Consider the following 461373-nt stretch of genomic DNA (forward strand, 5'->3'; position numbering starts at 1 on the left):
CCCCTACATTATCCGTAGAATCGTTCCATGCTAGTTCTATACTATTCGCTGTTACTTTTTGTGCCTGAATTCTATTTGGAATGCTTGGAGCTTCTGTGTCTGGTTTTACGTCATTGATGAGATTAACATCAATTACATTATAGAATGCATTTGCTGTATCAGCTACATCCCATACTGCTAAAATTACATGATACCCACTTCTATCAGTAGGTACATTGATTTTGTGAGTTAAATGATTTGAGGCTGCAGAACCATCATGTTGCACAGTTCCAATTGGTTCAAAATCTGCTCTTGTGAGCGCTTTATTTGGATTCCATCCTTTTTTTGTAATATAGTAATGCCATTTGCTCGTTAAGTGAGGCGCTGTATATTTCCACGTAAATGTATTTTCCCCGCCTGTAATTGTATTTTTAAACCAACGATCGGCAGTTTGTTGATCTAAAATACCACCAAACTTACCACCTGCAGAAGCGATTTGACCATCAACTGGGCCAGTTTGCGGGAACCCTTTTGGAGCTTCCAAACTTTGTGGTTCATACATAACACTTCCGCAGTTTACATTTAGTGCACCATAAGTTGGACTACATAAAGCAGATCGGCTGCTCGGCTTTTCAACAAAACCGTGCGCGTATGCGTTTTGAGGAATAAGTGTCGTGCCAATAATTCCAGCTGTTAATGCAACAGCTCCTAGACTTTTTTTGTTCATTTTCATGTTTTGTAGTTGTTTTAAAAATTGATTCTTCATGTTCCTGTCCCCTTCTTGTTATAATTCGTAGTGTAATGTGGGCTTCGATGTAAAAGAATAACAAGAGACAATCTTGTAACGATGTATGTGTGTGTTATGCATACACCGCAGTGAAAATATATTTCATTTCTTGTGAAATATTTCACTTGATGAATATATCATGACATAGAAATCATCAAAGTATGTGCAGAAGTTGTGCAGAAATGATGAAAGCATTAGTAACACGTAAAACTATGGTCCGAATTTGCAAAACAGAATATTTAACATTTCAAAACAACGAATTCTCCGCTTCATATAAAAAAGAGTGTCTATATCATTTCATATAGACACTCTTCTCATGTATAATTTTCTATTTATTATTGACCTATAAATGTAAAAATCTCATCAGCAGCTTCCTGATAGCCACCAGATTTCAGGAAAGATTCCTTCAAATTCCATGCAACTTCTTTATATGATGGATTATTTAATACAAGTTCTACACTTTCACGTAGTTGTTCTACAGTTAATTCTTTCATAGATAACTTAATCCCAGCTCCTAGATTCTCCACTTGCTTTGCGATTACTGGCTGATCTGCACTTTGCGGAATTACAATGAGTGGAATCCCGTTATATAGCCCTTCATGTGTACTGTTCATTCCACCATGTGTAATAAACAACTTTGTATATGCAAGTAGTTTCATTTGTGGTACATAGTTTTTCACAATGAAGTTTTTAGGAATTTCACCTAAATCACTTATGTTCGTTTTATTACCAATAGACATCACAATAGTATGCTCGCTATTCTCGAACGCCTTCATACAAAGCTTATAAAAATCAAGCGCTTCATTAAAAACAGTGCCTAGCGAAATGTAAATCGGGCTTTTTACTTCAATTGAAGTAAAATCAAAGTCTTCATTTTTTACTTGTGCAGGGATGGATGGACCTACAAATTTAAATGTTTCATTAAACATATCTCCAAAAGGCTGGAACTCTTTTATTGTATATACAATAGTAAGTGACGCTGGATTACAGAAAACTTCATATGGTGAGTTTATTTCAACACTATACTTTTCCGCAACCTCCTTAGTTAATCTTTCAAAATCATTATGTATCCTCTCCTGAACTTTCACTGGGATACTTTTAGACAAGTGATCTAACATTTGTTGAAATGATTTTTCATCTTGTGCAAAAGATGTACAGGAATTTATTGCCGGAAGCTTTAAAATTTGAGCAATTATACGGCCACAGCCAAACATCGAATCATGAATCATATAATCAAAATGTTCTCCTTCAATTTGTTCAAGAACACTTGGTATAATAACATCTGCTGTATGTAGAAGGCCATTTATTCTTTCCTGCAAATAATTTCGGCCACCGGAAAGAAATGCTTTTATAAACTTTTGGTCGTCAATTGTTCTTACAATAGCCCCTGTTTTTTCAATACGTTCTCTGAAAGCTTCTATTGAAAAATAAACTACCTCTTCCCCACGCGAAACTAATTCTTCTACAACTTGCAATGTTGGATTTATATGCCCTTCTGATCCAGTATTAATGAATAAAACACGTGCCACTTAAAACACTCCTTACTTTAAATCTTATCTATATTATTTTGCTCTTATAATTTTTCTAAATGGACTTAGCGAGCCTAAATCCAAGGTCATCTATGTAAATTACAACTGGTTTGTTTTTATCTTTGGATAAATTTGATGTATGATTCGTAATCGCATCATATAATTCCATCGTTACAACATACTTTGCAAGAAGAAACGAATTAACTTGGGCTTTCCATTCTTTCTTTATTCGATCATCTCTTAATTCTACTTTTCCTGCTGGAATTTTCACCATATTAGAATCAACTAGCCTAATAAATCTATCCAATTCTATACCCCCAGGTTATTTCTTTTTATAATCTAACCATTTATAGCACTGTACTTCTCTAAAAATAGTCTTACTTCATTTGTAGATTTTAAAATAATAACATCTTTATCCTTACTCAATTGATTTAACTTCTTTAAAATTGTAGGTCGCTTCGTCTTAGGATATTCCCATATCCATTTAAAAAATTGCAAATCAAATTTTTCCTTACATCCCGCGCCCATATCCGGTCTTGTTTTATTCCGATATTGTATAACTCTTTTAAAAGCACGATAAGCACATATTGTCCTATGAATATCAAGAAAAATAATTGTATCAGCTGCGTTCATTCTTATGTCCATTGTCCCGCCATAATTCCCATCAATAATCCACTCATCTTCTTTCACTAATTCATTCTGAACCGTTCTTTGCTCCTCTTTCGGTACCCCTTCCCAATTCGGTTTCCAAAATAGTGCATCAAGATGATGTACTTTAATATTTAATTTATTGCCTAACTGCCTTGCTAGTGTAGATTTTCCTGAACCACCAGAACCTATTAATATAATTTTTTTCATTTTTGTGCGATCCTTTCTATTGACTCTTCAATAGCCTCTTTATTAGCAAAAATCCAGAAAAACATCTCTTCATTTAACTTTAATAAATCTTTTAACTGAACAAAATAAGTAATAAAGATAACTTGAATCGAAAGCATGACATACCAAATAGACTGTAGTTCTTCTTTCATTAAAATGTTTTGTTTATTATATCCTTCAAAGATTGTGCTGATAATATGTTGCCACTTCCCTCTTAATACTTCATCACTATATAACTCACTCAAAATACTCGTACAGCAATAGCATAAATCGAATACTCTTACATTACTTTCTAATAGTTCAAAATCTATAAAACCTTGAAATTCATTATCTTTAAAGATTACATTGGATAAGTGCATATCACGATGAATAATTTGCTCTCGTAATGGGTGAACTATTTCTTTGAAAGCTGTATGTATTTGATTCATTTTTCGAATTACATCCTGATGAACATACTCATTCTTTTCTAAAATAGGTAAAGCCCATCCGTATACTACTTTATACAAATCTCTTTTTACTAACTCATTATTATTCACCGAATTAAGTACTTGATGTAAATTAGCTATTTCTTCTCCAATTGTACTTCCTAGCTCCTTCAGATTTTCTGTATCTTTTATTTCAAGTCCACTTCCAGCAATATATTTGTACAAACAATAATACTTCTCTTTATAAAATACATACTTTTTACTATTACTCGTTTTCACTAATTTTTGCACTTTAACCCCTTTTTCCTCAAGCTGTTTTAATACATGTATTTCAACTAATAGTTGTTTTATCGATCCCTTTTCCTTCAAAATATAGGATTTATTATTACAATGAATCTTTGTTACGTTTGCTTTTATTTCAGTAGCTGTGACATCTTTATCTTCAAACCAAAAATTCACAATTTCTAATATATCCTCCATAATAAATACCTCCATTTAAAATCGCTTATTCGTCCTTAATATAAACTCAAAAAGAAATCCTACCCCAACACCAATTGTATAAGCAACTAAATCACTCCACAAAAATCCATAACCTAATACGAGTCCACCTAAAGTCGTTGCACGAATACTATCTATCCATTCAGCATGATACAATTGGCTCACTTCAATCCCGTAGCAAAACATTAAACTAACAAAAGCCAATTTCTTCATTTCTATTTTAGGAAATAAAAATCCAAATCCAATAAAAATCATTAACGCCCATAAAGCATCACCTAAATAATCATTTAATAGAGCCGGCAGCGCAAAAGCAAACTTTCTTGAACTAAGCCCTAAAATAATAACAAGGATTGTAAACATTGCGTATAGTAATCTATTTCGTTTCGTATTCATTTCAAAACTCCTAATTCATCATTTATAACTGCAAAATAGCTAGTAAAATATAATCATTTTACTAGCTATTTATTAACTGCTTTAACAATAAGAAAATGTGGATTTGTATTTAAATAGTAATAAGATTTTTCATTTACTTCTTTCATCTTTTCAACTGGCCTTGGTTCGACCATTTTTTCTAACATAAAATAATTTGTTGTTTCATTAATAATATCTTGAAGTGACCTTCTAAAAAATTCAACTTCAATTGTAATATTAGGTTTAATCCAAGTATCTACTAATAATTGTTTTTCAAAATAATTTTTACAAGTAAACTTTGTAAAATCCATAAAAGGATGATGAATAGAGTATATAAATTCTCCACCTGGCTTCAATACTCGACGAAATTCCTGAAATACTTGATTCCAATTTTCTAAATAATGAAGGGTTAACGAACTTACAATTACATCAAAAGTATGATCTTCAAACGGTAATACTTCTTGCAAGTCATGACAAAGAAACGTTGCTTTATCCCCCATACTATCCTTTGCAGCTTTTACCATTTCATAACTTACGTCAATTGCAGTAACATTTGCTCCTCTTTCTACAAATTGAGAAGTATACCATCCAGCTGCACATCCGGCATCTAGTATACTCTTCCCTTCTAATTTCTTTGGAACCATCTCCATCATCGCTGGTCTTTCATAATAGCTGTTATATGGATTTGCCACATCTAGATTTTCTTTATATGTACTCGCTAATTTATCATATGTATCTTTGATCGTGTCTTTCAATACATCCACCCCTTATACATATTAATCTAATAACTCTTGCTGCTTTCTCTTTGAAAATGATTGTAGAACTAAATCATACGACCAATCAATCATCTTATTAATTTGCACCTGTTCCACATCTTTATGTATATACACCGTATTCCAATGTTTTTTATTCATATGATAACCCGGAATGATTGTTTCTGGATACTCTTCTCTTAATCTTAGCGCAAGTTCTGGATCACATTTTAATGTTATTGCCGCTTTTTCGCCTTCTTCATGGTTCAATATCGCAAATATTTTATTATTAAGCCTCATACACGTTGCATTCCAACCATCTGGTGAATCTTCTGTCGCTTTTCTTTTCGATAAACAATATTCCCTTGTTGCATTCATTCTAATTCTCCCCTTATTCTTTCACTATTTGATTACGATGCATCACAATTTGTTTCGTCGCTTGAAATTGTTTTTGACCATAAAACTTTATAAGCTTCTCTCCACAAAATAAGCTCACAATATCGATATGAGATATTTCTTCAAGTAACATTGTAAGCATCTTCTCTCCAATACCTTTATTCCTTACACTCTCATGCACAACAACATCTTCTAAGTACGCTCGAAAAACACCATCTGAAACAACTCTAGCAAAACCAATTAACTCATTTTCTTTCCATACCCCAATTGCTATACTATTTTTTAACATTTTTTGAATATCGATTTCTTTTCTTTCTGGCCACCAACCGACAGAATCGTAAAGCCTCTTTAATTTTTCTGAACAGATTGGTTTCTCATCTTGTAATTTATATGTATACATTTTCTTTCTCCCATTTAACATGATATAAATTATTATAAATGATTTTATAAATTTATAATATGGATTTTACAATTGCAATATAAACAATTCTCTAATACCTTTCCTATCCCCTCTATTAAGTTAGATTATTTCAAATTAACGAATTTATGGAAATACAAAACAACTAATAAAATATTTACTTATTAAACTTTGAATTACTTGTAATAAATGGTAAAGTTAATAAGGTAAAAAATACATTAAGTGAGTCGATTTTTTGAAAAAGTTTAGTTTATTACTAACAGCATTTGTCATGATTTTAACATTGTTCATTCCAAATCTTACAAGTGCTAAAGCTTTCCCAGATGTCCAATCTAATCATTGGGCAATTAAGGAAATTAACTATTTATCGGATAAAGGTATCATTAATGGTACGCCAGAAGGAACTTTTAAACCGGGTGATGATGTAACTCGTGGACAAATGGCCTTAATGCTAGATTTATCATTAAAATTAGAAAAACCATCTAGCTATAATCATATTTTTTCCGATGTAGCCAAAGGTATCTATTACTATGATTCTGTACATAAGTTAGCACATAATAACATTGTACAACGTGAAACAAACTATTTCCCTGACCGTTCATTAACTCGTGCAGAAATGGCAGTAGTTTTAGTTAAAACTTTTAATTTGCAACCTACAGGTGCAGACGTCAATTTCCCTGATGTTCCATCTACTCATTGGGGTTACAATTTTGTCAAAATTTTAGCTCAAAATAATATTACAGCTGGGTTTCCTGATGGTACATTTGGTCCAGACATAAAAGTAACTCGTGAACAGTTCGCCGCATTTTTAGCTCGTGTATTAGAACCTAGTTTCCGTCCGGCTCTTCCTAAGCCTAAAGGAGAGTTAGAAGTTCATTATATTGATGTAGGACAAGGTGATGCTACTTTTATTAAATCTCCAAGTGGCGAAACGATCCTTATTGACGGTGGTAACAACGGAAAAGGTAAAGTAGTAGCAAATTATTTAAAAGGATTAGGATTCCAAACTATCGATTATATGATTGCTACTCATCCTGATGCCGATCATGTAGGCGGATTGGATGAAGTACTTTATGCTATGAATGTAAAAAACGTTTACGCACCTAAAGTAAGCCATACGACACAAACGTTTCAAGACTTTTTAACTGCAGTAGCTAACAAAGGGTTAACTATTAAAGAAGCGAAGTCTGGAGTAACTTTATCAATCAATGGTTTAAACTCACAATTTTTAGCTCCTGTTAAAGAATACGGTAACGATCTAAATGAGTGGAGTGCTGTATTAAAAGTAACACATGGCAGCAAATCTTTCTTATTTACTGGTGATGCTGAATCTAAAAGTGAAAAAGATATGGTTGCAACGTATGGTTCCGGCCTAAAATCCGATGTATTAAAACCTGGCCATCACGGAAGTAAGACTTCTTCTTCTCAACCATTTTTAGATGCAGTGAAACCAAGTATCGCTGTAATCAGTGCAGGTGCAGGTAACCGATATGGCCATCCCACACAGGAAACTTTAGCAAAGTTAAATGCAATGTCTGTTAAAGTATATAGAACGGATTTAAATGGAACTGTAATTATTACTAGTGATAGTTCTAACATTTCTGTAAGAACGGAGAGATAATTATGAAGAGAGGTATTATTGACCGTTTCGAAGGCGAACTAGCAGTTATTGAAGTGAATAACGTAACAATTGATGTACCTAAATCCAAACTCCCTTCCACTGCAAAAGAGGGTGATGTTCTCATAATAGAGGATGATACGTATACAATTGATAAGGATGAAACAGATAAAAGAAGACGTGAAATACAAGATTTAATGAATAAGCTATTTGAATAGTAAAAAAAGAAAATCCTTGTAATACGAATCGAACTATTTCTTCGCATAATTGCATCAGATGGATTAGTTTCTATAAACTAAAAAAAGCATCGCCTTATTGGCGATGCTTTTAAAAAACACTTTTCTCGCAAAACACGAATACTATAACCTCTTCTCTAAAAAGTGTTGATTATGCCCTTTCGGATGATCTTCAACAACACCATATTCTCGGTAGCCATGCTTTTTATAAAATTCTGGTGCTTGAAAACTAAATGAATCTAATAATATTAATCTACAACCTTTTTCCTTCGCAATATCTTCAATTTTATGTAATAGTTGACTACCATAACCATCATGACGAACTGAATCATCAACCCATAAAAAATCTATATGAAGATGATAAAAATACATCGTACCTGTTACGCCGCCAAAGATTTTCCCAGCCTCATCTTTCAGAACAAAACTTACTTGTTCCATCGGCTGTTTTGCTTCATCTGTTAAAATAGACATGTTATATTGAATGACTTTATTCTTTATATATTCTCCTTCTATGCGAGTACCATTCTCTATGCGTTTCATATATCTCTTCCTTTCAACTTAGTAAGCTATCTCTCATTTTTACTTTTTAACATACTAATAAATACGAAACCACCATAAATAACAAAGCATGAAAAGCCAATTATACCTGGTACAGAAACATAGCCTATTCTTATGTAACTTATAACTGCAAAACAAGCGATAAATAGTAAAATAGATGGCCAAAATAAAAGAGCTGTTTTTTTTCGTCTCTCTTTCTTCTCAGAAACACGTGTACCAAAAAGTAATACAATACAAATGAGGATCGCTGCAAAATAAATAGTATCTAATGACAAATTGTGATTGTATAGTGCGATACCCACTTCAAGAGCAATAATCGTTACAATTAACATAATGATTGTTGATGTCTTTAAGTTTCTTTTCAATTACTCACTCCTAGCATGCTTTCACTATATTCTTTGTATATGTACTTCAAAGCTACCGCAAAAGCTTCATCTACCTCTTTATTTTCAAGTCGATTAGGTAAATCTTTTCCCCCAATAACATAAAGAAACGGAAATTCGTTAAATATTCCTATTATACCAATATTTATTGCAGCTGAAGATAGCCCACCTGTCATATGAGCTAAGTGATATGAATGTATTCCTTCATATTCACCTTGCTGTCTTACCATGCCGCTAATAATTGGTTCCCATAATTCTGCTTCTGATTTATAACCCTGAAAAATATGTACTAAAAGTGAAAGAACTTCATTTAATTCTCCAACATTTTTCTCATCTCTAGCGTCCTCTTGTATATAAATTTTTGAAAAGTACGTTTGGGCATACATTTTTACAGCATCCCATCCACCACAGTACATTACAACTGACTGTGCAACGTAACTATCATGACATGCTATCATCACTTCTACTGCTTTACCAAGTGTTAAAGTCCTTCTTCCTTGTAAATGTGGATACAACTGCGCACTATCTTCATTTGGATTAAATTTAACATGATGAAGTATATCATGCCAATTACATTTATTTTCCTTCACCATCTGCGCTACTACAAATCCTATTGTTACTTTTGCTGCCGATGCTAACGGAATATTTAATTCACTATTATATGAAGCAACTATGCGATTATTTTTTGTAGAATAAATAGCTATTCCAACATGATCAGATTGTATCTCTTTCATTTTTTGAATGACAGTTTCCATTTCCCAGCCTCTTTTCCAAACGTTATATTATTTTTTAATAATTCAATATATAATATGAAATCCCTTTTTTAGATAAGCATTCTTATGATTACAATAAGAAAAAGGTAGCATGAATAACTCCATGCTACCTAAGATACTAATTTTCTATTCTTCTAAAGGATTTTTAGGACCATTAAGCTCCAATTGATAAAAAGCTAAATCTAGCCATTTATTAAACTTATAACCAGCCTTTTTAATCGTCCCTGCATGAACAAAGCCATAGTTTTCATGTAAGGCAATACTTTTCTCGTTTTCCGCATCAATTCCAGCAATTAAAGTCATATATTCTCTTTCTTTTGCAATTGTGATCAATGCTCTCATCAAAGAAGTTCCAATCCCACATTTTCTATATTCCTTATCAACATACACAGAATGCTCAATTGAATATTTGTAGGCAGGCCAAGCTCTAAACGGACCGAATGTCGCAAATCCTACTACTTTATTATCTAGTTCGTATACAAAAATCGGATAACCATCAGCCTTTTTTTGTTCATACCAATCTATTCTATTTTCAAGGGTTACGGGTTTATACGTATATACAGCAGTTGTATTCAGTATCGCATCATTATAAATATCTAAAATGTATATTACATCTTTTTCCGTTGCTTCCCTTATCATCGTTTTCTTCCTTTCATATACGTTCTCTTTTTAACTACCTATTTGTTACACGAACACTAGCTTTTCGAAAGCCATCATAAATGTTTAATGCAGCAGATAAAACGTAAATGAGAATACCCCCACTAATTAGCCACTTTTTAAGTTCTTCCGGAGAAATAGTGAACACATTTGCCACAAACGTAATAAATCCATCGGTAAATATGTGCGGATTTACTACAATTATAATGAATACTATCGTTCCAGCTATTTGGAGAATAGCATTCCCGATTGCCAATCTTTTTGTCCATTGTCCCTGTACTAATTTATAAAGAGATATCGCTATTTCAAAAACAATTATCATCACAACGATTGGCCAATACTGAAGTAACACATCTTGATTAAACGTTGGCGCGACAAACTTCAATCCACTTCCCGTACCACTGTATACGCCAACGAGATGATTCGCATAAAAATAAAGTGTACCCCATATTGCCGTCCACATTAACCCTCCAAAAACTTCAAACTTGGAAATTGCTTTTTTCTTCGGAATGTACGAAATGTTTTTCAAATCATCTGGCGTCCACTTTTTTAAACTTGTCGTCAACGGCTCGGTATCTTTGTTTTTATCCGTTCTTTCTAAAATAGCAAATACGAGTGTTAACCAGAAAAATACATGGAGGGCTACTTCAAAAATTTCTCCAATGCCTTTACCTATTACTTGTAAAATAACATTTAATACTGCTTGATCACCAGTATAACTTAAAAAATTTTCTGCAACCATTGCAATGAGTGCAATAACAACTGCAATTGGAATGATCATTTTTAATAATGTCGTATATACATCAAAATAACGCGGTCCAATTAAATGCATCGGTCTATCCAAATATCCATTAGCTAATGAAACCGGACTCCCCAATTTTTCAAGAACTCTTTTTTCATCGTCTTCATTATAATTATCAGGCAACATATCCTCAATTGTTGACCGTAGCTCAAGAATAATATCTTCACGATTTTTTTCAGGTAATCTCTTCGCTACTTCCTCGACATAAATATCAATCAAATTCATTCTTGTCCTCCTCCTTTAATAAGTTATAAAGTTTTTTCGAATCCTTTATCCATTCCTTTCTCAACTGCTGGAATATCTCTAATCCGTATTCAGTTAAAACATAATATTTACGAGGTCTACTCTCTGTTTTATCCCAACTACTCGTCACTAGCTCTTGCTTTTCTAACCGGCGAAGTAGTGGATATAAAGTACTTTGATCGATTACGATTCCTGATTTCTCTAATAATTGGACAAGTGAATATCCATACTGCGGCGTTCTTAATTGGCTTAAAACTGCTAATGTTAATGTACCTCTTCTTAGCTCAGTAATTAATGAATTTAATAAAGCATCCATGTATTCACCTCATTTCCATTACTATATGTCATACAGTATATGTTTTATACTATGTATCGTACAGTATTATGGTGACAAACACAATGTTTTTTACCAAAAAACGGATAATAAAAAGCACAAATTTGTAATTTGTGCTTTTCTAACTTACTTATAACACGCTTAACTTTGTAACTCTGGTAATATAAATTCCCCTTTTTCCTTAAGCAATGGAACAACATCTATAATTGCATCTATATTAATTGCTCCGTAAACATGCGGATATTCTTGGCCGTTAGAAGCAAGTTCATATTTTATTTCTGCTTTCACTAAGGATGGATCAATTGTCAGTAATAAAACATCTACTTCATGAATAAAATATTTTGCTGCAACGTTTAAAGCTTGTTCAAAAAACGAACAATGAATAAATCCCTCTTCTTTTAATGAGGCTTCATTAATTTCTCCATTTATCTTTGCGATTTCCCAATTTCTCTTTGTTATTACTTTTGTAATCATTGTTATTCTCTCCCCGTACCTTTATATGGAAAAACAAGAGGTCCTTCTTTTTGTTACTAGAAAAGCCTCTTGCGTTTCATTTTTATTTTAATCCGTTAATTAAAGGCGATGCTTCCCCACTATGGAAAATCCATAAATCATGAAGTGATCTCGTACATCCGACATATAGTAACTTCGCATCGTGTTTTGTATTTTTGTAATGTTCTTCATCAACATCAATTAGTAGCACAGCGTCAAATTCTAGCCCTTTTGCCAAGTATATAGGTACTACTGAAATACCACCTTCATATTTACTTTGATCTGCTTCAATGACGTTTACAGCTACTCCTGCCTTTGTTAATTTCTCATATATATCGCGACATTCATCGTCTGTTCTTCCTATTACCGCAATTGTTTTCACATCATCATTTTGTAAATGTTTTAACGTCTTTATAATCTCATTAAATTGATCTTCTGCTTGAATTACTTTGACCTCTTCACCACTACGAAAAACTGGTGTCGCAAGCCCTACTGGAATCTCGGCGTTTTTAATTATTTCGTTCGCAAATTCAATAATTTCTTTTGTAGAACGATAGCTCCTCGTCAGTTCATAATAGCCTGTTTCTTGGAATACTTCCTTAAAAGCACTCCAATCTTCAATCCCTTGGTAATCATAAATCGCTTGAGATAAATCACCTAATATAGTGAAAGAATTACCTAATGTAATTTCTTTTAATACATAAACTTGGAATGGTGAGAAATCTTGCGCTTCATCAATAACGACGTGATGAAATTTCTGCCCGATTTCAATACCTGTTATGCGATGATGTATATAAATTAAAGCGGGTAAATCTTCTACATACACTTCTTTTTTACGACAACTCTTCTCAGTTTCTTTCACAAGTTCCTCGGGTAATACTTCGAGTATTTCTTTGCTTTTCAATATTGAACTATATATTGAAAGCGAGCTCATTTTCGGCCAAAACTTTATATAACTGTTCAATCTCTTTGTCGCTTCTTTTTTTAATAATTTCTTCTCGTTTGTTTCGCCATACTTTTTTAGTTCAATTTCAATCCAGCGCTTCATTCGGCCAACTAAACGTTCTCTTCTTTTCTTTAATGGATAATGTTTATACTCAACTTGCATCCATTTTTTTATATCTTCCACTGGAATAACAGCTTTATCCCATGCCTCAAAATTACTTGTTGGCACTAGTTCTTTTTCAAATTGAACCATTTGCTCTTCAATAAAGGACTTAAATTCTAGCGTACCTTTCAATTTACCAAGCATAACCTTTTTTTCATCACGATTAATAGAAAATGCTTCTTTCAACTTTTCTTCTGTCTGCTTCAGTTTCACCGAATCATCTAACGTACGTAATGCCCAGTCCGGAAATGTTGTTTGACTAATATTCCCAACACCTAATTCAGGAAGTACACTCGAAATATAGTCTAAAAACAGACTATTCGGAGCGAATACAATCATTCTTTCAGCTTCTAGTTGCTCACGATATTCATAAATTAAAAAAGCAAGGCGATGTAAAGCGATCGTTGTTTTACCGCTTCCTGCAACCCCTTGAATAAGTAATGGCAAGTTTCTTTCCGCACGAATAATATCATTTTGCTCCGATTGAATCGTCGAAACAATATCCTTTAGTTTATTATCTTTATTCTCACCTAATCGATATAGAAGAAAATCATCGGCATGCGAGACATCTTCATTTCCTTTTACATATGTATCAACAACACGTTCTAATTCTCTTTTTCGAATAGAGATATTTCGCTTTAAATAAACATCACCTTCTACTAATCCATCCGGTGATTGATAAAACGCTAATTCTTCACCGCCGGTAAATGAATAAAACATACTTGCGACAGGTGCCCGCCAATCAATTACAATTGGCTTCATCGTATCTTTATCTGAAACACCAACTTTACCGATGTAAATCGGCATAACTTCTTCCTTGCCATCCTCTTGAAAATCTAATCTACCAAAGTACGGTTCTTGTACCCCAATACGTAAGTTTTGTCTATTAGACTCCCTCATACTTTCAAGAATTTGCTCTTTAAAATCATCGCCGTAATAAACTGGAATTTTTTCAAGCTGTTCTAATTGATCATCCATCGTACGTAATGTATCTTTCATTTTTTGTAACTCTTCTTCAAAAATGTTGTTCATTTGATGATTCCCTCCTGTCCGTTCTAATTTTTCAGTCGAAATATAATTGTATTAAAAATCCAATTATAAAGTCAAGGACTTAATTTGTTTTTTCTGAAAAAACTTACTTTTCACCTTTCTAATATTGAAATTCCAATGAGATTTTTACATGATAAGAATATATAACATCTAAATCATACAACTACACATATAATAAAGTGATTTATACAAAAGCCGCTATTTTCTATTGATTAAAAGGACTTTATACTATCTAACTAAGTTTCCCTTACATACTCTCCAGCTTCTTTTCTAGTTATCTATTATTTCATTGATAAAATACCCAAGGTCACAAAAGTCAAAAATAAGAGTAAAGGAGTCTATTGAAAATGACTGCTACCAAAAGAAAAACCCTTAAGTTACATTTACTTATTTTTGTGTTCATTGTATTGGCTAGTGGCTGGATTGGCGTAATTCTAGATTCTTTTCTAACAGATCAGCCTGAAGGAAACTCTTTAGGCATGGGACTGTGGCTAATATTACCTTTCCTCTCATGTATTTTCCTTAGAGTTATTAGCCGAGATTGGAATGATTTTGGTATAAAACTAAATTTGAAGGCAAACTTTAAATGGTACTTCGTTGCGATACTAATTTACCCGTTCGTTACAGTAATAACGATAAGTTTAGCACTTATTTTTGGAGTAGCAAACATAACTAGTTTTGAAATATATTCGTTATTGTCACTCATATTCATGTCTACTATTGGTAACTTTATTAAAAATATTTTTGAAGAGTTTTCATGGCGCGGTTATTTAACTCCTAAGCTCATTGAACTAAAGTTAAACGATTGGTTTATTTATATTATTTCTGGTTTAGTTTGGTCTCTTTGGCATGCCGCTTATTATTTAGTTTTTTTACCAAATGAATATTTCGAATCTATTTCAAGGTTAAATATGCTTTTATCCGGTTGCATACTTATGGTTTCTTGGTCTATTATGTATGTTGAAATATATAGACTTACAAAGTCAGTATGGCCATGCGTTATCATGCATGCAATTGAAGATGCTGTTCCTACCGTTTTAGTTACAATAACAGGGATTATTACACTTACCAAAGGCAGTGATTTTTGGTTAAACCCTATTAGCGGAGTCGTTGCTACTATTGTATTTCTTGGAATTGGGATTGTACTAAGATCTATAAGAATTAAAAAAGAACGACAATTAAATACGAAAAACAGTCAATGATTCACACTATAAAGGCACAAAAGAGTAAGGAATTAATCCCTACTCTTTTTTTATTTTTATTCGATATGATAAACATTCATTTAAAGACGCTTGCTCTTTATATTTCCTCTCTTCAAAGTCATACGCTCCTCCTGGGAAAATCCCAACTATACTGAAACCAGCCTCTGCACATAAATTACTAATCTCACCTATCGTATAGCAACGTAAAGATTGTGTCACGATATCATTTGAAGAATCCTTTTCCCACCAGTGGTCCAGCATCCTAGCATTCTCACTATCATATTCATATTTTCGCATTGCAGAATAAATCGGCATTTCTTGTCCATTTGCTTTTTCCCAATATAATGGTTGATAAATATCAATAAGTGCACACCCATCATCTTTCAACCAATTATGGATTCGTTTTAATAAAACCAATTGTTCTTCATCTGTCCCTACACCAAATCCATCTAAATAACTAACAACATCAAACTTTTCTTCAAAGTTAATTTTATAAAAATCAGCGCAATGAATCTCAATATCACTAGTAGAATGTTCTTTAGCAAACATAACTAACTCTGGTACAAGCTCAACAGTAGTCATTTTTACATCCAAATTAGACATCGCTCTTGCAAAACCACCATTTCCAGCTCCTAGTTCTAACATCGTTTGAAATGAATATCCAATTTGTTCTTGTACTTCTTTCGCAACTTCCTGCAACCAATTTTCATTTTTTATATTATAGCTTAGTAATTCAAATTGTTTTTTATAAAATTCTTTTACATTTAATTCGTTCATTATTATTCTCCTCCTGTACGTTATTTTTCTACTACAGGTGAGAAACTAAATTTCTGATACCCATGAAAAATCCTCCTTTTGATTTCCCTACATTTACATTTTATCTAAATAATAAGAATTTTTAAAGTACCAAAAATAAAAGAGCAGATAATGGAAAATTCCAATATCTGCTCTATGGCTGCTATTATTTCCCTTGTTGATACTTCAACCAATCACCAGAAATGATAACTTTCTTTAGCATATTTTTATCTTGAGCGAGATACACATATGCCTCTATTTCCCTATCACCATCAAATACTATTTGTGTGATTCGTTCATATAAATCCGTCTCTGCATTACCTGTATATTCTTCTAGTTCGTCTAACTTATGCAATATGTCATCATTTACTTCATAAACTTCTCCATACACCTTTTCTTCATTCGAATAAGTCATCGCCGGATACCCTTCGTTTGTATCAAATAATTCCCCATACGTCCATGCTTCGTCTGCAATGCATATTGCACCTTGCATATAATGAGCATTCGTTTGCTTTTTTCTTAACGTGCCATACACAAAAACGTGATGCATTAATCCCTATCCCCTTTACATGTCACTACTTTCTAATTTGTAAATAAGCACGAATCATAAAGTAACTCACTTCATTCGGAAGTTGTTCCTTAATCGATTTCAGACCACCATCAGCATTTTGCACAGCAGTTTCAATCAGTTGTTCGTATTCTGCAGGAACAAAACTGTTCCAGTCTACTTCCATTCCATCTTCAAAACAACGAATTAAATGATTTTCAATCGTTTGTCTTGATAATCCACGTTCTTTCGCAATTTCATCTAGATTAATACCTTGTTTATACATTTCATACGTTTCCAAATGAGAATTTGCTGAAGCTTTCCCTGATTTCTTCCGTTCTGTCATCACTTCTGTTTTAATAGTTTCAGCATAGTTTGGGTTTTCCTCAATAAAGTGCTGAACTGCTTGTAAGAAGTGCGAACCATACTTCACAAGTTTGTGTTCACCAATCCCTTTCACAGTTAAAAGTTCAGAATCGCTTTGCGGCATTTTTGCGCACATATCTTTCAACGTTTGGTCAGAGAAAATAACGAATGGAGGTACCCCTTCTCCTTGCGCAATTTCTTTACGTACTTCGCGAAGTACTTCAAATAAAGGATGATCTTGAACGATTTGTCTTGTCTCTACTCGTTCTTTACGTAAAACATTCTCTTTACCAAGTAACACTTCTTTCCCTTTTTCCGTTACTTTTAGTGTCGGGTAAGTACCATGTTCAACTGCAATTAGCTCGTCTGAAATTAAAAACTCAATAAATTCACTCACTTCTTTTACACTACGATTTGATAAAAGTCCGTAAGTTGGCAAAGTATGAAAATTAAATTCAATGACTTTCTTATTTTTAGATCCAGTTAGTACTTGTGCAATCATTTGTTTACCAAATCGTTGGTTCGTCCTAATCATACAAGATAAAACCATTTGCGATTCTCTCGTCACATCGATACTTTCTCGGTCGTCTGTACAATTACCGCAGCGGCCACAATCTTCTTTTGGTTCTTCTCCAAAGTATTGCAAAATAAATGATTGTAAACATTGTTCTGTATGACAGTAGTCAGTCATATTTTGCAGTTTTTCAAGTTCGTTTGAAAAACGAGACTCTCCTGTCGATTGATCAATTAAAAAGCGTTGTACTTGTACATCTTGAGAAGAATAAAGCAATATACATGCACTATCTAATCCGTCACGGCCAGCACGTCCTGCTTCTTGGTAATAACTTTCCATATTTTTTGGAAGTTGATAATGGATAACGTAACGAATATTGGATTTATCAATACCCATCCCAAACGCAGATGTGGCTACCATTACACTCACTTCATCACGTAAAAAGAGTTCTTGTTGCTCATTTCGATCGTTATCACTCATACCGGCATGATATTTTGATACAGAAACTCCCGCTTTCATTAAATCCTCATACAACTGATCAACTACTTTTCTAGTAGCTGCATATATAATCCCAGATTCCTTTTGATTTTGACGAATATAATCCGCTAAATATGCATTACGATCTTGCCCTTTAATAACAGAAAATGATAAGTTCTCGCGCTCAAACGTTGTCATAATCGTGTTTTCTTGATTAATTCCAAGCGTGTTGCAAATATCATCACGAACTTGTGGTGTTGCCGTAGCAGTTAATGCTAATACGAGCGGTTTTTCTGGAAGATAATCTAATATACGGTGTATATGTAAATAGCTCGGACGGAAATCATGTCCCCACTGCGAAATACAGTGCGCCTCATCAATGGCAATCATCGGGATTTTCATATCGATCAGTTGGTCAACAAACTCCATTGAATCAAGTCGCTCTGGCGCTACATAAAGTAACTTATAATGGCCCTGTTTCGCTAATTGAATTCGTTGATTCGCTTCTGTAATCGAAATAGAACTATTAATATATGTAGCTGAAATACCATTTTGTACTAATGTATCTACTTGGTCTTTCATAAGTGATATTAAAGGCGATATAACTAACGTTGTTCCTTCAAATACTAATGCGGGAATTTGATAACAAATTGACTTACCACCACCTGTAGGCATAATACAGACAGTATCTTTCCCATCTAATACATTTTTAATTGTTTCATCTTGTCCTCTTCGGAATGACGAATAACCGAAATAAGACGCTAAAAGTTCTTGTGCTTTTGTAAACAAAAAAGAGTCACCTGCTTTTCTTTATCTTTCATCTACTCCTATTATATCATCTCTTATGCATCATGAAAGTGATGAATACATGACTATCAGCCTGCTTTTTCATTATTTTATGCTTCTTTACGTTTTTGAGAATGATTAGCAATTATAACGAATTTCAAAATAAATACACATTTTATTAATTCTCCTTGAATACTACTAATCTTATACATATGAATTCAGGAGGTTACTATATGAAGCACCATAATATTAGTTTCATCAAACAGAAAAGCGTATCGAACCAACCCCAATTCTCAAATAATGAAGCGTGGAAATATGAATCATACTATAAGTACCAACCATTATTTTCTTATAGAAAGCTTTTTCATTTTCTTTCTCAACTTTTTAAACGTTAATACAGGTGCGAAATAGATCATTCATAATAATTTTCTCAATATAACCCTTATAGACTTACTGCAATACAGTTGGTATTATATGAAATATTCTGTTGGATAAACCCCTTAAGTTGACCTGCTTATATAAGCGGGTCTTTTTTAATTTATATATATTTCATAACACTTTTAGATGTAATTATAAATCTTATCACCATTTTATAATCTTAATCCACTCACTACAAATGGTCATAATTACAAAAGGTAAAATATAAATGCTTAACATTTAAATATCTAATTCTTTTTTCTCAATACACAAAACGAATTTCACTTGTTACTATAAAGGTACTCCAGATGAGTTTTTGCTCATCGACATTATCTAGTGAAAGGGATCTGCCGCGGGAAGCAGGTCCCTTTCACTTTATTAAAGACTCACTTTCAATTGGACACATTTACCAGGTTTTTTTAATAGAATTTTATGATAATATTACGTAGTCGAGTCCGACATCTCGGCAATACCCTTTTGAGGCTCTGCAACTTCCCTTGCAGAGCCTCTTTTACTTTATATTCAATTTATTTATATATAACGCAATAAAATTCCTCATCTTTTTCCATAGCAATTTTTGAAAATAAACGAGGACACGTAACTAAAAATAAATTTCCATCATACTTTGAGTTATACATGTTCAAAGGAGTGTTACCGTTTATGTATACTTATTGGCAATCGTATTACTCCCCCTATCATAACCCTTATGTACACTTTGATACATCTGTACGTAATTTCCGAATTAGTAAAAACGAGAACTTTCTAAAAGGTTATATGCGTTCTTTATGGGAACAACATGTCGCTTGGACGAGATTAGCTATTATAAGTATTGTTTTCAATTTACCCGACATAAACGTTACAGTTGGACGGCTTCTTCAAAATGCAACACATATGGGACTATCTCTTGAACCATTCTATGGTGAAGATGCAGTAAAAAAATATAGTGCATTAATTAAAGACCACTTAGTAATTGCAGCAGATCTTGTTAAAGCTGCAAAAGCTGGTGACCAAAACGCAGCTGTCGCTATAGAGAAAAAATGGTACGCTAACGGTGATGAAATTGTAGCGTTTCTTACTAGCATCAACCCATATATACAAAAAGAAGAATTTACACAAATGTTTTATGAACATCTAGCATTAACAAAAGCAGAAGCACTGGCATTTCTAAATAAAGATTATGAAGCAGGAGTAAAATTGTACGATAAAGTTGAAAAAGAAGCTTTAGAAATTTCCGACATGATAACAAACGCAATCGTAAAGCAATTCCCGCAAGTATTTCAATAACAATAAGCCGATTTGAAAACCAAATCGGCTTATCGAACTTTCTAGCAATGATATTTCACCTGTCCTCTTTACATTTAACGTATATCGATATATTTTATTAATATCCGTTTTTTATAGGAGGAAACAGTTTGATTAACGCCATTGGTCTCGTATTTATACTTACAAATAAACATGAGAAAAAGAAGAAAGTTTATCTAAATGAAAAATTCGCATTAATAGACATTATTGATTCTAAGGAAGTAATTGATGATGAAGGGAACTCACTAGTAGAACTAACATGTAAATACAGTATATATTTAGATGAAAAATACTACTGTAAATCTCTTGATGATTATACTGGACAAGTCTTTCCCTTTTTAAGTGCTAAAATAGGAAAAGGACTTCTCAGAAACTTAAATTATTACTTTTCTTACGTTGATGCCTATGATAAAAAACCACCCGTTAAAGAAATTAGACCACTTATGAAACAAGTAACGAACAGATAGTGAAAATACTAAAAAGAAAGCATCTCACTTCAGATGCTTTCTTTTTTATCTAGAACTCTTTAAATTCTATCCTTCTTCTAAAAATATGTATTGAGGCATACTTTAAATTAAAAACATTGGAGGATTAAAGTGAATGAAATACTCAGAAACGATAGTTAGTAAACGCCTTCGAACACTTAAAATATGTAGTATGTTTATCATGCTAGTTTTAATCGCATGGATTGGATATACAAAATTACTTTATGAAAACGGATTTCTTCAAGAAAAAAAGAATTCAATAGAAGTAATGAATACTAGCATTACAGGAGAAATAGAGCAGCTTTTTCATATAAACTTGCAAGGTTATCGAAAAACAAGCCTTGATGCTGTTATAGAAGCCAGTAAAACAGATCCAAGCGAACTATCCCTAATTGAACTAGTCAACAAATCCTGCTCGCGAGATTGCATAGGCGAACCAGTCACATATGTAAACTCAAACAATGGATATATCTTTTATAAGGAATCTAATGGAACTAATGTAGCTATAACGATTAAAAAGAAAGACACATGGTTAATTGTAAAGAAATCTGTTCAAGATGGAATATAATCACCCAAAAAAAGAGTACGTATCGTACTCCTTTTTATTATTAATACCTTTCCTCTTCATGCCTACAATGGCATTTCGCTTTTGTTTTACATAGAGTTAAAAGATTACATAAAAATAAAAAACCGTCACATGACGGCTTTTTATTTAGCAAACTACTCTTTTGTATAAAAATATTTAAGTCCTTTAGCATCTAACCACGCTGTCGCTCGATCTAATTCATTCCCTTGGCGATATGCTGTTTCAAATCTAACTAATCCTTGTTTATCTCCATATGAGATAATACGAGATTCATACCCCAGAGCATCCATCATTCCTAACATTTCTACTACTAACGCTGTACCAAATTCATACGTAACAACTTTACTAAATTTATTCACTATAATTCCAACTCCTTCTTGTTTTGTCGATTGTTCAATAGTTTGATTAGTAAACCAAACTAACGGCTTATTTCCCATTAACTTATTTAAATCACATTTTCCTATGCCAGCTACATTCCCTGTTTCTGTGTATTGCCAAATATCACATGGGTAGGCTCGTTTGTTACCACCATAACGAGGAATCCATACAAAATCACAATTGACATTTGCCATTCCAAATGGATCATACATATGATGAGCAATATATAAACCAACCTTCTTAGCTCCTAATCTGCGTAATTCATCAATAAAAGCTTGTGCACCCGCTCTCATATCGTTCATTGTTTTTACTTCTACGTCAGCTACCCAAACTGTTGCATTTTTATCACCACGGTTCCAAAAGTCTCTCGCCTCTATCCGTGCATCCTCTACTGAAACGAAACGACAGAACGCATAATTACCAAACGGAATATTTCTTGCTTTCATTGCTTGCACATAATTTTTATATAAAGGATCTACATAATTTGAACCATCTTGCACACGTGCAATTACAAAATCTAATTGTGGTGCTGCGATATCCCAGTTAATGTCGCCATTCCATTTCGAAATATCTACAATATAACCCATTATTTCACATCTCCTTTTTCATTATTATATTCAAAGCTTGTTTTTTTGCTATTATCAACTAATAAATAGTATGAAAGGTAGTGTATTATTGCGTAATACTTTAAAATTCGGCTTATGTATTGAGAAAATAAAATATTATTACAGGTTTAATAAGTAAAGACTTACAAAGCTCTAAACTATAATCAGTAGGAGGCCACAAGCAGTGCAATTCCCAGCTAATTTCTTAGCTTCATCCGAATTTTGAGGTATGAATTTTACTGCCATTAAAGCGTGATACACAAAACCACCTTTCTGACAGGTGGTTTTGTGTACTAATTTACATATACATTGTTCATATTTTTATAGTTACATAATTATTAGTTACTTAATATACTTGTTAACTAAAAATAAGACAATTTTTCGTTTTATCTCAAGTACTCATAGTACCATTTACGTGCATCTAACCAAGCTGTAAATTTATCGATATTTCCGGACGGATAGCCATTCGTTATAGCATAACCAATGCCATCTTTCTGAACGACAATTTGTCCATCAATACCCGCATCAACCATCGCCTGAGCCAAAGCTTGTAAATTGCTAAATGCTACACCACCAGTTTTTACTTTGAGCAAGTCCGTTGCACCTCCTCCAGTTTGTCCTGTAAGAGCAAATACAATAGAATTAGCGATTTTATCAACATTCCATTTTGCCATGTCGGATTCATTATCAATAAATCCTAATTCAATAAGAATAGCCGGTGCTTTCGTTCCATTTAATACCGCTAAATCTGTACGTTGTTTCGCACCTCGATCACGCCATCCAATATCTTTTGCTAGTTGAGCTGAGATTTTAGCCGCCAAATCTTTCTGATCATAATACAAAACCTCAACACCCTGTCCATTTCCATCACTTGCATTAAGATGAAAAGAAATAACTAAATCCACAGCATGGGAATTGCTATTCCGAATGATATTATTTAAATTTTGTGATTGAGTTGTCCCTACCTCGTCCGTATCGTCATAAACCGTGTGTCCTAGGGACCTTAACTTAGTCGCCACAGCATCTTTAACTTGCCTATCTAGAACATGTTCTTTCCGATTCCCGAAATTAGCACCTTGAACAATACTATTGTGTCCTCCGTGCAAACTATATCTGGCCATTATTTATCAACATCTCCTTTCTTAATATCATATTCAAAACTTGTCTTATTGCTATTCCCACTTACAATCTTAACTGTACCCATACATCCTACATTTTCTAAAAGTGAAGGCAATTCGTTTTCGTTATAAAAAGTGGTGACACGAACAAAAAGCATCACCTTTTTGGCGATGCTTAAAAACTCTATTTTACGTTTTAATTCCCTAAAAACAGTTTAAGCTCATAGTGACCGAAACTATACTTATATTTCCTCCTCTTCCTTCACTGCCTCTTTCAACCTCTGCAACATATATCCAATTCCTTTACATCCTTCTAACGGATATGTAATCATTTCTTCTGGATATAGCTTTGTTACTACTTTTTTATGCTTTTTCCCTGCAAGTAAGACGATTTCGTCAAACTGTAGTAAACTTTTATCTACCATCTGTTTTTGTAATTGCTCTATACTTATTACCTTATCGCTCTTTGAATCAAACGCAAGATCATAGTTTTCTAGTACAATATCATTTGGCCTTAAAAATCCATGCTTCGCTGATAATATAACCCAATTCTCGAAAAACATAGTTGCATACGATTGACATGCTTTTCCGAACGGGCTAATATATACATCTTTTGCCTCCATCGGTCCGTAATCAGGATACTTATCCCAAATTTTCTTCTTTCCGCATGGAATTATGCATAACCTTTTCATCGTTTTTTCTTACCTCATTTCTAACTTTTTAAATATAAAAATATAGAACCCTCTACTTCTTCATACTCAGCTTCTATATCTCCAACCCCCAATACATTCCATCCATTATTTGTTTCTTTCGGTTTTTTGTTTATTTTGATATGAACTTTTGTCATATTTTTAAAATCTTCTTCAAAAGATGCTAAAACAGGCTGATTTATCATATATGTTTTATTATGTATACCTACACTTAAAAATGTTTTATGTAATGCTTTATTTCCGTTTAACTTTACATTCATTGGATTAAACGAATTTAATTTTATATTGCCTATAATATACAAATGATACCCCTTCTCCTCATAAAAGTGGTTGAAATCCTTATCTCTTTCGTCTTGAACAAAATGAAGGATTTGCTTCGTTTCTTTACTTATTGTAATTTCATTATTTAAACTCAAATCCACCTTTATATTTTGTTTTAAAAAAGCATATAACGATTTATCACTATTAAAGAAGCTTTTTTTCCATTCAGGTAGGACTTCATCTAATAATAAACATAAAAGCATTCCTGAGCTATAGCAGCTCTTTCTAATGTTACAATTAGCTTCATATGCATCTAAAATGAGTCCGCTATATTTTCGTAATGTGTCGCTTTCATCATTTTTACATACTGCATTGTAAGCATTCATTTCAACATACCAAGCAGGCCCCTCTATACTTTCAATCATATGCTCATATGTTATAAAATCTTCTCCCATAACACTAGCTCTTTGCTCTCTTAGTTTAATAAATTGCTTAATATAATTAATTTTCTCTTCTTGAGATTTACAATGAACAGCATCATATAAACAAATTCGTTCTTTATTTCGTAATTCTGTGTTTTCTTCTATTATAGGATATTGAAATCCTATAGATTCATTTGGAAATCTACTTTCTTTATTCAAATATTGATAACAATGAAAAAGTTCATGCACCACAATCGCAAGTAAACTTGCATAATCTTTATATCTATTCATATTCACGATAGCAGTTGGATAATCTTTGAATAGAATACAAGTATCACCTTTAAATTGTTCATCCCACTTTAAAACACTATACTCATCATTATCTTTCAAAAATAGAGGATGATGAAATACATACACATGCTCATCATCGTATAGTGCAAATGCAGCCCTCTTAAAACCAGGCCATAGCGTATTCAATAATTCTATACTTACATCTTTCTTTATTCGATTTAATATATTGTTCATTATATGTAACACCCCTATATCATTCTACATACACCTATTCTATTCCACTTAAAAACAACCCTTTTATTTACATAAATATTAGAAAAACATATTTGTTATCTCAAGCTATAATGTGTTATATAAATATACATGTGGTGATTTTCTGAAAAGGAGGTGAACAAATGAAAAATATACTCCCTGCACTAGTACTCTATATTATAATTTGCATAATCGCTATGATCGCTCCATCATCCCAAGGCTATAATCATATTGGCTGGAAATTGTTTGTTGGGCAAGCGTATGCTATACCTATTTTTCTCATTACAGCTATTATTACATTTTATATAAACAAGAAAAAATCTACGAATAAACAGTTATAAGGATAGCGAATGCTATCCTTATTTTAATTCATTGATCACATCCAAAATAACACTTGCAGTACTTTCTATCCTTTCTTCCGAAAAATCAAACGTGACACCTGTTTTTTCATATATTTCTTGTATAGATAAATTCCAATCTGCACTCGCACCTTCTTTAAAGAAAGCAATCGCTTTTTCTGGGTCTTCCCAGTAAATTTGAAACAATTGCATTGCTCCTATTTGTGCAATTGCATATTCAATTTTGTAAAAAGGAAACTGAACATAGTGAAAGGACTCTATCCAACTTGCACCGATTTCATCCTCTAATCCTGCAAGGTCGACTGTTGAATATTGATATCTTTTGCATAGTTCGGCGTATTTCTTATCACGTTCTTCTGATGTATGGTTTGGATTCGCATAGATCCAGTGCTGGAATACATCTCCTGCAATTGACGACATTAATAAAGACAAAGCACGATATATTTGTACGCGTTGCACTTCTTTATATTCATCCTCTTGCTTATAAAAAACATTCAGCTTATCCATTACTAATAACTCAAGACTGAGGGAATAAAGTTCAGCCACCTCTTCGCGCAGATATCTTTCCTGCATACTACTATCGTTTTTAAATTGTTTATAAAAATGAAATGCATGCCCCACTTCATGTATAAGTGCATTAATTGCATAAAATGAAGGACTAAAATTAGAATACACAAAAACCTCTTTACTATGAGGCAAGGTAAAACAAATAGCTCCTGGTGCTTTATTTTCACGTTCTTCTACGTCAATGCATCCAGCTTTCCTTATATGAATAAATTTCTCATAAAAATATAAATCTGTCTTTCGAAATATTTCTTCCACGCCATTTAATAAATCAATCACATTTTGGAATGGGACTTTTGGTAAATTACATGGAGAAAGATCCCAAGGGCGATACGTTTTTACACCGAGATTCTTTTTAGAAATACTCCCTAATTGTTTCCAGATTGGTACAACATACTTTTCTATAGATTCATGAAGCTTATAGCAATCTTCAATATTATAATCTCTGTTTTTTTGTTTACAAGCATATTCACTATAATTATTAAACCCTGCATTTAAAGCTATCTCATTCCGCAATTGTATAAGTTCATTCATAATACGATCCACTTCTGGTTTCACTGCACTCCTTGCTTCACATAAAGCGTACCAAGCTTTTTCGCGAATAGCTCTATTTGGGTTATCTAGCTTTGCTTTAACGTGTGCATACGTCTTTTGCTCGCCTTCCCAATTAATTGTTATGTTAGACATTATTTCTCTATACTTCGTAATGCACTCTTGCTCTTTAATAGAAAGAGCAATGTTTTTTTCATTAAACATTTTACTCTTTACAAATCTTGCTTTTTTCATAAATGCATATTTTCGCTCGTCTAATAAGTTAGAAAACGGACACTCTATAAATTTTTGGTCAAACTTTGCATTGTATCTTTTTAAAAGTGGTTGAATTGTATTTTGATTATACATATGTAAATCATGCATATTTCTGTTACCTGTATCTCTATACGTGGCGATTAAACTACTTGTTATCTTCTCTTCTATTTCAGCGTTTACACGCAATTCATCGAAAAGCCAATTTTCTAATTCTAAAACAGAAGTAATATTTCGCTCTAAAAGTGACTGTAATTTACTCTCCAAATCATTAAACATACACAACTCTCCTTTTAAAAATCTAATTTTCTGTTTTTTAGAGAAAGAAAAAGACAAGTAGCCAATCTGACTACTTGTCTTTTTGTTAAATCATACTCAATAATATTACGCTTGGAATGCTTCTGTTAATACTGGTACGATTTGTTTCTTACGAGATACAACACCTTTTAATGTAGCAGTATTGTTTTCTAGAGATACGTTGTATGCTTTCTCAACAATGTTTGCTGCTTTACCGATCGCAAGACCGACAGAATCGTTAGTTAAGATATCAGTTACAACGAATAAGAATAGGTCTAAACCTTTTTCTTCTACTACTGCAGAGATAACTTTTTCAAGTTCAGCTTGGTGTACAAGAACGTCATTTGTATCAACAGCGTTTACTTGTGCAATTTCAACTTTCGCATTACCCATTTGGAATTCTTTAGCGTCAAGAGAGATTAATTGCTCCATTGTTTTTCCGCTTAAGTCAGCACCAGCTTTTAACATTTCTAAGCCGTATTTGTCAGCATCTACACCAGCGATTTCCGCTAATTCACGAGCTGCTGCTACGTCTTGCTCTGTGCAAGTTGGAGATTTGAATAGTAAAGAATCTGAAATGATTGCAGATAACATTAAACCTGCAACTTCTTTACGAATTGTAATGCCGTTTTCTTTGTACATCTTGTTTAAAATTGTAGCTGTACAACCAACTGGCTCACAACGGTAGTAAATAGGATCGCTTGTTTCAAAGTTAGCAATACGGTGATGGTCAATAACTTCTAACACACGAACTGATTCGATATCGTTAGCACTTTGTTGACGCTCGTTATGGTCAACTAAAATAACGTTGTCCACTTCGCTTGCAACTGTTTCAACAAAACGCGGTCCTTCTACTTTAAAATAGTCTAATGCAAATTGAGTTTCACCGCTGATTTCGCCTAAACGTACAGGCTCAGCATTCATTCCTAATTCTTTTTTCAATTCTGCATAAGCAATTGCAGAACAAATTGCATCTGTATCTGGGTTTTTATGCCCGAAAACTAGTACTTTTTCCATGTTTTCCACCTCTTCATGAAAAGGATATCTTAAAGAAGCAAATATGACAATATTTAAAGCATAATTTTTTATAAATAATTGCACTTTCTTCTATATTTTTCATCGTTTTTCGTAAAAAAGATCATCTAAAATGAATTAGATGATCGAAATGTATACTTTATTTAAAATAAAGTAGGAACTTGCGCTATATGATTTAGCACGTTATTTGATGCTAAACCGTTATTTACAAGGTTAACATCTATAACTTGATAAAATGCATTTCCAGTATCTGCAATTTCCCACACAGCTAAAATAAGGTGATATCCATTTCTATCAGTTGGCACATTTGCTTCATGTGTTACGGAAGTTCCAGGTCTAGCTCCTCCATCATTTTTTACATAGAAAGGCACTAAATCTAAATCAGACCTCGTTAAAGGCTTATTTGGATTCCAATCTTTCTTCGTAATATAATATTTCCACTCTTTCGTACTATGAGGAGCCGTTAGTTTCCACTTGAATGTATTCGTCCCACCGTTTAACGTAACTTTCTTCCACCTATCTACAGTCTGTACATCTAAAGCAGGGAAATGGCCAGCTCCTGCGATTTGACCATCCGAAGGTCCTAATTGCGGGAATCCACCTATTCCTTCTACACTTTGCGGCTCATATTGAATCGGACCGCAGTTTACATTTACCCCTTGCTTACATAAATAAGAACGGCTCGCTGGTGATTCTACGTATCCATGAGCTGAAGCTTTTTCTGAAAAACCGAAAGTTAACAATCCTGTAAGTAATATCCCACCACTTAATATAACTTTCTTCACCTTCTGTAAACCTTTCGTTTTCATCTCGTCATCCCCTTTCCCATAATAAAGCGAAAATAACTATAGTTGCCTAGTCATCTTCTCTACATCCATTATAAGTCGAGGAACATTATGAAAAGAACCCTCTAAAAACTTTCTCAAATTCAATTAGCACATTAATTAAATTCAAATAACACCGCTAGAGAAATATAGACGGTGTTAAAAATCAAACTTTATTATTTTAAGCATGACAGCATTTTAATCATCACTTATAAAAATTTATAATAAATAACTGTGGCATCTAAATTACCATTTGGAGAAATTGCGTATTCTGGTATTTTTCCAGCTTCTTGATAATCTAATGATTTATACAATTTATTCGAAGGATCTCCTTCTCTAGTATCTAGCACTAAAAGAGTCCTGTTTTCTTGCTTCGCTCGTTCCTCTGCTTTGCGCATAAGTGAACGTCCAATGCCATTACGTCTAAAGTTTGTATGAGTCATTAACTTACAAATTTCAGCTCTATGAATCCCATTAGGCTTTGTAACTAAATGTAATTGAATACTCCCTGCCACTTCATTATTTATTTTAGCAACATATAAGATCACTTCTGGTGCTAAAACAGTTTCCCAATATTTCGCTGATTCTTTTTGATCCAGTGGAGGTAAAAAACCAATTGACGCCCCATCATTTACAACCGTTTTCAAAAGTTCAGAAAGCTCTTCCATATCATCATTTATTTTCTTAATCTCTTCAATTACTAAATTTTGCATTACTAATCCCCCTTTTGTTTCATTGTACCAATTTTTAAAGCAGGAATAATGATATACTAAGATGAAATTCTTTAAAACATGATTTTTTAGGGAAAGGATAACGATATGAAATATATAGTAGATAGAACATATGCAAAAGAATTACTCGAATGGGCATATGAACAAAACCCCGGTCCTTGGTTTGAACATTCAATAAATGTTGCTCAGGCAACTGAAAACATAATTATAGAACTTATTAAACATGGGTATAACCTAGATGCTGATATAGCATATAATGCTGCCCTTTTGCATGATATCGGAAGATACAAAGGTTTTACCAAATCGGTCATTCATTCCTATGATGGTTATATGTATATGAATGATTTAGGGTATACAGGAAACGCTGTTATTTGTGTTACACATTCATTCCCATGCAAAAATGAACATATAGATATCGCAGCGGAGTGGAGTCTCGTTCCTGATCATATGAGAATCCAGTTAGTTGAAATATTGATTGAACATTGTAACTACGATTTATACAATAAAGTAATTACTCTTTGTGATGCTCTTGCTGACGCGGATGGTTTTACTACGCTGGAAAGAAGATTGATTTCCGTTGGTTTACGTCACGGTACAACGTCTCATACATCATTACATTGGAAAGGGTTTTATGCAATTAAGAAAGAATTAGAAGCTTTAATCGGTAAAAGCATATACACAGTTCTTCCTGATGTAGAGAATTCGATTTATGAAGATATAAAATATTAAAGTGAATACAAATGTAATTTCACATAAAAAACGTTTTAAACATAAAGTTTAAAACGTTTTTTTCTATTCAATGCTTATGATTTTTCAGTTCTGTTAAACACTCTTGCACTAAAGTTACCGCTTGACTCATTGCAGCTCCACCAGCAAATGCTGCTGATACACCACACGCTTCCAGAATTTCTTTATCTGAACACCCTTGATCAAGACACCCTTTTGTATGATAAACGGTACAATATTCATCTTGCGTTGCTAGACTAATTCCTAATGCAATAAGTTGTTTTTCTCTTTTTGTTAAAGAACCCTCTTGAAAACAAGCTTGCGTGAATGCATTAAATGTTTCAGCAATTTCAGGAATTTGGTTTGTAAAACTACCGATTCCTTCTTTATAATGATGTAGAACGTCATTTACTGAACTATGATATTGTTCGTGTTCCATCTTATTATTACCCCCATTCAAATTATCTGTACCTACTGTAGTATGTGATGAAAAGAAGGCAATATACCTCATTCAATAGAATGAATATTCAGTTTATTTAAGCTACAGTTTCAGACTATCATCCACTACCGCTTGTTCTTTAACGTTTTTTCTTTGAACCTCTTTACTTCTTTCTTCCCAAAATGTTAAACCTTCAATTCCTACATTTTTAGGATCAAATACTGGATCTTTCCCTTCTTTTTTCTGCGCTTCATAATCTTTTAACACTTTTAATGCGATTTTACTTAATAGTAGAATCGCAATTAAGTTTAACCATGCCATACTACCAATTCCTAAATCCCCAAGATTCCATAAAAGCGACGCTGATTCTATGCTACCGATGTAAACCATAATTAAAAATCCAATTTTCAAAACTGGTTTTAACCAGCTATATTTAAGCTCACGATCTAAATAAGTAAGTGTCGTTTCAGCGATATAGTAGTATGCGAGTAAAGTTGTAAATGCGAAGAAGAAGATTGCGATTGAAATGAATAATGGACCAAACCCAGTCATAACAGTTTCAACTGCTTGTTGTGTATAGATTGGACCAGCATCAACATTCCCTATATTTTTTACAATAGCGCTTTTCCCTTCCGGTATAACATTATACATACCTGTTATTAAAATCATAAGAGCTGTCGCTGTACATACGATAATTGTATCAATGTATACAGAAAAGGCTTGAACTAACCCTTGTTTTGCTGGGTGAGATACTTCAGCCGCAGCAGAGCTATACGTCGCTTCTCCAACGCCAGCTACATTTGAAAATACGGCGCGCTTTACGCCCCATGCGATTGCTGCACCAACGATTCCACCAAACATTTCATTTACACCGAAAGCACTTGAGAAAATTAAAGCGAACATACTTGGAATTTCTGTTACATTCGCAATTAATACGATACATGTAACAATTACATAACCAATTGCCATAAATGGAACGAGCATTTGAGAAACGCCTGCAATTCTCTTTACGCCACCAAAAATGATTGCTGCTAATAATATGACTAACAATATACCAGTTATATATTTGCTAATCCCATTAGAGTTTTCGAATCCAACTGCGATACTACTAGATTGAATACCTGGTAATAAAACACCATATGAAAGTGTTACAACGACTGCTACAATGATTGCAAACCATTTCATGTTTAAGCCTTTTTCAATGAAATACGGTGTACCACCGCGATATTCATTTCCAACTTTACTTTTATATACTTGAGATAATGTTGATTCAACAAATGCACTAGCTGCTCCTAATAGAGCCATTACCCACATCCAAAATACAGCTCCCGGCCCGCCAAAAGCGATAGCTGTCGCGACCCCTGCAATATTACCTATTCCAACCCTACCTGATAAAGCTAAACAAAATGCTTGAAAGGATGATATTCCCGTTTCTGAGCTCTTCCCTTCAAATAATAGTTTAATCATCTCTTTAAAATAACGAATTTGAAGAAAACGAGTTGCAATTGTAAAATACACACCTGCTCCTAACGCGAAAACAACTAAACCAATACTCCACACTTGCCCTACTAACCACTCTACTAATTGCTCCATCCAAATCCCCCTTATCATTCTTTAGAACACTATTTTATATATAAGAAAACGGACAACTATTATTAAAACTTCCAGTTGTCCGTCTATCTCATTATTTCATCTCTCTATTACTTTATATTTACCCAAACACTTTTCACTTCTGTGTAATTATCAAGCGCATATGAACCTAACTCACGGCCGATACCAGATTGTTTAAATCCACCAAATGGTGCCGCTGCATTTTCTAAGTTATAATCATTAATCCATACCGTTCCTGCCTTTAATTTATTGGCAACTTGATGTCCTGTTTTAATATTTTGTGTCCATACGCCTGCAGCGAGTCCGTAAGAAGAGCGATTTGCTCTTTCGATTACTTCTTCCGTTGAATCAAATGGAAGTACAACGACAACTGGACCGAAGATTTCTTCCTTAACTATCGTCATATCGTCAGTAACATCTATGAATACGGTTGGCTGTACAAAATAACCTTTTTCAAATGCACGTTCACCACCAGCAGCAACAGTCGCGCCTTCAGCTTTTCCTTGTTCAATGTAATGTAGTACACGCTCTTGTTGCTTTTTAGATACGAGAGGACCCATTTCCGTTTCCTTCTCCATACCTGCTCCAAGTTTCACGTTATTCGCCATTTTTACTAGTTCATTTACGACTGTTTCGTAATGTTTTCGGTGAACGAACACGCGAGATCCAGCACTACAATTTTGGCCGTGATTATACATAATACCTTGGAATGCACCGTTAATCGCTTCTTCTAAATCAGCATCTTCTAAAATGATATTTGGTGATTTACCACCAAGTTCTAACGTTACATGTTTAATTGTTTCTGCAGATTGACGCATAATATATTTTCCTGTAACTGTTGAACCTGTGAAGGCTACTTTATCAATATCATGATGGTTTACAATTGCAGCTCCCGCTTCAGGGCCGAAACCTGTCACAAAGTTTACAACACCATCTGGAAAACCTGCTTCTTTAAAAAGTTTCGCTGTATATAATAACGATAAAGGAGTTTGCTCTGCTGGTTTTAATACGATCGTACAACCTGTTGCTAGTGCAGCTCCCATTTTCCAAGAAGACATAACGAGCGGAAAATTCCAAGGAATAATTTGACCTATAACACCAACAGGTTCATGGCGTGTGTAATTTAAGTAATCTTTTGAAATCGGAATGGTTTGCCCGATAATTTTCGTAGCCCATCCCGCATAATAGCGATAATTTTCTACAGTCGCTGCAATATCATCATCCAGTGCTACTTGATATGGTTTCCCGTTATCTAAAGCTTCTAACTGCGCCAATTCTTCTCCATGCTCTTCAATTAAGTCTGCTAATTTATAAATAAGATGTGCTCTTTCAGCAGTAGTCATTTCTGCCCAAGGTCCTGATTCAAATGCAGATCTTGCCGCTTTTACTGCGACATCGATATCCTCTTCTTGTGCTTCGCATACGATAGCTAAAATATCTTCAGTTGCTGGATTGTATGTCTCAAATGTCTTTCCACTAATGGAAGGAACAAATTCACCATTAATAAACATTTTAATTTCTTCATTTAAAAACGCTTTCACTTTTGGTTTTAGTTCAATGTTTTTCGTTAACATTTATGCTCTCCTCCTTATTTAAACAGCTGCATGAGCTGCAATTTTTGAAATAATCGTTTGAAGTTTTTGATCTTCTTCTTCAGTTAATCCGAGTCTCGGATAACGTGAAGGTCCTCCAGCTTGCCCGTGTAATTCCATTGATCGTTTCACGATTTGTACATATTTTCCTGACCCTTCAAGAAACTCACAAAGAGGTAAAATAGCGTCGTTTATTTCCCAAGCTTTTTCTAATTCACCATTTTGGAAATGCTCATACATTTTTGTAACAAGTCCCGGTACGATATTACCTGCTACTGAAACCCAGCCCGTCGCACCAACTAAATAAGATTCCATAACTAAATCTTCAGATCCACAGAATACTTGAAAAACACCTTCGCCTTGTCTTACTAAATCTCTTGCTTTTCGAATATCTCCGCTAGATTCTTTAATATGTGTAACATTTTCACATTCTTTTCCAATACGTAACATGATGTCTGTACTCATATCAACACCAGATGTAAACGGGTTATTGTATAACATAATTGGTATATTTACTGCATTTGAGATTTCTTTAAAATGAAAATAGATTTCCTCTTCTTTCGGTTTACAATAATACGAATTTATAATTAATGCACAATCCGCTCCATGCGCTTCTGCATGTTTCGTATATTCAATCGTCTCTTTCGTCGTCTCCGCAGCAGTTCCAACAATAACTGGTATACGACCATCAACTTCTTTTAATACTGTTTCTACCATTTTAAATCGTTCTTCTTTTGATAAACTCACAAACTCTCCTGTGCTTCCATTAATAATAATGCCAGCCACTTTTTGCTCAATAAAGTAGTTTACGTTTTGTTTTACACCGTTCCAATTAATCTCTTGAAACTCATCCATCGGTGTGATTAATACTGGAAATGCCCCTTTAATACTTTTCATATTTATCTCTCCCTTTACTATTTTATTTTAATAAAAATCCTGTCGGAAACGGATCTGTAGGATCTAATAGAAACGTCTGCATCCCTGTAATAAATCCTCTACTTTCAAAACGGAAAATGTAACCCATTTCTTCCTTCTTCACTTTTTCAACAGTTATAAAGCTATTACATATACTTTCATTTATAAAAGGTTTATCCGCTATATAATCATTTTTAAATAATGTATGAACAAAAGACACAATAGTAGAGACAAACCCCGGCGAACGTACGATAAAGTTATCTTCATGAAATGTAATCGACTTTATATGGTTCTTTTCTTTTTGCGTGGAATCTACTAAAATAAGTCTTTTTATAAGTGACTGTTTTTGTATAGCTTGTAGTGTACTTTCTCCCCATTTTTTCAATTCTGAAATGTTTTCAATACGAATTTCTGGCGAATACGCACCTTTTTCTACAACTGCGTATACTTTATCTGCCTGTATGAGAGAGTAACTTATATTACCAACTTGTAAATTTTTCTCAATCATATAACATAGTTTACTTTCAAGCGAAACAGATACAACTTCATCATTCTCTACATACGCATGGACTAAAAATATGCCAGATAACGTTTCGATTTTGTATTGATTCGTCTCTCTCTTTTTTAAATATCCGCTTTCTAGTAACATCGTTATGACTGCGACAATACCTCCGTAATGAAGAGGTATTGACCCTTCGTGATTAAAAAATAATACAGCTGCATCGATTTCAGGATGAATAGAAGGAACGACGATACATCCATTTAAACCGATAAAACCACGCGGTTCATTTAATAAAAGCTGCATTTCTTCTGCTAATTCACTTGAAAATTGTTCGTTTAATTGCTCTAAATTGTAGTAGTACTTGCATGGTACATCTTTTATTACACGGAATGCCTCGCCATTTACGTGTACGTCTACTGCTGTATACATTTTTTGAATGTTCATTTTACATCCTCCGTTTCATGTTCCATCGGCGGAATTAGCAAAAAACCTTCTTTCAGTGGATCCTTTTCATTGTAAAAAAATCTATGCATCCCCATAAGCCAAGCTGAACCTGTAATTTTCGTTACGACCGCTTCCATATTTTCAACATTTGTCGTATTTATGACACACCCTTTAAATAAAGAACCAACGATACTCTCATGAACAAACTCTTCATCAATCTCAATTTTTTGGTTCGCATATAATACCGCTAACTTCGCTGATGTTCCTGTACCACATGGAGAACGATCAATTCCTCCTGGCGGAACGACAACTGTATTTTTCACATGTGCATTTTCATGTGTAGGATCTGTATAAAACTCCACATGGGTTAATCCTCTAATAAACGAATGCTCTGGATGAATGATTTCAAATTTCTCATTAATAATATTTCTTATATGAATTGCCTTATCTATGATTGTAGATGCGTTTTCTGGTATTAACTCTAACCCTACTGATTTCGCATCGATAATGGCATAAAAATTCCCTCCATACGCAATATCCGCCTCTACAGTTCCAATGTCTTCGACGTCTACAGTAATGTGTTTCAGTAAAAAAGCTGGTATGTTACAAAAGGAGACTTCTTTCGCTTTTCCATCTTGAACAAAGATATCCACTTCAACTAAGCCGGCTGGCGTGTCTAACTTTAACGAGGTAATCGGTTCAACTACTGGAATTAAACCTGATTCAATTAAAGCTGTACATACACCAATTGTATCGTGACCACACATCGGTAAATATCCACCTGTCTCTATGTAAATAACACCAATATCTGCTTCAGGATGACACGGATCTGTTAATAGTGCTCCTGACATTACATCATGACCACGCGGTTCATTCATTAACAATTTGCGAATCCAGTCATACTCCTTTTTCATATGTAACATCTTCTCTGCCATCGTCTCGCCTATTAACTTAGGCAGGCCGCTAATCAATGTTCTCGTTGGATTCCCACCCGTATGTGTATCAATCGTCGTAAAGACTCTTTGTGACCTCATCCGTTTAACACCCTTTCTGTAAAACGACTCAAACGAAGTGGTTCAATAGGAATGATTGTTTCTTTTTCATTTAATAACTCTTCAATCACTTTTCCTGTAACTGCGGCAAGACTAATGCCATCCCCCTCATGCCCTGCTGCTATAAAGTAATTTGGGATATGTTCCACACGTGAAATAATCGGCAAATGATCCTCTGTCCACGGGCGTAATCCAGCATAGGAACGAATCACCATCATATCCGCCATTTTCGGATAAAAACGTATTGCTCTGTTCGCAATACATTTAATAACCTCGTTATTTATCTTCGTATGAAACCCTACAAACTCTCTACTACTACCAATTAAAAAATTTTGGCTTTCTGTCGGCTCAAACACAAGAGCTACCCCATATTTTTCAGTTAAAGCATCCACTTTTCGTTGTCCGCCAAATTTAGAAATTAAATAACCAAATTCCATTACTTTACGGCAACCAACGTGTTGTTGCCTTGAAGCTACAATAATATGCCCTTTTCTCGGTTCAATTGGGATATTTACATCCAACATTTGTCCGATTTTCGGAGCCCACACACCCGCTGCGTTCACCACTTGCTTCGCAGTAAACGTCCCATTTGTCGTTTCTATAATAAAGGAACCGTCTTTATCTCTTTTCATTTCTTTTACTTCCGTATGATTAAAAGCCTTCGTACCATATTTCTTCGATTCTGCAAGAAGTGAAAAAGCAAGAAGATATGGATTTACAGTCGAATCTGTTGCGCATTCTAACCCGCCTAATAAATCATCTGCAAAAAATGGCGATTCCGCTCTTATATCTTGCCTATCAAGCATTCGAAACGGTAAACCAGCTTCTTTTTGGCGATTCACCCATTGCTGCGCTGCTTCCATCTCTTCATCCGACTCACATACGAGAATACTTCCTGGCGCCCTATATTCAAATGAGTGCTCTAACTCTTCACTTAAATCCGTTACTAATTTTTGACTTACTAACGACATTTGACTATCAAACCCGGGGTCTTTATCAATAGCCAAAATATTTCCGTCACACCGTGAAGACGTCCCGCTGACAAATTCTCCTTTTTCAATGATTGTTACGTCTCTTCCGTATTTTGAAGTGTAATAAGCGATCGAGCAGCCAATAATACCGCCGCCAATTATTAAAACGTCGCAGTGCCTCACAAAATACTCCTCCTTCCCCTAAAGCTCTCACTTTCTTTTATGCAATTGACGTGCCAACTGTACATATATACAATTTTTATAAATAATATTTTTATTTGTAAAAATATTTTAAATTTATCGCAAATAAGTGTATTATTTTTTTATCACTGTCAAAATTTTTATACATAATAGGAGGACAATATGGCATTCTCATTTCCCACAATAAAAGAATTTCTAAAAATTTTATCCATTGATCATACATACTGCTTGCAACATATTGGGCAAATTAACGGAAAGTATTATTACCGCCCTTCTACTACAGAAAAATATAACTGTGCAGTAATATATGAAGATGAATCATTCACCGCTTTAATTGACGCGTTTTCCAATGAAATAGTCGTTATCATAATGAACGAAAATAAAGAGCCTATATGCTGTATAACAGCTCAGCAAATCATCCCGTTTCTTGTTAAGTCATACAATGAACTCCATTCTTTTTATAACACCGTAATACAAACAACGGATTCTTCCGTTACAGTCATCGATGATAAAGAACGCGTTTGCACCTGGACAGATGGCGCCGAGAAGATCTTTTCAGTCAAGCATAATGAGATTATTGGGCAACCTATCACTCGTTTTTTTGACTGTAAAGATTTGGAAATTTTGCAATCATTACATGACGGAAAAAGTATAATCGCTCAGTTCCATCAACCTCGTCCAGATTTGTTCGTATTAATTAACTCAAATCCAGTTTATTGTAACGGTGAAATTATAGGAGCAGTCGTTTCAGAAACTGACGTTACAAATCAAGTCGCATTAAATGAAAAACTATTCAATATGTCACATGAAATGCACCGTTTAGAACAAGAAGTAGCAAAGTATAAAGATGAATCCGACCCTTTCCTTACGATGAATGGAAAGAGCCCCGTTATACAAAGAACGATACAATTAGCTAGAAAGGTTTGTTCGGTGAAATCAACTGTTTTAATACTCGGTGAAAGTGGTGTTGGAAAAGAAGTATTTGCGAAAGCAATTCATGATGCAAGTGAAGCAGCTAAAGCTCCATTCATTTCAATTAACTGCGGCGCAATTCCAGAAGCATTATTTGAAAGTGAATTATTCGGCTATGAGCGCGGGGCATTTTCTGGTGCAAATAGTAAAGGTAAGAAAGGTAAAATAGAGCTCGCCCAAGGTGGCACATTATTTCTTGATGAAATAGGAGAAATGCCGCTCGATATGCAAGTGAAGCTTTTGCGCGTACTACAAGAACGAAAATATTACCGAGTTGGTGGAGAAAAAGAGATTCATATTGACTTCCGTATTATCGCTGCTACCAATCGTGATTTACAAGAAGAAATGAGAAAAGGCACGTTCCGAGAAGATTTATACTATCGCCTAAATGTAGTTAGTTTGCATATTCCACCGCTGCGTGAAAGACGCGAAGATATTATTGAATTAACCTATTTTTTCCTAAACGATTTTTCAATAAACTATAACAGACCCATTCGCGACTTACCTTCAAGCATTATGCATGAACTGCTTCATTACAATTGGCCAGGTAATATTCGCGAGCTCCGTAACGTTATTGAAAGACTTGTCGTATTTGCGACTGACGGTATTATAAAGCAAGAATATTTACCATTTCATACAACCGAAACTTTAGATAATCATGCGGCTCATTCCTTATTACTCAGCAACAATAATACAATCCTCTCTTTACAAGAAGAGATGGAGGAACATGAGAAAAAGGTCATTGAGAGGGCTTTACGCATTTTGAATGGAAATAAATTAGAATGTGCGAAACAACTTGGTGTTACGAGAGCCACTTTATATAACCGTTTAAAAAAGCTGGGGTTACAATAAACCTTACCTCCTCTATATTGAAGTGAACCCTGAAAACGGGACACCAATCAAAACACCTAAACCACTTGTTCCCTAAATTCTTTAGGGGATAGGTGGTTTAATTTTTCTTGAATTCGCACACAATTGTAGTAATGAATGTATTCTAGCACAATCTTTCGCACAGTTGTGTTGGATACTTTTGTTATCTTTTGTGAATAGAAAGCTTCACTTTTCAAATGACCAAAGAAGCTTTCCATGACGGCATTATCATGGCAATTTCCTTTCCGGGACATGCTGGTGATAATGCCGTTTTCTTTGGCGTACGCTTGAAATTCTTTTGCTGTATAAATACTTCCTTGATCCGAGTGAAGAAGGACACCTTTTACTTTTCGCCCTCTCATTGCTTGTTTTAATGTCTTCATCGCCAATGTTAGTGTTTGCGACTCGCTGATGACACAACTAATAATTTCACGATTAAAGGCATCCATAATCGTTGATAAATACAAGGTACGCTCTCCAAATAATAAATAAGTTACATCCGTAAACCACTTTTCATTTGGTCTGGATGCATCGAATTGGCGCTCCAATCGATGAGGGGCTACCATTGGTTCCGCACCATTGATATATTTCTTTTTCTTTCGACGTACTTTTGAAAGAATATGATTTTGTCTCATGATTCGTAATACTTTTTTATGATTGACACACAGTCCCATTTTTCGAAGAGTAGCGGTCACTCTTCGATATCCATACCGGAATCTATGCCTAAGACAAACATCCTTTACTTTCTCTTCTATATCCTCTTTTAGATCTTCCGTTCGTTGTAACCAACGATAAAATGTGGACCGGGGTAATTCTAATACGTTACACAATTCTTTTACCGTTAGCTTTGTTTTTAAATCGTTCCATAAAGTAACTACAGTTTCTGGTTTCAGCCCCTTTCGATTTCTAGATACTTTCCCCATACAAGTAATTTTGTTTTTAGATGTTTATTTTCTAAGCGTAACTGTTCCAATTCATTTAACTCTTTTGGCCCTTTTCCATAAGAATATTGTTTTCCTACAGGTTGTTGAAAACGGTACATTTGACCGGTACGATACCATTTCATCCATGTCTTAATTTGGGGAAACATTTTTAATTCCAAGCTTCTCCATAATTGTCCGATTGGAATATCCATCCTTTTTCATTTCAATCACTTTCCACTTTATTTCTTCTGGGTAATGAACTCTTGTTTTCAAACCAAAAACACCTCCATTGAATTTGCATACTTAGTATGCGAATTCAGGAGGTGTTTTTTTCATGTGCCACTATTCGGGTTCACTTCAATATTGGCATAGTTTTTGCATTATATAATTTGTGCAAACCGAACTAGAGGAGGAATACATATGACGAATAAAGACCACTTAATTGTTTGTCGATGTGAAGAAGTTACATACGGTCAACTTCAATCGACAATTGCTGAATATAAATGCTCGGCAAGAGAATTAAAACTAAGAACACGTGCTGGCATGGGATTTTGCGGTGGCCGCACATGTAGAATGATGATAGATCGAATGATTGAACATGCAAATCCAGGCGTAACTACAAATGATATTCCATTGAAATATCAACCACCGGTACGAGCAGTTACTTTTGGATCGGTAGGTGAAAGTAAATGAGTAGAATTACACATCACCCTATTTTAGGGAGTTTACATAATAGTAATCGCATTACTTTTCAATTTAACGGTCAACAATATGAAGCATATGAACATGAAACGATTGCGGCCGCTTTACTTGCAAACGGAATAAGAACATTAAGAGTGCACGAAGATAACGGGACGCCGCGAGGTATTTACTGTAATATCGGACATTGTTCTGAATGCCGCGTCACAGTAAACAATCAAGCAAACGTACGAGCATGCTTAACTGTCGTTGAAAAAGATATGGTTGTTGCTAGTGGTAAACAGCATCCAAATATCGTTAGAGAGATGGTGAAAAAGCGATGAATGATGTCATAATTATCGGAGCTGGCCAGCGGGTTTATCAGCCTCTATCTCTTGCGCTCGATTTGGACTGAATGTACTTGTTATTGATGAATTTATGAAGCCTGGCGGAAGATTGTTAGGACAATTACATCAAGAACCTACTGGAGAATGGTGGAACGGGATAAAAGAATCAAAACGCCTTCACGAAGAAGCACAATCTCTTTCAGTTAATATTCAATGTGGCATTTCCGTCTATAATTTAGATAAAGATGAAAGTTCTTGGTTCGTCCATACGAATATCGGTACGTTAGAAGCACCTTTCGTTTTACTTGCTACTGGCGCTGCTGAGTACTCTATCCCTCTTCCTGGTTGGACACTCCCTGGGGTGATGTCAATTGGCGCTGCTCAAGTTATGACGAATGTACATCGTGTTCAAGTTGGGAAAAAAGGAATCATTATTGGTGCTAACATATTGTCATTTGCTATTTTGAATGAATTACAATTGGCAGGAATTAAAGTGGAACATATCGTCCTTCCTGAAAAAAGTGAATTAAGTCAACCGGCTGGTGAACCAGAAGAAGTTTTAAATTCTCTTTTAAATGCGGCTCATCTCGCTCCTTCTGCTTTTCTACGCATAGGTAGCCATTTTATGAAATATGACTGGATTCGAAAAGCCGGATTAACCTTCTATCCAAACAGTGGAATGAAAATAAACGGTACACCTCTTCACCTTCGAAAAGCAGCTCTTGAAATTATCGGAACAAATCAAGTTGAAGGTGTACGCATTGCTAATACTGATACGAAAGGAAATATCGTAACCGGATCGGAACAAATATATGAAGCAGACTTCGTTTGTATTGCCGGTGGCTTATATCCTCTCGCTGAACTAGCCGCTGTAGCTGGCTGTCCGTTCCGTTACATTCCGGAATTAGGTGGGCATGTTCCTCTCCATTCTGAAACAATGGAAACCCCTCTTGCTGGTTTATTTGTAGCCGGGAATATAACTGGTATTGAAAGCGGGAAAATTGCAATGGCACAAGGAACTGTTGCTGGATATTCAATTGTAAAACAAACAAATAAAAAATCTCATTCGGTTGAACAACAATTGCAACAAGCAATCCAACATGTACATGCGGTACGTCAACAAGCTGCTATACAATTTAACCCGAGCATTGATGTCGGTAGAAGAAAAATGAATGAAATTTGGCGTGATTATTCCCTTGCATATGCGCATACTAAAAAGAGCTGCTGAGATTACTCTCAACAGCTCTTTTTCCTACTCATCTGAGTTATTAAATTTCGCTAACGCGTAAATACCTTCTTCATCATCTAATTCAAGTTGTAATCTCGCCGCAAATGAATTGACATTATATTCTCTGTCAAGTAATAAGCGTAGTGCTTCGATTAAGTTCGCTTGAATTAAAATTTGCTGGCGACCATTTACCTCTACTTCAGCAGAAAAACCATAGTCATCGTCGTACATAAGTTCAACTAAAACTTCTTCTGGACCAACTTGTCTTTTTTCAGCGATATATACGCAAAGGGCATTAATCAGTTCTTGTTCAGAAATTTTTATCGTTTCCATGCTACTTCATCTTCCTTTTTCTTGCGTTGATCTTTGAAGTATTTAAATGCACGAATTGCTAACATTACGATACCAGCCATTACTAACATATTTACCATAAATGCTAATACAGAACCAAGAGCTCCCATATTTGCAAATAAGCTACCCATTAGTAAACCACCGAGACCACCTAGTAATAAACCTTTCATAAAGCTTCCTTTATTACTTTTTGGTGCTGTATTTGTTGCTTTTGTTTTTGAATCAGGAGTCGTTTTTTGAGAATTTACATTTGAGTCTTTTTTGTTTAAATCAACTTTTGACTTTTGACCTGAACTTGGTGTAAATGACTTTTTACCAGATTTGTAACTCTTCGCTGCTGCGTGATCTACAAACATGAAGCTACTAGCTCCAAAGATAACCATGAATGCTGTCATGACTGCTACAAGTTTTTTCAACATATTATATCCATTCTCCTTTTATATAGATATATGTGAAATCTACCTTTCTAATAAATTCAGAATGATAGATTTATTTTTAGAAACATTTTAAAGGTTCTTATGAACTTATTATATGAACTTTTGTCGAAATATGCAAGTGTTATTTACTTCCGACAGTTTAGTGACAAAGGAAAAATTAAGCAAAACAGAATTGACTTTAAATGAAACAAAACATATTATAGGTTCATAAGAACTTTTTATTATTTATGGAGGTGAAAAGATGGAAACATTTCATCTCACACGAAACGAAATGGCTACCCTTCTTCTATCATTAAGAGGATGGAATACGAAAAAGCCTCTCGGTATTTTACAAGAAGCTTGGGCAAAGTCACATAAAAAAGATATTGAAAGCGGACAAAGCGTAACTGCTTTTATTACTACCGCACTTTCACCTATTTTTGAAAAACTGATAAAAATTGACGATACAGACGTCGGTTTCTCTTTAAATGAAATAGTCGCGCTTGGCAATCAGATCGAAAACACAAGTTTCTCTGTAACTGCCATGCAAAACTGGGTGAAACGAGATATAAAAGAAATGATTGGCTCTCCTCAAAAAGGAAAAAAATATTCAATTGAACAAGCAGCCTTACTATTCATTGTTGAAGATTTAAAAACAGCACTTGATTTTGAATCCATTCGTAAGCTATTACGCCTTATCGTAAACGACCCAGCCGATCGAAGTGATGACTTAATCAATCCTGTTCATTTATATGGAGCATACTCTTCTCTATTTGAAGAACTCAATCAAGGGAATTGCTTACAATTAAATGCAACAGATACAATCCATACAATTGAAAACATCGTAAAAGAAAGAGCTGATAAAATTGCAAGCAAGTTCGATCAGGTTAATAACGAACAACGTGAAGCAATCCGTAACGCCATTATTATCGCCACACTTTCTGTACATACCGCTTATGTACAAATGTTAGCGAAACGTTACGTAACAGCAACTTTATTTTTACAGAACTTAGATGTGAAGCCGTAAAAAACAAGCATCCCCCTATCTTATATGTAGAACTGGGAGATGCTTGTTTTTTATATCAATATAAGATGCAAAAATCGTTTACATATAAGTTTCATTTTACAATTGCTCTTGATTATGTAATTATCATTACTAATCTATAATTCATTCAACAATTTTCATTTCGTGCTATTAAATGCCTATTAGATTTTCTCGATAAACTTAATTACATCATCGTTGTAATTGTATTTATCATTAATTTCTCGCAATAATTCAATATCGTGAGTATGATTTTTTCCAGTCTCGAGCAATTCGCGATATAAATCAATATAAGGAAGATTTTTACTAATAGCATTTTTTAATTCCTTTTCTACATCATAAGAAACTTTTTTAAATCTCACCTCCGCAATCCCTGCCTCATCAATCTCAAGAATTGCATACTGAGCACGTAAGTCAGAGTTTAGCTTATTCCACTTGTAAAAAGGTTGTCCAACTGTTCCTGGGTTAATAATTAATTGATCATTGCTACTATAGCGCAACAATTGATGGTGGGTATGAGCGTAAATCGCAATATCATATTCACGATCAAATAACCGATCAAACTGTTCCTGATTATTAGTGGGCCACAAATCTCCTCCGTAATTTTTATTTTGTAAATTATGACTAATACTGATTGATAAATCATTAACCTGTTTTATTATCTGTAATGGTAAATTTTTAATATGCTTAATATAGTTTTCATCCAAGTTTTCACATTGATACTGAACTAATCTAGAAACATAAATATCAGTTGCGTTATCAATATCAATGTTTTTATTAAGAACGTCAAGAAAGCTATCTTCCCAGTTTCCTTGTACATAAGTATCAACGTTTATACTTTCTAACATTTTAAATAAATCATTCGATCCAGAACCTGGCATAATTAAATCTCCTAAAAACCAATAATCAGTCACATCTTCTTTCATAGAATCTTCGATAACTGTTTGTAAAGCAGTTGCATTTCCATGTACATCTGCCAGTAATGCAATTTTATGTTTCATGTATTTTATTCACTCTCCCTAATTCACGCTATATTCAGAATTAAATACACGCGCTTTTTTCTTTCTATACTGTTTCCTCTTTCTTAACTCTACGCATTTCGTACACTTTCACTTCATTCTCCACATACGATTTTACTTTTTCAAATCCAGCTTTCTCATAACAACGAATCGCCCTCTTGTTATCTTCCCTAACTTGCAATAGAACTGCTTCTATATCAGGGTCTAAAAATGATTTACTAATAAAATACTTTGTAATCTCCGTTCCAAGCCCTTTTGAATATAAATTCGAAACGCCAATGAGAATAGAGTATTCCATCACATATATATCATCATATTTCGTCTTTTTTAATCCAACTCTACCTATTACTTCATCCTTCACTACTATTACATGATAACTTGCATGAGACCGCGACAATTTTTCGGTCCAGTACTGACGAAGCTCTTCGATTGTATATCGCTTAAATGGTTTTATATCCGCTATGTTATGTAATTTTTCATCGTTATACCATTCTAATATAACTGGTAAATCATCCATTTCTAAAAGGCGTTCTTTCCACTCCACATTTCCACCTCATCCATTTTATGTTTTCAAACTAATTAAATTGAATATGCATATTCTTTTTTAGGTAACCTTACTATCTCTCGAATAAAAGGGGATTTTTCTACAATATCCTCTAGCTGCCCCTCACTATAGACGTAAATACCACCTACATATGAACTGTACGCCTTTTTCTCAATTATTATTGCTAAATTATTATTCTCCCTCTTAAAATCACCCTCCAGCCCTTTTTGAAATGATAAACTTTTAGTACCTGAAAAATAAAGCTGAATTAACGCCACTAATTGTTTGTCCTCTGATTTTGCAAAGCACTGAATTTCATGTAAAATCATTTCATCTTGTAACGGAAGAAAGTCTTCTACTAGTAAATCTTCTTTATAAAAGAAATTTTGTAATTCAGGAGTATAGAACTTAAGATTTTTTTCCATTACCTTTCGAAAAATGGATTGCAACAATAAATCTTTTCCTATTACAAACGGATGACCAAAGCCATTATTATAAAGTCCTTCTTTCATTTTCATTAGTTGTTCAATCAAAGGGATTCCAGATTCTTCAATTACAAGTTTACCATTAATAAAACGCATACTAGCAATCAGTTCTTCAATTCTTAAGCCCTCTAATTCAAGATTAGAATAATATAAATCTCTATTCCAAAAATCTAATTGATCCATGCCTAATGAATTAAATAATAGTTCATCTATAATTAGAAAGACTCCATCTTCTGTTAAAGCTTTCATTACATCATCTAATAATTCAGGGGTCTGATTTAAAATCGTGCGTATTTCTTCGTCCTCTTGAATGATTCGTATAGTCCACTCACCATGATCTTCAGCTGATATTTGTTGAAAACAATGCGAATACGGGCCATGACCGACATCGTGTAGAAGTGCTACAACAGATAATAACTCCCTCTCATATTCTGATAAATGAATATCACCAATATTCGTAAGATGTTCTATCACTTTATTTACAAGTACATATACACCTATTGAATGTTCTTTCCTCGTATGTATTGCGTTTTCGTGTAAAAAGTATGTATGTCCCTGCTGTTTAATATAAGCCAACCTTTGAAATGCTTTTGTATCTATCAATTGAAGAATATATCTATCCTGAATAGATATTGGTCCATAAATCGGATCTGTAATATACATATGTTCTCCTCCTATTTTTGTAAATTAAAGACCTTCATCATTATACTTAATTTTCAGTCTATTATCATTGGAATATGAGAAATTTTTAATAATCTTTTCATTCTCTCTTCATGAAAATTGAACTTATATACTTTACTATAATCCTTATAAAGGACATAAAAGAATTGAAATAGCAATCCCCTATACAAATAATGTATAATCTACACATAGTGAATCTTTTATGTTATTAAGTATAAGGTTCACCTATTCAAAAATACATAAACTAGAAGGTGCAACAATGGTAAGTAGTTTTATTCACTCAGTATTAACATTTTTTGAAGGGCTAGGTTATTGGGGCATTATGCTTGGACTTATGATTGAAATTATCCCAAGTGAGATTGTCCTTGCTTATGCGGGATACTTAGTATTCAATGGTAGTATCTCATTTTTAGGCGCAGTTGTGTTTGGTACAATTGGTGGTGTTATTGCTCAAATCTTTATTTATTGGATTGGCCGATACGGCGGACGCCCTATATTAGAACGTTATGGAAAATATATTTTCATACATAAAAAACAAATAGATGCTGCAGAAGATTGGTTTAATCGTTACGGAACTGGCGTCATTTTTACAGCACGCTTCATTCCAGTAGTGCGTCATGCGATTTCAATTCCTGCTGGTATTACAAAAATGTCATTCCTACGTTTCACTACGTTAACAGCACTCGCAATCATCCCTTGGTCTATCATTTTCATTTACTTAGGTGAAAAACTAGGTGAAAATTGGGAGAATATTAATGATATCGCTGGACCATATGTGAAATCATTCGCAATTGGTGGCGTCATACTTATTGTTTTATACTTCGTTATAAAAAAATGGACAAAAAAACGTAAAAATCTTGCGTAAAAATATAAATAAAAACCGCTATACATTCATTACGAATGTTAGCGGTTTTTATTATAGGCTTAATTTTGTATTAGAAATTGCATTATTTCTTCTTTGTGCTTTAAGTCATGTTGAATGAGTGATGAAAAGTAATGATTTAATTTCACGTTTTTAGTGCCAAATTGGTAGACATTATAAAAATATTTGGTGGGAATTCGCTCAATTTCATCCACTAACTGTTTACGAGTAACACTAAATTGATTTAATAGTCCTTCTTTTGAAATACCAGATCTCGCATATTTAATTGCTCCCTTATTCATTTCCTCAACATCTATTGGAACATTTGGTACAGATTGTCCACTTATAAAGTATGGAATTCTATGCTTTATTAAAAACGCATCCCAAACGATAAAATGTGAAATCACATCTGCAATTGCCCATGAACCTTCTCTTAATGCCTGAAACCATATATCATCAGGTACTCGCTGTAATGTTTGACACCATTCTATTATATTTAACTTTTCTTCTAAAATATTTTCTTTCTTCATTATGCATTCCTTTCTCGCACTTGTAATTCATTCATATGAATATCTTCTAGGAATTATATAAAAAGCCTCCATAATTATGTGGATAAGCAACAATTCACTCATTCATTTCGTATATTATCTCAAAAAGGAGTGATTCCCCTATGCATTGGCAACAAAAAATACAATACTTAATCGGACGCCCTATCGGTATTTCCTTCATAAATGGGCAAGGAACCTCTGGTGTATTATGTTCAGCACATGATGGTCAATTATATGTGTATGAATACCTTTATCAAGCGCAGTTCGCAATGAAACATTATGATTTTAGACACATTCAAGATATACATGCCTTTCCGAATTGCCCACATCAAAATCCTCTATACTAAAAAAAGGAACAGCTTATAGCCGTTCCTTTTTCTCCACACTTATTTCTCAGTATAAAAGTTTTGCACTGCTTCATCAAAGTAAATCCAGCCTTTCCAACCTAAATGAATTGTATCTTTTAAGAAATACTTATCATATTCATGGCCAGAGAAATCGACTACTGGATACCCAGCTTTCTCAACTTGTTCCCGAACTTTTTTATAATACACTTCACGGCGCTCTTTAGGGAAACCAGCGTAATCATACCACGGTCCATTTACAGGTACAGAAATAAAGAGCGGCTTGACATTTTTCTCTTTAAAAATATTTAAAACAATTTGTAAGTCATCATATTCTGGTGATTCTTCATACGATTCATTTGCTCTAAAGTTTTTTAAACCTTTTAACTTTTTCTTCAAATTATGTTTATAGTAATATGGATTTTCAATTCCGAATGTGTTTGTAGTAGATTCCGCTTTCCCTTCTTCTTCCGCATGTTTACGTGCATCTACCCAAGAAATTGAACGTAGTCCCACATTTGTTTTTTCTTTCATCGGCTCAATCTTAAATATGGAGTTAAATAAATCTCTATGATCTAAAATATTTCGATGCATATAAGCAAGTGGTTTAACTAAACCCGCTTTTACGTTATGTTTCGTATCATTAAATACAATACCTTCTAAGGAATTTTTTAATATATCATCTTCTTGAACAACTTTATAATCTAAAAGTCGTTTCGCAATTTGCTTCTTCATTTCTACATTTATTTTATCATTAAAAATAAAATGATATGCTTGTTGTTTAGAGAAATTGTTCGTAAAATCCCCCTGCGATACACCAGTCTTTGTAAACCATTGTGGTGATAAAACAAAGACTACTTTTTTACCTTCTAACTCATCCATTGTAGATGTCATATTTAATATATGAGCTAAACTTTGTGTACCGCCAATCCCAATTAAATATGGCGTAAAACCAGCGGGATTTACTTTGAAATAATTAGACGGATGATATGCATCCATTCGTAAAAATTCAGATGAACCGTACATCGGTAAATACTGCGAATTCTCTAACATTTTCTGTTGCAAGAATACACTTTGTAATTTTTCTTTTTGTAAGGAAGTTGCCGCATCTGCTACCTTCTTATCACTAATCAGTGATACTAAACTTTTCGATGGGATGAGTATGATAATAAAAAAAAGCACACACGCTAAAATTATGGGACCAAAGGCATGCTTCATTTTCATTTTTTATTCCTCTTCCTATCGCAATTAAATTGTAACCCTTGTCTTTGACACGTCATCATTTCTCTCCTTTTTCTCTATACATGTTCCATTCTATTTATCTATTATATACATGTATGTATTTCTTTCCTTGTTCTATTAAGACCTATATATAGCGCAAGAAAATGTTTCCATAGAAACACGTTAATTATACAAGATTCTACATACATTTCACACTGAAATTTTAGTAATAATTTTATTTTTTAACAATGAAAAAACATATGAAATGTCTAGAATTCTTCGGATGATGTATTGAGTTCAAAATATGATAATAAGCGCCCGCTATAATCAACTTCATGAGTATATATAAACCCTAGATTTCGTAAAAGTTTTTTCGAGTTCTCATTTGCTACTTTTACTCTAGCAATTATTCTTTTTACATTCATCATCTCTTTTGCATATTGAATGGAAGCCTTTGCTGCTTCTGACGCATATCCATTTCCCCAATATTCCGGATCAAGTAAATACATAATTTCTATTTCACCTGTTTCATCTATTTTTCTTAAACCACAATGTCCTAAAAGCTCTCCTGTATTTCTATTAACTAACAACCATACCCCGAAACCATACTGTTCCCAATGTGATATTAGTTGCATAATATAGTCCTTTGCTTCTTCCTTTGACATTCCCTTTGATTTAGCAAGCCATTTGCCAACAGCCTCTTCTTTTACTATGCTATAAAATTGATCAACATCTTCTATAATGGGCTTTCTCATGAATAACCTTTTTGTATGTATTACTTTCTTTTCTTCAAACATAAAACTTCATTCCCCTCCAAAATTTTATACAGACTAGTAAATTATACCATGTACTATTTACCCGACTTTAACTAAAAAACAGACTACCACAAACGTGGAGTCTGTTTTCTCATCCTTTATTTTTGTACATCTGCCCACTTTAAACTTGTTGCTGGTCCAAATTGATGTACGTATAAATCTTTCACATACGGCTTTTGTAAGTAAGATAATCCGCGCTGGAATACTGGAGCAATAACTGCATCATCAAGTAGCATTTTTTCAGCATCTTGTAGTGCTTTCCAGCGAGCCTTTTCATCATTACCTAATTCTGTTTTAATCTTCTTAATTAACGCATCATATTCTGGATTCGCATATTCAGTATTGTTCACACTACTTCCAGAAAGGAATACTTCTAAGTATGTCATTGGATCTGGATAATCTGGTAGCCAACGTGATAATGACATTTCATATTCTTTCTTCTTCTCTAGCGCTAGCTTTTGCGTATGTGGTTGTAATTTTACATTTACCTTTAAGCCTGGTAAGTTTTTCTCTAGCTGTTCTTTAATGTATTCTCCTACTTTCTTAAAGTTTTCTAAATCATAGTTTAATAACTCAAGCGTTACTTCATTTGTACCAGTCTCTTGCTTCGCCTTTTCCCAATATTCTTTCGCCTGTTTTACATCCGTTTTATTAAACTCACCTGCTGTACTTCTAAAATCTTTTTTATCTGGACCTTTTAAAAATCCTTTTGGCACGTAATAGTTTGCAGCAACCGATCCATCATTTAAAAATGAAGTCGCAAGTCCTTTCTTATCAAACACTGTACTTAGTGCAAGACGTGCATTTTTATTTTTAAGAATCGGCACATTTTCATTAAATCGGAAGAAGTACATAACCGGATCTGTATATTGTTTAAGCTCTTTATTATTTTTATATTTATCTACGAATTCAGTTGAAATGACAGCTCGATCAACTTTATCTGTTTCATATAAATTTACCGCAGTTGAAATTTCTTTAACAATTTGATAGTTTACTTCATCTAACTTCACTGCTTTTTTATCCCAATACTTTTCGTTTTTCTTCATCGTAAAGCTCGCTTCATGCTTCCAATCAGATAGTGTAAAAGGCCCATTATATACCGCTTTATTTGCTTCTAATCCATATTTATCACCTTGTTCTTTCGCATATTTTTCGTTAATTGGATAGAACGATGGTAAAATAAGTAATTTCGTAAAATACGGTACAGGATGTTCTAACTCTACAACGAATGTTTTATCATCCGTCGCTTTTACTCCTAATTCCTCTAACCCTAGTTGTTTCTTATTTATTTTCTCCGCATTTTTCACATCGTATGCAATGTATGCATATTGAGAAGCAGTATCCGGATTGATAAGCTGTTTCCAAGCATATACGTAATCTTGCGCTGTTACTGGATCTCCGTTAGACCACTTCGCATCACGCAAGTGGAATGTATATGTTTTCCCATCTTTACTCACTTCATATTTTTGTGCTCCAGCCTCAATCACTTCATCGTTTTTCGATAAGCGGAATAATCCTTCCATGACGTTATTTAAAACGTTAAATGATACTGCATCTGTTACTTTCCCTGAATTTAATGACGGAATTTCACCCGTTTCTAGTAACTGTAATACTTTCTTCTCATCTTTCGGCTTTGTCGTTGTTTTTTCTTTTGCGCAGCCAACTAAAATTGAAGAAACGAATAAAGTACTAACTAATGAGTAACGAACAACTTTTTTCATTTGAAAACCCCCTCTATTTTTTAAGGTAAGTAACGACGGGCGCCAGCGTATTCTTCTATATATCCTGGTGTATTTAGCGGTATAATCTCTACCGATCTTTCAGCTCTCGGTGAGTGAATCATATTTCCATCACCAATGTACATCCCCACATGATGAACACTGCCTTTCCCTTGATCATGTGCAAAGAAGATTAAATCTCCTTTTTGTAAATGTTCTTTATCCACTGCAACTCCATTTCTCGATTGCGGACCAGAATCTCGTGGAATTGTAATACCGTGCGATTTATAAATCGTATGTGTAAATCCAGAGCAATCAAATCCGAAGCCACTTGTACCAGCCCAAATGTACGGTAATCCTAAAAACATTTTCCCTGTGTTTATTAAATCATCGGCCGTCGGGGTTGGAATATCATTTTGAGAACGGTAAACCGTTCCATCATGTTTTCGTAGCCAAGCTTTCTGCCCATTTGGTAGCAACACGCGGTATGAAATTGTATCTTCACTTAGGAGGGGCAGCCGCGTATTATAGCTCACTTCAAGCGATTTATGTTTTTCAGAAGGATTTATATATAAAATGGCTGTCGGTTTTGTTACTAATACGAAAGGTTCATTTGTTTTATCTGCAAATTCTTGATTATATGTTAACTGTTTTTCAGGCATCCATCCTGGGTAGCCTTCTTCATTTCGAGGTGTTGGCTGACCATGGACTAACACTTTCACCCAATCCCCTTTTTTATCTACAACTGTTACTTCTTGGCCTAATAACGCTTGCGTTTCTAATTTATTTGCACTTGTTAACCAAAGTTTCTCATCCAGCGTCATCGACTTCGTCCACTTCCACAAATCAACTGGATTTGTAGCACTTGGTGCATCAATTGGCCGTAATGAATCAGGCGTGGTCCAAAGTGTTGCGGCAGATACATCGATAAACGCCTTACTATCTTTCTTTTCTTCAGCATTTGCTGATGTAAACGATGAAAATATAAATAAAGTTGTTAAAAATGCAGTTCCTACTTTTTTCATACATATCCCCCTTAAAAGATAATTTACTAGTCTCTTCTCCTAAGATTTACTATTCACTGTCGATTGAAGGTTTACCTTTGATCCAGAATAAGTCATTCCTTCCGGTTCTTCCATTAACCAAAGTGGCGCATCAAGATCGAAGTAATGAATATTAGGATGTGCAGCAGCTAAATGTGCAACAGCGCTAACAGAAAGAGAAGATTCCATCATGCTTCCTACCATACATTTCACACCAGCTGCTTCTGCGATATCAGCAATACGCCACGCTTCACGTATGCCTCCACATTTCATTAATTTAATATTGATTAAGTCTGCATATCTTCCTTGCACAATTTTTAATGCATCACTCGCTGAAAATATGCTTTCATCTGCCATAATAGGTGTTTGTACATGATCTTTGACGTACTTTAATCCATCCCAATCTTTCGCATGAACAGGTTGTTCAATAAATTCAATATTTAAATTGCGATTTTCCATCTCTTTAATGATAGAAACTGCCTCTTTTGGATTCCACCCTTGATTTGCATCTAATCGTAACGTCGTATTTTTTGGTACGCTATTTCGAATCGCTTCAATACGTTCTAAGTCTAAGTGTGCAGATTTCCCCACTTTAATTTTTAAAGTTTGAAATCCTTTTTCTACATGTTGCTTTGCCTCTTTCGCCATAATGAACGGTTCATCTACACTTACAGTAATATCTGTGTGAATTTCTTTTTTTCCACCTAATAATGCGTAAAGTGGAATGTTATGATATTGACAATACACATCATATAATGCGATATCTACCGCGGCTTTCGCACTTGGATTTCCAATGCAACTCATTTGGATGTGCTGTAGTAACTGCTGAAATTGAATGATATCTTGACCAATTAAATTGGAACGCATCGGCCCTAAAGTTGCTTCTTCAATCCCGTTAGCGAAATCCCCCGTAATAACCGGTGTTGCAGCTGCTGCACCCTTGCCAACAATTCCTTCATCTGTATGAATATATACATCTATACTTTCTATTTCGGTTACGGTACGAAGCGCGGTTTTAAACGGTGTATGAAGATTTACACGTCTACGATTTACTTTTACATCGGTAATTTTCATTTTGTTCATCCTTTCGTTGTCTGGCAAAACGGATCCTTAATTCTCAACTTTTTTGGAGCAAAAGATCTCCGTTTTCGCTTACTTTTCATATAGAAGGTAAATGTGAAATAAAAAAATCCAGCCATAAGAAGATTCTTACGGCTGGATTTTGTCTATGAATGGGTAGACAAAGCAGCAATTTGATTATATTTTTTCTGTGCATCTTTTAATGCTACAAGTAATGCTTTTTGAGACGAACCGAAATAACGATCTTTTATTTCCATTACTAATTCTGGGTCATTAATATTTTTATGTAGAAATAAATATTTAACGAATTGAGATGTTAATGCAATTGTCGCTGAGCAATCTGCATCTACAATTTCCCCAGTCTCCTTAACAAGTACAAACGCTACAAAATAGCTTTTAAACTTTTCGGTAATGGGATTATTTTGAGGTGCTTTCGCATCCCCTACGACATAAATTGTATTTGAAGCGTACACAGCTCTCTTCCTTTCTAATACGGGATAACGGTTTTCTTAATAGTCGTATGAGTGATAAACTCAACATGGATTAAAAAATGTATCCGCTTACCTTGTATTATAATACAATTGACAGAATTTTAACAACATTTATTTTCGTATATATTCCATAAGTATAAAAACAGCTCCAGCTCTTCATTTTTATAATATGTAATTGTTTCTTGTACCATGACATTCCTACATGAAAAAACAGCTAGCTATCGCTAACTGTTCTATTACACTATTTCGGCAACACAAATATAGTTTCATTTGACTTAGAAAATTGATATTCTTTTCTCGCAAACTTCAAAATTTCTTCATCATCATCTGTTAAATTTTCTATGTTAGTCTTTAAAGAAGCCTCATCTTTCTTTAAAGAAACCAATTGTTTTTTTTGATTCGTAATTGTATCTTTTTTTTCTACAATTATTTCTTGTTGTTTCGTTAAAATAAATTGAACGTACAAAGTAGCCGCCGCAATAAATATAAACATGAATATAAATCGCCTTAGTTTTTTCTTATTAATTGCTCGATTTTCATTAGACTGTGATAGTTGTTCTTGTATATTAGGAACATTTATTCGCTTGAGTTTCCTCATTATGAAATCCCCCTAACACATATATTTTCACTACCATCGGCATGATTTCTTATTAACTTTAATTCTATTCTTATAAAATAAGCTCCTTCACAAAAATATCTCACTAATTAACCAATTAAAGATAGCATTCGACGACATTTCCATATTTACATTGCATTTTTTTATGTATGCTGGCATAAAATAGTAGTTTCTGTTATTCTTTTTCTACTATTGTAGAAGAGTTTTTTTACATACAAAGTTCTCCTTGTTTTAACATGGTTACAAGGAGAAAAGAGATGCATTTTCGTACATTCGATAAAACTAGAATGACTGTTTAAGAGCTTAAGTTTAGAGCATAGATCATACCTATATACACTCAAAATAAGAAAAAAGCCCAATTTGGGCTTTTTTAATTTTGTAAATCAATATCATATTCCATATTTTTGGCCGTTTCTTCAGCGATCTCCACACCTAGCAAATTTTTCACAATATGAAATGACATGTTAATACCAGCTGAAATACCTGCCGATGTAATAATATGTCCTTCATCTACAAATTTCACATTCTCCATTACTTCTACATTCGGAAAATCTTTTTTGAAAGTTTGAATACTAGCCCAATGTGTTGTTGCTTTTAACCCTTCCAGTAAACCAGCTTTCGCGAGTAATAACGCTCCGGTACAAACTGAAGTCATTAGCTTTACTTCTTTCATTTGCTGACGAACCCAATTTATTACAATATCATTTTTCACTTCATTTTCCCGTGCGCCTTTACCACCTGGAATGATTAATATATCAACTGGTGGTAAATCTTCAATACTATAATCAGGCTTTACCTTTAATCCGTTCCTTGCTGTAATCATTTCTCCATTTTGGCTAACTGTATAAACAGTAAATGGTTTCTCTTCATGTACTTTAGTGATAGAAAAAACTTCAAATGGCCCTGCAAAATCTAACACTTCCACCTCATTAAATAAAAATATCCCTACACTCCATTTATTCATCACACGTTCACTCCCTGTTGCAAATAATGTAAAAGGTGAGTATGACCTTTTTCTAAGGCTATATCATAGGCTGTTTTCTCATCATCACACTCTTCTATATGTTCTGTTGATTATTATAAATTCCTTTTTTAATTATAGTTTACATAATAATATTATCTATTTAACATTTATCTTTTATTTTAAATATTAAAATTTCCCGCTAAAATAATGCTAATCATGTTTAGTATGGAGGCGAAATTATGTTACACGTAATACCTTTAAATAGTGAAGACTATGATTTAATTAAAGCGGCTGAAAAAGTAATCGAAAAAAACTATAAATATGGCCGTCATCATATCGGTTCAGCAGTACGCACTAAAACAGGTAATATTTATGCAGCAGTACATGTTGAAGCGAATGTTGGAAGAATAACAGTATGTGGTGAAGCTATGGCAATTGGAAAATCTATTTCAGAAGGTGATCATGAATTTGATACCATTGTAGCAGTTGCTCACCCACACCCTCATGAAGATATAGAAAAATGTTGGGTTGTTGCTCCATGTGGTATGTGTCGAGAATTAATAAGTGATTACGGAAAAAATACGAACGTTATACTTTCTTATAATGGTGAACTTGTAAAATGTAACGTAATGGAATTATTACCTGAAAAGTATACAAGTGAAGTAGAATAATTATTCCTGTGTTCCATTCATCTTATAATATTATTCCAATAAAAAAACAATCCGTTTTAAAAACGGATTGTTTTTTTATTTCTGTTTTATGCAGTTTATTTTATTTTTCTATTTTTTAAAATAATTAAATTATCATTAACAAAAATGAAATTAAAAACATTTAAGTTTATTACATTTTTCATTTGAAAACAAAAATGCGTTTTCCCCTTACATTCGACAAATATTAATATAAAATCTCTAAAATCAGCAGTCTTATCATACCAATCTATAACAATTCTGTCTTCTTCCCTTACCTGTTTCCTTTAACACATATGATTTTAATACAAGCGACGTTAATGAATCTGTTAATGTTTTATATGATAAATTAGATAATGCCAATAGATCGTTCGTATATAACATTCTATGCTTCTCTAATAATAATAGTACTAATCGTTCAGACGGTTTTAATGCCTCATCACTTTCTAGTATAAAGTCTATATTTTTCATTTCTCTAATTATTACTCCTTATATAAAAAAATACTTACGCAACTAATTTAATATAAAAATAATACATAACAAAATTTGAAATATATTAAAATAACATTGTTTTAAAACACTATTATACTATAACATAGAAAAAGCATTTCCCGAAATAGGAAATGCTTTTTTATTGCTTATAGAATTCTTCAAACCATACATTATATTTCAAATATTGATCCGTACAATTCCCTACAAACTTCTCTGATCATTCAAAAGTATTTGTAGTACATCAAGTTCTACTAAAATGAGTTAACCATTTTCCGGCATTTTGTTCTACCTTAAATATTTCTTGCGATGTGCGGCTTACTGTAATGACTTGTTCCACCACCGCCTACTACTACTTTACCGCCTTGTTCGAAAATTAATAATTTACTTGAACCATCTGCAAGAAGTACTATTACTTCAGCATTATTACTTGTTGCTACATAAATTATATAACCACTTTTTGATATACAAGTTTCCCAATTCGCATCAAATTCTGATCTTACTACACGATTTGAATACACTTGATTTTCAATTCTATCTTGTTCTTCGTTTGCCAAATTTATCCCCTACCTCTCTAAAATATCATTTATAGAAACATTACAGTTCTATTTAAAATAGTGACTGTCTTTAATATAAATAGTATATGTAGTTAGTAGAAGGATGCTTGGACAATGAAAACGTAATAACATGTACGCAATATAATATACAATTAAAACAAGACAATCGATATTGTATCGATTGCCTTGTTTTCTTACATACTTCTTTATTTTTCTTTTCGCACAGCTTCAAAAGTAAACATTTGATTTGCATTTGACGGTTTTTTTTCAAAAACATAGTCAGCAGAGCAAGTAATATTAGAGAAACCAATACTTTCTAAAAGAAGTTTAAACTCTTCTATTCCATACCAACACACCGCAAAGCGTTGCAATTCCGTTTGTACTAACTGCCCTTTACTCCATTTTTCATATTTTAAATAGGATAGAGTAACTTGGTTCAGCCAATCTATTTCAATTGATTTATTTTCTAATGTAATTCCGTCACCATTTGGTAAAGAAAAAGTCGATGTATGAATCTCCCCCGTCTTCCAGTCATACGGAAGCATAATATCTACGATTAATCGTCCGCCTGGATTAAGGTGTTCATAAAAACATTTCAATGCATTTATAGAATCCTCTCGATTTTCAATTAAGCAAAAAGAACCAGTAGGAATAATAATTGCCTCATATTTATGCGGAAGTGAAAATTGTTGTAAGCTTCCTTCATATAAATTAGGGTGTAAGCCTCTCTCTTTGCATCTTATACGGCACGATTCTAGCATCTCAGGTGAATAGTCAATCCCATCTACTGTAAAACCAGCCTCAAGAAGCGGGATGATGACACGCCCTGATCCTACTGCTGCTTCGAGAATTCTTCCTCTACAATTTTTTAAACGTTTTTCGTAATACTCAATATCACCATTTAAAGAATAACCGACAGGCTTTGTGTAATCATAAAGTTCCGTGCAAAGTGTACTATAAAAACTAAACATTTATTTTCTCCCCCGTTTTTTACGTACGGAAGATTTAAATTCAATTAATCTCCCTGTACCTGTATTTTTAATGAAAATTCGAAAGAGCTGACTGTCATACTATATCACTCACTTTCCATAGAATATAATCATATTGTATAATATTTCCTTTGAAATACCAATGTAAATAATGAAAATTCAAACTCTTTACCAAAAGGAGGATATGATGAATTCATTCATTATATTTCTTTTACTTCTTATTGCTTTTAATGCTCTAATTTTCTTTATATCAAAGAAATATAGGGGAATATGGAAAATTACCAGTGGCATTTTCATTCTTTCTTCCCCCATCGTTTTCTTCGCCACTTTGCATGTAATTGGTGAAAAAGTAGGAGATGGATTCGCTGGAGGTTTTGCTGGGCTTACATTTAGTGGCCTATTGATCATAAATGCAATTTTTTTATTTATTGTAAGCCTTTTTGTATCTACCAATAAACATTCACATTAAACTCTCCCTTTCAAAATGTAAAGAGGTTGTCTCATAAGTCTCTTTCGAAGTAAAATCACATGAAATTGAAAAGGAAGAAACGTTATTAAATCAACGTTTCTTCCTTTCACTTTCTATTCGGTTTTGGCTAAAAAGCACCTTTTGGGACAGCCTCTTTATCCATAACTATTTATTTCACAATTGGCAATGTCACTTCACTTAATTTCACTGTAAGCTTCGTGCCCGCTTTCGGTCTAATTGTATAATCATAGTCGCTAGCAATTAAAACGACTCCTATTTGATGCCCAGCTTTAAAGACATAATCATCTGGCTGCATGTCCCATGTAAATGTATAATCTTTGCCTGGTTGAATCGCTGTTGAATTTTCTATACTTTTTACGTTTTGTGGATCCATCCAGCCTCGTGTTACGATTTCCGGCTTCGTTCCTCCGTAATCAACAAGTAATGCTGTTAAATTTGATACAGATCGATCAATATTTCCTGTAATTGAAATCTTTGGTGTACCACTTATACGCGTATCTTTTTGCAGTACAGGCATTGTATACACTAATCGATTGGCTACTTCTAATTCTGGGTTTGCTACTAATTCGTTTGATTTCATTTTTGCATCATCTACGAATGAAAACACCTTATTAACAGAACCCATACTGAATGGTAAATTAACTGCTTTGTTACTTAAATACATACGGATTTTTGACGGGACAGCTGCTGGATCCGGCCAATTTTTTATTTTATCCCAAGCTTTATTCTCACGTTGTACATCGACCATTGGTTCATTCATAATTCCATTTTCAATTCCATACAACCAATAATCGAACCATTTGTTTTGTGTTCTTTGCCAGTCATTCGTTGATGTTCCACCGTGTCCACCTTGATGTAACCACATTTTACGAGGGACATCATTCTCTCCAAGCGCTTCCCACCATTGCGCGAACTGCTTCGTCTTTACATTCCAATCATTTAAACCATGAACAACAAATACACTCGCTTTTACATTTTTAGCATCTTTTACATAATTTCGTTTATCCCAAAAATCATTATAATTACCAGTTTTCCGGTCCTGTCCGGCTGTTAGCTCTTTTATTACTTGTCCGCAAACTTCAGGGTTTTCCCTTGTTAATACTGCTTCTGCCATATTATCTGTATCTTCTCCTTGGTATCCACCTGGCGCAATCACTGCACCGTTTGCACGATAATAATCATACCAACTACTAATCGCTGCGATTGGAATAATTGTTTTCAACCCTTCAACACCAGTCGTCGCAACAGCATTTGGTAACGTACCATTATAAGAAACTCCTGTCATACCTACATTTCCCGTTGACCACTCGGCTTTAACTTCCTCACCATTTTCTGTATATGCTTTCGCACGTCCATTTACCCAATCAATAACAGATTTCGTCCCTAATATTTCTTGCTCATCCCCAGTCGTCGGACATCCATCTGATTTCCCAGTTCCAATACTTTCACCTAAAATGACTGCATAACCTCTTGGTACATAATAATTTCCATACGAACCAAGATTAACAGCTCCATACGGTTTCCCTTCATACGCATACAATTCTTCATCTACGTTATATACAGGAACATCTTTTAAACCAGCTCGATATGGACTCATTTCATATATAACAGGAACTTTCACATTTGGATCAATTTTTGGACGCATAACTTTTACTGATACTCGATCTTTTTTTCCATCTCGATCACTATCTACTTCCGTTTCTACAAATAAATTTTCAATAATTGCTTCATCAAGCGAATAAATCGGTTTTGTCATCCCATTTTCTAATTCAATTTTCGTACTTGAACGTAACGCATCTGAAACAATTCCATTTAACTTCACGTCATGCTCATTTATGTAGTTTGTTTCTTTATTGTCTGCATACGCAGTCATACTAGAAACTCCTGACGTAATTGATAAAGATAATATTGCTGATAATGTTGCTATTTTCTTTTTCCCCATATCCTTCCCTCCCCATTTATGTCTCCTTTTACTATACAATATAATTACTGAAAATTCAGTTTATTTTTTATACAGCAACTTGAGAAATTTGTAGAACACTCTTCCAACGGGCTTTCAAGGTTATATATTCTGATTTACTGCTCTCATATAATCAATAAAAAACATCACCTATTAATAGACGATGCTTCTAATTGTATTGAATTAGTCATTCTTCATAGTAATATAAAACCGTATTTCTCCCTCTTTAGTAGATACGCCATAGTCAAAACCATGCCTTTCTAAAATACTTTTCACTATCGCTAGTCCTAATCCTGTGCCTGATTTTTCTTTACTTCGTGAAGAGTCTAAGACATAAAAAGGTTCCCAAATTTTATCGACATCTTTAATTTGTTCTGCATTAATCCCATTTTTAATTTGAAAATATACACTTTTATTTCTCTCTTCTAAAGTGATTATTATGTTTTGATTTGTTGTATATTTTATTGCGTTAGAAATTAAATTTTGAAACACCATTCCCATTTTATTTAAATCCGCATAAATGACCTGATTTTTAATATTACTGTTCGTCTGCAACTGTATTTCTTTCGACTCCAGTTCAATTTTATGCTTATCTATTATACTTCGGACTAATGGTTCAATAGGGAATTCTTCTTTTTGTAAAACATCTCTTTCTAACTTCGAAAATTGTAATAGTTCTTCAATTAAGTTTGATATTTGATCTGTTTGTTTTATAATTGTATCTACGTATGTCCCATCATCTAACCCATCCTTAATTCCCATAGAATATGCTTTTACTAATGCAATTGGTGTCTTTAATTCATGCGTCACATCACCCATAAATCGTTTTAAATGTTCATTACGATCTGTTAAATCTTGATGTGCTTCATGTAGTGTATCACTCATGATATTAATACTATCGGCTAACTCCCCTATTTCATCGTTCGTTTTCACTTTTGTTCTTTTAAACTTCAAATGTGAAATGTCCTGAGCTACATCACTTAGCTCTTTTAATGGAGTCGTTATTATTTTTGAAAGTATCCACACAAGTAAAATAATAAGAAGGAGTGAGAAACAAAGAATGTATAAATAAAATGTATTTAACGTTTTTATAATTTCGTTAGAATGTGCAATAGAAGTTCCCATTAAAATTATTGTATTATCTTTTGCAATATATTTAGCGAAAAAACTTGCTTTTAACTTCTCTTGATCATATAGTTTATTCGATTGCCCTTCCACTTTCACCTTCATGACTGCGTCTTTCGTAATCCACAGTTTATTTAAAACTACTTTCTTTTTCGTAAGTTGCATGCGTAACGATTCGTTCATATCATCTTCTGACTGATTGATTGACGTATATGCAAACGTAACGTTATTTTCGCTTTCAATTGTACGAATTACATCTTCTAACTCATTTACAGATGTATTTTGTATTTGCACTGTAAATTCATTCAAGTTCTCTCTCGTTTTGTAAATATTATATTTCGGTAAAAGATAGTTAATTATTAATAAAGAGATTGTAAAAATAAGAATAACAGTTAAAGAAATGCTGAGAAATAGTTTTTTTCCAAGTTTATTCACTCTGCTCCTCCAAACTATACCCTAAACCACGATGCGTCTTTATAATATTTTCTCCTACTTTTTTACGTAACCTTCTTACATGTGTATCAACAGTTCGCTCTTCTCCAAAATAGTCAAATCCCCATACGATATCTAACAATTTTTTACGAGTCAAAATCATGCCTTTATGACTTAAAAAACACTTTATTAATTCTAGCTCTGTTTTTGTAATATCTAACTCTTTGTCATTTTTATAAACTTTATTTTTCGTAAAATCTATTTTCAAATCTTGAACTTGAATGACATCATCGTGCTGTATAAGCTTTTTCGCTCTAGTGATTAATACACCTGGATGAAATGGTTTTTTTACGTACTCATCTGCCCCGCTTTGAAGCGCTGCTAATTCATCTTCGCTTTCACTTTTCGCCGTAAGCATTAATACTTTTACGCTTGAGTTTTTCTTTATTTCCTTACAAACAGTAATACCACTATGTTTCGGCATCATCCAATCTAAAATAGCTAAATCAATTTTTTCATCATAAAATATTTGAAGTGCTTCTTCTCCATCTTTCGCTAAGAAAACTTCGAAGCCTTCTTTCTCAAAATAAGCTTTTAAAATCCTTAGCATATCTTGTTCATCATCTGCGATTAATACTTTCATACATTATCCTCCATTGCTTTTAAACAAAAATTAATTGTATCATACAACTTCTTTGTTACATGTATGTGACAGAAAAATATTTGAACTAGTTAAGGGTATAGTAAAAACGAGGTGTTGTACTATGATGAAAAAAATCGGGGTCATTACTCTTGTTTTCTTCTTATTATCAACAAATGCGTTCGCAAATACAAATCAACAAATTGAAGTATTTGATTGTCAAAAAGAAATGGTCGTTCAAAAACAATCTTTAGATCCAGCTATTCAAAAAAAAGCTGTTCAATATGCTAAATCCATTACTGGCCCCTTCAAAAACTTAAATGTCGTTCCAAAAGATGGTCACATGATAAAAATCCCTTTATCTAAACCAGTTTCTATTACAAATCAATGGCTACAAACAACAATTGATGAAGTACTTATTCTTCTCCCTCTTAATCAAAAACCTTATATTATGCTTTACGACGATGAAAATAATCCACATTTTTATTATGTAAAAGGTGATCCGAAGGGACTATTGAAAGAAATGAATGTTAAACATAATTGACTAGAAAAAAGAGACTTCATAAGCTTATTTTTCGAAGCAGAGGTCTCTTTTTTTACTAACATAATACTTTATAGTGACTAGAGCCTTTATATACCTGCCCCTTCACAAATCCATTTGCACTATAAAATGCATCACCTTGTTTTGTATCTGTATGTAAAACAACTACTTTAAAATTCTTTTCCGCATGAGATAATAGTCGCTTTAATAACAAGTTCCCTAGCCCTATACGACGATAGTCCTTTGAAATATAAAATCGCCTTAATCGGCCAATCTTATTATTTTCTGTATATGGATCCTCATTTAACCCTCCTATTCCGATTAACTTTTCCCCATGAAAAATCCCATATAAGCATTCACCAGTTTTATTAAATGTGTTTATTTTATTTTCATATTCACTTATTAATTTTATTAGGAAATAAAATCCTTCGTCTTTGCTTTCCTGAACAAGATATTCGTGTTCGTATATCATTAAATCTTCAATTTGTTGAATATGTATATCTTTCAAGTAAATCCCCCCTTAATATAGAAACACATAAAAATGCTCTAAAATCATTTATTCTGAGCATTTTTATGATTGTTATCTTATTCAATTCGTAGTATGTGTATTCTTCACTTCAGTTTTAAATCGATAATATAGTTGTTTAAGTCTTATTGAACTAAAGTAGCTGTTTGCTTAAATGAATAGATTTACATTTATAATGTCTCTCAAATATAATATCAGTTTATAAATTCATCATTCTACTCTAACATTGTTCAAGTTAAGTTATAATTTGTTAATCTATAAGCTTGTGTAACCACAGTTCAAATATCTTTAACTGTTCTTCAGTATGAAAATAATGTTCACCTGTCTCCATGACTTCTAATGCACAACGATGTTTTTTTGTAAAATCGTTAATAATTTCAAATTCACACAGTTCATCCTTAGCTCCGTACATAATATATGTATCTATATTCCATGTATTAATAGGATGTTCTTTTACATAGCATAAATAATCCCAATATAACTTTTGACCAATCGGTGTCTCTATAATCATTTCTTTTTGCAAAAGTTCTGGTGTTACATTAAACCATTTCATCATATTTTCGATAATTCGTTCCATATTAACTACTGGTGATAAAAATAATGCCTTTTCAATCACATCATTTTGATAGGCTAAAAGGCTAAAATAAGCTCCTATACTACATGCAAACACACTTACTTCTTTCCAATGCTCTTTTGCGTAATTCATAATTATAGATAATTCACTAACACAAAACTGTACTTTGCAAGGAGTATTATCATTTGTTCTTTCTCCATGCTCAGGTAAATCAAAGCTTAATACTTGATAACCTTTTTGATTAGCTTCTTCAGCTAATATTTGAATAACTGCATCTTCCTTATTTGACATATTTCCATGTACTGCAATAAAAACTTTTTCACTTTTATCTCCCCACAAAACCGTGGGAATATTATTAATGTTAAAATTATCTTTAAGCATATTTCCTCCATAGAATAAGTCATATAGTACTTGGCAAAAAACGCACACACCTTATAATCCAAATCAAACCATTACTAATCCATCACAAATGAATACCACTATCTCTACCTCTGTATAACAGAGTCTACTTTGTATTTAACATCTTTCTTTTTCCATTTCTTCAGAAGCCACAAGTACTTATTTTAATTCCCCACTAAGCAATTTACTCCGTTAATGGAAGAAAGATTTTTAAACGACTTTATTATTTTTAGAATGATTATATTGTAATTTAAACAACTTCATTATCTCTGTATAGCAGGCAATATCCCCTTCAACTCCAGTAAATCATCTATTACTATATCAGCTTGGGCAAGTTCATCTTCTTGTGCAAAATCAAAATTACATCCAATCGCAATCAAGCCATTATCTTTAGCTGCGCTTATATCAGATAAACGATCCCCGACTACAGCTGCTTCTTTTATATCATATTTGTTCAAAATACTTTTTACTAAGTCGCTTTTATTAAGTGAGTTTATTTGTTCAATACTAAACGTTTCAGTAACCCATTGGTCTAAATCATAATAAGATACAATTGCTCGTAGATATTCAGTTAAACCATTACTTGCAATATGTATTGAGCAATTATTTTCTTTTATATATGTAAAAATCTCTTTTACATTCGGATATAAAGCACCTTTTCCGCTCTTAATGTTTTCAATTAATCTTTCTAAAAAATATGCATCTGTTTGTTCTCTTATTTCAAGAGAATGATCCGGTAATAAAGCTTCCCAAACTTTCGGTAACGGCACGCCCATAATTTCACGGTACTTATCAATAGGTGTTACCGTATCCCATAATTGTAATGAACGTAAATGATTAAAAGTATCATCTAACGATAATTCTAAAATTTTATCTGTTTGAAATAACGTTCCGTCCATATCAAAAATTAATGCTTGTAACATTTCATTCTCTCCTTTTGAATTATAATACAGTTTTACTTGATATATTTTTCAGCATCTCAACGATAATTTCTGAACAATAGTTTGCGGCCGTTTTCGCGAAGTCATCATAAGAAATTTGTGCTTCATCGTCTGCACTGTCAGAAATACATCGCATTACGAGAAACGGTACTTCATTTATGTAGGCAACATGTCCAATTGCTGCACCTTCCATTTCTGTACAATGCGGTGCATATTCTTCTATTAATTTCGCTTTTAGTTTTGAATCTTCAACAAAACATTCACCGCTTACAATTCTTCCTTCATGAACCTCTATGTGTAAATTACTACTATTGCATGCAATACGCGCTAACTCTACTAATTCCTTACTTGCGATAAATTCTTCTTGAAACGGGAATAAGTTTTTCATTTGAGTCTTACTTACATCATGATGGGTAACATTCGTTGAAATAATGATATCACCAACTTTTACATCTAGGTGTAACCCACCAGCAACACCTGTATTGATGATAGCATCTACATCAAATTTATGAATTAATGTTTGCGTACATGCGGCTGCATTTACTTTCCCTACACCACATCTTGTAACAATTACTTCAGTTCCCATGAATTCTCCAACGTAAAAAGGCATTCCCGCAATTATTTGTTCTTCTTGTACAACTAATTTTTCTAAAAGTAAGTCTATTTCAATTTGCATTGCTCCGATAATTCCGATTCTGTTCATGAATGTACTCTCCTTTATTAATTACTCCCTTTAATTCTTTCAGACATAACCGACAATAAAAATTTCGGAAGTACGATTTGTCTCTTTAATCTTTTCGGCTGTGAGAGTAATCTATATAACCATTCAGTTCCTGTATCCCTCATAATTTTCGGTGCTCTTTTTACAGTACCAGATAATATATCGATCATACCTCCAATACCAATAGATAGTGGAACGTTTAATGTTTGTATGTTTTCATAGATGAATTCTTCTTGTTTCGGTGAACCTAGTCCTACTAACAGTAAGTGCGGCTTGAATTGCTTTATTTTCATTTTTACTTCTTCTATTTCTTCACCATTTACAAATCCATGCTGTCCTTTAAACTGTGCTCCTGGGAACTGCTCATTTAATTTTTCTAATGCCTTTTTATTACTTTCTGGAGCAGCTCCAAAAAGAAAGACGCGGTATCTATTATCGTTACAATATTTTATTAAATCGTGAGTGATATCTGCCCCTGTGACACGTTCTTTCAGCGTTCCTTTTAATATTTTCGAGCCAATTATGACACCAATTCCATCCGCTGTTATTAAATCCGCAGATAGTAACATCTTTTTAAACTGTTTAGATTTAGCCGTGCTTTCCTTTGCAGACATAACAATTTCAGGATTTGCAGTTACTACAAATCTTGGTTTCTCTTGTTTTTCATGTAGCCAACCTTTTAATAAACTTATAACTTGTGCATATTCTAAAGTTGAAAAAGGTATTCCCTTTATAAGTTGGTGATTCACTTTACTCTCCCCTTACATAAGTTGCAAATATTCATCAATATCTTTAGAAATTTGTTTAAAAGCTTTATCCCAAAATTCATATCTTGTTATATTTATTTCAAAATGTTTTTTCATCAGTTCTTCCACTGGAGCTTTTCCTGTTTCTCGTAAAAACTCTTTATATTTCAAGTGAAAAGTACTTTTACTTTCTTTAGCTATTTCTAATAAACTAAAACTAGCTAAATACCCAAATGTGTATGGATAATTATAAAAAGGAACATCTGCTATATAAAATTGAATATATTTCATCCACACGAACGGCTGATATTCTGATAATGAATTTCCATATGCTTTTTCTTGCGCTACTATAGATAATTTCTCGATTTGATCAGCACTTAAAGGACTTTCTTTACATTTCTCGTAAAAGTTCTTCTCAAATTCGTACGATGCTCGAATTGCCATTACATAATTAAAACAGTTTCTTATTTTCCAGCTAAGCAATGACTTTTTTATATCTATACTATCTGTTGTTTGAATTAGATAATTTATAAGCACCGTTTCAAAGAAAATAGATGCTGATTCAGCTGTACTCATTGGCAAATAATCATCTAAAAAAGAAGAGGATTGTTCAAAACTCATATTATAAAAATGCCAAGCATGTCCTAGTTCGTGGGCAAGTATTCTTACACTATCGATACTTCCGTCATAACGCATAGAGATTCGAGATTCTTTTTCACTGAAAAAAGGAGCACAAAATCCACCTGGGGGTTTATTCTCTCTCGGTTCTGCATCTACCCAACCACTTTCTATCGCATGACGTGCAAATTCTGCTAATTCTTCATCTATATTTTTAAATGCACCGTATATGTTTTGTACTGCTACTGAAAAAGGAATAATAACCTCATTATTCTCCTTTACTATCATAAGTTCATGCCATGTTATCGAAGTTTTTCCTTTTTTATACACGTTTAAAGCACTTACTAATTTATCTAGGTTTTCTTCTGTCGCATTCCATATTTGTAATAATACAGTTTCTGAAATACCATTCGCATAAAGGGACCTTGCTAAAATCTCTCTATCTTCTAATTCATTGCCCTTTGTATTACGCAATCTTCCTATTTGATTTAATACAGTAGCAAAAATTTCTTTCTCCTTATGTAAGGCACATATTAATGACTCGAATACTTCTAGTCTTTCCTTTTCATTATCACTATTCATTGCAACATGATTTGCTTGTCCAAATGATAATTGCTTATTATTGTGCTCTATTTCTATCCTATTCCTTAATTGTATGTACATATTTTCCCACGCATGTAGTTCATCTTTTATTAGCCTAGTATTATCAGTAATTTCAACTTCACTTTGCTGTATTACTTGCTGCACTTCACTTTTTAGTTCCTTTACTTTCACAGTCAATCTAGTAATGTCAGATGAAACACTTTCTTCAGCCAATCGACAGTACAAATAGTATTCTGCTTTTTCAATAGATTGTATAAGATTTGAAAGAATCCCTATATCTTTTGTTACAAAAAATTGTTCTTTTAACTCCAATATTGGAGATAGGATATCTTCATTCGAATACAATGAATCTAAATCCCACTTAGCAATTTCATGCATTTTATAGCCGCCCCCTTTTTTACAAATAGTTACAGATATTTCCCCCTACACAATTATATATGAAATAAATAAATTTAAATATCTTGAAATATTTAGATTTCTATAAATACATTTTTATTTATACTATTTGCTTTTTCTACTGAAACGCACATCACATAGACCTATGAATGCTACTGCTACTCGAATAAGTATTACTCCCCAATAAAAAGATAAAATGCTAAGATATCAATCAATAATTATAGAATAGCAATAAAAGAGGTTATCCAAAAAGTATAAAATACTCTACTCTTTTGGATAACCCTTTACAATTTATAAGAACTTTTAACTAAACTTCTTTATAAATCCATTTTATTTTCAGCTGACATTTTAAAATACTTCGCAGATAATTTATAAGAGCGATTTTCATTATAAAAGTTACCTAATTCATAGGATAATTCAGCAACTAAACGATGTTGTTTTTTTCCTACTCCCACTTCAATTGCCTTTTGCATATTTTTCTCATATTCATAATAATCCCCACGTATTTTGAATACTTTAGCTTTCAAACCATATAGTTGAACATGTGCAATTGGTACATCATAAATTGATAAAAAATGAAATGCTTCATTCATAACCTTATTAACATTTTCCCAAGCTTTAAGTTCTATGTAAACCTCCAACATGTTTCGTAACGCATATACTTTTTGATCTTTCTGTGATAAAAATTCACTTAATTCCAAAGTTTTTTCGTAGTATTTAATGGCATTCGTATAGTCTTTCAAACCTTGATAAATTTTCCCGTAATCATAAGAAATTACAGGTAAATACTTTGACTCACCATTAATAGCCAAACTATTTTCTACTTGCTGTAAAATTTCAAGTGCCTTTTCATATAACTCATCCATAATATACAATATTGTAAGCATTAAAAGTGTATTTATTACGTTTTTCTGCATACCATTTTTTCTGTATATGTTGTAAGCTTTTAAGGCATACAAACGACTAATACTTTTATCTTTATAAAGCTCCTTATATACATGACATAAATTATAGTATATATGACCATGTTGTTCAGTTTCTTCTGCACCAAGTAAACTCTCAGCCTGTACATATATATCATGAGCAGCACTGTAGTCTTGTTTATTATAAAAATATAAACCTCGAGCTTTTAAATAATAAATATAATCTTCAGGATCTTGCATTTCAACCTGACTTGGTATCATTTGCGAAGCTTGAACTATAAGCGACTTCACATATAACATATTTTTTTGCCGGGCATGATAGTATATAAGTACACCATATACCTTTAGTAATAAAGGGATTGAATCTACTTCACGAACGTATAATTCTAATAAAGATAAGTCAGCTTCTGTAATACTTTTATCTTTTTTATATTTATTACATATATTAAAAATAGTAATCTTTATTTCCTCATAATTTCCATTTACAAGATAATCGCTATCTACATCTAACTTCTTAGAAACTTTTTTTATAAAAGAAGATGACGGTTTTATTTTTCCACTTTCTATTCTACTTAAATATGTTATTGAACATATTCCTGATACGAGCTCCCCCTGTGTTAATCCTTTATGCATTCGAACATGGCGAATACGTTCCCCTATTTCCATCTTTCTACTCTCCCTGCTTAACCATTTCTTACTTTTTACCAAATCAGCTATTATGTATTGCTTAATCTTTCATATTAAGAAAATGTATAATTTCACAAATGTAAAAAAATGTCTCACGCATTTTAATTTTACATTCATACTATGATTATTTCTAGATGGCTTGTTAAATTTTATGGTTAAAATTTGGGTTTTTCGTCCATTTTTTTCATGAGATTTTACTACTTGTTATTAACAAAGACAGAGTCATATACTTGAATTACGATAAACTTAATGAAAAGGATTTAACTACATGTAAACTATTATTATTCATTTAAGATAGTTATAGTTCATTACATTTGTCTAGTAGATAGAAGATATCTATTGTAAACAAGAAAATCAAATAAATTTAATAGACGGATTATTAATATCAAATCCTAGAAATTAGTTTGTCGAATTATTTAATAAATACGAAAGGATGATACACATGTTTGTAAGACTTAAAGATGCATCTTCACGAAAAATAGTAAGATATGTTGGAGGCGCTGCTTTACTTTTAATATTCGCTTCTTTCATTTTTCAGTGGAAAAACGACTTAGTAATTGATCAAACTGAACGATTCGGCTTTGGACTAGCGATTATCACTTTCCTATCTACCTTCTTACCTTTTAAAGAGAAAGTTAATAAATAATTACATATAAAGTGAAACTTTAATCAGTGGGGGTTTTGTTCATCCCCCACCTAACTTCTTTGTTTCCGCTGAATTTTGAGGTGGGGGTCTTACTGCCCGTTAAAGCGGGATAAATTAGATTAAAAAAGGATTGATCAAATGATCAATCCTTTACTCTACTTCATTTAAGAAAAACAACGTTATAACGCCAGGTCCTGTATGTGCTCCGATTGCTGCACCAATTGTATTTACGATAAATACTTCACAGCCAAATCTTTCTGTAATTAATGCTTTTAATGCTTCAGCTGTTTCTAAATCGTCACCATGAGTTATACCGATTGTTTGACCTTTAAGTTTTTTTCCACGCTCTTCCATTATATCGACAATTCGGCCAAGTACTTTCTTTTTCCCTCTTACCTTTTCAAGTGGTACAAGTTTTCCTTCTTCCACGTTTAAGATCGGTTTAATGTTTAGTAAACCACCGATAAATCCTGCGACTTTACTTAAACGTCCACCTCTCACTAAGTACTGTAAGTCAGCTACAGTGAAGATATGTTCCATATGGTTCATTAGAAAATCAACACGTTTTAAAATATCTTCTTTTGATGCGCCGTCTTTCGCCATTTTAGCAGCTTCTAAAACAACAAGACCTTGACCAAGCGAAGCACATTTCGTATCAATAATTTCTAAATCTAAGTTAGCATATGTTTCTTTTACTTCCTCTTTAATGAGAACTGATGATTGATATGTACCAGACAGTTCAGATGAAAAAGCTAAATATATACAAGGATTACCTTCTTTTGCATAAGAAACAAATTTTTCTTGGAAAGTTTCAAGTGAAGGCAATGACGTTCTATAAACAGCGCCTTCTCTCATTTTTTGCAATAATGTAACTGACTCTAATGTTACTCCATCTAAATACTCTGTTTCTGATTCATCATAAACACGGAGTGGAATTAAATCAATATCATATGCTTGCAGCAATTCTACTGGTAAATCCGCCGCACTATCCGTAATGATTTTAACACCCATTTTTAAACCTCTATTCTGTTATAAATATAAAATAATAAAATAAAAATAGTACCTTTAAATTATATACGTAAAACTTAAATGAAGAAAGGAAAACACTTTATATTGTATGCACTATTCTTCAAAACTTGAACTGTTAATACAAATGATTCTATTTTAAACACCTTTTTCTTATTATTTTTCTAAAACACGAATAATTTTATAAGTATTTTGTATCATTATATTTTAATTCTTTATCTTAATATAATCTTTTCAAATTCATACTGTTTAAAATTTAAAAGCCAAATCCAATAAAGGAAATGGCTTTTAAATTTTCATAAAATAACCAAACTTCATTTTCCATCACATTGCTCTCATTATTATTTTAGCGATGTTAAATATTAGTCCAGTTATGATTAATATTTATAGCCTGTACTATAATTAAAACAGTAAATATTCACCTGTAAGAATCACTGGATAAAAAACAAGTTAAACATTTTATAAAATATTTAATTTAACTAGTAACGCTAATAAAATTTGGAGAAGAATTTGAACATTTACTGCTATGTCTGTATCAGTAGTCGTAACTGTAACATTTCTAGAATTTCTAATAACAGTTTCTTGTTTATTAATTTGTTTAATAGATGATTTTTGAAACAATTCTTGTGCAACACGATCAGCTTTTTCACTATCTGCTATAGAAATACTTATTATAACCACGATAGCTGCTTGTAATGCCGCTTGAATAGATAACGCAGCTTTTGTATCTGTAGTAGTAACTTCTACATCTGCTGAATCGACAATTGTAATTGATTCTTCAGAAATTTGGTAAGTTTTACTTTCTTGCGCAGCTGCTTCTGAAACACTAGCATTTTTAAAAGATGGATGAGGATTTGAGTAATCTAATGCACTCCATTTTTTATTTTCATCTGAATGACATGTTTTGTCCATACGTTCACCCCCTTTCAATCTAAATAATTATTAACTTGTGATTGTATTTCAGAAACAATACTTTTAATTTGCTGCTTTTTTTCTGGCGATAAATTTTTTAGTTTTTCTTCATTTATCCCATGCCTATTAAAAATATCTGAGAGTAAAAGGTCTATAATTATATTCTTTTGATCCTTATCAAACTTAAAGGAAGAAAATTTGTTTAAATCATCCATTTACAATATTCACTCCAATCAATTTTCTATAAAAATTTCAAATAACTAAGAGCATTATATGTAATTTAATAAAAATTGCTTGGACAAGTAACTTAATCTTCTATTTTCCACTTCTTTTTACTAATAACTTTAAAAAGCTGGCTTCTAATAAGAAGTCAGCTTTCTTTCCTTCACTTCACATAAATATAAGTTTCATTTACTGTTAAATAATGTATTTCAACTTTATTTGTAGTTTTCCATACTTGCTTTTTCATTTATCTTGAATAATAATTCAGTCATAATAAGAAGTCCAAGCTTGTACCATATGTTACAACAAAAAACGTTTACTTAGAGTGAAAACTTATAGCTAAATATCAATAGGATAGACACTTTATAAAATGTTTAGTTTAACTAATAAAGCTAATAAAATTTGAAGGAGAATTTGAATATTCACTGCAATATCTGTATCAGTCGTTGTTACGGTTACGTTTCTGGAATTTTTTATAAATGTTTTTTGTCTATTAATTTGTTTAATAGCTGATTTTTGAAATAATTCTTGTGTTATTTTATCTGCCTTTTCACTATCTGCTATAGAAATACTTACTACAACTACGATAGCTGCTTGTAATGCCGCTTGGATAGATAGCGCAGCTTTTGTATCTGTAGTAGTAACTTGTACATCTGCTGAATCAACTATTTCAATATATTCCTCAGAAATTTGATCGATTTTATCTGTTTGTATAGCTTCCTCTAAAAAATTTGTATTTTTACTAAACGAATAATAATTTAATGATTCGCAATCTTCTTTTTTTGGTTCACAATCCTCTTTTTTTGGCTCACAATCCTCTTTTTTTGGTTCACAATCCTCTTTTTTTGGCTCACAATCCTCTTTTTTTGGTTCACAATCCTCTTTTTTTGGTTCACAATCCTCTTTTTTTAGCTTAGGAGCTCGTTTTTTCGGCTCACAATCCCGATTTAATGGATCCCGATTTTTCTTTCTTCTACAAACTTCACATTCACACATAAAATCACCCCTTTTAGTCTTAAAAGTTAGCAATATTAAAATATTGACTAACTATTAGCATTTTATGTATTTTTTAAAGATTTGTTTGGACAAGTAACTTAATCTTTTATTTTACTTCTACTTCTTTTTCTAATAAAAGAAAGCTACCTTCAAATAAGAAGACAGCTTTCTTTGCGACTACTCTAGAATAGATTTCATACAATATAATTGTTCCTTTCTTATAACCTGAACTCGTCACTTTAGTTATAAAAATGTGAGTATATCCTATAACCTTTTTTAGGGATCATCCATAATTTATTTCATAAAAAGTGCTTTATTTTACTGAAAGGTGGTTGCGGAAACAACCGCCTTTTTATTCGGAACAAGATAAAACTTTTATATAAAAGGCCCATAATTAAATACACTTAACTTCATATGATATATTGCATCCTTTCTTTTTAGAATGAGTAGTCGTTACTGAAGGGCACTTTTCGAAGTGCTCTTATTTTTAAATCCCTTTTCTTTTTCAGGAGGTTTTTTTTGCTAAATCCTAATACGATTTTTATCACTCAGGCTGGGGATTATTATATTTCCTTACTAGTTCCAATAATATAGTAGCTACACCAATTAAAATAAGCCTATAAACTCTATACGCTTAAATAATAATGCGTTACCAAACACAAGAACTAGTTTTACACTAAATTCACAAGGTTCTTATCCTCTTTTAGTTGAAATTATCATTTCAATACCAGCAAATCTACAACTTCAACTAATAAATTTTGCAAATGTGCTATATTAAGGTTCTTTTGATATAGCATCTTATGTTTTATATAATAAAAATAGTGCTAGCATTCCGAAGGAGGATGTCTATGAGTATCCAAATGGCTACATCTAATGATTTAGAATGGATTAATAATCAATACGACTCAATAGGATTTGTACGAAGTGATTTAAAAAGAGATAAAGTTGCAATTATTACATACAACAATGAATATGCAGGTGTTGGACGATTAGTCCAAATAGATGAAGATACTTTAGAAATGGGTGGAATTTATATTCTTCCTCAATTTAGAGGGCTACAATTAGCTGGGGATCTTGTTTCATTTTTAGTAGAAACTGCGAAGAAATTACAAGTTCCAAATGTATATTGTCTTCCTTTTGAGGAATTAGAAAACTTTTATAAGAAATATGGCTATACTGAGGTCGATACTCCGAAAGAAGTTGTTCATCCAATTATTCTAGAAAAATATAATTGGTGTTTGGATCATTATGAAAAGCATGTTTTATTATTTAAGTTGTAAAAGTACCTAAAGTGAGTATATATAAATATTAATTATACTTTTCCGCATAGATAATAACCCTAATTTATTTGGTCAACATCAGCTTCTACAAGATATACTATTACTTCTTACGCTGTCTTTTTTCTTAACCTTACTTTTGTATAAATGATTAGTTTGTTTAAAATTACCTTAAATCGTATTCAAATAAACTAATCGAAAGGCCAATTCCTATATAATACAATTAAGTAATTAAAAGGAGCGTTATTTATGATAGATGTAATAAGACTCGTTATCTTTACTGTAGTTGCAATTGGTGCCATTATTAACATATACATAGAATTTAAAAAACCTAAAAAAAGTATATTCTCAATCGTTTTTTTATCAGTACTCTTAATTGGATCCTCAGGGTTAATTAAAAATATTTTATCTCAACTTTTATAGAAGATTGATTAAAAATCAACCTCCCGTCAATAATGTAAATAACATGATTGTATCTCTCCATTCCCCCTTTGGAGAGGAGCAGTTAGCTTTGGCTAACTGCTCTTTTATTTGAACTATTATCCACAAAATAAGTATCATACGCCTTATCAAAAACATATCCTAGTTTTTCAGCTAGTTTTGCAGATGTAGTATTCGCTGCATCCCAGTTTGGATATATCCCTTTTTCTAAACAGTCCAAGATTAGTGCTGCACTAACTATAGTCGCCAATCCTTTTCTTCTATAATTGTGATCAGTCGCAACTTCAATTTCAATGCCATTATCATAAATGCTATATGATGATGCACCGCATACAACTTCTCCTTTATACAAAATACAATACCCTATACCTCGGTTTATATAATCTTCTACTGATTGAAATTGACTTGTAAAATCTTTAGAGACTTTATGTAATGTAGGGTTATTTACGATATTTTCATCTATTCTTCTTAACTCGTATCCTTTTGGAAGCGCTGATATAAGAGATTGTAATTTTGAACGATCAAAAACTTCTGCATTACATTTAAATTTATAGCGTAAAAACTTATCTATTTTTCTTTCGTAAAATGTTTCTAAACGCTTTTTCCATTCTACACTATTTACGATGACTAACATTCTATCAGGAATGTTTCGAAGCAATTCTTCTGTTTCTTTCACCTTTGAATCCCCAGCGTAAAATGTAAAGATCCCTACCGTAATTTGCGCTACTGTCGGATTTTCAAGATCATTTACCCAAGCGGTACCCATATGTCCTTGTAAATAAGAAAGTAAAACAACGTTATTGAAATCTTCGAACATAGTAACTAATTTTTCTCTTGTATGTATATTCGCTTCATATATCATTTACATTCCTGCTTTCTTTAGAATTAATGTACTTCTACTCTTTTCTACATATAAGCAAACGTCTACTACATTCCATATAATTATAAATTATTCATAAATATAAAATTATTATAACATCTAAAAATAAGTAAATGACTGTCCTGTAAAAAGGTTTACAGATAATATACTTAATAATAATTCGCAATCTATATTATTATGTAAAACCCTTAACATTAGTTTAAGGGTTCATTTAAAAATATATGTTATAACTCCTTCTTATAAACAAATGATTCTGTTCCTCCGTTTTTATATACTTTAGTCACTTTAACAACTGATGTGTACGTATTATCGTCATTCGATATTATCTTTTTCATCTCTTCTATTTCAGCATTACCAGTTCCACTCTCTATCCTCAAACAATTCGAAATGTTGAGGTATCTACTCGATGCGAAAAGAATAATAAACGTAAGATCAGGGAAATTAATGAACAGTATTCCAAACTTTAAAGGATTCGTAGCCGTATCAGATAATACTAGTCGGAAACTTAATAATTCAGGCACTTGAACAAAATCTTTAGAAACAATTGCTTCACCTATTATAGTAATTTGTTTTACTACATTTCCCATCTCATCTATAAACCCAGTACAACTAGGCGCATCAATTGTTTTTGCTTGAAGTGATAAATTCAATTCTGAATTGTGAAAGTCAAAAAAGAGTGTGCTTCCCTCTGTTAAACATTGCGGACAAACGTTTCCAAGTAGACTGAAATCCTCTTCAATAAATTTGACTTTCGTTTTACAACTACAAACTTTTCCTATTCGAATTGCATCAATCTTAGAGCAATCTACAAAAATAACCTCATCGTCCTCTTGTACGAAGGATACGACACCATTCTTCTTATTAAATGAAAGAAAATAAGATACAACAATTTCATTTCCGGCAATTACAATACTCTCAACTTTTGTAAAAGGCTCTAGACTTCGCAAAAATTCACAAATACTATTTTGGCAACATCGATCATTTCGTTTCGGCTCACAACCCACTTACACTCCATCCCTTCTCTATATGTTTTATCTCATACACATAATATGAGGGGGATATGAGAAAAGCTTGGACAATATAACTTTAACGTAGGAATATATTTGCCTACTTATCGCATTAAAAATGAGTACTAACACTTAAATTTCCCTATAAATACATATAACAATTTCATCTTTCATGAAAAAAACGTTATAATGAAGTGTAGCCTCTACGATTACGTTATAAAGGAGATTAAAACAATGGCTAAAATTAAAGTATACCAAGCAAAAGAAGAAAATATGGAAGCAGTAAAAAACATCATTGATGTTGAAGAACAAAATCCAACTGCTGAAAACTTACAAAATCTATACGCATGTGTATTAGATACTGAAGATATGGCATTGCCTGAATCATACATTGAAGAAGATATCTTAATTGATTCTATTGAAGTTATGGTTAACGCTTCTCAAAGCAAAATAAGAGACTTAGGTGCTTACGATGTAATCGAAGTTCAAAACAAAGGTAAGAAAACACAAATTTTATTATTAGCAGACGAAGAATACGAAATCATCGAAGGCTAATCTAAATCCGTACATACGAAAAAGCTCCTTTCCAATTGGAAGGGAGCTTTTTCATTACGCTTTTGATGTTTCGCTCTTTTTATTCTTTTGTTGTTTTTTAATTACCATGCGCTCATTTCCCATAAAGAAAATAAATATGAATGCTAAACCAGCTGGTACCAATGCCCACATAAATGTTTGGACAATTGAGCTAGAAAGAGCATCAATAATTTTATCTAATATTTGCGGTGGAATTTGAGATCTTGCCGATTCTGATAAAATAGCTCTTGAATCTCCTAAAGCGTTTGTATTCATTCCCCCGTTCATACCTTTAAATGCTTCTTCTAATTGATCTTGAAAACCTGTTCTTTGGATCATTCCGAAGATTGTAATACCAAGCGTCATGCCTAATGAACGAATGAAGTTACTCGTTGAAGTCGCAGACCCTCGCTGTTCCATACCAAAGTTGTGGATAGCCGCCATACTTAGTACAGAGAATGAGAAACCAACTCCAAATCCAATAATAATCATATACACTGTTAATAATACACGACTTGTTTCTGGCGTTAATGTGCTTAATAAAAATAGTCCAATTAGCATAATAACAGCAGAAATAATCATAATGTTTCGATAGCTAAGCTTCGTCGTTAAAAACCCACCTAATTGCGCTGTTACAACTGATCCTAACATCATCGGTAATAGTAATAACCCTGAGTTTGTTGCGGTACCTCCGTATACACCTTGAATGAATAACGGAATGTATACAGTTGCTGACATAAACGCAGCACCATAACATAAAGCAATAATGGTACTCATTCCGAATAAGCGCTGCTTAAACATCTCAAATGATATGATTGGCTCTTCTACTTTTCGTTCAATAAAAATAAATGCAATAATTAAAATAGCGAATCCACCAAATAAACTTAAAATAAAGCTAGAATCCCAATCATATTTTTGTCCGCCAAGTTCAAGTGCAAACATTAAAGAAACTACTGCACCAATTAAAGTAATTGCGCCAAACCAATCAATTTTTTGTTTTCTATGAACTCGTGATTCTTTATAAAAGAATGTAATAAAAATAAGTGCTAAAATACCAAGCGGTAAGTTAATGTAAAATACCCAGTGCCAACTAATATAATCTGTAATATATGCGCCAAGTAATGGCCCGAAAATACTTGACAATCCAAATACTGCTCCGAATAAACCACCCATTTTCCCGCGCTTTTCAGGAGGGAAAATATCAAACACGATAGTAAATGCAATCGGTACTAATGCCCCGCCGCCAATACCTTGAATCGCACGATAAATGCCTAACTGTGTAATGTTTTCAGCAGTACCACAAAGTGCCGAACCAATCATAAAGACGATTAAACCAAAAATAAAGAATCTCTTTCTACCATACATATCTGATAGTTTGCCGAATATCGGCATACCTGCCATTTCTGCGACCATATAGGCAGAAACGACCCATACAAAGTTTTCAAGACCTCCTAAGTCACCAACGATCGTTCCCATCGCTGTTACGACAATGGTATTATCCATTGATGCCATTAAAATACCTAGCAATAAGCCCGCCACAATAAAGCCGAGCTTATTATTCTTCTCAACCATAACCTTGCTCTCCCTCATACTACTTATATTTGTTTATGTTCTTTTACGACTGTATTACCCTTTTGATTAAAACTAGTATGATATTCTACAACACTAATTTCACACCCAGGGCCAATTGTAACGTTGTTTCCTCTCACTATGTCAGCAATCGTATGTTCTAAATAAATATCATCTCCTTCAACAATTGAAGTTTGAAGGTTTCCAACATGACTAATAAAAGGAAGAAATCTCGCTTTTTTACGAATCGTAATTTTTTTACCACCAATTTCTCTTACCTTACTTCCTTCATAACGAAGTGAGATTTGAATATTTTCACCATTAAGTAATCCATCACTTTCAAGACCACCAGTTAATGATAAATCTTCTACTTCAATATTTCCCCTCACATTTAAAGCACCTTTTACATCGACAAAATCACCTGAAAACTTCCCAGCAATATCTATCATACCTCTAACTTTTGTTTTTTCAATATGTGCATCACCATGCATTTTTGTATTACCATATACTTTTACATATTCTGCATCTACAGTTCCTTGTACTTCACTATCTCCATACACAACATAATTTTTTACTTTCATATTCCCCCGTACATCACTCGTGCCGTACGTTTTAAATTCATTACAGCTCATATCATTAGAAATCGTTCCTTCACCGCGAATCTTCACTTTATTATAATCTCCGCCTGCTGAATTACCGGAACCATTTACTGTGAGACTATGTGGATGTTCCATATTACTTTCTCCTTCCCATTAAACCTGCTTAATTTCTTTTACATTTGCGCTTTTATCAACAGTAAGAACACCTGTATATTCAATGAGTTCAATCTCACAGTTCGGTCCTACTGTAATATTGTTTCCTCTTACCGTTCTTATGTGAGCATAATCAATATCAATATTGTCACCTTCTAATAGTTCAGCTTCTAATTGCAAGCCAAATACTGTTTTAAATAGCCTACTTAATGTACCTGATCTATGTCTTACTTTAATCGTTTGACCACCAATTTCTTTCGCGCGACATGTACCGTGAATATTAATATTTATTTCATCAGCGCTTAATAATCCGCCAATTGTAAATTGTCCTTCTGAAGAAAAAGTATCCACTTCACAATTACCGTCAATTGTTGCTTGACCATTGACTTTAAATTCTTCACCTGTGACATTTCCGCCTATCGTACCTTTTCCTGCAATTTTCAAACTGTTTGCCTTTACATTTTGCGTAATTGTAGCTTTTCCATCAATTCGCATCGTTTCAGCATGAACTGTGCCATCAACTTTACCAGATCCGCTAATTCGTGCTCTGCTACTTTTCAAGTCGCCAGTAACTGCACCGTAACCGTTACATTCAAATTGCTCACATTCAACATTTCCATTCACAGTTCCTTTTCCGTTTAATTGCACTTTATGAAACTCGCCGCCATTCGATGAACCGTAACCATTTATAATCAAATTATCTGTACGCATACTTTCTCCTCCACTACAACAATTTAGTTTTTAATGCTTCGGTATATTTCATAATCGCTTCGCGTAAAACGATTTTGGTGCCTTTTTCAAAAATTAAGTCATCCACGTTTGAAACTAAGAAACATGTAGAAATCCCTAACTTTCGGACAATGATTAAGTCACACGTTTTATGTTTCATTGCTTCATAATTTTCACTTAAAACTTGCAAGACCATTTTTCCTTCTTCTAAACTAATCTCTCCCGATTGTAGTAATTCTTCTAACATGTACACATAAAGAATATCTACAAATTGAAACTCTGCTGTTTTATTCGTTTGTTCTATGAAAAATTGTAAAACTGGTTCTGATGCAATCCCTTTACGTAAAATGTCTTCCTTCGTTAAAAGAATTTCTCTCACACTCGGTGAGAACATATTCGCTAGTTCATCAAGTGATAGATCCTCTTTCATCGTTTGGATTTTATCAATTCGCTCTAAAATCTTTTCTTTCGGAAAAAATGTCTCCTGACCCGTGAATGTAGACTTTCGTACAAACCAATCTTCCGGTATTAAATTTTTTCTTTTCCACCTATATAACTGTCCGTATGAAATACCAGTAAGTTCTAATAAATCTTTTTTTGAAATTAAATCTGTACTCAACTGTATAACACTCCTTCCTGATAACAATGTAACATAACACTGTTACGTTGTAAATGGGCTTTTATCACAAGTAGCGTAACAATGTGTAAAACAATCCTATTTTACATACAAAAAGGCTCTTATACATCTCATGAAAAATGCATAAGAACCTTTATCTATCAAGGTTTAAACCATATTCTATAAAAATCAATCCACCCTTGTGAATTAATCATTATATTTTGTACTTTTTCATGAGAAGTTACTTGTTGTTTGTTGCGATATAAAGGAATAACATGAATTTGACGTAACAATGTGTCCTCAATATCGCGTAACAGTGTAACTCTATTCTCTACTTGTTCTTGTTTGAAATAAGGAGATAACATTGCATGAAAGTCCATGCTGCTTTGCCCATGAATAAAACTATTTTTTGTAAGAAACATGTATAGTAGACTATCTTCTATTCGTTCGCTAATCGTTGCACTATCGTGCATCATATCAGCCTTTTGTATCGTATTTATTTCCAATAACTCTTCTATTTCAAGAAAATTATTTTCTACACGAATCCCGTACTTCGCACACTCTTTTTGTATCCATTGCGCATCTTCTACATGATCTTGCCCTGTAAATGTGTAAAGTTGTAACACTTCATTTTGATACATACTTTCTTTAATTAAACTTTCTATATCTTCCTCAATCTCTACTATACTGTCACTAGCTAATAATATTTCCTTTGCCACTTCTCCACGTTCTCCGCCGAGTTCTTGAACGATTGCATGGCCATGAATGATTTTATATAACGCTTTTCGGAACATATAATTTTGCATTGGTCCTTCTTTTGCAATATTGCATGTTATATATGTCACGTTCGACTCAAGTCGAGATAATTCTTTATTATATTTTTCTTTATCTTTATACTGCGCCTTTACTAAAATATCGTATGTATTTACACTTTGTTCTACATTCAATAGTTCAATTCGGTCAAGAAAAGATCTTTCACGATAATATAAATCATGTGCTTCCAATACAAATAAATGTGCATTCTTTTCGCTTAATTTAAAGGGACCTGTTCCAATGAGGTTTCCTGTTTCATCTTCCTTTACGATAGAACACTGTTCTGCACTTATCATATGTAAAAACATTCTATTTTCCGTACGTAACTGAATTTCAATAACATATTCATCTACTGCGCGGAAGCTTTCAATATGTTGTAACATCCACGTATGTGGGTTATTTTCAGCATTCATAAATCGATTCAATGAATGTATAACATCATGTGCAGTAAGTTGTTTCCTATTATGAAAGTGAACTCCTTTTCGTAAATAGAACGTCCATATCTTTTCTGCATCATTATATTCCCATTGAAAAGCTAGCCTTGGTTCTATATAGTTTGATTCCTCATTTACATATACGAGTGTATCAAAAATATGTTTAACCATATGACATTCCGATCGCATTGTAGCGTAGACCGGATCTAATGCAATATCTAAATTCATTTGAACCTGCAAACGAAGGACATCTCTTCTTCCTTCGGATGTCCTTTCTATTTGATGACCAAATATGGAATCCATCCAAGCTTCATACTCTTTCTTTACTAACGGAAATTGTAAGCTGTAGCGTTCCACAAATGAAATTCCGCTTCTTACATCCCCTTTTTTCGTTAGTTCTTTTCCTCTGTCTAAAATTAATGTCATTGGTTGCTTTTGAAATATTAATTTAGAACGATTCCCTCTCCCGCGACCTGGAAACCAAGTAATCCAATGTAACTCTTCTAATTTTTTTATAATTAATTTACTATTACGCTCTGTACAAAATAATGTTTCTGCTATCATTTGTACGGTTACTTCTAATCGTTCTCCTTCTCGTCTTCCTTTACCGTAGACACACCATAGTTCAATATATTGATCTAAAATAAACATCATACTCCCCCTAAAAGGTGAAAAATACCCCCTTTTATTTCTACCCTTTTTCTCTTTCTCCTTTCATCTTATCATTTCAATATAGAAAGGAGGAATTAATATTGACCAATCTCTTACTACGTTATAACAAACCAATTATTATAAGAATGTGCGGCGAATTATTAATCCGAACAACAGAATCCATGTTAGCCATCATTATGATTATTTACGTTGATAAAATGTTAAACGGTAATATCATAATAACTATGCTAATTTTCGGATTACAACCACTTTCAGACATTGTATTTACACTTATTGCTGGAGGAGTGACTGATAAATATGGACGAAAGAAAATTATGTTACTAGGATTGTTACTACAGGGCGTTGCAATCGGTAGTTTCATTTTCGCTCAATCCGTTTTTATCTTTGCATTATTATACGTTATAAATGGTATTGGCCGTTCCTTATATATTCCCGCTCAACGTGCACAAATTGCTGATTTAACAAAACATGGGCAGCAAGCAGAAATCTTCTCACTTCTGCAAACGATGGGAGCAATAGGTACTCTAATCGGTCCTTTAATTGGTACTATTTTTTATAAGACTCACCCTGAATATGTATTTATAGTGCAAAGCATTACACTTATAGCATATGCAGTCGTTGTTTGGACGCAGCTTCCAGAAACTGCTCCGGCAATGACAACACCAACGCAAAAGCTTAAAGTATCATCTCCAAAGCAATTTGTACACAAACATTACGCCGTATTTGGACTAATGATTACTACAATTCCTATTAGCTTTTTTTATGCACAAACTGAAACAAATTATCTTATTTTCGTGAAACATACAATTCCGGATTTCGATCGCATACTCGTTTTTATTACAACATGCAAAGCTCTTATGGAAATCACTCTACAAGTTTTCCTTGTGAAATGGTCTGAACAATTTTCTATGGCGAAAATCATACTTATTGCTTACACCTGCTTTACGATAGCTGCAATTGGCTATGGATTTTCAGCAACAATCTTGTCACTATTTTTCACATTACTCTTTTTAGTCATTGGAGAAAGTGTTGCTTTCAACCATTTGCTTCGATTCGTTTCACAAATCGCTCCTACAGATAAACGTGGATTGTATTTTTCAATTTACGGGTTACATTGGGATGTATCTCGAACGTGCGGTCCTGTTATCGGTGCGGTTTTATTAAGTAAACTAAACGGTAGTATGCTATTTTATAGTTGTGCTTGTTTCTTAATGATTGGCGGCATTATCCAAGCTCTTTTTGTTCAAAATTTAGAGCGTAAGAAAAGAAGAAAAGATATTCAAAAAGATGTTTTAGAGCATCCCCATCATATTTTATAAAAGGAAGTTTCTTATTTACACCCAAAAAAGGATGTCACATAGTCATCGATTTCGACTTTTATGACATCCTTTTTTATTATCCTACCCTGCCATTTTATTAATACTATCCTCAGGTGAAAATACCGAAATATGATTTACCTTACCAGTCGATTTTGGAATGATGAATTTTAACTCAAACTGATTGTTTACTTTATATACATATATTTTATCTTCACCATTTCCTTTAACTGAGTTTGGTTTTCCTAATGCCTTTTCAATTTCTTGTAATGTAATTGATTTTAGTTCTGCATGATAGGAGCGTACATCAAAAACTTGTGATCCTTTATTAAAACCGAAGGAAACATTTTTATTTGTAAAAGTTGCGTACATTCCGTTTCCTGCTTGTTCTGTTTTATCTGCTTTCCCCCACGCTTTTTCTATTTCTTCAATATCTCCTGTATGCGCTGCGAACGGAACATTAGGTACTTTTCCTTCTTTCGCTAGTTCAAATAATTCTTTAACGTGGTTAATTGATTTTTGATTGATTACTGTATCTTTCGTGCTTGGATCTATCTTTGGTTTTGTTGACCCTGCCTTATTTGATTTTTCATCAGGCTCTTTCTTTTCTTCAGAAGTATTATTCTGTTCATTTTTACTATTTTCCGTTGTTGGATCTGTTTCCTTTTTTTCGTCCGTTCCTTTACATGCTACTAATGCAAAAATACATGTAAAAGCGAGAAATAACATACCTATCTTTACATACACTCTCATACATTTCAGCCCCCTATCATAATCCGATTCATTTCGATAACCAATCCATTACACCTCTTTTCAAATTGTGTTTGTTCCAAAAAGTAAATACTTCACTCTCGCCCAATGCTTGTGCAACATATTCTACAAAAGCTGTTCCTAAAAAATAACCGAGTCGGTTGTATCCAAAATATTGTCCGCCAGATAACCGAAACCACTCTTTCTCTTTTTCAAACGTCCATCCTTCTATATAATCTTTCAAAAAACGTTTCTTTATTTGTTCTTCATTGTCTATATAATATTGTAACCAACGTTCACCATCATCGTCATATGAGTAATACACGGATTCATTTAAACCTTTCACAATTTGCTTTGATACGTATGTTGCAACACCTTCACGATACAAATTAACTGCCGCATCGGTCCACTCAGCTTTCTCCCAATCCATTCCATTATTTTGTAACATAACATTATGATATATATGCCCTATTTCGTGAGCGACAATAACACGAAGGTGATTTAAATTTGGAGATAATTTTTCTGCGGCAAAAAACATATCTCCAATAATCTCTCTTTCTACAAATGCATTTGATCCAAATCCTCCAACAAATAAATGAAATTTCATTTTTACATCAAAGTTAAATTTATTATGATATGCATTTGTTACCTCTTGGATAATGATTGGTAATGTTTTAGTAATGATACGAATGTCTTCTATTTTTGCGGGATATTGTTTTATGGCATTAGAAAGACGTTCATTCGTATTAGGACAATGATACTTAAAGTATTCTTCAAATATCTCTGGATGCGAAGTGAAGTATTGATTGAGGACTGCTAATTCTACGTCGGTGCTTTCCCATAATTTTAAAAAACTTGGAATTGTATTGTTTATCATTTTTCCATCTCCTTATATATCCCTTCTCGCCATTTACACTGCACTCCTTCCTTAAATAGAAAAAAGCTGCCCAAAAAGGACAGCTTTACATATGTATTTTTACACTTCGATTGACTTACCATCTTCAACAATATGGTAAAGTAAGTGAGCTAAATGATGAATTGGACCATATTCTTCCTCTTCCTCATCCGTTTCGCCTTGGAATTCAAGATCATTTAAGTATAGTGCTAAAAATTGATAGTATAATTTTAAGTCAAATCCGTAACACGCAGTTGGCTCTTCATGATCTCCTTCATATTGTAGCATTAAGTATTGATCATTTCCTTCTGCATCTTCTGCGTCAAAGAATACGAAGAATCCAACGTTTGTATCTAAATCAAATAGATGACGAGTACCTTTTTCTGTCGCTTTATTGAAGTCCTCTTCACTTAATTTATGTACTGTTGTCGCTTTAGCATTATCTTCTTGATGAAAATTTACTGTAAATGTTTTCAATGCTGACACCTCCTGATTGTATAATACTAGCATAACATATAAAAAGGACTGCTTACAAATGTAAACAGTCCTTACATTCATTTTCGCATTGCTCGCAATAAGAAACTTACGATGAAGATTAAAATAATCGCACCAATTAAAGCTGGAATAATTGCATATCCGCCGATTACTGGGCCGAAACTACCAAGTAATTTCCCACCAATCCAAGAACCAATAATACCAGCAATAATATTACCAATTACACCGCCTGGTACATCCCTACCAGTAATTAAGCTAGCAAGCCACCCTAATATACCACCAACGATTAAAGACCAAATCATATGATAACCTCCTTTATATTTCACCAATCAAAATATAATTAGAAACAATTGCTTACCATTAGTTATGTTACATTTTTCATAAGTTATTCATGGAGCATAACTGTATTTTTTTGTAAAAATAATACATGTTAATTAACTTTTTAGACTAACGATTTATGCAGCTTGAGATATTACACTTATTATGGACAATCGGGCTTCAATATTGTCCGCATAAACTCTTCTTTAAATGCAGGATAATTAAAACCAACCGCAATTCTTTGTATCGGCCGATCATCAAACCTCGTCGGCTCAGCTATTTTTCTAAAGTCAGCCACACTTTGTCCTCTTGTTACGTCATTTGTCGTACTAATCCAAACTGCAGATTTTTTATATTCAAAAATATCATCATTTATAAATGAAATGAACGGAAGCAAATCGTGAATCGGACTTCCAGCAATACCCGGGTATTCTTTTTTATAAAAGTTCTCATAATAAAAATCAATCATTGGTTTAATAAGCTTTGCCTGCCCTGTTCCTTCTTTATTAATAATATCCACCATTTCAGGCGTAATTAGGGCCTGTTGCGTTACATTTAATGGATAAATAGTCGCATTCTTTGCGTACTTCATTACAATATTTGCAGCAATTGAATCTCCATAAAAATTTGCCTCCGATACAGGAGTAACGTTACCAGGAAATAAAAACGCACCGCCCATAATATAATACGAACATATTTTATCCATTACATTTGGATATAATAAAAATAATGTTGCCAATGTTGTTAATCGTCCTGTCGCTACGATAATAATATCTTCTGGACAAGGCTCAATTAATTTAATTAATTCACAAAAATTTTCCCGTTTACAAATCCTCATTTCAGGTGGAATAATGGGACCTAAGCCGTGCTCTCCATGAATTTCAGGAAAAAACAAAGGTTCTTCAGCTGTCATCGGTCTTGCTGCACCCTCAATGATTTTTACTTCTGTAGCATAGTATCTTTCTAAAAAATACACATTTTCTGTTACGATTTCTCGCGATACATTCCCATATTCAGCAACAATACCTAAAATATCTAATTTACATGTTTTATTTGCATAAATTAACGCCACAGCATCATCAATACCAAAGTCTCCAAAAAAGATGATTTTCTTATTAACTATACTCACCCCTCTTCAGCATTATCTACTATTATTAGTATGTAAAAAAGACAAGGCTGTGAAACGGTGCAAACTAAAAAAGCCGCCTATTTATTGGCGACTTCAATCTTTTTATAAGATAAATATGCTAGCACATTTTTACTTGAATCATACTTTGGATTATTTCCTTTTCTTGGTTCTCTCGTATGTGTTTTTTCAAATCCAGGAATATCCGGCATTTTCTCCATAAATTCAAGCATTTCTTCTTCAGTTCCTTCAATACGTACGCGAATCATTATTACATTTCCTCAATTCTCATTTTCTCTGTTACTAAGTATAACGTACTTTGGAAAGACTGCAAGAAATTTATCTTTTTAATGTTAAACTTTTTTTACATACAAACAATGCCATTTCAGTATAAAACGATATAATTTTATTATTTTCATATTGAATGTTAAAGAATTCTTGCATTTCAACTGATGTTTTCATCATACATTCTGTTAACTTCACCCGCTTCTGTAAAGGTACATTCATCATATCGCACCACCAGTCAAAATCAAATTTCTTGTCAAAAGTAAGACATGACTGCATTTGCAAACCATTTTTCTCTAATAAGGTAATCCATTCTGTTTTTTTCAAAGCCCGTTCATGACTCGGATCCCGCTTTTTTTCTATAAAATTATAAAATGTATCGTATTCATTATTTTCCGGTGAAACATTATCTATTAAAATAAACAATCCATTATCTTCTAACGTACGATTTACTTCATAAATAAACTGAGCTGGATTCGTAAAGTGATGTGCTGCAATTCGGCACGTAATTGTATCAAAAGAACTATCAGAAAACGGTAAACTCTCAGCGTTTCCAGCAACAAAAGACACATTTTCATGGCCGTTACTTATAATAAATTTTTTTGCATTCTCTAACATTTTTTCTGTTAAGTCTAAAGCAACTACTTCGTTAAACAATGGCGCTAATACATTTGCAACATGTCCTCCGCCAGTAGCAATATCAAGAAGACGATTATTATGACGAGACTCAACTTGTTGAACTACATATTGTAAATCCGGTCCTTTAGCATGAATTTTACTTTTTACATACTTCTCCGCATTATTACCAAACTGTTGTTTCACAAGCTCTTCTTTACTCATTTTATCATCTTCTTTCTATTGTTATTTACATATAGAATTCATATAATAATTAAAGTTCTCTTTATGTATTTTCAAATCCTCTTTTCAGCTCACTTCTTATCATGCTGTCCTATCATCAACATAAAATCGATTTTCCGTTTACATATAAAACAAAAAAGGCTACGGGAACTTGTCCCCTAACCTGACCAAATATCAATTACATTTTTACTTTTTCATATACATCTATATAATATAAATCCTCTTTCAACTTCATAATAACGTCTACTTCGTTATAAGTAGCCTCACGAGCATGTAAACCAAATTGATCCATACCAATCCATATCCATCCAGGTGTATGATAGAGAACATCTATGTTAAAATACTCTAATTTAGTAAGCTCCGATTTAATAAATTTATCTTTATTAGCAATTTGTTTATCTATTAAACCATATTCTTTTCCATTTTCCAATAGCGATATAATTTTTCCTACAATCGGGTGTTCACGAACAATAAAGTGATATTCCTTTTCCTCCACATTCGCCACAATTAAACAAGAATCAGATAAATCAGCCTCTAAATTCGACATCTTTATTTATTCACCTCCTTTATGAGTTTCATAAACATAATAACAAATGAATATTCAAATAATATTAATATAATGTAAAAAATAAAAAAGCTGACTTCCCTTTAGAAATCAGCCTTTATAGTTTAATCATCTGTATACTTTTACAAACTATTATAATGTTTCTTTTTCCTCATCCTTTCCAGAAACTAAATTCCCAATAGCATCTGCTGTTACTTCCACCACAAATTCACAAATTCCTGCTACAACTTCTCCAATCACTTCATCCATCATGTTTACCCCCTTATTTTATGTAACTTATTTGTAGTATAGAAGAGATTGGTTATTTTTAACTATCGGAAAACGTGACAACAACATTACAATTTTGTAAGCTTTTTAATTTGTTTCGCTTCTATACTTTGAAACTTCAAGTATGATTCACAAGCATATAGGTCATCATAATATTAAGTGAATACTAATTTTGCTAGAGGAGGCGTGTAAAATTTACTACGTAAAATTAATTAAAGGTCAATCCTTCTATGCTTTTAATCATCGTTTCTTAATGTCTGAAGAAGAAGAGGTTTCCGAGAAAGTTTATAATTACTTACGTCGTAATGAATTTTTCGAAGTACGCAAAGAAGAATATTCGGCCTAAGTACAAAAGCACCAAGAAAACCATCACTGTATTGTGATATTTTCTTGATGCTTTTTTGTGAATTACTCCTTTTCAACAATTAATGTCGACTCTATTATTTGTCCAAGCTATTTCATTGCTATTTTCATATTTTAGTATAAGAGGAGGTGACGAATATGACTCATATCATTGATTACCAAGCTACTCAACCTATAAGTAAAACGGGTGAAACCACTTTTGCAATTCCAGCTTCTCCAAATAAAGCAATTCTAGCAAATTTGAAAGTAAGAATTTCAAGTAGAAATTCACGTAATAATCGTGTAGAGTTAATCGCTACAATTGGTATAGAAGGTATATCTGGGACTTCACAAGTTTTATTCCGAATTTTCCGTGATAACTTTGAAATTTTCAATGCACAAGCAGGTATTGAATCTACAGATTCTGAGCAATTCTACACTCAAACATTTCAAGCTATAGATCAAAATGTTAGCAGTGGAACACACCAATATTCATTAACTGTAGAAAACCTTACTAGTGGTGCAAGCGCAGAAGTTGTTGGTCCTCTATCTTTTAGCGCTTTAGCTATTGGACAAGAGCGTAAATGCTGCTAAGTGAATCTAATGTTTAATTTTGCAATTGAGAAAAGCGAGACATAGTTATATGTTCTTGCTTTTTTATTTTTTTAATATTTATCCCTACTATTCATTATGTTTTAATCATTTAGTATTTACATTTTGATTTGCTTATTTTATCAATTAACGAATCGATTTTTTGACAAATCAAAAAAATTGAAATCCACTCATGAAACACGTAATATAGACTCTGACTCTAAAAAAGTTCGTTAAAAATAATACATAAAATAAGGAGGTTTTATATACGAGTTTTTCATTTTAAAAGACGGAGAGGTTTTATATTATGTGGCGTAATAAAAATGTTTGGATTGTTTTAATTGGGGAGTTTATTGCTGGTTTAGGGTTATGGCTTGGAATTCTTGGCAACCTTGAATTTATGCAAAAATATGTCCCTTCTGATTTCATGAAATCAGTTATATTATTTATCGGACTATTAGCAGGTGTTCTAGTGGGACCTATGGCTGGTCGTATCATCGATCAATATGAAAAGAAAAAAGTCCTTCTTTATGCTGGTTTTGGTCGTGTTATTAGTGTTATTTTTATGTTTTTCGCTATCCAATTTGAAAGTATCGCCTTTATGATTGCATTTATGGTTGCGCTTCAAATTTCAGCAGCATTTTATTTCCCTGCATTACAATCTGTAATTCCACTCATCGTACGTGAGCATGAGTTATTACAAATGAACGGTGTACATATGAATGTAGGTACAATCGCTCGTATTGCAGGTACTTCACTAGGTGGAATTCTTTTAGTTGTAATGAGTTTACAATATATGTACGCCTTCTCAATGGCAGCATATGCTTTATTATTCCTCTCAACTTTCTTCCTACAATTCGAAGATAAGAAATCAACAACACCTAGTAAGCAAGCAGCAAAAGATAATAGCTTTATGGAAGTATTTCGTATTTTAAGAGGAATTCCGATTGCTTTTACAGCACTTATATTAAGTATTATCCCTCTATTATTTATAGCTGGATTTAATTTAATGGTAATTAATATTAGCGAAATGCAACATGATCCAACGATTAAAGGCTTTATATATACGATTGAAGGTATCGCATTTATGTTAGGTGCCTTCGTTATTAAACGTTTATCTGATCATTTCAAACCTGAAAAGTTACTATATTTCTTCGCTGTTTGTACCGCTTTTGCACATCTATCATTGTTCTTTAGCGATATAAAATGGATGTCTCTTACATCATTTGGGTTGTTTGGTTTTAGTGTTGGTTGTTTCTTCCCTATTATGTCAACAATTTTCCAAACGAAAGTGGAAAAAAGCTATCACGGCCGTCTCTTCTCATTCCGTAATATGTTTGAGAGAGTGATGTTCCAAATTGTCTTACTTGGCACAGGCTTCTTCCTAGATACGATTGGATTGCAATATATGGTTTTAATCTTCGGAGTTATTTCATTATTCATTATTTTCATATCGCTATCTAAACAGAAACAGTATGAAAAACAACCTTCGCAATCTGCGAATTTATAACATAATTAAAGAAGCATGGATTTAGTAGTATTAAACTAATCCATGCTTCTTTGTTTTATATAATCTTATTTATTACGTTTATTGAAATTATTAAAAGGAGTAAACACTCTTACCTTCGAATACATTATATAAACTATTATCTACAACAAGGCGGTGTAGGAATGTCTGATGGTATGCAATTATTTATTATCTTTATTTTTGTAATAGTTATGTTTAGCATCCTAAACTTTTTAGCCATTTCCCTTTCTCAGCATAACTTTAAAAGAAGAATTGTCGCAGGTTTTATATTTTCACTACTGACTCCCCTTGTCTTTTTGACTACCACAGCATTCGCTTCTATATTTGATAAAGCTGGATTTTGCGCAGGTACATTAGCCTTTATTGTTGTAATTGTATATATTTTAAATGGAATTGTGATCCTACTTTCCTCTCTATTCTTCCTCAAAAGAAACATCACATAAACTATTGTACTCGGCATGAATCTGACTTTACACTAGATTCATGCTTTTTCAATCCCCCCTAAATTTTTATATGAAATTAAATAATTCTTTATAAAAATTTAAACTTTATTTATTACAATGTTCGTATCGTATTCGCACGTTTATCGAAAATGAAAAGAAAGGAGTACAAAATGAAAAAGGTTCTATTACTTATTCCATTATTCATTATACTACTCAGTGGATGTAGCAATAATGACATATACGGCACTTGGGAAGTCGTTGACAATAAAAACGGTCTTTGTCCTATATCGTATAAATTTGAAACAGTTGTAAAAGAAGAAAAGAAAGAAAAAATCATTCAATATTTAGTAGAGATGCAAACAACGAAGAAAAAAGAAGATTTATACAAAGGCTCATTTGTTAAGGATTCTAATGTATATCACATTGATTATGGTAACTCATTTACATCAGATCAAACTTTAAAAGTTGTCGATGGCAAATTAAACGTATACTTTTATGCAGTGGAAAAATTATGTACATATAAAAAGAAATAATTACACTTCATATCAAACGCAGAAAATGTTTTCTGCGTTATTTTGTATTCCATCTCTTTATCCTCCCTCTAAATTTGTCAATCATTTTAATTTTCACAAAAAAGTGATAAAATGTAAGCATGTGTTTTCAGAATAATTAAAAACGCAGGAAGAAAACACTGTTTTTTAGGAGGGGTTTTGATGACTTACACGTTAGCAACTAGAATGAAAGCATTCCAATCTTCTATATTTAGTGAATTAGGGGCCTATAAAAAAGAAAAAATTGCAGCAGGTCACAAAATGATCGATTTAAGTATCGGGAATCCTGATATGCCACCTGCTGATTTCGTAAGAGAAGAAATGGTACATACAGCAAATCAAAAAGAAAGCTATGGATACACATTAAGTGGTATTCAAGAATTTCACGAAGCTGTAACTGAATATTACAACAACACTCATAATGTTATATTAAATGCCGATAAAGAAGTTTTATTATTAATGGGGTCACAGGACGGACTCGTTCATTTACCTATGGTTTATGCGAATCCGGGAGATATTATATTAGTTCCTGATCCAGGATATACAGCTTATGAAACAGGAATTCAAATGGCTGGAGCAACATCTTACTACATGCCTTTAAAAAAAGAAAATGATTTCTTACCTAACTTAGAGCTAATTCCTGAAGAAATTGCAGATAAAGCGAAGATGATGATTTTAAACTTCCCAGGGAATCCGGTTCCAGCAATGGCTCATGAAGATTTCTTTAAAGAAGTAATCGCATTTGCGAAAAAACATAACATTATTGTTGTCCATGATTTTGCTTATGCTGAATTTTATTTTGATGGTAATAAACCAATTAGCTTCCTTTCTGTGCCTGGTGCTAAAGAAGTTGGCGTAGAAATTAACTCTTTGTCAAAAAGTTATAGTTTAGCAGGTAGCCGTATTGGTTATATGATTGGTAATGAAGAAATTGTCGGGGCACTTACACAATTTAAATCTAATACAGATTACGGAGTGTTTTTACCAATTCAAAAAGCGGCATGTGTTGCACTAAGAAATGGCGCTGCTTTTTGTGAGAAAAACCGCGGTATTTATCAAGAACGTAGAGATACTTTAGTTGATGGATTCCGAACATTTGGCTGGAATGTTGATAAACCAGCTGGCAGTATGTTCGTCTGGGCCGAAATTCCGAACGGCTGGACTTCTATAGATTTCGCATATGCATTAATGGATCGTGCGAATGTCGTTGTTACGCCAGGTCATGCATTTGGACCTCACGGAGAAGGCTTTGTACGCATTGCACTCGTTCAAGATAAAGCAGTGTTACAACAAGTTGTTGAAAACATTAGAAATAGTGGCATTTTTTCTCTTGAAAAAGCAGAAGAATTAGTTAAAAATTAATGATAACTCCCCTGCTTAACTATAAGCAGGGGTATTATTCATTGGAGGTACTTAAATGCATATTAAAGACACTCTTCCTCATCGTTATCCATTTTTAATGATTGATAAAGTAACAAATGTAAAACAAGGTGAATCCGTTACAGGATATAAACTCATTACAAATAACGAATGGTTTATAAATGATAGTCAAAAACATATGCCTCATATGTTAATTGTAGAAGCACTTGCTCAGCTTAGTGCATTTGTACATACAAGTGATTCTAACGGACTAGGCTTCCTTTCCTCGTTAGATGGGGTTACATTCCATGAAAAAGCATATCCCGGTGATAAACTTAATTTGCATTATGAGTTAACTCGCAATCGCCGAGGTTTTCTACTAGGTAAAAGTACCGCCACTGTTAATAATCAACCGATTGTAACGATAGAAAAGCTATTAATATATCAAGCAGAATAAAAATCATGTAATTCAACGGGGGTGTCTATCTCCTAAAAATTCGTTTCATCAACATGAACAGAGTAAATAAATCACTTGGTTAGGAGCAGACAAATGGAAAGTACTATTGGTATCGATGCTGGAGGCACATTAACGAAAATTGCTTATTTGGATGAACAAAGGCAATTAGCTTTTGAAAAATTTTATTCAAATGAACAAGATAAAATAATAGATTGGCTTAAGAAAAACACTGTTAAAAAGCAAATATGTATTACAGGTGGTAAAGCGAAAGAATTACAGCAACTACTTTCAAACTCATATAAAATAGTAGAACTAAATGAATTTGAAGCTACTCTTATAGGTGTCCGATACATTTTAAAAGAAGAGAAGTATGATATAAACAACTTTATTTTAACAAATATCGGTACAGGTACTTCTATTCATTACGTTTATAATGACCAATATATTCGAGCTGGTGGAACCGGTGTTGGCGGTGGTACTATTATGGGACTTTCAAAATTGTTAACAAATATAGATCATTTTGAAGATGTGATTCCTTTAACAAAAGTGGGTTCTAGAAAAGATTTAGATATTACAGTTGGAGATATTTATGGTGGGATTCTCTCCCCTATTGATAATAGTTTAACTGCAAGCAATTTTGGTAAAGCCGCTACTATAGAATCAAATTATAATAACTCAGATATACTTGCTACTGTACAAGGACTTGTCGGTGAAGTCGTTACTGCATTAAGCCTTCAATTCGCCGAAACAAAAAACATTGACCATATTATTTATATTGGTTCGACTCTATGTAATAACATACATCTTCAAAATATTATTAGTAGCTACACAAAATACCAAAATAAAACACCCATCTTTTTACGAGATGGTGGTAATAGCGGTGCGATTGGTGCTTTACTTTATGCTACGAATAAAAAAAGCTGACTTTTGTCAGCTTTTTTGCAACGGTACTTCAAATTCAATAATTGATTCCCCCTTTTCTCCAATTCGCTCTACACTAATTCTATCAATTACACATTGTAACTTTTCAGGGAAACTATGAATATCCTTGGCTACTTCAGTAGCTAACTCCGCACTTTCTTTTCTCCCGACTGTTACATGCGGTATGTACGGAATATCTTCTTTCAAAAATTGTAATAAAGGTCCTGTATACAGGATATCATGTAGTTTAGTTATTTGTTCTTTCCCCCGCTCCACTTCTAAAAACAAATAGTTTCTTACATGAGTGATACAATTTGCAAATTCAATTTCAATTTTGCCTACCCCTCTTGATAAATTCAAAATATGAGATTTTAATTCATCATTTGAAATATCACTCTTAAATGGAAATACAATTGTTATATGCGGTGGAATTAATTCAAATAAAGGATCATGTTTTTGTCTAATGTTCTCTATTTTATCGATGGACATATTATTGAGAAAAGCTAAAATTGTACGCATTTTTATCCCCTCTACTTTTCCTTATTTTAATATGTATCATATTCTATAACAATCTTGCACTTCAACAAATTATTTTACTTACCTATAAAAATAAAAAACTTCTCAAATGAGAAGTTTTCATATAGTATGATTACTATTTTCCCGCCAAACTTTCCTAAACTTTATATAACAAGCAATTCTCCACGGAATGATATACGATACTGCAACTACGTAAAATAATAAACCAACCGTTTGTTGATCTAAATCTACAATAAATTGTCTTGAACCATACCTTAAAACGACAAGTGCAATAAAAGTAATTAAAAAGACAGCACTTTTTTTCGTATAAATATTCCCATCATCTCTTCGTTCATAATTTGTTAATACTATAAGCGGCATAGAGAAAAGTACCCCAATGAATACCGCTATAACTACTTGTAATATAGCTGGATGTACTGGACCAAAAAACCATACAACACCTGGTGTTAAAAATAATAACGGCCATAAAATACGTTTTCCTGATCCCTTTATTGGCTTATGCATGGAGCGATAACGACGCCAGAATATTAATAGTGCAATGCCTAAAAAGACTGTAATGAGTGAAGATGTGTCTCCCATTTGCTATCCTTCTCTCTATAGTAATCTAATAATATTTCAAATCGTTTTTTCGAATGATACTTTACGAATAAATATACTACTAGTTATGATATAAAGGACAGTTAACCCAATTGAAATAACAGTAAAATACGGTATATTTACTAAAGATCCATCACTCGTAAATAATAAATTGGTTACCCCTGCTTCTCCATAAAGTACACTATTTGTTGATAAGAAAAGGGTCCCACCAATCATAAGACCGATCCACTGAAATCGTTGTTTAAAAACTACTACCACTTGAAAGAAACATGCTGTTGTAACATAAAATAAAAATTGCAAAATAAATTGTTGCACCGATTGCTCCCCAAAACTAACATTTACTAAATTATATTTTATATCTTGTAAAAGCATTATTTGAAGAAACGAAAACATTGCGGATTGCAAGATGATATAACAAATTGCTCCGATGAAATATTGAATTCTCGTTACACCAAATGAAACAGCTAAACGAAATAGCTCATCTTGAATGATGAAAACACTCCCTACTATAAACAACATAATTGCTATTGACGGGTTATTTATAATTTCGGGTAAATAACCAATGTTCACTCCATTTAAATGCGCAGCATTTAAAGCCCCTTTTATTAATAAGGCTACAATCCAAAATATTAAAATTGCTTTATAATGAAAATTAATATGTAACTTTAACTGCTTCATTAACATCGTCATTTCACTTCACCACCAGTTATATGAATAAATAATTTTTGCAATATAATTCTATCAATTGCTAAACCTTCTTTTTCAAGAGAGTAATAATCTTCATTAGAAAGTTCTTCCCATATAACAGCAATACCCTTATTTCCATAAACTTCTCGATTTAATACTTTTTTATTGATCAAGAACTCGTTCACTTTATCCTTTTGCCCTGAAATAATCTGAACTTGTTGTAATAAATCTTCTACCAATGATTGAACAACTAATCTTCCTTCTTTTATGATTATCACATCTTCAATCACATGGGTTACTTCTTCTACTAAATGTGTTGATAATATAATTGTTCGTGGATACTCACCGTAATCTTCTAGTAGTAGACTATAAAATAATTCACGGTGTGCTGCGTCTAAACCTGTAGTTGGTTCATCAAAAATAGTAATTGGTGCTCTACTTGCTAACCCTTGAATAATGCCGACGACTGTTTGCATGCCGTGTGATAATTTATGATATTTCACTGTCATATTAAGCTGAAATTTATTAGCGAGTTCTTCAGCATACTTTCCATCCCAGTTTTTATAAAACATGCTGCACATCTTAAAAATTTCTTTTACTTTAAAACTTAACTGAGCTTCTTCTTTTACTCTAACAAAACAAATATTTTGCATCGCTTTACTATTCTCAAAAACATGTTCGCCAAATATTGATACGCTTCCACTACTTGAAGTAATTTGACCTGCAAGTAAATTTAATAGTGTCGTTTTTCCTGCTCCGTTTCTACCGAGCAAACCATATATTTTATGCTCTTCCAATGAAATCGTTACTTCATTTACTGCTACTTTCTTTTTGTATTTTTTCGTTATATCTTTCGTTTCAAGTGCAATCATCCCTCGTTCCCCCTCTTCGTAATTTTTTGAATCATATCCATCAATTCATCTTTGGATATTTCTAATACTTTCGCTTCTTCCCACACTTTAGGTAAATATTCGGTCATAAAAGTATTTTGTCTTTTTTTAAGTACAACTTCTTTCGCTCCCTTTGCAACAAACATCCCGATCCCTCTCTTTTTATATAAAATCCCTTCATCCACTAATACGTTTACCCCTTTAGCTGCAGTAGCTGGATTTATTTGTAACATCTTCGCAAATTGATTTGTTGATGGAACTTGTTCTTCTTCAAGTAATATGTCTTTTAAAATATCAGATTCAATCGTTTCTGCAATTTGCAAGTATATTAATTTATTTTGCTCCAGAGTAGGTTTCATAATTTCACCACCTTAGGTTCATAGGTTCATTACTTATGTAATTAACCATATCACATAAAAATGTATATTTCCATAAATTTCTTTTATAAAAAAAGAGAGTCATTCGTTTAAGAATGACTCTCTTTCTAAAATTTTGAAGTTTCAACTCTAAGTTTTAAATTCTTTTCATTTATACCATTTTGACAAAAATTAAATTGTTGTCCCTTTATAGACTTTGTACGATCTACAACTTGCCCTAAATGATAACTTGTGTGCTCCACTAAATGTAATAAACTATGAAGGTCAATATGTCTTTTTTCTCCACATGCTTGTATATATTCTGTTCCCCATTCATCAAATACTTCTTCAACGTACTGTAGCAAAAGTTCAGTACGTTGTCGCTTTACTGGAAAATACTCCTCAATTCCCTTTTCAAAGACTATATTTGGATTTTTATAACGACTAGTATTTCTCTGTATATGTTCACAAATATGTAGTACGATTCCACCAATTGAATTCACAGAATCCCCTTGTTTCCATAAATCTTCTTCACTAACGAAGCTAATTGCCTGTATTAACTTAGGTAAATAATGATCTTGCATTCGATGATAAGTAATTTTATATACTAACTCCACCTATTTTCCTCCCATCATTTCAACTGCTGTACTGGATACTTTACAAATAAAGCATTCCTAAACTCTTTATCATTCATAAGCATTGTAATTTCTTCGTTATTTTCGTTAAGAAACTTTACTACTTTCTTTTTATCCCATATATCATTTTCTTTTGGGAAATTATCAAACTTTTCATACAGGATTGATAGTATTTCTTCTCTTTTTATCGTGAAATTTTTATTTTCTACTTGCAACTCGTAACCTTTTGCATTTGGTACTAAAATCGCTAAATAAATAACGTTAAAGAGAAAATTCTTCTCCATCGTATCCTTACCATCAAACCAATACGTCTCAACCATGTCTTCTGTCAAAGTTCCATTTCCTTTTGTACCATAGTTCACCTTTATACTTTCATTCTCTAAACTTACACTTTGAAATGTTTCACCACCGGGTAAACGATTAACAATTGCAACCACATCTGAGTTATTCCCAACATATGTCCCAGCATATTGCTTAAAGTCACCAGGTTCAACATCAGATATTTCTTTTATTCTTTCTCCTCTAGAACAAGCAGTAATACATAAAAAAATTGTTAGCATAACAACTACATTACGATGCATATATTTCATTTAGCATCCCCCATTTTTATCGATATTTCGTTAATTACAATACACCTTCTCAAAACCCTTTAAAATATACGCATTTTAATCAAAATTAAAAAATTTCGCTTTTTATGTTTACAATTATCCATTAATTGTATATACTTACTAACGTAAGAAAAATATTCTAAAAGGAGGTCGAAGGAAATGATGAAATTACAATTACATGCTTTAACTTTAGCGTTAACTGCACCTGTGTTTTCTGGACAATTAAATATGAATTCGACCACCCTAATGGAGAATTGAAAATCGTACATTATTTCGATTAATTCATAAATTCGCCACAGGAGGTCGTATGCTTTCCTGTGGCTTTTTCACGCCCTGCCATAGGAGAACTATATCTTCCTGTGGCTTTTTTGTGCGATTTTTTAGTCTCTTACATTATTTTTTAAAGAAAGGAGCAACATTCGATGACTATTAGCGTATTGTTTTTAAGTATTACGATTCAAAGAAATAAAATTTCTAAAGATGAAATGTTTCATAATGAGCAAATTGAAAAAGCTATGAATGATGTTAAGGAGCGCCAAGCACTTTATTGTGATCACATGTAATTCCTTTTCGAAAGGAGGAATTCATTTATGACTTTTCATATTTTCTTTTTTACGACTGTACTTCAGAAAAATACTTTATCTGAAGGTGAAATCATTCGTAAACAACAAATAAAACAACTGACTGATAAAATGACTGACATTAAAAGTTCATATTATACGCATATGTATTAAAAATATATTTTAAAGGAGCAATACCTTCATGAAATTTAAAGCATTCTTTTTAACTATCACCATTCAAAAACGTAAGCTTTCTCAAAGTGAGATTTTACGTGAGCAACACATTCAAACTATTATGGACGAAGTAAAAGAGCGTCAAGCTTCTTATTACAGCCGTCTTTTCTAAATCAATTATAAAGGGGTTTTATCTAATGAAATTTAAAGTATTCTTTTTAACGATTACCATTCAAAAAACTAAGTTCTCGGACAGTGAGGTATTGCATGACCATCAAATTAATAAAGCTATGGAAGATGTAAAAGAACGTCAAAGTCACTACTGTAGCCATCTATAATTCCTTTCGAAAGGAGGAATGTATCATGAAGTTTCATCTTTTCTTCTTAACAATTACAATCCAGAAAGAAATCTTTTCTGAAGATGAATTAAAACAAGAGCAACAATACAAAAAGATTATGGACGAAATTCGAGATCGTAGAAGCAAATACTACACTCACCTATAATCCTTTAAAAATATAAAACTTGAAAGGAGTCGATTATGATGTTGATAGCACGTTGTAAGGAAATGATTTGGATAGTTCAGAGGGATTCCACATAGTTTATTGGGGGCTATATCATACAACTTTACCGTTTTATTTGATATGTAATAAATATATAATAAAATTGCATTCGTACACTTTTTAACATTGATTAATAAACAAAAGATACACCACTTAAAAAGTGGTGTATCTTTCTCAACATATACTATTTTCGATTACTTCGTTTCGTCTTAAACAGTCTCACTAAGTTCGATACAACTGTTTTCGTTACTGCGTACACTGGCACCGCCAAGATCATTCCAATAATTCCCGCAAAGTTACCTACCCCTAAAATTAAAATAATAATTGTTAACGGATGGATATTTAATTTTGAACTCATAATACGCGGTGAAATGATGTTACTTTCAAACTGTTGTACAATTGTTACGATAATAATTACGTACAACGCTTGCATCGGAGATACGAACAAACCTACAATAACAGCTGGTGCTGCACCGATAAATGGGCCTAAGTTAGGAATTATATTTGTAAATGCAGCTATAATTCCTAAAACAAAAGCGTACGGTAAATCGATAATTAAATAACCGATAAAAGTAAAAGCACCTACAAATATACAAACGAGCGCTTGCCCTTGAATATATGCAGATAATGTTTCGTTCGTTTCCTTAATGATACGAAGCCCTTCTTCACGGTATGACTCTGGTAATAAGCTTACTGCTTTTCCTGGAAACGCATGTCCATCTTTAAACATATAAAATAAAATGAACGGTACTGTAAAAATAACTAATGCGACGTTCGTTATGATACCAAATAAAGCCGTTGCACTCGACGTAATTGTGTTTGGTATATCCTTTAAGTATTCAATTGCATTTTTTTCAATTGTTTCAATGGAAACATAATTTTGTGTAGATAACCATTCAAACAATCTATGATGGGATAAATCTTGTATGTATAGTTTTCCCTCTTTTATATAGCCTGGCATATTTTTCACTAAATCCATTAGCTGTTGTGAGATCGTTGGAACAACTACCCCAACGCCAACCGCAGTTAATGTTATGATAAAAAGATATAACAGTAAAATCGCTAAATTTCTAGGTACTTTTTTCTCCTCTAAAAAGACTAACACCGGATTAAATATGAAGTATAAAAATAACGCGATTAAGATTGGGAAAAACAGCGTTGATATGAAGATACCAATCGGTTGAAATAGAAACGATATTTTTGTGCAAATAAATATGATCGCTACAACCATTAGCACTTCTAATGTCCAAAAGTGCACTTTCGATTTCAAAAAAACGTCCTCCTTTAAACTAGCACTTTTCTTCATTGTACCAAAATAAGTAACAATTTCACATAATATTTTCCTTTACAATATTCCAAAATACCAATAAATACACTACAATGAGATTACATACAAATTTGCAGGTAAAGGTGATAAAAATGACACAATGCATCATTTGCAGAAAAGATACGAAAGAACTTAGTGAACAATATGTCATCCCAGAAATATTATGTGGATATTATTTCACAAACTCAATTTGTGATACTTGTTATGAACAAATGACAACAAATATTGATCGCCCCTTAATTCGGCATAAATTAAGTCAGTTTAAGATTGAACATATGAAAAAACAGATTGACTCCCCGCTCTATACGAATGAGCATGGTGAGGAACTTGCGGCCGCTGAGACAGATGTTGTTGAAGTAAGTGACGAAATACTTTATTCCAATGCATTAATTATGAAACTATGTAAAAAGCACGATATTTCACTACATAACGAAATCTGGAAAGAAGAACGTGTAACGAAAGTAGCTAGCTCTATTCAACGGGAATTACTTTTAGATAACCGTAAGTATAAAATGAGTGTATTAAAAATGGCTTATACTTTCGCTGTACAAGCAGTCGATGGCTATTTTGAAGATCCAGATGCGATTGATATTTCTAGCATCCTATCGAATGCCGACTTCATGGAATTAAAAGAAAAGAGCATTGTTCGTGATTTAAGCAAAAGTTCTTTATGGAATACATTAAATACAAATAGTGAAAACCATTACTTTATTTTATTAAGTGATAAAGATGGCCTGTTCTGTTTCATTCGTCTATTTGATATTTTTGATGTTGTCGTTCATTTATCAGAAAAGAGATATGAACTTCCATCACCAATTGTCGGCGTAAATGATGTAAATAAGCAAAAATTTTACGTTCAAACTTTAAAACAGTATATGGACGGGCTCTTTAAAGAAAAGTCACCTTCTATTTAATTAGAAACAGAACATACGGTCTCCTTTCTTGATGAAAAGACACTGTGTTATAATAAGTATGAAAAGAACAATACAATCACATAAACCAATTATAAATTGTATATAAATAAAAAAGACTAGTGTGCGGCTACACACTAGTCCACGTAACTTAGCAGATTGGATTGTTCATTTATCCTATTTGTTTCTTACAAACAAAACAACCCACATTCTATTGGCATAGGTGGGTTGTTATTTTTTGAGCTTGTCTATTAAAACGACGACGAATGTTAACAGTGCAACGAGAAACAGTCCACCTTGCAGTAACAACGCTATTTCACTCACTTATTATCACCCCCCTCCTACTTGGAGAAGTGATAATTGAACAACCAACCGTACCTTAAGTTACTATTTAATTTTACCATATTTTCTGATAGTTTACGATGAAAACCCGCAAGTGATTTACTTGCGGGTTTTTTCTCACTATTTTTTTAATGCATATGCATCAGCTATCATTTCACCAACAATTTTATTTTCTTGTTTCTTATCTTCTTTCAATAAAGGAAATAACAGTTCTGCCACTTCATATGCCTCTTCTAAATGAGGATATCCCGATAATACAAACGTATCAATTCCTAACGCTTCATATTCTTTTATTCTATCTGCTACTGTATGCGGATCTCCAACAAGCGCAGTACCTGCACCACCTCTTACAAGCCCGATGCCAGCCCATAAATTAGGACTTATCTCTAACGACTCCCGTGTACCTTTATTTAAATGGGTCATTCGCTTTTGACCAACTGAATCATATCTTGCAAATGTCTTTTGAGCAAGTTCAATTGTCTCATTATCTACATATTGAATTAAACGTTCTGCCTCTTCCCACGCTTCTTCTTCTGTTTCTCTTACAATTACGTGTAACCTGATGCCAAATCGCACTGAACGTCCCTTCTCTTCTGCCAGTTTTCTTACTTCCTCTATTTTCTCCCTCACTTGCTCTGGTGGCTCGCCCCACGTTAAATATACATCACTATGTTCTGCTGCAACTTCCTTTCCAGCAGCGGATGATCCTCCAAAATATATAGGAGGGTATGGCGTTTGCACTGGCGGGAACACAACTTTACTTTCCGTAACTTTAATATGTTTTCCTTCTAAAGAAAATGTTTCACCTTGCAATGTCGATTTCCAAACTTTTAAAAACTCATCAGCTGCTTCATATCTTTCATCATGCTCAAGATACAATCCATCTCCTTGTAATTCAACTGGATCTCCTCCAGCGACTACATTAATAAGTAACCTCCCGTCTGAAATTCTATCAAATGTAGATGCCATCCTTGCTGCAACTGTCGGTGACATTAGTCCCGGTCTAACTGCTACTAAAAATTTTAGCTTTTCTGTCTCAGCTGCAAGTGCCGATGCTAATACCCATGGATCTTCACAACCTTGGCCAGTTGGAAGTAACACACCTGTATATCCTAAATAATCAGCTGCCTGTGCAACTTGTTTATAATAACCATACTCAGCTGCTCTTCCTCGTTTTGTCGTTCCTAAATATCGTCCATCTCCATACGCCGGAATAAACCATAATAATTCCATACCTTTACACACCCCTTATTTATTTTGAAACGTACACTAAACTACTCTATATAAATTACCCCTAATAATTTATATGTTAATTTCCTATCTCGCCTTTAAAATTATCTCGCCATCTTAAAAACTTCACTTCTAGTAAACGTACGAGTGAATCCGAAAACTTCCCAACGAATGCAAAGATAATAATACCGACAAATACAATATCTGTATTTGAAAATTGCCTTGCATCCATAATCATATAGCCAATGCCTTCTGTAGATCCCATAAGTTCTGCTACTACTAAACTCACCCATGCTACTCCTAATGATAATCTTGCCCCAAGTAATAGGTTCGGCAATGCTGCCGGTAAAATTAGTTTTGTAATTAATTTTCTTTTACTAAACTCTAACACTCTCGCAACATCAAATAACTTTGAATCTACACCTCGTATTCCTAGAAACGCGTTTACGTATAAAGGAAAAAATGCACCATCTGCAATTAATAACACTTTTGATGTTTCCCCAAAACCGAACCATAATACGAAAAGCGGTGCAACAGCTAAGTGAGGCACAGTTCTTAACATTTGTACTGACGGATCTAAATATTGCTCACTTCTCGTTGAAAATCCAACAATTGTTCCTAAAATAATTCCTAAACTCCCGCCAATAAAGAAACCAGCCGCAGCCCTGAATACACTAATACTTAAATGACCGAATAACTCTCCTGTTTTTATAAGTTCTTGAAAAGCTAAAAATATATCTAGCGGCGTTGGTAAAACTGTTTTAGAAACTAGACCGAATACGCCGGCCAATTGCCAAATTATTAATATAATAATCGGTATAGTAATTGCCCTTATCAAAAATTTGATATTCGTCTTCTGTACTTTCTTTACATTGTTTTTCTCAATCGTTATACTCGCCCTTTTAATAACCGCTTTCGTATTCTCCAATTTATACAACCTCTTTTCACTTCGCCTTTAACGCTTTTTCTACGAAAGAATTATCTACAACTTTATCTGTCTTAACTTCTTTCTTTATAGAACCAAGCTTATATTGAAAATCTGCTGTCTGTTGCTGTTCTGCAACTATTTCTTTCGTTACCGGAACTAAGATGGGTTTGTCGTGATTAAACACTTCTTTTACAATATCTGCATCTATTTTCTTTGCAGAAGTGTATATTTTTATTGCTTCATCCAAGTTTTCATCTTGCCATACACGTGCTTTTTCATATACTTTAAGGAATTTCTCCACTAATTCTGGATGCTCTTTCGCAAATTTTGTTCTCGCAATTAAAAACTCTGGAGAAGATACATTTAATTGTTCACCATCTGTAATCACCTTCGCTCCTTTATTTACCGTATGTAACGATATGAAAGGATCCCAAATTGCCCATGCATCTACTGATCCTGATTCAAATGCTGGCTGCGCTTCATCTGGTTGCAGTTGAATAACATTTACATCTTTCGCATTGATACCTTCTTTATCAAGCGCTCGATACAATAAATTAAATGCGCTACTTCCTTTTGCTACTGCGATTTTTTTACCTTTTAAATCTTTTACACTCGTAATCTTGCTATCTTTTTGTACAAGAATCCCTGTTCCTTTTCTCGCATAACTTGTATTAGCAATTTCAGTAAATTCAATACCTGCTGCTTGCGCGGAAATAACTGGAGAATTGCCAACTTCACCAAAGTCTAATCGATTTGATGCGATTGCCTCAAAATAAGGAGGTCCGCTTTGGAACTCTGTCCATTTCACCTTAACTCCTTCTTTTTTAAACTCCTCTTCAAACCATCCCTTTTTCTGCGCGAGTAATAGTGGACTTAATCCTTGCTGAATACCAATTTGTACTGTTACATCTTCCTTCTTACTACTTGCTGTACTTTTCTCACATCCGAATAAAAATAAAGAAATAGCTAATGCAAAAGAAAGAACTTTAAATTTTTTATACATAAATATTCACCCTCTCCCTATAAACTTGTTTGAATCAATCCTCCATACTCAAACTGCTGTAATACTTTCTTTCGAATTTCTTGGAATGACTCCGAAGTTTTACTACGCGGATAAGGTAAATTATTTTCAATTACTTTATGTATTTTTCCAGGCTTTGCACTCATGATGACAATTCTGTTTGAAAGATATATTGCTTCGTCTATATCATGTGTAACGAATATCATTGTCGTCTTTTTTTGTTCCCAAATGTTGAGCAGTACTTCTTGCAAATGACTTCGGGTAAATGCATCCAATGCTCCAAATGGTTCATCAAGTAATAATACATTAGGATCTCTTAGCAACGCTCTTGCAATCGCAACACGTTGTGACATCCCGCCTGATATTTCTTTCGGATATGATTTTTCAAAACCGTCTAACCGAACAATTTTAACCCATTCCTTTACCTTATCCTTCACATACTTATCTTTTAATGACAAATCAGCTGCAATGTTTTCTTCAACTGTTAACCACGGAAACAGACGATGCTCTTGAAATATAAATCCTTGCTTCTTACTCGGTTTTGTTATACGCTCCCCATCAATAATGATTTCACCTTCAAAATCGTTGTCTAAACCTGCAATAATTTTTAATAATGTACTTTTTCCACAACCACTCGGACCAATTACTGTAACAAAATCCCCTTTTTCTAATTGAAAATTAATATTCTCTAATACTTGAACAGTACCAGTTTGCTTAGAAAAATATTTTGATACCTCATTAATTGAAACAGTCACTTCTTCCCCTCCTTGAAATGATTCATCTAAATGAATAGATTCAGTATTTATGTAATAAAAAAACCAAAGGCATTTTATCAATAGATAAAATGCCTTTGGCTTCTCCAATCAGCAATACGTAATAGAATTAAGTACATATTATACAAATATTTCCGATAAGTCAACTAGGTTTTATTAAAAAATACATATGATTCGTTTAAATACCCTTATTGTTATTTATATAAAAATTATTTTTTATGTTCCTTAATCCACTGTAGCCAATAAGAAAACTCACATGCCAAATGCATTTGATGCGATTCAATAAGACTATTAGGACAAAGTGCCGGAAACTCTACAACTAAACTTACTTCTATACCAGTATCTGTATCTTTGAATTGATGTCGAACTCCACCAATAGTAGTACCGTCTTTCATACGTGCAACACCTGTTGATTGGTATTGATAAGACTTATCTCTAGGTGTCTTTAATCCTGTTTCGTCACCAAAAACAATAAAAAATTGAACTGGAAATGGAGAATTACCAGTAGTTTCGATAACCTCCAATTCATTTTCCCCAAAGGATCTTAGTACGTAGTGATCTGGACAGGCTGATAAATTCACTTGATTATTTTCATCTGATTGTTCAAGCATAAAACTATCAATTCCATTTATCGCCTCTTCTGCTGTAATCCCATCTAAATAAATATTTGTTTTTGAAAATTTTCGTCTATCACCAGATAAAGCAGTACAAATACGCATACCCATTTCACTTAATTTAAGTTTAGATTTTAACTTATCATACATTTCATTGTATGAATAATTTAATTTTAGTTCTGTTAGTTTTTTTATCATAACGTCTGTATCATTTAATTCTGGCTCTTTATGTCCTAATGTATTGAAAACTTTTTTCATACGTTCTTTTTTCCACTTTGTAAGTTGTTCATTCGAAATATTGTTTCCATCAATCATGATCTTCATATACATTCTCCTTCTCTTTGATCATATCGTAGTGTATTTAATACTAAATTAACCATTTCTCGCTTCATGTCTAGATTCAAATTCACCTCTGAATGAGCAATACTGCTAAGACCGTATAAAATAAATCCTGATGCTAATAATGAGTTATCAATATTAAAAATCCCAGTTTTCACCCCTTCTTCGATTACTTGTCGAATTAATGGCTGCATTCGCGTAAATAATTTCTGTTCCAGTTGAAAATGTTGTTCCGTCTGAAACGAACTCACATTTTTATAAGGCGCTAATTTTTCGATAAATGTCCAAAATATATTTAGAGAATCTTTCAGCTTTTGCATGACAGACCGTTCATTAGAAACAAGTATTTCTTCAATTAACTCCATATTTTTCACAATAAAATCATTTAATACTTCATCAACAAAATTCTCTTTAGACTTGAAGTAATAATAAAATAAGCCCGTTGCTACACCAGCATGATTCACAACATCTTTTATGCCAAATCCTTTCATACCATTTTTCATATATAGTTCAAAACCAATATCCATCAACTCTTGCCTTCTAACATCTGGTTCTTTCGATATTCTTTTCATATGTTATCTCCTATTATGTTTTTTCTGCGACTGAATATGATTCAATCATAAACGACTGAACTGCATTCAGTCAATATTAATTTCCACAAAAAAAGAGTAATCCCAAGAAATATACATCTAACCTTAGACTTATCAAAAAAGTTAGATTATATAACTTGAGACTACTCAATTTCATTAAACACGTATTCTATTTTCAAATCGATTACAATTTAGTTTAACCTCACTCTTTCTGTCTCTACAATCATTTGAGGAAGCGTCTTTTGAATTATTTCCTCTAATACATTAAGAGCTTCATTCACATAACCATCCTCAAACTCCTCTAAAGACTCAGGCAACTCATCCTCATCTAAAATAAAATATTCTCCACTTGGAAGTACCAAAATATCAATAATTAAGTCTTCAAATGACACTAGTTCATCTGTTATTTGCGTATTTTTTACAACATTAAAATAAGAGCCTAAATACGTTCCATTCTTATCTCTCCATATGTATAAATTGTACGGACGATCTTCCCAATAGTATGCAATGGTGTAACTTCCTTTTGGGATTGTTAAACTCGCACGATGTGCAGTCATTGTAAATGAATACTGAACCTCATGAAATAGCACGATACTTTGCAACTGCTTTTCAAGTAATAAACAAGTGTGTTCTACTGTTATCGAGTCATATCTTATTTTTCTTTCTATAATTTCACTTTTTGGTGTTAGTAATTTATTCATTCTTTGTTTCCCCTTATGCTATTTCTAGCTTTATTATATCCATTTATATAGTGATAAAGAAGTGTTTGGTCTCCAAATACACAATAAAAACTCCCTCTTATTTTAGAAGGAGTTTTTCACTGTCCATGTTTCATATTTTTTTACTTCTAATGGAAGCTCATTTGTTTTCAGCCACTCTACTGCACTACATACAAGCGGAGATGAATTGTCTTCTGTAATGCTTTCTATAGAAACCCATCTCGCTCCTAAAGAATCTTGACCTTCAAATTGTTTTGGTACTATGATTTTCCCTGCACTCTTTTCAACTTCATACAAAACTGCAATATGGTGTACATGTGTATAATCTTTAAACTTTGAAGGGTATTGAAAATCAACCGTTCCTACTTGCTTTATAACCTTTACTTCTAATCCAGTTTCTTCTTTACATTCCCTATGGAGTGCCGCTAACAGCGATTCCTCTTCATATAAGCTCCCACCAACCAGGTAGATCATATCTATTCTTATATGGACCTTTTGATTTATCGATTACTAATATATTATTATTTTCGATACAAATACCGTACACACCAAACGCACGATGAAAATTAATAGCATTACCCATGTTTTAATTTCTCGGTAACTGCATCATAAAATTTCCGTTCCTCATCAACATTTAAGTGAACACGACTTACTGTTTTAGAAAATCCATATAACAATTGTGCTTTTATTGGCTCTTTAAGTATTATTTCAAATGTTGGAGGTTCCTTTATAAATTCCATCACCGTTGCGTCAAGAAGCTCTTTCTCTTTTTTTAAAAGTTCTCCTTTATAAAACGTAATCTTATCAATTTGTGTAAACGGTATAATGATTTTCTTCCCTAATCCAATTTGAATAATTACCTGTTCTTCCGTAACAATAATTGGATTTTTACGCATTGCTTGTATTTCAGCTAAAAAATAAAACATTGCATATACGTTTAAAATAAGTAACACCCATGCTACAACTGGATTCCATTGATGAAACAAATAATGAAAACCGATACTTTCTATTAAAGTCGCATGGATGATCATAATATATACACCTATTGCACCAGTCTTTTTGTGATATGAGTATACGCATTCACCTTCTGGCACTTTTTCATGCCACGATAAAAATGCATAATAGATTAACTTACACTCTGTTACAATGATATCTACTAATTTATTTCTTTTCATAGTGGTGTCAAACGCTGCATCAATTGCATAAGAAAATGAAGAATACTCACTTTTATATTCTTTATATTTTTTTCTTATTGTAGGAAGCATTCTAACAATTTTATATAGAAGGAATAACTCAAAACATACAAAAGCAATTTCCCCTGCAACTATAATATAAGAAACGTATGAAAAAGCTTGTAAATAGTCGCTTGGAATAATAAATCTTGCAAATATATAACCAGCTATTACAACAGGAAATATATACGTTAACGAGTACCTTTTTCGAATAATAAAGAAATACGTAATGATTGGAATTACAAACATACAATCTAATATTGATCCAAGGACAACTTCTTTCGGAGCAGCTGGTACAATCGGAAGAACATATAATAAATAGTTTGATAACAAGATTAAAGATACGAGTCCAATCCATATACCTTTTCGCCTTCGCGAAAGTGTGACACTCATATGTTCACTCCTCTATTTAAAAACCTCATTTAAATGATCTTTATAAAATGAAATAGCACGTTCAAATTCTTTCACTTCTTCTAGTTTTACGACTGTTTCAAGTAATAATTTCATCGCGGATTCATGATCGTTTACGTTATATTTCGCTAATGACAAAAATACTTTCATCACATCATTATCTGGAAACTGCTGTAATCCTGTTTCTAAAACAGTAATTGCTTTGTCATACTCACCTATACAACGATATGTACTACCAAGGCCGATATAAGCTCCGCAAAGTGACTCACCTTCAAGACCGTTTGCAATTGCCTGTTCATAATACGGCATAGCTTCTGTTTCCAGCCCCATTACATCATGTATCCAAGCACATTGATAAAGTACTTCTGCATCCCTCGTAAAATTCGTTAATCCAATGAGTATCTCTTTAGACTGCGCATATTTCTTTTCTTTCCGGAGTTTAATAGCTTGCTTTAATAAATGTTCCATAGAATTCACTCCTCACCAATTATTCTATGTATCCATATTGAATGGTTAACGTTTGTATCAAAGCAAAAAGTTTCGCTTACCAATATATACTATGCGGATTCACTCTTATCCAAATACTTGAAATTATGAAGCAGTAACGCGATTACATAGTACCTCTAACCTTTTGACAATTTCTTTCGCTGTTTCATCTTTTCCATTACATAACTGCCCTTTACCGTCTTGTCCAATTACGTAGTGCATTGCTCCGCGCGAATATAAAGAATGTGGTGAATTTGCAATCATTACACTCGCCTTCGCTTCTTCCATTCTATTTTTCGCTCTTTCAAACAATTCTTCTTTATTTACGTCACTTTCAAGTTTAAAGCCAACGAGTACAGTTTCTGGATCCCACTCTTTTATTTGTTTTAATACTTTCGGTGCCTTTTGAAAATGTATAATTGGTGCTATATCACTTGAGATTTTTCCATTCATATCAAGAACATTACCCTCTTGATCACAAATCTTGTCCACAATCCAATCAGATCCAGCCGCTGCCATAATAACCGCATCGACTTTTTCATGCGTAATGATACTTTTCATTTTATCTTGTAAATCAACAATTCCTTCAAATGGATGTAATTCTAATTGATTGTTTATATCATTCGGTTTCTCCGCAAAATAACCATGTAAATATATAACATGGACCCCTTTACTTATAAGCTCTTCGGCGATTATTCTTCCAATTGTTCCTTTTGCCATATTTGTATGGCCGCGTACTTGATCCCATTTTTCTAAACAACCACCGCTTGTAATTAATACCTTTTTCCCCTTCATCGTAACCATCCCTTACTAATTTTTCTTACGAAACCATTCTGTTCCAAAGTCAACTATATCACGTTGTTTCATAAGACGGCACTTTGCGTTTCCTATTTTCCCCATTGTTACGGTTCCTTTTTGCTCAAACTCTACACCAATTTCTACAAATTTGTCAGAATCGTAATCCATATCAACAAATTCTTTCCATACTCTTTCACCATTTTCTATAATAGGTGCCCCTACTTTTATTAACTCACATGCACCAGAACGTACTTCTGATAAATGTACAGAAGTATTCGAATCATATCCAACACCAATTAATAATATGTATCCGTCTAGATCGTATATTTTTCTTAATGGAGATTCTTCTCCTAAACTCATCGATAGTGACTGATTTACTGTTATTTCTTCTGCATGTCTTCCCCATGCAGCAAAGCTTCCTAATGGATGGTTACTACGTACTACATTCGGATATGTACGAAAACATTCAACTACTTTTCCCATTGCCCTTGTTGGTGTTATATGTGGCTCAAATGCTGGAACGTTATCCCGAATAATTTGCCACCATTCTTCAGGTACAGGTGGTCTTGACCAATGTTTCGGATCAGATAAATCCGAAGACTGAGTTGGCATAATAATCGTTCCCTCTTCTGTAATAACCTCCAGTAACGCCTCTACTACTGCAACTGCTCCGCCTGATACCCAGCCAATGGAACTTAACGAAGAATGTACAATAACTGTCATTCCTTTTTCTAATCCTAATTTTCTTAAATCATTTGTAATTGTTTTGATTGTATTTGGCAATTGCGTACTTGCCACTATGTCATTCATTTTCACGATTGTTCCCCCATTTGTTTTAAACTACTACATACATATATTATCATATTTTTCTTAATTTTTAACTTAATCATTTTATCTATGCAAAAAATGAAGGCGTTACATCAAAAACATAAAAACACTATATACAAACAAAGAGCTCACCAAAAATGATAAGCTCTTTGTTTCATTTATCCTTCAATTGTAACTCCAGTAAACATCGATAAATTTCCTGTTATTTTCTCACCTACACGTAAAAATAAACCAGCAGCTCTCCCGCTAATACAGTGTGAACCAATTAATAGTTTACCAGTATACGGACCGTCCCACGTGTCAATTGTATAGTCTAGCATTTCTATGTATTGCTGATATATTTTCCGCTGTTCAAAGTAATACTCTGTTTTATCTTCAGCTAATAGTTCATTATTTTCGTATATAGATACTCCTCCGCCTTCACGGCCGTATAAAGGTTTAGAAACATAGGATTCATTTCTTTCTATAAACGGTTTATTTGTAAAATATGTTGGTAGGAAGTATTTCTGAATGATTCCTCGCTCCTCTTCCTTAAAGAAAACTTCTTCTTCGTAAAGTTGCCAAATTAATGCGAGTACACTTTTATTTTGCATAAGAAAAGCAGCTGGTGGATTAATGATTTTCACTCTGCCTTGCGCTATATGATCTAAAAACTGGAGTCCAATTCTTTTCCCGCTTTTATCAGCATCTGAAACTAAATATTCAATTGGATATAGTCTATATAAATAATGAATTCTCTCACCATTTTGCGTATATATACCATCATCTGCAACGACGATATCTTGAATACCTATATAATCCGTTGACTGATCTAAACAATAGCTTCTTAAAAATTGAACTGTTTGATGGTCTTCATCATGCCAATCATAACTCGTAAAATAAATCGTTTCTCTAGGATCTATACTATAGTCATGTTTAATTTGTTCCCACGCCTGCACAATATGCTCTTCTATATGATTTGGATGATTTACATCGTGATAACGGCATAATACTTCATTTGCGACAGATGGCTCTAAATAACCTGTTGGTGTATCACAATTTACTTCTATTAACTTTATATCTTCACCATTTACGATAAAGTCAAACCTTGTAAAATATGAAAACAAACCAGTATGTTTCATTCTCGCAATTTCCCACGTTTCGGCTGGTAATCCTAGTGTTTGAAAATATCCTGTTGTATTTACAATATATTGATATGTTCTATATAATACGTACATAATTTCTTCTGTCGCTTTTGAAATAGCAGTATAAGTTTTTACTGGCATACGATACATACCTGTTGCCATATATTGATTCCATTCATCATTCTCTAATAGGCTCGGCCATGTAAAACCATTCCGACCAGCCTCTTCTGCAAGTGAAAACCATACTTTCATATACTCTTTCTGTTCTTGTTCTGTATACATTACTCCATTATCCTTTCGTGTTATGATCCGGCTGGCGCTTTTGCGTTCCCAATTCCACTAGAACCAGAATTCACTTTCGGCGTTTGTGTCGTAGATGATTTCGGCGTATTTGTATCTGGTGTTACTTTATTTGATGGATTTGGCTGTTGTTTATTTAAATCCACTTTATTGGAAGATTTATTATTGTTACTGTTAGTTCCGCCGTAATACCCTCCACCACCGCTGCCTCCAGTTCTACTTTGGTCTTTTTCACGATATGGAATAATGTTATTTGCATACGGTTTCTTCATTATATTCGGTTTTACTGTATAATTCATATTTGAAGTTCTGCTTGCTAATAAATATCCTGCAACGAACGGCAGTATCGGTAAATGTGAATTTTCATGATAAGAAGAAAATGACGGATTATTTTCCTTACATAACTCATCTTTTTCTACATTTTCATTAGTTGGAGCTTTATCATCACAATTTAATCTTTCTTGTTCATTTCCTTGTTTTGCACCATCTGTTTTAACAGCAGTACTTTCTTGCTGGGCAGTATCTTCTTCATAATCGCCACAGCCCGTTAATAAAAAAGATGACACTCCTATTGAAGTAGCAATTTTTATAAATTTACTTTTATCCATTCTCATGTGTTATACACCTAATTTCTATTATCTATATTTTTCCAGATACCTTTATTATATAATGTAAATATCACTTTTTTCAAACTAAACATAAGATGTATATTTATATATTTTTATACTGCATTTCCAAATAACAACAAAACCTTTCAACCCCCGGATATTTTTCTCCTAAACTTTTAACCTGAAAACCAATTTTTTTATAAAATTCTACCGCTTCATCGTCTGTCTCTGCCTCTAGATACATCAATTGATGCATTCTTAATACTTCCTTTATCATTTGCCACGCAATTCCATTATGACGATATTGTGGAACGACTGCTATATGACAAATTCTCGCTTTCTTTGCTCCAATTATTTCAATACCTATGCAAGCCTTTTCTTCATATCTATGCAAAGTCGCTTTATTCCTTTCATAAAATAAAACTGCTTTCTTTAAGCTAGTTTCACTTGGTCCGACTGCATACTGTAGTACATTTAAAATGGGATCTTTCTCAATTTGTTCAACGCGTTGCAAATTCATATCATCATTCCTTTCTATGAAAAAAGATTAGCTCTTTATATAAAGAGCTAATCTCATTACGCCGTTATTTTTTCTTCTTTCTTCACAACGACCGCTACATAACTATGTAGTATCATTCCAATAATAACGAGACTCATACCAATCCAAGATAAAGATGACGGAATTGGTGCAGATAACAAGATAAGTTCTCCTACTAGCGCAAATAAAACCTCACCGGACTGAGTTGCTTCCACTGTTGCTAGTTTTTGCGGATCATCTTTTACAAGATCTGTCGCAAAGAAGAATAATACCGTTGCGATTAAGCCAGAACTAACTGCTACAATAAAACATTGGAAAACTTGGCTACTTGACGGTAGACCACTTGTTGATACTTCATAACCAGATAGTAAAAACCAAAATGGTAAGCTTGCTAATGTCATACCGAGAACTCGCTGAAATACATCTAATTCCCCTTTACAAACTTGCATCATTTTTCGATTTCCAAGAGGGTACGCAAACGCTGCAATAAGTACAGGAACGACACATAAAACAGTTTCACGAATTCCTAATGAAGAAGCATGTTCTACTTGCATAAGTACAACACCGCATAAAATAATACCCGACATAACTAACTCCTTCATTGGGAGTTTTTTATGTAACGGATCTACCGCAAAAAATGGTGTTAATAAAATCCCTGCGACGATTGTAATTTGCCATGTTGATGCAACGAGCCAACCAGGTCCAAAAGCTCCAGCAAAACTAAGTGGTGCATAGAAGAGACCAAATCCAACGATACTCCAAACTAACCATTCTTTCGGATTGTTTTTCATATATTGAAAGAGTTGCTTTAAATTCCCTCTATACATGACAATAAGTAAAAGCATTGGAACCATAAAGTAGTACCGTAATGATGCACTCCAAATCCAGCTTCCACCTTCTAGGTCCATTGCCCGATTTAAAACGAAGGTAAAGGCAAAGAAAAATGATGCCAATATCCCTACTGCAATAGCTTTCATTATAAAACCCCTTGTTTAGTTTCTTCTTATACTATACAACAAATTAAATATAATTAAAATTCGAAATCTTTATCTCGTATGCATTCTAGCTCTATATAGTTTTCTTAACTGACTAATATGAGCTTGATGGTACCGATTATGATCAGCTATATGCCATATTCCCCACCTTATAGTCACATTTTCTCCCTTTTCATAAAGTGAAACTTTAATCAGTGGGGGTTTTGTTCATCCCCCACTGATTATTAGTTGAACCAATCGGACTTTTATGGGCAGTTGATCCCCCACCTAACTTCTTTGCTTTCGCTGCATTTTGAGGTGGGGGTCTTACTGCCCATTAAAGTCGGATAAAAAACCTCTCGTGTTAAATCATTTTCTGTTAGTTTCAAACATTCCTCATAAAACATATGTTGCACTGCTTCATAATCTTGCATTAATTGTTGCAATGTATGTTTTCTTAAACTGGGCAGCTCTCCTGCTTCATTTAACATAGGTCCATATATATTATCAAGTGCCAGTGGAACGGGTTCTCCTTTTAAGCGGTATACCCAATGCAAATCGACAACTGCTAAATGTTGAAGTAGTTGTCCAATACTATTTTCATTATTTTTTAACCCTTTAAAAGACAGTTCTTTCTCATCGGTACCCTCTACTAACTTTTGCAACCGTTTAAATGTATCGGCAACTGTCGCATATAGAATTGCTACTTGCGGGTTCATATTTTTTTCTAAATAGAGATCTTTCATAGTAAACTCCCTCTTTTAAAGGAACAAAACCATATGTTCATCATCACTATACACACCATTCATCTTTATAGCTCTCTTTTCAATCCCATACGTTTTAAAGCCTATTGATTCATACAACCTTTTTGCTGGCACGTTTGTGGATACAACACCTAATGTCAATTGTTCCAAGTTCATTTCTCTTGCTTTTTCGATTGCTTTACGTATTAACTCACGTGCAAGGCCACTTCTTCGATTGCTTGCATCTACATACATCGCAACGATATGGCCTTTATGTTTATACGCCTCTTTCTCTTCTGTTAGTAAAGTAACAACTCCAACTAATTGATGATCTTCATTAAAAGCACCAAATGTACAACTAGTAGCAGCTGTTAAATTACTTTCCACTCGCTTAATCGGATTTTCTTGGTGAATCGCCTCTTCATAAGTTGTTACAAATGCCTCTGGATTTACTTGTAATGCTTGTAAACGTAAGTCCCAATATTTTTTTGCATCTTCTTTCGTAAGTAATCGAATCATATTTCTCTATCCCCTTTTAGTTAACATAACATTTTTATAAACTACTAATTAAAGATTGATATTCTTCTCTTAACATACTATAACGATAGCGATGAATGAACTGACCTCTACGTAATCGATCATTTCTCATTAACCCTTCGCATACAAAACCAGCCTTTTCATAGCTCTTTCTAGCTTGAAAATTATCTTCATCTACACGTAGCCATACTTTTTCTAATTCAAATTCAAAGAATGCTACATGTAACATACTATATAGGGCAGCTATTCCATACCCTTTACCCCAGTATTCTTTATTACCAATCGCGATTCCCAATTCTGCATTTTTATTTGTTTTATCAAAGTTTTTAAGATCTACCCATCCAATATGTAGGCCGTTCTCTGCCGTGATAGCTCTTTGTTCGTAACCATTTTTTCGATTTATACATGCTTCAATCCATTTTTTCGTATCTTCACGAGTGAACGGTGGATATTGATCTGGTACAACTAAATGTTTTGTTACTTTTGTATCTAATGACCATTGATATCGGTCTTCTACATCATCTAGTGTCAGTTCTCTTAATTGAACGAATGGTATATTCATTGTATTATCCCCTTTTTACTTTCCTATACAAAACCCTTCGAACATTCTTCCTCCATACTGTTCTAGCGTTTTTTCTACAAAAGTAATTAATTTTATTTTCTCTCCCGTTGTATAAAAATGATCGAACGCCACTACAAATTGATCTGCGTATTGTTCATCATATTTTCTAAGTACCCTTATAAACCATTTTGAACTTCCAAGCCATTTCCCATTTACTCTTAATACATATTCATGTAATAAATCAGCTAATAAATTCGCGATAAACAACTCTTCTTCTCTTTTTGATGCACCAATAAAATCATCCAAAGTATCTGTAATAAAATAACGCTTCTGCTTCATCATTTCTTCAGTCCATTTAGCTGGTCCTTTATTTAGTAACTCATTCGCTTCGCTTTTTAATTTCTCAACAATTTCATCTTCCCCTTTTAATACAACACCTTCTGCAACTAACTGTGGTAACGAAGGTCTTCCGCGATCACAATCCATTTTAAAAAAGGTTTTTAACGTTTCAAAATTATGTACAAATACCTCAACTGGCCATCCATTACTATAGAAAGATTCTCTATAACAAGATGACAAACTAGGATCTATTATTACAATGTCCAGATCAGATGTTTTTGTCGCTTCCCCTCTTGCAACGCTTCCTCCAAGTAAGGCTACATCACAATCCGGAAAGTGTGATGTAATGATGCTTTTTGCCGCTTCCATTGCTTTCATAACCGTTCCCCTTTTCTTATTTCACTTTCTTTTTTGCAGCTCTTTCTCTCGCTTTTTTTATATACGACTCTGCGTCTGGTGTTTTGCATGACGTTGCTCCGTGATCAACGTGTACTTTTCCAATTTCACGTGCAATTTCAATCGCTTTTCGCTCTAAGTCTTCATTACGAATTCCTATCGCAATTAAAGCACTATTCATTGCTTCTTTTTTTCTATTTTTTTCATTATGTATATTTACTTTAATTTCTTCTAGATAAGGAGAGAAGAAATCATCTTGTAACGTTTTATTTTTAATCGCTATATTTGCTAATAAAGACCAGCCTGCTCTTCCAATCCATTCATCATCAGACTTTGTCCAGTCTTCCATTCTTTCTATCGCGATTGGCGACGTACAAATAGCCGTCATTAAAACGTCCATTAAACAATAATAATCAACTTCCTGTACCCATTTATTTAGTAGTTCTGTCGTAACTTTTTTTGGATCTAATATCATTGTTGCTAATGTCATTGCATCCATATTTTTTGTTTCCCATAATGAAATTGCTAAATCATGATCTTTTTTTATCTTCTTTTTTAACAATTTTAAATTAGCAAAACTAACTCCGAATAGTGGCTCTTTCGCTCCGTGGTTTTTATACGTTTTACGATTTTGTTCTGTTCCATATTCCTCTAGTTGCTGCATTACTTCTTCAAGTAACATATGCCCACCTCTTTATCTTTTCTATTGACTTCATATATGTATGTACGATATATTCTACATTACTTTTTGGTTTTCCTATATTTATTTTTTAAATACGGTATGTGAAATTTTTTAGTTGCTACAAACATCTAAAACCACTACGAAAAACCTGTACATTTTACATATACAGGTTTTCGTTTCATCGATTTCCTATAGTGTAAGAAATAGAATATGAAAGAACTTTTAATGGTTTGATTCTCTCCTTATTTTTGGTAAACTCTTTACATCTGACCACTCTTCTATGGACCCTGCGTCTGGAAAAACTGTAACTACATTAAAATCCGAACCTTTTTCTCTCCCAATTTGTTTAGCGGCTAATAAATTCGCTGCCGCAGACGTTCCTATTTTCATACTAGTTTCATTATAAAAACGCGCCATTTCATACAAGGTCTCTTCATATGAATAAGTCCATTGTTTTTCTATCAAATTGTCTTCCTGTTTCCTTCCTAAGCCGAACCCACCTGATCCAGCATATTTCTTTAAATCATTTGGTGGTTGTTCAGAACCATAAGGCAATTCAGCAGGCATTACTAAATGTAGCTCAATTTTTTTGTATAATTCTTTACTGCTTTATACCCCCCCATTAGAGTTCCACCAATACCAGCAGATGCTACCCATGCATGAATTGGTTTCCCATTCATTTGTACAATAATTTCTTGGCCTGTACCTTCTATATGACTTAATACTCTATACTTTTTAATAACTCCCTTAACTAAATCTTCTTATATAAAAATCCCTACAAATGCTGTAGGGATTTATGACTCAATCATTTTGTTACACTTCATTACATACGAAAAGAGCTTCTTTATTCAAATGCGTTCATTAGCACAATTCTCCAACCATCTGGATCCTCTATTGTGATTCCTTTCTCTATCCAATACGGATTTTCTGGTTCCACCTCATGATAGCCCATATTGCTTAATCGATTCACTATTTTTTCAATTTCATCTTTATTAGGCATATAAAAAACTAGTAAATTATCTTTTGTCGGTGCCGGACAGGGACTTCCATTAACATGCGTTGTAAACTCCAAATGATACTCGGCATCCGGTAATCCAAACATAACTCCATCATATCCTTCATGATTGTGAAATTCTCCTATACGCTTTAATCCTAACCCCGTCTCATAAAAACATATAACTTCTTCAAATTTATCTGTTGGTCTTGCGATTCTAAATTGAACCCAATTCTTCATGCAAATCTCCTCCTTTTCGTTTTCCAAATATTTACAGTCATTATTATAGGTAACATATATTTCCTTTAACATCCCTCATTAGTGTGAGAACTACTTAAGTTGAAAGGCCTATTAGTTTATAAATAGTAGGCCTTTAGTATTAAATTCATATAAAATTAATTATATGGATATCAAGATAAAATAAACATTTCTTCCTTTTTGTATAAATTGCTATTTTGCATAGTTTCTAATGTTGTCCATGACTGTCCAATTGGATTCACATATTGTCTTTCTTCATTACAAATGTTCCAACGAGAAGGTGCTTCTTCATTTTAGGAATACTGTACTCCACATGTATTGCAAATATAATTAGCCATATTCCCCCTCCCTTTTCATTTCATTGTTTCTTTACCAATATCTTAATAAAAAACAAAAATATTCGAATCAATAATTGGAACGAAAATGAAGTGATACGAAAGTATGAAATCTTGCATACTTTTGGACAAACTTTTTTGCACTTGTAAAAAAGTTTTTTTGCAATTACCTCCCTATAATTGCTAATATAGTAGAGTAGAACTTTTATAGAGAGAAGGAAAATTATGCACAATGGAATTCGAATGACAACTTTAGTGAAAAGGGCTATTTTGATTTGCGCGGGGGTATTATTTACATACGAAGCGGCTTTAGGATCAACACATACTGCTCTAGCAAGTACAGAGGATGAAGCAAAATCTGTTCAACTTGTAAGTGAAATTCAATCGTCTCTTGCACCGAAAGAAGCTCCAAAACAATACAATGGGCAAGTTAGAAAAGTAGCTTATTTAACATTTGATGATGGTCCTGGAAAATACACAGCTGAGCTTTTAGATATGTTAAAGAAAGAAAATGCAAAAGCAACATTCTTCCTTATTGGTTCAAATGTAAAAGCTTTTCCTGATCTTGTAAAGCGTGAAGATGCTGAAGGCCACTACGTTGGGATGCACAGTATGACTCATAACTACAAGAAACTTTACACAGAAGGTCATTACGTAGATGAGATGAAAGAAGATCAAGGATTAATCGCTGGCGTTCTAGGTAAATCACCAGTATTAACTCGTCCTTCTTACGGCTCAATGCCAGGATTAAACGAAGCGCTTCGCAACAAAGTTGTTGAGAATGGGCTAAAAGTTTGGGATTGGACAATTGATTCATTAGACTGGAGATATAACAAAATGCCGGTTGACGCTGCATCAGCTAAAATTGTAGAAAACGTTATTAATGGTGCAAACAAGCCAACAGAAGTTATCCTTATGCACGACATTCATCCACAGTCCGTAAAAGCAGTACCTGGTATTATTAAAGGGCTGAAAGAAAAAGGATATGAATTAGAAGCCTATAGTGAGAACGAACACTTCCCATTAAACTTCTGGCACGATAATCGTATGTAATAAAAAGACTTGATTTCCTTTAACTAGGAATCAAGTCTTTTTATCGTTTTTGGAATTACTCCTCGTATATTCGACTCAATTCCCCCTCTCTCCTTCGTAAAAAAATACGACGTTTTCGTGCTAAGGAAGATAGATCTATTCATGAAATCAGAAGTAAAAACTTGGATAGTAGAAGAAAAAACCGTATTAAAAAGATGAATCGAAAAGCAAAAGAGATTGTAAAGGCGATTGATACGAAATTAAAACAGATTTATCAAAATACAGTAAGAAATTATGGATTGAATATACAAAGTCAATCCTATTTTTTATATTATCAACACTTTAGCACATATTACTCTTAAGGAGTGATATGTATATGGATTTCCTTTCAGCTGAATATTTGTCAGCCTTACTTGCCATTATTGTAATTGATTTAGTGTTAGCAGGTGATAATGCCATTGTAATTGGGTTAGCAGCAAGACGATTACCGAAAGATCAACAAAAGAAAGTTATTATATGGGGAACTATCGGGGCAATCGCGATTAGAGCCCTCGCTACTTTAGTTGTCGTTTGGTTGTTAAAAATACCAGGGCTACTTCTAATTGGTGGTGTACTCCTTATATGGATCGCTTACAAATTAATTGCTGAAGGCAAAGATCACGATATTAAGGCGGAAGAAGGTTTCTGGTCTGCTATTAAAACCATTATCATTGCTGATGCATTGATGGGAATTGATAACGTTCTCGCTGTTGCTGGAGCTGCGCATGGCAATTTTTCTTTAGTAATCATCGGGCTATTAGTTTCAATTCCAGTAGTAGTTTGGGGCAGTACATTAATTTTAAAATGGGTTGACCGTTATCCTATCATCATTACGATTGGAGCAGCTGTTTTAGCTTATACCGCTGCGAAAATGATTGTAGACGAGAAATGGTTCGCTGCATTTTTCGAAAGTAACCCTTTCATGAAATGGGCATTCATCATTATCATTATTGCCGGTGTAGTTTTCTTCGGAAAGGCAAAACAGAAAGCAACAGATGGTTCTATCTCATGATGATGTTTTATTTACAAACAAAAGGCACTATTCATAGGAATAGTGCCTTTTGTTATTTATTTAGCTTCCCCTTCCGGAGTCGTTTTTACTTTCGTTTTGTTTTTATCACGATTGTTATAGTTATACTTCGAACGATCTATCGGTGTAAATCCTTCCGGTGTGTAGAATCGTAATAAGTCACCATTTACGACTTGGTCAGAGTATTTTAACGAGTTTTGAACCATTTGTTCATTTTGTTTTATTTCATCTGTAAATTCTACTGGTTTTCCAGTCGTTGTATCATAGTATTTGCCGTTTAATGCAGTAACTGTTGGGCTTACGAAGTTGCCGTTACGGAACGCAACAACTTGTTTATGATCTGGTGATAATAAATCTGAACCAAATTGAACATAATTTTTTGTATCTGTTCCTAGTAAGTGTAAAAGAGTTGGAAGAACATCAATTTCACCACCATATTGATGTTGTACGCCACCTTTCACACCTGGTACACGAACGATAAATGGTACACGTTGTAACTGTGCATTTTCAAATGAGTTAATTTCTTTACCCATTACTTTTGACATTGCTGCATTATGATTATCTGAAATACCGTAATGGTCTCCGTACATAACGATAATAGAATTATCGTATAAACCAGATTGTTTCAAGTAATCGATGAAACCTTTTACAGATTCGTCTAAATAACGTGCTGTTTGGAAATACGTATCTACAGACGAGTCACCTGTGTTTGCTGGTTCAATTGTCGCTTCCTCTTTATCAATCGGATACGGGAAGTGATTCGATAACGTAATAAACTTCGTATAGAACGGTTGTTTCAATGTTTCTAATAACGGAATGGATTCATTAAAGAATGGTTTATCTTTTAATCCATAGTTTACTACATCTTTTTCGTTCATATCATAGTATGAAGCATCAAAGAATTTATTAAAACCAAATGATTTATAAATATCGTCACGGTTCCAAAATGTTTTATAGTTACCATGGAATACAGCTGATGTGTATCCTTGTTGTCCTAAAATTGCTGGTGCTGATTGATACGTATTATGAGATTTCGTTGTAAATACAGACCCTTGTGGTAAACCAAACATAGAATTCTCTAACATAAACTCCGCATCAGACGTTTTCCCTTGTCCTGTTTGATGGAAGAAGTTATCAAAATAAAGCGTATTCGCATCTTTTGTAAATGAGTTTAAGAACGGCGTAACTTCTTGACCGTTTAATTTATAATCAATTAAGAAGTTTTGGAATGACTCTAAATGAATATAAATTACGTTCATTCCCTTACCTTTACCGAAATACTCAGGATTCGGACTAGCATAAGTTGATGTTAAATAATTTCTTACTTCTGTCATATTATCTCCATCAGCTAACGCTCTTTCCGTTGATGCTTTCGCACTTTGAATTCCATCATAAATTGTGTAGTTATACGCCCCTAAATATTTCACAATATAATTTCGGTCAAACGTTCTTGTTAATAATTCAGGACGGTCAGATTCTGCAAGTCCTAAGTTAACACTGAATAATAAAATACCTGCTACAAATACTAGTGATACTTTATGCTTCGCAACACGAATTGGTTTTGGATTTGCAAATTTCGTTGCAACTAACACAATTAAAATAATTGTATCTAAGAAGTATAGCGGATCATAAAGATGTAGCAACGCAACAATACTACCACCTAAATCTCCAAAGTTATTCGTTTGTGTCAACGTCGGGAACGTAATAAAGTCACTGAAAAAGCGATAGTATACGACGTTTGCATATAAAAGAATCGACAATAACAAGTTGATAACAATTAACCAAATATAAGATCGTTTCCCTTTTGCAAATAATGCAAGTCCTAAAAATAGAACTGCTGAACTAAGCGGGTTGAAAAACAGCAAGAATTTTTGGATTGTATTTGAAATACCTAAATTAAATTCTGTTACATAAGCCGCATATGTTTTGAGCCAAAATAAAATAACGGCAAACAGAAAGAATCCAAAATGATTGCTTAGCACGCTTTTGCTCTTTAATAAGAATTGTTTCATTTCTCCACCTCTTTTGATCATCCAAGGCTTATTTTTTTATAAGTCTGTCTCTCTATTCAATTTTTTATCTTCAAATAGATTCTATTTATTTAACTATATGAAGAATACTAGTAATTATAATTTGAAGCTAGTATTTATTCAACTATTTCTTTCTATACATTTTGACCTTGGTTTCTATTTAACAAAATAAATTTGTAACATTTTCTGTTTTCTCCCAAGATTCATCCACTAATTATGACATCACATACTATATACCTTTATTCCCTACTTCGCAAATAAATATGTCTCCAGTTCTGGAACATTAATGTAATATAATTAAATTCACAATAGATAACATTTATTTTTTAATGTATATTATATTTCGTCAGTTATTTATGCTTCAGCCATTCTTCTATGTACAACATTCAAATCTCTTTCCTTCAATAAAATTATTTTTGAATAATTATTCACAATCCATAAAATACAATTTATAAAAAAACCCTCGCTCTCAAAACGAGAGCGAGGGTTTTCATCATTTATTATTGACCTTTGTACATTGCATCTACTTGTTTTTGAAGTTCTTCATTTTCTAAGAACTCATCGTAAGTAGCCTCTTTATCGATTACACCGTTTGGCGTTACTTCGATAATGCGGTTTGCAATTGTTTGTACGAACTGATGGTCATGTGATGTGAATAAAATTGTACCTTTAAATGCAATTAAACCATTGTTTAATGCAGTGATAGACTCAAGGTCTAAGTGGTTCGTTGGGTCGTCAAGTGTAATAACGTTTGCACCACTTAACATCATTTTAGATAACATACAACGAACTTTTTCGCCTCCAGATAGTACTGAAACGTTCTTCTTAACTTCTTCGCCTGAGAATAACATACGGCCTAAGAAACCACGTAAGAAGCTTTCTGACTCATCTTGTGGAGAGAATTGACGTAACCATTCAACTAAGTTGTAGTCACTGTTCTCAAAGTATTTAGAGTTATCTCTTGGGAAGTACGATTGAGATGTTGTAACGCCCCATTTAAATGAACCACTATCTGGCTCCATTTCACCCATAAGGATTTTAAATAATGTCGTCATCGCAATATCGTTACGACCGATAAATGCAACTTTATCACCTTTATTTAAAGTGAAGTACACATTATCTAACACTTTTTCACCATCAATTGTTTTAGAAAGACCTTCAACAGTTAATAAGTCATTTCCTACTTCACGTTCTGGTGTGAAGCCAACGAATGGGTAACGACGAGATGATGGCTTAATATCATCTAATGTAATTTTATCTAATAATTTTTTACGAGAAGTTGCTTGTTTCGCTTTAGATGCGTTTGAGCTAAAGCGCGCAATGAAGTTCTGTAACTCTTTTACTTTCTCTTCTTTTTTCTTATTAGCATCTTGTGTTAATTTTAAAGCTAATTGGCTTGACTCATACCAGAAGTCATAGTTACCAACATAAAGTTGAATTTTACCGAAATCAAGATCAGCCATGTGCGTACATACTTTATTTAAGAAGTGACGGTCATGGGATACAACGATAACTGTATTTTCAAAGTTCATTAAGAAGTTTTCTAACCATTGAATCGCTTTTAAGTCCAAGTGGTTGGTAGGCTCATCTAGTAATAGAATATCAGGTTGACCGAATAAAGCTTGAGCAAGTAATACTTTTACTTTCTCTGCCCCAGTTAATTCTGACATTTTCTTATCATGAAGGTCTTCACCAATACCTAAACCTTTAAGAAGAATTGCAGCTTCTGACTCAGCTTCCCAACCGTTCAGCTCAGCAAACTCACCTTCAAGTTCAGCAGCACGCATACCATCTTCATCACTAAAATCTTCTTTCATATAAATGGCATTTTTCTCTTGCATTACTTTGTAAAGACGAGTATGACCCATAATTACAGTTTCTAATACTGGGAACTCTTCGTATTCGAAGTGGTTCTGTTTTAATACTGCAAGACGCTCACCTGGCGTAATATGTATGTCACCTGTTGATGGTTCGATTTCTCCAGATAAAATCTTTAGAAATGTTGATTTACCAGCACCGTTTGCTCCGATTAAACCGTAGCAGTTACCTGGCGTGAATTTTATGTTAACATCTTCAAACAATTTGCGATCCGCGAAACGCAAACTAACGTTACTTACTGTAATCATTTGTGTCCTCCTACTAATACCGCTTATTTCAGCGTTTTCTCACCGATTGTCTTAAAAAATCGCATATTACGACTCAATTATTGTAGACTATAGTTATTATATAGTAGAAGCTGGATGAATAGCAACGGTTGATTGCTATTCCTTTCTTTCCAAACTTGAATAAAACCTTTGTTTTTAATTATATTAAAGTTACATACACGTTTTAAAGAGGATTCATTTTGAAAAAACATTTATAATTGGAGTATTATGTTTATCAATTGAAATAACACAATAATTTGTATGCATTTCGCATTATAAATAGCAAACTAAAGCACCAGGTAGTGTAAAAAGCTATTTCACCATTTGTATTATTAACTTATCTTTTAACATTGACCTATACGAGTCAATTTCATATTTTGTATTATTGATTTTTTCTTTGTTCATTTTTAACATATCAAATATTTCTAACTCTAAATTCCTTCTAGCTTCAAGAACTTTTATCGTTCCTTCTACACCTGAATGGTTATGTTCTTTCCCATAGCCTTGGTTCGTGTAATAGTCGACAAATCCTGTAGACCATTCTGGAGTTCTTTCTTTTAATGCCTTCCTAAATGAAAGTTCAAGATTATCTTGTTCTACATAGAATAACATTGGATTTAGATTCTCTATGATTTTTGCAACTTTCATTACATAATTTATTATTTTTTCTTTTTGTTCACCGTATTTAATCATCCCAATCGTTAATGGATTTTGTATGAAACAACATTCAAAAATATAAACCTTATCATCTTCTAGAGCAATTTCAGCAAAGTCATTCCATTTGTCAGCAATTAATTCAACATTTTTATCGAATGGTAATTCATATATATCGTTTCTTGAAATATCGTTACATAATTCGTCCGAAAACTGGTCACCAAACTCATTTTTTATCTTTCTGTATGGTAATAAATAATTGCTTCCTTTTTTTAAAACTCTTTTAAGAAGCACTTCTTTAAAATCTCCACTGTTAGATACTAATCTATCGAATTCAAATTTATTAAAACAAGATACACCATCATAGTCGGCGGGGTGGTTCAAATTCCCCTCTAAAAATAGTTCAACTTCAATTTTATTTTGGCTTAGAATTTCATTTATTAGCTTTGCAGTGGTCGATTTTCCGAATCCAGGTAAACCTTCTACTATTATTAGTTTTGCATTCATATTTATAAATCCCTTCCTTCAAAGTATTTAACCAAGATTTAAAAAATTAATTACTCCACTGCAATCACTCCTTCAAAATATGATATTCACCATTTCCTTTGAAAAATCCTTCTTAAAGTATCCTGACCGTTAGTTTAAGAACATTTTTTCACAATCTCTACCATTATTTTAACATAAATTTTCCATTTATCTTTCAAACCAAATACTTTGTCAGTAATCCCCAATCGTTGCGCTGCTGTTTTTACTGTTTTCTTTTTCTCTTCCTTTGCAATTTTACTATATAAAAGTACTTAAACAATGTAATACCAATTAAAAAAGGGATGCTAAATCATATGTGATTTACATCCCTAATTTGTGTGTTATTTTATATGTTCTCTCCCATAACTGAAACAGTTACTTTTAAAAGGCGATTCTTTTATTTCCTTTCACTTAATTTCTTTGCATAATTCTTCATTTTACTCGTTAAGCCTATTAAAGCAGGTAGCAATATCGGCATCACAATAATAGCTAATAGTAACAATGCAACACCAACAACGGATGCTACTTGTATAAGCGTTAATACACCTGAAGGGATTAATGCAGCAAATGTACCACCTAAAATAAGTGCCGCTGATAATACGACTCCTCCGATATGACGAGAAGCAGTTACAATTTTCGTCGCTGGGTCCTCTTCTAACTCATTGTATCTCATCATTACAAAAATACTATAATCCACTCCTAAAGCGACAATCATTATGAAACTAAAGAATGGAACATTCCAGCTTAGTGAATCTACGTTTAGTAAGTGTGTACTAATTTGTTCACTTATACCAAGTGATGCAAAATAAGCTAATATTAAAGATCCAATAATAAAGATTGTGTTTAATAATGAACGTGTAATCACGATTAATACGATTGCAATTCCAATTAACATAATTGTAGCTGTACGTAAGAAGTCTTGCCCTGTTACTTCTTTTAAATCAACGTTTCTAGCTGTTGTTCCTCCAATTGCTGTTTTCGCATGATTTAATTCCGTCCCCTTCAAAGTACCATCTATCGGTTTATTGATTTCTTGAATAATTGGCATGGCTTCTTTTGAATACGGATTTACGTCTAAAATGATTGTCATTTTAGCAGTCTTTCTATCATGTGACATGTACGTATTCAAAGCTTTTTGGAAATCTTCTCCCTCCAAAACTTCTTTTGGAATATAAAATTTCTCAGAGCTTTTTGATTCATTTAGTTCTCCTAAATATTTCTGAGCATCCCCTAGGCCGTTACTTACCTTTTCAAGGCCTTCTGTACTTTTAGATAGTCCTGATTGTAATTGTCCCATCTGTTCTTGCAAGTCTTTCAGTCCGGTTAATAGCTGACCTTGCCCATCGTTTATTTTCGTTAATCCGGTTTGTAACTCAGATGACTTGTTTGCAATTTGTTTTGAACCTGTTGCTCCTTCATTTAATCCATTTTTAAGATCAGCTGCTCCTTTTTGTAACTTAGTAACTCCATTGCTCATTTCTTTTAAGCCGTTATCCACTTTCAATAACGATTGATTCGCTTCTTTAAATGATCCCATCGCCGCATTGTGCTGCGCTGCTAATTGATTTAATTCATTTGACAGCCCACCTAATTGCTTTTGAGCCTCTTTAGCAATTCCTATCGTCTGCAGAATGTTAGGATCATTTGCTAATTCTGGTTTCGTTTGAATGAAATTGGTCATTAACATTTCAATTTGTTCATAACCTTTCTTCGCACCGTCAATCGCTTGAGAAATACTTCCGAAGTATTGATCGTAAGAACTTAAACCTTTTTCTAACTGCGTATAGCCAGCATGAAGTTGTGAAGTTGCATGAGATAATACACTTATATTTTCATTTACTGAAGTTAACCCACTCTCAATTTGCTGCGCACCTTTTGCTCCGTCATTTATGCCATTTGATAGTTGATTTAAAGCTGTTCCTAATGCCGATACACCATTTTTCGCTTCATTTGTTCCATCAATTAACTTTTGAACGTTTGCAAGACTATTTGAATCCTTACTACCCATTTTATCTTTCGCAGTAGTTAATCCATCATTAATTTCCTTTATACCACCATTGGCATCTCCTAAACCTGTATTTAGTTCACCCGCTTGTTTATTTATATATAGTTCTTTAATTCTTTCACCAGTTGGACGTGTCGGTGCATATACTTCTGAAACACCTTTCACTTTCAAAATCTTTTCAGTTAGTTCATCTAAAGTTTGAAGCGAACTCGCCTCATCTAACTTATTATTCGATTGAATGACTAACGTACTTGGTGAAGAAAAACCAGGTGGAAAATGTTCTTCTATTACGTTAATCCCCATTTTCGACTCATATTTATTGTCTACTTCAAATAAATCGTTGTAATTAAGTGTATTAGAATACTTTAATACGAAAGGAATCGATATCACGAATACAATAATTAAAGCGACAAACGGTCTTGCAACTGAATTTTTCGCAAAGAATCCCCATAGACGACTATCTTCATGGCCTTTAAATGTTTTAACTGGATAAAACATCCCTTTTCCTAGAAGCACCATGAAAAATGGATTTAACGTAGTTAATACGAGTAATAATACTGCAACACCAATTGCTACCGCTGAAGTAGATTGATATAATTTAAAGCTCGCTAAAGCAAGAGATGCAAAACCAATTAGTACTGCTATCCCGCTATATAAAACGGTTTTCCCTGCCGATTTAAATGTTTCTTTCGTAGCCAAAAATGAGTTTTCTTGTTTACTTAATTCTTCTTTAAATCTCGTAAATAATAAAATGTTATAGTCTGTTCCAACCCCAAACAGGACAACAACTACAAAGACTTGCGTAAAGTTTGAAAACGGGAAATTAAATTGATCTACAAGATGGGCAATAACCCCCATTGAAACTAAGTACGATACACCAACTGTAAGAAGTGAAATAATCGGAACAACAGGTGAACGGAATACAATGATTAATACTACAAGAATGAAAATGATAGAAATAACTTCAGTCTTTTTCACTCCCTCTTGAGAAGATGTAAGAAAATCACCTGCTACTAAGTCACTTCCTGTTAAGTACGTTTTTACCCCTTTCGTTTTCACTTTATTATGAAGATTATTTGAAACTTTCGATATTTCACCATGTTTTTTATCTATCGATATTTGCGTTAAAATAGTCGTATTATCTTTAGAAACGAATTGTTTCTCTAATTCTTTATTATCTAAATGTGAAACAATTTCTTTAATTCCTAATTGTTCTTTTTCATTTTGCAAAGCATTGATTGTTTTTGTTATTTCCTCTTTTTGTTCAGTCGTTAAAGCTGTTTTACTACCACTATTAAAAACTGCTATAATCTCATACTTTTCTGTCCCGTCTTTATTCATTTCTTTTATCATTTTGTCAGCAATACTACTTTGTTCTGTATTAGGAATCGTAATGTGCCCTTTTTCTTTCACTAATTTATCCATATTAGGCATCGTAACGATCATTGTAATGGTAATAACTATCCACAATAGAAAAGATAAACTTCTCCAATTTCTCAGCTTGCTCATTTGCATCATCTCCCGCGATTAAAATTTCATGTTAGTTACGGAATGAATATTCATTCCTATTATTTTGAAAACACCCTTTCGGAATGAACGTTCATTCCTCTCGTTCTATTAATTTACTTTTTAGCTCTATTAAACTATGGATTTCGGAATGAATGTTCATTCCTATCCTTATAACGCTATAGAATCAAATGATTCTAATAGCATTCCAACAGCTTTCTTCCAGTTCTTTTACCAATTCTTCTGTATATTCTAATTGGCCTGTTTCTATTACTTTAATTAATTTTTCAATCGGTTGATATACAATGATAATTAACGCAATTGGTGGTAATGGACGGAGAAAACCTTTTTCGATTCCATCCTCAATCAAGTCCATAAAGAAACCCATAAAATCCTCGAATATTTCATTACTATGTTCATCGAGAAAATAACTATCACAGTGAGAATTCGTAAAAAGAAAAGCATCTGCATTTTGTCTTGCAAATTCAAATAAACGGTTGTATGTATGGCTAAACTGTTCACGAATATTTGCATTGACTGGAAAGTCGGTTTTTATTAACTCTGATAGCTGTAAAACACTTTTCGTAAATAAAGAATTAACAAGTGCTTCTTTATTTTCAAAATAACGATAAATGGTACCAGCACCTACTTTTGCTTTTTCAGCAATCATCGGAATTGTTGTACCATCATAACCTCGTTCTGCAAAAAGTTGTATTGCCGCATCAAAAATGTCTTCTTGTTTATTTTTAGCCATTTTTTCACCTCAATTTCAGGAATGAAAATTCATTCCGTTTTTAATTATAAATTACATCGGATAAAAGTCAAGTGTATGACAAGTATCATTGCGTTTTTAATCCCTTGTTTTGTGAAAAAATTTATATCAGCGATTATTAAAATATATCAGCGATTTTCAGGATATATCGGCGCATCTCTAATTATATCAGCGATCTTCAAAATATATCGACTTACCGACAAAAACTGACAACATTTGAAGAAGCTATTCCAAATGAAATTTTAGAATAGCCCGATTTCAAATATGCAGATTAAAAGAAATCATAAATAAACGGCTTGTGCACTGGTACTACATTCTCAAATGCCCGTATTTCCTCTTCGCTTCCGCTAATTAATTCTAATTCATTTAGTTCTAATGGGCGTTTGTATCCAAGCAATATTGTAGATAGTGCATTTATATCTAGCTTGATCCCTTTATCCATCGTTTCTTCTATAATTGTTATTTCATAATTTGCAAGTCTCACTGATACATTATTCCACGGTGCAAATGAATCTGTAATGTGTAGAATGACTTCTTGTTGTACATTGTTCCAGTTTAACTCATACTGTTTTAAGAAATGCTCTACATCTACAATTCTTCCCATAAAATATGGTTTTATTTCTGTTTTCACACGTGGTTCTTGCAATGTATATAACAACTGTTCGTTTTCACTTACTGTCATTTCAAGCTCTTTAATCATAGAATCATGCTGGCAAATAAAATTCCATAGACCATTTCGTGCTTCATTATGCAGTGGAACAAATTCATCTACTGTCATTTTATAGTTTTCTATTTTATATAACATATAGCCGGCTGCAGTTTTATTTTCATCGTAATAAATTGCTAATGTTAAATCCTCATAAACAGCTTGTAACCACCATTTTTCATTGCGAACAAGCATACCAGAAAAACGTTCTGCAAATGTTTCATAAAGCTTCTCGACTTCTTCTGGGTGATTTTCTTTATTGAAACGTTTCACAGTACCATTCACTTGTTTTTTCATAACTAAATCACTCTTTGTCAAATGACATACGAGAAGATTCGCACAAAGTTCCCAGCCGTATTTACGGTAAAATGTAACAGCAAATGGATGTAACATTGATACTGTATATCCGTCTTTTTTCATCGTTTGAAGAGAATGTTGAAGCAATTCTTTCACATATCCGCTTCTTCTGTATTCTGGATACGTCGCTACCCCTGCAACGCCACCCATTTTAAATTTTTCTTTTCCTATGTATATATGAAACGGAATAAGGTGTAGTTTTGCAGCTAAGTCATTACCTTCCATAATACCGTATACTTCATGACTTTCCTTCATTCTTGTAAGTTGCTGCTGCATTCGTTCTTCTTCAACTTTATATTGAAAAGCGTATTCTGATAAGCGTAATGCTTCTCTAAATTTATCTTCTTTTAATCGTATAACGTTCATAAATTTTCCCCCTTCTTTATTTGAATTGTACCATAATTTAAAATATTACAGTGCGGTGAATGAAATTATATAGACTTAACGACACAAATTCAATATAAAAAAGCAGATACATCCTGTATCTGCTTCTCATCCATTTATTTAGTTAACCTTTGAAGTTCTTCGAAGAATGTAGGGTATGATACGCCTACTGCTTCTGCGTCTTCAATTGTTGTTTTTCCTTCTGCTAGACAGCCGGCAATCGCAAGCATCATTCCGATGCGGTGATCACCATAACTATTAACTGTATTTCCTTTTAAAACTGATTTCCCGTAAATAATCATCCCGTCTTCAGTTGCTTCTATGCGAGCACCTAGTTTCGTTAATTCCGCTACGACTGTATCAATACGGTTTGTTTCTTTTACTTTTAATTCGTGTGCATCTTTAATTACTGTAATTCCTTCTGCTTGCGTTGCCGCTAATGCGATTACAGGAATTTCATCAATTAATCTAGGGATAATATCTCCGCCGATTTCGATTCCTTTTAATGAAGATGTTTCAATTGTAATGTTTGCAGCTGGTTCTGATGCTCCTTCGTTAATTGGCTCTACAGTGAACGTAGCACCCATTTTCTCTAAAACATCAATAATACCTGTACGTGTTGGATTCATACCTACATTTTGTAATACTAGTTTACTATTTGGAATAATTGCACCTGCTACTAAGAAAAAGGCAGCTGATGATACGTCACCTGGTACTTGAACATCCGTCGCTGTTAACTTTTGTCCACCTGCTAGTTTCACTGTCTTTCCTTCGCGAGTTACTTTGACGCCAAATGCTTCAAGCATTCTTTCCGTATGATCGCGAGAAATATGTGGTTCTGTAACAGCTGTTACACCTTCTGCACGAAGTCCTGCAAGTAAAATAGCTGATTTCACTTGTGCGCTTGCTACCGGGGAAGTGTATTCAATTGCTTTTAAATCCCCACCACGTATTGTTAGCGGTGTAAACGTTCCTTCTTCGCGGCCATCAATGTTTGCACCCATTTGTTTTAATGGATTTGTTACACGTTTCATCGGTCTTTTTGCAATAGACGCATCACCTTGTACGCAAGAGAAAAATGGTGTATTTGCCAAAATTCCTGACATTAAACGTATAGTTGTACCAGAATTACCAACATCTAATACAGCTTTCGGTTCTTGTAAACCTTCTAATCCTTTACCAACTACAGTGACTTCATCACCGTTTTGTACGATGTCTACTCCCATTTCTTTAAAACAAGAAATCGTACTTAAACAGTCTGCACCAGGCAAGAAACCTTTAATTGTTGTTTTTCCTTCTGCAATCGCACCGAACATGACAGCGCGGTGAGAAATCGATTTATCTCCTGGAATTGTAATATTGCCATTTAATCCGTTATTAACAGGTTGTATTGTTCTTTCCTTCACGTTTTCACCTTCTCATTTAAATTGTTTCATACGTTTGGTATTTTTCTTCTCCAAGCGCTAGCTTTGCTTTCATACGATCTTCTTCTCGTTGGAAGCTAATACGTAATACCCCAAGCAATCCTTCACGTGCTTCTAATATTTGCAAGTTCGTAATACTAATTTCTTCGCGCGCTAAAATACTCGTAATGTGAGCCAATGCCCCTACTTTATCTAAAACATCGACGTATAAGTCGTGATAGGCAGGAATCGCCCCTCTCTTTCTTACCGGTAAAGAGTCACGGTATTCTTTCGCATCCGCAAAATAGTTTTGAATCTCGCCTGCATCTCCGCTAGAAACTGTATCATATAAATCTTCCATTTCAGAGATCCACTCTTTTAATAATACCATTAAATGCTCTCGATTTTGCTTAACAATATCACTCCACATTTTCGGACTACTAGATGCGATACGTGTAATGTCTTTGAAACCTCCAGCAGCTAGCTGATGGATAAGTGGATTATCTCCTGCATGTTTCTCCACTTGCTTTACTAATCCAGCGGCAATAAGATGCGGGAAATGACTAACGATCCCTGTTACATAATCATGTTCTTCTGTATTTAAAACAAGGAAATGTGACCCTGTTCCTTTTAACCAATCTTTTAACTCTTCCACAGGTTCATTTGGCATATGATTCATTGGCGTTAAAATATAAAATGCATTTTCAAATAAATGCGCTTTTGCACTTTCAACTCCCGTTTTATGAGAACCTGCCATCGGATGTCCACCAATGAAAGAAATTTCCTTTGAAAATAAAGCTTCCGCTTCATTCATAATTGTTCCTTTTGTGCTACCAACATCGGTTACAATAACATCTTTTCGTAAACGAAATGACGCTAATTTGTGTAATAACTTCTTCGTTTCTTCAACTGGTGAAGCAAAAACAATTAAATGTGCCTCTTCACATGCATGTTGTAAATTTACTGCTATTTCATCTACTACGTGTAATTCTTTTGCACGCTCTACTTGTTCTTGAAATATATCATAACCTGTTATCGTTACATCGTGCTCTTTCTTAATTGCTAATGCGAGAGAGCCTCCGATTAAACCAGTTCCAATTAATACTACCTTCTTATGCATTTGCCTCATCTCGAGACTTTCTTTTTTTATTTTCAAAGTGTTGTTGTAACACTGAAATCACTCCTTCATTTTGCTCCCTTGTTCCGACTGTAATACGGACGCCATTTGGGAACGGACGAATAATAAATCCTGCGTGTGCACAAGCTTCATAAATCTCTCCAGCATTCTCAACTGGCAAAAAGATGAAATTTGTTTGCGATGGATAAAATGGAATATCATGTTCCTTACAAAAGCTCTCGTATTGTTGTAATCCCTCTGTATTTACACGAACTATTTCCTCAATAAACTCCTCATCACCAAAAGCAATCGTCGCTGCTTTTTGTGCTAATGAAGATACGTTAAATGGCAAACGTACGACATTTAATTTTTTGATTAACTCTTCATGTCCAACCGCATATCCAACGCGGAAAGAAGCTAATCCGTACGCTTTAGAAAACGTTCTAAGTACAAGAATATTTTTATGTTTTTCTAAAAGCGGTAATGTCTCTGGAAAATCTTTTGCTGTTACGTATTCATAGTACGCTTCATCAATGACAATTAACGTATTTTCACTAATGCCTTCAATAAATTGAGTCAATTTTCGGTCATTCACATATGTGCCTGTCGGGTTATTTGGATTACAAATCCATACGATTTTTGTATTGTTATCTACTACTGAAGAAATTTCGTCTAAGTCGTATACACCGTTATTTAACGCAACTTCCTTCACTTCGCAACCTTCTATAATTGCATGATGACGGTACTGCGGGAATGTTGCTCCAGCCGTTACGATGTTATCACCTACTTTTAGTACTGCACGGCTTATTATTTGAATGACTTCATCTAAACCACTACCGCAAAGTACTTGTTCCATTTGCACATGTAACTTATTTGCAATTGTTTGACGGAGCGTTGTAGCACCTCCGTCAGGATATAAAGCATGATCCAACCACGATTTTTGCAACTCATCTAAAACTCGTGGTGAACAGCCGAATGGATTTTCATTCGATGCTAATTTAACAAACGAATGATCTCCGTACACTTCTTTCATTTGTTCAGGTGATTTACCTGGTTTATATGGTTGTAATGATGATAGTTGCTCTTTTACTTGCATGTTAAAACCACCTTTTTATTAAAATTCTTTTGCGTATTTATTATGTTGCGTAATGTTTTGTTGAATTAATTCCATACGATCTTTTCCGAATTGTTCGACTAGTGCATGTGCAAGTTCCCATGCTACAACAGATTCAGCTACTACACCTGCTGCTGGTACTGCACAGCTATCAGATCTTTCAATACTCGCTTGGAATGCTTCTTTCGTATCAATGTCAACGCTTGCTAACGGTTTGTATAATGTAGGTATTGGTTTCATTACACCTCTTACGACAATTGGCATTCCCGTTGTCATACCGCCTTCTAAACCGCCGGCATTATTCGTTTTTCTCGTGTATCCTTGTTCTTCATCCCATAAAATTTCATCATGCACTTTACTTCCTGGCTGTCTTGCCGCTTCAAAACCAACGCCAATTTCAGCACCTTTAAATGCATTAATACTCATAATCGCACCGGCAAGTTTTGCATCTAATTTACGATCGTAATGAACGTAACTACCGACGCCAATTGGCATACCTTCTGCAATAACTTCAACTATACCACCGATTGAATCTCCGCTACTTTTTGCGTTATCAATCGCATCCATCATCTCTTGTTCTACTGTTTTATCTAAACATCGAACTGGTGAATTTTCAGTAATTGTTTGAATTTCTTCAATTGACAAGTTTGAAATATGTTTTGCTTTTACTCCACCAATTTCAAGTACATGCCCTGCTATTTCTACGCCTAATTCTTTTAAAATTTGTTTCGCAACTGCACCAGCAGCTACACGAACTGTCGTTTCTCTTGCAGATGAGCGCTCTAGTACGTTTCTTATATCACGGTGACCGTATTTAATTGCCCCGTTTAAATCCGCATGTCCTGGACGTGGTTTCGTAATTGTACGTTTCATTTCTTTACTTTCTTTTTCCGAAATTGGATCTGCACCCATTACTTTCGTCCAATGTTTGAAATCATCATTTTTTACGATTAACGTAATTGGTGAGCCAAGTGTCATCCCATGACGAACACCACTTACAATTTCAACTGTATCTGTTTCAATTTGCATACGTCTTCCGCGTCCGTGCCCTTTTTGTCTTCTTAATAATTCTTTATTAATATGTTCCGCCGCCAGCGTTAAACCTGCTGGTACACCTTCTAAAATAACTGTTAACTGCGGTCCATGTGATTCTCCAGCTGTAATGTATCTCATTTCTCTTGCCCCTTTACTATTTTTTTGTACAAAAAAGTCCCTACTGAGCGCTCAGTAGGGACGATGTTCATCGCGGTACCACCCTAGTTGTAGACTTCTTTCGTCTACCTCTCTTCTTCTTTAACGATCATTAGACCGTCTTTCCCATCAAAACTTGACGAAAAAGATGCTCCAAGGCTGTAATTCATGCTTACCTTTGTACTGATTCACACCGACCATCAGCTCTCTTTAACAGTGAGATAACCACTACTGTTTCCTCTTCAGCGCATATATGATATGAAATTAAGATAATTTATTTTTGAATCCTTTTAACTCTTCCATGAATTTATGGAATTCTGGAATATCCATTTGTTGTGCAGAATCTGATAATGCAACTGCTGGATCTGGATGTACTTCAGCCATTACTGCATCTGCGCCAATTGCAAGAGCCGCTTTCGCTGTTGGTAATAATAAATCTCTACGTCCAGTTGAATGCGTTACGTCAACAACAACTGGTAAATGTGTTTCTTTCTTTAAAATCGGTACTGCTGAAATGTCTAATGTGTTACGTGTTGCTCTTTCGTATGTGCGGATACCACGCTCACATAGAATAATTTGGTCGTTACCTTGTGCAATGATGTATTCTGCTGCATTAATGAACTCATCAATTGTTGCTGCTAATCCACGTTTTAATAATACTGGCTTGTTAACTTTACCTACAGCTCGTAGTAAATCGAAGTTTTGCATGTTACGTGCACCAACTTGAATTACATCAACGTAGTCTAATGCCATTTCAACATCATTTGGATTTAAAATTTCACTAATGATTGCTAAGTCGAATTCATCTGCTACTTGGCGTAAAATTTGTAATCCTTCTACTCCTAAACCTTGGAAATCGTATGGCGATGTTCTCGGTTTGAAAGCACCACCGCGCATTAATTTTAAGCCTTGGTCTTTCATCGCTTGCCCTACTTGGCGAACTTGTTCTAAGCTCTCTACCGCACAAGGTCCCATGATGAACGTTTGTGTGCCGTTACCAATCAATTCACCTTTTACATCAACGATTGTGTTTTCTTGTTTCTTTTTACGTGATACTAGTAATGCTTTACGGTTATCATCTTCTTGTAATTCTAAGCTAGCTTTGAAGATTGTTTTGAAAATATGTTGAACCGTTGACGTTTCGAATGGTCCTTCGTTATTCTCAGCGATCATATCAAGTACTTCACGCTCACGTACTGGATCAAAACGTTTCGTACCTTGTACTTGCTTTTGCTCCCCAATTTTTTGAACGATTTCACCACGTTTGTTTAAAAGGTGTAATAGTTGTAAGTTAATTTCATCTACCTGTTTACGTAATTGATCTAATTCATGATTTGCCATTTGGAAATCCTCCTCTAATGTTTTAAAAGTATAGTAAGAGAATGAAAAATTCTCTATTTTCTGAACTGGTCAATTATACAAATTTAAAGTGGAATCGATACCTCTTCTTATTTTAAACTAATCATTCGTACAAAGACACTCTCTACTAGTTAAAAACCCACTTTTTTTGTACAAAAAATCCCTACTGATGCAATCAGTAGGGACGATATTTATCGCGGTACCACCCTAGTTGTAGACTTCTTTCGTCTACCTCTCTTCATTGTTAACGATCATCTGACCGTCTTTCCCTTCATAAAGATATATACTATCTTTACTACGAAAAAGATGCTCTAGGACTGTAATTCGCTCTTGTTTTTGTACTGGTTCACACCGACCACCAGCTCTCTGTTACAGGGAAACAACAACTACTGCTTTTCCTTTCAACGCATACATATTTGATTTTCAAGTTGGGCCACTAAAATACAAAAAGTCCCTACTGAATAAATCAGTAGGGACGATATTTATCGCGGTACCACCCTAGTTGTAGACTAACTTTCCGTCTACCTCTCTTCACTGTTAACGATCAATTGACCGCTTTTTCTTCATAAAGACAATACTATCTTTACTACGAAAAAGATGCTCCAAGACTGTAATTCATGATTATCTCTGTACTGGTTCACACCAACCACCAGCTCTCTGTTACAGTAAGACTAACCACTACTGTGATCTCTTCATTGCACTTTGTTTATTCAAATGTTTTTTGAAATTGAATAAGTATGATTCGTATTATAGAACGCTTTTCAAAACACTGTCAACAACTTTTTATATATTTTTTTAAATTACATTTTTGCCCTACATTTCTTCTTGTAAATTCTCCAGAACAATTCCGATGCGAATTATCTCATTATCTATTGCATTTATTACACATTTTTCTACTCTATATCCAATTAATAATTCTTTTATTTGAATGATTTCCGTTTCAAGTAAATTAGCTTCCTGAAGCGTTTGCAGTAAAGTGAAAAATACGTTTGCATACAACTCTTTATACATTTTTATACTCTCTGTCTTCTCAAGTATTTCATGAAATAACTGTTTTAACTCCGTTTGATTCCCTTTTCCACCCACGTCCAAAAATGTTTTACAAATGATAGATAATCCTCTTTCTACTATTTCATCCATAAATAAAATAATACGTAAAAGCATTACATATTCTCTAGCTGTGATTCCCCCCATTTTCGGTCGCTCTCGCAAAAATATACTGAGCCAAGCTGCCCAAAATTTTTGTTGTTCTTTTGCACTTAACGTTTTGACATAATAGCATAAGAACTGCATAAATTTAATTTTATTTTCTTCATTTTCTCGTATAAGTAAAGGGTATAACCAGTCTGTTTTTTGTTCCCAATACAGTACACATTTAATAAATACAAAACTGAGCCATTTTAAGAAAGCTTCCCTCGTATGCGGATGTAATACTTTCAAATGTTCTACCGCATACTTAATAAATCGCTTCATTTCTGTAAATAAAGGTAAATTAATTTGTGTGTAACATAGGCCAGCCCATGCATATTTCGTAATCTCATTTTCCTTCTTTAACTCTAAGTACGGTAACAAATATTTTCGGCACCATTGCTTCTCAATATGATAAAGAAATGTAATATCTGCTACTAAACGAGCTATCATAAAATTTGTTCGTTCTGTACTAATTCTTACTTGTTCTTCAAACAAAAATAAATATTCATACACATTACGATCGTATAAATGATCATATGATAACAGTTTTAATAATACTGCTGTCATTTTCCCAACAGGATGCTGAATCGATTCATTGTAAAAATCTTGTTTTGCCAGCTTAAAATCCGTGTCACTTTTCATGACTTGAGGGAATACCGAAAAAGCAAACCGCTTTACATTGCGTATACTATTTTCCTCTAACTCTTCTAATCGATTACTAATTTCATATAGAAAGCTACTAATTAACCAATGAAAAGCTGTATTTCTAACGAATTTCTGTAATAGAGGAATAACTTTTTGTATTTGTTCATTTGTCAGTCCTCGGTTATTTCGCCACTCCCTAATACAAACAAACCATACTTCATTACTTATTTCGTGCATTCCAACTAATTGATATGCAAATGAAATACTCCATTCTGTATTCAATTTACATGCTTTCGATAACATCTCTAAAAAATGACGTTGTTCAAAAACACCATCTTGAGAAAATTGCTGAACTTGCTTCATAATTTCATCGTCTTTTAGTTCCAATAATCCATCAGCTGTCACATTACAAGTAATACTTTGTTCTGCCGCCTCTTTCTTTTGTACACTGTATCGCTCAGAATGAAAATGAGGATGTTTTTGCTTCATTAACTCGTAACCTTTTGCCGTAGATGGACTATTCGAATCACAAGTGAATAATAAATCCAACACGAAACAAACATCAAATGCTCTTTCCTCCGCAAGGTCCTTTAATACAATTTGAATGACTTCTTCCTTTGTTTTTTCTAAAGAGAGTGCGTAATGATTTTTTATAAGTTGAAAAACTTCGTGTTTATACGTGACGTCTAAAAGAATTCCTTCCTGTAACAACCATTTCATTTTCTCATCGGCGCTAACAAATACATTTTTATTCATCGCATCAATTGCAATTCGATTTTGAAGTACGCTGTTTGCTTCTATCATTTCTGTAATATAATAATTTGCTTTTTTCTCATCGTTTTCACATAGATAGGTTAAACATTCTTTTACAATTTGAATTAAAAACGCTAGATCATTTTGCTGAAACTCTTTTTCCACATTTTCCTTATCCCTTTTTTTCAGTGCCGCTTGCCTTAGTGATAACATCCGCATCTTCTCTATTCCCATCATCATAATTGGAACGGCATAATAGGAAATATGCGGTTTCATCTTTTTATTCCAAATTTGCTCCACAAAAGAAAATGTAGACACGGGTAAACGACTCGATTCCTCAAGTTCTATTGATTCCCCGGTATCATTTCCCCACTTTCTTTCACGCTTCAACTTAAGTTTGCCGTCCAAAATAAACGTTAGTAACAATAAAGCGATTTCTTTATGCTCAGGAAAAGAACATTTTTGCAGTAAGTAAGAAATTGTTTCGATCGATTTACTATCTTTTTCAGCTGTTTCTAATAAAAGCAGTGTCCACCTTGCAAACAACAACGGGTCCATTTTCATTTTCGTTTCGTTTAAGTAGCTACAAATTGTTCTCCATAATAACGGAGATAGTTTAGAATGATTTTTAAAAATTAATTGAAATAATTCTTTTTGATGACTAAAAAGAAATTGTTCCACTAACCATTTTGCAAGTAATTCATCTACCTCATTATAGTTTGATGTAATTAAAAATAAATTTTGTAATTTCCCTTCCGCTTCAAGCCATTCCACCCATTCATAATCGTGAGCAAATTCAACGAAGTAGCGGACTGTTTCAATTTTTTTTATAGATTGTTTTATGTATGATAATTGTTCCTGCTCTACTGACGGCGGTACTGTTACTATGTCACGAATTCGCATTCGTTTTGTAATATAATTATCCCCCATTAACTCCGCCCATCGTTTTACTGCTTTAACGAGAGATTGATGATTATTACCTTTATTCGGATATACAATCGGCCGTATTCCTAAATGCTCCCAGTGGTACGTATTTTCCCCTTGTGCGACAAATGCATAACGTCTTGTACTTGGTGGTAAACCAGTTGCTAAATATTTCATTACTGGGTCATTATGGCTATATCCAACGAATAAAACGGTATAATTCGAGAATAAATCAACTAAAAACCTTCTTGCCCATCCTTCTGTCAAGTAAGCCCTTCCAAAATCACCATCTGTTAAAATTAACGCTTCTTTTTCTTGTTCTATATTGCCATGTATGTAAGCAAGTCCTTTAAACGCTCTACCTGTAGGTAACGCAGGTGCGTAATATACGTTTAATTCTCTATTCATTTCTTTTATCGCAGTTGTAAAATGTCGATCAAAATTTGTTGTTACAATGCGGACTTCTGTATCTAAAGGAAACAACCTCGGAATCGCATAATGAAGCGGATTCGGCTTTGACTTTTCAATATGAACTAAATCTCTTGCAACTTGGTGTACATCTTTTGTTTTCGCAATTTTACCAAGATAATAATCATGCGGTTCTGTAATTTCACGTTTTTCGACATATAACGTTTTTGCAATTTCATCAACTAAATCATCAAAATTTGGTAAGTTTGATTTCCCTTTCATAGAAACTCCCGCTCCAACAAATAGCACTAACTTTCCTTTTTCAAGATGATCAATTAACTCGTCTGGAATTTCTACTTCTGAAGTAATCCACACCGAGGATTCCCCCTTACCTAAAAATGTCATATACTCTCATTTTACTATAACATTTTCCTTTTGTTTTTTTAATATTTAGACAAATAATTGACATGAAAAAGTTTTATGTAAATATATTCGTTACAATGTATGAACTCCTATATTTATTGCAAAACTATGGATAAAACGGAGGTGTAAATTTTGAATGATTTCACAGTAGTGCTTATCAAGTTTATATCGTGCATTATCGCATTTAGTATCGGACTCGCTTTATTTTTCCCAGCAACGTTCGTCCAAATTATTTCGTTCAGTCTCTTTGTTACAATCGTATCTTATATGTTCGTTGATAAAATCATATTAAATCGAATCGGTAATACCGGTGCCATTATGTCGGATTTCTTACTAACGTATTTAAGCGTATGGATTTTCGGTAATATTTTATTAGACAACTATATGCAAATTGCATGGGGAAGCATCCTTTCCGCAATTGTCTTCACATTATCAGAAGTAATCGTTCATCGCTTCTCTAACTCTCACACAAAGCACCACAACGATAATATTCGTATTAATCGTCGCTTCGCATATGGTACGGAGTTTGCGGAAGAACAGAATATATTGGATAAAGATAAGAAGAAGTAATATTTTGATACAGGAGCGCCCTTTTTAATTATGTGGTGCTCTTTTTTGTGTTTTTATTATGGTACGTGAAATTATATGAACGATTTTTCAAATATATCAACGATTATTGCAATATATCGACGTTTCAACAAAGGATATCGACTTACCGACATTATTTGACACGATTTCCTCTAATAAAAAACTGCCTCTTATTTAGAGACAGTTTCTTTCAAATCTTTTAACGTAACAACATTAGCAAACGCTCCAAACACTACGTTATGATGCTTCACAATGTCTTCAGCACGTAACACCTCTGTATCAAACGTACTATGTGCATCGCTCACTAACGTTACTTTATACCCTTCACTAAACGCTCTGCACGTTGTCGTATCCACACAGTACTCCGTTTGCATTCCTGAAATGATAACATGATCGATTCCCTTGTCTTGCAATACTTCTTTTAGGTTCGTCTTGTGGAATGAATCTGGGGTCGTTTTTTCAACGATACTGTCCCCTTCTTGTGGTGCAATTTCCACATGGATCTTCCAGCCATCTGTACCTTTTTCTAACGGATGATCTTTTGGTCCGTTATGTTGTACATAAATAACCGGTATATCATTTAAACGGCATTCCCCAATAAGCTCTTGTAATGTCTCTAAAAACTTTTCCCCATTATGTACTGGCATTCCTGCTGTATACATACCTGCTTGTACATCAATTACTAATAATGCTTTTTTCATATCGCGCCGCTCCCTTTTATTTATATTCCATCATCCAACAATCTTCTAATACCCCTTCATGTAGTTCATGTTCCTTTAAAATCTTCACCTTTTTAAATCCACATTTTTCATAACACTTTATTGCACGTTCATTATTTACTTTCGGGTCCATTGCGATTGCTTCTGCTCCTATTTCGCTCAAAATGTATGTAATTGCGGCCTTAACAAATTTTGTTCCAATTCCTTTTCCCCAATAAGTTGGTTCTCCAATAAATTGATCCATCCCCCATACATTTTGTGATGCTTCATAGCCATATAAAGTTTTCCACTCCGAATCAACTGGATACATTTGAATATAACCGATCGGCACACCATCAAACTCTATTAAGCATCTTTTTTCATGACTATTTGGATTATGTATAAAATGATCCAGTACCATTTCTACTAATTGCGGGTTATCTCGTCCTTCGTAATATTGAAGTACTTCTTGGTCTGTTAACCATTTTGAAATGATTGGTGCATCCTCTTCTACTACGTACCTAACCGATACATTATCTTTTTGAAATAGCATATAGTACCTCTTTTTAATTCTTTATATTTTTCTTGTAGTGAAATCTTTCATTGCACCTATTAGTGCGTATGGTAACAATGTAATCGCAAAAAAAGCTGTAAACATATTAAAATGAGGGATTTTATATGGCGTGAACCATTCTGTGAAAAATTGAGAATTTAATACTCTATTAAAGAATTCTCCGCCAGGTCTAAAGTTTGGTGCCCATGCAGTTACTTCACAAATAATAAACAACAATTGTAAAATTATAAATACCCCAAGATAGCGAAACCATGTTCGTTTCCAAATTGGTTGCGCCTTATTTAAATTCGCTTCCATTTCGCCCCCACCTTTTTTATTTACATCATATTAATTATACACTTTCTACGTTTAATTTGTTAAAATTTTCTATATAATCATTCACGTTGGGGGAATACATTATGTCTAATCCTATAAAATCAACATTAATCATCGTTAGAGGAAACTCCGCAAGTGGTAAAACAACAATCGCAAAGCAACTACAAGAACATTTCGGACAAGGCACACTTTTAGTATCACAGGATGTTGTACGTAGAGATATGCTTAGAGTACACGACACGATCGGTAATTTATCACACGATTTACTATTTGAAATTACAAAGTACGGAAAAGGGAAATGTGAGTTTGTTATTTTAGAAGGTATTTTAAACAGTCGTAGATACGGTGATATGCTGAAAGAATTAATACATTTTTTTGAAGGAAACGCGTATACATATTACTTTGATTTATCGTTAAAAGAAACGATTCGACGACATAACACAAGGGAAAAGCGGCATGAATTTGGTGAGGATTCCCTACAAAAATGGTATAATCCGCACGATACAATTGAAGTTACTAGAGAAACTATTTTTACAGATAACTTCACACAAAAAGATATATTTGATGCAATTCTTAATGATGTGATGGTACGAAAATAAGACCGACAGAATATGTCAGTCTTATTTTCATTATGTTATATTCTAGATTTATTATAAAATCTTCACTTTAACTGTTTGTCTTCCCCAATTCATCGCTTTACTTTTTGAACCCATTAATACATCAATGCGATTACCTTTAATTGCACTTCCGGTATCTCCAGCGATTGCTTCTCCATAACCTTCTACCCATACTTTAGATCCTAATGGAATTACTTTCGGATCTACTGCGATAATTCTCATATTTGGATTAGCCGTTAAATCATGTCCCATCGCAGTTAAAACGCGTCCACCATATGTACCATTCTCACTCGGATCAGCAGTATATGCTGTCGCCACCACCGTTAATTCACGTTTAGCAGACTGCGCGTTATTTTTAGACTCTTCTTTTGCCTTTAGTGCTTCTCGTGCTTTTGCCTCTTCCTTGGCTTTGGCTATTTCTCGTGCTTTCGCCTCTTCCTTAGCCTTTGCTATTTCTTGCGCTTTTGCTTCTTCTTTAGCTTTGGCTATTTCTCGTGCTTTTGCTTCTTCTTTAACCTTTGCTATTTCTCGTGCTTTTGCTTCTTCTTTAACCTTTGCTATTTCTCGTGCTTTCGCCTCTTCCTTAGCTTTGGCTATCTCTTGTGCTTTTGCTTCTTCTTTAGCTTTGGCTATCTCTTGCGCTTTCGCTTCTTCCTTAGCTTTGGCTATCTCTTGTGCTTTTGCTTCTTCTTTAGCTTTGGCTATCTCTTGCGCTTTCGCTTCTTCCTTAGCCTTTGCTATTTCCTGTACTTTCGCTTCTTCCTTAGCTTTTGCTACTTCTTGCACTTTCACTTCTTCCTTAGGTTTCGCTACTTCTTGCACTTTCACTTCTTCCTTAGGTTTCGCTACTTCTTGCACTTTCACTTCTTCCTTAGGTTTCGCTACTTCTTGCACTTTCACTTCTTCCTTAGGTTTCGCTACTTCTTGCACTTTCACTTCTTCCTTAGGTTTCGCTACTTCTTGCACTTTCACTTCTTCCTTAGCCTTTGCTACTTCTTGCACTTTCACTTCTTCCTTAGGTTTTATTGTTTCTTTTGCCTTTGTTATCTTCTGTGTTTTAGCTTCTTCCTTAGCTTTCACCGATTTTTGTACTTTCGCTACTTGCTTCGTTTTCTCGTCAGCCTTTTTTTCAATTGGTGCTTTATTTGATAAGAAAGAAACATTTACATAAGCTGTTTTTCCCTTATACTCAAATTGTAGCCATCCGTCTTTTACTTGCTTCGTTGATTCAATTACATCATCTTTTTTCAGTCTGCCAAGAATTTTTGATTCTGTGTTTGATTCAGAACGTACATTTAACAAATCTGCTGTTACATGGTAAATATCTTTCGTAAACTCCGAGCTTACAAATACTTCTTTACCATTTAACTCAATTTTTGACCAGCCATCTTCGGTATTGATGACTTTTAACTCTTCCCCGTTTTTTACTTTTTCAACCACTTTTGATTCTGTAGTCGGTTTTTCACGTACGTTGAGTACATCTGCTGTTACGATCGTTTCTGCAGTAGCAGTTGTAGTAAATGCTCCCAGTCCGAAAACAGTTGCTGTTGCTGCGCCAATTACTTTTTTCATATTAGCCTCCATTATTTTTTTTTGAATTCTATCAAATACTTCCATAAATTTACGGAAGCATTTGCAGCAGTATATTAGTACCACTTAATATACTGCTATTAAAACTCCTTACTCTAATACTATCAAATTCTTATTTCTAATTCTATATATTATAAGTTTCCTTATTTTCTATAAACGTTTTATACCATTCTTCACACTATATAGTTGTCGCAATTCCCGCCAAAAACAAACTGACGATTGCTAAAAATTGAGTAGCGACTATAGCCCCCTCATGATCTTTCACACTACATTCGCTCGTTTTTTGCAAAAAGTTCATTTTACATAAAAATTTATTTATTACAATAAGAATATAAGATATATTTTTTTAAAAGGAGGATTTCAAGAATGAATAAAGAGGATAAAATTCACGCTGAGAAAGTGTTGAAAAATCTATTCATCGGATCACAAGTTGATGGATTACAATTTGGTATTTCTCCAGGCGCTATAAAGATTCATTTCACAAACTTTCACGACTCCGTTGATTATGACGGACAATTATATATCAATATCGAATCAAAATGGTGTTTATTTAATAAACCTCCAAAAAGATATCCATTACATGAAGATGAATTTGAAGATTATTCTGAGGAAGAAGAATATGGGAGAATATTTGAGATAAGAAGACAAAAAGTTACCGATATACAACTCGGCTTAGAAAGCCCTTATTTAATTGTTACATTAGAGAGTGGACAAATTATTTTTGTAAATGGTTTTCATGATTATTATGAATGTTGGCAAGCTGGTGTCCAATATGAGCAATGGCTTGTAGTTGCTGCACCTGGGAATGAAATCGCCACTTGGACTTCCGATGAGTTTATCGATAAATAAACTGTCTTCCCGAAGGAGAACCGACGATATTTTATGAACTACATAACTATTTCTATTACACTTAAACGAATGACCATTTTACTTTAATAGAAATCATTTTATTAAATTTGAAAGGACGATAATGATGGCATGTGTCCATGATTTTGGAATAATTGAAGAATTTGATTCTCAAAAAAGTTACAACGATTATACACCAGAGAAATATGATTGTGTTTCTGTTGATGATAATATTATCAGTAATTTAAGTCAAAATTTATCAATTATGAAAACCTACTTTCATACAGTAAAAAGTCAGGAATATGGTTTAGCTTATTGGGGTATTACAATTATCCCTCCTGAATCATTAGCAATTTTCTATGAAACAGTTACATCTTCAAAGTTCTTCAAAAAATCTGATGAGCTGAATGAATTAGCTTCAAAAATTGTACAAGCTGTAGCAGAAAACAAGTACATGATTCATTATGGAATTTGAATGTAATTCAAAAAATGCTTAGGATTTCTCCGAAGCATTTTTTGTATGGTACTAATAAATTTATTCCCTAGTCATTTAGTCAATACTTGAACCTATTTCCTCGTCTTTTAAATGTAGAGTGCCCCTATTAATCTAAATAAGCGTCTCATTTCCAATCTTCCAGCTAAACCATCTCCCATGCCCTTCCGTTTCTCCAACCGTTTCACGATATTCGTTTCCGTTAATATAATAATCAATATGAAGGTCCCGGTCCCACATGTTGTTATAAAGATGGAATACATCACGCTTTGCACCGATTTCTTGGATTTGTTTTTCCAGCTTACGTTTTACTTGTTCTGGTATTTGATTGGCGACGTGTGTATGGAAAATGCAGATAACAGCATCTTCACTTATTTGTTCAATAATAGATGGTAATAACTCTACACCGTCTCCTTCTATTAATTGAACAGATTTATTTTTTACTAAAGATGCAGCTTTGTCAAACAGTTCAAGCCTTTCTTTATGTTCTGGCCAAATGAGTGCACGTAGCCATAAATAATCTTCATCACTATGTAAATCGTTTACATGTAAATCTAGTCCAATTCTTTCTACGACAGGTGGACTTTCTTTTAATAAATGAGGCACATTCTCCCCTCTTATTTCAGAAGTTACATGTACATTCGAGTTTATATTTCCGTATGTTTCATCTGTACCGTACGAATAGCTATATTGGTCCCAAAATAATTGTAATCCAGAACTTGTCCCAATTTCTATTAACGCTAACGGTTTATTCACTTTGTTAAATATGTAACTGAAACTTGGATATAAGTACGCACATCGTCTTACTTCATTCGTTTGAACGAGTTTCGTTTGTAATAAATTAATCATTTCTTCTCTGTACATTTTACAGAAATCTTTAAAATGATTAAAAGCTTGATCTAAATCCGTATTAGCATGTTCAACTAAGCTACTATAATACGTTTTTACATGATGTTCTTTCCCTGCTAACAATAAATAATGTACTGCACCTAATAATAAGTTTGGGACTGGTTGACCTACCTGAGCATAGGACGATAGTGTAAGTACTTCCTCATCTTCAGCAATTTTCATTGATAAATATTCATATAAGTCACTTGACCCTTTACATTCCTTTATTGAAAAATTTCGAAATAAGTTTGCGATTTGTTCTTGTGTACGCATGTGTATCCCTCCTTTTAACTTTCAGAATAATCATACAATAAGTTTTGAAAAAAGTCCCATAAAAAGGTATCCTTTCTACCGACTTTTGGATACGTAAGCTTTTTCGAGATAATTTCAAACTGTAATTTTTTTCTATTCATTAACTGAAAAGTGCTTGTTAAATAAGAATTTTGGCAAATAAAGCGTTAAATATTTTAAAATTATCAGATAACACTAGATATTTTAGTCTATTAATTATTATAATAGAGTATGAGATGGTTATACAATTGAGACAAAAAAGGTAAATACCTAGGTGGGGCCTAGGCGGTGTTTTCTTTTTACGGCTTAGACACAGTAAACACCTACTCTTTTTTGCCAATATAGGGGATGGAGAGATTATCATGAGCAACATGCAGCAAAAAACAGACGTTATCTTAATTGGTGCAGGAATTATGAGTGCAACGTTAGGCTCATTACTAAAAGAATTAGCACCTGAATGGGAAATTAAAGTTTTTGAAAAACTCGCAAGTGCCGGGGAAGAAAGCTCTAATGAATGGAATAATGCAGGTACAGGGCATTCTGCGCTATGCGAACTGAACTATACTTCCGAAAAATCTGACGGATCTATAGATATTAGTAAGGCTGTAAAAGTGAATGAGCAATTCCAGCTTTCAAGACAATTTTGGGCATATCTTGTAAAAAGCAAATTAATTCGTAATCCACAAGATTTTATTATGCCTCTACCTCATATGAGTTTAGTACAAGGTGAAAAAAATGTGCAGTTTCTAAAAAACCGTTTTGAAGCGCTTTCAAAAAATCCACTGTTTCAAGGAATGGAGTTTTCCGATTCTCCTGAAACATTAAAAAAATGGCTTCCACTCATTATGGAAGGTCGTACATCTAATGAGCCTATGGCGGCAACGAAAATTGACTCTGGAACAGATGTTAACTTTGGTGCATTAACACGAATGTTGTTTGATTACTTAAAAACGAAAAATGTCGAGCTAAACTACAAACATAGTGTCGAAAACATTAAACGCACGAAAAATGGTTTGTGGGAAGTGAAAGTACACGATATGAATAGTGGTAAAATTGAGCATCACACTGCTAAATTCGTCTTTATCGGCGGCGGTGGCGGTAGCCTACCCCTACTTCAAAAGACTGGTATCCCTGAATCAAAACATATTGGTGGATTCCCGGTAAGTGGACTATTTATGGTATGTAAAAACCAAAAAGTTGTAGAGCAACATCATGCGAAAGTATACGGTAAAGCTAAAGTTGGCGCTCCGCCAATGTCTGTACCTCATCTAGATACGAGATATATAGACAACAAAAAAGCTTTACTGTTCGGACCATTCGCAGGGTTCTCTCCTAAGTTCTTAAAAACTGGTTCAAACCTTGACTTAATTGGTTCTGTAAAACCAAATAACGTCTTAACGATGTTAGCTGCTGGTGTAAAAGAAATGGGACTAACAAAATACTTAATTCAGCAAGTTATGTTATCACACGAAAAACGTATGGAAGAATTACGCGAATTCATTCCGAACGCGAAAAGTGAAGATTGGGATATTGTAGTTGCTGGTCAGCGTGTACAAGTAATTAAAGATACTGATGCTGGCGGTAAAGGAACACTTCAATTCGGTACAGAAGTTGTTAGTGCGGCTGATGGATCAATCGCAGCATTACTAGGTGCTTCACCGGGTGCTTCTACTGCCGTTCATGTTATGCTTGAAGTATTAGAAAAATGTTTCCCAAGTCGAATGGTAGAATGGGAAGGAAAAATAAAAGAAATGATTCCTTCTTACGGCATTTCATTAACAGAAAATCCAAGATTATTCCAAGACCTTCACACTTCTACAGGTCGTACCCTTGGATTAAATGAAAAAGAAACAGTTCATAATTAATGAAGAAATAAAAACGTCCGATACATTCGGACGTTTTTTCGTTACTAGAAATTATATTTTTCAATATTATCCTTTGTAAATACAACTCGCTCTGGCAATACGATAATTCCGTTTCCTTCTGCCTCATAATCATATCCTTGAATGGAGTTTGGCTCTACTTTCACTTTTCCAATTCCTTTTACTTCGAAGCTATCCCCTACTTTTAACTTCTTCCCTTTTACAACAATTTCATTTGCTACATACGTTGCGAGTGCACCTTGTTGTTTTACGTCCCATAATCCGAATTGTTGTACAGTTCCTCGTTTTACGTAATCACGCATAACGTTTGGTGTAGAGAAGCCAGTTACGACAACCTTTTTATCCATTTTTAAATTTTCAGCTGCTTGTGCCATTGCCGGAAGTGCCGTTGCATCTGGACAAATGACCGCATTAATATCAGGGTACGTTTTTAAAATATTCTCCCCTACTGACAGAGACTTTTGCGCATTATTTTCACCGTACTGCGTCGTTACAATTTCCCAGTTCGGATATTTCTCTTTAATAATTTCTTTCGCTTTCGTTACCCATTGGTTTTGATCTGTTACTGTTGGGCTAGAATAAAAAAATGCTACTTTCCCTTTATCTCCAATTTGCTTGGAAGTCATTTCTATTAATAAATTAGCAAGTTGGTCTGGTGTTCCTTGGCTTATATAAAAGGAACGATCTTTCGGATTCACATCGGAATCCCATGTTAACACCGTCATCCCTTTTTTCTTAGCACGTTGCAGTGATTGCGATAAACCATCAACTGACGTTGAAGAAACCATAAGTGCATCATAGTTTTGGTTAATGAAATTGTTTATATATTTTACTTGCCCAGATACACTTGCTTCAGACGGTCCATCATATTTCACTTGTACGCCTAGTTTATCTCCCATCTCTTTTGCTCCTTCACCACCTGATGTAAAGAATCCAACTCCTGTTAATTTCGGGATAAATGCAAATTTCACATCATCCGCTTTTTTCTTATCTGCGGTTTGACTAGAACAGGCGATTAAACCGATTAAACACATACATACAATGAATACAATCCCTAGTTTTCTCTTCATGACATTTCCTCCTTATGCAAATTCTTTCTTTTCCCCAGTGTGAATTGATGTAATTTGAAATGTCTCATAATAACTGAAAGAATAAGGATAATACCAATTACTACGTTGGATTGTTCATTTGTTAAACCCGTCATTTGCAAGCCATACTGCATGAGTCCAATGAAAATACTCGCCAGTACAGTACCGATAATGCTTCCTTTTCCCCCTGTAATAAGTGTCCCGCCTAATACGACTGCCGTAATGATTGGTAAAATTGTTTCACTTCCCATATCAGCACGTGCAGAACCGAAATAGGCAGTTAAGAAAGTCCCCCCTAATCCACCTCCTAACCCGGAAAGTATGTAAGCGATTATGACTACTTTTTTCGTTTTAATCCCGGTGTATTTTGCTGTATTTTCGTTCGCACCTGTTAATTTTACATGGCGCCCGTATATAGTTCGGTGAAATAATACAGTACATAAAACTGTTAATACGATCAGTAGCCATAATAAATTCGGTATTCCTATAAAACTACCGTTTGCCAGTTGTACAAATGTGTCAGGTAAACCGCTTATTCCTTCGTACCCAGAAGCACCTGCTCCTCCTGAAATGACGAGTGCAATTCCTCCGTATAAAAACATCGTGCCGAGTGTAACGACGAGTGGTTCTACATCTGTCATTTTTATAATAAGTCCGTTTAAAGCGCCTGCTAAACAACTAATTATTAGAGATATTATGACAGCAAACAAAATAGATATTCCGTTCATCCAAAGTACACCGATCAAGATCGAAGTGAGACCCATTATTGAGCCGACCGATACATCAATTCCTCCTGTTACAATAACAAAAGTCATTGGTATCGCCGCAATTGCGATAAATAGGAAATCATTTGTACTAAAAAGGAGATTACTAATATTTAAGAAATCACTATTGATTAAACTAAAGAGAATGAATTCTATAAGAAGCAATACAATTAGAACACCTTCCCATCTGTATACATACTTCATAGATTCATCCTCCTTTCTGCCTTCCACTTTTTCATAACACTATCCAGTATGATGATAAGTAATAATAAAAAACCTGAAATAGCATTATTCCAAAATGCTGGTATTTTTAGAAAGACGAGTGAACTGCTTATTGTTTCTAAAAAGAATGCTCCTAATGCAGCTCCAACTATAGAACCTGTTCCTCCTTTTAAATGAACTCCCCCTAGTACAGCAGCTGCGATAACCTGTAGTTCTATCCCAGTTCCTGTTTGATTAGGAACGAATCCGATATTCATAACAAATATGCAACCAGCGAGCGCAGCACTTATGCCTGAAATCATAAACGCACATATTTTCACTTTATTAACAGGTATACCAATAAGTCTCGCGCCATCTTCATTATCACCTACCGCATAAAAGTATCTTCCAAATGGCACTTTCCTTAAAAAGAAGTATAGTAGTAGTAAAATAATAAGAACGAACCATACAGTTATAGGTAAACCAAAAATGACGATAGATGACAGCTGCTTAAAATCGTTTGGAATATCTTCAATCCACTTCCCGCCTGTAAAAATTAACATGGCACCCCTAATAATTCCTAACATGCCTAATGTCATAATAATGGCCGGTACCCGAAACTTTGCAACACCAATTCCATTTATAAAACCGAGAATAGCGCCAAGTATAATAGCAGCAAGTATGGACAGAGATGCATGATATCCATCAGTTAACAACATTCCGCAAACTACTGCACTTAGCCCCATGCTTGAACCAACTGATACATCTATATTTTTCGTAAATAAGACGAACGACTGGCCAATTGCTAACACGACTAAAATAACGCTTGATTTCACCATTAAAGATAACGAGTTAAATTGGATAAAACTAGGATTTATCATTCCTACAATAGCTATATAAATTAGTAGTAACGTTATGATAGACGTTTCGTGCATTTTTAGCATGCGTTTCATTCCGCTACACCTCCGTATGCAAGGCGTGTAACTTCATTCACACTCAGTTGTTCTTTTTCCATATGAGAAACAAATCGTCCATTTCTCATTACATATACACGGTTTACTAATTGAACAATTTCTTCAACATCTGAAGAGATTAATAAAATTGCGAGTCCTTCCCTTTTCATTTTTTCGATCGTCTCATACACTTCAAGCCTTGCTTTCGCATCAATTCCACGAGTCGGCTCATCAAGAATAATAACTTTAGGATTACATGCGAGATACTTTGCAAGCACGACCTTCTGCTGATTACCTCCTGATAAAGATGCCATTTCTTCATTCATATCCTGTACAACAATTCGGAACTGTTCTATAAACGAATTAACTAAAACGCTTTCTTTTTCTTGATTTATAAAAAAACGATTATTTTGCTGTAAACTTGCTGCTGCAATATTTTCTTTAACAGAAGCAATTGAGAAAATGCCATTCCTCGCCCTATCCTCTGGCACATAAACTAGTCCTTCGTCTAGCCTTTTATGCAAAGAACATGTATCAATTGATTTCCCATCTAATAAAATAGACCCTGTTTTTACAGTTTTCAATCCAAATATCGCTTCTGCTAATTCCGTTCTGCCCGATCCAACAATGCCAGCAATACCTACAATCTCACCAGCATGTACAGTGAATGAAATATTTTCGAATGCGTGACCATTTATATCAATCACTTCTAATATTTTTTTCATCCTTGTGGTCTCTTGAACTACTTCTATTTTCTCTTTCTGTTTATACCCTTTTGGCAATAGCCCCTCCATCAGCATGTCATATGTATAGTCACATACATCTCCTTGACTTACAATCATTCCATCTCGTAATATTGCTACTTTGTTGGCAATTTCAAAGATTTCTGGAAAACGATGCGTAATATAAATCATCCCTATTCCTTTTTCTTGTAAACTTTTCATCAACACAAAAAGACTCTTAATTTCGTGAGTTGTTAATGTCGATGTTGGCTCATCTAGAATAAGAATCTCGGCTTCTCGTATTAATCCTCTCACAATTTCTACTAACTGTTGTTGCGCAATCGATAATGATCCTCCTAGTTCATTAAGGTCAATATCCCACCCTAGACTGTTAATCAATTGCTCAATCTGTACTCTTAGTTTCTTTTTCTTTTCTTTTAACCCGATACATATATTTTCTTCAATAGTCATATGCGGAAAAATGAGCGGTTCTTGCGGTATTAAATACATACCTTTTCGGTGTGCTTCTGACGGATTTGAAAACTGTTGCTTCGTTCCTTTTACATATATTTCTCCATCATCATACGAATATAACCCCGTTAATATTTTCATTAATGTTGATTTCCAGCACCATTCCCTCCAACTAATGCGTATATATCTCCGCGCTCTACTTGAATGTTCACTTCTTTTAATACAAGTTGATTTAAAAACGCCTTACTCATTTTTTTTACTTGTAATAAAGGTGCGTTCTCCACATGATGTCACCTGCCTTTATACAGAACATTTTTTGAGAAAATGATTATTTGTTCTACTTGTTTTGTAGCATTGTATATTCCTTTTTTTATATCTAGAACACTTTTTTCTACGTACTATTAATCGCTTCAACTGGAATAAACAAAATATATGGTACATATGTTTAAGCTGTGGTCAATTGTTGAAAGGGATGAAGAGTATGACTCAGCTGAACTTTGAAGAGAATTTATTAACGAAAGTAGCTTGGTACTATTATAAGGACCAATTAACACAACAGGAAATCGCTTCACTTCTTCATATTTCAAGAAATAAAGTCGTCCGGTTATTAGATAAGGCGCGGAGTGAAGGTATCGTTACATTTCACGTAAAAGGGACTGGTTTGCACTGTTTAAGTATTGAGCGTGACTTAATGAAAAAGTTCTACTTAAAAGATGCTTTTATTATCCCGACCCCAGTAAACAATTATCACGATTCTCTCGGAAAAGCTGCTGCACAATATTTAGAAACTCAGCTCCAGCAAGGAGATTTACTCGGTATTGGCTGGGGAGAAACAATTAGCAAAATGCTAGAAAACATTCATTTCGAAAGTTCTATTAATCTCTCAATCGTAACGTTAACAGGCGGAGTAAATCACTATCTCCCGAGAAAACAAAACTATTTACATTACATGCAAGGTGATCTTCACATTATCCCTACGCCGTTTCTAGCGTCTACAACCGAAATGGCACAAAGTATTCTATCAGAACCGAGTGTAAAAGATATGCTTCATGTCGCTTCACTTGCTCATACGGCTGTTGTCGGTATTGGAGGACTATCTCAAGACGCTACGATTGTAAAAAAAGAAAAATTAACATTACGTGAGATGACATATATTCGTAGTCAAAACGGTGCTGGCGATATTTTAGGACAGTTTTATGATACAAATGGCAATTTATTAGAGCTCTCGCATCACAATCGTCTAATTGGCACGCCTCTCTCTATTTTGCGCAATATGAATCATGTCGTCGGTGTTGCTGGAGGTATAGAAAAGATAGATGCAATTTATGGTGCCTTAAAAGGAAAGTTTATTCATACATTAATTACCGATGAGGAAACTGCCCTCTCCTTATTACGAAAGGATGGTGATTGTTAATGTCCAATTTATTAGCTTTCGATGCTGGTACAGGAAGCATACGAGCAGTTCTTTTTGATTTACAGGGTAATCAAATTGCAGTAAGTCAAAAAGAATGGATTCATAAATCTGACCCACGTTACCCTGGTTCTATGAACTTTGATGTAATAGAAAATTGGAAGCTGGTACAAGAATGCACGAAAGAGGTTCTTCAAAAAAGCAATACTCTTGCCTCTTCTATTCTTGCTATTAGCGCTACAAGTATGCGGGAAGGATTTGTTTTATATAATCAAGATGGGCAAGAAATATGGGCGTGCGCAAATGTTGATGGGCGTGCATCCGCGGAGGTTAGTGAACTAAAAGAAATTCGGTCACATCTTGAAAAAGATTTATATACAAAGTCTGGTCAAACTTTTTCATTAGGTGCTTTACCTCGCCTACTTTGGATAAAAAAACATGAACCCGACGTCTATAATTCTATTCACTCTTTTACAATGTTAAACGATTGGATTTTATATAAACTAAGCGGCGTGCTGCAAATTGATCCTTCAAACGGTTGTACGTCTGGAATCTTTGATTTACAAAATAGAAATTGGGATAACGATGTAGCTAAAGAGTGTGGTATAACTTTACCATTTTCACCAAAAGTAAATGAAGCTGGCACTGTGATTGGTAATGTTACAAAAGAATGTGCAGCATTAACTGGATTACGTGAAGGAATTCCTGTTGTAGCCGGGGGCGGAGATGCTCAAATGGCATCACTCGGAACTGGAGTCGTGAAACCACATCAAACATTAATATGCGGAGGTAGTTTTTGGCAACAAGAAGTGAATGTTACTGAGCCAATACCAGATCCGCATGCTGCGATTCGTATAAATTGTCACGTCGTACGTAACCTATGGCAATATGAAACGATTGCCTTTTTCCCAGGCCTCGTTATGCGCTGGTTTCGAGACGCTTTTTGCCAAGAGGAAAAGAAACTTGCTGACAAACTCGGTGTAGATGCTTATGAATTATTAGAAGAACAAGCAAAAGACGTACCTGTCGGCTCACATGGCATTATCCCTACTTTTTCAAACGTTATGAACTACATTTCTTGGCGTCATGCCGCACCATCTTTTTTAAATTTAAGTTTAGACGCTGACAAATGTGGAAAAAAAGAACTGTTCCGTGCTATTGAAGAAAATGCCGCCTTCGTTACACTTGGAAACTTAAAATTAATAGAAAATCTCACAGGGACATTCCCTTCTGAAGTCGTTTTTGCTGGTGGTGCCGCTAAAGGAAAACTATGGCCACAAATTCTATCAGACGTCCTTGGTATTCCTGTAAAAGTACCTGTTGTGAAAGAAGCAGCTGCTTTAGGAACTGCAATTGCTGCAGGAGTTGGTGCTGGCATATATGCATCTATGGAAGAGACTGCCGAAGAGTTTGTACAGTGGGAGCAAACATTCGAACCAGTAACTGAAAATCACGAACTATATAAAGAGTTCTATGAAACATGGAAAACTGTATATGACAGTCAGCTCGCTTTAGCTGATAAAGGACTCACTTCACATATGTGGATTGCGCCTGGTGCACTGTAACACATTACATAAAGGAGTGGAATGTATGTTAAAAGCGAATGAAAATGACTTCTCCTATCGCTTCGGTGATAACGGGCCGAAATATTTAATACAAGGTCCGAATATTGATCTTGGCCTTGTTGTCATTCAGCCTGGGCAGGAGTTTCAAAACCATTATCATACGACGTGCGAAGAGGTCTTTTATGCATTAGAAGGTGAAATAGATTTCTATGTAAATAACGAAAGAGTTCCAATGAAACAAGGTGACGTCCTGCAAGTTCGTCCTCATGAATCTCACTATCTTATTAACCATTCTGACAAACCTTTTAAAGCGGTTTTTATAAAGTCACCACATTTACCAAATAAAGATACTGTTCAAACGGAAAATCCAACATTAACGAAGGAGTGATTTTGAATGACTTGGGGATTTAAAAATCGATTAAATACAATTTTACCTGATGGTAGAGCGGTTATGTTAGCGATAGATCACGGCTACTTTTTAGGACCAATTCACGGGCTTGAACAACCACTTGAAACAGTTAAAAACTTGCTTCCTTACACAGATTCCCTCTTTTTAACGCGAGGTGTACTTAACTCCTGCATTCCTGAAAATTGCAGTACACCGATGGTTATGCGCGTATCAGGCGGAGCTACTGTCGTCGGTAAAGACTTAGCGAATGAAACAATTGTTACCCCTGTAAAAGAAGCAGTAAAACAAAATGCAATTGGCGTCGGCGTATCTGTTTTCGTCGGATCAGACTATGAAACACAAACAGTTACAAATCTCGCAAATGTAGTTTCAGAAGCTCACGATTATGGTCTTCCAGTACTTGGCATTACCGCAGTTGCAAAAGAACTGCAAAAACGTGAAGCTCGCTTTTTAGCACTTGCTTCCCGTGTATGCGTTGAAATGGGTGCTGACATTATTAAAACGTATTACTGCGAAGGATTCGAAAAAATCACAAGCACTTGCCCTGCCCCAGTCGTTATCGCGGGCGGCCCAAAACTAGATTCAATTGAAGACGCATTAAACATTACGTATAACGCACTGCAAGAAGGTGCAATCGGCGTAGATATGGGCCGCAACATATGGCAATCCGAACATCCAGCTGCGATGATTCAAGCGATACATGGGATTGTGAAAAATGGGTTGAATGTGAAAGAGGCACTCCAATTATATGAGGATGTAAAAAATTAAAACAAACTATTGCATTTAAAGGAAAAGCCCATATGCTAGATTACTGAGTAATCTAACATATGGGCTTTCTTTTACGTTTTTCATTGTTTTGAATTTAATCTATAGATCGCGCACATTCCAAACAATCTCACCGCGTTCGCCAAACGTACTATGATGTCGCGTAAATCCTAACTTCTCTAACACTCGAAAAGACGCAGTATTCCAAGCGCCTACAGTAGACCATAGTCTTTTGCGCCCCGTAGCAATCGCAGCCTCCAATACCGCTGATGCTGCCTCTGTCGCATAACCCATGCGATGAGCACTACGGAACAACTCGTATGCAATCTCCGGCTCTTCAAGCGTGGAACGACCGATAATTAAGCCACAGTAACCGATGAAATCGCCTTCGTCTCGTCTACGAATCGTGAGAAGAGAAATACCATTTTCAGCTGCTATCTTGCGCTTCTCAATAAGATCGTTACGAACAGATTCAACGGTTGGCATTTCCACTCCACGTTCACCAACTAGTTCTCTAAGCCAGACTGCATCGGATTCCTCCCACATATTCAGGTCGAGTCGTTCCGTTTTCAGCTGGAACGCCATATCTTTAAATACAGATGTCATAGCGGTAACCTCCTATTTATATCACTGTACTACTTATAATCGTTTCGTACTGTACCATATGGGAAACCTGCTAGATTCTCTAGTTTTTTTGCATTAAGATACATTATTGTTATTTTATGCATAAGCAATTCCTTTGCAAAATAGACCTTGTTATGAAACTTCATTTTAAAAATTTAACTAGATTACACTCTTTTAGTTGCTACTTATACAGTATATGAAATTTATATCAACGATTTTCTCGATATATCGACGATTCAACACAACATATCGATTTACCAACAATATTATTTATGAAGCACCCACTCAATTAACTCAATTGCTGCTTTAATACGGTCCTTCGTATCATCTAAAAATAGTTTATTAAGTAACGCATCTAAATGAATTGGCTTATTCGGTAACGTTTGAATATACTTCAACACAGATCCCGCTGGCGGTACTGGCTTATTATTAATAGCCCATATTCCTTCTAACAATGTCCAAGTTGAAGTTTGAACTATGTATGAAGCCTTTAACTCATCATTTGCTTTCAAAGCAGATTGAATTTTAATTAACGAACTCTGTAACCAATGAGAAATGCCTTTCACTTTGTCGCTAGAAACACGATAGTTTTCAAATTCAGATATAGCTATTTCTTTTAGTTTTTTTAAGTCACCACTTTTATCAAATAAACATTTATCACATCCATATTTTACTATAAATCAAAAAAAGAGGATATTTGTTTATTAATAAACAAATATCCTCTACCTTTACATATATATTACGACTGTTGATAAGCCGCTTTCGATGATTTTACATAATAAACTGCATGATCTACATTAATAATATGATCTGGTTTTGGTTTACCACGGCTCGCTCTATGACCTGCTAAATGCTCTTCACTTGTTTCCCAGTTTTTCCATGCTTCTTCAGATTCCCAGCGAATCATAACGACTACTTCTTCGTCGCCGCGTCTTACTTTTTTCACAAGAACACTTAAATCAATAAAACCTTCAAACTTTTCAATAATACCTTCTCCAGTAAAACGTTCTACAACTATATTTGATGTACCTTCTTTTACTGTAAATGTTTTCGTTTCGATAAACATATATCCCACTCCTTCATTCTAATACGAATACTACTATACTTCTATTATAGTTGATTATGATAATTATTTTCAATTATAAAGTTTAGATTTTTCGAATTATGCTGTTTTCTCTTCTATCGCCTCATCTAAAAACTTGAAATACGGAAGTAACATTCCTATTAAAGAGGTGACACATATAATTGCACCGATGATTAAATATAGCGCTCTTACTCCCCACATTTCACTCAATATTCCCCCTACTAACACACCTAACGGCATAGCGGATCGTATGAAAAATAATCGCACTGAAAATACTTGTCCTATCATATTGTTCGGAACTGACTGTTGGCATATCGTTGTGTTATGAACATTGAAAAATGCAATACAAATCCCTGCTATTACTTCAACTATTATTGCAATGATAATACTATGATTGAACCCTAGCGAAATGTATGTGAGCCCCCCTATAAACAATCCTCCAAGCATAAGTATACGCCGGCTTTTATATGTTACTTTTCCGACTAGTATAGATCCAACTACATAGCCAAGTGGGAATCCGGCCATAAAATAACCAAATTCCGCATATCCCGCTGATAGCTCATCTTTTATATAAGGAAGGTTTGTGACCATTGTTACTCCTACTCCAAATTGAACAAAAGTTAGAAATATACCGAGCCAAACGATGATTGGTTTTGTGAAAAAATATGTAAAACCGTGAAGAAACTGTTCTAGCCACGTTTTCCGAATAGGTTGCGACGTTCTATTTTCTTTTATATAAAGTAAGAAAGTGCCACTAACAAATAAACAAATGCATACGAAAGATAACGCAAGTTCTGTGCCAATCAAATGAATGACTACTCCACCTAATACTGGCGCAAGAAACATCATAAGACGAGTCATTCCATCAATGTACGCATTTGCATCTTGAAGTTGTTCTTTCCCTACAATGCTCGGTGTAATTGCTTGACTTGCAGGTGTATAAAGTGGTGTAATAAGTCCCACTACAATTTGAACAACATAAATGTGCCAAACTTCTAAACTACCGGAAACTAACATTATCAAAGGTAATAAGAATACGGACGCTCGTATCCATTGTGAAAAAATCATAATCCACTTCCGACTCCATTTATCAATAAATGGGCCACTGATTAATTGCAGTATGAGTGATGGGATGAAATATAATAGCCACATACTACTTAAAGCCATTTCCGATCCTGTTAACTCATATACTAGAATTGAATTACATAACGTTCCGAACCCCCCTCCTAATTCTGAGATTGCACTACCAATCCACATAAAAAAGAACGAACGATTTTTCAATACATTTTTCAATTTCACACACCAACTTTTCTTTTATATTCCTCCCTTTATGTACATTCTTGTTGTATATTATCTATTTAAAAACGCATCTAATTCTTTCGCTAACGATTGTACTGCTTTCTTTCTTAATACATATTTCCCATCATGTATATCCACTAACTTCGCTGCACGTAACAATTTCAAATGGTGGTGTACAGTCGATTTACTAAGTTGCAATCTTTCTGTAATTTCCTGCAATGTTCGTTCTTTTTCGAACAACATTTTTACAATGCGTAACCTCGCTTCATCTCCAAGAGCTTTATGTTTTTGAACTAAAAAATAGTTCGGTTCATATGGATCTTCAGGATGGATACTTTCGTTTGCAACTGGATAATGAAATACTTTCGTATCTTCAACATCCGCCTCAATATTCCACGGTCTGTACGTTATTTGCGGGATAAGAAGCACGTGATGAACACTTGGTTCTGGCATATAATGAACGCCACCTGTAGCCCACTCGACAAACTCTTCTGGTTTCATCTTTTTATTCATTTCACTCTTTGCTTCATAATCTCGTTTTAATATAGAAAGTATTTCTTCTTCCTCTTTCTGAATAACGCTCTCATACCATCCTGTCATAACAGCAATTAAATGGGATTTTAGCACTTGTACATCAACATCGCATATAAAACGAATATAAGTAGAGAAAAACTGATGTTCTTGTGTCAGTTCCATTAGTTCATGTATTGCAGTTACGTTTCCACTTGCCGCTAAAATTCTCTTTTCTTGGTACTTCTCTCCTAAAAACGGTAAACATATATACTTCAAATCTTCTTCTGAAAGTGAATCAATTTTAGCGTGAAACTGCGATACATCGTGAAAATCTTCTTCATACAACAACTGAAGCAATGCTTTCCACGTATTATTTTCTTTGACAAATTGTAAATGCTCTCTCATTTCTTCTGTTAATGATTTCTTAATTTCTTCCCATTCATTTTGACTCTTTTCAAGTGTATCAATTAACCTCTTATGAGTAATTGCTGCAATTCCAAGAGCACATTCGAAAAGTATCGAATATTTCACTTGAACGTTATAAGTTTCCCTCTTTCTACTCGTTATGTGATAGACCTCCATTTTTATCCCTCCTTGTTTGCTATATATTAAATTCTATTTTTATCGAATTTTACCTTCTATATTTTTAGAATCAACAAAATTTTAGTTGAAATACATTCATTCTAAATTAAGGAGAATAGGAGCTTTTTTATATACAAATAATAAGCCTCAAGGAGTTGTTGACATGTATTTCATATTGAATATGTTAGGGATTTTCGTTGTCATATTAATTGTTTACTTATGTTCGCCTAATAAAAAACATATAAAATGGAGACCAATTGTAATTCTCATCATATTGGAGCTTTTTATTACGTGGTTTATGTTAGGCACAAAGCTAGGCAGTATTATCATTAATAAAATTGCTTCATTTTTCAGTTGGCTACTGGCATGTGCGAATGAAGGAATTCGATTTGCATTTCCTTCTGCTATGGAAAATCAAACAATTGATTTCTTCTTTAGCGCATTACTTCCTATCATTTTTGTTATCACGTTCTTTGATATTCTGTCTTACTTTGGAATCTTAACTTGGATTATTGATAAAGTAGGTGCAATTATTTCAAAGATTTCTCGTTTACCAAAGTTAGAAAGCTTCTTTTCGATTCAAATGATGTTTTTAGGGAACACCGAAGCGCTTGCGGTTGTTCGGGATCAATTATCTGTTTTAAAAGAAAATCGTCTGCTGACTTTTGGAATTATGAGTATGAGTAGCGTCAGCGGATCCATTCTTGGTGCTTATTTATCAATGGTTCCAGCAACATATATTTTCAGCGCAATCCCATTAAACTGTATTAACGCATTAATTTTAGCCAATGTATTAAATCCTGTGGAAGTTTCGAAAGAAGAAGATGTTGTTTATTCACCTTCCAAACATGAAAAAAAGGATTTCTTTTCTACTATTTCCAACAGTATGTTAGTCGGGATGAATATGGTTATCGTTATTTTAGCTATGGTAATTGGATATGTAGCTTTAACAGCATGTTTAAATGGGATTTTAGGATTTTTTGTAACGGGTTTAACAATTCAAAAAATCTTCTCTATTATCTTTAGTCCTTTCGCTTTTTTACTCGGTTTATCGGGCAGTGATGCTATGTATGTAGCTGAACTAATGGGGATCAAAATAACGACGAATGAATTTGTTGCAATGATGGATTTAAAATCAAACTTAAAGTCTTTACAACCGCATACGGTTGCGGTTGCCACAACATTTCTAGCTTCTTTTGCTAACTTTAGTACAGTAGGTATGATTTATGGAACTTACAATTCATTATTTGGCGGCGAAAAATCATCAGTCATCGGGAAAAATGTTTGGAAGCTTCTTGTGAGCGGAATGGCTGTTTCCTTATTAAGCGCTATGCTTGTTGGGCTTTTTGTATGGTAAATAATTTTTAAAATAAAAGACACCCAAACGAATTGAGTGTCTTTTATTTTTATTTTCGAATTTGTCCATTTCCACGAATGACGTATTTTGTAGAAGTTAATGCAGGAAGCCCCATTGGTCCCCTTACGTGTAGCTTTTGTGTACTGATGCCAATCTCAGCTCCGAATCCGAATTCAGATCCATCAGTAAAACGAGTTGATGCATTGTGATACAGCGCAGCAGCATCAACAGATACGAAAAATTTGCTGACGTTTTCCTCGTTTTCTGAAATAATCGCTTCAGAATGCATAGATCCATACGTATTTATGTGGTGAATCGCTTCTTCTATAGAAGAAACTAATTTAACTGCTAGCGTGAGAGATAAAAATTCTGTCCCCCAGTCTTCTTCTGAAGCAAGTACAATTGATGAATCAATTGCCAATGCTTTTTGATCACCACGTAGCTCCACGCCTCTTGCCTTCAAAGAAGAAAACAACTCGCTACCATATTGCTCTGCCCACTTCTCATGAAGTACAATCGTTTCAATCGCATTACATACAGATGGACGCTGCGTTTTTGCATTTATAATAATATCAAATGCCATTTGTTTACCCGCTGTTTCATCAATGAAAATATGACAATTCCCCGCACCTGTTTCAAGTACTGGAACAGACGCTTCCCTCACAACAGTATCGATTAATTGTTTGCCACCTCTTGGAATAAGAACGTCTAAATAATCATTCATTGTAAATAACTGCTTCGCGCTATCTCGCGTTGTATCTTCTATAAGCTGTACACTTTCTTCTGGTAAGCTTGTTTGTTTGAGCGCTCTGTGAATAACGGCAACAATGGCTTTATTAGAATGAATAGCAGAAGAACTACCACGTAATATGACTGCGTTTCCTGTCTTCAAACAAATAGTAGCAGCATCCACTGTTACATTCGGTCTTGCCTCGTAAATCATCCCAACAACACCAAGTGGTACACGCATTTCCTGAATAGATAGTCCATTTGGCCTTTCCCATGCACTTACACATTCTCCTACAGGATCACGTAATTCAATTAGCTGCTTAATCCCCTCTGTCATATCAATAATACGATTTTCAGTTAGCATAAGACGATCAAGGAGTGAATCCGAAAATCCTTTTGCCTTACCTTCTTCTATATCGCGTTTGTTTTCCTCTAAAATATAAGCTGTTTCACTTATTAATTGATTTGCAATTGCAGCAAGTGCTTCGTTTTTTTGATCCGTATTTTTAAGCACAAGTTCTCCAGCGATTTCTTTCGCTTTTTTTCCCTTTACTAACACTTCATTCATTTTTATTTCCTCCTTTTTGATCCCTCTTCTTAAAGTGAAACCCAATGATCTCTATGGATGACTTCATAACTATGCCTTTCGCCTCTTGCTTGAATATGTTGGCTTTGCATACCTTTTATCTCTCTTAATTCCTCTGCGCTATATGTGCATTGTCCTTTTCCAATTACGCGCCCTTGTTGCGTCATGACTTCTACAACATCGCCAACTTTGAAAAATCCTGACACATTTGTAACACCCGCAGGAAGAAGACTCTTGCCATGCTGAATGATAGCTGTAGTTGCTCCGGCGTCTATTTCAATTTGACCGCTAACAACCGAATGCAAGGCAATCCATTGCTTGTTCATCTTCATTTCTTTTTGAGGGGCATTTCCGACATACGTCCCGTCACCTTTCCCCTTTAAAACATCAACAAATTTCTCTTGTCCACGTCCTGTACCGATAAATACACTTACCCCAAGAGATAGCGCCGTCTTTGCAGCATCAATTTTTGATTTCATACCGCCAGTCCCAAGTTTTGAGCCAGCATCTCCAGCAAGAGAAGCAATTTCTTCTGTAACTTCAGGAAGGAAATAATATTTTTTCGCATCCTCATTTTTTTGAGGATTTTTATCATATAAACCGTTCACATCTGTAAAAATCATAAGCATATCTGCCGAAACAAGTCCGCTTACTAAAGCTGACAGCATATCATTATCACCGAACGTTAACTCCTCTAAAGAGATGGAATCATTTTCATTAATAATTGGAAGAGCAGAACGGTTTAATAACTCTCCTAACGTAGCGTAAGCGTTACTATATTGTTCTTTTCTAGAAAAATCACTTCTCGTCAGCAATAGTTGTGCAGTAACGATACCGTATTTACGGAATTCCTCCGTGTATGCCTGCATTAACAAACTTTGTCCGACAGCCGCAGCAGCCTGTTTCCCTTTAATTGTTACAGGTCTGCTAGGGTATCCTAGAGCAGAAAAACCTGCAGCAACGGCCCCAGATGTAATTAACAACACTTCATGCCCTTCCTCTTTCAATCGAGCTAATGCGGCAACATGATCTGAAAGTTGTTCTTTAGAAATGCCTCCATGACTATCCGCCAAAGAACTGCTCCCAATCTTTACAACTATTCGCTGTTTCTTCACTTTTTTATCCCCCAAGTCTAAAATCAAAGTTTTTTATACATTACATTTCTATTCATACAGCTTGCAGCGATTTCTATTCTTATGAGTGCTGCACGTAGCCTATTTAAGAGCAAAATAAAAATGACCGCTTCGCCCTTCATAAAATAAAAAGGACGAAACGGTCATTGTTCCGCGGTACCACCTTAATTGATATACATAGATATCCACTTGGTGCCTATAACGCAGGCGAACGCCTAAACTTTCATTTAAGACTCAGGGATAGGTTCGATATATTCTATACGAGGAATCTTTCAGCCGGTGAATTCCACTCTCTTTCGCAAGAAGACATATGTACTATTTCCCTTCAACGATTTTCGGTTTAATTTTTTTATATTATGCGATATAGTTCGATTTGGTGTCAAGAGGTATTTTTAAAAATAAATAGAGGAGCAAGTTACTTGCATGAAAAGATTGCTCTACTGAATGAAAATACAAATTGATATAACTACAACTCATATTCATAAACATAATACCTTACATTATAGTGTATATATTTACAGAATGTCGAATATAATTGATTTTTTATCTTTTGGTGTTGCAAAAAGGAAAATATTCTCTTAGAATGTTTCTTTATATTGCATGGAGATGTTATTGTTATTTTAAGATAACAATTTCAAAATGATATAATTTATTAAAAAAGGAGCAAGATTGAGTTATTATGGATAAACAAATTGGATTCATCGGATGCGGAAATATGGGGATGGCTATAATTGGCGGGATGCTAAATAAAAAGATAGTGTCTTCAAATAAAATCATGTGTTCAGATTTAAACACGACGAATTTAGAAAATGCTAGTGAAAAGTACGGAATATCTATAACTACTGACAACAATGAAGTCGCTAAAAATGCTGATATTTTAATTTTATCAATTAAACCAGACTTATACCCATTAGTAATTAACGAAATTAAAGAAGTGATAAAAAACGATACTATCATCGTTACGATCGCTGCTGGCAAAAGTATTGAAAGTACTGAAAATGCCTTTAATCAAAAATTAAAAGTTGTAAGAGTAATGCCTAATACTCCTGCTCTTGTTGGAGAAGGAATGTCTGCATTATGCCCGAATGAAATGGTGACAGAAAAAGATTTAGAAGAAGTGCTAAACATTTTCAATAGTTTTGGTCAATCAGAGATTGTAAGTGAAAAGTTAATGGATGTTGTAACATCTGTAAGTGGTTCTTCACCAGCATACGTATATATGATTATAGAAGCGATGGCAGATGCTGCTGTACTAGATGGTATGCCAAGAAATCAAGCATATAAATTCGCTGCTCAAGCAGTATTAGGCTCTGCAAAAATGGTACTAGAAACAGGAATACATCCAGGTGAATTGAAAGATATGGTTTGTTCTCCTGGCGGAACAACGATAGAAGCTGTAGCAACTTTAGAGGAAAAAGGCTTACGAACAGCTATCATTTCAGCTATGCAACGTTGTACACAAAAGTCTGTCGAACTATCTGGTCAAACGAAAAAGTAAAACTATAAATTCACATGAATGTAATTAGAAATGCACTACATGATAAACGGCCAAACTCGAATTTACTTGAGTTTGGCCGTTTTAGTTGTTAATTATATTAAAATAATTTCATTTTCCCCTTCCCTACTACGCTTGTGTAATTTTATTAGAAACAAGTAATTTTTCAATGCAAATCGGTAACATATCTAATAGCGTTTCAAATGCGTAATTTACATCTAGACGTTCTGTCCATTGATGTGCATCTTTCCCTACCGGTCCCATATTTAAAACTGGAACGTCAAATTCTTCTAGTTCCTGAAGTGGAATTGAGTAACCTTTATCCCATAATGGCATATTATCTACAAGTGAACTCATTGAATGTAATGGATTTTGTAAGCCCACATAGCTTAAATCTGAAATTCCTCCAAAATAGTTTTGGTTTTCAAATGTAATATTATGATTGAAGTGTGCATACCTTTCCATTTCTCCGACTACTTCTTTAATTAACTGGTTGTTGCGTGAACTTACAGCTGGATAATATGGCGGAGCGAAGAAAAGTACAATCATCGGCGCCTTTTCTTTACATAAAATAGCTAGTTTATCTACTAAATCAATCGTTACCGCACGATCATCTTTATCTTCTCTATTTTTAATAATGCTAGATTGAATATCATCTATTTTCTCTTGCCCGTGTTGTTCAATTGCATAAGCGATAAGCTCTTCATATGTTAATACATTTACTTTGAGGTTAGGTGGTATAAATGGATTATATTTAGAAAAACGATAAGCTTGCTTCTCATATGATTCTTCTATTTTTTCTGCTACTTTCGTTACTTTTTGACGCAGCAATGAAACGACATCTGTCATTGATTTTTCTAGTAAAAACAAATTAAATAATGTGACTGCGCGATGCGGAATTTGTACAGAATACTCCTCCTTTAAGTCCCTTTGAAGTAAGTTAGTTGGCGGAGGACTCGCTTCCCCTTCTACAATATCACAAAGGTCTGTATTCAACTCTAATTCTGCTGTTATTAATGAAGCCATATAACTCCCATTTAAACCTGCAAAAGGTTCACCTACATGTGTCTCTTTTCCGTAGCAAAGAAAACCAGGTAACACTTTACCAATAGAACCAGTGTAAATATATTTCTTTTGGTCACCAGGATGCCTTGAAAACATAGGCTCTGAATTTAGTACTGTTTTATAATCTAAATCATGTTCTCTTGCTAAATCTAATAATCTTGGGACAGCAGCTCTCATCCCTACAGAGTTTACTTCTTCATCTGGTACAGCCAATAAAAGAACATTCCCATCAAACCTTCCTTCGCAAGCTTGCTCAACCATTGCCATTTGTAACGTGAGGCCGCATTTCATATCCATTGTTCCTCTACCAAACAGCCAATCTCCATGTTCTATATCTTCACGTACATGGTCTGGTAATTCATCTTTATGAGAATAAAACATAGACGTTAACTTTTTAGGATTGAATGCATCTTCTTTCCACACTCCATAATCTTGTACATCTACAACATCAAAATGACTTACTAAAATTACGGTATTTTTTGTACGATCGCTTTTCTTTACTAGTGCTGTAACAAAATATCTTCCGTCCCCTGTCGGATTTTTTTGCAAATGGTGCGGATTTTCTTTGAAGTACTGTAAATCAGATAATTGTTCCACAACGAAGTCTGGCAATATCACTTCAGCTTCTGTACCTGTAATACTAGGAATTTCAACAAGACCGCTTAATAATTGAATCAATTGTTCTTTTGATTGCCACTTTGACATATAAATCCCCCTATTTTTCCGCATTATGAAAATGAATTCCAGTATATGAATAAAAAATGACGACAGTTATCAAAATTATAGTTCTGATGTACTGCCGATTTTTATTGATATTTCATGTGCTGCTTGTTTTACCTTACTAATAAGAAAAGATAGTCGATCATCATTAATGCGATGACTAATTAACCCAACACTTAATGCTCCTACTACTTTATGATTAAATCCGATAATAGGTGCAGCTACTGAAGCTGTCCCTTCTGTTTTTTCTCCATAACTGACAGCATATCCTTCGTTTCTTATTTGCTTTATTTGATCAAGAAGAATTTGCTTTTGTTCTGGTAAAGCAGAAAGTAGTTGCTCAACAATATATTCCATTTCATTCTGTTTCATATTGGCAAGCATCGTTTTATTTGCAGCACCAATTGAAAGAGGAATCTGTTCCCCTAAGTTATCAATAACTCGAATTTTTAAAGGGCTATCCATTCTTTCAATAATAATAGAATGTGTTCCATTTGGAATGTTCAAATAAACACTTTCTTCCACTTCATAGGCCAATCGTTTCATTACTTCTCTTGCGACTGATCTGTAGTCTACCTTCTCCAATTGTCGTAATCCTATTTCCATCCACATTGGTCCAATTTTGTACTGTTTCGTCTCTGAAATTTGTGTAACTAGCCCATGCTCGATTAGAGAGTTAAGTAATCTATGTACTGTACTAACTGGGAGATGTGTTCTGTCCGCTATATCAGAAATGGCCCAATACTCTTTTTCATTAGTAGAATTTAATAACTTTATAATACTTATCGCTCGATCAATGGACTGTACCATAACTCACCTCTACTTCACTTGTAATATGTTAGCACGCTCAATTACCTATCAATTTAACAAACATTCGAAATGAAATCAATCTATTTATTCAATTTTCTAAAAATAAAAATATGTTGCGAACAATAATTTGAAAGCGCAAACAAAAAAATATTGACTTTTCTTTTTAATTATCTGAAAATTATAACAAGATTTCACATCACGGAATATATTCCACAATACGGAAAAACATCAAAATTTATGCTATCAACTACGAAAGTGAGGAAAACAATGGCGCAAGTAAATAATACAAACAATGAATTAAAACGTACGATGAAAAGTAGACACTTATTCATGATTGCACTCGGTGGCGTGATTGGAACGGGATTATTTAACGGATCTGGTTTTATTATAAGTCAGGCTGGACCTGGTGGATCCGTACTTGCCTTTATGGCCGGTGGATTATTAATGTATTTCGTTATGCTATGTCTTGGTGAACTCGCTGTAGCCATGCCTGTTTCGGGGTCTTTCCAGGAATATGCCACTAAGTTTATCAATCCTGCAACTGGCTTTACAATCGGATGGTTGTATTGGTTAAGCTGGGCGAATACGACCGGCCTTGAATTTACAACTGCTGGCATTACAATGCAGCGCTGGTTTCCTGATATTCCTGTTTGGGTTTGGTGTTTAATATTTGGAGTTACAATCTTCACGATTAACGCACTATCTGCTCGTAGTTATGCAGAAACAGAATTTTGGTTTTCAAGTATAAAAGTATCTGCCATTATCGCTTTTATTATTCTTGGTGGCGCCGCTATGTTCGGTTTTATTGATTTAAAAGGCGACGAACCAGCTCCGCTATTATCAAATTTCGTGAATCATGGTGGTTTATTTCCAAATGGACTTGCAGCTATTCTATTAACAATGGTTACAGTCAATTATTCCTTCCAAGGTACAGAACTTGTTGGAATCGCTGCAGGTGAAAGTGAAGATCCAGCAAAAACTTTACCTCGTTCTATTAGAAATATTATATGGCGTACGATGTTTTTCTTCGTCTTAGCAATCTTTGTTCTTGTTGCTTTAATTCCTTGGGAAGAAGCAGGATTAACAAAAAGCCCGTTCGTTGCCGTTTTTGATAATATCGGTATTCCCTATGCGGCTGATATTATGAACTTTGTTATTCTTACTGCTGTTCTTTCTGTCGCAAACTCAGGACTATACGCGGCAACTCGTATGCTTTGGTCATTATCCAAAAATGAAATGGCTCCAGCCTTTTTAAAGAAATTATCATCACGAGGAATACCTTTAAACGCTTTAATTATGACAATTGCTATTTCTGCTTTTTCTCTTTTAACAAGCGTTGTAGCTGCTGAAACGGTTTACTTATGGCTCATTTCCATTTCTGGAGTTATAACAATCATTGTTTGGATGTCAATTTGTGTCTCTCAATTCTTTTTCCGTAAACATTATGTAGCAGACGGCGGAAAATTAGAAGACTTAAAGTTCAAAACGCCACTTTATCCACTTGTACCAATACTTGGTTTTGGATTGTATGGCATTATATTAATCAGTCTAATCTTTATCCCAGAACAACGTCTAGGAATCTATTGCACTGTACCATTTATCATCTTTTGCTACACGTACTATCACTTTAAAGTTAAGAAAAGACTTGCTACTAACACTCGTAGTGAAAGTAAAATTAGCGAGACTATGTAATACTATACTTATATATAAAAGACCGCACATAGCTTTTACCTTATGTGCGGTCTTTTATCATTCTAATTCGCTTTAAAATTATATAACGGCTTAATAATATGCTTTATATCTATTGTCTCTTTCGTATTTTCGATAATTTCATTCATTGGCTTGTATACCATTGGTGCCTCATCAATTGTGCTCTCTGCTACCGATGTAGTCCAAACTTCTGTCATCGTATTTTGGAAGTCCTCTAGACTCAATAATTCTTTAGCCTTCTTACGACTCATGATACGTCCTGCCCCATGCGGACCAGAAAAATTCCAGTCTGGATTACCTTTACCAAATGCAATAATTGAACCATCTCTCATGTTAATTGGAATAATGACTCGTTCATCTTTCTGAGCTGAAATAGCACCTTTTCGTAGAATCATATTTTCTATGTCTATATAGTTATGTATTGTAGTAAATTGATCGGTTACTTTCCAGTCCATTTTCGTAACAATTTCATCAATCATTGCTTTACGATTTAACTCAGCATACTTTTGAGCAATATTCATGTCATTCATATAATCTTTGAATCCCTGTCCTTCTAAATAAGCTAATTCTTTTCGAATATTAGGCTTCTTTATTCCACGTAAAGTTTCTTGTATTTCTTTTTCTCTCCCCTCTTTCATTAATCTCTTAATAATCTCATCTTTCATTGATGTAACATCAATGAGTTGTTCATATGCGAAGTTTTGGTAATACTCTGCTATTTGTTTACCTAAATTACGAGAACCACTATGAATGACAATATATACATTCCCTTTATCGTCCTCATTCAATTCGACAAAATGATTTCCTCCCCCAAGTGTACCAATACTTTTTTGAGCGCGTTGTAATGTAAATGGAGCTCTCACACCATCAAAATCAATCATTTTTGAGAATCGATGTTCTTTATCTCGGATACGAAAACCACTTGGAACGAATTTACGAATTGTTTCATCTAAACAATCGAAATTAATTTCTTCTTTTTTCTTATCAATTACAACAACTTCCATACCACAACCAATGTCTACCCCTACAAGATTAGGAACAATTTTATCTTGTATTGTCATTGTTGTCCCAATCGTACACCCTGCTCCCGCATGTGTATCTGGCATAATACGAATTTGACTATCCTTTACAAATTCTTGGTTACAAAGATCAATAATCTGCCCTGTCGCAGTCTCATCAACGTTATTCGTAAATACTTTCGCTTCATTGTATTTTCCTTGTAATTTCAACATCTTTCATTTCCCCTTCCTTTTGAAAGAATTATTTTATTACGTTGTTTCTATTCTCATCATTACTCTCATCCACCTTCTGCTTTCCATTATATATGTATGATATCCTTCACAATAATAAAAAAAATGATGTTTTATCTTGTTTACATAATATTATTATCATATCCTTGAATTTATACCTACATATGAGTATTCCACGTCCTCAATATCCGTTATATATAACAAAAACTCCCCTTAAATCGAAAATGATTAAGGGGAGTTTTATAGCCGATGAAATTATAATTCCGATTTCACCCGGACAGAAACATTATTTTTAATTATATTTTTGACTTCTTTAAAGCTAACAAAATTGTTACTTTTCTCATCCCAAAGACGGAAACGTAGTGATTGTAAGCTTGTAGCAAGTGTAATTGTTGGTACATTTTTTAACAGAAGCGTATTATTGTGTGCCTCTTCTAGCTTATAATTAGGTACTCTTGGACTTAAATGGTGAACATGATGAAATCCAATATTACCAGTTAAGAATTGCAAGATTTTTGGAAGTTTATAAAATGAACTTCCTTCTACTGCCGCTTTTACATATTCCCAATCTTTATCCTCTTCAAAATAAGAATCCTCAAAAGTGTGCTGTACGTAAAACAGCCAAATCCCTACTGAACCTGCAATTAAGAATATCGTACCATGTACTAATAGAAACGATTGCCATCCTATTGCCCAGCAAAGTATAGCTACTACAGCAACGATAATAATATTCGTCAAATACGTATTCATACGTTCTTTCTGTCTTGCACCTTTTCGGTTAAATCTATTTTTAAGCAAGAAAACATAAATCGGACCTAATCCAAACATAACGAATGGATTGCGATATAAACGATATGCTAAACGAAGTCTAAATGGTGCAGCTACATATTCATCGACTGTAAGCGTCCAAATATCTCCTGTACCTCGCTTATCTAAATTACCACTTGTAGCGTGATGAATCGCATGCTCATGCCCCCATTGATCAAATGGGAATAACGTTAACACACCCATACATGTACCTACTATTCTATTTGCACGTCGACTTTTAAAGAATGAATAATGGGTACAATCATGAAAAATTATGAAAATTCGCGTCATAAAACCAGCAGCTAACAAAGATGGAACTAATGCTAACAGATAAGAAACAGACAAACTTTTATAAGCGAGATACCATAAAACAACAAATGGCACGACTGTGTTAATAAGTTGCCACACACTTTTTTTAATTGTTGATTTTTCATATGGAGCAACTTGTTTTTTTAAATTTTTAGTATTTTCTAATGTCATTTTACTAATTCCTTTCCTTTTTGTTGCTAATTCATATTATAGCATACTATTAGTATCAGGTGTTAAAAGTAGATGTAATAAATATTATTATATACTATAAAATTCTCTTTTTCTTACTCAATACTTACAAATTACTTACGCTCAAAATAGCGCTATAATTGAACAGATTGAGCATTTTATTTATCAAATACATTTCCAATCTTTACAATTAAAACCGAGAACTTTTTACAAGCAGAAAAGAGCTGCCATAAGTCAGTTTCACCGGCTTATGGCAGCTCCTCTTCATTTCATTTCATTTTATTTTATCGATGGATCCAAACTGCACCTGCAGACTTGTCTTCAGCTTGACCTACTACTTCAAACTTCAATCCTAGTTTAGGTAACTTACGTCCCGCATCTGGAATAACGCTGTTGATGTATTGCTTAGAATCATCAAATTTTGCAACTCCTGGTAATCCTTTATAGTCAAAGATACCGCGAGTTGGTGAATTTACTTTCCATGCTGGCGTTTGATCAAATGAGAATGCCGCATCGGCAATTTGATAACGTGTACTGCTCTTCACAGTAGGTTGTCCGTTTAATATTCCTACGATTGCCTCTGGATGAGAATCTACTACTCCAAGGAACCCTTCACCTGGATGAACGCCTACCCAGTTATCTGTAAAGCTTTGATCCGCATACCATACAACCATTCCTGTATTAAATACTGGACCACGTGCATATTGTAATGCAGTATCAGACCCAGCGTAATTACGCCACTCGATATAGTAGTTATGTTTCTTCTGTTCAAATCCGTTAGACACAGTAAATCCTTTTAATGTCATTGCTGGCTGGCCTTCTGCGTCATCAGAGAAAACAACTTTTCCATCTACAGTTAATGCTGCATTGTCTAACGCAAATCCTTTATATGCTACTGCAATATCTGTTACATACTCAAATTGCAGTTTTACTTTCTTTCCTTTGAATTGATTTAAATCATATGATTTATCAATCCACTTACCATCCGTTGTATCTATACCGCCTTTTACATCTTTTTCGCCCATTCGATCAATGCGTGTCTTCGTTCCATCTTCTGCAATCGCATATACGTCAAGGAAATCATACTTCGCTTCCAGTTCGTAAAATGCCTTATAATCGAACTTGGCATCCGTTGCAGTCGTTAAGTCAAATACTGGTGTCTCAAGTGTTGTATGAATGTCATTTCCTTTCGTACTGTAATAAAACTTCTTACCAAATGCTGACTCAATATTTTTTATATCTTTGTCTGGCAAGTTAACACGAATGATTCCTGGTCGTTTTGATTTTGTCACACTTTGATCTAAATACGTTGCAGTACCGATTCCCGTGCGAAGTTTATCATAATCTACCTCAACAATATTCGCCCAGTTCCCCTTCATATTTTTTTGGAAAAACTCTTTATTTTGCGGTGAGAAACTTGTTGGCTCTGTACCTGCAATTTTTCCAGCCCAGCTACCGCCGCTCATTAGGGACCATGATTCAACTGGTTCACCTTGTCCTGAATACTTTGTATCATATTCATCTGGCAACCCTAAATCATGACCATACTCATGTGCAAACACACCAACCGCTCCGTCTTCAGGCTCGATTGTATAATCGTATGCTGCCATCTTTCCGCCCCAGTTCGAAACAGAAGATTTTGTCCCATCAATCGCATATGGCTTCGATCCTAGTTTTGAACGATGAGACCAAATCGCATCATCTTTCAATTTACCACCGCCAGCTTCTTGACCCACGCCTGCATGTACTACCATTAAATGATCAATGATTCCATCTGGCTCATTTTTATTTCCATCACCATCTTGATCGTATTGATCAAATTGATCATAATCAGCTAAATTAATGCCTTTTGCTACTGCTGCTTTCAATGCTTCTTTCACAAAATCTTTTGGGCCTAAAGGACCTTTGTTGTCATGACCAGTTCCCGCATCAGCACCATAATCTGACGCTTTTCCTGGAACAGTAAGCCATTCTGTTACAGTTCCATCAACTGTGTAGCTTCCGCCAGATTGTTCTTCATAATATTGTTTAAATGTATTAATCTTCGATCCATCAAATAACGTAAATGGCTCATCACCAAATAACATTTTTTGATAATGTTCACGATTAAAGTCCTTAGAATACATATACCCCGGTTCTTGATCGATATTATTATGCTTAAAATCGCTAAATTCTACGAGTAATACAAGTACTTTATCTTTTCGAACAGCCCCATTGTACTCAGCTTGCTTCGCTGGTGTAGTCGGTACTTTTCCATTTAATTTTCCTGGGTTCAATCCTGGACCTTGCCCAGCTACTGATCCTACTTCGGGCTGCTGCGCTTGTTCATTTTCCTTCATTTTTGCATCTTTTACTTTTTTCATAAAATCTGAAGCTTCTTGCGTAAGATTATCTCCTGTCAAGATTTCTTTTCCAGGGTTTTCCCCTTTCTTTTTCTCAACATATTTTTCGACAGCCTTTGATGTCTCAGCTTGTGATGCAGATTGATCGATTACTCCCCGTTGCTTCAGCGCTTCTGCCAAGCGTTCCTCTGGTATTAAATGCTCATCAATTGGTAGAGATGGTGGCGTATCAGCATACGCTGCATGAATTCCAAAAGTAAACGTACTACTTAGCACTGCTGCTGTTGTTAATACCGCTAAAGGTTTTAATTTCTTTTTCTTTTTCAATGTATTTCCTCCCCAGTGTCTGCAAATTATCGATTTTTGCCGATAGCAATATAATATTCGTTATAATACGAATATTCAATCTTTTTAAAGTGCTAAAATGTTGAGAAATATTTTTTCTAGGATGAAAAACATAAAATAGGTAAATTTACAGGAAGTTCACTCTAGAATTTGTGGTTCTCTTTCCTCTTTTTTTCGAGTGAAATCTCATCTACACAAAAATGCCAATTCCTAAGTAGTAGCTAAGGAATTGGCATTTTTTTAACGAGAATGCTTTATGAATAAACGAATTGCTTCTTCTGGTACATAGAACTTACCATTGCTTTCTACAACAACACTTCCTAGTTCATAATCTTTATTCTTAATACGAATTATATTTTTGTTAACAAATAATTGAGCTGTTACATTATTATGTTTTACTATGAGTACAGGATTCGCTACATCAGTTTTATCTATTGTTACAGTTGCACCATTCTGCTTAAAGGCTAATTCACTCTCTACAAATAATTTGTTTGTTACTTCTTCTAAATTAAAGCCCATCGCTTTCGCTATTGTCTTTGCAACGTCCGTGTTTTGAATCAAACCAACTGGCTTTTGAGGGCCGTATGAATATAAAAATACATCCTCACCAGTATGACCTCCTGTTGTAAAGCCTATGTTCGCACGGTTAGCCAATAATGTAGTGAAAATTGGACCTACGTCTATTTTCTTTTTAACCACTTTTAACCTTTCTTTTTCATCATAAGTTAAATTGTCCAACCCGTATAATTTAGCTACCTCTTCTACATTGGATAGATCAGATTTCAAATTATTGATAGTCCCTTCAAGTGTCATTTTCGCTTTTTTCAATGGATCAATATATGCAGAGACCGGCGTAGTATTATAACCTTTTGTCGTATTCATATTGCCAATAGAAATACCGCTATTACCATGGTCCGCTACGGCGATTAGCATCGTATTACCATCTTTTTTTGCAAATCTTAATGCTTCTGCAACTGCATGATCAAATGCTAACACATCACTAATCATCCCAATTGGATCATTCACATGTGCTGCCCAGTCTGGCTTACTTCCTTCCACAAATAAAAAGAACCCATCTTTATCTTTTGATAACGTTTGAATGGCTTTTTCCGTCATTTGCGAAAGTGTTGGTTGCTCCGGATTTATTGCTTCACGATCCATATCAAATGCTAAGGCAATATGTGAGAATGAGCCCCAAATTTTATTAGATTTAGATTTCAATAATGCCTCTTTCGTTTCAATAAAGTCGTAGCCTTTATTTTGAATCACTTTTACTAAATCTTCACCATCTTTTCGAATCCCACTATCTGTCTCAGGTAGAAGTGCTGCTTTTCCCCCGCCTAATACGACATCTATATTTTGATATACTTGTTGCTCCGCGAGCACTTCAAAATTGTTACGATTCACATGATGAGCGGAGAATCCAGCAGGAGTAGCATGCTGAATTTCAGCTGTGGCAACAATTCCAGTTGCGCGACCAGTACGTTTCGCACCTTCTAAAACATTGGCAACTGGACGTAATTTGTCCTCTTCTTTTATTGGTTTTAAGCCAGGTGAACTCACAATAGTAGGTAATACCCCTACATATCCTGAATTCGATTTATTCCCCGTCGCTAATGCTGTAGCTGCTGGAGCTGAGTCTGTTATAGCTGATTCCGCCGAATATGTACGAACTCCTCCTGTTACAATTTCATCTAATGCAAGTGGTTTCCCTTTATACAAGCGAGCTAATGTGGTTGCTGAAGAACTTGTTCCGTCCATAACCATTATGATTACATTTTTCGGTTGGCGTTCTACTTTTTTCACTTTCGCTTCCACCGTATGATCATCCATCATACTTTCAGTACATAACATACTTAGTGTTATCGTTCCTACTAACAGTAACTTCTTCATCTTTAAACCCAATACAAACATGATTGCGCCTCCATTAGTTTCACATTCATTTACATACAAAATTCTGACTGCCTACATATGTTTTATTAGTTCCCAATTTTTCTAAAGCTAACAATAGTAACTTTCTCATTCATTACATGTCGGTATAGTTCATCTATCTTATAAAAAAGATTTCCCATCATTAACTTGTTTAACAACAAATCCCCAATTAAAATAAATAAAAATTTATTGTTAAACAATAAATTTCATGGTAAATTAATAAGATATTAAATAAATGAGGTGCTTTTTATGAAACAAGGATCAACACTTTTCTTAAAGACAGCTGTGATTCTAATGGGTATCCCTGTTCTTGCTATGTGCATTTTTTTAGTCCCTAAAATAGGGAATTTCGCTGCTGAATTATATCCCGAAATGGCATATATTAAATATCTTGTATTTATCAATTTATACGCGACAGCAATACCTTATTACTTCGCACTGTACCAAACATTTAAGCTTTTAAACTATATTGATAAAAACAACGCATTCTCAGAGTTGTCTGTTAAAGCTTTAAAAAATATTAAGTACAGCGCACTAGCCATTAGTGTATTATATGTATTAGGTATGCCACTTTTCTATCTTGTGGCAGAGAGAGATGACGCCCCTGGTATTATTATTATTGGAATGATTATAATTTTTGCTTCAATGGTAATCGCGGTCTTTGCTGCCGTACTCCAAAGACTATTAAAAGATGCGATAGATATAAAATCAGAAAATGATTTAACGGTCTGAGGTGAATAATATGGCAATTATTATTAATATTGATGTAATGTTAGCGAAAAGAAAAATGAGTGTAACAGAGCTTTCGGAGAAGGTTGGAATTACAATGGCTAACCTTTCGATCTTGAAAAATGGAAAAGCAAAAGCAGTCCGTTTTTCAACTTTAGAAGCAATATGTAAAGCATTAGAATGCCAACCAGGAGATATTTTAGAATATCGCCCTGAAGATACCGAATAAAAAGAGTCCTTCATACGAGAAGGACTCTTTTTATTGTACATTACGGCGCAAAGCTAATTTGACCAGTAAACAATAAGATAATTGCGATAATCCAAAATATAAAAAATGATGAGGACAGTATGAATGAAAGAATCGCAATCCCCTTCTTCTCTGTTTTTTTCGTCATTGTAATGATAGAAAATATGATACCTACAACTGTTAGGGCAACTGTAACATAATCTCCCACTATATTACCTGCATTCGCTATCCTTGTCGGTGTAATAAAAACGAACAGAAAACATAAAATGCCGATGAGTAAAGATATGTAGCTTATTATACTGTACTTCTTTTTAGGAACTATTTCAGTTTTCATACTAATCCCCCCTTCTATATAGCTATAAGTTCATATTAGCACAAATAACCATAATTTAGTTAAAACAAAAAAGAGATACAGCGGAAACTTCCACTGTATCTCTTTTTTATTTAATAACTAAACCCGCTATTTCTTCTTTATCATTATAAGTTATAATGAATGTCCGTTGTTCTTTACTATATTTTGCTACAAGAATAACAGTATATAAGCCATCTTTTTCTTCAATCGATTGTTTTTCAATTTTTTCAAATGTACCAGCTTTCTCTATTATAGGTGTAAGATCTTTCATCTTTTCTTCTGACAATGCAGCTTTCATTTTACTATCAAATTTTTCACGCACGTCTTTATACTTTGCCTCATTTAATAATGATACAATTTCTTCCGCCTTTGGAATAAACTTTTTTGACGTACTTTCATCTACTTTATTACCGGTACATGCTGCGAGCGCGAACGCCGCGATAGCACTTATAATAATAAGTAACATTCTTCTCATTTTAATACACCCTTTCTTTTTAAAATGAAACTATAACTAAAAGTGAGTAACGCAAAAATTGCTATTGAAACTTCTGACATAATAATCCCGCTTTTCCCTGGCACATATAGCGATATAATGCCAGCTAATGCATTTACAGTCCCATGGATGAGAATTGCATATACAACATAACGAAATTTCTTTTGGACAACAGCTTGCAATACAATGAAAGAAAGCCCAACATGCAATACCATCGCAAAGATGCGTTCAATACCACCGAGATAATAACTGTCACCATTTTGAATGACTGTTTGTGATAATAATAGGGATATTACTGGGATACCGACTATCAACACCGCCTCAATACCACCATGCCCTGCTCCAAATAAAAAACCAGACTGCCAATCTCGTTGCTTCATAAAATAACGCATTGCGATAAAACGAGCTATCTCTTCAAAAATTCCAGCTGATATACTAAGCAAAACTGCAAATAGTATAGGCTGCATAACAGAAAACATTTGAAAATCTGTGCTAGTTCCATTTAAATAATTTAGCATTGGTATGCGAATCAATATTTGTGATACAACAAAAGCCAATATACCTAACATATATGGAATATAGCGTTTCTTCCAAAAAGCATATAAAAGTGCTATAAGCGGTAAACCAAAGCTAATCATTGTTGTAAAAATAAGACCATTCATCTCGCTTCACCTCTTACTTGAAGTGTATAAAATTGAGTGAAGAAAGTATGTAGTTATTTCTTATTCGGTTTCCTTTTCATCATAGATGGTCATTTCATCTCATTTAATATAAATGTTTGTGTGAAATAAGGACTTACATAAGTTGTTTCTAACGTCGCATTATTTGTTTTATTTATGATTCGTTTTAACGAAAATAGCCCGTACCCTCTAGCACCTTCTTTACTTGAATGGTTTTTCTCATAAATTTTTTGTAAATCAATCGCTTCCCCCTTTGAACTATTACGCACGATAAAATATTGTCGTGAATCCATTTCAAAGAATGCGATTTGTAATATCTTTTCCTCACTACATACTGCTTCCTCAATTGCATTATCTACTAAAACTGAAATGATACGAATAAATGAAATAATCGTCATCGAAACACTTTCAATGTTCTCTGGTATATCAAGCATTACTTTTATTTGTTGCTGCTGAGCAGTGCTAACTTTTGCTCTTAATACGCTTCTTACTTCAGGAATTTGTATGCGAGATAATTTTGCGATATCAAGTTCATGATCATTTATTGTTTTTAATGTGGGAGCAATAACATCGTAGTACACTTGCTCAATTTCTTTCACATTTTTTGTACGTATTCCTTCTTCTAACGATAGTAATACATTCATATAATCATGACGAAAACTAGCAAGCTCATCATGCATATCCTCTAATTTTTCCACATAATCTAATAACTCTTTATCTAAACGTTTTTCATGCTCTTCTCGTAACTTTTCTTTCGATAAATGTGAGCTTATTAGTACGATGATTAGTAATAATAAAAAAATAATAATCGCTGAATTATAACTTACTTCACTGTATTGTTGATTTATTTTTGCTAAAAACTCAGTTGACGGCTGAGTTAAAATTAGTTCAATAATAAACCCGATCATTAATAATATATAAGTTACATAGTATAACGGACTACTTACTATATATTGAGCGATTTTTTGAATTCTTTTACGCGCTACTAAAATACCGATAAAAGTAAGGATTGATACGATAAGATGAATAATACTACCTGTCCATAAATATAAATTGAATGGCGTTAACATAAAGATTTTCATCCCTAAATCTAATAGCAACATTTTCACTAACGTTATAATCACCATACTCACCAGTGCAAAATATACATTATGCTTAAATTTCAATTCATTTTGCATTAATCCTAAACTTATTAAAAATAACACAATCGTACTATTCAATTCTGGATATCTCGTTACTGTTACAACAATAGCAAGTAAAATAATGAATACCGTACTTAAAGCTATTAACATTCTAACTGACAATCTGTTGTATCGGATTAATTGTATATATAAAAACGTATGACACATACTAGTAAGCAGTATTGCAAATAAATCATAAATATACATTACATCTCACCCTTTAACATGTTACGTACTTTACTCACTAAACGCCGTGACACTGGAATGCGTTTCCCGCTTTTTAAAACTATCATTTTTTGTTTCGCATCGTAAGAAGACATTTGCTTCGTATTCACGATATATGACTGATGGCAACGAAATAAACGTTCATCTATTATTTCTATCTCCTTTAATGCTCCATAAAAATAAACGATTCGATCTAACGTCACTAATGCTAACCGGTGCGGTTCATCAGTCATAACATATTCAACTTCATGAAAAGGAACCCGCACAGTGGCATTACTATTTTCAACGATAAAGTCATCGGACGGAATAATATGCTTATTTCTTGCTTCATATTGAAGTAAACATTGTTCAAAAACTTTATATCTCTCCTCGTATGGCAACCCTTTATCAATAAAAGTTAAAGCTGATACCATGTATTGATATGAAATAGGTGCAAATTCAGAATGCGTCGTTACAAACACAATAATTCCTTGCGTATCATACTTTCGTATCTCTTGTGCTACTTGTAACCCTTTACGCTCTTCCCTTTTAATCTCTATATCTAAAAAATAGATTGGAACATACTTCGCCTTCGGAATATTAGTAATAATATTTTCACTTTTACTAGTCACCTCAATAAAATCAAAAGGCAACATATATTTCTCACAAATCTCTTCAACTAACCGCTTCATTTGCTGTGCTTGTATAACATCGTCTTCTAAAATGAAAATACTCATGTAATCACTCGCTTTATTGGAATCTATTATTAGAATAACATGACTACTTACAAATACTGAATAATATTCCCTATATTTTCATATCCAATGATAATTAATATCGCTTTTTCTATATATTAAAAAGGCATTTAAAGTACTAGTATAGAATATAGATTAGAGGTGATTTTTAATGAATAGTATACAAATCGAAATAAATATACTAAATAAATGGATTAAACAATTTCTACCTGAATATGATTTATTCTTTTTCCCTAAAAAGTATGGAGCAGTAGTAAAACATTTCACTTCTAATACTTTACTAATGCCTAAAGAGGAATTTTCTAACCATACCATTTTTAACAATATTAATAGCAGAAATAGTTATCAAGTATGGAATATTCATAAGGACATTCAATTTGTTTGTGTAGCAAACCCTAGTTTGATTATGCAATGGGACAAAGAAACACGCGAAAGTATTTTCCGAATTCAATTTGAAGTTAATAGAGGCTCTATTTATGAATGGGATATGATTGAATGTGTACTAGAGGATATACCATCTCCTTCAAGTAAAACGGCCATATTACAACATGTATCTCCTTATTCATTTACATATGATTCGAAGCGTTATATAAGTATGCAAAAATCACTATGGGATAACTTACATAAAGAGTTTCAATATAAATTTTTACTTTTATTAACAAAACAATTTGTTTATCAAACTTCATTAAGTAAAGAGCAAATCAAAAAATTCGAAAATAGTTTCCCCCATATCGCTCCCTATTTTAATAGTTTTTCAAGTGTAAACGGAGCAAATTGTCTTGCAGCTACTTTAGCGAGTATTTGTAGTGAAAAATCTGAGGCAAAATGGATTATTACGAAATGGGTACATGATAATAGCTTTCTAAAAGGTTTACAAATAAAACAGTATCGATTAAAATCAGCTTCTATCGATTCTTTACAACCTAGCGATATCCTTGTTTGGAAAAATGAAAAGAACAAAGTACTACATGCCTCTTTTCATCTAGGCGGCGGCTATTTCTTTAATAAAAATGGACAATCATTTTTTAATCCATGGCAATTGGTACATATAGAAAGCTTGTTGAATACATGGGAGAACGAACGTATTGAAGTGTATAGAAAATAAAGATGCAATACTCTAAAAAATTAAGACTGTATCTTCAAATGGAAAGATACAGTCTTTAATAATCACTTATTTTTAAAAAAAACTCTCTATCAATCACTACCTGAAAAAATTCCGAGTAATGCGATAAAGAATAATCTGCTACATCACAACTCCCTTGAAACACACATGTTGAAATACCTAACTCTTTTGCAGGTATTAAATCTAACTCCCTGTCTCCAGTAGCTAAATCAATATTATGCTTTTTATGCAGATGATCATAAGCTAACGAATTCGGTTTTCGGGGGAATCCATCGTCAATTGTAACCATGTCGACGAAGTATTTGTCCCAGCCGTAATATTCTAAAATTTCCATAACCCCCGCCCTATGTTTATGAGTCATAATCACATTTTTATCCGCATATTTCAAAATCTCTTCAACACCTCCAAAAGGTTTCATATCTTTTGGAGTGATTTTCCCCTTCAAAATTTTAATCTGTTCTTCCTGTTCGCATGAAATATTATAATACTGAATTGCATGAGAATAGGATGTTTTTAAGTTTTTGTATATTTCTTGTTTATCTACTGTATCACCTAATATTTCAGAAAGAAGTTTTGTATAAACTGGATACGTATCAAATAACGTACCATCAAAATCCCATAAAATATTCATTATGCCCACCTTCTATTTTCAAATCATTTGATGATTAAATCCGCCCAATCCTTCGGCAATTCCGTTTCTAAGTAATAATCCTCTGCTTTCCAATACCTATTCTCAAACTTTGAAAGGTTTTTCTGTGTTTTCTTACTCTCGCGTAGAAATCTTGTCTCTCTTGGACAATCCAAGTACACCATATAATGAAAGAAATCTCTCCATTCTTTTCGCTGTAGAAAAACACCTTCAATTACAATTACGCCTACTATGGGAATCTGTACTTTCTTCATTTCACATGAGTCTACCTCATCATTATAGAACGGTAATTTCAGTCTCGTTTCATTTTGTAACTTTTGAAAAAACTTTTGCCGAAGCCACTCAATATCCCATTGCAAATAATAATACTCATACCATTCTTCAAATCCGGTATCATAGCGTTTATTACGCTCCACTATATGATCATCAATATGAAAAATATGAAACGGAATGCTTTCCTGTTTCATATTTTCCTTTAAATTTGCAACAAATGTTGTTTTTCCTGAACGACTTAAACCATCTATACCTAAAATGAACCTATTTTCTTTATGCTTCTTCATAACATTTATCAATTCACTCGTACTCATTATTTCTTCCACTCTTCTTTTAATAAAGAATATAAAATCGTATCATGCGCAACTCCATTTTGAATCATATGTTTTCGAAGTAATCCTTCTTCTTGAAATCCTGCTTTACTTAATAATTTTTGAGAAGCTTTATTCTCTACATATACAACAGCAGCAATTCTTATAAGTTGCAACGTTTCAAACCCGTAAGCTAAAATCGCCTGTAACGCTTCCGAGGCGTATCCTTGTCCCCAATATGTATCGTCTAATTCATAACCAATTTCAGCTCGCTTATGATGATGGTTAATTAAATGAAAACCGCACGTTCCGATTAATTGGCCCGTCCCCTTTTTCTCTATTCCCCAGCGAAATACACTTCCCTCTTCATAACGATTTTTAAACGTTTGAATCGTTGTTTTCGCTTGCTCAATATTTTCGAAAGAATCCATTCCGAAATAACGTATTACAGATTCTTTTGAAAAATAATGGAACATCGTTTCTGCATCTAACAGTGTTAGTTCTCTTAATTGTAAACGTTCTGTTTCTAGTTTCGGAAATCCCATCTCTTTTTCTCCTTCTATTCTAATGAACTGCAAATTTCAATATAATTTCCATCTGGATCAGCAATATATGCAATGGTTTGCCCCCACGGCTTTACAATTGGTTCAACTAAAACCTTAATACCTTGTTCTCTAAGTTGCTCAATCGTTTCTTGTACATTTTTGACAACGAATCCTAATTCAAAATGAGAAGATTGTAACTCGCCTTCTGTAAGTGGTAATCCTGTTAATTCTTTCACATCTTGCCGCGTATTCATTGCTAATATTGTAGATCCCGTATTAAATTCAATATATGTACCGTGCTCTGCTTTTATCGGTAACTGTAATACATCTTTATAGAACCTTAAACATTCCTCAAACTTTTCTACATATAAAATGATGTACTTCATTTTTAAATTCATTTTACATCCCCCTTTATATCCATCCCTAAAATTTCGACAAAAGTCTCATAAAAACCTTGTTTCCTATAGTAGCGAGCACAAAAAAATGAGGCCGATTTCTCGGCCTCCCAGCTTATTGGCATAAAACAGGAGATTTGGTTTGGACATAACCAGTTCGTACTCTTATTATATTTTATTTTTTCTGAATTTTAAATACATTAAACACCTATTTATATTGAGAAAGTTTTTTCGCTTGCATAAAATTAATGAGTTTAAGAAATGCTACAAATGGAGGTGTATACATATGGAACCAATGCTATGTCCAAGTTGTAAAACGAACCGCACTCGCTTTAATATTCTTGAGCAACAAGTAAAACCAGTCAAATTAAATCCACAAACTGGTCAAGTAGAAGAAGAATATACAAATGAAACGATGAATGCTTTTCATATGGCCTATCAAGGACCTACTTACAGAGTCCAATGCGCTGTATGTGGGCTTGTTGAAAATCCTGAACAATTTATTAAACCTGCTCAAAATCAGTCTTTCTAATAAAAACATGATTATCCCTTGTAGAAATAGATTTTTCTATAAGGGATTTTTTCGTTTTATACTTTAATAAAAAACGTGTTTCTTCCTTATTATAAGTTACACCCCACATCTTTTTAGTCATCTTTTATTTTTTGATCCTCAATATGAATCTTTTTTCTTCATTTATTATTTTCAGGGTAAATTATTGCGGCTTTGATATTGTTAATTTTATGCCTTCATATAGATTTTTATTATATAAAAAAGAGTGAGCAAAAATACGATTATATAGAAACAAAAGAAGTTGATTCCCATATTAATTACCTCTTTACAAAATCAACTTCTTTTAAACTCCACTTTTTATTATAATATTTCACTTTTTAATTTCTTGATTTTCCAAGAAAGTCTTATAAAGAAGTACATCCACATACCACCTGTAAGACCGGTCATAACTTTCGCCCACATTGGCACTCTTGATTCCATCGGGCTTAAAAACAGATTATACATTGATGGTAATAAACTTGCTGATATAATAACAAGGAATAACAATAATTCATTTAGTTTTTGTATCCTCGTCTCCTTTTCTGAGTAAATATCAGGCAATTCATTTACTTCTTCTACTTCTTTACAAAAATAATTCCATCTTGTGAAACTTGTTACGCGTTTCCAACCTGACATTTCGTATATTTCGAAATATTCTTGTTGTTGTTCTTTCGAATCTCTATAAACCAATCTAAAATCAGCTTTGTACATTACATCTTTTGGCTCCGTTTTCTGAAACGTATACATTAAATTATATTTTTGTAATGCCCAACCTTGCTGATGCATCTTTCGTAAAAAAGCTTCTTCTTTTTCTAAATTCCATGCCATAAAAAATTTGAATACCCTTTTTGTCTCCATCTTCCATTCACTCCCCTAATATACTATTCCCATTCCTTACAGATCGTTGCAACCTGTTATACTCTAGCTCTAACACTTCTTTACCAAGTGGCGTTAACTCATAGCACTTCTTTCTATCTGTTGAGGCAACTTCAACAATTAATTTCTCTTTTAATAACTTCGTCGTATTCCCGTATAAAGTTCCAGGACCGAGCTTTACTTCTCCATTTGTCATCTCTTCTACCATTTGCATAATTCCATAACCGTGCATTGGTTTCACTAGTGATAACAGTATGTAATATGTCGCCTCAGTTAACGGAATATATTTTCTCGCTTTCGTATTCATTATAACCACCTCCGATACATCGCCTCATGATATATCGACTCGCGATACATCGTATACCGATATTATATATTCACACTCCAAAATATGCAAGAGTATAATTTAATAATTGAATATTTATTTCTTTGAATTGAAAAATCATATAAATTTTCTGAATAATTTGTTAAAATATAGAAATATCCGTTTATATTTTGAAAGGAATGATACATATGATAAATAAATTGAAGGAAAATATAGGATCAGTTTTTGTAGGTAAAGAAAATGTTATAGATCTATTAATTGTTTCCTTGCTTGCTGACGGTCATGTACTTCTTGAGGATGTACCTGGTACTGGGAAAACGTTACTTGCGAAAACACTTTCAAAAAGTATTGGTGGTAATTTTTCTCGCGTTCAATTTACACCGGATGTACTTCCGAGTGATGTGACAGGTATTGAATATTTCAATCCGAAAACGAGCGAATTCGAGTTAAGACTCGGACCAGTCGTGGCAAACATTCTACTCGCAGATGAAATTAACCGTGCAATGCCGAGAACACAGTCTAGTTTATTAGAAGCGATGGAAGAACGACAAGTGACGCTTGAAAAGCAGTCAACTCCTCTTCCAAAACCGTTCTTTGTTATTGCGACGCAAAATCCAATTGAATCACAAGGAACGTTCCCTCTTCCAGATGCACAGCTTGATCGCTTTTTAATGACAATTTCTATAGGTTATCCGAATTCTGAAGATGAACTACAAATGATGCGACGTTTTCGTAACGATGCACCACTAGAAAGTGTCACATCTGTTATTACTTTAGATGATATTTTAGAGGCACAGAAACGAGTAAAAGAGATTTTCGTATCAGAACCGTTAGAACATTACATTATTAAACTTGCTCATGCTACAAGAAATCATGATTATATCGCTAACGGTGTAAGTCCGCGTGCCACACTTGCTTTAGTACGTGCAGTTCAAGCGCTAGCCTTTTTACGCGGGAGAGAATATTGCACACCAGAAGATTTACAATTGTTAGTTCCTTCTGTTTGGAATCACCGTATCATCTTATCAATGGAAGGCGCATTACGTACGACAAAAAATGAAATGATGCAAAAGATTTTAAAAGAGGTTGACGTACCAGTGGAGATTGAGCAAACATGAATGGACAGCGCGTTGTAACTGTACCTTTATTTTTTCAACTTCATATTATTCAACTATCTGTTCCAGGCGCGATACTATTTACATTTTTTATGCCGCAACGAATCATTATGTTTTTCTTTTTCTTCTACTATTTATTTGCGATTTTCATTTATAAATATGTCGCATATATAGAGAAACAGTTTCAAGTGCTAAACGAGAAACAAACAACTCGTTTATTTCCTAATGAATCTGGACAGTTTTTTATTCATTTAAAAAATGGAGCAAACATACCACTCGTTAACGGTGTTTGTTATTTTCATTTAGACCCGTCCCTACTACCGAATAAAGATCAAGGAATTGAACAAATATCAAAAACACTATTCTCTTTCCCATTTTCACAACCTGCTCATTCAGCGCAAAAATGGGATTTATCATTAACTGCAACGAAGCGTGGCGTGTTTCAAATTGAACAGTTCGAATGTGTTTTGAAAGATCCTTTTCATTTATTATCTGTACATTTACCTGTATTTGATAAATTAAGAACTGAAATTATTGTGTACCCTTCTCCTAAAGAAGTAGCAGGTTTGCAAGAACTTCAGCAACTTTTAAATGGATCTTATCGAACGAATTTTTCTTTTTACAATGATGAAACATCTATTATTGGTGTGAAACGATATGAACGTGAGTCTTTCCGTTCTATTCATTGGAAAGCATCTGCTAAAATGCAGGAATTACAGGCGAAGCAATATGAACCTGTAAAAAATTATAGTTGGACAATCTGTCTTTCTTTAGCTGCTGATCGCGGGTTTGGTTGGAAAGATAATATAGAAGATCTTATTTCATTTGCAACATACATTTGTCAATATGCTACGAAGCATCAAATACCGTTTGAATTATTTATTAGTATATTAGCTGAAGGTGGTCCTCTGCACTTACCATTAAATGAAGGGCAAACACATTACGCAAAAGCTTTAGAGGAATTGGCACGTATTTCAGACGATAGCACATTAATTCCGAAACAAGGATTTCTCCATTATACAAATAGAAAAGGAGAACGATCGTCTACGATGATTTACATTGGCTTGCAGAAGAATGACCTCTCTCTTCTATCGCAACCTACGTTTCTCATAAATAACGAAGGGATGGTGGAAAAGCTTGAAAATTTGGCTCTATCACGTTAATGACTTTATTCTGCTGCTCCTCCTTTCGTTATTAACAGAAAGGGACGAACTTGTTGCTATTGCTATATTTTTAGCACTAAGCTATATTGGTGTATTTCTAATCCATACATTCACGAAGAAAAAAACAACAGGATTTGTCATACTGTTAATGACTCAAATAATCGGTTGTTCTATCTTTCTCCCGTTCTCTCTATTTGGCACAATTATGTTACCGCTTTTCTTCTTTATCGTACATGTAGTTGGACCAGGATACCCAGTTCAAAAATCGTTAGGTAGTATTGTTTGGTTTGGTGTTTCAGCTATATTTTATGCGCCTTTTCCACCACTCGGGAAACTATTACTATTAGTTATACACATTATGATTACATTTTGGTTAACTGGAGCAAATCGTAATCAACAGTTATTACGTTTCGCTTCTATTATTACGATTGGTGTAATGAGTATAGTACTTATTCAAGTGTTTCCTTTCATTCGGCTTGTTTTTTCATTTATCATAGAAGCAGTTGCATTAGGGTTCGGATACGCTATCAATCCATTATTTTCAGCAGCCGTGTTAAAAGAAACAGATGATTTTTGGTCGAATAAAGGAAATCTAAAAGACCCTACAATTAAGGATGATTTGGAGCCACGTTCTTTTGATCCAACTCTTATAAATAGCATTACCATATTAGTTTGTACACTCATTGCTATTTATGTCGTTTGGAAAATAATAAAAAAACGAAAACAATTCAGTTTACCAAATATACCTGTCTTTGAATCTACTATCATCACTGATAAAGAAGGAATGAGCCAAAAACGTTTGAAACGAAACAAACCGCCACATAACGAAATTCGAAAAGAGATTTTTAAGCTTGAAAGTAAGTTAACTCCCCCTTTAAATAGAAATCGAGGAGAAACTATTGAGGCATGGTTAGATAGAATAAATAGTGAAGAAGATGTAAATATTCAGAGTCATATTATTATTAATGCTTATAATACAGTGCGTTATTCAAATGAGGAAAACATCGTACTTTTGCAGGAATTTAAGGATGAAATTCATAAGCTTTACATGTATCAGAAGGATTTAAAGAAAAGGAAAAAATAATACAACAAAAAGACTCCTATTTTCATAGGAGTCTTTTTGTACTTCTACGTTACTTTTTAAATTGAGGCGTTTTTCCCTGCTTCAATCTCTAATGACTCTTCATGCCACCAAAGTGTTTCTTCAGGATCTTCTTTAGCAATTTGGTGTGCTTCTTTTTTCGATTCTACTGTAGGATATGAACCTTTTAGCGCACGTCCTGATGTTGTAACGAATAGTACACTAAATACAACTAATCCAATAATACTTACACCTGTTAAATAAAATGCCGGTGCAAGCGGGTTACCAGTTGCATGAACTAAGTATGAACATACAAGTGGTGTTGTACCACCAAATATCGATACAGAAATATTAAATGAGATTGAAAGTGCTCGGTAACGTACATCAGTGAAAAAGAGTGATGGTAATAATGAAGGTAATGTTCCTTCATATACACTTAGGAAGAAACCTAATACGAAAATACCTGCAAATATAGCTGCAATATGCCCGTTACCTATTAGTAAAAATGCTGGAATTGCAAATACAGTTAAACCAAGTAAACCAATTTGCACGACGCGTTTATTACCAATTTTATCACTTAATTTACCGAAATATAGTGCTAGTGGAATCATAAGTGCCATCGTAATAGAAATAATTAGTAAGCCTGTTGTTTCTTCGACTTTAAGTACTTGAGTTAGATAAGAAGGAATATACGAAAGAATCATATAATTTGTAATATTAAAGAAGGCGACAATTACTGTGCTTAATAAGAAGTCTTTTTTGTGATATTTCATAATATCCATAAATGAAAATTGTTCATTGTCTTCAGATTCCTCTTGTGCTTTTTCCATCTCTTCAAAGATGGGAGATTCATCTAAATGACGGCGTAAGTATAAACCGACCAAACCAATTGGTGCAGCTATTAAGAAAGGAATACGCCAGCCCCAGCTGAGCATTTGTTCATCTGTTAACAATAACGTCAAAATGGTAACAATTACCGATGCAGCAATGTAACCTGAGAGTGTTCCAATTTCAAGACCACTACCGAGTATACCACGCTTTTTATCTGGAGAAGATTCTGCGATATAAACCATTGCTCCTGAATATTCGCCGCCTGTAGAGAAGCCTTGAATCATTCGGGCAACTAAAAGTAGTATTGGTGCCCATACACCAATTTGTTCATAGGTTGGTAGTAATGCGATGAATAATGTAGAAAGTGCCATTAAAATAATAGTAGTACTTAACACGATTTTTCGGCCGTACTTATCTCCTATTCTACCAAAGAATACACCTCCGATTGGTCGAACGAGGAAGGCCGCTGCAAATGTACCGAATGTAAGTACAAGTTGCAATCCACTATTATCAACACCTGAGAAGAATAATTGACTTAAAATTACCGCTAAATACGCGTATAATCCGAAGTCAAACCACTCCATTGCGTTCCCTATACCAGTAGCAACTACTGCTTTCCTGGCTTGTTTAGGATTAACAATATTAACGTCTTGAGGTTCAAAATTTAAATCATTATTTTGTTGCATATAATAAAACAGCTCCTTATTTAATTTAACTTCTTTAAGCACACCTTCTCTTATTGAATAAAATTAATTCGAAGCACTTAAGGAAAATTAACGTCTCCTTATCTGTTATTATTGTTTCACATAATTAATTATTTGTCCAATGAGATGCTCTCTAGGTTAAGTAATTTACTATTTTAAAAAGCTGAAGAAGCCGCTAAAATAGCGACTTCTTCAGCTTTTTATATTTTTTTATATTTTTTTAAATACTTGCTGTAGCAGCTATGTTATGAATACAGGAAATAAACTCATAAATGAATGCGTCAATTTCCTCTTTCGTAATAATATACGGCGGAAGTAATCGAATAATATTCCCTTGTGTTACATCGACCAACATTCCTTTACTCATTAACTCAATCTGTAATTTCTTCACATTTTCATTCGTGTCATTCACACTTATCCCAAACATCATCCCCGCATGACGCACTTCCTGAATATAATAAGAATTTTCTTTCTGAATGTCTTGCAGTTTGTCATTCAAATATAGTGACGTTTCATATGCTTCTTGCATTAAACCATCGTCAAGTAATGTATTTAATACAGTTAAACCTAAAGCCGTTCCCATTGATGAATGAGCAAATGTGGTGCCGTGATCTCCTGGTGCAAATACATCACATAACTTTTCACCTACAATAATTCCGCCAAGTGGTATCCCGCCTCCTGCTCCTTTACCAATTTGAATAATATGTGGTGTAATATTGAAATTTTGATAAGCAAATAGTTTTCCTGTTCTCCCCATACCACTTTGAACTTCATCAACGATAAGTAATACATTATATTTCTCACATAAATTTTGAACACCATGTAAATATTCACCCGATAATGGATAAATTCCCCCGCTTCCTAATACAGGTTCTAACATAATTGCAATTGGATTTTCATGAATTATTGTCTCTTCTAATTGCCCTATATTCTCGCGCTCAACTTCATATACTGGGATCGATGTTTTCGGGAAATTTTGATATACACTTTCTTGTCTCGTAAAATGAAGTGCCCCCAACGTACGCCCGTGGAAACTATTCTTCAACACTACAATTCCTTCACGTTCTTCATGCATAATAGCTCTATATTTATCAATTAATTTCAACGTCGTTTCTGTCGCTTCCGTACCAGAGTTTGTAAAAAAGACCTTTCCGTTTTTTAAAGAGCAATCAACTAATTTCTTTGCATATTCAATCGCAACTGGATTTAAAAAGTGAAACGGTAGATGCAACGACTTCGTAACTTGATCCATTGTTGTTTGTACGATTTTCGGGTGATTGTATCCTAATACATTTACTCCGACACCAGAAAATAAATCTATATACTCTTTACCATCCACATCATACAGCTTACACCCTTCTCCTCTTTCTATCGTAAGCTTTGTACGACAATACGTTGACATCATATACTCTTTATCTAATTGAAACCAATCCGACATGTTACATTCCTCCTAGTTATTTTCCCTGTTTTATTTATGTTCATTTTCTATAAAGTCATGTATAAATTCATTTTTAAGATTGAAATTTTAACAGTAATGTTCTTCCCGATATTCATTTTCCCATAATTTCTTCTATTTCAACAGGTCCACTACATACGCGTTTTTTTCATCTAGCGGTCTGTTACTATTTTGAGCTTTGCGTGTTATACATAATCAAGGCAATAAAATCATATTTAGTAACAATGGACGAAAAAGATTTGGAGGCTATATTGATGAATGAACACTATGATAAACAGAGGCAATCTTTACTAGGGAAAGACTTTAATGAAAATGGAGAACGTAATGAACAAGCAATCCTTCACTCTCAAACAGTTGGTTCAAGTGGACCTGTTCTAGAGCAAGATAGTGTGCTTCACGAGGCGTTACAACAATTTATTCACGAAAAAATTTTAGAAAGACCTGTTCATGTAAAAGGATTTGGTGCGTTCGGTTATTTTCAAACAATCTATCCAATGCCCGAACATACTAAACTAAATTTCCTACAAAATGCTAATGAGAAAGTTCCCGTTATGGTGCGATTTTCATTAGCTGTTAGCACGAAAGGAACACCTGATACTTCTAGAAATGTACGCGGTTTTTCTACAAAATTTTATACAAAAGAAGGTATTTTCGATCTATTATGTAATCACATTCCTGTCTTTTCTGTCCGCGATCCGATGCGTTTCCCTGAAACCATTCAAGCGTTGTCACCTTCACCTAAAAATAACTTATTAGACCCTAATAGATTTTGGAGCTTTGTCGCTAGAGCACCTGAATCCATACATTTCGTTGTCCGTTTGTACTCTGATAATGGTACGGCCAAAAGCCTTCGCCACATCCCAGGACATAGTGTAAATACATATGTTTGGAGAAATGCAGAAGGCAATCGAAAGTATGTAAAGTATCATTGGTACCCATTTGAAGGTGTACAATTCATTACTAGCGAGGAAGCAAATAAACTGGCTGCTGAAAACCCAGATTATAGCGGGAAAGATTTATATGATGCAATTGCAAACGGTAAACCAGTGGAATATGGTTTATATGTCCAGCTCATGGACCCGAAAGATGAAGCGCATCTTTCTTACGATCCTTTAGATGATACAAAGATATGGGATGAAAAAGCGTATCCTCTTATACCAGTCGGCAAAATGGTATTAAATAAAAACCCTGAAAATTATATGGAACAAGTAGAAAAAGTCGCTTTCTCCCCTTCTAATTTACTTGACGGTGCTGAATTATCAGATGATAAAATGTTGCAAGGGCGAGCTAACATTTATAGTGATTCTCAAAGAAGAAGAATTGGTCCCGAATTTCGGAAATTAACGATTAACCAACAGCAAAATTGGACACCTGCTAATCAAATAACGAGCGGTGACGGAAGATACGTTGAAGGTAAAATTGAAAGAACTTCAATAACGAAACAAGATGACTTTACGCAGGCTAGTGAATTTTATACGAAGTTAAAACCGATAGAAAAAGAACATCTTGCAGAAAACTTAGCTGGTGATTTGAAAGTTATATCTGATGATATTAGAAAGATAGTGTTAGAGTATTTTCATAACGTGTCAGCTGATTTGGTGAAGAGGATTGAAACCAAGATAGAAAAATAATAAGAAGTAAGAACGCATCGACTTTTTTCATAAAAAAGAGCCATTTATCTAACCTTTTTTAGTCAGCTAAATGGCTCTTTTTTATTTTTTCACCACATTATATCTTTTCAGAACTACACTTCCGAATTTATTAAATATCCGATCCATCAAGAAGCCCATCAATCCAAGAATAACAAGACCGACAAAAATCCAATCTGTTTTGAAATATAACCTTGCATTCCAAATCATATAACCAATTCCTTCATTAGCTGCAACCATTTCAGCTCCAACAATAGCCATAAATGAGGATCCCATTGCAAGCTTTGCCCCCGTATAAATATAAGGAAGTGCTGCTGGTATGATGACATGGAACATAATTTGCCATTCTGATGCTCCCATACTTCTCGCTGAGCGAATTTTATCTTCTTCAACAGCTTGCACACCGGTAATTGTGTTAATCGTCACAATAAAGAAAGTTGCATACATAATGAGAAAAATTTTAGATTGCTCTCCAATACCAAACCAAAGCATAAATAATGTTATAAAGGCAAGAGGTGGAATAAAGCGAATAAAATTGATAACTGGATCAAATAGCGCTCTTAACCATGGGATTCGGCCAATTAATAATCCTACCGGAATGGCTACAAGATTCCCTAAAATCCATCCAGCTATTACTCTTAAAAAACTAACTCCTATATATATAAATAAGGAACCATTTTGACTCAGTTCAATTGCTCCATACAAAACTGCTATCGGACTTGGCAAAAATTGCGGATCAGAAAATTTCGCTACAACACTCCATATCGTAAGGATAAGTATCCAAGCGATAATTCCACTTTGTAATAGCTTCTTTTGTAAACCAATCTTGAAATTATTTGTTTCATAAATAGTCTCTTTTCTTGCAATCTCATCTTTCAACACGCTCATATTTGGACCTCCTTTCAATCAAAGTGTGATTGAATCATTTGATAATAGTAATTAAATTCTTTATCTGTAAATGTTCTCGGATACGGTAGTGGAATATCGTAAATCTTTTCAATTTTTGAAGAAGGTCCTTTAGACATTACCCCTATTCTTTGCCCAAGTAATAGAGCTTCTTGAATATCATGAGTGACAAAAATAATCGTTTTGTTTGTTTCTTTCCAAATTCGAATTAACTCTATTTGCATTGTTCTTCTAGTCATTGCATCGAGTGCTCCAAATGGTTCATCCATTAATAAAAATTGCGAGTCATTGGCTAACACACGTGCTAATTGAACTCTTTGTTTCATTCCTCCAGAAAGTTCTCTTGGATATTTTCCTTCATGCCCATCTAGTCCAACAAGTTTTATATAGTGAGAGGATATATCATTTCGGGTCTGCTTTATCATTTTTTTCATTTTTAAACCAAATTCAATATTTTCTTTAATTGTTAGCCACGGAAAAAGCGCTGCGTCTGCTTGTTGAAATACGACGCCACGATTTCTATCAGGCTTAATTACCTCTTCATTATTGACTATTAGTTTCCCTGATGTCTTTTCAACAAATCCAGCAACCATACTTAATAACGTAGATTTTCCACATCCGCTTGGGCCAAGTAATATAAAAAATTCACCATTCCCAATTGTTAAATTTACATCTTCTAAAACAAATTGTTCGTTATTAAATGATTTAGATAACCCAGAAATAGAAATGGCCACAGGAGATTTCAATACTTCTTTTTCACTTACTGTACTCACCATACTTCACTCCTATTCTATTTATAAGTAACAGATTCAGGGAAAGCTTTTTTAAGTGCTTCAAGATTAATTTTATCTTTCAATTCATATTTATCTTTCAGTTTCCCTTTCTCTTCTAACCATACTTTCATATCTTCTAAATGTTTTGCGTCCTCCTCTGTAAATCCAAGAACATAGTTTTGTCTTTCAATATCTTTTAACGCATCTTTCTCTGGTAGTTTCAATTGCTCAAAAGCAAGCTTAGCGGTTTCTTTTTTATTGTTATCTACATATTTAATACCTTCAGATAAAGCCTTAAGTGTGTTTTCAACAGCTTTTGGATTCTTCTCGACGAATGATCTTTTTGCTAGTAAATAGCTGTCAATTGTAACGCCTGCACTTTCTAAATCACCTAATTTTGTTACACCTTTTATATTTTTAAATTTATCCTTTAATGCACCAGAACTCCAAACAGCATCTATATCACCATTTTTTATTCCTACAATAGCTTCGTCTGGTGTACTATATGGAACGAAGGTAATATCCTTTTCATTAATATGTTTCGCTGCCAAATATTTCGCCCAAACATACTCCGTTACAGTCCCTTTAGGTACGCCTAACTTTTTACCTTTTAAATCATTTTCTGTTTTAATCCCCTCTCTAACTAGAAGCTCATTGTCTTTTGATGATTTTTCATTTCCTCGCGTAAGTGTTGAAATTACGACCATATCTCCTTTTCCTAACGAATTTAAAAGCGCATAATCAGCAGCAAGACCTGTATCAGCTTGTTCCGTTAATACCGCATTAACTGTATCAATTCCATAAGCAAAATTCGATAGTTGAGCTTTAATACTATTTTTCTCAAAATAGCCTTGTTTCTCGGCAGCTCTAAACTGAAAAGATCCGCCAGCAGCTGTATCTATAGCCATTTTCACCGCGGCCGTTTCTTTCCCATTACTTTTTGTCGTTCCCGCACTTTCTTTTGAAAAGTTTGAGCATCCTGCTACAGCTAAACTAGTAACCATTGATAAACTTAAAAATAAAGGCTTTAGTTTCACCATTTATCATTCCTCCATAACAATTTGTTCAAGCTTGAAGTAAGATTTGTTTAACCGAAATATTACGTTAAATTATTACAAATAAAGAAATGGAAACGTTTTGTCATATAACAAACCTATCAAGTTCATTTTAATAAGTGGGGGAAATGACTCTCCCCACACTTTAAATTACTAACGTTAATCTCGTATTTTATTTATTTCTTCCAATGTCGCTACACAGAAATCTCCGGTGCCGTAAGATATTGTTCCTTCGACTGTCACAACAGATTCCGTACCAGCTTCTGCAGCATTCGGGACTCTAAATGCTGCTATATCAAGAGGAGTAATTTCTTTCTCCTCTGGTTTTTCTAGTTGAGGTACCCACTCATACGGTACACGATACGCACGGTAAACCATATTGGAGTTTCTGTTATTTTTATAAGGTGAAATATATTCCCATACAAGCTCATGCTCACGAGTAACTTCAAAAATCCGACCATCTGCTCCTTCTGTAATCAATGTATTTCCGTTTGGTAGCCTTTGGGCAGAACTAATATATGGACTGTAAAATCGATACGAATCTAAAGGAGCTTGATATCCAGCTTCAGTTGGCGTATATTGCCACTCAATTTCTAAAGTTACTGGATTAATTTCTAGAATCCTCGAGTGATCACGAACAGCATTTTTGGAACCGTATGGAGATGCAGGGTTTGGAAGACCGTATCCTGCCCAACCACCATTATCAAATACAAGTAAATTCCCTTCTCCAGGCAATCCTTTCGGAATGATATGTGCATGATGTTGTCCAATGATCCATCCTAAATGCTTAACATCTGGACTAGAATAATCAGGACCGAGTTTCCAAACTATATTTCCTGTCTTCTTGTCAATAATGGCAATTATATTTGACTCCCTAGCATCCCAAATAATATTTTCAGGATGAAAACGTTCATCTCCTTGGTCATAAAACTTATTCGGACCAATTGTAGACATAGAATTTATATGCATCCAATCTCCATCCGAATTACCACCAAAGGATCTAATATTAGGATTACGGAATAGTACATTTTTAGCACTTTCATCAAATCCAAGTTCTTCAAAATGATCACTGACAGCCCACTCCCATATAATATTCCCTTCCCAATCTACCTCAATAATGACATCATCTAATAACGGCTTATCGGATATATTCGGATTATGTACATTTTTGTGTGCTAAAATTAACGTATTTCCACCATCTGTTTTCGGTTCTAATTCTGGTGCATAGTAACCCACGGGATTTCCCTCACGCTGATAATCATGATGAGCTCTAGCCATCCACTGCGGATCATGGCCTGGGTCTTCAATGTGTTCCAGACGGTTAAATCTCCAGACTATGTTTCCTTCCCAATCTACTTGAACTAAATCTACTTCATCTTGAAAACCGTACTCAGGATCTCTTTGTGCTGTATGACCAAAAACATATCCGCCTGGTAATAACTTATTTGGAAATCCACGCAGTCCTTTCCATAAGTGTACTTCCTTTCCATTCATATCAATTAATAACGCACCATGATCTGCAGCTTGATAAATTGTATAACCACTCCAAGCTTTCCCGGGATTATATACTGTTGCCCCTGTTGGATAAATTGTTGGATGTCCCATTCTTTCCACTCCTATTCATATTATTAATAAGTCACCTTTTAACAGTTTGAATTTTCAGACCTAAATAACTAGAGTAATAGTATTCTTTGTTATTCCTCTGTATTCTCATTGCTTAGTTTCATAATTGTATCCGAAAGGTGTTCTAAATTATGGGCTAAGCGTTTAAAAACTTCGGTCTGCACTTGTAATTCTTCTGTTGAAAATCCATCGAATAAAACAGACATAAAACTTGTTCTTATTTTATTATTTCGCTTTATAAATTTCAGGCCATCTTCAGTAATATCAAGTAAAGTGATTCGTCTATCTTCCTGATGACGTTTCCGAATAGCCAAGCCTCTTTCTTCTAACTTATCGCATAATGCCGTAATCGCTCCTGATGTAAAATCCAGTTCTTCTGCTAAATCAGTTAGACGCTGCTCACCATCTCGAATAATTTTGTTTAATATTAAGATGCCCGGCAACATAATACCTTCAATCTTAATTTTGTCACGTTCCTTTACAAACTTACGGACCATTTTACGAAACAACCAATCTGTTTCTTCGATTAATGTTGGCATCGTTTTATTCATATCTCCTCCGCTCCTTGCTCTATGAATAATACAAAAAGGCACGAACACATTTCAAAATTATGAAATGTATACGTGCCTTTGGTTATCCAATCAGCTATTCAATTTGTTTTAGCATTAAAATAATGAGTGGTAAAATAAGTAATATCCACATATTAATCCATTAATTCCTATGAGTCAAGTGTGTTTTAAAAATATATTTTCCTAATTTATCTATTTGTTCTCGTTTAAGGTTATTTTTGAGATTATTTATATGTAACCCTATTTATAACAATACATCTAAAATCTAAAACTCCCCCACTTTACATAACTACTGTAGCGGAGGAGTTCTTTCTAATATTACTTTATCAAATTCACCGGCGAAGCAACTACCTTTCCACTTTTCACATCATATAGCCCTATAGGCGTTACCCGTATAAAAGGCAAGTGCGTCGCAGAAAAGAATAAAATTGTAAATGCTGGATCATCATACGCGTAGCCACGCTCTTGTAGTAATTTCACCATCTGTTTCTCTTCCTGTATTAATTCACTCATTTTTAAATTAGACATAATTCCGAGCAATGGTAATGCGATTTCATGTAATACTTCATTCTTCTCAGCTATTACCATTCCCCCGCCAAGCTCTTTTACTCTATGAAAAGCTATAAGCATATCTTCTTTTCTTTTTCCGATAAGAATGATGTCACCTGTACCAGAATAAGAGCTAGCAAGCCCACCTAGTTCTTTCGCAAAACCTTTCACAACTGTATTCACTCGCCAACTGCCATCACGAGCAATCATCATAAGGAAACATTCATCATGATCTGTGGACAATTCATTACATTCTATGTTGATTTTACTAGTATATGGTTTTGTAATAACGTTATTTAATAAGTGTATACCCGTTTTATTAGAGAAAATCATATCCTCTTTTTCTATGGACCAATCTAATGATAATGGAGTTACTTTACATTTACCCCAGTCTATATGTAATGCTTCATGCGTATTTACACCGTCACGCTTCACCCATTTCCCCTTTGCAATAACGCTCGCTGGTACTGGGTTTTCTTTACTTTCTAAAATATTGATATTTGCAATTCTCCCTGTCCCAATCGAACCATGTATATGCTCCATATTATAATAACGAGCAATATTATAACTTGCCATATGATATGCATCTATTACTGGAACACCTTGCTTTATAGCAGTAGTAATCATTACATTCGTCATTCCGTTTTCATAAAAGGACGGATGAGAACCATCTGTTGTGAAAAAGAATCTATCAAATTGCTTCACACCTAATTCCAGTAGTTCTTTTAATAAAACTTCTAAATCTGGTCGGATGGAAGAGTTTCGAAGAGAAACAGTGTAACCTTGCATAAGACGAGTTAACACTTCTTGCCCCGTCATTGCTTCATGATCACAGTCTGTACCTAACAGTTTTAATTTTACTAACGTTGCTTCAGATGCTCCTGGGAAATGTCCTTCTACTTTTTTCTGTAATCGCTTTGTTTCCTGCACCCAAGTTAGCATTTCATCATCGCCATGTAATAATTTTGGCCATGCTGTTAGCTCTCCTCCTTGAAGAACTGCTTCATGCTGTAGCCATTCTATTATTTCTTCACTATTAAATAAAGATTGCCCATTTTGCAATTCAGTTTGTCCATCAAAACGGCACCACCAATACATACTAGCTGAAAGCTTTTTAAATTTATCTAATAAATGAAATGATTCCTCACGCTTTAATGTGAAAAATAGAGTTAAATTATCATTAATAAAAGTTGTTGTCCCAAATTGCATCGCATAATTCGCTAACGTCTCTGGATTATATAATTGATATGGATGTGCATGCGGTTCTATGTAACTAGGAACGACATACTTTCCATCACAATCAATAACTTCACATTCATGTAGTTGCTCTGGTAGTTTTTCTCCTACATATATAATTCTGTCATCATAGATCCAAATATTTGCTTCCATCCATTCACGTATATAGGAATTTAAGTATGTTGCGTTCTTTAATAATTTATGAGGACTTCTTGTACCGTCTATTATTTCAACATGTTCTCGTAATTGCTCGTTACTCCATCTGAACTGATTTTGTCCCAATGTATTTCACTCCAATGCCATATTAGTTAAGACGAAAAATAATTAATTAACTAAACTATTTTCTATTTAAGTCCACTCAATATATATCACTATTATATTTAACAATCATAAAAATTACAATTTTCGGAATATAAATCGTTTTATTGTTCACTTCTTCCTCATTTGAACATGAACATTTCTGTGAAGTTGTTTTACTGGAACCTTTGAAAGAATAATGAATATTTTGTAAGGGCAAAAACGTATTTTTTAACAATGGATGTTCTTTTCAAGATAGAGATGGGATTCAAATAGGAGACAATTGTATAATCGGTATGAATGCTACAATTGCCACACTTAATCACGGGCTAACTTTAGAAACAAGAAACACGACATACGCCTCCCCTGTTACAATTGGTGAAAATGTATGGATCGGGTCTAGTGCAACCATACTTCCTGGTGTGACACTTGGAAACAATTCAGTTATTGCTGCAGGTACAGTTGTTACAAAAGATGCACTTGCAAACATTGTCGTTGCAGGAGTGCCCACAAAAGTTGTGAAAGTAATTCATAGCAATTAAAAACATTCTAGATTTTTCAAATGCAAACAAGCTACTTTTATTGAAATTTGCTTTACTGCTTATATATTTATTTTATCGTTCTTGTTAAGAATTTTATTTCTCTTTGTGAGAAGAAAATGTACCTATATATTTTTCTATAACGCAATAAAAAGACTTATAGAATGATTCTATAAGTCTTTTACTATAAGCAATTAACCTATACTCATCAATTAACAAATTCAAAAACCAAAAGGTTCGCTATGAATAAAGTTCTAAAAAATAACTACCCACTCTAATTATCAATCATTTCATAATAGTCTATTAATCCCTTTTACTGCCTCATAGCCAAAATATATTCCAAACATAATTAAAACAATTCCTGCTACTATAGAAATCCATTTCATTACTGTATGATTAATAAATCTTCTACCAAAATGAATAGATGTAGCCATAAATATATCCCAAAGCATAATCCCAGCAAAAATGGCTGCACTATACCATAAAGCTTGTTCTTTTCCAATAGTATTCATAGCACTAGTTAGAACTGATCCATATATCCCTATCCAAAAAATAATATTTAATGGATTAGAAATTGCGATAGCAAACCCCGATAGAAAAGATTTTAAAGGATGTTCTTTTTCACCTGATGAAATATATTGAACTTGTTTAGTAGCTTCTTTCATGCTTTCATAGCCTAAATAAATCATCGTTACAAAACCAAAAATCCAAATGCAGAGCTGGGCAACTGGAGTTGTTAAATAAGTCGAAATACCAAAGTAAATTAAAAACATCATTACAACATCTGCTGACATTGCTCCAACTCCTACTAACCATGCACTCAAAAAACCATTTTTTATTCCTTTATTTATTTGAGCAACATTAATCGGACCGACTGGTGCAGACAATGAAATCCCTAATAATATATAACTGAATATCATGCTAATCATTTTTCTTCAACTCCGTAATAGGACATTTAAACCTTTCTCTAATTTTTCTATCTGTTTCATAATCTAATATTGGCTCATATGTATATTATTTATACGATATAGCCGCTTCTTCTAACAGTTCTACTACTTGTTTATACTTGTTTATACATATTTATCCTCCCTTTGATTTCATTACAAAATTTGAAAAGATAGCCTTTTCTATTGCTGTTCCCGCTCCCCATTCTTTTTCACAATATATTCAATTATAGTTTAAGACACAATTTAAACTTGAAATAAAATACATATTTGTAATGCAAATGGAACCAAAATATAAAACCTATATTAATCACTAATTTCATAATAGTCAATCATTTGGGCACAAATCATAATTATCTATTTTTGTATACTTAATTCTATTTGTTATTAATTCATACGATAAAAGTACCTTATTATGTAAATTACGGAAATACATTTAAATATTTTTCAACAAAAAACAGAATTTACTTATTATTAACTCCGAAATCTAGAACTACTTACCTTTGTATGTTGCAATATTTTAAAAATGTAAAAGTCACTATAAATAAGAAATATCAAATAAATATAATAGATTTATAGTAAAATGAAAAAATTTAAATACATCATTACTTTTCTTGTAACAGCACATAAAAACCCCGAATCATGGGAAGTAAATTGCTCATGATTCGGGATTTTTTAAGACTATATTTTAATAACGATTAAATCACATACAAGTCCTTATATACCTCTATAGTAGAACTCTTTTTATCTGTTATTTATTAAATTCAATTTGCATCATTTTATTAAACTGCGAAACAATATCGACCTCATCTAAAGAGTTAATACTGACAGCCAATGTATGTTTACCACCAATTACTCCACCAGCAAAAGTCATAAACCCAGGAATTGATCCTCCGTGCCCCCATACTGAGACACCATTTGGAAGTTTAGTCTCATAGATTCCAAGACCATATCCATCACCAATCCCTTTTCCTTCTATAGGAACTGTAGTAAGCATTTCTTTTAGCTCGCGTTCCTTCAGTAACTTACCACCGAGTAAAGATGAAAAGAACTTGTTTAAATCATCCGCATTAGAAATCATGTCTCCAGCTGCATTAGCTAAACTCGGATTATAATACGTAATGTCTTTCAACTCGCCTGTTTCTTCCATTTTCACATATCCACGAGCATGATTCTTTCCTGGGATGACAGGTGAATTACCTGGTAAAAACGTATTTGGCAAGTCCAAAGGTTCAATAATTCGCTTTTCGATTTCTTCCGCATAACTATTACCAGTTATTTTTTCAATAAGCATTCCTAGTATTACGTATCCTGTGTTTGAATACGACCAGCCTTTACCTGGCGAAAAATCCGAAGGCAGCGCAAGTCCTATTTTCACTATTTCTTCTGCTGTATACGTTTTTTTCGAATTCATTATGTCAGCATCTTTTGACTTTAAGTATTCAGCGATACCACTCGTATGATTCAAAAGTTGACGTATCGTAATTTGATTACCATCATACCCATTTCCTTGAATGAGACCCGGTAGCCACTTTTCAATTGAATCGTCCAGTTGTACGCGATTTTCTCCTACTAATTGAAGAACAGTCGTGGCGGTAAAAGTTTTCGTCACACTACCAATCCGAAAGCGATAATCCGATTTCACCGGTTTCTTTGTACTTAAATCTGCTACGCCAGCAGTATAACTACTAATTTTTCCTTTATTAGATGTCTTAGCTAATACCCCTGGTGCTCCAATTTTGATTGTTTCCTGCATTACTTGTTTCCATCCATTCCGATTCTTTTGATCATGTACTTTTGACGAATTCGAAATACTTTGAGTAGACTCTGCTTTCACAGTGAAGCCAGGTGTAAATAGAGTAGTACCCGCTAATAAAACTGTCAAACTCGCTAACTTCATTGAATTACGTTTTTTCATAAGGATTTCTCTCCCCTATTCATATCGTATTGATTCAAGCTATACTTTCATCCTATATGATAAAACTGTCTTTTTTCTTATCCATTCCTTACGAAATACTTACGTTTAAATTTAAATAAAGTAAACTGGGGAAGAGTTATGCATGCAAATAAAAAGAGAACATGTTTTCATTTTTTATGTAAACATGTTCTCATAAACATTTAAAATTCTATATCAACTTTTCATCCTATTCTTTACACAACTAATCTAAATTCATTTTTACCAGCCTGCACTAGCATTCATTCCATTTCCAATAATAGAAAGTAATAGTGGCCATAATACTGGTCCTAACGTAAGCAGTACATTTAGAAGTATAAGTATTCTATATCCACCGGTGAAATTATGATTTTTACGATTCACAAATACGAGACTGACTAATGAGATTATGGTCGTTAAAAATAACACTAACATTACCAGCCAATACCACACCATTAAACTGAGACTCCATGGTGTTAATAGCTCGTGTATGATGCAAAATGAGATTCCTAATACCGCAAAACTAAAGCTAGTCACCGCTGTTTTTATAAGCCATTTACTTATTTTTTTATCGTATGTATTTTTACAATATAAATCTATTAAAGTATACAAAGATAAATATGCCATGAATACGCCTACCCAAGACAATAACCAGTCTCCGTCCCCTTTGAATAATAAGAACAGCAACCAACACATACTTACTGCAGAAAAAACAAAGGAAATAAGTATGCTTTTTAATACCGATTTCATTACATTTTCACACCCTTAAAAAACTTAAAAATTAATTATAATTTATAAAAATTAAGTATAGGTTAACATGTAATGAAGTATAAGTAAATAAAGTTAATTTACAGTTAATTTCGTTTTCTTAGTTGAAGGCTGTTATATATATGAAAATGATTCATGATAATCAAACTTCTCTACAAAAAAGTAAAGGTGAATATTTACGTATCCACCTTCCCATCTCCCTCTACCCACTTCATTATTTTTTCCACATCTAACTCCGTATACGTCTTTTCACCATAACGAACAGACTCATATAACGAAGTAATATTTCTCGTTCTACTAATTCTTTTTAACCACTGTTGCATCGTTTCATAGGATCTTCTCTGTTCATGAAATGGTAATGTTCTTTCCCATTCAACTAACGTTTTTCTTATCGTATCTTTAGGTAATGGCTGTTCAAACTGATGCATCACTTTCTTGTTCTTTTCGGTTCTATCCGTATTTTCTTTTGTTATCGATTGTTTATCCTGTTCTATTTCTGATTTCGTTACCTTTTTCCTCATTAATTTATAAACAGCATATAAAATGACCACTGCAATAATTACATAAAAAATGACACTAATCCATGAATTTGAAAGAACAGAAAACACATCAGTCCATGAATTTTTTCGTACAAAAAGTGGAATTTCCCTATCTATTTTCGTTCTTGTATCTACAACTCCTGTTTCTTCATCTATAATTCTTTCAGATTCATCAAACTGTGCGTCTACACTAGTAAAATCATAATTTCTTTCTGATATTATCTCCGTCTTACTAGAAAAAAGCCCTTTTACTATGTCTTGTACATACACAACACCTTGTGATAACGTTATCGCACTAATCGCAAAGAAAAGTATGATTAAAGTTCTTACACCCCATAACTTCACTTTCATATGTCGCTTTTTATTCGCCATGACATAAGCCCCTTCTTATTCTTTCATTACAATCCATTTATTCGTTCTACTGTATTTCTTTGGTGAAGTACCAATAATTAAAGGAACCGCATCCAGTTCCTTTCGACGAAAGCCTGCTGTATAAAAATAAGAAGAAGATACAGGCGTATCTTGGTCTGATATCGAGGCAAGTACCCTTAATACATTTTGCAAGTGTTTCCGATTATCCCCATTTTTTATATGTAGCAAACCGTTATCTTTTACACTATTGATCCATACTTCAAATGAACAGTTTTGCATGAGCAATTGTTTACATATACCCGCCGTTAATTCGATTAGTTTCTCTGTATCATTTCGCAAAGAAACACCACTTTTATTTTGCAAGTTGAGATAAATCGCGTATTTATCTGATTGCGTTCGCTCATACTTTTTCGCAGTTATCGTCCCCGTTTTCGCCGTTGCACTCCAGTGGATGGAACGAAAATCTTCATTTTCATAAGACTTTACTCCCATTACTTTCGTTTCATCATATAAGGGTGAAGACATCGCTTTTCGAAATCCTCGTGACCATTCTTGTAATTCCGGAACTTGTATTTTCGGAACAGCTGGTAAGACTAAATAAGAGGGCGTATCAACTTGTTTATATGTGATATGGTTCGTTATAAATCCAAAGAGCTCGGTAATCACAATTTCAACTTCTTCCCATTTCGCGATGCCTCTTTTTAACGCTACAACTTGCAAATCAAATGAAACTGACTCCCTTCCTTTTAAATTAAAATTCATATAATAATTTGAACCTGTACTATGATTTTTGTTTATTTCATCATGATTCCAAGTTAGCTTATTTTCACATTTAAATCGAAATACAACATTAAAAATAGGAAAAATTGATTTGTTTGAAATTTTTATTTTGCATCTGTTCGTTTCACCTATAAAAACATTCGAATTTCCTTGACTGTATTCCCATTCAACACGAGATACTTTACGTATATAAACATGCATAGCACCTATTAAAATTACATATAAAAATACGAGAGATAATATGAGTAAATTACTTGAAAATACACTTAAAATAACGGCTACAACTGACATAACTCCTATTACGAAAGGCTCCGCTAAAGGTGTATACACAAGTTGTTGATTCATCGTACATTCTCCACTGGCACATTAATCGTATGAAGAATTTCTTTCATAATTTGTTCTTTCGTCGTTTTCATCTCTCCCTCAATCGTTAACGTTAAACGATGAGCACATATGGAAGCAGCAAGTTGTTTTATATCATCTGGCGTACAGTAATCTCTTTCATTTAATATTGCCCGTGCTTGAATCGCTCTCATAAATGCCAACGTTCCCCGCGGGCTTACACCAATTTCAATTAGCTCATGCGTGCGTGTTGCTTCAATAATTTCAAGAAGATAATCTTGCACATCATTCCCTACTAAAACTTCTCTTGCACGCTTTTGCATCGTAATAATTTCTTCACTTGAAATAATAGAATGTAACGTTTCTAACGGATTATTCATTTGAAACCGATTCATCATTTCCTTTTCAGCTTCTCTCGTAGGATAACCTTGGCGTATTGTGAGTAAAAACCGGTCTAACTGAGCATCAGGTAAAGGAAATGTACCGGCCGATTCAAGAGGATTTTGCGTTGCAATTACTAAAAAAGGTTCTGGTAATAAATGTGTCTGTTTCGCAATTGTAACAGTACGTTCTTCCATCACTTCTAATAACGAAGATTGTGTTCTCGGTACAGCCCGATTAATTTCATCCACTAATACTATATTTGCAAAAATAGGACCTAACCTCGTTTTAAAATCCGATTCCTTCACATTAAAATATTCAAGACCAATAACATCTCCGGGCAAAGTATCCGCTGTAAATTGTATTCTTTGAAATTTTGCGTCCACGCTTTTAGCCAAACTTTTCGCTAGTGTTGTTTTTCCTGTCCCCGGTACATCTTCTAATAAAATATGTCCTTTTGCTATTAGAGCAATGGCTGCTAGTTCTATCGATTCGTCTTTTCCTATAATAACCTTCGAAATATTATCATTAATTTTCTTTAATGTACTCATATAGTAATCTACCACCTTTTAATTATCTAAAAATTAAGAATATAATTTTCCCAAATTATAACATGTAATTCGAAGATGAAATAGAGTGAAAATAAATCTTTTATTTTTTCTTCATTGCACGCAAAAAAGCACCTATTGTCGTATATTGACAATGAGGTGCTTAACTCAATCCAACAGCCTTCTTTCCCTCTAATTTTTAGTAACAATACATCCTTTTTTCTGCCACGCATGCATTGTTTTGAATTAACTAGTAAAATGCATTCTAATATTACATATAATAAAAATCATTTCGATTTGTTCGTTATAGAACTTCCTCTACATCGACACTCTCTATCTTCACTTCATACATATTTGGGATGTTTGCTTCTTTTGGTACCCATGCATAATAATTTTGATCATTCTCTAACATAAATTGAACTAACTTTGTTTCTGAAACATTCCAGAAATTTTTTAGATTATCAATGTAGTCTTCTAAATCTTCTTTATAGTCCAATTGTAATATATACTCTCTTACCGTCAGGGCAAACACAATTAAACTTCCTAATAGATTTTTTTGCTCATTTTCTTCTTCATACTCTTGTGGTAAGAACCACACTTGACCTATTTCTATCGTTTTTTTGTATTTTTCATAAAAACTACTATCATCCATATTCTCATAGTCATGAATCAATTCATTGACCAATGAATGCCATTTTGGCGGAATCATGTTTTCCAGTGCAGGATTATTTTCAATTCCTTCTACTATATCCTCTATTTCTTCTGTCTCATCTTCATAGTGATATTCACTTAGGTCTATATGCTTGAATTTCATTTCATTTTTATAATGTGCCAAATCATATGGATAATGATTATTATCTTTTAAACTTGTATCATCAAGTCCGAGTATCTTTACTATTGCAGCTGTCTCAAAGCTCCAATACCCCACATATCCAGGTTCTTTATGCGCATTTTTCCATTCATAATCATAATGGCCTTTAAACCATTCTTTCTCCATGTACGTTTGTAATCTTTTAGATGCTTCTTTTTTATCTGTTTGTGCAAGTTCTATAATCTCTCTCGTTTTTGCATATGGATTTTCTTTAAAATAAACATTCGTCATTTTTGTGTATCCGATATCACTAGCGCATAAGAGGAAATCAATTACTGCATCATTCACATTTTTTTTATCAACTATCTTTTTTAATCTTTCTATATTCTTTTTATCCGTTTCTAACAAAATTCCTAAAGAAATTATCCAAAGCATATATATATAACCCACTTTGCTAGCTCCTGTATGCTCTAAATCATCTATCGCATTATAAAAATATACTTCCATTTTACTAATGTCTTCTCCTAAAGAATACATTGCCCTAATGTCGTTCATCTCATGTATAAAATTCGACAAATAATTTTCTAATATAATACTTTTGTTATCATTAGGATATCTTTGAATACCATTTTTTTCATCTTCTTCTAAACTTTTAATCTCTTCTCTATTTTCTTCGATAAACTCTTTATGATATTCTATTCCCCTTTTACATTTTTCTTCTATACATAAATGATCTCTCATTCTTTTTAATTCCTCCTCGCTTCTAGATTATGGCCACTCTCCAACGATGTTACCCTTTGCATCTATCTTAAATGTTTTAACCTTTCCACTACTATCAACTTTTGATAATACTCTTTCAACTTTACCTCTTTTCAAGGCTTTCGTAATCTGTTCAGCTAATACTTCATCTCCCTCAACAGCTTTTAATATTCTACTTTTTCCAGTTTCAGAACCTTTCAACCAATCATTTGACATTTGTCGTCCATCTTTAGTTTTTCCTAATTGTGAACTACCAAATTTAGCTTCATCTATAACGTATTTGATCTTTGACTCTGCATTTGTATTTTCGTATAATCCATCAATTCCTTTTACTATTTTATCATTTATGCCTGATGGTGCACTTTTTCCGACTGGCTTTAAATCAAATCCAGCTTCTTTTAAACTTTGATTATTCAATAAATTGTCACTAGATTTTATTTCACCATAATTACCTTTTTGCTTATTTGTAGCTGTTTTTGCATCAAATTTATCTACAGTTGTGTTTTTTACTGCTAGATTTACCGTTAGCCGCACCCTAAATATCATCCTTAGCCCCTTTAACTCAACCAATTTCTTCCTAAAGCTTTGAAATCTTACTTTGAGTATAGGCTTTCGTCTCTTTATGACTTAAGGTGATTGCCTCTTCAAATATTAACTACTATAATTACAAGTAAATTAAAACAAACTTAAAAAGAATGAATTCTTTACTATACAGAATTCATTCCTCACTAGTTGCTTAAAATATTTATCTAACTCTTTAGGTTTAATTCACATTCAATCTCCCCTAAACATACATTAAATCTCCCTCCATATTTTTAAATTCCTAAGAATGATGGAAAGCTAGCATCCCCTGTAAGCTTATGCTGAATACCACTCTTCCGTAGAAAAATTATCAGCATTTGAATTTCCTTCTAACTCCCATTCACTAATAAAATTAATTATTTCTCCTAAAATTAGATTTATATCATGATTTTTTATAATCAAACCTCTATGATTATTCCAAGTAAAATCAATTTCGATATTTATATTCAACCCATCCTCACATTTACTTAAAAAGTCATTCATTACTAAGGTAAAACGTAAATTCACAAAATTATCAGAAACCCAAATTACGGATGAATCATCATTAACCTTCTCTATTCTAAATCTTAAATTATTGTATGTAATCCACTTTATATTACCTTGTATTTTTTCTTCTTTCATAATTATTTTCCTCCCATACTATAACATCCATTGCTGGATTTGTTTTTAAACTGCCATATATCACATTTTCCCATGAACCATACTTTTTATAAAGTTGTTCAGGTGTAGGTCCTTCTGCCTTGCCATATTCAAGAATATTTCTTTCATTGCATTCAATCCATGTTTTTTCACAAAAACGGCATTGAGATTTCTTATTAGATATCCTAAGTACACTCATACTCTCATCCGTCTCTTTTTCTTGTAACCAATTTCGTACCACTGATGAACACCCTTTACAGGTGTAAAAACATAGAAAAAAACCTTGATTGGTATATATGCCAATCAAGGTCTCATTTTAAATACCACCTATTATTTACATATTTCTCTTTCCCATACTCTTTTTCCGTCAGTTAAAAATACTGCACTTGGTGGATCATCATAGAGAGAAATTTCAACCAATGAACTTTTTTCTTGTTTTAACCAATTATATACAGTACCTTCGTTTGTATTAGGTCGAGATAAAATATTATTTACTCTAAATACAGCTGCATCATATTCTGTATAATTTATATCATCCTCATCTAGTCCATTGTCTGTTTCAAAAACTGTATCTAGTTCTCCAATAATCCTCAATCCACTTTTCCATTCTAGTATCATGTCACTATGTTCATAATTTATTAATGTTCCAATTAAAGAATCGTACCCCATTTGCATCCTCTTTTCTTATGATTTTTATGGTCTTGATGGTACTATATGAGCGCCATCTTTTCCATAATGGATCAACCCTTTAGTAGTCTCATGGTATTCACCAGTATTGCGGTCATAATATTTTCCTATTGGCTCACCAAAGTCTACTCTTTCTCTACCGTTTTTTAATAGTTCACCTTTCCCGGCGAACTTATCAAGCAATTCTTGCACTATTTTATTATCACCATAGAAAATACTCTTATTTTTTCCATTTGCTAATTCTTGTTTATAGTTCGGTGTATCAGGAATATGCTTTTCTTGAGCTCCTGCTTTCACTTTTATTGGATAACCATTTACTTCACGGTATGGACCTTTAGGTACAGAATCTTTTCCATAAGAAGGTATTCGATTACTCGCACCCTTACCTCCACCAGAAGACTGGATTTTTTGAATAGTATCCTTAGTATTTTGAATCGATTTATTCCAAACAAATCCACCATGTGCAAAAAGACTAGCCCCAGCAGCTGTTGCTGCTATATCTAATGGAATAACAATTGGTGATGCTAACCCACCAGTTCCTACTTCTGCGACGATAGTTAAGAAATTAGATCCGCCTATGAGCGAAATACCTTCAAATATTTCTACAATGGACCCGGCTATTGATATAACATTTCCAGCCAACCTTCCAGCTTGGTAAGTTGTCTTACTTTCTAATTTATCATTCTCATGCGGTTGTAGTCCAACAAAGTTTTCTAGGGCTGCATCACCAGCACCTTGAAAAAATTCGATAACTCCATGCAAAAATGTTTGCGCATAAATGGCTGTTTTTTCATGCCATGATCTATTGTCTTCCTACTCTTGCAAGTTAAATTGTTGTTTTTGCAAAGTAATTTGTTTCATCTCGGTTTGACGAGCTTGTTCTTCTATAATCCCCTAAGTTCTTCTCATTGTTTTTTCACAAAATCCGCATTGAGATTTCTTATTAGATATCCTAAGTACACTCATACTCTCATCCGTCTCTTTTTCTTATAGCCAATTTTATACCATCGATGAACACCCTTTACAGGTGTAAAAACATAGAAAAAACCTTGATTGGCATATATGCCAATCAAGGTAACATTTTAAATACCACCTATTATTTACACATTTCTCTTTCCCATACTCTTTTTCCGTCAGTTAAAAACACTGCACTTGGTGGATCATCATAGAGAGAAATTTCAACCAATGAACTTTTTTCTTGTTTCAACCAATTATATACAATACCTTCGTTAGTAGAAGGTTGAGATAAAATATGATTTACTTGAAATGCTGTTGCATAATATTCTGCGTATGCGGGGTCATCATCATCTAATCCATTGTCTGTCTCATAAAATGTGTCTGTTTTGCCTATAATTCTCAACCCACTGTTCCACTCTAATATGATTTCTACACCTTCATGCTCTGTTAATGTTTTAAATAAAGAATCTGCTTCCATAGACATCCTCTTTCTTAATTTTATTCTGATGGTTTTGCTGGTACTATATGGGCACCATCTTTTCCATAATGTATCATTCCTCTATTAGTCTCTATATATTGTCCGGTCACAGTGTCATAGTATTTACCTATTGGTTTACCAAAGTCCACTCTTTCTTTATTTTTGGTAACAGTGGTTCCTTTTCCGGCAAACTTATCAAGCAATTCTTGCGCTATTTTATTATCGCCATAGAAAATGCTCTTATTTTTTCCATTTGCTAATTCTTGTTTATAGTTCGGTGTATCAGGAATATGCTTTTCTTGAGCTCCTGCTTTCACTTTTATTGGATAACCATTTACTTCACGGTATGGACCTTTAGGTACAGAATCTTTTCCATAAGAAGGTATTCGATTACTCGCACCCTTACCTCCACCAGAAGACTGGATTTTTTGAATAGTATCCTTAGTATTTTGAATCGATTTATTCCAAACAAATCCACCATGTGCAAAAAGACTAGCCCCAGCAGCTGTTGCTGCTATATCTAATGGAATAACAATTGGTGATGCTAACCCACCAGTTCCTACTTCTGCGACGATAGTTAAGAAATTAGATCCGCCTATGAGCGAAATACCTTCAAATATTTCTACAATGGACCCGGCTATTGATATAACATTTCCAGCCAACCTTCCAGCTTGGTAAGTTGTCTTACTTTCTAATTTATCATTCTCATGCGGTTGTAGTCCAACAAAGTTTTCTAGGGCTGCATCACCAGCACCTTGAAAAAATTCGATAACTCCATGCAAAAATGTTTGCGCATAAATGGCTGTTTTTTCATGCCATGATCTATTATCTTCCTGCTCTTGTAAGTTCATTTCTTGTTTTTGCAAAGTAATTTCTTTCATCTCGTTTTTTCGAGCTGTTTCTTCTATAATCCCCTGAATCGAACTCACCCAATCCATATTCAACCGTTGTGTACTAAACGTACCACTCACAGGACTAAATCCTTTCCCGCTTTGCACTTCAGCGAGTCCGGCTGTGATGCTAGCTGCTAATTGGAGGGCGGTGCTGTAGTTGTTGCTGGATGAATGATTGAATTCATATAGACGCTCTAGTTTTTCTTCTAGTTTTTTTCTCATTGCAATTAAGACTGCAATAATTGCGTCTACTCCAGGCATTGGTGTAAGTACTTCGATTGCTTCTATACTTGCAATGGATTGATTGATTTCTTGTATTTGTTGTCTTATTTCATGTTCGATAACATCTGTTGAAGCAACTTTTGCTTGGAAATCGTTTGGGAATGCTTCGTTTTGGCGAATTAATTCTTCACATAAGCATATAATCCCTTGCGCTAATGGCCGAAATGTTTGGACAAGGTAGGCTTTTGCACTACTGTATGTTTGTCCTTGTAATACTGTATCTATCGCAAAGGCATCAATAGATTGAATGGCTTGTTCCATACTTTGAATCGTAGCATTACATATAGCGTTCATACTTTGAGTTTGACTTTGTACTTCTCCCAAATACATGTTTAAACTCATGTATTGACCTCCCTTTGTAGTTGCTGCTGTTCATAGGAAAGGTCGTTTTCTTTCTCACTGAGATGCCGTTTTTCTTTAAGCAACGTCTCTTTTTCGTTTTCTAATTCGAATGTAAGTTTTCTTTCATACTGTCCGATCTCTTGCCGCATATTCGTAAAAAGGTGAAATGCATCTTTGTCACCATACCAAGTTTCTAGTATTCGGTTAAATAAACGATTATTTCTATTTTTCCATTCATGAAAACTAACCTCAGCTCGTTCTTGATTTTGCAGCGCGATTCGGTTTTCATTTTGTTCTTCAAATATAATTCGTAATTTTTGATTACATTGACTGATTCTCGTTTCAATTTCTTGACTCATCTTTTCTCCCTACCTTTTCCCCTTTACGTAGGTTGTTACATTATTGAAAAGTCTTTTGAAGTCCTGTATCCATTTCCTCAAATTCATTTGCTACGGAATGGATATTATCAATTGTTTGTTGAAAAGCAACGCAAAATTGTTTCGTGATCTGTAAATTTTGTTGATTTGCTTCTTGTGCTTTGAAGTTCACAGATAGTGTCGTACGCGTTGCCTTATTTATAGAGCGACTAGTAGCACTTTGCATTCTATCTGAAGCATTTCTCATTTTCGTTGCAAGTTGCGTTGCTCTATGCAAATTACTTTGAAATTCTCCCATCACTTACTCCCCTCTACCTTATATTTTCAAGAAAATTATACCATGGAAAAATATTCTAATAAACCGAATGTTCGAATTTAATAAACAATTAACCGCTGTTCCTGAGGATACGAGCAACACTTACCTATCAATATAACTGGATCCAAAGTGGATTCTACTTATACAAAAAAAAGATGACCTCAGCCATTCGCTAAAGTCATCTTTTTCTACCTTATTATTTCACTAACTCTCCATTATAAGCTTTTATATCAAGAGGAGCAGTTAAATACTGTTTTGCTTTGCTAACGAAAGATGTGAAGTGTTCACTCGTATTATGACTCGCAACCGCTACTTCATCTTTCCATACTTCTACCATCGTATACACATTTTCTTTTTCTGTATCTTTATATAAATCATAAGACACATTTCCACTTTCTTCTCTTGAACTATGAATTAGCGGATGAATTTCTTCTAAAAATGATTGTTGTTTCGCTGGATCTACTTGAAATATTGCGTGAATAATAATCATGGTGTTTCCCCTCTCATATTTCACTTATTTCTTTAAAATTACTTCCACTCTGCAACTTTTTCAATTGGAAGACGTACTGATTGGTAACCACTGTCAGCCGCTTTTCCGACTGAAATTAACATAACTGGTACGTAACGTTCTTTATCTAATCCGAACGCTTCAGCGATTTGGTCTTTTTCAAAACCACCAATTGGACAAGTATCATAACCGTGAGCACGAGCTGCTAGCATAAATTGCATTGCTACAAGACCACCATCAATAAGTACAGTATCTTTCATTACTTCTGGTGTAACCATTGAGAAGTAAGCTGAAAGTTTTTTCATCTGGTCTTCTTTTACTTCTGCTGGCATGAAACCGCGCTCTACTGCTGTACCGTAAATTTCTTCTGCGTTATCAAAGTTGTTTAAATCACCAAATAAAGCGATCATTGCTGAAGATGTTTCTACTTGAGATTGATTGAATTTCGCAAGTGGCGCAAGTGTTGCTTTCGCTTCGTCACTTTCAATCACTACGAATCTCCATGGTTGCATATTTACTGAAGATGGTGCAAGTGTTGCTTCTGTAAGAATTTCTGTCATTTCTTCTTTGCTAATTTTCACTGAAGGGTCGTACTTACGAATTGAACGACGTCCTGTTAAAATTTCGTTAAAATCATTTGTTTTTACTGAGTTAGTCATAGCTGTATTCTCCCTTTTTTAAAGTTCTTTTATATTTTCTTGAATGTGAATTAACATATTTAAAAGATTATCGCGTTCTTCCTCACTTAATCCTTTAAATGCAGATGCTGCAAAACGTTCTTTTTCCTCTTGAAACGCCTGAATTTTATTTCGTCCCTCTTCAGTAAGAGAAACTAACGTAATTCTGTTATCGTCTGGATTTTTACGTCTTACAATCATTCCGTTTGCTTCTAGTTGTTTTAAATGCCTCGTTATCGCAGCATTATCAATGTTCACTTCTTGCTGAAGTGCTTTTTGACTAATTTCACCTACTTCAAATAACTGAAGTATAAGCTCTAATCGAGACTGGCTCATACCCGTACACCCTTCAAATTTCGAACTTACTTCTTTATTTAGAAAGTGTAATTTATATAAAATAATCGCTTCTTTTGAGCATGAACTTGTCACATTACCCCTCCTTTACAATCAAAATAAAAACATTTGATGTATCAATAGTTGATATGTCAATTAATATAATCTATATCGATTTAGAATGCAAGCATTTTGTTTTTATTTTATTTTTTCCAAATTAAGGCGCTTTATCGCGTTACAAATAATGTTAATTGCACTATAATAGTAATAATTTAATTGACTGGAGAGTGAGTGTAATGCGGCAATACACAAATGGAAATGAGGATATGAAAATGGAAAATGAAATGAGGATATTGATATATGACAACAATAAATATAGGGATTGTCGCGCACGTAGACGCTGGCAAGACGAGTTTGACTGAGCGTATTCTTTATGAAACGAATGTGATTAAAGAAATTGGCCGAGTTGATGGCGGAAGTACGCAAACAGACTCAATGGAATTAGAAAGGCAGCGCGGAATTACGATTAAAGCATCCGTCGTTTCTTTCCTTATTGATGACTTAAAAGTAAATGTCATCGATACACCGGGACACGCTGATTTTATCGCTGAAGTGGAGCGATCATTCCGCGTTTTAGACGGTGCGATTTTAGTTATTTCTGCCGTTGAAGGTGTGCAAGCACAAACGAAGATTTTAATGCGAACGTTACAGAAACTAAACATACCGACTATTTTATTTGTAAATAAAATTGATCGTCGTGGTGCAAATAGTGAAAAAGTTGTAAAGCAAATAAAAACGATTCTTTCAAATGAAGCATTCCCCTTTTACTCTGTCCTAAACGAAGGAACAAAGGAAGCTCGTATTATTGAATATAAATCATATGATGATTGTATAGAACGATTAGCACCATATAATGAATCGTTACTTGAGTCATATGTAAATAACGAAATCGTAACGGACACAATGTTAAGAGAAGAACTCATTGAACAAATAGCACAAGCAAATGTGTATCCGATTTTCTTCGGTTCCGCAATGACGGGTATAGGAGTATCTGAACTACTTGAAAATATTCCATCCTTACTTCCAGCTAATAATCCGTCTCAAGATGAAGAATTGTCCGGTATTGTTTTTAAAATTGAACGTGAATCTTCTGGAGAAAAAATTGCTTATATAAGAGTTTTTTCTGGTAGCTTACACGTTAGAAAATATGTGGATATACAGCGTGGTGAGTCCCTACCTCATAAGGAAAAGATAAAAAAAATGTGCATGTTTCATAACGGAAATGCCGTTCAAACATCTACCGTTCCTAGCGGTGAATTTTGTAAAATATGGGGACTGAGTGATATTAAAATTGGTGATATTATCGGTGAACGAACGGATTATATAAAAGATATTCACTTTGCCGAACCACAAATGGAAGCTGCTATTGAAGTATTACCAAAAGAACGAATTCATGATCTATACGCTGCACTTATGGAACTATGTGAAGAAGATCCGCTCATTAAAGTGTGGAAAGATAATATTCATCATGAACTATATATTCGCCTCTTCGGTGAGGTCCAAAAAGAAGTAATTGAAACAACACTTTATGAGAAATATAATTTGCGGGTGACTTTCTCAAATACGCGAGTTGTCTGTATTGAGAAGCCAATAGGTGTAGGGAATAGCGTTGAAGTAATGGGCGAAAAAGCGAATCCATTTTACGCAACAATTGGCTTTAAAATCGAACGTGGTGAACTTAATTCTGGCATAACATATAAGTTAGGCGTTGAACTTGGATCACTTCCATTAGCATTTCATAAAGCGATTGAAGATACTGTATTTCAAACGTTAAAACAAGGTTTGTACGGATGGGACGTTACGGACATTTCTGTCACGTTAACACATACTGGTTATGCAAGCCCTGTTACAACAGCGAGTGATTTTAGAAACTTAACACCACTCGTACTAATGGATGCTTTAAAGAAAGCTGAAACATATGTATATGAACCAGTTAATGCGTTTGAATTAACTGTACCGGAGCAGGCAATTAGTACCGCAATGTATAAGCTCGCTGCTATTCCAGCAACTTTTAGCGAGCCGATATTCAATAATGACTCATACCATTTAACAGGATCGTTACCTGTTGCGAAAACAGAGAATTTTCAGCGAATGCTTCATTCATTCACTGAAGGAGAAGGCATATTTACAACGAAGCCAGCTTGGTTTCACAAAACTGAAACCTCCCTTCCCTACTCGAAAACGTGTTGATTATAATCCGCTGAACCGGAAAGATTATTTGCTTCATGTGTTGAAGGCTTATTAAAATAAAAGAGGTGCAATTCGCACCTCTTTTTGCATGTATTGATAAGTTAGTTTTCCCTAACAATTTCTTTAAGCTTTTCTATTATTTTCGCTATCGCTTCAATTGAATTCTCTGTTTCAAATTCCCCAACATTTACAGAATGATTTGCATTTTTGATAACATCAATCGTTAAATTCGTTTTATATAACTGCTTAACTTGATCTGCATTATATTGATGATCTTTATCCCCAATAACTAAAAGCCCTTCGTGACTACTATGTAAAATAGAATCAAAAATAGATTCAAAAGTTAGTAAAGGTGTAAGCACTATCATTTTTGACTGCGTGAATTCTTCTCTCTTCATTAAATCATTCGCAATCGGAATTGTTCCGAGTGACTTCCCTAAAAACATCGATTTGCTGTATTGTTCATTTTTCAACACTTCATTTATTACGGGATTAATATCATCCATCATTACTTTCGTTAGTTCTTCTATTGGTTTATTCATTACCTGTTCATCGTAAGAGTAATGAATATGTACAACATCAATTTTATGTTCAAGCATAAGCATCGTCGCGTAATAAAATAACGGCTTATCGTAATTATATCCTGAACCTGAGAACATAAAGCAAACCTTACTAGAACCTTTTTCGATATGTGTGTAACGAATTACTTTGTCATTTATATGTACCTCTTTTTTAGTCCCCTTCATCGTTTCTCCCTCCGAATACATTTACTTTTGTAGTACGATATGTTCTGTGTGAACTGATACATCCTTTACTTTCTCTTTTATAAATGCAGGCTGTAAGTTATATGTATGTAGTTCTTCTACTGGCACCCATCTAAACAAATACGTTCTACCCTCTTCTTCCAAAATATATTGATCCGCTCCATTTGCAGGTAATTCATGTAGCTCTACTTCATAATAAAAACTAATCTCATGAAACTTTCGCTCAGAAAGTGTAAAGAAATTTTCTACTGACCATATTAATCTTTTCCTTTTAATAGGAACACCTATCTCTTCCGCAAGCTCTCGTTTTAATGCATCTTCTCTATTTTCTAGCATTTTCACTCTACCGCCTGGTACGTACCAAAAATCTTCACTGTCACCTTGCAGAATAAGTATTTTATTATCATGTTTACAAATTGCTCCGCCGCGGTAGTTAAAACATGTTTTCTCAACTTTGAACGTAAGATCCACAACGATTGTCCCCTATACTTCATTTAAAAATCGCTATAAAACTATTATGTATGTATCGTACAAATAAGATTACTAAATTTTTCTAGTTCGTTCAATAATTTTCGAACTTTCCAAAAATTATACACATCATTTGTCATCACAAGTATAAATACATATGTCACAATTACTGCGCACACTTTGGAAGCAGTATGGGGGGACGAATGCATCTATCTCTATCAATATACAAAATTGAAGAATCAAATAATTTTCAAGAAATCATTGTAAAAGATAAAGTGAAACATCAATAAGTGGAGTTTTTATCTTTTTCCTGTTGTTTTTAAATATAGTTAAGACATTATTAAAAAGACGCAAGGTCAACTTATGTGCTAATTAATTCTTTTTCTAGAAAAAGCGTCTTTTATTGCACTTGTTACTACATTTAGGAATAATAAAATAGCCATAACTGCCGTTAGTACATTAAATTGCTTTGTTTTATAAGGAGCGAACCATTCCGTAAAGAACTCTGAATTAACGAGACGATCCCCAACTCCTCCTTCCTTGAAGTTCGGTATCCACGAATTCATGTCAAGGATGATAAAAATTAGTTGCATAACGAAAAATGCTCCAATAGTTTTCAGCCAATTTCGTATTCGACTAGGACGCTCTTTTTTTAATTTCATTTAAACCATCCTCCTTTTAGAACTTGCTATTAAAGAGCCTTGTTCTGATAGATACGAATAGATAATATCCATGAAACCCCATAGCACCCCACTGCTATGACAGCAAATAAAAGAAATAATTTCAAATCTGAAATCTCTTTTAAAAAGGTCAGTACGCCATTAGCATATTTATTTAATAAATATGGAGTATTTTTCATTAAATATATAACTCCAATAGATAAAAATATAAAAACTGGTACAAGTGTTTTCACTTTAAATGCAACAAAAAATGGGATGTAAAATGCTGTTATCAGCATGACTGCCAAGAAGCCTAGTATGTAACTTTCTATGGAAAGTTGAAATTCCATGCTGTCTAAAATGAAACATTTTCCAACTAAACAAAATGGGATGATTACTATTGTAAAAAGTAAAGTTCCAACGTATTTTGAACTTATAATTTCCTTCCTAGTATACGGTAATGAGTTTACTAAAATATTAGCATTATCTTTATCATCAGATTGATATGTGTTAATTACAAAAACGGCACTACAAATGATTATGACATATGCTACATCCATGCCGGCCCACAAATAGGTAACTAGAAATAAGAGATAAGCAGGCAAGAAAGTTTTTTGTAAAATCAAATCCTTTTTAATTAAATTAAGCATCTTGAATCCCCCTTTTTCATGAAATACATAATATCCTCTAAACTCGGTTTTTCAATCACCACATCCTTATCAAATAAATTTTCGATAGAATGTGCATTTTCAATCAATCCCTCGAAACCTGTATTTGCCTTACGTACAGAAATAAATTCACGCTCAGTATCAAACTTTAACAAATCTAGTGGTCCTTTGACTAAAACATAATCCTCTGCAATGGCATAAATATCTTTTGTGAAAATATGCTTCCCATTTTGAATAAATGTAATATAATCGGCAATGCGGTCTAAATCCGTTGTAATATGTGATGAGAAAAAGATAGTTTTCTCTCCATCCTGCATAATATTTTGTAGAACATCCAATAATTCTCTTCTGAATACAGGATCAAGTCCAGATGTAGGTTCATCCATAATAATTAGTTCAGCATGATGTGAAAGGGCAATTGCGAGAGAGGCTTTCATTTTCATTCCTTTGGAGAATGTTTTCATTTTTTTGTTTAATGGTAATTCGAACAGCTCTTTATAATATGTAAATTGGTTAAAATCCCATTTTTTATAAGCAGGTGCAATAATTTTAGTAATTTCCTTTAATGTGAGTTCATCATAAAACACATTATCGTCATAAACGAAGCCAATTCTTTCTTTAATTCGTTTCGCATCAGTCGAATAGTTCATGCCAAATAAGGAGACGTTTCCACTATCCGGGTTTATTAGATTCATAATCATTTTAATTGTTGTAGATTTACCTGATCCATTTCCTCCAATAAAACCCGTAACAAATCCTTTTTTTACTTCCATCGAAAAATTGTTTATTTGAAACCCTTTAAAAGATTTACTGACATTTTGAAGTTCTATTACGTTTTCCAAGAGTTTTCCTCCTCGTATAAAATTGTAAGCATTTCTTTTAGCTCATTTAAAGAAACATCCATTTGCTTAGCATTTTGAATCGCTTCACATAACTTTTCTTCAACTGTTTTTAATTTTTCTTCTTTCATAGTTTCAATGTTTTGTTCTGCTACAAAGGACCCTCTTCCGACAATTGAATTAATAAAACCGTCTTTTTCCAGTTCTTCATATGCTCTTTTCGTTGTAATAATACTTACTCGTAAATCTTTTGCTAACTGACGCATTGAAGGAAGAGCATCTCCTTGTTTTAAATCACCTAGTAAAATAAGCTTTTTTATTTGGGCACTAATTTGTTCATAAATAGGTTCCTTTGAAGTGTTCGTAATAGTGATTTGCATGCAAATACCTCTTTTTAAAAATATTGTATATATACTTTATATACAATATGTACTATCGTACATTGTAAATCAACAGAAAATTTCCAAAATATAGTCGCAAACACAATCTAATAATAAATGTAATTCATACAACTTATTTTTACGGGTCTTCCTCGTATTTGCTCGATTTTGAGGTGGATGTCTTACTGCTATCTAATGCGGTATAAAGACTACGTTGTGTTTTACGGAGAAATTGGCACAGTTGGTATTGTGAAAGCAAAAGAGTTTGAAACAGAAGAACATTCTGAGGAAGTTGATATCAAGTTAGACTGGTATGAAGATGACGAGGAAGGATTGAAAAAGATGTTTCCTATGCTATGGGAAATGTATGGAGAAAAACCGATTGAGTGGTAGATTTATATACGAAAAACGCCTTGTTTCTTTATTAACAAGGCGTTTTTTCTTGATACTATGTTTAAATTGTTATCTTTCCACTCTCCCACCACACCATAAAAATCTTTAAAGAAGGCGCAACCCACGTTCTGCTATCATTTTCATGATTCCATACATATATATCATCTCTTTGCACGATTCCGTTCAAAATAGAATAACCAAACAAATCACCATTTCCGCCATCAGCAAAAAATAATAAACAGTCAAAAGGCATATATAAATCCTTGAAATCAACTATATTTCTCATATTTATATTTTCAGTTTTAATTTTTGAAGCAGACCATATAAAGTCCCCGTATTCACCTTCTACACCGTTTGTTTCCTGTAATAATTGATGTAAATCATTCGGCAACTCCACATGTAAACAGTTTTGTATATCAGTTAGTTCATCCGTCATAGCTGGTTGTTTCAAACTTAAGTTTGGTGAGATACTGTGAATGGTGTTTTTCCACATCACCTTTTCTCCTCCTTATGTGCAATCAAGTATATTCAAAGAGCTCATCTAAATTTATTGATACCACTTTTCTAACAACTCTTTCTCCCTCTCGCCTGAAATACCTGCTTTTAATTCCCATTCGTCCACACTCTTCATCCACTCATACACGTCTGTAACTGTATGTTCTAACCTTTTAAAAGTAAGCCCTTCTTTCACAGCACTATCTATACTAATAGAAAAACCACCTTTCCACGGCTTCGTTTCACCTTCTAATGAAAAAGTTTCTGGAATCCATAAAGGCATCTCTGTCCAAGGCTGCACATTATGTTCACTCATAAACGATTCGTCTACCCAAACGAATTCAGCATCACTATACGTAATCTTTTTACACGTATTTAATAGTTCTTCCATCGTCAAATCATAATTTGGACCTGTTACATTGAATATACCTGCATTTTTGTTTTCTGCCATGTTTAGTCCCCAATTTGCGACGTCTTTTATATCAACTATCTGCACTGGACGGTCTTTTCTTCCTGGAACTAACACCTTATCTCCTTTTGCTACACGCTCAATCCAATATGGAAGCCGATCTGTATAATCAAACATTCCTGAAAGAAGTCCTGCTCTTACGTGTAAAACACGCCGAGGCCAATACTTCTCTGCTTCTTTTTCACATAATACTTTCAGCGCACCGTAATACTCATAAGGAGATATTTCACCATTTTCTACAGCCTTTATTTGCTCACCCGTCGGTTCAGGTTGTAATATATAGTCTTCTTTTATATGATGCGGAATCCAATCTTTATATACGGAAAGGCTTGAGATGAATATATAGTGTTCAATATTATCTTTAAGTACTTCTCCAACATTTCTTATGTGATGTGGAGAAAATCCACATGTATCTATGACAACGTCCCATTTACGATTTTCTAAACTTGATACATCACCATTTCTGTCACCGATAAGCTGCTCCACTTCAGGAAAAATTTCTTTGTTTGTTCCGCGGTTAAATGATGTAACTTCATGCCCTCTCTGTAAAGCCTCTTCTACAAAAGCTCTCCCTAAAAAACGTGTACCACCTAGTATTAAAATTTTCATGGTTCTCCCCCATTCATCATTGAAAAATCCTTTCTTTTGTTAAACGAATTTCAGTCGTAAAAAGTTACGGTGGATTTGTTATTTAACTTTAATTCTAGAAACAAAAATAGAATCCATTTTGAAAAATCAATCAACATGGATTCTTAAATAAAAAGCAATTTTTTTGATGTATCTTAGTTTAATTGTTAACTCTGCACAATTTCCCCATCAACTAACTCAATAATTCTATTACACTTATTCGCTACTTCCATATCATGCGTTACAATAATAATTGTTCGTCCTTCTTCATTCAATTGTAATAGCAAATTCATAATTTCTTCTCCTGTTTTTCTATCTAAATTTCCGGTCGGTTCATCTGCCAATATTAATTCTGGTTCACCTACTAACGCTCTTGCAATTGCGACGCGCTGCTGTTGTCCACCTGATAGCTCGTCGGGTGTTTTATACATATGTTCTTTTAAACCTACTTTTTCTAAATAGAACTTCGCCTTATTTTCTCTTTCTCGTTGCTTTAGCTTTCTATATGTGAGTGGTAGCACTACATTATCCAGTACAGTATGTTCTTTTAACAATGCAAAATATTGAAAAATAAATCCGATCATTTCATTTCTTGTTTTATGAACTTTATTTGCTCTAATTTCAGTTAATGATTTTCCATTTAACGTATATTCACCCTCATTTGGCATATCAATTAACCCGATAACATTTAGTAATGTACTCTTCCCTGAGCCTGATCGCCCCATTACCGCTATAATTTCGCCCTTATATATCGTTAAATTTATACCGTTTAACGCGAACGTATTGTGATTCTTATTACTATACACCTTCTTAATATCTTTTAGTTCAATTAACCCCATTATTCCATCCCACCTATTAATGTTTTCGGTTCAAGCTTTCTAATAAACAAGAAGACAGTTACATTCGAGACAATGATAATCAATAATAAGAAAAGAAATACTAAAAACAATATAGGCATATCCAATTTAAAGTCTAATACCGTTGCTTCCTTTAAATCCTTCGACATTTGTAATAGAACCCCATACCTCCATGAAAAGTAAGCTATTGACATTCCTAAGCCAGTTATTGCTACAATAATGTTCTCTAAAACAATTTGAATAAACATACCAAATTTACTTTCGCCAAAAGCTATTTTTATACCAAATTCCCGCTTTCTCATCAAGATAGAAACAATGGTCGTTACTACAATTCCGACAATCGAGAATACAATGAATAAGATTCCTACTATAAGTTGAGGTATTTCAGAATAGCCGTTAAGAGTAACATCTTCATTTATTTCATCACCTAAACTTTTCAAATGAAACGTACCGCCGTTTCCTTTAAGTTGAATTGATTCTTCTAGTTTCTTTACATCTGCACCTTTTTGTAAATATAAAACTGTACTTTGATGCAGTCTTAAAAACATTGCTTCATATTTTTCAAATCTATCAAATGACATAGGCATTATCATTGCGTAATCCAACTTCAAATATGTGTTCGTCGTATTATTATTTACGATAAATTTATTTTCTGGCAAAAACCCTGTAATTGTATATTGATTATTAATTGTATCCCCAACTTGAAAATATTTCTTAAAGTAAGAACCCATTAAAACTTTTGTTTTTTCTTCACTATTTTTTTGAAAGTCATCATAGGAGAAACCTTCTTCAGGTTTTAAAGGTAAATGTAACATTTTATAGTAATTTTCATCTACAAAAATTGTTTTAATAGTAGGTCTTTCGTCGTGAAACGTTTTATGTTTCAAATCCGTAATCATACTGTTTTGAAATGGTCTATTACTTGACTCTATTTCAATAACTCGCTCCTCGTATGTACCATACGAAATCACATCTTTATTTTGATGAATTGTATTATAAACCGCTTGAATTTTCTCTTTATTAAATTGATTGCTTTGTAATCTATCTGTCGTCATTTCAAAAGTAACTAAATATGTTTTATCCCCATTTAATACCGAGCTGGATTTATCGTTTAGGTAGTTTAAATTATAAAACACATTAATTGAACTCGTTATAGTTGCTAATCCAAATGTAATCTGTATTAGAAGAAGTACGGAAAATAGAAACCTCTTTTTTAATGCTATGAACGCACTTTTTATTCTCATCGTTTTTACTCCTTTAATGCTTTAGCAGGTTCACTTTTAAGCACATATACAAATGGTATTACAGAGAGAATGAAAGCTATAGTAAGTGAAAGAAATACACACATTACAATATGAGTAGACTGTAAACTAATATTATAGCTTGTAAACTCTATAATATTTTCACTCAAAATGCTAAAAATCCATTGTATGCATATTGCACAGGCTGATGCAGTGATTGCACATAAAAATAATTGACTAAATATAAAAATAAAAAGATTTACATTACTTGCTCCCAAAGCTTTCCTTAACGACAAACTTTTTTTCTTCGTATAAATCCAATAATAACTTACTATGATACTAGTAATGAAAGCTATACATAAAAGCCTATATGGAAAACTGAGTAACTCTTCTACGGCTTCACTTGAGTTTTTTTCCTTCTCATAGTTCTCTTTTTCACTAATCACTTTAGCATTTATATCTTTATTGTTCTGTTTCATATGCTGTATGAAAGTTTCTATTTCCTTGATAGGTTTTTCGTTAGAACGAACAATCATTTGGAATGTATTATCTTTTTGTATCATCTGTTTCACTTCATCTGGCATGTCATTTAGAGAGACGTAAATTTTAATATTATACTCATATCCAGTATTTTCTCCAGCTACGCCTTTAACTGTATATTCCTTATTAAATAATTTTATTGTTTCCATATCCTTATAAATTTTCTTCCCCACTATTACACTATTTTTTTCATCTTGTCCTATCTGAGAACCTTTTAGCAAAGGTGGAGACCAATTTTTATTAAGGAGACCATTCATTATTACGTGGCCGATATCCGGAATAGTAATACGAATATCATTTGTAATCACACTAGCGTTTTTAAAATCAGATTCTACTAACGTCTGAAATTGTTCGAAATTAATTTCCCCCATATTAGTAAGTTGAACAGAATAGTAATAATTAAAATAACCATTTTTGCTATCATAAAATTTCTCATCATAATAATCTCGCGTCGACATTGCGATCAGGATTGGCCATATTGTCAATACAAATCCAATAAATAACATAATGAATATTGTTTTATTCACCACTATTTCTTTTAATACTAGATTCATATATCCTCCTCATTTTAAAAACCGTGAAAAAGGTATTTATCCTTTTTCACGGTTTTTGTTGATTTTCATTTAATTACCATTTCCTTAGAAGTGTACGCACTATCCCCTACCATTATCCATTCATGACCCGAATAACCTCTGGTCACCGGTCCTTTGGATGCAACGCTAACATTTATACGATCTGACGTTTTAGCATCATACAATGCTAACTCTTTAGAAGTCCCATCATCAAAGCTAGCTCTTACAGTCATCTTGTAAAAATGAGGTTCGTTCTTTTTCGCAGTATAGGCAGTTGCCTTAGCTTTTGCTCCGCTTCCTGTCCACGTTGCATTATTATCCCAACTAATCGAAGCAAATGAAACGGAAGAAACCATACCTAATAAAGAAGCAGTTAATCCTATAACAGCTAAAGTTTTTTGAAGTAGGCTTTTCATATATTCTTAATCTCCCTTTTTAAAATATTCACTTAAATATTTAAGTATTTTTAGGCCTTGTCCTCATTATACATAAAAAAAATAACCATATATCGATAAAGTATAATATTTACATTTATTCACGCAATTCTTACATTCCCCTGAACTTTCCGTCATAAAACAAAAAGATGGTATGAAGCTCCAATTCACACCATCTTTTTACTAAAATTATTTATTTAACCGTATACAAGGAAGAATATATTTCACAATCAATTCCCATCTATCCCGTGCATTCGGCATAGCTTCAGAAGCAATTACTACAACCAATTCCTTCTCTGGAATACAACAAATCATATTCCCACCATCACCCATTGCACAGTATGAAAAGATTCCATCCTCTTCTCGTAACCACCATAAGTAACCATATTGATTTTGGTTCATTGTTGTCGATTCTTTTATCCATGATTTTGATAGAATTTGTTTTCCATTATGAATACCTTCATTCAAATACATCTGTCCAAACTTAGCCATATCTTTAACTGTTAACGTTAGTCCCCAGCCGCCTGTCGAAATACCATTTGGATCATGAACCCATCCTTTTACATCTTTTCCGAATAAGTCATCAAATCCAAACGCTTTCATATTGTAGTTTGGAATTTCTCTCATACCGAGTGGCTGAAATAGCTGTTCATTCGCGAATTCACGCGCACTTTTTCCTGTTACGCTCGTAATAATTGCTGATAGTACATGCGCTCCTGCAGATGAATATTTAAAAGCCCCAATGTTTCCGCCTTTTCCTATCCTATCTAACGTATACTGTATCCAATCTTGTTGCGTACATAATTCTTCTAACGGTTCCTGCCAGTCTACGAAAGGATATGGAGCTGTCATAGTAAGGAGATGCCGCACTGTTATTTCAGATGAATTACAATTATATTCTGGGAAAAATTCTATTACTCTTTGATCAACGCTTTTTATATAGCCTTTATCTATACATATCCCAATTAGCGCAGAGATTATCGTTTTTGTAACTGACGCTACATGAAATGTATCATTTGGTCCGTAATCGTTATAATATTTTTCAAAAATAATATTACCTTTCTGCACTACTAACATACCATTCATATTTTTATATTCTTCTTTTATAATCTGATCTAACTTTTCAGCAGTTTTCATTATTCCTTCCCCTTTAACCTATAATTAAAAAGGTTCGATAGGTACATATATATCAACTATATGTTTATGCTTTGGATGCTGCTTTGGATCATTTCTATATACTTCAAAAGGATATGAGTCTCTCGGTTTATATCCGCTATTTGGCAGCCACTCACCATATATAAAGTCCCATGCTCTTTTATATTCATCTTGGAATATTTCAAAATGTCCTACTGCATACTTGCCTGAAGGTATTACCATTATTCCAATGTCGTTCGTTTCTATTGCAGATTCACCTGGAATTGTTATACATAAACTTGTTCTTAAATGATTGTCCTCCGTAAATTCATGATGATCGTGGTAAATGGTTAATACTTTCGTATCCTCAAATACATGATAGTTTTGCTTGGTTGCGTATTGAAATAGTTTCTCTATCATTTTCGGAAAAGCTATAGTTAACTCGTCATATGTACCGATATGCCTTATGTATGCGACGTTTATATTGTCTACTGTTACAATTTCAACATTCCCTCGAACCTTCTTACATTCATTGTATTGAGAAATTCTTCTTACGTCTTTGCAATTCTTGCTATTGTCGTTTCGATATTGAGACGGACTTACTCCATAATAATTTTTAAATGTACGGGAGAAAACTGCTGAATCTGTGAAACCAAAATGGTAAGCGATATCAGTAATCGTCATATCCGAACGGTATGTAAGAAGGTTTGTTGCCCTTTCCAGTTTCAATCGGTTTACATACCGAGATAATGGTTCATCTACTATCCCTTTAAAAATTCTATGAAAATGATACTTTGAAAATCCTGCTATATCCGCTAACTCTTCAATTGAAAGTGAATCATTTATGTGTAATTCTATATAATTTTGTACTTTGTATATGCACTGTAAATACTCATTTCTACTTTGTTTACTCTCCATACTTCTAGCTCCTCACAACAAAAAGGCTAACTTTTCGCTAGCCTACTTTTACACATGTTTCAAAAATAAAACTCTACTCCCGCCGTTCCCATCATAATTTGTATGTACCGATACACCCTCTACCTCATCATCCCCATCCTCAATTCGAAAACCGATTTCTTGATGAAACTGTATCGATTTTTTATTAACTGGTGACGTAATTGCTTTTACAACTTTACGATTATTTGCACGTGCGACATCAAAGAAATACGAATACAATGTCGATGCAATTCCTCTTCTTCTATACTTCGGATTTACCCCGATAAAATGAACGTACGCTTCCTCTTTATGCGTTTGCGAAAAGAATCCGCATAAGAAACCTAACGTTTCGCCATCTTCTTCAATGATAAAACTCGTTTCTTGAAAGTGAACGAAAAACAATTTTGGCAACATAGCAGCCATGTCTCTCCCGCCCCACCAATCATTTAAAACAGAATGAATCTTTACATAATCTTCCCCTTGGATGTTTCTTACTCGCATACGTTTCTCCCTCTCACTCACTTCATTTTTTCATAAATTTTAATGACTGTTTCTACTAAAAGGATAAATACCCATATCCCGCAAAATACAAGAACTGACTGAAATATAGAACCTAACATAACAATACTTATTAAACCTAATTCCGATCCCGAAATAGATATTTCATCAAACCCAAGATTATGTATAAATGGACCAGTTGAAAAAGCCATAAAAATAGATCCTATTAAATAAATCACACTCATTATTTTTAATATTTTTATAGAAAGATATGAAGTTTGTTTTTCTTCCACTTGTGATAATTCGATTTCCCCACTCGCAATTCCTTTTTGCAAACAGTCTTCACATAAAAATTCTTCCTTAATTTTTTTACCACCGTGCAATGTACCTGTTATTTCTTTACAGCGCGAACACTTTCGATTTATCATTTTGTTATCACTCCAATCTATTAAGATTGTACTTATATAATTCTAACCTTACCTTATTATTCCTTTTATGTATTTTATAGAGAGGTGACGTGTTTTATGATATCTAAACTTACTTTTGATTATAAAAAGCCTACTGAGCAATATGTATTACGCCCTAGTTGTTATGCAATTATTTTTAACTCAACTTCTTCAAACATTGCTATTATCCAAAAAGGAGACCGTTATTTTTTACCTGGTGGCGGTATGGAAGGTACCGAAACAAAAGATGAATGCTTACATCGTGAACTACTAGAGGAATTAGGATGGGCAATTGAAATTAATCAATATATCGGTAATGCAATGCGATATTTTTATGCGGAAAAAGAAGATACTTATTATTTAAACGATGGGTTCTTTTATATTGCGAACATGGTGCAGAAACGAACTGGAAACTGTGAGGAGGATCATGTTTTAAGGTGGATGTCTCCATTACATGCTATAGAATATTTACTTCATGATCATCAAAAATGGGCTGTTGAACAAGCGCTTTTATTACGAAACAAAAAAGGATCTCCTTCTATATGAAAGAGATCCTTTTTACTGTTAGCTTACCTTTTTCAAATTGAGAGCTGGCTTTTTGATTCCACCTTTTTTTACAACATATAGACCCACAAAGATAATAAGTCCGCCAACCAGTTGCATCATATTGATTTGCTCTCCTATTGTTACTGCCGCAAAAATAACTGCGAACAACGGTACAAGATACATATAAACCATTACTTTCGTTGAGCCTATTTGACTAATACCGACATACCACATTGCAAGTCCGAAGATGGTCGCAAAGACAATTGAATATGCTAGTGATCCCCAGCTTGGCGTATCTACTGGCCACGTTAATGTATTTACGTTGAATAAACAATATATAACGAGAGGTACAATTCCAATTAAAGTAGACCAAGATGTGACTCTCATTGCGGAGTATTTTGTAATAAGAGGTTGTGCTAATATTGGATACCATCCCCAAGCAATTGCTGCGACTAATCCAATTACATTTCCAAGCCACGCATACTCGTAAGTAGCTCCTCCTGTATGTCCTGTTAATAAAACGAATGCTGCACCAATAAACGCTACTATTGAACCAATTTGTACTTTCATCGAAAAACGTTCTTGTTTGTGTAATACTGCTAATATCCCTGTAAATATAGGTGACATCGCAATTAATAATGAGGCGTTCGTTGCTGAAGTATATTTCACAGATAGCATAAACATCGTTTGATACATTGTCGTTCCAACGATGCCGACTGCTACTAATCGTAGCCAATCTTTTCTTTCAATACGTAATGAGCGTTCCATCATAAAAGTAATAAGTAATAATACCGGTGATGCTACTAAAAATCGTAAACTATTAAATTGAATGGATGACATAAATGCCACACCATACTTTCCTATTGTATAATTTGCTCCCCATACTAATGCAACTGATACTAGGAGCCATTCCATTTGCCATCGTTTCATCCGAATCTCCCCTTCCCTATTTAGCATAGTAAAATTGGCTGGATAAAACACCGTCCAATTGGCTGTTTTTTTACCCAGCCAATTTGCTATACTGGATGTATATAAGAGATACGGAGGCGTTTTTTATGGAATGGAAGCTAGATAGTGACAGTAAAATCCCTATTTATCAGCAAGTTGTTGACTTTATTGAAAAACGTATTACATACGGAGAACTTCCTCCAGGTAGCTTCCTACCTTCCGAACGGAAATTAGCTACGCAGTTAAATGTAAACCGAAGTACAGTAACGACTGCTTATAATGAACTACGTGCTATGGGAATTGTAGAAAGTACGACTGGTAAAGGAACACGTGTGAGTACACATATGTGGGGCGTTTCTCCAACATTAACGCCGAACTGGAGAAATTTCGTAGAAGGCGGTACGTTCTTACCAAACTTGCCGTTACTTCGCCATATTCGGGCAGAAGTACAACAAAATGAAAACATTATTGATTTTGCAAACGGAGAACTCGGTTGTAATCTCTATCCTCACGATCAACTACAAACGATTTTACGGGAACAACCGTTAACACATTCATTAAGTTACGATCATCCGCAAGGCTATCTCCCGCTTAGACAAGCGGTAGTAAAATATATGAAAGAACATTTAAAAGTTGAAGCGACTGAGCAATCCATAATGATTACATCTGGTGCACAGCAAGCACTTCACCTTATCGTACAATGTTTATTAAACCCAGGTGATGCTGTCGCTTTCGAAAGTCCATCACACTGTTATTCCTTACCGTTATTCCAATCAGCAGGTATTCGTATTTTCCCATTACCTGTCGATGAACACGGTATTAATCCGGATGATGTGCAAGAGCTATATAGAAAGCATCGTATTAAAATGATCTTTTTAAATCCAAATTTCCAAAATCCTACGGGCACAATGCTGCATCCAAACCGTAGAAAAAAACTATTATCGCTTTGTGCAGACTTACGAATTGCGATTGTTGAAGATGATCCGTCTAGTTTACTTACGTTAGAAAAGAAACAACCTTGCCCTACTTTGAAATCGATTGATGAAAATGGAACTGTCATTTACGTGCATTCTTTATCAAAAATGATTGCACCAGGATTACGAGTTGGTTGGCTTGTCGCTCCGCAGTCTGTAGTAGAAAGGTTATCCGATGCAAGACACCAAATGGAATTAGGGATGAGCATTTTCCCGCAGTGGCTTATGCAGCAGTTTTTTGAAACCGTACCATTTCAGTCTCATATCGTACCGTTACGAAAACAACTAGCAGAAAAAAGAGACGTTATCGTCCGCGCTCTAAACGAGCAACTTCACGATAAAATCTCTTTTTCAAATCCGACCGGTGGTATATACATATGGGGGAAATTAAAAGAACCGATCAACGAAAAACAACTCATTATGCAAAGCTTAAAACAAGAAATTGCTTTTATGCCTGGTAGTATTTTCGGCGCGAAAGATGGTTATATACGTTTATCTTATGGAAAAGTGGATATTGATCAAATTGAGGAAGGTATTTCTCGCTTGCGTGAGGCTATTTTGGTTTGTGAAAAGTAACTTTAGATACAAACCCTCGTTTGACAAAACCTAAATCTACCATTATCATCAACACGAACCTAGTTATAGGAGTGATACCAATGAAAATCTATGTTGATGCAGATGCTTGCCCTGTAAAAGATGTAATTATTTTTGAAGCTACGAAGGCAGAAATTCCTGTTACCCTCGTTACAAGCTTTTCTCATTATTCTAATGCAGAGCAACCAAAAGGCGTGGAAACAATTTATGTTGATTCTGGAGCAGATGCTGCGGATTACCGAATTATGCAGTTAGCCCAAAAAGAAGATTTAATCATAACACAAGATTACGGTCTTGCTTCGCTTGCTTTAGCAAAAGGTTGTATCGTACTACACCATAAAGGCTATAAGTATACGAATGATAACATTGAACAATTGTTACAAACACGATATTTAAGTGCAATGGTTCGAAAAAGTGGTAAACGTACAAAGGGACCGAAACCATTTACAGCAGAAGATAAAGAAAAATTTAGAGCACTCTTTAAAAGTTTTATCGCACGTTAAAAATGAACCGTCTATTTGCAAGAAAAACTTCGTAAAATAAAGAAGAGAATATCCAAATGAACATTCTCTTCTTGGGGTTTACCCGTTTAAAATGAAGGTAAATTATCTAAGTTATTTTCTTTTATTCCATCAGGTTCGCTACGTATAATATCTCTGCCATACTTATGAAATACGTCCACATGAGCTAACTTCCCTGATTTTGCTTCACTAAGAGCAGTCATATAATCTAACTCTCTCCCGCTACTTGTTTTAAAAGCAATTAAATCCCCATCATCATTTTTACGAACTGCAACTATTTGTTCTGCTCCTGTATTAACTTCATGGTCTACTTCGAATTGAGCTTGTTCTTCTCCTTGATATAAATAATCATTATACACTTTTTCAAAATCTTTTTTGTCCATTAAACTCACCTCCAACACATTTTATTAGTATGGTTGGGAGGTGCTGGTTTTATATAATTTCCTTTTAGCAAAATGGATTTTTAATACCTACGCAAATCCTTCAAAGTTTCCAAAATATCATCTGTAAAGGCTGTACTACCCTCTGTCTCTAAAACTCTAAAATATAAACTTCTTAAGAAAGCTCTAATATTTTGTACTAAAATATCATACTGAGGATGCGGGATGTCTTCAACAATTGCTATACTATGTAACCAGTTGCTCCACTCTTCTTCTGTTAAAAGATTTTGATTACGTAACGACATAATTGGCGTTACTAATCTCTCATCCTCAAAGTGTATGTAAACATAGTCATTTAGGCGAACTTTCTGACGAACAGCTGCAAGAATCGCATATGAAAACTCACGATTTTGTATTGTACGTGCTAACGCATCGAGCGCATCCGCTGCATGTGCAGTAGAGTGTGCCCATCCTTTTCCTTCTACATAACCTCTTACATCTTCTTCTAAATATACATATTCCAGCACTTGTTCTGCTACGCTGTATAGTTGTTCTTCTGATAACAACGGTTCTCTTTCATGAACAGATAAAATAAGTGGTGGAATTAATACAGAGAATGCACGTTTAAAAACAGAGTCTGTTCCCTTTTCACCAATTTTATAAAATAAATAATCAGGACTAATTGCTTGTAGCATTAATCCCCGTAATTCTTTTTGTCTAAATACATCATTTGTAATCCATGTGTGAAGCGTACTATAAATTAAATCATCACGTAATTCAGCATCAGGTGATCCGATGTAATCTAGCATCCACTGCGCATATGGATATGCATCTACGTCTTCTGGTACAGCATAATTATTATTTTTAATTTGTAGTAGTTCTTCTTTTAATTCTAGTACTTCATTCATTCTATTTTTCTCCCCTTTTTGCGTTTCTTATTGCCTTATCCCCCGTTTTTCACTTTCTAAAGCTAATATAATTATACGAGAATTATAACTATTAATAAAAGGCTATACATATACTTTTGATTGTGTATTACATTCGCTCTTGAAATATAAGTTCTGGATTTGCTAAATCACTATTCCGAAATACAACATCCGCACACTCTTTCGGATTATGCTCATCCATATACATCTTACAGGCCGCATGATACCTGCTCAAAAACATCTTCTCTGCTTCTTCATAACTTCCAAAAGCTTCAGTTTCCCGCTTAGCACCACGTTTTCTCGCAATCTCAAAATCTGTATCTACAAAAATTTTGTAATCAAATAAATGCTCAACGTCTTTTTTTAATAGAAATGTTCCATCTACTATGAGTACCATATTGGTTTGAGCCATTAACGGCTCATTATGTACAGGAATATCCGTTTTTAAATTATGAGAGATCGTTTCATACTGTAAATTCCCATTAGGTCCTAAAGGTTTTAATAGTCTTTCTTTGAAAGCTGTATAATCGTGTGCGTCTTCATAATACCCTCTTGCAGATTCTTTACCTTGTGTATAACGAATCACTTTTGGGTTATGAAAATCGTCAATGCTAGCGCGCGTTACTGGTAACCCTCGTTTTTTTATTTCTTCCGCTACTTCGTTTGCAAATGTTGTTTTTCCTGATGCTGTAATACCGCTTACTCCAACTCTTGTTGGATGCGTTACATTTAACGTTAAAATATGATTAGCAATTTCTTTTATACTTTGTTTTCGGTTCATGATATTTCTCCCTTCATTTAGTTTACATAATAAAATTATAATTAACTTTTATGTCACTATTTGTCGGTAAGTCGATATCCTTTGTCGAATCGTTGATATATTATGATTGACTTACTTTCCCTTAAACCCTCGATATAAAGCAGTCCGTAATTCTTGTTTGTATTCTTCAATTTCTGGCATATCGAGCTCTTCTGCCAGCCTTATAGCTAATTCAATATCGTACGGTACACGTACAAGCTGGATGGAAAAACTTGCTGCTTCTTTTTTATTGTAAGTTCCTTCGAATATTAAATAGGAAGCTTGTGTAATTTCAAGCGGATTTCCTACGCTACCAGCGTTACATAACGTTTTCCCTCTGAAATTTTGAACGAACGCTTGGTGAACATCACCGTAGCAAACGACATCTGGTTTTCTTTCTCCTTCTATATTCTCTGTGAGCTCACTGTTTTCGAACATACTAATACGCTCTTCTCTTGAAGCGTGTGGTTGAATTCTTTCATATAAACTTCTTGGTGAGGCGTGGAACATTCGAATGAGTTTTCCACTCATATAAAACTCGATTGAAAATGGCAAGCTTCTTAAATAGTCATTTTGTTCTTCCGATAGTTGTTTTTGATGCCATTTTAATGCTTCAAATTCAGTCGGCTTTGTAATAAAATCATCCCAGTTTCCCATTACGACTACTTCACATTCTTTACGAATGATTTCAATTACTTCGCTAGAATGAGGACCTTTTCCTACTAAATCTCCAAGACAAATAATGCGTTCAATTCCTCTCAATTTAATATCTTGTAGTACAGATTCTAAAGCTGGAATATTACCATGTATATCTGAAATTACTGCTATTTTTTCCATATAAATTCCTCCTTTATTTATTAAACTCACTTGATTGATACCATTTTGGAATATAGGATGAAAATTGATTATGATCTTCTAAAATTTGGTTCAATCTTTCCTTCATATTATCTACTAAATGCGGCGTGCTTCGGTTTGTCCATACGATATCAGCTGGGAATGTCATTGCTGCATATAAGGAGTACAGTTTCCAAAAATGAAGTGATGGTTCCCCTCCGCAATAACTATGGACTTGTCCAACCGCAAATGGTTTGCTTATTCTCGTAGTAAAAATCGCTACGTTATAAAAATCGTGAATTGGATCACCAAAATCATATCCACCAAAATCGATAACGATAAATTCTTTATTATGAATCATACTATTTGCTGGATGGAAGTCATCGTGTAAAAATGTGATTGGACGATTTTTTAATAAGTCTCTATGATTTTCTACAAAGGTTAATACTGGCTTCAAATCTATAAAATTCACTTCGTAATCTGCTAATGCCTCTATGTATTTTTCGTATTTATTCCATCTAAATGTTTCCCATTTATCACTTGCACTTTCTCTTTCAATTGAGTGAATTCGCTTTAATACTTCTCCAGCTTTTCTTCCTGCATGATACTGTTCTTCCGCCGATAGCTTACTTAAGCCCTCTTCACCATTTACACCTTGGGCCCATTCAAATACTTGAACACATTTATTTAATTCCTCAAGTTTTATGAAATGAATTAACTTCGGCGTTGGAATATGTAATAACTCTAATTGTTTCATATACGTATATTCTTCTTGTTTACGTTCAAAATAAACAGCATCACATACTTTTACAAAATATGTTACTCTATTTTCTAATTTTATTTTATATTTCTCTTCATGTGAAAAACCTTTTGAAATAGCTGTACACTTTACAATACAAGGCAATTCTAGTTTTCTCTCTATCTCTCTAAGTATTTCTTCCAAAGCGTTCACCTCTATCAATATATGTACAAACTACCTAACACTTCATACTCTCGTTTATTTTCCCCTTTAAATTCTACTGCAAATGGATTTTCGCCATGATTCTTCAAATATTCTAGTACTAGCCCTTTCCCAATTGGTTCACAAAACTGTACTTGAATGTCACCAAACGATACACTTTGACACTCCGCATTCCATTCTTCATTTTTCATGACTGGAGTTGCAGTTAGCTCCATGACTGCTTTCCATTTCCGTACTGTTTCTCGAACATTTTTTACTGCGTAATGGATTGTTTCAATTTGTTGTACTTTGTTTTTATGTTCCGTGATTGTTCCAATGTTACGTAAATCTTTTCTTCTTTCTTCATCTGTTTCATTCCACTGTATAAAGAAAGGTAATTTCGGCCCGTTCTCTTCTTGCTTTACAAATAACATTTTCCATTCTAAAAGGCGGCCATCTTTTCTCATACGTTTCCCTTCAAATGGTCCTATTGTTTGTAAACCGTATTTACTAAACTTATCTGCTAATTCTTCAATGGTATCTGTTCGAATTGCGATTTGCAGCATCCCATCGCCATCTTGTAATTTCACTACCGTTTCTTGTACTAACGGATTTTCTGCTTCTTTCGCTTTTTCTTCATGTTGAACTGCTAAAAATTCTATGTATGATAAATCAAAATAACTTAAACTATTCCAAGTACCCCAAGTAGTATGCTCTCCGCCTAGTACAGTATGAAATCCAAGTGCCTGCATTTGTTTTACCGCTTCCTCCGGTGTGCCATGAACTGCGTGAACGAGATGATCAAATCGTAACATGTCTTTCTCCCCTTTCTCTCCATCCTTTTATTGTATATTTTATTTTTCTTTCATTCAATTCAAAAAACTTTAAAACCCAGTTGATTTATACGATTAATATGTATTATAATGAAACAAATTTCAATATTGCTGATTGGAAAAACCAAAGGCACTTTTCTCACACGGGAAAAGTGCCTTTTTCATTTACTATTACAGGGGGATTTTTTATGCAGAAATTAATTGTCTTTGCTATTATTGGATTTTTCGCTCAATTGATCGATGGAGCACTTGGAATGGCGTACGGGGTAACGTCTACCTCACTTTTACTAATGTTTGGTATCGCACCGGCTGTAGCTTCCGCATCTGTTCATTTAGCTGAAGTTGTTACAACCGCCGCTTCTGGTGCATCTCACCTCAAATTTGGGAACGTTGATAAATACACCGTTTCCAGGCTTACATTACCAGGAGCAATTGGCGCATTTGTTGGAGCATGTTTTTTAAGCAATTTACCTGGGGATGTAATTAAACCGTACATTTCTGTATTTTTATTTACTTTAGGGGTTTATATTTTATTACGATTCATTATTCAAAAACAGATTGTTACTTCAAATAAACGTATGTCGGCTAAACAACTTGTTCCGCTTGGCTTATTCGCTGGATTCGTTGATTCAACTGGTGGTGGGGGCTGGGGTCCGATTACGACACCTGTACTTCTAGCAAGAGGAAATGAAGCTAGAAAAGTTATCGGATCTGTAGATACGAGTGAGTTTCCTGTTTCACTTGCTGCAACAATTGGTTTCTTCATCTCACTCGGCTGGGAACAAGTAAGTTGGGTTTGGGTATTTTCGTTAATGCTTGGCGGTATTGTCGCAGCTCCAATCGCTGCATGGTTAGTGCGCATCGTTCCTTCTCATTTACTTGGCGTATTAGTTGGTGGCCTTATTATCTTTACAAACATTCGTACACTACTTACTACATTTAAAGTGGATCCAACTATTATTTCACTTTCTTACGTGGCAATTGGTCTTGTCGTTATTATTTCTATTTTCATTGCTGTTCGCAATCATTCCAATCGTTCTAACGCATCAACAGCCCAATATCCGAATGATCAAAAACAGATGCTACCTTAATTACTAAAAACCGCTCAACTTACTTCGAGCGGTTTTTTTCTATTTTCCAATTCATCATTGTTTCTGTCGAATCTACCCTTTTCATATGTAACTTCTCTAACACACGAATCGAACCATAGTTATCAAGGAGCGTCTCTGCAATAATCGTTTCTACCTCTCCTGTCTGAAAAGCCCAATCTATTAGTTCTTGTACAGCTTCTGTCGCATACCCTTTATTCCAGTATTTCTCAATAAATCCGTAACCAACTTCTACTGTATGTTCCTCATTTGGTTTCCCTTTAAAACCTATATCACCTAGAACGATGTCATCTTCTTTTCGAATGACATACCACGCGCCCCAAGGTAATACCTCCTTATTTTGTTTTACATTTTCTACATGCCCTACAATATGTGGGCCACTATTATATCCTTGCTCGTTAGCAACGTGAATACTCTCTTCTGTACACGGCACTATATAGAGCCTTTCTGTTTCTAATTTCATTTTGATTTCCCCTTTTTTGCTTACACGTTACTCTAATTATATCAAAAAATATGACCTGATTATGAATGTCGAATTATATTTTCTGAATTTTCTTTTAATTTTTGAAGGGTTTTTCAATATTTTTTGCGAAACATTTGTATAACAATTTTTTCTTTGCTTATTGTTACATAATAGTAGGTTCGGGTGGAGTTTTGCAAGCGTTTCCTATACAATAACCGATATTTTTTGATTTTTTCCTACAAAATATCTTGCAATATATTCAGAAACTCATTACAATTGCCATATATTAAAAATCTTAGCAATATATCAAATCCTCATCAATCCGATGAGGTAGAGGTTGCGACTTTTAAGAGTAAAACGGACGAGACACAGAGAAAGTCACCGACTCCGTTTGAAAGGAAAAGTTGCCGAAGTTTATATTTCTTCTCTGGAAATATGAGCTGGGGCTGTCTCCGAAAGGAACAGAACTGTCACGTTTACAAAATTACCGTGTAAACGTGGGGTGCTATCTTAACGGAAGGGTATGATGGGGTGGTTATTTGTGAAACGTTCCGCCAAATTCCTTTGGCGGTTTTTTGTATTTTTCTCCCCCGCTCCTTCCTATCTTACAAGAAAAGGAGTGTTGAACATGAATAGCGCAACGAATCAAGCTACCTCTAAAACAGAAGCTACAAAAGGAAAAGGTGAATTAAGACGCGGTCTAAAATCAAGGCACCTTACGATGATTTCTCTCGGCGGTACAATTGGTACCGGACTATTTCTTGCCAGCGGTGGTGTCATCCATTCAGCTGGACCTGGCGGTGCATTAATTGCATACGCCGCAATTGGAATTATGGTTTACTTTTTAATGACAAGCTTAGCTGAACTCGCAGCTTACATGCCTGTTACTGGATCTTTTAGCACGTACGCAACAAAATTTGTTGATCCATCACTTGGCTTTGCACTTGGATGGAACTATTGGTATAACTGGGCCATTACGATTGCTGCTGAACTAGCTGCAGTAACATTAATTATGAAATTTTGGTTTCCTGATACTCCTTCCCTCATTTGGAGCGGATTATGTTTAGCTATTATTTTCCTTTTAAACTACTTATCTGTTAAAGGATTTGGTGAATCTGAATATTGGTTTGCACTTATTAAAGTAGCTACAATTATTATCTTTTTAATTGTAGGGTTTATGATGATTTTCGGAATTATGGGCGGCGAAACGGTTGGATTTAAAAACTTCACTGTTGCAGATGCACCATTTAATGGCGGCATCATGGCAATTATCGGTGTATTTATGGCAGCTGGTTTCTCATTCCAAGGTACTGAATTATTAGGTGTAGCTGCTGGTGAAACATCTGATCCAGAGCGTAATATTCCGAAAGCAATTCGCTCGATCTTTTGGCGTATCCTTTTATTCTATATCCTTGCCATTCTCGTTATCGGTTTATTAATTCCTTATACAACTGAAAGTCTTGCCGCAAGTGATGTAACAGTAAGTCCATTTACACTTATTTTTGAAAAAGCGGGCGTTGCCTTCGCTGCTTCTGTTATGAACGCTGTTATTTTAACGGCAGTACTATCTGCTGGTAACTCTGGTATGTATGCATCAACTCGTATGCTTTGGGATTTAGCTCGCCAAGGGAAAGCACCGAAGTTTCTTGGTAAATTAGATAGCCGCGGCGTACCTGTTAACGCATTAATCGTAACATCGATTGTCGGTAGTATCGCTTTCATTGCTTCTTTATTCGGTGACGGTGTTGTATACATTTGGTTATTAAATGCATCAGGAATGTCTGGCTTTATCGCATGGGTTGGAATCGCAATTAGTCATTACCGTTTCCGTAAAGCATATATCGCACAAGGAAAAGATTTAAATGACTTACCTTATAGAGCAAAATGGTTCCCATTCGGACCAATCTTCGCATTTGCACTTTGCGTCATCGTAATTTTAGGTCAAAACTACGGCGCATTTATGGGTGAATCAATCGATTGGAACGGCGTACTCGTTTCTTACATCGGTTTACCACTCTTCTTAGTACTTTGGTTAGGATACAAATTTACGAAAAAAACAAAAGTCATTCCACTTGATAAATGTGAACTGAAATAAAGGGAGACGAGCAAACAAATTTGTTTGCTCGTTTTTTATTACAAACCTCTTTACTTCCCTATTTCTTCTGTTTTTGCAATAATAAAGGAAATATAAATAAAGGTTGGGATACAATGAACATTCGCATTACTGATGAAGCAATAGCAGCTATACATAGATTAGAACGTGAAGATAAAAAAATCATTCGCATTAGAGGGACAATGACAAACTCTTGTAGTATTTTCGTTGATGTCGATTTAATTTGGGATACATATGTTGCAGATGATGTTGTATATGAAGATGCAGACCTTATCTTGCAGATGGATTCATTTACGAAAGACTACACTGGTGATACAGTGAAGCTTGATTATAAGACGACAGGTTTTAGTATTACGACTCCGAGTGAGACTTTAGTTTATGGATTGTCGATTAAAAAATAAAACTTGTTTTCAACTGACCACTGAGGTGAAAAAATGGGTAAATATGTTCCGCTAAAATTTTTATTTAACGAAGAATTAGCAGAAAAAATGGCTGATTCTATTTGTAAACACGATCCTACTTTCTCTAAAAGAAACTTTGTGTCTTCCGTAACATGTAAAGTTGAAAATTTAGAGTTAAAGCAGCGTATTGAAGTAATGGCAGATGAATTACACAATGCTTTACAAAAAGATTTTAATGAAGCAATACATATATTACTGAAAACATTAGGACCAGAAAATACAACAGAAGTAGGTACATTTACAAACGGATATATGTACATGCCTATTGCAAAATACGTTGAAAAATATGGGCTTAACGATTTTGAAACCTCATTCAACGCCATGTATGAAATAACGAAAAGGAATACTGCTGAATATGCCATTCGGCCTTTTCTTCAAACATACCATGAAGACACACTAAACATATTACAAAAGTGGATTCATGATGAAAACAGTCACATTAGAAGATTAGTTTCTGAAGGTACGAGACCTAGACTTCCTTGGGCTAAAAAAATAGGAGCTCTGAAAGGTGACTTTCAGTACAATTTACAGCTTCTTGAGCCTTTAATGAATGACCCTTCTAAATATGTTCAAAAATCTGTAGCCAATCATATTAACGATATTACGAAAGAAGATAAAGAACTCGTTTTTCAATGGTTGCAGCAATTACGTGATAAACAGCATCCAGTTAATCCTTGGATTATAAAACATGGGTTACGAACGGTGATTAAAAATGGTACTTTACCAAAAGATTTTTGTTTTTGAGTATTTTAAACAAAAACGCGTATGCTTCAAAAATAAAGCATACGCATTTCTTTCTTTTAAATACAGCAATAACAAACGTATTTTTCCAACATTCCACTTCTTCAATGAAAGGTCTATAGCATTATTTCGATAAAGCTAAACCACCTACCATTGCTCATAAAATCTATCCCTATTCCATTTCTACTTGCTTCATATAATATTCCATCGCTTCATTAAGCCATTTTTGTTCATCTTCTGCGAAAGGCGAAGGTATCATATTTTCAAGTTCTTGCATATCCAGTTCTTCCACACTAGTATTAGCTAACTTTTGTATCAGATCCTCATTAAGAAATGAAAAAGACTCTTCAATATATTCCTTAATCATCTCTTGTACTTTCGAATCCTCGACTGGTTTACCATATAATTGCTTAACCTTTTTAGACAAGTGAATAAACGTTTTATCCAAAGCAATTTTATCTTCTTCTGATTTCTTTGATATTTCTTCCACGATATCCGTTAACTTATGGCGTTCCGTCCATTCTTTGTGTGTATGTTCAGTATTCATACCGTAAATAAGACTAAATAATACAGTACTATCTTCCTCTTCTTCCTCTTCGACTAACTTCATTACTCTTTTAATTACTTGCATTGATTGCTCAATTTGTTCTTTTTCTCTTTCTAACACTTGCAAATGGAGAGACAAACTTTCATTCAAATCAACACCAAAACTTGATTCGTGTAACAAATTAGCGACTTTATCTAGACTATAGCCTAGAAATTTTAAACTTAGAATTTTTTGTAAGGTTATAATATCTTGATACTTGTAAATGCGATGCCCTGAGGAAGGATTCTTTTCAGGTTGTAATAACCCGATTTCATCATAATAGTGCAAAGTAGGAATTGGTATTCCCGTTTTTTTCGAGAATTCTCCAATAGAAAACTTTTTATTCGTATTCATGTAAATCCCCCTATTAAAAGTATAAACCCATTTTAAAACCTAAAGTAACTAGAGGTTCAAGAGGTAATTTAAGAAAATTCAAAATGTAGAAAATGCATATAATCAATATGTATTGCGCTATCCCATTTTATGGCCCGATTATTGACCAGCAAAACTTTCCCTCACAAATTCAAAGGACTTTCACTTACTTATCCCGAATATACAAATAACCATTCTCACAAGGAGCGAATCTATATGAATCTATTCGAACACGAAACGTAAAACTGCTTCTCTTTCATAAGAGGTCCTCCCTTTTTCTTTTCTCATCATATCATTCATTTACGAAATAGGAGGACATAATTATGAAACGTGATCCATTATTTTCAACTTTATTAGAAAGTGCCAATACAAATTTTAGTGGCTGGGATTTTTCTTTCATTTCAGAAACGGGCCGAATGAAGAGCGAGCCCTTATCGTGGTCATACGGCAGCACTGCTTTCCAGCTTATGCAGCATGCAGAATCAATGCTCGATATGGGGACTGGCGGCGGAGAGTTTTTATCTATGTTACAACCTTTCCCGTCAACTATTTATGCGACTGAAGGTTATGCTCCAAATGTGCCAATTGCTCGGAAGAAATTAGAGCCTTTAGGAGTTACAGTCGTCGAAGTGATTAATGATACTGTATTACCATTTCAAGATGGGCAGTTTGATTTCATTATAAATCAACATGAATCCTATGCTGCCTCTGAGGTAAAACGAATTCTTTCTCCAAATGGAGTTTTTCTTACACAGCAAGTTGGTGGTCTTGATTGCGCGGTACTGAATGAGCAGTTCGGCTCACCACTAAATAGCGAATTTGCAAGTTGGTCGCTTGAAGCGGCATGTAGTGAGTTAGAGGAAAATGAATTTACTATCTTAGATGCAAAAGAAGAATTCCCTTTCCAACGCTTTTATGATATTGGCGCTATTGTCTATTATTTAAAAGCGATTCCGTGGCAAATTCCTGATTTTACTGTCGAAAGGTATTATGAGGAACTATATCGTATACATGAAATCATCTTGCAAAAAGGATATTTTGATGTGAAGCAACATCGATTTATCATTAAGGCGATTCACAGCTAACAAAAAGGAGGTGGCAAAGCCCCTCCTTTTTGCTCCGTTTACGTATGTTCTCTACTCTTTCATAATAAGAAAAGTTATATCATCCCACTTCTTATCTAATTGTAAAGTAGTCTTTTCAATACTAGCCCCTGTTAACAAATCATATCCTTCAATCTCAGCTACCAATTGTTTCTTTTTACTCTTTGGATTCATATCTTTGTATAAGATGTATAACTTATTACCATGTACTTGTATATCAGAAATCCCTTTGTCCTCTCTAGTGATTTTTGTATTTTTGTCACTTTGTAATGAATATGTACGTATGATGTTCAAGTTCTCATCTAGCTCTTTCACTTTTTCATCATTATTTAAAATATACACCTTATCTTCAATCACCTGCACTAGAACAGGTATGAATTGCTTTTCGTCTAATATTGTTTCTTTTTCTACTACTCTAGTCTTTGTATTTACCATAATTAATTTAGGTGGTAACTTTTGATTTACATTATCACTTAGTACGAACAATAATTTATCTTTATACTTTTGAAAAATTACTTTTTGAGGAGTTGTTGCAAAATATACATTTTCATTAGGAATTTCAAATTCGTTTGTTTTTTTATTTGTGACCAAATCTATTTCTGAAATATATACTTTGTCTAGCGTTTGTGAAAATGCGTATATATGATTCTCAATAATATGCGCACCTTGAATCGTTCCCTTTAGTTCTACACTTTCTTGCCTTTTATCATTCTCTTTCCAATATACGAGTTCACTTGTATATCCTTTCTTTTCGTCTACCAGCCCAATGTTCACATCATAAAATTTATAACCTTGCTCTGCATGTATAAAATATGCCCCTGCGTTTACATCTTGTAATTGTTTCGGTCTACTGATTTCTTGCATCTTACCAGTCTTATCAATTGCATAATGATTGTTATTTCTATTTGATGAGAAGTAGTATCCCTTTTCATCTTTTGCATTGCTTATCATACTTTGACCATCTACTTCCATTTTACTAATCGTATTTCCTTTCTTATCATATGCATATATGTAACTACCGGCTTTCATGGCATTTGAATAGGATACGAGGTAATCTGCTTTTTGAATGTCTTTAAGTTCTGTATCACTTTTAGAACAGGCTACAAAAAGGAACATCGTACATATGACGATTATGGTCAATGAATTGCATTTCTGGAACATATCATCACCTCACATATATAATGAGAGCAATCAACATAAAAATGCTGATTGCTCTATTAAAATATTATCTACTAGATTATAAGAGTGATTGTTGTCATATTTTTTCTATTGAGAAACGAGTTGTTTTTCATACCGTTTGTTCGCATCATCTTCTGTCAAAAATGAAGTTGTGTAAGTAATAATATTCCGGTTATCATATGTGAATATATGCTCTAACTTATTTTCTTCTGTTAATACTATTGGTAAGTATTTTGGTAAATTGCTCACTACACCTCTATTATCCTTATTTAATATCCAATCAATTTCTTTCCATTCTAATAATCCTTCCGCCGTACTTACTGGCGTGTCCATATGTACCCCATCTGGCAGATCAGCAAGGAATACATACATTCCTTCACGCCCCTGAGACTCGTCCTTACTTTTAAAAACGACATTCCCTTTATACGTTACACTTGGAAGATCTATGCCTGTTTCTTCAAGCGTTTCTCTAATTATTCCTTCATATGGCGTTTCATTATCTTCAATTTTTCCACCAACACCATTCCACATTCCCATATTTGGCTTTTTATTTCTATTCAATAAGAGTATTTTATTTCCTTTTCTAATGAAACAAATTGTGTACTTATACATACGTTTCTTTCCTTTCTTTTTCCCCTCATCTAAAAATTTAAACAGCATTTTGATTAGACTTGCTGCATAAAAAAATTCTTATTATACAAACAACTGGTTTTTTAATGAGGTATTTTGCTCATTTTTATTCAAAAACATTCTCCTTACAATCATATCTCACATAATATATTGTACAACTTTCGTTTCCAGAAAGGAGTGTTCAAAATCGATAACATAAGCAGCGAATTTTTAAAACAATTTTACGATAGTCGCGTCTGGTTATATGATACACATTGGCTTGGAGTCCCCATTCTCAAACTTCCTTCTGATCTTTTTTTGTATCAAGAAATGATTTACGAATTAAAACCCGATTTAATTATTGAATGTGGCACTTGTTATGGTGGTAGCGCACTGTATTTAGCTTCCATTTTAGATTTAATTGGAAAAGGTCATGTTCTTACTATTGATATATTTCCACAACCAAATCGTCCATCCCATGATCGTATTACGTATTTAACAGCTTCTTCTGTTTCAGTAACCGCTGTGCAAACAATATTAAGTATGCGCAAACCTGATGATGTGATTTTAGTTATTTTAGATTCTGATCATAGTAAAGAGCATGTAGCAAAAGAATTGTTGCTTTATAAATCTATCGTTACTAAAGGCAGTTATATTATAGTAGAAGATACATCTATTAATGGAAATCCTGTTTCTCCTGATTGGGGACCTGGCCCAATGGAAGCTGTTGAAGAGTTTTTAGCTACAAACAACAATTTCATAATCGATGAATCTAAGCATAAGTTTTTCATATCGTTTAACCCAAAAGGTTTTTTAAAGAAGATAAAGTGAAACGTTAATAAGTGGGGATAGAGAAACCCCCACTTATTCTATGATCTTCATTTTTGAAAAAGGATAATATACAAATTCCACTTTGCCTATTATATTATCTTCTTCAATATATCCTAAACCGTTTCGACTATCTCTACTAAGTTCACGATTATCTCCCATTACAAATAATTTATTTGGTGGGATTTTTGTCTTTTGAAAGTTATAAAACACTTGCGTATTATTGAATAAATCTTTATTTGTATACGGTTCTTCTTGTTTTTTATCATTCACATATACAGATCCATTCGTTATGTTAATTACGTCACCAGGAAGCCCTATTACTCGTTTTACATAATATTTTGACTCATCCTCTTCCTTTATAATGACAATTTCTCCATGCTCTAAATCAGAAAAGTGTACGGCTGCTTTATTTACAAATACGTAGTCTTCTTCATATAAAGTCGGTTGCATTGATTTCCCTTCCACTTTACATAAAGTAAAAGAATGATAGGCTATTACCAAAACAAACACGAAGAGTATGTATTTCCCCCAACCTCTTTTAATCTCCTGTTTCATATCCATTCCCACCTTATTCAAACGCTTTTTAAATCAAAAAATATATCACTGCACCATATGTCTCCATGCAGTGATATTATTTTTACTGGGCCTTGTTCGGCTGCTCTACTGGGACTGGATTTCCACCTGCTCTTTTCGCTTTCAATTCAAAATACGCATCCAAAATCTCTTTACCAATTGCGGAATTAATTCCTGATTTGTCATCATTTACCCATGGTACAACAACTGAAAAAGCTACTTCCGGATCAGCATCATACGGCGCATAACCGGCAAGAGTTAAATTATAACATTTTTTTCGATTATTGTTTTCATCTCTTCCAATTTCACTTTCTCCACCATACACAGTTTCAGCTGTCCCTGTTTTTCCAGCTGGTTTATACGGTAATCCTTTAAACGTTGCAGTACCTGTTCCGTCATTCTCTTGAAAAACCCTTCTAAATCCTTCTTTTACATGATTAATGTATGAAGTGTTCATATCCACTCGATTTAAAATAACTGGTTCAATAGATCGAATAACTTTTCCAACATCCTCTGGTCTATGTGGTTGTTCTCTCACTTCTTGCACAATTTGCGGTTTCATTCTGTAACCACCGTTTGCAATGGTTGAAATATATTGAGCAAGTTGAAGCGGCGTATATGTATCGTACTGTCCAATCGCATAATCAAGTAAAAAACCAGGTACGTTATCCGTTCTACCCATTTGACCAATCGATTCATTCGGCAAATCAATACCAGTCGGTACACCTAAACCAAATTGTCTAAAATAGTAGCGCATTTTATTAAATGTCTCTTGTTTAATGTCTAATGGATTGTTTGGCACATAATTTACACCTGCCATCTTTAATGCTGTATTAAACATATATACGTTTGATGAAACTTGTAAAGCTCTTAAATCATCAATATCACCAAAGTCTTTCCACGATTTCTTCGGCTTAGAGCTTCCTTTAAAATACATAGGTGCATCAAAGAAATGTGTATACGGCTTAATTGTGTCAGTTTGATAGCCGGCTAATAATGTAGCCCCTTTCACAGTTGACCCTAACTCATAAGAACTTGTCATCGTCCCTAAAGCATAGTCCTCTATTTGCATCCCGCCATCTTTATTTACAATTTTCTTTCCTGCCATCGATAAAATTTGACCGTTTTTCGGATTCATCATTACAACGAATGCACGATCCATCATCGGCTCTGCAGAATGAAATGCTCGTAAATTCTTTTCAAGACTTTCCTCTACTTTTTTCTGTAACTCCATATCTACTGTTAACATTAAATTATTTCCACTTTTTCCTTCGGTCACTTTTTCTGTCCGGATTATATTTCCTGCTTTATCTGTAATGCTTCTAGATTGCTCTTTCGTTCCATGTAATGCGTCTTCATATTGCTTTTCGATGTAACTCTTACCAATGCGGTCATTTCGGTTATAATCACGCACTAAATAATAATCTAATTGTTCCCTTGGCAATCCTTCATTTTCAGTAGAAACGCTACCAAGAATAGAACGAAGTATTTTATCATTTGGGTATTCACGTTCCCAGTCTACTGTCGTATCTACTCCGGGCAAGCTTGCCAATCTTTCACTTACGACTGCATATTCATTTTGACTTACATCTTTTTTAACGATTTGCGGCGTCATTTTATATCCCGCATTCATTTTGCTTTTAATAGCTAGTACTTCTAGGTCTTCTTTTGAAAGTTCGCTTAATTCTTCTTGTGTAATTCTTTCCCTACGTAACTCTTCCACTTTTTTATCTAATTCTTTTCCTTCTATCTCCTGCTTCCTAAATTTACTCTCATCTTCTTTCGTTACTTTTTCTGCTGCCCGCTTTTCATTTAACTGCATCCAAAAATCCTTTTTATCTGTTTCTGTTAACTTGTCTATATCCTCTGGCGACATTTCAATTAACTGGGCTAACTGTCTTGCTACTTGTAAAACTTCTTTCGAATCTACTCCTTTCATTTTCGTATATGTAACGGTTCGTAGTGGTTTGTTATTTACAATCACCTGACCTTGTCGATCAAACATTTTCCCTCTAGGAACAGGTGTACTTACCGTTACATCTTCCTTTTTGTTCACTTCATTTCTATACGTTTCTCCATCAATGATTTGTACTTTACCTAATTGAATTATAATAGCTGAAAATAAAAGAAAGACGATAAAAAATAGTACATTTAACCGAAAAGGAATATGAGTCTTTTTCTTTTTCGATTGTTTCTTCTGCTCCTTTTTCTGTCTCATTTCGCTCCCTCGCTTCATTCTATTAACATTTCTACATGGAACCATTATGTATCAAATTTATTTATATGATATATATAGAATTTTATATTAATTATAAAAGAAATAAAAGATTTAATTTTCAGTTTTTTGATTTTATATCCTATTTATTACCATTCCCTTAATGCACAATAACATGAATATTATTCTAAAAGAAAAATGGTACAAATTTATTTTTATACCATTAGTTTACATTTATTTGTATACTAAAGAAATAAATTCATAAAAGACATTACTTAAGGAGAGAACGAAAATGACAGATTCATTTACAATACATACTAATGCGCCCCATTGTTTAAACTTTATGATTTATATTCAAAATATTTATCTCAACCAAAAAGAGAAAAAGGAAAATTTAAAATTTCCTTACATAGCAAGACAATTCAATTTTTCTACTAACTTTGAAGCAAATTCCAAAGAATTATGGCATTCACTTCGCAAACAAATGGCTAATGACAAGTATGATTCGCAAATTTTTTATGATGAAAACCATATCTTTTATGAGAATCTTTTTGATAATCATTTATGTAATAAAGAATTATTCAAAGAATTAATATGTAGTTTTAAAGTATGGTGGACTAGCATAGCAGGTCAGCTTTCATTAGAATGGTCTGTAAGTGATTTTAGTAGACAACTTTACGAAGACTTAGTTTTATATATAAAACAACACCAAATAAAACCTTTACAACAGCTACATATTAGCTTACTTTATGACGATTGTGTATTCGTTAAAAATAATACTACTTCTTACTCTGCTATTTTACCTACGAAACACTTTTTTATTAATTATAGAGATGTTGTTACTACATTATCGACATGTTTTCACGCTGCTTAGTATAACGATTACTCAAATAAAAAACTGAGGCGGATACCTCAGTTTTTTCGATAACTTATTTCCTTGAAGACAATCCGTCAACAAATTCACCAATCTTATTTTGAAAAACATAATCAAAGTTATATTCCTGTCCTGTTAACTCTTCATTTACTAAAATCGTTGTTGCTCCTACTTCCCTCTTTGCAATTTGCGGGAATGAAGCGACAGGCTGTACTTTGAGTGACGTCCCCATTACGAGAAGTACATCTGTTTCATATAAACGTTTTATCGCGTTTTGATATTGTGGCAATGTATCTCCGTATAACACAACGTCTGGATTTAAAATGAAATTACACTTCTGACAGCGCGGCACCTCATGATCAATCATATACTGCAAATCATATCCCGTTTTACACTTCGGACAATGTGCTGTTTGCAGTGTGCCGTGTAAATCAATAACATGTTTACTACCACCTAATTGATGTAAACCATCAATATTTTGCGTTAAAATCGTAATATCTTTCCCTTGTTCTTCTAGTTCTGCTAAAAAGCGATGTCCACGATTTGGCTTATATTGATGAAACGTATTGATTTGAAATATTTCTTTATAATGCTTCCAAAATTCTTTCGGACTTCGGTTATAGTACCCTCTTGATAAGTACATTTCCACATTCGCATCAGCATACAATCCATTTGCTGAACGAAAATCTGGGATACCACTTTCCGTACTTGCTCCTGCACCTGTTAATACTGTCATTTTCTTCGCTTTTTCTAAAATTGAACGTACTTCTTCAAATTGTTGCACAACAATCACCTCTATGTATTTTCCTATACTATATTATACCAGTTGTTTACAGGAGGTGTCGTACAATTCATTCTACTTAATGCGTCGTGCCACCAACCTCTACAATATCCACCTCAACGGTCGTCGTTACTTCAACTGCCAACTCTATCCCTTTACGAATAGTAGAAAGTGACATACTCGGTTGCCCTGGATAATTACTCGCTTGCTCTGGTAAAAATGGAATATGAACAAATCCACCTTTTACTTTCTGATTCTGTTTCTCTAGTTCATGCATGAGACCATAGAATAAGTGATTACAAACGAATGTACCTGCTGTTTGTGAAACGGAAGCCGGTATGCCCTCTGCCTTTAGTCTTTTTACAATTGCTTTCATCGGAAGTGTAGACCAATAAGCAGCTGGTCCTTCTTCTACGACTGGTACATCTACCGGCTGGTTTCCTTCATTGTCAGCAATTCTTGCATCATCAATATTAATTGCGACACGCTCTATCGTAATATCTGGTCTACCTCCAGCTTGTCCAATGCATATAATGAATTCCGGTGCTAGTTCTTCTATATACTCTTTTAATACACTGATTGATTTATGAAATACAGTGGGTACTTGTTTACTAATAATCTTGTATTCTCCGATTGTTTTTTCATGCAAACTTTTTGCGACTTCCCAAGCTGGATTGATACTTTCTCCACCGAACGGATCAAATCCTGTTAATAATACTGTTTTCATAGTTTTCTCCTCCTAATTAGAAACGATATACTAGGCCGTACATGATAAACATATTTATGATGAAGATTGAAAGAGCAATTGGTACTTGCGCTTTAATAACTGCATTTTTATCTTTCAGTTCTAAAAGCATTGCCGGAACGATATTAAAGTTTGCTGCCATTGGCGTAAGCAGCGTTCCGCAATATCCAGCAAACATACCAAGAGCGGCCATAATTGCTGGATTCCCGCCGTGCATTTGTACAATTAAAGGTAAACCAATTCCGCCAGTAATAACAGCAAACGCTGCGAAAGCATTTCCCATTACAACTGTGAAAAGCATCATTCCTAAACAGTACGCCATAACAGCAACGAACGGATACTCTGTCGGTAACACTTGTCCGACTAAATCAGAAACGACTTGTCCAACGCCAGATTTCGCGAAAATACCACCAAGTGCCGCTAACATTTGTGGTAAAATAACAGCCCAGCCGACAGCTTGTAATAGTCTGCTTCCTTCTTGTACAGGCGTTGTTATTTTCGATTTTGTAATACGCATCGCCGCAACGAATGCAAGTAATGCTCCTAATGCTAATGCTACTAGCGTTACTTTATCCGGATCAACAAGAGAAACATTTCCCCATTTGATTTTTCCTAACGTTAACGTACCGATAATTGTAAAAATAGGAATTAATAGTGCAGGCATAAAGATTTTATTTTTTAATTTCTCCGCATGTTTTACACGTTCTTGTACTGGAACTTCTTTCTCCTCTGATTTTGTTACTTTATTTAGTGAAGCTAACACAACCATAGCGAGTACAATACAGCCAACGTAAAACGAAGGGATTACATTTCCAAATAAAAATGTAACTGCAAACAACGCCCAAAATAAACTAGAACCAAATCGGTTTGGATGTTCACGATCGAATGCGATACGAACGGCGATAAAGGCAACGATTATACCTAATACATAGTAGATTGTATCCATTGTAATGATGTTCATTTTATATCGCCTCCTTCTCTTCTTTTTCTTTTGATGTCATCGTTTTTGCTATATATTTATCAAACCTTCTAAATCTGATCCAGCTTACGATAAGTGCAGATATTGCAGTTGGAATACCCCAAAGCGCCATATCCCATACTCCGACATGCATACCTACTGAATCAAAGAATCCTTTCATTAATAAAATCGCACCAGTTGCGATAAAAATATCTTCTCCGAAAAACCAAGCTGTATTTTCCGCAGCCGCTGCATTTGCTTTAATCTTTTCTCTTAATTTTTCAGGGAGCTTACCGTATTTACCTTGCGCAGCCCCTTCTGCCATCGGTGCAACGAGTGGTCTTACTGTTTGTGCATGACCACCAATATTAAGCCCTAGTGCTGCTGATGATTCTCTTATCGTAAAATATGACATTAATACTCTTCCAGTTGTTGCACCTTTTGATTTCGTTATAAGTGCTTCTGCTCTTTCTTTCAAACCGTAACGCTCCAAAATTCCGATTACCGGTAAAGTTAGTATGATAGGCATAGACATATATCTATTTTCTATGAAAAATTTACCGAACATGCTAATGACATCATAAAAGCTTAATCCTGAAACCATACCAGTAACAATACCTGCAACCATAACGACTAATAGTGTATTTAATCTAAATAAAAAGCCCACTGCAACAAGTAATATCCCGATTAATTTCACCAATTCCAACACTTCCCCTCATTATTTTATTTCGGTGTGCATATAGAAATCTCATTATTTTCGAATGTTCTGTATATTATTCTCGCAAATTGTACAGCTTTCTCTCCATCACCGTGTAAACAAATCGTCTGCGCTTGAACGGCTACTTTCTGGCCGTTCACCGAATTTACATAGCCTTCTTTCACCATTTGAAGCACTTGCTTTATCGCTTCTTCTTCATTTTTTATAAGCGCATTTTCTTCCGTACGACTCGTTAATGTTCCATCTTGCTTATACGTACGATCTGCGAAAGCTTCTTGTACGAGAGTTATATTGTATTTTTCCGCAACCTGTATAAACGCCTCGCTATTTGCTAATCCGTAAAGTAATAGACTTGGATTTATATGATATATTGCCTTTGCAATTGCATCTGCAATTTCCGGATTAGTTGCCGCCATATTATATAGAGCACCGTGTGGTTTCACATGATGCATCTTCCCGCCAGCTGCTTTTACAAAACCGTCTAATGCACCAATTTGATATAGAACATAATCGTATACTTCACTTGCTGGAACGTTCATGTTCCTTCTACCAAATCCAATTAAATCTGGAAATCCGGGATGTGCCCCTATCGCAACGTTATGTTGCATTGCCTTTTCAACTGTTTGTCGCATAACGGACGGATCACCCGCATGAAAACCACATGCAACGTTTATAGAGGAAACGAACGGAAGAATTTCATCATCATTTCCCATTTTATAAGCGCCAAAACTTTCTCCTAAATCACAATTCAAATCAATTGTAGTCATGATATTTCCCTCCTGCACTCAGCTTCGTAAAGCGATGAACTTTTTTAATAGATTCATATTTACTTCTTTTTCTATGTACAATTGTTCCGCTTCTTCAAGCGTAATATTCTCAAACGATACATAGTCCCCTGGTTTTAACTGGGCAAGAAGAGGTAAATCTACTGAAATGATATTTCCCATTCTCGGATAGCCACCTGTCGTTTGCCTATCTGCCATTAATATAATCGGCTGTCCACCATTTGGAATTTGAATGGTCCCATATGTAACAGAACTCGATAAAATCTCTTTTTCAACGGCTCTATTTAAAATTTCTCCTTCAACCCTATAACCCATACGGTCAGCGTAATTAGATACTTTATACTCTTTCGTAAAAAATGCCTTTTTGCTTTCTTCTGTAAATTGATTATATTCAAAGTCAGCTATGACACGAAGCTTAGGATGTTTCTTATACTTTGGTAGTATGCTGTTGCTAATTGCCCATTTTGTTTTTATTCTCTCATCTTTTTGTAAGTCTTGAACGAAACGATTCGCCATTTCTGGTTGTACACCAATTTGGAAGTAGTCACCCTTTTTCAACATTCTTCCTTCTATACCTCCAATCGCAGCACGTATGTAAGTACTTTTGCTTCCCATCGTACGATCAATATGGATACCACCTGCAAAAGTCACATACGTTCTGCAACCACTTTTCACTTTTCCAAAGCAAAGCATACTACCTTCTTCCGCTAAAATGGGACGCCATAATGGTATACGCTCCCCATTTAGTAACGGTTCCATATCCGCACCGCCAATCGCAAGTAACGTCGTTTTCTTTATTAACAATTTCGGTCCCATAATCGTCATTTCAAGTGCCGCTTCATTCTCTTCATTACCAACTAACATATTGATCATCCGAAGTGCACTTTGATCCATCGCCCCGCCAACTGGCACACCGTATTGTTGATAATGAGATCGTCCTAAATCTTGGACTGTTGTAAACATCCCTGCATGCAAAACCTCTACATCCATTCTTTAGCCCCCTCAAGTGATACGTACTCTTCCTTCGTTATTGGGATAAATCGTAAATACATGCCGCTTTGAATAAAGGTTGGTGTTTCTTCTTCCGGATTAAATAAGGAGATTGGTGTTCGGCCAATAATATTCCATCCACCCGGTGTTTCAAGCGGATAAATACCTGTTTGATTTCCGCCGATTCCTACCGAACCAGGAGAGATTTGTAACCGCGGTATTTCTTTTCTAGGTGTTTCTAGTTCTTTTGATAGTCCTCCTAAATATGGGAACCCTGGTGTAAAGCCTAACATATATACAAAATACGTTGTTTCACTATGTATGCGAATGACATCTTCTACTTGTAAACCGTGATAATATGCCACCTCTTCTAAATCAGGTCCATATTCTCCCCCGTAACAAACAGGTATAGAAATATGTTTCACATCTCGTTTCAGCTCTTCCTTATACGTATCTAACATTCCAGTTATATATTGGCATACGTAATCATATGGTCTTATCTTTCTATCATTTCCCTTCCATACTTCATACAAATTATAATAAACGGCCAATGAAGTAAACGACGGAACACATTCAACCATCCCTACAAACGGATGTTGCTGCAACGCTTGAAATAGTCGTTGTACTTTTTCGTATACATCCATCCCGATTTCTTCACCAAATGTAACAATAATTGCTTGATCCCCTAACGCAGAAAATTTCATCCTACTCCCTCTTTCTATGCCAAAAAGCCAAGTTCTTTCGAAATGCGATTCGCTGTCTCTTTCACCTTCGCGATAAAATATGAAATGTTACTTTCGCTGTACTCAATTGCTAATCCTGAAATGCTAATGCCTGCTACAACCGTTCCATCATTTGTGAAAATGGGCGCTGCTATAGCCGCTGTATGATTTTCTAACTCAGAATAGCTAATCGTGTGTCCTTCCTTTTTCGCCATTTGTAACACTTCTAGCAACTGTTTCTTATCTACGATTGTTCCATCTGCAAACTGTTTTAAATTCGTTTCCTCTATGTATTTCCGTTTCTTTTCCTCAGAAAAATACGATAGTAAAATTCTCGGACATGCACCAGCATAAAGTGGCGCTCTTCTTCCAACCGCCGTATACACACGTACAGGCTGAACGCCTTCCATCTTTTCCACATAAATCGCGTCGTTACCATCTTGAATAATTAAATTAACTGCCTGCCCTAAACTATCTCTAAGCTCTTTCATATATGGAATCGCAATATTTCTTACGGATAGTCTTTGTGAAACAAGTTGACCGAACCGTAAAAACACAACTCCTAAACGATATTTCCCCTTTTCGTTTTTTTGTAAAAACTCCATTTCTTCTAACGAGCCAATTAAACGATAAACAGATGTTTTCGGCATACTTGTAAGCTGAACCATCTCTGTTAAACTTAGCTCTTCATGCTCATAAAACAACTGTAAAATATCCATTGTCTTAACTGCCGTTTTATTTATACTCATTCTATCTCCTTCTTGTTCCGAATTACGGAACTTAAATTCCATTTTCCGAAACAAACATATAATTTAAAATTATAAAATATTCTATCAATTCTATCAATATATTTTTCAGCTACTTAACCTTTATGTAAAGTGAATACAAAATAAATTCTAGAAATAATGATGGTTCTCTTTCAAAAGCTCAAGTTATAGCAAAACCAAACGTTTAAATAAATGGGCATAAAAAAAGTATGGAAGAATATTTCTCCCATACTTCTTTCTTTATAGCGCTCTTACTTGTTTCAACGGCCAGAAAACAGCTTGTCCTTTTCCGACAATTTCATCTTCTGAAATAAATCCAAACATACGACCGTCTTTAGAAACTTCACGATTATCACCTAATACAAACACTTGGCCTTCTGGCACTTTCGTTTTTCCTGTAATTTGTTCTAACGTAAAGTCTGGAGTTAATACACGACCTGCTGCTTTTTCTTTAAACTCTTTTAAATATGGTTCTTCCATCGCTTTGCCGTTTACATATAAAACATCATTTTTATACTCAACTGTATCGCCTGGTAAACCAATTACTCGTTTTACTAAATCGTATCCTTCTTTTCCGTGGAAGACGATAATATCAAAGCGTTCTAATCCACTTATACTGTAACCAATCTTGTTCACGAGAACTCGTTCGTTATTTTCTAAAGTGGGCATCATCGATTCACCTTGTACTAATGAAGGTGTAAATAAAACACCGCGAATAATTGCGATTAATACAAGAGTAAATCCTATCGTTTTAGCCCATGAGAATAATTCTTTCTTCGTATTTTCCTTCATCGTTTCTCCTCTTTCTTAATTGTTTATTGTATGATTTGAACTAATTCTTGTACGAAATTAGGATCAATTTCAGCAAAACATGATTTCCCTTCTCTTACAGCTGTACCGACATGAGCTTGCGAAATTCCAGTTTCATCTAGCAATCGTTTTATATTTTCTTTCGTCACACCAGCTCCAGCTACAAGCTGAATTTGACCATCGCTTACCTTTTGCATATCTGTAAGCACCGGAATATTATCAACTATATTCCCTTGTCCACCTGAAGTTAAGACGTGAGTCACTTTATGAAACTTCTTTAACGTTCTCATTGCTTCTACTGGATTTTCCGTGTCGTCTATTGCACGATGATATGTGACATTTATCCCATCTACCACAGATAATAAATCCGCTAGTTTCTCTTCATCCACTTCATTCTTTTCATTTAATACACCTAATACAACACCAGCTACTCCTAATTTCTGAGCAACTACAATATCTTCTTTCATCATTTCAATTTCTTCTTCCGTATATGTAAAAGACTTCGCATGCGGACGAATCATAACGTGAATTGGTATATGTACTGCTTCTACTGCTTTTTTTATAAAAGCATAACTCGGCGTTAAACCGCCTTCTGTATAAGATGAAATTAATTCAATTCGCTTCCCGCCAGCTCGTTCAATTCGTTTCACATCTTCTAAACATGTTGCAATAACCTCTAGCATAAGATAACCTCTTTTCGTGCTTTTTTCTTATTATACAGTAGGTGAAATAAGAAGCATAGCATTCTCCTATAAAACGATAAAAAGAAGAATGAAAAGAAAGATTTTTTCAATTGATAACGTGTATTGGTAATCTTATATTTTTCATATTCTACAAAAAAGGAGTAACCCCCTATAACGCCTAACTAGGTGTCACTCCTTTTCATTTTACAAAAACACTAAATTTCTCCGCTATATTTAGTTATTTTTCTTTGTTACTTCATTATAATAATGGCTAAATGCTTCTACTAATGCGTCTACGGAAGCATACAGTTCTTCTGGAGTATTATCTACCCCTCCCATTTCAATAAGTAATGCATTTGGAGAAAGGTCTTGATTATATACTCCATTCCCGCTTTTACGATCTTTAATAAAAATGCCTCGGCTTAAACCGTAATACTTCTCGTCTAAATATGAATTGATTGCTGTTACTATTTTTTTATTTTTTTCATAGTTAGGATTTTCTCGACCTAAAATAAAATAGAGTCGTGCATAATCCTTTCCATTAATCGTTTTCTTCGTAATATTTTTTCGTGCATCGTCCCTATGAAGATCAATGGGAAACATAATATTTTTATCTTGTGCTAATTTATCTTGTAATATTTGACGGGACCCTTTGTAAGATTGGGCCCAGTTTAAATTTTTATTTCGTAGAAAGTCCCTCATATTTGTCGTATCATGTGAAACACCTATTCCTTTTTCTTCTAACTTTTGTTTTAAATAATTTCCAACAAACGTAATATTCACTTCATTATTTGTACTAGAGGCATCATCAGGTTTAGTAGCACCTGGAATGAGAGGAATAAACGACTCCCAACTATGTGTATGATAAATAAAAACTTTATTTTCACCGTTATTTTGTGTATTTGAATTGTTTTCTTTCTCACTCTTTGGGTGTTTAACAGCAGTACCTTTATCTTGAATATTCTCTAAAGGAATGCTGGATTCTTCAGGAATGTTCGTATAATCTGTTCCTTCCCCGGCAATTAATATTTCTGAATAAAATTGATTCATATTTGGAAGTTCTCGAGTTAATAAGCTCCGGAGGTCATTTACATTAATATTTGTAGAAAGTGAAAGTAAAAAAGATTCCAAAGACGCTCGTCCTTTTTCTTTATGAAATTCTTCGGCAAAATAACGATTTTCACTGCCTATCATATACATAAGGCCTTTCGTAGAATTCGTTCCTAATAATTGATTAATATAATAAGATTTAAATACGTTCGAATTACTAGAAATGAAGAATGAAGTGAGAATACATATAATTGTGAATAAAAGACATATCATTACATACTTTATATTAAATACTTTCAGTTTCACTTTATTCATTTTATATCTCCCTTCATTTACTATATTCTTACGCATAATTTTCAATGAATATGATTACTAATTTAATAGAATCGTCTCAACTACTATTTTTTCAGCTAATCTCTTTCCGTAAAGCAAGTGAGGTTAATTTGTCGTGCGCAAATATCACTAAAGATTTTTAAAAGAAATGAAATAACCTGAGTCTACATTTGTATAGACTCAGGTTATTTCATCTCTTTATTGTCCATGTCAATGCCTAATTCGTCTTTCAAGAACTTCATACCTTTTCTTGTAAGATGGACAGCCCGATTCTTATCCGTTTTTGTAATCCATTCCTGTTCAAAAAATAGTTTTGCTATTGCAGATCCTAACCAACCAGAAATATGGTAGCGTCGTTCACTCCAATCAAGACAAGGTTTTGCAAATATTCTTCTCTTTATATTTGCCGTTTCAATATTTATTCCAAAATTCAGAAACCACCGCTTACCTTGTTCCGTTACAATGTATTCTCCTTTCTCTAAAATGATAAATTCCTTATCTAATAATTTTTCGGTTATCTCTACACCGAGTCTACCTGCAAGATGATCGTAACAAGTTCGAGCATAACGAATTTGTTTTAGTTGATCTGATTGTTTTAAAGACCGAACTTGAACTGTTGGTGCGATTGTTCCTAACTTTTCAAGAACCTCTGCTACCTCTTGATTAGCAAGTCGATAGTAACGATGTCTACCATGTTGTTCAACTGTCAGTAGATTCCCCTCTACTAATTTAGAAAGATGAGAACTAATTGTTGGATGTGACACCTTTGCCATATAAGCTAATTCGCTAGCAGGTAGTGCTTGATTATTCATTAAACAATCTAAGATGATTGCTCTTGTAGGTTCAGCAATAAGTTTAGCTATATATGAGATATTCGGATATACATTCATATTTCGATGATACCCTAACTATTAAATTGATACAATTATTTTAAATTTAACAGTAAAGGAGAATGTATTATGAATGCAATTGATCTTAGTATATTAAATTTAAAAGAAACGAGAAGGCGCTCAGAAAAATTATGGAATTCTCTTCCCGATAATTTTCTTAATTGGAAGCCTGATCACGAGGCTATGTCCTTTGGTGAAATGATTCGTCACGTATGGACCTCAACTTTTTACTATCATATGATTTTAAAAAACAACGGCTCAATAAACGACATACATATCCCGTATGATGATGAGCCAATTACTTGTGTTAAAAAAGAAATTGAATTAGCACAATCATGTTTTGCCGATTTCATAGAATATGTTCAATCAATAAGCATAGCAGAGCTAGATTCAAGACTTATTGATCGAAGCGATGTTGGCTATCAACGATATTTAGGCGATATGCTATTACGAATTGCCTATCATGATGCGGTCCATGCAGGTCAATTTTTACAATATTTACGAATGGTAAATTTAGAAAGACCATTGATTTGGGATTAAATTTAGTAATTATTTACAAATTTTCCAAACTGGCATTTCGATAAGAATCTTTCAACAAGAAACAATCACAAAACCATGATAACCATTTATATTAAAAACCTACATCTCCACCTGGTAAGTTCCCACACATAAAAAGCACGTGTTCGATTACTAATCAAACACGTGCTTTCAAAACAACTATATTGTACATAAACAATAAAATTCAAGTTAAAAAACCTACAATCGAAACGCCGCATCCGCAAGCATAGACAGTGTTGCATCGTCCATCGGCGGATTGTGTAATCCTGCTCTTACGTTTAAATAGTAACGATGAAGCGGATTTTTTTCTGATAAACTTTTTGCTCCTACGATGCGCATTGATTTATCCACTATCGATATCGCCGCATTTGTTACGGCGTATTTCACTGCCGCTAATTCTGCTTGCAGTGACAGTTTATCTTCTGCCTCATCGTATTTTTTCGCAATTTGATATAAAAAGACGCGAGCTTGCATAAGCTCGAGTTCTAATTCTCCAACTAATCTTCTAACATTCGGTAATAAACTAATAGAATGGTTTAAACTATTTGGTTTGTATGATCCCGCAAACTGAACTGCATAATTTCTTGCTGATTGTGCAATTCCTAAATAACATGCTGGTATATGTAGCAACCAGCCAATACCCTTTTGTTTCACTTTCCCGCCTTTTACATCCGTAAAAAAGCGGTTGTCTATCTCTACATTTTGTAAGACAAGGTCGTGGCTAGCAGTCCCTCGCATTGCAACGCTATCCCACGTTTCTTCAATGGATACACCGAGTGTATTTCTTGGAATGACAAACTCACCAACTTCTTCTTGGCCTTCCATACTTGCTGAAATAATAAAATAATCAAGTACTGGCGCCATCGTTGTAAAAGTTTTCCTTCCATTTATAACCCACTTCTCGCCTTGTTGAACCGCTATTGTTTCTGGTTTACCGCCACGCGTCGGGCTCCCTGTTTTCGGTTCTGTTGCTGCCCTGTTAAAGAGCGCTCCATTACGAACTTCTTCGCAAAACCATTTGAACATCTCATCATTCCAAGAACGATTTTCCGCCAGCTCTTTCACAATACCAAGATGCCAACCAATCGATAATGCAGTAGCTCCACAGCCTTCCGCAATTTTCTCTTGAAATAAAACGAAGTCATATAAAGAAATCGCACTACCACCAAATTCCTTCGGTAACGTTAATTTCGTATATCCGATATGTTTCAAATCATTTATATTTTCATACGGAAATGATCCTAATTCACTTAGTTGATGCTCCCTTTCCATGAACTTCGGAATCAATTTATTTATTTGTTCAATAATGAAAGATTGTTTTTCTGTTTCAACAAATGAGAGTGCCATACTATAATCTCCTTTATGTTCGATTCATAAACCGTTCATTTTGTCATTATGATTATATGAAGCTACCTCTCTATTGTTTCACTATTCCGATAAAAATACAATGTTTTTGACTAATAAGAAAAGTTCCTATTTAAAGATAGGTTCTTTTCTTATTAGTCTCCCTTCAATGCCTTTAATGGCAACGAGGTTACATATCCAATATACGAGAATAATTCTTTAAAGAAGAATGGTATTTCTGTATCTAACGTTTTATATGCTGATGTCGGCGTTGGTGAAGCATACGCTTCAATATTAATATGTTTTGCGATTCTCATTGCGCGTTTCATATGAAGTGGATCACTTACAATCGTGTATGTGCGTATTCCGTTCTCTATTCCAACTTCCTTCGCATTCTTTAAATTTTCTTCAGTGAAAAGGGATTTTGTTTCAATTAAAATATCTTCGTCTTTTACACCTTGTTTCATTGCATATACTCTTGCAGTACGCGCTTCCTCAAGCTCTGCCTCGAACTTTGTACCACCTGTAAAAATAATCTTTTTAATATTTCCGTTCTTATATAAAGAAATCGCATGATTAATTCTTTCTTTAAATACAGGAGATGGTTTTCCGTTCCAAGAAGCTGCTCCTAGTACGATACCAGCATCCGTTTTCACGCTATCATCTGTTTTAAAACGATAACTCCAAATATCGTAAGCTGCATAACTTACATATAAAATAGCAGAACAAATCATTAGTAAAAATACTTGAAAGATTCGTCTTTTCTTACTCTTCTTATTTTCTTTCATTTGTAATTGCCTCCGTACATCATCCATACTTCTATAAAAAAACATTTATATCAAATCGTTTTGTTTGAGTTTATTTAAAAGAAGGAACTTTACTTGTTATTTATGTATAAAAGGGTTTTCATTTAAAATTGAGGATTATCAATTCATTTTCATTTGCGGTTTTCATTACATGTTTTAAATTCATAAGTTTATTACCATACAACTACATTGTAACGAATTTTTTCTCAGAAGGGAACGATGAAACAAAAGGAATTAAAATAAAGTAGCATTTTGTAAGAAAAAAGGTATATTTTTCATGCCTTACGAACAATATACCTTTCAAAACACGAATTATAGCTTTTCTTTATACAACTCTAATTTTTCTAACAATTGTTCTTTCACGTCTGGCCATTCACTTGAGATAATACTGTACACAACTGCATCTCTCACATAACCATTCGGTAATTTTCTTTCATTTCTAAGCACACCCTCTTTTACTGCGCCTAACCTTTCAATTGCTCGTTGTGCTTTTTCATTTCTTGCATCCGTCTTAATTTGTACCCTGAGCATATGGAGTTTTTCAAAAGCATACTGGAGAAGCATATACTTACACTCTGTATTTATACTCGTACGCTGGACACTTGGATGATACCACGTTTGTCCTAACTCGACTGTTTTATCTTCTACCGAAATATTATATAGACGTGTACTTCCTACAATCTTATTCGTCTGTTGATCCACTACAACGAAAGGTATTTGCGTACCTTTTCCATAACCTTGTATCGCTTTTTGAACATATTGCTGCATATCTTGCACACTATCCATTTTAGAGATTAAATACGCCCAAATTTCCCGATTTCCTTCTACAATCGAAAACAAAGTTTCGACATCATTACCATCCATTAACCGTAGCTTTGCTCTTTCGTGAATGATTTCCATTTGTAAGCCCCCTTTTTCTTACTATATCACAGAAATAAACATTTAATTATATAGATATTAAAACATTAACACTAACTTTTAAATGCACTTAAAATTCAAGTTTTAATACCTTCTTACATAATAATCCGTAAAAGCCTGTAACAAATACCGTGTCCATCCCATTATATCAAGCTACATTTATATTGGTTTCATTTCATGTAAGGTTTTTCTTTTTCTAAAGGTCTAGTGTGCATTATTGAAAGATTTGCACACCAAAAACGCTATTATTTCTACAAAAAGATTATTTTTTCAATTTGGTAGTATGGATAATTTTGGATTACAACCGAAAAATACTATATAATAATAAAGTGAAAGTTTTACAGTTAATTCATATGGGGTAAATGGGAGGATATAAAAATGCTAGATCAAATTACTTGGGGAACACCAGGCAGCTTATTATGCTTAGGATTCTTTTTTGCAGGATTAGGAATTTTCTTAAGAAGTATTACGTCATATTCGAAAAACAAATAAAACATCAAAACAGTGTACATTTTAAAGTATTTACTTGATAAAAACACTAAACAAAAGAATCCTTCCTTTTATAGAAGGATTCTTTTTTATACTTTTCCCCTTTTTAAAGTAACAAATAAGCAATCGGCGTAATGATAAGCAATGTTAATATCGTTCTTTGTACGTACAGAATAATAAGTTCTGATACTTTTAACGGAATATCTGTCGATAAAATACATGGGATGGATGCTGAGAAAAACAATATAGATGATACCGAAACAACCGCAATGACAAACTTTGTCACAAGTGGTGCACTAACTACTAATAATGATGGTAAAAACATTTCCGCAATACCGACGGATGCCGCTTTAGCAGCTAAGTCTGCTTCTGGCAGTTGTAAAGCCCATGTAAAAGGATAAAAAATATAGCTGACCCAATCAAATATTGGTGTGAACTTCGCTAAGACAATACCAATTAACCCTACAGACATAATAGATGGTAAAATTCCCATCGTCATAATAAAACCATCTTTTAAGTTCACTGCAATATTTTTTATAATACTCGGTGCAGATTTCGATACTTCTAACGCGTCTTCCCAAGCGCGTTCTAACATTTTCTCCTTATAAACAGGCTCTGGGAACCCTTCTTCCGTTACATATGTATCTGGTTTTCTACTAAGGGGTGGAAGTCTTACGGTGATAGCAGTTACGATGAATGTTACAACGAGAGTCGTCCAAAAATAAACATTCCATAAATGCATAATATCTAATGTTTTTGCGATGATGATCATAAATGTTGCGGATACTGTAGAAAATCCTGTAGCGATAATGGCCGCTTCTTTTGTCGTATATTTTCCTTCTTTATATACGCGATTCGTAATTAATAAAGCCAGTGAATAACTTCCCACAAAGGACGCAACCGCATCAATTGCTGATCGTCCAGGTGTTTTCCATAACGGCCTCATAATCGGACGGCAAAACGTACCGATAAATTCAAGTAATCCATACCCGACTAATAATGCTAAAAAAGCCGAACCAATCGGAACGAGTAAACTTACCGATATTACTAGTTTCTCATACAAAAACGGCCCAACATCTGGCGCAAAGAACCAAGCTGGCCCTACTTTCAAACAATATAATACACCGAAAACGACGCCAACCACTTTTAAAATCGAAAAGCAAATATCTACGATAGATGTATTCCATTTTTTCGTATAAAACGGATAAATTGCACCCATTACCATAACGAGTAGTGCGTAATAAGGTACGGCGCTCGGGACCGAAGCTCTAATCCACGACACGATATGATCAATCATTATGGAAGAAGCACCGTTTATCGTAACCGGTACGAAAAACATAAACACCCCAACGAGACTAGCAAGTATAAACCGAAGAATGATGCTCTTCTCACTCCCTGTCTTAATTACATTCCTTTTTACTTCAATTTCACTCAAAATTCGACACCTCCTATTTATCTAAATATTCTGTATAATTATATTGAATTCCTTCTTTCATATTCAAATATGTAAACAGATTTTAGACACAGATTGTTTTATCTGAATAAATCAATTAAAATAACCATAATAAGGCTATTTCAAAGGGGCATATAAACTATGAAAAAAATAAATATTAATCATGAAAAAACATTGCTCAAAAAGAAAATTGTAAAAAAAACTCAACTGCAAGCTGCTAGAGGTCTTGGATATCTAGCTGCCCAAGTAGTTAACTTAAAAATAAATCAAGTTTTAAAAGACAGTGAGAAGAAATAAGAAAAAGCGTAGAAATCCCTACGCTTTTTCTTATTTCTTTTCAACTATATTATGCTCTTCTGAAACATACTATGTCCATGCGGACTACCGACATATTCAAAACCACATCGCTTATAGAAATCATTCAACGTAACATTATGCCCTACACAATCTAGTTTTAAAAACTCTTTGTCATGTTGTACATTCTCTTCTATCCACCGTAACATCCATTCTCCGATTCCGTTCCCCTTATACTTCCGATTCACCGCAAATCTATGAATATATAATGAATTAGAAACTTCCTCTTTACCAAAAATATATTCATCCCATTCATTTTGTTTAGGAGATACTGTGACTGTACCGATAATTTCATCTTCTTTCGTAACCACATATGTATATTTCTCTCTTATACCTTCTAATATTTCAGCCGTAGCTTCTCCTCCTAAAAGGTACTGCCACTGGTCCACTTCTTTATGTTGTAGCCATTGTGCTACTTCTTTTAATAGAGTAATAATGTTATCGCTTTCCTCTTCAGTAGCGGTTCGAATTGTATATTCTTTACTTATAGTTCTCTCCATATTGCGTTTCCCCTTTCAAATTCCTACTATACTGACAAACGTGTTCTACCGTCATTTTCGTCTGTAACATATTCTACATAAAACCCCTGATTTCGTGCGTTTTCATACATCAGTTCAATCGCTTTTTGGTCTTTCGCATAAATTTGTATGTATTGACCGTCCGCCACTAATACGACTATCTCACACTTACTTTCCATAAACTCTTCATATGTTTCAATATCTAGTACTATTTCTCCTTTGGGATATGCTTTTAAATCTGCAAAAATAAGATAATATATGTTATCTTTAACTAACCTTTTTAACTCTAATCCTTCCACTACACTTGGTTCCTCTGGAAATAATGCCTCATCCAATCCACCACGCGCTATTAAGTAGGACTCCTCATTCCCCACTCGCCAATTAAATGAAGCAATATTGATTGGCTTTAACACTTTCCAAAGTAGATTGTCATTTACATGTCCATCTAGAATATCTACCGTAATTCCTCTTTTCATTTATTTTCTCCTTTCCTCTATATTTTCGTTTTTGTGTTATACATTCATTATATAACACCATTAATTCCTACTTTTAAATATCTCTTCTATGCTACTTAGCTTACATCTAAACAAAAAAACGCTTCACTCATAGTGAAACGTTTTTATCTTTTATACCTGTAATTCCGTTTTATGTCCCTTTACTGCACTACGTTTTAAAGCAGTCGCTAAAATAATAACGATACTTACCGCACCAAGCCAATATTTAGCTTCTTATATGGCATCTGCTCATATTGGTGTCATTCAGCAATGGTTAAATAGTGGCCAAAAAGAAACACCAGAGGAAATTGCTCGTATTTTATCAACAATCGCAGTTCATGGACCTTTTTATGCAGCTGGCTTAAAGAAGTGAGTTATTGCAAAATAAAAAGATCATCCACTATTTATAGCGGATGATCTTTTACTTCATTACAACACTTCAATATACCCTTCTGTTCCATGTACTCGTATTCGTTGCCCATCTTTTATTAATTTCGTAGCGTTCTCTACTCCAACGACTGCCGGTAATCCATATTCCCGTGCAATAACCGCCCCGTGAGTCATAAGTCCGCCGACTTCAGTGACTAGTCCTTTTATAGATACAAATAATGGCGTCCAGCCAGGGTCAGTAAAAGCTGTAACTAATATATCTCCCTCTTCTAAATTCGCTTCTTCCATGTTTAAAATAACGCGAGCTCTCCCCTCAACTACTCCAGAAGAAACAGGCAGACCTGCAATCGCGTCAGCTGGGAGGTTTTCTCGTTTATATTTACCTGTAATGATTTCTCCATCAGACGTCATTATACGAGGAGGTGTTAATTTTTTATATAATTTATAATCATTTTTTTGTTTTTGGATAAGCTTGTAATCTAGTTTATTCGTGCGAACAACTTCGTGAAGTTCTTCAAAAGTTAAATAGTATATATCATCGACCTCACGAATGACACCGCTCTGCACAAGTTGCTCAGCTTCTTTTAGTAACGCCTGCTTATATATGAAATAACGATTAATCATACCGTATTTCGGATATTCACGATAGCCGATAAAATTACGGATATTGCGAATCATTCGCTTCGTTTCTTCTACTTTTTGTTTTCCATCCGGCAATTGCTGCAATCGATCTACTAACTCTTCTTCTTTTTTCAAAGCCTCTTGCAGTCCTTCTTCAAATTTCCGTTTACTTGCACCATATTCAAAATCTCTTATATTATTTAAAATCATCGGGATAATGGTTGTTGGCTTCTCACTCCAGCGCGTTTTCGTAATGTCGATTTCTCCGCTACATCTCATTCCGTATTTATTTAGAAAAGCATCTATTGCCTCTCGAGCTTTTTCTCCGCCTTTAAACTGAACGAGTTCATCTAAAAAGCTATCATTTTCTACATGTTGTAAATACGTAATAACTTCTTCGTACGGCCGAATCACATCAGCAACTTCCATTAATGCTAAACCCATTTCCGACGTAATATTATTTTGCACCGATTGAGAAAGAGTGTCCGCTGCATTCTTTTCACCCAGCCATTGCTCCATTTTTTCATTGATCCATGTTGAAGCATTCATACCTGCCATAATAACTGCTATACTTTGCGGATTAAACAATACTTTCTTTAATTGCTGAATATCTTCCAAAATAAAATCAAGTACGTCCACTCCTGATTTCAGTTGCATAGTTTCTTTTAACTCTTCAAGTGATGCTTCACTATTCTTTATTAATTCCGTAACGATTGCTGGATCATTTTCGATTTCTGGTCGCGAACTTACTGGTGGCTTACTTTTACTAGCACTCTTTTCCGTTTCTTCATCCGGTAACAATGTAATAAAATTATCTCGCTCGACTACAGTCGTTAATGCATCTCTTATGAGCGGATCTGATTTTCCTAACGTATTTATTAAGTAATCTCTGCTAGCAGGTGAAGCTAATTGTTGCGTAGCATCAACAAACAGCCGTCCTCCCGCTTTGCGCATTGGGGCACTTGTCGTTAACAGGAAAAAAGATAACCCTAATGGTTTCATCGCATCGGTCATCATTTGTTGGTGACCAACTGATATATATACATGATTTCCCCCATCATTTTCTTCCGGAATTGGATATAAAGTCGTTATCGGCCTGCTTTGAACAATATAAAATGTATTACGGGCTAAACACCATTCAATATCTTGCGGACAGCCAAAATAAGCTTCTATCTGTCTTCCGATCTGTTCTAGTTGTAATATTTGTCGTTCAGACAATGTTTGAATCTTTTGCTGAGCTGAATCAATTTGTTTCGTCTCTGTTCCGCCCTCTTTTACAGCATAAATAGCTAATTTTTTAGTCGCTATCATCGTTTCAGTAATTTTACCTTCTTTTACTTTATAATTATCGGCAGAGACCAGTCCTGATACTAACGCCTCACCAAGTCCAAAACTGGCATCAATTGATAGCACCTTTCGGTTAGAAGTAACCGGATCAGCCGTAAATAAAATTCCCGAAGCCTGCGGGAAAACCATTTTTTGAACGACAACACATATAGAAACTTGATTATGTTCAAAACCATTTTGCATACGGTACATGACTGCTCGCTCTGTAAATAAAGAAGCCCAGCACTTTCTTACATGCTGTAAAATCGCTTCTTTTCCGATAATATTTAAATACGTATCTTGTTGACCTGCAAACGAGGCATACGGTAAATCTTCAGCCGTAGCACTAGAACGCACGGCATACGCGTGTTCATTTCCAAAACGTGAGAGATACTGAGTTACTGCTTCCACTACATCAGTAGGGATTTGTACTGCCATAATGACTTCTCTAATTTCCTTACTCATTTCACCAATTTGAGCTCGGTCTTCAAGTTTCAACTTGGTCAGCTGCTGCAACAAAGTTTGAAGCTCTTCATTTTGCTCGATGGCCTTTTCATATGCTACCGTTGTCACACAAAATCCTTCTGGCACCTGTATACCTTGAATGTTAGATAACTCCCCTAAATTCAACCCTTTTCCGCCGACGAGTGAAAGCTGCCCCTTTTCTATTTCCTGAAAATCGAGAACGAAAGAACTCATATAACATCTCTCCTTACTATGCATGTGTTCTTGATTGTAGCAGGAGTAAATGAGAAGAAACAGTCTATTTCGAATTTGATTTACATGATATAATTAAGTTAGGAAGAGATTAAATAATGCCCTAGTTGCATAATGAAGCAACTAGGGCTTCTTATTTCCTCTCAATTTTAAATTACAATTTGTTCACAACTAACTTCAATGTATTTCTGTTTTCCCCCTTTATTATAGGAACGCCATGAATTATCACTCACAATTCTTACCTCAACAAATGGTACATAACTCGAAATACGCCTTAGTTTAACCTCCTGTGAGCCTTTTCACAGGAGGTTTTATACATACATATATTATTTATAATTAACCCGTTCTCCTATTTTTCAAAAGCATATTTTGTGTCATAATAACGCTTTTTAGAATTTATATATACCTTCTAATTTTTCTAAAAAAGGATGATTGTATTGGAAATGAAAAAGCTTCAAGGAATGTATGATGATGTTATTAGTTTAGGGGAAAATTGTTATACTGCTATTCATCTAAAAAAATATAAGCTGCGGAAATATTCAGGTCCTCTAGATTGGTTTGTATCACCGAATCTTTCTTCTATCAACACATTATTGAAAAATAATTTCGTAGACTTTATGGATTTAAAAAACATGCAAGCAATGCCGGAGCAAAATATTGTGTTTAATGATGGCGTGATACAACCTGTTTTTTCTCATATTATAAAAGATACAAAATATAACGTAACATCTTATCATGATTTCCCTGTTATTCCGAATGAAGATTGGTTCATCACATACCATGATTTTAAACAAAAATTAGATCAAAGAATTGATAACCTTTACGAAAGAATGCATAATTCACAATCCATTTTATTTGTTAGATGGGGCGGAAGCTTGACTGAAGCGCTTGAATTACAAACCGTTTTATCAAATATTGTTAAAAATAATTTTAAGATCCTTTTACTCTATCCAACAGGACTTGAAAATGAAATAAACAAATTAGAATGGGCGCTTGATCATGTTTTTCCCGTTCAAGTTTCAAGTAATTATCAAAACAAAAGAACTTGGTATGTCCTCTTAAAAGATATACACTTAAACTCAAAAAAATAATATAAACTACGACTTTAAAATCAATATTCTTTGTTTACATTTTATATAAATTGACATATCTCTCCCTTAATTCTAAGACTAAGTTATTGTTTTTTGTAATCCCCCACTCATTCTTTTCTCAAATGCTCCAAAATGGATTTTCAAAATTAGGGAACTATAATGTCATATTGGAATAAATTAAGGGGGAGAAAAATTGGACAATGAAATGAATTATGGAAGTGATTACAAGTTTATTCCGGCAACTTCAATTGAAAGTGGTCATGGCCTCGAAGTATTGCCTGATTTATTTTGTTACACGATTCAAATCGTCAACATTTGTTTTGTTGGACATCCGCATACCAATGATTTTATTTTAGTTGATGCTGGAATGCCTAAATGTGCAAATGAAATTATCTCTGTCACTGAGAAGCGATTTGGTACAAATAGTCGCCCAAAAGCAATTATTTTAACTCATGGGCATTTTGATCATGTTGGGGGAATAATTGAACTTATCAAGTATTGGGATGTTCCAGTCTATGCCCATCAATTGGAAATACCTTTCCTGACTGGACTACAAAGCTATCCTGAACCAGATCCAACAGTTGAAGGTGGTATGGTAGCGAAAATGTCACCTCTGTTCCCTAATGAACCGATTGATTTAGGAAATAACGTAAAAGTACTACCTGCAGATGAAACTGTTCCTCATATGCCAGAGTTTAGATGGGTGCATACACCAGGACACACTCCAGGTCATATTTCATTATTCCGAGAAAAAGACCGAACATTAATTGCAGGGGACGCTTTTGTTACAGTGAAACAGGAATATCTATATAAGGTAATTACTCAAGAACAGGAAATAAGCGGTCCGCCTCGTTATTTAACAACAGACTGGAACGCTGCTAAAGAATCCGTTATTAAATTAGAAAAATTAAAGCCTCTAGTCACTGTTACTGGACACGGAATACCAATGTCAGGTGAATTGCTATCAACAAGCCTTAAAACACTCGTTCAAGAATTTGATAAAATTGCTGTACCTGATTACGGAAAATATGTAGATAAAAAGATACATTAAGCACAAACACTTTGGTTTTTATATTAAAGAATTAACATATGATACAAAATTAACACGTCAAAAAATATTACGTTTAATATGAAAATACACTGTACTTAATTAACATCTCTATCCTAAGAATAGAACTACCCTTTTGGAATAAAAATCGATCTTTCACACACACTATTTATAATAAAGTCTGCTTCTTACCCAGGCTTTATTTCTTACCATTAAAGAGCAGTCATAATAAATAACTGCTCTTTTTAATTTCATAGTATAAGCTTACATTTTTTGTTCATACTATATTTAACCATGATATAGTTATACTCCTTAAATTCATGGATGTAATTTTCTCGCTGCAGTTAGCTTTTGCTAGCTGCTTTTTATTTATAAATTTTAAAAATGAAAATAAAATACTGATTTTTATCAAAGTTTCTTTTAAGTACAGTATGACCAAATTGCATTTCAAAGTTTTTAATTTCAAAAAATCTAATAATTACCATGAACTTAATACATTATTACCTTTTGTTCTCGATCTGCTGCCCCTAGACCATTGCAAACAAAGTATAAAAATAAGAACAATATCAACGCAATCCCCACCATAATACATCAGCACGCCCCCGATTTCAGCTTGTTCAGTGACTACACCAGCAGGCGGATGAGCATATATGTATTTTGATAATATCCCATGACCAGCTGATGCAACTATTAAAATAATTGATCGGTATTTATAACTATATCTATGGGATATTGGATCAATATAAATCATTGATGTGGTAAACAGATATCCTGCAATAAAAACGTGGAAATGTATGAACAAATGAAGAAGTATACTTTTGTGCATCATCGAGTATAAATTAGTAGTATAGAGAATCCATAGCCCTCCTAGATTAAGCAAGGTTGTGATAATGGGATGAGTAAGGATTTGTAGCGGCTTACTCTTTAATACACTTGAAAGACGTCGCGCTGCTTTCACATTGAGCGTTCGTAAAAAAAGAGTCATCGGAGCTGCTAATGCTATAAAAATTGGAGCAAGCATCCCAAGGAGTAAATGCACAAGCATATGTATTGTGAAGTCATTATGAGCACGATAAGCTAATGGCCCAACAACTGCTATTGCCGCACAAATAAGCCCTAAAACCCAGAAGACAATTCGATATAACGGCCATCGTTTGTAATGGCGATTTGATAAAATCGTGGCTACTATATAAATGATTAACATAATTAAAATGAATACGAATAGTAAAATATCCAGTGCATTCCATATTTCATGATGAAGATGGTTATTGTTCATTTAAGCTTTTACCTCTCAATAATCTTTCATCAGTTCTTGTCTGAAAAACTAGCAGAATGCCAAATAAGAGCATTACAGTCGCAATTATATTCCATATTACATCGTAGATAAGAACATTCTCTACATATCGAATCTGGTGTATTTTCATTAGTTTATGTTGAATTATACCGTCATATAATTGAAACCCACCACTACCAAGCATTAATCCGCTCCACCACCTTTTCAACCAAAATGCATCTCTACGACGAAGATCAGCAACTATGAACAAGGAACCAATCGTTGCAAACCAACTAAAAGCATGAAAAAGACCATCTGAAATGAGTCCAATATCTGTTGTAGATTTATCATAGAAATGGTGCCAATGCAGCAGTTGATGAAAAATAGTTTCATCTATAAAAGCTACTAATCCTAGTCCAAACAAGATACCTGACCATAGATTACGGGTCAAATAAACAGAAGAGGTTAAATAGCTTGTATTTTCAGTTTTGTTTACCATTAAACCCCATCCTTTCCACTAATGTATATTATTATTTTCCCCAAAAGAAAAAAGTGCTAAACATACTTAGCGCCAAAGGAAACTAATGTTCAGTTAGAAATATTATATAGATACTTATTCTCTAAGCATATTTAATATTTGATGACAACTCACTAAAATAACTTTAAGGGGTTCACAGATTCTAAAGTAGCGTTAGTATAATTTCTTTAATATTTTCGAATCAATCTATATTTTTAGCTTTTAATCAATTTATTAACAATGGAAATTACCATTTAGTCTTAACTATTAAAGATAATTTCCATATCTTCATTTTAATATTGCATTTGTATTGCCTTTTGCACATTTTGAATATCATTTTTTAATAGTTGTTTTAAATCGTAAGCTGGATAGTAACCACGTTCGTACATAAAGTTAAAAACCTGCGCATGTAATTGTATAGCACCATTTATTTGACGAGTTAAAACTTCTCTCAGTCGGGGTGTTGCAGTTTCGGTAATCGCGATTGCATAATTTCGAACAGATGTCTTTGCTAATCCAAGTAAATCTCCAGCGTAAAATCCAGTGTCATCACGATGCTGCTGCGATTGAAATCCAGGAGCATACGGATAAAACTGTACTAACTCTTGCAGATTGTTTTGGATGACATTTATAGCTTTAATATATAACGATTGAAGTGCTTGATCAGGTACATTTCTAACTGACTTTTTTAATTTGATTAAGCCGTTCGCTTGGAATGCTACTAATTCATGTAAATCCAATGTTTCATGCCAAGCTAACTGATTAGGATAAGACATGTATGTTCCCCCTTAATATTCACTCATGCTACATTATGCAAAAAAATTCAAAAAGGGCCTATACTACATGAATTCATTTCAATCTAATTCATGATTACTTTGCATCCTTCTATGTTAATCACAATAAAGTATCCTTAATTCCTCTTCCCTAATTTTTTATATCCTTAATTTTGATTTTCAAAATGACTTCCTCGCCTTTACAATCTATAAATTTAATTTTTTCTTCCTTAAAAATCTCCATCATAATACATCCCTTCTTGTTTCGTTATAAACCATATTAGTTAGAAAATATAAATGTGAACATTGTACCTACATATTCCTTATATATTTTTCAAATTTTATAGCTACTTAAAATTTATACGTTATTAAAGATCAACTATTAAAGTAACTACATTGAAGGGGATTCTTCATTAAATCATTTTATTTTTATAGATTAAAAAATAATTATTCTATCCGTGTTAGTCACCTATTCTTAAATAATTAATAGGTTATATATTATGACCTAGGAGGGATAAAAAGATGACTATACTTTATGATAAAGACTCTTTACAAAAACATATTATTAACCTTCCACATTGGCAACAAGAAGCTTTCTGTTCTTTTAAATTAAAAATGACAGATAAAAATAAACCTTTTCCTTGTATCCCGGCTCAACACGGCTTTACAGCGAATCACCTCCGGTACGGATTCATTGGTGATCCTAGAGATACGAATACTAGCGAGGACTTTGCTACATTACTTAAAGAATATACTGAATGTTCTAGAGATACAGGTCAATATGCCTCACTTATTGTTTTTATTCATACACCAATAGATTTAATGAGAGAAACTACAGTTAAAGATTTTGAACATATGTATTGGTCTCTACTTAATACAACTAGTCGTTTGGACGAGATGGAATGGCCTACGCATATCCCCAATGACCCTATGGAAAATACTTGGGAATTTTGCTTTCATAATGAATCATATTTCGTCTACTGTGCTACACCTGCCCATGTCAATAGACAAAGTAGACATTTTTCATGTATGATGCTTGCTTTAACTCCTAGGTGGGTTTTACAGGGAATTATGAATTCTGAGAAACGCAGTAGAAAACTAAAAAACTTAATACGTCAACGTCTAGCCGCTTATGACAAAGCCCCTATTCACCCTTCTCTTAAAGATTATGGTGAAAAAGATAATTATGAATGGCAACAATATTTTTTACGTGATGATGAAACAATTCCATCTAAGTGTCCGTTTTCTCGAATCATAAAATACTTGCATAAAAATAAGTAATCCACTCTACTTTTTATTATTTAGTTGTACAAACTTTAACCACTGAATAGATTTAATATAAATTAAATTTAGTGGGAGGAGCATATCATACGTGGGCATATTTTTAAGCTATGTTTTTTTAGGTTTATCATTATCTGCTCCAATGGGACCTATAAATGCTGCGCAGCTAGAAAAAGGTATTAGGAGTGGGTTTTTTCATGCTTGGATCCTTGGTATAGGAGCCTTACTTGCAGATGTTATCTACATGGCACTTATTTATTTAGGTGTCATTCATTTCCTCGAAAAAGATATTATCAAACTTTTCTTATGGTCTTTCGGCGCTTTTGTTTTAATCTATACAGGCATTGAAAGTGTAAAAAATGCGAATCAAATTAGCATTAGTAATACTAGAAATGACGATTCAATTATTAAAAGCTTTTTTTCTGGTTTTTTTATGTCTTTATCGAATCCATTAACAATTCTATTTTGGCTTGGCATTTTCGGCTCTATATTAGCAAAAGCCGCTTCTTCCTATAATAAAGAGCAGCTTTTGTTATATAGCTTTGGTACTATTTTAGGTATTTTTATTTGGGATATTACGATGGCAAGTACTTCTAGTATATTTCGTAAAATTTTAAATACGCGTATATTATCTCTTATAACAGTAATATCTGGAATATCACTTATTATTTATGGATTATATTTTGGTTTTCAAACTTACCAAATCATTTTTCAATAGCTTCTATTATTTAGTTGTTACATACTACTCATATTGTGTAAAAATAGATTCTTCATATAGCTGTATTCCTTTTCCTTGAGACAAAATGAACAATTATAGTAACAATAATAACTATTCCTAAAAACAACAAGCTCACAAGGAAACCAAAACGCGTTGTTTTTTGCAATAGTGTTCCACTAACAGCTAGTGCAATCATAATAAGACCAATAATACTTTTTATCTGCATCCAACCTTTTGGATTCATTAATCTCCAAAATGAAAGAAGAATGAGACTCCATGTATATAACAACATTAATCCAGCTGCAGTTGTTACATATTCATATATATTTTTTGGTAGTAATAAAGCACTAAGGATAGAAGCACCAAGTCCAATTATAATAAGAATTAGGGCTGGAAAAGAGATATTTTTCTTATTTTTTTTCGCAAACATTGCAGGTGCATCACCTTCTTCAGCTAAGTTCATTAGTACACTTGTCACTGCAAATAATGAACCAACTAATGTTGAAAAACCCGCTAAAATTAACACTACATTTAAAATAAATGGCACATACGGCAAATTATAGTCTTGTAATGCTATTACAAAAGGGCTTTCTTTCGTATTAAACTGGTTTAATGGAACCATCATAATTGCCAACCCTAAAGAGACTACGTAAATAATCGTTAAAATCATTAACATTACTCTTCCTGATTTTTGTGCATCTTTAGGGTCTTTCAGTCTTATTGTCATTAACCCCATAATTTCGATTCCTCCAAATGCATAAAATGCATAAATTAGAGAGGACCAAGTGCCTTTTAATCCATTTGGGAACCAGTCTTTAAAATTACGCGGGATTTGCGCTTTATATAAACCACCCTTTATAAATCCTAAAATAACTAAAATAGCAATTACGATGAATCCTATAATAGCCGCAATTTTTATAATAGCCATCCATTTTTCTAGGCGTTCAAATATCTTTACCCCTATAAAAATAATTAATATAGCTGCTACTCCGTATATAGCAGCAAATATCCATAATGGTATTTTAGGAAACCAGTAGCGTGAAAAGATTCCTAACGCACTTAACTGGCTGCCCATAATAAGCAGTTCAGAACACCAGTATGTCCATCCATGACTAAAACCTGCCCAATTTCCAAAAGCTTTTTTTGAGTATATGCGAAAAGATCCTTTTTGTGGATCTTCTACAGCCATTTTTGCCAATGCTTCAAATACAATATAAGTAGTAAATCCAGTTAAAATAAGAATAAGAATAATTGACGAACCACCTATTTTAATTCCTATACTGGATCCTAAAAAGAAGCCGGTTCCTATCGTACAACCAATCCCAATAAGTGAGAGCTGCCACCATTTTAAATCTTTTTTTTCTTTCGTTTCATTATTAACATCATGACAGGTCATATTACTATTCTCCTTTATTCATTTCGAGAATGTCCCTCATGATCACTTAAATACTTCTCGGCAAGCTTTTCAATAACATCAGTGACATTATGAGCCTTTATTTTATGGTTTGCTACTAGTTCACTTCCTACAGAAATCTCAACTGTAAATAACGCTTCATATTTCATTTTCTCTGCCCCTTTCGCATCAAATATAATCTCTTATCTTTTATCCTTTATTTCACAAAAATTCATTATGTATGTAAAACCTCGAGAGTCTAAAAGTTAAACAAATAAAGTCGAAACGATTGTAACGCTACTAAGCTTATTTATAAAAAAAATGTATGAGAAAGGAGAGACGGCATGCCTCTCCTCTATATCCATTTCATATATAAAATTAACGAGTAACGCCACCGCCAAGTTGTTGCTCAGCTAATGATACAAGACGTTTCGTAATTTCACCACCAACAGATCCGTTTGCACGAGCTGTTGCATCTGCACCAAGTTGTACGCCAAATTCTTGAGCAATTTCATATTTCATTTGATCAAGAGCTTGTTCAGCGCCACGTACTAATAATTGATTGCTGCTTCCACTGTTATTGTTTGACATGTTCATTCACCTCCTTCTTTCTTTAATATGTTAAATTACATGCTAAAATATATAGCTAATTAATTGGTAATTACGACCGTAAATTCAAAGGTATAGTTAATCTTCTTTAAACTAAAAATAATCATGTATAGGAGAACGAAATACATCTTACGTGCCATGGGATATCATAAATAGACCTCCATTACAACATAAAACGGGTTAAGCTATTTAACAGCATAACCCGTTTTTAATGAAATATTTTATTCCATATACGTTTAGACAATGGAGGAAAATAATGAAACATATTGTTGCTTTATTAATTAAATACACAGCGATAACTGCAGTATTACTTATCGTACTTGGTATCTTTCAAGGTATTTCCATTCCTAGAGTATTGCTTATTTCTCTCTTCCTAACAGGAGTTGCCTATTTAATTGGCGATCTTTTCATTTTACCTAAATACGGAAATATGATTGCTACAATGGCAGATTTTGGCTTAACCTTCTTCGGAATTTGGCTTTTAACATCTTTATTTACTAATTTAGATGCTACTCGTAATATTGGATTTTCTTCATTTATAGCCACATTAATTATTGGCGGAATAGAGATTTTCTTCCACATTTATATGAAGAGGTTAGTACTGCGTAACAACGATGAATTAAGAAATCACAATCATATTCACCATGATAAATACGCTATGGAAATGTCAGATGAATATATGGATTCTTCCACAATAAATAAATCCAAGCTTGAGGATACATCTAAAAAATAAAAAAGTGGCCAACGCCACTTTTTTATTTTTGTTTATTAAGCTTGATCTGAATTTCTTACATGTAACGGAGGTGGAACTACCCACCCTTTTTTCTTACTTAAACGTAGCAACGTTACACCTGCCTGCGCTTTTTTCATATGAAATTGTCCAAATAACATACCTACATCTTCTCGAAGGCATTTTCCCATTACTTGACTACATGTGACAAGTCCAGCTGCTAATCCTGTTGAAACAGCAGCAGCAATTTCTGCATCATTAATACGTGCTCCAGGAGGAATGTCTTCGATAGATGCAACTGGTCGTTCTGGAGGAGCAGGCGGTAAAGCTACACCATTAACCTTTAAAAGAGTTTTTAACTCTTCTATTTCCGAATTCATATCATTTTCAATTAAGCTTTCTAAAAACTTCTTCAAGTCTTCATCACCTGTATGATTCATAAATACTTGATGACTTGCAATCGCACCCTGTGCAGCAAGAAGATAACTCCAAATATCAAATACTTCTCCGTAATGTAACGGTTCATTTTGAGGATTTCCACTTAATATACCCATTTTTAAATTCCTCCCTTTCGAAAAGATAATAATAAATATTGATTTCAATATTAAAATCAAATTTTTAAGTATGCTTTTTCCTGCAAAAGCTTTTCTACTATGCATGGAAAACACCTTTCCAACACTGCGTGTTTATTGTTTAGGAAAGTAGTTTACAAATAAAATACCCAAAGATTATGAAAGAAGATTATCAATAATCTTTGAGTGAGAATTCATTTACTATAAGGGTTTGTTTTTTATACATATACAAAAGAAATTGATTTACATATCTACTATATTTTATGTCAATTCACTTAACGGTTAGTTCTACCACCAAGTTGTTGTTCAGCCATTGCTACTAAACGTTTTGTAATTTCACCACCAACAGATCCGTTTGAACGAGCTGTTGTATCCGCACCAAGTTGTACACCAAACTCTTGTGCAATTTCATATTTCATTTGATCAAGAGCTTGTTCAGCACCTCGAACTAACAATTCATTACGACTTCCACTATTATTGTTTGCCATATTATTTCACCTCCGATGTTTTTAATATGCTTCAAGTTATGAAATAATAATTATCCTTTTTATGGGAATTAGATCGTGAATAAATATTGAGTTTCTTCTTAAAATAGGGCAGAAGACATAAGAAAGAAGAGTTACTATAACATACTGTCATAACAACACTATGTATAGATTCCTCTTTACTAAAGATTTCTGTGTTGCCAAGAGGATACATATAAATTATGAAAAATGATTCCTAAGGAGATATGAGATGAAAGCTGTAACCTATCAAGGACCAAACAAAGTACAAGTTAAACAAGTGGATGATGCAAAGTTAGAGAAAAAAGATGATATTATTGTAAAAATTACTTCAACCGCTATTTGCGGTTCTGATTTACATTTATATCAAGGCAACATGCCTTTACCTCCAGGGTACATTATTGGTCATGAACCAATGGGAATTGTTGAAGAAGTTGGTCCAGATGTTACTAAAGTAAAAAAAGGAGACCGTGTTGTGGTCCCCTTTAACATTGCTTGTGGACATTGTTTCTATTGCCAACATGAAATGGAGAGTCAATGTGACAACTCCAACCCTCATTATGATTCTGGCGGGTACTTTGGTTATACAGAGAAATTTGGTAATCATCCGGGCGGACAAGCTGAATATTTAAAAGTTCCTTTCGGAAATTTCACTCCATTTGTTATACCAGAATCATGCGAACTTGAAGATGAATCCCTACTCTTTTTATCTGATGTTTTGCCAACAGCCTATTGGAGTGTAATAAATGCAGGTGTTAAACGAGGTGATACTGTTATTGTCCTTGGTTGTGGACCTGTTGGATTAATGACACAAAAATTTGCTTGGATGCAAGGTGCTAAACGAGTAATCGCAGTCGATTACTTAGATTATCGAATACATTATGCAAAAAAGATTAACAATGTTGAGGTATTTGAGTTTACAAAATTTCCTGATATGGGAGAACATTTAAAGGAAATTACGCATGGCGGTGCGGATGTAGTTATTGATTGCGTGGGCATGGATGGGAAAAAATCACCACTAGAATTTCTGGAACAAAAATTAAAATTACAAGGCGGTACCCTCGGTCCTATTCAAATCGCTACGAAAGCCGTAAGAAAATATGGAACAGTTCAAATGACCGGTGTTTATGGTGGTAATTATAATGCCTTTCCACTCGGGGCATTTTGGGTTAGAAATATTAATCTAAAAATGGGACAAGCACCTGTCATTCATTTTATGCCGGAGTTATTTAAGAAAATAACAAACAAAGAATTTGATCCAAAAGAGATTATTACACACAAAATCCCCCTTGAAGAAGCAAGCTACGGTTATCAAATTTTTAATAATCGTGAAGATGATTGTATAAAAGTCATTTTAAAGCCTTGAAAATATAATTCATTATTCTTAATGAAAAGATAAGATTACATTTCGTAATCTTATCTTTTTTATTAAAACACTAAGTATTTCCCCCATTTTCATCTCACATCGAAAATAGTTATTTCAAAAAGACTTTGCATTTTAAGGTAAAAGTTTTTGGTAAAAAAATGAATTCCAGTATTAAGTAACCAATTACCGGACACGATAACAATGTTAACTAACTTAAAAGAGGTGTACTTCATGTTTTATTATAAAGAGGAAATAATTAATATGATTAAGCCGGACAAACCAGATCCTGCTGCTGCAAAAGTTTTACAAGAAATATTAGGTGGGCATTATGGTGAAATGCGTACAATGATGCAATACTTCTTCCAAAGTTCAAATTTTAGAGGTAAAGAGAAGCAATATCGTGATTTACTTCGAGGTGTTTTTTTAGAGGAAATAAGTCACGTAGAACTTGTACAACATACAATTAATCAACTATTAACTGGATCTGGTGAACCTACGCCTGGAAATGCTGGTATTGACACAGCACCACTTGACGAAGCGGTTAAACATGCAAATCCTCATCACTTTATTGTAGGGGCTCAAAGTTCATTACCTGTTGATGCAGCTGGCAACCCATGGAATGGATCTTGGGTATATAGTCATGGAAACTTAATTAGCGATTTACTAGATAATGTCGTACTTGAATCTACAGGTGTACTTCAAAAAACTAGAATTTATGAAATGAGTTCTAATCAAACCTTTAGAGAAACTCTTGCATTTTTAATTGTACGTGATAATGCACATCAAAATGCTTTTGCAAAAGCTTTAGAGACACTTGGGGTTGAATGGGGCAAACTCTTCCCTGTGCCGAACTATGATATTAATAAATACCCAGAGTGCAGAAAGTATGTAGATATGGGATTCCATAACGCACAATTTAATTTCAGCTTAGATCCAACAAGAATGGGAGAAATATTCCAAGGTGAATCACCAAGTAGAAACAAAGGAACATTAACAGTAACGGAACCGCCAAAAGGTTTTCCTGTACCAGAACTTCCTGAAATGCCAAATGAGCATAGTCCCGGATTAAAAGATATGGATCTTTAAGATTATTATGGCCAACTATTTATTCATGGTTGGCCATCAACCTTTATATGGATTCCAGCCATACTGAATCCAATCCTTAATCCTTTAGTCTTATTTAATGGCTTTATTTCAGCTACTGTTATGTAATTTTTATATAAACAGAATCAATAAATAAATCACCACTAAAAAATCCTAATTTTTGTTAACATCTTTTAGAACATCATCTCTTCAAGTACATTTACACTAACACTCCTGATAAATTTGTCTATATTTCTTGGTCAACTAATAAAATTAAACAAAATTCTTATTTAAGAATTAAAGAGCGCTTTTAAAAGCGCTCTTTAATATAGACGATATTGAAACAAAATATTCATTAGTATATGTAATCTTTTTTATTGTGTTGCATAATCAAAAGTTTTTCCATTTGTTTTTAGAGGATATTACATTCTGCTCTATTTTTCCGTACAGATTAAACAATTGTTTAATAAGTGTAATTTTGTATGTTACCCAATACGAAAATAGTGCTGAAAAAATCCCTATTAGAACTCCTGTTACGCCATCGAAAGGATAATGAACTCCTACTCAGATACGAGAAATAGCTACACAGAATGTAAATATAGTCCATACGCATCCAGTCTTTTTCCGAACAAACAAAATGAAAAACAAATCCCAAAAATAGAATTGTATATTCGTGAGGAAACGAGTTATCTACTGCATAATTCCTATCAAAAAATTAGACTTATCTTCCCGGTCTATTCAAGACTATTGGCTGAGTACGCTGCATTTCCTGCTTTTCCATATAATTGCGCATCTTTTTCATATATCTAGATGCATCCATTGGATCTTTTACAATCATTTCAATAATACAAAGTTTTTCAGTACTTTCTATTTCAGCTTGTTTTATTGCCTGATCAAGCTCTCCGTAGGTACGGACTGTAGCTGTAAGCGCATCGCCTCCAAAAACTTCCGCTAGCTTAGTATAAGACCATTGAGGAATTTTGTTGTACTTTTGATTTTTTGTTTTTACATTCAAATATTTTTCAATCGTATAACCATCATTGTTTAAGACAAAAATTATAGGCTTGCATCCATAATAAAGCATGGTGCTGATTTCTTGAGCTGTCAGTTGTAAGGCTCCATCCCCTGTAAACAGAAACACTCGGCGTTCAGGCACAGCCATAATAGCACCGAACGCCGAGGGGGTTGCGTAACCGATGGACTGCCAACCACCTTGCCCAATATATACTACATCGCTCGGTAGTCTCACCTCTGCCATTCCGTAATAGAATGTACCGGTCTCGACAACTACAATGTCTTCCTCTTTCAGCATCTGCTGAAAACGTGGATAATAGTTCGCTGCTATTAGAAGGGCATCGGTGTTAGTATTTAATTGGTCGTAAGGGAATGACATTTTTTCTACCAAACCTTGTCCCTTATAACCCACATTCTGTAGTGCGAGTAACATGTCAGTTGCAAAAACATTCGGATACTCTGCCTCAGCAATTTTAACCATATCCGGTTGAATATTGACGGTTATCAGCTGGTTTAGTTTTGCAGTAAAACTTGCAGTATTAGTATCCGCTAATACCATACCAATTGCGATGATACAATCTGCATTTTCCACCTTACTTTGAACTTCAGAATCTCCAAAAGATCCCAAGTACATTCCCACATAATTTGGATGGTTTTCGTCGAATCCTCCCTTTCCGTACATCATCGTTGCAACAGGAACATTCATGGTGTCTGCCAGTTGTTGAACAGCCGCTTGAAGACCGAAACGCATGGTTTTTACATCCACCAGTATAACTGGTCGATGCGCACGATCTAGTAGCTTATGGACATGATTGACCGCAGCATGAAGGGTTTTTAAATTAGATGTTGAGCGCTCTTCTGTTGGCTCTACACGATTTTTAATCGGCTTGGTCACTAAATCATCGGCCACAACAAGATATACAGGCTTTTTCTTTTCTTTAGCAATTTGAATTGCGGCTGGAATTTCAATTTTAGCGTTTTCAGGCGTAAGCACCGCGCTGTATGCAGTAATTTGCTCATACATGTTGCGAAAAACATCAAAATTCCCATCCATTAAAGTGTGATGCATCAGCTTATGCTCTTTTTGATCATTTTCGGGAGGCGCACCCACTATATGAATGATTGGTACATGCTCACTATTAGCCCCAGCTATAGCATTACAAGCGCTGAGTTCTCCAACTCCAAAAGTTGTAATAAGTGCGGACATCCCTTTAATTCTTGCATAGCCATCTGCAGAATAGCCCGCGTTTAGTTCGTTCCGCCCTTCTATAAAGCGGATACCTTTATAACACTCTAAAGTATCAAGAAGTGTAAAATTATAGTCCCCTGCAATACCAAAAATCTCGGTAATTCCCTCCAATTTTAAACAATCGAATAAATATTGACCAACCGTTTTTTGAGAAGGTTGCCTTTGTAAACCAGAGTTATCCTCATTTATCATGTTTTCCACCACTTGTTCACCCCTTATCTATTTCTGAAATTGTTTTGTTTTATAGTATTCTTTTTGATAATACCCTTTAATTGAATCCATTATCCGTTGCACTGAGCCAAAGCAGTATATCAAACGCAATTAACTAATATAAAAACATGTTGCTATTAAAGATACATTTTTCATAATCCAAAACAATTTTAAGCTTGAGATAAGGTTTAAAAGTTAAAAAGAGCACTTTTTTGAAGAAACCTTAATCATTTTAAATGTGTCAAATATTGCTATATTAACAGTTATTTAGAATTATGATTGTACCTTATCTCCCCTTTTTGATGATATAAAGGGCATATTTATAATGAAAAAAACATCTTCTGATAGTGAAAGAGCAATTAAGGAACCGTTAAATGACAATAAACTATTCCGTTAAAGAGCCATTTAATGGAATAACCGTTACTAAGTTAACAGTGAAATTGGATATGGATAATAAGGTCTTCAAAAAAATATAGAGGAAAGAATATAATTATATTGAGTATAGTGTTTTTAACTATACCTTTAAGGAGGCGTTGTCGATGAGAAATTATTTCTATTTGGTTGGGCGAAAAAATAAGGGGATAACGTTCCAATAGCACATAAACTACATGGTTCCCCTTTAATATTAGAAGGAGAGTATCAGATTGAAAAAAATTTATTTAAAGCCAATTGACAAAAATAATTGGGAAGAAGCAATTAGATTATCTGTTAAAAAAGAACAACAAACATTGATTGCATCCAACCTTTATTCTATCGCAGAAGTTCAATTTCTGGATGATTTCTATGCAAAAGGTATTTATCTTGATGAAACAATGATAGGATTTACTATGTTTGGGATAGATTCTGATGATAATAATTATTGGATTTATAGACTTATGATTGATAAAAAATTTCAAGGGAAAGGTATAGGTAAGCAAGCTATACATCTAGTTATTGATGAGATAAGAAGAAATAATAACGCAAACATTTCTATAATAATGATTGGATATGCTCCTGAAAACTTTACAGCTAAATTTTTATATAAAAAAGTAGGATTTATTGAAACTGAATTATCATCTTGGGGTGAACAGTTAGCTAAGTATTCTTTATGAGCATTTGAATTCTCCACATTAACTTTTAAACTTATTAAAGAAAAGAATCTAATAGTGTAGTCATGCAGATAGGAAATGATCAAACTTTTTTATAAAAGAATAAAACAACTGAAAGTATTAAGAGCGTGTTTTGATTTACCTTTTTCAAAACACACTCTTTTCTATGATTGTTTATCAAGGTTATGTAGTATTAATTTGATTAAACTTTATTTAAGGGCAACACAATGTCTAGAATAGAGAAGAAATACCCTCCGAGTTATAAAGCAAACACAAGAAGTATCTTGTTTCACCATGTAGATCTTCTACTTTTTATCCTTCTGAACATGATAATTAATTAAAGATATTTGCTATAGACAAATTACTTTTATTCACACAAAATTACATCTAAATTGAACATGCCATCCAACCACAATTTGCTGTTTTCTAAACTCAAAGTTTACCTCTCTAATAAATGGAAATAATAGATCTATAAACCATTAGATGGAGGATTTATAGTGACAAATAACAATAATTACGATGGAATATTACCCCATAATGTCGAATCTTATTGGACGAGCAGTATCGATTTGCCAAAATACCCTTCCTTAGAAAATGACATGCAGGTCGATGTTATTATTGTAGGAGGAGGAATTACTGGCATTACTTCTGCCTATCTTTTAGTAAATGAAGGTCTAAAAGTCGCTGTTATAGAGGCAGACAAATTATTAAATGGAACGACTGGACATACGACAGCTAAAATTACTGCTCAACATGATATGATTTATGAAGAGCTTATCAGATATACCGGAAGAACTACCGCAAGATTGTATTACGAAGCAAACATCGATGCTTTAAAATTCATTCAAACTACAATTAATAAACATCAAATCGATTGCGATTTCACTCAACAAGATGCTTATCTGTATGCCACAACAGAAGAATATGCATATAAGTTAGAAAAAGAAGCAGAAGCTTATAAAGAGCTTCATATTGAAGGCGAGCTTGTAAACAAACTTCCTATTGATTTAAAAATACATAATGCACTTGTTATGAGAAATCAGGCACAATTCCATCCACTTAAATATTTAGCCCATCTTTCAAATATAATTACAGAAAAAGGTGGATACATCTTTGAAAATACCACAGCAGTAAATATAAAAACAGGCGAGCAACCTGTGGTTCTTACCCGTGGAGGAGCTCAAATTACAGGGAAGTATATTCTCTCTTGTTCCCATTTCCCTTTTTATGAAGGTGCAGGACTTTACTCTACAAGAATGCATGCAGACCGATCTTATATAATTGCTGCTAAGACAAGAACAAATTATCCAGGTGGTATGTATATTAGTGTAGATGAACCGACACGTTCTCTCCGTTCCACAACAATTAATGGAGAAGAATTCATTCTTATCTCTGGAGAAAGTCATAAAACGGGACAAGGCGGCGAAACATTAAAACATTATGAAGCACTAGAAATATTCGGACAACAAGTTTTCGGCCTTGAAAATATCCCATATCGTTGGTCAGCACAAGATTTAATTACACTAGACAAAATTCCTTATATCGGTGAAATCACATCTGATCAAAAAAACATATTAATTGCCACTGGATACAGAAAATGGGGTATGACTAATGGAACTGCAGCTGCTCTTTTATTCCGAGATATCATATTAAAAGAAAAGAACAAATTTCGGGAATTATATACTCCCTCCCGTTTCCATATGAATCCAAGTTTAAAGAACTTCTTAGTCGAAAATGCCAATGTTGTTGGTCACTTAATTAAAGGAAAGTTAGAGATTCCACAAAAATGTATTCGTGATTTATCTAACGATGAAGGGGCTGTCGTTGATATTGATGGACATAGAAAAGGAGCTTATAAAGATGCAGAAGGTAAGCTTCATATTGTAGATACAACTTGTACCCATATTGGATGTGAAGTTGAATGGAACAATGGAGAACGTTCTTGGGATTGTCCGTGCCATGGTTCGCGATTCTCATATACAGGAGAAGTACTTGAAGGGCCTGCTGAGAAACCATTACAAAAATACGATTATAAAATGATAGATAACCTTACTTCAGAAGACTCTGGTTACTAATTAAATTTATGTAAGCCAAAACAGCTACATAGCATGTAGCTGTTTTGACTTTTTTAACTCCTTATTGTCCGTAATCTCAAATCGAAATATAATCTGTCCTATTCCTATTAATTCAAGAAATATATTCTTCCCCAACATGAAAAATTGAGTTGAACTTCTAAAGATAACTATGAAAGGATGAAATTGAATTTACAATTACAACCAACATACTCCCGTTTGAGGGTAACTCGGTTTTATTCGTTTGATGCTGTTATAGTCATACTCCTAAAACTGACAACTTATAAGAGAATATCATTTTTCACCTTCCATTCTAACTAACAAGTCTTGAAATTCGTTTCTTCTTCCATGAAAGTTTATAATATCCATATTGCAAAAGTAAACTTGCAATAAATGCTGCTGGATATCCAATCCATATTCCTTTTATACCAAGATTTGTATGATAAGAAAGATAATAAGCAACAGGGACTTCTACAAGCCATATTGATACGACACCGATAATAGTGGGCCATAATACAGTTCCACTTGCTCGCATTGTCGCACCAATAATTTGAGCATGACCGAAAATTAAGTAACTCCAAAGTGTAATCATCACCAAACTATGCGCAATTTCAACTGTATTCGTGTTCGTTAAGAATAATGATAAGATTTCTCTTGAAAACAAGTAAATAAAAGCAATTAATATACCACCAATTATATAATTCATAATAATTCCAGCACGAATAACTTCCTCTAATCGGTTAAATTGTTTCCCACCAATAGATTGCGCAGCAAAAATAGATACCGTAATTCCAAGACTAACCGCAGGCATCTGAACATAACTTGCAACCTGGTTTACAACCCCATATGCAGCAGTCGCATCAGAACCGAAACGATTCACAAATGCGATTACCGCAATCTCAGATAACGAAACGAGAATCATATTAATACTCGCTGGAATTCCAAGGCGTAATAATAGTTTTAATAAATCCCAATCCATACGAAGATATTTCCGTACAGTCTCATCTAATTGCAGTGGATGATTCTTCTTCTTCAAATACATAAGCATAACAATAAATGTTACAACGGTCGAGATAACAGAAGCATAGGCAGCTCCGTACACACCAAGTTTGGGTATTCCTAGCCAACCAAAAATTAGAATAGGTAATAGAATTATATTTAAGACTGTACTAACAATTAAGAAATAAAACGGTGTCTTAGAATCTCCTGTACCTCGTATAAACGTTGTATAGGAGAAATATAGAAATAAAACTGGCATAGAAATAAATAAAATACGCGCATAATGCACACTCATATCAATTATATTCTCTGGCGTACCCATAAAACGCATAATGTTCAGAGCAAATACATTTCCCGCTATTGCCAAAATAACGCCTATTATAAAGGTAAATGTTAACGTCGTACCAACAATGGCTTTTAAACGATCTTCATTACGGGCTCCAAATGCCTGACCAATTAAAATCGAACTACCCGATCCAATCCCAATTACAAACGAAACAAGTAAAAAGAATAATGGAAAAAATGCTGAAATGGCAGCTAATTCATTCACACCAAGCCATCGTCCAACTACCACCATACCAAATAATTGTCCAACTGATTGTAATATGTTACTTAAAAGCAAGGGAACTAGAAACATAGACATTGATTTCCATGTTGCTCTCTCTCCCTTTTCTTGATTTTTTAATTTTTTACTTTTTTGAATACTATCTATCGATGATTTCACATTTGATTTCTCCTTTTATTTGGAGGAATTATGTTATTCCGAGAATAATACGTTAAAAATAAAAAAAGAAATTTTTAAATTAACGTTATTATCTTATCCATAGATTTCCCCCTACGTAATAATGATTTTTGAGAATTTGTTTATCTATTCATTCTTTCTACCATTTATCTCTTTCCCCCCAAAATTTTGATATAAACGAAATGAAGCTTTTCCCTTATAAAAACCTATTCTGATATTTCTTCTAAGCAATAGTAAACAGCTTCCCTACCCCTTCAAGTTAACTCTTCAACATCTACGGCAGTTAAATTAATTTGCGTTGCATCATTTATTTTAATAAAATTATTTATATTATTAAATGTAATAAACAATTAGGAAGCGAAATTGGTATAAAACATGTCTTTTGTTATGTTTTTAACATCGTGAATACTTAATAATTAATATTAGACCCTTTTTGCTTTATTTGTTAGAGCAATTAACATAGATTACTGTTTTCACTTATGTTGTATATTTTTTTAAAGATGTGTCCAAAATATAACTAACCTGTTTTAGAACAAATTGGTTACCGAGTAGTTAGCTTTTGCTAACTACTTTTTATTATTAAATATGTTCTTATCAAAATAATGAATTTCTAACTATAAGCTCAGTTCTTCCTATCCAGAAGAGTAGTTTGTACTTTTACTTAAAATTTCTTGAAAACCATTTGAGCATAGATTTTTCCCAATAAAAAAGGAGAGATTATAATCCCTCCTTCTAATCCATACACTATATAATTAGCGAGTGAATCGACCATCAAGTTATATATTGAAGTTTTGTGCGATTTTATATTTCATTTGATCGATTGCACTTTCAGCATCACGAACTAATAATTCGTTACGGCTTCCACTATTATTGTTTGCTATTATTACGTATACTCATTAAATTCCATGTCCATACTATTTAGCAACGGTAGTCCATGCCATTCGGATTGACCTCCAGCACATGATAAATTTATAACCGTTCCTATAATTAGGAACGGTTATATTTCATTTAACTGTCCTTTTTAGTTAAATGAACTGTTTTTGTATAAGTATTACACTATATAGTGTCTTCTGTTCAAGATATATTTTCATTTAATTTACCTTCACTATTTAATACATACTTTTCACGTAATAGTTTTTGGTATACATTCATACCATTAACCCATAATTTTTATTTCAAATTCCGTTAAAGTACTTGAAGCGCTAATAAAGTGAAACTTTAATCAGTGGGGATTTTCTTCATCCCCCACTGATTATTAGTTGAACCAATCGGACTTTAATGGGCAGCCCAATCCCCACCTAAATTCTTTGCTTTCGCTGCATTTTCAGGTGGGGGTTTTACTGTCCATTAAAGCGGGATAAACGTTTGTTCAGAAAGTTGTCTAGATTTTTTGGGATTCATTCACTCTTTCTTCCAACAGAGCTACATCGCTCATCCCATGTAATATAGAATTTCATGCATTTTCTCTATAAATAAAACGCAACATTCTGTTAGTAATGCAAATACAGTTTTTGTTTTCCCTTCTTACTCAAAGGCTTAGCAATTAACTTTTATTAGCTACTCTTTTATGTTTCATACAAATACGACCCACGTTTTCTCGATACTATATAAGACTTTTAAAAGTCAGCTTTGAATATTTTCCCAACTCTAGCTCCCTTGGTCGAGAGTTGAGCAGTTAGCCTTTGCTAGCTGCTCCTGTTACTTAAAGAAATCATTTAACTATACTTTCTAAATAAATACAAATTCTTTATTCCTCAAATAAATCATTTTTTCTAATTTATGTATATTATTCAACTAATTCTACCATTAATCTTCTGTGCTACCTGTAGATCTTTTGTTTTAAATCCACTATTTATAGCCCATCTATAAAATAGAAATGAAACAATTGAAATAAGTACCATATCCCATCCATAAGTTATAATATTTAACCCACCAAATTTTTCACTTCCAATGTACGATATACAAATCATAAATAATAAATACCCTACAATCCATAATCCAGCTAAAAAATTCTTCTTAAATCCAACCCATTTTGTTTTTAATTGATAATAAAAATATATAGGTAAGCCCATAAGTATAATAAACATTACTTCTCCTGTTAACGGCCACCTTGCCCAATATAATGTTAATGATGCAAAAATGAACCCTAAAGGTGCGATAATGTTTAATCCTTTTATATAGAAAAGACGATGAAAATTAGGTGCAGTTTTTCTCAGGGTCATTACTGTTATTGGTCCAGTAACATATGAAATTAATGTAGCCACTGAAATCACTTCAGCTAAAACACCCCATCCTTTAAATAAAAATAAAAAAACAAAACAAATCATTAAATTAAACATCATGGCAAATCTAGGCACACCATATATAGGATGTAATTTCCCAAAAACTTTAGGGAAATATCCATTCTTCTCCATTCCGTACAGCATGCGTGATGTGGTTGCCATATAAGTAGTACCTGTACCCGAAGGAGATACAAAAGCATCTAAATATAATACAATAACTAACCAATTAATATTTAGTGCTATCGCTAAATCAGCAAATGGTGAATTGAAATTTAAATTTAACCATCCGTTAATTATCATATTAGGATTTACAGCGCCGATAAACGCAATTTGTAATAATACATATATTATAGTTGAAATTAAAATAGATCCTACAACTGCCCGAGGAATGGATTTCCCTGGGTTCTTTGCTTCACCAGCCATATTAATTGGACTCTGAAAACCATTGAATGCAAAAATAACACCGGATGTTGCCATAGCAGTTAATACATTTGACCAATTAGATACATGAAAGTCCTGATGACTAGTAAAGTTTTCTCCATGAAATCCAACGAATAGCAATGCACCAATTGTAAGACCAGGAATTACGATTTTAAATATAGTAATTAGAGAATTTACTTTTGCAAATAGACTAACAGTCCAATAGTTTAAAAAGAAATATATAATAATAAGTAAAGAAGCAGCTGCAAGACCTTTTGAAGTCAACATCCCATTGTCTACTAAATCCTTGGCCCAACTTGCCCACTCCCAAGGCCATGAACTCATATATTGTATTGAGGCTATAGCCTCAACTGGAATAACTGAGACGATGGCTATCCAATTCGCCCATGCAGCAATAAATCCTACGAAATCTCCATGTGAGTATTGGGTATATTTTACCATTCCGCCAGCCTCCGGAATCATAGCTCCTAACTCGCTATATGGTAAGGCAATAAATAATATTACAATCATTCCTAAGAGCCAAGAAAAGATAGCGGCCCCTCCTGATATTTTAGCAGCCTTCCATGCACCAAATAACCAGCCAGACCCTAAAATCGAGCCAATCCCAGTCATTGTGAGTGCAAAGGTTCCTAGCTTGCGTTTCATATTTTTCATTTTCCACACGCCCCTCGTTTACAAAATAAATAGGATTTTTTTATTTATTAACCATTTATTCATGTATACTAACCCCCTTTTTATTTAAAGTAAGAATACAAATTTTATAGACTCATTCACCATAAAATTTGCTGTAATTTGAAACCATAAAATTCATCTCCAATCAACTCTTTATATTGTATGTATACCCTTTATAATTCTCTCTAAACCTGAAATTTTTAACTATATTTGTTACGGAAAAACATCATAATCTAGTATGCCTCTATATTAAGAATATTTCAGTTCTAATAGACGAAAGTTCATCTTGTCTATGGTCTTAATTTGATAGGCGATACTACTCCCAGATGCACTCAAGCTAGATAAGAAACTGAAGGAAACTATTATAGAAATTTCTACATTTCGTTCGAAACATATGGCTCCCTTCTTACCAAAAACTCAACTCTAATTTAGTGAATTGATTAAGTGTATTGGGAGACTTTTATTGAGATAAATCTTCGGCAAATAATGACACCCCTTGTTTTTTATGCATATTCCTAAAAAGTATGTCACTCTTTCCCATTAATTAAGAAAATGCTAACGTGCTTTTAATCTCTAGAATAGTCCCAACTCTTAAGTTGATGGATGTGTGGCCGTACTCCATTGCTATCAAACAAAACAATGATAGTTACGGATGAATTAGCAATTATACGAATTTCATTTTTTTCGGCATTCTGCATCTAGACGGTATACCTATTAGCCACGGTAAAACTCTATTTCAAATCAAAAAAATAGATTACCTGCACACGAAAAAGTATAGTGCATAGGTAATCTATTTTTTGAGATTAATAAAAACCTAATTTATTTTTTGAATTCTTCCATCAATAATAGACTGAATTGGTTCTTTTGATTTTTTTATGTAATCTACTAATGCTTCAAAATCAGTTGGTCCTGTTTCAGCATCTTTACCGTTTTTAAAGGATACAAATCCATCTCCACCTGAAGCTAGAAATGCGTTTGCAACGACGCTGTAAGTTTTAGAAGGAATCATTTCTTCTCCATTTGTTAGGCGAATACTTGTTACTTTTTCTCCATTAGGTTTGTTTGCATCCCAAGTGTATTGGATCCCTGAAATTTGAAGCATTCTTGTTATATCTTTTTGCCATTGTTGATTTAAAATATCACGAATATCTTGACCCGTTAAATTTACTTTTATTAATTGATTTCCGAATGGTTGAATACCATATATCTCTCCCCATGTAATATCACCAGCATCTAAGTCATTACGAATACCACCAGGATTCATAAGTGCAATTTGAGATTGCATTGTTGCACGCTGGGCATCAGCAACTAAATTTCCAAGAGTAGACTCACCAGCTGTATTTAGTTTGCGATCTAGTGGAGCAATAGACTTACCTACAACTTCATTAACAAGAGGTGCGATTTTTGCTTGATATTTCTCCATCTTCTTCTTTATTTTTTTATCAGGCTCCATGCCTTCATGGTAAGTTGTAACAATTTCTGCTTTTTTCTCAACAATATCTTGTGTTTTACGATCAATCTTTACATCAACATCAGCAAAAGCCATACCGTAAGAATTTGCTTGTACGACAAGTTTATTATTAACAGTTCCATTTACATAAGTGTGGCTATGCCCACCAAAAATAACATCGACTTCTGGATCAGTCTCATTTGCTAATCGGACGATATCACCATTTGTTACGCCGTTCCCATCTGTTGTCCCCCCGTTATGTGCAAGAACAACGATAGATTTAACACCTAGTTTTTTTAATTGCTTTACGGATTTGTTAATAGCTTCAACTTCATCTGTAATTTCTACATTTTTTAGCATAGTAGGCATAACAAGATTAGGCACATCCGTTGTTACGACTCCGATAAATCCAACAGGAACTCCTTGTACCTTTTTTATAGTGAATGGTGGTAAAAATAAACGACCGGTGGATTTATTATAGAAATTTGCGGCAACATATGGGAATTTTGCTCCTTTAAATTTCCCTGTTTTCTCATGGTATCCACCATAAATAAGGCGGTTCATTTCTTCAACACCTTCATCAAATTCATGATTTCCTATCGTTCCAACATCGAATTTTAAATCATTTAGAAATTCAATGGTAGGTTCGTCTTGTAATAATGCTGAAACAGGAGTACTTGCTCCAACAACATCGCCAGCATGTACTTTTAATGTATTCGGATTTTGTTTTTCACGATCGCGTAAATAAGCCCCTAAGTACTCGATTCCCCCTGCATCTTTATTGTTAATTTTTTTTACTGTGTCTAGTTGCCCATGAAAATCGTTAATCCCGAGCATTTGCACATCTATGTAGCGGTTTGATTCTGTACTTGCTTGGGCTGAAGGCACAGCGAATACACTAGTAAAAGTAACTGTACTTAATGCTAAAGCAACTGGAATGATTTTTTTCAACATAAAATTTCTCTCCCCTAATAATTAAAATCTTACATAATACGATGTTATTTTAATATATTAAGAGGATTATTTCTATAAAAATTCTACTAATTATAAAAATTAATAAGATTTTATCGTTTTCTGACAAAAACATTTCTTTATTTTGAGGATTATTCAAAATATTATCTTGATAGTAATATAGCAATCCACCTAAGAGACAAAAAAACTCTAATCCATAAATTTTAGCCGTTAAGAAAAATATTCAACTCGAAACTAATAGAGATTTATCAACCTAACATTTCAATATCAACATTTAAAAATGAGCAAAAATTTCGTTATAGAAGATTTCGATTCTTTAAATTGGTTACAGTGGTGCACTACGCCGCATTCAAAAAGATGCTCCTGGATTTATCCAAGAGCATCTTTTTGAAACTTTATTTTTTATTTGTTTATGAACTATCTTATGATATTTAGTACTTCTCATATAAAAAAACATTTTAACAATCATATGGAAGGCTACCTAACTATTTTCACGGAATCTCTAGGTATTCTACTGTGCTCACTTCAATTAATAAGCATCTGATTCATGGCTTTTCTTTACTGCATCTTTTGTTGCTTCGTTTGCAGCTAATGACCCTTGACCATATTTTGATTTACTTACTTCGCGGCCTGGAAGTTTGTTTTCCGTTTTAGCTTCTTTCATTTTCTTTTCAATACCTTCTTTAACACGACGGCCATAATCTTCATCAGCTTGTGTGAAGTGTTCAATCATCGCATTCTGAATTCTTTTGTCACATACTACAAGTGCTTCAGATAGATTTTTAACCAACTCATTTCGTTCCCACTCCTCAAAACTACGATACGTGTGACCTGCTTGACCATAATTATTAGGACGATCGATTGGTGCACTCATAGCAGCCGCATTGTAAGTTGGTTGGTGTGGATGGTGCTTTTCTTGTTTTGCATCTTTATAACCACCCAGCATAGATGGCTCATAGTTAATATGCGGATTTTCTCCAGACTCTTTCGGATTACGCATATCCATTTGACCACGATGTTGATTTGTACGAACAGGTGCTTTAGGTGCATTAACAGGTAATTGTAGATAGTTTGCACCAACGCGATAACGTTGCGTATCTGAATAAGAGAAAGTACGACCTTGTAGCATTTTATCGTCTGAGAAGTCCATGCCATCAACAAGTACTCCTGTACCAAAAGCAGCTTGTTCAATGTCTGAATGGTAATCAACTGGATTACGATCAAGAACCATACGTCCTACTGGTAACCAGGGGAACTGCTCCTCTGGCCAAAGCTTCGTATCATCAAGAGGATCAAAATCGAGTTCTGGATGATAATCATCCTCCATAATTTGTACAAATAGCTCCCACTCTGGATAATCTTTGCGCTCAATTGCTTCATATAAATCTTGTGTTGCATGACTAACATTCATTGCTTGAATACTGTTTGCATCTTCTTGTGTTAAATTTCGAATTCCCTGCTTCGGCTCCCAGTGATATTTCACCAATACCGCTTCGCCTTTTTCATTTACCCATTTATAAGTGTTCACACCAGATCCCTGCATATGGCGATATGTTGCTGGAATACCCCATGGAGAAAATAAAAATGTAATCATATGCGTTGCCTCCGGGGTACGAGAAACAAAATCAAACATTCTCTGAGGATTCGCCACATTCGAAACCGGATCAACCTTAAACGCATGAATCATATCTGGGAACTTCATCGCATCACGAATAAAGAAAATCTTCAAATTATTCCCTACTAAATCCCAGTTACCATCTTCCGTATACATTTTCACTGCAAAACCTCGTGGATCCCTTGCTGTTTCTGGTGAGTCCTTAGCTCCAGCTACTGTAGAAAAACGAACCATTAACGGTGTTTTTTTGCCAGCCCCCGAAAACACTTTCGCACGAGTATATTTTTCTACCGGCTCATCTCCAACTTTTCCATACGTTTCAAAATACCCAAATGCTCCAGCTCCTCGCGCATGTACTACACGTTCTGGAACCTCTTCTCGATCAAAATGAGAAATTTTTTCGATGAAGTGATAATTTTCAAGTGTTGCTGGACCACGATTCCCAATTGTTCGGATATTTTGATTATCCTTCACAGGGTGCCCCTGTCGTGTTGTCAATGTCTCACGTTTCACGTCTTGTTCCTCTAGAGAATTCATGTCCTGGTTTTCTTCCATAATTGAAAACCTCCTCAAAATTATTCACCTTTAGGTATTTCCATTTATTAGAAAAAATATGATAGAATTGCAAATTATTTATCATGTATCAATTAACAATGATATAGTTGTAATCAGTCCTTTAAGAATAATAGGAGTGCTTCATGTGTTAATTTCCCACTATATTCAAATGGTACAGTTGCATCTGAATCACCATGAATAACAAGGGTAGGTATATTAATCTTGGCTAAATCGCCTCTGAAGTCTGTTTTGCTGAAAGCAGCGATATCCCTATTGTAAAGTCGAAATGATACTACCCCAATTAATAAATATTACTAACCGTATATCTATCATATATTTTATAAACAAGATTAATTAGATTTAAAAAAGGATTTCTTTTTCTTTACTCGTAATAAGTCACCTGTCCATCCTTTCACTCTCATATACAAATACATACCTCCTGTTGTGAAAATAATAAATAAGAGAGCAATTAAATAGCTATATTTCCATTCTAGTTCAGGCATATATTTAAAATTCATCCCCCACAATGCTCCTAAGGCCGTCAAAGGCGTACTTACAGCAGTTAATACAGTAAGAGCTTTCATAATCTCATTCCCACGATGTGAAGAAACAACTTCTTGTAAATGAATCATCGTGTCCAATTCTTCTTGGTACTCTTTAACAAGTTGTAATCCACGCTCTAATTTTACGTTTGTTTGTTTATAACAAAGAGTGTTTGTTAAGTTTTCTAACCAAGCTTCTTTCAGGCCTTGTAACACTTCTTGTATTAAGCGAAACACATGTGTGTTCATAAATAGTTCATGACGAATATGATAAATTCTTTCTAAAACTGCTATGTTATTATGATGATAAAAATCCCATAATACATTCCTAAAATTGTTTTCGAAATAGTCAACCTTTCGCAAGTAGTGAGATATAAAGATTGATAAGATAGCACATAATCCTTCAGCGGAACTATTACAATTTTTCACACTAAAAGAGGAATTATGTATTAATTTTTGGAAATCCTCTTCCTCTTTTTCCTGGACCGTTATGAGTATTCCATGAGCTACGAAATAATGAAGAAATTTTTGAATTTTGGCGTCCTTTTTATCTTGATCAAATAAAAACGAACCATATACACAAGTTTGACTTGATGATAACGTATAAACATATAATCCATTTTCACAAGGAGAACTTATTTTCTTTATAAATTGAGAGAAATAAGATGTTACATCACGAGGAATTATAGAAGAAAGTTTTTCAAGCTCACTAGTTTTCACATGATACCAACTCCATTTCGGCATTTTTATGCATTCCATATTATTCTTCCTTTCTAAATAGTTTTATGTTTGATCGAATCATATCCGTAATATGAAATTTGTATGTAGGTATTCATGTCTTGGAGGAAAAGTTTTTAGATCAACTAAATTACAAAACAAATGGCATAGGAGGTCTTATTCTATTAAAAGGAAGACCCCCTATATATTAGCTATTTTTATTCTCAAATTTAAACATTTCCTCTATACAAGCACTTTTTATCTTTTCTTATAAAGCATTTTTTATATATGGAAAAGAAGCTACATAATTTGGCACGTCTATTCAACGAACTCCATTTCGGTCGTTATTATAATTTAGATTCATATACAGATTGATTGGTGATGTCGTCAAATACTTGACTTCCAATCATGTAGTATCCATGAAGTGCAGCCTCTTTCGAAGCGTCTACCATACGGAAAGAAGAAATTTCACCTTGTATTTTTTCAATTCGTTTTTTGTGGAGATCTACTATTCCTCCTGTCCAAATAATAGTGTCATACTGGTCTAACTTAAATTGTTCTTGTAATACACGCATAACGTCTTGGAAGTGTGCATCCAACTCTTTTTGAATCAAAGTATGAACCTGACTTGTCTGAGGATCTTCTTCTCGACCTCCATATCCTTTTTCTAATATGTTTGGCATATCGTTAATATGCAATTGATTACTTTCACCCGCATGATTCTGCACGATATTCTTAATATTTTTCAAAGGCTTGCTACATCCTAGTTCCGTCTCATAATGATTTAAAATGACATTCTGTTTCATATCTGTCATTTCTAATGTACGAAATCCACCATCAATAATTAAGATACGATCTTGTTCCTGAATGATTCCCTCTTTTAAGAAATAGGCATGTAAAGCGACCGGTTGCTGAAGAATTAAAGCATTTTCCACCGTAATAGTAATAAATTTCCCATCAATTTGCACAGAAGTTTCTTTTTTTAGTGCACGTTGTAATTGCTCATGCTGACTACCAAAATAAGTGACAGGAAGCCCGGTAACAACTAAAGGTAACACGACATTTTCTTTATAATCCTTTGCAATGCAACCAAATATTTGTTGTTTAAACCGTTCGCTTTCATAATAATTTTCTATTTCTTCGTCAAATGGAGGAAGCAATGAAGCGTCAGATTGATGCGCTTCATTTCCCATGTAGTATGCAAAGTCTAAATCTATAAAACTTACCTTTGTTAAATCTTCACTTTCATCATGATTAGGTACAGGGGCTAGTGTGGAAGCTTCACTCTTAATCGTCACCTCAGAATCTACATCCTGTCGATATGCCCGCTTAGTAAAACCAATTCCTACATCAATTGCATACAGAGATTTCATACTTTCTTCCTCACTTTCTCTTTTTAGAATTAAATTTAAGCACTCTCTTCTTTCATATATTTCTTTTCATTTTTCGTTTTTTCTCCGTCTATGTCCTTACTGTTTTGATTTATTTCGTTATCCTTTTCATCTGTTTTCTTTTTGTTCGTTTCGTTTTCTGTTAAGTCTTTAATGGTAGAAATGACAACTGGTGTGGCTGTAAGCAGTTGTGGTAATGTTTGTTTTGCAACATTAGCTGCAGTTACAGAGAATTGTTTACTTGTTTCGGTTACCTTCTCCAATGTTTCCTTTATGTTTCCTTCTTGCAATTTTTCTTTTACGCTTTTTCCTTTTGTTTGTATCGCTTTCCGATTTTCCTTTTTTAATAAGGAGACTATAACTCCAGTCGTAATCCCAATCATAGCGTATTTAAATATTGTATGTTTCATTTTTTCTCACCCTTCTCCACTTTTATTTTCTTCCATGCTACAAGCTAAAATAATTACCTTACCTATTGCAGTCTATTAGAGAGAATAATAGTTTTGCGGTTGCCTATCACTCGCCGTTGGTGTTTCAGCTGTTACTAGGAGTAAGATTCTCCCTTGATCTAGTTTTTCTTCATATAAGTTAGCTTCCTCCTTCGACAACCCCATTTCCTCCATTTGATTTCGGAGTTCGTCCCCTTTTTTGGAGAAAAAGTTGATAATACTTGTGCCCAATCCTTGTTCTTTTACTCCAATCGTATTTATATTTGTATCATCCGCAATCTTTTTTGTTAGATGTTTTTCATGTGTTAAGACGTAAATGTCATCTTGGTGAATCCCTTGTAATTCTAGCTCTTTTACTTTCATAACTACTTCATGTTCATTATCATATTCATGAACCACCGGTTTTCTTTCATTCTTATGCATTGTATTTTTCCTCCTTTAGATTTTTTATTTTCTTATTTAGTTGTTATGTAATATGTAATACACCTATTTTAAAGATGTTAAACCTAAATTTTCAAAAAACTTCACACAATAAGTTATTAATGTTTTTCAATATTAACGAGATGTCACGAGCACTTTCCTTTGATAGCAGTGTTACAAATAACGATTTGTTTGGAAGGCAAGCCCTTTATTTTATAGAAAATTTCTATTTGGAAAAATAAAAAAACACTCCTTTTCAAAGAGTGTTTTAAAAAAATATATAACCTAATAGTAATGTTTCTATTTTAATCGCAGAAAGAAAGTCTTTATTAAAACATATGGTTGCTAATTTAATTGCAGTCTTCCTTGCACCCAAGCAGTAATATCATTTATAACATACTCAGGGATATTAGCAGAATTATAATATTCATCCGTTTTACTTATTTCTTCATAACCTTCTGTAAATAAGGGATTTAACTTTGGATATAGTCGATAATCAACGTTACCTCGTTCTTTTAGTTGTTCTTTCCAAAGAGGGATTTCGATTTTCGATTGAACTTGATAGTCTCGTTCTCCTTGAATAATAAAAAGCGGTGTCTTTTGTTCTTTTGACATTTCCACTGCTTTCATTTTACGGATAGAATCCTTACTTCACAGAATTTTTTTGCTGTTTTCATTATATCCTTACTATACAAATGAAAATATACAAACTTTGCATAAAAAAATGATTTTATAGTACCTTTTTAATATCCATGTCCACCTTGCCAGCCACCATGTCCGCCTTGCCAACCACCGTGTCCGCCCGGCCAACCACCATGTCCACCTTGCCAGCCACCATGTCCACCTTGCCAACCACCATGTCCGCCCGGCCAACCACCGTGTCCACCTTGCCAACCACCGTGTCCACCTTGCCAACCACCGTGTCCGCCTTGCCAACCACCGTGTCCGCCTTGCCAACCACCGTGTCCACCTTGCCAACCGCCGTGTCCACCCGGCCAACCACCGTGTCCACCTTGCCAACCGCCGTGTCCACCTTGCCAACCGCCGTGTCCACCCGGCCAACCACCGTGTCCGCCTTGCCACCAGCCTGCATAGCCTTGTCTCTGTGAGTTCATTCCTTCGCATCCCTTCTTATTAAAAGTTCAAATACTGTAACTGGGTATTCTCTAAATATAATTATGTATCCCAAAAATAAATGTATCCGCAAACATCCCGATTCTTGGTAAAGTAATTATCTAATGAAAAAACATTTATTATTGCAAATCTAAGCTCTATAGTTGGGCTTTAGTTATACAAAGAAAAACGATACTTCACTATTGAAGTATCGCAAAAAAACTATTTACTTACATTATTATGATTATAACCCATCGCCATCAAGCTAAAATTTTATAGTACCCACCAGAATGAAAATTTGTGCTAACTTGTAACAAAAAGCTCATTTTTTCGTTTTGGGGTAATTCTGGATTCTTAGGTTGATGGGTATGTGGAGCTACCCCTATATGGCCTGAAAATCATTGACTGTTGATTTTGTTTTGATTGCCGATATATTCAATCACCATCTAACCATTTTTGAGTATATTCGATAAACCGTTTTGTTGCTGGTAATGCGTGTTTAATTGAAGTAAGTGACAGCCCAAGTGATCGTACAGGTTTATCTTCCAACTCCACAATCGTAACATTTTCGCTTTGTCCTTGTAATGCGAGTTCAGACATGACACTGATTCCCAGCCCGTTCTCCACCATCGCGACAATCACATGATCATCACCGGTTTCGAATTGGATATCGAGCTGAACCCTAGCCGCTTCTAATACTTTCCTAACATCGTAACCGCATGAAGAAGCAGGCATAATAAAAGGCTCTTTCTCGAGCTGATCATACTGAATTATGGATTGTTTACTTAATGAGTGATTTTTAGGAAGGATGCATAACATTCGATCTTTTCTTAGTGGAATAGATTCTAGATGGCCCGATGATGGTAGTGACATAAAACCTAAGTCAATCACCCCTTGTTGAATCCACGTTTCAATCATTCCATAATCACCTTCCATTAATTTGATTTCAATTCGAGGATGCTCCAAGCGAAAGCGATGGATGATTGTAGGCAGCCAGTGGATAGACACGCTTGTAAAGGTACCAATGCGCAAAGTTCCTGCCACTATGCCATTAATATCTGCAACAGTTTGCTTTAATCGCTCATTATGATTTACTACTTCACGAACATGCGTTAAAACACGCTCACCATTTTCCGTTAATCGAACACCTGTTTTATTCCGGAGTAACAATTGAAAACCATACTCCAATTCAAGACTTCTAATCGCATGGCTGACACCTGACTGAGTCAAATTCAGTGCTTCGGCCGCTCTTGATAAGTTCCCCATTTCAACCGTCTTCAGAAAGATTTCTAACTTAGTCAGACTCATCGATTCTCCTACTTTCTCATGTATGAATTTTATTCAAGTATATCATTACATATATTCGTTTTACTAATACTTGAATCACAATTAAACTAAGTACATAAAAATTTTAAAGGAGAACTAAAAATGAAACCAATAAAGGCTAATCTTATGATCTTACTTGTTACAATGACCTGGGGTACTTCCTATCTTTTTATGAAAATCGGATTGGAAACTGTCCCTTCATTTTCTCTTGTTGCATTGCGCTTTGGTATTGCTTTTTTGGTTTGTGCTGCTGTTTTTTTTAAACAAATTCGTTCAATTCATTTTGTCACTCTAAAATACGGCTTTATTCTAGGATTTTTACTTTTCGTTGTATCTGCTTCAGTCATCTTAGGTTTAAAAACGACATCAGCTTCAAATGCTGGTTTTCTAGCCAGTTTGACCGTAATCTTTATCCCTTTATTATCTATCGTTCTGTTCAAGGATCGACTGAGTTACAGACTGATCATTAGTTCCCTTGTTGCAATGACTGGAATTGGTTTACTGACTTTGAATAATCAATTAACACTCAATTCTGGAGATTTACTTTGTATACTAGCTGCTCTCTTTTATGCTTTTCATATTATTGTCACCGGAAGAGCGGCTAAAGTTGCCAATACATTGCAGCTTGGGATTCTTCAGTTGGGATTTGCAGGAGGGTTTGGCGTACTCTCTGCCCTGATTTTCGAAGAGCCGCAACTTCCATCCACTAAAGAGAGTTGGATCGCTGTACTGGTGTTAAGTATTTTCTGCAGTGCTTTTGCCTACATCATTCAGGCGATGGTACAGAAATACACAACACCGACACATACAGGACTCATTTTTTCATTAGAACCTGTATTTTCTGCACTGTTTGCATACCTGTTCATGAACGAATTATTGTCAATCCAAGGGTATATCGGAGCATTACTTATTCTAAGCGGTGTTATACTTGCTGAGATAAAGGTAAAACGAAAATCTACATTTAAAGCAAAAAAGAGAGAGATGGAATGCACAGAGTAGTACTATAAATCCTAATTTATATATAGTTTTCCTAATTACAATAAAATTCTAATACAATTAAGTAAACTTTTTTAATTGATATTTTCAGGATACGCCTTTTTTATTAGCCAACTGCCATCCTCAAGTGGTAAAAGCACTTAAATATCAAACCATTCTTCTGCCAAATGGCGAGCTTCATCTTGGAAACGTAGGAGAACTTCTGGTACATTGGATGGCTTAGATTTACTCTCGCTTTTGATATGCTCCTGAATAGTAGCATCCCGACGAATGAAGATTCTTTCACGATTTATCACAACCTCTTTCATTCTTTTTAGTTTAAAAAGACGGATCGTTTCTTTCTCTAGGCAATAAATTTGTTAATACTTATTCTCTTCCTTTGAGAATGAGCATATGTAGCTCTACTATTCGCTTGTAAACTTCACCTTTTGCATCTGAATAGGTGAAGTTTACTAATACATAGCCATCTAACGCTTCGTCTAATACTTTTAGTTTCGGTCGAAAATACCCAATACCATCCCAAGAAGAATAATTGATTAGTACGCGGTTTGTTTTATTTTGAAATTCTTCTTCATATGATGGCTATATAATAACTATGTATTTTTTCTACTAGACGTCGGTATTGCTCTCTACCATATGAAGTGGAGATACTACGGAGAGCGGTAACGATAGCAGCAAGCTCATCATTTATTAGAACATTTCGATCCAGACGATAACCTTCTGGCAAACCAACGCCACTATTTATTCCTTGATAGATGACAATTGGAATGCCAGCTGCATTGATTGCATCAATATGATACCTCAAAACGTTCCACTTTAATAAACTTTTGTATTATCATCTATATTTTCAATCTTAATAAATTCAAACTCTGCTTCATACCCATCTCCTTGTGGACTGCAAGCATAAATGCCAACTTTCATGCAATCTTTTTCTTCAAAAAGGTGAACCATTCTTATTTGTTTCCATAAATCCCCGTCTAATGAATAATCAACGTAGTAATTATTTCCCCTTCTTGTTATGCGATAATAAAGAGAATTTAAATCTCCAAAAAACTCCTGACTAGACCAATCAGAATATCCATTCTTTGTTACAACAACACCTAATTTACTATTGTCATCAGGTATATACTCAACCGATGTCTTTAACCAAGTATCTTTTGAAAATCGAACCATTAAACCTGCTTGATCATATCTATTCGCTGGTTTAGATTTTACTTTCGTGATCAATCTAAAGTCTCCATTTAGTTCATAGTATAAAAAATGTCCATTATCAACTTGAAATTCATAATGTGTTTTTTGCCAGAAATCTGTCTCTTTATCCGGTTTGACTATTAACTTCGATTTATTGCTATTAACCTCCCAATCTTTAGGGGGAGAAAACCACTTTAAACTTTTATCAAATTCCGCATTATTAAATTCTTCTATTAATTTATATTGATTATTCATGAACAATATCCCCTTAATCTTTTATATTTATTAATGAAGGAACTAACCTTTTTCAAATTTGCATTTTAACTAGATAAAATACAAAAAACTCCCGTTCCTATAAAAGGGACGAAAGCTAATCCGCGTTGCCACTCTAGTTAAAAACGTAAAAATATACGCCCTCCACTTAAATTATTAACTGCTTGTAGGTGGAAACGATTACGCACTTCACATTGAATTGTTCCTCATTTCCCTCAAGGACGGATTCACAAGTTCCTTCTATCAGTTTACACCACCCACCGGCTCTCCAAAAAAACTACTTGTACTATTTCCCTTTATCGCTTTCAAACAATATATATTTTAATTATCATCACTTTACAATAATTCTGTGTATTTATCAAGGGATGTTTTTCAAAATAAAATATATTCATAATTAATTCACGAAATTACATTTCCTAATATATAAGGAGTTTATATTTTATCTAGAAATATTGTATTTTGCATAAAAGCCACGAAGATATAAATAAAAAATAATACGATTTGTACGAAAGAATAACCATACAATGGCTCCTTAAAACATCTATTTAAGAAAAACTTAAGAAATTCACTTCTAAATTCATAAGAATTTTTTCCTATACTTAAAAATAAGTAATTTAACAAGAGGAGAAACGATCATGAAAAAATTTGTAATTTGCATAATAGGAATAGGTCTTCCTATATACTTACTACCTTTCATATTACGCGGGGATTTAGACAGATTTAATCCGATTGCTGAAGAAAAAAATGTATATGCGGTTGCGCAAGGTTATGGCGTTCCAGATTATCATTATAAAGGCCGGGCTATTTACTCACTAAAAAGTTTTGATGAATTAAGCAATGAGAAAGAATATAAAGTGGGAACGAACACGCCTAATGATTTTATAAGAAAAACTTACTTAAAAATTCATGTGAAAGGAAAGTATGTGTATTCTTACGACATTATCACTGAAAAGGATATTCCGAAGAAAATAAGAAGGAAATTGGAAATAGAAGTTAAATAAAAGAGCCCACTCGTATGAGTTGGCTCTCCGGTCTATCATTGTTTCAATAGCCATTCTTCCATTACTTTCACTGTTTCATCTCGTTGTGCTTTTGGCGTAATTAAACTCGCATTATCACCTTTTTGCTCGCCATACATGCCAAAATGAGCATGATTGCCCCCTTTTATCATGTGCATAGTTGTATTTTTTGACATGAACTTTTTATTGTTCTCTATTTTTTCTACAGTTGCTAAAGCATCTACTTCCCCGTAAATTGATAACATTGGAATCGACTTAGTAGAGAAGTCATCTGCAGGATACGAACCTAAGAAAATAATCCCGTCTACCTTTTCTTCATGTTGAAAGGCATACTTAGAAATCATAGCTCCGCCCATTGAATGCCCCGCAACATACCATTTTTGAACTTCCGGATACTTTTCAATTACACTATCTACCTCATTGATTCCAAGTATCGCTAAGTTTAATGGTAATTTAGGCATTACTACAAAATGTCCATCTTTTGCAAGTGCTTCCCCTAAGTAACTATAAGCCTCCGCTTCTACTTTCGCTCCTTGATAAAAAATAACCCCTATTTTAGCATCTTTCTCTCCAAAAGCTATATAATCTTCATCTTTTTTATCATCCACTAACGACAAAGCCTCTTTCGTCGGTTTGTAACTAAACTGAGACCAAACAAAAAAACTAATACTTCCTATAAGTAAAATACCTAGTAAAGAGTACAGCATAATTTTTATCCATTTCTTCACAAAGATGACCTCCCTAAGATGTATATATTCTATATTTTAGATTACCATTCATACACATAAAAACTCGAGCATTTTTATTATGCTCAAGTTTTTATTTACGTTTTTAATTTATGCATTCAGCTACTTTATTAGCTGAAACTTTAACAACTGTTTCTTTTCCACCTGTTTTATCAATCATGAAGCCATGAACTTTAACATTAGAAGGCACTAACGGATGATGACGAATCATATCTATACTCTTCTCAATATTTTCACTAATATTTCCTTTTCCACTTAGCCATTCCTCAAGGCTACCACTTGAAAATTCAGGCATACAATTTTCAAAGAGATAGTCTAGTTCCTTGTTATTTTTTATAGAATCACGTTGAATTTGCAGATTAAATACATTAGTTTCTTTATCCTCTATTCCGACAACAAAAATTTCTTCCACATTTTCTTCATAAATAGCAATAATAATAGACCTCATTATATCTCCAAAAGGATGTACAATTACAGAATCACAGCTGTGTATAGTCAACATATTTTCTCGTTGAATGTTAGTTACTTGTTGGATAATAGGCTCTATTCCTTGTTCCATCTCTGTTAACAATAAAACCTTTTTATGCTTTGCATTCATATATAGCACTCCTTCTTCATGATTGTATTTATGAAACTTTTAAGCTAGTAACAATGATTCATTACATGATTTTTACCAGTTTTTCCAGCGTCCCTCTGGATCAATACTTGCAAGTCTGACCCATCCATTTTGAACTTTTTCTCGAAATGTGAAATCCTTATTTAGCAAACGTTCTATATATTTAGTAGGCGCTTGAATTACAATGAGTAAACGAAGTGGTGAGTGATACGTTTCACTATCTGACTGCATAACGGATTGCCAAGGTAAGCCTGATAACAAATCACTTGCATTTCCTTGCATAACACCGAGACCTGCCGTAACGGTTTGTGTTGTTTTGTTTCCACTACCATAATAATGAGGAGCTACAGTTGAAGCGTAATATTGTAGATTGATCCACTGCGCTACTGTTCCTGGTCCCGCTATAATGCTAGCTAAGATATCGCCATTTTCATCCTGTTTCCAATCATAATTATGAAGGAAAGCCCTACCTTCTAAGTCACAATCCTGAGTCAATTCACGCTGCCCGATAATAAAAGATGCATTACGAGCTAATCCCCATTCCGGACGTATTTCACTCCAATCTTCTGCAAATCGGTGCGCCTCTTTACTCGGATTTTTTATTTTCGTTTTAAAATGAGGTAATTGCATTAAACGCTCTCTATTTGCATGTTGGCTTACATTCGGCATAATCGACTCAATACTATCAAATGCTTCTTGCGCAGTTTCCGAAAGTTCTGGGACGTAAATCCATTCCAATTCATCCACTGTTGTTTTATGTTCAGCTGCTGCAAAAACGGTGTCCTCAGGAATTTTAATGCCTTCAGCAGACAACGCCTCTCTTACTTCTGGAAGATTACATAAAGTAGCGAAAACTTTTGCATTGAACCCTCCTGCTGCTCCGCCACAAGCACCACACTCAAGCGCTGCAGCATAAGGGTTGTTCGTGCTTTGACTACTGTGTCCGCACATTACAACTAAAGGCGCGAATTTTTCTGTCAGTCCCACCATTTTTAAAGCTTGACGCACATAGTTCACTTTTTCTTCTTTCGTAAAGCCGATAGGTATCTCACATTTTGTATCATGGACATGATTAAGTGAGAATGTTGTATTAGGTTTTTGTAACATATTTTTACGAAGGTTACGAATGAAGCCACCTACTCTTCTTGGCACAAAACTCCTTGTTATCATTTGTAAACCAAGTAAAGGGCCACTTACCTCAGGTAATAGCATACTTGTCAGTACATTTTTTTTCATCGTCTTAAACGTATAACTTACTGAGCTGTCTATCTTTTTACGCTGCTCATAAGATTTATATTCATTTTCATCCGCGAGTTCTTTTATTTGATGTTTCGGTTTTAATATAACTGGCAAAGAAGGATGGCTGTTATTACTGCCTAGTTCAGTAGTCGCAATTGGTAACCCAAAGAAACCAGCTATTCCAAACGTTTCAAACGGACCTAATTTTTCAAGGTGGCGACGAAACGGTTCTGAACGTACATCAATACAAAATGCTAATTGAGCTACTACATGCTTTTTATCATTCGTTGCACGTTGTTTAGAAGCGATCTTCTCCCTTAATTGCTCTGCATGCGTCTGTTCCCAAGCTTCTAGCCAAAGTTTCTTGCGAGTATTTTCATCAAAGCGATAAGCGAATGCTAATAATTCACTTTGTTCAGTTGCAGACATTTGTAACCATTTCTCTACTGAAATATCCCCCCAATAGATCCAAGAAGCTATAAGTGGGACGATCGAAACTTTTTTCTCAACCTTTTGATTTTTCAAAGGTAAATACGGTTTTACAATGGCTAGCTCCATAGAAATTCGAACTGCTAAATATTGTATGAGAAGTTCCTGTTCCTCAATTGATTGTTGCGAGCGCCATCGTATCATTCCTGCCCATCCAGGCAAAGAAAGTAAGTGCCCTTCAAGGTAAGCTTGCCTGTTAGATTCAGAAATTCCTAGTTCAGATAATGCTTTTGTTAAAGCTATAAGGGCATCTTCTGGCCAATCTTTTAAAACTTTACGTTCAGTTTTACTGAGCGCTGGATCAAATGTAATAAGGTGGTGCCACGCACGATACAAACCTTTCTCTCGGTTTGGCATCGTCCAACTTGATCCGGAGTCATCAAGATATAATTTACACCATTTAATAATATGGTAATTAAGAACATCTGATAGGTTGTCACCCTTTTGATTCTCTATAAGTGAACTGATTGGTTGCATAGAAGAGTCTTCCATACTTCCTGTATTTATATAACTTATTTCTTCTGCTAATTTATTTAATTCTGGCGATGATAATAAACTAGAAGGTAATCTCTCTAACTTTAAAGCTGCTTGGCAAAAACGCTCTGCTCTCTCTCGAGGAATATGAAAAGATTGTGAATCAAGCCAACGAGACAAGCCTATTTGTAAAAATGATTCCTCAATCTCCCCTTTCATCTTTGCCGAATGAATCATGGAGGCACTAGGATATATATCTACATTACGAGCTTCTTTTAACCAATCTGCAACTTGTTCAAATGATTGTTTTTCAAGTCCCATCCAAGGGTGATGAGCTGCAAAGGTTGAGATAGGCCAAAGTGGTGCAATCACTCGGCTAGCAGATTCAACTAAATCATTCATATTCTTTTCTTGTATTTCAATGTTTGTATCTTTCTTTTTTAAAGTTTCTTTCGTTACGATTGACTGTATGCTCATCACTGATTACCTCCCTTTGATACATCATGTTTCAGATAGCTTGGATGACTTTCTACTGACTTTTGTCTCGCTTCACCTACTCGAACGAACCAAAGATACATTACAGCAAATATTGTAGAAGATTGATTACGAGTAACGAGAGTACTAATAACACTACCAAATAATAAGAGACTTATAACAAAAATAACGGCTGGAGCTGAAGGTTGAACATTTTGATACATGTCAGTATGCAACCATTTATAAAGAGAGTTATGAACGGTAAAGTAAATGAGAGAAAATCCACTCAAAACAATTAAGCCAGCAATTCTTCCCATTCTTCCCTCTCCAAAAACAACAAGCTGTTTCCATGAAACGTATAATGACCAACCTAAGATGAACGCACTAACGAATTGATACCCCTCTCCAGAAGTCATAAACCAGAAAGCAATTGCTATAAATAATCCGAAAACACGTCCGACTATCATCCATAAATTGGACATCTTTTCATTAGATTGCTTCACTCCCTCAAAACGTTGTACGGAAGAACCAGCTTGTAAAAACAGTGTGGCTTTAAATAAACCATGTAACATTAAATGTATAACAGCTGCTAAATACGCTCCTAATGCGCATTGAATCAGCATAAACCCCATTTGTGCAATAGTGGATCCTACTAGCTGACGTTTATAATCAACTTGGACTAAACTAATTCCTGTTCCTATTAAGACAGAAATACTAGAGAAAATGAGTAAAATGATTTGTGCAATATCATCATGAAAAAGAGGTGAAAATCTAGTTAACATGATACCACCAGCATTTACTAAACCCGCATGCATAATAGCCGAAACAGGCGTCGGAGCAACAGCTGATTCAATTAACCATCTTTGGAAAGGCCATTGTGCTGCTGGAATCATCACAGCTACTATAATCAATAAGTTAATTCCTGTTTTCTCCAATGTTCCAAATTGAGCTACATTTTCATTCGTTACAACTGATGTTAACTGCCACTGTCCAGTTATTTGAAACAGCCAAATGATAGCTGATAGCAAGGCAATCCAACTTATTGTAAATAAATAGCCTGAGATTTTTGTTGCTTCACTAACTACCTTCCACCCTTTATTTAGCCCGATGAGTAGAACCAATCCTATAAGAGTTGCTCCCCAACACATAATCATGAAGCGAAGATCATCACTTAACCATGCGACCGAAGATACACCTGTAGTAAATGTAAAAAGTGCAAAGTATTTTCGATATGAGCGATCTCCCATTAAGTAACGTACAGAGAAACGCTGAATGATTAAACCAATTGTAAGAACGAAGAAAGCCATGAACCAAGCTAAAGTATCTAGATGCCAAGGCCCCACAACTCTATCTCCATTGTGATTAACAAGTGCAAGTAAAGAAACCAATGAAGGCAAAGCAGCGATACCAATATGGATATGAACAAAACGTAAAGGCATCCTTGCATGTAAAAACAATAATCCACTTAGCCAAGAAGCACTAAGCGCGATAAAAAATAATGTTAACAGTGTTGATGAACTTAGCGAAATTAACATGTAAAATACTCCCTTCCAAACGAAAATAACCTATAAAAATTCCTTTTCATTACGATAGTTTTTTTAATTTCAATTTTTATTCACTCTTTTTCGTACATCGTTTTTTCCATAAAAAAAACCGACAACTTCCATAATTCAATGATTTTATATCATCATTGAATTATGGAGATTGTCGGTTTCACTTCAACTAACTTCAATAAAGTTTTTTGAAGAGCTCCCATTTTATAGAGGATAGTAATATATGTATTACTCCTATGAAAAATAACAGTATATCTCTGATCTCCTAGATTATGCAATCAATATATCAATTTATGTTATGCGCTATCTTTTAATTAAGAAACTTTTTCATTTAGTCAATATTACATATTAAAAAAATGCTAAAGCCTTAATTATAGCAAACAGTTAAAATAAGCATCTATTAATTTTTAAAACAATTATAAGATAAACCATATTAAGCAGTTTGTCAATTTATTTATCCATTTTTTCAAGCATTATTTCAATCAAAATTCATTATACGTAAATAATTTCAAGTTTTTAATTATTATCATGTTAATAATTATAAATAAAGTGCAAAACTTTTAGGTTTCTTAATTATCTCCCACTAACACTACGGTGATTTTAATTTTTAAAATTTCTCCTCAAGATTATGGAACAATTTAAAAATCATTACTCGTTCACCAGTACGAGAACTTATATCCGTATGAAAACTTTTTACTTCTTCTCCAGTTAATTCTAGTATAATCTCTTTCAAATCGTCAATTCCAGATTCAACTAGCTCCGAACGATTTTTCTTTATCGTTAGCATACCGTCTTTCGTTTCGCAAACAGTGTACTCAGCCGGTGTTAAAATACCTTGTAAATTTACGATAATCATATCTCGTAATATATCTGTCTTAACGGATATAGACCCGCGTCCTAGGTAGTCCTTCTCCCAGTGCGTAATTGCTTTACTTATCTCTGATTCAATAGAACCTTTTGAGTTTTTCATTTATGTATCCTCCTTCAATAAAATAAATTTACAATAACAATATAATAATCTGGATTGATTTTATTTTCAATTATTGAGAACAATTTATAGGAATCGTTGTAGGGTATCCTTTAGGATTAAACTAAGTTTTTATATTGCAATATACGTTTTTTTGATTATCCCAAATAAGCTACTCTTACTATAAGGACTCTGTTGCATACATTTCTAAAAAGGACATTCCGGAGAAAATAAGATATCTCTTATAACGTAATATACAAATAAAAAAGCCTACGCTGGTGAGTAGGCTCGTTCTCTTTTTATTTTAGTCAAAAAGCTATACATACCTTCATTCGAACACATTACCAGATTAGGTTTATGCATATTTCCTTCGAATTTTCCCAACCACCAATAACAGAAAGGGAATTCCAAACATGTAAACCGGAAATGCAACTGGAATCACAAAAAATAGGTAGTAATAATGAGTAAATGTTTGGATATTTTTAACTGATACAGCTATGATGAACGAAATAGGAGCAAGAACCAAAGCTACTTTTCGCCAATCCTTTAAATGAAATATTTGTGCTGTTCCATAACAAGCGATAAACATGTATAACGCCAGTTTAACAAAAATACTAAAAAACCAAATAATCACTATCAAAATATCTACATTTTGAATGAACTCCATGACGGATATGTACCGGCTCAAATCGTAAACCGGATACAAAAAACTTGAAGATAGATTCGGACCGAATGTTAAAATGACCGCTAATGTTCCGATCGTTACCATGAAAACGGCCAGTCCTACTCCCCACATTGCCCGCGATGACGCTTGTTCTGGTTTGTCCATAAAGAAAACGAACATCATCATCATGACAGCCTCCCCGAAAAATGCAGCTACAGGAGTATAGGAGCCTTTAAGTATGGGAAGCCATCCAGAATCATGATAAATAGGCCGCATATAATCCCAATTCATATTGCCAATATTCAAAATGATTACAAACGTTATCATTAAAAGTACAATTGGCCCTATAATTTCACTTAAACGTCCAATCCCCTCCACCCCGCCTTGGTAAATAATAAAAATGAGCAATAACATCGCAGTCAAGACAATAACCCACAAAGGTGTATTATGAAACAAAGCGATAATAATGAACTCACCAAATTCACGGACGGTTATCCAAATTATCATGTACCATCCAAAGAAGTAAGGAATCAGCAGCAGCTTTCCTAGCCATTTACCAAGAATGGTTTGACTAAATTCAATTAGCGTTTGTTTCGGATAGAGCGAACCAAGTGTAGTTGCCAAAAAAGTAAGAACAACCCCTATCCCCCCTGCAATCAAGATCGAAATCCACGCATCTTGTTTGGCAGTGCGAATCGTCGCTGGAATAACTAGAAGGAGTGATTGTCCCACTTCAAATGTGAACATCATCCAAAAGATTTGCCTGCCAGAGATTTTCATTGAATTTCTCACACTCTATATTCCTCCTTATTTTTTCATTTCATTTTTCTTTAACTGCAACGGTGGTCCAGTCAGTCCTACTCGCCGAATAGTAAGCTTTGTATGAACAGAAACTTGCACTTTTCGAAATTGTTTACTCCAATTCTTTTTTAGCCCTTTCCATTCGGATGGATATTTTCGATGAATGGCTTCCCCAAATCCAAAGATATCGGTTCCGTATTGTTTTTGAACCTTTTTAATAGTTTGGAGAGCTTGCTTTTCAGATTGTTTTTCCAATACATGTTCTAAAAGAGTGATATTTTTTGGCTGCGTAAGATCTAAATTCGTATTATTTTCCTGAATTGTTCCTTCACCAGAAAAAACAATATCACACTTAATTGTGTTCCCTTGTATAGTAGGTATAATTTTTCTATTGATTTTTGTCATATATAAACTTGCACCACCATTTCCTTTAGAGGCGCTTGCTGTAACCGTCTGTTTACTTAAACGATTCACTATCCAAAGAGTAGTTAACCATTCCTGCATGTTTAAATACCCTACCAATTTGAAATCGTTGTTAAATATAGCACCGCCTACAATTTGAAACCCTTTGACCTCAGTTTTTCCTTTTTTATGAGACACATTTAGTTTAATAACGGGTAAAATCGGAGTGATTCCATCACTCGTACTAGCAATAAGAAAATGTAATAAAGACATATCTCCTAACGCCTCTATTTGCATATGCTCTTTCAGTGCCCCAAGTGCCGGGATAGATTCTAAGGGGATGGATGCTTTCAAAAACTCTTTTGCAGTATGCCCCTTTATTACAAACGCATCTGCTCGTAATCGAATATCAGGATCGCGGCTATATGCATCTAAAACTGAAGCGAGGCCATTTTTAGCCATTTTTTCTCCAATCAATATTACACGCTGGTGCCCTCGAAAGATTTCTCTCGACATTTTTGTTTGCATCATTTGTACAGCTTCATGTGTATCCTTTCCAATTCCTGATTCTATAAAAACCGATTTTCCTGTATTACTTCTTCCGCTCTGTCCCATTCCCATTTTTGATGGGATAATAAACTGCGCACTAATTTCAACCTTATTATTCTTCGCTTGATCAAGTCCCCACCCTAATTCAATTGCCAGATCATTTAGCTCCGTACGATCCCAACATCCCGTCAAGAAGCATAATGAAACGACCAGTATCATAGAGAGCGCCTTGTGCAGACTCATTCTGTTTCCCCTCCCCGTTTCTCATCTGGCTTTTGTCCATCTGGAAAACGAACTTTCTCTTCACCAGATACCATTATTGGGCGGTGTGTCATATTCCAACGAGGCGTTCGGAGAAAAACATCCTTTAAATCACGCGGAGTCTGAGGCGCAACTGGACTTAAATACGGAATACCAAAAGAACGAATATTAGTTAAATGAATCAAAATCGCAAGGGTACTTATTGCTATACCGTATAGCCCAAGCATTCCTGCCAATAACAGCATAGGAAAGCGTAACATCCGGTAAGCTGTTCCTAAGTTGTAGCGCGGGAACGCAAATGACGCAATACCGGTTGTCGCCACAACAATAACTAAAGGTGCGGAAATAATACCTGCTTGCACAGCAGCTTGCCCGATAACAAGTGCCCCCACAATACTAACTGCTGATCCAACGGGTTTTGGTAACCGAACGCCCGCTTCCCTCAAACCTTCAAATAAAAATTCCATCATTAGTGCTTCTATAACAGCAGGAAAAGGAATACCTTCTCGCGCAGCTGCAATACTAATAAGCAAATTTGTCGGAATTAATTTCGGATGAAAAGTTGTAATAGCAACATAGAGAGACGGAAGAAATAATGAAATATTAATTAATATTAAACGTATCCATCGAACAAAAGTCGTATAGATGGAGCGCTCATAATAATCCTCCGCTGCTTGCAAACCCGTCCAAAATGTCATAGGAACGATTAAAACGAAAGGTGTATTATCGACTAAAATGGCGACTTTCCCTTCTAATAAACTTGCACAAACCGCGTCTGGTCGCTCGGTATTTTGAATTTGCGGAAAGGGAGAAAAGGGTTGATCCTCGATAAACTCTTCAATAAAAGCTGACTCCAACACCCCATCAATTTGAATTCGCTTTACCCTTTGGCGAACTTCATCCAAAACCGAATCGGGTGCAATGCCCTCAATATAGGCCATTACCACATCTGTCTGTGATAATTCCCCAATCGAATAAGGTTCCATTTTTAGTCTTTGACTCCGAATCCTTCGGCGAATTAGGCTCGTATTCACCCTTAACGTTTCGGTAAATCCGTCCCGAGGGCCACGAACAGAAATCTCGGCAGCCGGTTCTTCAATACCTCGTTTTTCAAACCCTTTTAAATCAGCGACTAGAGCTTGACTCTCTCCTTCTGTTAAAATGACGATATTCGCTTTCAATATCGCTTCTATAACCTCATGAACTTTTGAAATCGTCTTTACTTGAGAAACCGCAATAAGCTGTTTTTGTATAATTTCTCCTACCGAATCCTCACTCTTTACTCCACTAGGCAAACCTTCAAACATCATTGGTTTGAAAACAACTTGTTCCACAATCTTAGTGTCAACTAATCCATCTATATAAATAAAAAGAATTTCAGTTTGACTATTTATGAGAAGTGGACGAAATACAATATCGGAACAATTCTCAAAAACTTGTCTCAAAACTTCTTCATTCGCACATACACTCTGCTTGAGTTCACACTCTTGATCATGTTGGATCTGCATACTTGCACTCTCAAGTTCCTGAATATCTTTTCTCAAACGATTTCTACTAAGTTTTTTCATCATACTACCCCATTTATCGAATGGTTTATGTTTTTATACTTGAACTTTAGTGTTAGTGATTTCTTGACAGAAAAGCTTTAGAAACCTTTCCACCACATGGTTTTTGGGTCAGTAATCATTTGGCTAGAAAACAACAGGAAAATATCCCCTCTATATCCTTCTTAAAATCTCCTTACACATGAAAATTATTCAATTTTTTCTATAAGTTAGTTATTCTAAAATGTGGTATCCAAAAAGTAACTTGTAACTGATGAGTTGTTAAATTGGTACTAATACACTTATGGAAACGAGCCCAAAAAGCATGCTCTGAAGAAAGATAAATCAGAACATGCTCTGAATTGATTTAATGGAATCACTCTTTTAGAAAAAACTAGGATCATTTCTTTAATCCTTCTTTCACTAAAATACTCTTTAATGAAATCATCTCATTTTTTAGTAACCTGTTGATACTATAGACGTTGATTTTTCTGGAAGTTTAATTGAAAATAATCCGCTTCATTTCAAACAATATTTTCATACTAGCATGCTAGTATAAAGATAAAATACAGAGATAGCCTTACCATTGAAATTCTATTATAATTTTGTAATCGCAATTCATTTGAATCAAATAAAAAATCAGAAGAAATAATATTATTGGGAGGTACTCCGATGAACCTTTTAATTAGAAAGTTAGAAAAAAATGATGTAGGCAATTTCCCGGAGATTGATGATAGTTTTATAGTGAATGCTCGGTTAATTCTTTCTCTTTCCAAAGTAAATAGACGCATAGAATATACAGTAGAAGACGTTCCAAGTTATGAAAAAAGTTATTTACAAAATCAATGTGATAATGAAGAACTGGCGTACAATGAGTATATAAATAAACCGAATCAAGTAATTTACATAGCACTGTTACATAACCAAATCATCGGATTCATAGTATTGAAAAAGAATTGGAATCACTATGCTTACATAGAAGATATAACAGTGGATAAAAAATATCGTACACTCGGAGTTGGTAAAAGATTAGTTGATCAAGCAAAGCAGTGGGCAAAAGAAGGCAATATGCCAGGTATTATGCTTGAAACGCAAAATAATAATGTCGCAGCATGTAAATTTTATGAAAAATGTGGATTTGTAATTGGTGGATTTGATTTTCTTATTTATAAAGGTTTGGATATGACAAATGATGAAGTTGCAATGTATTGGTATTTTCATTTCAAATGAAACTGTTTTTAACATGAAGCAAAGTCAAAATAACCCCCCCAATCTCTCTAAATTAAAATTGAGAAACTGGGGGTTTTTATTTAAAACAAGTAACTTATTAGTAATCCTGCTGATAATAAGAAGCCGAAAATCGTATTTGTCATCGCTGTTGATTTCATTGCGATGCGCATATATCCGGGATCCTTTGCTCCTTTTTGGAAACTTTGAATGGCAGAGATTGGTTTTCTTAAACCTAGGAACATCACTAATGCCCAAGGGCTTATATAACCCATTAATACAATTACCGCAATCCATAAATAAGCAATGAAAAAGGCTACAGCTAGTGTTACTATTGCTTTTTCTCTCCCAAGGAGGATTACTAATGTCTTTCTTCCACCTTTAATATCTTCTTCAATATCTCGGATGTTATTTGACATGTTGATTGCACCGACTAAAATTCCAATTGGAATTGAAATTAATACACTTTCAGTCGTTATCGTATTCGTTTGAATAAAGAAAGCAATAAGTACAAAGCATGTCCCCATTAACAAGCCAGAAACTAATTCTCCAAACGGAGTGTACGCAATTGGTAATGGACCACCTGTATATAAATAGCCAACCGCCATTCCGATTAAACCGATAACGACTAACCACCAGCTACTATTCATACAAATATAAACTCCAATAATTGCTGCTACTACATACAATAAAAGTGCGACTGTTAACACATTTTTTGGTTTCAATCCATGACGGACAATTCCGCCACCAATTCCAACAGAATCAGCTGTATCTAATCCACGTTTGAAATCATAGTACTCATTAAATAAGTTCGTCGCTATTTGCAATGCTAAACATGCAGCCATCATCGCAATAAATAAAAGCCAATCAATTTTGGCAACATAAAGTGATGCCACTGTTCCTAAAATTACAGGAGAAAATGTCGCCGTTAACGTATGCGGGCGCGTCATCTTCCATATTAATTTAGCGGAACTAATTTCTTTTTCTGTCCCCATAACTCTGTTCAATCTCCCAACATTTAAGTATAAATTCCTAGCAGTATCTTTCTATCTGTTTTCTGCCACGCATCTATTATACCAAAAAATGAATTGGTGATAGAACTGTAATGCTCTTGCTTATCTCTCTTAGATTCAGTTTTTCAAAAGAAAATCCGTTGCTCAAATGCGAACAACGGACCTTTTTATATGAACCAATTTAAAACGTCCTCAGCAATCTCTTCTGGTCTATCCCAGTGCATTAAATGCTTATCTTCAAGTATAATCGATGCTATTTCATGTAAGTTAATGACTAGATTACACCTTCACGCCCCTCAAATTAATATAGTTTAATAATTGTATGATTCGTTTATCATATGTGTGATGTTTCAAAGTTCTATCCAGTCCATTTTTTGCTATACGTTTTCTTTCTTGTACATGTTCCAAATAATACTCTGCTTTTTGTATAAACTCCGATGCACTATTAAAAGTTTCTATTTCAACACCTGGTATGTAATGTTTTGCTACATCTGGACGTATATCAGTTAATTGAAAAGAACCTACAGCATTAATTTCAAACGTCCTATTATTTACTGAGTATGCTTGGATATTTGCAGCATTACAATTCAATTCCTGATCACTTAGTGAGCGATGTAAATTTATATTGATTTTAGTCGATACGTAAAATTGCAATGCATCCTCATACTTCGCAAGTGGCAATAGTTGTATTTTATCCTTTAGCCTTTCATAATTCTTTAAATTCTCCCAACCAAATCCTACAATTTTTATGTTTTTTTCTGCTAAATACTCTGAAATAGAATCAACAAAGGTAAGTCTATTTTCAAATGCTGTACCTATAAAACTAAGATCATACTTATATGTATCTTCTTTCTGAGAAGGTTTAAACACATCTTGATTTGCTGCTAACGGAAGATGAAACACATTGTTACATCCTAACCCTCTATAAAATTTGATACAATTTAAATCTTGCGTAAATATGTAATCATAATACGGCACAAGATGTTGTGTTACATCCGTATAATAAGGATCATCTGTCAGCCAAAGTCCAGTAGTAAACCCTGCCTTTTTTAAGAATGGCATAATATGATTAAATTCTTCACTTAAACCGCTTAATACCAAAATAAAATCTGGTTTCACTTTCAATGCGGTTTTTATAGCTTTTTCTGGACTCACCATACTTGTATCGCTGTTTATCTTTTGTAAACTATTCAAAATTGCTGCTTCGATCATTGGATAATAAAAAGGAATTCCTGATTGAATAAATAAAATTTTCTTAGGAGTATTGTCTTTCATGTCACTTCCTCCTATACATATTTTCTCATCCTCAAAAAAGCACTTTATATTCTGGGTTTAGCTAAGGCCCTTTTTATGTAGGCTCTGCAATCTTTATTCATTTTCATAACATACTACTTTATATTTATAAGCATCGTTTATGTCCATTATGTGGAACTTTCCTTATTTTATAGGCTGATGGGATTTGGGGAGGTGTCACAAAGGGAATAAAGTTAGGTTATATTCAGCCAAATTATTAAACATAGAAAATGAACATATCTGGACGATTATCCATTCGTAAAAATTCATGTGATTGAACCGTAACCCCAAACGAAGTAGTAACTTCTTGTTTTGGTTCACTTGAAACGAATTCAACTGTAAACGGAGCCCCTTCTTCTATCGCTCTTTTCAGTACCTCAAAAGGTGCAAAGGAGACAAGTTCTCCAAAACCGTCAAACAATACAATTTGTATTTTCATTTTTAGAACACCTCCTATGGTTTCTTATTTGAATCCCAAATTAGGAGAATACATGTTATGTACAAATTAATAATGAAGATAGTCTTTCTCCCCTCACTCTATAAACTTCCAAATGTTCTTCTAATTTCCTCTTATCACTTATTACACTTAGTGTTTTCTTCACAAAATTCCAATTTAAACTACCGGATAACCATAGTAACGAAGAAAGTCTTTTGTAATCATTTGATGTTACAATCTTATGAGCCTTATACCCTTCTAAAAATGCACTAGCAACACTTGAACATACTTCATGCGAATGTATTCCTTCTGTTCGAGAATACCACTTTAGTAAAAAGGCTAGTCCTTCAATACGATCAACATATCCAATCGATTCGACATCTACAATTCCTTTTACCTGCTCACTTGAGTCCCATAAAACATTCAAAGGATTTAAATCTGTCTGTACGATAAACTTTAATTCACTCGTATATGCACACTCTATATGATATGTAGCTAGATTTATATACTCCCGTAATTCTTTGCATGCGCTTGCCTTACTTTCTAACATATGAATAAACTGGGCATACCCATCCAAATGTGATTTCTTTTGAAAAATCAAACTTTGAAATGCGCAAGATATGTCATGAATCTTTCTTGCTTCCTTTCCAAAGGCTTTTGCGATAGCTTCTGTACAATGTGTAATATGTTCTCCCTCAATCCAATTAGACAAGACAAATCGGTATTGTTTCTCATTCCAAGCGACAAGTGTAAATGGCTCTCCTGCCCTATTCTTGTTTATCTGCATAAAAGGAATTCCATGTTCGCGTACATAATACGTAAACCGTACTTGCTCTTTCAGGTGTTCGTTTGATAACGTTCCAAAAGCTGGATTGATTGTTCGCTTGCTATTTATAAATCTTGCAGAATATCGCTTTCCATTTACGATGATTTTATAGTGTAAATCTGTATGCCAACTGTTCTTATGTAATTCTTCTTCCACTGCTAATGTATGAATTTCTTTAAAATAATTCATTACTACATTTCTTATTATGTGTTTCACCACGTTCTCTCCTTCCATACAAAAAATTAGGGTACATGTAATTCATTGCGCTTCCCATAACAAAATGTATTTCACTTCATTAAGCATAGCTAGGATATTTCAAATAGGAAATAGAATTATAGAAAATAGTAGATGGGAGGCCTATTATTGAAGAGATTAACATTTGGTATAATTGGAGCATTAAGTATCACTTTATTAATTGGATGTACAAGTAATTCAAATGAGACGAAAGCTTCCAATAAAGAAGCACCCACAGCAGTGAAAGAAAAAGAATTTGCATATGAAAACGTTATGTTTGAACAAAAAGAAGTGAGAAAACTTGAGATTAGTCCTGTAAATTCAAAAAGTAGTAATCAAGTAGTAAATAAAGAAAATATGAAAACAATTTTCACAAGTATGGAAAGCGCAGAGAAAAAAACACTCCTTCTAGATCAAGAGGCCAAAAACTATATACATTCAAAAATGAAGGTTACTTATCAAGATAATTCTATACAAGAATTCTTTGTTTGGATAGAGTCTGATGGTGACATCGTAATAGCAAAAACGAGCGATGAAACACACGGTGAAGGTTATGATTTAAGTGAAGATAATTCTAAAAAAATCATTCAGTTTTTCGAAAAAGAATTCTAAAACGAATTACGCCACAAATAAAAAAGCCGCATTTGCGGCTCGTAAACTTATAGAACTAACTCATGTCTATCGTTTCATCGCATCAACAAATTATTCATCAAATAGAAAATAATATCCTACATAGTTACATACATTTATAAATCCTACATTTTCCACAACTGCGACAGAAGACTTGTTCAATTCCATACAGTCCCAATATGGAGTAATGTCATTCTCCAAACAATCTTTCACAAAACTATGAGCTATCGTTTGAGCTAATTTTCTCCCCTGGTGCTCTTCTATTGTTTCAATATCTATACAGTGTATATTTTCAAATACAAATCCTGAAAAACAAACACTCACAATTAGATCACCATAAACAATGCAATAACCGATTCCTTCATTGAAAAAACAATCTGGTGAAGACCAAAACTCTAAAATTTTTGATTGTAAAAAATCAATGTTCTTAAATGTGTTATTATTATTTTCATAGAGAGCTTTACTCATTTTTAGCACAGTATATCCCTGTTCAAATTTAGGCTCATGATGATTTTCATAATCCTCTTTTCTTAGCATATACACTCTTTGATTCCAACTCTTTAAGTTACGGTGCTGAAATATTCTTTCAATTGTTTTGTTCCACTTTGAATGATTACCGATTCCTTCAAAACAATTTAGTCCAACCTTTTTCGCCTCAGGTTTTATTACATTATTAATAAGATGATTCATTTCTTTATTAAACTCTTCATTTTCAGCATTTCCAATAAAAAAGAAGCCATCATTATTGCCTAACCAAATAAGCCCCGAATTAGGGGAAGATATGTTATCTACAAATATACGACCAGGATTCACCCCTGCAATTACAGCTTTGACTTCTAATTGACCTCGTTCATTTATTAAACTACTACATTTATAAAAATCATTCTTGCTTAATTCAGAAATCATAAGTTAAACCACCTTCTTGAAATCGCTTTATTATAACTTTAACACCATGACAGAATATTCTCTATTCTTTTTAATAGTTGTTTTAAATCAATGAAATATATAATAAAAAAGAGCCAATCTCCAACACAATAGAAGATTGACTCTTTCCTTTATTTATTCCCCTGTTTCAGAAAATCGTTTTATACGTTCACCAATTTCATCACGAACACGTTGAAATTTAGACCATTCTTTTCCTGCTGGATCATCAAATCCCCAGTGAACACGATTCACATGTGGCGGAGTAGATGGACAAACCGAATCCGCATGACTACAAAGCGTAACGACTAAATCAGCACGATTTAAAATGTTTGCATCAATTATATCTGATGTTTGATTTGTTATGTCGATATTTACTTCGTTCATTGCTTTAATAGCATTTGGATTTACTCCATGTGCTTCGATTCCTGCAGAATATACATTCCACTTATCTCCTAAATATTGTTTGCCCCATGCTTCTGCCATTTGGCTTCGGCATGAATTTCCTGTACATAAAAAGTAGATTGTCTTTTTGTTCTCCATGTTGTTTTCCACCTTTATTTTTAAATTTAGACTGATTGATCATTAAAATATTTACGTTTAAACCAAAAAGCAACGTTTACAAGTGCAATCATGACAGGTACTTCAACTAAAGGACCGATAACAGCTGCAAATGCTGCGCCTGAATGAATACCAAACACACCAACTGCTACAGCAATCGCTAACTCGAAATTATTGCTACCTGCTGTAAATGCTAATGTTGTAGTCACCGGATAGTTTGCACCAATCTTTCTTCCCATAAAGAAAGAAACAAAAAACATTACAATAAAATAAATGAGTAATGGAATTGCTATTCTTACTACATCTAGTGGTACGCTAACAATCATCTCTCCTTTTAAAGAAAACATAATAATGATCGTAAATAGCAATGCAATCAATGTAAGTGGACTAATCTTAGGTATAAACACCTTTTCATACCACTGTCTTCCTTTTAACTTAACTAGTACAAAGCGCGTCAACATACCTGCTATAAAAGGAATTCCCAAATAGATAAACACTGATTTTGCTACTTCTATCATTGTAATATCGACAATAGCACCTTCAATTCCTAACCATTCTGGAATTACGGTTACAAACACGTATGCATAAACCGAGAAGAATAACATTTGGAATACCGAATTAAAAGCAACTAAACCTGCCGCATATTCTTTATCACCATCAGCTAGATCATTCCAAACAATTACCATTGCAATGCAACGTGCTAACCCAATCATAATGAGACCAACCATGTATTCTGGTTTATCAGGAAGAAAAATAATTGCTAACACAAACATAAGTACCGGACCAATAATCCAGTTTTGTACTAATGATAAAACTAACACTTTTACATCTTTAAATACTCGGCCCATTTCTTCATAGCGAACTTTCGCTAATGGTGGATACATCATTACAATTAAACCAACAGCAAGCGGAATAGACGTCGTGCCAACTTGTAATGTATTCAGTCCGTCTACTACACTAGGGAACACAAACCCTAAACCAATCCCAACCGCCATCGCTAGAAAAATCCATAGTGTTAAATAGCGGTCTAGAAAAGATAAACGTTTCATTTTATTTTCCATCTCCTATTAACAACAAGAATTTTTAGCTACCTCATTTGAAGTCGTGCAACAAGATGACTCTTCAATTTTGTGAACATCACTATGTGCTTTCGTATAAAAGAATTCCCACTCATTCCCATCAGGATCTGTTACCCAAAACTTATCTTGTACTGCATAGCAACAAGTCGTATCCATCTCATCACGCGCGAAGAAACCTTCTTTTTCTAATCTTTCTTTATGTAATGTAATTTCTTCAGCTGTATCCACTTGGAAACCGAAATGATTTACCTGATTTCCCTTCACTTCATCTCGTACGTTCAGCGTAAAATTAAGTCCTGGCGTCTCTAATAAAAATTTTGCATAATCCGTTTTCACTTTAACTGGTGATACACCAAATACTTTTTCATAAAATTCAATAGACTTCTCTAAATTCGTAACGTTTATACCGACGTGAACATATCTCATACCTTATTCCTCCTCTTTACATATCATTAATCAATTTTTTTTGATTAATAACTCAAAATTTTAACAGCAGCTACCTTTGCCTGTTTTTCTAAAGATACAGCACAATTCTTCTGATAATAAATTATTTACTTCCGTATCATTTAAATCATAATAACTCCACGTACCTTTTGTTTCTTTTACAATTAAACCTGCGTCTAATAAAATCTTTAAATGATAGGACAACTTAGATTGTGTCATTTCAAAAATCTCTGTTAAATCACATACACACGTCTGGCCTCGCTGACAAAGTTCATACATGATTTCTAGACGTTTCTGATCCGCCAACGCTTTAAACTTTTTCTCATAGAGCTGAAAATCTTGTACCACTGTAGTTCACTTCCCTTCATCAACTTTTTTTGATGTTTATAGTATATATGTAGATGAGTTCTATATGCAACTAGTTAATCAAGTTTTTTTGATTTATCAAAAAAACTTCCTCGCATCATCACTTTGCTACAACTAAAAAAGACCATAGCCTTTTCAAAAATGAAAAACTATGGTTCTTTTTACAACTTAATAGTTACAAAATTTCCGAGAAATGGAGTCTCTATAACTATTTTTAATTTTAATTTGATCATTATAGAGTAGTGCCCCGTCACCCTCAATCTAAGAAAAACAAATACCCCCAAATGAGAAAAATCGATATAACTCTTGTTTTTGGTGCATATTCATAAAAAGCACGTTACCCTTTCTCATTAACATAAGAGAATAGTAAGGTGCTTTTTATTTCAAAAATAGTCTAAATCCTTAAGTTGATGGTTGTGGGGCGGGACCCTAATAAGAACGGTATCTAAGGTTGTATGAGTGGTGTTCGTTCCATTCCAAAGGCCTCTGCCGACGATTAACTCAAGTACCGGTTTCGGATAACCCCCATGTGATGAAGCTCGTGTCCTGCAATGCTGTACGCGAGGGCGCGCGCCGTAATGCTTAGGTTGTTGGCTGTGCCCTTGCGGATCCACGCCTCCGCTGGTAGCCCGCGCAGTAATGTAATCGTTGATTGCCGTACGGCCCGGTAGTCTTCGGCCAATTGCGCGGTTGTCCAGCTTCCGAAAGGAGGTATGAATAATTCCTGATCGAAACCGGTCAAAGGCGTCTGGTCCCCTCTTGCGAACCGGAGCAGGCGGTAGGTCATGACGCGTTCCGCGTCTGTAATGTGGCCCACAACTTCTTTCAGTGTCCATTTTCCTTCCGCATACCGATATGCGGCCTGGCTTTCGGTCAACGATGCCAGGAGCTCGGTCATTTGCTTTTCCTGGGCGAGCAAAATGTCGATGATGTTACCGTCTGGCACCAAACGGATATATTCGCCGGAGCTCCCAGCGTATTCTTCTTCTGACGGTCTTTGATTCATGCGTAGTCACCTCTTTATGTATATATAGAAAATTATAGCACTCGTCTATGTCTAATCAATTCGCGAAATAATAAAACTTCCCTTCTAATAATTGAGGATAAGCAACTATTTAGTCGGTCGCCACACTATCCTGATTCGTTAGCACAATAAGCAATGCTAATCAATAATGCATAAAAATTAGAAGTTATACAATATTTCAAAGTTATGAATATATATTAGTTTATTCCAAAACATACATAAATACATTTTGTCGAAACTATTAAAAAGGTAAATTTTCTCTAGCTGGAGAATTAATAATTGTTTTACCAATATGTAAACATCTCAATTTAAAACTAAAGGAGAACAAAATGGGAAAAATAATTGTATCGATGTACCTCTCACTAGATGGTGTCATGGAGGAACCAGCTTGGACTGCTCCATACTTCAATGAAGAAGTAGCAAAGTTTCAATCCAATTTACTGTTTGAAAGTGAAGCTCTTCTACTAGGGCGAGTAACCTATCAAGGTTTTGCAGCTGCCTGGCCTTCTATGACTGATGAAGAAGGTTTTGCTGATAAGATGAACAGCATTCCTAAATTTGTTGCTTCAACAACTTTAGAAAAAACCGAATGGAATGCAAATCTTATCAAGGATAATGTTATAGAAGAAATATCGAAACTGAAGGAACAGCCCGGTCAGAACCTTTTAATCTATGGCAGTGGTGATCTTACACAAACATTAATGCAACATGACCTCATTGATGAATATCACTTTATAGTCAATCCCGTTATCGTAGGAAGCGGAAAGCGTCTCTTTAAAGACCAGAGCAATACAAAAGCATTAAAACTTATAGAAACAAGAACGACCAGTTCAGGTGTCGTTATTCTTTCCTATCAGCCGGAGAAAAAAGAATAATTATTGATAAATTATATAAACAAAAAACTCATCAGAATAAATCCTGCTGAGTTTTTTTATAAGATAATACATATATTAATTTATAAAAATCATACGGGTTAGTACTTTATCAGTCATACCTACATAGGCATCGGATATTCCATATGTTTGTCCTGTTTGGAGAGAGCTCATTAATACCTCCATATCTAGCTGTATATACTCTGTAGCTTTCTTTATTCTTTCATCCTGAAAATAATCAGGTTTGCAATTTTTACAGCCCATACAAAGACAAGGATCCAGAGAGTAATGATAATAATGCCTGTTATCCAATTCTTTGGTTTGCTTGTTATCTGTCTTTCCTCTACCTTTCTTTTACAATCCTCCAACACTTCTTTAGGAATCAGTTTTAATGCCAAGTATACACCTAATGGTACAAGAATCAAATCATCAAGATACCCCAAGATTGGAATGAAGTCTGGGATTAAATCTATAGGACTAAAAGCATACGCAACAACAAGCATTGTAAATAATTTAGCATACCAAGGGACTCTTTCATCTCGATATGCCAAATAAAGTACAAGAAGTTGTTTTTTTTTAGTTTCTAGCCCATTTTTTCATTTTTTGTATGATAGATATTTTTTCTTCTGTTTCTATCGGTTTATTTTGATTCAAATTATTCCTCTCCCATTTTATTACTACGTACATCTTCTCAGAATTGTTCTTATTAACTGTATAATAATTACATAGCTACTATTGAGTCTAATACTTTATTTTAATAAAAACTATTTATAATATAAAACCTAATGATCAGTCTACATTTTATTAATCAATAAATTAGAAAGATAAGAGATAAGAAACACGTTTAAATCAACTAGGTTTAATCTAATCCAGTTTTTAAATGGGAACAAGCATGTGAGGGAGGGATCTCCAGATTTTCGTTCTGGGGTATTCTTTAATTTTAACCTGATAAACATAGGATATGTGTTGTTTTAAAGAAAATAGAAAAAGCGTATTTTGACTAGATAATCAAAATACACTTTTTTCTTTCTTTATTTATTTTGTAAAAGGTGTATAGGTTTAGCCGATAATGATTGTTTTGCTGCTATCCATACAACAATTATTGTTGTTATAACAGATAAAAGTATACCTAAAATGGACCAAGTCATATCTATTTTCATCGGCATTTGGAATAAGAAGCGTAAAGTGATGCCTGAAAAGGCTAGGGCAATTCCAGCGCCAACTAATCCAGCCGATAGGGAGATAATCGTGTTTTCTAATAAGATAGACTTCATCAAATTACTAGAAGACATACCAACTGTTTTCATAATAGCAACATCTCGTGTCTGTTGCATTAAGCGAATGACAACTTGATTTCCAATTGTAAGAACAGCTGTTAAAAATGCGAACAACGCTACAATTGAGAAGAAAGCACTTTGCATTTGAATAATATACTGAAGACTATCGATTGCTGTAGCAGCAATTGAATATGCCATTGCTGAACCAGGAAGTTTTTCATTTAATTCTGTTAATATAGTATTTATCTTTTTAGGATCACTATCTAAGGAATAAGTAATTCGGCTTGGTTTCCCATATGTAGCTAATGTTTCAGTTGGAATACGGATGCCAACGGTTTTAACTACACCAGATTTAAAGAAACCTATAATTTCGCAGTTTACTAATTCATTTCCAATTTGAATGTCAACTGTATCACCGACTTTTACACCTAATTTCTTATAGCTGTCCAAAAGAATTGCTTTTTTCCCCTTTGCATCCGATAGAGCTAAATCACGCCCTTCAGATATCATATAGGATCTAGAGTTAAGAGAGGTATCTACCCCTTCTATTGAAATTTTAGTTGAGCTAAAAAATTTATCATCTTTTATATTTTTCATGAATATAGATGCTGCGTCCACTCCGTTAATATTTTGGAGTCTTCCATCTAATTGATAACCTTTTTTCGATCCTTTTATGTCCTTAATAGATTGTAGCTGCTTTTCAACGTTCCCTTCGTCATGAATGGAACTTGTAATAAGGATATTTCCCATTGCCTCTCTTTCCAATTGACCTTGAACTGACTCAATTAAATTGTCTGCAAATACATGACTAGAGACAACAGAAACAACACCAATAGTTAAGGTAACTGCCAATAAACCATTTCGTTTACTTGTAGTAGCCATGTTGTGTAAAGCAAGAAAGAGGCTTTGTGGCATTATGCTTTTCATGGCGCCAATTAATCTGAATAATAAAGAATATATAAACCCTATAAATCGGACAAAAGTAAAAATAAATAACAGAACTGCAGTTGTAAGTAAAAGAGCAAGAAACCACTTAAAGACTGCGTTGCCATTTGTATTTGTTGTGAAAGCTATATTGTAAACATAAATAGAAAGAATGCCACAAGTAAATATAAAAAGTTGAAATTTCTTTTTAAATGGTAAAGCATAATTCACACTTGTGTTCTCAGTATCACGTAACATTTGAAGTGGTGATACACACATTCCACTTTTTACTGGTATCCAAGAAGCTAAGAAGGTTACAATTAATCCCACAATAATTGTTGTAAAAATTACGGACCATGAAATTCCCCAATGTAGCGGTAGTGAAAGCACGTCTGCTAGATAGGACGTCAGCCAAACACTAGCTAATAAGCCGAGTACAATCCCACCAACTGTTCCGAGAATCGCTAGCCATAATGCTTCTAATAGAAAATATCGAATAATATATTTAGTTTTCATTCCTACGGACTTCATAACAGCGATATCATGCGTACGTGAAGCAATAATGACTTTCATTGTATTAGAAGTAGTAATAGCGGCAATTCCAAGAGCTAATATACTGAAAAGCTGAAGAAATGGTAACAACATCCGTAAATCTTTCTGTTTCTCTAGCTCCTTATCCTGAACATCTATTACACTACTTTGTGGTAATTGTTTTTGAATATTCTTTTTAAAAGAAGAGATATTAACATTTTCATTTAATAAGATTAATGCTTCATTAATTGTGCCTGCAGGTACATTTAAAAGCTGCTGTGCTTGATCTAAATGTAAATAGGCAGTTCCAAAAATTGAAGCATCGCCATAGGATTCTTGGACACCTTCTACTAAACCACTAATTTTATAAGAGGTCATTGCCCCAGTAGAACGGTTAGGAATCTCAACTCTATCTCCTACTTTGACTTGCAAACGGTCAGCTGTATTTTTGGAAAGTAGTAGTTCATCTTTATGTAAAGTACGAATATTAGGAAACAGATTATCACCAAAGAAAGGATAGTGGTTCGTTTCAATTCCCTTTACAATTAAACTTGTTGTTTTCCGATCAGATTTGACCATACTTTGACCTAATAAAGAAGTTGTGAGCGCTTTCTGTTCTTCTTTAGGAATGGAAGAAATAAGAGTTTCGCGATCCATCGGTTTTAAATAGGATTGAACTGACACATCCCCTCCTAAAAGAATTTTAGAGGATTCGTGAATAGATCGCGGAACCAGCTCTACCAACATAGACATAGAAAAGAAACTAGCTACTCCTATTAAAATACTGAACACAGTAAAAAAAGTTCTTAAACGATTACGTGCTAAACTACGTAGTGCAGATTTTAGTAGCATGGTGTTATGCCACCTTCTTGCTCACTAGATTTTGTATGGTCGTTAAAGGTTTCTTGAACGAGGAGGCCATCTTCCATTTTTAAAACACGATCTGAAAGTTTTGCCACATGCGTATCATGTGTAGCAATAATAAACGTCATCTGGAGTTGGTCACGTAGTTGAAAAATTAAGTCCAAAATATTTTTTCCTGTTTTGGAATCTAAGTTCCCAGTTGGTTCATCAGCAATAACAATGGCTGGATTATTTACTAATGCACGAGCAATTGCTACACGCTGTTGTTGACCTCCAGATAGCTGGCTTGGTAAATGATGATATCGTTCTTTCATCCCAACAAGGTCCAACATTTCCCTAGACTTTGTTATCATTTCTTTTTGGCTTCTTACTCCAGCGCACATAAGTGCCATCATAACATTTTCTTGAGCGGTCATTGTTGTGATTAAATTATACGATTGAAAAACAAAACCAATCTTTTTTGCACGGAAATCAGCTAGCTTTTCTTCTGACATGGAGGTAATATCTTGTTGTTCAATAATAATACGTCCTTCGGTAGGGGTATCCAATGATCCCAGTATTCCAAGTAGTGTGGATTTTCCGCTTCCACTAGGACCAATAATACTAACAATCTCTCCAGAATAAAATTTAGTGCTAAGCCCTTTTAAAATTTGAATTGTTCCTGCTTCGGTTTCATAAGCTTTCTTGATTTTTTCTACTTGAAGGATGGTTTGTTTGTTTATCATCCTTTTCCCTCCCGGCCCTTTTAAATTTTAATGTAAAGACAACTATTGTTCTAATTAAAACTATAATTATTACAATAATGGCACCTTTTGCATTTCCCCATGTGAACGAATCTAGCGATGTGAATAAATAGATGGTATATCGAAGAATGAACCAGATAGCAGTGATAACTGAACAAAAATATATACTAGCATATGTAAGAAATGCTATTTTATAGTGCCTGTTCATCCTCTTAATTGTATCATTAAATTGCTTTCGATAATCAGGCTTGAAAAAAAAGTATCCCAGGAGACCACTTTTCACCAATTGGAAGGTTCTAGTATGCAAGTTTGCAATTCCTAGAATGTCAGTAAGAACCCAAAAACCGTCATATTGTAAAAATGGATATAAGTTATATAGAACTGTAATGAGTATGAATTGATTTGCTACAAAAAATTCCTGGAATCCTGAAATAAAATAACACAACTCAAATAATATAAATATCCATAATTCAAAGTAAATTCCGCCCAGGTCAATAACTACTCTTTGTCGTCTAGGCAATCGCCAGGTATCACTTAAATCAACAAATAAAACAGGCCGCATCATATAAAGACCCATTCCGACGTCTTTAGGTTGTATTTTATATCGATAAGCAGCAACTATATGACCAAGTTCATGGATAATAATAGAAAATAATAGCAGCAAAATTGCAATAGTAAATTTATAAACGGATCCAAATGTGTTTGATATATTTTCAGTATTAGCCTGAAAAAAATAATGTATTAGACTTATACTGAAGAAAATACTAAATAAAACAAATACGCCCCGAAAGAATAAGAATTCGAAATATTTGGATGCCTTTTTTAAGTAAGAAGCGTGGAATATTGCTATTCTAAATGTAATTGCAGAGTGATGAGATGCTTTTTTTTCAGAACCAACTAAAACCCCTTTTGGTAATAGATGTTCATTTATCAGTTCTGTTAACTCATTTATAGTAATATTGCCATCGTGATTCGTTTGTACCATTGTACATATATCTCCTATGGATGTGGTTCCATCCATATAATTGAATAAATTTCTCAGTGATTCAGTGACTTTTAATTGTAATCCGTTATCAAATTTTATTAAATAACGAGGCCCCTCCTCCCAAACATCCATATTATAAACTTCGTATGGAATTAACTTTGGAAAGATATTTTGCGATGCTGTCAAATTGATCACATCCTTTAAGAGAAAGTAACCCCACAATGGTGAAGGTATTTGTGGAGTTATATCTTTTTATTTAATTAGTTCTAAAAAGGCAGTTTCATTTTTCTTAATATAAGTCGAAATGGTTTGATGTGAATCATTACAGTAAGGTTTATTAATGGCACCATTTCGCATTAAATTAGCATAAGCACATCCTCCACCACAAAATAGTGAGATACTACAACTACTACACTGTTCGGAGTCAGTAATATCTTGATCCCAAATAGCATGCTTATCAGCATCTAAATTGTATTCAGGAAAAAAGGAACCCACTGCAGTTTCTGGCTTACCTACGGCCTCAGGACAAGCGTATATTAAACCTTCTGCACCAAATGCATAGAAACGCTGTTCTCTCGCACTACATTCTTTAAAATAAGGTAAACTATGCATGACAGAAGAGCAGGAATCAAGTTCACTTACCTTCTCCCAGTCAAAAGTTCGTATGGCTTGACGGATTCTAGAAGTACGAATGTTAAGGTCTGTACCCAGTTTTGCGTTAAATTTATCCATAAATTCTTCTAAATCTCCGAAAATATTATAAATTTCGGCGAGTAATTCATGCTCTGGAAGGTGATTTGGTAGATTATCTCCGTAATGATCAGTAACAGGAGATACCTGCCAACCAAAATTAGGATAAGTATTCCAATGTTGATCTTCGATAAAGGTTGCTAATTCTTTTACATATGCAAGATTATCTTTATTCACATTAGTACGTAAGCCTACTGCGAAACCACGCTCTAATGCCAGTGAAATATTAGCAGCAATTCGATCGAATGTTCCTGTGCCACCAGCTGTAATACGTCGTTGATCATGAATATGTTTCGGTCCATCAATAGAGATTTGAAAATAATCCCAGTTCTCTTTGTAAGGCTCTAGAAAATCTAAGAATTCATGCAAGAATGTACCATTTGTAATGGCGTACATACGAAAACCGTATTCTTCTATTCCACGTTTAACAACTTGTTCAACTGTCTTTCGAGTTGTTGGAAGCAATGGTTCACCACCATATAACATCATGCGGTGGGTTGCATTCTCAAATCGACCACGTTCATTCTCCATAGACAAAATGTTATCAACTGCTTGGAACATTTTGTCTACTTCAGCAGGGGTTAAAGCATGTGAAATTTTATGTATTTCATGACCTTGGTAACAATAAGGACATCTAAGGTTACACATATATGTTGTGCATACGTTGAATGTAACTCCGGAATTACTATTTGCTAAAGATTCAGTCATCCGATCACGAATAATAGTAAGTTTATTTAATTCTTCATCACGGTCATTAAAAAGATAGCCACGTTTTGTTAAAAATGAGAGAAGTTCTTCTAATTCAGGATAAAGAGTTAATTTTTTATTACGCTTAATATCATCTAATACTTTTTTTATGTCTGTATTAATTACATCGAGTGCGCCACTTAGTGAATTGATTAGAACGTAATTTCCATCAGATAATTTATATGTTGAATTATAGGTACTTGCTATCATAGCTTAGTTCCTCTCCTTATATTGAAATCTCTTCTTTAATAGTTTTTAAATATTCGAAAACCTTTTTATCTGTTTGTGGACAGTTTGGTTGATTCAAGTTCCCATGAACTATAAGAGCTTCAGCAGCACACCCTCCTCCACATATAGGTGATGAGGCACAAGATTTACATTGTGGAATGGTAAAGGAATTGAATTGTTTCCACTTTTCCCACTTCCAATCTTGGCGAGAGAATTTAGGGAAATAATCGCCGATTTTGAACTCTGATCTTCCAACTAAATCAGGACAAGCATATATATGGTTATCAGGTCCAAATACAACTCGTTTCCCTTCAGCAGATTCACAATAGACTATATTGGGAACAACCATTTCAATTTTATTTTTTAATTCTGAATCTAACTGCATAATTGGTTTAAAGAAACGGTACATATCAGCTCCGAAGTTAAGAGATTTTTGTTTTTCTAATTTTTCAAAATCAGGAATATTTCTTTGTAATTTTTTTACAATTTCATAACCCTTCATTAAATCTTCTCCTAAGCCTTTACATGTATGATCTGTGACAGGCGAAAAAGAAATTGAGAAATTTTCATTTTCAAATAACTTGTTTTTTTTGTAATAGTCTACAAGAAGTGAAACATAATCAATATTTGTTTGGTCTATATTGACTCTTACAATGGTACGAATGCCATGATTAAGTGAATCACAAATACCTTTTTGAATTTGATCAAATGTACCTTGACCTCCCGTCATAATACGTCGTTGATCATGAATATTCTTCGGTCCATCAACTGTAACCATAATACTCAGTCGATCACGGTAGTTTTGGAAAATCTCTACAAAAGAAGAAAGGTGATAGCCATTGGTATTGCAACCAATTTTGAAGTTACGCTTAACAGCTTCTTCACAGATTTGTTTGACTATTTTTTTAGTAAAAGGAAGGAGTGGTTCGCCTCCAAAAAGGTTAATCATACCGATTTTATAACCACTTTCTTTATGAAAGATGTCTATGGCTTGCATAACTGCTTGGAGTTGTTCTTCGGTTAAAGCTGTTATTTTCTCATGAAGGCTATGGCTTTCAAAACAATATGGGCAACGAAAGTTACATGTATATGTAGGGCAAATAACATACTGCATTTCATTTCCAGCGTCTACAATATTTTTAGCCTGCCATAGTCTATGGTCCCGATCCTCTGTGTTCTTAAATACGTAACCTCTATCAATTAAAATTTTAGTAGCATTTTTCTCTTCGTTAGTTAAATTTTTATAATCTCTATATGACAATGTATCGATAAAATTAATTAAGTCATGAGAAAAAAAATCTACAGCACCAGTTAAGGTATTAATCATTAGAACTTCCTCGTTTAAAGGATATCGTAAATGATACTTGTTAATAATCATCAAATCACCCTTGTATAATTATTTTCTGTTCTTGCTAGGCAAGAACAGAAAATAATGAATTTAGTAACTAAGTTTATTAAAAGGTATAAGTATTTCGAGTGTTTATTTACTGTAAGTATAAATTAGATTTGGAAGCAACAATTAAAGCAGCAATTATCACAACAAATTGAGCAGTTGAAGCATTTCATTTCATCCCTGTTTTCAAGTGTTTCCATTTGATCAGCTAACTTTGTCCAAAGCTGTTCATTGTCATTAACTGAACGGATTTTAAAAGATTTTTTTTCCATTTTTAAATCCCCCTCTATTATAGTTGCTTTGTTTTCATATAAAATAAAATGAAAGTGGATTCTGATATAAAATAGCTTTATGAAAATAAGTTGATAAACATTGAAAATTACTTTGCTATACCAGAAAGCTTCCATTATTTGGAGCCGGCTCAATAATTATAATAAATGGAATCATATGTAATTAGCAACTTCAAAATTCGGAATATTTCGTGACAGATTTTTCAGATATTAAAGTATAGAAATGGTGTTATAAAGCTCACAAACATTCAAAAATACATACATAAAGAAATTCGTTCTCCTGAAAGAATAAGAGTAACCTGAACTATCTACAGAAGGGACGGATTGTATGATAACCTTTTTTTCATGAGTTTTGTGGTTTATCATTTGTGCCTCATATTTCTACTTTTTCACGTGTAGGTGCTTGGTTTCGAGAAGAAGGCATTCCTCTGCTTCACGAACAGGTACTAAAAGAAATGCATCGTGATTGATTCCTTGTGCTTTAATTAAAAGTACCGCCACTGTACCTACAAAACAACAATTGTGTGATAATTATCCATCATTATATTGTTATCCCCATAGCAAAGTATCATTTCATTCTACTATGAAGCATTCCTCCTCTTTTTTAGATAGAAAAAGAGAGTCCCTTTATAGGCACTCTCTTTTATGTATATCCTCTATGTTTAATCGATTACGATTTCATGCATATTTAGCATGTTTAACTTTTCTTTATAAAAACTCAGTACTTTTTGAGCATGTTGTATAGTCATTAATCTATCTTAAACAGTAAGTGATTCAAAATACGGATAAACGAATATCTGTAGCATAACCATTTAGCTGCACGCACTGTTCTAAAATCAATGAGGATTCCTCATCTAATTTCCGACACGATTTGTGCAGCATTAAAAGGTTATGAGTTTTTGGGACTGTTCTACCATTTAGTGCAATCTTATGTTCCATAGTTACGGTACGACTAGCACGTTCTAGAAACTCTTCTGGCCCATACACTAAAAAATCAACTGGTGTTTCCATAACATCGTAAATACCCCAATTGATACGATTAATGACTCCCCTTTTTCTTGCTCCTACACCTTCTACAACAATACAGAGATCAAATTCACTGTCTTCATTTGGTGTGCCATATGCATGAGAGCCAAAAAGGATGATTTTTTGGACAGAAGACACAGTTTCACGAATCTTTTGAGCCAATAGGTCCAATTCCCTTTGTACTTCTTCGTTAATCCGAATCACTCCTCGGATAAAGTAATTATATTGACGTTTAAGTATATTATACATGCGTTGCTCTTCTCCTTGCTATTACATATTTATTTTTATATTGTTCTCTTGTTTCCCAACGTTCTGCAATGCTTGATAACATTCGTATACCTGCTTAAAATCCTGTAAGAATCCATCATCAGAGATACTATGAAATCCTTTGAAGTTCTTTCTACACCAATATAAGAGATCAAATTCATCCTTAGCTAAAAAAGAATCTGGATTGAAATGAATAAATGCCTCTGCTATACAAGCCAGAAGCAATGGTATCATTTCAGCATCCTCTTTTGATAAATCCAGTACAGATACAACGGGGTATACTGCTTATATTGATAGTATTGTGGCGGTACCCCACATCCATCAACTTGAAGGCTTTATAATGCCCCTAAAACAAAAAAATTACGCATTTTCACCTGGAGATGCCCATTTTCTCGTTTTGGGGTATTTGCTTTTCTTAGCTTGATTGGCATGGGGCGGGACCCCAAAACAGTACGATTTTATTTCAAAGACACAACGATCTTACTACACACTTTTTATTTATCCCACACTCTCATCTGCTAGTATTACTATTTTTTATTACTAATGTTGCCGTTTCACTCGGATGGCTAAGAGGAAAATGATGGCCATATGGAACAAAATCAACCTTACCAAGATGCGATGGAGCAGCATAAGCTCTGTCATAATCCCCCCAAATAATGTGAAGATTATACTTTGTTACTTCATTGAAATCACCTTGATCGTTTTTCAGTAATAAACTGTTAAGCTGAACCGTAGTATTTAAAATTCTAGGAGAAGTAAAACTTTTACTTATCTTTTCAATATAATGTTCAGGGATGCTCTCCATACTTTCAAACAAACCATTACTTAATAAATAACGCCCTATCAAATTAGTAGTTGCCAGTTTTAATGTCCATTTGTTCATAAATTGAGGAACATTTAGGGATTTAGCATTTTTTTTAACAACAGGTGGCTGAAGTAAAGTGATTGCATACTTCTTATCTATGTACTCTTGTACCAATGCTTCCAGAAGAATAAACGCACCGAATGAATGTCCAATTAGATGTGCACCATTCGTAGCTTTCTCCAATAACTTTTTCACTACATTCAAATAGATATCTAGAAGATTTTTCTCTCGTTTAAAAGGAGAACGTCCCAAACCTGGAAGATCCAAAATCCATACAGGTTGACCAGTTTTTTCATGAAGCTCTTGTGCTAAAGGAAATAAATCCTCTCCATCACTCAATAAACCATGTAATAATATAAACGGTTGACCCTCTCCTTGTAATTGGTAAAGGGTATTGTTATCGCATAATGTTCGTTTAAATACATGATTATGCTGGCCATTTTGATACATCATTCGATAATCCAGATCAGCTACTACGGCAGGGAGAAATTTCATTACACTCGTCTTCTTAAACCAATCTCCTCCCATAATTTTTTTCGCTGAAACATTTGAAAATTTTTGTTTTGTAATAAAATTCAGTCCATCAGAAGGAATTTTTGTTATTTTACTTACTCCACTATTCATAATTGCTTTCATAAATGGCATTGGAACAGAGATTTTTGGTGCCCTCATATTCATACTTTCCGACATAATACTTAATAATTCAGCAATGTTTTGATCGTGCTGTTTGTCTTCAACAAGTGTATATGTTTGAATAGTCGGTTGCTCCAATCTGAAAACCTGCACAATAAACTTCGCAAGTTCATCGTTTGAAATAAGTGGTAACCTATATCCCTTACCTCCAGGAATCACTGGCATGAGCCCTCTTCGCATACTCATCACAAGCAAACCTAATCCTGCTATCTGCTCTGTACTTCCTGTTTTACTACTACCAACTACAGTTGGCGGATTAATTACAGAAAGCGGGTAACCTACTGCTGATGCCTGCTGACGGATATAAAGATCTGCTAAAAATTTTGTTCTCTCATATGGATTTTTTATTTTCAAATAATTGTTTCCTTCTTTAAACACATCAATTGCAATCTTGCTATTTTTATCATCAAAGGGACTCATATAACCTACAACATGAATAAATTGTTGCAAACCCTTCAATTGATGAATACTTTTAGCTAATTCACTAATATGTTTGGCGCCATTTAAAAATACGGAAGCTGCCTCTTTACTTGTCGCTTGAATATCCATGGGGCCTCCTGCGTGAATAATCACATCCGTTTTCAATACCCTCTCCTTATCTTCACCACTTAGACCTAAATCTATTTTCGTCAAATCACCTTCAATAAAGTGCATAACATCCTTTTTTAAGATGCCTCTTTCTTGAAAAATGCTTGTTGCTTTACTTTTCGACCTCACTAAAAGAAGAATTTTAACATCCTCTTTGGCTAATTCTTTCACTAATTGCTTTCCAATAAAGCCTGTTCCACCAGTTAAAAATACTGTTCTCATATAAGATCCCCTTTTTAGTACTACTTAGTACTAATTTGATGTAAAAAAAATGCTTCTTTTATCGAAGCAATTTTAAAAAATGATCTGCTGTTTTCGTGATTACAGTTGCATCCTTCAATGTTTCTGAAATAAATAACGCCCCTTCAAGATTTGTAATAAAAAGGGATGCAACCTCATCAATATGAATCGTATTTCTGAATTCTCCATTCTCTATCCCTTGTTTAAGTAATAGAGAAACTTTCTTTTGTAATCCTGTAAAAAAAAGACCTATTTTTTCTTTTATTTGCGTGGCCTGTGTAGGACTTTGAATATAAAGAGTAATAAATGGACAGCTTCCCTTATACTCTCTCGATTGAACTCCTTGTGATAATTGCTTTAAAAACAGTTGGATACGATCTTCAACTAAAAATTGGTTCTGAGAAATTACGTCATCAATTGCAGATTGATACATTTCAATCCAATAATCAACGACCGCTTCTAATAATACTTCCTTATTAGAAAAGTGATAATACACATTAGACTTTGAAACTTTGCTTACACGTACTAATTCATCCATACTTGTATAAGCAAACCCTTTTTCTAAAAATAATGTTGCAGCTACTTCAATCACATGTTTTTGATTCATTAATTTTATCTTTGTCATAACTAGAACTATATAGTACTAATTTAAACATTGCAAGTATTTATGTTAATTTTCAAAAAAAAATTTAATTAAAAAAGTTCCACTAACATTGATTTTACTGTAAAAAATCTTATTTTGAATAAAGTTGAACTGAGCCCCGAAATTGTTCATTCACTATCGTCTAATAGGGGTCACCATACATGCCCGTCAACTTAAGAAAAAGAAATGCCCCAAAACGAAAAAATGAGCGGCTTCTTAGAATAACTATCTGTAGAGAAAGAAAATTTTAATTTAGGAGTATATGAAAATATTAGCTTGATGGTGATGTGGTGCTCTCCCAATATGTAAATAAAAAGTAGGAGGAGCCTATATTAACAGACTCCTCTTTAAAATAGCCATTCTATACATGTTAGAAATAAATTCATTTTATTAATAATGAATATTCACCGTTTTTATCATCGAATTTATATACATTTAAATAATATTTACCTGGTTTCGCTGCGAATTTCCCCTTTATAACATTTCCTTCATCTTCACCACAAGCTACATAATTTTGCATGTCTGATTCATGATAAAGCACCCATGTCATCCCAATATTTTGTTCATTTACCACAGAAATATCTACTTCTTTTGGATTTGTAACATTAAACGTATAAACATCTGTTTGATCAGGAGTAATCAGATTTCCTTTTACAAGCGTATTAAACGGGAGTACCTTCTCCTCTTCATAAGATTCACCTGTTTGCGGATCTTGTTTTATAGTAACTTTTGTTTGTTCTTTACTTTCTTTTCCTCTACTATCTTTTACCGTTAGTTCCACAGTGTATGTTCCTTTTTCTCCATATACATGGGTAGGATTTGCTTCTGTACTTGTAGTACCATCTCCAAAGTTCCATAGATAAGAAATGACTTTTCCATGTTCACTTTTTGTACCATCGCTATGAAATTGAATCTCTTCATTTACTATCCCGCTGTATGGTCCATTCATATTTACTATAGTAGTTGTTTTTTCCTTTTCCTCTGTTGCAACACCATGAAAAACAATATCATATTCAAACTGGTTAGCTGCATTCACACGATAGTTTACGAAATAGGCTGTAACTGTTTTATAACCACTCCAACCTTTTTGGGATAACTGCTCTAAAGTTTGGTTTACTTGTTTACTCATCGCTTTCCAATCTTCAGACTCACCTTTTGATGTACCACCTGTGTACTTGCCTTCCACGGTAAATGTATTAAAGAATTGCGACTCATATTTTGTAATTTTGGCATCTTTTATATTTGCTACATCCACAATTTCGTTTTTCACTTCAGCTAGCGGCTTTGGTGCGTGTTGAATTAAATAATCATTTGTTACTTGCGGTACATTATATTTTTCTTGATTATCAATCAACTGCTGCATATACGCTTGATATTCTGCATTCAATTGTGTATTGTTGCTCAATGATTCACGATATGAGTCATAATTTTTCACATCGTTTGCACGGATTAAATCTTGAAGCTTATCAAATGTTTCAAATTGATGATTATACAAATATGACTGTAGTGCAAAGGAATACTTATAAAAGTCCCATGATCCATATTTTGAGAACAAAGTTTGCTTTGCTGTATAACGGCTTGCTGGATTAGATGATAAGCCACTTATCATACTTTTACGCGGAACAACATTATTTGTACGTGTAGATCCTGCAAAAAATTCTGCATTTCCTTCTTGGAACCAAGTTAATCGTTCATTTTGATACATTTCTCCGCTTCCAAATAAACCAGGAACCTCATACCTTCCTTGTAAATAATGAGTGAATTCATGACGGAATAACTCTTCTAAACTATAAATACTCTGCTTTGGCGTACGCTCATATGTAAAGAAGGTCCCCTTCTCTTCAATATAAATTCCACCGTTGTTTGTTTCATATCCATATAATTGTCTATTTAATTGATATTCATCTGGATTATTATAAATTACTATTGTTAGTACATCATCAGCGTTACCTGGTTCTAGCGCTTTATCATTACCAATTACACGATGATATTGTGCTTTTACTTCTTTGGCTGCCCAATATAATTTCTTAATTTTTTCTTCTGTTACTTTATCTCCCGTCTTGAAGACAATTGATCCGTCATCAAATGTATATGTTTTAGGTAAGTATTGTCGTTTCCCTTCTTCACGTATTTTCTGTAGATCTACTGCATTTCCACTATAATCTTTTCCACCATAGTTTGTTTTCATTTGTTCTACTGCTACAAAATAAGGTCCACTTAGACGAGGATACAAGCTCATCGCTTGTGTAATAACTTCCAATCCTTTGTATGGATTACTATGAAATTTCCCTAAACGACCTGCATAATAAATGCCATTATTAATTAGCCAACTATTTTCATTTGTTATATTCCCCACGAGAGCAATTCTATTAACCTCATTTATAAAGTTATCAATCTTTCCATACCACATTGTTTCATTAGGTTGCTTATTCGTATCCTGCAAATAAGACTGTATATCATAATCAATTCCTTTTACAATTTCATATACGGCTTGTCCTTTCGCATAATCGCTTTCATACGTAGAAAGATTATCATTATATTGTTTTAAAATATTTACCGCATACTGTACTGTTTCAGTATCACTAGAGGCATTACCAATTAATTTTCCATACGCAGTTACGACTCTATCTTGCTCAGCTGTACCTAATGTGAAGTTTCGATTTTTCGCGATCGCTTTCAATGCTGGTAAACACTTGTCATGGAAGCTTCTCTCTTTTAAGTAACTTAATTCATTATTATAATATCCCACATAAAAAGCAGAACGTAATACTTCAACAAATGTTTCAATGCCCTTTGAATTTTCTTTCGTAAACGTCCTTCCTCGTTGTCCTAATTCATTAATGATAACGTTCATGCGTTCTTTATTCTGATAAAATGCTTTTGTATCTTGATTGAATTGAAATAAATCCTTAATTTGATTCCAAGAAATTTTTGATAATGTATCAATGAGTTCGCTATTAGGCATTTTATTCAGTTCTGCCAAAGTATAGCTTTGCTTTAATTGAATTTCATCACGTTTCATAACCAGAGTAGGACGTTGTGAAAAATCTCCTATTTTTAAACGCTCTTCAAAATTCAAAGTTTCATCCGCTTTTGTAGCATGTACAATTTCATCTTTTGAAGTTTCTGTCCCCATCGGTTTCATCTGTAAGATATTATAGGGTGCTGTTTCTTCCGCTGATACCTGTGTTTGAATACTTCCAAATGATAATGCCATTGTACTAATCCCAATCATCATTTGGGTGAATTTTAAATTCTTGTTCATTACATTTCCTCCATTTATATATTCCATCCAAAAATATAACATTTTATCTTAATAAATCATTATAATATGTATTATTTCATATTTAATTACATGAATTTCTCTATAAACTGATATTAAATAAAACATTATAGAATTTTTTTCTTTTTTCATTCTTACTCATGAATTGGGTATATCTTTTGTTTGAAATTTACGGGTTCATCGCAAGAAACCAAACTCTCTGGCAAGATTTCGTAAGATATTTAGCGATAAAAATCTTTGAATTTCTTAAGTAAATAGTTGTAATTCATCGGATACAGAAATAGACATACAAAAACGTCATCCTTTCTTATTAATTTTACAAAAAGAATAACGTATTTTTTCATAAAAAATACTCGTCAAAGTGTAAAACAAAAAGGCTATCTCAGCCCTTTTTGTTTTATAAATCCTCTATATTATATTCGGTATATCCCTCATGATAGTAAATAATATTAATACTTTTCATGAATATTTCATGACTATTTATTTCGTCTACTAATGCATTTTGGAGTAAATGCTTAATTTCAATATCTTTAATTGGGCTGCGTTCCATTGCAGTAAATAATCTTCTTTATCAATTTTATTGCAGTCGACCACCTGATGAAGTTCATTTTTAAAGATTAAATCTAGCCATATTCTATTCTCTCTACCGTTTCCTTCTCTAAAGTGGTGGCTATATATATATTCATTTCAACTTAAAGAGAGTCTGTGTTTTGACACAAGCTCTTTTTTATTTCATTTCAAATATATTCAACAAGGTGAGTCTTTTTCAATTACAGCAATATAGAAAAAAGTCTGGTTCTGATGTAAAAACTTCAAAATAACCGCAATTAATCTATAAAACTCGGACATACCAATGAAGAAGCATTCAAACGAATCCAGGCTGTTTAAATTTGATTATAAAACTATTTTTCTCTAGCAAAATAAAGCAAGGCTATGGTCGGAAAAGCGATTCCTATCCATAATGTTAGATTCCATCCTCCTAAGGCATATGCCCATCCTCCAATAAAGGATCCAACAGCACCTCCTAAAAAGAAAATAGCCATAAATAGCCCGTTTAATCGACTACGAATTTCTGGACTCAACGAGAAAATTAAACGTTGGCTAAGCACAAGGTTTGCAGATACTCCCATGTCTAACAGAATTGCAGCAATTACTAAAACAGCTATTCCAAAGGGCGAGCTACTTTGAATAAAAAGTGGAAGTAATAAAGAAATAATAACAATAGTGAGAGCTATCCCAGTGGCGGGTCGTGTCCAGCCAAGATCAGCTAGACGACCACCTATTGGAGCAGCTATTGCACCTGTAATTCCGACAAGTGCATATAATGCTATGGCAGTCTGAGAAAAATGAAAAGCAGGGCTAGATAATAATAATGGAACAGTGGTCCAGAATAAGCTGAAAGCCCCAAATACACAAGCATGATAAATGGCACGACGGCGTAAAATTGGAGTAGTTCGTAGCAGTTGCCACATTGAATTAAGTAAGGCTATATAATTTGTTTTTGCCGTTGGTTTCCTAGTAGGGAGTACTTTCGATAATACAAACGCTAAAACAATAATTACAGTAGCAGATAAAGCAAATATTGCATTCCATCCCCACATATCGGCTACTAGACTAGATATCGGTCGCGCAAGCATAATACCTAATAACAGACCACTCATGACATTGCCAACTACGCGACCGCGTGCATTCTCCGATGAAAGATATGATACAAGAGGTACGAGTACTTGCGCTGCGACCGAACCCAGTCCGATAAAGAATGAAGCAATTAACAACAAGGTTGCGCTTTTTACAAAAACCATAGAAATGAGTGCAAATGCACTTAAAAATAACAATATAAGTATCAATTTTTTATTCTCAACAATATCCCCCAAAGGCACAAGAAATAATAAGCCAACAACATATCCAATTTGAGTTAGCGTTACAATTAATCCAGCGCTACTATTAGAAAGCCCAATTTCATTACTAATTAGCCCAATTAAAGGCTGTGCATAATAAAGATTAGCCACAATAATACCACATGCAGTTGCTAAAAGAATGATTAAACCTGATGAAATGTCCTTATCAATTGCTTTATTTTTAAAATTAGACATAAGTATTTCCTCCCATACTTTTATTTCAAAATTACTAAATCACTTTGGCAAGTACTACTGCGATGCCATTTTTTATTGTAATAAATTAAGTCTGAGCTAATTTCCATTCTGCTTTTAAAAGGTCCAATTTCCTCTCTTTCCCCCCCTTTTCTAAATGTTTTTTAGCAATGTAATTTGTGATTTTTGGAACCTAAATATATCCATACCATTACAAGATGTTAGTTAATTAATAAACTGAACGTACAGTTCATTAATTAACTAAAATATATACTAAACGTTCAGTTTTGTAAATAGGCTATTTCGTTTTTTGTTCGTATTAAGTATACTAAACGTATAGTTTATGTTTTGAAAGGAATGATTAATGTGCAAAGTAAAAGAGGTCGACCACGTAATATTGAAACCCAAAAGGCCATCCTTTCTGCGTCCTATGAGTTATTATTGGAAAGTGGCTTTAAAGCAGTCACAGTCGATAAAATTGCAGAACGTGCTAAAGTCAGCAAAGCTACGATTTATAAATGGTGGCCAAATAAGGCTGCTGTGATAATGGACGGTTTTCTTTCTGCTGCTGCTGCCAGATTGCCTGTACCTGACACAGGTTCAGCGTTGAATGATATTTTAATTCACGCCACAAGTTTAGCCAATTTTTTAATCAGTCGAGAAGGAACCATTATCAATGAGTTAGTTGGCGAAGGACAATTTGATTCGAAACTAGCAGAGGAATATCGTGTTCGATACTTCCAACCACGTCGACTGCAAGCAAAGCAACTTCTGGAGAAGGGAATTAAAAGAGGAGAATTAAAAGAAAACCTCGATATTGAATTAAGCATCGATCTCATTTACGGACCAATTTTTTATCGTTTGCTAGTAACTGGTGAAAAGTTGGATGATTCCTATGTACATGATTTGGTTATAAACGCCTTCGAAGGGATACGTTTGAGGTAATTAACATATAAACAAAGATTTAGATTTCCACTGTTTCCTATACTGATGTAACTAGTATTAACTTGGTAAATAAAGTATCTAATGTTTTAAAGCTGTTGTATATGGGGTTTTCCCCCATATGCATCAGTTTTAAAAAAGGCTTAATCTACAAGCTATTTTGATAACGTAGTATTAACACATCCAAGCTTTATTTAATACCGTTTTTATCATTAGCAAAAAACCCTGATTTTTGCTAACACAATTAAGTCTTATTGCCGTTCTTGTTCCATTACTACAAAGACCCAAGTTCCGCTATGATATATTGGAATGAAGTGAAAGATAACATGTTTGTAATAAAATTGTGTACAATGCTAGGATTACCAAAATTGACATTCTATCTTTTGAAAACACAGCGTAAGGATCTACAACAAAATAATGAATCTTGCAATAAAGATGTATCTTATTATGCGATATTACGATTTATTATCGTGAATACATCATAAAACCTAACAGATGTAGAACAGTTCATGAAAAATCAAACTACATACACTTTAAAGCTCTCTCAAGTCTTGTTACTCTTTCTCTGGTTTCCCGCATATTATCGCCCTTAACTTTTCAAGTAATTGTAATAATTTCTCTTTCTCTTGAAATTCTAAAAGGGATAAGTATTTAGCAATATGCTCATTACGAGCGATAATAGTTTCTTCAACTACAGATTCTCCTTTTTTTGTTAGTTCAATGATAACGGCGCGGCGATCTTCTCTATCGTGATAACGATTGACTAATCCTTGTTCAATTAATCGATTAATTGTAACTGTAATTGTACTTGGCTTTACATTCATTTCTCTCGCCAGCTCACTTGCTCTTAATGCACCGTAATAGTTTATAATTTTTAAAATATAAAACTGTGATGTTGTAAGTTTTGGTACTGGTATTTGCTCAAATAACTCTATTTGCATTTTCTTTCCAATGGAAATTACCATTGCTTGAATTTTATCAAGATTATTCATTTTATTACCTCTTTATTTTAATCAGTCAATTTTTAATAAAGTTAAATATTTAACACGCGTAATTTCTTACCTATAAAAAAATCGTCAATCCTTACGTAAAAAGGCTTGCTGATGCTCATACTTTTGAAGTAGTAATAAATTAGAATATTTTCCTTCTCCATAACGCCAGCGCTATCCATATAATAAAAATTATTGATAAAACAATTGTTTCCCCCCATGAAGTTTGAGGTATAGAGACATTCATTCCAAAAAAACTAAATACAAGTGTTGGAACAGTTAAAAAAACGGTGAATAAAGTGAGAGTTTTCATGATATTATTCATCTCATTTGAGATTACCGATGAATATGAATCAGTTATACTGTCCAAGAGAGTCAGGTCGGAGAAAAGTTTATATGATAACTGCGGAAGGAAGTGCCATTTTGAAAATGGAGCAAAATAGGCTATTACATATTTTATCCCTGTACGAAGGAAGTGAATCGAATGAAGAAAGCTAAGATATTTTTTGATATAGAAAAAGAGGAGCAATGGCTGAATGAGCAATTACAAAAAGGCTATCGTTGTACAAATATTAGTGGATTAGGAATATACACTTTCGAAAAAACCGGCAAGAGATATGTGATGCGACTGGATTATCAAGATTGCAAGTTCTTCTAAAAATACAGGTGTAATATATCGTTGTAATTCTTCCGCAAATGGTTGTAGTTCTTCTTGAAGCGAGAGATTCATAAGAAAATGTCATCCTTTCTAGTCTAGCTTTTTTAGAAAGAATAACGTTTTTTTACACTTAAGGGTAGTGAAAATTCTTAAGTTGATGGGTATAGGGTATCGCCAGTATTTTTGAAAAAACCACGCTAAGCAAAATATTAGTAACATTAAGTTATGACACCGTTTGTTATAAAAAAATCCCCAAAAGCCGATTTCTAAATTAGGAAACCGACTTTAAGACATCTTATTCAATATTTAATAATCGTTTATATCTTTCTATTCTTTCCTTTGCTACCCTTAATCTTTCGTTTTTTAATAAACTCTCATGCCTCTGTTGTGATGAAAAACCAGTCACTTCGAGAATATTTATTTCAACATTAAAATTCCAATCATTTATTTTATAATCAATGGGATACTCAATTTGACCAATATCCTGTTCAGCGTCTACTGCTATATATTTACCATCTTTTAAAAAGAACTTATAGCTTAACCCAATTGTATATATCCCTAACAATTCTCCTAATTCAGAATGCGTTATCTTTAATACCTCTCCACGCACTTCAATGTCCTCATTGTTAATTAAATTATTTGCAAATGATTTTTTATCTTTAACAAGATAAAAATAATCAGTGTTACCTACAACTATAGTTTGATCTAATTCATACCAACTTGGTTTCCAGTTAAAAATCATAATACAACACCTCTAAAAAGTGATTATTCAACTACTTAGGGGACTGGTGGCAAAACGCGGATTTTATACGCTAAGATAGTTACTAAAAGTAAAATGTAATATTTACTACTGTAAAAAATAAATAGTCCCACGCAAAAGATGTTAATTGACGTAAAATTCGTTATAGGAAACTAATTTTTAATATTAAAGCAAACTCTTCCCCGAACAGAGAGGAGTTTGCTTTTTTCAACACTATAAAAACAATTAAATTGCTTGTTTCTTATACTCATTAATGTATCTGAACAATAAGGTTGTACCCGCTATATTAGATACAATGCTCACTCCTAACATTACAGCCCATGTAACATTCTGAATGTTCATTGTCAAAGTTAACATGAAAAAGCACATACCAACCGCAACAAACAAGAAACCTAAAAGCTTATTCATTATTTTACACCTTCTCTTTCATTTTAACATTATAATCAAACGATATCTCGCGTGATTTTGAGTGTATATGGTATTCATGTTAAGTCAAACATAATGTCTCATTATTGTTAGCAAGGAAAAATGAGGAACCCTACTCTAACAAGGGAAGCTCCTTTTGTGTTCTATCTACCTATATAATTTTTATACATCCCTATTATAGTGCAGTTTTAGGTTCCTTGTTTGTTACTGAATCAGTCAAAAAACTGTATAAAATCATTCATAATCTTAACGTGGAGGTTTTTCAAAATACTGGAGGTATTCTTTTGATTATAAAACAAAAGTATCAATTGAATAGGCTTCTTTAGCATCCCTACCTTTCTATACATTACCAGATATGAAACGAGGGGCGTCTCATATCTAGTAATTTACTTGGTTAGCTTAATAGGTATGGAGTAGTGCCCCTACAAACAAAACCCACCAGAAACATCTATAATCTGCCCCGTTACCCAGCGGCTATCAGAAGAAGCAAGGAATGCTACTGCATCTGCAATATCTTCCACTTGCCCTATTCGTCCGAACACAGATGAATTCGCAGCAAAATTTCGTATTTCTGGATTATCTAGCAATTTCGCATTGATATCTGTCTTCGTATATCCAGGCATAATTGTATTCACAGTTATACCTCTTTCTCCAAGATGTTTAGCTAGAGGCAGTGTCATCGTATTTAATGCACCTTTACTTAAGCCGTATGCAATGGACCCTGTAAAACCAAGTCTTACTTCAGCTGATGAAATGTTAATAATGCGCCCTTCTGCTCGTAGTAACGGTAATGTTTGCTGAATTAAAAAGAATGGTGCTTTCATATTTACGGCCATAATTTCATCAAAAACTTCTTCTGTTGTATTTTCAATCGTCCCTTGTGTACCTATCCCTGCATTGTTTACTAAAATATCAACCTCTGATGTACCAACTCTTATTTGTAATTCATTCTTTAATTGTTCTACTAGCTTTTTGACACCATCAATTGATTTGAGATCTGCTTCAATTAAGAACGCCTTTCCTCCATTAGATTCAATCTCACAAATTGTTTCATCTGCAGCTGACTTATTTCGGCCGTAGTGAATCGCAACTAATGCACCGTCGTTTGCCAATCTCATCGCAATCGCGCGACCAATTCCTCGACTCGCCCCTGTTACTAACGCTACTTTCCCATCAAGATTCTTCATTTTTTCCATCCTTCCTAAATTTACGTTTGATAAAAACCTATACTTATATTTTTATGTAAAAACCAATTATTTTAAATATAGATTTATAGGTAATTTAGTTCGTTCACTTATGATATTATAGTTATAGTTTGTGATTCACTTTAAAAAATAAAATAAGGAGGCTACACAATGCAAAATGCAGTAAAACTAGATGAAATCGACCATAAAATAATGAACTTGTTGTATGAAAATGCAAGAATTTCCGTTTCAGAAATAGGACGGATCATATCCATGACACAACCTGCTGTAAAGGAGCGTATGAATAAACTTGAAGATCAAGGCGTTATAGCGGCTTACCGAACGAAATTTGAGCCTTCTAAAATTAATAAAAACATTCAAGCATTCATCATGTTTAAAACGAGCCAATGCTCTGATTTTATCCAATATTGTAATGCCGCTCCTGAAGTAACTGATTTATATCGAATTAGCGGGGAATTTAATTATATGATGAAGGTCATGAGCGATTCGATGGATTCTCTCGCTGCATTTTTAGACTCTTTAATGCAATTCGGCTTATCGTCTCCTTTAATTGTTTTAAAGAGTGAGTTTGAGGAGAAATTGTCGTTCTAATAAAGTGATAGGCACCAGCTTTCCAAAAAGAAAAAGGAGTGGATCATCCACTCCTTTCAATCACCTATCCCTGATTTCTCTGCGCCCCTCTAAACTCCTCCTTCACCTTCTCTAACAACCCTTCTTCCGTAATTAATCGATACGCCGTATTTGCTAATGCTTTTGCGGATGTAATTAATGCTTTATCCCCTAATTCTGAACGTGCCGCTTCTCTAAATTCATTCGTATGTGCAATTAAATCATCCGGACCAATTTTAATGTACGGGTGGATTGTCGGTACGACTTGGCTAACGTTTCCTGCATCGGTTGAACCAATACCAAATCTTTCTTTACGATTTACGTCTTCCCCGAGTAATTCTAGTTCTTCCGCTACGACGTCGTTATATGTTTTTGTTACGAGTAGTTCATCGATTTCATTTTGGAATTGATGGATTTTTACTTTTGTGCCTGTTGCTAGTGCTGCCCCTTGTGCGATATTTTTTACTTTTTCTGTTACTTCCGCACATCTTTTTCTCGTTGCAGCACGGATGAAGAATCTTGCTGCGGCGTAGTCAGGAATAATGTTAGGTGCTTTTCCGCCTTCTGTAATAACGCCATGAATTTTCACGTCTGACGGAAGTTGTTGGCGAAGTGCGTTAATACTGTTGTACAGCTGAATCACCGCATCTAATGCGTTAATTCCTTCTTCAGGTGAAGCTGCAGCATGAGCTGTTTTTCCGTAAAAATGAAAATCAAGTGGATCGACTGCTAGTGAAGGGCTCGTTGTCGCTGTCTTTCCGCTCGGATGAATCATAAGCGCTGCATCAATATTTTTAAATAAGCCTGCCTTTACATAACTCGATTTTGCGCTACCGTTCGGTCCTCCTTCTTCAGCTGGTGTTCCGAAAACGACAATTTCCCCGCCAATTTCTTCAAGCGTTTCTGATAACGCGATTGCTGCTGCAACACTAATTGTGCCAATTAAATTGTGACCACACGCATGGCCAAGTCCTGGTAAAGCGTCATACTCAGCTAAAAATGCGATTGCTGGTCCTTGTTTTCCAGAGCTTTTTCGCGCGATAAATCCCGTTTCATGTCCAGCTATATTGTGCTGTAACTGAAATCCTGCACTACCTAGCAATAAACTTAACGTTCTAGATGCATAAAACTCTTGGTTACCAATCTCCGGATTCGCATGAATATCATGACTTGTTTCTATGTACTTTTCCTTATTTCTTTCGATACTCTCTTCAATTGTTTTTCTTTGTGACGCTACTCCTGTCGCTCCCATTTTTCTTCCTCCTTTTATTTTCACGTAAAAAAGCCTCTTTCTAAAAGATAGAAAGAGGCTTCTGTATATACAGTCAAAATGAGCTTCTTTCTTATCTTTCAAGTTACCTTGCTGGAATTGGCACAGTATTCATAACGAATCCGCTGCCGAGGTATCATAGGGCCAGTCCCTCCACCTCTCGTGATAAGAATTTTCATAAAATTATATTAAATTACATTCATTCTAAGTTCATTTCAAATAAAAGTCAAGGAATTCCTATCCGAATTTACCGAATATCTAAAAATCCTTTTAATACACCAATTGTCTCAGGTGCTTGCAGTCTTGCACATACGTACGGAAATTCCGTACTCCCCTCAAATATCATTTGAGATGTGAGCGGTGCGCCTGCCCAGAAGATTTCATCATCAATTACGATAAACGGGAAAGCTTTATTTTGTCTTTGTAACTTTACATTTTTCAGTGGAACTGGTCCATCACTATACACCGTTATTTGCGCATTTGTACGCATTAACGCTTGCCATACTCGCTTATCCACTTGTTTTGTACTTGGAAGCGAAATAATAATTTTTCGTTTTGCTGCTAAAATATCTTTTAATAGCCCTTTCGTTTCCTCAAGATTCATTTCCATAAACCAGCGTAATCGTTTCGATATTTTTCGTTCCCACAATTGTCTTGATGTCGTGCGATCATACACATCTCCGTGACGTTCTATATGAGCTGTTAATTGTGACAACGCTTGTTTTCTCGATAAATTTTTGCGCATATAGTGGCAATCTGATAATTGAATGAACTTCCGATACGATAAACTTAACTAAATCTATACAATTCAATCAAATTTACACGAGTTAGTGCTTCATCGTGTTCTCGCAACCCCAAAGGGACGAGGGGTATAACACTCCACACGAGGCAGTATCGTTACCTCCTAGTATCAAGCATTTAATTTTACCCATCTTGATAAATTTATCGCAGCATTTACATCCCTATCGTGATGGCTATTGCATGAAGCACAACACCACTCACGTATTTTTAAACTCCACTGTCCTTCTGGTTGAACCGAATGGTCGTATTTTACGCCGCAACATGAGCAAATCTTGCTTGAAGCGAACCATTTATCAGCTTTTACATACGCAATGCCATATTTCTCGCACTTGTATGATAAACATTGAAAGAAGAAGTATAATTTTTGAAAGGAAAATGCTTTCGATAGTTTTTTGTTTTTTAACAGGTTTGAGATAGATAAGTCTTCCACAACAATCCTCATTGGTTTGGTTTTCACCAATTTAGCTGTTGCTTGATGGATATGGTTATTTCGGATATTCGTAATTTTCCTAGATAACCGCAGGTGCTCAGCTTTCGCTTTTTCATATCCGGCAGATTGAATTTTTACACCTTTTTTAAATCTCCTAGACATATCTCTTTGTGCTGACTTTTTCCTTTTCAAAAGTTTTTTAACCTTGGCATCTTTGTTTATATTTCGTTCTTTCATACCATTAGAAGCTACAAACAGCTCTTTTAACCCAACATCCACACCAATCGACTCGTTCGTTAGTTCTTGGAATTCAAAATCTTCTTGGAACCCCACACTAATCCACCAGTGACGACCGTCAAATGTAACTCTTGGATTGGATGGTTTTTTGTTTCTTGGTAGTTGTTGGCTTGTTTTCACTTCTCCAATAGACTGAATATGAACGACTTTCTTTCCTATAACTAGTCTTTCATAATTGGCATAAAATCCTTGGATTACATCTTTTTTTGATTTATAAGAAGTGTGAGAACCATTTTTGTACTTTTTGAACGAATGCTTTCTTGCCATATCAAAATCTTTTGAAGCCTGTTTTGGCACTTGTGCATTAATGCCTTTTAACCACTCATATCTCTTTCGCTTCTTGATCTTTGTAAATCGTTTCTGTAAAGCTAACTGTGAAACAGATTTTCCAAATAGCTTATAGTATCTATCACTCATTCTTTTACAATAGTTATAAGCGAATCTTGCAGCATCAGCATGGTTTTTAAGCACTTGTTCTTGTTCAGGCGTTGGAATCAGTCTAACTTTCTTCGCCAATATCATCAGAATGTAACTCCTTTAATGAAAGATTTGTTCTTCTGAATCGTAGCGTGTTCCACTAGTATTCTTCTAAGACTACTGGGATACAAACCTGTTAATTCCGATACTTGACTAACTCGTGAAAATTTCATTATTATTCTCACCTCATTGAACCTATCGTAGCACGTACGTTCGATGAATTCAATGAAGTTTGATAGATTCAATAAAATTTATCTTGTTCAACTAGGGCCGCAATTCCTTAGCCAGTTCTCTTATGAACTTCTCATGTTTTCACATAAGCGCAGACTATATGTTTATCTACTTAGAGATAGAGGATTTTTCCACCACCATAGGCTTGTGGTGTACTCTCGTCAGTTATACGAGATAGTCGTTGAACGTTCATCTTATCCATTTTGACTTAGATGATTCGAGGCGGAAGACCCATTGTTCTAGTGTTTAGGATTTAACCTTGCACGATCTGATTGATTTTTTCTGCTTTCGCAACATTCACGCTCGCCATTTCTAGCCACGTTGTAGTTCAATCAGCTTTAGGGATTGCCCGCAGTTAACCCTCACTACTAGCCAATCACTTGACTAGCAGGGCTTACTGATATATTTAATTAACTTTCGTTATAATTGGTTAAATAAATCGTAACAGTTAGTTACCCTCTCGCTCTCGTCACTGCAACGTTGACGAGGCGATGGTTTTTATGGTCAAAGAATAATACGCCAGGTCGTTCTTGCGGATAACTATCTACTGTATCAAAAATCATCATATCTCTTTCAGATCCTTGGAACTTATGAACTGTCGCTGCTAAAACAGGTATGTTTTGGTATTTCGTTCTCTGTAACATTTCTCTAATACACGTTGATAAAAAGCGAGACTGCGCTCTGTAAGGCGTCACAACACCAATGGATTGCACACCGTCTAACAGTCCGATTAACATCATTTGCATTGCTACTAAACCAGACATAATGTTAAAACGAGATCCTGAAGCAGCGTCTTTTAACGAAAAAGCTCCCATTTGGCTCGTATCAAATAAAACACTTGCTTCATTTGCGAACGGCTGCAATTGCGCAAGTTCTTTACGTTCTGAAACAGACGGATGGTCGTATACTCTATTTTTATAAATAAATGAATTTGTAAACTTAGATATATCCGCATGCATACGTCTTTGTTCCTGCAACATAAACAGGTTCGGATGTGCTTCTGATTTATTAACAGACTCCACAATCCCGGCATGGTAAAACATATCTTCGCCAAGCCATTTGCGAACGAGTTCATGGTTTGCCATCGCAATTGGAGGTAACTGTAAAAAGTCACCACAAACGACGATACGTTTTCCAAGTGAAGCAGCTAATGCAATTTGCGGAACAAACGCCATACTCACTTCATCTACGACAACTAAATCAAATGTACGCTCATAAATAAGTGAATCAATAGCACATTTCGATAAAGTCGCACCAATCACTTTCGCATTTTCAATATATTCTTTTTCTACTTCTTTAATTTTCGCTTTTTGCTTTCGAAGATCACTTTCTATCTCTTGTATACGCTTCTTATCAGCAGATGTTGCTTTATACGATAAAATCTTTTCACGAAGCTCTTGTCGTGTCTCTTCTAAATAGAGTCTCTCCTCACCCCAAGACCCGTTCGTCGTTTCAACTAACTTCGACGCAAGTAACGTTTCATGATTTCGTATATGTTCGTGTTGACTATAACCGTAACGAACAATTTCACCAGGCGTCCATTTCTTTTTCTTTTCAATTTGCTTTGTTACTTCACTCATTAATACGTCCACTGCTGCATTACTATGAGCTAACACAAGTACCGACTTTCCTTTTTGATAATGAGCCGAAATAATACGTGATAAATTGTAAGACTTCCCTGTTCCAGGTGGTCCCCATACGTACGTTGTCGGATTATAAAACGAGCGATACGCCAATTCATTTTTCGGATTTTTCATCTTCTCCATATGTTTCGGACTACTCGTCCCATCAACAAGACGCTTTATACGATTACGTTTCAGCTTATCTTTACGCGCTTCCTTCAACCTCTCTTGCAGTTGCTCTAACAATTGCCACGGTTCACTATATAAAACAGCTTCTCGTATTTCACCCTGTATATAATCATTTAATTTCAGTTCTATTTCTAATCCATGTACAGATAATACTTCTCCTGTCGCTTCCTCGCCATCGAACTCAATTCGAATTGGTGAACCTTCAGGTAAGCTTACTTCCGAAATAAGCTGAAATACGTATACTGTGCTTTCATAATCTGTATATAAAAAACGACCGTTCATGATAGAAATTTTACTACCACCTATCGTTTTCCAATGTTTAATTTCATACGCTAATGCATAATGCCACTCTTTCATCGTTTCCGATAATGAAGGAGTTTGAGTAGGTGTATTCATCGTATAATCTCCTTCCTTCTCCCCAAACATACTTTCTCACTATACCATATAACACGCTAAAATTTGTAAGGTTTTTATCTTGCTTATTTTCTCAATTTTCAATAATATATTGTATATAATTTTCAGAAAGAAGGAATCTACATGCCAGTTAGAAGAATTGAACACGTTGGACTTATGGTTGCAAACTTAGAAACATCTATTTCCTTTTATGAAAAAGTAGTCGGCTTACAGCTCATTAAGCGAATGGGGCACCCGAATCCAGACTTAAAACTCGCTTTTTTAGGTGTGGAAGAATCAAAAGAGACGATACTCGAATTAATTGAAGGCTACAACTCTTCCCTTCCGGCAGAAGGAAAAGTACATCACATTTGCTTTAAAGTGGATTCATTAGAGGATGAAATTGAAAGACTAAAGAAACATGCAGTAACCTTCTTACTAGGAGAAGAAATCGAAACATTACCAGATGGAACACGTTACATATTCTTCGCGGGTCCTGATGGGGAATGGATTGAGTTTTTTGAGACGGAGAGATAAAACGAAGCTTTAGTCAGCCCACAATTAACGGGATTATAACTTTATGATCCACATAAGGAGTAGAAACTGATGAATACAGTTTTTATTATCGTTTTTTGGGTACTTATACTATTTCCACTTCTTTATATAATACTGATAAAGAAGTGGAATATAAAAGTAGCTGCTTTATTTGTTGGAAGGATTCTATTAAGCATTGTCTATTTCATAAATGGAATGATGTTAGGACTGCAACGAAATTGGGTAGAACCTCCCTATGAAACAGAATGGGATTTCTTTGTAAAGTCTTTACTAAACGGAAAAACTGATGCACTTATGCACTTGTTACTTCTCATTATTATCATTACCTTGGACTTGATCATTACGTTTTATTATATTAATAAAAAGAAATAGGATATCCACTCCTATTTCTTTTTTAATGGGTAGCGCCACATTGCTATCAAGCTAAGAGTTTAAATGTAATATCATTTAAGGGAATACTTAAGATACAAATAAAATATCTTTTCCAAGTAATACTGTTTTATTAAAGTCTATCCCGAGTTGTAACTAGTTCAATGCGACTGTAAATTCTGAGTTCGGTGCGCCAGCAAATACAACGGTTCCGTTCTCTGGTAGTTTTACTTTGTTATTGTCACTAACAACATTAAAATTGACGCATACTCCATTCTCATCATACACCGCGAATGAACTTCCTGATGGCAACTCCACAGTCATCGTTTTCCCTGCTGCCTCTTGCGGAATCGTAAACCATTTCGCATGCCCATTTTTTTGCAGCGTAACTTTCGATAATTGACCTGTATCAAGGGATTTTACGTTAGATTCACTGACGTATAAAAAGCTGGCCATCTCCATATATTCAGTACCATCCTCTGTATAGAAATGAGCTTCCTTTGTATCCCGCCCATTCATCACAGGAATTTGAATTTGATGTGTCGCCGTATTCGGACCTGTAATTTTTTTGCCGTCCCAATACCCATCCTTAATCGTAATTTTTGTGTTAAGAGGCATTAGTTGTCCTAGATAGTTCATAGAATTAAATTTTTCGTTAACGAGGTAGAACTTGCCACCCTCACGCTTCGCCCATGTAGCAGCTGTTTTCTTCGGTAACACATTGTTTTCTAATTTCTGGGCTAAATAGTGAGTCAGCACACTTTGCCCCAATCCCGGTGATAATTCATATGTGCTCTCTCTCAAATAAACTTTTCCATTCTTCTCAGTGACAAAGTTAAGCTTGGAAGTACCCTTCTCATTTATAAAGCTTCCATCCGCCGTATATACATATTTTTCTTCCGGTTTAGTTGGTAAAAACAGTTCTCCCTTCTTCGTAATTTCTATTTTGAAATTGCTGTAGCTATTTCCATAAAATCCTGCTTTTTTTACCACGTCTTGGGGCACTTTAGCCTTGACTGGCTTGCCAAAGGATTTGTCTGGTTTTATATCCTTAATTGTCCCTTTCTCTTTAAGCCTAGCTAGCAGTAATTTGTTTGCCAACAGTTGATTTGTCATGCTGCTGCCGCCGGAGGACAATACAGCTGCTGCCATCTTTTGTTCTGGAAGCACGACCAATGTAGCATGTTGCAGTATCGTATCCCCACCCTTAGTCAACGCTTTTATCCCATATTCACTAAATGGGTATAGTTTCACACTATCCCAGCCAAGACCATAGTTGACCACATTTTCGCTATCTCCCGGCCACATTCCTTTTTTCTACTCTTCTTGTTCCATCGCCTTGACTGCTTTATTAGAGAGAATTTCTTTTCCCTGTCCCATAAATATTTGTGAGAATCGCACCACATCTTCTGCAGTAGAAGAGATTCCTCCCGTACCAATCACATTTACCATTTCACTAGGAAGCTGTCCCTGGTATTTCGGAGAATACAGTCCAGCCCGCTTTTCGTCTTCCCATTTGTCTTGCGATGTTATCGTATGATTCAGTTTTAATGGCTCTGTAAACTTTTGATGTAGAAATTCAGTAAAATTCATACCGCTGATTCTTTCTACCAAGATCTCAGCCAGCGTAAAACCGTCATTACAATACACTGAGAACGCGCCAGGATCTGCCTTCAAGTTTTGGTTGGACAATTGTTGCAACAAGATATCATGGGCATAAGTATCATTATCTTTAAATAAAAATGAATTATTGAACGTCGAACCTTGCAAACCCGAGGAGTGATTCAACAGCATACGCGGTGTAATATGCTTATATCGTTTATCTTTCATTTTGAAATCAGGAATATAGCGGGCAACAGGAGCATCCAAATCAACTTTTCCTTCGTCTACTAGTTTCATAACAGCCGCAGCCGTATATACCTTACTGGTTGAACCAATTCCGTATAGAGTATCTTTAGTTAGTGGTTCTTTCCCTTCTATGTCGTTCTTACCTGTCTGCCCCGACAAAATAAGTTTACCATTATCAATCAGCGCATACTGTACGCTAGTCGTCTCATAGGACTTCGTGAGCAGTGCAGCATTCTCTGCAGCAATCTTCTCCAAATCTTTGCTAGCAACTTCTTGGCTAGATACAACCGAAGTCTTACTGCTAGAAGACGCTATTGCTCCTGTTGGTAAGCTCATCGTTAGAGCCAAAGTAGCGGCTAACACCCCAGATAATTTATTTTCCATAAAAAAATGCCCCCTTAGATAAATGATCAATTTTATCTTTTATTTGTTCAATTACAAACATCACATAAACTACTATTCTGGTTTTATCCATACTGTCGTAACAAACGGTAAAACCTCTCTTTTTCACATGTACGTTAGTACCATAAATGATTTTTTATTTAGAATGCGCTTATTACTAGTTTGGTTTTCGTATAAATAAATCCTATTTATCCTCCCTCTTTTGTGCTTCCCTATATTTGTATCCTACACAATAAAAATTTCTTTTTTCTTATGCATTTCTTACAATTTCCTTACGTTCAAATCACTTCTATAATTAGATAGGTTTTATTTTAAAATCTTCAGGATAATAAATGCTTATATAATCGCACGTTATGCATCATTGATTACTGATAATGCTGCTTTATGTAAATCATACAGACAGATGGAAGTATATAGCTCTTCTTTTATGGTACACTTCAATAAAAGGGGGACAAATTTTGAAAAAGTGGATTAAAATCACATCAAGCTTAGTTATTGCTATAGCAGTTGGTATTTTTACCGGTTACAAAGTCGGTACATATGCAGGTTCAGACGTTAAGGAAAAGCAGACTGAAAGAATTAAAGGGGAAGATGTAATACTTGACCTCAATTCTGATCGTCATATAATCAATGCAATGCACAAAATGACTCATCAAAAAGTCTTATCTCACGAAAAACAAGGATTTATTAAAATGACTCCAGAAAACATCGAAACAGTACGTCGAGTAATTGATGAAAGTAATAGTGGAACCTTACAACATAAAGAACAGTACCTCAAGATTTTGGTTCGTTGGTATGAAGGCGATTTCTCTCAATCGGTTGAGGAGCATAATTTATTATGGGAATGGGACAATAACAGCACTGGTAAAGCATACGAATTAGCGACACCGGAACAAGAAGAAGCATACATTCTAGAACAAGCGAAGTCTGAAAAACAATAACAAAAACGGACCTGTTATCAGGTCTTTTCTCACATTTTCTCTGTTATAACCCTTTAAAAACAGCTTAATTCATCCAATCTTCGTTATCTTTAGTTACTAATCAACAGATATGTTCACATTTTTGTAACATGTATAGACAAGCGTACGTGTTATAATCAACTTAGCAAATTACAAATAAATTTGCATTTCCTGTGACCCTTACCTCCCAGTAAGGGTCTTACTCTTTTATAAATAATTATTTCAGTCCAATTTTCACAACGACACTTTCACAAATGTAAGAATTCTCATATATTAGACTTCATACAACCTTTTCCAAGGAACAATATACCGATACACAAATCCCTATTTATATAGGGATTTTTTTGTACGAGTTCCTCACCATCAATGTAAGAATAAAAAAAAGAAGGGGATTATCCCCCTCCTTTTACGCTTACTCCGACTTTCAAAATTATTTCGTATACCCACGATTCAGTTCCGTTAACTTTTCATTGATGTTAAAAATTCTTACTCTAATATCTTTTACACCAGCTGCTTCAAGTCTGTTCTTATGCATTTCCGCGTATTTTTCAGCATCTTGTTTTTCTTCAAATACATAGATGCCTCCAGCTTCTTTTGTTTCTTGATTCTCTGTCCATATTTTCCAGTGGAATCCTTCTTCTTCGTTAATACTTTTTGCTAAATCCCAAAATCCTTTTTCCATTTCTTCACCAAAAGGACCTTCAAACGGAAAATCAACTTGTAATAAATATGCCATCTTTGCTCACTCCTATTTTTAATATAAAATTCTTACCATTTCTTTTACTAATTATAATTTTTTTGATTCTAACGATGATACTGTTTACATTCGTATTGCTATTATTCCACCACTAATTTGAAAATCATACTATTTATAAAATACCCACAAAACGGTAGCAATTTGAACGCAAACAGTTTTAAGTTATGTTTAAAAAATATGATACAAACTTATCCCTAAACTAAGAACAAACAAAACAAGCGCAGGTATTGCTTTCTTAAAGGGATCTCTCGCTAGTACAATTAGAGTTAATGCAGCTGCAAGCATCGTACCGCCTAACAACAATCCTGCTAATAAAGCTACTGTTGGAATCCAAATTCCTATTAACATTCCAATCGCTCCTACGATCTCAAAAGCTCCAGTTAAGAAATTAAAAAACGAAGGTAAACCAAATCGCTTAAACTCATCTGCCATTTTCCCAGATATAATTTTCGTACCTGTCATTAAAAAGAAAACAAACAACACTACTTTTACAATATTGATGAAAATTAAAATAGTAATCACACCTTTCTTATTATTTGATAAAAACTCAGTATTGTTCAGGTAGTAATCACTACCTTTACCCTTTTTCCTGAGATTGACCATAGGGAAATTGCTTCAATTTTAAAGGGATAAAAATTATATGCTATAGCATATATAATGCAAAAATTTGACTGGTACTAGGTAAAAAAGTGATCCTGAATCAGATATCATACAAAATAAAGCTATCTTCTCATTCCTCTAAACAAAACTATATGCTATAGCATACATAAAACAAAGTTTGTTCCTTATAAATAGCATAGCATCAATAAGGAACAAGTATTAATAGCGTGTATCATACAATTTGTTTAATAATGATTGTAATACTTTAATTTCTTCCTCGCTCAAATTACTCGTAACGAAATGGTGAGCGTCTGTCACTACAGGCAAAATTGTTTTCTTTAACTCGTCGCCTTTTTCAGTTAAAAACAGGTTGTGTGAACGCCGATCTTGCTCATTCAAATCCTTCTTTACAATCCCTTTTCTCTCCATTGACTGTATCATTCTTACGACAGTAGTTTGATCTTTATCAATCGCTTCTGCTAACTCTTTTTGAGTAGTGGCTCTTTGGCTACAAAGAACACTAATAATCCCCCACTGCTCTGGCGTAACTCCAAAAGGCTTTAATTTCTTCGTAAAATAATTCGTCATTTTCACATCAGTACGATGAACAAGATAGCCTATTAAATCATGTAAGTTCATATATCACCTCTATAAATTAATATATAAAAGAGTATAGCATACCAGTCAATTATTCACAGTGAATGTATTCATTTTATTAATTATATGCTATGGCATATATATTATAGTAGGTCATTTTAATTGTCAAATGAATTACCTATTATTTTTTTATGTCAAAACCACCTCTATACATTATAGAAGAAATGAATAATTTGATATATTCCTCTGACGATTTCTCACTTGTCGTTTTGTAATACTCTAATAACATTTGATAAAATATGAAACTTACAGACAACCCAAACACCTCTAAGGATATCTCACCCAGTTCTTATTGCCACAAGATAAGAAACATATAATTAATTAATCACCTACATTAGCAACTAAAACATCAAGAAAAGACATTCCAAATATGGAACGCCTTCTTTTTTATAAAATCATTCACTTAAATCTATTTTCAAAATATACTATTCAACACGCTTAAATCTTCTATTTAACATAATCACTCATTTATCTAAAGAATTTGATTACGTGCATAACGCCCTTCTAACGTTTCCTGCAAAAATTAGTGAATCATCAATGTCTTTGATATTAACGTAAATTAAATTCAAATCATCACATAACCACTCATGGTGTATAGACGAAACAATTATTCCTTGTTTAAGAATTGTAGCAATAAATCCGTTGACTTTTTTTGTAAGAGCGCTACCCGTCCTAGACATAATGCCCTTCCAGTGTTATTATCTCTTGATTTAAATGAGGAGGAATTTGTTATTCTAAAACGTTTTCCTAAGATAGTTGCCTTTATTTTATGCTGATTTATTGTTGCCACGCATTTTCCACCAACGAATCCTTCTTGGCCACTGATAATTCTGGCAAGCTGTTGAGAAATTGGTTCCTCATTAAACACCATACCTTCAATCATCCCCCTTTTACTGTAAGGTTATGAATGAATACATACATTTGAAACAGCAATAAATCTTTTCAGTTACAAGAAGAAAATAACAATCTAATGAAACCTGTTAACTCAATTATATTAATGGAGTTTAATGGTGGTTTGTCTTTTAGCGAACTAGAATCATAATTTGATTTGGTCCTGTGCGCTTCATAACACGATATCCTTTAGTTGATGTTGTAGCAATTCCCTCATCATTGGACTTACAATAACCATCTACTTGACAGGTACCATCATCTCGAACCAGAAGTTTACCAACAAGACCAACTGGAACCCATTCAGGTCTTTGTAGACGTGGGATATACTCTTGTGAAGAGTCCCACTCAGGATTTAATATAGGTTCACTTTTTGTAAAGGAAGGGTGAATCACTCTTCCTTTGTCATCTTTTATTTCTGGCACAACAACTTCATGATATTGAGTTCTTCCCCATTCGTCTGTTACGAAAAGATTATGCCAACGTAAATCACTTGCATCTGCAATCATTGCTGGATTCGCACTTACTACTCCTAGGATATAATTATCATTTGCGTTTGCTTTTCGTATTTTGTCCCCGTCTAAAGTTACAAAGTATCCGACATCGATTGGATTTTTATCAACCGTCTCAAACATTTCTGCATAATCCGCAGCAGCAGAAAAGAATACAGTACCGTCGAGATAAAGATTTCCTGTTAGCCCTTCAATTACAGCGGAATTTAAGGATGGTCCAACAGCAAGACCATTTGCTAAATGCCAAGAAAATGGGAATCTGGTGACTCCATTTTGCCCCATAATATGAGAACCTGTATGAATTGAATTTACTACGGTATTTAGCCCTTCTGCATGGGAGTAATTTGCATTTGCTATTGTGTTTGCTCCCTCTGCATGGGAAGCAAATCCAAGCGCTGTTGTGTCTGCTCCCTCTGCATGGGAAGCAATTCCAAGTGCTGTTGTAAGGGATCCCTCTGCATGGGAGGCAGTTCCAACTGCTGTTGTGACTGAACCTTCAGCGTGGGAGGCAATCCCATTTGCTTTGGTATTTTCTCCTTCCGCATGAGAGTAATCCGCATCCGCTATTGAGGACACTCCTTCTGCATGGGAAGCGGTCCCATTTGCACTTGTGTTTTCTCCTTCCGCATGAGAGGCATTCCCACTTGCTGTTGTGAGAGTCCCTTCCGCATGAGAGGCATCCCCACTTGCTGTTGTGAGAGTCCCTTCCGCATGAGAGGCATCCCCACTTGCTACTACATCTGTCCCTTCCGCATGAGAGCTTCTTCCACTTGCTCTTGTGTTTTCTCCTTCCGCATGAGAGGCAATTCCACCTGCTATTGAGGATACTCCCTCCGCATGAGAGGCAAATTCAAATGCTATTGTGAAGTTTCCTTCCGCATGAGAGTCATCTCCACTTGCTACTGTGTTCTCCCCTTCCGCATGAGAGGCAAATCCCTCTGCTAATGTGGCTATCCCTTCTGCTACAGAACATCCGTTATTCGGATCAGTTCTAATACAGATTGTTGCGGTTGGTCCGGTGTTTCCCGTTGGGCCGGTGCTTCCTGTTGGCCCAGTGCTTCCTGTTGGCCCAGTGCTTCCTGTTGGGCCGCTGTCTCCCGTGGATCCGGTGTTTCCTGTTGGGCCAGTGTTTCCTGTTGAGCCGGTGCTTCCTGTTGGCCCAGTGTTTCCTGTTGGCCCAGTACTTCCTGTCGGTCCAGTGTTTCCTGTTGGCCCAGTGTTTCCTGTTGGCCCAGTACTTCCTGTTGGCCCAGTACTTCCTGTCGGTCCAGTGTTTCCTGTTGGGCCAGTGCTTCCTGTTGAGCCGGTGCTTCCTGTTGGCCCAGTGTTTCCTGTTGGCCCAGTACTTCCTGTTGGCCCAGTGTTTCCTGTTGGCCCAGTACTTCCTGTTGGCCCAGTGTTTCCTGTTGAGCCGGTGCTTCCTGTTGGCCCAGTGGTTCCCGTTGGAAATGTTATAGAAGGGATAGGTGGTAATGTAGGACCAATCAAATTTGGATCTAATGCAGCTGCACTCAAAAAATCATCTGATATAAGACCTTCCCATTTTTTCTTATTTAACATGATTCACCTCCAAAAAAACTTTTATCATAACTAATAGATGCACCGAATCAACAAAATAAAATCAATAAAAAAACATTCCATCATTTTTATAAAAAATAAGATATTTAAATACTTAAATATTATATTCATATAAGATTAATGTAATATTTCATTATCAGTAGCTAGGAAAAAGGAGGAACGATACTTTCACAAGGGAACCTCCTTTTTTATTCTATGAATCTATTCATTTTTTATACATTCCTAATCTAACGTAGTTTTATGATTCTCGTTTGTAACTGGATTATCCGAAAAACTGTATAAAATCTTGCATGTTCCTAGCATATATTTTTTCGGAATGCTGACGGTATTCCATGCCCATTAACTTAAGAAAAGTACACACCCCAAAAATAAAAAATGAGCTCATTTCTCAAAATAACTAACTATAGAGAAATAAAATTTCCATTTAGGAAGTACTGTAAAACCTTAACTTGATAGCAATGTGGCGATACCCCTATATACTAAAAGGGGCAGTAGAATCAAAATACACGTTAAGATAAGCGGGTGATTCAGTGACGTCCACCGTGATTCAAATCTGACTCTGAGTTCATCTCATACGTTATAGAAAGTATACCTAATTTAATAAATTCCCCAGCGATTTAACAATGTGCTAAAAACTGTTCAACCAGTGCGCAAAGGTTTATATTTTAAATGACGTGTTTAACACCGTACTCATCAAACTAAGATTATATAGCTTTAGTTTCATATGAGATTTTTTCTTTTCCTACAGTATCCGTCCAGCTTATTAAAAATAATAAAATCCCGTATTGAATAAAAACACGGGATTGTTATAAATGAGTTATTCACTTATTCGAAAGAAGTTCATTCGTTACATATTACTTATTTAATTAAGAAACATTCATATACCAGCCCAAACATCTTTTCCATATCGCCCTTCATCTTGCACACGATCCAACCAATTCCTTGCTTCTTGTTCACTAACTTCATGAATTTCTTGATAGGCTTGACAAAGGGTATCTTCTACGTCTGGAGCCATTTTACTTCCATCACCACATATATAAAGATGAGCTCCATTATCTAATAGCGAAATTAAATGGATTCTATCTTCTTTTATTATATGCTGTACATATGTTTTAGGATGTCCTTCTAAGCGAGAGAAAGCTGTGTGTAAAGAGATTAATCCATCTCTTTCATCATTTTCTAGTTCTGTACGATAGAGATAATCCTTTTCAGGATGACGACAACCAAAGTATAGATGTGCTTCTCCTACCTTCATACCTTTTTGCTTTTGAACACGACGCGCTTGTAAGAATCCACGGAATGGTGCAATTCCAGTACCTGGTCCAACCATGATAATTGGTGTTTCTGGATTTTCAGGTAATTGAAAGTTTGATTGTGGCGTTCGAATGAAACAGATAATCTCATCTTTATTATGACGCTGAGCTAAATAATTAGAAGCGACTCCTTCATATGTCCCTTCCCCGCTCCATGCAGGCGCATTTACAACACCGACCGTAATGCTCAGACGATCCTGTGCAACGAGTGGAGAGCTTGAAATTGAATAGTAACGCGGTTTGAGCGCCGGAAGAAGTTCTAAAAAGCGTTCAAATCGGATTTCACAAGCCTCATACTTTTCAAGAAGATCTAACATTGAAATACGTTTCTTTAATATTTGTTCTTGATAAACTCCCTCTTCCAATAATGATTCCAATTCCTTTTTATGAGGAGGGCATACTGTGAATGTCACCATTTCTCGTATTTGTGCTCGAGTGGCTGCTTCTTGCACTTCGACACTATAACTAAGAAGGTCATATAAACGAACAGGACTGTCTAAAGGTATGTGATTTACACTGCGCCCACTTGCGCTTAATATGACTTGATCCTTCCCGTTTAATCCAAAGCGTTTTAAAATTCGGTTGACATTTTTCTCACTATTAATTGGTAGTACCCCAAGGTGGTCTCCTTCTTTATATGTAGCCCCTTCTGGCAAGGATATTTCAATATGTCGCGTGCTTCTTTCACTGCTAGATGATTGAAGTTCACGATTTTCTAATATAGATGCATAAACTGCTTCATATGTTCGCGCAAGAGGAGATCCTCCAAGACGGCTGACAAATTGTAGGCTCAAAGTACTGCGTTCTTTCTCCATGTTTTTGTTAAGTTCCAATCCAAATGCCTTCATCGCATCAGACCACATACTTTGTTTCCATTGCTCGAGCTGTTCCTCGAAATCACCACTTGCATCTGCTTCTCCGCGTTTAGAAAATCTTTTTGCTCCTTTTTGAGCCATTTGCTCATCAATGTATCTTGGAATTCGCTGATAAGTACTAGCCCAATTATGATCTCCACAACCAAAAACTGCGTATTGAACACCTTTTAGCTCATCTGGTTTTAATTCCTCCAACCATTGCACAAACTGTCCTGCATTACTTGGCGGTTTTCCATTATAAGAAGAAGTTACAATAAGAACCGCTCCTTCTTTCGGCAAACTTCCAATTCGATCGTTAAGAGCTGCCACTTCCGTTTGAACACCTTCTAAACTAGCTGTATCCGCTAGTTCTCTTGCAATGCCCTCTGCTACCCCTGTATCCGAGCCATACAGAACAAGAAGTGAAAGATTATCGGCTCCAATAATGGAAGGAGTCTTCTGAACTTGCTGCTTGGTTTCATGGTTTTTCAGTTTCTCCTCTGTAGGCGCAAGAACAGTAGTATGGCTAATAGTTTCATTTCGAGGTACAATCCTAATCTTAAAATCACCAGGCTTTAGCGTTAATATTTGTTTTACGTCCAGCTTATAGTCTTCATAATCGATGAATTCAAAATGTTGAAGAAGCATTCCCATTACGAGTGTCGCTTCATGAAGTGCAAACTGCATACCGATACATGCTCTCTGGCCATTTCCAAATGGTTTATAAGCATGATGAGGAACCTTATCCAGCTCTTCAAATCGTTCAGGTTGGAATTCTTCCACATTGTCTCCCCACGCATCTTTATCCCTATGTAGCTGTGGAATAAGAACAGAGATACGATCTTCGCCTTTCTTAATTGGGTATTTTCCACCAATCACTGTATCTTCTTTTGCATAGAGACTGAATGCTGGAGCAGTCGGCCATAGACGTAGTGATTCATTTAAAATCATCCGTATATACTTAAGCTTCATAACTTGTTGGTATGTTGGAGTGGGATCTGTCAAAACACGGTCTACTTCTTCATAAGCTTTTTTCAATTTATCCGGATTCTTTAATAAAAAATAGATTGCAAAAGATAACAATCCACTTGTTGTTTCATGCCCAGCTATTAAAAAAGTGATAATTTGAAAACGAATATTTTCATCATCTAATTTTTCACCCGTTTCCGGATCCTTCACATTTAACATACGGGAAAGTAAATCATTTTCTTCCTGATTCCCACTACTTTTACGTTCAGCAATAATATTATCTACTAAAGAAAACATAGATTGAATATCATGCTGAAATTGACGTTTCGTTCTCCACATGAGTTTGTCTTCTATATCCAGTCTCTGCAATTGGTGCATCGCCTCATCTAGAGCACGGGTCATGCTAGTGATAAAAGGGTGAGAGGTCTCACGATAAAAGCTATTGAATCGGTAATTAAAACCACATAGACCAATTGTATCTAATGTAAGGCGAGTCATATCCCCTGGGACATCTACATTTTCATTCGGATTCAGTCTTGCCCATTTTTGAACGAGTTGCACGGCAATATCGACCATCATAGCATGATAATCTTTCATTGCCCGTTGACTGAATGTAGGCATCAAAATATTATGAGCTTTTTTCCAGTTAGGCTCGTCAGTCTCGCTTGTAAATAGTCCGTCTCCAGCAAAGGCACGAACCTTTGCTAAAGCACCCTCTATACTTTTATCAAATCTTGTTTCATCACAAACTTCCGCTACCAGTTCATGTCCAGAAACGACAATGATCGTATCACTTAAAGTTTGAATTTGAAAAATAGGACCATACTCTTCTGCCAGCTTAATAAACGATAGAGTCGGTTTATCTTTATCGATTAATGGGAGATTCCCCAGCGGTCCATATGTTTTCGGCTGAGGAATGGCAGATACTTTTTTATCCATTACAAACACCCTTTCAAAAAGCATGAAATAAAGTGAAACTTTAATCAGCCCTCACCAATCGGGCGAGCAGTTGCTCCCCCCACCTAACTTCTTTGCTTCCGCTGAATTTTGAGATGGGGGTCTTACTGCCCGGCAAATAGCGAGATAAAATATCCCAGTCAATAAAAAGAACATAGTAATGAATCGCCTGGAATAAAGTTATGTAATTGATTACCTTATTTTATCTTTTCCCTAACTATTCACGATTATGATATTACTTATAAGGTTGTTAATCTAAACCGTCTATTAACATTAGATTTATACCTTGCAGAAAAAATAATATATTACAATGAGGCATATTATTATAATGTTTATTAGAAATTGAGAGCTAAAGGTTGTAGTATTAGGAAAACCAGTAGTTTCTCATGTCAATTCAAACAAATACGATAAGCAAGTATACTCTGTTGCTAATGAAAAAGGATTTGATATTCATATCAAATCCTTTTTCATTCTGTGTAATTATTTCACTTTTTCTTTCATCTCTTTTCCCCTTTTAGTAGAAATCATCATCTCGATTTTTATTTTGCTCTATCGATTTAACCTCTCGACAGCTTCCGCGCTTGTATCTACACGTTTAACGAAAAAAACTAATAGTAGCGCAACAACATTCATGCCCAGCGCTACATAGAATGAATGCTGAATTCCGGATAACAAAGCCTTCTGCGTTACCATTGCCTTCGTAGCTTCTGTGAAGGTTGTTGGATCTACATGAGCCATTAAACTTTCAGCTTTTGTTTTTGTTACAGAATTCATAATCGTAACAAGAATAGCAGTACCAATCGAACCGGACACTTGTTGAGCTGTATTATTAACAGCTGTACCGTGCGGATTTAAGCGAGTTGGCAATTGATTAAGGCCATTTGTCATAAGTGGCATCATCACCATCGCCATCCCAAACATCCGCAATGTGTAAATAAGGATAATATGTGTGTGACTAGAATCGATTTGCAGATTTGCCAACATATAAGTTGAAACAGCTGTAATGGAAAGTCCTACTATACCAAGAAGCCGAGGGCCATACTTATCAAATAGTTTACCTGTAATGGGTGACATAACTCCCATTATTACCGCACCTGGAAGCATCATCAGCCCAGAGCTCAGCGGCGAAATACCACGGACATTTTGTACATAAGCTGGTGTTAAAATCATCCCCGAAAACATAGCCACCGCATTAACAATTGCAATTACAGACGCAAGTGCAAACATTGGGTACTTGTAAACACGTAAATCCAACAACGGTTCATTCATTTTTAATTGACGGATAATGAAAGCAATTAGGGCAATAGCGCCTATGATTAAGGTTGTTAAGACAACTTTATTCGTCCACCCATCTGAGCTTGCAGAACTAAACCCATATAACAGACCGCCAAAGCCGACAGAAGATAATAGTAATGAGAGATAATCAAGTTTTGCATTTTTGTTTTGTCTCATGACATTTTCCGATTTCCAAATCCCTAACAGTAAGCTAATGATTGCTAGCGGTAAAATCATTTCAAAAAGCAAACGCCAGTCATAATACTCTACAATATAACCTGATAGTGTCGGTCCAATTGCTGGAGCTGTAATCATAACTAACCCAAAAATCCCCATTGCTGTTCCCCTTTTTTCTCTCGGAAAGCTTACTAGCATAATATTCATTAACAAAGGTCCCATCACTGAAGAACCTGCTGCTTGAACCATCCGACCAGTAAGTAATAAACCGAAGTTCGGTGCTACAGCCGCTAAAGCCGTACCAAGGATAAAAATCAACATGGATGTAATAAATAAACTCCTATTGGAGAAGCGGGTTATTAAAAATGCTGATGCCGGAATTAATATACCACTTACAAGCATATATCCTGTAGAAAGCCACTGGATCGTTGAATAATCTTGAATTTCTAAATCCTTCATTATTGATGGCAAGGCCACATTTAAAAGCGAGTTATTTAGAAATGAAACAAATGCCCCAATAAAAAGGATTACAAGCATTACATATGGTGGTTTTCTTTTATGTAACGTTTCACTCATAGATTGATTTACCCCTTCATTATCAATTCCATTGATTAATTTAACTCGTTTGCATATTTGCACGAGAATTTATTACCCTTGCAGTATTTTGCCAAACTCTTCGAATGGATATTCTCTTTTTAGCAATTCTACTTACCCAGCTTAAAATTTTGAATGAATATGTAAACACGTTTGTTAACCGAAATTACATTAGGCTAAAATAAACAAAAAGAGCTAATGAAAATACCCTTCTAAAATAAAGCGAAACTTTAATCCATGTTTTTTTACTGACAGCCCACACACCCATTCCTTTAAATACAGGCTTGGAAATCTAGTTATGTAACCATCCATAAAAAGAAATATTACATAGGCTAAGTCTAACATTACATTTTTAAAGTAAGGGGAATAAGCTTATGCACCAATATTGGTATGTGAATTCAAAGGAAAACGAGGAACAATATAATAACCAAAATTCAATGTCATCATTATATTCACAGCCCCAAATAAATAAAGCTGACGAAATGAGTGGTTTGAAGATTTGTGAGGATTGGAGTTGTCGCTTCTATCCAATTGGTTCGGATTCACCAGCCAATTATATGACTTTCACTCCCGATCCTCCTCCCTTCTCTTTTGGTCAGCCAATCCATTATGCAGGGATGATGCCACAAGGACATCCTGCTAATTGGACCCCATTACCAAGCCATGCAGGTTTTAATTATCAAAAACCTCCCATCCCCTGGGCTCAACCATTCAACCATACAGGGATGTTCGCACAAGGTCATCTTGCCGCCTTACTCTCACCGCCAGCTAAAGCTTTTAAATTCAGTAACAATAACGGGGGTATTTTCGGAAACTCTCCAGGATGGGGCGGACAGATAGGTCCCATGGGATGGGGGAATAACGGAGGTTACGGTCAGCCAGGAATGCTTGGAAACTTACTTACAGTAGGAAAAGGCACTATGAATGGAATTGGAATGCTTAGTAGTCTAATGGGTATGGGGAAGTTCTTTTTTAGTGGATTAGAACGAGAGGATAGGTCCATAGCCCAGACTTAAAAACCAGTTCCTTTTCTCCATTGATTTCATCTTCTTAAACATGCTTCTAATACTCCCTCCAAGTTCGTTTCCTCGTCTTTCAAATTATAAAAACATCTATTTTGTATCTGATAAATCAATAGAGGTGTAGTAGCACCAACAAAATGCAAAACCCGGTTCCTTTACGAAAGAACCGGGTTTTTTAATTTTAATTTATTTGAAAAGTAGTCAAATCTTTTTTTCATTATTTAACACTTTGAACACGGCCAATTTGTCCATCTTGTAAGCGAACTTTAATGCCGTACGTGTGTGTTTCACTATGTGTTAAAATGTCTTTCACAACGCCACTTACAGTTTTACTATAGTCATTATCCAATTGAATAACTACATGTGAACCAACTGAAATTTGTGATCTTGTTGGTTTCCCACCTGTTGCTTGTGTCGGTTTTTCTTGTTTTTGTGTTCTCTCCTGTTGTGTAGATTGCTGTTGCTGAGCTTTCTTCTCTTCTTGCTTGCGTTTTTCTTCAGCTACTCTTTGTTGCTCTTCTTGCTTACGTTTTTCTTCTTCTACTCTTTGCTGCTCTTCTTGTTTACGTTTTTCTTCTTCTGCTTTTTGTTGCTCTTCTTGTTTACGTTTTTCTTCTTCTACTTTTTGTTGCTCTTCTTGTTTACGTTTTTCTTCTTCTACTTTTTTGTCTTCATCCACTTTTTGCTCATTTGGCGCGCCCTTTAACTTTTCTTCATTACCTTTACAAGCACTTAAAGCAATTACACATAAACTCATAAGTGCAAATAATAACAATTTCTTTGACATTTAAAAATCCTCCTATATACACATTACAAATCAATAACTTTCATAGCATAACAAAAATACAATCCTTTCTTTATCAAAATTTGTCGTATATATTTATTTTCTACTAAATACTGATACTACAATAAAAATGGAGATTATTATGTTGATTCTTGCAAAAAATACGTTCGTCTGCTAGTCAAGTAAACCTAATTCATAAAAATCTTCATCTTATGTATGAAAGAACTTGAAGCAAAAAATGGAAAGAGGCTGTCTCAAGTATTTAGTGAAACCATTGAAAAAGCATTAATAATCCGAGATATTTTAATTAGCATAATCTATTACTTACGAATAATAGGAAAGGATCTTCCATCGAAAGATCCTTTCCTATTGCTCATCTAACTTAATAAATAAGTTAATTGCATAACGCTCTTCTAACTTTCCTTGCGAAGCTTAGTGGATCATCAACGTCTTCAATATTAACGTAAATCAACATACCTTCGCCGTGGATTAATTATTAACCCATAAGCTTGCCATAAATGCTGTTGGTTTGTAATAAAGTTTGATCAAAAGCATGCTACAAAAATTGATTTTTCAATATAAAAAAAAACCAAATATTTCGAAAGAAAACTCGATCAAAATGCTTGTTTTTTTTGTTGCTAGTGAATCATTTTTCATAAAAAAGTTTAATCATTTTTCTACCTGTGTTTGCTCAACAATCGCGCCCAATTGCATATTATTAAATTGCTACCCTTTTTTCCTTTTCGGCCAAATAAAATTGCTTATGGCAATCAAAAGATCGATACCCAACACAAGTGTCCATACTTTTAGAAAGCCAGCCAACACTTCTGTTCGCGAAGAATCGTTAATTAAATAGATTAAGACAAATAAAATTCCGACACCTATTAGAAAAGCAAGCACATGTTGTCCCCAGCTTTTAAAGTAGTGTTTTGCATAATCCATGCCAAATCTTTTAACTGGTTTCGCTCCTTGTTTCATCACATAATATTGAAAGCGTATATCAGCCCACTCAATCATACTCCTACCGAATGCGATTGAGATTCCAATATAAACAGCAGCTATTGCATGCACTTGGGTAGCGGTCGCACCACGATACAAGTCCACACCCGTAACAACTAATAAAATTAAATCAATAACAGGTGTTAAAGCTAGGAAAAACAATCCTAATTTATTTTTCTTAAGGATATATCGTGTGAGCAGACCTAAAGTTATAACAACCCAAAACCCTATTTCACAAGCAACGATCAACCACGCAATTACATTCACCCCAACACCCCCCTTGTACAACGCAATTACTCGCTTTTCCTTAACAGTACCACAATATGGTCCTTTAATGGAGTAACTTTATTGCATAGGATGGTTAATTATTTTGCATAGTTTTAGTACTTTCAGGGAATTCATAAGATGTAGAGATTGAGCCACTTAAATGAATGGCAGAAAGATAATTTTATTATTTATATTACAATACCTTAAGAGCTATGGAACAAATTCTTCAACTAAGCAGCTAATAGAAGCCTGGAGATTTTCCACAATCAGTAGCTCGTCGCTATCAAACTAAAATTTCATTTTAGGGAAGAATGTATTTCTTTACATGATAGCAATGGGATTTCTCCAGTATTTCGAACAAAAACCACACTAAGCACATTTTCATACAAAAAAGCCAATTTTTGTCCTACTAAGGATAAACCGGCTCATTGTAATTGATCTTGAAGGACTCGTTATATAAACTCGTCATTTTCATCAAAAAACATGGCTCTAGCTAATACATTTTTATTCGATTTTTGGTTAATAGAGACATGTGATTTAAATTATCCTTTGTTATATAGACCAGTCATTTGCCACATTTCTTTTTACATATATTTTTTTAAAAGAAGGTTTCCATTCTGAGAAATCCTCATAAACAAACGTTATGTTGTTACATATTTCCTCTGCAACTTCATACATATGTTTTATATCATTAGCCGTAAATAATATAGCCCCTTTGCGTTGCGTGCTATCTATAATAGTTGGTATGGTATCGCCCTCTTTTACTACTAGATCAATTAATACGACTTCGGATATGTTAGTTAGCCCTTTATACTTGATTTCTTTTAAGCAACCTGGTTTTGGAATCAAGCTTAAAGACATAGCATGACATTTTGAAGGTACACATCTAAATTCATCTATAGTCTCAGTATTTAGCGCATCATAATAGTATCCAAATTGAGATATGCCAGTTGTTAGTTCCACCATCTTCCAGATGTTGCCCCCACCTATTCTAACTTGAGACTCTATAATTATTGGCTTATTTTGTTTGTCTAACTTTATTTCTGTATGAGTAATGCCATTTTCCATTTGCATGTCGTTCAAAAACATCATTACTTTCTCCATAATTAATTGTTTTTGAGATTCATCTATAGGTGCCGGCATAATCGTATAGTTTATTAGAAATGTATCTTCTTTACATACTTCAGCTGATATAGCAAGTATAGAATGTTTTTTGTTATAAGAAACGGTTTCAACCGTATAAACTATATCACCTGCAATATACTCTTCCACTAAAACAGGTAGTTGAATACCATTTTCTTCAATAAATACCCCTACGTCATCTCCCGAGTCTAGCTTACATACTCCTTTACCCCCTGCCCCAATCGGCGGCTTTATTATAACACTATCTTTTTTATTCAAAAATTCATTAATGTCTTCAGTATTATTACAAACTGTCGAATCTATCGAAAAGTCTTTACCTGCTAGAATTTCACGCATCATGTCTTTATTACGAGTTATCATATTAGCATTGTAAGAAGGTCCTTTAACATTAAAAATCTTTGCAATTATACAAGCCGTATCTAATGCTGTTTCGTTGAAAGATACAACCACATCAAAAGGTTTCTCTTTAAATAATTCTTCAGCATAGTATATAGATAAGGGTATGTTTGTTGTATCTATTTCTTTTTTATAGAAACATTTTTCTAAGATAAATCCATCAAAATATATGTGTCTAGCGTAAGATCCTATATAGGAAACAGTGTACCCACTGTCTAATGCATCTTGTATAGGCTTTGTCCATCCCCCTATAAATAAAATATGTGGTTTATTTTCTATGTCAGTTCCTTTTAATACCTTATGCATCAATATCAGCTCCCCTAAAATGAACTCGTATATTCAATGTCAGTTCCTTTTAATATGCCTCGTCTTAACAACGCCACTAAACACAATGTTGTTCCAAATCCCCCTATAAATAATGTAATTTGAAGCCCGAATATAGAAATTAAAAGTGCACTAGCAAAACTTCCCAATGCCCAAGCTCCCCAATTAAGCGTGCGCTGTACAGCATTTACTCGGCCCAGCATGTGATTTGGTGAGGCAAGTTGTCGTATAGTTGCGGCGTAAGGGCCAAATACACCTTCTCCCATACCATGTATAATACTTGCGGCTACTATACCGTAAATTGTTCCCATATATCCCATTATCGGTATAAAAGCCAAACCGGTAACTGATACAGTAGCGCTATAAATAAGCATTTTTGTATTATTAATTTGTTGACTTTTTTTCATGAGAACCGTATTACCTATTAAAAATCCGACCGCTGCTGAACCTACAACAAACCCTATTTCAATTTCAGATAGACCCATTACCTTATAAAGGAATATTACTAAAATACTATTTAGTATGTATTTAAAAAAACCGTAAACAGCACCACATGTCACAATTGGCTCTAATACAGGGTGTTTTTTGAAATATATCAGACCTTCATATATGTTTTGGTATATGGATTTTATATTTACGTCTTTTAAAGAACCCTCTGTATGCGGTTTAAACTTTGAAATAAATAATACAAACATAAAACAAACAAAATACGTTACTGCGTCAACAGTGAATGAACCTGTTAATCCAACTAGAGTAATGACGATTCCAGCTAGCATAGGACCAATTACTATAGAAAGAGACTCTGAAAGTGCTAGTTGAGCATTTCCTTTTTTTAAGTTGTCTTTATCTGTTACTATTTCCGGTAAGAAAGAAGGAATAGCGATGTTGTAAAATGTGGTGAATATTCCATTTAAAAACATGACAACTACCAATAAGGGGAACGTTATAATATTTGTTACAGTCAGTATGAATACTGATAAAAACAATACTCCTTGACATATACTACAAATTAGCAAAATATTTTTCCTATGAAAAATGTCTATTAAAGCACCGGCTACTAACCCAAAAATTAGATAAGGGACGAATATAACCCCACGAAGTATAGCAGCATTTGCTTCACTTGTTTGTAACACCTCTAATGCAAAAAGCGGCAAAGCTACTATTGTAAACTGAGTACCTAATAAACTTATAGACTGTCCTAACCAAAGCTTGTGAAAATTAAAATGATTGCTACCTTTCATAATATCCCCCCATCAAATCCAGCTTTATAAATTATCAAGTTTGCGATATAAGTCAAAGCAGGCGAAACCTACCTTTCAACTAATGTCTGTACCACATAAAAATTCGAAACCTAATATAAAAACGATTTTAGTTTCAAATGATGACTAGATGTTTAAAAATCTTCTAGCTAATGAAAAGCTCATCTTCCGAAAGATACTTCCACATTCGTTTATAAACCAAATGGTATACTGATGGAATTCACTTGTAAGAATCTGATTGTGAATTAGTTTGTTTCGAATTCATTTTCCAATCGTATGTCACTTTGAATCACCTCCAGCATCAGTATAACCTTGAAGGCACGCTATTGTACGCATTTTGGAATGTAATAGCAAGATAACGAAGCTACGATGACGAAATGAATGGATTTAACCTTGTCATTGGAGGACATATTCACATGACAATTGATTAAAATAGATCATTCACTATAAAATAAATTTTTAGATAAACCAAAATAACATGCAAAAAACCCCTTCAAATTTGAAGAGGTTTTTAATATATAGAAATTAGCTTAAAGCAAAGATAACAACTCTTGAAGGGGGCATTTTTTTCTTATTCATGTTTATTGAGGAGCCTTTGTTTGAAGCAACTTTAACCCCATCCCAATAAAAATCAGTCCTGTTACTTTATTTAGAATCATTCCTACCTTTTGATTTCCTCTTAATTTTTTGGTGACATAGGAAGAGAAATAAGCAACAAATAAACACCACAATAGTCCAGTTACTGTAAAAGTAATTCCTAAAATGATAAAAGGTATAGGACCTGAAGCCTTTGTATCTATAAACTGCGGCAGAAACGCAATAAAGAATAAAGAGACTTTTGGATTCGTAAGACTTGTTAAGAGTCCTTGTAAATATATCTTTCTTTTGATTTACAACCGATAAAACTGATGGGGTGTACCATTCGTATCACGGAGCCAAAACTCACTATTGAATAAATAAAACCCCAGAAATCCAAAGGTCTCTGGGGCTTCCTTATATATTTAGCTCTTTTTGCTTTTTGTTTTGTTTATGTCTATACAGTAATTTTCGACTTATGAGAGAAATCAGTAATAAAATCAATATTAGTACGAAAAGTTGCATAAATGACAAATCAAAATATTTAGCACCTGTAACGATTAAAAGTGTAGAAATTGTGCCTTTTACAACGAAAAAAATAATAACCCATAATCCGCCTTTTTTCCAGTTCATTTTATATTACCCTTTCCTACATTTAAATTATTAAAAAAATTAGTGATAGTTTTTGAATGTGATACCTTAATAGAAATCTATTATATGAATATAAGAAATAGACTTTTTCATAAAATTCATGTCCAATTACATACGACGATTCCATCATAAATGAAAATGATATTCAGTGTCAATTTTATTGACTATTTGAAAACCTGTTTCTTCATCTTAATCTCTCTCCACTTTACTTCTTATAAGCAATAAACTCTTGTATTCAAACAAAAACACCTCCATTGCATTTGCACACTTTGTATGCGAATGCAAGAGGTGTTTTTTCATGTACCATCAGGTGCTTTATTTATTCGTTTAAGTTCTTAATACGTAGCTATTTTCTAGTACACGATAACTGGATCATACGTATTCAAACTATCATACACAGTTTTTGCAACGTTAGGAAGAAGGTTTACACAACCGCCTGATCCTCCTGTTAAATAAGCATTACTTCCCCAGTCTTTTCGCCAGCCGGCATCGTGGAATCCTTGACCGCTATTTGTGAATGGAACCCAGTAATCTACTTTCACTGCATAATCAGCTTTCCCTACTGCGCTACCTCTTAGCGTATATGGTGTTCGTTTGTATAGAACGTACCACACACCTGGTGATGTATCTTCACCTGTGCTATGTTTACCCGTTACTACATTTGTTGTGAGGACTAATTTCCCATCTTTGTAAATCCAAATTTGTTGATCTGCAATTGAAACTTCTGCATATGTGTCTCCGATACCATTATTCGATGTTGTTTTATAACCGATCCCTTCCTTCTCCCAACCATTTCCGTGAATATTAGAAGCAGAAAGTGATTTTTCACCTTTCTCAAAAGCTTGCCCAACTTGTTTTGTCTCTTTTTCCACATCTAGTGCCCAGCCGTATCCTTGTCCTTTTACTGATATGACCGAACCAGAATGTGTTTTAAAAGCGAAGTCTTTATGTAATGTAGATTTAGCCTTATTAATTTCAGCAACCTTATTCTTAATATCGCTCGCATCGATTGTCACTTTCATATCCTTTGACATAGAGGCATTTTGAATTAAATCTTTTGCTTTTAATGAATACACTTCATTTTGCACTTTATAATCAACAGACTGCGTAAGAAGATTTTGTAATGCTTTCTCTTCTTTTTTAATAATCGGATCGTTTTCTTTAATAGGCTGTATGTATGCAGACTTTAAATGAATTTCGCTTTTATGCTTCTGCTTATCGTAATCTTTTAGTAAACTCGTAACGTCGTACTGTTTTCCATCAACGCTCTTCGAAATAACAATTTTTCCTTGTTCAAGCTTCGCCATAGCATCTTGAGGTGCCTTTAATTTTTCATTCATAGACACGAGCTTTTCTTCTACAAGTTTTTTCATCGTTTCACTACGATACTGCTCTGCCTTTTTTGGTAGCAATGAATAATCTTTTTCCTTTGAAGAAGGGAAAAATGTCCACTGGCTTTTTAATAGTTTCTTAACTTGCGGCAAATCTTTTTCCGTCAGTTCCGTTTTTGTCTCTTTTTCATTTAAAATTTGTTGTTGATCAATATAAACTTTGTTTGCTAGTCCAGATGTTTTTAATTTCTGTATTGCCTCATCAGCGCTCATACCACCGACTTTTGTATCATTAATCGTAACATTTGAATTGAAGTGAGTTGCCTGATAATAACTCATTCCCCCAAGGAGAAGTGCAAGTACACCGCCACCTGCTGCGATAAGCTTCCAATTTGTAAAACGTTTTTTGGATCTTACCCGTTTTTTCTCAACTTCTTCAACAGATTCATTTACTGTATTGTTGTTCATCAATCTTTCCCCCGTATACATTAACGTCAATTGATTTTAAACCAAAACCATTGAATAGTGTACCTTATTTTCCCTGAAATTTCATTGTTTTTAACTAGGTTTTATCTCATTTAATCTATTAAAGTTAGATTTTTTAATAGAAAGATATATAAAGATAGTAAATAACGCGAAAAAGGGCCACATCAATCGAGTTATTATGGGACCCATCGCATTTTGAAGGATGATACTCTATAAACATTTTAACCTAGTAAAGTAATTTTTAGAAGGTCCAAGTTAGAGACAGGCAGCATAGAATATCTCTTATTTATGAAAAATATCCACAAAAAATGACCTACATGTAGACTCTTTTTTGTGAATATTTTAATGCCGCATATTTTATTAATTTAAATGCGAACCATGCTTCCTGATTGTCACCAGGTTTCACAACCTCTAATCTGCCTAACTAATTTCACCTTATGATATCTTTATCATCAACAATTTCAAGTTTCTTGAAAACTATTATATATGTTTATACCACGCTTTATTGATACGTTTAATCTTTACAGGTGTTGAATTTTTAGACTCATCCTTTGTTGTAACCCTATTATTAGAACATCCTGCAATAGTGAGACAGCATGTAGCCAATAAAACTAATACTATTAATTTCTTCAAATAGCCACTCCTATATAAGGGAAATATTATATTAAGAAAACTAAACATAACATCGAATCTTTATAAAAACAATATATTTCCTAGTTTTATTATCCGTTGGCAGATTAAAGCACACCTTAAGGAGCATGAATCCAATGTCTAATTTCCATTTTATACGATTCTCAATGTTTATTCCAACATAAAAAGATAGCTATTATTGTTGAAAACTAATTATCTCTCAAAATGAAAAATATGAACTGAATCCCTATAATCCAATATAGTTTACTCAGCTAACTTTTCCCCTGTAACAATCCGAAACAAAATAGCTGCATTTTTTTCTTCTAATTGAGCGTACCGATTACCACCCGAGATGATTTCCACTGTATCCTTATTAGGGCTTATCCAAATTTGATACAACACAGCTTTCGCCTCTATTTTCGGATTTTTAAATTGAAAAATAAAATGATAATCAGCTGGACGAGACATTTCCACTTTTTTATTTTCAAAAGTAGTATCCTTTAATATTTTCTTTACTTGCATCACTTCATTATTATCTGTCACTACCTTAAAATCTTCATATTCATTATCACCAATATCTTTTTGCACTTCAATTCTTTGCTCTTCATTTCCTAGTATATTTGAACAGCCGGTTATTATGAATATACAGATACTAATCATAACTAGAGGCCAATTTCTAACTTTCATATTAATACCCTCTTTTCAATACAAAATATTTTATTTTGTAAAATAAAGGTAATTAATTTAGACTTAAAAATATAAATAATAAAGAGAAAGGAGTATCGTTCCATGCAGTTAAAAACATACACTTGGAAAAGCTATACGTTTCTCATTGTAAGTATATTCGTTACGATTAATCTCTTTCTTTTCACACCTATTTTAGACAGGGTTGGAGTAGAATATGTTGTGCCTTTCGCTTACTTCATATTAGCTTCCGCTGTTATAGCAATCCTATTAGCGGTAATATCTTTTTGTAGTCGAAATGAAAGGAAAATTTTAGCGATTATCGGTTTATGTTTTACTCTATTTAATACAGCAATTATTTTATTCTTCCTTTGGTTCGGTTACCATTTCACTTAAGTGAAATATAAATAAACTCCATAAGCTACAAATAAAATTAATAAAATAAAAAATACCGAGTATCGTGTATATCATCCATTTTAAGTTTGAACTTATATACTCCCCCTTCTGGCCTCCTAATAATTCCAGTATATAACAAAAAGCATTGGATACCCAATGCTTTTTCATACTTACGCGAATAAAGATGTATTCGCATATAAAGCTGGTGAACCACCTGAATGTACGAATAAAATATTGTCCTCTTTATTAAATGTACCTTTTCTAATTAAGTCGATTAATCCCGCTACTGCTTTACCTGTGTATACTGGATCAAGTAAAATACCTTCAGTTTTTGCTAACAGCTGCACTGCTTCCACCATTTCTGGCGTTGGTAACGCGTAACCTGGCCCTACATATTCATCAAAGCATGTAACAGCTTCGCGCGGGATAAAGTTTGGAATACCAACGTGAGCTGAAGTTTCATCTACAAGTTTTGCTACTTTCTCTTCTTGCTCTGCTTTTCCTCTACTTACGTTAATTCCGATTACTGGGATGTTACTTTGTGTTCCAGCAAAACCTGTAATTAAACCAGCGTGCATGCCGCCGCTACCGCTTACGCAAATGACTGAACTGAAATCAATTCCTTGATCAAATGATTGCGCCATAATTTCTTGCGCACAAGCAACGTATCCCATTGCGCCAGTAGGATTTGATCCACCAACTGGAATGACATATGGTGTATTCCCTTTTTCACTTACTTCTTTCGCAACCTTATGCATCTCTTCCATAAGATCTGCTCCGTTTCGTACAACAATGACATTTTCAGCACCTAGTAAATGATATAAGAAATAGTTTCCATTAAAGTCTGGCTTCTCTTCTGGCTCAAGCCCTTCTTCTAATACAAGAATACATTTCATTTTCTCTTTCACCGCAGCTGCCAGTGTTAGGCGGCAATGATTGGACTGAATACCACCAGCTGTAATTAACGTATCTGCACCCTTCGCCTGTGCATCCGCAACTAAAAACTCTAACTTTCTCGTCTTATTACCACCAGCTGTTAAACCAAGTAAATCATCTCGTTTAAAATAAATAGTCGGCCCACCAAATGCTTCTGAAAAATTGTTTAATTTTTCAATCGGTGTATATGACTCTGTATATTTTTTTCTCGGGAATTTAGCTAAATTCATGAATAACGCTCCTTTGTACTTCTTTCACAATGTATGTAACGTTACTATTATTGCATGTAAAAATGATGAAGTCATCTTTCTGGGGGAAAAATGTGTTGGAATTCGGCTTTGGCGAATGGAATTGTATTAAAGGTTTTATCTTCAATACGGTACATGAAATTATAATAATGATTTTAACCATATTACGGTACATGAAATTTATATCGACGATTTTTAAAATATATCGTTCATAACTTGAAATATATCAACGATTTTTTCAATATATCGACGATTCGACATGAGATATCGACTTACCGACAAAAATCGACAATACAAAAAGGCCCACTCTTTAAAAAGCAGGCCCTCTTCCAATCACTTATTTGCCGAAAAACGGAGTAACTGTGTTAATCCTGGTTCTAAATTCATTTCGCCTTTATGGCGTACGTATACGATTTTGTCCCCGTCAAATTTGGGCAGGTTTCCTGGATTATACGTCAGCCACTCGTTCGTTCCTTCTACATTATACTCCATATACTCCGTTGCACCGACAACTACGTTTTTACTATCATCAGCGGTTACATTGGGTGCCATTTGTGCAATTTTCGAATCACTAATTAATAATTTCTTTATTTCCTTATCACGTTTGTAATCATAAGCTGTCACCATTACATCGCTACCATATGCTTTCACTTGCAACCCTTGTTTAAATGAATAACCATCAGGAGCAGTCTTCTCTCCTCCATTTGGTCCAGCCGACATCCAGCCCGTTTCAATCCCGCCCGTATTTACAACAGTAAATCCTTTTTTATCTCCGCCTGCAATTTTCTTTTTACCAGCCCAGTCCGGTAAGTTTAAATCCCAGTGCGTGTGACTCGTAAAGAAAACAACTTGTGGATAGTCTTTTAATATATCATACAACTTATCGACATTTAAATAATCTTGTAAGTACGGTGATTGTCTTGATCCAGACACCGTATCGGGTAAAACGTGATGAGAAAAAATGAAAATCGGCTTGTTTTTATCTTTTTGGCTGTACTCTTCTAAATTTTGTTTTAACCAACCTAATTGTTCATCACTCATATATACTTCATCCCACATTTTTGAATCGTGGTATTTCATATATTTTTCAGTTCCTAAAAATAGAAGCGGATAACCGTCTAATTCTTTTTTATGATATACCTTTTCTTGTCCGCTAAATTTCAGATAGCGGTTAAATAAAGTTTCCTCAGTTACACCATTTGGCCATGTACTTTGAGATAACTTCCCATCAGCTGTCCATTTACCAGCATAAAACTCATGATTCCCAACAGTTGACCATACATTCTCGGGATGCTTATTTTTGTTTAATACACGCTTCACATCATCATATTGTGACTGTTGTCCAGTTGGCGTTATATCCCCATTCATAATAAGCGCTCTAGAAAGTGGCGTCACTTTGTTCATATCTTTTAACACGTGATCAAAGTCTCCTAAATCCCCTTGAATATCACTAATAACATTAAAAGTTGTAGCTGATTTTCGAACTTGCTCTTTCCCTTCCGCATGTGCTGAAAATGTCGGTAATAATGCCGTCATAACCACTAACGAAGCAACTGTCTTTTTCATACAAATTCTCCCCCTAATAATAGAATGTACAAACTGACATGTTCTGCCTTCTCTTAGGTGCTTGTCCAATTCACATTATAAGGAGGGATTGTAAAGATAGATGGAGTAAAAAGTTAAGTGTTTTTTAAGAGATTTTGTCGTTTTTTGCACTCCACAATTAGCGATTCACGCCAATCTAGCTTTCTAGCCTTTAACATTACATACATGTAAATTTTGATGTTAAATCTTTTCGTTTCATACGTTGTTTTTATTACTTTTAATTTTCGGGAAAAATCCACTAATTAATAGCGTTATAATCCATACCATTATTAGAATAAAATTTATTGTATTACCGGAATTCAAGCTGAAAACTCTCCACAAATCGGCAGCACAAAAAACGAGAACAGCAGTAATAATAAGTAAAAATGTCCTAACTACTAATTCGATGTAAGATTTCTTCTCTTGCTTAAAAATGAACGTTCTTCTACCTTTGTACAATCTAATCACAAACAGTAGCAAGTACATACCAAGTGCGGCTCCAATAACAATTGATGTAATGGAGTTATTTTTTCTCTGCTCAGCTAGAGCGAAGTAACTTTCAGGTAATTTTCCCGTTTCATATTCAATCCATGCGTGGTAAATATCCTGACGTAAGTCTATACCACCTTCACTATTTGTAAGGATTACCAATCCATCCTTTGTATTAGGAATGAAACCATAAAAAGAATGCCAGCCTCGATTGTCACCAGAATGATAAAGTAATTTCCATTGATTAGATAGTTTTTTTTCAAATATACCTAAACCATTCTCCCCTAATACTGGCTTTTGCATTTCCTCAACACGTTCACTTTTGATGACACCATTCCCTTTATTATTTGCATCCATGCTTGCAAGTATCAATGTCATCATATCCGTAACATTTGTCTTGAGACCTGCAGCAGCCTGTTCGGTAAATTGGTAACTAGGGACCTCCTCTCCAAAATATCCATAGACTTTCGAAAGATTAAGATTTTCAGGACGTTGTAAGAATGAGCTAGATTTCATTCCTAAAGGTTTCATAATTTGTTCTTCCATATAGCGATTAAATGGTATTCCGGTAACCTCTTCAATTACAAGTTGTAAAATTGTATATCCGCCACCAGAGTAAATTGTTTCTGAACCTGGTTTATTGGTAACCTCCACTGGTTCATTAAGCCATCCTTTTCCAGACAGAGACTCCTGGATAGAATCAAGATGTTTCCCTGGTGCAACCCCAAGGTATCCTTTATGTGCAGACAGCCCTGCTGTATGACTTAATAATCTTCTGATCTTGACTTCATTATTATTAAACTCTGAATTAGGTAATTTCCATTTGGTCAGATATTTTCCAACGGGATCATCTAGTGATAAACGACCTTCATCTACAAGATGCAAGATTCCCCACGCTGTAAGACTTTTAGATATGGAACCAGCCTGAAACAAAGTATCATCACTCACCGCTTTTTTTGTCTTTTTATCTACATAACCATAGTTAAGTGTATAAGCAATACGCCCCTCATGTACAATTCCTATTGCAACCCCTGATACATTATAATTCCCCTGCCATTTTGGTACCTGTTCATCTAGCTTTTTTTTGAAATCCTCTATACTCCTATCAGTCAACGTACCCGATTCTGCCCTCACCACATTTGTAAACCATGCTTCATTCGTAATCAATATACAAATGATTAAACATAAAATGCTTTTGCATATTATCGATGCTTTTTGTCTATTCTTCATTTGTTCTACCCCTTTTTTCAGAATATTCTACCCGTTAATCAGAGTATCCCATTCCAATATCCCGTTCTATCGATTTTCATTACTTTACCTTACAAAATTGTAATAAAAACCAAAGTAATACATACTTAAAGGGTTTACTGATTTTTTATCCGAGGACAATGAAATTCATCAACAAGATAGACATGAAGTTATATTTATGATTTCAGTTAATCCCCCTAAAATACTAGTTCGGTTAATCAATTGGATATATTCCACACGACAAATATTCATTTTATAAAAAGAAGAACCCACACATTTTGATTAAAATGTGTGGGTTCTTTTGGCTTCCTTAAATTTTCATGAAGAAGATTGATTATTTTTTGTAGCTTACTAAAAAAAATTTTGTTCAATTAACTAACAGAACAAGATTAAACACTTAACTCGTATTAGTAATTTTTACTGTTTCTGTTGATAAATATAAAAATACTGCCTAACACACTTAATGAAAGTGCAAAATATAACAACAAATCAGGTAGAAATTTCAAAGGAATAATATCAATTAATTGTAAAACAATAATGGCAAGGATACCTAAATATAGAATATTGTACAAAGCATTATTTGTTTTATATAGAATTGCTCTTCCTCTTTCGTCATTTGCTTCATCACTTGATTGAAATTTTATTACATACATCTTACTTATCACTATTAAACCAAATAACAAAATTTTTAACAACAACATATGTATCACTCCTCTAGATAATCAAATACGTCGGTTAACGACTTTTCAAATACATTTGCGATTTTAAAGGCAAGAATTAGAGAAGGGTTATATTTATTCTTTTCAAGAGTAGCGATAGTTTGACGACTAACTCCCACTCTTGTTGCCAGTTCTTCTTGGGTCCAACCTTTTTCTGCTCGACAAACTACAATTTTATTATGCAACAATAGCAACACCTCTTTAGATAATTGTAAATTATTTTTTACAAATTGTAAATTATTTCTTACAATATATTTTTAAAATTAAAAATCCTCATAAAAAAAGACATAAAGATTTCTCCCCATGCCTACTAATCTTCTACTTCTTTACTGTATGTACATAATGCGCTGTTTCAAAAACTTAATAAAGTGAGACTTTAATCAGTGGGGGTTTTCTTCATCCCCCACTGATTATCAGCCCTCACCAATCGGACTTTTATGGGCAGCCCGCCCCCACCTAACTTCTTTGCTTTCGCTGAATTTTGAGGTGGGGGTCTTACTGCCCATTAAAGCGGGATAAAAAAGAGAACTACTCTTCAAGCACTTCTCTCTTTCATCCAAACGATACATATAAAATAAATTATTAAAAATATACTATATAAACTCCATTTTACTATTCTATCGAGATTGAAATATGATACATCCAACTGAGGTAGTAAATTCAAATAAAAAAAACTACTACTTTTGCAGAAGAAATCTTCATTAAATTCAGATGTAATCATATTTGAATAGTAAAAAAACACTATTTTTTACTAAGAATCGCGTTTTTTTACGCTCGATTGTAATTAATATTTTTCAGTTAATAGATGTGTAGCGATATACCTATCAGTAATCTTTGTATTAACAGTTATGCGTAACTTCTAGCTCATTATTAGCATAAATTGTTCCGTAAGTAGCACAAAGTAACATTCCACCACAAACCTCACTACTCACTTGAAAGTTTATGTTATCTTCAAATGTATCTATACTATTAGGTCTAATTGTATCTACAAATTTTTTGAAATCAAGAACCGGTAAATATTTCGTTATGATTTCATAGCTTAATAAATTATCTTCATTATTAAATGCATTATATTTCTGAATTTCTCTATAAATCGGACTTGGACTATACGGATCATGTTGCAATTGTCCATTTTCATCTTCGAATTTTTTTATTTCTTCTTTTACTATATAATCTGGATAACCTTCACTACTTTCTTCTTCATCACCAAATTCCCAAAATGGATATTCTATATCACATAAATGCGTTATAATCCACATTAGAAATTGCTCATTTATAAATCCAACATTTGTTTCTAACTCTTTGAATCTATTACCATAATATTTTGTAGCTTTTTCTACCCTTTCTTCTTGAGTCATATTATCCGTCGCCCCTGTTATATCGCATCCATCTAAATCTATAAAAATGCTATTGAATTTACCTAAAATGCCTAAATCAACAGTTTTACTCCAGTATCCTTCACCATCATTATCGATTAGTATCATAGTATCCTCCATTCTGCTTTGTTCGTTGCATAAGAAAAAGTGACTCTTTCTTAATAAGAATCACTTCCATTATTATACAACTTGTCTCTCATTAATCCTCAATTTCAATTCCAGCTTGTTTAAATGGTTCTAATACTTTTGGGTAACACATTGAAATATATTCCACTGTTTTTAGATTTTTTAAATTTTGAAATCCTTCAACAGATATTACATCAAATAAACCGTCTTCACCATCCCAATCTGGCTTTAAAATATGATAAATTTCATTTCCTCCATCAAAGCAAAGGGATTCAATCTTTTCCAAATCACTTGTTTCCAAAATTAACTCTTCTAAAAAAGCTCTAATTTCAACAATCGGGCCAGCTCCTGCATACCATTCAAAATGATTCGTATACTTATCTATTAAGTCTTTTAATTCTTTTAAAAATAGTGGCTCTTTATCTAATAAAGCTTCAATTACTACTAATTTAAAATTAAAATCTTGAAACATTTCACTCTTTCCCATTTTAAATTCCTCCAATGTTATAACATCCTTATCCAAATTATTATAAGTAAAACATATCCAATTGCAGCTTCTTTATTTCTTTCAATATCACATTAAAAAGGGATATGCTTAATTGCATGTCCAAAATTGAGAAAAGATACATTATACATATTTTCTTACTACTTATATTCTTTATATACTTACCTTCGCTTCTCTAGCATCCTGTTTCTTAATTAAGTCTAAGTAAAAATGCGAGACAGTTGTGTTGTAATAAGGGGAAATGAATATGAATGATAGATTAAATGTAAACATGCCTATAAATACAGTTAATAAAAACCAACCAATAAAAGATAACCAAAGAACAAATAACTTGAACTTATGCCCTTTCATTATTCTTTTACTCTCCCTTAATGCTTCACTTGCTGTATAATCCGGATTCTCTATTAAAATGTAATATGCCATTGAATAAGAAAAATATTTAATAATACCTGGAACAATTAATAACAGACTCCATAAAAATAGAAAAATGGCCTGCAATACTCCTAATTTCATTGATCTAAACAAATTGTTCTTCCTAAACCCTACAAATACATCGTCCACCTTAGCATCTTCATTTTTACCTAAGCGTAAGGTGAAAACAGAATACCCATAATTAAAGATACCTTGTATGACACTGTAAATAAAAAAACAAATCAGTCCTATAAAAAAATAACTTAGAATAAGTAAAACTATTGCTGTTGGATCTACTTGCGGCTGCCCACCAATTGAATAAATAAAGAAAACATCCAAACCAATTACCCCAATAAACAGGCCAAGTATTAAATATATAAAACTAGCGATTGCTGATGCACTTAAAGTTGGTACAAAATAGTATAACGCCGATCCCCCTATACTTACTCCCCATTTCCCATCTAACGAATTAAGTGCTGCTTTCTTTAAATTTCTTATCAAACTTACATCCTCCCTTTTTCCATATTTTATCCAATAGAAATTTTACAAATAAAAGAACTTGTAGCAAGCCCCACTACAAGTTCTTTTAGCTAAACATTTTAGCTTATCCAAACAAAATATAATTTCTACACAATCGGGGTTAATTTCTAAAATATGGTTTATTAAAATCATTATATAACATAATTGTTGTTTTTTGTTGAATATTCTGTTTATTTATACAAAGACACCCCTCATTCTTCCTGATATTCATTTAGATGTAGTAACTCATATAGCAATATACCTATCATTATCTTTTTCAATAAATCCCATCCTCTTGTTTTCCACAAAAAAAGACACAGAGATTCCTCTCCATGCCTACTAATTCCTACTTCTTCACCGCATGCACATAATGCACCGTCTCAAAAGCTTCTAAATAATCATTTCGTCCTTCAAAATATAATGTATTTATGTCCTCTGGTGATAAGTGCTCATAAATGAGTAAGCCCGCCTTCTCTAATAGTGCTTCCATTTCGGTATAAGAAAAACATGATTTCATCGGTTCTCCGCCTATTGTAGCCATTTTCACCATATTTTCCACTCGATTGGACAGTCCCTTTTCTGTAAATAAGTTTTCATCTGGATAATCGAAAACGATAGAGCTCCCTTCTGGAACCATCGCAAATAGACATTCTATTAAACTAGAAAGTTCCTCTTTCGTTAAATAGTACGTTACACCTAATAGACTAAAGAACGTCTTTTTATTTTCAAATCCTTCATTCCGTAACTGTTCATAGGAAAATCCTTTCGTGAAATCCATCGAAATAAAATGAAGATTATTTGGAACTTCAAGTTCTGCTTCTTTTATTCTCTCCTTCTTAAACCCTTGTGTAGAAGGATGATCCACTTCAAATATTTCTATATTACTCTCTAATTCTCGGTGTCTAAAACTAAATGTATCTAATCCCGCACCGAGTATAACGTATTGTTTCGTTCCCAGCGTAATCTCGTGTAGTAATACTCTTTCACAATATGCCGCACGCGCTAAAGGTGTTGGTGATAATTGCACTTGTGTAATCCATTTTAATATTTCTTGTGGATTATCTTGAAACTGCTGTGCAATGTCTGTATTGAAAAAATGTATTCCTTGAACCATATTCATTTCAATGTCGTTACGTTCTTTTTGAGAAATGAACTCTTTAGCTACATAATCATCAAAGATTTTCGGATTATCAAATTCACTATGATATGCCCTTCCGAAAGCTGATACTAACGACGTTATACTTGCTTCACCTTTTTTCACGCACATACACTCCTTCATTTTCACAACAAAAATAGGGTTCCCCTGGCCAGGAGAACCCTATTATACACTTTATTTTTATATTGGTAAATTATAGCATAAATAAGTTTTTTTGTCAAGTTTTTAGCCTACTATCACTCCGACACTTTGTATATTCTCTAGCAGGAAAATTGTCGATTCACACAGAATATTCCAGACTATAACAATACACATGGAGGCCAATATGAAACGATTCGTCATTATTACAGTAGGAAAAACACACAGCGGAAAAACTACATTTGCAAGAGAATTAGAAAAAGAGTTCCCTCACTCTTTCGTTATGGATCAAGATAACCAAGCAGAATTTATTAACGCGCATTATGAAAAATTACAACCACCTGAAGGCGCTAATACATTTAAGCACGGCCTTTCAAAATTCATTGTTGATTATGCGAAAGAACATACGAGTTTACACCTTATTATTTGTAATTCCAATCGCAGTAAAAACGGACGACTATATTTACTAAATGAATTATTTCCGCCAAATGAATATGTACGCATACTCGTTCATTTTGACATTCCAGATGATGTACTTTACGAAAGAGTGGCTCGAAGCACGCGAAGTACGAATATTTTTAGAGGTAGCTACTCTAGTTTCAAAGAAGTACTCGATCGGCAACAAGCTGAATCATTTCACGAGGATGTCGTGGATCCTGTAGAAAACGAAGCTGATTATTTGTTTGTAATTCGTAATAGCAAAGATGTAAACTCTACTATAGAAGAAATTGTTCATCTAGCTAAAGTATTCTCCCCTACCCCAAAATAAAAGAATTTAAAAATTACATAATGATAGATTATTATGCAAATACTTCCTCTGGGCGCCGCACATGGTATATAATAATAAAATAATCTACTTATATATGCTCAATTTTACACAAAACAGTTCATGCATATGAAAGAAAAGAGGTACAAAAATATGAAAACAAAACAAACAATCGCTGCGTCTACACTAGCTTTAGCGATGATGGCTGGCGCAAACTCTGCTCATGCGGAAGTAACTGATGCTACTCCTCAGCAAAGTACGGGAGATCGATTAGCTGAAATTAAACAACATAAACAAGAGTTAGATGCGAAATTGCAGCAACACAAAGAAAACGTGGATCAAACATTGAATGAACTTAACAAAGTTAAGGAAAATGTTGATACGAAGGTGAATGAACTACACGAGCGTAAACAAGTTGCCGATGAAAAAATTAACGAAATTAAGCAACGTAAAGAAGAGTTCGATGCAAAACTTCAGCAAGACAAACAAATCGCCGAAGATAAAATCGCTGAAATAAAAGAGCATAAAAAACAAGTAGAAGATAAAGTTGCTGAAGTGAAAGAACATAAGCAAAATATCGATAATAAGGTTAATGAGATTAAAGAACATAAACAAACTGTCGATGAAAAAGTGAATGAAATTAAGCAGCATAAAGAGAACATCGATCAAAAGGTTAATGAACTTAAGGAAGTTAAAAAACAAGTCGATGAAAAGTTAGCTGAGTTAAAGAAAGCGAAACAAACGGCTGAGGACAAACTTGCTGAACTAAAAGAAAACAAACCGAATATTGGTAACACGTTAGAAGAACTTAAGAAAATTAAAAGCAATTTAGATAGTCTTTCTGCTAACTTAGAACTAGCTAAGCAGGATGTGAAAAACAAACTTGCTGCTTTACAAGAAGCTAGACAAGATTTAATCAATAAAATTAACGAAATTAAGCAATCGAAACAAACTGTTTCAGACGATTTATCAAAGAAAAAACAAGACTTAGATATTAAAATCAACGACTTTAAACATACTGAGAAAAAAATTGATGACAAATTAGCTGAGTTACACACAACGAAGCAAAATGTAGATAACAAGATCAACGAAGTATCTCAATCGAAACAAACAGAAACAAAGACTGGTACTACAAATGCAAACAATAATGCTAGAGAACTTCCTAATGCTGGTAGTGAGCAATCAAATAATATGGCTTTAGGTATGTTATCTGTATTAGGCGGCGTTTTATTAATTGCGCGCAATAAAATTAAAACGTTATTCTCAAAATAAAGCCATTATACTTATTAGAAATAATTATACAAAGGCCAACCGCATGTACGGTTGGCCCTTTTTCTTTATATTAATTGTCCATCTCTTAGCGTCAATATACGATCACATACATCAAGCATTCTTTCATCATGTGTAATCATAATTGCTGCTTTTTGGCTCTCCTTCACTTCACGTTTCATCATTTCCACAACTTCACGTGCGCGTTTTGAGTCTAAGCTTGCCGTTGGCTCATCCGCTAATATTAAATCTGGGTTATTCATGAACGCACGAGCAATTGCTACCCTTTGTTTTTCCCCACCAGATAGTTGATTTGGATAATGATTTTTTCTTTCTCCTAATCCAAATGCCGCTAATAAATGATCTGCACGCTTTTCTGATTCTTGTTTACTTTCTTTTTTCAGCTTAGCAATGTAAAGTAACTGTTCCTTCACATTTAAATATGGAACAAGGTTTGCAAACTGGAAAATGAAGCCGATTTTTTTCAAACGAATGTCTGTCATTTCCTTTTCTGATAACTTCGTAATATTTTGCTCACGAATGTAAATATCCCCTTTTGACGGTGATAATAGTGCACCCGCGATTGATAATAACGTACTTTTCCCTGATCCAGAAGGACCGACGATTCCGATAAATTCTCCAGCTTTTACATCAAGCGATATCGGATGAAGGGCTGTTACTTCCGTATTCCCTTCTCCGTACACTTTACTTACTTTGTCTAATTTCAATAATGAAGTCATTACATCCCGCCTCCAATTGCTTCTAGTGCATCAACTTTTAATACTTGATATAACGAAATAAGTGTTCCTAAAATACTAATGACGATAAAGATTGCTGCATATTGTGCAATCATCGGTGTTGTTAATAAGAACGGCATACCTGTTGGTAAAATTTGTTCTAATCCTTGTACAAGAACGATGCTAATTATCATCGCAACGACTGATAAGAATAACGCCTGCACGACTAAGCTATTTGCTAAATACGAGTTCTTTGTACCAATCGCTTTTAATACGCCTAATTGCTGTGTTTTTTGCAGCGTAATGACATAGAAGAATACACCGATTAATAGCGCAGCGATAACAAGTAAGAACGCAATGATCATCGTTAATGTTCCTTGCTCTTCTTTAAATCCTGGAATACTTTGCAGTACTTCTTTTTTGTCGATAACATGTGCATTTTTAATTTCTTTATCTGTATTCAGTGCAATTGCACTATAATCTTTTTGATTTGGTTGTGAAATAGCACCCCATACGTCTTCATTTACATATACAACTGGTGTATGGCTAAACATTTGATCTTTCGTAAATCCAACGATTGTAAATTCTTTCTTTGAAACAGGATCAATAATTGTATCCCCAATATCAATTCCTTTTTCTTTAATTGATTCATCAGCAACCATTTCATTGTTTGCTGTACCTAATTTCTCACCTTTTACAATGTTCGGTTCCAAAAATGTATCGCGTTCACTTGAGAAAATAGCGATATCAACCTTTTTTGAACTATCTTTCTTTTCATATGTTGAAACTTTCACGCGAAACGGAACGGCCTCTTTCTCGCCTACTTGACTTACTACGTTATCTACATCGTCTTTCTTAATTTGTGAACGAAGTAATTTATTTTCCGCATCATCCGCTAAAACGAACTTATTTGCCTCCATATTTTGAATCGATGAAGCATTATCATATGATAATCCATTTGCTAATCCTGAAATCACAAGGACTAAAAATGATAATAAAACCATGATAAGTCCGATTAATCCATATCTTAATTTTGATTGTTTCAATTCACGCAGAGCTAAAAACATTTCGCTCGCTCCTTCCTCTTTCTTTCTATGCACTTATCATAAAAAAGAAATATGAACGGAATATGAACAGAAGATTACAGAGGAAAGATTAAATTTTCAGAAAGTATTGAAAATAAATAGAATCCTTGATACAATTCAGTCAAATAATATTGACCGAGTAATTTAATTCAAGGAGTTGATCATATTGAAGCCCGTATTAACACTCACTACTTATAGCCAATTAAAAGCATTAAGCGATCCACTACGTGCCGAAATGATGATACGTCTATGCGAACGTCCTTATACTGGACAATTACTATCTGAGAAATTCGGCATTTCAAGGGCGAAAATTCATTATCATTTAAAAGAATTAGAAAAGAATAGTCTTATAGAGATTGTTTATACAGAAGAAAAGAATGGCATCATTCAAAAGTTTTATCAATCTGTCGCTAAAGGCTTCACCCCTGCCACAGATCTATTACCTCATTTAGAAATAGTAAGCGAATCAGGTCGCCAAATCTTTTTACAAATGATAGAAAGAACGAAAAGCCAAATTCTCGCTGCACCAGAGGAAGCTTTTACATTACGAAATGCAAGTGAAGACCCAGCTAAGTGGAATTACGTTTCATCTTGCTGGGAGTTTGATGCTACGCCAGAACAATTTCAAGTGTGGGTAAAAAAGTTTTATGAATTAATGTCTGAATTAAACGAAATCACAAAAGGTGCAGATAAAGATCCGAATAGTAAACCTTATTATATTTCTACTACTGCACTTCAAATCGCAGAGAGAACAATGCAGCAATTTATTAAAGAAGAAAAATCGTAATACGATTTTTTTTACATAAAGTGAAACTTTAATCAGTGGGGTTTTGTTCATCCCCCACTGATTATTAGTTGAACCAATCGGGCTTTTACGGGCAGTTGATCCCCCACCTAATTTCTTTGCTTTCGCTGAATTTTGAGATGGAGGTCTTACTGCCCGTTAATGCGGGATAAACGGTCAAATTTATTTTACCGAATAAATTTATTATAAAGGAGTAGATAAAGTGGACATATTAAAAAACCGGAATTTCCTCTTATTATTTTTAGGGAGAATTTTCACCAACATAGGAGATAGCTTATATTACGTAGCAGCAATGTGGCTCGTATATAAGCTAAGTGGTAATCCTTTTTATTCTGGATTGGCTGGTTTCCTTACGTTACTACCTTCTGCATTACAATTTCTTACCGGCCCATTCGTTGATAGATGGCCAATTAAAAACACCCTCGTCATCACACAAGTTTTGCAATGCATTCTTATATTAATCATTCCTATTACACACTACTTCGACCTATTAACAGTCCAACTACTACTCATCATCATGCCCATCGTAGCCTTTATCGAACAATTCGCCTATCCTGCACAGTCAAAAGCTTTACCACTTCTACTGCATAAAACACAATTATTAAAAGGAAACTCACTCTTCTCATTTGCGTATCAAGGCATCGATTTAATTTGTACGACTCTTTCTGGAATATTAGTAGCACTACTTGGCGCAATCTCTTTATATGTAATTGACTCTTTCACATTCGCGATTACTGCCCTTTTGTTCTTTTCATTGAAAATGCCACAGCAAACTGCAGCAAACACATCACTTTCAACTAAACAATATTTCTCTGATTTAAAAGAAGGTTTTTCAATCGTCTTTCGTTCCTTAATGAGCGTATTCTTAATCGGTTCAGTTGTTGCCAATTTTTCTATCGGTATGACGATGGCCATACTCCCTTCTTTCGCTGATTCTTTAGGAGGCGTGAAATCATATGGCTTCTTCTTAGCTGCTATATCAGCAGGTAGTCTGATTGGTGCTTTATTCAGTTCATGGGTTGGCAAACGTAACGTTGGCCGCGCATCTATTATTAGCTTTGCGACTGGTGCTATCTTTTGGTTTCTCTCTACAGTTGTACCGTTTCAATGGTTATCTATTTTCTTATTCGGCCTAGCTTGGATACCGATTGGTGCAACCAACATATTATTTGCGACAATTAGTCAAATTTTAATTCCAAATCAATATATTGGCCGCATCAACTCAGTTATGCGAAGTATGGGCACAATTGCTATGCCGTTCGGTTCTTTAATTGGCGGATATGCTGCAAATGTATTTAGTAGCCAACTCATTTTCGCACTCGCTAGCATCGGGATTTTATTTATTTCTCTCGTATGGCTACTCCATCCGAAATTACGAGCATTGCCAAAAGCTGATGAAATTACAGCGGATACTTTTGGGGTTCGGTTTAAGGAAGAGCGCGGGAAAGGTGCGGCTTTATAGCAGGAATGATAGTACGTGAAATTTATATCGGCGATTTTTCAAATATATCAGCGCAACTCGAATTATATCGGCGATTTTCACAATATATCGGCGCAACTCAAATTATATCAGCGATTTTTCGATTATATCGACTTAACGACAAAAAGAAGAGGCCGTTCCCAAACAGCCTCTTCCCTCTATTTTGGAAGCTCCACCCGAACAGTCGTCCCTTCCCCTTTCGTGCTATAAACTGAAACAGTTCCGTTATGCAGTTCAACAATCTTCTGCACAATCGATAATCCTAAACCGCTACCTTCTACATTTCTTGCTCTTGCTGTATCCACCTTATAAAAACGATCAAAAATACGATCCATTTCTTCTTTTTCCATGCCGATTCCGTTATCGGATATCGAGATTATAACGCTAGACTCTAACTCTTCGACAAAAAACTCAATGGTCCCACCGTCGTTTGAAAACTTAATGCTATTCGTAAAAATGTTACTCCATACTTGATGAAGTAAGTTTTCATCACCTTTTATAGTGATATCTGGCACATCAAATTCAACGGCGATATCTTTCTCACGCCATTTCCACTCGAGCATAAAAATGGCGTCTTTAATTTGCTTCTGCAAATTGAATTCTTTTATTTGTAAAACTTTCTCTTCTTTATCTAATGACGCTAGCGTAAGTAACTGTTTACATAAACTAGACATTCGCTTACTTTCGCCCTCAATAATTTGTAAGTAATGGTTTCTTTCTTCCACGCTCATCTTTTCTGTTTGTAATGTCTTCGAAAATCCTTGTATGGAAGAAAGCGGTGACTGGAATTCATGTGAAACGTTCGAAACGAATTCTTGTCTCATTTCATCGAGTTCTTTAATACTTTTCGTCATCTTTTGGAAGCTTGTAGATAACGTTCCTATTTCATCTTTTCGTTTTACATCTAATTCAATTTCATATTCCCCACTCGCAATTTTTTGCGTAGCATTCGTAAATTTACGAATGGGACGAACGATGTAACCTGCTGCAATCGCTATAAAGATAATACTTAATAGTACGATAAACCCAAGTAATACCGCTAAGAAAATTCGCATCTCGCCAAATTGGTTTTGAATGTCAGGACGAATAAATAATGCGTACTGTTTATCACCGTGCTTTACCGGTACACCGACACTATTTATTAATTCATTATCGAAAAAACCAGTAATAAATAGACGAGTCGGATATGTAGAAACACCATTAAACGTTTCCCCTTGCAATACTTTATGAACGGTATCATCACTAATAGACGTCTTACGAAACGCATTGCCGATACGCTTTCCATTCTTTTGATCATCGACAATATAAATTTCATACCCTAGCTTCGCAATAGATTGTAAGTACGCCTCTTGATTTTCTTCGCTTTGCTTTTCATATAACGATTTAACTTCTTCCGCATACTTTAAAATCTTTTCACTATTATACGGTTTTAACTTCACTTGATAATATACGTTCGTTAATAAAAAGCCGATAATACTACTGAGTAGCATAATACCGACCGTCATAAAAACAAATCTAGAGTATAATGATTTCATTTTATTTCAGCTCCAACTTATACCCGAGTCCGCGTACTGTCGTAATTTGAAAATCATCCGTTCGTTTTGAGAAACGATCTCGGAGCCTTTTCACATGAACATCAACTGTTCGTTCATCCCCTTCAAAATCCATTCCCCATACTAGCTCAATTAATTCTTCTCTTGAAAATGTTCTCCCAGGATAACTAGCTAATTGTGATAATAATTCAAATTCCTTTAATGGAAGCAAAATCGTCTGCCCGTTACACTTTACTTCAACACCTTTACGATCAATTGTCGTCCCGTGAAGTGTAATTATGTCCGCACTTAGCATTTGATAACGGCGTAATAAAGCTTTCATACGGAAAATGACTTCAGCTGGTTCAAATGGTTTTACGATATAATCGTCTGTACCAGAAATAAATCCTTTTTCTTTATCGACTAACTGATCCTTTGCTGTTAATAAAATAACAGGAATATCATGATACTTCCGAATTTCTTCACATAACGTATAGCCATCAACGAACGGCATCATAATGTCTACGATCGCAAGATGAATATTTTCCTTCTCTAATACTTCTTGCGCTACCTTTCCATCTTCTGCTTCAAAAACTGTAAACCCCTCTTTTTGTAAATGATAATGTAACAACTCTCTAATATGCTTATCATCATCAGCTAATAAAATATGTATCATCTTCATTAAACCCTCTCTTATTCATCCTTCTACATCAATACATTAAGAAACAATTGGATTTTTTGCAAGAAAAAGAAAAGGATTCCTTAGAAGATACTCTTGTTATCATTGTGGTCAGCTGCTTTATTACTCTTATAACTTGGTGATGTACTCTGGTGTACGAATAAGTGATCTAATACTTTTTTAGTAAGTGGCATAAAGAAATTCAGTAATAGCCCACCTAAACAAACGGTTAATATAGTTCCAATTCCAATTGGTCCATGTAAAATCGTTGCCATTATTAAGAATATAAGGTAAATACATGTTCGCGATATAAAGATATTCGTTCTCGTTAATTCTTGTATGATTAAAGTTAATCGGTCAATTGGAATGGGAGCAAAATTTGTTTGTAAATATATCGCAGTTCCTAATCCTGTAATAACTAAGCCAATTCCAAAATAAATCATTTTACTGTACCATATTTCTGGTGTAATTAAATTGCGTAATAAAAATAGCCACACATCAATACCAATACCCGTGATGAATGCTGTTAACAACCCTATTATCTCTGGTCTATGTCTTTTTAAAATTGAGTTACAACATATTAATAATAAAGCTATTATTATTTCCCAGCTTCCCACAGTAAGTCCCACATTTAAAGAAAGTCCTACTAAAAGTGCATCAAAAGGTGACGTTCCAAGATCTGATTGTATTGTAAAAGAAATACCAAGGGTTAATATTAAAATTCCTAATACATAAAAAATATACTTCATTTTAATCAACCTCTTCATCGTTATTTTTGTTGCATTTACAATAAAAATATTTTATATTAAATGTAACTTCGAATTGTTGCATTTGCAACAAAAATAAAAGATAAGGAGTTCATTATGAAAGAAATTCTTCGTGAAATTGGCATGATTGCAAGGGCGTTAGATTCTATCAGTAATATAGAATTTAAAGAATATGAGCTTACAAAAGGTCAGTATTTGTATCTTGTGCGAATATGTGAAAACCCAGGAATCATTCAAGAAAAGCTATCTGAGATGATAAAAGTAGATCGTACAACTGCAGCCCGGGCTATCAAAAAGCTTGAAATCAATGGATTTATCGAAAAGAAAGAAGATGAATCTAACAAAAAAATTAAAAAACTTTTCCCGACAGAAAAAGGAAAAAATGTTTATCCTTTCATTAAGAGAGAAAATGATTATTCCAATACTGTTGCATTAGAGGGATTTTCGGAAACAGAAGCGGAAACTATTTCTAACCTTCTTCAAAGAGTAAGAAAAAATATAGAAAAAGATTGGGAATTTGTAAAAAAGGGAAATAAGAGAGATTATTGATTATATAAAGGAGCGAACTATTAATATGACTACACATATAGAAAAGTGCACCCTTAAAGATATACACAAACTTCAAGAAATTAGTTATGAAACATTTAATGAAACTTTTAAACATCAAAATTCACCCGAAAATATGCATCATTATTTGGAAAAGGCATTTAACTTAAAGCAATTAGAAAAAGAATTATCCAATAACTCTTCTCAATTCTTTTTTGTCTACTTCAACGATAAAATTGCTGGGTATCTGAAGATCAATACTGATGATGCTCAGTCTGAAGAAATGGGCGATGAATCACTTGAAGTCGAGAGAATTTATATAAAGAGCTCCTTTCAAAAACATGGTCTTGGCAAATATCTACTAAATAACGCTATCGAAATTGCAATAGCAAATAATAAAAAGAATATTTGGCTAGGCGTATGGGAGAAAAATGAAAATGCTATTGCTTTTTATAAAAAATTAGGGTTTGTACAAGCTGGCTCTCACTCCTTTTATATGGGAGATGATGAACAAGTTGACCTTATCATGATTAAAACACTCATATAAATTTTTTGAGAGGTGGGCTATTATGTATATTCCAAAGTATTTTAAAGTCACAAATGTTGATGAAATTTGGGATTTTGTTCAAAAAAACTCTTTTGGAACAATCGTCACAACAAAAAAAGAGAAACCAATCGCAACTCATTTGCCCTTTGGATTAACTAAAAAAGGTGATGACTATTTTATTACCGGACATATGGCTTATGGGAACCCCCAGTGGAGAACATTTGAAACCTGTGAGAATGTTCTTGTAATGTTTCAGGGACCGCACTCTTATATCTCTTCTTCTTGGTATGAAAATGAAGAAGTTCCAACATGGAATTATCAAGCCGTCCATATATATGGTAAAGCAAGTATTTTACATAAAGAGGAATTAATAGATGAATTAATAGATGAATTAACCACAATGCTGAAAAAATATGAAGAGCATCGTGAAAATCCAGTATTATGGGATAAACTTTCCCCCACTCTCTTAGAAAATGAACTGAAGGGCATAGTTGGGTTTAAAATTAAAGTAGGAGACATTCAGGCTGCATATAAATTAAGTCAAAATCGAAATGAGACGGATTATATTAATATTATTGAAAAATTGTACGATGAAGAAAATCCAGATGCAAAACAAATGGCGGAACTCATGGGGAGTAGATTAAACAATCACATATAATCCATTGTAATTCAACTCTCACATTTCAAAATTAAAAAACAGACTGGAGCGCTTTATCGGCTGTTTCCATTAGAACGCAAAAGGTTGAACTAAAAGTGAATGGCGTTTAATTAAAAAAGAATCTATTTTGAAAAAAGATTATTCAAAATAGATTCTCACGTTTTAGTATTAAGATTATTTTAAGCAAAAATAATTTCTAAGCTTTCGAAATATCAACAAATCCTTCTCCGAATACGTCACGAACATCATGTATAGCAATGAACGCAGCTGGATCTGTAGTTTGAACAATCCTCTTTAGCTTCACTACTTCTTGCTTATTAATAACAACGTAAAGAATGTCCTTCGGCGTTTTCGTGTAATAGCCATGACCTGAATACACGGTAACTCCTCTGCCCATTAAGGTTGTTACCTTCCCTGCAATTTCATCTGGTTTATCCGAAATAATCGTAATGGCCTTTTTCGGATTTAAACCTTCAATTACAAATTCCATTACTTTCGTTCCTACATATAACATAATAATTGTCAGCATCAGTTTTTCTGCACCAATGATGAAATAAGATGAAAACGCAACGATTAAATCGAAGAACAGTAGACCATAGCTAATGCTCCATCCTAAATATTTATGCGTCATCCGTGCTAAGATGGTAGTACCTGCTGTCGTTCCACCAACGCGAATGATGAGACCAATCCCGCACCCGATAAATATTCCACCGAAAATGGCATTTACGAGCATTTCATCCGAAGCAATCGTCCATCCTTCTGTTAAATGAAGAAATAGCGAGTTCGTAACTACAGCGATAATCGTATAAATCGTTGTGATTTTATTCAAAAATTTATAGCCGACTATTAATAAGATCGCATTTAAAATTAAGTTGACTAAACCTGGTGACCACTCAAATAAGTAGTACGTAATAATCGTAATACCTGTTACCCCGCCCTCACCAAACTCGTTCGGGATAACAAACAAATTGACACCTAACGCAAAAAGAAATGCACCGATAATAATAAAAATAATGTCTGTCGTTCTTTTTTTCATACAGTACCTCACTTCTTATGTAAATATTTATTCTGTCATAAACTCTCACCATTATATCGTGGAATATTCAAATCGAACAGTGGTTTATTTTTATTTTCATATAGGATGATAAATCAACTTTATTCTATATCCACATGTAATTTTAAAAGGGGTAACAACTGTATTTATTATGTACTACAAGTAAAGTTTTGATTTCACATGTTATTCATGCTAAAAACCGAATAGGAACACGTACTCGCATGAACTTCGAGTACAAAACAAATAGGCGAAGCTATAGAATAGGCTTCGCATTAAGCGTTTGATTGTAGAGATTTATATTCATACATTCCAAAATAAATTTACTTATCTTTCTCCATATATTCTTTAATCTTTCGTTCTTCCCACTCTTTTCCGAATATCCCGAATGGAAAAGTTGTCAAACCATGTATAACGATACCAATCCCCCAGCCTGCAAGTGGATATAAAAACCATAATTTACTTGAATCAGAGCTTATATTTATAAAAAAAAGCATTAAGTTAACTAGTATATATAATGCTAAATGAATATAAAACGCTTTTAAATTCTCCACTCTTTTTTTAGCTCGTAAATAATTCTCATCTCGCTCCATATATAAACACCTCTTTCATTATTGTATTTTTAAAATTTACTCCGATTTAAACATCATATTCTAGTCAGGAATACCTTATTCTCAAAAAATACAAAACAAAAAAGTACCTAGCAAATGGTCATGTGTATGACCATTTGCTAGGTACTGAATAATCCATTTATTATTTACAGAAATCTAATTAAGACCAAATCCAAACATCGTCATTATTTTCAACGTTGTTTTTTACTTCATGCACTTTTTCGATATGATCAACTGTGTTCCAATTAATAGAACTTCCACCCCAGCCCACATAATTCATATCAATTTTCACTTTCTCACCCACATGAAATACTTGTCCCTTTGTTAAGAAAACATCAATAATATCTTTCTTCCCGTTTAACGATGGATACCCCACTACGACATATTTAGTAGCACCGTCTGTTCCTACTTTTGATACTTCACCAATTACATAATCAGGTGAGCCATCTTCTTTCATGTGCATGCCTAACTTGTTTGTTGTATTTTCAATTGCAGTTGCAACCATATATTCTGTAAAATTACGCATCATAGATCCAGTAGCTTTAACCTCATCTCCTACTTTCACATTTGAGAAAGTATCCATGTATACACTAACAGGTTCTTCGTATTGCTTAGATTTTACGACAATTACACCGTTATCTACTTCTACTACTCGTCCTTCTAACGTCGAGAAATTCGATTCAATAGAAGCTGCACTCGCTGTTGTTACTTCTAGTCCTGGTAAATTTGTTCCTGATAATGCTGCGATTCCTAAAGCACCTGCTAAAATTAATTTTTTCATACCCATTATGAAACATCTCCATTCATGATGATTTTATATTTGATTGGATACGACCAACCTGTAACTATTATAGTTACAGGTTATAGAAAATAGCAACCCTCTTTCTTATGCAATGTTGCATACTGTGATTTTTAAATATACAGTAAGAGGGCTTTAATTTAATTCAAAGCTAAAATAATCTTATGACCACGGTATAAAGAAATTAAGAACTACTTTCAGTCCTAAGGTTAGCGAATACCTTTATAAAAACTCAATCAAAATTTATTCAACTAGTTGAATAATTAACCATGTCGAATTTTATTTTCACAAAATTCAAATTCCAAGGAGGTTTTACAAAATATTACACAGAATTATTCGTATATCGTAATATATTTGGAATTTTTTACGATTCGTTTCATTTTATCTACCACGTTTAGACAAAATGAAATAAAACAATAAAAAGGAGAGAGATAGATTGAAAAGAAAAATTAGTACAGCTGTTGTAGGGTTATCAGTGTTTAGCTTTGGTCTTTTTGGTGTAAATATTGGGGATGGCGGCGTTGTAAAAGCTGAGCACGGTGAAACTTTTGCTCCGAAATTAGAAAATCATGGTGACTACGGTGGCGCTCCTGCTTTCAATGTTGGGGATACTCCTGCTCCGAAATCAGTAAGCATTGGAGATGGCGGTGGCGCTCCTGCTTATGATCATGGCAGACCTCCTATTTCATCATACAATATAGGAGATACTTGGGCTCCTTCTTATACAAATACTCATGGAGAAGGAATGGCTCCTAAACAAGAGAGTCACGCTGACTTCTTTGCTCCTACGTTAGAAGCGCATGGTAATACTGGCGCTCCTGCTTTAAATGTTGGTGATACGCCGACTCCGAAGCTTGAGGGGCACGAACATTTCCCTGCTCCTAAACAAGAGACACATGCTGATTTAAGCTCAAAATTAGATTCACATGCGGATACTTGGGCTCCTGCATTAAACATTGGTGACACTGGTGGGGCTCCTAAACAAGAAGGACATACACATTTCCCTGCTCCAAAATTTGAAGCTCATGGCAATACTGGCGGTGCTCCTGCTAATTCTGAACATGGTACAGGTTGGTAAGTTAACAAAATTAAAAACAATCTATACTACTGTTCCTATATGTTTACAAGAAAACCATTCGATGTTATGTGGTTTTCAATTCTAAAAAATACACCTATTAACTAGGTGTATTTTATTTTATCTCTCTATCTAATAATTAAAGAATACTCCCCTAAAAACCCCAACAAAAAAAACGAAGAAACTCCCTATACTTCAGACACTTAAAGTACCACGAACGTTACGATTTTTAGTGACACTCCGGATCCAATCCCACTTTCATCTCAAGTGCCTAAAGACGATAGCTTTCTTGTTCAGGAAAAGCTGTAACCTCTCCATTCATGATAATTTTATTTTTCGGATTGAATACGGCCAACTTATAATCATTACAGTTACAGATTGTAGAAAATATCAACCATCTTTCTTATACAATGATGCATACTGTACTTTTTAAATATAGATCGATTATTCCTATATTCAGCACTACTGCTAAATTCTTGCATCACAGCAGGTAAACAGATTGATGATGAAGAAACTAATGTCATGCATCATATTTTTCAATGTTACGTATAATCGTAGTCTATTACATTATGTAGGAGCGGAGTTAACATGTTAATAAAACCAAACAGATTACAGCCAGGTGATATCGTGGCAACAGTAAGCCCTTCATGGGGAGGCGCAGGTGATCCTGAAATAAGATGGCGATATGAGCAAGGGGTAAAGAGGTTAGAAGAAGTTTTCGGTCTTACGGTTGTTCCCATGCCAAATAGTTTAAAAGGTAGCGAATTCATTTATAACAACCCACAAGCTCGTGCGGAAGATTTAATGACAGCATTTAAAGATACGCGCGTGAAAGCAATTATTGCGAATATTGGCGGTCAAGATAGCATTCGCCTACTTCCCTATATAGATTTTAATGTAATACGTGAAAACCCGAAAATTTTTATGGGATACTCTGACGTTACTATTTCACATTTATTTTGTCATAAAGCAGGTCTTTCCTCTTTATACGGTCCGGCAATTTTGACCGACTTTGCTGAAAATGTAGAGATGGATCCATATACGGTTGAAATGGTAAATCGAACTCTCTTTTCCAATGAAGTGATTGGCGAAATTCAACCAGCTCCTGAATGGACGAGTGAGCGTTTAGAATGGATCGAAATAAATAAGGATACAAGACGGACGATGCAGCAAAACAACGGGTATGAGTTACTTCAAGGCTCTACTACTGTACAAGGGCGTTTAATTGGTGGTTGCATTGAAGTACTAGAATTTGCAAAAGGAACGGAACTTTGGCCTGAGAAAAAACATTGGGAGGATAGTATTCTCTTCTTTGAAACTTCTGAAGATCATCCAGAACCAAGTTATATAAAGTATTGGTTACGAAATTATGCAGCGCAAGGCATTCTGCAAAAAGCAAAAGGTATCATTTTCGGTAAACCGAAAGATGAACAATACTATGAAGAATATAAAGATGAAATACTGAAAGTTATGAGAGAATATAACTTAGAAGATTTGCAGATTCTTTATAATTTAAATTTTGGCCATACTGAACCGAAGTTTATTTTACCATACGGCGCAATGGCAGAAATTGATTGTGGAAATGGATCGTTCTCTATTTTAGAAAGTGGCGTGGAATGAATAAAATCACTCCTATGAGATATGAATGTGAACGGATACTTTTTAAAAGTATATAATTGGAGGGAGATTACGTGTATGGAAGTAACATTTACAGTAAGTAAATGGGATGAAAAACCAATTGATGATACAAAAAAAGATTTCCCTATTAATATTGCCCATGTTGAATATGATATTGATGGGGAATTAAAAGGAAAAGCTTTTGTTGAATACTTATTATATTATTTAGACTCAAATATAAATGATGGTCACTTGGCTACTGCTAAAATTTCTGGTTTTTTACACTTTGAAGGAATTTATAAAGGGCAACAAGGAACATTTACAGCTATAGAGCAAGGAATATTTGATAAAGGAAATTTAGATTCTCCAGGAACAATTATTAAAGCTACCGGTAACTTAGAAAACCTGAGAGGATCCTATCATTATCAGTTTGCAGGTCAAACTAGTAAACTAATTTTAGAGTTTGAATTTCAGCAAAACATCCTATAAATTAGTGGAAAGGACATTTCTTGTAATACTAGGAATGTCCTTAACTCTTTTAAAATAAGAAAAACCGAAACTAAAATCATTTCGGTTTTTCAAACTAATGAAGTCTATCATTATTTTAAAGAATGTACAAATAACCCACTACGCAGTTTCGGTTCAAACCACGTTGATTTTGGCGGCATAACTTCTCCAGCGTCTGCGATTGCTAATAAAGATTCCATTGATGTCGGATATAGTGAGAACGCCGCTTTATACTCGCCGCTATTTACAAGGCGTTCTAGTTCTTCTAATCCGCGGATTCCTCCGACAAAGTCGATACGTGAATCAGATCGCGGATCATGTATTTCAAGTACTTGGCTTAATAAGTGATCTTGCAAAATAGATACATCTAAACCTTTCACAAGATCATTCGCATCAAACGTTTCCTCTTTCACTGTGAGCTTATACCACTTCTCATTCACATACATGCCAAATGTTTTTGGTTCATTTGGTTTATACGGAGAAACAGATGCTTCTTCTACATAAAAGTACTGCGTAATTTGATTTAAAAACTGCTCCTCTGACAAGCCATTTAAATCTTTCACAACTCGGTTATAGTCCCAAATTGATAATTCATCATGAGGGAATAAAACTGATAGGAAGAAATTAAACTCTTCTTCTCCTGTGTAATTCGGATATTGTTCTCTTCGCATAAGCCCTACTTTTGCAGCTGATGCGGAGCGGTGATGTCCATCTGCAATGTAAAGATTAGGAATGTCTTCAAATACGTTCACTAGGCCTGCAATTACTTCTTCATCTGTTATTTTCCAAGCAACATGCCTAACGCCGTCTTCTGCTGTAAATGTATAGATTGGCGCATGTTCTTCTTTCCAGCTTGCGATGAAACGTTTCACTTCTTCTTTTGTACGATACGTTAAAAAGATAGGACCTGTATTTGCGTCACATACATCTACGTGACGAATACGATCTAGTTCTTTTTCATGACGCGTTCTTTCATGTTTTTTAATTGTATCGTCTTCATACTCATCAATAGACGTACAAACGACAAGACCGGACTGCTTTCTACCTTGCATCGTCAGTTCATAAATATATAGTGCTGGCTCTTCGTCTTGAATGAACACTTCTTCTCGTATCAATCGATTTAAATTTTCACCCGCTTTTTCATATACGCGATCATCGTACGGTGAAAGCGCTGGGTCTAAATCAATTTCTGCTTTATCAACGTGTAAGAAAGAATACGGATTCCCTTTTACAACCTCTCTTGCCTCTTCACTATTTAAAACGTCATACGGTAAAGCTGCCACTTCCGCTGCTTTTTCTTCTACTGGACGAATGGCCCGAAACGGTCGGATTTTTGCCAAGTTCCTCTCTCCTTTACACAATCATTCGAACGGCTACAACACCTGTAATTTTGCTTATATTTTCCACAATGTTCTCTTTTATTATATCATCAATTCCGTTATCAATATCAATCATCGTGTACGCCCAAGAATGTTTACTACGATTAATCATATCCGCAATATTTATATGATGTTCTGCTAAACATCCTGTAATTTGTCCTACCATGTTCGGAACGTTTTGATGCATGATTGTAATACGTTTCTTTCCGATATACGGCAATTCTACGTTTGGATAGTTGACTGAGTTACGAATATTTCCTGTCTCTAAATATTCACGTAATTGACGCGCTGCCATGACTGCACAATTTTCTTCTGATTCAGACGTAGATGCACCAAGGTGAGGCGTCGCAGTTACATTTTTCATCTTTATCACATTTTCATTTGGGAAGTCCGTTACGTAATGTGCAATAACATCTTCTTCTAACGCTTTTTGAAGAACCTTTTCATCTACAAGTTCACCTCTAGAAAAATTGAATAGACGCATCCCTTTTTTCATCTTCTCTACAGCGTGTTCACCAATAATCCCCTTCGTTTGATTCGTAAGAGGAATATGCAGTGTAATATAATCACACGTTGCAAAAATTTCATCTAAACTAAATGCTCTTTGCACATGTGTAGAAAGGCGCCAAGCTGTTTCAACTGAAATGTAAGGGTCATATCCGACAACGTCCATCCCTAAAGCTAACGCATCGTTCGCAACTAAAGCACCTATTGCACCAAGCCCGATAACTCCTAGACGTTTTCCCGCAATTTCAGATCCAACAAATTGTTTTTTTCCTGATTCAACAAGCTGCGGTACTTCTTCACCTTCTAAATTTTTCGTCCAGCTTACTCCGTTAATAATGTTGCGTGAAGACATAATAAGACTGGCGATAATGAGTTCCTTTACTGCATTAGCATTTGCCCCTGGCGTATTAAAGACTACAATCCCTTTTTCTGTACATCGCTCGACAGGAATATTATTTACACCAGCACCAGCTCTGGCAATCGCCTTTAAATCTTTTGAAAACTCTTCTTGATGTAAAGAATAGCTGCGAAGTAAAATACCGTCTGGGTGGTCCATTCTCTCCCCTACTTCATAGCGCTCTCCGCTAAGCACTTGCAAACCTTTTTCTGCAATTTGATTTAACGTTTGAACACGAAACATATCCCCATCTCCCTATCTATTCTCAAGCTCAAATTCCTTCATATAATTTACTAATTGCTGTACGCCGTGTGCTGGCATCGCATTGTAAATACTTGCGCGCATACCACCGACTGAACGATGTCCTTTTAGTGTAACAAGTCCTCGTTCTTTCGCTTTTTGTAAAAACTCACTGTTCAGCTCTTCTGACGGTGTTGTAAACGGAATGTTCATAAGTGATCGATACGTAGGATCAACTGGTGAAGTAAACAATTTTGATTCATCTAAGAAATTGTAAAGAAGTGAAGATTTTATTTTATTTTGTTCTTCAATCGCAGATACTCCACCTTGCTCTTTCAGCCACTCTAGTACAAGTTTCGTTACGTAAATACTAAAGGACGGCGGTGTATTATATAAGGAGTTATTTTTACTGTAAGTTTCATAGTTTAACATCGTAGGACAAGAGCGATCTGCTCCCCCAATTAAATCTCTTTTTATAATTGCAATCGTTAAGCCTGCTGGCCCTAAATTCTTTTGCGCTCCCGCATATATAAGACCAAACTTCGAAACATCATATCGTTCTGATAAAATATTTGAGGACATATCCGCAACGAGCGGTACTTTATCTACATGTGGAATGTCCACATACTTCGTTCCCTCAATTGTATTGTTCGTTGTAATATGTACATAATCTAGTTTTTCATCGCCTAGTAAACCATCCAGTTTAGGAATTGTAGTAAACTTCTCATTTTCAGAAGAAGCAATCACTTGCACTTCTCCTACTTTTTCAGCTTCTTGCATCGCCTTTTTAGACCATGAGCCAGTCAATATATATCCTGCTTTTTTATACGTATTCATTACATTCAGCGGTATCATAGAAAATTGTAATGACGCACCGCCTTGTAAAAACAATACTTCATACTCATCAGGAATGTTCATTAATTCACGAAGTAAGCTACTCGCTTCCTCTATAATACTTTGAAAATAAGAAGATCGATGACTCATTTCCATAATAGACATGCCTGTCCCGTTATAATTTACTAGCTCCTTTTGCACTTTCTCTAAAACTGGCAAAGGGAGTATTGATGGTCCTGCTGAAAAATTATACACTCTTTCCATCACCCGGATGACCTCCCTATTTCTCATTTTGGTATTTTTTAAACTTTCTGAATTATAACCCACAATACAAGACACGGTCAATTTGTTTTCTATTATTACGGCGTAAGACGCAATGGAATCGCTTGCAAGTGCCAATGTTTTTATAAACACATAAAAAAGTGTTAAGTACATAATCGTACTTAACACTCTAGTAATAAAGTATAATTGCTAATTGTCCGTAAAGAACCGATCAAAAATTTGATAAATTGCAGAAAGACCAATGAGCCAATAAATAGTGTCCACAAGCGCCGGCATAGAACCAAACCATTTCTCAACTACATTGTAATCTAACGCTACAAATAACCAATTCAAACCGCCAAGAATCACCAAAATTACTGTAAGGTAAGACAAAAATTTCATTATGATTGCCCCCTAGGTGATAAGATGGTGAAAGGCCTTTCACTAGAAATATATGTGCCAAACTTTAAAACTTACCTATTTTATAAAAATTATTTTCGGTACCAGCCGTTAATAACTGCCGCCGTTTCTTGACTATGTATTTGATACGCATGCGTACTATCATTAGAACCAATAAACCAAATTGAAAAACCTTTAAAATATGGCTTTGGTTCTAATACGTCACGGTAAGCGCGCCATCCGTTTAATTGTACGTCTTTTGAAAACACATTAGAAACATCTGGATTCCACGGATTTTGCAAGCCTAGTTCACGCGCTGGAACGTTAAATCCGCCAAAATAAACCGGTTTTCCTGTTGCTTTATGTAATTGTTCTAGTTGTTGAACAACATTTTGTCCACGGTTATACACTGTCGTCGCAAATAAACTTTGCTTCACTTCTTCGTATGATGGATTTCTTTTTTCCGAAACTTCAAACCAACTATCGATACTAACAATGTCTACCTTCTTTAAATACGGACGATTTATTTTCTCAACAAACTTCGCTTCATATGAAGGATCCCAGCTTGCTGTTAACCACCAATTCATTTGATACAAAACATTTCCTTTATACTGCTGGCGAACAAAATCAATCGTATCGCTCCAATATCCTTCTGCATATTCCATATTCACGAAATTAGAAGCAATCTTGAGCCCGTACACATTGTATTTACTTGTAATCGAGTTAAAGATGTCTTGCAAAATAACCGTTTTCCAATTCCAGAAGAAATCATTAATATTAATTGGATTCCATTCCGTTTCTCCAACATTTCCTTGCTGAATATATGGGAACGGTTCTACTATAACTTGAATATTACGCTTTAATAATTCTTGAATTAAAATAATAGCCTGTTGCTTTTGCGCTTGATTAATTACCATGTTCGTAGAAGTCACATTCGGAATATCTACCTGAATTGGTACATTTACTGTATTTAAATTTAAGCGCTCTACATCAGCTAACACTTTCGCTACATTTCCAACTTCCCATACCGTTACATTTCCTGATTTAATTTTTCCAGATTGAACAGTATTTACATCTGCCTGTACATTTCCTTGAAAACAAAAAGAAAACAGCATAATAAACACTCCTAAAAAACTTATTAAACTCTTATTTTTCTTCACAACTTTCCCCCTGTAATTTTTGGCTTTCTTGATTATTTTATACAACGTTTCATATATATTCCACAAAAAAACCAATAAATTTTTATTGATAAAAATGCTATTCATCCCTTATTCACATTTTATTCACATTAAGTTTCCAAAAATAGTAAGATAAATAAAAAAGGAACGGATTTCCGCTCCTTTTTTATCTTTTTACGCTTATCAATCCATTTCCCTTTTAGGCTCTACCAACATAATGTGGGATTCCTTTTCAGTGAACGGTTTATGCTCAACGCCCCTCGGGACAATAAACATCTCTCCTTTAGAAATTTTCACCTGTCCATCACGAAAATCGATGAACATCTCCCCTTCAAGCACAATAAATAGCTTATCTGTATTAGGATGCTCATGCCATATAAAATCTCCATTAGCTTTAAAAAGCTGAATTTGATCGTCATTCATTTCACTAATCACTTGTGGATACCAATAATCGTTAATTTTAGATAACTCGTCATTTAGTTTAATAGGTTGGTAATGGATAATGATCCCTCCTCATTTTCAACTTCCACTATATTACAGTAATCTAAGTAAAAAAGTCGTTATTACGCTTAAAAAGAAAATGCTCAGGCCAGAACTTTTCATTCAGATAGTACAAAGGAGTGATTTCAATGAAAGTACTTTCAATCTAATGTTTCCTTTAACTCTCCATAAGTATAGAACAATGATTTTCAAATAAGAATGGACCTCTGTTGACATTAGTATGGATTATTGATGAACTTCTCGCGATATTTAGTAGGCGAAATGCCAACTCGCTTCTTGAAAACTCTACTAAAATAAAAAGGGTCTGCGATTCCAACAGCCTGCGCAATTTGTTGTACAGGCACACCACTTGTACATAACATTTTTTGAGCCATCTTTATACGATAGTTCAATAAATATTCTGCTGGCCCCATACCTGCATGCTTTCTAAACACGTAAGAAAGACGATTTCGATTAACATTATTTTGTTCTGTAAGCGTATTTATTGTAATATCTTTATAATAGTATTTATGGACATAACTAGATATTCGTTCGAATAAAGTATGCGATTCATAGTTGTTTTCTCTATTGACAACACTTAATAAAGCTTCATTCAACGCTTCGCGAAACAGCATTTCAGTCTGAAACATCGAAATGCCTCCTCGCTGATTATACACATCCCAAAGACGCATAAGTAATTCGACAAGACGAGGAGATTGTCCTGTTAACAATTCAAAATGCTGATGAGTAAAGCCAGAGTCTTCTCGTTCTGAATTGCTTATCCGATATAAAACAAGAATATATTCCCAGTTTATTTCACCAAGCATTTTATGGGCTAATGTCATTTTTGCACCCCCATGTATAACTTTTCCTGGGGAAAGGATATACGGCGTACCATTAAATTGAAATTGCGTCTTCCCTGTAAGTGGAAATACAAATCCTGGGAAAGAATCTGTAGACTCAGCACAAGGCACACCTGGATTTTTAGCATAACGATATACTCCTTCTACTCGGAAAGGAGTATTGGCAAGATACTCTGCTAACTCATTCACGTCCAACTTCACAATGCAAGCCTCATTTCAATTATAGTTTTCTTGTAATTCGTGAGATTAATTGGTGTACATTCTGGGCAACGCTAAACTAAAAATAGTACATACGACTTAACAACATCTAGTTATTAACCTATAAATATATTGTTTTTCATTTATTGACAAAAATATCCTCCCTATATTATTGATAATGATTTTCATTGTAGTTTGATAAAAAAACATTTGTCAAGTTGAATGGCCTAGAAAAATGATGAAACAAGGGGTACAGAGGAACAGTTCTGTTGCAAATAATATCTGGTCTTTGTTAACTAATTTCCCTTAAAACTGGAATGATCATGTTAATAGTTGTAATGGCTTTATTAGTTACAGTACTTGCAGCATGTAGAAATAATCGTAATCCTAAAGAGGTTGCTACAGCGTATTTCGAAGATGGAAACAGCCTACTATCCAATTAAATGATAGTAGGCTGGCTGTTAAAATGATTTAAGAACTGGGTTATGTTCTAAATGATAAGATTTCATTATCAAAAAGATTATTACTAGTCCTCTCCACAAACAAAAACACTCTATCACTTCGGCTCCAAATTTAACACCTTCCCTTCTATCCCCTCCGTATTCAATGTGGTCGTATGATACGTGCCATTTACCCAATCATCTATTTGATCATGATACCAATCACTTCTAAAATGTCCTGATTGTCCTGGTCCTACAATATGATAACCGTTTGACATATCTTTCGTATCAATAACGAATCGCCAAGAAGCTCCGTGATTGACAATACCGTTATCTCCGTAACTCGCCGCTTGAACGGTAACTTGACTTCCGCCAATTGGAACTGGTTTCTCACGATTAAATGCTAGTAACGCTAACATACTAGATGATTTTGAGATTGGATGTGTAAAAGCAAGTTGATGGTAATCGCCCCACTTCCACTCTGTAACATCGGGTCCATATTCCTTCTGTAATTTCTTCATTACATTCTCGTACGATGTATGCACAACTTTTGTGAAGCCCCCGTATTTCTTAAACCAAGCGCTATTTTCTCCTGCTACTTCTTTTCGAATCAATTCATCCACAACTTGTGACTTCCCTTCAAATAACTCCATCACATCTTTCGGTATTTCTTTTGAAAATAACGTATTTGAAATCTCTTTCATTAACAAATGGAATAGTAACGGTGCCGCTTCATCTTTACTATCGTAAAAATTCCACTTCGTTAATTGTTTTACGCCCTCTTTCTCTACTTCATTTAAAGATGCTTTATTTAACTCTTTTAAAAATATAGGAGCAAACTCTTTCCCGTATAAATTTTTTTGATCCATCTGTAATTTTTCTAAATCTTTCACTGTATATTTTTCCTTCTCTTGTAAAAACTCTTGAATACGCATTTGCCTATATGGCTGCGCCCACGTATTACTAATATGATACGGATAATTATCATCTACAATTTTATTATTCGCAGTTGAAATAAACCCTTGTTTTGGATTGATTACTTTTGGAAGCTGATCATACGGAATATACCCTTCCCATTCATATTCATCTGTCCATCCTGGAACAGGTAAACTACCATCACCTTTTTTACGCACTGGTATATTTCCATTTGCTTTATAAGCAATTGTGCCGTCGTTTGATGCAAATACAAAGTTTTGAGTTGGGGTATGGAAATCTTGAAGAGCCGTTTCAAACTCATTCCAGTCTTTCGCCTTATTCATATTTAATACAGCCTTTAATTCAGCGGAAGGCTCCAAAGCAGTCCATTTCAAAGCGAATACGGTTTTCGTTTTCTTCTTCCCCTTATCCGCAAACTCTGAAATGACTGGACCATGCCTCGTAACGGTAACGTTATACGGTATTGTCTTTCCGCCTTTTACTTTAATAGATTCATCCACAACGGTAGCTTTTTCCCACTTATCGTTATACAGAAATTCATTTTCATTATTAGGATTTCTCTTCTCAATATATAAATCTTGCACATCAGGACCTGTATTCGTAACGCCCCATGCTATTTTGTCATTGTGTCCTAATATAACCCCGGGTACGCCAGCGAAAATAACGCCACTCACATGTAAATCTTTCATCTCAAGTTTCGATTGATACCAAATAGAAGGTGTCGCAAGTGATAAATGAGGATCATCCGCTAAAATTGGCTTACCAGACGCACTCTTCTCACCGCTTATAACCCAGTTATTACTACCATTAAACTCTGGTGGAATGATTGCTTTTGCAAAACTTTGTGCAACATTCACATTTGTATTCTCGAGTTCAGCTAGCAATCTAGGCGCATCTTTCGGATATGTAGGAAATAACTCATTTGCTTGCTCTTTCGGCAAATTTTTCAGCGCCCAATATCGAAATGCCTGTCCATGCCAATGTCCACCTAAATCAAACGCCATATACTTTCCAATTGTTAACGTATCAACAATAGACCATTCAGCAGGTTCATAGCCTAATATAGTAAACTCGACCGGCAATTTCTTTTCCTCTTTTGCCTCGCGTATAAAAGCGTTCACCCCATCAGCAAATGACTGCAGAGCATCTTTCGCCTCCCCATCATATTGACTAACAGACGCTTCGGCTGCTCGCCGTAAACCGAGCGTTCGAAACAACTTATCTCGATCAACAGCTGCTTCCCCCACAACTTCACTTAACATCCCAGAAGCCTGCCTTCTACTTAAATCCATTTGAAATAATCGATCTTGCGCTTGTACATACCCTTGCGAAAAATATAAATCATGTGCATTTTCCGCTTTAATATGTGGTACTCCTTTACTATCTCGCTTTACCGTAACAGCACGTTGTAAATCCTCTAGTTTTATCGTTCCATCTATCTTTGGCACAGATTTCAGCGTATATATGTTTAAAAAAATCGCTGTACAAATAACTAATAAAAGAACGGTACTACTAGACCAAATGAAAATTTTCTTACCCCTAGTTCGTTTCTTCTTTATAACAACTTCCATATAACCCCTCCTTTCTCAAACTATTCGCTTCTATTTTGAAAGAACCTTTTTGAAAAGGAAAAATCCTTCTTTTCCCATGTTATGGATCATGTAAACAAACTTCTCCTTCCTTTCCTTCAATTAAATTCCCCTGTCCTTTCTTACACCAATTCCTCAAAATCCCCTTCACATAAGCAAACGTTCGCTTATTCTGTTCAAACGCAATTTTAAGTGCCTCTAGTACGGTATTTCCTGAAACTTTTCGTATCCACCCCTTCAATTCCTTCACAATATATGGAGATAGACTACTTATATTTTGTTCGTAAAATTTGTAAACTTCACTATGTTGAGTATCCTCTTCCACTTCCATATCTTCTATTTTTTCAACAACTTCTTGTAAACTACTAGTATCCTCTTCCTCTGGCATACTAAAATGTTGCAACAACAATGGAATCTTCCATTCTTCTTCCAGACATTTACGTAAAAACATATGTATGAATTCTTTATTTTTTACAGTCTTTAACTCACGTAACACACATTTTTCTACATTCGTATTTAAAATAGGGTTATAGTGTAACCAATTTAGTATGTATAACTCTTTCGTTTCCGCATCGTATAAAATTTTCCCATATGCAACAAACCTATTTAACAGCTTCTCAACAGTCTCCATACTGTAGCCTGTTTCCAGTTCTGCTAAACGTTTCGGTAATACGTAAATTCCACATTGCTTCGTTTTCGTACCAGTTAACAAATATATGTAAAAATAACGCTCCTCTGGCGTTAAATCTAATATGAATTCATCTTGCCAAAAGTTCACTTGCACATTACGGTACACCGCCATATGTTTACCTCCCCCTCGCACTTATAAAAAGGCAGATTTCAATCCTTCAATATACATATAGGAGTGAGGGATTGGTTTTTGCAGTTGAATTCCAAACTTTTTTAACTACTACAACGACGGTTTTATTTTTTCGCGCTTTTTTGTTTTTGTAGTTGTTTTTGTTTTGTTTTTTCTTAGTGATTTATTACTTGGTAGGTGCTTATAAGGGGCTTGCAAGGGGCTTAATAAGGGCTTATATAAAAAGGAGCTGTTCCAAATTCTCATTTTGGATAGCTCCTTTATCATTCTTTCTATTTTTGACTTGCATCTAACATCTTCACTAAAAAGGCAGCTGCTTCACCACGAGTTGCTGTCCCTTTAGGATTAAACTCATTATTTCCAACACCAGTAACTACCTTTAAACTGTATAATCGTTGAACATGTTGTTTGTATGTGATTAGATGTTGATCTGTAAATGGTAATGCAACTAATTCACCTGTAACACCGTTATACTGTAATGCGTTGTCAATCATGATCGATGCTTCTTCACGTGTAATAGATGCATTAGGATCAAAAATCCCGCCGCCACGACCGTTAATAATTCCCGCACTTGCACTACGTTTAATACCGCTATGAAGTGATGGATGCGCTTTGTTAATATCTACAAATGACTTATTTCCTTCCGGTAGCTTGAGAGCATTTGAGATTAATGTTGCAAACTCAGCTCTCGTAACATTACGATAAGGCGCAAATACACCATTTCCTTCACCGTTCATAATTCCTAGGCTGTTCAGCTTACGAATGTTCCCTTCAAACCATCCACCTGTAATATCATCTTTTGGTTTTTGTACTTCTTTATGTGGCACATTATAGTTTATCTTAATCCAACTTGGGTTATAGAAAATCCACTCATCGTTACCTACTTTATACCAACCATTTTTAACTGCTAACACTTTGTAACGATCTCCGTTTGAAGCTTTACGAACGATATGATGTTCAAGTCCCGAACCACTACGTACGTTTATACCATCACCATTCACTACAAGCTCCATATTAGGTTCAGCTGGATTATATTCATTGGAATCAAATAGCTCATTTCTTTCTTGTAAAGGCGAATCAATTTGTGCGTTAACATTTGCATACCATTGAATACCTTGTACGAAGCCAGTCCAATTCCCACGAGAAATTAAAATATCAGGACAGTTTTTCCCGCTCCATTGTTGATGCCTATAAATGTGGTCCGCACTAATACCTTCTTTGTTCATTAAATAACCTGCAAGTCTCTTTGCATTCTCTAGCGCTTTATTGTAATCTCCATCTTGGTTAACCGCAATCTCGATACCGATTGATTCTCTATTTCCGGAACCATCGCCATCTCCTGCATGCCAACCGTTTTCATTTGTTGGTAAGTGCTGATAAATTTGTTTATCGTCTACAGTAAAATGCCATGAAGCTGTTCGGAACGTACCTTCCGTTGCTTGTTTATATAAATACTTCGCATGGTTTTCAGCATTTGCACCGCGGGCAGTGTTTGCAGTTTCGTGAATTGTAATATAACGTGCTTTCATCGGATTAGCGGGGCGAATATCAGGGTTTCCTGCTGGAACAATCCACTCTACAAATGGAGTACCTGCAAGCGTTCCATATTTCTTCGTAGTCATCGATGCGCTATACTGAATAGCTCTCCGTTTTTCAACCGGCTTCATTTCGCGAGTAGAACCATCATTTCGTCCGTCTACATGTTCAAATGCCTTTTCAATGTTTGAAATAGCTTCATCTTCTGCTACTTGACCTTTTTTCGCTTCTTTCATTTTATGTAACTCTTCTGTTTCATCATGTTTATGTTTATATTCTTCTAGAAGAATTTCCTCATTCTCTGATACTTCTGCTTCATTAATTTGCATGTGATCTGGAGTTTCTAGATTGAAATTAGAATAACGTAATACGTTCGTTCTACGCTCCCCTTGTGCAATACTAAGCTGGTCAGTATGAGATTTATTTATCTCTTCTGCTGATATTGATAAAGGTGCACTCCCTAAAATTACTAGACTTGTTGATAGTGCGATTACTCGTTTTCTCATATTCATTGCTGTAATCGATACCTACACTATCCGTGTAAATATCTCAACCTCCCTTTATTTTCTCATTCGTGAAAGACTATGAATCTACTATGTATGAAAATATGTTTATTCCACCTTTTCATTTTATCCCCAGAAGGCGAATTATATTTTCTAGAAAATCCCTTAACAGACATTATTTTATAACCAATTGCTATTGCCGTCAAAAGCACTTATCTCCTTATAACCTACTACTTTTCAAAAAATAGATTAGGATACCTTTTACTCATTTTCTTCAATAGAACAACATGTACTTTTTAAAATGAATCAACGGCATTTTCATATAAAAAATGCCGTTGATCATAATTTCATGATAAGAAATCCTATACTAGCGGAATACATCTATTGCAAATTTCCTTTAACATTTTCGACAATCTCGTTTATCGTATTTCGATCAAACTTATCACTAATTTCGTATGGCTCACGATCTCCTACTAATTGTACGCCTACAATATCATTGCGGTCCTTACCATATTGCACTTCAATAATCGATCCACGCTCTATTTGCTTCCAAACAAGACCTGCTTCATCTTTATTATCTAACACTATACAGTCCTCAATATTTTCGTCAATCCCAATTAACTTGTTATCATCCATATATCCAACCTCGTATTGTTGACGTTCTTTCGCTTTGCCGCTTACTACTATACCTTTACTTCCATATGAGTAATCCGTATAGTCCTTTTTCTCCGCCGTTTTCGGTTCTTCTGCTTTAGTTTTTTCAACGTTCCCACAACCCATGATAAGACCAATTGGCATCACCGTAGTTAGTACTACTCTAGTAAATTTCTTTATCATTTATAAACAACTCCTCATACTTACCTTTAAATTCCGTTTGTAAATTTATTAAAAAATAACATGCATACTAAAAATTCATTGAAAAAACTATACAAATGTATTTTTTATTCTACTGCAATTTTCTTGTATCTATAGATAACTTGTAGCAGTTACAAAATTAAAACCTTCACAATTACTTACTGAATTGTCATATTGAAAATTATAAATTAAAACGATAGCATTATAGGATTTATTTAATTTAACTACTTCCTTAATTCGAGAAAGTATTTTATCATCATATGAACATCCCGTTAATAACATAGAAATGTCATCACTCGCTTCTTCTAACACTTCCTTTTCAATAAAATCTTCATCTACATAAATCATATCAATATTAAAATCAACAAAAAATCTTGCTGGTATAGCGTCTCCTTCTTCATCATACGTAACATCTATATATGTATCCAACTGATCTTGCGTTTGCATATTACCGAACCATATTGAAACCATTCCGTGTACTTCCATTGTAGTTCTCCTTTATTCTTTATCTTGCAGAACCAATTTTATAACTTACTGACTACTTTAAAAGTCGAGATTTTTATAAAAACTATTTCTTCTTTCCTTTCAGTCAAATAGGATTATTCGGAAATTCATTTTCATACTTATGAATTAGCTCTTTATCATTTTCATCAATTGGTACTTCACCTAAGTATTTATGTTTCCAAATAATCATCTGATCACTAAAACTATATTCTGTATCGAACCAATTTGTATAATCGAAATGCATGTTAAATTCCCCACTATGTTCCAGAGACATTGTAAAAGAGTACCAAAGCTCTTGCTGATTATCTTTGAAAACATTTCTTAATTCATCACTCAATTCAAATAACTTTCTTTTATTCCTTCTAAATTCTATTTTATCAACAGCAAAGTAAAACGGGATTTTCACACTATAATTAAAATCTTCTCTATCTTCAAGTGTATTATAGTAAAAGTAAGTTCCCCCTCCATCTTCTGATATTTGAGCGTAAAAATAAAATTTCTCCCATTCTTCTGGAATCATGGCATGAACCGTTTCCGCTATCTCTCTATATAATCGATTCAATTTTATTTCCAATTAAATTCCCCCTATTTAATTTTCATCACTTACTTTTTCTATATTATACCATTCTTTTAATTAGCTCTTTATTTACACTAAAGTGTAATGTAGTTCATCTAAAAATCAAACCAAGTTTCGATGCCTTTAGAAAGTAGACATACCTCTTAAATACAATTAGTATTAAAATAAGAAATATGAAAGACTTAAAAAGGCTCTTACATGAAGGAAGGAAGTGCACAACTTTGGATTTTAAAACAGTTATGCAAGAACTTGAGGCTCTAGGTAAGGAACGAACGAAAAAAATATACATATCTAACGGCGCCCACGAGCCAGTTTTTGGCGTAGCTACGGGCGCTATGAAACCAATCGCTAAAAAAATAAAAGTAAACCAAGAGTTAGCTGAAGAACTGTATGCCACAGGCAACTACGATGCTATGTATTTTGCAGGGATTATTGCGGATCCAAAAGCTATGAGTGAGTCTGATTTTGATCGCTGGATAGACGGGGCATATTTTTATATGCTATCTGATTATGTAGTGGCAGTAACTTTATCGGAGTCAAATATTGCGCAAGACGTTGCTGATAAATGGATCGCAAGTGGGGACGAGCTTAAAATGTCTGCCGGCTGGAGTTGCTACTGTTGGCTATTAGGAAATCGCAAAGACAATGAATTTTCCGAAAGTAAAATTTCCGATATGCTTGAAATGGTGAAAGATACAATTCATCATTCTCCAGAACGAACAAAATCCGCTATGAATAATTTCCTAAACACCGTGGCAATTTCATATGTACCACTACACGAAAAAGCAGTCGAGACTGCAAAAGAAGTTGGTATAGTTGAAATCAAACGTGATAAGAAAAAAAGCAGTTTGTTAAATGCTACAGAGAGTATTCAGAAAGAACTTGATAGAGGAAGACTTGGTTTCAAACGTAAGTATGTAAGATGTTAAACAGATTCGTATCTGGGTGTCAATTTGATAAAGATTGACACCTTTTTCATTCAGGTTATATATCCCCTCATTTACTTTTAACTTATATTAAAAAATAATATCCTGATAACCTACTTCCATTACCTTTTCATTTAATAAACGAACTCCTACACCATTTTCTATATCCCACGTACAATTAAATGTAATTCCAACCTCTCGTCCTTCCGTAATATGTGCATACGGAACAACAATACCATCTAAACTGACCATCTCTAGCATTTGATCAGTTGTTTCAACTAATGGATAACTTTCTCGCACTCCAATATCATATCCTAATTCACATCGCCTTTGTCTATAATAGTCTAATATAGACTGTAGTAAACTTATTTGTACCTCTTCCCAATTTTTTATTAATGATTGATACGCTACATACTGCCCTTCATCAAACACTCCATCTTCTTCACCATCTATCATCAAATCAATCTCAGTTACATTGCCTATAAAAGTTATAGGCATACACTTAGCCCAAGCATAATTATATTCAATCTCTCCAAAAACTGAATTGTTAACTTCCATCAACACTTAACACTTGAAATACTCTTTCAAAAACATATAAAACGTTGGCCAACTCTCCTTTAATTCTCCATTTAAAAGTAATTCATCTCCACCTTCAAAATTTACTGAGTAAACTTTATCGGTTACACTATGAAGGACCAATGCAGCATTTGCTGTCATTTCCGTTAATACTAAATACTTATTAGGAAATCCATGTTCCTTTCGAGCAATAATTGTGTAATATTCTATATTATTCTCTTCATCTATAATGTCAAGTAATTCATAAGGAACATGCTCTTCCCAAAATGGTCCTGCAAATCGATAATAAAACTCTCTAAATGTATTAGACACTTCTACACCTAACCTATTTATTACTTCATTCACCTGACCTTTATCTTCCCGTTTATATATATCTTCTTCCAAGATTTCTTCTAAACGATTTGGCAAAGCATGCATTTGTATCCCTCCTTTACAAGGTTTATCCATGTGTTTATGAAATGAATTTGCAGCTCCCTGCAAACTACCTGTACGGCATAGAACCAATAAATGTAACCTCTAAACCATCAAACATATCCTCTCTTTTCACTTCATTATATTTAAAATCATAAAGAACAATAGCAAAGTTAATATCGTTCGCTAAACTATCTCCATTTACTAGCTTTTTTATTTTAGGAATAATTCGTTCACTATACGAAAAATCACTTAAAATATGTTCAACGTCCCTTTTATTATTCTCATAAAAACAAATTTCAATATTATCTTCATCATAATAACCGAATTCAAAGCTTGTTCCAAACTTTGAATGAACTGAATCACCATTTGTCGTGTAATCTATTTCGACATACCCCTCAAGATTTTGGAGTGATTTAGAAATTCCAAACCAAACTGAAGCCATTCCACTATATTCCACTTTTCCACGCCCCTCTAGCCGGTCTATAATTCATATAAACATTCTTCACTTTACTATTTTTGTAATCTCAAACTAGAAATCAACTCATTTAAACTGTTCGAAATCTCTATAAACAACCACGTTCGAAATCCTCGAATTCGTTCTTTCCACTTACATTATTTAAAACAAATAGTGAACCATTTCTTTCTACCACTATAGGAACCTTATCTTGTCCCTTAATAACTCGTGATTAAGTCTTCACCCTCATATCTAGGGTCTTTCTCCATTTTACCATCTTTTGTTTTGATGACTTTTAGTCTACCTAACCACTCTGCTCCGTTATATGTCTCTTCACTTACCCATACATTATGCTTTTTACCGTCTACCTCAACTACTAATGTTGGGTGTGTAAATATGAATTCCTTCTCTACATGCCTACCTACAATTTCTGCATGTAATGATGTACCTTCTTCAACTAGTTTACTATTCTGATACCCTTCGATAATAGATAATCCAATAAATACAAAGAATATCAGTCCAAATACGGTCACTTTCTTCTTTGTACTCCATTTATTCTTTTCTTTCACTTCTAATTATTCATATAAGCTCTCAATTTCCATACACCAAAAAGAACCCTTTTCCATACACTTATCATCAATTTTTTTCACTTCTTCCTTCAACCAACTTATTGTACAATCTGGTATATTATTATCGATAAAGGCATCCTCACCATTTATCTCTACTGCCTTATCAATCATTTTTGAATATACTAATAAACATGCTGCAAATTGTTGTATAGAAGAATTCATAAACACTTCTTTATACGCATCACTATTATTTAGAAATACTATTTTTTCTTGTTTTTCAATTATACAAATTGGATCTCCAGAACTTGTTGTTCCTAAATACCAATATTTTCGAAACTCTTCTGGCATATGAAATACATTTATAATAGACCTTACGAAAGACTGAGATGAAGTAAATTCTAAATATGGTGGCGGTGTTTCTGGCAAGCCTCCTATAGACAAAAATCGTTTCACTTCAGCTGAAAAGTTTTTGTTTATTAATTCTTTTTCAGGAAATGTAATGAGTGGGCCATCTTTATTAACATCCCATTTCTCCCGAAAATCCTCTGGTAATATCATTTTTTCACCTTCTTGATGTGTTTATGTCTTTTAAGATTTAATTGGGCTACTAGATGTATTTTTATTTTTCCCACACTAAAAATACCATCTAGTATTATCTACACTTATTCACTAAAACTCCCTAGTTCCTCTGTCCAAAAACATCCTTCTGTTAAAGCAGCTGCATCAATTTTTCGAAGTGCACTAGAAATCCACTCCACCAAACCTTTAGGTATATTTTTTTCAATATAAGCCTTTCTTCCATTGGCAGCCTTTACTTCTTTTATAAATTCCACATAGACAAGTAAAGATTCTGCAAACTTCTCTATCGTACTATTTATAAGAACGACTTTATTTTCATTGTCATAATCTATATATACGAGTTGTGATTTAGATTCATCAATACAGATTGGATTTCCACTACCAGTAAATCCAAAGTATATAAACTTATCATACATCGTACCTAATTCATTTTGTATCTCGCTCAACCTTATCCCGCCACCGTTATCCGCAGGTTCAAATGTAAGAAATGGAGGAGCAGACTCGGGAAAACCTGCTTTAATTAAGAAGTCTTTCGTTTCTTTCGAGAAGGAAAACGAGTGAATGATTTTTTCATTATAATGAATTAAACCGTATATTTCTTCATTCCAATTCACTAAAAAATCTTGTGGTGAGATCATTTTATCCTCCTGTATATCATACACTCTGTATTCGATTTTACTCGTATATTGCTTTCTTATACGACTACATGTCCATAAAAATACTTTTTACCAATCTTCCATTCTTTCTTTGTTAAAACATCGATATATGACATCAACTCTCTATGTTTTTCATTTTTTATTATCGTATCGTATTGAATAGGACATTTGATTCCACTCCAAATTGATGAAACGGAAGGTATAGTAACAACATTATAAGTAGTTCTATCTCTTAAAGAACTCATAACTTCCGAAACTAACTCCTTTGCCAAATCTCCAGGAAAAGATAGTCTATTACGATAATAGTATTCTTGCGTATCGTTATTTTCGATAAATTTAGAATAAGCTTCATTAAATTCTTCTAACGATACTTCATAATACTCGTCCTCAATTCCAAGCATCCATGAAAGTTCATTTCTTATAGCTTTTTCAACAAAGGTATCTTCCCACTCTTCTAGTAATGCTAAAAGATATGGTACTACATGATATGAAAGAGTTTCACCAGCACTTACTACAAAATTATGAACTCCATCCTCTGAAGCACTTGAAAGGAATTTCAAATTATTCGTTTCTAATAAATCATCGTGAGTAGCTGCTGAACAAAATAGTCTAGTGCATAAATTCAAAATAAGCTCATCTCGAGTACTATTCATAAGTTCGATTAGTAACCTCTTTACAGAGAAATCACCAAGCTTTAACAATTCATTAATTAAAATAAAGGATTCTTTCTCTGTTGCACTATCCCTTAAGTTAGACTTAAGAGTTTCAATTGTATGATTAGAAACTTCTCCATACCAAATATCTTTTTTTAAATGCTCTAAGTCCATCATTCTCTCTCCTTTTATTGCTGCTTACATTTATACGAACCATTTCATATGAATAATATTATTAATCATGTAACTTATTTAAAAACTCCGTAAAATCATTAGCCACAAAAAATACATTTTCCCTCGCTACTTCCTCTGCCTCCTCAGCCGTAATCCCTTCACTTTCCATCAATGTTTCCTTTTCCCATGCCCCCTCATGTTCCCAAAAGACGACAATTGGATCTTCTTTATGATTTTTATAATCAAAGCAAATTAAATTTCCTGCTGGATCAAATGCGAATGGTACCAATTCATTTGGCAGAGTAGAAATATACTGGTTATATACTTTAACGATATATTCACTACTATCTACATCATAAGAAAGTAAAGTTCCAAATACCTTTGTTATCGTATCTATTTCAAATTTATAAGGTAATATAGCTGAACCATTATTATTTGTAGCACATTCTACATAGTCACTTGGAAATATACACCCTATCTCTTTTCCCACAATGTTTATATATTCTGCTGAAACTGGCTCATCCGGTACTGGCCATGTTAAGTCATTTCTCATTCAACTTCACCTCCTAACAAATCACATCACGTTTATCCGAAATAACTAATTGCATCATCTAAGCTTTTATGTAAATTCCAGTCTAATTACGACCTCGTTTCTTTTAATTTTTTAGATAATCCTTCCCAGAAACATTTGGAGAAAAGGATACACCTCTCCGATCCTCCTCAAAACTTGGTATAGCCATTGCTTGTGCTGATTCTAAATATTTCATTGTAGATAGCCAACTATCAAATAACGTATCCATATCAGATACTAAGGGATTATTTAAAACATCTATGCAAGTTCCATCGTATATGTAAACCTTAAATTTCATTAATTATTAAAGAGGTTTGGAGTTCTCACTTAATAAGAGAAGAGATAGACGAGAAGAAAACGCCTAATAATCAAAAACTATAACAATTTATCGCGCTACTTTTGGGCAGTAAGTGCCTGAGTGGTTTAAATAATCCATCAGTAAGGATGAAGAAAAATCCTCACTGATGGAAGTTTCACTTTATCCTGCAATCTCAGCCGAAGAGAGCCCCTCATGAATATTTCCGCTTACAATGATAGAATGTCCCCAAAATATATCTCCATCCGAAAAGAATATTTCAAAATCACCTTCTGAATAAACGCTTAAGCTGCTTAATGTGATGGAATTAATGAACATTTCTTTTGTAATTTCGTCGATTTCTGCTTCATCATCATCTTGTAGCCATTCATTTGCTAACTCTACCAGTTCTTTTGCAGCGTACATTTTCATTTTCATTTTCCATTCATCTTGCTCTTTGAAAAGTGCATGTGCTGTTTCCAGTGCAGACTTCATCATATGTTTGTCTTCACTCCAATCAAAATATAAATGACATTCTTCACCAGCCCAAGATATTCTCTTTTCAAAAGTTTTCACTCTTTTATCGAGTTCGAACACACCCAACATCTCATCATGATAAAAAAGCGGTTTCATTGCATCTTGTAAGATGATTTCCAACTCATCATCTTTATATGGTGTTTCCAAAACCTTAACAAGCATCAATGAATTTTCTGACTTGCGCACCTGTAATGCTACAACTGTATTTGCTGTCAAAATGCCTTTTGATTTTCTCCATTCTGCATCATCAACCAACCATGCCAGTCGTATGTCTTCTTTTCTAATCGTTTCATTGTTATGTAAGTCTTTCCACGCAATCAAATCAATTGACGCAGTCCACAAAATGTTGTCACCGCCTTTTGATGCACCGATTCCTAATGCCCCTGTGACAGCTGCTATTTCAATCACATTTTCTGAGAATCTATTTTCAAATCTACTTATTTCACTTGATTTACTCAATTTCGAATACATTCCTTTCATAGCCCACAGGCATAAGTACTTTGTGAGTTTTCCTGTTTTATTATAATTGGTCATGGTAACGCCTATATAGAATTATAGCTATAATTCTATATAGGCTTTTTTTCACCTGGAATTTTAAATTTATTTACATCATATTCTTTAATTATATATACTTTTATAGCTTCAAAATCTTTACCAAAAGCAAGAAATGGATTTTTTAAGAAATATATTATTTCTTCGTCGTCATAAATTCGGGCTTTAATTATTTCTTTGTCCGAGTGAAACGATAAATTGACTCCTTTGTAAAAATATTCGTAGTATCCTTCTTCATCCTGCTCACTCTTATCTTCAAAAGGAACAGATTCAATATAATATATATTCCCATTTACATTTATTGATTTCATACAGCATGACTTCCTTTTCAAGAATATTCATAAGAAATTAAATAGTCTCTGTCAATCATACCAAAAATAAGGGATTTACTTTTAGAATTTATAAAAAATATATAGGATTAAATTTAAATCTTTATATTTTTTTCATATTACTTCATTATCTCTGTACAATTGTGTAATGTGTCACAGAAGTAGACATATTGCAATGAGTCGCAGTGAAGTGGGATATCCCTTGAGAATATAAAATAAGAAGATTAATCTAGAAAGACTATCTAGTTCGATCTTCTTTTATTGAATTTTTAATTAATGCATTTTTACCCTTAAAATAATATAATCAACGGGTGGATTATTATTTACATCCTCAAAACTGGTTCTAATTTTAAAGTCAAATTCATTTGTTATATTTTTCAATGAATAAATGTTTGTTCCATCTACACTTGTACGGGGCAATATATCCGAAAACGTAAAACGCATGAAGAATATGTTGCGGAACTATTAGAAAAACGCGGGTACGATATGCCGCAGAGTTTTTAGAAGTTCATGGCGATAATATCGAAGTTATAGAAACATACAAAGGCGCTAGAAATACCACAGAACACAAATGTAACTCATATAAAAATATATGGGAGGCAGCACCAACAAATATTTTAAAAGGAAAGGGAGAGAAACATTATGTCAAAGTTATTACGTGAATTATCTAAACCGGATAGTGAGGCTCTGCGTTCCGAAGCACTAGAACAGTTGAAAGTTACTTCAGGTAAAATTGTCGCTTGTGATCCTCTTATTTTTAATGAAAATCACTTCGAACAAACAATTCAGCCAGGTACATATCCAATTGTTGCTTGGTGGCATAAGGAAGATGGAGTCATTGCTGGTGCTGAATTGAAATTGTCGGAGTCAAAAGCGGTAGGATGGAAGATGGCAACAAAACCAGGACAAAATGTAAGTGAACTGGAAGACGGTTATATTTTTGGTTACCCAGTTGATACAAGCTTAGGGTGCTTTGCAGATGTTGAAGCAATTAGTAAGTTAGAAGAAATAGAAGACAGGTTACAACAAGAACTAGGAGAAGAATTTACTAGTTTGTATGATGATCTTATAGATGACATACTAACAGAACATGATGAAGATTGGGGAAATTGCGTGGTTTGTGAGGAAACAGGAAGTAATATCATTATATTCCGTTCAGGTTATGGAGATGGATTTTATCCTTCCTATTGGGGAATCGATGAAGCAGGAAAAATCGTTTCACTTGTTACTGATTTTCAAGTGCTACATGAGGAAAATTGAGGACAACATCAATAATGATATAAGAGTCAATATTTTTTCTTTTACAGCGTCAAATATCCCCCGTCTAATATTTGCAAATAACCCGTGGGATAATCTCCTTATATACTACTGGTTCTAATAAATAGGGTTATATTCTTAAGTGAATATAACCCGTCATTTTATCATGATAGAGTTGAACTTCAGACACTCTACGCTCCGAAATTACTTTTTCTATGATTTCCTGGCGATTATATTCTACCTGCACCGTTTCACAGTTTCCCCAATGAGTAGGAGCGGATTTTTCGTTTGACTCAAATACATCTAGAAGACGATTCAATATCTCTTCCTCGTTAAATGCTACAGTCGGATACATTGCGATTGTAAAATAATTCGGTTTCATTTTAATCCCCCCTTTTTATTAGAAACGAGGTTATGTAACTAATTTCATTTATCACTGCCAGATAAGTTTGAACCCTTTCCACTATTAATCATGTAACTTATTTAAAAACTCCGTAAAATTATTAGCAATATAGCTTTCATACATCCTCCCTCAAAAAAAATCCCCACGCTTATGTGAAAATAATCTTTCAACACAAATATGAGGACTTCCTTATTTCATTACTATACTTTACACATTTTATTCGTTAGAATCTTCTTCATTCAATTTATATACTCTATCTCTTTTCTCATCACTTTTGACAAAAATAAGCTTTCCTTCTTTAACAAAACCTTCTAATAGTAAGCATACTTGCCCATATGCTTTAGGCTTATTCGTTGTGAATCTCTCATCTGATATTTTACCAGCTCGTATTAATTGTTCGCATAACTCAAGTGCACTTATTTCTTCAGAATTAATTAACTCTAAAATATCCTTTTGTAAGGGCGATAAAGGCACGGGGGGCTCAGCTACCTCCACCTTTTCTCGTTTGTTTTCTTCTTCAAATAAATCTTCGAATGAAATTTGATTCATACTTCTTTTCCTTTCTAACGATTGATTTGTATAACATGAACTGAATCCTATAGCGTATGTATTATTATGTTACCTTTTTTCATAAATCCCAAACTCATGTACATCGTTTCATATAGTATATTCCGATTATACCAAATATACGTTCTGTTTTCTATTGTAGAATTCGTTATAATAGGAATGAAAGTAATAATGAACATTTTCTCGTTGTTAATTGTATACTCTCTGTAAAAAAATACAATTAAAATTTATAAATTTGTATAATAAAATAGTACGAGTGAAATTTTATTATAGAAAGGTTCTGGTAATATGTTAGGTATTCATGTTGAAAAAACAAAAGATGAACTAATTATTTCATGGCAATTCTCTAAAATTCATATTCCATTATGTGAAATCACTGAGGTAACGGAAGATAATACATATGCTGGTGTTGAAGAAAAAAGCGTAATCCGAATTGGAACAGCATATGGTACAACTGATCGTATTTTAATTAAGACAGTAAAACAAAATTATTTATTATTCACTACTAATAGAGTATCCATTTTAAATAAAATAAAAGCTTAATTGTTTTTCTTCCTATATTTAAACGTTAAACACTTTCATTCTATTATAGGAAACGCTACAAAAGGTTCGTTGATTACTCCTGCTCCTAATTCGGAAGCATATGGTGAAACTATATAACACAAACACCCTAGCTCTTCGCTAGGGTATTCTTAGTTTTATCTATAATACAGTAGTTCTACAATTCTTATTTACTCCTTGTAATTGACTAAGAACCTCATTGGCAGTCCTCTCAAATCTTTTAGGGTTATCAGCAATAATTTCATTAAGTAAATTAATTATCATTAGTTGTATATCATGATTCATTCCTACAAGTACTTTAGCATACTCACTTCTATATAAATCATTATTTAAAATTCTTACGTTTAGTAGCATTGCCCACTCTTTTGCACTCTCAAACATTACAAGAATTATATTTTGCTTTTTATAAAACTTCTCCCTTATTTTATCACGTCTTGTTTTTCCTCTATCACTATCTGTTAGTTAATTCTTTGGCGATTGTTTCATCTTTATATAATTCTTGTAATAATGTATGTGGATAATCATTGTGACTGTCCATATATGCACGTACGCCACCCACAATGGTTATTCCCTTAGTATCCTCGTTATTCTCTAATATTTCTAACGCTTTCTTATATCTTTTATATATTAATTGTAAAATACCACTATTAATATCTTTCGCATAGTCTTTCTCCAACTTATGTATCACGACTTTTACTTGTTGAATTAACTGCCTTTTCTTGTTCACTATGTCCTCCTATTTAATTATCATAAATTTTATTTCTATTTTTCACCACTCCAACAATGGCCTTTCCTCAACTAACTTAGTATTTTCACCATACTTCATCCCTGTAGCCACCTTCCGCGTCCATCGTCCTTCGTTCCCATTCTCCATACTGTATTCACTTATGGATATTCTTTTGAATTTCATTGATTTTTTGTAAGTATCTTTACTCATGCAGAGCTACCTCGAAACCCCATTGCCCTCGCTTCGAAATAAATTCTAATCAAAAACAACTCTCAATCCTAAGTTTTACGATAAATAAAAAACATCCATCTTGAAAAAAGATTGATCAAAATGGATTCTTCTTCAGCAGATTTTTGTTTGGACTTTATAAAAAATCCAAGCATTTTCTGCCTGTATCGCTCTATCATCGTTCCTGATTGTTCTCGCTAAAGTAAAGAGGCATTATTAAACTTTCTTAATATACTCATACACTTCTTTAGGTTTTATATTAAGCATGTGGGCAATTTCCGTTATTTTCTTTCCTTCTTCCTTCATCTTTTTTACTTTTCTCTCCATTGTTTGCTCATATTTTTCTGCAATATCAAATAATGGACTTAATAAAGAGTGCCATATTTCAAAATCAGTAAATTTATTTCTTTTCAAAAACTCATTTAGCAATATTTCCAATTCTTTAGTTTGTATCATTCTTTTACCTTCTAACACTTGTTTCTCAGTAAGAAAATCACCTATATCTTTCATAAAATTAATAAATGATTCCATGGAATCTGCAAGAAAATCGCCACCACTCCAACTATCCATTCCGTGCATGAGGGAAGATATAGGGTATCCTTCTTCACTTAAGTCAATAATAATTGGATCTCCACACATAGTTTCATATGCAATAACAATCCAATTTGCATCCCAAGTATCTTCCTCATCGGTTACAAGGGAGTTTCCATCGGTGTCAATGCTGTATCCTACTTGAAATTCATCTAATTGCTCAAAAGAACATACATCAAAATTTACATACTCTCTAATTTTTTTATGTTCTAAGTTCATAAGTTCTAAATTTCTCTTTATCTCTACTTTTTGATGATAAGAATTAAATTGTATCATTGTCATTTTTACTACATCCCTATTCATACTTTATATGTATTCTTTTGTATCTGGTTGTTTACTAACAAACTAAGCCAAGAATATTAATAATAGATATTGTTATTTTTTCTTTGCTGTATTCCCTATAGTTATTAGAAAACAAATTACAATGAAACTATAACACCAAATTCTCTACATGTTCTCAAATGTCTAATAAGATATTCACACCTACATTATTTACTAATAACTCGGTTAAAGATGGTGCAATTTTAACTGCATCCTCCATGTCTAAATTTCCAAAACTGTTATAGTATATACCAAAACCATCTTTACCTTGTAGATAAATTAATGCACCCCCACCTTCATCATCACCAATTGCGAGTGAATAAAGAAGGTAATTCTGCACTTTATAAGCTTCATTCATTTCTATGCAATCCGAAGCTCCCCATATCCTAATATACATTTGGTCATTAACATTAATTTCAACATTTGAAGCTAGCTGAATCATTTCTATATATTCTGTAGGTACATCTATTACTGAGAAATGCTGAAGCGCTTTAATTTCTTTTTCTTTCGAAGGAGGTTCTTTTGTATCAACAGTATACATAGCACTGATATTATGTATTATGTTCATTTTAATTTTAACTTTCTATTTTTGTTGAGAAAACAGTGATGAAAAAGACGAGCTTTTTTATTTAAACTGATTGATTCGAGTGTATGTTGGAAGTGGTAATGAATGCTTCAGAGCATTTACAGAACTTCTTTACAAGCAACGAATCGAACGAGACATGAGAAAAGCTATCCTTGAAGTTCGTAAAAACAAAGAAACCATTAACTTAAACAAAGATGATAAATAACTCTTGTCATGAAATGACACTTAAAAAAGTCAACAGCTACGTTCTCCTAACGTAGCTGTTGACTTTTCTTATTGGAAATGTATTTTTGGCAGTGCCCAAAGAACTCACAAAATAGCATCAATTTCCTTTTACAATTTGACCAATATCTTTCTCATCTTCACTTATCAAATCATAAAATCCTACATGAACACCTTCTTTATACAACCAACATAGGTCTGTTCCATAGGGAGCATCAAAAATTTCTAACATAACTGGTGCTATTTCTAATACAGAGTTTGCTCCTAAAACTTGAAAGTTACTAGAATCATTTACATATTCATCATTATCTTCTGAAGAGTAAATAGTCCACCCATTTAATTGAGGAACTTCTGATTTTTCTCTAAATGTATAACGTATTGGTTTTCCTGCTACAACATTCTTAGAAACAATAAAACCTCCATAGTCAGAATTATTAACTTTCATATTCATACTCCTCAATAAGATTTAATAAATCATTTCTCAAAGAATACTCTTTGGTATAATCCACACATGATCTTTCAAATGATACTTTGAACCACTACTAATCCACACCTTTTGCTCTTCTAATTTCAATTATACAATATTAACAATCTATTTTCTTTTATTAATATATACCGCGCATTATTCATTAAGTTTACATACATCTATGAAAAAAGCACTTGTTGTCCAAAATAACAATCAAGTGCTTTAAGTTCATATGTTTTTAAGTAGCATAAATTTGTAAGTTTTGTAGTAACAGTATGACACCTTTTGTATATCATGACAACTACTACATTAAAACTTACGAGTTTGTACGAGTTCGTTAGTTTTATGTCCATTCCATGTGTTTATATTTATCGCCATGTAAAATGTCATCTCGCCTAAGCTCGTACTTCGTTTTCTATTCTACCATTGCACATAATACTCTATGATGGTACAACCATCATGGAGTATGCACTTTTAAACAACCTATTCTTTTTCTTTCCACTACAATAATAAGTTCTTTTGTTGTTGACTTGCCTTATGTGCTTTTATATCTTTTCAACTTTAAACATTAGATGCTCTTAATTACCTCATTAACAGATTCACTAAACATATCAGGGTCTTCATTTTTTATATCAATCAATAATTCTTTAATACTAATCGTAATTGATGGATCAAATCCCGAAAGTACTTTTCCATATGCTAATCTTACTTGAGGGTGATTAAGAATTCTATAATGTAAAATTTCTACCCATTCTTTTGCTGAGTTAATCATCTTCGGAACAGCTTTAGCAATACATACAAGTCCTTCTTCTATATTATTTTTATATAAGCTCTCTATTCCATGAATCAAACCAAACATAACCTCAAATTGCTCAGTCTCATCATCCAAAACTAAACATAAATCTGTAATAACAGAGACGTCGTTGTACTCTATTACTTCCATTAATGACTCATTAAAATCTCGTATCTCATTTTCATTTTCTAATAAACGATTATCGTATAGTCTTTTTAGATGACTCTTAATATCCAAAGGTAATCATCCTTTCCATGTTTTATTTATCAAATAAATGCGGATACAGCTCTTTGTTTCTTTTAATAACTTCTCTTAAACCTTCTCTTATCTCAGCAGTATATAAACCATCTTTTATATAAATTCTTCGAGCATCCAAAATATCATGAGCTAAGGCATCACGAAAGCTAAGGTTTAAATACGCCTTCGATTTTTCTCCTGATAGACCATATGTATATGTTTCACGATGTCTCCCACCGGTTCCAGGATGAGGTTGTTCCATATTCATACTCACACCATCATTCCTTTTTATACCAGCTTGTTTCATTTTCTCTGCAGAAGGCATATGATGTGGAGTAATATTATCAAAAGCAGTTCCTTGTTTCACAAGTTGTTTATAGGTTCCAACTTTTCCTTCATTAGTCAATAGAGCTTTACCCGTACCCTTAACCCCACCACTCTCCAAATTCGAGATCCTACTCTGAATACTCGCCTTAGAGGCATCATGGGCTTCTTGGAACTTCCCGCTATAGTTCGTTCCAGATCTAGCGACACTTCCATCTGGCAGTATTTCTACACCTTTAACGAATGGGGTTACGGAGTCCACACCTTTTGCTAATGTATTTTCAATTATATAATATTCCCAACTTAATCTATCTAACAATCCTTAAAAATAATCTATATTGATTTTCACTTATTTATCAATCTCTAATATCTCTAAGAAAAAAGCACTCGCTACCAATCATAGGTTTTCGAGTGCTCAAATGTATATAATCCCCATCATATTTAAATCATTTTTAAGATTTGTTCCTTCACATTTTCGTCAAATTTGGCTCCTTCTACCTTTGCTCCTGTCCAAACTACATTGTCAAGTTTAGCACCGGTAAAATTCGCGTCAGTAAAATCACCATTTAAAAGGGTCGCTCCCGTTAAATCTGCGTCAGTAAAATCTGCGTTTCTAGCGTTTACTTCTGATAAATTAGCATCTTCTAAATATGCTTTTTCAAAGTTACCTTCTGTAAGATTCGCGTTGCTGAAATTTGTTCCCGTACAGTCGGCCTGTTTTGCATCTATTTTATATAAATTTGCTCGTCGAAAAGTAGCATGATTTAATATCGTTCCAACTAATTCTCCATATGAAAAATCAACTTCATCAAAACATGTTTCAAAACAACTACTTATATTTACCTTTGCATATTTCATATTGGCTTTAAAGAAATTAGCTTCACCAAATCTACAATCTGCAATATGTATTTCCTCTAAATTACAGCTCCTGAAATCAGCAAACTCAAAATCACAATCAAAAAAAGATGCTCTCATTAGTGAAGAAGCTCTTAAATGGACTTGTTTTGCCATGATCCCCTCTGCCATCACCTCTGACAAATCAGAAAAAGTAAGGTCTAAATTGCTCATATCTAGCCCATCTATAATTTCATCATTGTATTGAGATTGATTTAATATTTCCATGACTCTTATTCTATCATTCTCATTCATTATTACGAGCTCCTTTCATTTAGCTTTTCAGATAGTCCTTCCAACCAATATTTGGAGAATAAGTTACACCCATTTGATCTTCATCAAAACTTGGTATAGCCATTACTTGTGCTGGTTCCAAATACTTCATTACTTGTAGCCAATTATCAAGTAATGTATCACTATCACTCTCTAATGGATTATTTAAAATATCAATACAAAGGCCACCCCAATCTAGCTCAGATACCACAACTGGACTATTTTGTAATAATTCCTTATCAAACATTTCTAAAATATGACCGCTAAAGTATGTTCTAGCCCCTACCCCTAAGGGACCGTTAGGAAGAAACCTAACTGGTATTGGTTGGGAAGATATTTCCATCCACATTTGTAATCGTTCACGTTCGGTATTCCACGGATATGATAAAGGCCAAAAAATTTGAGTTACTCCATAACTTGGTTTCGCAATTTCTGCAATTTGGTCAGATAACTCAAAAAAAGCAGGCCATAATTTTTTAGGTATCGATTTATGAAACTCAAACTTCAAAAATGAGCGATGACTCCAGTTAACTTCAAAACTCCCACTATAGTTCACCGATTTATCACGATAAAGGTAAACTTCTGATACTTTATGCTCTGAAACTACTTTTTCCAGGATTTCCTGACGATTATATTCTACCCGTACGGTTTCACTGTTACCCCAATGAGTAGGAGCAAATTTTTCATTTGACTCAAACACATCCAAAAGACGACCTAATACTTCTTCTTCGTTAAAAGATACTGTAGGATACATTGTAATTGAGAAAAAATCAGGTTTCATGTATATCCTCCTTAATACTAAAAAATATAGTCACATAATAATTTTTATTCATAGTTTTTTCCACCTACCTCCACCAGGTAAACGTGTATTGTTCTCCCATTTATGAGTCACTTTACCGCTATTTGGATCAGTGTAGTAAATCTCACTCTTTTCTCCTAAAGGCCTACTTGGTCTTGGATGAGGAGGAATCCCATTCAAATCGGGTTTATCACTTGATATTGTCACAATATGACTTCCATTTTTATCTTCGAGCATTTCCCTTTCAGCTCGCATTTGACTGTCATTATGAATAACGTGTTCTTTGTCACTTATTTTGTGTTTGTGATCATGAACTAAATCGATTTCATCCTTAGCATTACGACCTATAGCGTAAGATGCCCTTCACTGGATGTATACGTAACAACCTTACCAAGGTTATTGTTCTCTAGCTTACGGTCAAGATGTTCTCCTAAAGCTTTTCTTCCTTTTATTTCTTCTTCCCTACCACACTCTGTGATTTTTTTTAGATTCTCATTCCTAACATCCCATTTTTCACGATCTAAAGGTGGGATCGTTTCTTTACAATGACGTTCATATCTAATATCATTTGCTACTTTATACTCTCCCTGAGCCTCAGCTTCATCTATTTTCTTTCGATAGTATTTTTCTCGTTCTGGAGTTAGTTTAACTTTTTTGGGTTTTGCATTACTACCTTTACCCGTACCCTTAACCCCACCACTCTCCAAATTCGAGATCCTACTCTGAATACTCGCCTTTGAGGCATCATGGGCTTCTTTTACGCTTTCACTGAATTTCATTCCACCGTATCTACGTACGCTTCCATCAAGTAATACTTCTTCACCTCTAATGAAGGCGGTTGTTTCGTCCACACCTTTTACTAATGTATTTTCAATTATATAATACTAGTAATTTGTGTTAGCCCTAATTTATAGCATGCTTACCTATTAAAAAAGCACTTGTTGCCCTTCGTAGACAATCAAGTGCTTTAATTTCATATGTTTTATAAGTAACATTAATCCGTCACTATTCTTTTTTCAATAGTCCAATCTTTATCACCAAGATCTTTGTCGTTATCGTGGACAAATACTATGATAAAAACACCTTTACCTAGTTACGCTTCAAAGCCAATTACAATCCACTCATCTACATAACTCCAAAAACTGATTTTATATTTGGGCTTTAATTTTGCAGACCAAAAGGTAGCAGTGTTATCAATACAATTATTGTAATCTATAGCTACGTAACTCCCCATACCATTAGTGAAAAAGCCAAACGATGAATCTAGGTTGATTTTTATAGGCTCTTCTAAATCATCAATAATACTCCATTCAATACCCTCGTCCCCAAGATATGTTACTGATTCAAGTGGAACTAAGCCCATTGATTCACTCGCATAGTAATAAAATCCATCATGAACATTTTTATAAAAACTTCGAATTGAAGCAGGTATTTTATCCCATGCATCCTCTAATTCTATATTTTTTTGTCCCTTTTGAGGATTACACCCTTCGTAATATAATATGTCTCCTTTGGAATTTCTTATTGTGTATAAAATCGAATAAGCCCCTTCTACATCCATAATTTCAACATTTGTTAGATGTTTATTTAGATAAGAGATCGTATTCCGTAATTCAGTCCCTACATTTCTCCCCCATATGTTCAGAAGTAAATCAATTCGCCCTTTAATATCGTCATTATAAAACAGTTCTCTCCATTCAATTGGTATCTCATTATCACCCAGTCTACTAATTTCATCGATTGTTAATATTCGAACATTTTTATTGTACCTTTTTAAATAAGTAAGTTTTTGACCCATCTACTATCCATCTCCCATTTTTCATTGTTTATTAAAGTCGTTAATCTGTTTTTGTATCTTTCTTTCAAGTTCTTTTTCTTTAACTAGCATTTATTTGAGCTAACCGATCCTGCTTTATTTAGATTTTTATACGTTCCTATGTCACCTTCTCTTGGTAACAGTTTTTTGAAGCTACTTCTTTTACAATATTACCTGTTCCCTTAACAACACACCTTTCCAAGTTCGAGGTTCTACTCTGCATACTGAATACCCTCCTTACAGGCCACAAGAACTTCTTTTTACACTTTCATTAATTCATACTTCTACCCCTTTAATGAAGAGTTATTATCACAATATTTCGCTAGTTTATTTTTAATTATATAATACTACCAATATATGTTAGACTTAATTCATAAAAATAATTAAATTTATAACATGCCTATGTATAAAAAAGCACTTGTTGCCTTTCGTAGACAATCAAGTGCTTTAATTTCATATGTTTTTTTAATAGCTTAAATTTTGTAGGTCTTAGCTTGATCTTAATCACATCTTTCTATAAAATACTGCAGTCCAATTGTAGCTAACACTCGGTCTACACTTCATATCAAACCTTTTTTCATATAAATGTTCTTAGTATATTATTTTTGTAACTTTAAATTAGAAATTAACTCATCTAGACTATCCGAAAGCGCTTCAAACGAACCTCGTTCAAAATCCTCCAATTCAACCTTACCACTTACATTATCTAACACAACTATCAAACCGTTCCCTTCTACACCTATTGGAGTCTTATCAACCTTATTATGATTGTTTTTATACCCTTCTAAATTACTTTCGAAGGAATCCAATTCAATATTTGGTAATACAGGTTCTAACCTAATATAATGATTTTCAACAAATCCATCTAAATCAGCAAACCAATAAGAATTAAAATAATCATCAATTGAAGTGTGCAATTTAATTTCAAATTTTTCCTCAATCGTCGTTAAATCATTCTTATTATTTTTTTCAATAGGTTTCCATGAAATTTCTTCTTCATCATCCATTTCACCTATATATATAAATGAACCCACTTCTTCGTTATATGGCGTTTTAAATAAAAAATCTAACCCTTTATCAAAATATTCTTTTCTTAAATTAAAATATTTGCTCATACCATCCTTCATTCCCAAAATAATCACCCTTACTTTTCTAATAGTTCAGCATATTTTGGTTATTCCCCCAAATTCCTGCGCTTTTTTCAGCATTATGAATCCCTCCTAAACCTGGATGTAGCTTTGAGGGTACATCAACAGTTTGACCTCCACCACCAATGTGATGATGTAATAAAGTGTCATTATATAATTCTTTTAAATCATATTGGTGGAAATGTTTTCTAAACCTAAAAATCTCTTTAAGTTTATAGACTTTGTATCAAAATTTTAAGACCCTTTTATTCAAAACCGATAACAATCCATTCATCTACAAAATTCCAAAAGTCAACATTATATTTAGGTTGGCTCTTAGCTGACCAAAAAGTAGCATTGTTATTCTTACAATTTTCATAATCTATAGCTATGTAGCTCCCCATGCCATTACTAAAGAATCCAAAAGATGTTTTTAAATTAATCCTTATAGGTTCTTCCAATTCATCTATAATCCCCCACTCTAAGTCATCATCCCCAAAGTAAGTTATAGTTTCTAATGGCATCAATCCCATTGATTCACTTGTGTAATCATAAAATCCATTATGAACATTTTCGTAAAAGTCCCTAATAGATTCAGGAATTTCTCTCCATGAAGATTCTAATTCCTCATTATTAAAACTATCTTTAGGATTTCTTCCTTCATAATATAAATCTTCTCCACCTTGATTTTTTATTGTATACAAGATTGAATAGGTGTCCTCACTTACCATCAGTTCAATATCCTCAAGGTATTCTGATAAGTAAGCAATAGTATTAGATAAATTATTATCTACATATTTTTTCCATCTACTCAAAATTTTCTTGATTCTCTTTTCTCTATCCTGTTCACTAAATACTTCCACCCATAAATCAGGAATTAAAGGTGAATTTATATTCTTAAATTCATTTGCATTAATCAATTGAATATCTTCATTATACTCTCTTAATATATCTAACTTAGAACTCATTTTTTCCCATCCTTTTTAATATTATTTTATATTATTCTTTGTTA

General features: G+C 34.1%; 448 protein-coding genes, 41 pseudogenes, 2 riboswitches and 4 other annotated features (1 of these 495 cut by a window edge). Of the genes and pseudogenes, 113 read left to right on the forward strand and 376 right to left on the reverse strand.

Annotated elements, in window-relative coordinates; genetic code table 11:
- The 9 genes and pseudogenes from ACTT1L_RS00340 to ACTT1L_RS00380 all read right to left on the reverse strand — a co-directional run.
- Window positions 1-745 carry the 5' portion of a lytic polysaccharide monooxygenase gene (locus ACTT1L_RS00340; RefSeq protein ID WP_061130471.1) on the reverse strand. The gene continues 623 nt to the left of window position 1, outside the view, so only the first 745 of its 1368 coding nucleotides appear in the window; it begins with the start codon at window positions 743-745; the stop codon falls past the left edge of the window.
- A gap of 356 nt (window positions 746-1101) precedes the next feature.
- Entirely contained in the window at window positions 1102-2295 is a 1194-nt protein-coding gene (locus ACTT1L_RS00345; protein ID WP_071741994.1) for a macrolide family glycosyltransferase, read from the reverse strand.
- A gap of 100 nt (window positions 2296-2395) precedes the next feature.
- Window positions 2396-2602: pseudogene (locus tag ACTT1L_RS00350) on the reverse strand (hypothetical protein); the annotation flags it as partial.
- Window positions 2603-2634: 32 nt separating this feature from the next.
- Window positions 2635-3153, reverse strand: coding sequence for a DNA topology modulation protein (locus tag ACTT1L_RS00355; RefSeq protein ID WP_061130469.1), 519 nt, complete (start codon window positions 3151-3153; stop codon window positions 2635-2637).
- The gene (locus tag ACTT1L_RS00360) at window positions 3150-4076 is read right to left on the reverse strand and encodes a phosphotransferase enzyme family protein (RefSeq protein ID WP_071741992.1); all 927 of its coding nucleotides are present in this window, start codon (window positions 4074-4076) and stop codon (window positions 3150-3152) included. Before ACTT1L_RS00360 ends, ACTT1L_RS00355 begins: the two co-directional genes overlap by 4 nt.
- 15 nt (window positions 4077-4091) lie before the next feature.
- Entirely contained in the window at window positions 4092-4487 is a 396-nt protein-coding gene (locus ACTT1L_RS00365; RefSeq protein WP_001093430.1) for a ribosomal maturation YjgA family protein, read from the reverse strand.
- A 65-nt stretch (window positions 4488-4552) separates the two neighbouring features.
- On the reverse strand, window positions 4553-5260 hold the full coding sequence (locus ACTT1L_RS00370) for a class I SAM-dependent methyltransferase (RefSeq protein ID WP_071741991.1): 708 nt from the start codon (window positions 5258-5260) through the stop codon (window positions 4553-4555).
- A 21-nt stretch (window positions 5261-5281) separates the two neighbouring features.
- On the reverse strand, window positions 5282-5635 hold the full coding sequence (locus ACTT1L_RS00375; protein ID WP_000994635.1) for an MmcQ/YjbR family DNA-binding protein: 354 nt from the start codon (window positions 5633-5635) through the stop codon (window positions 5282-5284).
- A 13-nt stretch (window positions 5636-5648) separates the two neighbouring features.
- Window positions 5649-6053: a GNAT family N-acetyltransferase gene (locus ACTT1L_RS00380; RefSeq protein WP_000288941.1), complete on the reverse strand. Its 405-nt coding sequence runs from the start codon at window positions 6051-6053 to the stop codon at window positions 5649-5651.
- Window positions 6054-6306: 253 nt separating this feature from the next.
- On the opposite strand from ACTT1L_RS00380, the gene ACTT1L_RS00385 reads away from it, so the two are divergent.
- Complete coding sequence (locus ACTT1L_RS00385; protein WP_061130465.1) at window positions 6307-7692, forward strand: S-layer homology domain-containing protein; 1386 nt, start codon at window positions 6307-6309, stop codon at window positions 7690-7692.
- Between the two features lie 2 nt (window positions 7693-7694).
- Window positions 7695-7907 (forward strand): DUF3006 domain-containing protein, encoded by a 213-nt coding sequence (locus tag ACTT1L_RS00390; protein ID WP_000820164.1) that lies wholly within the window; start codon window positions 7695-7697, stop codon window positions 7905-7907.
- 141 nt (window positions 7908-8048) lie between these two features.
- Here the strand turns inward: ACTT1L_RS00390 and ACTT1L_RS00395 are convergent, their stop codons facing one another.
- The 8 genes from ACTT1L_RS00395 to ACTT1L_RS00430 all read right to left on the reverse strand — a co-directional run bounded on the left by ACTT1L_RS00395 (window position 8049) and on the right by ACTT1L_RS00430 (window position 14307).
- Window positions 8049-8465, reverse strand: a complete 417-nt coding sequence (locus ACTT1L_RS00395) for a GNAT family N-acetyltransferase (protein WP_071741990.1) — start codon at window positions 8463-8465, stop codon at window positions 8049-8051.
- 26 nt (window positions 8466-8491) lie between these two features.
- A complete protein-coding gene (locus ACTT1L_RS00400) occupies window positions 8492-8848 on the reverse strand; it encodes a hypothetical protein (protein ID WP_442821709.1) in 357 nt (118 codons plus the stop codon).
- Window positions 8845-9621, reverse strand: a complete 777-nt coding sequence (locus ACTT1L_RS00405) for a serine hydrolase (RefSeq protein ID WP_000450764.1) — start codon at window positions 9619-9621, stop codon at window positions 8845-8847. Before ACTT1L_RS00405 ends, ACTT1L_RS00400 begins: the two co-directional genes overlap by 4 nt.
- A 144-nt stretch (window positions 9622-9765) precedes the next feature.
- On the reverse strand, window positions 9766-10278 hold the full coding sequence (locus tag ACTT1L_RS00410) for a GNAT family N-acetyltransferase (RefSeq protein WP_000617502.1): 513 nt from the start codon (window positions 10276-10278) through the stop codon (window positions 9766-9768).
- 34 nt (window positions 10279-10312) lie between these two features.
- Window positions 10313-11323, reverse strand: coding sequence for an HAAS signaling domain-containing protein (locus ACTT1L_RS00415; protein ID WP_071741988.1), 1011 nt, complete (start codon window positions 11321-11323; stop codon window positions 10313-10315).
- Window positions 11310-11657 carry a PadR family transcriptional regulator gene (locus ACTT1L_RS00420; protein WP_000339350.1) on the reverse strand — a complete coding sequence of 116 codons (348 nt, stop codon included), beginning with the start codon at window positions 11655-11657 and terminating at the stop codon, window positions 11310-11312. Before ACTT1L_RS00420 ends, ACTT1L_RS00415 begins: the two co-directional genes overlap by 14 nt.
- A gap of 159 nt (window positions 11658-11816) precedes the next feature.
- Window positions 11817-12149, reverse strand: coding sequence for a DUF952 domain-containing protein (locus ACTT1L_RS00425; protein WP_061130462.1), 333 nt, complete (start codon window positions 12147-12149; stop codon window positions 11817-11819).
- 82 nt (window positions 12150-12231) lie between these two features.
- A complete protein-coding gene (locus tag ACTT1L_RS00430) occupies window positions 12232-14307 on the reverse strand; it encodes a HelD family protein (RefSeq protein ID WP_071741987.1) in 2076 nt (691 codons plus the stop codon).
- 365 nt (window positions 14308-14672) lie between these two features.
- Here ACTT1L_RS00430 and ACTT1L_RS00435 point away from each other — a divergent pair, with 365 nt between their 5' ends.
- A complete protein-coding gene (locus ACTT1L_RS00435) occupies window positions 14673-15527 on the forward strand; it encodes a CPBP family glutamic-type intramembrane protease (RefSeq protein WP_000127497.1) in 855 nt (284 codons plus the stop codon).
- 39 nt (window positions 15528-15566) lie between these two features.
- On the opposite strand, the gene ACTT1L_RS00440 is transcribed toward ACTT1L_RS00435, so the two are convergent.
- From ACTT1L_RS00440 to recQ, 3 genes are all read right to left on the reverse strand, one after another.
- Entirely contained in the window at window positions 15567-16304 is a 738-nt protein-coding gene (locus tag ACTT1L_RS00440; RefSeq protein WP_061536709.1) for an SAM-dependent methyltransferase, read from the reverse strand.
- Window positions 16305-16488: 184 nt separating this feature from the next.
- Window positions 16489-16872: a gamma-glutamylcyclotransferase family protein gene (locus ACTT1L_RS00445; RefSeq protein ID WP_000546576.1), complete on the reverse strand. Its 384-nt coding sequence runs from the start codon at window positions 16870-16872 to the stop codon at window positions 16489-16491.
- Between the two features lie 25 nt (window positions 16873-16897).
- Window positions 16898-19015 carry a DNA helicase RecQ gene (gene recQ, locus ACTT1L_RS00450; RefSeq protein ID WP_071741986.1) on the reverse strand — a complete coding sequence of 706 codons (2118 nt, stop codon included), beginning with the start codon at window positions 19013-19015 and terminating at the stop codon, window positions 16898-16900.
- 1074 nt (window positions 19016-20089) lie between these two features.
- Between recQ and ACTT1L_RS00455 the strand changes: the two genes are divergently transcribed.
- The 3 genes from ACTT1L_RS00455 to ACTT1L_RS00465 all read left to right on the forward strand — a co-directional run bounded on the left by ACTT1L_RS00455 (window position 20090) and on the right by ACTT1L_RS00465 (window position 21784).
- Entirely contained in the window at window positions 20090-20713 is a 624-nt protein-coding gene (locus ACTT1L_RS00455) for an acetylglutamate kinase (RefSeq protein ID WP_139303527.1), read from the forward strand.
- Between the two features lie 128 nt (window positions 20714-20841).
- On the forward strand, window positions 20842-21198 hold the full coding sequence (locus ACTT1L_RS00460) for a hypothetical protein (RefSeq protein ID WP_000606238.1): 357 nt from the start codon (window positions 20842-20844) through the stop codon (window positions 21196-21198).
- A 133-nt stretch (window positions 21199-21331) separates the two neighbouring features.
- Entirely contained in the window at window positions 21332-21784 is a 453-nt protein-coding gene (locus ACTT1L_RS00465) for a hypothetical protein (protein ID WP_000877581.1), read from the forward strand.
- 152 nt (window positions 21785-21936) lie between these two features.
- Here the strand turns inward: ACTT1L_RS00465 and ACTT1L_RS00470 are convergent, their stop codons facing one another.
- The 4 genes from ACTT1L_RS00470 to ACTT1L_RS00485 all read right to left on the reverse strand — a co-directional run bounded on the left by ACTT1L_RS00470 (window position 21937) and on the right by ACTT1L_RS00485 (window position 25821).
- Entirely contained in the window at window positions 21937-22767 is an 831-nt protein-coding gene (locus ACTT1L_RS00470; RefSeq protein ID WP_442821710.1) for a GH25 family lysozyme, read from the reverse strand.
- Between the two features lie 404 nt (window positions 22768-23171).
- Window positions 23172-23906: an N-acetylmuramoyl-L-alanine amidase gene (locus tag ACTT1L_RS00475; RefSeq protein ID WP_000135295.1), complete on the reverse strand. Its 735-nt coding sequence runs from the start codon at window positions 23904-23906 to the stop codon at window positions 23172-23174.
- A gap of 239 nt (window positions 23907-24145) precedes the next feature.
- Window positions 24146-24595, reverse strand: a complete 450-nt coding sequence (locus tag ACTT1L_RS00480; protein ID WP_071741985.1) for a DUF6884 domain-containing protein — start codon at window positions 24593-24595, stop codon at window positions 24146-24148.
- A gap of 20 nt (window positions 24596-24615) precedes the next feature.
- A complete protein-coding gene (locus ACTT1L_RS00485) occupies window positions 24616-25821 on the reverse strand; it encodes a peptide ABC transporter permease (RefSeq protein ID WP_071741984.1) in 1206 nt (401 codons plus the stop codon).
- A 161-nt stretch (window positions 25822-25982) separates the two neighbouring features.
- Here ACTT1L_RS00485 and ACTT1L_RS00490 point away from each other — a divergent pair, with 161 nt between their 5' ends.
- Complete coding sequence (locus ACTT1L_RS00490) at window positions 25983-26180, forward strand: DUF4017 family protein (RefSeq protein ID WP_071741983.1); 198 nt, start codon at window positions 25983-25985, stop codon at window positions 26178-26180.
- An 18-nt stretch (window positions 26181-26198) separates the two neighbouring features.
- Here the strand turns inward: ACTT1L_RS00490 and ACTT1L_RS00495 are convergent, their stop codons facing one another.
- The 4 genes from ACTT1L_RS00495 to ACTT1L_RS00510 all read right to left on the reverse strand — a co-directional run bounded on the left by ACTT1L_RS00495 (window position 26199) and on the right by ACTT1L_RS00510 (window position 30435).
- The gene (locus tag ACTT1L_RS00495; RefSeq protein ID WP_071741982.1) at window positions 26199-27845 is read right to left on the reverse strand and encodes a M3 family oligoendopeptidase; all 1647 of its coding nucleotides are present in this window, start codon (window positions 27843-27845) and stop codon (window positions 26199-26201) included.
- Between the two features lie 105 nt (window positions 27846-27950).
- A complete protein-coding gene (ppaC, locus tag ACTT1L_RS00500; RefSeq protein WP_001992310.1) occupies window positions 27951-28880 on the reverse strand; it encodes a manganese-dependent inorganic pyrophosphatase in 930 nt (309 codons plus the stop codon).
- Window positions 28881-29041: 161 nt separating this feature from the next.
- Window positions 29042-29707, reverse strand: a complete 666-nt coding sequence (locus ACTT1L_RS00505; RefSeq protein WP_318581718.1) for a lytic polysaccharide monooxygenase — start codon at window positions 29705-29707, stop codon at window positions 29042-29044.
- Window positions 29708-29931: 224 nt separating this feature from the next.
- Window positions 29932-30435, reverse strand: coding sequence for a GNAT family N-acetyltransferase (locus ACTT1L_RS00510; protein WP_318581719.1), 504 nt, complete (start codon window positions 30433-30435; stop codon window positions 29932-29934).
- A 105-nt stretch (window positions 30436-30540) separates the two neighbouring features.
- Here ACTT1L_RS00510 and ACTT1L_RS00515 point away from each other — a divergent pair, with 105 nt between their 5' ends.
- Window positions 30541-31182 carry an HD domain-containing protein gene (locus ACTT1L_RS00515; protein WP_442821711.1) on the forward strand — a complete coding sequence of 214 codons (642 nt, stop codon included), beginning with the start codon at window positions 30541-30543 and terminating at the stop codon, window positions 31180-31182.
- Between the two features lie 67 nt (window positions 31183-31249).
- On the opposite strand, the gene ACTT1L_RS00520 is transcribed toward ACTT1L_RS00515, so the two are convergent.
- From ACTT1L_RS00520 to ACTT1L_RS00550, 7 genes are all read right to left on the reverse strand, one after another.
- A complete protein-coding gene (locus tag ACTT1L_RS00520) occupies window positions 31250-31690 on the reverse strand; it encodes a carboxymuconolactone decarboxylase family protein (protein WP_442821712.1) in 441 nt (146 codons plus the stop codon).
- Between the two features lie 30 nt (window positions 31691-31720).
- Entirely contained in the window at window positions 31721-33211 is a 1491-nt protein-coding gene (locus ACTT1L_RS00525) for an alanine/glycine:cation symporter family protein (protein WP_434606124.1), read from the reverse strand.
- A gap of 107 nt (window positions 33212-33318) precedes the next feature.
- A complete protein-coding gene (locus tag ACTT1L_RS00530; protein ID WP_318581722.1) occupies window positions 33319-34803 on the reverse strand; it encodes an aldehyde dehydrogenase family protein in 1485 nt (494 codons plus the stop codon).
- Between the two features lie 18 nt (window positions 34804-34821).
- Window positions 34822-35718 (reverse strand): 4-hydroxy-tetrahydrodipicolinate synthase, encoded by an 897-nt coding sequence (gene dapA / locus ACTT1L_RS00535; protein ID WP_434606129.1) that lies wholly within the window; start codon window positions 35716-35718, stop codon window positions 34822-34824.
- Window positions 35719-35740: 22 nt separating this feature from the next.
- The gene (locus ACTT1L_RS00540; RefSeq protein WP_318581724.1) at window positions 35741-36682 is read right to left on the reverse strand and encodes a proline racemase family protein; all 942 of its coding nucleotides are present in this window, start codon (window positions 36680-36682) and stop codon (window positions 35741-35743) included.
- Window positions 36679-37716 carry a proline racemase family protein gene (locus tag ACTT1L_RS00545; protein WP_434606132.1) on the reverse strand — a complete coding sequence of 346 codons (1038 nt, stop codon included), beginning with the start codon at window positions 37714-37716 and terminating at the stop codon, window positions 36679-36681. The genes ACTT1L_RS00540 and ACTT1L_RS00545 overlap by 4 nt, the downstream gene beginning before the upstream one ends.
- Window positions 37713-38888 carry an NAD(P)/FAD-dependent oxidoreductase gene (locus ACTT1L_RS00550; RefSeq protein ID WP_074541673.1) on the reverse strand — a complete coding sequence of 392 codons (1176 nt, stop codon included), beginning with the start codon at window positions 38886-38888 and terminating at the stop codon, window positions 37713-37715. The genes ACTT1L_RS00545 and ACTT1L_RS00550 overlap by 4 nt, the downstream gene beginning before the upstream one ends.
- Window positions 38889-39068: 180 nt before the next feature.
- On the opposite strand from ACTT1L_RS00550, the gene ACTT1L_RS00555 reads away from it, so the two are divergent.
- Entirely contained in the window at window positions 39069-40730 is a 1662-nt protein-coding gene (locus tag ACTT1L_RS00555) for a sigma-54 interaction domain-containing protein (protein WP_442821713.1), read from the forward strand.
- 56 nt (window positions 40731-40786) lie between these two features.
- On the opposite strand, the pseudogene ACTT1L_RS00560 reads toward ACTT1L_RS00555, so the two are convergent.
- Window positions 40787-41944, reverse strand: a pseudogene (locus ACTT1L_RS00560) (IS3 family transposase).
- Window positions 41945-42091: 147 nt separating this feature from the next.
- Between ACTT1L_RS00560 and ACTT1L_RS00565 the strand changes: the two are divergent.
- The 3 genes and pseudogenes from ACTT1L_RS00565 (at window position 42092) to ACTT1L_RS00575 (ending at window position 43924) form a co-directional block, all read left to right on the forward strand.
- A complete protein-coding gene (locus ACTT1L_RS00565; RefSeq protein ID WP_000182238.1) occupies window positions 42092-42364 on the forward strand; it encodes a (2Fe-2S)-binding protein in 273 nt (90 codons plus the stop codon).
- The gene (locus ACTT1L_RS00570) at window positions 42361-42693 is read left to right on the forward strand and encodes a (2Fe-2S)-binding protein (RefSeq protein ID WP_000087049.1); all 333 of its coding nucleotides are present in this window, start codon (window positions 42361-42363) and stop codon (window positions 42691-42693) included. The genes ACTT1L_RS00565 and ACTT1L_RS00570 overlap by 4 nt, the downstream gene beginning before the upstream one ends.
- Window positions 42690-43924: pseudogene (locus tag ACTT1L_RS00575) on the forward strand (NAD(P)/FAD-dependent oxidoreductase). The gene ACTT1L_RS00570 and the pseudogene ACTT1L_RS00575 overlap by 4 nt, the downstream one beginning before the upstream one ends.
- 24 nt (window positions 43925-43948) lie before the next feature.
- Here the strand turns inward: ACTT1L_RS00575 and ACTT1L_RS00580 are convergent.
- Together ACTT1L_RS00580 and ACTT1L_RS00585 are read right to left on the reverse strand one after the other, a co-directional pair.
- Window positions 43949-44257: a YxcD family protein gene (locus tag ACTT1L_RS00580; protein ID WP_000447759.1), complete on the reverse strand. Its 309-nt coding sequence runs from the start codon at window positions 44255-44257 to the stop codon at window positions 43949-43951.
- Window positions 44245-44694 carry a hypothetical protein gene (locus ACTT1L_RS00585; protein ID WP_000914477.1) on the reverse strand — a complete coding sequence of 150 codons (450 nt, stop codon included), beginning with the start codon at window positions 44692-44694 and terminating at the stop codon, window positions 44245-44247. The genes ACTT1L_RS00580 and ACTT1L_RS00585 overlap by 13 nt, the downstream gene beginning before the upstream one ends.
- 259 nt (window positions 44695-44953) lie before the next feature.
- Here ACTT1L_RS00585 and ACTT1L_RS00590 point away from each other — a divergent pair, with 259 nt between their 5' ends.
- The gene (locus tag ACTT1L_RS00590; protein WP_000447224.1) at window positions 44954-45718 is read left to right on the forward strand and encodes a DUF1836 domain-containing protein; all 765 of its coding nucleotides are present in this window, start codon (window positions 44954-44956) and stop codon (window positions 45716-45718) included.
- A gap of 179 nt (window positions 45719-45897) precedes the next feature.
- Here ACTT1L_RS00590 and ACTT1L_RS00595 read toward each other — a convergent pair whose 3' ends face one another.
- From ACTT1L_RS00595 to ACTT1L_RS00605, 3 genes are all read right to left on the reverse strand, one after another.
- A complete protein-coding gene (locus tag ACTT1L_RS00595; protein WP_442821714.1) occupies window positions 45898-46734 on the reverse strand; it encodes a metallophosphoesterase family protein in 837 nt (278 codons plus the stop codon).
- Between the two features lie 64 nt (window positions 46735-46798).
- Complete coding sequence (locus ACTT1L_RS00600) at window positions 46799-47296, reverse strand: GNAT family N-acetyltransferase (RefSeq protein ID WP_000454877.1); 498 nt, start codon at window positions 47294-47296, stop codon at window positions 46799-46801.
- A gap of 35 nt (window positions 47297-47331) precedes the next feature.
- Window positions 47332-48444, reverse strand: coding sequence for an HD domain-containing protein (locus tag ACTT1L_RS00605; protein ID WP_061130582.1), 1113 nt, complete (start codon window positions 48442-48444; stop codon window positions 47332-47334).
- Window positions 48445-48721: 277 nt separating this feature from the next.
- Between ACTT1L_RS00605 and ACTT1L_RS00610 the strand changes: the two genes are divergently transcribed.
- Window positions 48722-49327, forward strand: coding sequence for a DedA family protein (locus tag ACTT1L_RS00610; protein ID WP_000254816.1), 606 nt, complete (start codon window positions 48722-48724; stop codon window positions 49325-49327).
- A gap of 59 nt (window positions 49328-49386) precedes the next feature.
- Here the strand turns inward: ACTT1L_RS00610 and ACTT1L_RS00615 are convergent, their stop codons facing one another.
- Window positions 49387-49854, reverse strand: coding sequence for a hypothetical protein (locus ACTT1L_RS00615; protein ID WP_061130581.1), 468 nt, complete (start codon window positions 49852-49854; stop codon window positions 49387-49389).
- Window positions 49855-49994: 140 nt separating this feature from the next.
- Between ACTT1L_RS00615 and ACTT1L_RS00620 the strand changes: the two genes are divergently transcribed.
- A complete protein-coding gene (locus tag ACTT1L_RS00620) occupies window positions 49995-50219 on the forward strand; it encodes a hypothetical protein (protein WP_000558700.1) in 225 nt (74 codons plus the stop codon).
- 39 nt (window positions 50220-50258) lie between these two features.
- On the opposite strand, the gene dltD is transcribed toward ACTT1L_RS00620, so the two are convergent.
- The 9 genes and pseudogenes from dltD to ACTT1L_RS00665 form a co-directional block, all read right to left on the reverse strand.
- Entirely contained in the window at window positions 50259-51440 is a 1182-nt protein-coding gene (gene dltD, locus ACTT1L_RS00625) for a D-alanyl-lipoteichoic acid biosynthesis protein DltD (protein WP_071741975.1), read from the reverse strand.
- 266 nt (window positions 51441-51706) lie between these two features.
- Window positions 51707-52234, reverse strand: coding sequence for a GNAT family N-acetyltransferase (locus tag ACTT1L_RS00630; protein ID WP_000461339.1), 528 nt, complete (start codon window positions 52232-52234; stop codon window positions 51707-51709).
- Between the two features lie 116 nt (window positions 52235-52350).
- Window positions 52351-53973 carry a peptide ABC transporter substrate-binding protein gene (locus ACTT1L_RS00635; protein WP_071741974.1) on the reverse strand — a complete coding sequence of 541 codons (1623 nt, stop codon included), beginning with the start codon at window positions 53971-53973 and terminating at the stop codon, window positions 52351-52353.
- A 20-nt stretch (window positions 53974-53993) separates the two neighbouring features.
- Window positions 53994-54995, reverse strand: a complete 1002-nt coding sequence (locus tag ACTT1L_RS00640) for a C40 family peptidase (RefSeq protein WP_000755445.1) — start codon at window positions 54993-54995, stop codon at window positions 53994-53996.
- Between the two features lie 39 nt (window positions 54996-55034).
- A complete protein-coding gene (locus ACTT1L_RS00645; RefSeq protein WP_140394928.1) occupies window positions 55035-56096 on the reverse strand; it encodes a dipeptide epimerase in 1062 nt (353 codons plus the stop codon).
- 143 nt (window positions 56097-56239) lie between these two features.
- Window positions 56240-56566: a DUF3870 domain-containing protein gene (locus tag ACTT1L_RS00650; protein WP_000271328.1), complete on the reverse strand. Its 327-nt coding sequence runs from the start codon at window positions 56564-56566 to the stop codon at window positions 56240-56242.
- Window positions 56567-56825: 259 nt separating this feature from the next.
- A complete protein-coding gene (locus ACTT1L_RS00655) occupies window positions 56826-57182 on the reverse strand; it encodes an FtsB family cell division protein (RefSeq protein WP_001228720.1) in 357 nt (118 codons plus the stop codon).
- Between the two features lie 388 nt (window positions 57183-57570).
- Window positions 57571-58167 carry a DJ-1/PfpI family protein gene (locus tag ACTT1L_RS00660; protein WP_000981417.1) on the reverse strand — a complete coding sequence of 199 codons (597 nt, stop codon included), beginning with the start codon at window positions 58165-58167 and terminating at the stop codon, window positions 57571-57573.
- Window positions 58164-58250: pseudogene (locus ACTT1L_RS00665) on the reverse strand (ankyrin repeat domain-containing protein); the annotation flags it as partial. The pseudogene ACTT1L_RS00665 and the gene ACTT1L_RS00660, both read right to left, overlap by 4 nt.
- 153 nt (window positions 58251-58403) lie before the next feature.
- Here ACTT1L_RS00665 and ACTT1L_RS00670 point away from each other — a divergent pair.
- Window positions 58404-58835 (forward strand): cytidine deaminase, encoded by a 432-nt coding sequence (locus tag ACTT1L_RS00670; RefSeq protein WP_000903440.1) that lies wholly within the window; start codon window positions 58404-58406, stop codon window positions 58833-58835.
- Between the two features lie 255 nt (window positions 58836-59090).
- Here ACTT1L_RS00670 and ACTT1L_RS00675 read toward each other — a convergent pair whose 3' ends face one another.
- The 3 genes from ACTT1L_RS00675 to ACTT1L_RS00685 form a co-directional block, all read right to left on the reverse strand.
- Window positions 59091-59321 (reverse strand): hypothetical protein, encoded by a 231-nt coding sequence (locus tag ACTT1L_RS00675; protein ID WP_000789033.1) that lies wholly within the window; start codon window positions 59319-59321, stop codon window positions 59091-59093.
- 311 nt (window positions 59322-59632) lie between these two features.
- Window positions 59633-59896, reverse strand: coding sequence for a hypothetical protein (locus ACTT1L_RS00680; RefSeq protein WP_001262613.1), 264 nt, complete (start codon window positions 59894-59896; stop codon window positions 59633-59635).
- 206 nt (window positions 59897-60102) lie between these two features.
- Complete coding sequence (locus ACTT1L_RS00685; protein ID WP_000490900.1) at window positions 60103-60867, reverse strand: class I SAM-dependent methyltransferase; 765 nt, start codon at window positions 60865-60867, stop codon at window positions 60103-60105.
- 205 nt (window positions 60868-61072) lie between these two features.
- Here ACTT1L_RS00685 and ACTT1L_RS00690 point away from each other — a divergent pair, with 205 nt between their 5' ends.
- A complete protein-coding gene (locus tag ACTT1L_RS00690) occupies window positions 61073-61354 on the forward strand; it encodes a hypothetical protein (RefSeq protein ID WP_442821715.1) in 282 nt (93 codons plus the stop codon).
- 169 nt (window positions 61355-61523) lie between these two features.
- Here the strand turns inward: ACTT1L_RS00690 and ACTT1L_RS00695 are convergent, their stop codons facing one another.
- The 3 genes from ACTT1L_RS00695 to ACTT1L_RS00705 all read right to left on the reverse strand — a co-directional run bounded on the left by ACTT1L_RS00695 (window position 61524) and on the right by ACTT1L_RS00705 (window position 65535).
- Window positions 61524-63317 (reverse strand): Xaa-Pro dipeptidyl-peptidase, encoded by a 1794-nt coding sequence (locus ACTT1L_RS00695; RefSeq protein WP_442821716.1) that lies wholly within the window; start codon window positions 63315-63317, stop codon window positions 61524-61526.
- Between the two features lie 201 nt (window positions 63318-63518).
- On the reverse strand, window positions 63519-64895 hold the full coding sequence (locus ACTT1L_RS00700) for a sensor histidine kinase (protein ID WP_076874359.1): 1377 nt from the start codon (window positions 64893-64895) through the stop codon (window positions 63519-63521).
- On the reverse strand, window positions 64888-65535 hold the full coding sequence (locus ACTT1L_RS00705) for a response regulator transcription factor (RefSeq protein ID WP_000865966.1): 648 nt from the start codon (window positions 65533-65535) through the stop codon (window positions 64888-64890). The genes ACTT1L_RS00700 and ACTT1L_RS00705 overlap by 8 nt, the downstream gene beginning before the upstream one ends.
- A 121-nt stretch (window positions 65536-65656) precedes the next feature.
- Between ACTT1L_RS00705 and ACTT1L_RS00710 the strand changes: the two genes are divergently transcribed.
- Entirely contained in the window at window positions 65657-66076 is a 420-nt protein-coding gene (locus ACTT1L_RS00710) for a hypothetical protein (RefSeq protein WP_442821717.1), read from the forward strand.
- A gap of 55 nt (window positions 66077-66131) precedes the next feature.
- Here the strand turns inward: ACTT1L_RS00710 and ACTT1L_RS00715 are convergent, their stop codons facing one another.
- The 6 genes and pseudogenes from ACTT1L_RS00715 to ACTT1L_RS00740 form a co-directional block, all read right to left on the reverse strand.
- Window positions 66132-66581, reverse strand: coding sequence for a GNAT family N-acetyltransferase (locus ACTT1L_RS00715; protein ID WP_442821718.1), 450 nt, complete (start codon window positions 66579-66581; stop codon window positions 66132-66134).
- Window positions 66582-66849: 268 nt separating this feature from the next.
- Complete coding sequence (locus tag ACTT1L_RS00720) at window positions 66850-67554, reverse strand: alpha/beta hydrolase (protein ID WP_000910323.1); 705 nt, start codon at window positions 67552-67554, stop codon at window positions 66850-66852.
- Window positions 67555-67835: 281 nt separating this feature from the next.
- Window positions 67836-69216, reverse strand: a pseudogene (locus ACTT1L_RS00725) (5'-methylthioadenosine/adenosylhomocysteine nucleosidase).
- Between the two features lie 17 nt (window positions 69217-69233).
- The gene (locus tag ACTT1L_RS00730) at window positions 69234-69983 is read right to left on the reverse strand and encodes a WecB/TagA/CpsF family glycosyltransferase (RefSeq protein ID WP_001016403.1); all 750 of its coding nucleotides are present in this window, start codon (window positions 69981-69983) and stop codon (window positions 69234-69236) included.
- Window positions 69984-69995: 12 nt separating this feature from the next.
- A complete protein-coding gene (locus ACTT1L_RS00735; RefSeq protein WP_442821719.1) occupies window positions 69996-71579 on the reverse strand; it encodes a M3 family metallopeptidase in 1584 nt (527 codons plus the stop codon).
- Between the two features lie 335 nt (window positions 71580-71914).
- Window positions 71915-73186, reverse strand: a complete 1272-nt coding sequence (locus ACTT1L_RS00740) for a helix-turn-helix domain-containing protein (RefSeq protein ID WP_074543322.1) — start codon at window positions 73184-73186, stop codon at window positions 71915-71917.
- Between the two features lie 463 nt (window positions 73187-73649).
- Here ACTT1L_RS00740 and ACTT1L_RS00745 point away from each other — a divergent pair, with 463 nt between their 5' ends.
- Window positions 73650-73853: a hypothetical protein gene (locus ACTT1L_RS00745; RefSeq protein ID WP_000498065.1), complete on the forward strand. Its 204-nt coding sequence runs from the start codon at window positions 73650-73652 to the stop codon at window positions 73851-73853.
- A gap of 150 nt (window positions 73854-74003) precedes the next feature.
- On the opposite strand, the gene ACTT1L_RS00750 is transcribed toward ACTT1L_RS00745, so the two are convergent.
- From ACTT1L_RS00750 to ACTT1L_RS00765, 4 genes are all read right to left on the reverse strand, one after another.
- Complete coding sequence (locus ACTT1L_RS00750) at window positions 74004-74864, reverse strand: DegV family protein (protein ID WP_000538296.1); 861 nt, start codon at window positions 74862-74864, stop codon at window positions 74004-74006.
- 474 nt (window positions 74865-75338) lie between these two features.
- Window positions 75339-75791: a spore coat protein gene (locus ACTT1L_RS00755; protein WP_000361679.1), complete on the reverse strand. Its 453-nt coding sequence runs from the start codon at window positions 75789-75791 to the stop codon at window positions 75339-75341.
- 14 nt (window positions 75792-75805) lie between these two features.
- Complete coding sequence (locus tag ACTT1L_RS00760; RefSeq protein WP_000342253.1) at window positions 75806-76006, reverse strand: spore coat protein W; 201 nt, start codon at window positions 76004-76006, stop codon at window positions 75806-75808.
- A 370-nt stretch (window positions 76007-76376) separates the two neighbouring features.
- A complete protein-coding gene (locus ACTT1L_RS00765; protein ID WP_076874362.1) occupies window positions 76377-77009 on the reverse strand; it encodes a spore coat protein in 633 nt (210 codons plus the stop codon).
- 848 nt (window positions 77010-77857) lie between these two features.
- Between ACTT1L_RS00765 and ACTT1L_RS00770 the strand changes: the two genes are divergently transcribed.
- Window positions 77858-78289, forward strand: a complete 432-nt coding sequence (locus ACTT1L_RS00770) for a GNAT family N-acetyltransferase (protein ID WP_442821720.1) — start codon at window positions 77858-77860, stop codon at window positions 78287-78289.
- Window positions 78290-78791: 502 nt separating this feature from the next.
- Here the strand turns inward: ACTT1L_RS00770 and ACTT1L_RS00775 are convergent.
- Window positions 78792-79589: a GNAT family N-acetyltransferase gene (locus tag ACTT1L_RS00775; RefSeq protein ID WP_000638718.1), complete on the reverse strand. Its 798-nt coding sequence runs from the start codon at window positions 79587-79589 to the stop codon at window positions 78792-78794.
- Window positions 79590-79831: 242 nt separating this feature from the next.
- The gene (locus tag ACTT1L_RS00780) at window positions 79832-80611 is read right to left on the reverse strand and encodes a BC_2878 family exosporium-associated protein (protein WP_442821721.1); all 780 of its coding nucleotides are present in this window, start codon (window positions 80609-80611) and stop codon (window positions 79832-79834) included.
- 237 nt (window positions 80612-80848) lie between these two features.
- Here ACTT1L_RS00780 and ACTT1L_RS00785 point away from each other — a divergent pair, with 237 nt between their 5' ends.
- Entirely contained in the window at window positions 80849-81169 is a 321-nt protein-coding gene (locus ACTT1L_RS00785) for a hypothetical protein (protein ID WP_001062732.1), read from the forward strand.
- Window positions 81170-81223: 54 nt separating this feature from the next.
- Here ACTT1L_RS00785 and ACTT1L_RS00790 read toward each other — a convergent pair whose 3' ends face one another.
- From ACTT1L_RS00790 to ACTT1L_RS00810, 5 genes are all read right to left on the reverse strand, one after another.
- Entirely contained in the window at window positions 81224-82759 is a 1536-nt protein-coding gene (locus ACTT1L_RS00790; RefSeq protein ID WP_442821722.1) for an MDR family MFS transporter, read from the reverse strand.
- 23 nt (window positions 82760-82782) lie between these two features.
- On the reverse strand, window positions 82783-83490 hold the full coding sequence (locus tag ACTT1L_RS00795; RefSeq protein WP_000400898.1) for a hypothetical protein: 708 nt from the start codon (window positions 83488-83490) through the stop codon (window positions 82783-82785).
- Between the two features lie 18 nt (window positions 83491-83508).
- Entirely contained in the window at window positions 83509-84219 is a 711-nt protein-coding gene (locus tag ACTT1L_RS00800) for a bactofilin family protein (RefSeq protein WP_001258379.1), read from the reverse strand.
- 13 nt (window positions 84220-84232) lie between these two features.
- Entirely contained in the window at window positions 84233-84856 is a 624-nt protein-coding gene (locus ACTT1L_RS00805) for a YhbD family protein (protein ID WP_000102250.1), read from the reverse strand.
- A 158-nt stretch (window positions 84857-85014) separates the two neighbouring features.
- On the reverse strand, window positions 85015-86751 hold the full coding sequence (locus ACTT1L_RS00810) for an ABC transporter substrate-binding protein (RefSeq protein ID WP_442821723.1): 1737 nt from the start codon (window positions 86749-86751) through the stop codon (window positions 85015-85017).
- Window positions 86752-86852: 101 nt separating this feature from the next.
- Here ACTT1L_RS00810 and ACTT1L_RS00815 point away from each other — a divergent pair, with 101 nt between their 5' ends.
- A complete protein-coding gene (locus ACTT1L_RS00815) occupies window positions 86853-88091 on the forward strand; it encodes an MDR family MFS transporter (protein WP_434606217.1) in 1239 nt (412 codons plus the stop codon).
- Window positions 88092-88172: 81 nt separating this feature from the next.
- Here the strand turns inward: ACTT1L_RS00815 and ACTT1L_RS00820 are convergent, their stop codons facing one another.
- The 8 genes from ACTT1L_RS00820 to ACTT1L_RS00855 all read right to left on the reverse strand — a co-directional run bounded on the left by ACTT1L_RS00820 (window position 88173) and on the right by ACTT1L_RS00855 (window position 93362).
- Window positions 88173-88841: a YjgB family protein gene (locus ACTT1L_RS00820; protein WP_001267132.1), complete on the reverse strand. Its 669-nt coding sequence runs from the start codon at window positions 88839-88841 to the stop codon at window positions 88173-88175.
- A gap of 28 nt (window positions 88842-88869) precedes the next feature.
- On the reverse strand, window positions 88870-89715 hold the full coding sequence (locus ACTT1L_RS00825) for an aminopeptidase (protein ID WP_048557953.1): 846 nt from the start codon (window positions 89713-89715) through the stop codon (window positions 88870-88872).
- Window positions 89716-89814: 99 nt separating this feature from the next.
- A complete protein-coding gene (locus ACTT1L_RS00830) occupies window positions 89815-90210 on the reverse strand; it encodes a hypothetical protein (RefSeq protein ID WP_000847587.1) in 396 nt (131 codons plus the stop codon).
- Between the two features lie 77 nt (window positions 90211-90287).
- The gene (locus ACTT1L_RS00835) at window positions 90288-90530 is read right to left on the reverse strand and encodes a GlsB/YeaQ/YmgE family stress response membrane protein (RefSeq protein ID WP_000638307.1); all 243 of its coding nucleotides are present in this window, start codon (window positions 90528-90530) and stop codon (window positions 90288-90290) included.
- Between the two features lie 179 nt (window positions 90531-90709).
- Window positions 90710-91675 (reverse strand): nucleoside hydrolase, encoded by a 966-nt coding sequence (locus ACTT1L_RS00840; protein ID WP_242301639.1) that lies wholly within the window; start codon window positions 91673-91675, stop codon window positions 90710-90712.
- A gap of 77 nt (window positions 91676-91752) precedes the next feature.
- Window positions 91753-91941: a YvzF family protein gene (locus tag ACTT1L_RS00845; protein WP_000621882.1), complete on the reverse strand. Its 189-nt coding sequence runs from the start codon at window positions 91939-91941 to the stop codon at window positions 91753-91755.
- Between the two features lie 70 nt (window positions 91942-92011).
- Entirely contained in the window at window positions 92012-92797 is a 786-nt protein-coding gene (locus ACTT1L_RS00850; RefSeq protein ID WP_242301641.1) for a class I SAM-dependent methyltransferase, read from the reverse strand.
- 196 nt (window positions 92798-92993) lie between these two features.
- Window positions 92994-93362, reverse strand: a complete 369-nt coding sequence (locus ACTT1L_RS00855) for a hypothetical protein (RefSeq protein ID WP_046199222.1) — start codon at window positions 93360-93362, stop codon at window positions 92994-92996.
- A gap of 478 nt (window positions 93363-93840) precedes the next feature.
- Between ACTT1L_RS00855 and ACTT1L_RS00860 the strand changes: the two genes are divergently transcribed.
- The 8 genes from ACTT1L_RS00860 to coaW all read left to right on the forward strand — a co-directional run bounded on the left by ACTT1L_RS00860 (window position 93841) and on the right by coaW (window position 99842).
- Window positions 93841-93993: a YqbF domain-containing protein gene (locus tag ACTT1L_RS00860; protein WP_073541767.1), complete on the forward strand. Its 153-nt coding sequence runs from the start codon at window positions 93841-93843 to the stop codon at window positions 93991-93993.
- Window positions 93994-94148: 155 nt separating this feature from the next.
- Window positions 94149-94583, forward strand: a complete 435-nt coding sequence (gene exsC, locus ACTT1L_RS00865; protein ID WP_000148803.1) for an exosporium protein ExsC — start codon at window positions 94149-94151, stop codon at window positions 94581-94583.
- A gap of 304 nt (window positions 94584-94887) precedes the next feature.
- Window positions 94888-96090 (forward strand): MFS transporter, encoded by a 1203-nt coding sequence (locus ACTT1L_RS00870; protein ID WP_000269250.1) that lies wholly within the window; start codon window positions 94888-94890, stop codon window positions 96088-96090.
- 161 nt (window positions 96091-96251) lie between these two features.
- On the forward strand, window positions 96252-96551 hold the full coding sequence (locus tag ACTT1L_RS00875) for a hypothetical protein (protein WP_242301645.1): 300 nt from the start codon (window positions 96252-96254) through the stop codon (window positions 96549-96551).
- 170 nt (window positions 96552-96721) lie between these two features.
- Window positions 96722-97084 carry a hypothetical protein gene (locus tag ACTT1L_RS00880; protein WP_000756889.1) on the forward strand — a complete coding sequence of 121 codons (363 nt, stop codon included), beginning with the start codon at window positions 96722-96724 and terminating at the stop codon, window positions 97082-97084.
- Between the two features lie 180 nt (window positions 97085-97264).
- Window positions 97265-98464 carry an LL-diaminopimelate aminotransferase gene (locus ACTT1L_RS00885; RefSeq protein WP_000222674.1) on the forward strand — a complete coding sequence of 400 codons (1200 nt, stop codon included), beginning with the start codon at window positions 97265-97267 and terminating at the stop codon, window positions 98462-98464.
- 55 nt (window positions 98465-98519) lie between these two features.
- Entirely contained in the window at window positions 98520-98918 is a 399-nt protein-coding gene (locus ACTT1L_RS00890; RefSeq protein ID WP_048557957.1) for a 3-hydroxyacyl-ACP dehydratase FabZ family protein, read from the forward strand.
- Between the two features lie 93 nt (window positions 98919-99011).
- A complete protein-coding gene (gene coaW, locus ACTT1L_RS00895; RefSeq protein WP_242301649.1) occupies window positions 99012-99842 on the forward strand; it encodes a type II pantothenate kinase in 831 nt (276 codons plus the stop codon).
- A gap of 6 nt (window positions 99843-99848) precedes the next feature.
- Here the strand turns inward: coaW and ACTT1L_RS00900 are convergent, their stop codons facing one another.
- The 7 genes from ACTT1L_RS00900 to ACTT1L_RS00930 all read right to left on the reverse strand — a co-directional run bounded on the left by ACTT1L_RS00900 (window position 99849) and on the right by ACTT1L_RS00930 (window position 104131).
- A complete protein-coding gene (locus tag ACTT1L_RS00900; protein WP_442821724.1) occupies window positions 99849-100358 on the reverse strand; it encodes a 2'-5' RNA ligase family protein in 510 nt (169 codons plus the stop codon).
- A gap of 117 nt (window positions 100359-100475) precedes the next feature.
- Window positions 100476-100955, reverse strand: coding sequence for a CcdC family protein (locus tag ACTT1L_RS00905; protein ID WP_000502986.1), 480 nt, complete (start codon window positions 100953-100955; stop codon window positions 100476-100478).
- A 36-nt stretch (window positions 100956-100991) separates the two neighbouring features.
- Window positions 100992-101663 (reverse strand): DUF4052 family protein, encoded by a 672-nt coding sequence (locus tag ACTT1L_RS00910; protein ID WP_000178193.1) that lies wholly within the window; start codon window positions 101661-101663, stop codon window positions 100992-100994.
- Window positions 101660-102532, reverse strand: a complete 873-nt coding sequence (locus ACTT1L_RS00915; RefSeq protein ID WP_442821725.1) for an ABC transporter ATP-binding protein — start codon at window positions 102530-102532, stop codon at window positions 101660-101662. Before ACTT1L_RS00915 ends, ACTT1L_RS00910 begins: the two co-directional genes overlap by 4 nt.
- Complete coding sequence (locus tag ACTT1L_RS00920; RefSeq protein WP_086708178.1) at window positions 102529-102909, reverse strand: GntR family transcriptional regulator; 381 nt, start codon at window positions 102907-102909, stop codon at window positions 102529-102531. The genes ACTT1L_RS00915 and ACTT1L_RS00920 overlap by 4 nt, the downstream gene beginning before the upstream one ends.
- Before the next feature lie 125 nt (window positions 102910-103034).
- Window positions 103035-103523, reverse strand: coding sequence for a DinB family protein (locus tag ACTT1L_RS00925; RefSeq protein WP_061130994.1), 489 nt, complete (start codon window positions 103521-103523; stop codon window positions 103035-103037).
- A 14-nt stretch (window positions 103524-103537) separates the two neighbouring features.
- Window positions 103538-104131 (reverse strand): DUF4825 domain-containing protein, encoded by a 594-nt coding sequence (locus ACTT1L_RS00930; RefSeq protein ID WP_000876554.1) that lies wholly within the window; start codon window positions 104129-104131, stop codon window positions 103538-103540.
- 440 nt (window positions 104132-104571) lie between these two features.
- Between ACTT1L_RS00930 and ACTT1L_RS00935 the strand changes: the two genes are divergently transcribed.
- The 5 genes from ACTT1L_RS00935 to ACTT1L_RS00955 are packed head-to-tail and all read left to right on the forward strand — an operon-like array spanning window position 104572 to window position 105387.
- Window positions 104572-104712, forward strand: a complete 141-nt coding sequence (locus ACTT1L_RS00935) for a YrzI family small protein (RefSeq protein WP_000156179.1) — start codon at window positions 104572-104574, stop codon at window positions 104710-104712.
- 27 nt (window positions 104713-104739) lie between these two features.
- Entirely contained in the window at window positions 104740-104883 is a 144-nt protein-coding gene (locus tag ACTT1L_RS00940; protein ID WP_000142725.1) for a YrzI family small protein, read from the forward strand.
- A 28-nt stretch (window positions 104884-104911) separates the two neighbouring features.
- Entirely contained in the window at window positions 104912-105055 is a 144-nt protein-coding gene (locus tag ACTT1L_RS00945; RefSeq protein WP_000668983.1) for a YrzI family small protein, read from the forward strand.
- A 25-nt stretch (window positions 105056-105080) separates the two neighbouring features.
- Entirely contained in the window at window positions 105081-105221 is a 141-nt protein-coding gene (locus ACTT1L_RS00950) for a YrzI family small protein (RefSeq protein ID WP_000669815.1), read from the forward strand.
- Between the two features lie 25 nt (window positions 105222-105246).
- Window positions 105247-105387, forward strand: a complete 141-nt coding sequence (locus ACTT1L_RS00955; RefSeq protein ID WP_000668488.1) for a YrzI family small protein — start codon at window positions 105247-105249, stop codon at window positions 105385-105387.
- 241 nt (window positions 105388-105628) lie between these two features.
- Here ACTT1L_RS00955 and ACTT1L_RS00960 read toward each other — a convergent pair whose 3' ends face one another.
- Window positions 105629-106714, reverse strand: coding sequence for an AI-2E family transporter (locus ACTT1L_RS00960; protein ID WP_000837888.1), 1086 nt, complete (start codon window positions 106712-106714; stop codon window positions 105629-105631).
- A gap of 149 nt (window positions 106715-106863) precedes the next feature.
- On the opposite strand from ACTT1L_RS00960, the gene ACTT1L_RS00965 reads away from it, so the two are divergent.
- Window positions 106864-107685: an HNH endonuclease gene (locus tag ACTT1L_RS00965; RefSeq protein ID WP_000189721.1), complete on the forward strand. Its 822-nt coding sequence runs from the start codon at window positions 106864-106866 to the stop codon at window positions 107683-107685.
- Between the two features lie 228 nt (window positions 107686-107913).
- Here the strand turns inward: ACTT1L_RS00965 and ACTT1L_RS00970 are convergent, their stop codons facing one another.
- From ACTT1L_RS00970 to ACTT1L_RS01090, 25 genes and pseudogenes are all read right to left on the reverse strand, one after another.
- Window positions 107914-108006: a putative holin-like toxin gene (locus ACTT1L_RS00970; RefSeq protein WP_001289320.1), complete on the reverse strand. Its 93-nt coding sequence runs from the start codon at window positions 108004-108006 to the stop codon at window positions 107914-107916.
- A 138-nt stretch (window positions 108007-108144) separates the two neighbouring features.
- Window positions 108145-109257, reverse strand: a complete 1113-nt coding sequence (ssuD, locus tag ACTT1L_RS00975; RefSeq protein ID WP_000422273.1) for an FMNH2-dependent alkanesulfonate monooxygenase — start codon at window positions 109255-109257, stop codon at window positions 108145-108147.
- Between the two features lie 76 nt (window positions 109258-109333).
- Entirely contained in the window at window positions 109334-110182 is an 849-nt protein-coding gene (locus tag ACTT1L_RS00980; RefSeq protein WP_000432111.1) for an ABC transporter permease, read from the reverse strand.
- Window positions 110183-110198: 16 nt separating this feature from the next.
- Window positions 110199-111185 (reverse strand): aliphatic sulfonate ABC transporter substrate-binding protein, encoded by a 987-nt coding sequence (locus ACTT1L_RS00985; protein WP_442821726.1) that lies wholly within the window; start codon window positions 111183-111185, stop codon window positions 110199-110201.
- 17 nt (window positions 111186-111202) lie between these two features.
- Entirely contained in the window at window positions 111203-111958 is a 756-nt protein-coding gene (locus ACTT1L_RS00990; protein ID WP_000218625.1) for an ABC transporter ATP-binding protein, read from the reverse strand.
- A 227-nt stretch (window positions 111959-112185) separates the two neighbouring features.
- Window positions 112186-112914, reverse strand: a complete 729-nt coding sequence (locus ACTT1L_RS00995; protein WP_086708176.1) for a hypothetical protein — start codon at window positions 112912-112914, stop codon at window positions 112186-112188.
- Window positions 112911-113501 carry a TetR/AcrR family transcriptional regulator gene (locus tag ACTT1L_RS01000; protein ID WP_000822635.1) on the reverse strand — a complete coding sequence of 197 codons (591 nt, stop codon included), beginning with the start codon at window positions 113499-113501 and terminating at the stop codon, window positions 112911-112913. The genes ACTT1L_RS00995 and ACTT1L_RS01000 overlap by 4 nt, the downstream gene beginning before the upstream one ends.
- A 209-nt stretch (window positions 113502-113710) precedes the next feature.
- Window positions 113711-114220 (reverse strand): DUF402 domain-containing protein, encoded by a 510-nt coding sequence (locus ACTT1L_RS01005; protein ID WP_086708174.1) that lies wholly within the window; start codon window positions 114218-114220, stop codon window positions 113711-113713.
- A 102-nt stretch (window positions 114221-114322) separates the two neighbouring features.
- A pseudogene (locus ACTT1L_RS01010) lies at window positions 114323-114821 on the reverse strand (NUDIX hydrolase).
- Window positions 114814-115863 (reverse strand): hypothetical protein, encoded by a 1050-nt coding sequence (locus ACTT1L_RS01015; RefSeq protein ID WP_086708172.1) that lies wholly within the window; start codon window positions 115861-115863, stop codon window positions 114814-114816. Before ACTT1L_RS01015 ends, ACTT1L_RS01010 begins: the two are co-directional and overlap by 8 nt.
- A 12-nt stretch (window positions 115864-115875) precedes the next feature.
- The gene (locus ACTT1L_RS01020) at window positions 115876-116349 is read right to left on the reverse strand and encodes a tetratricopeptide repeat protein (RefSeq protein WP_140394924.1); all 474 of its coding nucleotides are present in this window, start codon (window positions 116347-116349) and stop codon (window positions 115876-115878) included.
- Between the two features lie 123 nt (window positions 116350-116472).
- On the reverse strand, window positions 116473-117162 hold the full coding sequence (locus tag ACTT1L_RS01025; RefSeq protein WP_071741965.1) for a phosphopantothenoylcysteine decarboxylase domain-containing protein: 690 nt from the start codon (window positions 117160-117162) through the stop codon (window positions 116473-116475).
- A 15-nt stretch (window positions 117163-117177) separates the two neighbouring features.
- Entirely contained in the window at window positions 117178-117975 is a 798-nt protein-coding gene (gene aacC / locus ACTT1L_RS01030) for a BA2930 family N-acetyltransferase (RefSeq protein ID WP_442821957.1), read from the reverse strand.
- 176 nt (window positions 117976-118151) lie between these two features.
- A complete protein-coding gene (locus ACTT1L_RS01035; protein ID WP_442821727.1) occupies window positions 118152-119399 on the reverse strand; it encodes a glutathionylspermidine synthase family protein in 1248 nt (415 codons plus the stop codon).
- 20 nt (window positions 119400-119419) lie between these two features.
- On the reverse strand, window positions 119420-120031 hold the full coding sequence (locus tag ACTT1L_RS01040; protein ID WP_001242156.1) for a hypothetical protein: 612 nt from the start codon (window positions 120029-120031) through the stop codon (window positions 119420-119422).
- A gap of 97 nt (window positions 120032-120128) precedes the next feature.
- Window positions 120129-120545 (reverse strand): GNAT family N-acetyltransferase, encoded by a 417-nt coding sequence (locus ACTT1L_RS01045; RefSeq protein WP_074543310.1) that lies wholly within the window; start codon window positions 120543-120545, stop codon window positions 120129-120131.
- Window positions 120546-120601: 56 nt separating this feature from the next.
- Window positions 120602-121540 carry a DMT family transporter gene (locus ACTT1L_RS01050; protein WP_071741963.1) on the reverse strand — a complete coding sequence of 313 codons (939 nt, stop codon included), beginning with the start codon at window positions 121538-121540 and terminating at the stop codon, window positions 120602-120604.
- Window positions 121541-121609: 69 nt separating this feature from the next.
- Window positions 121610-122283: pseudogene (locus ACTT1L_RS01055) on the reverse strand (DinB family protein).
- Window positions 122284-122298: 15 nt separating this feature from the next.
- Window positions 122299-122799, reverse strand: a complete 501-nt coding sequence (locus ACTT1L_RS01060) for a GNAT family N-acetyltransferase (protein WP_071741962.1) — start codon at window positions 122797-122799, stop codon at window positions 122299-122301.
- Between the two features lie 34 nt (window positions 122800-122833).
- Window positions 122834-123379, reverse strand: a complete 546-nt coding sequence (locus tag ACTT1L_RS01065) for a GNAT family N-acetyltransferase (RefSeq protein WP_076867672.1) — start codon at window positions 123377-123379, stop codon at window positions 122834-122836.
- A 15-nt stretch (window positions 123380-123394) separates the two neighbouring features.
- Window positions 123395-124096: a nucleotidyltransferase domain-containing protein gene (locus ACTT1L_RS01070; protein ID WP_000646299.1), complete on the reverse strand. Its 702-nt coding sequence runs from the start codon at window positions 124094-124096 to the stop codon at window positions 123395-123397.
- Window positions 124097-124112: 16 nt separating this feature from the next.
- Window positions 124113-124796 carry a DNA alkylation repair protein gene (locus ACTT1L_RS01075; protein ID WP_000923436.1) on the reverse strand — a complete coding sequence of 228 codons (684 nt, stop codon included), beginning with the start codon at window positions 124794-124796 and terminating at the stop codon, window positions 124113-124115.
- A gap of 222 nt (window positions 124797-125018) precedes the next feature.
- Window positions 125019-125521 (reverse strand): annotated as a pseudogene (locus ACTT1L_RS01080) (pyridoxal-phosphate dependent enzyme); the annotation flags it as partial.
- Window positions 125522-125640: 119 nt separating this feature from the next.
- Window positions 125641-126030: a VOC family protein gene (locus ACTT1L_RS01085; RefSeq protein WP_071741960.1), complete on the reverse strand. Its 390-nt coding sequence runs from the start codon at window positions 126028-126030 to the stop codon at window positions 125641-125643.
- A gap of 191 nt (window positions 126031-126221) precedes the next feature.
- Window positions 126222-126386 (reverse strand): annotated as a pseudogene (locus tag ACTT1L_RS01090) (hydrolase); the annotation flags it as partial.
- A 222-nt stretch (window positions 126387-126608) separates the two neighbouring features.
- On the opposite strand from ACTT1L_RS01090, the gene ACTT1L_RS01095 reads away from it, so the two are divergent.
- From ACTT1L_RS01095 to ACTT1L_RS01105, 3 genes are all read left to right on the forward strand, one after another.
- Complete coding sequence (locus tag ACTT1L_RS01095; protein ID WP_000551424.1) at window positions 126609-127436, forward strand: peptidoglycan-N-acetylglucosamine deacetylase; 828 nt, start codon at window positions 126609-126611, stop codon at window positions 127434-127436.
- Window positions 127437-127597: 161 nt separating this feature from the next.
- Window positions 127598-127777 (forward strand): hypothetical protein, encoded by a 180-nt coding sequence (locus ACTT1L_RS01100; RefSeq protein ID WP_076867669.1) that lies wholly within the window; start codon window positions 127598-127600, stop codon window positions 127775-127777.
- Between the two features lie 14 nt (window positions 127778-127791).
- Window positions 127792-128466 carry a TerC family protein gene (locus ACTT1L_RS01105; RefSeq protein WP_076867668.1) on the forward strand — a complete coding sequence of 225 codons (675 nt, stop codon included), beginning with the start codon at window positions 127792-127794 and terminating at the stop codon, window positions 128464-128466.
- 56 nt (window positions 128467-128522) lie between these two features.
- Here the strand turns inward: ACTT1L_RS01105 and ACTT1L_RS01110 are convergent, their stop codons facing one another.
- From ACTT1L_RS01110 to ACTT1L_RS01165, 12 genes are all read right to left on the reverse strand, one after another.
- Window positions 128523-130496 carry an LTA synthase family protein gene (locus tag ACTT1L_RS01110; protein WP_000808752.1) on the reverse strand — a complete coding sequence of 658 codons (1974 nt, stop codon included), beginning with the start codon at window positions 130494-130496 and terminating at the stop codon, window positions 128523-128525.
- Window positions 130497-131014: 518 nt separating this feature from the next.
- Entirely contained in the window at window positions 131015-132640 is a 1626-nt protein-coding gene (locus tag ACTT1L_RS01115; protein WP_000633868.1) for an ABC-F family ATP-binding cassette domain-containing protein, read from the reverse strand.
- Window positions 132641-132970: 330 nt separating this feature from the next.
- Complete coding sequence (locus ACTT1L_RS01120; protein ID WP_000992226.1) at window positions 132971-133819, reverse strand: hypothetical protein; 849 nt, start codon at window positions 133817-133819, stop codon at window positions 132971-132973.
- Window positions 133820-134234: 415 nt separating this feature from the next.
- The gene (locus ACTT1L_RS01125) at window positions 134235-137351 is read right to left on the reverse strand and encodes an MMPL family transporter (protein WP_442821728.1); all 3117 of its coding nucleotides are present in this window, start codon (window positions 137349-137351) and stop codon (window positions 134235-134237) included.
- A 184-nt stretch (window positions 137352-137535) separates the two neighbouring features.
- A complete protein-coding gene (locus tag ACTT1L_RS01130) occupies window positions 137536-138102 on the reverse strand; it encodes a TetR family transcriptional regulator (protein WP_442821729.1) in 567 nt (188 codons plus the stop codon).
- A gap of 289 nt (window positions 138103-138391) precedes the next feature.
- Entirely contained in the window at window positions 138392-139549 is a 1158-nt protein-coding gene (locus ACTT1L_RS01135; protein WP_442821730.1) for a GNAT family N-acetyltransferase, read from the reverse strand.
- A 134-nt stretch (window positions 139550-139683) separates the two neighbouring features.
- Window positions 139684-140973: a 3-phosphoshikimate 1-carboxyvinyltransferase gene (gene aroA / locus ACTT1L_RS01140; protein ID WP_000664611.1), complete on the reverse strand. Its 1290-nt coding sequence runs from the start codon at window positions 140971-140973 to the stop codon at window positions 139684-139686.
- 16 nt (window positions 140974-140989) lie between these two features.
- On the reverse strand, window positions 140990-142090 hold the full coding sequence (gene tyrA / locus ACTT1L_RS01145) for a prephenate dehydrogenase (RefSeq protein ID WP_061130977.1): 1101 nt from the start codon (window positions 142088-142090) through the stop codon (window positions 140990-140992).
- Entirely contained in the window at window positions 142083-143183 is a 1101-nt protein-coding gene (gene hisC / locus ACTT1L_RS01150) for a histidinol-phosphate transaminase (RefSeq protein ID WP_061130976.1), read from the reverse strand. The genes tyrA and hisC overlap by 8 nt, the downstream gene beginning before the upstream one ends.
- A gap of 18 nt (window positions 143184-143201) precedes the next feature.
- A complete protein-coding gene (gene aroC / locus ACTT1L_RS01155; protein WP_001269400.1) occupies window positions 143202-144374 on the reverse strand; it encodes a chorismate synthase in 1173 nt (390 codons plus the stop codon).
- Window positions 144375-144427: 53 nt separating this feature from the next.
- Window positions 144428-144647 (reverse strand) — a binding site (T-box leader).
- A 9-nt stretch (window positions 144648-144656) separates the two neighbouring features.
- Window positions 144657-145733 (reverse strand): bifunctional 3-deoxy-7-phosphoheptulonate synthase/chorismate mutase, encoded by a 1077-nt coding sequence (locus ACTT1L_RS01160; protein ID WP_001273581.1) that lies wholly within the window; start codon window positions 145731-145733, stop codon window positions 144657-144659.
- A 195-nt stretch (window positions 145734-145928) separates the two neighbouring features.
- Window positions 145929-146165: a binding site (T-box leader), on the reverse strand.
- A gap of 54 nt (window positions 146166-146219) precedes the next feature.
- Window positions 146220-146456, reverse strand: a binding site (T-box leader).
- Between the two features lie 108 nt (window positions 146457-146564).
- The gene (locus ACTT1L_RS01165) at window positions 146565-150077 is read right to left on the reverse strand and encodes a DUF4020 domain-containing protein (RefSeq protein WP_076872089.1); all 3513 of its coding nucleotides are present in this window, start codon (window positions 150075-150077) and stop codon (window positions 146565-146567) included.
- Window positions 150078-150227: 150 nt separating this feature from the next.
- On the opposite strand from ACTT1L_RS01165, the gene ACTT1L_RS01170 reads away from it, so the two are divergent.
- Window positions 150228-150665 (forward strand): YndM family protein, encoded by a 438-nt coding sequence (locus ACTT1L_RS01170; protein ID WP_000997701.1) that lies wholly within the window; start codon window positions 150228-150230, stop codon window positions 150663-150665.
- Between the two features lie 188 nt (window positions 150666-150853).
- Here ACTT1L_RS01170 and ACTT1L_RS01175 read toward each other — a convergent pair whose 3' ends face one another.
- The 3 genes from ACTT1L_RS01175 to ACTT1L_RS01185 are packed head-to-tail and all read right to left on the reverse strand — an operon-like array spanning window position 150854 to window position 152252.
- Window positions 150854-151384 carry a cysteine hydrolase family protein gene (locus ACTT1L_RS01175; protein WP_442821731.1) on the reverse strand — a complete coding sequence of 177 codons (531 nt, stop codon included), beginning with the start codon at window positions 151382-151384 and terminating at the stop codon, window positions 150854-150856.
- 16 nt (window positions 151385-151400) lie between these two features.
- Complete coding sequence (locus ACTT1L_RS01180; RefSeq protein ID WP_442821732.1) at window positions 151401-151934, reverse strand: GNAT family N-acetyltransferase; 534 nt, start codon at window positions 151932-151934, stop codon at window positions 151401-151403.
- 21 nt (window positions 151935-151955) lie between these two features.
- Window positions 151956-152252, reverse strand: coding sequence for a YfzA family protein (locus ACTT1L_RS01185; RefSeq protein WP_434606312.1), 297 nt, complete (start codon window positions 152250-152252; stop codon window positions 151956-151958).
- Window positions 152253-152353: 101 nt separating this feature from the next.
- On the opposite strand from ACTT1L_RS01185, the gene ACTT1L_RS01190 reads away from it, so the two are divergent.
- Window positions 152354-152869: a kinase gene (locus ACTT1L_RS01190; RefSeq protein ID WP_076874384.1), complete on the forward strand. Its 516-nt coding sequence runs from the start codon at window positions 152354-152356 to the stop codon at window positions 152867-152869.
- 51 nt (window positions 152870-152920) lie between these two features.
- Here ACTT1L_RS01190 and entB read toward each other — a convergent pair whose 3' ends face one another.
- Both entB and ACTT1L_RS01200 read right to left on the reverse strand, forming a co-directional pair.
- Window positions 152921-154459: a cell wall-binding protein EntB gene (gene entB, locus ACTT1L_RS01195; protein ID WP_442821733.1), complete on the reverse strand. Its 1539-nt coding sequence runs from the start codon at window positions 154457-154459 to the stop codon at window positions 152921-152923.
- A 196-nt stretch (window positions 154460-154655) separates the two neighbouring features.
- Window positions 154656-154727 (reverse strand): annotated as a pseudogene (locus tag ACTT1L_RS01200) (nitroreductase); the annotation flags it as partial.
- Between the two features lie 116 nt (window positions 154728-154843).
- Between ACTT1L_RS01200 and ACTT1L_RS01205 the strand changes: the two are divergent.
- A complete protein-coding gene (locus ACTT1L_RS01205) occupies window positions 154844-155326 on the forward strand; it encodes a hypothetical protein (RefSeq protein ID WP_061130969.1) in 483 nt (160 codons plus the stop codon).
- 124 nt (window positions 155327-155450) lie between these two features.
- On the forward strand, window positions 155451-155798 hold the full coding sequence (locus tag ACTT1L_RS01210) for a short-chain dehydrogenase (protein ID WP_086708139.1): 348 nt from the start codon (window positions 155451-155453) through the stop codon (window positions 155796-155798).
- A 132-nt stretch (window positions 155799-155930) separates the two neighbouring features.
- On the opposite strand, the gene ACTT1L_RS01215 is transcribed toward ACTT1L_RS01210, so the two are convergent.
- The gene (locus tag ACTT1L_RS01215; RefSeq protein ID WP_074543297.1) at window positions 155931-156977 is read right to left on the reverse strand and encodes a DUF2332 domain-containing protein; all 1047 of its coding nucleotides are present in this window, start codon (window positions 156975-156977) and stop codon (window positions 155931-155933) included.
- Between the two features lie 380 nt (window positions 156978-157357).
- Between ACTT1L_RS01215 and ACTT1L_RS01220 the strand changes: the two genes are divergently transcribed.
- Entirely contained in the window at window positions 157358-158860 is a 1503-nt protein-coding gene (locus ACTT1L_RS01220) for a malate:quinone oxidoreductase (protein ID WP_000069168.1), read from the forward strand.
- A 44-nt stretch (window positions 158861-158904) separates the two neighbouring features.
- On the opposite strand, the gene lsrB is transcribed toward ACTT1L_RS01220, so the two are convergent.
- The 4 genes and pseudogenes from lsrB to ACTT1L_RS01240 all read right to left on the reverse strand — a co-directional run bounded on the left by lsrB (window position 158905) and on the right by ACTT1L_RS01240 (window position 163361).
- Window positions 158905-159948 (reverse strand): autoinducer 2 ABC transporter substrate-binding protein LsrB, encoded by a 1044-nt coding sequence (lsrB, locus tag ACTT1L_RS01225; RefSeq protein ID WP_000823641.1) that lies wholly within the window; start codon window positions 159946-159948, stop codon window positions 158905-158907.
- Window positions 159945-160934: an ABC transporter permease gene (locus ACTT1L_RS01230; RefSeq protein ID WP_140158752.1), complete on the reverse strand. Its 990-nt coding sequence runs from the start codon at window positions 160932-160934 to the stop codon at window positions 159945-159947. Before ACTT1L_RS01230 ends, lsrB begins: the two co-directional genes overlap by 4 nt.
- On the reverse strand, window positions 160931-161884 hold the full coding sequence (locus ACTT1L_RS01235) for an ABC transporter permease subunit (RefSeq protein WP_442821734.1): 954 nt from the start codon (window positions 161882-161884) through the stop codon (window positions 160931-160933). Before ACTT1L_RS01235 ends, ACTT1L_RS01230 begins: the two co-directional genes overlap by 4 nt.
- Window positions 161881-163361, reverse strand: a pseudogene (locus ACTT1L_RS01240) (sugar ABC transporter ATP-binding protein). The gene ACTT1L_RS01235 and the pseudogene ACTT1L_RS01240 overlap by 4 nt, the downstream one beginning before the upstream one ends.
- 197 nt (window positions 163362-163558) lie before the next feature.
- Between ACTT1L_RS01240 and ACTT1L_RS01245 the strand changes: the two are divergent.
- From ACTT1L_RS01245 to lsrF, 4 genes are read left to right on the forward strand one after another with little or no spacing between them, the layout of a single operon-like run.
- Complete coding sequence (locus tag ACTT1L_RS01245) at window positions 163559-164491, forward strand: sugar-binding transcriptional regulator (protein WP_000192720.1); 933 nt, start codon at window positions 163559-163561, stop codon at window positions 164489-164491.
- Window positions 164491-166053, forward strand: coding sequence for an autoinducer-2 kinase (gene lsrK / locus ACTT1L_RS01250; protein ID WP_000067324.1), 1563 nt, complete (start codon window positions 164491-164493; stop codon window positions 166051-166053). The genes ACTT1L_RS01245 and lsrK overlap by 1 nt, the downstream gene beginning before the upstream one ends.
- Window positions 166054-166078: 25 nt before the next feature.
- Window positions 166079-166441 carry a cupin domain-containing protein gene (locus ACTT1L_RS01255; RefSeq protein WP_000909989.1) on the forward strand — a complete coding sequence of 121 codons (363 nt, stop codon included), beginning with the start codon at window positions 166079-166081 and terminating at the stop codon, window positions 166439-166441.
- Window positions 166442-166447: 6 nt separating this feature from the next.
- On the forward strand, window positions 166448-167230 hold the full coding sequence (gene lsrF, locus ACTT1L_RS01260) for a 3-hydroxy-5-phosphonooxypentane-2,4-dione thiolase (RefSeq protein WP_000219760.1): 783 nt from the start codon (window positions 166448-166450) through the stop codon (window positions 167228-167230).
- 99 nt (window positions 167231-167329) lie between these two features.
- Here the strand turns inward: lsrF and ACTT1L_RS01265 are convergent, their stop codons facing one another.
- From ACTT1L_RS01265 to ACTT1L_RS01285, 5 genes and pseudogenes are all read right to left on the reverse strand, one after another.
- Window positions 167330-167833, reverse strand: a complete 504-nt coding sequence (locus ACTT1L_RS01265) for a GNAT family N-acetyltransferase (RefSeq protein ID WP_000204931.1) — start codon at window positions 167831-167833, stop codon at window positions 167330-167332.
- 284 nt (window positions 167834-168117) lie between these two features.
- Window positions 168118-168501 (reverse strand): annotated as a pseudogene (locus ACTT1L_RS01270) (DNA polymerase subunit beta); the annotation flags it as partial.
- An 89-nt stretch (window positions 168502-168590) separates the two neighbouring features.
- The gene (hmoA, locus tag ACTT1L_RS01275) at window positions 168591-168917 is read right to left on the reverse strand and encodes a heme-degrading monooxygenase HmoA (protein WP_000469503.1); all 327 of its coding nucleotides are present in this window, start codon (window positions 168915-168917) and stop codon (window positions 168591-168593) included.
- Window positions 168918-169013: 96 nt separating this feature from the next.
- Window positions 169014-170234 (reverse strand): MFS transporter, encoded by a 1221-nt coding sequence (locus ACTT1L_RS01280; RefSeq protein ID WP_025991647.1) that lies wholly within the window; start codon window positions 170232-170234, stop codon window positions 169014-169016.
- A gap of 51 nt (window positions 170235-170285) precedes the next feature.
- Complete coding sequence (locus tag ACTT1L_RS01285) at window positions 170286-171329, reverse strand: ArsR/SmtB family transcription factor (RefSeq protein WP_061130961.1); 1044 nt, start codon at window positions 171327-171329, stop codon at window positions 170286-170288.
- A gap of 163 nt (window positions 171330-171492) precedes the next feature.
- Between ACTT1L_RS01285 and ACTT1L_RS01290 the strand changes: the two genes are divergently transcribed.
- A complete protein-coding gene (locus ACTT1L_RS01290; RefSeq protein ID WP_000273608.1) occupies window positions 171493-172686 on the forward strand; it encodes a NupC/NupG family nucleoside CNT transporter in 1194 nt (397 codons plus the stop codon).
- A 49-nt stretch (window positions 172687-172735) separates the two neighbouring features.
- On the opposite strand, the gene proA is transcribed toward ACTT1L_RS01290, so the two are convergent.
- Together proA and proB are read right to left on the reverse strand one after the other, a co-directional pair.
- A complete protein-coding gene (gene proA / locus ACTT1L_RS01295; RefSeq protein WP_001006729.1) occupies window positions 172736-173983 on the reverse strand; it encodes a gamma-glutamyl phosphate reductase in 1248 nt (415 codons plus the stop codon).
- Window positions 173984-174012: 29 nt separating this feature from the next.
- Complete coding sequence (proB, locus tag ACTT1L_RS01300; RefSeq protein ID WP_000744725.1) at window positions 174013-175116, reverse strand: glutamate 5-kinase; 1104 nt, start codon at window positions 175114-175116, stop codon at window positions 174013-174015.
- 145 nt (window positions 175117-175261) lie between these two features.
- Window positions 175262-175472, reverse strand: a binding site (T-box leader).
- Between the two features lie 341 nt (window positions 175473-175813).
- Here proB and proC point away from each other — a divergent pair.
- Window positions 175814-176632, forward strand: a complete 819-nt coding sequence (gene proC, locus ACTT1L_RS01305) for a pyrroline-5-carboxylate reductase (RefSeq protein ID WP_000360706.1) — start codon at window positions 175814-175816, stop codon at window positions 176630-176632.
- Window positions 176633-176758: 126 nt separating this feature from the next.
- Here the strand turns inward: proC and ACTT1L_RS01310 are convergent, their stop codons facing one another.
- Window positions 176759-178399: a M20/M25/M40 family metallo-hydrolase gene (locus ACTT1L_RS01310; RefSeq protein ID WP_250669883.1), complete on the reverse strand. Its 1641-nt coding sequence runs from the start codon at window positions 178397-178399 to the stop codon at window positions 176759-176761.
- Between the two features lie 75 nt (window positions 178400-178474).
- On the reverse strand, window positions 178475-179224 hold the full coding sequence (locus ACTT1L_RS01315; protein ID WP_000250772.1) for an IclR family transcriptional regulator: 750 nt from the start codon (window positions 179222-179224) through the stop codon (window positions 178475-178477).
- A 267-nt stretch (window positions 179225-179491) separates the two neighbouring features.
- Between ACTT1L_RS01315 and ACTT1L_RS01320 the strand changes: the two genes are divergently transcribed.
- On the forward strand, window positions 179492-180916 hold the full coding sequence (locus ACTT1L_RS01320) for an amino acid permease (protein WP_000079973.1): 1425 nt from the start codon (window positions 179492-179494) through the stop codon (window positions 180914-180916).
- Window positions 180917-180978: 62 nt separating this feature from the next.
- On the opposite strand, the gene ACTT1L_RS01325 is transcribed toward ACTT1L_RS01320, so the two are convergent.
- The 4 genes from ACTT1L_RS01325 to ACTT1L_RS01340 form a co-directional block, all read right to left on the reverse strand.
- The gene (locus ACTT1L_RS01325) at window positions 180979-182166 is read right to left on the reverse strand and encodes an RtcB family protein (protein ID WP_061130957.1); all 1188 of its coding nucleotides are present in this window, start codon (window positions 182164-182166) and stop codon (window positions 180979-180981) included.
- A 273-nt stretch (window positions 182167-182439) separates the two neighbouring features.
- Window positions 182440-183471 carry a fatty acid desaturase gene (locus ACTT1L_RS01330; RefSeq protein ID WP_061130956.1) on the reverse strand — a complete coding sequence of 344 codons (1032 nt, stop codon included), beginning with the start codon at window positions 183469-183471 and terminating at the stop codon, window positions 182440-182442.
- Between the two features lie 302 nt (window positions 183472-183773).
- A complete protein-coding gene (locus ACTT1L_RS01335; RefSeq protein WP_270734031.1) occupies window positions 183774-186158 on the reverse strand; it encodes an immune inhibitor A domain-containing protein in 2385 nt (794 codons plus the stop codon).
- Between the two features lie 258 nt (window positions 186159-186416).
- Window positions 186417-188090, reverse strand: coding sequence for an alkaline phosphatase (locus ACTT1L_RS01340; RefSeq protein ID WP_000497797.1), 1674 nt, complete (start codon window positions 188088-188090; stop codon window positions 186417-186419).
- A gap of 267 nt (window positions 188091-188357) precedes the next feature.
- Between ACTT1L_RS01340 and ACTT1L_RS01345 the strand changes: the two genes are divergently transcribed.
- Window positions 188358-188840, forward strand: a complete 483-nt coding sequence (locus ACTT1L_RS01345) for a DUF2975 domain-containing protein (protein ID WP_000809102.1) — start codon at window positions 188358-188360, stop codon at window positions 188838-188840.
- A 10-nt stretch (window positions 188841-188850) separates the two neighbouring features.
- Window positions 188851-189066 carry a helix-turn-helix domain-containing protein gene (locus ACTT1L_RS01350; RefSeq protein ID WP_000974625.1) on the forward strand — a complete coding sequence of 72 codons (216 nt, stop codon included), beginning with the start codon at window positions 188851-188853 and terminating at the stop codon, window positions 189064-189066.
- 40 nt (window positions 189067-189106) lie between these two features.
- Here ACTT1L_RS01350 and ACTT1L_RS01355 read toward each other — a convergent pair whose 3' ends face one another.
- The 5 genes from ACTT1L_RS01355 to ACTT1L_RS01375 form a co-directional block, all read right to left on the reverse strand.
- Window positions 189107-189418, reverse strand: coding sequence for a hypothetical protein (locus ACTT1L_RS01355; protein ID WP_000845552.1), 312 nt, complete (start codon window positions 189416-189418; stop codon window positions 189107-189109).
- A 106-nt stretch (window positions 189419-189524) separates the two neighbouring features.
- Window positions 189525-189911, reverse strand: a complete 387-nt coding sequence (locus tag ACTT1L_RS01360) for a DUF3887 domain-containing protein (RefSeq protein WP_001253792.1) — start codon at window positions 189909-189911, stop codon at window positions 189525-189527.
- Window positions 189908-190591, reverse strand: a complete 684-nt coding sequence (locus ACTT1L_RS01365; protein ID WP_001013700.1) for a YhfC family intramembrane metalloprotease — start codon at window positions 190589-190591, stop codon at window positions 189908-189910. Before ACTT1L_RS01365 ends, ACTT1L_RS01360 begins: the two co-directional genes overlap by 4 nt.
- Window positions 190592-190680: 89 nt before the next feature.
- Window positions 190681-191997, reverse strand: coding sequence for a GHKL domain-containing protein (locus tag ACTT1L_RS01370; RefSeq protein WP_061130954.1), 1317 nt, complete (start codon window positions 191995-191997; stop codon window positions 190681-190683).
- Entirely contained in the window at window positions 191997-192731 is a 735-nt protein-coding gene (locus tag ACTT1L_RS01375) for a LytR/AlgR family response regulator transcription factor (RefSeq protein ID WP_000021631.1), read from the reverse strand. The genes ACTT1L_RS01370 and ACTT1L_RS01375 overlap by 1 nt, the downstream gene beginning before the upstream one ends.
- A gap of 169 nt (window positions 192732-192900) precedes the next feature.
- On the opposite strand from ACTT1L_RS01375, the gene ACTT1L_RS01380 reads away from it, so the two are divergent.
- Window positions 192901-193854 carry a hypothetical protein gene (locus ACTT1L_RS01380; RefSeq protein ID WP_001084811.1) on the forward strand — a complete coding sequence of 318 codons (954 nt, stop codon included), beginning with the start codon at window positions 192901-192903 and terminating at the stop codon, window positions 193852-193854.
- A gap of 55 nt (window positions 193855-193909) precedes the next feature.
- Here the strand turns inward: ACTT1L_RS01380 and ACTT1L_RS01385 are convergent, their stop codons facing one another.
- The 4 genes from ACTT1L_RS01385 to ACTT1L_RS01400 are packed head-to-tail and all read right to left on the reverse strand — an operon-like array spanning window position 193910 to window position 196048.
- Window positions 193910-194503 (reverse strand): HAD-IA family hydrolase, encoded by a 594-nt coding sequence (locus ACTT1L_RS01385; RefSeq protein ID WP_048557992.1) that lies wholly within the window; start codon window positions 194501-194503, stop codon window positions 193910-193912.
- Window positions 194504-194526: 23 nt separating this feature from the next.
- Window positions 194527-195108 carry a kinase gene (locus tag ACTT1L_RS01390; protein WP_000107741.1) on the reverse strand — a complete coding sequence of 194 codons (582 nt, stop codon included), beginning with the start codon at window positions 195106-195108 and terminating at the stop codon, window positions 194527-194529.
- Entirely contained in the window at window positions 195108-195650 is a 543-nt protein-coding gene (locus ACTT1L_RS01395) for a GNAT family N-acetyltransferase (RefSeq protein ID WP_000506659.1), read from the reverse strand. The genes ACTT1L_RS01390 and ACTT1L_RS01395 overlap by 1 nt, the downstream gene beginning before the upstream one ends.
- Before the next feature lie 14 nt (window positions 195651-195664).
- The gene (locus tag ACTT1L_RS01400; protein WP_001049864.1) at window positions 195665-196048 is read right to left on the reverse strand and encodes a VOC family protein; all 384 of its coding nucleotides are present in this window, start codon (window positions 196046-196048) and stop codon (window positions 195665-195667) included.
- A 283-nt stretch (window positions 196049-196331) separates the two neighbouring features.
- Here ACTT1L_RS01400 and ACTT1L_RS01405 point away from each other — a divergent pair, with 283 nt between their 5' ends.
- Window positions 196332-196577 (forward strand): hypothetical protein, encoded by a 246-nt coding sequence (locus ACTT1L_RS01405; RefSeq protein ID WP_000433609.1) that lies wholly within the window; start codon window positions 196332-196334, stop codon window positions 196575-196577.
- A 339-nt stretch (window positions 196578-196916) separates the two neighbouring features.
- Here the strand turns inward: ACTT1L_RS01405 and ACTT1L_RS01410 are convergent, their stop codons facing one another.
- Together ACTT1L_RS01410 and ACTT1L_RS01415 are read right to left on the reverse strand one after the other, a co-directional pair.
- Window positions 196917-197453, reverse strand: coding sequence for a DUF2812 domain-containing protein (locus ACTT1L_RS01410; RefSeq protein WP_000448674.1), 537 nt, complete (start codon window positions 197451-197453; stop codon window positions 196917-196919).
- A gap of 7 nt (window positions 197454-197460) precedes the next feature.
- A complete protein-coding gene (locus ACTT1L_RS01415) occupies window positions 197461-197778 on the reverse strand; it encodes a PadR family transcriptional regulator (protein WP_001092642.1) in 318 nt (105 codons plus the stop codon).
- Window positions 197779-197984: 206 nt separating this feature from the next.
- Between ACTT1L_RS01415 and ACTT1L_RS01420 the strand changes: the two genes are divergently transcribed.
- Genes ACTT1L_RS01420 through ACTT1L_RS01430 form a run of 3 tightly spaced genes read left to right on the forward strand, consistent with a single transcriptional unit; the run spans window position 197985 to window position 201158 of the window.
- Window positions 197985-198914: an AAA family ATPase gene (locus ACTT1L_RS01420; protein ID WP_071741943.1), complete on the forward strand. Its 930-nt coding sequence runs from the start codon at window positions 197985-197987 to the stop codon at window positions 198912-198914.
- Window positions 198911-200074, forward strand: a complete 1164-nt coding sequence (locus ACTT1L_RS01425) for a DUF58 domain-containing protein (protein WP_001014372.1) — start codon at window positions 198911-198913, stop codon at window positions 200072-200074. The genes ACTT1L_RS01420 and ACTT1L_RS01425 overlap by 4 nt, the downstream gene beginning before the upstream one ends.
- Complete coding sequence (locus ACTT1L_RS01430) at window positions 200049-201158, forward strand: DUF4018 domain-containing protein (RefSeq protein WP_442821735.1); 1110 nt, start codon at window positions 200049-200051, stop codon at window positions 201156-201158. Before ACTT1L_RS01425 ends, ACTT1L_RS01430 begins: the two co-directional genes overlap by 26 nt.
- Window positions 201159-201214: 56 nt before the next feature.
- Here the strand turns inward: ACTT1L_RS01430 and ACTT1L_RS01435 are convergent, their stop codons facing one another.
- Both ACTT1L_RS01435 and ACTT1L_RS01440 read right to left on the reverse strand, forming a co-directional pair.
- Complete coding sequence (locus tag ACTT1L_RS01435) at window positions 201215-202672, reverse strand: MFS transporter (protein ID WP_001186942.1); 1458 nt, start codon at window positions 202670-202672, stop codon at window positions 201215-201217.
- A 238-nt stretch (window positions 202673-202910) separates the two neighbouring features.
- The gene (locus ACTT1L_RS01440; protein WP_442821736.1) at window positions 202911-204128 is read right to left on the reverse strand and encodes an aspartate aminotransferase family protein; all 1218 of its coding nucleotides are present in this window, start codon (window positions 204126-204128) and stop codon (window positions 202911-202913) included.
- A 272-nt stretch (window positions 204129-204400) separates the two neighbouring features.
- Between ACTT1L_RS01440 and ACTT1L_RS01445 the strand changes: the two genes are divergently transcribed.
- Window positions 204401-205777 (forward strand): catalase, encoded by a 1377-nt coding sequence (locus tag ACTT1L_RS01445; RefSeq protein WP_442821737.1) that lies wholly within the window; start codon window positions 204401-204403, stop codon window positions 205775-205777.
- An 81-nt stretch (window positions 205778-205858) separates the two neighbouring features.
- Here the strand turns inward: ACTT1L_RS01445 and ACTT1L_RS01450 are convergent, their stop codons facing one another.
- The 6 genes from ACTT1L_RS01450 to ACTT1L_RS01475 form a co-directional block, all read right to left on the reverse strand.
- Window positions 205859-206683, reverse strand: a complete 825-nt coding sequence (locus ACTT1L_RS01450) for an ABC transporter permease (protein WP_000114663.1) — start codon at window positions 206681-206683, stop codon at window positions 205859-205861.
- A 14-nt stretch (window positions 206684-206697) separates the two neighbouring features.
- Window positions 206698-207477 carry an ABC transporter ATP-binding protein gene (locus ACTT1L_RS01455; RefSeq protein ID WP_000255350.1) on the reverse strand — a complete coding sequence of 260 codons (780 nt, stop codon included), beginning with the start codon at window positions 207475-207477 and terminating at the stop codon, window positions 206698-206700.
- Window positions 207478-207491: 14 nt separating this feature from the next.
- A complete protein-coding gene (locus tag ACTT1L_RS01460) occupies window positions 207492-208514 on the reverse strand; it encodes an ABC transporter substrate-binding protein (RefSeq protein WP_080501312.1) in 1023 nt (340 codons plus the stop codon).
- Between the two features lie 174 nt (window positions 208515-208688).
- Window positions 208689-210134, reverse strand: a complete 1446-nt coding sequence (locus ACTT1L_RS01465; RefSeq protein WP_000509954.1) for an aryl-sulfate sulfotransferase — start codon at window positions 210132-210134, stop codon at window positions 208689-208691.
- A gap of 89 nt (window positions 210135-210223) precedes the next feature.
- Complete coding sequence (locus ACTT1L_RS01470; RefSeq protein ID WP_001044428.1) at window positions 210224-210703, reverse strand: MarR family winged helix-turn-helix transcriptional regulator; 480 nt, start codon at window positions 210701-210703, stop codon at window positions 210224-210226.
- A 336-nt stretch (window positions 210704-211039) separates the two neighbouring features.
- Window positions 211040-212788 carry an adenine deaminase C-terminal domain-containing protein gene (locus ACTT1L_RS01475; protein ID WP_442821738.1) on the reverse strand — a complete coding sequence of 583 codons (1749 nt, stop codon included), beginning with the start codon at window positions 212786-212788 and terminating at the stop codon, window positions 211040-211042.
- A 218-nt stretch (window positions 212789-213006) separates the two neighbouring features.
- On the opposite strand from ACTT1L_RS01475, the gene ACTT1L_RS01480 reads away from it, so the two are divergent.
- Window positions 213007-213345 (forward strand): DapH/DapD/GlmU-related protein, encoded by a 339-nt coding sequence (locus tag ACTT1L_RS01480; RefSeq protein WP_116777232.1) that lies wholly within the window; start codon window positions 213007-213009, stop codon window positions 213343-213345.
- A gap of 287 nt (window positions 213346-213632) precedes the next feature.
- On the opposite strand, the gene ACTT1L_RS01485 is transcribed toward ACTT1L_RS01480, so the two are convergent.
- From ACTT1L_RS01485 to ACTT1L_RS01575, 19 genes and pseudogenes are all read right to left on the reverse strand, one after another.
- Window positions 213633-214271, reverse strand: coding sequence for a LysE family translocator (locus tag ACTT1L_RS01485; RefSeq protein WP_000624902.1), 639 nt, complete (start codon window positions 214269-214271; stop codon window positions 213633-213635).
- A gap of 766 nt (window positions 214272-215037) precedes the next feature.
- On the reverse strand, window positions 215038-216204 hold the full coding sequence (locus ACTT1L_RS01490) for a serine hydrolase domain-containing protein (protein WP_319608796.1): 1167 nt from the start codon (window positions 216202-216204) through the stop codon (window positions 215038-215040).
- A 258-nt stretch (window positions 216205-216462) separates the two neighbouring features.
- Window positions 216463-216969 carry a DUF3902 family protein gene (locus tag ACTT1L_RS01495; RefSeq protein ID WP_000843849.1) on the reverse strand — a complete coding sequence of 169 codons (507 nt, stop codon included), beginning with the start codon at window positions 216967-216969 and terminating at the stop codon, window positions 216463-216465.
- Between the two features lie 194 nt (window positions 216970-217163).
- The gene (locus ACTT1L_RS01500; protein WP_442821739.1) at window positions 217164-217898 is read right to left on the reverse strand and encodes a signal peptidase II; all 735 of its coding nucleotides are present in this window, start codon (window positions 217896-217898) and stop codon (window positions 217164-217166) included.
- Window positions 217899-217913: 15 nt separating this feature from the next.
- Window positions 217914-219023, reverse strand: a complete 1110-nt coding sequence (locus ACTT1L_RS01505; RefSeq protein WP_061184567.1) for a DUF58 domain-containing protein — start codon at window positions 219021-219023, stop codon at window positions 217914-217916.
- Entirely contained in the window at window positions 219020-219952 is a 933-nt protein-coding gene (locus ACTT1L_RS01510) for an AAA family ATPase (RefSeq protein ID WP_442821740.1), read from the reverse strand. Before ACTT1L_RS01510 ends, ACTT1L_RS01505 begins: the two co-directional genes overlap by 4 nt.
- A 301-nt stretch (window positions 219953-220253) precedes the next feature.
- The gene (locus ACTT1L_RS01515; RefSeq protein ID WP_442821741.1) at window positions 220254-221501 is read right to left on the reverse strand and encodes a PoNi-like cognate immunity protein; all 1248 of its coding nucleotides are present in this window, start codon (window positions 221499-221501) and stop codon (window positions 220254-220256) included.
- Window positions 221502-221528: 27 nt separating this feature from the next.
- Window positions 221529-222045: pseudogene (locus ACTT1L_RS01520) on the reverse strand (hypothetical protein); the annotation flags it as partial.
- A gap of 332 nt (window positions 222046-222377) precedes the next feature.
- On the reverse strand, window positions 222378-222722 hold the full coding sequence (locus tag ACTT1L_RS01525; RefSeq protein ID WP_073531279.1) for a hypothetical protein: 345 nt from the start codon (window positions 222720-222722) through the stop codon (window positions 222378-222380).
- On the reverse strand, window positions 222697-222981 hold the full coding sequence (locus ACTT1L_RS01530; protein ID WP_002025991.1) for a hypothetical protein: 285 nt from the start codon (window positions 222979-222981) through the stop codon (window positions 222697-222699). Before ACTT1L_RS01530 ends, ACTT1L_RS01525 begins: the two co-directional genes overlap by 26 nt.
- An 89-nt stretch (window positions 222982-223070) precedes the next feature.
- Window positions 223071-223409, reverse strand: coding sequence for a hypothetical protein (locus tag ACTT1L_RS01535; protein ID WP_061130397.1), 339 nt, complete (start codon window positions 223407-223409; stop codon window positions 223071-223073).
- Window positions 223410-223433: 24 nt separating this feature from the next.
- Window positions 223434-224321, reverse strand: a pseudogene (locus ACTT1L_RS01540) (polymorphic toxin type 50 domain-containing protein); the annotation flags it as partial.
- 202 nt (window positions 224322-224523) lie between these two features.
- Window positions 224524-224862: a hypothetical protein gene (locus ACTT1L_RS01545; RefSeq protein WP_071742912.1), complete on the reverse strand. Its 339-nt coding sequence runs from the start codon at window positions 224860-224862 to the stop codon at window positions 224524-224526.
- Between the two features lie 20 nt (window positions 224863-224882).
- The gene (locus ACTT1L_RS01550) at window positions 224883-226379 is read right to left on the reverse strand and encodes a polymorphic toxin type 50 domain-containing protein (RefSeq protein WP_442821742.1); all 1497 of its coding nucleotides are present in this window, start codon (window positions 226377-226379) and stop codon (window positions 224883-224885) included.
- Window positions 226376-226738, reverse strand: coding sequence for a DUF3958 family protein (locus tag ACTT1L_RS01555; RefSeq protein WP_061130393.1), 363 nt, complete (start codon window positions 226736-226738; stop codon window positions 226376-226378). The genes ACTT1L_RS01550 and ACTT1L_RS01555 overlap by 4 nt, the downstream gene beginning before the upstream one ends.
- Before the next feature lie 40 nt (window positions 226739-226778).
- Window positions 226779-227054, reverse strand: a complete 276-nt coding sequence (locus tag ACTT1L_RS01560) for a TIGR04197 family type VII secretion effector (RefSeq protein WP_442821743.1) — start codon at window positions 227052-227054, stop codon at window positions 226779-226781.
- 214 nt (window positions 227055-227268) lie between these two features.
- A complete protein-coding gene (locus tag ACTT1L_RS01565) occupies window positions 227269-227562 on the reverse strand; it encodes a putative quinol monooxygenase (protein ID WP_000583810.1) in 294 nt (97 codons plus the stop codon).
- Between the two features lie 38 nt (window positions 227563-227600).
- Window positions 227601-228239, reverse strand: a complete 639-nt coding sequence (locus ACTT1L_RS01570; RefSeq protein WP_000185385.1) for a nitroreductase family protein — start codon at window positions 228237-228239, stop codon at window positions 227601-227603.
- Window positions 228240-228257: 18 nt separating this feature from the next.
- A complete protein-coding gene (locus ACTT1L_RS01575; RefSeq protein WP_000204165.1) occupies window positions 228258-228686 on the reverse strand; it encodes a MarR family winged helix-turn-helix transcriptional regulator in 429 nt (142 codons plus the stop codon).
- Window positions 228687-228950: 264 nt separating this feature from the next.
- Between ACTT1L_RS01575 and ACTT1L_RS01580 the strand changes: the two are divergent.
- Window positions 228951-230895: pseudogene (locus tag ACTT1L_RS01580) on the forward strand (GTP-binding protein).
- Window positions 230896-230941: 46 nt separating this feature from the next.
- On the opposite strand, the gene ACTT1L_RS01585 reads toward ACTT1L_RS01580, so the two are convergent.
- The 6 genes from ACTT1L_RS01585 to ACTT1L_RS01610 form a co-directional block, all read right to left on the reverse strand.
- Entirely contained in the window at window positions 230942-231586 is a 645-nt protein-coding gene (locus ACTT1L_RS01585) for an alpha/beta family hydrolase (RefSeq protein ID WP_000679148.1), read from the reverse strand.
- A gap of 21 nt (window positions 231587-231607) precedes the next feature.
- Window positions 231608-232075 carry an NUDIX hydrolase gene (locus tag ACTT1L_RS01590; protein WP_000366261.1) on the reverse strand — a complete coding sequence of 156 codons (468 nt, stop codon included), beginning with the start codon at window positions 232073-232075 and terminating at the stop codon, window positions 231608-231610.
- 365 nt (window positions 232076-232440) lie between these two features.
- Window positions 232441-232734 carry a YfzA family protein gene (locus ACTT1L_RS01595; RefSeq protein WP_000768433.1) on the reverse strand — a complete coding sequence of 98 codons (294 nt, stop codon included), beginning with the start codon at window positions 232732-232734 and terminating at the stop codon, window positions 232441-232443.
- Between the two features lie 29 nt (window positions 232735-232763).
- Window positions 232764-233381, reverse strand: a complete 618-nt coding sequence (locus tag ACTT1L_RS01600) for an ABC-2 transporter permease (RefSeq protein ID WP_442821744.1) — start codon at window positions 233379-233381, stop codon at window positions 232764-232766.
- Entirely contained in the window at window positions 233369-234241 is an 873-nt protein-coding gene (locus ACTT1L_RS01605; RefSeq protein ID WP_000432461.1) for an ABC transporter ATP-binding protein, read from the reverse strand. Before ACTT1L_RS01605 ends, ACTT1L_RS01600 begins: the two co-directional genes overlap by 13 nt.
- On the reverse strand, window positions 234229-234618 hold the full coding sequence (locus tag ACTT1L_RS01610; protein WP_001167463.1) for a GntR family transcriptional regulator: 390 nt from the start codon (window positions 234616-234618) through the stop codon (window positions 234229-234231). Before ACTT1L_RS01610 ends, ACTT1L_RS01605 begins: the two co-directional genes overlap by 13 nt.
- A 195-nt stretch (window positions 234619-234813) precedes the next feature.
- On the opposite strand from ACTT1L_RS01610, the gene ACTT1L_RS01615 reads away from it, so the two are divergent.
- Entirely contained in the window at window positions 234814-235011 is a 198-nt protein-coding gene (locus ACTT1L_RS01615; protein ID WP_061130390.1) for a hypothetical protein, read from the forward strand.
- A 61-nt stretch (window positions 235012-235072) separates the two neighbouring features.
- Here ACTT1L_RS01615 and ACTT1L_RS01620 read toward each other — a convergent pair whose 3' ends face one another.
- The 10 genes from ACTT1L_RS01620 to ACTT1L_RS01665 all read right to left on the reverse strand — a co-directional run bounded on the left by ACTT1L_RS01620 (window position 235073) and on the right by ACTT1L_RS01665 (window position 243242).
- Window positions 235073-235504, reverse strand: a complete 432-nt coding sequence (locus tag ACTT1L_RS01620) for an SMI1/KNR4 family protein (protein ID WP_000265813.1) — start codon at window positions 235502-235504, stop codon at window positions 235073-235075.
- A gap of 54 nt (window positions 235505-235558) precedes the next feature.
- A complete protein-coding gene (locus ACTT1L_RS01625) occupies window positions 235559-236584 on the reverse strand; it encodes an SDR family oxidoreductase (RefSeq protein WP_442821745.1) in 1026 nt (341 codons plus the stop codon).
- 185 nt (window positions 236585-236769) lie between these two features.
- Window positions 236770-237441 carry an ABC transporter ATP-binding protein gene (locus ACTT1L_RS01630; protein ID WP_000522868.1) on the reverse strand — a complete coding sequence of 224 codons (672 nt, stop codon included), beginning with the start codon at window positions 237439-237441 and terminating at the stop codon, window positions 236770-236772.
- Window positions 237441-238703, reverse strand: a complete 1263-nt coding sequence (locus ACTT1L_RS01635) for an ABC transporter permease (protein ID WP_071743076.1) — start codon at window positions 238701-238703, stop codon at window positions 237441-237443. The genes ACTT1L_RS01630 and ACTT1L_RS01635 overlap by 1 nt, the downstream gene beginning before the upstream one ends.
- Before the next feature lie 5 nt (window positions 238704-238708).
- Entirely contained in the window at window positions 238709-239794 is a 1086-nt protein-coding gene (locus tag ACTT1L_RS01640) for an FtsX-like permease family protein (protein WP_075395775.1), read from the reverse strand.
- 65 nt (window positions 239795-239859) lie between these two features.
- A complete protein-coding gene (locus ACTT1L_RS01645) occupies window positions 239860-240228 on the reverse strand; it encodes a hypothetical protein (protein ID WP_000838688.1) in 369 nt (122 codons plus the stop codon).
- Window positions 240229-240435: 207 nt separating this feature from the next.
- Window positions 240436-241383 carry a serine hydrolase domain-containing protein gene (locus tag ACTT1L_RS01650; RefSeq protein ID WP_000844667.1) on the reverse strand — a complete coding sequence of 316 codons (948 nt, stop codon included), beginning with the start codon at window positions 241381-241383 and terminating at the stop codon, window positions 240436-240438.
- Window positions 241384-241407: 24 nt separating this feature from the next.
- Window positions 241408-242298, reverse strand: coding sequence for an AraC family transcriptional regulator (locus ACTT1L_RS01655; RefSeq protein WP_062921114.1), 891 nt, complete (start codon window positions 242296-242298; stop codon window positions 241408-241410).
- A 48-nt stretch (window positions 242299-242346) separates the two neighbouring features.
- Window positions 242347-242817: a GNAT family N-acetyltransferase gene (locus ACTT1L_RS01660; RefSeq protein WP_074543700.1), complete on the reverse strand. Its 471-nt coding sequence runs from the start codon at window positions 242815-242817 to the stop codon at window positions 242347-242349.
- Between the two features lie 17 nt (window positions 242818-242834).
- A complete protein-coding gene (locus ACTT1L_RS01665) occupies window positions 242835-243242 on the reverse strand; it encodes a DUF3980 domain-containing protein (protein ID WP_074543699.1) in 408 nt (135 codons plus the stop codon).
- Window positions 243243-243338: 96 nt separating this feature from the next.
- Between ACTT1L_RS01665 and ACTT1L_RS01670 the strand changes: the two genes are divergently transcribed.
- Complete coding sequence (locus ACTT1L_RS01670) at window positions 243339-243806, forward strand: NUDIX hydrolase (RefSeq protein ID WP_442821746.1); 468 nt, start codon at window positions 243339-243341, stop codon at window positions 243804-243806.
- A gap of 18 nt (window positions 243807-243824) precedes the next feature.
- On the opposite strand, the gene ACTT1L_RS01675 is transcribed toward ACTT1L_RS01670, so the two are convergent.
- Window positions 243825-244736: a DMT family transporter gene (locus tag ACTT1L_RS01675; protein WP_061130680.1), complete on the reverse strand. Its 912-nt coding sequence runs from the start codon at window positions 244734-244736 to the stop codon at window positions 243825-243827.
- Window positions 244737-244861: 125 nt separating this feature from the next.
- On the opposite strand from ACTT1L_RS01675, the gene pdxR reads away from it, so the two are divergent.
- Both pdxR and ACTT1L_RS01685 read left to right on the forward strand, forming a co-directional pair.
- On the forward strand, window positions 244862-246304 hold the full coding sequence (gene pdxR / locus ACTT1L_RS01680) for a MocR-like pyridoxine biosynthesis transcription factor PdxR (RefSeq protein WP_061130679.1): 1443 nt from the start codon (window positions 244862-244864) through the stop codon (window positions 246302-246304).
- 80 nt (window positions 246305-246384) lie between these two features.
- Complete coding sequence (locus tag ACTT1L_RS01685) at window positions 246385-246825, forward strand: YaiI/YqxD family protein (protein ID WP_000708750.1); 441 nt, start codon at window positions 246385-246387, stop codon at window positions 246823-246825.
- Window positions 246826-246911: 86 nt separating this feature from the next.
- Here ACTT1L_RS01685 and ACTT1L_RS01690 read toward each other — a convergent pair whose 3' ends face one another.
- The 6 genes from ACTT1L_RS01690 to ACTT1L_RS01715 all read right to left on the reverse strand — a co-directional run bounded on the left by ACTT1L_RS01690 (window position 246912) and on the right by ACTT1L_RS01715 (window position 251537).
- A complete protein-coding gene (locus ACTT1L_RS01690; RefSeq protein ID WP_000358184.1) occupies window positions 246912-247226 on the reverse strand; it encodes a DUF3892 domain-containing protein in 315 nt (104 codons plus the stop codon).
- Window positions 247227-247306: 80 nt separating this feature from the next.
- A complete protein-coding gene (locus ACTT1L_RS01695; RefSeq protein WP_001006678.1) occupies window positions 247307-248131 on the reverse strand; it encodes a DUF2785 domain-containing protein in 825 nt (274 codons plus the stop codon).
- Between the two features lie 127 nt (window positions 248132-248258).
- Complete coding sequence (locus tag ACTT1L_RS01700; RefSeq protein ID WP_061130677.1) at window positions 248259-248930, reverse strand: uridine kinase; 672 nt, start codon at window positions 248928-248930, stop codon at window positions 248259-248261.
- Window positions 248931-249041: 111 nt separating this feature from the next.
- The gene (locus ACTT1L_RS01705; RefSeq protein ID WP_000410977.1) at window positions 249042-249785 is read right to left on the reverse strand and encodes a metallophosphoesterase family protein; all 744 of its coding nucleotides are present in this window, start codon (window positions 249783-249785) and stop codon (window positions 249042-249044) included.
- Between the two features lie 13 nt (window positions 249786-249798).
- Window positions 249799-250725 (reverse strand): aminoglycoside phosphotransferase family protein, encoded by a 927-nt coding sequence (locus tag ACTT1L_RS01710; protein WP_000391246.1) that lies wholly within the window; start codon window positions 250723-250725, stop codon window positions 249799-249801.
- A gap of 14 nt (window positions 250726-250739) precedes the next feature.
- Window positions 250740-251537: a VOC family protein gene (locus ACTT1L_RS01715; RefSeq protein ID WP_442821747.1), complete on the reverse strand. Its 798-nt coding sequence runs from the start codon at window positions 251535-251537 to the stop codon at window positions 250740-250742.
- 98 nt (window positions 251538-251635) lie between these two features.
- Between ACTT1L_RS01715 and ACTT1L_RS01720 the strand changes: the two genes are divergently transcribed.
- A complete protein-coding gene (locus tag ACTT1L_RS01720) occupies window positions 251636-252646 on the forward strand; it encodes a sulfite exporter TauE/SafE family protein (protein ID WP_140394921.1) in 1011 nt (336 codons plus the stop codon).
- A 19-nt stretch (window positions 252647-252665) separates the two neighbouring features.
- On the opposite strand, the gene ACTT1L_RS01725 is transcribed toward ACTT1L_RS01720, so the two are convergent.
- Window positions 252666-253127 (reverse strand): GNAT family N-acetyltransferase, encoded by a 462-nt coding sequence (locus tag ACTT1L_RS01725; protein WP_074543693.1) that lies wholly within the window; start codon window positions 253125-253127, stop codon window positions 252666-252668.
- A gap of 323 nt (window positions 253128-253450) precedes the next feature.
- Window positions 253451-253643: riboswitch (Lysine riboswitch) on the forward strand.
- Between the two features lie 112 nt (window positions 253644-253755).
- Here ACTT1L_RS01725 and ACTT1L_RS01730 point away from each other — a divergent pair.
- The 3 genes from ACTT1L_RS01730 to ACTT1L_RS01740 all read left to right on the forward strand — a co-directional run bounded on the left by ACTT1L_RS01730 (window position 253756) and on the right by ACTT1L_RS01740 (window position 256445).
- Window positions 253756-255222: an amino acid permease gene (locus ACTT1L_RS01730; protein ID WP_001083374.1), complete on the forward strand. Its 1467-nt coding sequence runs from the start codon at window positions 253756-253758 to the stop codon at window positions 255220-255222.
- A gap of 113 nt (window positions 255223-255335) precedes the next feature.
- The gene (locus ACTT1L_RS01735) at window positions 255336-255641 is read left to right on the forward strand and encodes an iron-sulfur cluster biosynthesis family protein (protein WP_001026158.1); all 306 of its coding nucleotides are present in this window, start codon (window positions 255336-255338) and stop codon (window positions 255639-255641) included.
- Window positions 255642-255674: 33 nt separating this feature from the next.
- On the forward strand, window positions 255675-256445 hold the full coding sequence (locus ACTT1L_RS01740) for a DNA alkylation repair protein (RefSeq protein WP_000521717.1): 771 nt from the start codon (window positions 255675-255677) through the stop codon (window positions 256443-256445).
- Window positions 256446-256614: 169 nt separating this feature from the next.
- Here ACTT1L_RS01740 and ACTT1L_RS01745 read toward each other — a convergent pair whose 3' ends face one another.
- A complete protein-coding gene (locus tag ACTT1L_RS01745) occupies window positions 256615-257382 on the reverse strand; it encodes a MerR family transcriptional regulator (protein ID WP_442821748.1) in 768 nt (255 codons plus the stop codon).
- 341 nt (window positions 257383-257723) lie between these two features.
- On the opposite strand from ACTT1L_RS01745, the gene ACTT1L_RS01750 reads away from it, so the two are divergent.
- Window positions 257724-258485, forward strand: coding sequence for a class I SAM-dependent methyltransferase (locus ACTT1L_RS01750; RefSeq protein WP_071743102.1), 762 nt, complete (start codon window positions 257724-257726; stop codon window positions 258483-258485).
- A gap of 51 nt (window positions 258486-258536) precedes the next feature.
- On the opposite strand, the gene ACTT1L_RS01755 is transcribed toward ACTT1L_RS01750, so the two are convergent.
- Both ACTT1L_RS01755 and ACTT1L_RS01760 read right to left on the reverse strand, forming a co-directional pair.
- On the reverse strand, window positions 258537-259664 hold the full coding sequence (locus tag ACTT1L_RS01755) for a hypothetical protein (RefSeq protein WP_262718079.1): 1128 nt from the start codon (window positions 259662-259664) through the stop codon (window positions 258537-258539).
- A gap of 105 nt (window positions 259665-259769) precedes the next feature.
- A complete protein-coding gene (locus ACTT1L_RS01760) occupies window positions 259770-260294 on the reverse strand; it encodes an NUDIX hydrolase (RefSeq protein WP_442821749.1) in 525 nt (174 codons plus the stop codon).
- A gap of 195 nt (window positions 260295-260489) precedes the next feature.
- Between ACTT1L_RS01760 and ACTT1L_RS01765 the strand changes: the two genes are divergently transcribed.
- A complete protein-coding gene (locus tag ACTT1L_RS01765) occupies window positions 260490-261122 on the forward strand; it encodes a cephalosporin hydroxylase family protein (protein WP_003161750.1) in 633 nt (210 codons plus the stop codon).
- A 33-nt stretch (window positions 261123-261155) separates the two neighbouring features.
- Here the strand turns inward: ACTT1L_RS01765 and lepB (ACTT1L_RS01770) are convergent, their stop codons facing one another.
- Together lepB (ACTT1L_RS01770) and ACTT1L_RS01775 are read right to left on the reverse strand one after the other, a co-directional pair.
- On the reverse strand, window positions 261156-261677 hold the full coding sequence (lepB, locus tag ACTT1L_RS01770; RefSeq protein WP_000806877.1) for a signal peptidase I: 522 nt from the start codon (window positions 261675-261677) through the stop codon (window positions 261156-261158).
- An 82-nt stretch (window positions 261678-261759) separates the two neighbouring features.
- Window positions 261760-263913, reverse strand: a complete 2154-nt coding sequence (locus tag ACTT1L_RS01775) for a penicillin-binding transpeptidase domain-containing protein (RefSeq protein ID WP_442821750.1) — start codon at window positions 263911-263913, stop codon at window positions 261760-261762.
- A gap of 289 nt (window positions 263914-264202) precedes the next feature.
- Here ACTT1L_RS01775 and ACTT1L_RS01780 point away from each other — a divergent pair, with 289 nt between their 5' ends.
- Window positions 264203-264784: a hypothetical protein gene (locus ACTT1L_RS01780; protein WP_086708105.1), complete on the forward strand. Its 582-nt coding sequence runs from the start codon at window positions 264203-264205 to the stop codon at window positions 264782-264784.
- Window positions 264785-264839: 55 nt separating this feature from the next.
- On the opposite strand, the gene ACTT1L_RS01785 is transcribed toward ACTT1L_RS01780, so the two are convergent.
- The 12 genes from ACTT1L_RS01785 to ACTT1L_RS01840 all read right to left on the reverse strand — a co-directional run bounded on the left by ACTT1L_RS01785 (window position 264840) and on the right by ACTT1L_RS01840 (window position 275016).
- Entirely contained in the window at window positions 264840-265568 is a 729-nt protein-coding gene (locus ACTT1L_RS01785; RefSeq protein WP_001183815.1) for an NAD-dependent protein deacylase, read from the reverse strand.
- 76 nt (window positions 265569-265644) lie between these two features.
- Complete coding sequence (gene pcp / locus ACTT1L_RS01790; RefSeq protein WP_242270274.1) at window positions 265645-266292, reverse strand: pyroglutamyl-peptidase I; 648 nt, start codon at window positions 266290-266292, stop codon at window positions 265645-265647.
- Between the two features lie 16 nt (window positions 266293-266308).
- The gene (locus tag ACTT1L_RS01795; protein WP_001021658.1) at window positions 266309-267271 is read right to left on the reverse strand and encodes a DUF979 domain-containing protein; all 963 of its coding nucleotides are present in this window, start codon (window positions 267269-267271) and stop codon (window positions 266309-266311) included.
- A gap of 1 nt (window position 267272) precedes the next feature.
- Entirely contained in the window at window positions 267273-267968 is a 696-nt protein-coding gene (locus ACTT1L_RS01800) for a DUF969 domain-containing protein (protein WP_000239804.1), read from the reverse strand.
- Window positions 267969-267991: 23 nt separating this feature from the next.
- Complete coding sequence (pxpA, locus tag ACTT1L_RS01805) at window positions 267992-268753, reverse strand: 5-oxoprolinase subunit PxpA (RefSeq protein WP_442821751.1); 762 nt, start codon at window positions 268751-268753, stop codon at window positions 267992-267994.
- Window positions 268754-268771: 18 nt separating this feature from the next.
- Window positions 268772-269761 (reverse strand): biotin-dependent carboxyltransferase family protein, encoded by a 990-nt coding sequence (locus tag ACTT1L_RS01810; RefSeq protein WP_442821752.1) that lies wholly within the window; start codon window positions 269759-269761, stop codon window positions 268772-268774.
- Complete coding sequence (gene pxpB / locus ACTT1L_RS01815) at window positions 269752-270465, reverse strand: 5-oxoprolinase subunit PxpB (RefSeq protein ID WP_442821753.1); 714 nt, start codon at window positions 270463-270465, stop codon at window positions 269752-269754. The genes ACTT1L_RS01810 and pxpB overlap by 10 nt, the downstream gene beginning before the upstream one ends.
- A 14-nt stretch (window positions 270466-270479) precedes the next feature.
- Entirely contained in the window at window positions 270480-271232 is a 753-nt protein-coding gene (locus ACTT1L_RS01820; protein WP_442821754.1) for an IclR family transcriptional regulator, read from the reverse strand.
- Between the two features lie 258 nt (window positions 271233-271490).
- Window positions 271491-272042 carry a signal peptidase I gene (lepB, locus tag ACTT1L_RS01825; protein WP_000662493.1) on the reverse strand — a complete coding sequence of 184 codons (552 nt, stop codon included), beginning with the start codon at window positions 272040-272042 and terminating at the stop codon, window positions 271491-271493.
- Between the two features lie 23 nt (window positions 272043-272065).
- Complete coding sequence (locus ACTT1L_RS01830) at window positions 272066-272743, reverse strand: copper homeostasis protein CutC (RefSeq protein ID WP_429671358.1); 678 nt, start codon at window positions 272741-272743, stop codon at window positions 272066-272068.
- 234 nt (window positions 272744-272977) lie between these two features.
- Window positions 272978-274108, reverse strand: a complete 1131-nt coding sequence (spoIIP, locus tag ACTT1L_RS01835) for a stage II sporulation protein P (RefSeq protein ID WP_001045276.1) — start codon at window positions 274106-274108, stop codon at window positions 272978-272980.
- 203 nt (window positions 274109-274311) lie between these two features.
- Window positions 274312-275016: an ArsR/SmtB family transcription factor gene (locus tag ACTT1L_RS01840; RefSeq protein ID WP_071743112.1), complete on the reverse strand. Its 705-nt coding sequence runs from the start codon at window positions 275014-275016 to the stop codon at window positions 274312-274314.
- A gap of 69 nt (window positions 275017-275085) precedes the next feature.
- Between ACTT1L_RS01840 and ACTT1L_RS01845 the strand changes: the two genes are divergently transcribed.
- Window positions 275086-275556: a DinB family protein gene (locus ACTT1L_RS01845; protein ID WP_076875069.1), complete on the forward strand. Its 471-nt coding sequence runs from the start codon at window positions 275086-275088 to the stop codon at window positions 275554-275556.
- 216 nt (window positions 275557-275772) lie between these two features.
- On the opposite strand, the gene ACTT1L_RS01850 is transcribed toward ACTT1L_RS01845, so the two are convergent.
- The 4 genes from ACTT1L_RS01850 to ACTT1L_RS01865 form a co-directional block, all read right to left on the reverse strand.
- Window positions 275773-276921 (reverse strand): acyl-CoA dehydrogenase family protein, encoded by a 1149-nt coding sequence (locus ACTT1L_RS01850; protein WP_442821755.1) that lies wholly within the window; start codon window positions 276919-276921, stop codon window positions 275773-275775.
- A gap of 152 nt (window positions 276922-277073) precedes the next feature.
- Window positions 277074-277706 (reverse strand): YdcF family protein, encoded by a 633-nt coding sequence (locus tag ACTT1L_RS01855; RefSeq protein WP_016717896.1) that lies wholly within the window; start codon window positions 277704-277706, stop codon window positions 277074-277076.
- Window positions 277707-278036: 330 nt separating this feature from the next.
- Window positions 278037-278624, reverse strand: coding sequence for a GNAT family N-acetyltransferase (locus ACTT1L_RS01860; RefSeq protein WP_000402574.1), 588 nt, complete (start codon window positions 278622-278624; stop codon window positions 278037-278039).
- Between the two features lie 613 nt (window positions 278625-279237).
- The gene (locus ACTT1L_RS01865; protein ID WP_061130660.1) at window positions 279238-280566 is read right to left on the reverse strand and encodes a YjiH family protein; all 1329 of its coding nucleotides are present in this window, start codon (window positions 280564-280566) and stop codon (window positions 279238-279240) included.
- Window positions 280567-280725: 159 nt separating this feature from the next.
- Between ACTT1L_RS01865 and ACTT1L_RS01870 the strand changes: the two genes are divergently transcribed.
- On the forward strand, window positions 280726-280881 hold the full coding sequence (locus tag ACTT1L_RS01870; protein WP_002170213.1) for a hypothetical protein: 156 nt from the start codon (window positions 280726-280728) through the stop codon (window positions 280879-280881).
- Between the two features lie 44 nt (window positions 280882-280925).
- On the opposite strand, the gene ACTT1L_RS01875 is transcribed toward ACTT1L_RS01870, so the two are convergent.
- Window positions 280926-281438, reverse strand: coding sequence for a GNAT family N-acetyltransferase (locus ACTT1L_RS01875; protein WP_442821756.1), 513 nt, complete (start codon window positions 281436-281438; stop codon window positions 280926-280928).
- Window positions 281439-281464: 26 nt separating this feature from the next.
- Entirely contained in the window at window positions 281465-281932 is a 468-nt protein-coding gene (locus tag ACTT1L_RS01880; protein ID WP_071743117.1) for a DUF2691 family protein, read from the reverse strand.
- Window positions 281933-282155: 223 nt separating this feature from the next.
- Here ACTT1L_RS01880 and ACTT1L_RS01885 point away from each other — a divergent pair.
- A pseudogene (locus tag ACTT1L_RS01885) lies at window positions 282156-282323 on the forward strand (TetR-like C-terminal domain-containing protein); the annotation flags it as partial.
- A 56-nt stretch (window positions 282324-282379) separates the two neighbouring features.
- Here the strand turns inward: ACTT1L_RS01885 and ppsA are convergent.
- Window positions 282380-284986 (reverse strand): phosphoenolpyruvate synthase, encoded by a 2607-nt coding sequence (gene ppsA / locus ACTT1L_RS01890; protein WP_442821757.1) that lies wholly within the window; start codon window positions 284984-284986, stop codon window positions 282380-282382.
- Window positions 284987-285432: 446 nt separating this feature from the next.
- Here ppsA and ACTT1L_RS01895 point away from each other — a divergent pair, with 446 nt between their 5' ends.
- Window positions 285433-286095, forward strand: coding sequence for a DUF1796 family putative cysteine peptidase (locus ACTT1L_RS01895; RefSeq protein WP_041184117.1), 663 nt, complete (start codon window positions 285433-285435; stop codon window positions 286093-286095).
- 193 nt (window positions 286096-286288) lie between these two features.
- Window positions 286289-287146 carry an MBL fold metallo-hydrolase gene (locus ACTT1L_RS01900; RefSeq protein ID WP_442821758.1) on the forward strand — a complete coding sequence of 286 codons (858 nt, stop codon included), beginning with the start codon at window positions 286289-286291 and terminating at the stop codon, window positions 287144-287146.
- A gap of 475 nt (window positions 287147-287621) precedes the next feature.
- Here the strand turns inward: ACTT1L_RS01900 and ACTT1L_RS01905 are convergent, their stop codons facing one another.
- The 3 genes from ACTT1L_RS01905 to cotF all read right to left on the reverse strand — a co-directional run bounded on the left by ACTT1L_RS01905 (window position 287622) and on the right by cotF (window position 289709).
- Complete coding sequence (locus ACTT1L_RS01905) at window positions 287622-288419, reverse strand: cytochrome c oxidase assembly protein (protein ID WP_442821759.1); 798 nt, start codon at window positions 288417-288419, stop codon at window positions 287622-287624.
- Window positions 288409-288915, reverse strand: a complete 507-nt coding sequence (locus tag ACTT1L_RS01910; protein ID WP_000247605.1) for a DUF2243 domain-containing protein — start codon at window positions 288913-288915, stop codon at window positions 288409-288411. The genes ACTT1L_RS01905 and ACTT1L_RS01910 overlap by 11 nt, the downstream gene beginning before the upstream one ends.
- Before the next feature lie 311 nt (window positions 288916-289226).
- Window positions 289227-289709, reverse strand: a complete 483-nt coding sequence (cotF, locus tag ACTT1L_RS01915; protein WP_000121380.1) for a spore coat protein CotF — start codon at window positions 289707-289709, stop codon at window positions 289227-289229.
- 519 nt (window positions 289710-290228) lie between these two features.
- On the opposite strand from cotF, the gene ACTT1L_RS01920 reads away from it, so the two are divergent.
- A complete protein-coding gene (locus ACTT1L_RS01920; protein WP_071743128.1) occupies window positions 290229-290987 on the forward strand; it encodes a YqcI/YcgG family protein in 759 nt (252 codons plus the stop codon).
- 91 nt (window positions 290988-291078) lie between these two features.
- A complete protein-coding gene (locus ACTT1L_RS01925; protein ID WP_000510853.1) occupies window positions 291079-291705 on the forward strand; it encodes a LysE family transporter in 627 nt (208 codons plus the stop codon).
- A 52-nt stretch (window positions 291706-291757) separates the two neighbouring features.
- Here the strand turns inward: ACTT1L_RS01925 and ACTT1L_RS01930 are convergent, their stop codons facing one another.
- The 3 genes from ACTT1L_RS01930 to ACTT1L_RS01940 form a co-directional block, all read right to left on the reverse strand.
- On the reverse strand, window positions 291758-293101 hold the full coding sequence (locus ACTT1L_RS01930; protein ID WP_071743129.1) for an amino acid permease: 1344 nt from the start codon (window positions 293099-293101) through the stop codon (window positions 291758-291760).
- Window positions 293102-293115: 14 nt separating this feature from the next.
- Window positions 293116-293268, reverse strand: coding sequence for a hypothetical protein (locus ACTT1L_RS01935; RefSeq protein WP_071743131.1), 153 nt, complete (start codon window positions 293266-293268; stop codon window positions 293116-293118).
- Window positions 293269-293476: 208 nt separating this feature from the next.
- Window positions 293477-293689 (reverse strand): alpha/beta-type small acid-soluble spore protein, encoded by a 213-nt coding sequence (locus tag ACTT1L_RS01940; protein WP_000069660.1) that lies wholly within the window; start codon window positions 293687-293689, stop codon window positions 293477-293479.
- A gap of 274 nt (window positions 293690-293963) precedes the next feature.
- On the opposite strand from ACTT1L_RS01940, the gene ACTT1L_RS01945 reads away from it, so the two are divergent.
- On the forward strand, window positions 293964-294440 hold the full coding sequence (locus ACTT1L_RS01945) for a YndM family protein (protein WP_442821760.1): 477 nt from the start codon (window positions 293964-293966) through the stop codon (window positions 294438-294440).
- A gap of 35 nt (window positions 294441-294475) precedes the next feature.
- Here ACTT1L_RS01945 and ACTT1L_RS01950 read toward each other — a convergent pair whose 3' ends face one another.
- A complete protein-coding gene (locus ACTT1L_RS01950; protein ID WP_000512133.1) occupies window positions 294476-294991 on the reverse strand; it encodes a DUF3231 family protein in 516 nt (171 codons plus the stop codon).
- 293 nt (window positions 294992-295284) lie between these two features.
- Window positions 295285-295497 (reverse strand): small acid-soluble spore protein, SasP family, encoded by a 213-nt coding sequence (gene sasP, locus ACTT1L_RS01955; protein ID WP_000002842.1) that lies wholly within the window; start codon window positions 295495-295497, stop codon window positions 295285-295287.
- A 247-nt stretch (window positions 295498-295744) separates the two neighbouring features.
- On the opposite strand from sasP, the gene ACTT1L_RS01960 reads away from it, so the two are divergent.
- Together ACTT1L_RS01960 and ACTT1L_RS01965 are read left to right on the forward strand one after the other, a co-directional pair.
- On the forward strand, window positions 295745-296878 hold the full coding sequence (locus ACTT1L_RS01960) for a zinc-dependent alcohol dehydrogenase (protein ID WP_074541019.1): 1134 nt from the start codon (window positions 295745-295747) through the stop codon (window positions 296876-296878).
- A 231-nt stretch (window positions 296879-297109) separates the two neighbouring features.
- Window positions 297110-297964 (forward strand): manganese catalase family protein, encoded by an 855-nt coding sequence (locus ACTT1L_RS01965; RefSeq protein ID WP_000500345.1) that lies wholly within the window; start codon window positions 297110-297112, stop codon window positions 297962-297964.
- Window positions 297965-298682: 718 nt separating this feature from the next.
- Here the strand turns inward: ACTT1L_RS01965 and ACTT1L_RS01970 are convergent.
- A complete protein-coding gene (locus ACTT1L_RS01970) occupies window positions 298683-300425 on the reverse strand; it encodes an alpha-keto acid decarboxylase family protein (RefSeq protein ID WP_086708296.1) in 1743 nt (580 codons plus the stop codon).
- Between the two features lie 653 nt (window positions 300426-301078).
- Here ACTT1L_RS01970 and ACTT1L_RS01975 point away from each other — a divergent pair.
- Complete coding sequence (locus tag ACTT1L_RS01975) at window positions 301079-301525, forward strand: GNAT family N-acetyltransferase (RefSeq protein ID WP_000725628.1); 447 nt, start codon at window positions 301079-301081, stop codon at window positions 301523-301525.
- A 494-nt stretch (window positions 301526-302019) separates the two neighbouring features.
- A complete protein-coding gene (locus tag ACTT1L_RS01980; protein ID WP_048557738.1) occupies window positions 302020-303597 on the forward strand; it encodes an FAD-dependent oxidoreductase in 1578 nt (525 codons plus the stop codon).
- Window positions 303598-303907: 310 nt separating this feature from the next.
- Here the strand turns inward: ACTT1L_RS01980 and ACTT1L_RS01985 are convergent, their stop codons facing one another.
- The 10 genes and pseudogenes from ACTT1L_RS01985 to ACTT1L_RS02030 all read right to left on the reverse strand — a co-directional run bounded on the left by ACTT1L_RS01985 (window position 303908) and on the right by ACTT1L_RS02030 (window position 316844).
- Window positions 303908-305236 (reverse strand): MATE family efflux transporter, encoded by a 1329-nt coding sequence (locus ACTT1L_RS01985; protein ID WP_218952603.1) that lies wholly within the window; start codon window positions 305234-305236, stop codon window positions 303908-303910.
- Window positions 305237-306114: 878 nt separating this feature from the next.
- Window positions 306115-306216, reverse strand: a pseudogene (locus ACTT1L_RS01990) (small, acid-soluble spore protein, alpha/beta type); the annotation flags it as partial.
- 909 nt (window positions 306217-307125) lie between these two features.
- Window positions 307126-308712: an APC family permease gene (locus tag ACTT1L_RS01995; protein ID WP_442821761.1), complete on the reverse strand. Its 1587-nt coding sequence runs from the start codon at window positions 308710-308712 to the stop codon at window positions 307126-307128.
- Window positions 308713-309544: 832 nt separating this feature from the next.
- Window positions 309545-311134 (reverse strand): bifunctional metallophosphatase/5'-nucleotidase, encoded by a 1590-nt coding sequence (locus ACTT1L_RS02000; protein WP_285000838.1) that lies wholly within the window; start codon window positions 311132-311134, stop codon window positions 309545-309547.
- A gap of 547 nt (window positions 311135-311681) precedes the next feature.
- Entirely contained in the window at window positions 311682-313322 is a 1641-nt protein-coding gene (locus tag ACTT1L_RS02005) for a catalase (protein ID WP_442821762.1), read from the reverse strand.
- A 113-nt stretch (window positions 313323-313435) separates the two neighbouring features.
- Window positions 313436-313609 (reverse strand): annotated as a pseudogene (locus ACTT1L_RS02010) (alpha/beta fold hydrolase); the annotation flags it as partial.
- A 63-nt stretch (window positions 313610-313672) separates the two neighbouring features.
- Window positions 313673-314623 (reverse strand): magnesium transporter CorA family protein, encoded by a 951-nt coding sequence (locus ACTT1L_RS02015; protein ID WP_000388894.1) that lies wholly within the window; start codon window positions 314621-314623, stop codon window positions 313673-313675.
- A 305-nt stretch (window positions 314624-314928) separates the two neighbouring features.
- A complete protein-coding gene (locus ACTT1L_RS02020; RefSeq protein ID WP_000839467.1) occupies window positions 314929-315954 on the reverse strand; it encodes a ParM/StbA family protein in 1026 nt (341 codons plus the stop codon).
- A 35-nt stretch (window positions 315955-315989) separates the two neighbouring features.
- Window positions 315990-316382 (reverse strand): hypothetical protein, encoded by a 393-nt coding sequence (locus ACTT1L_RS02025; protein ID WP_000683204.1) that lies wholly within the window; start codon window positions 316380-316382, stop codon window positions 315990-315992.
- 75 nt (window positions 316383-316457) lie between these two features.
- Window positions 316458-316844, reverse strand: coding sequence for a general stress protein (locus ACTT1L_RS02030; protein WP_000549420.1), 387 nt, complete (start codon window positions 316842-316844; stop codon window positions 316458-316460).
- A gap of 119 nt (window positions 316845-316963) precedes the next feature.
- Between ACTT1L_RS02030 and ACTT1L_RS02035 the strand changes: the two genes are divergently transcribed.
- A complete protein-coding gene (locus ACTT1L_RS02035; RefSeq protein WP_074541039.1) occupies window positions 316964-317083 on the forward strand; it encodes an acyl dehydratase in 120 nt (39 codons plus the stop codon).
- A 103-nt stretch (window positions 317084-317186) separates the two neighbouring features.
- Here the strand turns inward: ACTT1L_RS02035 and ACTT1L_RS02040 are convergent.
- The 3 genes and pseudogenes from ACTT1L_RS02040 to ACTT1L_RS02050 form a co-directional block, all read right to left on the reverse strand.
- Window positions 317187-317486: pseudogene (locus tag ACTT1L_RS02040) on the reverse strand (alpha/beta hydrolase); the annotation flags it as partial.
- Window positions 317487-317584: 98 nt separating this feature from the next.
- The gene (locus ACTT1L_RS02045) at window positions 317585-317956 is read right to left on the reverse strand and encodes a hypothetical protein (RefSeq protein WP_442821763.1); all 372 of its coding nucleotides are present in this window, start codon (window positions 317954-317956) and stop codon (window positions 317585-317587) included.
- A 433-nt stretch (window positions 317957-318389) separates the two neighbouring features.
- Window positions 318390-319262: a LysR family transcriptional regulator gene (locus tag ACTT1L_RS02050; protein WP_048556953.1), complete on the reverse strand. Its 873-nt coding sequence runs from the start codon at window positions 319260-319262 to the stop codon at window positions 318390-318392.
- Between the two features lie 120 nt (window positions 319263-319382).
- On the opposite strand from ACTT1L_RS02050, the gene ACTT1L_RS02055 reads away from it, so the two are divergent.
- Window positions 319383-320279, forward strand: coding sequence for a DMT family transporter (locus ACTT1L_RS02055; RefSeq protein WP_442821764.1), 897 nt, complete (start codon window positions 319383-319385; stop codon window positions 320277-320279).
- A gap of 568 nt (window positions 320280-320847) precedes the next feature.
- Here the strand turns inward: ACTT1L_RS02055 and ACTT1L_RS02060 are convergent.
- Window positions 320848-321081 (reverse strand): transcriptional regulator, encoded by a 234-nt coding sequence (locus tag ACTT1L_RS02060; protein WP_011181751.1) that lies wholly within the window; start codon window positions 321079-321081, stop codon window positions 320848-320850.
- An 11-nt stretch (window positions 321082-321092) separates the two neighbouring features.
- A complete protein-coding gene (locus ACTT1L_RS02065) occupies window positions 321093-321722 on the reverse strand; it encodes a DUF1349 domain-containing protein (RefSeq protein WP_001992595.1) in 630 nt (209 codons plus the stop codon).
- A 653-nt stretch (window positions 321723-322375) separates the two neighbouring features.
- On the opposite strand from ACTT1L_RS02065, the gene ACTT1L_RS02070 reads away from it, so the two are divergent.
- A complete protein-coding gene (locus tag ACTT1L_RS02070; RefSeq protein WP_442821765.1) occupies window positions 322376-322741 on the forward strand; it encodes a YxeA family protein in 366 nt (121 codons plus the stop codon).
- 35 nt (window positions 322742-322776) lie between these two features.
- Here the strand turns inward: ACTT1L_RS02070 and ACTT1L_RS02075 are convergent, their stop codons facing one another.
- The 8 genes from ACTT1L_RS02075 to ACTT1L_RS02110 form a co-directional block, all read right to left on the reverse strand.
- A complete protein-coding gene (locus tag ACTT1L_RS02075) occupies window positions 322777-323487 on the reverse strand; it encodes an alpha/beta hydrolase (RefSeq protein ID WP_208755470.1) in 711 nt (236 codons plus the stop codon).
- A 103-nt stretch (window positions 323488-323590) separates the two neighbouring features.
- The gene (locus ACTT1L_RS02080; RefSeq protein WP_098671989.1) at window positions 323591-324103 is read right to left on the reverse strand and encodes a carbonic anhydrase; all 513 of its coding nucleotides are present in this window, start codon (window positions 324101-324103) and stop codon (window positions 323591-323593) included.
- Window positions 324104-324175: 72 nt separating this feature from the next.
- Window positions 324176-326800 (reverse strand): DUF2309 domain-containing protein, encoded by a 2625-nt coding sequence (locus tag ACTT1L_RS02085; protein WP_442821766.1) that lies wholly within the window; start codon window positions 326798-326800, stop codon window positions 324176-324178.
- Entirely contained in the window at window positions 326800-328332 is a 1533-nt protein-coding gene (locus tag ACTT1L_RS02090) for an NADH dehydrogenase subunit 5 (RefSeq protein ID WP_048556950.1), read from the reverse strand. Before ACTT1L_RS02090 ends, ACTT1L_RS02085 begins: the two co-directional genes overlap by 1 nt.
- Before the next feature lie 625 nt (window positions 328333-328957).
- Complete coding sequence (locus tag ACTT1L_RS02095; RefSeq protein ID WP_000798157.1) at window positions 328958-329320, reverse strand: DUF2294 domain-containing protein; 363 nt, start codon at window positions 329318-329320, stop codon at window positions 328958-328960.
- 352 nt (window positions 329321-329672) lie between these two features.
- Window positions 329673-330761: a GerAB/ArcD/ProY family transporter gene (locus tag ACTT1L_RS02100; RefSeq protein ID WP_001997784.1), complete on the reverse strand. Its 1089-nt coding sequence runs from the start codon at window positions 330759-330761 to the stop codon at window positions 329673-329675.
- A 27-nt stretch (window positions 330762-330788) separates the two neighbouring features.
- Complete coding sequence (locus ACTT1L_RS02105) at window positions 330789-331976, reverse strand: Ger(x)C family spore germination protein (RefSeq protein WP_442821767.1); 1188 nt, start codon at window positions 331974-331976, stop codon at window positions 330789-330791.
- Complete coding sequence (locus ACTT1L_RS02110) at window positions 331973-333565, reverse strand: spore germination protein (RefSeq protein WP_001997781.1); 1593 nt, start codon at window positions 333563-333565, stop codon at window positions 331973-331975. The genes ACTT1L_RS02105 and ACTT1L_RS02110 overlap by 4 nt, the downstream gene beginning before the upstream one ends.
- 645 nt (window positions 333566-334210) lie before the next feature.
- Between ACTT1L_RS02110 and satA the strand changes: the two genes are divergently transcribed.
- Window positions 334211-334768 carry a streptothricin N-acetyltransferase SatA gene (satA, locus tag ACTT1L_RS02115; RefSeq protein WP_001050473.1) on the forward strand — a complete coding sequence of 186 codons (558 nt, stop codon included), beginning with the start codon at window positions 334211-334213 and terminating at the stop codon, window positions 334766-334768.
- Between the two features lie 80 nt (window positions 334769-334848).
- On the opposite strand, the gene menA is transcribed toward satA, so the two are convergent.
- The 4 genes and pseudogenes from menA to ACTT1L_RS02135 form a co-directional block, all read right to left on the reverse strand.
- Window positions 334849-335760: a 1,4-dihydroxy-2-naphthoate polyprenyltransferase gene (menA, locus tag ACTT1L_RS02120; RefSeq protein WP_270722208.1), complete on the reverse strand. Its 912-nt coding sequence runs from the start codon at window positions 335758-335760 to the stop codon at window positions 334849-334851.
- A gap of 297 nt (window positions 335761-336057) precedes the next feature.
- Window positions 336058-337053 (reverse strand): CgeB family protein, encoded by a 996-nt coding sequence (locus tag ACTT1L_RS02125; RefSeq protein ID WP_270722207.1) that lies wholly within the window; start codon window positions 337051-337053, stop codon window positions 336058-336060.
- Window positions 337054-337300: 247 nt separating this feature from the next.
- Window positions 337301-337510: pseudogene (locus tag ACTT1L_RS02130) on the reverse strand (DJ-1/PfpI family protein); the annotation flags it as partial.
- A 55-nt stretch (window positions 337511-337565) separates the two neighbouring features.
- Window positions 337566-338549 (reverse strand): phosphotransferase, encoded by a 984-nt coding sequence (locus tag ACTT1L_RS02135; protein ID WP_270722206.1) that lies wholly within the window; start codon window positions 338547-338549, stop codon window positions 337566-337568.
- Between the two features lie 147 nt (window positions 338550-338696).
- Between ACTT1L_RS02135 and ACTT1L_RS02140 the strand changes: the two genes are divergently transcribed.
- Complete coding sequence (locus tag ACTT1L_RS02140) at window positions 338697-339179, forward strand: hypothetical protein (protein WP_139339178.1); 483 nt, start codon at window positions 338697-338699, stop codon at window positions 339177-339179.
- A gap of 90 nt (window positions 339180-339269) precedes the next feature.
- Here ACTT1L_RS02140 and ACTT1L_RS02145 read toward each other — a convergent pair whose 3' ends face one another.
- From ACTT1L_RS02145 to ACTT1L_RS02170, 6 genes are all read right to left on the reverse strand, one after another.
- Window positions 339270-340103, reverse strand: a complete 834-nt coding sequence (locus ACTT1L_RS02145; protein WP_076867894.1) for a GNAT family N-acetyltransferase — start codon at window positions 340101-340103, stop codon at window positions 339270-339272.
- 153 nt (window positions 340104-340256) lie between these two features.
- Window positions 340257-340661, reverse strand: coding sequence for an arsenate reductase (thioredoxin) (arsC, locus tag ACTT1L_RS02150; protein ID WP_076873604.1), 405 nt, complete (start codon window positions 340659-340661; stop codon window positions 340257-340259).
- Window positions 340662-340687: 26 nt separating this feature from the next.
- The gene (gene arsB, locus ACTT1L_RS02155) at window positions 340688-341728 is read right to left on the reverse strand and encodes an ACR3 family arsenite efflux transporter (RefSeq protein ID WP_000826567.1); all 1041 of its coding nucleotides are present in this window, start codon (window positions 341726-341728) and stop codon (window positions 340688-340690) included.
- A gap of 18 nt (window positions 341729-341746) precedes the next feature.
- Complete coding sequence (locus ACTT1L_RS02160; protein ID WP_001271015.1) at window positions 341747-342184, reverse strand: ArsI/CadI family heavy metal resistance metalloenzyme; 438 nt, start codon at window positions 342182-342184, stop codon at window positions 341747-341749.
- A gap of 60 nt (window positions 342185-342244) precedes the next feature.
- On the reverse strand, window positions 342245-342550 hold the full coding sequence (gene arsR / locus ACTT1L_RS02165) for an arsenical resistance operon transcriptional regulator ArsR (RefSeq protein WP_001982246.1): 306 nt from the start codon (window positions 342548-342550) through the stop codon (window positions 342245-342247).
- Between the two features lie 514 nt (window positions 342551-343064).
- Entirely contained in the window at window positions 343065-343574 is a 510-nt protein-coding gene (locus ACTT1L_RS02170; RefSeq protein ID WP_001076313.1) for a DinB family protein, read from the reverse strand.
- Window positions 343575-343921: 347 nt separating this feature from the next.
- Here ACTT1L_RS02170 and ACTT1L_RS02175 point away from each other — a divergent pair, with 347 nt between their 5' ends.
- On the forward strand, window positions 343922-344467 hold the full coding sequence (locus ACTT1L_RS02175) for a dihydrofolate reductase family protein (RefSeq protein ID WP_046199563.1): 546 nt from the start codon (window positions 343922-343924) through the stop codon (window positions 344465-344467).
- Window positions 344468-344554: 87 nt separating this feature from the next.
- Here ACTT1L_RS02175 and ACTT1L_RS02180 read toward each other — a convergent pair.
- The 7 genes and pseudogenes from ACTT1L_RS02180 to ACTT1L_RS02210 all read right to left on the reverse strand — a co-directional run.
- Window positions 344555-344719 (reverse strand): annotated as a pseudogene (locus ACTT1L_RS02180) (IS4 family transposase); the annotation flags it as partial.
- Window positions 344680-345118 (reverse strand): annotated as a pseudogene (locus ACTT1L_RS02185) (YkvA family protein). The pseudogenes ACTT1L_RS02185 and ACTT1L_RS02180, both read right to left, overlap by 40 nt.
- 377 nt (window positions 345119-345495) lie before the next feature.
- Window positions 345496-348048 (reverse strand): ABC transporter permease, encoded by a 2553-nt coding sequence (locus tag ACTT1L_RS02190; RefSeq protein ID WP_061130814.1) that lies wholly within the window; start codon window positions 348046-348048, stop codon window positions 345496-345498.
- Entirely contained in the window at window positions 348039-348785 is a 747-nt protein-coding gene (locus ACTT1L_RS02195; RefSeq protein WP_000608860.1) for an ABC transporter ATP-binding protein, read from the reverse strand. Before ACTT1L_RS02195 ends, ACTT1L_RS02190 begins: the two co-directional genes overlap by 10 nt.
- Window positions 348733-349974, reverse strand: a complete 1242-nt coding sequence (locus ACTT1L_RS02200; RefSeq protein ID WP_000127304.1) for a hypothetical protein — start codon at window positions 349972-349974, stop codon at window positions 348733-348735. The genes ACTT1L_RS02195 and ACTT1L_RS02200 overlap by 53 nt, the downstream gene beginning before the upstream one ends.
- Window positions 349975-350040: 66 nt before the next feature.
- Window positions 350041-351495, reverse strand: a complete 1455-nt coding sequence (locus tag ACTT1L_RS02205) for a radical SAM/SPASM domain-containing protein (protein WP_048555288.1) — start codon at window positions 351493-351495, stop codon at window positions 350041-350043.
- 16 nt (window positions 351496-351511) lie between these two features.
- Complete coding sequence (locus ACTT1L_RS02210; protein ID WP_258109257.1) at window positions 351512-352840, reverse strand: radical SAM/SPASM domain-containing protein; 1329 nt, start codon at window positions 352838-352840, stop codon at window positions 351512-351514.
- 691 nt (window positions 352841-353531) lie between these two features.
- On the opposite strand from ACTT1L_RS02210, the pseudogene ACTT1L_RS02215 reads away from it, so the two are divergent.
- Window positions 353532-353695 (forward strand): annotated as a pseudogene (locus ACTT1L_RS02215) (ISNCY family transposase); the annotation flags it as partial.
- Window positions 353696-353858: 163 nt separating this feature from the next.
- Here the strand turns inward: ACTT1L_RS02215 and ACTT1L_RS02220 are convergent.
- The 8 genes and pseudogenes from ACTT1L_RS02220 to ACTT1L_RS02255 all read right to left on the reverse strand — a co-directional run.
- Window positions 353859-354123 (reverse strand): annotated as a pseudogene (locus ACTT1L_RS02220) (HEPN domain-containing protein); the annotation flags it as partial.
- Window positions 354100-354471, reverse strand: a pseudogene (locus ACTT1L_RS02225) (nucleotidyltransferase domain-containing protein); the annotation flags it as partial. The pseudogenes ACTT1L_RS02220 and ACTT1L_RS02225, both read right to left, overlap by 24 nt.
- Before the next feature lie 21 nt (window positions 354472-354492).
- Window positions 354493-354806 (reverse strand): annotated as a pseudogene (locus ACTT1L_RS02230) (hypothetical protein); the annotation flags it as partial.
- A gap of 194 nt (window positions 354807-355000) precedes the next feature.
- Entirely contained in the window at window positions 355001-356857 is a 1857-nt protein-coding gene (locus tag ACTT1L_RS02235) for an alpha/beta fold hydrolase (protein WP_071743173.1), read from the reverse strand.
- Between the two features lie 58 nt (window positions 356858-356915).
- Window positions 356916-357482 carry a TetR/AcrR family transcriptional regulator gene (locus tag ACTT1L_RS02240; protein ID WP_001072132.1) on the reverse strand — a complete coding sequence of 189 codons (567 nt, stop codon included), beginning with the start codon at window positions 357480-357482 and terminating at the stop codon, window positions 356916-356918.
- Between the two features lie 418 nt (window positions 357483-357900).
- A complete protein-coding gene (gene colA, locus ACTT1L_RS02245; RefSeq protein ID WP_061130812.1) occupies window positions 357901-360783 on the reverse strand; it encodes a collagenase ColA in 2883 nt (960 codons plus the stop codon).
- A gap of 415 nt (window positions 360784-361198) precedes the next feature.
- Window positions 361199-361473 (reverse strand): annotated as a pseudogene (locus tag ACTT1L_RS02250) (protein adenylyltransferase Fic); the annotation flags it as partial.
- Between the two features lie 230 nt (window positions 361474-361703).
- On the reverse strand, window positions 361704-362894 hold the full coding sequence (locus ACTT1L_RS02255; RefSeq protein WP_061130811.1) for an MFS transporter: 1191 nt from the start codon (window positions 362892-362894) through the stop codon (window positions 361704-361706).
- Between the two features lie 363 nt (window positions 362895-363257).
- Here ACTT1L_RS02255 and ACTT1L_RS02260 point away from each other — a divergent pair, with 363 nt between their 5' ends.
- Complete coding sequence (locus tag ACTT1L_RS02260; protein WP_442821768.1) at window positions 363258-363836, forward strand: TetR/AcrR family transcriptional regulator; 579 nt, start codon at window positions 363258-363260, stop codon at window positions 363834-363836.
- A 551-nt stretch (window positions 363837-364387) separates the two neighbouring features.
- On the opposite strand, the gene ACTT1L_RS02265 is transcribed toward ACTT1L_RS02260, so the two are convergent.
- Together ACTT1L_RS02265 and ACTT1L_RS02270 are read right to left on the reverse strand one after the other, a co-directional pair.
- The gene (locus tag ACTT1L_RS02265; RefSeq protein ID WP_061130810.1) at window positions 364388-364825 is read right to left on the reverse strand and encodes a MarR family winged helix-turn-helix transcriptional regulator; all 438 of its coding nucleotides are present in this window, start codon (window positions 364823-364825) and stop codon (window positions 364388-364390) included.
- Window positions 364826-364964: 139 nt separating this feature from the next.
- A pseudogene (locus ACTT1L_RS02270) lies at window positions 364965-365195 on the reverse strand (CorA family divalent cation transporter); the annotation flags it as partial.
- Between ACTT1L_RS02270 and ACTT1L_RS02275 the strand changes: the two are divergent.
- Together ACTT1L_RS02275 and ACTT1L_RS02280 are read left to right on the forward strand one after the other, a co-directional pair.
- Window positions 365195-365320 (forward strand): annotated as a pseudogene (locus tag ACTT1L_RS02275) (PadR family transcriptional regulator); the annotation flags it as partial. The pseudogenes ACTT1L_RS02270 and ACTT1L_RS02275 overlap by 1 nt on opposite strands.
- Window positions 365307-365465, forward strand: a pseudogene (locus tag ACTT1L_RS02280) (DUF2812 domain-containing protein); the annotation flags it as partial. The pseudogenes ACTT1L_RS02275 and ACTT1L_RS02280, both read left to right, overlap by 14 nt.
- Here ACTT1L_RS02280 and ACTT1L_RS02285 read toward each other — a convergent pair.
- The 3 genes from ACTT1L_RS02285 to ACTT1L_RS02295 all read right to left on the reverse strand — a co-directional run bounded on the left by ACTT1L_RS02285 (window position 365403) and on the right by ACTT1L_RS02295 (window position 367853).
- Window positions 365403-365552: a hypothetical protein gene (locus ACTT1L_RS02285; RefSeq protein ID WP_002163596.1), complete on the reverse strand. Its 150-nt coding sequence runs from the start codon at window positions 365550-365552 to the stop codon at window positions 365403-365405. The pseudogene ACTT1L_RS02280 and the gene ACTT1L_RS02285 sit on opposite strands and share 63 nt — an antisense overlap.
- Before the next feature lie 223 nt (window positions 365553-365775).
- Entirely contained in the window at window positions 365776-366222 is a 447-nt protein-coding gene (locus ACTT1L_RS02290) for a hypothetical protein (protein ID WP_000577089.1), read from the reverse strand.
- Window positions 366223-367088: 866 nt separating this feature from the next.
- Window positions 367089-367853: an SDR family oxidoreductase gene (locus tag ACTT1L_RS02295; RefSeq protein ID WP_220779970.1), complete on the reverse strand. Its 765-nt coding sequence runs from the start codon at window positions 367851-367853 to the stop codon at window positions 367089-367091.
- 168 nt (window positions 367854-368021) lie between these two features.
- Here ACTT1L_RS02295 and ACTT1L_RS02300 point away from each other — a divergent pair, with 168 nt between their 5' ends.
- Window positions 368022-368462, forward strand: coding sequence for an Lrp/AsnC family transcriptional regulator (locus ACTT1L_RS02300; RefSeq protein ID WP_001178573.1), 441 nt, complete (start codon window positions 368022-368024; stop codon window positions 368460-368462).
- A gap of 64 nt (window positions 368463-368526) precedes the next feature.
- Here ACTT1L_RS02300 and ACTT1L_RS02305 read toward each other — a convergent pair whose 3' ends face one another.
- From ACTT1L_RS02305 to ACTT1L_RS02320, 4 genes and pseudogenes are all read right to left on the reverse strand, one after another.
- Window positions 368527-369732 (reverse strand): M20 family metallopeptidase, encoded by a 1206-nt coding sequence (locus ACTT1L_RS02305; protein WP_220779972.1) that lies wholly within the window; start codon window positions 369730-369732, stop codon window positions 368527-368529.
- Between the two features lie 88 nt (window positions 369733-369820).
- Window positions 369821-369922: riboswitch (SAM riboswitch) on the reverse strand.
- 75 nt (window positions 369923-369997) lie between these two features.
- A pseudogene (locus ACTT1L_RS02310) lies at window positions 369998-370525 on the reverse strand (AAA domain-containing protein); the annotation flags it as partial.
- Window positions 370526-370660: 135 nt separating this feature from the next.
- Window positions 370661-371800: an RNA-guided endonuclease InsQ/TnpB family protein gene (locus ACTT1L_RS02315; protein ID WP_095842799.1), complete on the reverse strand. Its 1140-nt coding sequence runs from the start codon at window positions 371798-371800 to the stop codon at window positions 370661-370663.
- A gap of 641 nt (window positions 371801-372441) precedes the next feature.
- Window positions 372442-374223 (reverse strand): annotated as a pseudogene (locus tag ACTT1L_RS02320) (DEAD/DEAH box helicase); the annotation flags it as partial.
- A 111-nt stretch (window positions 374224-374334) separates the two neighbouring features.
- On the opposite strand from ACTT1L_RS02320, the gene ACTT1L_RS02325 reads away from it, so the two are divergent.
- A complete protein-coding gene (locus tag ACTT1L_RS02325; protein WP_071726108.1) occupies window positions 374335-374727 on the forward strand; it encodes a VOC family protein in 393 nt (130 codons plus the stop codon).
- A 69-nt stretch (window positions 374728-374796) separates the two neighbouring features.
- Entirely contained in the window at window positions 374797-375117 is a 321-nt protein-coding gene (locus tag ACTT1L_RS02330) for a hypothetical protein (RefSeq protein WP_130776786.1), read from the forward strand.
- Between the two features lie 153 nt (window positions 375118-375270).
- Here the strand turns inward: ACTT1L_RS02330 and ACTT1L_RS02335 are convergent.
- Window positions 375271-377346, reverse strand: a pseudogene (locus ACTT1L_RS02335) (serine hydrolase domain-containing protein).
- A 476-nt stretch (window positions 377347-377822) separates the two neighbouring features.
- On the opposite strand from ACTT1L_RS02335, the gene ACTT1L_RS02340 reads away from it, so the two are divergent.
- A complete protein-coding gene (locus ACTT1L_RS02340) occupies window positions 377823-378305 on the forward strand; it encodes a PRK06770 family protein (RefSeq protein ID WP_000758844.1) in 483 nt (160 codons plus the stop codon).
- A 448-nt stretch (window positions 378306-378753) separates the two neighbouring features.
- Here the strand turns inward: ACTT1L_RS02340 and ACTT1L_RS02345 are convergent, their stop codons facing one another.
- The 7 genes and pseudogenes from ACTT1L_RS02345 to ACTT1L_RS02375 form a co-directional block, all read right to left on the reverse strand.
- On the reverse strand, window positions 378754-379059 hold the full coding sequence (locus tag ACTT1L_RS02345) for a monooxygenase (RefSeq protein ID WP_000323761.1): 306 nt from the start codon (window positions 379057-379059) through the stop codon (window positions 378754-378756).
- A 189-nt stretch (window positions 379060-379248) separates the two neighbouring features.
- Entirely contained in the window at window positions 379249-379599 is a 351-nt protein-coding gene (locus tag ACTT1L_RS02350; RefSeq protein WP_033674172.1) for a DoxX family protein, read from the reverse strand.
- A 300-nt stretch (window positions 379600-379899) separates the two neighbouring features.
- The gene (locus tag ACTT1L_RS02355; protein WP_001048555.1) at window positions 379900-380319 is read right to left on the reverse strand and encodes a MarR family winged helix-turn-helix transcriptional regulator; all 420 of its coding nucleotides are present in this window, start codon (window positions 380317-380319) and stop codon (window positions 379900-379902) included.
- A 503-nt stretch (window positions 380320-380822) separates the two neighbouring features.
- Window positions 380823-381208, reverse strand: a pseudogene (locus ACTT1L_RS02360) (DUF1259 domain-containing protein).
- Between the two features lie 151 nt (window positions 381209-381359).
- Window positions 381360-383297 (reverse strand): peptidase G2 autoproteolytic cleavage domain-containing protein, encoded by a 1938-nt coding sequence (locus ACTT1L_RS02365; RefSeq protein ID WP_220779978.1) that lies wholly within the window; start codon window positions 383295-383297, stop codon window positions 381360-381362.
- An 895-nt stretch (window positions 383298-384192) separates the two neighbouring features.
- Window positions 384193-387390 carry a bifunctional P-450/NADPH--P450 reductase gene (gene cypD, locus ACTT1L_RS02370; protein WP_442821769.1) on the reverse strand — a complete coding sequence of 1066 codons (3198 nt, stop codon included), beginning with the start codon at window positions 387388-387390 and terminating at the stop codon, window positions 384193-384195.
- A 567-nt stretch (window positions 387391-387957) separates the two neighbouring features.
- A complete protein-coding gene (locus ACTT1L_RS02375) occupies window positions 387958-389436 on the reverse strand; it encodes a DHA2 family efflux MFS transporter permease subunit (RefSeq protein WP_061130623.1) in 1479 nt (492 codons plus the stop codon).
- Window positions 389437-389828: 392 nt separating this feature from the next.
- Here ACTT1L_RS02375 and ACTT1L_RS02380 point away from each other — a divergent pair, with 392 nt between their 5' ends.
- Window positions 389829-390470, forward strand: coding sequence for a hypothetical protein (locus tag ACTT1L_RS02380; protein WP_442821770.1), 642 nt, complete (start codon window positions 389829-389831; stop codon window positions 390468-390470).
- Between the two features lie 223 nt (window positions 390471-390693).
- On the opposite strand, the gene ACTT1L_RS02385 is transcribed toward ACTT1L_RS02380, so the two are convergent.
- From ACTT1L_RS02385 to ACTT1L_RS02425, 9 genes and pseudogenes are all read right to left on the reverse strand, one after another.
- On the reverse strand, window positions 390694-391263 hold the full coding sequence (locus ACTT1L_RS02385) for a YwbE family protein (RefSeq protein WP_442821771.1): 570 nt from the start codon (window positions 391261-391263) through the stop codon (window positions 390694-390696).
- Between the two features lie 391 nt (window positions 391264-391654).
- A pseudogene (locus ACTT1L_RS02390) lies at window positions 391655-391732 on the reverse strand (DUF1259 domain-containing protein); the annotation flags it as partial.
- 254 nt (window positions 391733-391986) lie between these two features.
- A complete protein-coding gene (locus ACTT1L_RS02395; protein WP_071743188.1) occupies window positions 391987-392526 on the reverse strand; it encodes a hypothetical protein in 540 nt (179 codons plus the stop codon).
- A 552-nt stretch (window positions 392527-393078) separates the two neighbouring features.
- A complete protein-coding gene (locus ACTT1L_RS02400; protein ID WP_000549727.1) occupies window positions 393079-394371 on the reverse strand; it encodes an ATP-grasp domain-containing protein in 1293 nt (430 codons plus the stop codon).
- Between the two features lie 14 nt (window positions 394372-394385).
- Window positions 394386-395630 carry an MFS transporter gene (locus ACTT1L_RS02405; protein ID WP_000678801.1) on the reverse strand — a complete coding sequence of 415 codons (1245 nt, stop codon included), beginning with the start codon at window positions 395628-395630 and terminating at the stop codon, window positions 394386-394388.
- Window positions 395631-396229: 599 nt separating this feature from the next.
- Window positions 396230-396532: pseudogene (locus tag ACTT1L_RS02410) on the reverse strand (LysE family translocator); the annotation flags it as partial.
- A 109-nt stretch (window positions 396533-396641) separates the two neighbouring features.
- Window positions 396642-396857, reverse strand: coding sequence for a hypothetical protein (locus ACTT1L_RS02415; protein ID WP_001104100.1), 216 nt, complete (start codon window positions 396855-396857; stop codon window positions 396642-396644).
- Window positions 396858-397228: 371 nt separating this feature from the next.
- Window positions 397229-398674, reverse strand: a complete 1446-nt coding sequence (locus tag ACTT1L_RS02420) for a L,D-transpeptidase family protein (protein WP_442821772.1) — start codon at window positions 398672-398674, stop codon at window positions 397229-397231.
- 912 nt (window positions 398675-399586) lie between these two features.
- Window positions 399587-400009 (reverse strand): hypothetical protein, encoded by a 423-nt coding sequence (locus tag ACTT1L_RS02425; protein WP_076867744.1) that lies wholly within the window; start codon window positions 400007-400009, stop codon window positions 399587-399589.
- Between the two features lie 102 nt (window positions 400010-400111).
- Here ACTT1L_RS02425 and ACTT1L_RS02430 point away from each other — a divergent pair, with 102 nt between their 5' ends.
- A complete protein-coding gene (locus tag ACTT1L_RS02430; RefSeq protein ID WP_071743192.1) occupies window positions 400112-400402 on the forward strand; it encodes a hypothetical protein in 291 nt (96 codons plus the stop codon).
- A 170-nt stretch (window positions 400403-400572) separates the two neighbouring features.
- Here the strand turns inward: ACTT1L_RS02430 and ACTT1L_RS02435 are convergent, their stop codons facing one another.
- From ACTT1L_RS02435 to ACTT1L_RS02475, 9 genes and pseudogenes are all read right to left on the reverse strand, one after another.
- Entirely contained in the window at window positions 400573-401568 is a 996-nt protein-coding gene (locus ACTT1L_RS02435; RefSeq protein ID WP_240814069.1) for a D-cysteine desulfhydrase, read from the reverse strand.
- A gap of 351 nt (window positions 401569-401919) precedes the next feature.
- Complete coding sequence (locus ACTT1L_RS02440) at window positions 401920-403152, reverse strand: DUF4073 domain-containing protein (RefSeq protein WP_071743196.1); 1233 nt, start codon at window positions 403150-403152, stop codon at window positions 401920-401922.
- Between the two features lie 196 nt (window positions 403153-403348).
- Window positions 403349-404889 (reverse strand): annotated as a pseudogene (locus tag ACTT1L_RS02445) (serine hydrolase domain-containing protein).
- 425 nt (window positions 404890-405314) lie between these two features.
- The gene (locus ACTT1L_RS02450) at window positions 405315-405608 is read right to left on the reverse strand and encodes a hypothetical protein (protein ID WP_000925446.1); all 294 of its coding nucleotides are present in this window, start codon (window positions 405606-405608) and stop codon (window positions 405315-405317) included.
- A gap of 5 nt (window positions 405609-405613) precedes the next feature.
- Window positions 405614-405814 carry a helix-turn-helix transcriptional regulator gene (locus ACTT1L_RS02455; RefSeq protein ID WP_000903050.1) on the reverse strand — a complete coding sequence of 67 codons (201 nt, stop codon included), beginning with the start codon at window positions 405812-405814 and terminating at the stop codon, window positions 405614-405616.
- Window positions 405815-406465: 651 nt separating this feature from the next.
- The gene (locus ACTT1L_RS02460) at window positions 406466-407110 is read right to left on the reverse strand and encodes a hypothetical protein (protein ID WP_000600668.1); all 645 of its coding nucleotides are present in this window, start codon (window positions 407108-407110) and stop codon (window positions 406466-406468) included.
- Between the two features lie 91 nt (window positions 407111-407201).
- Window positions 407202-407615, reverse strand: a complete 414-nt coding sequence (locus ACTT1L_RS02465) for a DUF6892 domain-containing protein (RefSeq protein ID WP_061130617.1) — start codon at window positions 407613-407615, stop codon at window positions 407202-407204.
- A 171-nt stretch (window positions 407616-407786) separates the two neighbouring features.
- Window positions 407787-408545, reverse strand: coding sequence for a DUF975 family protein (locus ACTT1L_RS02470; protein WP_442821773.1), 759 nt, complete (start codon window positions 408543-408545; stop codon window positions 407787-407789).
- Window positions 408546-408909: 364 nt separating this feature from the next.
- Window positions 408910-409830: a class I SAM-dependent methyltransferase gene (locus ACTT1L_RS02475; protein ID WP_163072564.1), complete on the reverse strand. Its 921-nt coding sequence runs from the start codon at window positions 409828-409830 to the stop codon at window positions 408910-408912.
- 214 nt (window positions 409831-410044) lie between these two features.
- On the opposite strand from ACTT1L_RS02475, the gene ACTT1L_RS02480 reads away from it, so the two are divergent.
- Together ACTT1L_RS02480 and ACTT1L_RS02485 are read left to right on the forward strand one after the other, a co-directional pair.
- Entirely contained in the window at window positions 410045-410626 is a 582-nt protein-coding gene (locus ACTT1L_RS02480; RefSeq protein ID WP_442821774.1) for an AAA family ATPase, read from the forward strand.
- 150 nt (window positions 410627-410776) lie between these two features.
- Window positions 410777-411895, forward strand: coding sequence for an LPXTG cell wall anchor domain-containing protein (locus ACTT1L_RS02485; protein WP_319608979.1), 1119 nt, complete (start codon window positions 410777-410779; stop codon window positions 411893-411895).
- A 65-nt stretch (window positions 411896-411960) separates the two neighbouring features.
- On the opposite strand, the gene ACTT1L_RS02490 is transcribed toward ACTT1L_RS02485, so the two are convergent.
- Both ACTT1L_RS02490 and ACTT1L_RS02495 read right to left on the reverse strand, forming a co-directional pair.
- Window positions 411961-412632 (reverse strand): ABC transporter ATP-binding protein, encoded by a 672-nt coding sequence (locus tag ACTT1L_RS02490; protein ID WP_000202587.1) that lies wholly within the window; start codon window positions 412630-412632, stop codon window positions 411961-411963.
- Window positions 412632-413696, reverse strand: a complete 1065-nt coding sequence (locus tag ACTT1L_RS02495; RefSeq protein ID WP_000477777.1) for an ABC transporter permease — start codon at window positions 413694-413696, stop codon at window positions 412632-412634. Before ACTT1L_RS02495 ends, ACTT1L_RS02490 begins: the two co-directional genes overlap by 1 nt.
- A 184-nt stretch (window positions 413697-413880) precedes the next feature.
- Here ACTT1L_RS02495 and ACTT1L_RS02500 point away from each other — a divergent pair, with 184 nt between their 5' ends.
- Window positions 413881-414501 (forward strand): ArsR/SmtB family transcription factor, encoded by a 621-nt coding sequence (locus ACTT1L_RS02500; RefSeq protein ID WP_061130610.1) that lies wholly within the window; start codon window positions 413881-413883, stop codon window positions 414499-414501.
- Window positions 414502-414721: 220 nt separating this feature from the next.
- Entirely contained in the window at window positions 414722-415981 is a 1260-nt protein-coding gene (locus tag ACTT1L_RS02505) for an MFS transporter (protein ID WP_442821775.1), read from the forward strand.
- A gap of 176 nt (window positions 415982-416157) precedes the next feature.
- Here ACTT1L_RS02505 and ACTT1L_RS02510 read toward each other — a convergent pair whose 3' ends face one another.
- The 3 genes from ACTT1L_RS02510 to ACTT1L_RS02520 all read right to left on the reverse strand — a co-directional run bounded on the left by ACTT1L_RS02510 (window position 416158) and on the right by ACTT1L_RS02520 (window position 418959).
- Window positions 416158-417534: a sensor histidine kinase gene (locus ACTT1L_RS02510; protein WP_076873583.1), complete on the reverse strand. Its 1377-nt coding sequence runs from the start codon at window positions 417532-417534 to the stop codon at window positions 416158-416160.
- 1 nt (window position 417535) lies between these two features.
- A complete protein-coding gene (locus ACTT1L_RS02515; RefSeq protein WP_000781974.1) occupies window positions 417536-418213 on the reverse strand; it encodes a response regulator transcription factor in 678 nt (225 codons plus the stop codon).
- An 80-nt stretch (window positions 418214-418293) separates the two neighbouring features.
- On the reverse strand, window positions 418294-418959 hold the full coding sequence (locus ACTT1L_RS02520) for a YczE/YyaS/YitT family protein (RefSeq protein ID WP_000873870.1): 666 nt from the start codon (window positions 418957-418959) through the stop codon (window positions 418294-418296).
- 114 nt (window positions 418960-419073) lie between these two features.
- On the opposite strand from ACTT1L_RS02520, the gene ACTT1L_RS02525 reads away from it, so the two are divergent.
- Genes ACTT1L_RS02525 through paiB form a run of 3 tightly spaced genes read left to right on the forward strand, consistent with a single transcriptional unit; the run spans window position 419074 to window position 420728 of the window.
- The gene (locus ACTT1L_RS02525; RefSeq protein WP_000658984.1) at window positions 419074-419526 is read left to right on the forward strand and encodes a MarR family winged helix-turn-helix transcriptional regulator; all 453 of its coding nucleotides are present in this window, start codon (window positions 419074-419076) and stop codon (window positions 419524-419526) included.
- Window positions 419527-419551: 25 nt separating this feature from the next.
- Entirely contained in the window at window positions 419552-420070 is a 519-nt protein-coding gene (locus tag ACTT1L_RS02530) for a GNAT family N-acetyltransferase (RefSeq protein WP_000207065.1), read from the forward strand.
- Between the two features lie 22 nt (window positions 420071-420092).
- Window positions 420093-420728: a protease synthase/sporulation negative transcriptional regulator PaiB gene (gene paiB / locus ACTT1L_RS02535; RefSeq protein ID WP_442821776.1), complete on the forward strand. Its 636-nt coding sequence runs from the start codon at window positions 420093-420095 to the stop codon at window positions 420726-420728.
- 196 nt (window positions 420729-420924) lie between these two features.
- Here the strand turns inward: paiB and ACTT1L_RS02540 are convergent, their stop codons facing one another.
- The 3 genes from ACTT1L_RS02540 to ACTT1L_RS02550 form a co-directional block, all read right to left on the reverse strand.
- Window positions 420925-421764 carry a YitT family protein gene (locus ACTT1L_RS02540; protein WP_000747496.1) on the reverse strand — a complete coding sequence of 280 codons (840 nt, stop codon included), beginning with the start codon at window positions 421762-421764 and terminating at the stop codon, window positions 420925-420927.
- 338 nt (window positions 421765-422102) lie between these two features.
- Window positions 422103-422372 carry a 2TM domain-containing protein gene (locus ACTT1L_RS02545; protein WP_000438991.1) on the reverse strand — a complete coding sequence of 90 codons (270 nt, stop codon included), beginning with the start codon at window positions 422370-422372 and terminating at the stop codon, window positions 422103-422105.
- Between the two features lie 178 nt (window positions 422373-422550).
- On the reverse strand, window positions 422551-423177 hold the full coding sequence (locus ACTT1L_RS02550) for a F0F1 ATP synthase subunit alpha (RefSeq protein ID WP_000525529.1): 627 nt from the start codon (window positions 423175-423177) through the stop codon (window positions 422551-422553).
- Window positions 423178-423625: 448 nt separating this feature from the next.
- On the opposite strand from ACTT1L_RS02550, the gene ACTT1L_RS02555 reads away from it, so the two are divergent.
- From ACTT1L_RS02555 to ACTT1L_RS02565, 3 genes are all read left to right on the forward strand, one after another.
- Window positions 423626-424267: a hypothetical protein gene (locus ACTT1L_RS02555; protein ID WP_000823366.1), complete on the forward strand. Its 642-nt coding sequence runs from the start codon at window positions 423626-423628 to the stop codon at window positions 424265-424267.
- Between the two features lie 585 nt (window positions 424268-424852).
- Entirely contained in the window at window positions 424853-425884 is a 1032-nt protein-coding gene (locus ACTT1L_RS02560) for a S66 family peptidase (RefSeq protein WP_442821777.1), read from the forward strand.
- Between the two features lie 75 nt (window positions 425885-425959).
- Complete coding sequence (locus tag ACTT1L_RS02565; protein WP_000454098.1) at window positions 425960-426370, forward strand: DUF3224 domain-containing protein; 411 nt, start codon at window positions 425960-425962, stop codon at window positions 426368-426370.
- Window positions 426371-426480: 110 nt separating this feature from the next.
- Here the strand turns inward: ACTT1L_RS02565 and ACTT1L_RS02570 are convergent, their stop codons facing one another.
- The 13 genes from ACTT1L_RS02570 to ACTT1L_RS02630 all read right to left on the reverse strand — a co-directional run bounded on the left by ACTT1L_RS02570 (window position 426481) and on the right by ACTT1L_RS02630 (window position 440881).
- The gene (locus ACTT1L_RS02570; RefSeq protein WP_061130606.1) at window positions 426481-427728 is read right to left on the reverse strand and encodes a DUF1015 domain-containing protein; all 1248 of its coding nucleotides are present in this window, start codon (window positions 427726-427728) and stop codon (window positions 426481-426483) included.
- A gap of 13 nt (window positions 427729-427741) precedes the next feature.
- Window positions 427742-428914, reverse strand: coding sequence for a 3-phosphoglycerate dehydrogenase family protein (locus tag ACTT1L_RS02575; RefSeq protein ID WP_000490260.1), 1173 nt, complete (start codon window positions 428912-428914; stop codon window positions 427742-427744).
- A 12-nt stretch (window positions 428915-428926) separates the two neighbouring features.
- Window positions 428927-430009 carry a 3-phosphoserine/phosphohydroxythreonine transaminase gene (gene serC, locus ACTT1L_RS02580; RefSeq protein ID WP_061130605.1) on the reverse strand — a complete coding sequence of 361 codons (1083 nt, stop codon included), beginning with the start codon at window positions 430007-430009 and terminating at the stop codon, window positions 428927-428929.
- A gap of 207 nt (window positions 430010-430216) precedes the next feature.
- Window positions 430217-430408, reverse strand: a complete 192-nt coding sequence (locus ACTT1L_RS02585) for a DUF378 domain-containing protein (RefSeq protein ID WP_000670803.1) — start codon at window positions 430406-430408, stop codon at window positions 430217-430219.
- Window positions 430409-430497: 89 nt separating this feature from the next.
- On the reverse strand, window positions 430498-431565 hold the full coding sequence (locus ACTT1L_RS02590) for a glycoside hydrolase family 113 (protein WP_140394940.1): 1068 nt from the start codon (window positions 431563-431565) through the stop codon (window positions 430498-430500).
- A 201-nt stretch (window positions 431566-431766) separates the two neighbouring features.
- Complete coding sequence (locus ACTT1L_RS02595) at window positions 431767-432006, reverse strand: cupin domain-containing protein (protein WP_000997182.1); 240 nt, start codon at window positions 432004-432006, stop codon at window positions 431767-431769.
- A 293-nt stretch (window positions 432007-432299) separates the two neighbouring features.
- Window positions 432300-433127: a helix-turn-helix transcriptional regulator gene (locus ACTT1L_RS02600; RefSeq protein WP_000762809.1), complete on the reverse strand. Its 828-nt coding sequence runs from the start codon at window positions 433125-433127 to the stop codon at window positions 432300-432302.
- A gap of 553 nt (window positions 433128-433680) precedes the next feature.
- Window positions 433681-436071, reverse strand: a complete 2391-nt coding sequence (locus ACTT1L_RS02605) for a penicillin acylase family protein (protein WP_076867733.1) — start codon at window positions 436069-436071, stop codon at window positions 433681-433683.
- A gap of 79 nt (window positions 436072-436150) precedes the next feature.
- Window positions 436151-436891, reverse strand: coding sequence for a DnaD domain-containing protein (locus tag ACTT1L_RS02610; RefSeq protein WP_061130601.1), 741 nt, complete (start codon window positions 436889-436891; stop codon window positions 436151-436153).
- 290 nt (window positions 436892-437181) lie between these two features.
- Window positions 437182-438957, reverse strand: coding sequence for an S-layer homology domain-containing protein (locus ACTT1L_RS02615; protein WP_061130600.1), 1776 nt, complete (start codon window positions 438955-438957; stop codon window positions 437182-437184).
- Window positions 438958-439329: 372 nt separating this feature from the next.
- Window positions 439330-439785, reverse strand: coding sequence for a hypothetical protein (locus tag ACTT1L_RS02620; RefSeq protein ID WP_000591651.1), 456 nt, complete (start codon window positions 439783-439785; stop codon window positions 439330-439332).
- 129 nt (window positions 439786-439914) lie between these two features.
- Window positions 439915-440289, reverse strand: a complete 375-nt coding sequence (locus ACTT1L_RS02625) for an immunity 22 family protein (RefSeq protein WP_442821778.1) — start codon at window positions 440287-440289, stop codon at window positions 439915-439917.
- 103 nt (window positions 440290-440392) lie between these two features.
- Window positions 440393-440881, reverse strand: a complete 489-nt coding sequence (locus ACTT1L_RS02630) for an antitoxin YezG family protein (RefSeq protein ID WP_076873571.1) — start codon at window positions 440879-440881, stop codon at window positions 440393-440395.
- Between the two features lie 224 nt (window positions 440882-441105).
- Here ACTT1L_RS02630 and ACTT1L_RS02635 point away from each other — a divergent pair, with 224 nt between their 5' ends.
- On the forward strand, window positions 441106-441813 hold the full coding sequence (locus ACTT1L_RS02635; protein ID WP_000346328.1) for a DNA alkylation repair protein: 708 nt from the start codon (window positions 441106-441108) through the stop codon (window positions 441811-441813).
- Window positions 441814-441900: 87 nt separating this feature from the next.
- On the opposite strand, the gene ACTT1L_RS02640 is transcribed toward ACTT1L_RS02635, so the two are convergent.
- The 11 genes and pseudogenes from ACTT1L_RS02640 to ACTT1L_RS02690 all read right to left on the reverse strand — a co-directional run bounded on the left by ACTT1L_RS02640 (window position 441901) and on the right by ACTT1L_RS02690 (window position 448151).
- Window positions 441901-442368, reverse strand: coding sequence for a DUF6985 domain-containing protein (locus ACTT1L_RS02640; protein ID WP_076875119.1), 468 nt, complete (start codon window positions 442366-442368; stop codon window positions 441901-441903).
- Between the two features lie 6 nt (window positions 442369-442374).
- Complete coding sequence (locus ACTT1L_RS02645) at window positions 442375-442803, reverse strand: SMI1/KNR4 family protein (protein ID WP_442821779.1); 429 nt, start codon at window positions 442801-442803, stop codon at window positions 442375-442377.
- 64 nt (window positions 442804-442867) lie between these two features.
- Window positions 442868-443257 carry an immunity 22 family protein gene (locus ACTT1L_RS02650; protein WP_239534369.1) on the reverse strand — a complete coding sequence of 130 codons (390 nt, stop codon included), beginning with the start codon at window positions 443255-443257 and terminating at the stop codon, window positions 442868-442870.
- Window positions 443258-443310: 53 nt separating this feature from the next.
- Window positions 443311-443465 (reverse strand): annotated as a pseudogene (locus ACTT1L_RS02655) (SecY-interacting protein Syd); the annotation flags it as partial.
- Window positions 443466-443472: 7 nt separating this feature from the next.
- Window positions 443473-443826, reverse strand: a pseudogene (locus ACTT1L_RS02660) (hypothetical protein); the annotation flags it as partial.
- 3 nt (window positions 443827-443829) lie between these two features.
- Window positions 443830-444381 (reverse strand): SUKH-4 family immunity protein, encoded by a 552-nt coding sequence (locus ACTT1L_RS02665; protein ID WP_078384800.1) that lies wholly within the window; start codon window positions 444379-444381, stop codon window positions 443830-443832.
- 104 nt (window positions 444382-444485) lie between these two features.
- Window positions 444486-445040, reverse strand: a complete 555-nt coding sequence (locus ACTT1L_RS02670; protein WP_001989090.1) for an SUKH-4 family immunity protein — start codon at window positions 445038-445040, stop codon at window positions 444486-444488.
- A 56-nt stretch (window positions 445041-445096) separates the two neighbouring features.
- Entirely contained in the window at window positions 445097-445885 is a 789-nt protein-coding gene (gene imm47 / locus ACTT1L_RS02675; protein ID WP_442821780.1) for an Imm47 family immunity protein, read from the reverse strand.
- Window positions 445886-445946: 61 nt separating this feature from the next.
- Window positions 445947-446438 carry an SMI1/KNR4 family protein gene (locus ACTT1L_RS02680; protein WP_071743229.1) on the reverse strand — a complete coding sequence of 164 codons (492 nt, stop codon included), beginning with the start codon at window positions 446436-446438 and terminating at the stop codon, window positions 445947-445949.
- Between the two features lie 496 nt (window positions 446439-446934).
- Window positions 446935-447768, reverse strand: coding sequence for a DUF2262 domain-containing protein (locus tag ACTT1L_RS02685; protein WP_061130594.1), 834 nt, complete (start codon window positions 447766-447768; stop codon window positions 446935-446937).
- Between the two features lie 86 nt (window positions 447769-447854).
- On the reverse strand, window positions 447855-448151 hold the full coding sequence (locus ACTT1L_RS02690; protein WP_002024464.1) for a hypothetical protein: 297 nt from the start codon (window positions 448149-448151) through the stop codon (window positions 447855-447857).
- A 660-nt stretch (window positions 448152-448811) separates the two neighbouring features.
- On the opposite strand from ACTT1L_RS02690, the gene ACTT1L_RS02695 reads away from it, so the two are divergent.
- Entirely contained in the window at window positions 448812-449429 is a 618-nt protein-coding gene (locus ACTT1L_RS02695; RefSeq protein WP_071743231.1) for a DUF4241 domain-containing protein, read from the forward strand.
- 127 nt (window positions 449430-449556) lie between these two features.
- Here the strand turns inward: ACTT1L_RS02695 and ACTT1L_RS02700 are convergent, their stop codons facing one another.
- Window positions 449557-449808 carry a hypothetical protein gene (locus ACTT1L_RS02700; RefSeq protein ID WP_000804106.1) on the reverse strand — a complete coding sequence of 84 codons (252 nt, stop codon included), beginning with the start codon at window positions 449806-449808 and terminating at the stop codon, window positions 449557-449559.
- A 237-nt stretch (window positions 449809-450045) separates the two neighbouring features.
- Window positions 450046-450378 (reverse strand): DUF3895 domain-containing protein, encoded by a 333-nt coding sequence (locus ACTT1L_RS02705; protein WP_063245632.1) that lies wholly within the window; start codon window positions 450376-450378, stop codon window positions 450046-450048.
- A 306-nt stretch (window positions 450379-450684) separates the two neighbouring features.
- Here ACTT1L_RS02705 and ACTT1L_RS02710 point away from each other — a divergent pair, with 306 nt between their 5' ends.
- Entirely contained in the window at window positions 450685-450939 is a 255-nt protein-coding gene (locus ACTT1L_RS02710; RefSeq protein ID WP_000900622.1) for a SunI/YnzG family protein, read from the forward strand.
- Between the two features lie 159 nt (window positions 450940-451098).
- On the opposite strand, the pseudogene ACTT1L_RS02715 reads toward ACTT1L_RS02710, so the two are convergent.
- The 14 genes and pseudogenes from ACTT1L_RS02715 to ACTT1L_RS02780 form a co-directional block, all read right to left on the reverse strand.
- A pseudogene (locus tag ACTT1L_RS02715) lies at window positions 451099-451338 on the reverse strand (Imm30 family immunity protein); the annotation flags it as partial.
- 70 nt (window positions 451339-451408) lie between these two features.
- Window positions 451409-451684: a hypothetical protein gene (locus ACTT1L_RS02720; protein ID WP_442821781.1), complete on the reverse strand. Its 276-nt coding sequence runs from the start codon at window positions 451682-451684 to the stop codon at window positions 451409-451411.
- A 444-nt stretch (window positions 451685-452128) separates the two neighbouring features.
- A complete protein-coding gene (locus ACTT1L_RS02725; protein ID WP_061130547.1) occupies window positions 452129-452785 on the reverse strand; it encodes an SMI1/KNR4 family protein in 657 nt (218 codons plus the stop codon).
- Between the two features lie 175 nt (window positions 452786-452960).
- The gene (locus tag ACTT1L_RS02730) at window positions 452961-453392 is read right to left on the reverse strand and encodes an SMI1/KNR4 family protein (protein ID WP_061130546.1); all 432 of its coding nucleotides are present in this window, start codon (window positions 453390-453392) and stop codon (window positions 452961-452963) included.
- 340 nt (window positions 453393-453732) lie between these two features.
- Window positions 453733-454077 (reverse strand): DUF2185 domain-containing protein, encoded by a 345-nt coding sequence (locus ACTT1L_RS02735; RefSeq protein WP_061130545.1) that lies wholly within the window; start codon window positions 454075-454077, stop codon window positions 453733-453735.
- 589 nt (window positions 454078-454666) lie between these two features.
- A complete protein-coding gene (locus ACTT1L_RS02740; RefSeq protein ID WP_061130544.1) occupies window positions 454667-455128 on the reverse strand; it encodes an Imm30 family immunity protein in 462 nt (153 codons plus the stop codon).
- Between the two features lie 22 nt (window positions 455129-455150).
- Window positions 455151-455714, reverse strand: a complete 564-nt coding sequence (locus ACTT1L_RS02745; RefSeq protein WP_442821782.1) for a hypothetical protein — start codon at window positions 455712-455714, stop codon at window positions 455151-455153.
- A 179-nt stretch (window positions 455715-455893) separates the two neighbouring features.
- Complete coding sequence (locus ACTT1L_RS02750) at window positions 455894-456601, reverse strand: pentapeptide repeat-containing protein (protein WP_016718037.1); 708 nt, start codon at window positions 456599-456601, stop codon at window positions 455894-455896.
- Between the two features lie 19 nt (window positions 456602-456620).
- On the reverse strand, window positions 456621-457400 hold the full coding sequence (locus ACTT1L_RS02755; RefSeq protein WP_073530243.1) for a hypothetical protein: 780 nt from the start codon (window positions 457398-457400) through the stop codon (window positions 456621-456623).
- Window positions 457401-457448: 48 nt separating this feature from the next.
- Window positions 457449-458269: pseudogene (locus ACTT1L_RS02760) on the reverse strand (ADP-ribosyltransferase).
- 242 nt (window positions 458270-458511) lie between these two features.
- Entirely contained in the window at window positions 458512-459216 is a 705-nt protein-coding gene (locus ACTT1L_RS02765) for a hypothetical protein (RefSeq protein ID WP_061182336.1), read from the reverse strand.
- Between the two features lie 617 nt (window positions 459217-459833).
- Window positions 459834-460349 (reverse strand): SecY-interacting protein Syd, encoded by a 516-nt coding sequence (locus ACTT1L_RS02770; RefSeq protein WP_174888012.1) that lies wholly within the window; start codon window positions 460347-460349, stop codon window positions 459834-459836.
- Between the two features lie 37 nt (window positions 460350-460386).
- Complete coding sequence (locus ACTT1L_RS02775) at window positions 460387-460584, reverse strand: hypothetical protein (RefSeq protein ID WP_161939536.1); 198 nt, start codon at window positions 460582-460584, stop codon at window positions 460387-460389.
- A gap of 43 nt (window positions 460585-460627) precedes the next feature.
- A complete protein-coding gene (locus ACTT1L_RS02780; protein ID WP_061182614.1) occupies window positions 460628-461329 on the reverse strand; it encodes a hypothetical protein in 702 nt (233 codons plus the stop codon).
- Window positions 461330-461373: the final 44 nt, after the last annotated feature.

The organism is Bacillus sp. FH, assembly GCF_052216825.1.
Lineage (GTDB): Bacteria > Bacillota > Bacilli > Bacillales > Bacillaceae_G > Bacillus_A > Bacillus_A paranthracis.

Bases quoted from the DNA above. Each gene is read 5' to 3' on its own strand.
- ACTT1L_RS00355 (WP_061130469.1), bottom strand. From the start codon at position 3,153: ATGAAAAAAATTATATTAATAGGTTCTGGTGGTTCAGGAAAATCTACA.
- ACTT1L_RS00360 (WP_071741992.1), bottom strand. From the start codon at position 4,076: ATGGAGGATATATTAGAAATTGTGAATTTTTGGTTTGAAGATAAAGAT.
- ACTT1L_RS00365 (WP_001093430.1), bottom strand. From the start codon at position 4,487: ATGAATACGAAACGAAATAGATTACTATACGCAATGTTTACAATCCTT.
- ACTT1L_RS00375 (WP_000994635.1), bottom strand. From the start codon at position 5,635: ATGAATGCAACAAGGGAATATTGTTTATCGAAAAGAAAAGCGACAGAA.
- ACTT1L_RS00380 (WP_000288941.1), bottom strand. From the start codon at position 6,053: ATGTATACATATAAATTACAAGATGAGAAACCAATCTGTTCAGAAAAA.
- ACTT1L_RS00390 (WP_000820164.1), top strand. From the start codon at position 7,695: ATGAAGAGAGGTATTATTGACCGTTTCGAAGGCGAACTAGCAGTTATT.
- ACTT1L_RS00395 (WP_071741990.1), bottom strand. From the start codon at position 8,465: ATGAAACGCATAGAGAATGGTACTCGCATAGAAGGAGAATATATAAAG.
- ACTT1L_RS00405 (WP_000450764.1), bottom strand. From the start codon at position 9,621: ATGGAAACTGTCATTCAAAAAATGAAAGAGATACAATCTGATCATGTT.
- ACTT1L_RS00410 (WP_000617502.1), bottom strand. From the start codon at position 10,278: ATGATAAGGGAAGCAACGGAAAAAGATGTAATATACATTTTAGATATT.
- ACTT1L_RS00415 (WP_071741988.1), bottom strand. From the start codon at position 11,323: ATGAATTTGATTGATATTTATGTCGAGGAAGTAGCGAAGAGATTACCT.
- ACTT1L_RS00420 (WP_000339350.1), bottom strand. From the start codon at position 11,657: ATGGATGCTTTATTAAATTCATTAATTACTGAGCTAAGAAGAGGTACA.
- ACTT1L_RS00425 (WP_061130462.1), bottom strand. From the start codon at position 12,149: ATGATTACAAAAGTAATAACAAAGAGAAATTGGGAAATCGCAAAGATA.
- ACTT1L_RS00430 (WP_071741987.1), bottom strand. From the start codon at position 14,307: ATGAACAACATTTTTGAAGAAGAGTTACAAAAAATGAAAGATACATTA.
- ACTT1L_RS00435 (WP_000127497.1), top strand. From the start codon at position 14,673: ATGACTGCTACCAAAAGAAAAACCCTTAAGTTACATTTACTTATTTTT.
- ACTT1L_RS00440 (WP_061536709.1), bottom strand. From the start codon at position 16,304: ATGAACGAATTAAATGTAAAAGAATTTTATAAAAAACAATTTGAATTA.
- ACTT1L_RS00445 (WP_000546576.1), bottom strand. From the start codon at position 16,872: ATGCATCACGTTTTTGTGTATGGCACGTTAAGAAAAAAGCAAACGAAT.
- ACTT1L_RS00455 (WP_139303527.1), top strand. From the start codon at position 20,090: ATGTATACTTATTGGCAATCGTATTACTCCCCCTATCATAACCCTTAT.
- ACTT1L_RS00465 (WP_000877581.1), top strand. From the start codon at position 21,332: ATGAAATACTCAGAAACGATAGTTAGTAAACGCCTTCGAACACTTAAA.
- ACTT1L_RS00470 (WP_442821710.1), bottom strand. From the start codon at position 22,767: ATGGGTTATATTGTAGATATTTCGAAATGGAATGGCGACATTAACTGG.
- ACTT1L_RS00475 (WP_000135295.1), bottom strand. From the start codon at position 23,906: ATGGCCAGATATAGTTTGCACGGAGGACACAATAGTATTGTTCAAGGT.
- ACTT1L_RS00480 (WP_071741985.1), bottom strand. From the start codon at position 24,595: ATGAAAAGGTTATGCATAATTCCATGCGGAAAGAAGAAAATTTGGGAT.
- ACTT1L_RS00485 (WP_071741984.1), bottom strand. From the start codon at position 25,821: ATGAACAATATATTAAATCGAATAAAGAAAGATGTAAGTATAGAATTA.
- ACTT1L_RS00490 (WP_071741983.1), top strand. From the start codon at position 25,983: ATGAAAAATATACTCCCTGCACTAGTACTCTATATTATAATTTGCATA.
- ACTT1L_RS00495 (WP_071741982.1), bottom strand. From the start codon at position 27,845: ATGTTTAATGATTTGGAGAGTAAATTACAGTCACTTTTAGAGCGAAAT.
- ppaC (WP_001992310.1), bottom strand. From the start codon at position 28,880: ATGGAAAAAGTACTAGTTTTCGGGCATAAAAACCCAGATACAGATGCA.
- ACTT1L_RS00505 (WP_318581718.1), bottom strand. From the start codon at position 29,707: ATGAAAACGAAAGGTTTACAGAAGGTGAAGAAAGTTATATTAAGTGGT.
- ACTT1L_RS00510 (WP_318581719.1), bottom strand. From the start codon at position 30,435: ATGCAAAATTTAGTAATTGAAGAGATTAAGAAAATAAATGATGATATG.
- ACTT1L_RS00515 (WP_442821711.1), top strand. From the start codon at position 30,541: ATGAAATATATAGTAGATAGAACATATGCAAAAGAATTACTCGAATGG.
- ACTT1L_RS00520 (WP_442821712.1), bottom strand. From the start codon at position 31,690: ATGAGGTATATTGCCTTCTTTTCATCACATACTACAGTAGGTACAGAT.
- ACTT1L_RS00525 (WP_434606124.1), bottom strand. From the start codon at position 33,211: ATGGAGCAATTAGTAGAGTGGTTAGTAGGGCAAGTGTGGAGTATTGGT.
- ACTT1L_RS00530 (WP_318581722.1), bottom strand. From the start codon at position 34,803: ATGTTAACGAAAAACATTGAACTAAAACCAAAAGTGAAAGCGTTTTTA.
- dapA (WP_434606129.1), bottom strand. From the start codon at position 35,718: ATGAAAAGTATTAAAGGGGCATTTCCAGTATTAATCACACCGATGGAT.
- ACTT1L_RS00540 (WP_318581724.1), bottom strand. From the start codon at position 36,682: ATGAACATTCAAAAAATGTATACAGCAGTAGACGTACACGTAAATGGC.
- ACTT1L_RS00545 (WP_434606132.1), bottom strand. From the start codon at position 37,716: ATGAGGTCACAAAGAGTCTTTACGACGATTGATACACATACGGGTGGG.
- ACTT1L_RS00555 (WP_442821713.1), top strand. From the start codon at position 39,069: ATGGCATTCTCATTTCCCACAATAAAAGAATTTCTAAAAATTTTATCC.
- ACTT1L_RS00565 (WP_000182238.1), top strand. From the start codon at position 42,092: ATGACGAATAAAGACCACTTAATTGTTTGTCGATGTGAAGAAGTTACA.
- ACTT1L_RS00570 (WP_000087049.1), top strand. From the start codon at position 42,361: ATGAGTAGAATTACACATCACCCTATTTTAGGGAGTTTACATAATAGT.
- ACTT1L_RS00580 (WP_000447759.1), bottom strand. From the start codon at position 44,257: ATGGAAACGATAAAAATTTCTGAACAAGAACTGATTAATGCCCTTTGC.
- ACTT1L_RS00585 (WP_000914477.1), bottom strand. From the start codon at position 44,694: ATGTTGAAAAAACTTGTAGCAGTCATGACAGCATTCATGGTTATCTTT.
- ACTT1L_RS00590 (WP_000447224.1), top strand. From the start codon at position 44,954: ATGGAAACATTTCATCTCACACGAAACGAAATGGCTACCCTTCTTCTA.
- ACTT1L_RS00595 (WP_442821714.1), bottom strand. From the start codon at position 46,734: ATGAAACATAAAATTGCATTACTGGCAGATGTACATGGAAATGCAACT.
- ACTT1L_RS00605 (WP_061130582.1), bottom strand. From the start codon at position 48,444: ATGTATATTACAGATCCGATTTATGGACCAATATCTATTCAGGATAGA.
- ACTT1L_RS00610 (WP_000254816.1), top strand. From the start codon at position 48,722: ATGGTAAGTAGTTTTATTCACTCAGTATTAACATTTTTTGAAGGGCTA.
- ACTT1L_RS00615 (WP_061130581.1), bottom strand. From the start codon at position 49,854: ATGAAGAAAGAAAATATTTTAGAAGAAAAGTTAAATATAATAGAATGG.
- ACTT1L_RS00620 (WP_000558700.1), top strand. From the start codon at position 49,995: ATGCATTGGCAACAAAAAATACAATACTTAATCGGACGCCCTATCGGT.
- dltD (WP_071741975.1), bottom strand. From the start codon at position 51,440: ATGAAAATGAAGCATGCCTTTGGTCCCATAATTTTAGCGTGTGTGCTT.
- ACTT1L_RS00630 (WP_000461339.1), bottom strand. From the start codon at position 52,234: ATGTTTGAAGAAAAGAAAGTAATACATACAAAAAGGTTATTCATGAGA.
- ACTT1L_RS00635 (WP_071741974.1), bottom strand. From the start codon at position 53,973: ATGAAAAAAGTTGTTCGTTACTCATTAGTTAGTACTTTATTCGTTTCT.
- ACTT1L_RS00640 (WP_000755445.1), bottom strand. From the start codon at position 54,995: ATGAAAAAAGTAGGAACTGCATTTTTAACAACTTTATTTATATTTTCA.
- ACTT1L_RS00645 (WP_140394928.1), bottom strand. From the start codon at position 56,096: ATGAACAAAATGAAAATTACCGATGTAAAAGTAAATCGTAGACGTGTA.
- ACTT1L_RS00655 (WP_001228720.1), bottom strand. From the start codon at position 57,182: ATGAGGAAACTCAAGCGAATAAATGTTCCTAATATACAAGAACAACTA.
- ACTT1L_RS00670 (WP_000903440.1), top strand. From the start codon at position 58,404: ATGTTACACGTAATACCTTTAAATAGTGAAGACTATGATTTAATTAAA.
- ACTT1L_RS00675 (WP_000789033.1), bottom strand. From the start codon at position 59,321: ATGAAAAATATAGACTTTATACTAGAAAGTGATGAGGCATTAAAACCG.
- ACTT1L_RS00685 (WP_000490900.1), bottom strand. From the start codon at position 60,867: ATGTTTAGTTTTTATAGTACACTTTGCACGGAACTTTATGATTACACA.
- ACTT1L_RS00690 (WP_442821715.1), top strand. From the start codon at position 61,073: ATGAATTCATTCATTATATTTCTTTTACTTCTTATTGCTTTTAATGCT.
- ACTT1L_RS00695 (WP_442821716.1), bottom strand. From the start codon at position 63,317: ATGGGGAAAAAGAAAATAGCAACATTATCAGCAATATTATCTTTATCA.
- ACTT1L_RS00705 (WP_000865966.1), bottom strand. From the start codon at position 65,535: ATGAAAGTATTAATCGCAGATGATGAACAAGATATGCTAAGGATTTTA.
- ACTT1L_RS00710 (WP_442821717.1), top strand. From the start codon at position 65,657: ATGATGAAAAAAATCGGGGTCATTACTCTTGTTTTCTTCTTATTATCA.
- ACTT1L_RS00720 (WP_000910323.1), bottom strand. From the start codon at position 67,554: ATGCTTAAAGATAATTTTAACATTAATAATATTCCCACGGTTTTGTGG.
- ACTT1L_RS00735 (WP_442821719.1), bottom strand. From the start codon at position 71,579: ATGCATGAAATTGCTAAGTGGGATTTAGATTCATTGTATTCGAATGAA.
- ACTT1L_RS00740 (WP_074543322.1), bottom strand. From the start codon at position 73,186: ATGGAAATAGGGGAACGTATTCGCCATGTTCGAATGCATAAAGGATTA.
- ACTT1L_RS00745 (WP_000498065.1), top strand. From the start codon at position 73,650: ATGTTTGTAAGACTTAAAGATGCATCTTCACGAAAAATAGTAAGATAT.
- ACTT1L_RS00750 (WP_000538296.1), bottom strand. From the start codon at position 74,864: ATGGGTGTTAAAATCATTACGGATAGTGCGGCGGATTTACCAGTAGAA.
- ACTT1L_RS00755 (WP_000361679.1), bottom strand. From the start codon at position 75,791: ATGGACAAAACATGTCATTCAGATGAAAATAAAAAATGGAGTGCATTA.
- ACTT1L_RS00760 (WP_000342253.1), bottom strand. From the start codon at position 76,006: ATGGATGATTTAAACAAATTTTCTTCCTTTAAGTTTGATAAGGATCAA.
- ACTT1L_RS00765 (WP_076874362.1), bottom strand. From the start codon at position 77,009: ATGTGTGAATGTGAAGTTTGTAGAAGAAAGAAAAATCGGGATCCATTA.
- ACTT1L_RS00770 (WP_442821720.1), top strand. From the start codon at position 77,858: ATGAGTATCCAAATGGCTACATCTAATGATTTAGAATGGATTAATAAT.
- ACTT1L_RS00775 (WP_000638718.1), bottom strand. From the start codon at position 79,589: ATGATATATGAAGCGAATATACATACAAGAGAAAAATTAGTTACTATG.
- ACTT1L_RS00785 (WP_001062732.1), top strand. From the start codon at position 80,849: ATGGCTAAAATTAAAGTATACCAAGCAAAAGAAGAAAATATGGAAGCA.
- ACTT1L_RS00790 (WP_442821722.1), bottom strand. From the start codon at position 82,759: ATGGTTGAGAAGAATAATAAGCTCGGCTTTATTGTGGCGGGCTTATTG.
- ACTT1L_RS00795 (WP_000400898.1), bottom strand. From the start codon at position 83,490: ATGGAACATCCACATAGTCTCACAGTAAATGGTTCCGGTAATTCAGCA.
- ACTT1L_RS00800 (WP_001258379.1), bottom strand. From the start codon at position 84,219: ATGCGTACAGATAATTTGATTATAAATGGTTACGGTTCATCGAATGGC.
- ACTT1L_RS00810 (WP_442821723.1), bottom strand. From the start codon at position 86,751: ATGTTTATTTTAGATCAATATATTGAACTATGGTGTGTCTACGGTAAA.
- ACTT1L_RS00820 (WP_001267132.1), bottom strand. From the start codon at position 88,841: ATGAGAGTGTATGTAAAGATAGGTATGTTATTTCTCGCTTTTACATGT.
- ACTT1L_RS00825 (WP_048557953.1), bottom strand. From the start codon at position 89,715: ATGATAAACAATACAATTCCAAGTTTTTTAAAATTATGGGAAAGCACC.
- ACTT1L_RS00835 (WP_000638307.1), bottom strand. From the start codon at position 90,530: ATGATTTGGTCTTTAATCGTTGGTGGTATATTAGGGTGGCTTGCTAGC.
- ACTT1L_RS00845 (WP_000621882.1), bottom strand. From the start codon at position 91,941: ATGATTCGCGTACGTATTGAAGGAACTGAAGAAGAAATGCTTGAATTT.
- ACTT1L_RS00850 (WP_242301641.1), bottom strand. From the start codon at position 92,797: ATGAGTAAAGAAGAGCTTGTGAAACAACAGTTTGGTAATAATGCGGAG.
- ACTT1L_RS00855 (WP_046199222.1), bottom strand. From the start codon at position 93,362: ATGTCGAATTTAGAGGCTGATTTATCTGATTCTTGTTTAATTGTGGCG.
- exsC (WP_000148803.1), top strand. From the start codon at position 94,149: ATGACTCATATCATTGATTACCAAGCTACTCAACCTATAAGTAAAACG.
- ACTT1L_RS00870 (WP_000269250.1), top strand. From the start codon at position 94,888: ATGTGGCGTAATAAAAATGTTTGGATTGTTTTAATTGGGGAGTTTATT.
- ACTT1L_RS00875 (WP_242301645.1), top strand. From the start codon at position 96,252: ATGTCTGATGGTATGCAATTATTTATTATCTTTATTTTTGTAATAGTT.
- ACTT1L_RS00880 (WP_000756889.1), top strand. From the start codon at position 96,722: ATGAAAAAGGTTCTATTACTTATTCCATTATTCATTATACTACTCAGT.
- ACTT1L_RS00885 (WP_000222674.1), top strand. From the start codon at position 97,265: ATGACTTACACGTTAGCAACTAGAATGAAAGCATTCCAATCTTCTATA.
- ACTT1L_RS00890 (WP_048557957.1), top strand. From the start codon at position 98,520: ATGCATATTAAAGACACTCTTCCTCATCGTTATCCATTTTTAATGATT.
- coaW (WP_242301649.1), top strand. From the start codon at position 99,012: ATGGAAAGTACTATTGGTATCGATGCTGGAGGCACATTAACGAAAATT.
- ACTT1L_RS00900 (WP_442821724.1), bottom strand. From the start codon at position 100,358: ATGCGTACAATTTTAGCTTTTCTCAATAATATGTCCATCGATAAAATA.
- ACTT1L_RS00905 (WP_000502986.1), bottom strand. From the start codon at position 100,955: ATGGGAGACACATCTTCACTCATTACAGTCTTTTTAGGCATTGCACTA.
- ACTT1L_RS00910 (WP_000178193.1), bottom strand. From the start codon at position 101,663: ATGACGATGTTAATGAAGCAGTTAAAGTTACATATTAATTTTCATTAT.
- ACTT1L_RS00915 (WP_442821725.1), bottom strand. From the start codon at position 102,532: ATGATTGCACTTGAAACGAAAGATATAACGAAAAAATACAAAAAGAAA.
- ACTT1L_RS00920 (WP_086708178.1), bottom strand. From the start codon at position 102,909: ATGAAACCTACTCTGGAGCAAAATAAATTAATATACTTGCAAATTGCA.
- ACTT1L_RS00930 (WP_000876554.1), bottom strand. From the start codon at position 104,131: ATGAAATATATGCATCGTAATGTAGTTGTTATGCTAACAATTTTTTTA.
- ACTT1L_RS00935 (WP_000156179.1), top strand. From the start codon at position 104,572: ATGACTATTAGCGTATTGTTTTTAAGTATTACGATTCAAAGAAATAAA.
- ACTT1L_RS00940 (WP_000142725.1), top strand. From the start codon at position 104,740: ATGACTTTTCATATTTTCTTTTTTACGACTGTACTTCAGAAAAATACT.
- ACTT1L_RS00945 (WP_000668983.1), top strand. From the start codon at position 104,912: ATGAAATTTAAAGCATTCTTTTTAACTATCACCATTCAAAAACGTAAG.
- ACTT1L_RS00950 (WP_000669815.1), top strand. From the start codon at position 105,081: ATGAAATTTAAAGTATTCTTTTTAACGATTACCATTCAAAAAACTAAG.
- ACTT1L_RS00955 (WP_000668488.1), top strand. From the start codon at position 105,247: ATGAAGTTTCATCTTTTCTTCTTAACAATTACAATCCAGAAAGAAATC.
- ACTT1L_RS00965 (WP_000189721.1), top strand. From the start codon at position 106,864: ATGACACAATGCATCATTTGCAGAAAAGATACGAAAGAACTTAGTGAA.
- ssuD (WP_000422273.1), bottom strand. From the start codon at position 109,257: ATGGAATTATTATGGTTTATTCCGGCGTATGGAGATGGACGATATTTA.
- ACTT1L_RS00985 (WP_442821726.1), bottom strand. From the start codon at position 111,185: ATGTATAAAAAATTTAAAGTTCTTTCTTTTGCATTAGCTATTTCTTTA.
- ACTT1L_RS00995 (WP_086708176.1), bottom strand. From the start codon at position 112,914: ATGAAGATCATGATTGATGGAAACAATATTTCGAATGAACAACTTACA.
- ACTT1L_RS01000 (WP_000822635.1), bottom strand. From the start codon at position 113,501: ATGAAAAGAATATCGAAAGAACCAGATGTTAGAAGGCAAGAGTTGATG.
- ACTT1L_RS01005 (WP_086708174.1), bottom strand. From the start codon at position 114,220: ATGAATAAATTACTAACACCAAAAAGTGAAATTATAGAAAGAAAAATA.
- ACTT1L_RS01015 (WP_086708172.1), bottom strand. From the start codon at position 115,863: ATGAGTGTCACACTTTCGCGAAGGCGAAAAGGTATATGGATTGGACTC.
- ACTT1L_RS01020 (WP_140394924.1), bottom strand. From the start codon at position 116,349: ATGGAACATTTATTAAAGCAAGCTATTAAACTCCGGAAAGAAAAGAAA.
- ACTT1L_RS01025 (WP_071741965.1), bottom strand. From the start codon at position 117,162: ATGAAGGGGAAAAAGGTATTAATTACAAGCGGTGGTTGTTTAGAAAAA.
- aacC (WP_442821957.1), bottom strand. From the start codon at position 117,975: ATGAATGACATAGTGGCAAGTACGCAATTGCCAAATACAATCAAAACA.
- ACTT1L_RS01035 (WP_442821727.1), bottom strand. From the start codon at position 119,399: ATGTATACAGAACAAGAACAGAAAGAGTATATGAAAGTATGGTTTTCA.
- ACTT1L_RS01040 (WP_001242156.1), bottom strand. From the start codon at position 120,031: ATGAGAATGGATAAAAGTAAATTTATAAAAATTGCTACTTCAATAGGA.
- ACTT1L_RS01045 (WP_074543310.1), bottom strand. From the start codon at position 120,545: ATGAATTTGCAACGCGTTGAACAAATTGAGAAAGATCCCATTTTAAAT.
- ACTT1L_RS01050 (WP_071741963.1), bottom strand. From the start codon at position 121,540: ATGAAAGCTATTGCAGTAGGGATATTGGCATCATTTTTCTTTGCCTTT.
- ACTT1L_RS01060 (WP_071741962.1), bottom strand. From the start codon at position 122,799: ATGATTCGATTACTTACGAAAGAAGATGCAAAAAAATATTGGGACTTA.
- ACTT1L_RS01065 (WP_076867672.1), bottom strand. From the start codon at position 123,379: ATGAATATACCATTCGTTCAATTAAGAGAACTGACACTAGATGATGTA.
- ACTT1L_RS01070 (WP_000646299.1), bottom strand. From the start codon at position 124,096: ATGAAAGCAATGGAAGCGGCAAAAAGCATCATTACATCACACTTTCCG.
- ACTT1L_RS01075 (WP_000923436.1), bottom strand. From the start codon at position 124,796: ATGTTACTTGAAGAAGTAATGCAGCAACTAGAGGAATATGGAACAGAA.
- ACTT1L_RS01085 (WP_071741960.1), bottom strand. From the start codon at position 126,030: ATGAAGAATTGGGTTCAATTTAGAATCGCAAGACCAACAGATAAATTT.
- ACTT1L_RS01095 (WP_000551424.1), top strand. From the start codon at position 126,609: ATGCACAATGGAATTCGAATGACAACTTTAGTGAAAAGGGCTATTTTG.
- ACTT1L_RS01105 (WP_076867668.1), top strand. From the start codon at position 127,792: ATGGATTTCCTTTCAGCTGAATATTTGTCAGCCTTACTTGCCATTATT.
- ACTT1L_RS01110 (WP_000808752.1), bottom strand. From the start codon at position 130,496: ATGAAACAATTCTTATTAAAGAGCAAAAGCGTGCTAAGCAATCATTTT.
- ACTT1L_RS01115 (WP_000633868.1), bottom strand. From the start codon at position 132,640: ATGATTACAGTAAGTAACGTTAGTTTGCGTTTCGCGGATCGCAAATTG.
- ACTT1L_RS01120 (WP_000992226.1), bottom strand. From the start codon at position 133,819: ATGAATGCAAAACTAATAATAGTAGAAGGTTTACCTGGATTCGGAAAA.
- ACTT1L_RS01125 (WP_442821728.1), bottom strand. From the start codon at position 137,351: ATGAGCAAGCTGAGAAATTGGAGAAGTTTATCTTTTCTATTGTGGATA.
- ACTT1L_RS01130 (WP_442821729.1), bottom strand. From the start codon at position 138,102: ATGGCTAAAAATAAACAAGAAGACATTTTTGATGCGGCAATACAACTT.
- ACTT1L_RS01135 (WP_442821730.1), bottom strand. From the start codon at position 139,549: ATGAACGTTATACGATTAAAAGAAGATAAATTTAGAGAAGCATTACGC.
- tyrA (WP_061130977.1), bottom strand. From the start codon at position 142,090: ATGCATAAGAAGGTAGTATTAATTGGAACTGGTTTAATCGGAGGCTCT.
- hisC (WP_061130976.1), bottom strand. From the start codon at position 143,183: ATGCAAGTAAAAGAGCAACTATCATCATTACAACCATATAAACCAGGT.
- aroC (WP_001269400.1), bottom strand. From the start codon at position 144,374: ATGAGATACATTACAGCTGGAGAATCACATGGACCGCAGTTAACAGTT.
- ACTT1L_RS01160 (WP_001273581.1), bottom strand. From the start codon at position 145,733: ATGGCAAATCATGAATTAGATCAATTACGTAAACAGGTAGATGAAATT.
- ACTT1L_RS01165 (WP_076872089.1), bottom strand. From the start codon at position 150,077: ATGACATTTTTAGGTAAGGGGGAATCCTCGGTGTGGATTACTTCAGAA.
- ACTT1L_RS01175 (WP_442821731.1), bottom strand. From the start codon at position 151,384: ATGAAAAAAGCATTATTAGTAATTGATGTACAAGCAGGTATGTATACA.
- ACTT1L_RS01180 (WP_442821732.1), bottom strand. From the start codon at position 151,934: ATGCTATTTCAAAAAGATAATGTATCGGTTAGGTACGTAGTAGAAGAG.
- ACTT1L_RS01185 (WP_434606312.1), bottom strand. From the start codon at position 152,252: ATGGAAGCGAATTTAAATAAGGCGCAACCAATTTGGAAACGAACATGG.
- ACTT1L_RS01190 (WP_076874384.1), top strand. From the start codon at position 152,354: ATGTCTAATCCTATAAAATCAACATTAATCATCGTTAGAGGAAACTCC.
- entB (WP_442821733.1), bottom strand. From the start codon at position 154,459: ATGAAAAAAGTAATTGGCGCAGCAACAGCAACTGTTTTCGGACTGGGA.
- ACTT1L_RS01205 (WP_061130969.1), top strand. From the start codon at position 154,844: ATGAATAAAGAGGATAAAATTCACGCTGAGAAAGTGTTGAAAAATCTA.
- ACTT1L_RS01210 (WP_086708139.1), top strand. From the start codon at position 155,451: ATGGCATGTGTCCATGATTTTGGAATAATTGAAGAATTTGATTCTCAA.
- ACTT1L_RS01215 (WP_074543297.1), bottom strand. From the start codon at position 156,977: ATGCGTACACAAGAACAAATCGCAAACTTATTTCGAAATTTTTCAATA.
- ACTT1L_RS01220 (WP_000069168.1), top strand. From the start codon at position 157,358: ATGAGCAACATGCAGCAAAAAACAGACGTTATCTTAATTGGTGCAGGA.
- lsrB (WP_000823641.1), bottom strand. From the start codon at position 159,948: ATGAAGAGAAAACTAGGGATTGTATTCATTGTATGTATGTGTTTAATC.
- ACTT1L_RS01230 (WP_140158752.1), bottom strand. From the start codon at position 160,934: ATGAAGTATGTATACAGATGGGAAGGTGTTCTAATTGTATTGCTTCTT.
- ACTT1L_RS01235 (WP_442821734.1), bottom strand. From the start codon at position 161,884: ATGAAACGCATGCTAAAAATGCACGAAACGTCTATCATAACGTTACTA.
- ACTT1L_RS01245 (WP_000192720.1), top strand. From the start codon at position 163,559: ATGACTCAGCTGAACTTTGAAGAGAATTTATTAACGAAAGTAGCTTGG.
- lsrK (WP_000067324.1), top strand. From the start codon at position 164,491: ATGTCCAATTTATTAGCTTTCGATGCTGGTACAGGAAGCATACGAGCA.
- ACTT1L_RS01255 (WP_000909989.1), top strand. From the start codon at position 166,079: ATGTTAAAAGCGAATGAAAATGACTTCTCCTATCGCTTCGGTGATAAC.
- lsrF (WP_000219760.1), top strand. From the start codon at position 166,448: ATGACTTGGGGATTTAAAAATCGATTAAATACAATTTTACCTGATGGT.
- ACTT1L_RS01265 (WP_000204931.1), bottom strand. From the start codon at position 167,833: ATGACATCTGTATTTAAAGATATGGCGTTCCAGCTGAAAACGGAACGA.
- hmoA (WP_000469503.1), bottom strand. From the start codon at position 168,917: ATGTTTATCGAAACGAAAACATTTACAGTAAAAGAAGGTACATCAAAT.
- ACTT1L_RS01285 (WP_061130961.1), bottom strand. From the start codon at position 171,329: ATGGAGGTCTATCACATAACGAGTAGAAAGAGGGAAACTTATAACGTT.
- ACTT1L_RS01290 (WP_000273608.1), top strand. From the start codon at position 171,493: ATGTATTTCATATTGAATATGTTAGGGATTTTCGTTGTCATATTAATT.
- proA (WP_001006729.1), bottom strand. From the start codon at position 173,983: ATGAATGAAGTGTTAGTAAAGGGAAAAAAAGCGAAAGAAATCGCTGGA.
- proC (WP_000360706.1), top strand. From the start codon at position 175,814: ATGGATAAACAAATTGGATTCATCGGATGCGGAAATATGGGGATGGCT.
- ACTT1L_RS01310 (WP_250669883.1), bottom strand. From the start codon at position 178,399: ATGTCAAAGTGGCAATCAAAAGAACAATTGATTCAATTATTAAGCGGT.
- ACTT1L_RS01315 (WP_000250772.1), bottom strand. From the start codon at position 179,224: ATGGTACAGTCCATTGATCGAGCGATAAGTATTATAAAGTTATTAAAT.
- ACTT1L_RS01320 (WP_000079973.1), top strand. From the start codon at position 179,492: ATGGCGCAAGTAAATAATACAAACAATGAATTAAAACGTACGATGAAA.
- ACTT1L_RS01325 (WP_061130957.1), bottom strand. From the start codon at position 182,166: ATGTTGAAATTACAAGGAAAATACAATGAAGCGAAAGTATTTACGAAT.
- ACTT1L_RS01330 (WP_061130956.1), bottom strand. From the start codon at position 183,471: ATGACATTAGAAAATACTAAAAATTTAAAAAAACAAGTTGCTCCATAT.
- ACTT1L_RS01340 (WP_000497797.1), bottom strand. From the start codon at position 188,090: ATGTTTGTATTGGGTTTAAAGATGAAGAAGTTACTGTTAGTAGGAACG.
- ACTT1L_RS01345 (WP_000809102.1), top strand. From the start codon at position 188,358: ATGAAACAAGGATCAACACTTTTCTTAAAGACAGCTGTGATTCTAATG.
- ACTT1L_RS01350 (WP_000974625.1), top strand. From the start codon at position 188,851: ATGGCAATTATTATTAATATTGATGTAATGTTAGCGAAAAGAAAAATG.
- ACTT1L_RS01355 (WP_000845552.1), bottom strand. From the start codon at position 189,418: ATGAAAACTGAAATAGTTCCTAAAAAGAAGTACAGTATAATAAGCTAC.
- ACTT1L_RS01360 (WP_001253792.1), bottom strand. From the start codon at position 189,911: ATGAGAAGAATGTTACTTATTATTATAAGTGCTATCGCGGCGTTCGCG.
- ACTT1L_RS01365 (WP_001013700.1), bottom strand. From the start codon at position 190,591: ATGAATGGTCTTATTTTTACAACAATGATTAGCTTTGGTTTACCGCTT.
- ACTT1L_RS01370 (WP_061130954.1), bottom strand. From the start codon at position 191,997: ATGTATATTTATGATTTATTTGCAATACTGCTTACTAGTATGTGTCAT.
- ACTT1L_RS01375 (WP_000021631.1), bottom strand. From the start codon at position 192,731: ATGAGTATTTTCATTTTAGAAGACGATGTTATACAAGCACAGCAAATG.
- ACTT1L_RS01380 (WP_001084811.1), top strand. From the start codon at position 192,901: ATGAATAGTATACAAATCGAAATAAATATACTAAATAAATGGATTAAA.
- ACTT1L_RS01385 (WP_048557992.1), bottom strand. From the start codon at position 194,503: ATGAATATTTTATGGGATTTTGATGGTACGTTATTTGATACGTATCCA.
- ACTT1L_RS01390 (WP_000107741.1), bottom strand. From the start codon at position 195,108: ATGAGTACGAGTGAATTGATAAATGTTATGAAGAAGCATAAAGAAAAT.
- ACTT1L_RS01395 (WP_000506659.1), bottom strand. From the start codon at position 195,650: ATGGGATTTCCGAAACTAGAAACAGAACGTTTACAATTAAGAGAACTA.
- ACTT1L_RS01400 (WP_001049864.1), bottom strand. From the start codon at position 196,048: ATGAATTTAAAAATGAAGTACATCATTTTATATGTAGAAAAGTTTGAG.
- ACTT1L_RS01405 (WP_000433609.1), top strand. From the start codon at position 196,332: ATGGAACCAATGCTATGTCCAAGTTGTAAAACGAACCGCACTCGCTTT.
- ACTT1L_RS01410 (WP_000448674.1), bottom strand. From the start codon at position 197,453: ATGGAGACAAAAAGGGTATTCAAATTTTTTATGGCATGGAATTTAGAA.
- ACTT1L_RS01415 (WP_001092642.1), bottom strand. From the start codon at position 197,778: ATGAATACGAAAGCGAGAAAATATATTCCGTTAACTGAGGCGACATAT.
- ACTT1L_RS01420 (WP_071741943.1), top strand. From the start codon at position 197,985: ATGATAAATAAATTGAAGGAAAATATAGGATCAGTTTTTGTAGGTAAA.
- ACTT1L_RS01425 (WP_001014372.1), top strand. From the start codon at position 198,911: ATGAATGGACAGCGCGTTGTAACTGTACCTTTATTTTTTCAACTTCAT.
- ACTT1L_RS01435 (WP_001186942.1), bottom strand. From the start codon at position 202,672: ATGCAACAAAATAATGATTTAAATTTTGAACCTCAAGACGTTAATATT.
- ACTT1L_RS01440 (WP_442821736.1), bottom strand. From the start codon at position 204,128: ATGTCGGATTGGTTTCAATTAGATAAAGAGTATATGATGTCAACGTAT.
- ACTT1L_RS01445 (WP_442821737.1), top strand. From the start codon at position 204,401: ATGAATGAACACTATGATAAACAGAGGCAATCTTTACTAGGGAAAGAC.
- ACTT1L_RS01450 (WP_000114663.1), bottom strand. From the start codon at position 206,683: ATGAGCGTGTTGAAAGATGAGATTGCAAGAAAAGAGACTATTTATGAA.
- ACTT1L_RS01455 (WP_000255350.1), bottom strand. From the start codon at position 207,477: ATGGTGAGTACAGTAAGTGAAAAAGAAGTATTGAAATCTCCTGTGGCC.
- ACTT1L_RS01460 (WP_080501312.1), bottom strand. From the start codon at position 208,514: ATGGTGAAACTAAAGCCTTTATTTTTAAGTTTATCAATGGTTACTAGT.
- ACTT1L_RS01465 (WP_000509954.1), bottom strand. From the start codon at position 210,134: ATGGGACATCCAACAATTTATCCAACAGGGGCAACAGTATATAATCCC.
- ACTT1L_RS01470 (WP_001044428.1), bottom strand. From the start codon at position 210,703: ATGAATAAAACGATGCCAACATTAATCGAAGAAACAGATTGGTTGTTT.
- ACTT1L_RS01485 (WP_000624902.1), bottom strand. From the start codon at position 214,271: ATGATTAGCATGATATTCAGTTATATATTATTAGGGATTTCATTGTCT.
- ACTT1L_RS01490 (WP_319608796.1), bottom strand. From the start codon at position 216,204: ATGAAAAAACGTAATTCAATGAAGTTAGCGAGTTTGACAGTTTTATTA.
- ACTT1L_RS01495 (WP_000843849.1), bottom strand. From the start codon at position 216,969: ATGAAATCGGTATTAAAAAGCATACTTATTTCCTTTGTTTTTTCTGCA.
- ACTT1L_RS01500 (WP_442821739.1), bottom strand. From the start codon at position 217,898: ATGGCGAATAAAAAGCGACATATGAAAGTGAAGTTATGGGGTGTAAGA.
- ACTT1L_RS01505 (WP_061184567.1), bottom strand. From the start codon at position 219,023: ATGAATCAACAACTTGTGTATACACCTTTAGCGGAGCCTTTCGTAATA.
- ACTT1L_RS01510 (WP_442821740.1), bottom strand. From the start codon at position 219,952: ATGAGTACATTAAAGAAAATTAATGATAATATTTCGAAGGTTATTATA.
- ACTT1L_RS01515 (WP_442821741.1), bottom strand. From the start codon at position 221,501: ATGAGAGATCATTTATGTATAGAAGAAAAATGTAAAAGGGGAATAGAA.
- ACTT1L_RS01525 (WP_073531279.1), bottom strand. From the start codon at position 222,722: ATGAAAGAAGAAAAAATACAAGGTAATATAAAGTGGATTACATACAAT.
- ACTT1L_RS01535 (WP_061130397.1), bottom strand. From the start codon at position 223,409: ATGGGGTACGATTCTTTAATTGGAACATTAATAAATTATGAACATAGT.
- ACTT1L_RS01545 (WP_071742912.1), bottom strand. From the start codon at position 224,862: ATGGAAGCAGATTCTTTATTTAAAACATTAACAGAGCATGAAGGTGTA.
- ACTT1L_RS01550 (WP_442821742.1), bottom strand. From the start codon at position 226,379: ATGAGTTTAAACATGTATTTGGGAGAAGTACAAAGTCAAACTCAAAGT.
- ACTT1L_RS01555 (WP_061130393.1), bottom strand. From the start codon at position 226,738: ATGAGTCAAGAAATTGAAACGAGAATCAGTCAATGTAATCAAAAATTA.
- ACTT1L_RS01560 (WP_442821743.1), bottom strand. From the start codon at position 227,054: ATGGGAGAATTTCAAAGTAATTTGCATAGAGCAACGCAACTTGCAACG.
- ACTT1L_RS01565 (WP_000583810.1), bottom strand. From the start codon at position 227,562: ATGATTATTATTCACGCAATATTTCAAGTAGATCCAGCGAAACAACAA.
- ACTT1L_RS01570 (WP_000185385.1), bottom strand. From the start codon at position 228,239: ATGACTAACTCAGTAAAAACAAATGATTTTAACGAAATTTTAACAGGA.
- ACTT1L_RS01585 (WP_000679148.1), bottom strand. From the start codon at position 231,586: ATGAAGGGGACTAAAAAAGAGGTACATATAAATGACAAAGTAATTCGT.
- ACTT1L_RS01595 (WP_000768433.1), bottom strand. From the start codon at position 232,734: ATGAAATTAAAAAAAGAGCGTCCTAGTCGAATACGAAATTGGCTGAAA.
- ACTT1L_RS01600 (WP_442821744.1), bottom strand. From the start codon at position 233,381: ATGCTTAATTTAATTAAAAAGGATTTGATTTTACAAAAAACTTTCTTG.
- ACTT1L_RS01610 (WP_001167463.1), bottom strand. From the start codon at position 234,618: ATGCAAATCACTATTACGAACACTTCAAAGGAACCTATTTATGAACAA.
- ACTT1L_RS01615 (WP_061130390.1), top strand. From the start codon at position 234,814: ATGCGGTATAAAGACTACGTTGTGTTTTACGGAGAAATTGGCACAGTT.
- ACTT1L_RS01620 (WP_000265813.1), bottom strand. From the start codon at position 235,504: ATGTGGAAAAACACCATTCACAGTATCTCACCAAACTTAAGTTTGAAA.
- ACTT1L_RS01625 (WP_442821745.1), bottom strand. From the start codon at position 236,584: ATGAAAATTTTAATACTAGGTGGTACACGTTTTTTAGGGAGAGCTTTT.
- ACTT1L_RS01630 (WP_000522868.1), bottom strand. From the start codon at position 237,441: ATGGGGTTAATTGAACTAAAAGATATTAAGAAGGTGTATAGTAATAAG.
- ACTT1L_RS01635 (WP_071743076.1), bottom strand. From the start codon at position 238,703: ATGAGAATAAAAAGTGCGTTCATAGCATTAAAAAAGAGGTTTCTATTT.
- ACTT1L_RS01640 (WP_075395775.1), bottom strand. From the start codon at position 239,794: ATGAATCTAGTATTAAAAGAAATAGTGGTGAATAAAACAATATTCATT.
- ACTT1L_RS01645 (WP_000838688.1), bottom strand. From the start codon at position 240,228: ATGAAAAGCCTACTTCAAAAAACTTTAGCTGTTATAGGATTAACTGCT.
- ACTT1L_RS01650 (WP_000844667.1), bottom strand. From the start codon at position 241,383: ATGAAAACTGCTGAAAAGTTAGATCAGATTATAAAAGAAGAATATAAA.
- ACTT1L_RS01655 (WP_062921114.1), bottom strand. From the start codon at position 242,298: ATGGAGAGTAAACAAAGTAGAAATGAGTATTTACAGTGCATATACAAA.
- ACTT1L_RS01660 (WP_074543700.1), bottom strand. From the start codon at position 242,817: ATGCGAGTAAGAAACATCCAAGGGGAAGATTATGTAAAGATTCATTCT.
- ACTT1L_RS01665 (WP_074543699.1), bottom strand. From the start codon at position 243,242: ATGATAAATCGAAAGTGTTCGCGCTGTAAAGAAATAACAGGTACATTG.
- ACTT1L_RS01670 (WP_442821746.1), top strand. From the start codon at position 243,339: ATGATATCTAAACTTACTTTTGATTATAAAAAGCCTACTGAGCAATAT.
- ACTT1L_RS01675 (WP_061130680.1), bottom strand. From the start codon at position 244,736: ATGAAACGATGGCAAATGGAATGGCTCCTAGTATCAGTTGCATTAGTA.
- pdxR (WP_061130679.1), top strand. From the start codon at position 244,862: ATGGAATGGAAGCTAGATAGTGACAGTAAAATCCCTATTTATCAGCAA.
- ACTT1L_RS01685 (WP_000708750.1), top strand. From the start codon at position 246,385: ATGAAAATCTATGTTGATGCAGATGCTTGCCCTGTAAAAGATGTAATT.
- ACTT1L_RS01690 (WP_000358184.1), bottom strand. From the start codon at position 247,226: ATGGACAAAAAAGATTTTGAAAAAGTGTATAATGATTATTTATATCAA.
- ACTT1L_RS01695 (WP_001006678.1), bottom strand. From the start codon at position 248,131: ATGAATGAAGTACTAGAATTAAAAGAAGAACTACTACAAATTAAAAAT.
- ACTT1L_RS01700 (WP_061130677.1), bottom strand. From the start codon at position 248,930: ATGAACCGAAAACAAAGTATAAAAGAAATTGCTAATCATATTTTAACG.
- ACTT1L_RS01705 (WP_000410977.1), bottom strand. From the start codon at position 249,785: ATGGAAAAAATAGCAGTAATTTCAGATATACATGGTAATATTCCAGCT.
- ACTT1L_RS01715 (WP_442821747.1), bottom strand. From the start codon at position 251,537: ATGTTACGATTTGATCATCTCGTTCACGCAGTTCATGGCACACCGGAG.
- ACTT1L_RS01720 (WP_140394921.1), top strand. From the start codon at position 251,636: ATGTATTATAATGAAACAAATTTCAATATTGCTGATTGGAAAAACCAA.
- ACTT1L_RS01725 (WP_074543693.1), bottom strand. From the start codon at position 253,127: ATGAAATTAGAAACAGAAAGGCTCTATATAGTGCCGTGTACAGAAGAG.
- ACTT1L_RS01730 (WP_001083374.1), top strand. From the start codon at position 253,756: ATGAATAGCGCAACGAATCAAGCTACCTCTAAAACAGAAGCTACAAAA.
- ACTT1L_RS01735 (WP_001026158.1), top strand. From the start codon at position 255,336: ATGAACATTCGCATTACTGATGAAGCAATAGCAGCTATACATAGATTA.
- ACTT1L_RS01740 (WP_000521717.1), top strand. From the start codon at position 255,675: ATGGGTAAATATGTTCCGCTAAAATTTTTATTTAACGAAGAATTAGCA.
- ACTT1L_RS01745 (WP_442821748.1), bottom strand. From the start codon at position 257,382: ATGAATACGAATAAAAAGTTTTCTATTGGAGAATTCTCGAAAAAAACG.
- ACTT1L_RS01750 (WP_071743102.1), top strand. From the start codon at position 257,724: ATGAAACGTGATCCATTATTTTCAACTTTATTAGAAAGTGCCAATACA.
- ACTT1L_RS01755 (WP_262718079.1), bottom strand. From the start codon at position 259,664: ATGTTCCAGAAATGCAATTCATTGACCATAATCGTCATATGTACGATG.
- ACTT1L_RS01760 (WP_442821749.1), bottom strand. From the start codon at position 260,294: ATGTATAAGTACACAATTTGTTTCATTAGAAAAGGAAATAAAATACTC.
- lepB (WP_000806877.1), bottom strand. From the start codon at position 261,677: ATGAAACAGGAGATTAAAAGAGGTTGGGGGAAATACATACTCTTCGTG.
- ACTT1L_RS01775 (WP_442821750.1), bottom strand. From the start codon at position 263,913: ATGAGACAGAAAAAGGAGCAGAAGAAACAATCGAAAAAGAAAAAGACT.
- ACTT1L_RS01780 (WP_086708105.1), top strand. From the start codon at position 264,203: ATGACAGATTCATTTACAATACATACTAATGCGCCCCATTGTTTAAAC.
- pcp (WP_242270274.1), bottom strand. From the start codon at position 266,292: ATGAAAACAGTATTATTAACAGGATTTGATCCGTTCGGTGGAGAAAGT.
- ACTT1L_RS01795 (WP_001021658.1), bottom strand. From the start codon at position 267,271: ATGAACATCATTACAATGGATACAATCTACTATGTATTAGGTATAATC.
- pxpA (WP_442821751.1), bottom strand. From the start codon at position 268,753: ATGACTACAATTGATTTGAATTGTGATTTAGGAGAAAGTTTTGGCGCT.
- ACTT1L_RS01810 (WP_442821752.1), bottom strand. From the start codon at position 269,761: ATGGATGTAGAGGTTTTGCATGCAGGGATGTTTACAACAGTCCAAGAT.
- pxpB (WP_442821753.1), bottom strand. From the start codon at position 270,465: ATGAAATTTTCTGCGTTAGGGGATCAAGCAATTATTGTTACATTTGGT.
- ACTT1L_RS01820 (WP_442821754.1), bottom strand. From the start codon at position 271,232: ATGAGTATAAATAAAACGGCAGTTAAGACAATGGATATTTTACAGTTG.
- lepB (WP_000662493.1), bottom strand. From the start codon at position 272,042: ATGAAGGAAAATACGAAGAAAGAATTATTCTCATGGGCTAAAACGATA.
- ACTT1L_RS01830 (WP_429671358.1), bottom strand. From the start codon at position 272,743: ATGCTAGAGGTTATTGCAACATGTTTAGAAGATGTGAAACGAATTGAA.
- spoIIP (WP_001045276.1), bottom strand. From the start codon at position 274,108: ATGAATAAAGTGAAACTGAAAGTATTTAATATAAAGTATGTAATGATA.
- ACTT1L_RS01840 (WP_071743112.1), bottom strand. From the start codon at position 275,016: ATGAATGTATATCCGAATATCTCATATATAGCTAAACTTATTGCTGAA.
- ACTT1L_RS01845 (WP_076875069.1), top strand. From the start codon at position 275,086: ATGAATGCAATTGATCTTAGTATATTAAATTTAAAAGAAACGAGAAGG.
- ACTT1L_RS01850 (WP_442821755.1), bottom strand. From the start codon at position 276,921: ATGGCACTCTCATTTGTTGAAACAGAAAAACAATCTTTCATTATTGAA.
- ACTT1L_RS01855 (WP_016717896.1), bottom strand. From the start codon at position 277,706: ATGAAAGAAAATAAGAAGAGTAAGAAAAGACGAATCTTTCAAGTATTT.
- ACTT1L_RS01860 (WP_000402574.1), bottom strand. From the start codon at position 278,624: ATGGAAATCATTCACGAAAGAGCAAAGCTACGGTTAATGGATGGTAAT.
- ACTT1L_RS01870 (WP_002170213.1), top strand. From the start codon at position 280,726: ATGAAAAAAATAAATATTAATCATGAAAAAACATTGCTCAAAAAGAAA.
- ACTT1L_RS01875 (WP_442821756.1), bottom strand. From the start codon at position 281,438: ATGGAGAGAACTATAAGTAAAGAATATACAATTCGAACCGCTACTGAA.
- ACTT1L_RS01880 (WP_071743117.1), bottom strand. From the start codon at position 281,932: ATGAAAAGAGGAATTACGGTAGATATTCTAGATGGACATGTAAATGAC.
- ppsA (WP_442821757.1), bottom strand. From the start codon at position 284,986: ATGAGTTCTTTCGTTCTCGATTTTCAGGAAATAGAAAAGGGGCAGCTT.
- ACTT1L_RS01895 (WP_041184117.1), top strand. From the start codon at position 285,433: ATGATTGTATTGGAAATGAAAAAGCTTCAAGGAATGTATGATGATGTT.
- ACTT1L_RS01905 (WP_442821759.1), bottom strand. From the start codon at position 288,419: ATGAACAATAACCATCTTCATCATGAAATATGGAATGCACTGGATATT.
- ACTT1L_RS01910 (WP_000247605.1), bottom strand. From the start codon at position 288,915: ATGGTAAACAAAACTGAAAATACAAGCTATTTAACCTCTTCTGTTTAT.
- cotF (WP_000121380.1), bottom strand. From the start codon at position 289,709: ATGTCTTATCCTAATCAGTTAGCTTGGCATGAAACATTGGATTTACAT.
- ACTT1L_RS01920 (WP_071743128.1), top strand. From the start codon at position 290,229: ATGACTATACTTTATGATAAAGACTCTTTACAAAAACATATTATTAAC.
- ACTT1L_RS01930 (WP_071743129.1), bottom strand. From the start codon at position 293,101: ATGACCTGTCATGATGTTAATAATGAAACGAAAGAAAAAAAAGATTTA.
- ACTT1L_RS01935 (WP_071743131.1), bottom strand. From the start codon at position 293,268: ATGAAATATGAAGCGTTATTTACAGTTGAGATTTCTGTAGGAAGTGAA.
- ACTT1L_RS01940 (WP_000069660.1), bottom strand. From the start codon at position 293,689: ATGTCAAACAATAACAGTGGAAGCAGCAATCAATTATTAGTACGTGGC.
- ACTT1L_RS01945 (WP_442821760.1), top strand. From the start codon at position 293,964: ATGAAACATATTGTTGCTTTATTAATTAAATACACAGCGATAACTGCA.
- ACTT1L_RS01950 (WP_000512133.1), bottom strand. From the start codon at position 294,991: ATGGGTATATTAAGTGGAAATCCTCAAAATGAACCGTTACATTACGGA.
- sasP (WP_000002842.1), bottom strand. From the start codon at position 295,497: ATGGCAAACAATAATAGTGGAAGTCGTAATGAATTGTTAGTTCGAGGT.
- ACTT1L_RS01960 (WP_074541019.1), top strand. From the start codon at position 295,745: ATGAAAGCTGTAACCTATCAAGGACCAAACAAAGTACAAGTTAAACAA.
- ACTT1L_RS01965 (WP_000500345.1), top strand. From the start codon at position 297,110: ATGTTTTATTATAAAGAGGAAATAATTAATATGATTAAGCCGGACAAA.
- ACTT1L_RS01985 (WP_218952603.1), bottom strand. From the start codon at position 305,236: ATGTCTATGTTTCTAGTTCCCTTGCTTTTAAGTAACATATTACAATCA.
- ACTT1L_RS01995 (WP_442821761.1), bottom strand. From the start codon at position 308,712: ATGAAAAATATGAAACGCAAGCTAGGAACCTTTGCACTCACAATGACT.
- ACTT1L_RS02000 (WP_285000838.1), bottom strand. From the start codon at position 311,134: ATGTTGAAAAAAATCATTCCAGTTGCTTTAGCATTAAGTACAGTTACT.
- ACTT1L_RS02005 (WP_442821762.1), bottom strand. From the start codon at position 313,322: ATGGAAGAAAACCAGGACATGAATTCTCTAGAGGAACAAGACGTGAAA.
- ACTT1L_RS02015 (WP_000388894.1), bottom strand. From the start codon at position 314,623: ATGGAATGCATAAAAATGCCGAAATGGAGTTGGTATCATGTGAAAACT.
- ACTT1L_RS02020 (WP_000839467.1), bottom strand. From the start codon at position 315,954: ATGAAATCTCTGTATGCAATTGATGTAGGAATTGGTTTTACTAAGCGG.
- ACTT1L_RS02025 (WP_000683204.1), bottom strand. From the start codon at position 316,382: ATGAAACATACAATATTTAAATACGCTATGATTGGGATTACGACTGGA.
- ACTT1L_RS02030 (WP_000549420.1), bottom strand. From the start codon at position 316,844: ATGCATAAGAATGAAAGAAAACCGGTGGTTCATGAATATGATAATGAA.
- ACTT1L_RS02035 (WP_074541039.1), top strand. From the start codon at position 316,964: ATGTTTTTCAATATTAACGAGATGTCACGAGCACTTTCCTTTGATAGC.
- ACTT1L_RS02045 (WP_442821763.1), bottom strand. From the start codon at position 317,956: ATGAACTCACAGAGACAAGGCTATGCAGGCTGGTGGCAAGGCGGACAC.
- ACTT1L_RS02050 (WP_048556953.1), bottom strand. From the start codon at position 319,262: ATGAGTCTGACTAAGTTAGAAATCTTTCTGAAGACGGTTGAAATGGGG.
- ACTT1L_RS02055 (WP_442821764.1), top strand. From the start codon at position 319,383: ATGAAACCAATAAAGGCTAATCTTATGATCTTACTTGTTACAATGACC.
- ACTT1L_RS02065 (WP_001992595.1), bottom strand. From the start codon at position 321,722: ATGAATAATCAATATAAATTAATAGAAGAATTTAATAATGCGGAATTT.
- ACTT1L_RS02070 (WP_442821765.1), top strand. From the start codon at position 322,376: ATGAAAAAATTTGTAATTTGCATAATAGGAATAGGTCTTCCTATATAC.
- ACTT1L_RS02080 (WP_098671989.1), bottom strand. From the start codon at position 324,103: ATGAATGCAAAGCATAAAAAGGTTTTATTGTTAACAGAGATGGAACAA.
- ACTT1L_RS02085 (WP_442821766.1), bottom strand. From the start codon at position 326,800: ATGAGCATACAGTCAATCGTAACGAAAGAAACTTTAAAAAAGAAAGAT.
- ACTT1L_RS02090 (WP_048556950.1), bottom strand. From the start codon at position 328,332: ATGTTAATTTCGCTAAGTTCATCAACACTGTTAACATTATTTTTTATC.
- ACTT1L_RS02095 (WP_000798157.1), bottom strand. From the start codon at position 329,320: ATGAAAAACTCAAAAGGTTCTATTGAATCAGAGATAAGTAAAGCAATT.
- ACTT1L_RS02100 (WP_001997784.1), bottom strand. From the start codon at position 330,761: ATGAAAATCTCTGGCAGGCAAATCTTTTGGATGATGTTCACATTTGAA.
- ACTT1L_RS02105 (WP_442821767.1), bottom strand. From the start codon at position 331,976: ATGAGTCTGCACAAGGCGCTCTCTATGATACTGGTCGTTTCATTATGC.
- ACTT1L_RS02110 (WP_001997781.1), bottom strand. From the start codon at position 333,565: ATGATGAAAAAACTTAGTAGAAATCGTTTGAGAAAAGATATTCAGGAA.
- satA (WP_001050473.1), top strand. From the start codon at position 334,211: ATGAACCTTTTAATTAGAAAGTTAGAAAAAAATGATGTAGGCAATTTC.
- menA (WP_270722208.1), bottom strand. From the start codon at position 335,760: ATGGGGACAGAAAAAGAAATTAGTTCCGCTAAATTAATATGGAAGATG.
- ACTT1L_RS02125 (WP_270722207.1), bottom strand. From the start codon at position 337,053: ATGAAAGACAATACTCCTAAGAAAATTTTATTTATTCAATCAGGAATT.
- ACTT1L_RS02145 (WP_076867894.1), bottom strand. From the start codon at position 340,103: ATGATTTCTGAATTAAGCAAGAATGATTTTTATAAATGTAGTAGTTTA.
- arsC (WP_076873604.1), bottom strand. From the start codon at position 340,661: ATGGAGAACAAAAAGACAATCTACTTTTTATGTACAGGAAATTCATGC.
- arsB (WP_000826567.1), bottom strand. From the start codon at position 341,728: ATGAAACGTTTATCTTTTCTAGACCGCTATTTAACACTATGGATTTTT.
- ACTT1L_RS02160 (WP_001271015.1), bottom strand. From the start codon at position 342,184: ATGAGATATGTTCACGTCGGTATAAACGTTACGAATTTAGAGAAGTCT.
- ACTT1L_RS02170 (WP_001076313.1), bottom strand. From the start codon at position 343,574: ATGAATCAAAGACCGTCAGAAGAAGAATACGCTGGGAGCTCCGGCGAA.
- ACTT1L_RS02175 (WP_046199563.1), top strand. From the start codon at position 343,922: ATGGGAAAAATAATTGTATCGATGTACCTCTCACTAGATGGTGTCATG.
- ACTT1L_RS02190 (WP_061130814.1), bottom strand. From the start codon at position 348,048: ATGCTACTAAAATCTGCACTACGTAGTTTAGCACGTAATCGTTTAAGA.
- ACTT1L_RS02195 (WP_000608860.1), bottom strand. From the start codon at position 348,785: ATGATAAACAAACAAACCATCCTTCAAGTAGAAAAAATCAAGAAAGCT.
- ACTT1L_RS02205 (WP_048555288.1), bottom strand. From the start codon at position 351,495: ATGATAGCAAGTACCTATAATTCAACATATAAATTATCTGATGGAAAT.
- ACTT1L_RS02210 (WP_258109257.1), bottom strand. From the start codon at position 352,840: ATGATTAATACCTTAACTGGTGCTGTAGATTTTTTTTCTCATGACTTA.
- ACTT1L_RS02235 (WP_071743173.1), bottom strand. From the start codon at position 356,857: ATGAGAACAGTATTTTTAACTGGTGGAACAGGCTTTATTGGAAAGCAA.
- ACTT1L_RS02240 (WP_001072132.1), bottom strand. From the start codon at position 357,482: ATGAATCAAAAACATGTGATTGAAGTAGCTGCAACATTATTTTTAGAA.
- colA (WP_061130812.1), bottom strand. From the start codon at position 360,783: ATGAACAAGAATTTAAAATTCACCCAAATGATGATTGGGATTAGTACA.
- ACTT1L_RS02255 (WP_061130811.1), bottom strand. From the start codon at position 362,894: ATGTCTAATTTTAAAAATAAAGCAATTGATAAGGACATTTCATCAGGT.
- ACTT1L_RS02265 (WP_061130810.1), bottom strand. From the start codon at position 364,825: ATGAATAATCTTGATAAAATTCAAGCAATGGTAATTTCCATTGGAAAG.
- ACTT1L_RS02285 (WP_002163596.1), bottom strand. From the start codon at position 365,552: ATGAATCTCTCGCTTCAAGAAGAACTACAACCATTTGCGGAAGAATTA.
- ACTT1L_RS02290 (WP_000577089.1), bottom strand. From the start codon at position 366,222: ATGATTTTTAACTGGAAACCAAGTTGGTATGAATTAGATCAAACTATA.
- ACTT1L_RS02295 (WP_220779970.1), bottom strand. From the start codon at position 367,853: ATGAAGAATCTTGATGGGAAAGTAGCGTTAGTAACAGGGGCGAGTCGA.
- ACTT1L_RS02300 (WP_001178573.1), top strand. From the start codon at position 368,022: ATGCAAAATGCAGTAAAACTAGATGAAATCGACCATAAAATAATGAAC.
- ACTT1L_RS02305 (WP_220779972.1), bottom strand. From the start codon at position 369,732: ATGGGAGCGACAGGAGTAGCGTCACAAAGAAAAACAATTGAAGAGAGT.
- ACTT1L_RS02315 (WP_095842799.1), bottom strand. From the start codon at position 371,800: ATGATATTGGCGAAGAAAGTTAGACTGATTCCAACGCCTGAACAAGAA.
- ACTT1L_RS02325 (WP_071726108.1), top strand. From the start codon at position 374,335: ATGCCAGTTAGAAGAATTGAACACGTTGGACTTATGGTTGCAAACTTA.
- ACTT1L_RS02330 (WP_130776786.1), top strand. From the start codon at position 374,797: ATGAATACAGTTTTTATTATCGTTTTTTGGGTACTTATACTATTTCCA.
- ACTT1L_RS02345 (WP_000323761.1), bottom strand. From the start codon at position 379,059: ATGGCATATTTATTACAAGTTGATTTTCCGTTTGAAGGTCCTTTTGGT.
- ACTT1L_RS02355 (WP_001048555.1), bottom strand. From the start codon at position 380,319: ATGAACTTACATGATTTAATAGGCTATCTTGTTCATCGTACTGATGTG.
- ACTT1L_RS02365 (WP_220779978.1), bottom strand. From the start codon at position 383,297: ATGTTAAATAAGAAAAAATGGGAAGGTCTTATATCAGATGATTTTTTG.
- cypD (WP_442821769.1), bottom strand. From the start codon at position 387,390: ATGGATAAAAAAGTATCTGCCATTCCTCAGCCGAAAACATATGGACCG.
- ACTT1L_RS02375 (WP_061130623.1), bottom strand. From the start codon at position 389,436: ATGAGTGAAACGTTACATAAAAGAAAACCACCATATGTAATGCTTGTA.
- ACTT1L_RS02380 (WP_442821770.1), top strand. From the start codon at position 389,829: ATGCACCAATATTGGTATGTGAATTCAAAGGAAAACGAGGAACAATAT.
- ACTT1L_RS02385 (WP_442821771.1), bottom strand. From the start codon at position 391,263: ATGTCAAAGAAATTGTTATTATTTGCACTTATGAGTTTATGTGTAATT.
- ACTT1L_RS02400 (WP_000549727.1), bottom strand. From the start codon at position 394,371: ATGCATAAGGTATTAAAAGGAACTGACATAGAAAATAAACCACATATT.
- ACTT1L_RS02405 (WP_000678801.1), bottom strand. From the start codon at position 395,630: ATGAAAGGTAGCAATCATTTTAATTTTCACAAGCTTTGGTTAGGACAG.
- ACTT1L_RS02415 (WP_001104100.1), bottom strand. From the start codon at position 396,857: ATGAACTGGAAAAAAGGCGGATTATGGGTTATTATTTTTTTCGTTGTA.
- ACTT1L_RS02420 (WP_442821772.1), bottom strand. From the start codon at position 398,674: ATGAACAACAATACAGTAAATGAATCTGTTGAAGAAGTTGAGAAAAAA.
- ACTT1L_RS02425 (WP_076867744.1), bottom strand. From the start codon at position 400,009: ATGAAAGTTAGAAATTGGCCTCTAGTTATGATTAGTATCTGTATATTC.
- ACTT1L_RS02430 (WP_071743192.1), top strand. From the start codon at position 400,112: ATGCAGTTAAAAACATACACTTGGAAAAGCTATACGTTTCTCATTGTA.
- ACTT1L_RS02435 (WP_240814069.1), bottom strand. From the start codon at position 401,568: ATGAATTTAGCTAAATTCCCGAGAAAAAAATATACAGAGTCATATACA.
- ACTT1L_RS02440 (WP_071743196.1), bottom strand. From the start codon at position 403,152: ATGAAAAAGACAGTTGCTTCGTTAGTGGTTATGACGGCATTATTACCG.
- ACTT1L_RS02450 (WP_000925446.1), bottom strand. From the start codon at position 405,608: ATGTTGTTGTTAAAAATTTTGTTATTTGGTTTAATAGTGATAAGTAAG.
- ACTT1L_RS02460 (WP_000600668.1), bottom strand. From the start codon at position 407,110: ATGATACTAATCGATAATGATGGTGAAGGATACTGGAGTAAAACTGTT.
- ACTT1L_RS02465 (WP_061130617.1), bottom strand. From the start codon at position 407,615: ATGGGAAAGAGTGAAATGTTTCAAGATTTTAATTTTAAATTAGTAGTA.
- ACTT1L_RS02475 (WP_163072564.1), bottom strand. From the start codon at position 409,830: ATGTGCGTGAAAAAAGGTGAAGCAAGTATAACGTCGTTAGTATCAGCT.
- ACTT1L_RS02480 (WP_442821774.1), top strand. From the start codon at position 410,045: ATGAAACGATTCGTCATTATTACAGTAGGAAAAACACACAGCGGAAAA.
- ACTT1L_RS02485 (WP_319608979.1), top strand. From the start codon at position 410,777: ATGAAAACAAAACAAACAATCGCTGCGTCTACACTAGCTTTAGCGATG.
- ACTT1L_RS02490 (WP_000202587.1), bottom strand. From the start codon at position 412,632: ATGACTTCATTATTGAAATTAGACAAAGTAAGTAAAGTGTACGGAGAA.
- ACTT1L_RS02495 (WP_000477777.1), bottom strand. From the start codon at position 413,696: ATGTTTTTAGCTCTGCGTGAATTGAAACAATCAAAATTAAGATATGGA.
- ACTT1L_RS02510 (WP_076873583.1), bottom strand. From the start codon at position 417,534: ATGAAATCATTATACTCTAGATTTGTTTTTATGACGGTCGGTATTATG.
- ACTT1L_RS02515 (WP_000781974.1), bottom strand. From the start codon at position 418,213: ATGAAGATGATACATATTTTATTAGCTGATGATGATAAGCATATTAGA.
- ACTT1L_RS02520 (WP_000873870.1), bottom strand. From the start codon at position 418,959: ATGAAGTATATTTTTTATGTATTAGGAATTTTAATATTAACCCTTGGT.
- ACTT1L_RS02525 (WP_000658984.1), top strand. From the start codon at position 419,074: ATGAAAGAAATTCTTCGTGAAATTGGCATGATTGCAAGGGCGTTAGAT.
- ACTT1L_RS02530 (WP_000207065.1), top strand. From the start codon at position 419,552: ATGACTACACATATAGAAAAGTGCACCCTTAAAGATATACACAAACTT.
- paiB (WP_442821776.1), top strand. From the start codon at position 420,093: ATGTATATTCCAAAGTATTTTAAAGTCACAAATGTTGATGAAATTTGG.
- ACTT1L_RS02540 (WP_000747496.1), bottom strand. From the start codon at position 421,764: ATGAAAAAAAGAACGACAGACATTATTTTTATTATTATCGGTGCATTT.
- ACTT1L_RS02545 (WP_000438991.1), bottom strand. From the start codon at position 422,372: ATGGAGCGAGATGAGAATTATTTACGAGCTAAAAAAAGAGTGGAGAAT.
- ACTT1L_RS02550 (WP_000525529.1), bottom strand. From the start codon at position 423,177: ATGGGTATGAAAAAATTAATTTTAGCAGGTGCTTTAGGAATCGCAGCA.
- ACTT1L_RS02560 (WP_442821777.1), top strand. From the start codon at position 424,853: ATGTTAATAAAACCAAACAGATTACAGCCAGGTGATATCGTGGCAACA.
- ACTT1L_RS02565 (WP_000454098.1), top strand. From the start codon at position 425,960: ATGGAAGTAACATTTACAGTAAGTAAATGGGATGAAAAACCAATTGAT.
- ACTT1L_RS02575 (WP_000490260.1), bottom strand. From the start codon at position 428,914: ATGTTTCGTGTTCAAACGTTAAATCAAATTGCAGAAAAAGGTTTGCAA.
- serC (WP_061130605.1), bottom strand. From the start codon at position 430,009: ATGGAAAGAGTGTATAATTTTTCAGCAGGACCATCAATACTCCCTTTG.
- ACTT1L_RS02585 (WP_000670803.1), bottom strand. From the start codon at position 430,408: ATGAAATTTTTGTCTTACCTTACAGTAATTTTGGTGATTCTTGGCGGT.
- ACTT1L_RS02595 (WP_000997182.1), bottom strand. From the start codon at position 432,006: ATGAATGACGATCAAATTCAGCTTTTTAAAGCTAATGGAGATTTTATA.
- ACTT1L_RS02605 (WP_076867733.1), bottom strand. From the start codon at position 436,071: ATGGAAGTTGTTATAAAGAAGAAACGAACTAGGGGTAAGAAAATTTTC.
- ACTT1L_RS02610 (WP_061130601.1), bottom strand. From the start codon at position 436,891: ATGGCGGTGTACCGTAATGTGCAAGTGAACTTTTGGCAAGATGAATTC.
- ACTT1L_RS02615 (WP_061130600.1), bottom strand. From the start codon at position 438,957: ATGAATATGAGAAAACGAGTAATCGCACTATCAACAAGTCTAGTAATT.
- ACTT1L_RS02620 (WP_000591651.1), bottom strand. From the start codon at position 439,785: ATGATAAAGAAATTTACTAGAGTAGTACTAACTACGGTGATGCCAATT.
- ACTT1L_RS02625 (WP_442821778.1), bottom strand. From the start codon at position 440,289: ATGGAAGTACACGGAATGGTTTCAATATGGTTCGGTAATATGCAAACG.
- ACTT1L_RS02640 (WP_076875119.1), bottom strand. From the start codon at position 442,368: ATGGAAGTTAACAATTCAGTTTTTGGAGAGATTGAATATAATTATGCT.
- ACTT1L_RS02645 (WP_442821779.1), bottom strand. From the start codon at position 442,803: ATGCATGCTTTGCCAAATCGTTTAGAAGAAATCTTGGAAGAAGATATA.
- ACTT1L_RS02665 (WP_078384800.1), bottom strand. From the start codon at position 444,381: ATGATATTACCAGAGGATTTTCGGGAGAAATGGGATGTTAATAAAGAT.
- ACTT1L_RS02670 (WP_001989090.1), bottom strand. From the start codon at position 445,040: ATGATCTCACCACAAGATTTTTTAGTGAATTGGAATGAAGAAATATAC.
- imm47 (WP_442821780.1), bottom strand. From the start codon at position 445,885: ATGGACTTAGAGCATTTAAAAAAAGATATTTGGTATGGAGAAGTTTCT.
- ACTT1L_RS02680 (WP_071743229.1), bottom strand. From the start codon at position 446,438: ATGAGAAATGACTTAACATGGCCAGTACCGGATGAGCCAGTTTCAGCA.
- ACTT1L_RS02685 (WP_061130594.1), bottom strand. From the start codon at position 447,768: ATGAAAGGAATGTATTCGAAATTGAGTAAATCAAGTGAAATAAGTAGA.
- ACTT1L_RS02690 (WP_002024464.1), bottom strand. From the start codon at position 448,151: ATGAAATCAATAAATGTAAATGGGAATATATATTATATTGAATCTGTT.
- ACTT1L_RS02695 (WP_071743231.1), top strand. From the start codon at position 448,812: ATGTCAAAGTTATTACGTGAATTATCTAAACCGGATAGTGAGGCTCTG.
- ACTT1L_RS02700 (WP_000804106.1), bottom strand. From the start codon at position 449,808: ATGAAACCGAATTATTTTACAATCGCAATGTATCCGACTGTAGCATTT.
- ACTT1L_RS02705 (WP_063245632.1), bottom strand. From the start codon at position 450,378: ATGAATCAAATTTCATTCGAAGATTTATTTGAAGAAGAAAACAAACGA.
- ACTT1L_RS02710 (WP_000900622.1), top strand. From the start codon at position 450,685: ATGTTAGGTATTCATGTTGAAAAAACAAAAGATGAACTAATTATTTCA.
- ACTT1L_RS02725 (WP_061130547.1), bottom strand. From the start codon at position 452,785: ATGACAATGATACAATTTAATTCTTATCATCAAAAAGTAGAGATAAAG.
- ACTT1L_RS02730 (WP_061130546.1), bottom strand. From the start codon at position 453,392: ATGAACATAATACATAATATCAGTGCTATGTATACTGTTGATACAAAA.
- ACTT1L_RS02735 (WP_061130545.1), bottom strand. From the start codon at position 454,077: ATGAAAGTTAATAATTCTGACTATGGAGGTTTTATTGTTTCTAAGAAT.
- ACTT1L_RS02750 (WP_016718037.1), bottom strand. From the start codon at position 456,601: ATGAATGAGAATGATAGAATAAGAGTCATGGAAATATTAAATCAATCT.
- ACTT1L_RS02755 (WP_073530243.1), bottom strand. From the start codon at position 457,400: ATGAAACCTGATTTTTTCTCAATTACAATGTATCCTACAGTATCTTTT.
- ACTT1L_RS02765 (WP_061182336.1), bottom strand. From the start codon at position 459,216: ATGGGTCAAAAACTTACTTATTTAAAAAGGTACAATAAAAATGTTCGA.
- ACTT1L_RS02770 (WP_174888012.1), bottom strand. From the start codon at position 460,349: ATGAGCAAATATTTTAATTTAAGAAAAGAATATTTTGATAAAGGGTTA.
- ACTT1L_RS02780 (WP_061182614.1), bottom strand. From the start codon at position 461,329: ATGAGTTCTAAGTTAGATATATTAAGAGAGTATAATGAAGATATTCAA.